This window comes from Campylobacter sp. VBCF_06 NA8, from assembly GCF_027737825.1.
Lineage (GTDB): Bacteria > Campylobacterota > Campylobacteria > Campylobacterales > Campylobacteraceae > Campylobacter_B.
In genome coordinates, this window is the sequence record NZ_JAOVUB010000001.1 from 1 (window position 1) to 440,882 (window position 440,882).

General features: G+C 40.6%; 460 protein-coding genes, 20 tRNA genes, 1 rRNA gene, 1 other RNA gene and 7 pseudogenes. 296 read left to right on the forward strand and 193 right to left on the reverse strand.

All coding sequences use genetic code 11. The features are described 5' to 3' along the window. Nucleotides 1–126 (reverse strand): 16S ribosomal RNA (locus OFO10_RS00005); the annotation flags it as partial. Between the two features lie 317 nt (nt 127–443). On the opposite strand from OFO10_RS00005, the gene OFO10_RS00010 reads away from it, so the two are divergent. Continuing rightward, entirely contained in the window at nt 444–1,895 is a 1,452-nt protein-coding gene (locus tag OFO10_RS00010) for a leucine-rich repeat domain-containing protein (RefSeq protein ID WP_270865621.1), read from the forward strand. An 84-nt stretch (nt 1,896–1,979) separates the two neighbouring features. On the opposite strand, the gene OFO10_RS00015 is transcribed toward OFO10_RS00010, so the two are convergent. The 6 genes from OFO10_RS00015 to OFO10_RS00040 all read right to left on the reverse strand — a co-directional run bounded on the left by OFO10_RS00015 (nt 1,980) and on the right by OFO10_RS00040 (nt 5,481). Continuing rightward, a tRNA-Phe gene (locus OFO10_RS00015) sits at nt 1,980–2,055 on the reverse strand. Between the two features lie 111 nt (nt 2,056–2,166). After that, complete coding sequence (rplT, locus tag OFO10_RS00020; protein ID WP_270865622.1) at nt 2,167–2,523, reverse strand: 50S ribosomal protein L20; 357 nt, start codon at nt 2,521–2,523, stop codon at nt 2,167–2,169. 82 nt (nt 2,524–2,605) lie between these two features. Then, nucleotides 2,606–2,797: a 50S ribosomal protein L35 gene (gene rpmI / locus OFO10_RS00025; RefSeq protein WP_270858735.1), complete on the reverse strand. Its 192-nt coding sequence runs from the start codon at nt 2,795–2,797 to the stop codon at nt 2,606–2,608. A gap of 90 nt (nt 2,798–2,887) precedes the next feature. Beyond that, complete coding sequence (gene infC / locus OFO10_RS00030) at nt 2,888–3,409, reverse strand: translation initiation factor IF-3 (RefSeq protein ID WP_270858734.1); 522 nt, start codon at nt 3,407–3,409, stop codon at nt 2,888–2,890. Next, nucleotides 3,406–5,229, reverse strand: a complete 1,824-nt coding sequence (gene thrS, locus OFO10_RS00035) for a threonine--tRNA ligase (protein WP_270865623.1) — start codon at nt 5,227–5,229, stop codon at nt 3,406–3,408. The genes infC and thrS overlap by 4 nt, the downstream gene beginning before the upstream one ends. Before the next feature lie 177 nt (nt 5,230–5,406). Further along, nucleotides 5,407–5,481, reverse strand: a tRNA-Glu gene (locus tag OFO10_RS00040). Between the two features lie 127 nt (nt 5,482–5,608). Between OFO10_RS00040 and OFO10_RS00045 the strand changes: the two genes are divergently transcribed. Then, nucleotides 5,609–6,094 carry a hypothetical protein gene (locus OFO10_RS00045; protein WP_270865624.1) on the forward strand — a complete coding sequence of 162 codons (486 nt, stop codon included), beginning with the start codon at nt 5,609–5,611 and terminating at the stop codon, nt 6,092–6,094. After that, nucleotides 6,091–6,933 carry a deoxyribonuclease IV gene (gene nfo / locus OFO10_RS00050; protein ID WP_270865625.1) on the forward strand — a complete coding sequence of 281 codons (843 nt, stop codon included), beginning with the start codon at nt 6,091–6,093 and terminating at the stop codon, nt 6,931–6,933. Before OFO10_RS00045 ends, nfo begins: the two co-directional genes overlap by 4 nt. A gap of 171 nt (nt 6,934–7,104) precedes the next feature. Here the strand turns inward: nfo and OFO10_RS00055 are convergent, their stop codons facing one another. The 17 genes and pseudogenes from OFO10_RS00055 to glmM all read right to left on the reverse strand — a co-directional run bounded on the left by OFO10_RS00055 (nt 7,105) and on the right by glmM (nt 21,623). Then, nucleotides 7,105–7,647, reverse strand: a complete 543-nt coding sequence (locus OFO10_RS00055; protein WP_270865626.1) for a YceI family protein — start codon at nt 7,645–7,647, stop codon at nt 7,105–7,107. Between the two features lie 349 nt (nt 7,648–7,996). Next, a pseudogene (locus tag OFO10_RS08260) lies at nt 7,997–8,539 on the reverse strand (anaerobic C4-dicarboxylate transporter family protein); the annotation flags it as partial. Between the two features lie 225 nt (nt 8,540–8,764). Then, nucleotides 8,765–9,673: pseudogene (locus OFO10_RS08265) on the reverse strand (anaerobic C4-dicarboxylate transporter family protein); the annotation flags it as partial. A 140-nt stretch (nt 9,674–9,813) separates the two neighbouring features. Further along, on the reverse strand, nt 9,814–10,560 hold the full coding sequence (locus tag OFO10_RS00065; RefSeq protein ID WP_270865628.1) for an SDR family NAD(P)-dependent oxidoreductase: 747 nt from the start codon (nt 10,558–10,560) through the stop codon (nt 9,814–9,816). A gap of 9 nt (nt 10,561–10,569) precedes the next feature. Beyond that, complete coding sequence (gene ttdB / locus OFO10_RS00070; RefSeq protein ID WP_270858726.1) at nt 10,570–11,190, reverse strand: L(+)-tartrate dehydratase subunit beta; 621 nt, start codon at nt 11,188–11,190, stop codon at nt 10,570–10,572. After that, nucleotides 11,183–12,076: a L(+)-tartrate dehydratase subunit alpha gene (ttdA, locus tag OFO10_RS00075; RefSeq protein WP_270865629.1), complete on the reverse strand. Its 894-nt coding sequence runs from the start codon at nt 12,074–12,076 to the stop codon at nt 11,183–11,185. The genes ttdB and ttdA overlap by 8 nt, the downstream gene beginning before the upstream one ends. Nucleotides 12,077–12,085: 9 nt before the next feature. Then, a complete protein-coding gene (larB, locus tag OFO10_RS00080) occupies nt 12,086–12,832 on the reverse strand; it encodes a nickel pincer cofactor biosynthesis protein LarB (protein WP_270865630.1) in 747 nt (248 codons plus the stop codon). Beyond that, the gene (gene larE / locus OFO10_RS00085; protein ID WP_333721400.1) at nt 12,819–13,595 is read right to left on the reverse strand and encodes an ATP-dependent sacrificial sulfur transferase LarE; all 777 of its coding nucleotides are present in this window, start codon (nt 13,593–13,595) and stop codon (nt 12,819–12,821) included. The genes larB and larE overlap by 14 nt, the downstream gene beginning before the upstream one ends. Next, nucleotides 13,570–14,772, reverse strand: coding sequence for a nickel pincer cofactor biosynthesis protein LarC (gene larC, locus OFO10_RS00090; protein ID WP_270865632.1), 1,203 nt, complete (start codon nt 14,770–14,772; stop codon nt 13,570–13,572). Before larC ends, larE begins: the two co-directional genes overlap by 26 nt. After that, nucleotides 14,769–16,019: a nickel-dependent lactate racemase gene (gene larA, locus OFO10_RS00095; RefSeq protein ID WP_270865633.1), complete on the reverse strand. Its 1,251-nt coding sequence runs from the start codon at nt 16,017–16,019 to the stop codon at nt 14,769–14,771. Before larA (OFO10_RS00095) ends, larC begins: the two co-directional genes overlap by 4 nt. A 168-nt stretch (nt 16,020–16,187) precedes the next feature. Continuing rightward, entirely contained in the window at nt 16,188–17,003 is an 816-nt protein-coding gene (locus OFO10_RS00100) for a transporter substrate-binding domain-containing protein (RefSeq protein ID WP_270865634.1), read from the reverse strand. Nucleotides 17,004–17,099: 96 nt separating this feature from the next. Next, nucleotides 17,100–17,771, reverse strand: coding sequence for a uracil-DNA glycosylase (gene ung / locus OFO10_RS00105; protein WP_270865635.1), 672 nt, complete (start codon nt 17,769–17,771; stop codon nt 17,100–17,102). An 18-nt stretch (nt 17,772–17,789) separates the two neighbouring features. Further along, nucleotides 17,790–18,953 (reverse strand): Na+/H+ antiporter NhaA, encoded by a 1,164-nt coding sequence (gene nhaA, locus OFO10_RS00110; protein WP_270858718.1) that lies wholly within the window; start codon nt 18,951–18,953, stop codon nt 17,790–17,792. Nucleotides 18,954–19,005: 52 nt separating this feature from the next. Further along, nucleotides 19,006–19,437, reverse strand: coding sequence for a CopD family protein (locus tag OFO10_RS00115; protein WP_270858717.1), 432 nt, complete (start codon nt 19,435–19,437; stop codon nt 19,006–19,008). A gap of 11 nt (nt 19,438–19,448) precedes the next feature. Continuing rightward, complete coding sequence (locus OFO10_RS00120) at nt 19,449–19,841, reverse strand: SHOCT domain-containing protein (protein WP_270858716.1); 393 nt, start codon at nt 19,839–19,841, stop codon at nt 19,449–19,451. Continuing rightward, nucleotides 19,838–20,290 (reverse strand): signal peptidase II, encoded by a 453-nt coding sequence (gene lspA / locus OFO10_RS00125; protein ID WP_270858715.1) that lies wholly within the window; start codon nt 20,288–20,290, stop codon nt 19,838–19,840. The genes OFO10_RS00120 and lspA overlap by 4 nt, the downstream gene beginning before the upstream one ends. Next, complete coding sequence (gene glmM, locus OFO10_RS00130; RefSeq protein WP_270862848.1) at nt 20,283–21,623, reverse strand: phosphoglucosamine mutase; 1,341 nt, start codon at nt 21,621–21,623, stop codon at nt 20,283–20,285. Before glmM ends, lspA begins: the two co-directional genes overlap by 8 nt. Before the next feature lie 150 nt (nt 21,624–21,773). Here glmM and rpsT point away from each other — a divergent pair, with 150 nt between their 5' ends. From rpsT to OFO10_RS00150, 4 genes are all read left to right on the forward strand, one after another. Continuing rightward, nucleotides 21,774–22,043, forward strand: a complete 270-nt coding sequence (gene rpsT, locus OFO10_RS00135) for a 30S ribosomal protein S20 (RefSeq protein WP_270858713.1) — start codon at nt 21,774–21,776, stop codon at nt 22,041–22,043. Nucleotides 22,044–22,053: 10 nt separating this feature from the next. Beyond that, the gene (prfA, locus tag OFO10_RS00140; RefSeq protein WP_270858712.1) at nt 22,054–23,121 is read left to right on the forward strand and encodes a peptide chain release factor 1; all 1,068 of its coding nucleotides are present in this window, start codon (nt 22,054–22,056) and stop codon (nt 23,119–23,121) included. 95 nt (nt 23,122–23,216) lie between these two features. Continuing rightward, nucleotides 23,217–23,660: a hypothetical protein gene (locus OFO10_RS00145; RefSeq protein WP_270865636.1), complete on the forward strand. Its 444-nt coding sequence runs from the start codon at nt 23,217–23,219 to the stop codon at nt 23,658–23,660. 74 nt (nt 23,661–23,734) lie between these two features. Beyond that, entirely contained in the window at nt 23,735–24,577 is an 843-nt protein-coding gene (locus OFO10_RS00150; protein WP_270865637.1) for a universal stress protein, read from the forward strand. 94 nt (nt 24,578–24,671) lie between these two features. Here the strand turns inward: OFO10_RS00150 and OFO10_RS00155 are convergent, their stop codons facing one another. The 4 genes from OFO10_RS00155 to OFO10_RS00170 all read right to left on the reverse strand — a co-directional run bounded on the left by OFO10_RS00155 (nt 24,672) and on the right by OFO10_RS00170 (nt 27,586). Then, entirely contained in the window at nt 24,672–24,965 is a 294-nt protein-coding gene (locus tag OFO10_RS00155; RefSeq protein WP_270858709.1) for an HIRAN domain-containing protein, read from the reverse strand. Between the two features lie 64 nt (nt 24,966–25,029). Continuing rightward, nucleotides 25,030–26,199, reverse strand: coding sequence for a MalY/PatB family protein (locus OFO10_RS00160; protein ID WP_270865638.1), 1,170 nt, complete (start codon nt 26,197–26,199; stop codon nt 25,030–25,032). A 1-nt stretch (nt 26,200) separates the two neighbouring features. After that, on the reverse strand, nt 26,201–27,043 hold the full coding sequence (locus OFO10_RS00165) for a DUF3737 family protein (protein ID WP_270865639.1): 843 nt from the start codon (nt 27,041–27,043) through the stop codon (nt 26,201–26,203). A gap of 99 nt (nt 27,044–27,142) precedes the next feature. Further along, entirely contained in the window at nt 27,143–27,586 is a 444-nt protein-coding gene (locus OFO10_RS00170; protein WP_270865640.1) for a hypothetical protein, read from the reverse strand. A gap of 113 nt (nt 27,587–27,699) precedes the next feature. Between OFO10_RS00170 and OFO10_RS00175 the strand changes: the two genes are divergently transcribed. The 5 genes from OFO10_RS00175 (at nt 27,700) to OFO10_RS00195 (ending at nt 30,672) form a co-directional block, all read left to right on the forward strand. Continuing rightward, nucleotides 27,700–28,185, forward strand: coding sequence for a hypothetical protein (locus OFO10_RS00175; protein ID WP_270865641.1), 486 nt, complete (start codon nt 27,700–27,702; stop codon nt 28,183–28,185). Nucleotides 28,186–28,411: 226 nt separating this feature from the next. Continuing rightward, the gene (gene moaC, locus OFO10_RS00180) at nt 28,412–28,876 is read left to right on the forward strand and encodes a cyclic pyranopterin monophosphate synthase MoaC (RefSeq protein WP_270865642.1); all 465 of its coding nucleotides are present in this window, start codon (nt 28,412–28,414) and stop codon (nt 28,874–28,876) included. Then, nucleotides 28,863–29,111, forward strand: a complete 249-nt coding sequence (locus tag OFO10_RS00185; RefSeq protein WP_270865643.1) for an HP0495 family protein — start codon at nt 28,863–28,865, stop codon at nt 29,109–29,111. Before moaC ends, OFO10_RS00185 begins: the two co-directional genes overlap by 14 nt. Nucleotides 29,112–29,119: 8 nt before the next feature. After that, a complete protein-coding gene (locus tag OFO10_RS00190; protein WP_270865644.1) occupies nt 29,120–30,337 on the forward strand; it encodes a hypothetical protein in 1,218 nt (405 codons plus the stop codon). Beyond that, nucleotides 30,334–30,672, forward strand: a complete 339-nt coding sequence (locus OFO10_RS00195) for a hypothetical protein (RefSeq protein ID WP_270865438.1) — start codon at nt 30,334–30,336, stop codon at nt 30,670–30,672. Before OFO10_RS00190 ends, OFO10_RS00195 begins: the two co-directional genes overlap by 4 nt. Before the next feature lie 43 nt (nt 30,673–30,715). On the opposite strand, the gene recJ is transcribed toward OFO10_RS00195, so the two are convergent. Both recJ and OFO10_RS00205 read right to left on the reverse strand, forming a co-directional pair. After that, nucleotides 30,716–32,293 (reverse strand): single-stranded-DNA-specific exonuclease RecJ, encoded by a 1,578-nt coding sequence (gene recJ / locus OFO10_RS00200; protein ID WP_270865645.1) that lies wholly within the window; start codon nt 32,291–32,293, stop codon nt 30,716–30,718. Further along, complete coding sequence (locus OFO10_RS00205) at nt 32,283–33,914, reverse strand: CTP synthase (RefSeq protein ID WP_270858699.1); 1,632 nt, start codon at nt 33,912–33,914, stop codon at nt 32,283–32,285. The genes recJ and OFO10_RS00205 overlap by 11 nt, the downstream gene beginning before the upstream one ends. 135 nt (nt 33,915–34,049) lie before the next feature. Between OFO10_RS00205 and OFO10_RS00210 the strand changes: the two genes are divergently transcribed. From OFO10_RS00210 to OFO10_RS00245, 8 genes are all read left to right on the forward strand, one after another. Beyond that, complete coding sequence (locus OFO10_RS00210; RefSeq protein ID WP_270865646.1) at nt 34,050–35,498, forward strand: hypothetical protein; 1,449 nt, start codon at nt 34,050–34,052, stop codon at nt 35,496–35,498. A 264-nt stretch (nt 35,499–35,762) separates the two neighbouring features. After that, the gene (locus tag OFO10_RS00215; RefSeq protein ID WP_270865647.1) at nt 35,763–37,241 is read left to right on the forward strand and encodes an SLC13 family permease; all 1,479 of its coding nucleotides are present in this window, start codon (nt 35,763–35,765) and stop codon (nt 37,239–37,241) included. Nucleotides 37,242–37,349: 108 nt separating this feature from the next. Beyond that, the gene (gene ilvD / locus OFO10_RS00220) at nt 37,350–39,023 is read left to right on the forward strand and encodes a dihydroxy-acid dehydratase (RefSeq protein ID WP_270865648.1); all 1,674 of its coding nucleotides are present in this window, start codon (nt 37,350–37,352) and stop codon (nt 39,021–39,023) included. 128 nt (nt 39,024–39,151) lie between these two features. Further along, nucleotides 39,152–40,171: a DNA (cytosine-5-)-methyltransferase gene (gene dcm / locus OFO10_RS00225; protein WP_270865649.1), complete on the forward strand. Its 1,020-nt coding sequence runs from the start codon at nt 39,152–39,154 to the stop codon at nt 40,169–40,171. Further along, nucleotides 40,155–41,561, forward strand: coding sequence for an ATP-binding protein (locus OFO10_RS00230; RefSeq protein ID WP_270865650.1), 1,407 nt, complete (start codon nt 40,155–40,157; stop codon nt 41,559–41,561). Before dcm ends, OFO10_RS00230 begins: the two co-directional genes overlap by 17 nt. Beyond that, nucleotides 41,554–44,235 carry a Z1 domain-containing protein gene (locus OFO10_RS00235; protein WP_270865651.1) on the forward strand — a complete coding sequence of 894 codons (2,682 nt, stop codon included), beginning with the start codon at nt 41,554–41,556 and terminating at the stop codon, nt 44,233–44,235. Before OFO10_RS00230 ends, OFO10_RS00235 begins: the two co-directional genes overlap by 8 nt. Continuing rightward, nucleotides 44,225–45,136 (forward strand): PD-(D/E)XK motif protein, encoded by a 912-nt coding sequence (locus tag OFO10_RS00240; protein WP_270865652.1) that lies wholly within the window; start codon nt 44,225–44,227, stop codon nt 45,134–45,136. The genes OFO10_RS00235 and OFO10_RS00240 overlap by 11 nt, the downstream gene beginning before the upstream one ends. Nucleotides 45,137–45,145: 9 nt before the next feature. After that, a complete protein-coding gene (locus OFO10_RS00245) occupies nt 45,146–47,176 on the forward strand; it encodes an AIPR family protein (RefSeq protein WP_270865653.1) in 2,031 nt (676 codons plus the stop codon). A gap of 28 nt (nt 47,177–47,204) precedes the next feature. Here OFO10_RS00245 and OFO10_RS00250 read toward each other — a convergent pair whose 3' ends face one another. From OFO10_RS00250 to OFO10_RS00265, 4 genes are read right to left on the reverse strand one after another with little or no spacing between them, the layout of a single operon-like run. After that, nucleotides 47,205–48,137 (reverse strand): D-2-hydroxyacid dehydrogenase, encoded by a 933-nt coding sequence (locus OFO10_RS00250; protein ID WP_270865654.1) that lies wholly within the window; start codon nt 48,135–48,137, stop codon nt 47,205–47,207. Continuing rightward, nucleotides 48,137–49,321, reverse strand: a complete 1,185-nt coding sequence (locus tag OFO10_RS00255; RefSeq protein WP_270865655.1) for a glutathionylspermidine synthase family protein — start codon at nt 49,319–49,321, stop codon at nt 48,137–48,139. The genes OFO10_RS00250 and OFO10_RS00255 overlap by 1 nt, the downstream gene beginning before the upstream one ends. Nucleotides 49,322–49,375: 54 nt before the next feature. Next, nucleotides 49,376–49,981, reverse strand: coding sequence for a UPF0323 family lipoprotein (locus OFO10_RS00260; protein ID WP_270865656.1), 606 nt, complete (start codon nt 49,979–49,981; stop codon nt 49,376–49,378). Beyond that, a complete protein-coding gene (locus tag OFO10_RS00265; protein WP_270865657.1) occupies nt 49,978–50,634 on the reverse strand; it encodes a DNA-binding protein in 657 nt (218 codons plus the stop codon). The genes OFO10_RS00260 and OFO10_RS00265 overlap by 4 nt, the downstream gene beginning before the upstream one ends. A gap of 192 nt (nt 50,635–50,826) precedes the next feature. Between OFO10_RS00265 and ccoG the strand changes: the two genes are divergently transcribed. The 5 genes from ccoG (at nt 50,827) to OFO10_RS00290 (ending at nt 54,945) form a co-directional block, all read left to right on the forward strand. Next, the gene (gene ccoG, locus OFO10_RS00270) at nt 50,827–52,188 is read left to right on the forward strand and encodes a cytochrome c oxidase accessory protein CcoG (RefSeq protein ID WP_270865658.1); all 1,362 of its coding nucleotides are present in this window, start codon (nt 50,827–50,829) and stop codon (nt 52,186–52,188) included. After that, complete coding sequence (locus tag OFO10_RS00275; RefSeq protein WP_270865659.1) at nt 52,188–52,817, forward strand: TetR/AcrR family transcriptional regulator; 630 nt, start codon at nt 52,188–52,190, stop codon at nt 52,815–52,817. Before ccoG ends, OFO10_RS00275 begins: the two co-directional genes overlap by 1 nt. A 4-nt stretch (nt 52,818–52,821) precedes the next feature. Further along, nucleotides 52,822–53,571, forward strand: a complete 750-nt coding sequence (locus tag OFO10_RS00280) for a hypothetical protein (RefSeq protein WP_270865660.1) — start codon at nt 52,822–52,824, stop codon at nt 53,569–53,571. A 151-nt stretch (nt 53,572–53,722) separates the two neighbouring features. Then, nucleotides 53,723–54,334, forward strand: coding sequence for a flavodoxin (locus OFO10_RS00285; protein WP_270865661.1), 612 nt, complete (start codon nt 53,723–53,725; stop codon nt 54,332–54,334). Nucleotides 54,335–54,342: 8 nt separating this feature from the next. Next, nucleotides 54,343–54,945, forward strand: coding sequence for a DUF4405 domain-containing protein (locus OFO10_RS00290; RefSeq protein ID WP_270865662.1), 603 nt, complete (start codon nt 54,343–54,345; stop codon nt 54,943–54,945). Between the two features lie 42 nt (nt 54,946–54,987). Here OFO10_RS00290 and OFO10_RS00295 read toward each other — a convergent pair whose 3' ends face one another. From OFO10_RS00295 to OFO10_RS00320, 6 genes are all read right to left on the reverse strand, one after another. Then, nucleotides 54,988–55,548: a Fe-S-containing hydro-lyase gene (locus tag OFO10_RS00295; protein ID WP_270865663.1), complete on the reverse strand. Its 561-nt coding sequence runs from the start codon at nt 55,546–55,548 to the stop codon at nt 54,988–54,990. A 10-nt stretch (nt 55,549–55,558) separates the two neighbouring features. Continuing rightward, the gene (locus OFO10_RS00300; RefSeq protein WP_270865664.1) at nt 55,559–56,404 is read right to left on the reverse strand and encodes a fumarate hydratase; all 846 of its coding nucleotides are present in this window, start codon (nt 56,402–56,404) and stop codon (nt 55,559–55,561) included. A 130-nt stretch (nt 56,405–56,534) separates the two neighbouring features. Continuing rightward, entirely contained in the window at nt 56,535–57,365 is an 831-nt protein-coding gene (locus OFO10_RS00305) for a pyridoxamine kinase (RefSeq protein ID WP_270865455.1), read from the reverse strand. A 36-nt stretch (nt 57,366–57,401) separates the two neighbouring features. Further along, nucleotides 57,402–58,301, reverse strand: a complete 900-nt coding sequence (gene rarD / locus OFO10_RS00310; protein ID WP_270865665.1) for an EamA family transporter RarD — start codon at nt 58,299–58,301, stop codon at nt 57,402–57,404. Between the two features lie 123 nt (nt 58,302–58,424). Next, on the reverse strand, nt 58,425–58,967 hold the full coding sequence (locus tag OFO10_RS00315; protein ID WP_270865666.1) for a DUF4405 domain-containing protein: 543 nt from the start codon (nt 58,965–58,967) through the stop codon (nt 58,425–58,427). Between the two features lie 82 nt (nt 58,968–59,049). Next, nucleotides 59,050–59,769: a TerC family protein gene (locus OFO10_RS00320; RefSeq protein WP_270865667.1), complete on the reverse strand. Its 720-nt coding sequence runs from the start codon at nt 59,767–59,769 to the stop codon at nt 59,050–59,052. 257 nt (nt 59,770–60,026) lie between these two features. Here OFO10_RS00320 and thiD point away from each other — a divergent pair, with 257 nt between their 5' ends. After that, nucleotides 60,027–60,824, forward strand: a complete 798-nt coding sequence (thiD, locus tag OFO10_RS00325; protein ID WP_270865668.1) for a bifunctional hydroxymethylpyrimidine kinase/phosphomethylpyrimidine kinase — start codon at nt 60,027–60,029, stop codon at nt 60,822–60,824. A gap of 2 nt (nt 60,825–60,826) precedes the next feature. Here thiD and OFO10_RS00330 read toward each other — a convergent pair whose 3' ends face one another. After that, nucleotides 60,827–61,240: a VanZ family protein gene (locus OFO10_RS00330; protein ID WP_270865669.1), complete on the reverse strand. Its 414-nt coding sequence runs from the start codon at nt 61,238–61,240 to the stop codon at nt 60,827–60,829. A gap of 54 nt (nt 61,241–61,294) precedes the next feature. Then, nucleotides 61,295–62,560, reverse strand: a complete 1,266-nt coding sequence (locus OFO10_RS00335) for a 3-isopropylmalate dehydratase large subunit (protein WP_270865670.1) — start codon at nt 62,558–62,560, stop codon at nt 61,295–61,297. Between the two features lie 95 nt (nt 62,561–62,655). Here OFO10_RS00335 and OFO10_RS00340 point away from each other — a divergent pair, with 95 nt between their 5' ends. The 5 genes from OFO10_RS00340 (at nt 62,656) to OFO10_RS00360 (ending at nt 66,575) form a co-directional block, all read left to right on the forward strand. Next, nucleotides 62,656–63,180, forward strand: coding sequence for a nitroreductase family protein (locus tag OFO10_RS00340; protein WP_270865671.1), 525 nt, complete (start codon nt 62,656–62,658; stop codon nt 63,178–63,180). Nucleotides 63,181–63,183: 3 nt separating this feature from the next. Beyond that, nucleotides 63,184–64,500 carry an NFACT RNA binding domain-containing protein gene (locus OFO10_RS00345; protein WP_270865672.1) on the forward strand — a complete coding sequence of 439 codons (1,317 nt, stop codon included), beginning with the start codon at nt 63,184–63,186 and terminating at the stop codon, nt 64,498–64,500. Nucleotides 64,501–64,549: 49 nt separating this feature from the next. Then, nucleotides 64,550–65,311, forward strand: a complete 762-nt coding sequence (locus OFO10_RS00350; RefSeq protein WP_270865673.1) for a phosphatidate cytidylyltransferase — start codon at nt 64,550–64,552, stop codon at nt 65,309–65,311. Next, nucleotides 65,305–66,390, forward strand: a complete 1,086-nt coding sequence (dxr, locus tag OFO10_RS00355) for a 1-deoxy-D-xylulose-5-phosphate reductoisomerase (protein ID WP_270865674.1) — start codon at nt 65,305–65,307, stop codon at nt 66,388–66,390. Before OFO10_RS00350 ends, dxr begins: the two co-directional genes overlap by 7 nt. Before the next feature lie 109 nt (nt 66,391–66,499). Beyond that, nucleotides 66,500–66,575: transfer RNA gene (locus OFO10_RS00360), tRNA-Val, on the forward strand. 177 nt (nt 66,576–66,752) lie between these two features. Here OFO10_RS00360 and OFO10_RS00365 read toward each other — a convergent pair. The 10 genes from OFO10_RS00365 to OFO10_RS00410 all read right to left on the reverse strand — a co-directional run bounded on the left by OFO10_RS00365 (nt 66,753) and on the right by OFO10_RS00410 (nt 70,068). Further along, nucleotides 66,753–66,827: transfer RNA gene (locus tag OFO10_RS00365), tRNA-Asn, on the reverse strand. Between the two features lie 12 nt (nt 66,828–66,839). Further along, a tRNA-Leu gene (locus tag OFO10_RS00370) sits at nt 66,840–66,924 on the reverse strand. 47 nt (nt 66,925–66,971) lie between these two features. Further along, nucleotides 66,972–67,048, reverse strand: a tRNA-Arg gene (locus OFO10_RS00375). Between the two features lie 16 nt (nt 67,049–67,064). Next, a tRNA-Arg gene (locus tag OFO10_RS00380) sits at nt 67,065–67,141 on the reverse strand. A gap of 5 nt (nt 67,142–67,146) precedes the next feature. Continuing rightward, a tRNA-His gene (locus tag OFO10_RS00385) sits at nt 67,147–67,223 on the reverse strand. A gap of 5 nt (nt 67,224–67,228) precedes the next feature. After that, nucleotides 67,229–67,305: transfer RNA gene (locus tag OFO10_RS00390), tRNA-Pro, on the reverse strand. Between the two features lie 79 nt (nt 67,306–67,384). Continuing rightward, complete coding sequence (locus OFO10_RS00395; protein WP_270865675.1) at nt 67,385–67,546, reverse strand: hypothetical protein; 162 nt, start codon at nt 67,544–67,546, stop codon at nt 67,385–67,387. 39 nt (nt 67,547–67,585) lie between these two features. After that, nucleotides 67,586–68,413: a hypothetical protein gene (locus tag OFO10_RS00400; protein ID WP_270865676.1), complete on the reverse strand. Its 828-nt coding sequence runs from the start codon at nt 68,411–68,413 to the stop codon at nt 67,586–67,588. A 195-nt stretch (nt 68,414–68,608) separates the two neighbouring features. Continuing rightward, a complete protein-coding gene (locus OFO10_RS00405) occupies nt 68,609–69,373 on the reverse strand; it encodes a hypothetical protein (protein ID WP_270865677.1) in 765 nt (254 codons plus the stop codon). Between the two features lie 62 nt (nt 69,374–69,435). Continuing rightward, nucleotides 69,436–70,068, reverse strand: a complete 633-nt coding sequence (locus tag OFO10_RS00410) for a non-canonical purine NTP pyrophosphatase (protein WP_270865678.1) — start codon at nt 70,066–70,068, stop codon at nt 69,436–69,438. 90 nt (nt 70,069–70,158) lie between these two features. Between OFO10_RS00410 and OFO10_RS00415 the strand changes: the two genes are divergently transcribed. Continuing rightward, nucleotides 70,159–71,472 (forward strand): MFS transporter, encoded by a 1,314-nt coding sequence (locus OFO10_RS00415; RefSeq protein ID WP_270865679.1) that lies wholly within the window; start codon nt 70,159–70,161, stop codon nt 71,470–71,472. Then, complete coding sequence (locus tag OFO10_RS00420; protein WP_270865680.1) at nt 71,462–72,661, forward strand: molybdopterin molybdotransferase MoeA; 1,200 nt, start codon at nt 71,462–71,464, stop codon at nt 72,659–72,661. Before OFO10_RS00415 ends, OFO10_RS00420 begins: the two co-directional genes overlap by 11 nt. Nucleotides 72,662–72,737: 76 nt before the next feature. On the opposite strand, the gene OFO10_RS00425 is transcribed toward OFO10_RS00420, so the two are convergent. The 6 genes from OFO10_RS00425 to OFO10_RS00450 all read right to left on the reverse strand — a co-directional run bounded on the left by OFO10_RS00425 (nt 72,738) and on the right by OFO10_RS00450 (nt 78,501). Next, complete coding sequence (locus OFO10_RS00425; RefSeq protein ID WP_270865681.1) at nt 72,738–73,544, reverse strand: hypothetical protein; 807 nt, start codon at nt 73,542–73,544, stop codon at nt 72,738–72,740. 13 nt (nt 73,545–73,557) lie between these two features. Next, entirely contained in the window at nt 73,558–75,213 is a 1,656-nt protein-coding gene (locus OFO10_RS00430) for a hypothetical protein (RefSeq protein WP_270865682.1), read from the reverse strand. A 131-nt stretch (nt 75,214–75,344) separates the two neighbouring features. Then, nucleotides 75,345–75,662, reverse strand: coding sequence for a hypothetical protein (locus tag OFO10_RS00435; RefSeq protein WP_270865683.1), 318 nt, complete (start codon nt 75,660–75,662; stop codon nt 75,345–75,347). Then, nucleotides 75,662–75,829, reverse strand: coding sequence for a hypothetical protein (locus OFO10_RS00440; RefSeq protein ID WP_270858667.1), 168 nt, complete (start codon nt 75,827–75,829; stop codon nt 75,662–75,664). The genes OFO10_RS00435 and OFO10_RS00440 overlap by 1 nt, the downstream gene beginning before the upstream one ends. After that, a complete protein-coding gene (locus OFO10_RS00445) occupies nt 75,816–77,903 on the reverse strand; it encodes a mechanosensitive ion channel family protein (protein ID WP_270865684.1) in 2,088 nt (695 codons plus the stop codon). The genes OFO10_RS00440 and OFO10_RS00445 overlap by 14 nt, the downstream gene beginning before the upstream one ends. Continuing rightward, entirely contained in the window at nt 77,872–78,501 is a 630-nt protein-coding gene (locus tag OFO10_RS00450) for a carbonic anhydrase (RefSeq protein ID WP_270865950.1), read from the reverse strand. Before OFO10_RS00450 ends, OFO10_RS00445 begins: the two co-directional genes overlap by 32 nt. Before the next feature lie 164 nt (nt 78,502–78,665). Here OFO10_RS00450 and OFO10_RS00455 point away from each other — a divergent pair, with 164 nt between their 5' ends. The 8 genes and pseudogenes from OFO10_RS00455 (at nt 78,666) to OFO10_RS00490 (ending at nt 83,990) form a co-directional block, all read left to right on the forward strand. Next, a complete protein-coding gene (locus OFO10_RS00455) occupies nt 78,666–79,367 on the forward strand; it encodes a Bax inhibitor-1/YccA family protein (protein ID WP_270862896.1) in 702 nt (233 codons plus the stop codon). A gap of 90 nt (nt 79,368–79,457) precedes the next feature. Continuing rightward, nucleotides 79,458–79,778 (forward strand): annotated as a pseudogene (gene secG / locus OFO10_RS00460) (preprotein translocase subunit SecG); the annotation flags it as partial. 359 nt (nt 79,779–80,137) lie between these two features. Then, entirely contained in the window at nt 80,138–80,695 is a 558-nt protein-coding gene (gene frr, locus OFO10_RS00465; protein ID WP_270858664.1) for a ribosome recycling factor, read from the forward strand. A gap of 2 nt (nt 80,696–80,697) precedes the next feature. Continuing rightward, nucleotides 80,698–81,306 carry an orotate phosphoribosyltransferase gene (pyrE, locus tag OFO10_RS00470; protein ID WP_270862897.1) on the forward strand — a complete coding sequence of 203 codons (609 nt, stop codon included), beginning with the start codon at nt 80,698–80,700 and terminating at the stop codon, nt 81,304–81,306. A gap of 37 nt (nt 81,307–81,343) precedes the next feature. Continuing rightward, nucleotides 81,344–81,769 carry an RDD family protein gene (locus tag OFO10_RS00475; protein ID WP_270858662.1) on the forward strand — a complete coding sequence of 142 codons (426 nt, stop codon included), beginning with the start codon at nt 81,344–81,346 and terminating at the stop codon, nt 81,767–81,769. Further along, nucleotides 81,762–82,322 carry a ribonuclease HII gene (locus OFO10_RS00480; protein WP_270865685.1) on the forward strand — a complete coding sequence of 187 codons (561 nt, stop codon included), beginning with the start codon at nt 81,762–81,764 and terminating at the stop codon, nt 82,320–82,322. Before OFO10_RS00475 ends, OFO10_RS00480 begins: the two co-directional genes overlap by 8 nt. Nucleotides 82,323–82,394: 72 nt before the next feature. Next, nucleotides 82,395–83,024: a DUF4197 family protein gene (locus OFO10_RS00485; RefSeq protein ID WP_270865686.1), complete on the forward strand. Its 630-nt coding sequence runs from the start codon at nt 82,395–82,397 to the stop codon at nt 83,022–83,024. 3 nt (nt 83,025–83,027) lie between these two features. Beyond that, nucleotides 83,028–83,990: a DMT family transporter gene (locus tag OFO10_RS00490; RefSeq protein ID WP_270865687.1), complete on the forward strand. Its 963-nt coding sequence runs from the start codon at nt 83,028–83,030 to the stop codon at nt 83,988–83,990. Here OFO10_RS00490 and OFO10_RS00495 read toward each other — a convergent pair. Genes OFO10_RS00495 through OFO10_RS00505 form a run of 3 tightly spaced genes read right to left on the reverse strand, consistent with a single transcriptional unit; the run spans nt 83,934 to nt 86,399 of the window. Beyond that, a complete protein-coding gene (locus OFO10_RS00495) occupies nt 83,934–84,737 on the reverse strand; it encodes a metal ABC transporter permease (RefSeq protein ID WP_270865688.1) in 804 nt (267 codons plus the stop codon). The genes OFO10_RS00490 and OFO10_RS00495 overlap by 57 nt on opposite strands. Then, nucleotides 84,730–85,494: a metal ABC transporter ATP-binding protein gene (locus OFO10_RS00500; protein ID WP_270865689.1), complete on the reverse strand. Its 765-nt coding sequence runs from the start codon at nt 85,492–85,494 to the stop codon at nt 84,730–84,732. The genes OFO10_RS00495 and OFO10_RS00500 overlap by 8 nt, the downstream gene beginning before the upstream one ends. Then, nucleotides 85,491–86,399: a metal ABC transporter solute-binding protein, Zn/Mn family gene (locus OFO10_RS00505; RefSeq protein ID WP_270865690.1), complete on the reverse strand. Its 909-nt coding sequence runs from the start codon at nt 86,397–86,399 to the stop codon at nt 85,491–85,493. Before OFO10_RS00505 ends, OFO10_RS00500 begins: the two co-directional genes overlap by 4 nt. A gap of 77 nt (nt 86,400–86,476) precedes the next feature. Here OFO10_RS00505 and OFO10_RS00510 point away from each other — a divergent pair, with 77 nt between their 5' ends. The 3 genes from OFO10_RS00510 to OFO10_RS00520 are packed head-to-tail and all read left to right on the forward strand — an operon-like array spanning nt 86,477 to nt 90,527. After that, nucleotides 86,477–87,208: a class I SAM-dependent methyltransferase gene (locus OFO10_RS00510; protein WP_270865691.1), complete on the forward strand. Its 732-nt coding sequence runs from the start codon at nt 86,477–86,479 to the stop codon at nt 87,206–87,208. After that, a complete protein-coding gene (locus OFO10_RS00515; protein ID WP_270865692.1) occupies nt 87,171–88,010 on the forward strand; it encodes a cytochrome-c peroxidase in 840 nt (279 codons plus the stop codon). The genes OFO10_RS00510 and OFO10_RS00515 overlap by 38 nt, the downstream gene beginning before the upstream one ends. Before the next feature lie 9 nt (nt 88,011–88,019). After that, on the forward strand, nt 88,020–90,527 hold the full coding sequence (locus tag OFO10_RS00520; RefSeq protein ID WP_270865693.1) for a sensor domain-containing phosphodiesterase: 2,508 nt from the start codon (nt 88,020–88,022) through the stop codon (nt 90,525–90,527). 573 nt (nt 90,528–91,100) lie between these two features. Here OFO10_RS00520 and OFO10_RS00525 read toward each other — a convergent pair. Continuing rightward, nucleotides 91,101–92,075: a DUF475 domain-containing protein gene (locus OFO10_RS00525; RefSeq protein WP_270865694.1), complete on the reverse strand. Its 975-nt coding sequence runs from the start codon at nt 92,073–92,075 to the stop codon at nt 91,101–91,103. 84 nt (nt 92,076–92,159) lie between these two features. Here OFO10_RS00525 and OFO10_RS00530 point away from each other — a divergent pair, with 84 nt between their 5' ends. Both OFO10_RS00530 and OFO10_RS00535 read left to right on the forward strand, forming a co-directional pair. Beyond that, entirely contained in the window at nt 92,160–93,500 is a 1,341-nt protein-coding gene (locus OFO10_RS00530; protein ID WP_270865695.1) for a Na+/H+ antiporter family protein, read from the forward strand. 218 nt (nt 93,501–93,718) lie between these two features. Next, a complete protein-coding gene (locus OFO10_RS00535) occupies nt 93,719–94,690 on the forward strand; it encodes an alpha/beta hydrolase (protein WP_333721402.1) in 972 nt (323 codons plus the stop codon). Nucleotides 94,691–94,728: 38 nt separating this feature from the next. Here the strand turns inward: OFO10_RS00535 and OFO10_RS00540 are convergent, their stop codons facing one another. Genes OFO10_RS00540 through ruvC form a run of 3 tightly spaced genes read right to left on the reverse strand, consistent with a single transcriptional unit; the run spans nt 94,729 to nt 96,507 of the window. Continuing rightward, a complete protein-coding gene (locus tag OFO10_RS00540; RefSeq protein WP_270865697.1) occupies nt 94,729–95,256 on the reverse strand; it encodes a cysteine hydrolase family protein in 528 nt (175 codons plus the stop codon). Beyond that, complete coding sequence (locus tag OFO10_RS00545; protein ID WP_270865698.1) at nt 95,253–96,014, reverse strand: nitrilase-related carbon-nitrogen hydrolase; 762 nt, start codon at nt 96,012–96,014, stop codon at nt 95,253–95,255. Before OFO10_RS00545 ends, OFO10_RS00540 begins: the two co-directional genes overlap by 4 nt. Before the next feature lie 13 nt (nt 96,015–96,027). Further along, nucleotides 96,028–96,507 (reverse strand): crossover junction endodeoxyribonuclease RuvC, encoded by a 480-nt coding sequence (ruvC, locus tag OFO10_RS00550; protein ID WP_270862630.1) that lies wholly within the window; start codon nt 96,505–96,507, stop codon nt 96,028–96,030. Nucleotides 96,508–96,617: 110 nt separating this feature from the next. Between ruvC and dnaA the strand changes: the two genes are divergently transcribed. From dnaA to OFO10_RS00580, 6 genes are all read left to right on the forward strand, one after another. Then, nucleotides 96,618–97,955, forward strand: a complete 1,338-nt coding sequence (gene dnaA, locus OFO10_RS00555) for a chromosomal replication initiator protein DnaA (protein ID WP_270865699.1) — start codon at nt 96,618–96,620, stop codon at nt 97,953–97,955. Between the two features lie 151 nt (nt 97,956–98,106). Further along, nucleotides 98,107–99,189 carry a DNA polymerase III subunit beta gene (gene dnaN, locus OFO10_RS00560; RefSeq protein ID WP_270862632.1) on the forward strand — a complete coding sequence of 361 codons (1,083 nt, stop codon included), beginning with the start codon at nt 98,107–98,109 and terminating at the stop codon, nt 99,187–99,189. A 20-nt stretch (nt 99,190–99,209) separates the two neighbouring features. Beyond that, on the forward strand, nt 99,210–101,525 hold the full coding sequence (gene gyrB, locus OFO10_RS00565; RefSeq protein ID WP_270865700.1) for a DNA topoisomerase (ATP-hydrolyzing) subunit B: 2,316 nt from the start codon (nt 99,210–99,212) through the stop codon (nt 101,523–101,525). Continuing rightward, nucleotides 101,525–102,976 (forward strand): EAL domain-containing protein, encoded by a 1,452-nt coding sequence (locus OFO10_RS00570; protein ID WP_270865701.1) that lies wholly within the window; start codon nt 101,525–101,527, stop codon nt 102,974–102,976. Before gyrB ends, OFO10_RS00570 begins: the two co-directional genes overlap by 1 nt. 1 nt (nt 102,977) lies before the next feature. Next, entirely contained in the window at nt 102,978–103,358 is a 381-nt protein-coding gene (queF, locus tag OFO10_RS00575) for a preQ(1) synthase (RefSeq protein ID WP_270858643.1), read from the forward strand. Beyond that, a complete protein-coding gene (locus OFO10_RS00580) occupies nt 103,355–104,590 on the forward strand; it encodes an HD domain-containing protein (protein WP_270864643.1) in 1,236 nt (411 codons plus the stop codon). The genes queF and OFO10_RS00580 overlap by 4 nt, the downstream gene beginning before the upstream one ends. Before the next feature lie 3 nt (nt 104,591–104,593). Here OFO10_RS00580 and ffs read toward each other — a convergent pair. Then, nucleotides 104,594–104,691, reverse strand: an RNA gene (ffs, locus tag OFO10_RS00585) — signal recognition particle sRNA small type. 47 nt (nt 104,692–104,738) lie between these two features. Between ffs and OFO10_RS00590 the strand changes: the two genes are divergently transcribed. The 4 genes from OFO10_RS00590 (at nt 104,739) to OFO10_RS00605 (ending at nt 108,824) form a co-directional block, all read left to right on the forward strand. After that, on the forward strand, nt 104,739–105,158 hold the full coding sequence (locus OFO10_RS00590; protein WP_270858641.1) for a hypothetical protein: 420 nt from the start codon (nt 104,739–104,741) through the stop codon (nt 105,156–105,158). A 60-nt stretch (nt 105,159–105,218) separates the two neighbouring features. Beyond that, a complete protein-coding gene (gene typA, locus OFO10_RS00595) occupies nt 105,219–107,027 on the forward strand; it encodes a translational GTPase TypA (RefSeq protein ID WP_270865702.1) in 1,809 nt (602 codons plus the stop codon). 556 nt (nt 107,028–107,583) lie between these two features. Beyond that, nucleotides 107,584–108,171 (forward strand): HAD-IB family hydrolase, encoded by a 588-nt coding sequence (locus OFO10_RS00600; RefSeq protein WP_270862638.1) that lies wholly within the window; start codon nt 107,584–107,586, stop codon nt 108,169–108,171. Between the two features lie 56 nt (nt 108,172–108,227). Further along, nucleotides 108,228–108,824, forward strand: coding sequence for a hypothetical protein (locus OFO10_RS00605; RefSeq protein WP_270865703.1), 597 nt, complete (start codon nt 108,228–108,230; stop codon nt 108,822–108,824). Between the two features lie 154 nt (nt 108,825–108,978). Here OFO10_RS00605 and nikR read toward each other — a convergent pair whose 3' ends face one another. From nikR to OFO10_RS00620, 3 genes are all read right to left on the reverse strand, one after another. Next, nucleotides 108,979–109,398 carry a nickel-responsive transcriptional regulator NikR gene (nikR, locus tag OFO10_RS00610; RefSeq protein WP_270865704.1) on the reverse strand — a complete coding sequence of 140 codons (420 nt, stop codon included), beginning with the start codon at nt 109,396–109,398 and terminating at the stop codon, nt 108,979–108,981. Between the two features lie 10 nt (nt 109,399–109,408). Beyond that, nucleotides 109,409–110,680 (reverse strand): hemolysin family protein, encoded by a 1,272-nt coding sequence (locus tag OFO10_RS00615; RefSeq protein ID WP_270864646.1) that lies wholly within the window; start codon nt 110,678–110,680, stop codon nt 109,409–109,411. A 172-nt stretch (nt 110,681–110,852) separates the two neighbouring features. Continuing rightward, nucleotides 110,853–111,668, reverse strand: a complete 816-nt coding sequence (locus tag OFO10_RS00620) for a M48 family metallopeptidase (RefSeq protein WP_270865705.1) — start codon at nt 111,666–111,668, stop codon at nt 110,853–110,855. Nucleotides 111,669–111,760: 92 nt separating this feature from the next. Between OFO10_RS00620 and OFO10_RS00625 the strand changes: the two genes are divergently transcribed. Together OFO10_RS00625 and dsbI are read left to right on the forward strand one after the other, a co-directional pair. Continuing rightward, nucleotides 111,761–112,456 (forward strand): thiol:disulfide interchange protein, encoded by a 696-nt coding sequence (locus OFO10_RS00625; protein WP_270865706.1) that lies wholly within the window; start codon nt 111,761–111,763, stop codon nt 112,454–112,456. Beyond that, nucleotides 112,449–113,081, forward strand: a complete 633-nt coding sequence (dsbI, locus tag OFO10_RS00630; protein WP_270865707.1) for a protein-disulfide oxidoreductase DsbI — start codon at nt 112,449–112,451, stop codon at nt 113,079–113,081. The genes OFO10_RS00625 and dsbI overlap by 8 nt, the downstream gene beginning before the upstream one ends. On the opposite strand, the gene OFO10_RS00635 is transcribed toward dsbI, so the two are convergent. Further along, nucleotides 113,078–113,671 carry a Crp/Fnr family transcriptional regulator gene (locus OFO10_RS00635; protein ID WP_270865708.1) on the reverse strand — a complete coding sequence of 198 codons (594 nt, stop codon included), beginning with the start codon at nt 113,669–113,671 and terminating at the stop codon, nt 113,078–113,080. The two genes, dsbI and OFO10_RS00635, sit on opposite strands and share 4 nt — an antisense overlap. A 133-nt stretch (nt 113,672–113,804) precedes the next feature. On the opposite strand from OFO10_RS00635, the gene OFO10_RS00640 reads away from it, so the two are divergent. The 3 genes from OFO10_RS00640 to OFO10_RS00650 all read left to right on the forward strand — a co-directional run bounded on the left by OFO10_RS00640 (nt 113,805) and on the right by OFO10_RS00650 (nt 117,478). Continuing rightward, the gene (locus tag OFO10_RS00640; protein ID WP_270865709.1) at nt 113,805–114,389 is read left to right on the forward strand and encodes a cytochrome C; all 585 of its coding nucleotides are present in this window, start codon (nt 113,805–113,807) and stop codon (nt 114,387–114,389) included. Between the two features lie 11 nt (nt 114,390–114,400). Then, complete coding sequence (locus OFO10_RS00645) at nt 114,401–116,917, forward strand: molybdopterin guanine dinucleotide-containing S/N-oxide reductase (protein ID WP_270865710.1); 2,517 nt, start codon at nt 114,401–114,403, stop codon at nt 116,915–116,917. Nucleotides 116,918–117,190: 273 nt separating this feature from the next. Continuing rightward, nucleotides 117,191–117,478 carry a hypothetical protein gene (locus OFO10_RS00650; RefSeq protein WP_270865711.1) on the forward strand — a complete coding sequence of 96 codons (288 nt, stop codon included), beginning with the start codon at nt 117,191–117,193 and terminating at the stop codon, nt 117,476–117,478. Between the two features lie 187 nt (nt 117,479–117,665). Here OFO10_RS00650 and OFO10_RS00655 read toward each other — a convergent pair whose 3' ends face one another. Both OFO10_RS00655 and OFO10_RS00660 read right to left on the reverse strand, forming a co-directional pair. After that, the gene (locus OFO10_RS00655) at nt 117,666–118,160 is read right to left on the reverse strand and encodes a DUF805 domain-containing protein (RefSeq protein ID WP_270865712.1); all 495 of its coding nucleotides are present in this window, start codon (nt 118,158–118,160) and stop codon (nt 117,666–117,668) included. A 9-nt stretch (nt 118,161–118,169) separates the two neighbouring features. After that, nucleotides 118,170–119,216, reverse strand: coding sequence for a TM2 domain-containing protein (locus OFO10_RS00660; RefSeq protein WP_270865713.1), 1,047 nt, complete (start codon nt 119,214–119,216; stop codon nt 118,170–118,172). 117 nt (nt 119,217–119,333) lie between these two features. Here OFO10_RS00660 and tpx point away from each other — a divergent pair, with 117 nt between their 5' ends. Beyond that, nucleotides 119,334–119,831, forward strand: a complete 498-nt coding sequence (tpx, locus tag OFO10_RS00665) for a thiol peroxidase (RefSeq protein ID WP_270862651.1) — start codon at nt 119,334–119,336, stop codon at nt 119,829–119,831. Nucleotides 119,832–119,886: 55 nt separating this feature from the next. Here tpx and OFO10_RS00670 read toward each other — a convergent pair whose 3' ends face one another. The 8 genes from OFO10_RS00670 to OFO10_RS00705 are packed head-to-tail and all read right to left on the reverse strand — an operon-like array spanning nt 119,887 to nt 128,977. Continuing rightward, a complete protein-coding gene (locus OFO10_RS00670; protein WP_270865714.1) occupies nt 119,887–121,404 on the reverse strand; it encodes a hypothetical protein in 1,518 nt (505 codons plus the stop codon). After that, entirely contained in the window at nt 121,392–123,206 is a 1,815-nt protein-coding gene (locus tag OFO10_RS00675) for a hypothetical protein (RefSeq protein WP_270865715.1), read from the reverse strand. The genes OFO10_RS00670 and OFO10_RS00675 overlap by 13 nt, the downstream gene beginning before the upstream one ends. Next, the gene (locus tag OFO10_RS00680) at nt 123,206–123,541 is read right to left on the reverse strand and encodes a hypothetical protein (protein WP_270865716.1); all 336 of its coding nucleotides are present in this window, start codon (nt 123,539–123,541) and stop codon (nt 123,206–123,208) included. Before OFO10_RS00680 ends, OFO10_RS00675 begins: the two co-directional genes overlap by 1 nt. Nucleotides 123,542–123,547: 6 nt before the next feature. Continuing rightward, nucleotides 123,548–124,144 (reverse strand): 4Fe-4S dicluster domain-containing protein, encoded by a 597-nt coding sequence (locus tag OFO10_RS00685; protein WP_270858623.1) that lies wholly within the window; start codon nt 124,142–124,144, stop codon nt 123,548–123,550. Between the two features lies 1 nt (nt 124,145). Continuing rightward, nucleotides 124,146–126,404, reverse strand: coding sequence for a molybdopterin-containing oxidoreductase family protein (locus OFO10_RS00690; protein WP_270865717.1), 2,259 nt, complete (start codon nt 126,402–126,404; stop codon nt 124,146–124,148). Continuing rightward, nucleotides 126,401–127,531 (reverse strand): NrfD/PsrC family molybdoenzyme membrane anchor subunit, encoded by a 1,131-nt coding sequence (nrfD, locus tag OFO10_RS00695; protein WP_270865718.1) that lies wholly within the window; start codon nt 127,529–127,531, stop codon nt 126,401–126,403. The genes OFO10_RS00690 and nrfD overlap by 4 nt, the downstream gene beginning before the upstream one ends. Beyond that, nucleotides 127,528–128,073: a molecular chaperone TorD family protein gene (locus tag OFO10_RS00700; protein ID WP_270865719.1), complete on the reverse strand. Its 546-nt coding sequence runs from the start codon at nt 128,071–128,073 to the stop codon at nt 127,528–127,530. The genes nrfD and OFO10_RS00700 overlap by 4 nt, the downstream gene beginning before the upstream one ends. Then, the gene (locus OFO10_RS00705; protein WP_270865720.1) at nt 128,063–128,977 is read right to left on the reverse strand and encodes a sulfurtransferase; all 915 of its coding nucleotides are present in this window, start codon (nt 128,975–128,977) and stop codon (nt 128,063–128,065) included. Before OFO10_RS00705 ends, OFO10_RS00700 begins: the two co-directional genes overlap by 11 nt. Before the next feature lie 247 nt (nt 128,978–129,224). On the opposite strand from OFO10_RS00705, the gene OFO10_RS00710 reads away from it, so the two are divergent. From OFO10_RS00710 to OFO10_RS00750, 9 genes are all read left to right on the forward strand, one after another. Continuing rightward, a complete protein-coding gene (locus tag OFO10_RS00710) occupies nt 129,225–130,325 on the forward strand; it encodes an efflux RND transporter periplasmic adaptor subunit (protein ID WP_270865721.1) in 1,101 nt (366 codons plus the stop codon). 6 nt (nt 130,326–130,331) lie between these two features. Then, nucleotides 130,332–133,478 carry an efflux RND transporter permease subunit gene (locus tag OFO10_RS00715; RefSeq protein WP_270865722.1) on the forward strand — a complete coding sequence of 1,049 codons (3,147 nt, stop codon included), beginning with the start codon at nt 130,332–130,334 and terminating at the stop codon, nt 133,476–133,478. Continuing rightward, nucleotides 133,468–134,919 carry an efflux transporter outer membrane subunit gene (locus OFO10_RS00720; protein WP_270865723.1) on the forward strand — a complete coding sequence of 484 codons (1,452 nt, stop codon included), beginning with the start codon at nt 133,468–133,470 and terminating at the stop codon, nt 134,917–134,919. Before OFO10_RS00715 ends, OFO10_RS00720 begins: the two co-directional genes overlap by 11 nt. 81 nt (nt 134,920–135,000) lie before the next feature. Beyond that, nucleotides 135,001–135,088 (forward strand) — tRNA-Ser (locus tag OFO10_RS00725). 81 nt (nt 135,089–135,169) lie between these two features. Further along, nucleotides 135,170–136,591, forward strand: a complete 1,422-nt coding sequence (locus OFO10_RS00730) for an SPFH domain-containing protein (RefSeq protein ID WP_270865724.1) — start codon at nt 135,170–135,172, stop codon at nt 136,589–136,591. A 95-nt stretch (nt 136,592–136,686) separates the two neighbouring features. Continuing rightward, the gene (locus OFO10_RS00735) at nt 136,687–137,127 is read left to right on the forward strand and encodes a MarR family winged helix-turn-helix transcriptional regulator (RefSeq protein ID WP_270858614.1); all 441 of its coding nucleotides are present in this window, start codon (nt 136,687–136,689) and stop codon (nt 137,125–137,127) included. Between the two features lie 17 nt (nt 137,128–137,144). Continuing rightward, nucleotides 137,145–137,675, forward strand: coding sequence for an ester cyclase (locus tag OFO10_RS00740; protein WP_270865725.1), 531 nt, complete (start codon nt 137,145–137,147; stop codon nt 137,673–137,675). A gap of 19 nt (nt 137,676–137,694) precedes the next feature. Then, a complete protein-coding gene (locus OFO10_RS00745; protein ID WP_270862665.1) occupies nt 137,695–138,081 on the forward strand; it encodes a cupin domain-containing protein in 387 nt (128 codons plus the stop codon). 112 nt (nt 138,082–138,193) lie between these two features. Beyond that, entirely contained in the window at nt 138,194–138,538 is a 345-nt protein-coding gene (locus OFO10_RS00750; protein ID WP_270865726.1) for a phenylpyruvate tautomerase MIF-related protein, read from the forward strand. An 80-nt stretch (nt 138,539–138,618) separates the two neighbouring features. On the opposite strand, the gene OFO10_RS00755 is transcribed toward OFO10_RS00750, so the two are convergent. From OFO10_RS00755 to OFO10_RS00780, 6 genes are all read right to left on the reverse strand, one after another. Further along, the gene (locus tag OFO10_RS00755) at nt 138,619–139,158 is read right to left on the reverse strand and encodes a hypothetical protein (protein ID WP_270865727.1); all 540 of its coding nucleotides are present in this window, start codon (nt 139,156–139,158) and stop codon (nt 138,619–138,621) included. Nucleotides 139,159–139,278: 120 nt separating this feature from the next. Continuing rightward, a tRNA-Ser gene (locus OFO10_RS00760) sits at nt 139,279–139,366 on the reverse strand. A gap of 6 nt (nt 139,367–139,372) precedes the next feature. Then, nucleotides 139,373–139,525, reverse strand: a complete 153-nt coding sequence (locus OFO10_RS00765) for a hypothetical protein (RefSeq protein ID WP_270858610.1) — start codon at nt 139,523–139,525, stop codon at nt 139,373–139,375. 18 nt (nt 139,526–139,543) lie between these two features. Beyond that, nucleotides 139,544–139,617: transfer RNA gene (locus tag OFO10_RS00770), tRNA-Cys, on the reverse strand. Nucleotides 139,618–139,635: 18 nt separating this feature from the next. After that, nucleotides 139,636–139,725, reverse strand: a tRNA-Leu gene (locus tag OFO10_RS00775). 24 nt (nt 139,726–139,749) lie between these two features. Next, nucleotides 139,750–139,824 (reverse strand) — tRNA-Gly (locus OFO10_RS00780). Between the two features lie 115 nt (nt 139,825–139,939). On the opposite strand from OFO10_RS00780, the gene OFO10_RS00785 reads away from it, so the two are divergent. Then, nucleotides 139,940–140,015, forward strand: a tRNA-Ala gene (locus tag OFO10_RS00785). A gap of 316 nt (nt 140,016–140,331) precedes the next feature. Continuing rightward, entirely contained in the window at nt 140,332–140,784 is a 453-nt protein-coding gene (locus OFO10_RS00790; protein ID WP_270865728.1) for a type II secretion system protein, read from the forward strand. A gap of 58 nt (nt 140,785–140,842) precedes the next feature. Here OFO10_RS00790 and OFO10_RS00795 read toward each other — a convergent pair whose 3' ends face one another. Further along, nucleotides 140,843–141,649, reverse strand: coding sequence for a transporter substrate-binding domain-containing protein (locus OFO10_RS00795; RefSeq protein WP_270858608.1), 807 nt, complete (start codon nt 141,647–141,649; stop codon nt 140,843–140,845). Between the two features lie 223 nt (nt 141,650–141,872). On the opposite strand from OFO10_RS00795, the gene OFO10_RS00800 reads away from it, so the two are divergent. Together OFO10_RS00800 and OFO10_RS00805 are read left to right on the forward strand one after the other, a co-directional pair. Then, nucleotides 141,873–142,859: a putative transporter gene (locus OFO10_RS00800; protein ID WP_270865729.1), complete on the forward strand. Its 987-nt coding sequence runs from the start codon at nt 141,873–141,875 to the stop codon at nt 142,857–142,859. A gap of 13 nt (nt 142,860–142,872) precedes the next feature. Further along, nucleotides 142,873–144,009: an Mbeg1-like protein gene (locus OFO10_RS00805; protein ID WP_270865730.1), complete on the forward strand. Its 1,137-nt coding sequence runs from the start codon at nt 142,873–142,875 to the stop codon at nt 144,007–144,009. A 54-nt stretch (nt 144,010–144,063) separates the two neighbouring features. Here the strand turns inward: OFO10_RS00805 and OFO10_RS00810 are convergent, their stop codons facing one another. The 3 genes from OFO10_RS00810 to purB form a co-directional block, all read right to left on the reverse strand. Beyond that, nucleotides 144,064–146,439, reverse strand: coding sequence for a ribonucleoside-diphosphate reductase subunit alpha (locus OFO10_RS00810; protein ID WP_270865731.1), 2,376 nt, complete (start codon nt 146,437–146,439; stop codon nt 144,064–144,066). A 183-nt stretch (nt 146,440–146,622) separates the two neighbouring features. Then, nucleotides 146,623–146,826 carry a hypothetical protein gene (locus OFO10_RS00815; protein WP_270865732.1) on the reverse strand — a complete coding sequence of 68 codons (204 nt, stop codon included), beginning with the start codon at nt 146,824–146,826 and terminating at the stop codon, nt 146,623–146,625. 30 nt (nt 146,827–146,856) lie between these two features. Then, nucleotides 146,857–148,185: an adenylosuccinate lyase gene (purB, locus tag OFO10_RS00820; protein ID WP_270865733.1), complete on the reverse strand. Its 1,329-nt coding sequence runs from the start codon at nt 148,183–148,185 to the stop codon at nt 146,857–146,859. A 148-nt stretch (nt 148,186–148,333) separates the two neighbouring features. On the opposite strand from purB, the gene OFO10_RS00825 reads away from it, so the two are divergent. After that, nucleotides 148,334–149,161: an RluA family pseudouridine synthase gene (locus OFO10_RS00825; RefSeq protein ID WP_270865734.1), complete on the forward strand. Its 828-nt coding sequence runs from the start codon at nt 148,334–148,336 to the stop codon at nt 149,159–149,161. Nucleotides 149,162–149,166: 5 nt separating this feature from the next. On the opposite strand, the gene OFO10_RS00830 is transcribed toward OFO10_RS00825, so the two are convergent. From OFO10_RS00830 to hisF, 4 genes are all read right to left on the reverse strand, one after another. Beyond that, nucleotides 149,167–149,418: an EexN family lipoprotein gene (locus OFO10_RS00830; RefSeq protein ID WP_270865735.1), complete on the reverse strand. Its 252-nt coding sequence runs from the start codon at nt 149,416–149,418 to the stop codon at nt 149,167–149,169. 258 nt (nt 149,419–149,676) lie between these two features. Beyond that, nucleotides 149,677–150,744, reverse strand: a complete 1,068-nt coding sequence (gene rlmN / locus OFO10_RS00835; RefSeq protein ID WP_270865736.1) for a 23S rRNA (adenine(2503)-C(2))-methyltransferase RlmN — start codon at nt 150,742–150,744, stop codon at nt 149,677–149,679. After that, a complete protein-coding gene (locus OFO10_RS00840; protein ID WP_333721403.1) occupies nt 150,741–151,250 on the reverse strand; it encodes a purine-nucleoside phosphorylase in 510 nt (169 codons plus the stop codon). The genes rlmN and OFO10_RS00840 overlap by 4 nt, the downstream gene beginning before the upstream one ends. A gap of 2 nt (nt 151,251–151,252) precedes the next feature. Beyond that, nucleotides 151,253–152,011 (reverse strand): imidazole glycerol phosphate synthase subunit HisF, encoded by a 759-nt coding sequence (gene hisF / locus OFO10_RS00845; protein WP_270865738.1) that lies wholly within the window; start codon nt 152,009–152,011, stop codon nt 151,253–151,255. Nucleotides 152,012–152,098: 87 nt separating this feature from the next. Between hisF and rsmA the strand changes: the two genes are divergently transcribed. From rsmA to ybaK, 7 genes are read left to right on the forward strand one after another with little or no spacing between them, the layout of a single operon-like run. Continuing rightward, nucleotides 152,099–152,902, forward strand: coding sequence for a 16S rRNA (adenine(1518)-N(6)/adenine(1519)-N(6))-dimethyltransferase RsmA (rsmA, locus tag OFO10_RS00850; protein ID WP_270865739.1), 804 nt, complete (start codon nt 152,099–152,101; stop codon nt 152,900–152,902). Further along, on the forward strand, nt 152,883–154,937 hold the full coding sequence (locus OFO10_RS00855) for a ribonuclease J (protein ID WP_270865740.1): 2,055 nt from the start codon (nt 152,883–152,885) through the stop codon (nt 154,935–154,937). Before rsmA ends, OFO10_RS00855 begins: the two co-directional genes overlap by 20 nt. 10 nt (nt 154,938–154,947) lie before the next feature. Beyond that, nucleotides 154,948–155,907, forward strand: a complete 960-nt coding sequence (locus OFO10_RS00860; RefSeq protein ID WP_270865741.1) for a KpsF/GutQ family sugar-phosphate isomerase — start codon at nt 154,948–154,950, stop codon at nt 155,905–155,907. 1 nt (nt 155,908) lies between these two features. Continuing rightward, nucleotides 155,909–156,679, forward strand: a complete 771-nt coding sequence (locus OFO10_RS00865; RefSeq protein ID WP_270865742.1) for a pseudouridine synthase — start codon at nt 155,909–155,911, stop codon at nt 156,677–156,679. A 16-nt stretch (nt 156,680–156,695) separates the two neighbouring features. Then, nucleotides 156,696–157,001: a hypothetical protein gene (locus OFO10_RS00870; RefSeq protein ID WP_270865743.1), complete on the forward strand. Its 306-nt coding sequence runs from the start codon at nt 156,696–156,698 to the stop codon at nt 156,999–157,001. 12 nt (nt 157,002–157,013) lie between these two features. Then, on the forward strand, nt 157,014–157,484 hold the full coding sequence (locus tag OFO10_RS00875; RefSeq protein ID WP_270865744.1) for a YbaK/EbsC family protein: 471 nt from the start codon (nt 157,014–157,016) through the stop codon (nt 157,482–157,484). A 2-nt stretch (nt 157,485–157,486) separates the two neighbouring features. Beyond that, complete coding sequence (gene ybaK, locus OFO10_RS00880) at nt 157,487–157,978, forward strand: Cys-tRNA(Pro) deacylase (protein WP_270865745.1); 492 nt, start codon at nt 157,487–157,489, stop codon at nt 157,976–157,978. A 44-nt stretch (nt 157,979–158,022) separates the two neighbouring features. Here ybaK and OFO10_RS00885 read toward each other — a convergent pair whose 3' ends face one another. From OFO10_RS00885 to OFO10_RS00895, 3 genes are read right to left on the reverse strand one after another with little or no spacing between them, the layout of a single operon-like run. After that, a complete protein-coding gene (locus OFO10_RS00885; RefSeq protein WP_270865746.1) occupies nt 158,023–158,976 on the reverse strand; it encodes a hypothetical protein in 954 nt (317 codons plus the stop codon). Further along, nucleotides 158,973–159,896 (reverse strand): DUF3137 domain-containing protein, encoded by a 924-nt coding sequence (locus OFO10_RS00890; protein ID WP_270865747.1) that lies wholly within the window; start codon nt 159,894–159,896, stop codon nt 158,973–158,975. Before OFO10_RS00890 ends, OFO10_RS00885 begins: the two co-directional genes overlap by 4 nt. After that, complete coding sequence (locus OFO10_RS00895; RefSeq protein WP_270865748.1) at nt 159,896–160,456, reverse strand: LemA family protein; 561 nt, start codon at nt 160,454–160,456, stop codon at nt 159,896–159,898. The genes OFO10_RS00890 and OFO10_RS00895 overlap by 1 nt, the downstream gene beginning before the upstream one ends. A 115-nt stretch (nt 160,457–160,571) precedes the next feature. Between OFO10_RS00895 and OFO10_RS00900 the strand changes: the two genes are divergently transcribed. Then, nucleotides 160,572–160,648, forward strand: a tRNA-Met gene (locus OFO10_RS00900). Between the two features lie 31 nt (nt 160,649–160,679). Here OFO10_RS00900 and OFO10_RS00905 read toward each other — a convergent pair. Further along, nucleotides 160,680–161,576: an AraC family transcriptional regulator gene (locus tag OFO10_RS00905; RefSeq protein WP_270865749.1), complete on the reverse strand. Its 897-nt coding sequence runs from the start codon at nt 161,574–161,576 to the stop codon at nt 160,680–160,682. Between the two features lie 138 nt (nt 161,577–161,714). Between OFO10_RS00905 and OFO10_RS00910 the strand changes: the two genes are divergently transcribed. Next, nucleotides 161,715–162,857, forward strand: a complete 1,143-nt coding sequence (locus OFO10_RS00910) for an iron-containing alcohol dehydrogenase (protein ID WP_270865750.1) — start codon at nt 161,715–161,717, stop codon at nt 162,855–162,857. Between the two features lie 43 nt (nt 162,858–162,900). Here OFO10_RS00910 and OFO10_RS00915 read toward each other — a convergent pair whose 3' ends face one another. Together OFO10_RS00915 and purM are read right to left on the reverse strand one after the other, a co-directional pair. Continuing rightward, nucleotides 162,901–163,344 carry a hypothetical protein gene (locus OFO10_RS00915; RefSeq protein WP_270865751.1) on the reverse strand — a complete coding sequence of 148 codons (444 nt, stop codon included), beginning with the start codon at nt 163,342–163,344 and terminating at the stop codon, nt 162,901–162,903. A 29-nt stretch (nt 163,345–163,373) separates the two neighbouring features. Next, the gene (gene purM, locus OFO10_RS00920; protein ID WP_270858585.1) at nt 163,374–164,357 is read right to left on the reverse strand and encodes a phosphoribosylformylglycinamidine cyclo-ligase; all 984 of its coding nucleotides are present in this window, start codon (nt 164,355–164,357) and stop codon (nt 163,374–163,376) included. Nucleotides 164,358–164,438: 81 nt separating this feature from the next. Between purM and coaE the strand changes: the two genes are divergently transcribed. The 5 genes from coaE (at nt 164,439) to OFO10_RS00945 (ending at nt 167,840) form a co-directional block, all read left to right on the forward strand. Beyond that, nucleotides 164,439–165,035, forward strand: a complete 597-nt coding sequence (coaE, locus tag OFO10_RS00925) for a dephospho-CoA kinase (protein WP_270865752.1) — start codon at nt 164,439–164,441, stop codon at nt 165,033–165,035. Then, a complete protein-coding gene (locus tag OFO10_RS00930) occupies nt 165,032–165,883 on the forward strand; it encodes a diaminopimelate epimerase (protein WP_270865753.1) in 852 nt (283 codons plus the stop codon). Before coaE ends, OFO10_RS00930 begins: the two co-directional genes overlap by 4 nt. A 9-nt stretch (nt 165,884–165,892) precedes the next feature. Beyond that, nucleotides 165,893–166,267, forward strand: a complete 375-nt coding sequence (locus OFO10_RS00935; RefSeq protein ID WP_270864697.1) for a VOC family protein — start codon at nt 165,893–165,895, stop codon at nt 166,265–166,267. 83 nt (nt 166,268–166,350) lie between these two features. Beyond that, on the forward strand, nt 166,351–166,872 hold the full coding sequence (locus tag OFO10_RS00940; RefSeq protein WP_270865754.1) for a hypothetical protein: 522 nt from the start codon (nt 166,351–166,353) through the stop codon (nt 166,870–166,872). Nucleotides 166,873–167,330: 458 nt separating this feature from the next. Beyond that, entirely contained in the window at nt 167,331–167,840 is a 510-nt protein-coding gene (locus OFO10_RS00945; RefSeq protein ID WP_270865755.1) for an EexN family lipoprotein, read from the forward strand. On the opposite strand, the gene OFO10_RS00950 is transcribed toward OFO10_RS00945, so the two are convergent. Further along, nucleotides 167,841–168,974, reverse strand: coding sequence for an AAA family ATPase (locus OFO10_RS00950; protein ID WP_270865756.1), 1,134 nt, complete (start codon nt 168,972–168,974; stop codon nt 167,841–167,843). Between the two features lie 227 nt (nt 168,975–169,201). Here OFO10_RS00950 and rpsJ point away from each other — a divergent pair, with 227 nt between their 5' ends. The 24 genes and pseudogenes from rpsJ (at nt 169,202) to OFO10_RS01070 (ending at nt 180,480) form a co-directional block, all read left to right on the forward strand. Next, entirely contained in the window at nt 169,202–169,513 is a 312-nt protein-coding gene (rpsJ, locus tag OFO10_RS00955; protein ID WP_270858578.1) for a 30S ribosomal protein S10, read from the forward strand. A gap of 11 nt (nt 169,514–169,524) precedes the next feature. Further along, on the forward strand, nt 169,525–170,103 hold the full coding sequence (gene rplC / locus OFO10_RS00960) for a 50S ribosomal protein L3 (RefSeq protein WP_270858577.1): 579 nt from the start codon (nt 169,525–169,527) through the stop codon (nt 170,101–170,103). Continuing rightward, nucleotides 170,100–170,714, forward strand: coding sequence for a 50S ribosomal protein L4 (rplD, locus tag OFO10_RS00965; RefSeq protein WP_270858576.1), 615 nt, complete (start codon nt 170,100–170,102; stop codon nt 170,712–170,714). The genes rplC and rplD overlap by 4 nt, the downstream gene beginning before the upstream one ends. Nucleotide 170,715: 1 nt before the next feature. After that, entirely contained in the window at nt 170,716–170,997 is a 282-nt protein-coding gene (locus tag OFO10_RS00970; protein WP_270858575.1) for a 50S ribosomal protein L23, read from the forward strand. A 1-nt stretch (nt 170,998) separates the two neighbouring features. Next, a complete protein-coding gene (gene rplB, locus OFO10_RS00975; protein WP_270858574.1) occupies nt 170,999–171,829 on the forward strand; it encodes a 50S ribosomal protein L2 in 831 nt (276 codons plus the stop codon). A gap of 2 nt (nt 171,830–171,831) precedes the next feature. Next, nucleotides 171,832–172,113: a 30S ribosomal protein S19 gene (gene rpsS, locus OFO10_RS00980; protein WP_270858573.1), complete on the forward strand. Its 282-nt coding sequence runs from the start codon at nt 171,832–171,834 to the stop codon at nt 172,111–172,113. Nucleotides 172,114–172,123: 10 nt separating this feature from the next. Continuing rightward, nucleotides 172,124–172,435 (forward strand): annotated as a pseudogene (gene rplV / locus OFO10_RS00985) (50S ribosomal protein L22); the annotation flags it as partial. Between the two features lie 19 nt (nt 172,436–172,454). Then, nucleotides 172,455–173,150: a 30S ribosomal protein S3 gene (gene rpsC / locus OFO10_RS00990; RefSeq protein ID WP_270858572.1), complete on the forward strand. Its 696-nt coding sequence runs from the start codon at nt 172,455–172,457 to the stop codon at nt 173,148–173,150. A 2-nt stretch (nt 173,151–173,152) separates the two neighbouring features. Further along, nucleotides 173,153–173,578: a 50S ribosomal protein L16 gene (rplP, locus tag OFO10_RS00995; protein ID WP_270865757.1), complete on the forward strand. Its 426-nt coding sequence runs from the start codon at nt 173,153–173,155 to the stop codon at nt 173,576–173,578. Continuing rightward, nucleotides 173,565–173,747, forward strand: a complete 183-nt coding sequence (rpmC, locus tag OFO10_RS01000; protein WP_270858570.1) for a 50S ribosomal protein L29 — start codon at nt 173,565–173,567, stop codon at nt 173,745–173,747. The genes rplP and rpmC overlap by 14 nt, the downstream gene beginning before the upstream one ends. Before the next feature lie 10 nt (nt 173,748–173,757). Beyond that, nucleotides 173,758–174,009 carry a 30S ribosomal protein S17 gene (rpsQ, locus tag OFO10_RS01005; protein WP_270858569.1) on the forward strand — a complete coding sequence of 84 codons (252 nt, stop codon included), beginning with the start codon at nt 173,758–173,760 and terminating at the stop codon, nt 174,007–174,009. Beyond that, nucleotides 174,009–174,377 (forward strand): 50S ribosomal protein L14, encoded by a 369-nt coding sequence (gene rplN / locus OFO10_RS01010; protein WP_270858568.1) that lies wholly within the window; start codon nt 174,009–174,011, stop codon nt 174,375–174,377. Before rpsQ ends, rplN begins: the two co-directional genes overlap by 1 nt. Next, complete coding sequence (rplX, locus tag OFO10_RS01015) at nt 174,377–174,610, forward strand: 50S ribosomal protein L24 (RefSeq protein ID WP_270858567.1); 234 nt, start codon at nt 174,377–174,379, stop codon at nt 174,608–174,610. Before rplN ends, rplX begins: the two co-directional genes overlap by 1 nt. Before the next feature lie 2 nt (nt 174,611–174,612). After that, nucleotides 174,613–175,158 (forward strand): 50S ribosomal protein L5, encoded by a 546-nt coding sequence (rplE, locus tag OFO10_RS01020; RefSeq protein WP_270858566.1) that lies wholly within the window; start codon nt 174,613–174,615, stop codon nt 175,156–175,158. A 1-nt stretch (nt 175,159) separates the two neighbouring features. Next, nucleotides 175,160–175,345: a type Z 30S ribosomal protein S14 gene (locus OFO10_RS01025; RefSeq protein WP_270858565.1), complete on the forward strand. Its 186-nt coding sequence runs from the start codon at nt 175,160–175,162 to the stop codon at nt 175,343–175,345. 12 nt (nt 175,346–175,357) lie between these two features. Continuing rightward, the gene (gene rpsH / locus OFO10_RS01030) at nt 175,358–175,753 is read left to right on the forward strand and encodes a 30S ribosomal protein S8 (RefSeq protein ID WP_270858564.1); all 396 of its coding nucleotides are present in this window, start codon (nt 175,358–175,360) and stop codon (nt 175,751–175,753) included. Nucleotides 175,754–175,829: 76 nt separating this feature from the next. Continuing rightward, on the forward strand, nt 175,830–176,366 hold the full coding sequence (gene rplF, locus OFO10_RS01035; protein ID WP_270858563.1) for a 50S ribosomal protein L6: 537 nt from the start codon (nt 175,830–175,832) through the stop codon (nt 176,364–176,366). Between the two features lie 10 nt (nt 176,367–176,376). Continuing rightward, nucleotides 176,377–176,733, forward strand: coding sequence for a 50S ribosomal protein L18 (rplR, locus tag OFO10_RS01040; protein WP_270865758.1), 357 nt, complete (start codon nt 176,377–176,379; stop codon nt 176,731–176,733). 15 nt (nt 176,734–176,748) lie between these two features. Then, entirely contained in the window at nt 176,749–177,192 is a 444-nt protein-coding gene (gene rpsE, locus OFO10_RS01045; protein ID WP_270858561.1) for a 30S ribosomal protein S5, read from the forward strand. Nucleotides 177,193–177,204: 12 nt separating this feature from the next. Further along, nucleotides 177,205–177,606 carry a 50S ribosomal protein L15 gene (gene rplO / locus OFO10_RS01050; protein ID WP_270865759.1) on the forward strand — a complete coding sequence of 134 codons (402 nt, stop codon included), beginning with the start codon at nt 177,205–177,207 and terminating at the stop codon, nt 177,604–177,606. Next, nucleotides 177,606–178,871, forward strand: coding sequence for a preprotein translocase subunit SecY (gene secY / locus OFO10_RS01055; RefSeq protein WP_270858559.1), 1,266 nt, complete (start codon nt 177,606–177,608; stop codon nt 178,869–178,871). The genes rplO and secY overlap by 1 nt, the downstream gene beginning before the upstream one ends. Nucleotide 178,872: 1 nt before the next feature. After that, nucleotides 178,873–179,640 (forward strand): type I methionyl aminopeptidase, encoded by a 768-nt coding sequence (map, locus tag OFO10_RS01060; RefSeq protein WP_270858558.1) that lies wholly within the window; start codon nt 178,873–178,875, stop codon nt 179,638–179,640. Between the two features lie 14 nt (nt 179,641–179,654). Further along, nucleotides 179,655–179,873: a translation initiation factor IF-1 gene (gene infA / locus OFO10_RS01065; RefSeq protein ID WP_005869854.1), complete on the forward strand. Its 219-nt coding sequence runs from the start codon at nt 179,655–179,657 to the stop codon at nt 179,871–179,873. 130 nt (nt 179,874–180,003) lie between these two features. Beyond that, on the forward strand, nt 180,004–180,480 hold the full coding sequence (locus tag OFO10_RS01070; protein WP_270865760.1) for an ABC transporter six-transmembrane domain-containing protein: 477 nt from the start codon (nt 180,004–180,006) through the stop codon (nt 180,478–180,480). A gap of 37 nt (nt 180,481–180,517) precedes the next feature. On the opposite strand, the gene OFO10_RS01075 is transcribed toward OFO10_RS01070, so the two are convergent. Together OFO10_RS01075 and OFO10_RS01080 are read right to left on the reverse strand one after the other, a co-directional pair. Next, entirely contained in the window at nt 180,518–180,988 is a 471-nt protein-coding gene (locus tag OFO10_RS01075) for a hypothetical protein (RefSeq protein ID WP_270865761.1), read from the reverse strand. Between the two features lie 288 nt (nt 180,989–181,276). Next, on the reverse strand, nt 181,277–181,954 hold the full coding sequence (locus tag OFO10_RS01080) for a DNA alkylation repair protein (RefSeq protein WP_270865762.1): 678 nt from the start codon (nt 181,952–181,954) through the stop codon (nt 181,277–181,279). Nucleotides 181,955–182,098: 144 nt separating this feature from the next. Between OFO10_RS01080 and OFO10_RS01085 the strand changes: the two genes are divergently transcribed. After that, nucleotides 182,099–182,875, forward strand: a complete 777-nt coding sequence (locus tag OFO10_RS01085) for a 3'(2'),5'-bisphosphate nucleotidase CysQ family protein (RefSeq protein ID WP_270865763.1) — start codon at nt 182,099–182,101, stop codon at nt 182,873–182,875. Between the two features lie 45 nt (nt 182,876–182,920). After that, nucleotides 182,921–183,307, forward strand: coding sequence for a type II secretion system protein (locus OFO10_RS01090; protein WP_270865764.1), 387 nt, complete (start codon nt 182,921–182,923; stop codon nt 183,305–183,307). 17 nt (nt 183,308–183,324) lie between these two features. Here the strand turns inward: OFO10_RS01090 and OFO10_RS01095 are convergent, their stop codons facing one another. Continuing rightward, entirely contained in the window at nt 183,325–183,927 is a 603-nt protein-coding gene (locus OFO10_RS01095; protein ID WP_270865765.1) for a hypothetical protein, read from the reverse strand. Between the two features lie 96 nt (nt 183,928–184,023). Between OFO10_RS01095 and OFO10_RS01100 the strand changes: the two genes are divergently transcribed. The 15 genes from OFO10_RS01100 (at nt 184,024) to OFO10_RS01170 (ending at nt 202,412) form a co-directional block, all read left to right on the forward strand. Further along, nucleotides 184,024–184,581, forward strand: a complete 558-nt coding sequence (locus tag OFO10_RS01100; protein WP_270865766.1) for a TRAP transporter small permease subunit — start codon at nt 184,024–184,026, stop codon at nt 184,579–184,581. Then, nucleotides 184,581–185,942 carry a TRAP transporter large permease gene (locus tag OFO10_RS01105; RefSeq protein WP_270858552.1) on the forward strand — a complete coding sequence of 454 codons (1,362 nt, stop codon included), beginning with the start codon at nt 184,581–184,583 and terminating at the stop codon, nt 185,940–185,942. The genes OFO10_RS01100 and OFO10_RS01105 overlap by 1 nt, the downstream gene beginning before the upstream one ends. A gap of 37 nt (nt 185,943–185,979) precedes the next feature. Further along, complete coding sequence (locus OFO10_RS01110; RefSeq protein WP_270865767.1) at nt 185,980–187,785, forward strand: biotin/lipoyl-containing protein; 1,806 nt, start codon at nt 185,980–185,982, stop codon at nt 187,783–187,785. 159 nt (nt 187,786–187,944) lie between these two features. Beyond that, nucleotides 187,945–189,528 carry a phosphoenolpyruvate carboxykinase (ATP) gene (gene pckA, locus OFO10_RS01115; protein WP_270865768.1) on the forward strand — a complete coding sequence of 528 codons (1,584 nt, stop codon included), beginning with the start codon at nt 187,945–187,947 and terminating at the stop codon, nt 189,526–189,528. After that, a complete protein-coding gene (locus OFO10_RS01120) occupies nt 189,503–190,804 on the forward strand; it encodes a CAP domain-containing protein (protein ID WP_270865769.1) in 1,302 nt (433 codons plus the stop codon). Before pckA ends, OFO10_RS01120 begins: the two co-directional genes overlap by 26 nt. A gap of 9 nt (nt 190,805–190,813) precedes the next feature. Continuing rightward, nucleotides 190,814–192,211: an argininosuccinate lyase gene (gene argH, locus OFO10_RS01125; RefSeq protein WP_270865770.1), complete on the forward strand. Its 1,398-nt coding sequence runs from the start codon at nt 190,814–190,816 to the stop codon at nt 192,209–192,211. Next, nucleotides 192,181–192,852 (forward strand): uroporphyrinogen-III synthase, encoded by a 672-nt coding sequence (locus OFO10_RS01130; protein WP_270865771.1) that lies wholly within the window; start codon nt 192,181–192,183, stop codon nt 192,850–192,852. The genes argH and OFO10_RS01130 overlap by 31 nt, the downstream gene beginning before the upstream one ends. Before the next feature lie 218 nt (nt 192,853–193,070). Next, complete coding sequence (gene purD, locus OFO10_RS01135; RefSeq protein WP_270865772.1) at nt 193,071–194,318, forward strand: phosphoribosylamine--glycine ligase; 1,248 nt, start codon at nt 193,071–193,073, stop codon at nt 194,316–194,318. A 4-nt stretch (nt 194,319–194,322) separates the two neighbouring features. Next, nucleotides 194,323–194,769, forward strand: coding sequence for an RDD family protein (locus tag OFO10_RS01140; protein ID WP_270865773.1), 447 nt, complete (start codon nt 194,323–194,325; stop codon nt 194,767–194,769). Between the two features lie 28 nt (nt 194,770–194,797). Next, complete coding sequence (locus OFO10_RS01145; protein ID WP_270865774.1) at nt 194,798–197,005, forward strand: LPS-assembly protein LptD; 2,208 nt, start codon at nt 194,798–194,800, stop codon at nt 197,003–197,005. Next, nucleotides 197,002–197,736 carry a phosphoribosyltransferase family protein gene (locus OFO10_RS01150; RefSeq protein WP_270865775.1) on the forward strand — a complete coding sequence of 245 codons (735 nt, stop codon included), beginning with the start codon at nt 197,002–197,004 and terminating at the stop codon, nt 197,734–197,736. The genes OFO10_RS01145 and OFO10_RS01150 overlap by 4 nt, the downstream gene beginning before the upstream one ends. Further along, entirely contained in the window at nt 197,720–199,852 is a 2,133-nt protein-coding gene (locus tag OFO10_RS01155) for a polyribonucleotide nucleotidyltransferase (protein ID WP_270865776.1), read from the forward strand. Before OFO10_RS01150 ends, OFO10_RS01155 begins: the two co-directional genes overlap by 17 nt. A 12-nt stretch (nt 199,853–199,864) precedes the next feature. After that, nucleotides 199,865–200,719: a universal stress protein gene (locus tag OFO10_RS01160; protein ID WP_270862723.1), complete on the forward strand. Its 855-nt coding sequence runs from the start codon at nt 199,865–199,867 to the stop codon at nt 200,717–200,719. Nucleotides 200,720–200,760: 41 nt separating this feature from the next. Then, nucleotides 200,761–201,924 (forward strand): MFS transporter, encoded by a 1,164-nt coding sequence (locus OFO10_RS01165; protein WP_270865777.1) that lies wholly within the window; start codon nt 200,761–200,763, stop codon nt 201,922–201,924. Next, nucleotides 201,921–202,412, forward strand: a complete 492-nt coding sequence (locus tag OFO10_RS01170) for a methylated-DNA--[protein]-cysteine S-methyltransferase (RefSeq protein ID WP_270864719.1) — start codon at nt 201,921–201,923, stop codon at nt 202,410–202,412. The genes OFO10_RS01165 and OFO10_RS01170 overlap by 4 nt, the downstream gene beginning before the upstream one ends. 1 nt (nt 202,413) lies before the next feature. Here the strand turns inward: OFO10_RS01170 and OFO10_RS01175 are convergent, their stop codons facing one another. The 4 genes and pseudogenes from OFO10_RS01175 to OFO10_RS01195 all read right to left on the reverse strand — a co-directional run bounded on the left by OFO10_RS01175 (nt 202,414) and on the right by OFO10_RS01195 (nt 205,223). Beyond that, entirely contained in the window at nt 202,414–202,809 is a 396-nt protein-coding gene (locus OFO10_RS01175; protein WP_270864720.1) for a cyclophilin-like fold protein, read from the reverse strand. Nucleotides 202,810–202,845: 36 nt separating this feature from the next. Continuing rightward, entirely contained in the window at nt 202,846–203,130 is a 285-nt protein-coding gene (locus OFO10_RS01180) for a hypothetical protein (protein ID WP_270865778.1), read from the reverse strand. Nucleotides 203,131–203,135: 5 nt separating this feature from the next. After that, nucleotides 203,136–204,141 (reverse strand): annotated as a pseudogene (locus OFO10_RS01185) (aldo/keto reductase). Nucleotides 204,142–204,251: 110 nt separating this feature from the next. Next, complete coding sequence (locus OFO10_RS01195; RefSeq protein ID WP_333720465.1) at nt 204,252–205,223, reverse strand: aldo/keto reductase; 972 nt, start codon at nt 205,221–205,223, stop codon at nt 204,252–204,254. 366 nt (nt 205,224–205,589) lie between these two features. Here OFO10_RS01195 and OFO10_RS01200 point away from each other — a divergent pair, with 366 nt between their 5' ends. Then, complete coding sequence (locus tag OFO10_RS01200; protein ID WP_270865780.1) at nt 205,590–205,943, forward strand: hypothetical protein; 354 nt, start codon at nt 205,590–205,592, stop codon at nt 205,941–205,943. Between the two features lie 52 nt (nt 205,944–205,995). Here OFO10_RS01200 and OFO10_RS01205 read toward each other — a convergent pair whose 3' ends face one another. From OFO10_RS01205 to OFO10_RS01240, 8 genes are all read right to left on the reverse strand, one after another. Then, nucleotides 205,996–206,997, reverse strand: a complete 1,002-nt coding sequence (locus OFO10_RS01205; protein ID WP_270865781.1) for an aldo/keto reductase — start codon at nt 206,995–206,997, stop codon at nt 205,996–205,998. Nucleotides 206,998–207,030: 33 nt separating this feature from the next. Further along, nucleotides 207,031–208,329, reverse strand: coding sequence for an NTP/NDP exchange transporter (locus OFO10_RS01210; RefSeq protein WP_270865782.1), 1,299 nt, complete (start codon nt 208,327–208,329; stop codon nt 207,031–207,033). A 32-nt stretch (nt 208,330–208,361) separates the two neighbouring features. Then, entirely contained in the window at nt 208,362–208,982 is a 621-nt protein-coding gene (locus OFO10_RS01215) for a flavodoxin family protein (protein WP_270865783.1), read from the reverse strand. 24 nt (nt 208,983–209,006) lie between these two features. Beyond that, on the reverse strand, nt 209,007–209,558 hold the full coding sequence (locus tag OFO10_RS01220) for a flavin reductase family protein (protein WP_270865784.1): 552 nt from the start codon (nt 209,556–209,558) through the stop codon (nt 209,007–209,009). A gap of 196 nt (nt 209,559–209,754) precedes the next feature. Next, the gene (locus OFO10_RS01225) at nt 209,755–210,864 is read right to left on the reverse strand and encodes a carboxymuconolactone decarboxylase family protein (protein ID WP_270865785.1); all 1,110 of its coding nucleotides are present in this window, start codon (nt 210,862–210,864) and stop codon (nt 209,755–209,757) included. 10 nt (nt 210,865–210,874) lie between these two features. After that, entirely contained in the window at nt 210,875–211,762 is an 888-nt protein-coding gene (locus OFO10_RS01230) for an aldo/keto reductase (protein ID WP_270865786.1), read from the reverse strand. 86 nt (nt 211,763–211,848) lie between these two features. Then, entirely contained in the window at nt 211,849–212,307 is a 459-nt protein-coding gene (locus OFO10_RS01235; RefSeq protein WP_270865787.1) for a hydrogenase maturation protease, read from the reverse strand. Then, nucleotides 212,304–212,645, reverse strand: a complete 342-nt coding sequence (locus OFO10_RS01240) for a formate hydrogenlyase maturation HycH family protein (RefSeq protein WP_270865788.1) — start codon at nt 212,643–212,645, stop codon at nt 212,304–212,306. The genes OFO10_RS01235 and OFO10_RS01240 overlap by 4 nt, the downstream gene beginning before the upstream one ends. Nucleotides 212,646–212,806: 161 nt before the next feature. Between OFO10_RS01240 and OFO10_RS01245 the strand changes: the two genes are divergently transcribed. The 7 genes from OFO10_RS01245 (at nt 212,807) to OFO10_RS01275 (ending at nt 218,927) form a co-directional block, all read left to right on the forward strand. Beyond that, nucleotides 212,807–213,583 (forward strand): hypothetical protein, encoded by a 777-nt coding sequence (locus OFO10_RS01245; RefSeq protein WP_270865789.1) that lies wholly within the window; start codon nt 212,807–212,809, stop codon nt 213,581–213,583. Nucleotides 213,584–213,585: 2 nt separating this feature from the next. Continuing rightward, a complete protein-coding gene (gene mobA / locus OFO10_RS01250; protein ID WP_270865790.1) occupies nt 213,586–214,137 on the forward strand; it encodes a molybdenum cofactor guanylyltransferase in 552 nt (183 codons plus the stop codon). Continuing rightward, nucleotides 214,127–215,101: a phospholipase A gene (locus OFO10_RS01255; protein ID WP_270865791.1), complete on the forward strand. Its 975-nt coding sequence runs from the start codon at nt 214,127–214,129 to the stop codon at nt 215,099–215,101. Before mobA ends, OFO10_RS01255 begins: the two co-directional genes overlap by 11 nt. Before the next feature lie 267 nt (nt 215,102–215,368). Further along, on the forward strand, nt 215,369–216,295 hold the full coding sequence (locus tag OFO10_RS01260; RefSeq protein WP_270865792.1) for a branched-chain amino acid transaminase: 927 nt from the start codon (nt 215,369–215,371) through the stop codon (nt 216,293–216,295). Nucleotides 216,296–216,303: 8 nt separating this feature from the next. Then, complete coding sequence (locus OFO10_RS01265; protein ID WP_270858517.1) at nt 216,304–217,386, forward strand: SPFH domain-containing protein; 1,083 nt, start codon at nt 216,304–216,306, stop codon at nt 217,384–217,386. A gap of 63 nt (nt 217,387–217,449) precedes the next feature. Further along, a complete protein-coding gene (gene hisIE, locus OFO10_RS01270) occupies nt 217,450–218,250 on the forward strand; it encodes a bifunctional phosphoribosyl-AMP cyclohydrolase/phosphoribosyl-ATP diphosphatase HisIE (RefSeq protein ID WP_270865793.1) in 801 nt (266 codons plus the stop codon). Beyond that, nucleotides 218,250–218,927, forward strand: a complete 678-nt coding sequence (locus OFO10_RS01275; RefSeq protein ID WP_270865794.1) for a DUF6557 family protein — start codon at nt 218,250–218,252, stop codon at nt 218,925–218,927. The genes hisIE and OFO10_RS01275 overlap by 1 nt, the downstream gene beginning before the upstream one ends. 137 nt (nt 218,928–219,064) lie before the next feature. Here the strand turns inward: OFO10_RS01275 and OFO10_RS01280 are convergent, their stop codons facing one another. The 3 genes from OFO10_RS01280 to folE all read right to left on the reverse strand — a co-directional run bounded on the left by OFO10_RS01280 (nt 219,065) and on the right by folE (nt 221,954). After that, complete coding sequence (locus OFO10_RS01280; RefSeq protein ID WP_270865795.1) at nt 219,065–220,066, reverse strand: iron-sulfur cluster assembly scaffold protein; 1,002 nt, start codon at nt 220,064–220,066, stop codon at nt 219,065–219,067. A gap of 9 nt (nt 220,067–220,075) precedes the next feature. Then, the gene (locus tag OFO10_RS01285) at nt 220,076–221,266 is read right to left on the reverse strand and encodes a NifS family cysteine desulfurase (protein ID WP_270864738.1); all 1,191 of its coding nucleotides are present in this window, start codon (nt 221,264–221,266) and stop codon (nt 220,076–220,078) included. A 103-nt stretch (nt 221,267–221,369) separates the two neighbouring features. Beyond that, nucleotides 221,370–221,954 carry a GTP cyclohydrolase I FolE gene (folE, locus tag OFO10_RS01290; protein ID WP_270864739.1) on the reverse strand — a complete coding sequence of 195 codons (585 nt, stop codon included), beginning with the start codon at nt 221,952–221,954 and terminating at the stop codon, nt 221,370–221,372. 171 nt (nt 221,955–222,125) lie between these two features. Between folE and tig the strand changes: the two genes are divergently transcribed. Genes tig through purN form a run of 6 tightly spaced genes read left to right on the forward strand, consistent with a single transcriptional unit; the run spans nt 222,126 to nt 228,000 of the window. Continuing rightward, nucleotides 222,126–223,436: a trigger factor gene (gene tig / locus OFO10_RS01295; RefSeq protein ID WP_270865796.1), complete on the forward strand. Its 1,311-nt coding sequence runs from the start codon at nt 222,126–222,128 to the stop codon at nt 223,434–223,436. Beyond that, nucleotides 223,436–224,020 (forward strand): ATP-dependent Clp endopeptidase proteolytic subunit ClpP, encoded by a 585-nt coding sequence (gene clpP, locus OFO10_RS01300; RefSeq protein ID WP_270858485.1) that lies wholly within the window; start codon nt 223,436–223,438, stop codon nt 224,018–224,020. Before tig ends, clpP begins: the two co-directional genes overlap by 1 nt. Continuing rightward, nucleotides 224,020–224,538, forward strand: coding sequence for a peptide deformylase (def, locus tag OFO10_RS01305; RefSeq protein ID WP_270865797.1), 519 nt, complete (start codon nt 224,020–224,022; stop codon nt 224,536–224,538). The genes clpP and def overlap by 1 nt, the downstream gene beginning before the upstream one ends. Beyond that, nucleotides 224,535–226,052, forward strand: a complete 1,518-nt coding sequence (locus OFO10_RS01310; protein ID WP_270865798.1) for a YifB family Mg chelatase-like AAA ATPase — start codon at nt 224,535–224,537, stop codon at nt 226,050–226,052. Before def ends, OFO10_RS01310 begins: the two co-directional genes overlap by 4 nt. Then, on the forward strand, nt 226,049–227,440 hold the full coding sequence (locus OFO10_RS01315; protein ID WP_270865799.1) for an NAD(P)H-hydrate dehydratase: 1,392 nt from the start codon (nt 226,049–226,051) through the stop codon (nt 227,438–227,440). The genes OFO10_RS01310 and OFO10_RS01315 overlap by 4 nt, the downstream gene beginning before the upstream one ends. Continuing rightward, on the forward strand, nt 227,422–228,000 hold the full coding sequence (purN, locus tag OFO10_RS01320; protein WP_270858489.1) for a phosphoribosylglycinamide formyltransferase: 579 nt from the start codon (nt 227,422–227,424) through the stop codon (nt 227,998–228,000). The genes OFO10_RS01315 and purN overlap by 19 nt, the downstream gene beginning before the upstream one ends. Nucleotides 228,001–228,055: 55 nt before the next feature. On the opposite strand, the gene OFO10_RS01325 is transcribed toward purN, so the two are convergent. Genes OFO10_RS01325 through OFO10_RS01350 form a run of 6 tightly spaced genes read right to left on the reverse strand, consistent with a single transcriptional unit; the run spans nt 228,056 to nt 232,449 of the window. After that, nucleotides 228,056–228,703 (reverse strand): CatB-related O-acetyltransferase, encoded by a 648-nt coding sequence (locus OFO10_RS01325; RefSeq protein ID WP_270865800.1) that lies wholly within the window; start codon nt 228,701–228,703, stop codon nt 228,056–228,058. 34 nt (nt 228,704–228,737) lie between these two features. Continuing rightward, nucleotides 228,738–229,196: a hypothetical protein gene (locus tag OFO10_RS01330; RefSeq protein WP_270865801.1), complete on the reverse strand. Its 459-nt coding sequence runs from the start codon at nt 229,194–229,196 to the stop codon at nt 228,738–228,740. A gap of 15 nt (nt 229,197–229,211) precedes the next feature. Then, nucleotides 229,212–230,282, reverse strand: coding sequence for a chorismate synthase (gene aroC / locus OFO10_RS01335; RefSeq protein ID WP_270865802.1), 1,071 nt, complete (start codon nt 230,280–230,282; stop codon nt 229,212–229,214). An 8-nt stretch (nt 230,283–230,290) separates the two neighbouring features. After that, on the reverse strand, nt 230,291–230,962 hold the full coding sequence (rnc, locus tag OFO10_RS01340; RefSeq protein ID WP_270865803.1) for a ribonuclease III: 672 nt from the start codon (nt 230,960–230,962) through the stop codon (nt 230,291–230,293). Nucleotides 230,963–231,020: 58 nt separating this feature from the next. Further along, nucleotides 231,021–231,446 (reverse strand): ribonuclease HI, encoded by a 426-nt coding sequence (gene rnhA / locus OFO10_RS01345; RefSeq protein WP_270858494.1) that lies wholly within the window; start codon nt 231,444–231,446, stop codon nt 231,021–231,023. Further along, nucleotides 231,424–232,449, reverse strand: a complete 1,026-nt coding sequence (locus OFO10_RS01350) for a tetratricopeptide repeat protein (RefSeq protein WP_270865804.1) — start codon at nt 232,447–232,449, stop codon at nt 231,424–231,426. The genes rnhA and OFO10_RS01350 overlap by 23 nt, the downstream gene beginning before the upstream one ends. A 60-nt stretch (nt 232,450–232,509) precedes the next feature. Here OFO10_RS01350 and dnaG point away from each other — a divergent pair, with 60 nt between their 5' ends. The 3 genes from dnaG to OFO10_RS01365 are packed head-to-tail and all read left to right on the forward strand — an operon-like array spanning nt 232,510 to nt 236,336. Then, nucleotides 232,510–234,183 (forward strand): DNA primase, encoded by a 1,674-nt coding sequence (gene dnaG, locus OFO10_RS01355; RefSeq protein WP_270865805.1) that lies wholly within the window; start codon nt 232,510–232,512, stop codon nt 234,181–234,183. Next, nucleotides 234,180–235,166 carry an argininosuccinate synthase domain-containing protein gene (locus OFO10_RS01360; protein WP_270865806.1) on the forward strand — a complete coding sequence of 329 codons (987 nt, stop codon included), beginning with the start codon at nt 234,180–234,182 and terminating at the stop codon, nt 235,164–235,166. Before dnaG ends, OFO10_RS01360 begins: the two co-directional genes overlap by 4 nt. Before the next feature lie 54 nt (nt 235,167–235,220). After that, nucleotides 235,221–236,336 (forward strand): DUF362 domain-containing protein, encoded by a 1,116-nt coding sequence (locus OFO10_RS01365; protein WP_270865807.1) that lies wholly within the window; start codon nt 235,221–235,223, stop codon nt 236,334–236,336. Nucleotides 236,337–236,529: 193 nt separating this feature from the next. Here the strand turns inward: OFO10_RS01365 and OFO10_RS01370 are convergent, their stop codons facing one another. From OFO10_RS01370 to OFO10_RS01385, 4 genes are all read right to left on the reverse strand, one after another. Then, a complete protein-coding gene (locus tag OFO10_RS01370) occupies nt 236,530–237,516 on the reverse strand; it encodes a cation diffusion facilitator family transporter (RefSeq protein WP_270865808.1) in 987 nt (328 codons plus the stop codon). A gap of 84 nt (nt 237,517–237,600) precedes the next feature. Beyond that, nucleotides 237,601–238,377: a UDP-N-acetylmuramate dehydrogenase gene (locus OFO10_RS01375; RefSeq protein ID WP_270865809.1), complete on the reverse strand. Its 777-nt coding sequence runs from the start codon at nt 238,375–238,377 to the stop codon at nt 237,601–237,603. A 37-nt stretch (nt 238,378–238,414) separates the two neighbouring features. Further along, nucleotides 238,415–239,266 carry a DUF3137 domain-containing protein gene (locus OFO10_RS01380; RefSeq protein WP_270865810.1) on the reverse strand — a complete coding sequence of 284 codons (852 nt, stop codon included), beginning with the start codon at nt 239,264–239,266 and terminating at the stop codon, nt 238,415–238,417. A gap of 354 nt (nt 239,267–239,620) precedes the next feature. Continuing rightward, complete coding sequence (locus tag OFO10_RS01385) at nt 239,621–240,484, reverse strand: menaquinone biosynthesis family protein (RefSeq protein ID WP_270865811.1); 864 nt, start codon at nt 240,482–240,484, stop codon at nt 239,621–239,623. Nucleotides 240,485–240,608: 124 nt separating this feature from the next. Here OFO10_RS01385 and recA point away from each other — a divergent pair, with 124 nt between their 5' ends. The 6 genes from recA to OFO10_RS01415 are packed head-to-tail and all read left to right on the forward strand — an operon-like array spanning nt 240,609 to nt 245,430. After that, nucleotides 240,609–241,646 carry a recombinase RecA gene (gene recA, locus OFO10_RS01390; protein ID WP_270858502.1) on the forward strand — a complete coding sequence of 346 codons (1,038 nt, stop codon included), beginning with the start codon at nt 240,609–240,611 and terminating at the stop codon, nt 241,644–241,646. Beyond that, a complete protein-coding gene (gene eno / locus OFO10_RS01395) occupies nt 241,646–242,896 on the forward strand; it encodes a phosphopyruvate hydratase (RefSeq protein WP_270865812.1) in 1,251 nt (416 codons plus the stop codon). Before recA ends, eno begins: the two co-directional genes overlap by 1 nt. Further along, nucleotides 242,896–243,429, forward strand: coding sequence for an FtsB family cell division protein (locus OFO10_RS01400; RefSeq protein WP_270865813.1), 534 nt, complete (start codon nt 242,896–242,898; stop codon nt 243,427–243,429). The genes eno and OFO10_RS01400 overlap by 1 nt, the downstream gene beginning before the upstream one ends. Beyond that, the gene (locus tag OFO10_RS01405; protein WP_270865814.1) at nt 243,426–244,160 is read left to right on the forward strand and encodes a hypothetical protein; all 735 of its coding nucleotides are present in this window, start codon (nt 243,426–243,428) and stop codon (nt 244,158–244,160) included. Before OFO10_RS01400 ends, OFO10_RS01405 begins: the two co-directional genes overlap by 4 nt. Nucleotides 244,161–244,169: 9 nt before the next feature. After that, nucleotides 244,170–244,802: an NAD(P)H-dependent oxidoreductase gene (locus tag OFO10_RS01410; protein WP_270865815.1), complete on the forward strand. Its 633-nt coding sequence runs from the start codon at nt 244,170–244,172 to the stop codon at nt 244,800–244,802. A 10-nt stretch (nt 244,803–244,812) separates the two neighbouring features. After that, on the forward strand, nt 244,813–245,430 hold the full coding sequence (locus OFO10_RS01415) for a hypothetical protein (RefSeq protein ID WP_270865816.1): 618 nt from the start codon (nt 244,813–244,815) through the stop codon (nt 245,428–245,430). Between the two features lie 75 nt (nt 245,431–245,505). Here the strand turns inward: OFO10_RS01415 and OFO10_RS01420 are convergent, their stop codons facing one another. The 7 genes from OFO10_RS01420 to rpmJ all read right to left on the reverse strand — a co-directional run bounded on the left by OFO10_RS01420 (nt 245,506) and on the right by rpmJ (nt 250,396). Next, nucleotides 245,506–247,311, reverse strand: coding sequence for a Na/Pi cotransporter family protein (locus tag OFO10_RS01420; RefSeq protein WP_270865817.1), 1,806 nt, complete (start codon nt 247,309–247,311; stop codon nt 245,506–245,508). A 155-nt stretch (nt 247,312–247,466) separates the two neighbouring features. Beyond that, nucleotides 247,467–247,823: a 50S ribosomal protein L17 gene (gene rplQ, locus OFO10_RS01425; RefSeq protein WP_270858509.1), complete on the reverse strand. Its 357-nt coding sequence runs from the start codon at nt 247,821–247,823 to the stop codon at nt 247,467–247,469. Between the two features lie 9 nt (nt 247,824–247,832). Then, entirely contained in the window at nt 247,833–248,852 is a 1,020-nt protein-coding gene (locus OFO10_RS01430; protein WP_270865818.1) for a DNA-directed RNA polymerase subunit alpha, read from the reverse strand. Nucleotides 248,853–248,862: 10 nt separating this feature from the next. After that, nucleotides 248,863–249,489, reverse strand: a complete 627-nt coding sequence (gene rpsD, locus OFO10_RS01435; RefSeq protein ID WP_270858511.1) for a 30S ribosomal protein S4 — start codon at nt 249,487–249,489, stop codon at nt 248,863–248,865. Between the two features lie 18 nt (nt 249,490–249,507). Continuing rightward, complete coding sequence (rpsK, locus tag OFO10_RS01440) at nt 249,508–249,900, reverse strand: 30S ribosomal protein S11 (protein WP_270858512.1); 393 nt, start codon at nt 249,898–249,900, stop codon at nt 249,508–249,510. Between the two features lie 10 nt (nt 249,901–249,910). Beyond that, nucleotides 249,911–250,279, reverse strand: a complete 369-nt coding sequence (rpsM, locus tag OFO10_RS01445; protein WP_270858513.1) for a 30S ribosomal protein S13 — start codon at nt 250,277–250,279, stop codon at nt 249,911–249,913. A 3-nt stretch (nt 250,280–250,282) separates the two neighbouring features. After that, nucleotides 250,283–250,396: a 50S ribosomal protein L36 gene (gene rpmJ / locus OFO10_RS01450; RefSeq protein ID WP_270858514.1), complete on the reverse strand. Its 114-nt coding sequence runs from the start codon at nt 250,394–250,396 to the stop codon at nt 250,283–250,285. Between the two features lie 250 nt (nt 250,397–250,646). Here rpmJ and OFO10_RS01455 point away from each other — a divergent pair, with 250 nt between their 5' ends. The 9 genes from OFO10_RS01455 to tkt all read left to right on the forward strand — a co-directional run bounded on the left by OFO10_RS01455 (nt 250,647) and on the right by tkt (nt 257,666). Beyond that, nucleotides 250,647–251,252, forward strand: a complete 606-nt coding sequence (locus OFO10_RS01455) for a lactate utilization protein (RefSeq protein ID WP_270862949.1) — start codon at nt 250,647–250,649, stop codon at nt 251,250–251,252. 191 nt (nt 251,253–251,443) lie between these two features. Next, on the forward strand, nt 251,444–252,115 hold the full coding sequence (locus OFO10_RS01460; protein WP_270858480.1) for a SapC family protein: 672 nt from the start codon (nt 251,444–251,446) through the stop codon (nt 252,113–252,115). 23 nt (nt 252,116–252,138) lie between these two features. Then, complete coding sequence (locus OFO10_RS01465; RefSeq protein ID WP_270865819.1) at nt 252,139–252,405, forward strand: NifU family protein; 267 nt, start codon at nt 252,139–252,141, stop codon at nt 252,403–252,405. Next, complete coding sequence (locus OFO10_RS01470) at nt 252,395–252,949, forward strand: histidine kinase (protein WP_270865820.1); 555 nt, start codon at nt 252,395–252,397, stop codon at nt 252,947–252,949. The genes OFO10_RS01465 and OFO10_RS01470 overlap by 11 nt, the downstream gene beginning before the upstream one ends. Next, entirely contained in the window at nt 252,933–254,222 is a 1,290-nt protein-coding gene (locus OFO10_RS01475) for a UDP-N-acetylmuramoyl-L-alanyl-D-glutamate--2,6-diaminopimelate ligase (protein WP_270865821.1), read from the forward strand. Before OFO10_RS01470 ends, OFO10_RS01475 begins: the two co-directional genes overlap by 17 nt. Continuing rightward, the gene (panD, locus tag OFO10_RS01480; RefSeq protein ID WP_270865822.1) at nt 254,219–254,566 is read left to right on the forward strand and encodes an aspartate 1-decarboxylase; all 348 of its coding nucleotides are present in this window, start codon (nt 254,219–254,221) and stop codon (nt 254,564–254,566) included. The genes OFO10_RS01475 and panD overlap by 4 nt, the downstream gene beginning before the upstream one ends. 3 nt (nt 254,567–254,569) lie before the next feature. After that, complete coding sequence (locus OFO10_RS01485; protein ID WP_270858475.1) at nt 254,570–254,893, forward strand: YbaB/EbfC family nucleoid-associated protein; 324 nt, start codon at nt 254,570–254,572, stop codon at nt 254,891–254,893. 8 nt (nt 254,894–254,901) lie between these two features. Continuing rightward, nucleotides 254,902–255,753, forward strand: coding sequence for a polyprenyl synthetase family protein (locus OFO10_RS01490; RefSeq protein ID WP_270865823.1), 852 nt, complete (start codon nt 254,902–254,904; stop codon nt 255,751–255,753). 2 nt (nt 255,754–255,755) lie between these two features. Then, nucleotides 255,756–257,666, forward strand: coding sequence for a transketolase (gene tkt / locus OFO10_RS01495; RefSeq protein WP_270865824.1), 1,911 nt, complete (start codon nt 255,756–255,758; stop codon nt 257,664–257,666). A gap of 58 nt (nt 257,667–257,724) precedes the next feature. On the opposite strand, the gene OFO10_RS01500 is transcribed toward tkt, so the two are convergent. Continuing rightward, nucleotides 257,725–258,534: a hypothetical protein gene (locus OFO10_RS01500; protein WP_270865825.1), complete on the reverse strand. Its 810-nt coding sequence runs from the start codon at nt 258,532–258,534 to the stop codon at nt 257,725–257,727. 188 nt (nt 258,535–258,722) lie between these two features. Here OFO10_RS01500 and OFO10_RS01505 point away from each other — a divergent pair, with 188 nt between their 5' ends. From OFO10_RS01505 to OFO10_RS01520, 4 genes are all read left to right on the forward strand, one after another. Continuing rightward, nucleotides 258,723–259,232 carry a glycine zipper 2TM domain-containing protein gene (locus OFO10_RS01505; RefSeq protein ID WP_270865826.1) on the forward strand — a complete coding sequence of 170 codons (510 nt, stop codon included), beginning with the start codon at nt 258,723–258,725 and terminating at the stop codon, nt 259,230–259,232. Next, nucleotides 259,232–259,726 carry a DUF5384 family protein gene (locus tag OFO10_RS01510; protein ID WP_270865827.1) on the forward strand — a complete coding sequence of 165 codons (495 nt, stop codon included), beginning with the start codon at nt 259,232–259,234 and terminating at the stop codon, nt 259,724–259,726. The genes OFO10_RS01505 and OFO10_RS01510 overlap by 1 nt, the downstream gene beginning before the upstream one ends. A 141-nt stretch (nt 259,727–259,867) precedes the next feature. Then, the gene (locus OFO10_RS01515) at nt 259,868–260,092 is read left to right on the forward strand and encodes a hypothetical protein (protein ID WP_270865828.1); all 225 of its coding nucleotides are present in this window, start codon (nt 259,868–259,870) and stop codon (nt 260,090–260,092) included. A gap of 111 nt (nt 260,093–260,203) precedes the next feature. Further along, complete coding sequence (locus tag OFO10_RS01520) at nt 260,204–261,211, forward strand: AI-2E family transporter (protein WP_270864775.1); 1,008 nt, start codon at nt 260,204–260,206, stop codon at nt 261,209–261,211. Between the two features lie 49 nt (nt 261,212–261,260). On the opposite strand, the gene gdhA is transcribed toward OFO10_RS01520, so the two are convergent. From gdhA to gltX, 6 genes are all read right to left on the reverse strand, one after another. After that, complete coding sequence (gene gdhA, locus OFO10_RS01525) at nt 261,261–262,619, reverse strand: NADP-specific glutamate dehydrogenase (protein WP_270865829.1); 1,359 nt, start codon at nt 262,617–262,619, stop codon at nt 261,261–261,263. A 9-nt stretch (nt 262,620–262,628) separates the two neighbouring features. Further along, on the reverse strand, nt 262,629–263,306 hold the full coding sequence (locus OFO10_RS01530; protein WP_270864777.1) for an MqnA/MqnD/SBP family protein: 678 nt from the start codon (nt 263,304–263,306) through the stop codon (nt 262,629–262,631). Nucleotides 263,307–263,422: 116 nt separating this feature from the next. Beyond that, complete coding sequence (locus tag OFO10_RS01535; RefSeq protein WP_270865830.1) at nt 263,423–263,788, reverse strand: hypothetical protein; 366 nt, start codon at nt 263,786–263,788, stop codon at nt 263,423–263,425. A gap of 100 nt (nt 263,789–263,888) precedes the next feature. Next, nucleotides 263,889–265,349 carry a nicotinate phosphoribosyltransferase gene (locus OFO10_RS01540; protein WP_270865831.1) on the reverse strand — a complete coding sequence of 487 codons (1,461 nt, stop codon included), beginning with the start codon at nt 265,347–265,349 and terminating at the stop codon, nt 263,889–263,891. A 50-nt stretch (nt 265,350–265,399) separates the two neighbouring features. Further along, nucleotides 265,400–266,653, reverse strand: a complete 1,254-nt coding sequence (locus tag OFO10_RS01545; RefSeq protein WP_270865832.1) for a malic enzyme-like NAD(P)-binding protein — start codon at nt 266,651–266,653, stop codon at nt 265,400–265,402. Continuing rightward, nucleotides 266,654–268,033, reverse strand: a complete 1,380-nt coding sequence (gene gltX, locus OFO10_RS01550) for a glutamate--tRNA ligase (protein WP_270865833.1) — start codon at nt 268,031–268,033, stop codon at nt 266,654–266,656. Between the two features lie 79 nt (nt 268,034–268,112). On the opposite strand from gltX, the gene OFO10_RS01555 reads away from it, so the two are divergent. After that, complete coding sequence (locus tag OFO10_RS01555; RefSeq protein ID WP_270865834.1) at nt 268,113–268,979, forward strand: SurA N-terminal domain-containing protein; 867 nt, start codon at nt 268,113–268,115, stop codon at nt 268,977–268,979. Between the two features lie 120 nt (nt 268,980–269,099). Here the strand turns inward: OFO10_RS01555 and OFO10_RS01560 are convergent, their stop codons facing one another. The 3 genes from OFO10_RS01560 to selA are packed head-to-tail and all read right to left on the reverse strand — an operon-like array spanning nt 269,100 to nt 273,091. Beyond that, the gene (locus OFO10_RS01560) at nt 269,100–269,813 is read right to left on the reverse strand and encodes a histidine kinase (RefSeq protein ID WP_270865835.1); all 714 of its coding nucleotides are present in this window, start codon (nt 269,811–269,813) and stop codon (nt 269,100–269,102) included. Between the two features lie 52 nt (nt 269,814–269,865). Further along, the gene (selB, locus tag OFO10_RS01565) at nt 269,866–271,686 is read right to left on the reverse strand and encodes a selenocysteine-specific translation elongation factor (RefSeq protein WP_270865836.1); all 1,821 of its coding nucleotides are present in this window, start codon (nt 271,684–271,686) and stop codon (nt 269,866–269,868) included. Then, entirely contained in the window at nt 271,679–273,091 is a 1,413-nt protein-coding gene (gene selA / locus OFO10_RS01570) for an L-seryl-tRNA(Sec) selenium transferase (protein WP_270865837.1), read from the reverse strand. Before selA ends, selB begins: the two co-directional genes overlap by 8 nt. 171 nt (nt 273,092–273,262) lie before the next feature. On the opposite strand from selA, the gene OFO10_RS01575 reads away from it, so the two are divergent. The 9 genes from OFO10_RS01575 (at nt 273,263) to OFO10_RS01615 (ending at nt 282,614) form a co-directional block, all read left to right on the forward strand. Then, nucleotides 273,263–274,921, forward strand: coding sequence for a 4Fe-4S binding protein (locus tag OFO10_RS01575; RefSeq protein ID WP_270865838.1), 1,659 nt, complete (start codon nt 273,263–273,265; stop codon nt 274,919–274,921). Nucleotides 274,922–274,923: 2 nt separating this feature from the next. After that, nucleotides 274,924–275,613, forward strand: a complete 690-nt coding sequence (locus OFO10_RS01580; RefSeq protein ID WP_270858458.1) for a hypothetical protein — start codon at nt 274,924–274,926, stop codon at nt 275,611–275,613. A gap of 193 nt (nt 275,614–275,806) precedes the next feature. Then, complete coding sequence (locus tag OFO10_RS01585) at nt 275,807–276,010, forward strand: twin-arginine translocation signal domain-containing protein (protein ID WP_270864785.1); 204 nt, start codon at nt 275,807–275,809, stop codon at nt 276,008–276,010. A gap of 9 nt (nt 276,011–276,019) precedes the next feature. After that, complete coding sequence (locus tag OFO10_RS01590) at nt 276,020–278,941, forward strand: formate dehydrogenase subunit alpha (RefSeq protein ID WP_270865839.1); 2,922 nt, start codon at nt 276,020–276,022, stop codon at nt 278,939–278,941. A gap of 10 nt (nt 278,942–278,951) precedes the next feature. After that, nucleotides 278,952–279,506 (forward strand): formate dehydrogenase FDH3 subunit beta, encoded by a 555-nt coding sequence (fdh3B, locus tag OFO10_RS01595; protein WP_270858455.1) that lies wholly within the window; start codon nt 278,952–278,954, stop codon nt 279,504–279,506. Between the two features lie 94 nt (nt 279,507–279,600). Further along, nucleotides 279,601–280,212 carry a hypothetical protein gene (locus tag OFO10_RS01600; protein WP_270865840.1) on the forward strand — a complete coding sequence of 204 codons (612 nt, stop codon included), beginning with the start codon at nt 279,601–279,603 and terminating at the stop codon, nt 280,210–280,212. 2 nt (nt 280,213–280,214) lie between these two features. Continuing rightward, nucleotides 280,215–280,718: a hypothetical protein gene (locus tag OFO10_RS01605; RefSeq protein ID WP_270862931.1), complete on the forward strand. Its 504-nt coding sequence runs from the start codon at nt 280,215–280,217 to the stop codon at nt 280,716–280,718. Continuing rightward, entirely contained in the window at nt 280,715–281,347 is a 633-nt protein-coding gene (locus tag OFO10_RS01610) for a LysE/ArgO family amino acid transporter (RefSeq protein ID WP_270858452.1), read from the forward strand. The genes OFO10_RS01605 and OFO10_RS01610 overlap by 4 nt, the downstream gene beginning before the upstream one ends. A 52-nt stretch (nt 281,348–281,399) precedes the next feature. After that, entirely contained in the window at nt 281,400–282,614 is a 1,215-nt protein-coding gene (locus tag OFO10_RS01615) for a saccharopine dehydrogenase family protein (RefSeq protein ID WP_270865841.1), read from the forward strand. A gap of 55 nt (nt 282,615–282,669) precedes the next feature. On the opposite strand, the gene nuoN is transcribed toward OFO10_RS01615, so the two are convergent. From nuoN to OFO10_RS01685, 14 genes are read right to left on the reverse strand one after another with little or no spacing between them, the layout of a single operon-like run. After that, nucleotides 282,670–284,151 (reverse strand): NADH-quinone oxidoreductase subunit NuoN, encoded by a 1,482-nt coding sequence (nuoN, locus tag OFO10_RS01620; RefSeq protein WP_270865842.1) that lies wholly within the window; start codon nt 284,149–284,151, stop codon nt 282,670–282,672. After that, a complete protein-coding gene (locus OFO10_RS01625) occupies nt 284,141–285,664 on the reverse strand; it encodes an NADH-quinone oxidoreductase subunit M (protein WP_270865843.1) in 1,524 nt (507 codons plus the stop codon). Before OFO10_RS01625 ends, nuoN begins: the two co-directional genes overlap by 11 nt. Before the next feature lie 8 nt (nt 285,665–285,672). Continuing rightward, on the reverse strand, nt 285,673–287,520 hold the full coding sequence (gene nuoL, locus OFO10_RS01630; protein WP_270865844.1) for an NADH-quinone oxidoreductase subunit L: 1,848 nt from the start codon (nt 287,518–287,520) through the stop codon (nt 285,673–285,675). Continuing rightward, the gene (gene nuoK, locus OFO10_RS01635; protein WP_270858447.1) at nt 287,513–287,833 is read right to left on the reverse strand and encodes an NADH-quinone oxidoreductase subunit NuoK; all 321 of its coding nucleotides are present in this window, start codon (nt 287,831–287,833) and stop codon (nt 287,513–287,515) included. Before nuoK ends, nuoL begins: the two co-directional genes overlap by 8 nt. Beyond that, nucleotides 287,830–288,369, reverse strand: a complete 540-nt coding sequence (locus OFO10_RS01640) for an NADH-quinone oxidoreductase subunit J (RefSeq protein ID WP_270864793.1) — start codon at nt 288,367–288,369, stop codon at nt 287,830–287,832. Before OFO10_RS01640 ends, nuoK begins: the two co-directional genes overlap by 4 nt. Continuing rightward, nucleotides 288,366–288,977 carry an NADH-quinone oxidoreductase subunit NuoI gene (gene nuoI, locus OFO10_RS01645; RefSeq protein WP_270862937.1) on the reverse strand — a complete coding sequence of 204 codons (612 nt, stop codon included), beginning with the start codon at nt 288,975–288,977 and terminating at the stop codon, nt 288,366–288,368. Before nuoI ends, OFO10_RS01640 begins: the two co-directional genes overlap by 4 nt. Before the next feature lie 8 nt (nt 288,978–288,985). After that, nucleotides 288,986–289,981 (reverse strand): NADH-quinone oxidoreductase subunit NuoH, encoded by a 996-nt coding sequence (gene nuoH, locus OFO10_RS01650; RefSeq protein WP_270858444.1) that lies wholly within the window; start codon nt 289,979–289,981, stop codon nt 288,986–288,988. Continuing rightward, nucleotides 289,974–292,310: an NADH-quinone oxidoreductase subunit G gene (locus OFO10_RS01655; protein WP_270865845.1), complete on the reverse strand. Its 2,337-nt coding sequence runs from the start codon at nt 292,308–292,310 to the stop codon at nt 289,974–289,976. The genes nuoH and OFO10_RS01655 overlap by 8 nt, the downstream gene beginning before the upstream one ends. After that, nucleotides 292,310–293,017, reverse strand: a complete 708-nt coding sequence (locus tag OFO10_RS01660; protein WP_270865846.1) for a hypothetical protein — start codon at nt 293,015–293,017, stop codon at nt 292,310–292,312. Before OFO10_RS01660 ends, OFO10_RS01655 begins: the two co-directional genes overlap by 1 nt. Beyond that, complete coding sequence (locus tag OFO10_RS01665) at nt 293,014–293,244, reverse strand: NADH-ubiquinone oxidoreductase subunit E family protein (RefSeq protein WP_270858441.1); 231 nt, start codon at nt 293,242–293,244, stop codon at nt 293,014–293,016. Before OFO10_RS01665 ends, OFO10_RS01660 begins: the two co-directional genes overlap by 4 nt. Next, the gene (nuoD, locus tag OFO10_RS01670) at nt 293,241–294,467 is read right to left on the reverse strand and encodes an NADH dehydrogenase (quinone) subunit D (RefSeq protein ID WP_270865847.1); all 1,227 of its coding nucleotides are present in this window, start codon (nt 294,465–294,467) and stop codon (nt 293,241–293,243) included. Before nuoD ends, OFO10_RS01665 begins: the two co-directional genes overlap by 4 nt. Continuing rightward, nucleotides 294,467–295,264 (reverse strand): NADH-quinone oxidoreductase subunit C, encoded by a 798-nt coding sequence (locus OFO10_RS01675; protein WP_270865848.1) that lies wholly within the window; start codon nt 295,262–295,264, stop codon nt 294,467–294,469. Before OFO10_RS01675 ends, nuoD begins: the two co-directional genes overlap by 1 nt. Then, entirely contained in the window at nt 295,264–295,773 is a 510-nt protein-coding gene (locus OFO10_RS01680) for a NuoB/complex I 20 kDa subunit family protein (protein WP_270865849.1), read from the reverse strand. The genes OFO10_RS01675 and OFO10_RS01680 overlap by 1 nt, the downstream gene beginning before the upstream one ends. After that, the gene (locus OFO10_RS01685) at nt 295,755–296,144 is read right to left on the reverse strand and encodes an NAD(P)H-quinone oxidoreductase subunit 3 (RefSeq protein ID WP_270864801.1); all 390 of its coding nucleotides are present in this window, start codon (nt 296,142–296,144) and stop codon (nt 295,755–295,757) included. Before OFO10_RS01685 ends, OFO10_RS01680 begins: the two co-directional genes overlap by 19 nt. 207 nt (nt 296,145–296,351) lie before the next feature. On the opposite strand from OFO10_RS01685, the gene OFO10_RS01690 reads away from it, so the two are divergent. Then, the gene (locus tag OFO10_RS01690; protein WP_270865850.1) at nt 296,352–297,914 is read left to right on the forward strand and encodes an inorganic phosphate transporter; all 1,563 of its coding nucleotides are present in this window, start codon (nt 296,352–296,354) and stop codon (nt 297,912–297,914) included. Nucleotides 297,915–298,557: 643 nt separating this feature from the next. Here OFO10_RS01690 and miaA read toward each other — a convergent pair. Then, nucleotides 298,558–299,436 carry a tRNA (adenosine(37)-N6)-dimethylallyltransferase MiaA gene (gene miaA, locus OFO10_RS01695; RefSeq protein ID WP_270865952.1) on the reverse strand — a complete coding sequence of 293 codons (879 nt, stop codon included), beginning with the start codon at nt 299,434–299,436 and terminating at the stop codon, nt 298,558–298,560. Nucleotides 299,437–299,563: 127 nt separating this feature from the next. Here miaA and mqnP point away from each other — a divergent pair, with 127 nt between their 5' ends. From mqnP to trxB, 18 genes are all read left to right on the forward strand, one after another. Then, on the forward strand, nt 299,564–300,433 hold the full coding sequence (mqnP, locus tag OFO10_RS01700; protein WP_270865851.1) for a menaquinone biosynthesis prenyltransferase MqnP: 870 nt from the start codon (nt 299,564–299,566) through the stop codon (nt 300,431–300,433). A 9-nt stretch (nt 300,434–300,442) separates the two neighbouring features. Beyond that, nucleotides 300,443–300,802, forward strand: a complete 360-nt coding sequence (locus tag OFO10_RS01705) for a hypothetical protein (RefSeq protein ID WP_270864803.1) — start codon at nt 300,443–300,445, stop codon at nt 300,800–300,802. Between the two features lie 82 nt (nt 300,803–300,884). Then, nucleotides 300,885–301,850 (forward strand): GTP 3',8-cyclase MoaA, encoded by a 966-nt coding sequence (gene moaA, locus OFO10_RS01710; protein ID WP_270865852.1) that lies wholly within the window; start codon nt 300,885–300,887, stop codon nt 301,848–301,850. 2 nt (nt 301,851–301,852) lie between these two features. Next, nucleotides 301,853–302,602, forward strand: coding sequence for a 7-carboxy-7-deazaguanine synthase QueE (locus OFO10_RS01715; protein ID WP_270865953.1), 750 nt, complete (start codon nt 301,853–301,855; stop codon nt 302,600–302,602). Next, nucleotides 302,599–303,180: a 6-pyruvoyl trahydropterin synthase family protein gene (locus OFO10_RS01720; protein ID WP_270865853.1), complete on the forward strand. Its 582-nt coding sequence runs from the start codon at nt 302,599–302,601 to the stop codon at nt 303,178–303,180. The genes OFO10_RS01715 and OFO10_RS01720 overlap by 4 nt, the downstream gene beginning before the upstream one ends. Next, complete coding sequence (locus tag OFO10_RS01725; RefSeq protein WP_270858431.1) at nt 303,180–303,365, forward strand: hypothetical protein; 186 nt, start codon at nt 303,180–303,182, stop codon at nt 303,363–303,365. The genes OFO10_RS01720 and OFO10_RS01725 overlap by 1 nt, the downstream gene beginning before the upstream one ends. Then, complete coding sequence (locus OFO10_RS01730; RefSeq protein WP_270865854.1) at nt 303,365–303,862, forward strand: hypothetical protein; 498 nt, start codon at nt 303,365–303,367, stop codon at nt 303,860–303,862. Before OFO10_RS01725 ends, OFO10_RS01730 begins: the two co-directional genes overlap by 1 nt. Then, on the forward strand, nt 303,862–304,518 hold the full coding sequence (locus OFO10_RS01735) for a 16S rRNA (uracil(1498)-N(3))-methyltransferase (RefSeq protein ID WP_270865855.1): 657 nt from the start codon (nt 303,862–303,864) through the stop codon (nt 304,516–304,518). Before OFO10_RS01730 ends, OFO10_RS01735 begins: the two co-directional genes overlap by 1 nt. Before the next feature lie 71 nt (nt 304,519–304,589). Beyond that, nucleotides 304,590–304,790 carry a 50S ribosomal protein L31 gene (gene rpmE / locus OFO10_RS01740; protein ID WP_270858428.1) on the forward strand — a complete coding sequence of 67 codons (201 nt, stop codon included), beginning with the start codon at nt 304,590–304,592 and terminating at the stop codon, nt 304,788–304,790. After that, on the forward strand, nt 304,791–305,606 hold the full coding sequence (gene rsmI, locus OFO10_RS01745; protein ID WP_270865856.1) for a 16S rRNA (cytidine(1402)-2'-O)-methyltransferase: 816 nt from the start codon (nt 304,791–304,793) through the stop codon (nt 305,604–305,606). A 35-nt stretch (nt 305,607–305,641) separates the two neighbouring features. Continuing rightward, a complete protein-coding gene (rlmB, locus tag OFO10_RS01750; protein WP_270865857.1) occupies nt 305,642–306,322 on the forward strand; it encodes a 23S rRNA (guanosine(2251)-2'-O)-methyltransferase RlmB in 681 nt (226 codons plus the stop codon). Next, nucleotides 306,315–307,265: a hypothetical protein gene (locus OFO10_RS01755; protein WP_270865858.1), complete on the forward strand. Its 951-nt coding sequence runs from the start codon at nt 306,315–306,317 to the stop codon at nt 307,263–307,265. The genes rlmB and OFO10_RS01755 overlap by 8 nt, the downstream gene beginning before the upstream one ends. Continuing rightward, the gene (locus OFO10_RS01760) at nt 307,259–308,014 is read left to right on the forward strand and encodes a hypothetical protein (RefSeq protein WP_270865859.1); all 756 of its coding nucleotides are present in this window, start codon (nt 307,259–307,261) and stop codon (nt 308,012–308,014) included. The genes OFO10_RS01755 and OFO10_RS01760 overlap by 7 nt, the downstream gene beginning before the upstream one ends. Before the next feature lies 1 nt (nt 308,015). Beyond that, on the forward strand, nt 308,016–309,227 hold the full coding sequence (locus OFO10_RS01765) for an LL-diaminopimelate aminotransferase (protein WP_270862213.1): 1,212 nt from the start codon (nt 308,016–308,018) through the stop codon (nt 309,225–309,227). Then, nucleotides 309,224–310,489: a homoserine dehydrogenase gene (locus tag OFO10_RS01770; protein WP_270865860.1), complete on the forward strand. Its 1,266-nt coding sequence runs from the start codon at nt 309,224–309,226 to the stop codon at nt 310,487–310,489. The genes OFO10_RS01765 and OFO10_RS01770 overlap by 4 nt, the downstream gene beginning before the upstream one ends. Beyond that, a complete protein-coding gene (locus OFO10_RS01775; RefSeq protein WP_270865861.1) occupies nt 310,489–310,827 on the forward strand; it encodes a YraN family protein in 339 nt (112 codons plus the stop codon). Before OFO10_RS01770 ends, OFO10_RS01775 begins: the two co-directional genes overlap by 1 nt. A gap of 78 nt (nt 310,828–310,905) precedes the next feature. After that, nucleotides 310,906–311,223, forward strand: coding sequence for a thioredoxin (gene trxA, locus OFO10_RS01780; protein WP_270865862.1), 318 nt, complete (start codon nt 310,906–310,908; stop codon nt 311,221–311,223). An 81-nt stretch (nt 311,224–311,304) separates the two neighbouring features. Further along, the gene (gene trxB / locus OFO10_RS01785) at nt 311,305–312,246 is read left to right on the forward strand and encodes a thioredoxin-disulfide reductase (protein ID WP_270862209.1); all 942 of its coding nucleotides are present in this window, start codon (nt 311,305–311,307) and stop codon (nt 312,244–312,246) included. Nucleotides 312,247–312,450: 204 nt separating this feature from the next. On the opposite strand, the gene OFO10_RS01790 is transcribed toward trxB, so the two are convergent. The 4 genes from OFO10_RS01790 to OFO10_RS01805 form a co-directional block, all read right to left on the reverse strand. Beyond that, a tRNA-Sec gene (locus OFO10_RS01790) sits at nt 312,451–312,548 on the reverse strand. 38 nt (nt 312,549–312,586) lie between these two features. Beyond that, entirely contained in the window at nt 312,587–315,079 is a 2,493-nt protein-coding gene (locus OFO10_RS01795; RefSeq protein ID WP_270865863.1) for an efflux RND transporter permease subunit, read from the reverse strand. Nucleotides 315,080–315,082: 3 nt separating this feature from the next. Continuing rightward, complete coding sequence (locus OFO10_RS01800; RefSeq protein ID WP_270865864.1) at nt 315,083–315,670, reverse strand: Tgt2/MlaC family protein; 588 nt, start codon at nt 315,668–315,670, stop codon at nt 315,083–315,085. Between the two features lie 2 nt (nt 315,671–315,672). Continuing rightward, a complete protein-coding gene (locus OFO10_RS01805; protein WP_270865865.1) occupies nt 315,673–316,383 on the reverse strand; it encodes an MlaA family lipoprotein in 711 nt (236 codons plus the stop codon). A gap of 186 nt (nt 316,384–316,569) precedes the next feature. On the opposite strand from OFO10_RS01805, the gene OFO10_RS01810 reads away from it, so the two are divergent. The 22 genes and pseudogenes from OFO10_RS01810 (at nt 316,570) to OFO10_RS01910 (ending at nt 339,600) form a co-directional block, all read left to right on the forward strand. Beyond that, entirely contained in the window at nt 316,570–317,346 is a 777-nt protein-coding gene (locus OFO10_RS01810) for a TOBE domain-containing protein (RefSeq protein WP_270865866.1), read from the forward strand. A gap of 50 nt (nt 317,347–317,396) precedes the next feature. After that, nucleotides 317,397–318,164: a molybdate ABC transporter substrate-binding protein gene (gene modA, locus OFO10_RS01815; protein WP_270865867.1), complete on the forward strand. Its 768-nt coding sequence runs from the start codon at nt 317,397–317,399 to the stop codon at nt 318,162–318,164. Beyond that, nucleotides 318,161–318,544 (forward strand): hypothetical protein, encoded by a 384-nt coding sequence (locus OFO10_RS01820; protein ID WP_270864821.1) that lies wholly within the window; start codon nt 318,161–318,163, stop codon nt 318,542–318,544. Before modA ends, OFO10_RS01820 begins: the two co-directional genes overlap by 4 nt. Continuing rightward, nucleotides 318,537–319,400, forward strand: a complete 864-nt coding sequence (locus OFO10_RS01825) for an ABC transporter ATP-binding protein (RefSeq protein WP_270864822.1) — start codon at nt 318,537–318,539, stop codon at nt 319,398–319,400. The genes OFO10_RS01820 and OFO10_RS01825 overlap by 8 nt, the downstream gene beginning before the upstream one ends. Beyond that, entirely contained in the window at nt 319,393–320,082 is a 690-nt protein-coding gene (gene modB / locus OFO10_RS01830) for a molybdate ABC transporter permease subunit (protein WP_270864823.1), read from the forward strand. Before OFO10_RS01825 ends, modB begins: the two co-directional genes overlap by 8 nt. Nucleotides 320,083–320,131: 49 nt before the next feature. Continuing rightward, nucleotides 320,132–324,241 (forward strand): sensor domain-containing diguanylate cyclase, encoded by a 4,110-nt coding sequence (locus tag OFO10_RS01835; RefSeq protein ID WP_270865868.1) that lies wholly within the window; start codon nt 320,132–320,134, stop codon nt 324,239–324,241. Next, nucleotides 324,238–325,095, forward strand: coding sequence for an ATP phosphoribosyltransferase regulatory subunit (locus OFO10_RS01840; protein ID WP_270864825.1), 858 nt, complete (start codon nt 324,238–324,240; stop codon nt 325,093–325,095). The genes OFO10_RS01835 and OFO10_RS01840 overlap by 4 nt, the downstream gene beginning before the upstream one ends. A 2-nt stretch (nt 325,096–325,097) precedes the next feature. Beyond that, nucleotides 325,098–326,348 (forward strand): adenylosuccinate synthase, encoded by a 1,251-nt coding sequence (locus tag OFO10_RS01845; RefSeq protein ID WP_270865869.1) that lies wholly within the window; start codon nt 325,098–325,100, stop codon nt 326,346–326,348. Nucleotides 326,349–326,360: 12 nt separating this feature from the next. Then, entirely contained in the window at nt 326,361–326,912 is a 552-nt protein-coding gene (locus OFO10_RS01850; RefSeq protein ID WP_270865870.1) for a DUF507 family protein, read from the forward strand. Beyond that, on the forward strand, nt 326,909–328,027 hold the full coding sequence (gene carA, locus OFO10_RS01855; RefSeq protein WP_270858406.1) for a glutamine-hydrolyzing carbamoyl-phosphate synthase small subunit: 1,119 nt from the start codon (nt 326,909–326,911) through the stop codon (nt 328,025–328,027). The genes OFO10_RS01850 and carA overlap by 4 nt, the downstream gene beginning before the upstream one ends. Continuing rightward, nucleotides 328,024–328,686, forward strand: coding sequence for a sulfite exporter TauE/SafE family protein (locus tag OFO10_RS01860; protein ID WP_270865871.1), 663 nt, complete (start codon nt 328,024–328,026; stop codon nt 328,684–328,686). Before carA ends, OFO10_RS01860 begins: the two co-directional genes overlap by 4 nt. Before the next feature lie 65 nt (nt 328,687–328,751). Beyond that, nucleotides 328,752–329,099, forward strand: a pseudogene (locus OFO10_RS08270) (response regulator transcription factor); the annotation flags it as partial. Between the two features lie 90 nt (nt 329,100–329,189). Continuing rightward, a pseudogene (locus OFO10_RS08275) lies at nt 329,190–329,438 on the forward strand (helix-turn-helix domain-containing protein); the annotation flags it as partial. Nucleotides 329,439–329,620: 182 nt separating this feature from the next. After that, nucleotides 329,621–331,072, forward strand: coding sequence for a cytochrome-c oxidase, cbb3-type subunit I (ccoN, locus tag OFO10_RS01870; RefSeq protein ID WP_442867883.1), 1,452 nt, complete (start codon nt 329,621–329,623; stop codon nt 331,070–331,072). A 10-nt stretch (nt 331,073–331,082) separates the two neighbouring features. Continuing rightward, on the forward strand, nt 331,083–331,775 hold the full coding sequence (ccoO, locus tag OFO10_RS01875; protein WP_270858402.1) for a cytochrome-c oxidase, cbb3-type subunit II: 693 nt from the start codon (nt 331,083–331,085) through the stop codon (nt 331,773–331,775). Between the two features lie 10 nt (nt 331,776–331,785). Further along, a complete protein-coding gene (locus OFO10_RS01880; RefSeq protein WP_270865954.1) occupies nt 331,786–332,004 on the forward strand; it encodes a cytochrome c oxidase, cbb3-type, CcoQ subunit in 219 nt (72 codons plus the stop codon). Nucleotide 332,005: 1 nt separating this feature from the next. Then, a complete protein-coding gene (locus tag OFO10_RS01885) occupies nt 332,006–332,857 on the forward strand; it encodes a c-type cytochrome (protein ID WP_270865872.1) in 852 nt (283 codons plus the stop codon). 10 nt (nt 332,858–332,867) lie between these two features. Next, nucleotides 332,868–333,089: a DUF4006 family protein gene (locus OFO10_RS01890; protein WP_270858399.1), complete on the forward strand. Its 222-nt coding sequence runs from the start codon at nt 332,868–332,870 to the stop codon at nt 333,087–333,089. Between the two features lie 103 nt (nt 333,090–333,192). Beyond that, on the forward strand, nt 333,193–333,792 hold the full coding sequence (locus OFO10_RS01895; RefSeq protein WP_270865873.1) for a TPM domain-containing protein: 600 nt from the start codon (nt 333,193–333,195) through the stop codon (nt 333,790–333,792). Then, complete coding sequence (locus tag OFO10_RS01900; RefSeq protein ID WP_270865874.1) at nt 333,779–334,315, forward strand: 4-hydroxy-3-methylbut-2-en-1-yl diphosphate synthase; 537 nt, start codon at nt 333,779–333,781, stop codon at nt 334,313–334,315. Before OFO10_RS01895 ends, OFO10_RS01900 begins: the two co-directional genes overlap by 14 nt. Beyond that, on the forward strand, nt 334,245–336,686 hold the full coding sequence (locus tag OFO10_RS01905; protein WP_270865875.1) for a PD-(D/E)XK nuclease family protein: 2,442 nt from the start codon (nt 334,245–334,247) through the stop codon (nt 336,684–336,686). The genes OFO10_RS01900 and OFO10_RS01905 overlap by 71 nt, the downstream gene beginning before the upstream one ends. Further along, a complete protein-coding gene (locus tag OFO10_RS01910; RefSeq protein ID WP_270865876.1) occupies nt 336,679–339,600 on the forward strand; it encodes a RecB-like helicase in 2,922 nt (973 codons plus the stop codon). The genes OFO10_RS01905 and OFO10_RS01910 overlap by 8 nt, the downstream gene beginning before the upstream one ends. Before the next feature lie 28 nt (nt 339,601–339,628). Here OFO10_RS01910 and OFO10_RS01915 read toward each other — a convergent pair whose 3' ends face one another. The 4 genes from OFO10_RS01915 to OFO10_RS01930 form a co-directional block, all read right to left on the reverse strand. Then, on the reverse strand, nt 339,629–340,249 hold the full coding sequence (locus OFO10_RS01915) for a LutC/YkgG family protein (RefSeq protein WP_270865877.1): 621 nt from the start codon (nt 340,247–340,249) through the stop codon (nt 339,629–339,631). Continuing rightward, complete coding sequence (locus OFO10_RS01920; protein WP_270865878.1) at nt 340,242–341,669, reverse strand: LutB/LldF family L-lactate oxidation iron-sulfur protein; 1,428 nt, start codon at nt 341,667–341,669, stop codon at nt 340,242–340,244. Before OFO10_RS01920 ends, OFO10_RS01915 begins: the two co-directional genes overlap by 8 nt. Continuing rightward, on the reverse strand, nt 341,666–342,403 hold the full coding sequence (locus OFO10_RS01925; RefSeq protein ID WP_270865879.1) for a (Fe-S)-binding protein: 738 nt from the start codon (nt 342,401–342,403) through the stop codon (nt 341,666–341,668). The genes OFO10_RS01920 and OFO10_RS01925 overlap by 4 nt, the downstream gene beginning before the upstream one ends. A gap of 236 nt (nt 342,404–342,639) precedes the next feature. Continuing rightward, a complete protein-coding gene (locus OFO10_RS01930) occupies nt 342,640–344,316 on the reverse strand; it encodes an L-lactate permease (protein WP_333721401.1) in 1,677 nt (558 codons plus the stop codon). Between the two features lie 268 nt (nt 344,317–344,584). Between OFO10_RS01930 and rplM the strand changes: the two genes are divergently transcribed. The 6 genes from rplM to OFO10_RS01960 all read left to right on the forward strand — a co-directional run bounded on the left by rplM (nt 344,585) and on the right by OFO10_RS01960 (nt 348,835). Continuing rightward, nucleotides 344,585–345,010 (forward strand): 50S ribosomal protein L13, encoded by a 426-nt coding sequence (rplM, locus tag OFO10_RS01935; protein WP_270858390.1) that lies wholly within the window; start codon nt 344,585–344,587, stop codon nt 345,008–345,010. Between the two features lie 2 nt (nt 345,011–345,012). After that, nucleotides 345,013–345,402 carry a 30S ribosomal protein S9 gene (rpsI, locus tag OFO10_RS01940; RefSeq protein ID WP_270858389.1) on the forward strand — a complete coding sequence of 130 codons (390 nt, stop codon included), beginning with the start codon at nt 345,013–345,015 and terminating at the stop codon, nt 345,400–345,402. 118 nt (nt 345,403–345,520) lie between these two features. Then, complete coding sequence (locus tag OFO10_RS01945; RefSeq protein WP_270865880.1) at nt 345,521–346,522, forward strand: OmpA family protein; 1,002 nt, start codon at nt 345,521–345,523, stop codon at nt 346,520–346,522. A gap of 53 nt (nt 346,523–346,575) precedes the next feature. Next, nucleotides 346,576–347,226: an HAD family hydrolase gene (locus OFO10_RS01950; RefSeq protein ID WP_270865881.1), complete on the forward strand. Its 651-nt coding sequence runs from the start codon at nt 346,576–346,578 to the stop codon at nt 347,224–347,226. 7 nt (nt 347,227–347,233) lie between these two features. Then, nucleotides 347,234–347,307, forward strand: a tRNA-Gln gene (locus OFO10_RS01955). A 91-nt stretch (nt 347,308–347,398) separates the two neighbouring features. After that, the gene (locus tag OFO10_RS01960) at nt 347,399–348,835 is read left to right on the forward strand and encodes a leucine-rich repeat domain-containing protein (protein ID WP_270865882.1); all 1,437 of its coding nucleotides are present in this window, start codon (nt 347,399–347,401) and stop codon (nt 348,833–348,835) included. Between the two features lie 99 nt (nt 348,836–348,934). Here OFO10_RS01960 and OFO10_RS01965 read toward each other — a convergent pair whose 3' ends face one another. Together OFO10_RS01965 and OFO10_RS01970 are read right to left on the reverse strand one after the other, a co-directional pair. After that, complete coding sequence (locus OFO10_RS01965; protein ID WP_270865883.1) at nt 348,935–349,396, reverse strand: DUF411 domain-containing protein; 462 nt, start codon at nt 349,394–349,396, stop codon at nt 348,935–348,937. Between the two features lie 91 nt (nt 349,397–349,487). Next, the gene (locus OFO10_RS01970; protein ID WP_270865884.1) at nt 349,488–349,922 is read right to left on the reverse strand and encodes a hypothetical protein; all 435 of its coding nucleotides are present in this window, start codon (nt 349,920–349,922) and stop codon (nt 349,488–349,490) included. Nucleotides 349,923–350,128: 206 nt separating this feature from the next. On the opposite strand from OFO10_RS01970, the gene rplU reads away from it, so the two are divergent. From rplU to OFO10_RS02135, 33 genes are all read left to right on the forward strand, one after another. Further along, nucleotides 350,129–350,437 (forward strand): 50S ribosomal protein L21, encoded by a 309-nt coding sequence (gene rplU / locus OFO10_RS01975; RefSeq protein WP_270858383.1) that lies wholly within the window; start codon nt 350,129–350,131, stop codon nt 350,435–350,437. A gap of 10 nt (nt 350,438–350,447) precedes the next feature. Continuing rightward, a complete protein-coding gene (gene rpmA / locus OFO10_RS01980; RefSeq protein WP_270858382.1) occupies nt 350,448–350,705 on the forward strand; it encodes a 50S ribosomal protein L27 in 258 nt (85 codons plus the stop codon). A 101-nt stretch (nt 350,706–350,806) separates the two neighbouring features. Further along, on the forward strand, nt 350,807–351,853 hold the full coding sequence (gene obgE / locus OFO10_RS01985; protein ID WP_270865885.1) for a GTPase ObgE: 1,047 nt from the start codon (nt 350,807–350,809) through the stop codon (nt 351,851–351,853). Beyond that, complete coding sequence (fmt, locus tag OFO10_RS01990; protein WP_270865886.1) at nt 351,850–352,770, forward strand: methionyl-tRNA formyltransferase; 921 nt, start codon at nt 351,850–351,852, stop codon at nt 352,768–352,770. The genes obgE and fmt overlap by 4 nt, the downstream gene beginning before the upstream one ends. Beyond that, on the forward strand, nt 352,761–353,396 hold the full coding sequence (locus OFO10_RS01995; protein WP_270865887.1) for a biotin--[acetyl-CoA-carboxylase] ligase: 636 nt from the start codon (nt 352,761–352,763) through the stop codon (nt 353,394–353,396). Before fmt ends, OFO10_RS01995 begins: the two co-directional genes overlap by 10 nt. Then, entirely contained in the window at nt 353,393–354,175 is a 783-nt protein-coding gene (locus OFO10_RS02000; protein ID WP_270858378.1) for a ParA family protein, read from the forward strand. The genes OFO10_RS01995 and OFO10_RS02000 overlap by 4 nt, the downstream gene beginning before the upstream one ends. Further along, on the forward strand, nt 354,172–355,038 hold the full coding sequence (locus tag OFO10_RS02005) for a ParB/RepB/Spo0J family partition protein (protein WP_270864843.1): 867 nt from the start codon (nt 354,172–354,174) through the stop codon (nt 355,036–355,038). Before OFO10_RS02000 ends, OFO10_RS02005 begins: the two co-directional genes overlap by 4 nt. Before the next feature lie 71 nt (nt 355,039–355,109). After that, the gene (locus OFO10_RS02010) at nt 355,110–355,532 is read left to right on the forward strand and encodes a F0F1 ATP synthase subunit B family protein (RefSeq protein WP_270858376.1); all 423 of its coding nucleotides are present in this window, start codon (nt 355,110–355,112) and stop codon (nt 355,530–355,532) included. Nucleotides 355,533–355,541: 9 nt separating this feature from the next. Continuing rightward, a complete protein-coding gene (locus tag OFO10_RS02015; RefSeq protein ID WP_270858375.1) occupies nt 355,542–356,054 on the forward strand; it encodes a F0F1 ATP synthase subunit B in 513 nt (170 codons plus the stop codon). After that, the gene (locus tag OFO10_RS02020; protein WP_270858374.1) at nt 356,054–356,584 is read left to right on the forward strand and encodes a F0F1 ATP synthase subunit delta; all 531 of its coding nucleotides are present in this window, start codon (nt 356,054–356,056) and stop codon (nt 356,582–356,584) included. The genes OFO10_RS02015 and OFO10_RS02020 overlap by 1 nt, the downstream gene beginning before the upstream one ends. 13 nt (nt 356,585–356,597) lie before the next feature. Next, nucleotides 356,598–358,112: a F0F1 ATP synthase subunit alpha gene (atpA, locus tag OFO10_RS02025; RefSeq protein WP_270858373.1), complete on the forward strand. Its 1,515-nt coding sequence runs from the start codon at nt 356,598–356,600 to the stop codon at nt 358,110–358,112. Between the two features lie 12 nt (nt 358,113–358,124). Then, the gene (gene atpG / locus OFO10_RS02030; protein ID WP_270858372.1) at nt 358,125–359,036 is read left to right on the forward strand and encodes an ATP synthase F1 subunit gamma; all 912 of its coding nucleotides are present in this window, start codon (nt 358,125–358,127) and stop codon (nt 359,034–359,036) included. Between the two features lie 18 nt (nt 359,037–359,054). Beyond that, nucleotides 359,055–360,452 (forward strand): F0F1 ATP synthase subunit beta, encoded by a 1,398-nt coding sequence (gene atpD, locus OFO10_RS02035; RefSeq protein WP_270858371.1) that lies wholly within the window; start codon nt 359,055–359,057, stop codon nt 360,450–360,452. 9 nt (nt 360,453–360,461) lie between these two features. Then, on the forward strand, nt 360,462–360,866 hold the full coding sequence (gene atpC / locus OFO10_RS02040) for an ATP synthase F1 subunit epsilon (RefSeq protein WP_270858370.1): 405 nt from the start codon (nt 360,462–360,464) through the stop codon (nt 360,864–360,866). Nucleotides 360,867–360,868: 2 nt separating this feature from the next. Then, on the forward strand, nt 360,869–361,435 hold the full coding sequence (locus OFO10_RS02045; protein ID WP_270862173.1) for a MotA/TolQ/ExbB proton channel family protein: 567 nt from the start codon (nt 360,869–360,871) through the stop codon (nt 361,433–361,435). 6 nt (nt 361,436–361,441) lie between these two features. Continuing rightward, entirely contained in the window at nt 361,442–361,840 is a 399-nt protein-coding gene (locus tag OFO10_RS02050) for an ExbD/TolR family protein (RefSeq protein WP_270858368.1), read from the forward strand. Beyond that, complete coding sequence (locus OFO10_RS02055) at nt 361,833–362,765, forward strand: TonB C-terminal domain-containing protein (protein WP_270865888.1); 933 nt, start codon at nt 361,833–361,835, stop codon at nt 362,763–362,765. Before OFO10_RS02050 ends, OFO10_RS02055 begins: the two co-directional genes overlap by 8 nt. Before the next feature lie 53 nt (nt 362,766–362,818). After that, entirely contained in the window at nt 362,819–364,066 is a 1,248-nt protein-coding gene (gene tolB / locus OFO10_RS02060; protein WP_270865889.1) for a Tol-Pal system protein TolB, read from the forward strand. A gap of 51 nt (nt 364,067–364,117) precedes the next feature. Continuing rightward, on the forward strand, nt 364,118–364,588 hold the full coding sequence (locus OFO10_RS02065; protein WP_270858365.1) for an OmpA family protein: 471 nt from the start codon (nt 364,118–364,120) through the stop codon (nt 364,586–364,588). A 1-nt stretch (nt 364,589) separates the two neighbouring features. Further along, the gene (locus tag OFO10_RS02070) at nt 364,590–365,420 is read left to right on the forward strand and encodes a hypothetical protein (protein ID WP_270858364.1); all 831 of its coding nucleotides are present in this window, start codon (nt 364,590–364,592) and stop codon (nt 365,418–365,420) included. A gap of 37 nt (nt 365,421–365,457) precedes the next feature. Further along, nucleotides 365,458–366,090: an FKBP-type peptidyl-prolyl cis-trans isomerase gene (locus OFO10_RS02075; RefSeq protein WP_270858363.1), complete on the forward strand. Its 633-nt coding sequence runs from the start codon at nt 365,458–365,460 to the stop codon at nt 366,088–366,090. A gap of 3 nt (nt 366,091–366,093) precedes the next feature. Further along, nucleotides 366,094–367,023, forward strand: coding sequence for an ACP S-malonyltransferase (fabD, locus tag OFO10_RS02080; protein WP_270865890.1), 930 nt, complete (start codon nt 366,094–366,096; stop codon nt 367,021–367,023). Continuing rightward, entirely contained in the window at nt 367,020–367,703 is a 684-nt protein-coding gene (locus OFO10_RS02085) for a 5'-methylthioadenosine/adenosylhomocysteine nucleosidase (protein ID WP_270865891.1), read from the forward strand. Before fabD ends, OFO10_RS02085 begins: the two co-directional genes overlap by 4 nt. Further along, a complete protein-coding gene (locus OFO10_RS02090) occupies nt 367,700–368,449 on the forward strand; it encodes an ATP-binding protein (RefSeq protein WP_270865892.1) in 750 nt (249 codons plus the stop codon). Before OFO10_RS02085 ends, OFO10_RS02090 begins: the two co-directional genes overlap by 4 nt. Before the next feature lie 137 nt (nt 368,450–368,586). Further along, complete coding sequence (locus tag OFO10_RS02095) at nt 368,587–369,531, forward strand: 4Fe-4S dicluster domain-containing protein (protein WP_270865893.1); 945 nt, start codon at nt 368,587–368,589, stop codon at nt 369,529–369,531. Next, nucleotides 369,524–371,401 (forward strand): proton-conducting transporter transmembrane domain-containing protein, encoded by a 1,878-nt coding sequence (locus OFO10_RS02100; protein ID WP_270865894.1) that lies wholly within the window; start codon nt 369,524–369,526, stop codon nt 371,399–371,401. The genes OFO10_RS02095 and OFO10_RS02100 overlap by 8 nt, the downstream gene beginning before the upstream one ends. Then, nucleotides 371,398–372,279, forward strand: a complete 882-nt coding sequence (locus OFO10_RS02105; protein ID WP_270865895.1) for a respiratory chain complex I subunit 1 family protein — start codon at nt 371,398–371,400, stop codon at nt 372,277–372,279. The genes OFO10_RS02100 and OFO10_RS02105 overlap by 4 nt, the downstream gene beginning before the upstream one ends. Before the next feature lies 1 nt (nt 372,280). After that, on the forward strand, nt 372,281–372,916 hold the full coding sequence (gene hyfE / locus OFO10_RS02110; RefSeq protein ID WP_270865896.1) for a hydrogenase 4 membrane subunit: 636 nt from the start codon (nt 372,281–372,283) through the stop codon (nt 372,914–372,916). Between the two features lie 2 nt (nt 372,917–372,918). Further along, on the forward strand, nt 372,919–374,340 hold the full coding sequence (locus OFO10_RS02115; RefSeq protein WP_270865897.1) for a proton-conducting transporter transmembrane domain-containing protein: 1,422 nt from the start codon (nt 372,919–372,921) through the stop codon (nt 374,338–374,340). Continuing rightward, the gene (locus OFO10_RS02120; protein ID WP_270865898.1) at nt 374,337–376,040 is read left to right on the forward strand and encodes an NADH-quinone oxidoreductase subunit C; all 1,704 of its coding nucleotides are present in this window, start codon (nt 374,337–374,339) and stop codon (nt 376,038–376,040) included. The genes OFO10_RS02115 and OFO10_RS02120 overlap by 4 nt, the downstream gene beginning before the upstream one ends. Beyond that, nucleotides 376,041–376,574, forward strand: coding sequence for a 4Fe-4S dicluster domain-containing protein (locus OFO10_RS02125; RefSeq protein ID WP_270865899.1), 534 nt, complete (start codon nt 376,041–376,043; stop codon nt 376,572–376,574). Beyond that, nucleotides 376,574–377,344 carry an NADH-quinone oxidoreductase subunit B family protein gene (locus OFO10_RS02130; RefSeq protein ID WP_270865900.1) on the forward strand — a complete coding sequence of 257 codons (771 nt, stop codon included), beginning with the start codon at nt 376,574–376,576 and terminating at the stop codon, nt 377,342–377,344. Before OFO10_RS02125 ends, OFO10_RS02130 begins: the two co-directional genes overlap by 1 nt. Before the next feature lie 174 nt (nt 377,345–377,518). After that, nucleotides 377,519–378,346, forward strand: a complete 828-nt coding sequence (locus OFO10_RS02135) for a transporter substrate-binding domain-containing protein (RefSeq protein ID WP_270865901.1) — start codon at nt 377,519–377,521, stop codon at nt 378,344–378,346. A gap of 80 nt (nt 378,347–378,426) precedes the next feature. Here OFO10_RS02135 and yedE read toward each other — a convergent pair whose 3' ends face one another. Together yedE and OFO10_RS02145 are read right to left on the reverse strand one after the other, a co-directional pair. After that, the gene (gene yedE, locus OFO10_RS02140) at nt 378,427–379,488 is read right to left on the reverse strand and encodes a YedE family putative selenium transporter (RefSeq protein WP_270865902.1); all 1,062 of its coding nucleotides are present in this window, start codon (nt 379,486–379,488) and stop codon (nt 378,427–378,429) included. A gap of 142 nt (nt 379,489–379,630) precedes the next feature. Beyond that, nucleotides 379,631–380,023 (reverse strand): helix-turn-helix domain-containing protein, encoded by a 393-nt coding sequence (locus tag OFO10_RS02145; RefSeq protein WP_270865903.1) that lies wholly within the window; start codon nt 380,021–380,023, stop codon nt 379,631–379,633. Nucleotides 380,024–380,165: 142 nt separating this feature from the next. Between OFO10_RS02145 and OFO10_RS02150 the strand changes: the two genes are divergently transcribed. The 4 genes from OFO10_RS02150 to OFO10_RS02165 are packed head-to-tail and all read left to right on the forward strand — an operon-like array spanning nt 380,166 to nt 382,923. After that, nucleotides 380,166–380,825: a hypothetical protein gene (locus tag OFO10_RS02150; protein WP_270865904.1), complete on the forward strand. Its 660-nt coding sequence runs from the start codon at nt 380,166–380,168 to the stop codon at nt 380,823–380,825. Next, nucleotides 380,822–381,367 carry a tetratricopeptide repeat protein gene (locus OFO10_RS02155; RefSeq protein WP_270865905.1) on the forward strand — a complete coding sequence of 182 codons (546 nt, stop codon included), beginning with the start codon at nt 380,822–380,824 and terminating at the stop codon, nt 381,365–381,367. Before OFO10_RS02150 ends, OFO10_RS02155 begins: the two co-directional genes overlap by 4 nt. Nucleotides 381,368–381,377: 10 nt before the next feature. Continuing rightward, on the forward strand, nt 381,378–382,175 hold the full coding sequence (locus tag OFO10_RS02160) for a hypothetical protein (protein WP_270865906.1): 798 nt from the start codon (nt 381,378–381,380) through the stop codon (nt 382,173–382,175). A 13-nt stretch (nt 382,176–382,188) separates the two neighbouring features. After that, a complete protein-coding gene (locus OFO10_RS02165; protein WP_270865907.1) occupies nt 382,189–382,923 on the forward strand; it encodes a hypothetical protein in 735 nt (244 codons plus the stop codon). Between the two features lie 121 nt (nt 382,924–383,044). Here OFO10_RS02165 and upp read toward each other — a convergent pair whose 3' ends face one another. From upp to OFO10_RS02210, 9 genes are all read right to left on the reverse strand, one after another. Further along, on the reverse strand, nt 383,045–383,674 hold the full coding sequence (gene upp / locus OFO10_RS02170; protein ID WP_270865956.1) for a uracil phosphoribosyltransferase: 630 nt from the start codon (nt 383,672–383,674) through the stop codon (nt 383,045–383,047). Nucleotides 383,675–383,750: 76 nt separating this feature from the next. After that, nucleotides 383,751–383,842, reverse strand: a tRNA-Ser gene (locus OFO10_RS02175). A gap of 621 nt (nt 383,843–384,463) precedes the next feature. Then, complete coding sequence (gene larA / locus OFO10_RS02180; protein ID WP_270865908.1) at nt 384,464–385,720, reverse strand: nickel-dependent lactate racemase; 1,257 nt, start codon at nt 385,718–385,720, stop codon at nt 384,464–384,466. A 94-nt stretch (nt 385,721–385,814) separates the two neighbouring features. Beyond that, nucleotides 385,815–387,068 carry a ComEC/Rec2 family competence protein gene (locus tag OFO10_RS02185; RefSeq protein ID WP_270865909.1) on the reverse strand — a complete coding sequence of 418 codons (1,254 nt, stop codon included), beginning with the start codon at nt 387,066–387,068 and terminating at the stop codon, nt 385,815–385,817. Between the two features lie 41 nt (nt 387,069–387,109). Next, a complete protein-coding gene (gene glnA, locus OFO10_RS02190; RefSeq protein WP_270865910.1) occupies nt 387,110–388,540 on the reverse strand; it encodes a type I glutamate--ammonia ligase in 1,431 nt (476 codons plus the stop codon). A 222-nt stretch (nt 388,541–388,762) separates the two neighbouring features. Next, the gene (locus OFO10_RS02195; protein WP_270865911.1) at nt 388,763–389,380 is read right to left on the reverse strand and encodes a hypothetical protein; all 618 of its coding nucleotides are present in this window, start codon (nt 389,378–389,380) and stop codon (nt 388,763–388,765) included. A gap of 278 nt (nt 389,381–389,658) precedes the next feature. Then, a complete protein-coding gene (locus OFO10_RS02200; RefSeq protein ID WP_270865912.1) occupies nt 389,659–390,180 on the reverse strand; it encodes a hypothetical protein in 522 nt (173 codons plus the stop codon). A gap of 100 nt (nt 390,181–390,280) precedes the next feature. Continuing rightward, on the reverse strand, nt 390,281–391,639 hold the full coding sequence (locus OFO10_RS02205; protein ID WP_270865913.1) for a hypothetical protein: 1,359 nt from the start codon (nt 391,637–391,639) through the stop codon (nt 390,281–390,283). After that, nucleotides 391,611–392,270 (reverse strand): response regulator transcription factor, encoded by a 660-nt coding sequence (locus OFO10_RS02210; RefSeq protein ID WP_270865572.1) that lies wholly within the window; start codon nt 392,268–392,270, stop codon nt 391,611–391,613. The genes OFO10_RS02205 and OFO10_RS02210 overlap by 29 nt, the downstream gene beginning before the upstream one ends. Before the next feature lie 154 nt (nt 392,271–392,424). Between OFO10_RS02210 and OFO10_RS02215 the strand changes: the two genes are divergently transcribed. Beyond that, nucleotides 392,425–392,865 (forward strand): Dps family protein, encoded by a 441-nt coding sequence (locus OFO10_RS02215; RefSeq protein WP_270858336.1) that lies wholly within the window; start codon nt 392,425–392,427, stop codon nt 392,863–392,865. Between the two features lie 166 nt (nt 392,866–393,031). Here the strand turns inward: OFO10_RS02215 and OFO10_RS02220 are convergent, their stop codons facing one another. Then, the gene (locus OFO10_RS02220; protein WP_270865914.1) at nt 393,032–393,388 is read right to left on the reverse strand and encodes a histidine triad nucleotide-binding protein; all 357 of its coding nucleotides are present in this window, start codon (nt 393,386–393,388) and stop codon (nt 393,032–393,034) included. Between the two features lie 132 nt (nt 393,389–393,520). Between OFO10_RS02220 and pheS the strand changes: the two genes are divergently transcribed. The 13 genes from pheS (at nt 393,521) to OFO10_RS02285 (ending at nt 407,688) form a co-directional block, all read left to right on the forward strand. Further along, nucleotides 393,521–394,516 carry a phenylalanine--tRNA ligase subunit alpha gene (gene pheS / locus OFO10_RS02225; RefSeq protein WP_270865571.1) on the forward strand — a complete coding sequence of 332 codons (996 nt, stop codon included), beginning with the start codon at nt 393,521–393,523 and terminating at the stop codon, nt 394,514–394,516. Further along, nucleotides 394,513–396,843, forward strand: coding sequence for a phenylalanine--tRNA ligase subunit beta (gene pheT, locus OFO10_RS02230; RefSeq protein WP_270865915.1), 2,331 nt, complete (start codon nt 394,513–394,515; stop codon nt 396,841–396,843). Before pheS ends, pheT begins: the two co-directional genes overlap by 4 nt. Next, nucleotides 396,840–398,117 carry a 3-phosphoshikimate 1-carboxyvinyltransferase gene (gene aroA / locus OFO10_RS02235; protein ID WP_270865916.1) on the forward strand — a complete coding sequence of 426 codons (1,278 nt, stop codon included), beginning with the start codon at nt 396,840–396,842 and terminating at the stop codon, nt 398,115–398,117. Before pheT ends, aroA begins: the two co-directional genes overlap by 4 nt. Next, nucleotides 398,107–398,940, forward strand: a complete 834-nt coding sequence (locus OFO10_RS02240) for a 4-hydroxy-3-methylbut-2-enyl diphosphate reductase (RefSeq protein WP_270865917.1) — start codon at nt 398,107–398,109, stop codon at nt 398,938–398,940. The genes aroA and OFO10_RS02240 overlap by 11 nt, the downstream gene beginning before the upstream one ends. A 123-nt stretch (nt 398,941–399,063) precedes the next feature. Continuing rightward, entirely contained in the window at nt 399,064–400,725 is a 1,662-nt protein-coding gene (locus tag OFO10_RS02245) for a 30S ribosomal protein S1 (RefSeq protein ID WP_270858329.1), read from the forward strand. Between the two features lie 56 nt (nt 400,726–400,781). Further along, nucleotides 400,782–402,359: a phosphoglycerate dehydrogenase gene (gene serA, locus OFO10_RS02250; protein WP_270865918.1), complete on the forward strand. Its 1,578-nt coding sequence runs from the start codon at nt 400,782–400,784 to the stop codon at nt 402,357–402,359. A gap of 64 nt (nt 402,360–402,423) precedes the next feature. Further along, a complete protein-coding gene (locus OFO10_RS02255) occupies nt 402,424–403,338 on the forward strand; it encodes a helix-turn-helix transcriptional regulator (protein WP_270865919.1) in 915 nt (304 codons plus the stop codon). 109 nt (nt 403,339–403,447) lie between these two features. Beyond that, on the forward strand, nt 403,448–403,651 hold the full coding sequence (locus OFO10_RS02260) for a hypothetical protein (RefSeq protein ID WP_270865920.1): 204 nt from the start codon (nt 403,448–403,450) through the stop codon (nt 403,649–403,651). Beyond that, nucleotides 403,632–404,024 (forward strand): hypothetical protein, encoded by a 393-nt coding sequence (locus OFO10_RS02265; RefSeq protein WP_270865921.1) that lies wholly within the window; start codon nt 403,632–403,634, stop codon nt 404,022–404,024. Before OFO10_RS02260 ends, OFO10_RS02265 begins: the two co-directional genes overlap by 20 nt. Before the next feature lie 119 nt (nt 404,025–404,143). Then, nucleotides 404,144–405,724 (forward strand): hypothetical protein, encoded by a 1,581-nt coding sequence (locus OFO10_RS02270; protein WP_270865922.1) that lies wholly within the window; start codon nt 404,144–404,146, stop codon nt 405,722–405,724. 15 nt (nt 405,725–405,739) lie between these two features. Then, the gene (locus OFO10_RS02275) at nt 405,740–406,375 is read left to right on the forward strand and encodes a hypothetical protein (protein ID WP_270865923.1); all 636 of its coding nucleotides are present in this window, start codon (nt 405,740–405,742) and stop codon (nt 406,373–406,375) included. A gap of 10 nt (nt 406,376–406,385) precedes the next feature. Next, complete coding sequence (locus OFO10_RS02280; RefSeq protein WP_270865924.1) at nt 406,386–407,417, forward strand: hypothetical protein; 1,032 nt, start codon at nt 406,386–406,388, stop codon at nt 407,415–407,417. Between the two features lies 1 nt (nt 407,418). Next, nucleotides 407,419–407,688 carry a YkgJ family cysteine cluster protein gene (locus tag OFO10_RS02285; protein ID WP_270865925.1) on the forward strand — a complete coding sequence of 90 codons (270 nt, stop codon included), beginning with the start codon at nt 407,419–407,421 and terminating at the stop codon, nt 407,686–407,688. A gap of 54 nt (nt 407,689–407,742) precedes the next feature. Here the strand turns inward: OFO10_RS02285 and OFO10_RS02290 are convergent, their stop codons facing one another. After that, on the reverse strand, nt 407,743–408,327 hold the full coding sequence (locus OFO10_RS02290; RefSeq protein ID WP_270865926.1) for a PAS domain-containing protein: 585 nt from the start codon (nt 408,325–408,327) through the stop codon (nt 407,743–407,745). 114 nt (nt 408,328–408,441) lie between these two features. On the opposite strand from OFO10_RS02290, the gene OFO10_RS02295 reads away from it, so the two are divergent. Then, on the forward strand, nt 408,442–408,882 hold the full coding sequence (locus OFO10_RS02295) for a hypothetical protein (protein ID WP_270858311.1): 441 nt from the start codon (nt 408,442–408,444) through the stop codon (nt 408,880–408,882). Nucleotides 408,883–408,932: 50 nt separating this feature from the next. On the opposite strand, the gene OFO10_RS02300 is transcribed toward OFO10_RS02295, so the two are convergent. After that, on the reverse strand, nt 408,933–409,163 hold the full coding sequence (locus tag OFO10_RS02300; RefSeq protein ID WP_270858312.1) for a YdcH family protein: 231 nt from the start codon (nt 409,161–409,163) through the stop codon (nt 408,933–408,935). 171 nt (nt 409,164–409,334) lie between these two features. Here OFO10_RS02300 and OFO10_RS02305 point away from each other — a divergent pair, with 171 nt between their 5' ends. After that, the gene (locus OFO10_RS02305) at nt 409,335–410,042 is read left to right on the forward strand and encodes a DUF4198 domain-containing protein (RefSeq protein WP_270865927.1); all 708 of its coding nucleotides are present in this window, start codon (nt 409,335–409,337) and stop codon (nt 410,040–410,042) included. Next, the gene (locus OFO10_RS02310) at nt 410,039–410,470 is read left to right on the forward strand and encodes a hypothetical protein (RefSeq protein WP_270865928.1); all 432 of its coding nucleotides are present in this window, start codon (nt 410,039–410,041) and stop codon (nt 410,468–410,470) included. Before OFO10_RS02305 ends, OFO10_RS02310 begins: the two co-directional genes overlap by 4 nt. Nucleotides 410,471–410,540: 70 nt before the next feature. Here the strand turns inward: OFO10_RS02310 and OFO10_RS02315 are convergent, their stop codons facing one another. From OFO10_RS02315 to OFO10_RS02325, 3 genes are all read right to left on the reverse strand, one after another. Further along, on the reverse strand, nt 410,541–411,023 hold the full coding sequence (locus tag OFO10_RS02315) for a GNAT family N-acetyltransferase (protein WP_270865929.1): 483 nt from the start codon (nt 411,021–411,023) through the stop codon (nt 410,541–410,543). A gap of 85 nt (nt 411,024–411,108) precedes the next feature. After that, nucleotides 411,109–411,660, reverse strand: a complete 552-nt coding sequence (locus OFO10_RS02320) for a c-type cytochrome (RefSeq protein ID WP_270865930.1) — start codon at nt 411,658–411,660, stop codon at nt 411,109–411,111. Between the two features lie 123 nt (nt 411,661–411,783). Next, the gene (locus OFO10_RS02325; protein ID WP_270858317.1) at nt 411,784–413,070 is read right to left on the reverse strand and encodes a citrate synthase; all 1,287 of its coding nucleotides are present in this window, start codon (nt 413,068–413,070) and stop codon (nt 411,784–411,786) included. A 141-nt stretch (nt 413,071–413,211) separates the two neighbouring features. Between OFO10_RS02325 and OFO10_RS02330 the strand changes: the two genes are divergently transcribed. The 3 genes from OFO10_RS02330 to OFO10_RS02340 are packed head-to-tail and all read left to right on the forward strand — an operon-like array spanning nt 413,212 to nt 415,744. Further along, nucleotides 413,212–413,760: a hypothetical protein gene (locus OFO10_RS02330; protein WP_270865931.1), complete on the forward strand. Its 549-nt coding sequence runs from the start codon at nt 413,212–413,214 to the stop codon at nt 413,758–413,760. After that, nucleotides 413,757–415,115 (forward strand): SPL family radical SAM protein, encoded by a 1,359-nt coding sequence (locus OFO10_RS02335; protein WP_270865932.1) that lies wholly within the window; start codon nt 413,757–413,759, stop codon nt 415,113–415,115. The genes OFO10_RS02330 and OFO10_RS02335 overlap by 4 nt, the downstream gene beginning before the upstream one ends. Continuing rightward, a complete protein-coding gene (locus OFO10_RS02340; RefSeq protein ID WP_270865933.1) occupies nt 415,112–415,744 on the forward strand; it encodes an SDR family oxidoreductase in 633 nt (210 codons plus the stop codon). Before OFO10_RS02335 ends, OFO10_RS02340 begins: the two co-directional genes overlap by 4 nt. Here OFO10_RS02340 and OFO10_RS02345 read toward each other — a convergent pair. Then, nucleotides 415,741–416,121: a hypothetical protein gene (locus OFO10_RS02345; protein WP_270865057.1), complete on the reverse strand. Its 381-nt coding sequence runs from the start codon at nt 416,119–416,121 to the stop codon at nt 415,741–415,743. The genes OFO10_RS02340 and OFO10_RS02345 overlap by 4 nt on opposite strands. A gap of 73 nt (nt 416,122–416,194) precedes the next feature. Between OFO10_RS02345 and OFO10_RS02350 the strand changes: the two genes are divergently transcribed. After that, a complete protein-coding gene (locus OFO10_RS02350; protein ID WP_270862986.1) occupies nt 416,195–416,566 on the forward strand; it encodes an HIT family protein in 372 nt (123 codons plus the stop codon). Here OFO10_RS02350 and OFO10_RS02355 read toward each other — a convergent pair. The 3 genes from OFO10_RS02355 to galU form a co-directional block, all read right to left on the reverse strand. Continuing rightward, a complete protein-coding gene (locus tag OFO10_RS02355) occupies nt 416,559–417,770 on the reverse strand; it encodes an MFS transporter (RefSeq protein WP_270865934.1) in 1,212 nt (403 codons plus the stop codon). The two genes, OFO10_RS02350 and OFO10_RS02355, sit on opposite strands and share 8 nt — an antisense overlap. A 652-nt stretch (nt 417,771–418,422) precedes the next feature. Continuing rightward, the gene (locus OFO10_RS02360; RefSeq protein WP_270865935.1) at nt 418,423–419,670 is read right to left on the reverse strand and encodes a glucose-6-phosphate isomerase; all 1,248 of its coding nucleotides are present in this window, start codon (nt 419,668–419,670) and stop codon (nt 418,423–418,425) included. Next, nucleotides 419,657–420,502: a UTP--glucose-1-phosphate uridylyltransferase GalU gene (gene galU, locus OFO10_RS02365; RefSeq protein ID WP_270865936.1), complete on the reverse strand. Its 846-nt coding sequence runs from the start codon at nt 420,500–420,502 to the stop codon at nt 419,657–419,659. The genes OFO10_RS02360 and galU overlap by 14 nt, the downstream gene beginning before the upstream one ends. 133 nt (nt 420,503–420,635) lie before the next feature. On the opposite strand from galU, the gene OFO10_RS02370 reads away from it, so the two are divergent. The 9 genes from OFO10_RS02370 to OFO10_RS02410 all read left to right on the forward strand — a co-directional run bounded on the left by OFO10_RS02370 (nt 420,636) and on the right by OFO10_RS02410 (nt 431,612). Next, nucleotides 420,636–422,090, forward strand: coding sequence for a sulfatase-like hydrolase/transferase (locus tag OFO10_RS02370; protein ID WP_270865937.1), 1,455 nt, complete (start codon nt 420,636–420,638; stop codon nt 422,088–422,090). A 154-nt stretch (nt 422,091–422,244) separates the two neighbouring features. After that, on the forward strand, nt 422,245–423,414 hold the full coding sequence (locus OFO10_RS02375) for a Wzz/FepE/Etk N-terminal domain-containing protein (protein WP_270865938.1): 1,170 nt from the start codon (nt 422,245–422,247) through the stop codon (nt 423,412–423,414). Further along, complete coding sequence (locus OFO10_RS02380) at nt 423,407–424,663, forward strand: O-antigen polymerase (protein WP_270865939.1); 1,257 nt, start codon at nt 423,407–423,409, stop codon at nt 424,661–424,663. Before OFO10_RS02375 ends, OFO10_RS02380 begins: the two co-directional genes overlap by 8 nt. Further along, nucleotides 424,660–425,733 (forward strand): hypothetical protein, encoded by a 1,074-nt coding sequence (locus OFO10_RS02385; protein WP_270865940.1) that lies wholly within the window; start codon nt 424,660–424,662, stop codon nt 425,731–425,733. Before OFO10_RS02380 ends, OFO10_RS02385 begins: the two co-directional genes overlap by 4 nt. 5 nt (nt 425,734–425,738) lie before the next feature. Beyond that, a complete protein-coding gene (locus OFO10_RS02390) occupies nt 425,739–427,187 on the forward strand; it encodes a flippase (RefSeq protein WP_270865941.1) in 1,449 nt (482 codons plus the stop codon). Beyond that, nucleotides 427,180–428,298 carry a UDP-galactopyranose mutase gene (glf, locus tag OFO10_RS02395; RefSeq protein ID WP_270865942.1) on the forward strand — a complete coding sequence of 373 codons (1,119 nt, stop codon included), beginning with the start codon at nt 427,180–427,182 and terminating at the stop codon, nt 428,296–428,298. The genes OFO10_RS02390 and glf overlap by 8 nt, the downstream gene beginning before the upstream one ends. Nucleotides 428,299–428,308: 10 nt before the next feature. Continuing rightward, complete coding sequence (locus OFO10_RS02400; protein ID WP_270865943.1) at nt 428,309–429,301, forward strand: Stealth CR1 domain-containing protein; 993 nt, start codon at nt 428,309–428,311, stop codon at nt 429,299–429,301. 16 nt (nt 429,302–429,317) lie between these two features. Then, the gene (gene wecB, locus OFO10_RS02405) at nt 429,318–430,442 is read left to right on the forward strand and encodes a non-hydrolyzing UDP-N-acetylglucosamine 2-epimerase (protein ID WP_270865944.1); all 1,125 of its coding nucleotides are present in this window, start codon (nt 429,318–429,320) and stop codon (nt 430,440–430,442) included. Nucleotides 430,443–430,445: 3 nt separating this feature from the next. Next, entirely contained in the window at nt 430,446–431,612 is a 1,167-nt protein-coding gene (locus OFO10_RS02410) for a glycosyltransferase (protein ID WP_270865945.1), read from the forward strand. A 244-nt stretch (nt 431,613–431,856) separates the two neighbouring features. On the opposite strand, the gene guaA is transcribed toward OFO10_RS02410, so the two are convergent. Further along, a complete protein-coding gene (gene guaA, locus OFO10_RS02415) occupies nt 431,857–433,392 on the reverse strand; it encodes a glutamine-hydrolyzing GMP synthase (RefSeq protein WP_270865946.1) in 1,536 nt (511 codons plus the stop codon). A 151-nt stretch (nt 433,393–433,543) separates the two neighbouring features. On the opposite strand from guaA, the gene OFO10_RS02420 reads away from it, so the two are divergent. From OFO10_RS02420 to OFO10_RS02440, 5 genes are all read left to right on the forward strand, one after another. Continuing rightward, nucleotides 433,544–434,032, forward strand: a complete 489-nt coding sequence (locus tag OFO10_RS02420; protein WP_270865947.1) for a hypothetical protein — start codon at nt 433,544–433,546, stop codon at nt 434,030–434,032. Continuing rightward, nucleotides 433,998–435,803 carry an excinuclease ABC subunit UvrC gene (gene uvrC, locus OFO10_RS02425; protein ID WP_270865948.1) on the forward strand — a complete coding sequence of 602 codons (1,806 nt, stop codon included), beginning with the start codon at nt 433,998–434,000 and terminating at the stop codon, nt 435,801–435,803. The genes OFO10_RS02420 and uvrC overlap by 35 nt, the downstream gene beginning before the upstream one ends. Before the next feature lie 147 nt (nt 435,804–435,950). Further along, nucleotides 435,951–440,063: an ATP-binding protein gene (locus tag OFO10_RS02430; RefSeq protein ID WP_270865949.1), complete on the forward strand. Its 4,113-nt coding sequence runs from the start codon at nt 435,951–435,953 to the stop codon at nt 440,061–440,063. 10 nt (nt 440,064–440,073) lie between these two features. After that, nucleotides 440,074–440,454 carry a response regulator gene (locus OFO10_RS02435; protein WP_270859672.1) on the forward strand — a complete coding sequence of 127 codons (381 nt, stop codon included), beginning with the start codon at nt 440,074–440,076 and terminating at the stop codon, nt 440,452–440,454. A 13-nt stretch (nt 440,455–440,467) separates the two neighbouring features. Further along, nucleotides 440,468–440,544, forward strand: a tRNA-Arg gene (locus OFO10_RS02440). Nucleotides 440,545–440,882: the final 338 nt, after the last annotated feature.

Consider the following 440,882-nt stretch of genomic DNA (forward strand, 5'->3'; position numbering starts at 1 on the left):
TAACTATACATTACTCACCCGTGCGCCACTAACTCATAAGAGCAAGCTCTTACTTGTCCGTTCGACTTGCATGTATTAGGCACGCCGCCAGCGTTCACTCTGAGCCAGGATCAAACTCTCCATAAAATTTACTTCGCAGACTAGCAAAGCTAGTCTTTGCGACAAGGAGCTTCGCTCCCTTGACCCACCTAAAGAACGCATTTATTCAAAAGCTTCGCTTTTTTATAAATGATTTTCTAAGGTTTTAGTCATTTATTTATGAAGTTTTTAATCTAAAAACTTAATTGTTTGTAACTTTTAAATTTGACAATTATAAAAATTGTCTTTGGCTCAATCGATCACTTGTTTAGATTTCAAAGATTGACTAAAAGATAGTTTTTGACAATAATAAATAAAATAACACGCATTGGAAAATAACAAAAGTTAGATTTCAAAAACGGAAAGTGGATTATATTCAAGGGTTGCTTAAAAAGAGATTAAATGGAGGGGGAATTGTAGAAATTTTTCAAAACTCACCAAAAGAGCTAAAAATTCACTTTTTTGTTATAATTTATCTTATTAAATTTTTTAAATTTGGAGATTTTATGAAAAAGATAATTTTAGCGATACTTATAATGGGGCAAATTTTTCTAAATGCCAATCAAAGCGATAAAGAGTTGATAAATTCACCGGAACTTGATAGTAAAACAAACGAGAAAATGCAAATTCTATCCAAATTTGTAGATTATTCTAGACCGGTTCAATCCGACCTAAGATACGACAAGTTGTCTAAAAAATTGGCAAATAATGAGATAAATATAGTAGAATTTGATAAAGCTGTTGAAAATTTAAAAGTCGAAACCACAAAAGATTTCTATGATAGTCTAGAATATTTTACTGAAATATCAATAGAAAGACCTTCACCACGCGGAGTGTATTTTTCAATCGATACAGACAATACAAATGAATTACCTAGCGAAATTTGTATGCTTAGTAACCTAGAAACAATCGATGTCCGTGAAGCCAATATTACAGATTTACCGCCTTGCGTTGTGAATTTGACAAAACTTTCTATATTAGATCTTAGAAAAACACAAATAAAAGAAATCACAGAAATCATAAGCAAAATTCCAAATTTAAAAGCTTTAAATTTAAGTTATTCTAAGATAGAAAATCTAGGAAAACATATATTAAATATGAAAAATTTAGAAGCGTTAGACATTTCGGGCACTGATATATCTGAAATTTCGCCTGAATTTGGGAATCTTACAGGCTTGAAACAATTTAATTGTGATATGTGTAGAAAGTTAAAATCTATACCAGACGAAATGGCAAATTTAAAAAATTTACAACTATTAAATTTGAGTTTAATTGCCCAAAAAGAATTCCCAAAATGGATAACTAATCTGCAAAATTTAGAGTATTTATCCACTAGTTTTGAAAATTTCCCACAAAATTTTTCAAATTTACAAAACTTAAAAATTCTAAGTATCAGCAATGTATCGCAAGAAAACTTTATGGAGATACTTAAACTACACAATTTAGAGGATTTGCAACTAAACGATAGCAATATTACTACTATACCCGATGAAATTGAAAATTTAGCAAATTTAAAGCGATTTGAATACACCAGAGGAAGTCTAAAAACAATTTCGCCAAAAATTGCAAATTTGAAAAATTTAGAAACGCTTTTGATTTATCTTAATAAAGAACTAACTGCTTTGCCTGAAAATATCGGAGAATTAACAAAATTAAGAGATCTAAACATAGGCTTTACCGGCATAACCAAACTACCACCTAGCATAGTAAATTTAAAAAATTTATTCCGTATAAACATTTTGGATCTGCAAATACAAAACCAAGAAATTCTCCAAGAAATGCCGAATTTAAAGATAATTACAAAAAGACGAATTTAGTTTCTACGACTAAATTCGTCATAGCCAAATTTTTTAATTTTCAAAATTTTAAAGCGAATAAAAAGAGTTAAAAATAAGCTCAAATGGTGGTTAGAGGCAGAATCGAACTGCCGACACGCAGATTTTCAGTCTGCTGCTCTACCGACTGAGCTATCCAACCACGAAATAAAGGGAGCATTGTATTCAAACCCCGCTTAAAATCTATTTAAACGAGCCAGAATACAAAATTTAAAAGGGAGAATTTCAAGAAAAAATCTTGAAATTCAAAAAATTATTTTAAAGCAGCCTTTGCTTTATCAGCTAATGCAGTGAAAGCCTTAGCATCGTTCATAGCAAGGTTTGCTAGGATTTTTCTATCTAATTCGATATTTGCAAGTTTAAGACCGTGCATAAATTTAGAATAACTAATATCGTTGATTCTGCAAGCAGCGTTAATTCTAACGATCCATAGTCTGCGGAAGTCGCGTTTTTTCGCGCGTCTGTCGCGGTAAGCATAAACCAAACTTCTTTCTAATTGTTCTTTGGCTTTTCTGAAATGTTTTCTTCTTGCGCTATAAAAACCGCGAGCAAGTTTTAAAACTTTATTGTGTCTGCGTCTTCTAACAACGCCTGTTTTTACTCTTGCCATATTAATCCTTTCTTAAATGGCGCCCATTTTTGGGTCTTTCCCTATCTTAGGGGAGTTTGAATGACTAGGTCAAAAACTAAAATTATTTACAAAGCATAAGCTTAACAGCTCTAACATTTGTAGAATCTACATAATGTGGGCCGCGCAAATCTCTTTTACACTCGCTAGACTTTTTAGTCAAGATATGGCTGCGGAAAGCTGAACCGCGTTTGATCTTGTTTTTGCCTACTTTAAAGCGTTTTGCTGCGCCACGCACACTTTTCATCTTTGGCATGTTTATCCTTTTTTTTAAGATAAGCTGTGATTATATAATAAAATTTTAAATTTCTGCTGAAATTTAAAAATATTTAAGCTACGCCGAAATTTAAGACTTTTTCGGCGTAATTAGCATACTCACATATCTTCCCTCTAAAATCGGGGCTTTGTCGCGTTCTGCGCTACCTGCGAAATTCTCTTCCCAAATTTTGTTTAGCAAATTTACGCCAATCTCAGGAGTGCTCATCTCGCGACCCTTCAAAAACACGCGAAGTTTGACATGTTTGCCAGAATCTAGGAATTCTTTTGCGTGTTTTACCTTATAATTCACATCGTTTTGAGCGATTTTTGCCGAAAATTTTATCTCTTTAATCTCGATGATTTTCTGTTTTTTCTTGGTCTCTTTTAGCTTTTTTTCTTGTTGATAACGGAATTTACTATAATCCATTACCTTGCACACTGGCGGTTTCGCATCTGGCGCGATTAGCACGAGATCGACACCTTGTTTGCTTGCGATTTGCAACGCCTCATCTAGCGAGATTACGCCGTATGCTTCACCATCTTCGCCGATACACCTAACCTCATCAGCCTCGATTTCTTCGTTTAGAAAAACTTCTTTTTTGCTGCTCAAAAATTCACCTCATTTAATTTGTTTTGCACGAAATCCAAGAACTCGCTAAGCCCTAAATTTCGCTGTTCGCGCGCACGCCTATCACGCAATGCGACGCTACGATTAGCCACTTCGTTATCGCCAAGAACGATGATTAATGGCACCTTTTGCTTTTCGGCTGTTCTGATTTTTTTATTTAAAGTTTCGTTTTTGGTTAAAATTTCGCTGTCTATGCCCAATTCGCGCAATCCCGCTGAAATCTCTTTTGCATACGCGCTGTGTGCTTCGCCAATCGGGATAATCGCCACTTGTGTCGGGCAGATCCAAAACGGAAGCTCGCCAGCTGTGTGTTCGATCAAAATTCCTATAAATCTCTCAAAGCTTCCCAAAATCGCTCTGTGAAGCATGACAGGCTGTTTTTTCTCATTATTTTCGTCGATATAACCTAGCTCGAAGCGATTTGGCAGGTTGAAATCCACCTGCACGGTACCACACTGCCATTTTCGACCCAAAGCGTCTGTGATTTTTATGTCGATTTTCGGACCATAAAACGCACCGCCGCCCTCGTCGATACCGTATTTAAAGCCCTTTTCATCAAGTGCGTCTTTAAGCGCTTTTGTAGCGATCTCCCACACTTCATCATCGCCCACAGCCTTGGCAGGTTTGGTTGAAATTTCCATTTCGTAGTTGAAATCAAACGCGCCCATTAGCACATCGACAAAGTCCAAAATTTCATAGACATTTTCTTTGATTTGGCTTGGCATACAAAAGATATGCGCGTCATCTTGGGTGAATTCGCGCACTCTAAATAACCCGTGCAAAACGCCTGATTTTTCGTGTCTATGCACGACGCCGTATTCGCAAAATTTAAGTGGCAAATCGCGGTATGAGCGAATTTCGCTTTGATAGACTTTGATATGACCTACGCAGTTCATCGGCTTAATGCCGTATTCTTGCTCTTCGATCATCGTAAAATACATATTTTCTTTGTAATTTGTGTAGTGTCCGCTGATTTTCCACGCGTCAGATTTTAGGATTTCAGGGCCTCTGACTGGCTCGTAACCGCGACGGCGAAGCTGTCGATATAGCCTTTCTTCGAGTTTTACGCGCATTTTCGCACCCGCTGGCAACCAAATCGGAAGTCCAGCGCCGATTTCTTCATCAAATGTGAAAAATTTCATCTCCGCACCAAGCTTACGATGATCGCGTTTTTTAGCCTCTTCGAGCATTGTTAAGTGATTTTTTAGGCTCTCTTTATCGGCAAACACTACGCCGTAAATTCGAGTTAGCATTTCGCGTGTCTCATCGCCGCCCAGATACGCACCCGCAATCCTAGTTAGCGCGAAATTTCGCAAAAATTTTGTATTTGGCACATGCGGTCCGCGACAAATATCCTCAAAATCGCCTTGCGCATACAAACTCACTTCGCCTTCTGGGATTCGCTTCAAAACCTCGATTTTTAGGTCGTCCTCGGCGTATTTTGCGCTAACAGCGCCTTTGGTAGAGCAAATTTTAACTATATCTTGCTTGGCTTCGGCTAGCTCTTTCATTTTTTTCTCAATCGCCTTTAAATCGTCCTCGCCAAGCTTCTCGCCGCCGTTTTTACTCACGCGCATATCATAATAAAATCCATCTTCAATCGCAGGACCCACGAAAAATTTTGCGTCTGGGTAGAGTGATTTGACAGCTTGTGCCAACAAATGCGCGCATGAGTGGCGAAGCACTTTTAGCGCATCAGCAGAGTTATCGAAAAATATCGGTTCTGCGCTGTTTGCACCCTCGCCGATACTTTGAGTATCATAAATTTCACCATTAAATTTGTATGCGATAATGTCGCTCATTTTTTTCCTTTTTTACCAAATTTATCTTTTCTACAATAAAAGAATAAGCTGTAATTTTAGCCAATACAACCTTAACCGTAAATTTAAATTTGGCTAAATTTTAAGAAATTTTAAGCGAATTTTGAATTTTCATTAAATTTTGATTTGAAATTTAGTTTTTTGGATTTTGTATTTTAGTGGTGACCCCTACGAGATTCGAACTCGTGTTACCGCCGTGAAAGGGCGATGTCCTAACCGTTAGACGAAGGGGCCACTTAATTCGGTTAAATTAAAAGGAACGATTATTTTATATAAATTGCGCTTAAATTTCACTTAATAAAGCTGGAATTTTTATAAATTTCGCTAAAATGAAAATATTAAAATTTAAAAAAGGACAAAAATGAAAAAAATAAATTTGATTTTTGCTGGATTTTTGGGAATCGGGGCAGTGTTTTGTGGTTGCGCCAAGCTCACCCCGCAAAAAACGCAAGCGGTGGCGTTTTCGATAATTTCGCCAAATTTGCGTCTAAATGACACGGGATTTATTAGAAGTTTTAAAAACCAAACCGAGTTGCAGGTCTATTCTAGCGGGGTTAGCGTGCTTTCCTTGGTCGCAAAAAACGAAAGCGTGTGCATGAATAATGCCTGCGATGATGAGCTGACTTTCAATGAGAAATTTTTCAAAAACGCCCACTACAAGGGATTTTTGGGCGAAATTTTGGGCGCGAAGGCAATCTATGGCGCGAAAAATTTAGCCAAAACAGATTGCGGATTCGAGCAAAATTTGGGCGAAATTTCATACAGCGTCTGCGATGATAGCGGCAAAATTATCAAATTTAGCGACAAAAAAGCCGGGGTAAAAATCAGCGCAAGGGAGCTTTTATGAAGCGTGTCGGAGCCCATGTAAGCGCTGCTGGCGGGGTTTTTAACGCTCCGCTTAACGCGCAAAAAATCGGCGCAGACGCGTTTGCGCTTTTTGTCAAAAATCAGCGCCAGTGGAGCGCAAAACCGCTTAGCGATAGCGATATAGCGCAGTTTCGCGCAAATCTCACCACCACTGGCATACGAGCAGAGCATATCCTAGCCCACGATAGCTATCTCATAAATCTAGGCCACCCAGACCCCGCACTTCGCCAAAAAAGCCTTGACGCCTTTATCGACGAGATAAATCGTTGCGAAAAGCTCGGCGTAAAACTGCTAAATTTCCACCCGGGCTCGCATTTAAATGAAATTTCGCCCCAGCAATGTCTGCAAAATATCGCAGAGTGCCTAAATTTCGCTATCGCAAACACTAGCGGTGTCAAACTCGTCATCGAAAACACAGCAGGTCAAGGCTCAAATTTAGGCTTTGAATTCGCCCAAATCGCCTACATAATCGCGCGCGTAAGCGACAAAACCCGCATTGGCGTTTGTATCGACACCTGCCACGCGTTCGCCGGTGGATACGACTTTCGCACGAAAGAATCTTACGAAAAAACAATGGCCGAATTTGACCGCGTCATCGGCTATAAATTTTTATCTGGCATGCACCTAAACGACACCAAAAACGACCTTGGCGTGCGCAAAGACCGCCACGAGAGCCTTGGGCGCGGATTTTTGGGGCTGGCAAGCTTCGAAAACATTATGAACGACAAAAATATCGATGAAATTCCGCTCATTTTAGAAACGATTGATGAGAGTATTTGGGCGGACGAAATCGCGCTACTACGCTCGTTTGTGCGCTAAATTTAGCTAAATTTTGCTAAATTTCGCTACCGCAAGTTTTTAAATACTGCGCCGAAATTTCGGGCGCAGTATTGCGAAATTGCGTAGCAAAAATTTAAAATTTAAATAAAAAAGGGAAATTTAGCGATTTGCTAAATTTCCTAAAATTTGCAATGAAATTTGCGTAAAATTTTACTTCGCTACGGCTTCGATTTCGATAGAAATTTTTATATCATCGCCTAGCATCGCAGTGCCGCTACCTGGGGCGAAATTAAAATCAGAGCGTTTGATTTTGCCCTCTAAACTAAATCCGATTTTAGCCTTATCGCCCTGCTTGGCTTCGCCACCAAAATCATAGTCAAACTCGACTTCTTTGGTTACATCGCGAATCGTAAGCTCGCCTTTGACCTTATCAGGCGCGAACTCTTTCATCTCAAATTTCATATCAGGGAACTTTTCTGAGCCGAAAAAATCGTCCGCTTGCAAGTGCGCGTCGCGTTTTTCGTTGTCAGTAAAAACAGAAGCGGTTTTGACCACGGCGCTTAGTTTGTTTAGCTTGCCGTTCTCGGCGTCAATCTCTGCGCTAAAATCCTTGAAGTTTCCGACCACATTGCTAATACTCATGTGTTTGATCTTAAAACCTACGCTAGAATGGGCGTTATCGACCTCGTAAGGGGTAGCGTTTGCTAGCATTGCGCCAAGCGCGCATGCACTTAGAATTGAGACAATTTTCATTTTTTCTCCTTTTGAAAAATTTAAAATTTGGATTTTAGCTTATGTTTATTAATAAAAATTATTTATAAGAAATTTTCTGCGAGAAAGGTGCGAAAAATATAAAAATCTATTTTTATCCTTTCTTTTGTAATTGATTTAAAAGCACAACATTTGAAAGTGTGCAATACACTACGATTAGCAATACATACACACTCCGTTGTTTGTATAATTTTTGGCATTGAATTTTTTAAATTCTTCCTCTAATGCTTGTATGTCAATATCGGTATTTTGCATAATTTGACTTAATAAATATTTGAAATAAAATTTAGAAGAAAAAGTTGTCTGCGAGGAAACTCGCAGACAAGAGCTATTACATATATCCGTAGAAGTGAGCTAGGATATATCCTAGGAAGCATGAGCTGAATACGCCGATGAAACCAGGGATAATGAAGCTGTGGTTGATAACATATTTACCGATTTTTGTTGTGCCTGAGCGGTCGAATTGAATCGCAGCAAGGTCGCTTGGGTATGTAGGTAAGATGAAATAACCATAGCATGCAGTTGCGAACGCAATGATTGTTCCCGGATTTACACCGATAGCAATCGCTAGTGGAACGAAAGTCGCAGCAGCAGCAGCTTGTGAGTTAAGGAATTTTGAAATCAGCATACCAACTACAATGTATGTAAATGGATATGCTTGCATTACCTTACCAAGTGAGCCAGCTAACATATCGATATGAGCATGGAACATAGTATCGGCCATCCAAGAGATACCATAAATCGCAACAAGCGCAATCATACCGCTGTGGAAGATTTCATTTTGAGCGATTGTGCCGGCTTTGATACCTGAATAAATCATCATAATAGCAGCAGCAAGAAGCATGAACATTTGGATAGTATCAACCATACCAAGAGTTTTTGAGCCTTTTGTGCTTGTAGCTACATCGATTTTTGCGTTTTCGTAAGTTTTAGTTTCGCCTTTTGCATTTACATAAGTTACATTTGCACCGTCTTGGCTAACTTTGTAAGTTTTGCCGTCTTTATCTTTAACCTCGACACCTTGTGCAGTTTGAGATAGTTTAGATTTATCTTTTTTAACGCTCATTTTTGTCTCAGCACCGCTTAACATCATAGTTCCGTCGCTGATTTTTACTTTGTCTAAGACTTTTGAGTTATCGCCTGCATCTACGATATTAACGATAGCAGCGTCTTTTGAGATAGACCATGTCGGGCGAAGTTGTTTGTAATAACCCAAAACCGCAACAACAACGATTGCTGAAAGGAAGATATACATAACATTCCATTGTTTTTGTGGAAGTTTAACACCGATAAGTGATTTAGCATCGTCAGAACCATAGATGATTTTTCTTTGCTCTGGATCTTTAAGTTTAGCTTGGAATTCCTCATCTTTTTCAAGGCTTTTACCGCGGAATACTGAGTATGTGCTGATACATAGCATACCGAAGAAAGTAGAAGGAATAGTTACTTTAAGAAGGTCAAGATAGCTAGAAAATCCCTCGATTTGAGCACCAGCGCCTAGCAATACAGCCACGATAGAAACACCAGCAACTGAAACCGGGCTAGCGATGATTGCTAATTGTGATGAAACGGTAGTAGCTGCCATTGGACGCTCTGGGCGCACACCGCTTTTCATAGATACATCGTAGATAATCGGCAAAAGTGTATAAACTGTGTGACCAGTACCGCAAAGAACTGTCAAAGTCCAAGCACACATTGGTGCAACATAACAAACTAATTTTGGATTTTTTCTCAACGCTTTTTCAGCAAGTTGAAGCATAACATCCAAACCACCCGCAGCCTGCAATGTAGCTGAGGCGACAACAACCGCAAGGATTGTCAAAATAACATCAACGGCTGGTTTGCCCGGAGACATTTTGAATAAAAATACGAGTATAACTAAACCTATACCACCTAAAATACCAAGGGCCATACCACCCTTTTTGGCACCATAAAACAGACACGCCAAAACTATTATCAACTGAATAGTAAATTGGACGCTCTCAGACAAACCTGTAAGAAACTCCATCGCTTCTTCCTTTCCTTAAAAAATACTTATTTTATTATATCAATATTTCTTTTAAAGAAATATAAATAAAATTCAAAATATTGAATTTTTATAGAATAAGTGTTAAAAATTTATTTATAATACTTATTCAAAATTTGGAGTTATCTTTTCTCTACATGCAATCCAGCCCAAGTTTGCGCTGTCGCCATAGCCTCGACGATATTTATATTGACATGGTGAGGCATATTTATGCAATTTAGCACGATCCTAGCTATATCCTCTGCTTTAATCGGATCTGTGTTTTCATAGACCTTTTTCGCCCTTTCTTTATCGCCTTTAAATCTCACATCGCTAAATTCAGTCTCACAAATACCAGGCGCGATCTCTGTTACGCGAATGCCAGTGCCGATTAAATCGTTTCTGATATTTCTGCTAAATTGCTTCACAAACGCCTTGCTTGCGCCATAGACATGGCTTCCAGGATATGGCCACGCACCAGCAGTAGAGCCGATATTAAAAATATAGCCATTGCCACTTTGCAAAAGTAGTGGTAAAACTGCCTTTGTAGTGTAAATAACGCCCTTGATATTCGTATCGACCATAGTCTCTAAATCCTCGATTTGTGCGTCTTTAATGCCATCTAGACCAAGCGCAAGACCAGCATTATTTACCAAAATTTCGACATCTCTATACTCACTCGGCAAATTCTCCACAGCTTTAAAAATTTCATCTTTATTTCGCACATCAGCTACGATTATATGGGTATTTCCTATCTCTTTGGCTAAATTTTCCAATCTCTCTTTTCTGCGCCCAAGAGCGATGATTTTATAGCCTTCTTTACTCAAAATTCTAGCTATTGCTTCACCAAAACCACTCGTCGCACCTGTAATAAAAGCTGTTTTTTTCATAATTTTTCCCTATTTTATAAAGCTAACTTCTGGCAAAATTTCCGCCAACGCCTCATCTTTTTTCTTGTTAAATTCGACCTTATTTTTTTCAAAAAGATTATTGCCTTTCGCGTCGATTGATACGATTAGTGGGCCAAATTCTTTGACTTTGCAATTCCACAAGGTCTCTGGCATACCAAGCTCCATCCAATCAGCGCTTACGATTTCCTCGACCTCCATAGCAGCGATTACCGCGCACCCTGCCGGGAAAACGCAGTGCAATGCGCCAAAATCCTTACAACCATTTTCTGTATTGCTAGCCATTCCCCCCTTGCCTACGATTACTCTAACGCCCGTTTTTTCGATAAATTCATACTCGAATTTCTCCATACGCATGCTTGTCGTAGGTCCTACCGAGACGATTTCGTATCTATCCTCGCCACCAGCGCTTGTTTTTTTGATAATAGGGCCTGCATGCAGTATCGCCCCACCGCGGATATCAAGTGGCAAAGGCATATTTTTTTCGACCACGCGCCTGTGAGCCACATCGCGACAAGTTACGATATTTCCGCTTAGATAAATGATATCGCCAATTTTAATATCCTCTAAATCCTCCCTAGAAATCGGAGTTTGCAAAATTTTCTTATTCATATTTATAGTCCTTATGAGATGTCACGGTAAAGCTTAAATCGCCGTTCCAAACGATATTCGCGCGTCTGTGCGACCAGCAGCCTGTATTTACAGCCACAGCGATGACTGAGGGGTGACGGGCTGAATTTTCGATATGCACGCCAAGCACCGAGCTAGCTCCGCCCATACCTTGCGGGCCAAGGCCGATTTTGTTAATGCCATCTTCTAGCAATTTTTCGGTTTTTGCGGCGCGCTCGTTTGGATTATGCTTTCCAAGCGGGCGAAACAAAGCCTTTTTAGAAAGCAACGACGCCACATCTATCGAGGTTGCCACGCCCACGCCCACGACTAGCGGCGGACAGGCGTTTAGGCCATAACTTGTCATTATATCCATTACGAATTTCACCACGCCCTCATAGCCCATACCAGGCATTAGCACGCCGGCTTTTCCAGGAAGCGTGCAGCCACCTCCTGCCATGTATGTATCAATCTCGCATTTATCGCTACCTGGCACTATTTCCCAAAAGATCGAAGGCACATCTTTTCCGACATTTTTGCCGGTGTTGTATTCATCAAAGGTCTCGACGCTGTTGTGGCGAAGTGGAGCCTCCTGTGTCGCTCGCAAGACGCTTTCACGCAAAATTTGCTCTAATTCGCCAATTAGCGGGAATTTCGCGCCACATTTTACGAAAAACTGAATCGCGCCAGTATCTTGACAAGAGGGGCGATTTAGCTCTTTGGCAAGCTCTTGGTTTTTAAACATCGTCTCATAAATCGTCTTTGCTAACGGCGCATTTTCTTTGCTCGCTAGCTCCTTTAATTTCGCCGTGACATCATCTGGCAAAATTTTGCCACTGTATCCGACGAGACTAGCCATGACGGCGGTCATTTTCTCTACATTTTCCACGCTCTCTCCTTATAAATGGTTGATTATACTCGCATTATACGCTGCGCCGTATCCGTTGTCGATATTTACGACACTAATGCCGTTTGCGCACGAATTTAGCATACCAAGCAAGGCTGCCACACCACCAAAACTCGCCCCATATCCCACGCTCGTAGGCACGGCGATGACTGGGGCTTTGACAAGGCCTGCAATCACGCTAGGAAGGGCTCCTTCCATGCCTGCTATGACGATTAGGACTTTGGCTTTTTGGATTTCATCAAGCTTCAAAAACAGCCTATTTATCCCAGCCACGCCCACATCGGTGATTTTGCGCACATCATTACCTAAAAATTTCGCCGTCTCGCATGCCTCTTCCACAGCGTAAGAATCAGATGTGCCAGCCGAAATGATACCGATATAACTTTCGGTAAGTTTTGGCTCGTTTATGATAATGCTTATCGTGCGGCCGACCTCGTTAAATTTGGCAAGCGGGAAGTCTTTTTGCAAAATTTCAGCCACCTGCGAATTTGTGCGCGTGATTAGGACATTGTTGCCATTTTTTACACACTCGCGCGCGATTGCCAAAATCGCCTCAGCACTTTTTCCCTCGCCATAAATCACCTCGCCAACCCCACTTCTAAGCTCTCTTTGCATATCGACCTTAGCGCAGCCGATATCGGAAAATGGGTAGTTTGCGAAATACTCGACGACCTTTTCATCAGAAATTTTGCCACCCTTGATTTGGGCGATTAAGTCCAAAATTTCAGCCTTTTTCATTTAAAACTTCCTTTCTAAACCCCTTTAAATCGAGCAAAATTTCATCAATTTGCGGAATTTCATCTATTTTTTGAATAATTTTTGCAAAATTTTCACTCGCCACGAATTCGCTCATCAGCGCTCTTGGCATTTCGATTTTTAAATTTCGCCCATTAAAGCGCGCTCTGATGTTTGCAAAGCCATTTTGTATGAGTAAATTTTCCACACGCTCAACCAATTTTAAATCATCTGCGCTAAATTCGCGCCCGTGAGGCAAACGAGTTAGCAAGCACGCAAAGCTAGGCAAGTCCGCGCTTTCTAGGCGCAGGGTGCGTGAATACTCCCTAATTTGGGCTTTGGTTAAATTTATCAGTGGCGAAATGACGCCAAGCTCGCGCACGGCGCGAAGTCCTGGACGATCTTCGCCCAAATCATCTTTGTTTGTGCCGTCTGCGAAATTTGAAAACCCCAAATTTCGCCCAAATTTAATTAAATTTTCGAATAAATTTTTTTTGCATAAATAACAGCGATTTTGCGGATTATTCGCGATTTCTTGCGGTGTTTGGAGTTCTAAAATTTCGTGGCGAAATTTGTGAATTTTAGCAAAATTTATAGCCTGCGAAATTTCGCGTTCGCTCATATATGGCGTTTTTATGGTGAGCGCGATGAAATTTTCCCCCAAAATTTCGCCCGCCACGCAGGCTAAAAACGAGCTATCCACCCCGCCAGAAAAGGCCAGGGCGAGATTTTTAAGCCCTCTAATCTCTTCCTTTAAAGTTTCCATTTTCATACTCTTTGATCGCCGCAGCTCGCACCGTAGCGATATTTGTGCCAAATTTTTGTGCCAAATTTTTGCAATCATCAAATTCAGGTTTGATTTTTTCTCCGCCCTCAAATTTGCAAATTTTAATCCTAACCTCGCCAAATTTCGTATTCACAGCGCGAATTTGGCGTGGAAGCTCTGTTTTTTGCACAGAAATTTCACGCACCCCAATCGCCGTGGTATGGCGAAAAATCAGCTCTTTTAGCGCGGGCGCGTCGCAAGATTTAGCTAGCACGCTAAGCTTCGTGCCAAGGCGCGATTTTTTCATATTTACAGCCTCGCTAAACACATCAAGCGCGCCAGCATTTAATAAAATTTCGCTCGCTAGCGCCAAGCCCTCAGCGTCCATGTCATCGATATTTGTCTCGATTAAAACCTGCCCTGATTGCCTCATGCTCTCATCTTCGCAAATCATAATTTTAAGCAAATTTGCAAATTTAGCTTCCTTGCTTCCAGCCCCGTATCCAGTGCGCAAAATTTTAGCACTAAAATCGGCGCAAAATTCGCTCGTTAGAGCCTTTGCGATACCTGCGCCAGTAGGTGTCGTCTGCTCGAAATCACCGCCAAATTTCACAGGCACGCCAGATAAAATTTCACTTACCGCGGGTGCTGGCACGCTTAAAATTCCGTGAGCGCACTTCACAAATCCCCCGCCAAGTGCAAGTGGCGAGCAAAGCACGCGTGAAATCCCAAGCGATTCGAAGCAAATCGCGCTTCCTACGATATCGACTATACTATCTGTGCAGCCAACCTCGTGGAAATGGACATTTTCTAGGCTACTTTGGTGGATTTTTGCCTCCGCTTCGCCGATGATAGTGAAAATTTCGATTGATTTTTCTTTTACAAATTCGCTTAAATTTGAAGAATTTATTAAATTTACAATGTCTTTAAAAGTGCGTCCATGCTCATGAAAATGGGGCGTGGTGCTCCATTTGCGCTTTAAAATCACATCTACTTTCGTAGCGCTTATGCCGGATTTTAAAACCTTTTTGGCGCAAATTTCATACTCATTAAAAATTCCTAGCTTTGTAAGGCTGTGTTTTAAAAAGCCAAAATCTACGCCAAGGTCGATAAATGCGCCAAGGCACATATCTCCGCTAATGCCACTGGCGCAGTCTAAATAGATAAATTTACTCAAATTTTTGGAACCGTCATTGAACCAAATGGCAAAATCACAATCTTAGCGTCTTTGCCCTTCTCGCTAAGCGCGTCATCTAGGGCTTTTTGCAAATCATGATATGGCTTTAAATGCACAGCTCTCATCTCATCGTCGCTTAGATCGCTAACTGCCCAAGTCTGCGCCCAAAGCCCAATCTCAGCCATTTTGCCAGCTTTATGATAGCCTAGGTGAAATTCCTCTTGGATTTTTTCTAGCACTTTTTGTGGCGTATCAGCCGATGCCATTAGGTTAAAAAACGGCTTAGGGCCGATACCTGTGCGACATTTAGCGACCATGATAAGCACGCCACCCTCTGCCAAAGCTAGTTTGCCGTTATCTAGCGCTTTTTGCGCTTGGTATAGATCCACATCCATTGGATATGGGGCTACTGAGATTACGATATCGGCTTTTTGAGGGATTTTGACGCAAAATACCTCTTCTGCTTTTTCAATACAATCATAAAATGTATCGTTTAAATCGCCACTATTTACATAATAAATATTATGGTCGCTATCTAGCACCGTCATAATCGCAAATACATCGATATGAGTTAGCACCTTCATCGCATCGACCATATCCTCATGCACAGGATTGCCCTCTAATCGCAAAGCCTGCGCGTCGTGGCTAAGGGCTAGTTTGTGGTTTTGCTCGATAGTTTCATATTTGGCAACGCCTGGCAAAAACGCCTTTCTACCGCCTGTGTAACCCGCGAAATAGTGCGGTTCGACTGAGCCGATCGGGATAACTTTTTTCGCGTTTGCTACGATTTTGTTTAGATACATTTGGGTTTTGTTGCTACTCTCGCCCAAATAGACCATTTCATCGTTTTTAGAATCGTGGCTGTGAGCCTCGCCTTTGGCCTTGACCTCAGCCCAAATTTCTTTTGAAAAGATCATCTCATACTCATCTTCGGTCGGGTCTCTGTGGCAGCCGTTTGCGATGATAAAGGTTTTCTTTTTATCGCGAATTTTTGGATAAATTTCTTTTAAAATTTTAGATGTCGGAGTTGGGCGAGTGCCGTCATTTACAATGATTACGATCTCATCATCGCCACTGATAAACTCATCAAAAGTTTTTTGATTTATCGGATTTTGCATTGCTTTTTTGATAAGCTCTGCCTCGTCAAATTTCTCAACCTTATTCGGATTGAAAATCCCCAAAAGATTTTTTTCGTCAAAATTTATGCTTAAAACATCATCTTTGCCATAACGAATTGGAACTTGCATTTTTCACCCCTTGATTAAAATTGAATTTTTCGATTGTATCAAAAATTTTATTTAAAAGAGATTTATGTCACAAAAATTTAACTTAATTATCAAAATTTAAGGTTTTTTAGCAGTAAAAAACCTTGCTAAACGCAAATTTAGCAAGGCGAAATTTTAAAAATTTAAAGCTTAAAGTAGATTATAAATATCATCTAGCAAGAAGTATTTTTTCTCGGCTGTGCCCTTGTAATATGGGGAAATGTGGTTGTTAAACTCTGTTTCAAAAAAGCCGGTTTTAGATAGCTCCACAAGCGCAGCGTCGATTGCTTTTAGCAAATCTGCGTTGCCCTTTTGCACGCCGATTGAGTTAAACTCAGAGGCTCCGAGGTTTTTTTGCGGGACTTCGACTTCTCTATTTATCACTGGAAACGCCATTACGATGATGTTTTCATCAGCATAGGCATCGCCTTGATTTTCAAGTAGCGCCCTAGCACAGCCACCAGCGCTATCGCACTCTTTGATAGTATAGCCTTGTTTTTGGAAATATTTTTCGCCGATACTTCCTGGCATGGCTAGGATTGTTTTATCTTTTAGATCTTTTATGCTCGTTATCGCGTCTGCTTTGCGGGTTAGGATACCGACATTTACGCTAAAATACGGGCTAGAAAAATCAGCGAGCTTCTCGGTCTCAGCGGTAGGGACTAGGGTCGAGACAGCCATATCCACAGCGCCATCTTGCAATAATCTATAAGAGGTCTCATCGTTCGCAGAGGCTACGAACTCCACCTTTCCCTCGCTATCTCCGAAAATTTTCGCAGCCACAGCCTCGGCTAAGGTTATTTCAAAACCCTCGTATTTGTCACCATTTAGCTTGCCAAATGGAGCCTCGTCATCATGGACGGCTATTATAATTGTTCCGCTAGATTTGATTTCTGCTAGGCTTTTGGCGCAAACTCCGCTAAAAAGTAGCGCACTAGAAGCAAATGCGAATAAAAATTTATTCATTTTTTTCCTTTTTTTTAGTGTAGATAAAAATTTAGGCGCTGATTATATACTTAAATTGTTTAATTAAATTTTAAAATACATAGTATTTTTATAAATTTACCAAAGTATTGTATTTTTATCGTGTAAAGCTAAATATTCATTACATTTGCTAAAATGTCTGCACCCAAAAAACCCACCGCGCGCTAATGGGCTAGGGTGCGGGGCTGTAAGAATCAAATGGCGATTTGCGTCAATCAAATTTGCCTTTTTTATGGCGAAATTTCCCCAGAGCATAAAGACTAAATTTTCGCGGTTTTCGCTGATTTTGGCGATTATTGCGTCTGTGAATGCGCCCCAGCCAAGCTTAGCATGCGAATTTGCAGCACCTGCACTCACGCTTAGAGTGGAGTTTAGTAGTAGCACGCCCTGCCTCGCCCACGGGGTCAAATCGCCCCCACTTATGGCGCACGAGCCGATATCTGCGGTAATTTCTTTAAAAATATTTTTTAGGCTTGGCGGGATTTTTACCCCCTCTGGCACGCTAAATGCTAGCCCCATAGCCTCGCCTGCGCCGCGGTATGGGTCTTGACCTATGATTACGACTTTTAAATTTGATAATGGGGTCAAATTTAGGGCGTTAAAGATTAAATTTAGCGGTGGGTAAATTTGGGTAGTTTGTGAAATTTGAGCTAAATTTCGCTCTAAATTTTTGAAATTTTCGCTTTGAAATTCGGCGCGCAGTAGATCTCTCCACTCGCGCGCACTAAGAAATAAGGCTAAATTTAGCACTAAATTTTGCCCTTAAATTTAGGCTGGTTTTGGTCCTACGGCCTTAGCCACGATGTATCCGACCAGACCTGAGACGATAGAGCCGATGAAAACAGCGAGTTTGTCTGTGTGATGATAAATGTCGCTTCCGCCATAAGCTAGGCCATCGACAAATAGCGCCATTGTAAATCCAATACCGCAAATTATACTTACAGCGTATAGTTGCGCCCAGTTTGCGTTTTCTGGCAAGTAGGCGATTTTGCCCTTGATAAGTAGCCAGCTAAATGCGAAAATTCCAAATTGTTTGCCGAAAAATAGACCAAGCGCGATACCCATTGGAACTGGGCCAAATAGATAGCTAGGGCTCATACCAGCTAGGCTTACGCCCGCATTTGCGAAGGCAAAAATCGGCAAAATGAAAAAATTCACAGGATATGCAAGTCCGTGCTCCATATCTTTTAGCATTGAGCCAGAGCGAGTTTGCAATGGGATACAAAATCCAGCCACAACGCCAGCGATTGTCGCGTGGATACCTGAATTTAGCACCATTACCCACAAAATAAGCGACATAATGACAAAAAGCAGTTTTTTATCTACCTTCATTTTATTCATTATAAACATAATCGCTACGCAAATTCCTGCGCCGATTAGGTAAGAGATATTTATCGTAGATGAGTAGAAAAGCGCAATAATCAAAATCGCGCACAAATCGTCCATAATCGCTAGTGTTAAGACGAAAATTTTAAGACTTGCTGGAATTCGTTTGCCAAGTAGCGCCATTACGCCCACGGCAAAGGCAATATCAGTAGCCGTAGGAATCGCCCAGCCCTTCAAAGCCTCGCTATCGCCCCAGTTAAGTATCGTAAAGATAATCGCAGGCGCCATAACACCGCCAAGAGCGGCAAAGCTAGGAAGCAAAATTTGAGAAAAATGGCGAAGCTGACCTTCGATTTTTTCGCGTTTTAGCTCCAAACCGATAGCGAAGAAAAATATCGCCATTAAAAAGTCGTTTATCCAAAAGTGCATATCCTCATCGAGTTTTAGTTTGCCGATACCCATGACGATGTGCGTGTGGATAAACTCGCGGTAATACGGAGATAAAATATCGACATTTTGTGCGATGATAGCAAATACTGCGGATAAAAGGAGGATTACGCCAGCACTACTTTCGCTGGATAGGATTTTTTTGATTATGCGTTGCATGATTCTCCCTTTGAACAAATTTGTCTATTTTAGTATAAATTTCATTAAATTCTCATTGATTTGGCATGATTAACATAGCATAAAGTATGCCTATCATCAGAATCGTTGGAATTTCATTTAGCGCACGGAAATACTTGCCACTTTTTTTACAGGCGTCTTTTTCGAATTTAATCAAATAATAATGAAGCCAAAAATGATAAGCCACCATTAAAACAGCGCAAAGTAATTTTAGGTGAAAATAGCCCATTTTCATAAGTCCCGGATTTAGCAAAATCAGCATAACCGCGCTAAAAATCGTAACCGCCAAAGCTATCCAGCCGATAGCGTGATAGAGCATTTTTTCCATTTTTTTCACAACTTTGACAAAATTTGGATTGTCCAAATTCTCAGCGTGATAAACATATAGGCGCGGCAAATAAAACAGCATCGCCATCCACGAAATAAAGCCCACAAAGTGGATAAATTTAAACCAATAATAACTCATTTTCCTTCCTTTCAATCTCTCATTAAAATATCTTTTCTAGCTTCAAATTCTTCCTTGCTAATCGCCCCTTTTTGGAAAAGCTCGTATAGGGCCTCTACCTTTTTAAGACGCTGTGAATAATCCTCAGCCACGCCTTCGCCGGCTTCTTCGTTGATATCCTCGACCCAAATTCCTACGAAAAATAGGTCAAAAAGCACCCAAAGAAGCCAAATCGGCAAAATCACAAGCCCTAGCAAAAAATACAGCGTAAAAATCCCAGCCCAATACAGCCCGATTTGCGCAAATCCACTGACAAATTTACCACAATAAATTCGGTGCAAACCGCCACCAATCGGCAATCCCACAGCCCACGAAAAAGCTCCGGCAAACCACAGCGCATACGCGATATAATTGTTTCTTTTCAAATTTTGCCTTTCTTTGAAATTTTCAAATTTTGCCACAAAAATATGACAATTGCTAAATCAATCATCACATCAGCAAAGTTAAAAACCGCAAATTCAAACCATTTGTGCCACGCCACATAATCCACAACTCCGCCGTGGATAAAGCGATCTAGCACATTTGAAACCCCGCCTCCAAGCAAAATGCCAAAAGGCAGATAGTGAGCGTTAAAAAGCTCTTTTTGGCTAAAAACATACCACGCCAAAAGCGCGATTAGCCCAAGCTGGATAAATTTCAAACTCTCGCCCAAAAAAGCTAACATCGAAAACGCCACGCCTCTATTAAAGGTCAGTATCAGCGAAAAATACTCACCCTCCCACGAAAAACCATTTAAAAATATAAATTTTATAAATTGATCAAGCGCCAAAACAAGCGTAAAAATCAGGACAAATTTAATAAATTTTCTAGTCATTTAACGCTTTTTTGAAAAATTTTTCTGCTTCGTTCGCCCATTTTTCCAGAGCTTTTGCGTTTTTGCCCTCAAAAAGCAAACGGATCAAATTTTCCGTGCCAGAGTAGCGAAACAGCGTGCGAATTTTATCTTTTTTGATCTCTTCTTCAAGCTCTTTTAGCCCAGCGATTTTTTCAAGCGGTTTTTTATTTGTAATCTTTAAATTTCGCAAAATTTGCGGATACGGCTTGATTAAATTTGCTAATTCACTCGCTTTTTTATTCATACCAAGCATACAAGCAGCAAATTGAAGCGCAGAGGCGATTCCATCGCCAGTCTTAGCATAATCGCCAAAAATCACATGTCCGCTTTGCTCTCCGCCGAAATTCGCCTTTTTCTCTTTCATCATTTCTAGCACAAATTTATCGCCCACACTGCACCTATGCACAGCGATTTTGTGTTTCGCCAAAAAATCATCAAGCGCGCCGTTACTCATCACGGTTGCGATGATTTGGTCGTTTTGAAGCTTGCCAAGCTCTTTTAAATACAGCGCCAAAACGCCAAGCAAAATATCTCCGTGTAAAATTTGACCGCTATCATCGACTACGACCAATCTATCAGCGTCCCCGTCAAAGGCAAATCCTACATCAGCGCGCAATCTTTTTACTTCGCTTGCCAAATTTTGCGGAGCCAAGGCGCCACAATTTTCGTTGATATTTTTTCCATTTGGCTCATCGCCTAGGACTATCACTTCTGCGCCAAGCTCGCTAAACACCGTCGGAGCGACCTTGTAGCTTGCGCCATTTGCGCAATCAAGCACAATGCGAAGTCCGTGCAGGGTTTTGTTTTTTGGAAAAGAATTTTTAAGCTGGACGATGTATCTGCCAATAACATCATCGACGCGCCTTGCCACGCCAATTTCCATCATTTGCTTTCTAGCCTCTGCGATTAACTCGTCGCTAAAATAGATTTTTTCGATTTCGGCTTCCTCTTTTTCGTCGAGCTTAAAGCCTGTGTGATCGAAAAATTTAATGCCATTATCATAGTATGGATTATGCGAAGCGCTTATCATAATTCCACCATCACAGCGCATATCCTCTGTCAAAAACGCAATAGCAGGTGTTGGCATAGGGCCGATTTGGCGGACATTGTATCCCACGCTAGTAAGTCCAGCCACAATCGCAGTTTCTATCATATAACCGCTTCGCCTAGTGTCTTTACCGACTAAAATCATATTTGTAACGGAATTTTTCCTAAAATAAATTCCAGCCGCCATAGCTAATCTCATAGCAAGTTCGGCTGTCAAAAACTCGCCCGCTCTGCCCCTGACGCCGTCAGTTCCGAAAAGTTTCATAAATTTAATCCTTTATAAATCAAAATTCTCGCAATATTAGCAAAAAAAGTTTAATAATCGAATTTCTTTTAAAAATTGCTTAATTTCAGCAACGCTTAAAATTTTTGTAGTATAATCACGAGTTTAATATTTTCATTTAAAGGGATAAAAATGGCAAATCACAAATCAGCCGAAAAACGCGCTAGACAAACTGTGAAAAAAACAGAGCGCAATAGATTTTACCGCACAAGAGTAAAAAACATGACAAGAGCGGTAAGAGAAGCAGTAGATAGTAAAGACCTAGCAGCAGCCGAGGCAGCGCTAAAAGTAGTTAATCAAAGCTTCCACGCTTTCGTTAGCCGTGGATTTTTGAAAAAAGAAACTGCAAGCAGAAAAGTTAGCCGCTTGGCAAAACTAGTAAATACACTAAAAGTCGCATAATTATCATTAAATGTTAGCCCAAAAATTACAACCCTTTTTAGACCGATACGAGGAGCTTTCACGGCTCCTTAGTGATCCAGGTATCGCAAGCGATATTTCAAATATGACAAAGCTTTCCAAAGAGCAAAGAGGTATCGAACCGATAAAAAACGCCGCAGATAGGTATATAAAGGTTGTCGCTGATATCGAGGAAAACAAAAATTTATTAGGCGATCCTGAGCTTGGCGAGCTTGCCAAAGAGGAGCTTAAAAATTTAGAACTCGAAAAAGACGAACTCGAAGAGCAAATCAAAATTTTACTTCTTCCAAAAGATCCAAATGATGATAAAAATATCTTCCTTGAAATTCGCGCCGGAACCGGTGGCGACGAGGCTGCGCTTTTTGCGGGAGATTTGCTAGGGGCGTATTTGCGTTATGCCGAACTTCGCGGTTATAAATGCGAGATTGTCAGCCAAAGCGAAGGAAGCGTGGGTGGTTTTAAAGAAGTTATTTTGCTTGTTAAGGGCGACGGAGCGTATTCAAGGCTTAAATTCGAAGGCGGCACACACAGAGTCCAAAGGGTGCCTGAAACCGAAAGTCAAGGACGCGTGCATACCTCTGCTATCACGGTTGCTGTAATGCCGGAAATCGAAGATAGCGAAATCGAAATCAAAGATAGCGATTTGCGTATCGATGTCATGCGTAGCTCAGGGCATGGCGGACAGTCTGTAAATACAACTGATAGCGCCGTTCGTATCACCCATATACCGACAGGTCTAGTCGTAACCAACCAAGACGGTAAAAGCCAACACAAAAACAAAGAAGCTGCGATGAAAGTGCTAAAAGCTAGGCTTTATGACTTGCAAGAGCAAGAACGCCTAGAAAAAGAGCGCGCCGAACGAAAAGATCAAGTCGGCACCGGCGATAGAAGCGGTCGAATTCGCACTTACAACTACCCGCAAAACCGCATTAGCGACCACCGCATAAATTTAACACTTTATCGCTTAGACGCGATAATGGCAGGCGGGCTTTTTGATGAAATCATCGATCCGCTCATCACAAACGCACAAGCCGAAGCGATTGCAAACGCAGGGCTGTAAAGCTAAATTTATCTATAAATCAAATTTAATCAAAATTTTATCTGTTTTTAATGGGGAACTATAATCCCCTTTTTAAATTTTAAAAAGGAAATTTCATGGGAATTTGGCAAAAAACTTTTGGCGGATTAGACAAGGCGTATTATTTTAGACATTTTATCTTTGGCGCAGTTTTGGCTGTGATTTTGATCTGGGCGCAAAGCTACTCAGCAGAAAGTATGAGCGCAAGGACTGGCAAGGAATTCGCTGGCATGGATTTTTTCATCTATATATTTTATGCGATTTGCGCGCTTTTGTATCCGTATGCGAGATTTGTATATGAAAGTATCGTAAATTTCATCATCGGAAACAACTTTTTTATCGTAAATGCCGTGTTTTTGCTCATTTGGAAACTTGTAGTTATGATAGTGCTTTTTGCGTTTTCTATCATCATCGCACCCGTTGGCCTAGCGTATCTATACTACCATCACACGAAAAACCGCACTTTTGATGAAAATTCAAGCGATTATTTTGAATTTATCGAAAAAGGCGACGAAAAATAAAAAATAGTGAAATTTAAACGAAATTTATTCAAAATTTTGCTATTCTCTTTCGAATTTTAATCAAAAGGATAGCTATGAGCAAAAAAGTATTTATCTGTGTTGATGAAAATGCGCTTTTAAAACCTGTTTGCGATTATGGAATCTACACTGCAAAGCGTCTTGACGCCGAGGCTGTGTTTATCCATGTAATCGAAACCCCAGAGCTTGGTCAAAATTTTTACGGACTTGCAGCTGGCGGGATAGTTTTGGGCGAAAATGATATGGTAATATCGCAGTATGGGGCGTTTGACGGCAAAGACAACGAAGTAGATGAGAGTAAAATCAAAGCATGGCTAGATAAATGCGTAGATGAGGCAAAGGCTCAGGGCGTGAGCGCTAGCGCGATTTTGCGCGACGGCGATTTTATCGAAATCATCGAAGAATACAAAGACGAGGCTAGAATTTTCGTGCTAGGCATAAAGGGCACAAACAGCGAAGATGTGGGCTTTAACGCAACTATGCTGATTAAAGAAATGAAAGTTCCAGCCCTTTTGGTAAATAAAGATTTTAGCCCGATAAACTCCGTGCTTGTGGCATTTGACGGCACAGAGGCTGCGCAAAAAACTCTAAATTTCACAAAAGAGGCCAAACTTCTAAAAGACGCGAAAAAATATGTCATAAATGTAAATAACGACGCCGAGGAATCGCAAAAAACGCTTGAAATCGCAAGAGAAATTTTAAAAGGCGAAAACGCCGAATTTGTAAGCGTCTCAGGCGATGTGCCAGGCGATGAGATTATCAAATATCGCCGCGCCAACAACCTAGACTTAATCGCGACTGGCGCATTTACGAAGAGTTTTTTCAAAAAGCTTTTTGTAGGAAGCGTTTCAGAGGATATCTTGCACAACGCTCTTGTGCCGATTTTAGTTCTAAGTTAAAATTTGGGGCAAATTCGCCCCAAATTTACCAAATTTCTTTAAATTTCAAAATTTTATCAAATTTCAAAATTTCACCAAATTTTGCGCCTAAATTTTAGCCTTTAAAACGGCAAATCACGCCCCGCTCGCTCGCAAATAAAACTTTACCTTTTGCCTTTTTCTTAAATTTATCGTAAAGCCTACCTGCACTCATGCTCTCGCCGATGACAGTTTTGGTGCTGTTTGCGACATAGCCGATTTTACCAAAACCCTCCAATTTCACGACGATTGCCTCGCGGTCGTATTTATTATCTGGCTCTTTTTCGAGATTTACGACCATATTTTCCTTCAAAAATTCCCACCCATAGTAGAAATTTAGCCCAGTGATTGTGAAATAAATCTTTTTCATTTCGCGCTCCTTTTCTAAAATTTCCACTATTTTAGCGTGAAATTTTGACATATTATGTCGAAATTTAAATTTGTCCTTCCCATAAATCAAGCGCAGTTTTTAGCCTAGATAGACCATCAATCACATTTTTGCGCGAAGTTGCGATATTTAATCGCAAAAATTTCTCTCCGCCCTTGCCGTATTGCGCGCCGTGGCTTAGGAAAAGCCCTGTTTTTTGGCGGATAAATTTGGCTAATTTCGTGCCCTCATCGCAATACCCACTTACATCAAGCCACATTAAATATGTCGCATTTTGTGCTACGCTACGCACTTTTGGCAGTTCGCGCGCGATAAATTCATTGGCAAAAGCTCGGTTTGCGCTCACATACGCTCTCATTTCTTCCAACCACGCTTCGCCCCTCTCAAACGCCGCAACCGCCGCAATTAGCCCAAAAAAGCTAGGCTCTGCGATATCATCGCCATTTAGCGCGCGACTGACTTTTTTATGCAGTTTTGGATTTGGGGTAAAAACAGCCGCTGTTTGCAAACCAGCGATATTAAACGCCTTTGTGGGAGCTATGATATTTGCGCTTAAATTCGCACAAACCTCGCTAGCAGCGGCAAACGCGGTGTAATTTACGCCAGGCTCAGTGATATCGCAATGCACCTCATCGCTGATGACGATGACGCCGTATTTTTCGCATAGCTCGCCGATTCTCATTAGCTCGTCTTTGCGCAAGGTCCTGCCGATAGGATTGTGCGGATTGCAAAGCAGTAATAACGATGTTTGCGCCTCTTTTAGGCAAAATTCCAAATTTCCCCAGTCGATGAAATACTCGCCCTCTTCGTATCTAAGCTCACAAGAAAGGGTATTTCTGCCCATATTTTTAATGCAGTAAAAAAAGCAGTTATAAACAGGCGTTAGGATTACGACATTTTCCCCGGGCGCGCTAAGCTTGCGAATTAGCGAATTTATCGCTGCTAGCGTGCCACCAGCGTAAGTTAGAGAGCCTTTTTTGATTTCGTAATTATGGCGCCTTTTCCACCACGAAGTATAGGCATTTTCCCACTGCTCATCTAGCACACTATATCCATACACGCGCTCTTCCAAGCGATTTTTTAATGCCTCGTAAATCTCTGGCGCTACGGCAAAATCCATATCCGCAACCCACATTGCAAGCTCGCCCTCACCTACTTCCCATTTTAGCGATTTTGTGCCAGCGCGGTTTGGCAGATTGTCAAATTCATACGCCATTTTACGCCCTTAATTCAGTGATAATCTCTGTTTTGCTCGCATCTGTCGCGCCGTCTTGGATCAGCTCGCGGATTTTAGCGGCTTTGATTAGCCCTGAGCGCGGGTTTTTCACGCTGTCGATTTCGCCGATGATTTGGGCATGCACATCGCTAAATTCAAACGCCAAGGTCGTGTTTATGAGCTCGCAGTTTTCTAGGCGCAAATTTTGCATATAGCAAAATCCTTGCAGGCTTTCGATTTTGCAGTTTTTCAGAGTGACATTTTTGGAATTCCAGCCAAAATACTCGCCCGCGATGAAACAATCCTCGATTAGGATATTTTCGCAGTTCCAAAACGCGTCTTTGCTAAGAAGTTTTGAATTTTTGATTTTCACATTTTTGCAACCGTCAAAGCAATAATCGCCAAAAAGATTTAAATTTTGTATTTCTAAATTTTGGCAATCAAGCCCGAAATATGGGCCTTTTGCGCTGATATTTTTAAGCACGATATCCTCGCAGTGCCACAGGGTTTCTAGCGCGTCAGTGAATTGGACATTTTCAATGTGCGCATTTTTTACTCTGCGAAGCCCCTTTGGCGCGCCATAAACGCAATCACTTAGCCTTAAATTTTGGCTATACCAGATACCTGCGCGCGCGATTTCATCGAAAAGGCAGTTTGAGATTTCGATATTTTTCGCATACCAAAACGGATATTTCCACTCAAATTTTGAGTTTTGCACGATTATGTCAGAGCTCTCTTTCAGCGGTGATTCGCCGTCGCAAAAAACAGAATTTTCTATTTTTAAATTTTTCGCGCCAAAAAGTGCTCTTTCGCCACTAAATCGCATTTGTTTTAATGTTTGCATAAATTTTCCTTGTGATAAATTTACCTTTTTATACCAAAATTTTTAAAATTTTAATAGAACAATATTGCAAATTTCTTGCCTAATTATGCAAAATTTGATTTATTTGTGTTTTGGCGTTTTGCGCAAATCAAAATAGATAAAATGCCCTGTGCTTTCGCCGTTTTCGAAAATTTCGAGTTTGTAGCGCATGATAGGGCTGTGGCAGGCTGCGACCATGATTTTAGCATGGTATGAGCCGTCGTTAAAGCGGACAAGCGGGCTTTCGAAATTTCCCATATTCATGCTAATTCCTTTGATTTTTAGGGTTGGATTTTTTAGCTCACGCAAAATCCCGCTTACCACAACCTCGCTCTCGCTCATCGCTACAATCGGCGCTGGTATGATTGTAAAGCTCGCACTCTCGCCACCTGCATTGCTAATGCACGAGGCTGTGTTTAAATCGCACGGCAAGGAAATTTTAGTATCCCCAAATAGCTTGTCGCTATCCTCATTTGCGTGAGTTAAACCGCATAAAATCGCCAAAACAAGATAAAATCTTTTCATTTTTTCTCCTTGAAAATTTTTGCGTAATTTTAGGTAAAAAAGGTAAATTTTAATGATTGTTATTAAAATTTTGCTAAAATATCAGCCAAATTTTTAATGATAGGAGAGCTATTATGGATTTAAACGCACTTATGAAAATGGTTTCTGCGCTAAAAAGCGATGAGGGAAATGTCAGCAATTTCCAAGCAAACCCAGTTGCATTTATCGAGAAATTTTTAGGCGTCGATCTGCCTGATGATCAAGTAAATGCCCTAATCGCCGGCGTTAGCAATAACTTTTTAAAAGGCAACACTGCAAATGCTATGGGAAATGGCGGCGGCAGCGATATGATTGGAGCTGTGTTAGGCGGACTTTTAGGCGGTGGAGCGAAGGCAAACGCAAACTCAGTGGATAATTCAGGCGTAGATTTTACCGCGCTTATCGGCAAGCTTGCTGTGGCGAAATTTGACACAAACGGCGACGGCAAAATCGATATGAACGATCTAGGCGGAATCCTAGGCAATATCATCGGTGGCGGAAACAAGGCTGGTTTTGGCGCAGACAATGGTGGGCAAGCTGGGCTTGATCTTGGCACATTGATGAAAATGTTTAAAGTCTGAAAATAAAAAAATATGCGAAATTCCCAAATTTCGCATATTAAAATATACTTAAATTATCATTTTTATATCACATATTAATCATTTATTTACCAAACTAGTAGTATAATCCCCCTGTCCGACAAGATAAAAACCTCCTTTTTGTATTTGCCTAGGCTTTCGGGTCTAGGCTTTTTTTATGCCCAAAAATTTGCTATAATCCCGCCAAATCAAATTCCAAGGAAAATCAATGCTAACACACATAGATGAAAATAATATGCCACGCATGGTCGATGTCAGCGCCAAAGACGACACCGAGCGTGTAGCCACAGCCAGCGGGATAATCCACCTAAACGAGGCTGCGTTTCGCGCAGTCAAAGAGGGTGATGGCAAAAAAGGCCCCGTGCTTCAAACCGCCGTTGTAGCAGCTATCATGGGGGCAAAAAAGACAAGCGAACTAATCCCAATGTGCCACCCGCTAATGATAAATTCGGTAAAAACGCAAATAACAGAGCTTCCTAGTGCGTTTAAATTATCAGTCACCGTGAAAATCACAGGCAAAACAGGGGTCGAAATGGAGGCTCTAACTGGCGTGAGCGTGGGCTTACTAGCCATTTATGATATGGTTAAGGCCGTGGATAAATCAATGCGCATTTCAGACATAATCTTAGAGCGCAAAGAGGGTGGCAAAAGTGGCGTGTATGTTAGAGAGTAAGCCTGTAATCGCCTATCCGGCGCAGTGGAAATACAAGGTCATCATCGAGTGCGCCACGCAAAAAAAAGAAAAGATTGACGAAGTTTTAGCTAACGAGGAATACAGCCTGAAATTTTCGAAATTTTCAAACGGCGGAAAATACGCAAGCTTTGATATTTCGGTCTTGGTAGCCAGCGAGGCTCACAGGCTGGGCGTTTTTGAGAAATTAAAGAAAAATTTTAAATTTGTATTATAGGAGAGAGTATGAAAGAGGAATTACTAGCTAAATTTGGCGAGAATTTACGCAGCGCAAGCGAGGCGCAAATTACTGAAAGTATCGAAAATTTGGCATTTTTAGCGTGCGAAAGCGAATTTGGAAATTTAAGTAAAAATGAGAAAACCGCTAAATTTGCAACCCTTACTAGCGCACTTTGCGCCAAGCTAGGTGAGCTTGAAATTTTAAACAAATCAAACGCCAAATCTGTCATAAACGGCGCGAAAAAGGCACTTTGCGAAGAGGGCGAAAAGGAGCTTTATAGCCTGTTTTACGAATACGACGATTTGCGCAAAAAAATCCTAGCCTCACAAAGAGAGCTTTTAAATTTAGTCGAAAACGGCTACGAAAAAATCGAAAATTTGCTCCCAAATTTGGGCGAAAATGAAAAAATCATAGTCGCTGACGCTCTTGGCGAGCTTAGCAAAAACTCGCTTTTGCTTGCCGATGTTTTGAAGGAAGCTAGCGAAATGGCGTTTATCAGCGTGCTTGAAAACGGCGATGATATCGAGGATACGGCGCATCATACGGCGAAAAATATCGCATTTTACGCTATTAGCGAGGGCGAATTTACCCGCTTCCGCCTAAAAGAGATAGCCAAACTCATCATCGAAAGCGCGATTTTCGTGGCAAACGAGAGCAAAAACACTGCCCCTGCACTAATCCGCGGAGCTGTGCTTGGCGTGTATGATGCGATCACCAAAGTGGCTGAAAAATACCTAGACGATATGAGCGTGAGCCCTGATGAGAGCGTGCAGACCTTGGAGCAAAAAAAGGCACAAATCGCCCAGACTAGCGACATTTTCACAGCTGTTTTAAGCGACGCAATCTCTCGCGCTGGCGAGCCAGCCAAAAGCGAAATCGAAAAATTAGCGCAAGAGGAATTTGGCGGGTATTTGTCGAAATTTAAGAAAATTTATAGCGAGCTTGGCGAGGTGCTAAGCGATAAAATCAGCGAAATGAAATTTGGCGAAAAAGCCAAGGATCTAAGCGCGCAATGGAAGGAAAAGGGCGAGAGGATTATCGAAAATTTCGAGCTTGATGAGAAATTCGGTAGCTTTAAAAAGGAAATGAGCGAAAAACTTAGCGAAATCAAAACGGATATGGCGAAAAATATGAGCCAAAAAGCGCGTGAAATCAGCAAAAAAGCCTATGAAAGCGCACTTGATGCACTTGCAAAGATGAAAAACAAAGGCGAGGGCAAATGAGTGGTGAAAATAGCACCTATCCGCTAATGGGAACGAGATTTGTCCTTGACGAGGAAAAAATCCTGCGCGAGGGCAAATACCGCCCAGAAACGCTTTACGCACAGATTGACAAAATCGCCAAAGAGTGCAATATGCAAAAGCAAGACAAAAACACATATTATGCCATTAGGGGCGAAAATGGTTTTTCTAGTTTAGGCAGTTTTGCTTATGTTTATTTGATAAAGGAAAAATGGTTTATCGATAATGTGAAAGAGTGGTGGTGGCTTGATGAAGAAGAGGGCGATGAAGATATGATGGGAGATGTAATGGAGGTAAAACAATGGAAAAAATCCTAAATTTGGGCTAAATTCACGCTAAATTTAACCCAAATTTCATGGCTTACTCAGCTGGGCTCATCTGCTTTATCACAAGTTCTGGCGAGATTACACTTCTGAAATTATTTTTATTTATGCTAAAAATCAAATCCACTCTCTGATTTTCGCGTGGCAAAAAATCATAGTTAAACCACAGCGCCTCGACGCTGGCGCCGTTTTTTTGGATACTCATTTTGATATGTTTGCCATCTTTGCCGATTTGGCGCACATTGCCCACACTCGCACCACAGATATTAAACACAGGCTTTGGATTTTTCTGCCCGTAAGGCTCGAAAAATTCCAAAATTTCAAGCAGTTCAAAGTCGATTTGCGAAACTTCTAGCTCGCCTAGCAAATCGTCCGCCGCTCTGAAATCCTCCAAATCATCAGGCGTGATTTTCGCATTTACCCTGCGCCTAAATTCCTCCAAATTCGCAGGCTCAATCCCCACACCAGCTGCACCCTTATGCCCGCCGTAAGTGGTTAAAATTTCAGCCTGCGATGAGATTAAATTTAAAATATCAAATTTCCCCACGCTTCTAGCACTTCCCTTGGCGCGGTCCTCATGCACGCTAAAAACAATCGCTGGTTTTTTGTAAGTTTTGCTTAGGCGCGAAGCCACGATTCCGATGATCCCCTCGTGCCACTCATCACCCCAAACCACGATGATATTGTCGTCTTCGTTGATACTTTGCGCGATTTGCTCGTAAAGGGCCTTTTCCTCCTCTTTGCGAGAGTTGTTGATGTGATCTATCATTTTTAGGTATTGATTTGCCTCTCTGATATCGCGCGCACACAGAAATTTATACGACATCGTCGCATCATCCATGCGCCCCGTGCAGTTAATCAGCGGAGCAATTGTGTAGCTAATATCGTCGAATTCGAAATGTTTTTTGAAATAATGCTCTTTAATCGCCTTAAAACAAGCCCGATTTGAGTTGTTTAGCTTTTTGATACCATAGCGCAAAAGCGCCCTATTCATATCTCTAAGCTCCATCATATCGGCGATTATGGCGATGATTAGGATATCCATTAGGCTAGACATATCGTAATTCACGCCAAGGGTTTCTTTGAGCGCGCCCACTAGATACCACGCGACCTGCGCCCCGCAAATTTCGACATTTGGGAAGGTGCAGTCTGGTTGTTTTGGATTGACGATAGCGTAGGCTTCTGGCAGGATTGGTGGTGGCATGTGGTGATCTGTGATAATTAAATCAATGCCCTTTTTAGCGCAAATTTGCGCTGCTTCTATCGCCGAAGTGCCGTTATCAACGGTAACTATCAGCCCGATACCCTCTAATTCATCGATTATTTCGTTATTTAGTCCGTATCCGTCAGTGAAGCGGTTCGGGATTTTTATGACATAATCTGCGCCGATTTGGTTAAAAAAGTCGCTCATAATCACGGTGCTTACGATGCCATCGACATCGTAATCACCCACGACTGCTATGCGTTCATTTTCATCAATGGCAGTTTTTATACGCAATGCAGCCTTATAGATATCTTTGAGCTGGCTTGGTAAGGGAATTTCACTAAGTTTTGTGTGTTTATCATTTGCAAACCTCGATTGTAAAATTTCCCTTACTTCGTTTTTACCTAACATTTTTAATAGAAGCTTCGATAAAGCCCAAAATCGCAGGATTTGGGCGCACTAAGCGACTAGTAAATTCTGGGTGAAACTGCACACCTAGAAAAAACGGATGATTTTTTAACTCTACCGCCTCGATTAGGCCGTTTGATTCGCCACATACGATTAAACCCTCTTTTTCAAATTCGGCTCTATATTCAGGGTTTGCCTCGTATCTGTGTCTGTGGCGCTCTCTAATGGTCTTTGCGCCATCATAAATTTTGGCTAAAAGCGAGCCTTTTTTGGTATCGCAGTCGTATCCGCCAAGGCGCATAGTCCCACCTAGCGGGCTTTTGTGCGTGCGGATTTGTTTTTTGCCACTTGCGTCGATAAAGCTATCGATGAGATAAATAAGCGGACTTTTGGTGTTTTCATCAAATTCGATTGAATTTGCGTCCTTTATGCCTAGCACATTTCGTGCAAATTCGATTATACATAATTGCATACCAAGGCAAATGCCTAAAAACGGCACTTTGTGCGTCCTAGCGTAATTTATGGCTAAAATTTTGCCCTCTACGCCACGCACGCCAAATCCCCCAGCTACTAGCACGCCATTTACATCGCTTAGCATTTCATCTAAATTTGACTCTTCTATTTTTTCGCTATCAATCCATTTGAGATTTACCCTAGTATCCAGAGTAGCCCCTGCATGGATAATGCCCTCGGTTAGGGATTTGTAGCTCTCTTTAAGGTCGATATATTTGCCTACAAATGCGATTGTGGTCTCATTAGTCGGAGCGATTACGCGCTTGACTAGGCTGTCCCATTTGCTCATATCTGGCTTTAAAACGCCTAAATTTAGGAAGCTTGCAATCGGCTCTAAAATTCCTTGGCTCATAAATGCGAGTGGAATTTGATATATGCTTTGGCTATCTGGGCTTTCGATGACGCAGTTTTTATCCACGCCACAACTTAGCGCGATTTTATCCTTTAAATTTCGATTTAAAGGCATTTCAGAACGACAAATTATCATATCAGGACTGATACCGATACGGCGCAACTCGCCCACGCTGTGCTGAGTTGGTTTGGTTTTTAGCTCGCCAGCGACCTTGATATAAGGAACTAGCGTTAGGTGGATATTCATGGTGTTTGCGCGCCCAAGCTCCACTCTCATAGCCCTTATCGCCTCCAAAAACGGCAAACCCTCGATATCGCCCACGGTTCCGCCGATTTCGACGATTAAAATGTCGTTATCTTCGCCCGCTTTTTTGATACGGCGCACGATCTCGCCCACGATATGCGGGATTACTTGAATAGTCTTGCCTAGATAATCCCCTCTGCGCTCGCGCTCGATTACTGCGCTATAAACTCTGCCTGTGGTGAAGTTGTTATCTTGGCTTAAATTTTCGTCCAAAAATCTCTCATAATGTCCCAAATCAAGGTCAGTTTCAGCCCCGTCATCAGTGACAAAAACCTCTCCGTGTTCTAGCGGGCTCATAGTGCCTGGATCGACATTGATGTATGGATCTGCTTTTAGCATGCGAACTTTTAGCCCCGAGTGCTTCAAAAGTGTCGCAATCGATGCCGCCGCAATACCCTTGCCAAGGGAGCTTAACACGCCACCCGTCACAAAAATATACTTTGTTTGTTTTGACATAGAAATATCCTAAATTTTGATTTTGATTAATGGCGAAATTATATCTTTGTTTTGGTTAAAGATAGATAATTTAAAATTTTATTATTTTTGGTTACAATGTCTTTTTGAATTTAATCCAAATTTTAAGGAGAAGCTGTGAAAAAATTTCTTGTTCCCATAGTGGCTGTAATCGTGCTAATTTTGGGTTTTGCCTTTTTGCCAAGCAAAGATAAGGGCGAGAGCCAAAACGAGCCAAAAGTAGAGCAAAGTGCGCCCGCAAACCCTATCGCTAAGGCTATTGATAGCGTAGTTGGCAACAAAGCAGGCGAGCTAGCCGAAAAATACATTAACCAAATGCTAGAAAATAGCCAGTTTTTCGAGGTCAAAGAGCGTAAATTCGACCGAGGCGATAGCTCGTCTGCTGGATATTTTATCGGCGTGATTAAAAAACAAACCCTAAAAGATCAGCTAGTCGCAGTCGTAGCTAGCGTGCATGGCGAGACAGAAGCTAAGGATTTGCAAAAGTTAAATTCCGAAATGGATGAGATTTTCCCGCAGGATTTGGAGTTTAGGTATGATTATACTATCGCGCACAGTGTCGCAAATATCGCTGATGGCGCGCAAATCGAGGGCAAAATCAAAATCACTACCCCACACTATGCCGAAATTTTAAAACAATTTTTCAAAACCGAGGAAATCGTTACAAACCGCGTCACAATCGCAACTGATATTAAATTTATCACCCAAATTTCAGACGCCGAATACTCAAACGAGGGGGTGATGATAAATTTAAGCGGGCTAAATTTTGGCGGAGTTAGCGATTTAAATGGCGAAATTTTTAAAACCCTAAATTTGAGTTTAGATAAATTTTTCGTTTATGGCGTAGAGGGTGTGGATATCGAAATGCGGGGCCTTAACTACGATATGAAATACAAAAACGGCGTCAAAAATGGCGCAGAGCTAGTGGATTATTTCTTAGCTGATATGAGCTATACTTCCAGCCTTAAAAACGCCCTAATCACCGTGGAGGGCGATAGATTTATCGTCGCAAATGACGCTTCTAGCGAGGGCGAGACTAAGATTAGTGGCGGAAAATACTTTATGGACGATAAATCACGCATAGCAAGCCTCAAAGTCGCAGATGTGCTAGTGCGAAATGTCGCAATCGATAGCGACATCGCTATGAGTGAAAAACTTTACCGCGAGCTTGCATTTGCGAACCAAAACAAAGCAGAGGAACTAGCGAAAAATCCGCAAATTTTAAGAGATTTGCTCAAAGATGATATTTCGCTAAATTTGAAAAATTTATCTTTTGAAAATAGCGTCGGCAAAAAATTTAGCCTTAGCGCAAAGGGCGTCGTGGGCGATTTCGTCGATGAGGAAACACTGTTTGCGAAAATGAGCGCCAGCGGAAGTGCTAAAATCGACACAAGCCTTAGTGAGTTTATCTCTGATTACGATAGCCTGCGCCCGTTCGCACCGCTAATCGAGCTGTATTCGGCGCAGTTTTTACGCCCTGAGGGAAATGGCGTAAAGCTTGATTTTAGCTACGATAAGGCTTCAAATTTATTGCAACTAAACGGCGAAAATATCCCGCTTCAATAATTTTTAGGTCAAATTTATGCGCGCAGAGCGTTTAAATTTGACCATTACACATTTTAAATTTGTGAAAATTTGTAATTTAAATCAAATTTAAAGGATAAAATTTATTAATATTATTTTATAAAAATTTTAAAATTTCGCCAAATTTTAAAATTTTGTTACCATAAGTAACGCACAAAAAAATTTTCAAATTTTATTTAACGCAATTTTAATAAATTTCCAACCTAATTTTGTATTATTCATAAAATCTTACAAAAAAGGAGTAACATGCCTGATCAAATCAAGGTGCGTGGGCACAACTTCCCAGACCTAGAACCGCAAAACTCGGAAGAAGTTGCAGAAGTAGCGCAACTAACCGATGTTGATTCGTTTCCGAAGCGTGGCATTATCATTGCGATAGTAGCGGCGTTGATCGCATTTGCGCTTTACAATGTCTTGCCGTTTGAGCCAAATGTCAAAAAAGGCTTGGCGCTTTTGGCATTTATCGCGATTATGTGGCTTACGGAGGCCGTGCATATCACAATTACAGCGCTTATGGTGCCAGTTTTGGCTGTGGCGATTGGGATTGGTAAATTTGGCAAAGACGGCGAATTTACGGCTTTGACGCTAAAAAATGCCTTGGCAAATTTCGCAAACCCTACGATTTTTACATTTTTTGGTGGATTTGCCCTAGCTACGGCACTTCACATGCAAAAACTCGACAAAAAAATCGCAACATGGCTTATCCAAAAAGCCGGCGGACGCCTTGGCGTGGCTGCGATTTTGATATGTATCACAACTGCGCTTTTATCAATGTGGGTATCAAATACCGCAACCGCTGCGATGATGTTACCGCTTGCGCTTGGAATTTGCGCAAATTTAGACACAAAGAAAAAAGAAGATCGTGGCACAATCGTCTTTTTACTCTTAGGAATTGCCTATTCAGCTAGTATTGGAGGACTTGGCACGATTGTTGGCTCACCGCCAAACATCATCGCAGCTGAGGCTTTGGGCTGGAATTTCGCTGATTGGATGAAGGTTGGACTTCCGGTAATGCTTTTAATGCTTCCATTAATGTTAGTGGTGCTATATTTGGTCTTCCGCCCAAATTTAAATCACAAAGTCGAGATCGAGCTCGAAGAAATTCCATGGAACAACAAGCGCATACTTACCGTCATAGTTTTCGTAATTACTGCGTTTGCGTGGATTTTCTCAAAAGACATTAGCAAGGTAATCGGCTTTAAAATCGACGACTCCTATGTCGCTGTGTGCGCTGCAATCGCTGTGGTAATGCTAGGCCTTGCTAAATGGCACGATGTGGCAGAAAACACAGAGTGGGGTGTTTTGATGCTATTTGGTGGCGGTTTGACGCTAAGTGCGGTGCTAGGCATGTCGGGAGCTTCTAGCGTGCTAGGAAATTTAGTCGCTGATACCTTCAAAGACGCGCCTGTGTATTTGGTACTCTTAGTAACTGCTGTATTTATCATCTGCCTTACAGAATTTACTAGTAACACTGCCTCGGCTGCGCTTTTGGTGCCTGTTTTTGCGGGTGTAGCATCTCACATGGGCTTGCCGAAAGAAACACTTACAATCGTTATTGGTATCGGCGCAAGTTGTGCCTTTGTAATGCCAGTAGCAACTCCGCCAAATGCCCTAGTTTTTGGCACTGGCATGATTAAACAAATGGATATGATTAAAGCAGGTGCTTACCTAGCCTTTGCTGGTGCGGTGATAGTATCGCTTTATGTTTATCTATTTTTTGCATAAAATTTAGTTGCGAGATTTTCTCGCAACTACTAAATTCTGCCAAATTTCACCTGCTAAAATTTATTAAAATTTTGATAAAATCACCAAATTTCATTTCAAAGGATTTTTATGAGAAGCGATATCGTTAAAAAGGGCTACACACGCACACCACACCGCTCACTTTTTCGCGCGACAGGATTAAAGGACGAGGACTTTGATAAGCCGTTTATCGGCGTGGCAAATAGCTTTATCGAGTGTATTCCGGGGCATTTTTATCTCAACGAATATGCCAAAATCGTAAAAGATGAAATTCGTAAAAATGGCTGTGTGCCGTTTGAATTTAATACAATCGGCGTCGATGACGGTATCGCAATGGGGCATAGCGGAATGCTTTATTCCTTGCCAAGTCGCGAAATCATCGCAAATTCGATAGAAACCGTGATGAACGCTCACAAACTAGACGCCCTGCTTTGCATACCAAACTGCGATAAAATCGTGCCTGGTATGATAATGGGAGCGCTAAGAGTAAATGTGCCTACGATTTTTGCTAGTGGTGGTCCAATGGCTGCTGGCAAGGGGCTAGGTGGCGAACAAATCGATTTAAATACCGCATTTGAGGCTGTTGGCGCGTATGAAACTGGCAAGATTAACGAAGAAGAACTCAAAGCTATCGAGTGCGCAGCATGTCCTGGTGGGGGAAGTTGCTCTGGTATGTTTACTGCAAACTCAATGAATACCCTATGCGAAGCTCTTGGAATCGCGCTTAAAGGCAACGGAACAATTCTAGCCCTTACGCCTGAGCGCGAGGAATTATTACGCGCAGCTGCTAGAAGAATTTGCGAAATTGCGCTTGATGAGAGATTTAAAATCCGAAATTTAATCAACGAAAAATCGATCCGCAACGCCATGGTTATGGATATGGCAATGGGCGGTAGCTCAAATACAATTTTGCACATGCTCGCAATCTCGCGCGAAGCGGGCGCACCGCTTGATATCGCGGAATTAAACGAAATTTCGCGCAGTGTGCCTCACATAGCCAAAGTCAGCCCAAGCCTACCAGGAGTTCATATGCAAGATGTGCAAAAAGCAGGCGGGCTAGGTGCGATAATGAAAGAGATTGCGAAATTTGATAGCTCTTTGCTTGATTTAAATTTACTCACAATCAGTGGCGAAAGCCTAGGCGAGCGTATCCAAAACGACGATATCAAGGACGAAAACATAATCCACACCGTAGCAAACGCGTATTCTAAGCGTGGCGGACTAGCGATTTTGTTTGGAAATTTGGCCGAGCAAGGCTGTGTTATAAAAGCAGCTGGAATCATCGGCGAGCGCAAATTTAGTGGCAAGGCGATTTGCTTTAACAGCCAAGATGAGGCAATCGAGGGGATTTCTGGCGGAAAAGTGCAAAAAGGAAATGTAGTCGTCATACGCTACGAGGGCCCAAGAGGAGGTCCAGGCATGCAAGAAATGCTAAGCCCAACTAGCCTAATCGTGGGCCGTGGGCTAGGCGCAGATGTCGCGCTCATCACAGACGGGCGTTTTAGCGGTGCTACAAGGGGGCTAAGTATCGGTCATGTAAGCCCAGAAGCAGCCGAGGGCGGTATGATAGGACTACTCAAAGACGGCGATATAATCGATATCGATGTGGATAATTTCAGCATAAATGTCCGTCTAAGCGACGCAGAAATCGCCGCTCGCCGTGCCGCGTGGAAATACGAGGGCAAAAAGGTCGAGGGCAGATGGCTTCGCCAATACCAAAAACTAGTAACCAACGCCAGCAGTGGCGCAATACTAGAAGCGTAGAAATTTTACGATTATTTTTATTGTCAAATTTAAACATTAAATTTGACAATAAATTCGATACTATCGCGCTATTTTGTTAATTTATTATTATATAATTCATGATTTTATAAAAAATAAAAGGATTATTATTGCCTTACAAAGTAGGTAGCTTATTTGCTGGCGTCGGTGGCATCTGCCAGGCGTTTAAAAATTCTGGTTGCAATGTAATTTGGGCAAACGAAATCGATAATAGCGCCTGTGAAACATACAGACTTAATCATAAAACAACCAAATTAATACAAAAAGATATAAAAAAATTAACTAAAAATGAATTAGATGCAATAGATATATTGGTTGCAGGATTTCCTTGTCAGCCATTTTCTCAGGCAGGACACGGTAAAGGTTTTAAAGACGAGCGGGGTCAATTATTTTTTGAAGCGTCAAGGCTACTAAAAGAGTTGAAACCAAAGGCATATTTTTTAGAAAATGTTAGAACGCTTGCTTCTCATGATGATGGAAAAACCTTTGAAACAATCAGACATGAAATAGAAAAAGCCGGCTATTCTTTTATTCCATTTATTTTAAATGCGGCAAAATGCACCAATATACCACAAGGAAGAGAAAGAATTTATATTGTCGGATTTAAGGATGAGAAAAAATATTCATTTTTAAAACCAATAAAAATAAACGAATTAGAATATAGCAAAAATGCTTTATCGGCAAAATTTAAAATCCCAAAACATATTAATGAAAAGCCAAAAGATATTAAATTCTTTTTAGATGATAAATTTATAGAACAGTCTGATATTTACAATAATCAAAATAGCGAAATTCATCGTAAAATAATGCAGAGCGTTATAGATGAAAAAACAGTCTATCAATACAGGCGCTATTATGTAAGAGCAAATAAATCAAATGTTTGTCCGACCTTGACTGCAAATATGGGCGCTGGCGGACATAATATACCAATAATTTTACATAACGGTATAATAAGACGATTAAATCCCAAAGAATGTTTTAATTTACAAGGTTTTCCAAAACAATTCAAATTACCGAATAATATTTCTAGGGCACAATTATACAAACAAGCCGGAAACTCTGTTGTTGTCCCAATGGTAGAAAAAATAGCAAAAGAAATCGTTAGGGTTCTTGATGCAAGAAGAAGTTAGCCCAAATGTTGCAAATTTTGTAAAATCGCTTCGCGATATAGGTTATACATTTGAAGTGGCAATTGCCGATATTATCGACAACAGTATATCTGCATCTGCAAATGAAATTAAAATTTATGCCGTTGAAAAACCCAAACCAATTGTTTGTATATTAGATAACGGCGCCGGGATGAACGAATTTGAATTAAAAGAGGCTATGCGCCTTTCATCAAAAGATCCATACATACAAAGAGAGCAAAACGCTCTTGGCAAATTTGGTCTTGGCTTAAAGACAGCGTCATTTTCGCAATGCAAGAAACTAACCGTTGTATCAAAACAAGATGAAAAAATTTATGCCAAATGCTGGGATTTAGATTATATATCCAAAGAAAATAAATGGTTGTTATTAACGGTAGATGTTGATAAATTCGATAAAGAGCTAGATGAAATTTATTCTGATTTTTTAAAAAATAAAAGCGCTACGCTTGTTATATGGGAAAATATTGATAAAATTTCAGATTTTACAGAACAATTACAAGTGTTAAGAGATCATTTAGCATTAGTTTTTCATAATTTTTTAGAAAACAATGTAATAGGCAGAAAAAAAATGCAAATTTATCTAAACGATAATTTAATTCAGCCATTTAATCCTTTTAATCAAAACAATTACGCAACCTACACAAAATCACCTGAAATCATCCAGCATGGTGGGAAGAAGATAAAAATAACGCCTTTTATTTTGCCACATCATTCCAAAGTTTCTCAAAGCGAATGGGAAAAATATGGAGGAAGAGAAGGTTATATAAAATCGCAAGGATTTTATCTATATCGCGCAGATAGACTGCTGGTACATGGGCAATGGTGGGGACTTATTAAACCTAGCGATGCAACAAAATTAGTTCGTATAAAAATAGAAATTTCTAATGATCAAGATGATTTTTGGAATATTGATGTTAAAAAATCCATAGCAAATCCACAAGGAGATTTAAAAAACAAATTAAAAAGCATAGTTAAACACTCTATTGAAGACGGAAGAAAACCGTTTTCTATTAGAGGGCGAAAAATAAATGATAAATCAGTTATAAGATTTTGGGATTTAATTAAAGAAGATTCTAGGAGCCATTTTGCTATAAACAAAAATAATCCTGTTTATTTAAAACTGTTGAATTTACTAGACGATGAGAGCAAAAAAATTTTGCAAATATATTTAAAACAACTAGAAGCATATATTCCGCTTGAAGCAATACAAGCAGAACTTCAACAAAATCCCTTTAAATTTAAGCAAAAACAAATCATTTCCGATGAAGAAAAGCAACAAATATTAGAATGTTTAAAGGCGTTGGGATTAAATGACGAAGAAATTAAAAAAATTGAAATATTTAAAAAAAACAAGGAGCTATTCGATGAATAATTTTTATGATCGCGACAAAGTTTTTGAATTTATCTGCAATCAAATACTAAATCCGAAATATCAAAAATCTAACGGAAAATTACACGAAAACGATATAGACGAGGCAATAACAACAGCAGAAGATATTGTCAATAATATGCCAAATCCTAATATTATATTTGGCAATGGTAATTTTCAAAAAGAGCATTTTAAACAACTAAAAAAAGAACTTGAAAAAAAATTTGATGTCGAAATGAAACAGGGTATGGTTATTCAGGGCATAGAACAAAACAGAAGAGATACAACTTGGTATAGCGACAATGTTAAAGCCAAAAACGATAATTTTTACTGGGATAGACTAAAAGAATTTTTAAATAAACAATTGCCACCAAAAGTCCTTAAAGTGATAGATGAGGATACCGATGTGATAATGAATCAAATCGGAGATCCAAGAAACGCCAAATTTGACATATACGGTATGGTTGTTGGGCATGTTCAATCTGGCAAAACAGCAAACTATTCATCGCTTATAAGTAAAGCAGCGGACATAGGATATAAATTTATTATTGTGATTGCAGGCGATAAAAATAATTTGCGGAAACAAACACAAATACGAATAAATGAAGCTTTTGTTGGTAAAAATAGCGACAAAAAAGTTGGCGTTGGCTTAATAAAAGAAGATATTCAAAAACAACCAGTTTGTCTTACAACAGAAACAACAGAAGATTTTAACAAACGAGATGCTGCTAGAAATTCGCAAGGGGTAACTCTCGATAATATCAAAACCCCATTGCTTTTAGTAATCAAAAAAAATGCGCATACGCTTAAAAATGTTGTAGATTGGTTAAAATCAACCTATAAAAATAAAATTAAAGATCACGCTATGTTGTTAATCGACGACGAATCCGACTATGCATCCATAAATACAAAAGAAAAAGAAGACCCTACGGCTATAAATAAAGGGATAAGAACTATTTTGGAATTTTTTGAAAAAAGTTCTTATGTAGCATATACAGCAACTCCATATGCAAATATTTTTATAGATTACGATGACAAAGAAAGAGAAAACTTATCAAAAGACTTGTTTCCACGAGATTTTATATATGCGCTAGATGCGCCAAATAATTATTTTGGAGCAGATAAAATTTTTGGGAAAAATGAAAATTTAGTGGCAGATGAAAATTCCGAAGATAAAAACAAATGTTTAGAATATATTTTTGATTGGCAAAATATTTTACCACTTAAACATAAAAAAGATCATATTATTTTAGAATTGCCAAACAGTTTGTTGGAGGCAATAAATGTTTTTATATTAAATATAGCCATAAGATATTTAAGAAATCAAGAAAATAAACATAATAGTATGCTTGTTAATGTTAGCCGTTTTTCCGATATACACTCAAATGTGGCAGATTTAATATACAATAGAGTTGAAAATATTAAAAGAGATATTGTGGCATATGGCAAGCTTAAAAATAGCGATCAACAAAGCCAGATAATATCCGAAATAAAAAATGTTTTTGATAATAAATTTAATGTAGAATTTTCGTGGAATGAAGTGTTAGATAGACTAACAGATATAATAAATAGCGTATTAGTAAGAGAAGTTCATCAAAATAGTAAAAGAAAACTTGAATATAAAGAAAATGATCCAATTAATGTCATTGCTGTTGGTGGATTAAGTCTATCTAGGGGATTTACTCTTGAAGGATTAAGCGTAAGTTATTTTATAAGAAATACTATTTTTTACGATACTCTTATGCAAATGGGAAGATGGTTTGGTTATAGAAATGACTATGAAGATTTATGCAAAATTTACATACCGAAAGAAATTGCGGAATATTTTGGATTTATTACAGAAGCCACTAATGAATTAATGCAAAAATTTAAAGAAATGTCCGAAAGCGGATTGACCCCTGAGGATTTTGGATTAGCCATCAGACAAGATCCAGATAACCAGCTACAAATAACAGCAAGAAACAAAAGAAAAAGCGCACAAGAAAAAGAAATTTCTATCAATCTAAATGGAGCATTAATAGAAACTGTATATTTCTCACAAGATATAAAAACACACAATGATAATTTGAAAATTTTAGTAGATTTAGTAGCAGATTTTAAAAATAAATTTGGTGAAAAACAAAATATTTTTAAAGATATAAATAAAGAAATAATATTGGAATTCGTCAATAAATTTAAAGTAATTCATATGCCGAAAAAAGAATTTATAATACAATACCTTAAAGATAAAGATAGAAATTGGGATGTAGTTTTATATGAAGGCACAGGTAAAAATGTAGAGGGACTGAATATTCAAGCAGAAAAAAGAAATAAAACTAGAATTAACAAAAAAGGCTTTGTAGAATTTGGGCAAAGAAAAATATCTTCTGGGGATCCAGAGAAAATTTTATTAGATCAAGAAATTTATAAGCAAAGCAAAGAAATAAATAAAAAAGAAAGAACTTTATTTTTAAGAAAAAATTTGAAAAATCCTGTTTTAATGCTTCATGTATTAGAAACACAAAACGATGAATTTGCTTGCGAAAAGCTCCCTGCTTATGGCGTTTGTTTTCCATACGAAGGAGTTGCCAACGATGCCCAAACAATAAAATATTTAATAAATAAAGTATATCAAGATCAGCTTCAAGAAGAATTAGAATTAAGTGAATGTGAGTGGGAAGATGAATATGATGAATAATCCATGGCAAAATATGCACAATCATACTCGCAGAAGAATAGATAAAAATAGTAAATATGATATATTTTGGGCAATGGATTTAGATGGTAAATATTCTTTTTGTATAGAGTTACCAAATAACATCAGTATAAGCAAGAAAAATGTACAATTCATTGGCTTAAATACTTTTTTTGTAAATAATCAAAAATCAATAATTTTTTTTATAACACTGAGTAATAATGCCGACTGGCAATTATTTAAATTTATTTGCGATGATATTGTTTTAACTTTGGAAAATTGTAGCGATCCGCAAGACACAATAAAAATTATTAAAAAAAGGCTATTAAAATGGAAAAAATTATTTATTGAAAATATTGAAAATGAATTTGGTTTGGAAAAGCAAATGGGTTTATTTGGAGAATTAAATTTTTTAAAAGAAATTGCCAAACAAATAGGCTTTAAAGATGCTGTATCTGCTTGGGTTGGCTCAGAATCCGACAAACAAGATTTTTTGTTTAACAACTGTGTGGTAGAAATCAAAACATATAAAACAACAAAATCACCCAAGATTACCATCTCATCAGCAGAGCAGCTATATAGTAACAAAAAACAATTTTATTTGGCTTCATACGCTCTTAGTGAAAATTCTTATGGAAAAACCATTGATGATATAATAAAATTAATAGAAGCAAATATAACAGACAGCAATGCGTTTTATAGAAAACTTTTTCTATGTGGATACAAAACAAATTTAAAAGAAAAAATATATAAATTTAAAATAGATAAAATTTCATATTATGATGTTAATGATAAATTTCCGAAAATTATTACTCCAAATATTGATGCAAGAATTTCTGGCGTAAAATATACTATAGAATTGTTAAAATGTAATGAATTTTTAATTGATAACATATTGGTTTAAGGGCAAATTATGATTAGTTTAGAAGATTTTCATCAAGATTTTATACAAAATATTATTAGTGAAACACAAAGTCGTGGAATAAGCAAACAAGAAGCTTTTTTTGAATATATCTGTAATTCCCTTACAATAGAAGGGGAATTATCTAGCGAATATACAATGGCCGAATATGCAAAAAAAGATATAGAAATACACGGCTACGATTACGATGAAGAACGAGAAATATTAAGCCTTATTGTTAATTGTTTTTTTCAGGAAGAAGATATAGAAACATTAACCAAGGCGCACATTGAATCGAAATTTAAAAAATTAAAAAAATTTTTGATAAAAGCCCTTGAAGATAAGCTATATGAAAACATGGAAGAAGGCTTTGAGCATTATTCTATGGCTTATAATATATATTTGCGTTTTTTGCACAAAGAAGTAAAGAAAATTCGTTTTATTATTATCACAGATGGCAAACTAACCAAAAATTTAGAAAATATCCCAAATGAAATTTTATTTGATATAACAACCGAATATCGCGTTATAGATATAGAATTTTTATATAAAATTTATACTATTAACACTTTTAAAGATACTTTTAATGTAGATGTAAATTTGCCAGCATTGATAGTAGATACCTTGTCACAAGATTATAAATCATATTTAACGGTTATAGATGGAAAAACCATAGCAGAAATTTATGATAAATATGGTTCTCGACTTTTAGAACAAAATGTTAGAACTTTTTTACAATTTCGTGGTAATGTAAATAAAGGCATTAAAAACACTATTGAATATAATCCTGAAATGTTTTTTGCATACAATAATGGTATAACAGCAACAGCCAGCGAAGTCATATTGGAAAATAATAAAATTGTTAAAATTTCAAATTTTCAAATAGTCAATGGTGGTCAAACCATTTCAGCAATATACGCATCGAGTAAAAATTCAAAATTAGATGTTTCAAAAATTTATGTTCAAATGAAATTATCCGTTGTTTCAGATACAAATAAACAAGATGATTTTGTTTCTAAGGTTAGTGAGTATGCAAATACACAAAATAAAGTTAATCAATCAGATTTCTTTTCAAATAGTCCATTTCATAAGGATTTTAAAGAACATTCAAAAAGAAATTTAGCTCCTACAATCGGTGGCGCTCAGATAAGAACACATTGGTTTTATGAACGAGTAAGAGGCGAATATTTAAACGAACAAGCATATTTAAGCAAATCTGAAAAAAATAAATTTTTATTAGAAAATCCAAGACATCAACTTATTGATAAAACATTTTTAGCTAAAAGCGAAATTGCTTGGCAACAATTCCCAGATATAGTTTCAAAAGGAGCGCAATATAGTTTTGCTAAATTTGCAGATTATATCACTCAAATATTAGAAAAAGATAGTTTGAGTATTACAAGCAATTATTTCAAAGAAGCTGTTTCTAGAATTATTATGTTTAAACAAACAGAAAAACTTATATCAGAGGCAAAATGGTATAATGGCGGTTATAGAGCTCAATGTGTAGCATATACTATTGCATACATATCATATCATTTAAATAAATTTGGTTTGCTTTTAAATTTTAATAAAATTTGGCAGGAGCAATGTATTTCAGATAGTTTAAAAAAAATCATAGCCCTAGTTGCCAAAGAAATATATGCAAGTATAACCAATCCGCCAGAAGGCAATGCAAATGTCGGTCAGTGGTGTAAGAAAAAATTATGTTGGGATAGTACAAAAAACTTAAATATAGATTTTGATTTTGATGAAGAAATTTTAACTAGTAAAGAAGAAGAAAAATATATAAAAAAGGAGGCTAGAAAAGATAAAAAACTTGATAATAGTATAGAAATTCAATCCTTTGTTATTAGGTTTAAAAATTGGAATAAAATTTTAGAATATTATAGTAAAGATGAAAATAAATCTCAAATATCATTGAAAGAATTTGACATATTGTCAAAATATGTAAATCATGACATAAATTTACCATCTGAAAAACAATCAAAAATTTTATACGATTTGTATAATAATGCAATAAAAGACGGCTTAGTTTTTTAAAATTTAAAGGGCAATTTGCCCTTTAAATTTACGCATTTAAAAATTCTTTGATATTTCCTGCGATTTTGGAGATTAGCAGTTTGCGCGCTTCCACACTCGCCCACGCAATGTGCGGAGTAAGGATTAGATTTGCCTTGTTTTTCACGCCAAGAAGCGGATTATCAGCGTTAATCGGCTCTTTTTCGACCACATCAAGACCCACGCGAAGTCCCATTTCATCGATAGCCCACGCCAACGCACTCTCATCGGCGATTCCGCCACGACCAAAGTTCATAAACACAGCGCCCTTTTTCATTTTAGCGATTTCATCTTTGCCGATTAGCCCTTTTGTTTTTTCGTTTAATGGCGCATGAACCGAGATGATATCGCACTCTTTAAGCATAGTATCTAAATCCACCCTTTTAAACTCAGCGTCATCGTGCGCCCCGCTCGTAGAGTAATAGCAGACATTTGCGCCAAAGGCTTTTGCTATGCGCCCTACTTCGCGACCGATTTCGCCAAGGCCGATTATGCCGAAATTCTTGCCAGAAATTTGATCAATTGGCGCGTTTAAATGTGTGAAAATTTCACTCTCACACCATTTTTTCTCGCCGTATTCGGCATAATATCTCACATCGTTTAAAAGCGCTAGAAGCGTAGCAAAGGCTTGTTGCGATACGCTTTTGGTCGAATACCCAGCGACATTTTTCACAGGCACGCCGTGCGCCGCTGCCGCTTCGGAGTCGATATTGTTCGTGCCAGTTGCGCTTACGCAAATTAGCTTTAAATTTGTCTTTTCGAGCACCTCTTTTGTGATTAAAACCTTGTTTGTGATGACAATATCAGCACCCGCTAAACGCTCGATTGTCTGCTCTGGCTTGGTTTTCGGGTATGTTACAAGCTCGCCTAAGGCCTCAAATTCGCTGAAATTTGCGTCGCTTCCTAGTGTATCAGCGTCAAGTAAAACAATTTTTGGTTTCATTACTCCACCCCTTCGATGTAGTGACCGACAAATTTAGAATAGTTGTCGATGATATCTGCGCCTTTTCTAAATCCAAGCGCACAGCCTTCAAAGGCGTAAAACACCCCAGCTTGGTATTTTGCGCCGCTTTTATCAGTGTTTAGATTTGCAAATTCTTGGTATAAGAAATTTTGGTTTGCGTATTCGCCACCATTTTCTTTGATTTTTTTACCATCTTCGTCAAAAATACTCACATTTGCCCCCTCACGCCCAAAAAACGGCTTTTTGACCATTTTTTTGCCGATTAGTGGCTCGCACGCGCTTTCTAGCAAAAGCGGGTGATTTGGGTATAAATCCCATAAAATTTTCATTATTCCCTTGCTTTGGAAAAGTAGCGTATATGCGGGGTTTAGGATAATTGCTTTTTGATTTTTCATTATATTTTTTAGTATCAAGGCTAGCTCGCCCTCCTCGATAGCAATCGCCTCCCACGGGATTAGTTTGCACCAATACTCGTAGTTTTCGCCGCCAAAAAACACCCCCTTCTCGTCGTCAAACTCGACCTCGTGCGCGTATGCAAAGGCTGTCTGAAAGCCCGCTTCATCGGCGGCTGTTTGCAAAAGCCTGATTGTTTTCTCGTCCTCATCGCTTCCAGCGACAGAGCTAAATAAAATTTTCCACCCCTCGTAAAATTTATCAAATTCCTCCAACTCTCCGCCCAAAACGACAAGGCGTTTGAAATTATCGCTAATCGCGGCGAAAAGCTCGTTAAACTGCGCCATTTCATCAAGTCCGTTTTCTTTAAGTAGCGCCCACTGGATAATCGCTGTTTCAAACACAGCCGTTGGCGTATCGGCGTTGAATTCGAGCAATTTTATCGGCTCGCCGTCTAATCCGCCCGCGAAATCAAACCTGCCATAAAGGTGCCAATGCACATCGTTTTCCCAGCTCATTTTGATAATTTCTACTAGATTAAAGGGAATTCCAAGCTCGTGGAAAAGGTCATTATCTATCACATACTGCGCCGCTGTGATAAACATATCATACAGCTCGTTTGCCGCCTCGTAATAGGCGTTTGCCTCCTCTGCGCTCACGCGGACGACCTCATCTGCTATGTATGCTGATAAATCCGCGTCAGTGTGCCACGAAAAGCCAAGTTTTTCTAAAAATTCATTGCTTAGCGGGGTTAGTTTTTTGAGTTTCATCTATTTCCTTGAATTTTAAAATTTAGCCTAAATTTGGGCAAATTCGGGGCAAATTTAGCCACCAAATGCACTACCGCCACTTTTTGCGGGTGCGCTTTTCTCGCCTGATTTAGAGCCAAAAAACCCGCTTTTGCCACTTTTTGCTTTGGCGTTATTTGCCTTAGCCTCTTTGAAGCTATTTACGCTCCTTGAATACGCGCTAGGGTTTTTAAAGGCTGTTTGTCTGTGCGCTTGATACGCTGGCGAGCCAAAGAGTTTCGAGCCTATCCACGAGCCGATGATTGCGCCTGCTGCGCTTGCTAAAATCGCCTCGCCAAGGCTGTATCCGCCACTAGAAATTTCGGCGTTTTGATTGGTTAAATTTGAAGTGCCAGCGTCGATTTTGGCGTTTTCCTCGGCTAAAAGCGCGTTTGTCTCAGCCTCGCTTAAAATTCTCTCGCTTCCGTCCAAGCTTTTTAAGATAATTTGCGTTTTTTCGCTAGGAAATTCCTCTAAAATTTTATATTTTCCGGGCGCTACTTCCTCGATTCTAACTAGCGCGCCCTCTTGGATACGAAGCTCCGAGCCTGTATTTTCACGCTCACAGCCTGCCAAAGCACCAGATAAAATCAGCCCGAAACCGCCTACAATCGCATAACTTGCAATTTTTCTAATTTTCATTTTTTCCCTTTTAAATTTTTGATATCTAAACTCTTATGCACCAAAAGCTCATCGCCAATGACCCTGATTAGCTCGTTTGCGCCGATATTTTCGATGATTAGGCTTTGGGCTTTCATCCGTTTTTTGCGCCCTAAATCTAGGCTTTTGATAAATTTCGCTAGGCTTAACCACTCGTTTTCATCGAAAATTTGCTCTTTTACCTCGACATCGTATGGTTTTTTATCACGCGCACTCTCGCCGATTAGCGGTTTTTCAAAAAACGAGAGAAAATACCCAAGCTTTTCATCTCGCTCCTTATACATGAGCTTGATTTCTTCTTTTGATGAGATTAAAATTTCCTCTTTTTCGCGGTAAAGCTTGTCTTTATCATTTTGCAAGGTTTGGATTTGTTCTTTTAACTCGGCGATTTCTTTGATTAAATAATCAATAAAATTTTGGTTCGAATTTTGCGGGGCAGGTTTTGAGGGGCGCACTTTTGCGCTAGCTCCTTGCGCGCTAGAATTTGAAATTTCGTCGTTTTCATCTTCTAAAACGACATATTTTACGCCATTAATCTCTGTCGTGCGAATAGAATTTCGCCTGATTCTATTGTAAATCGCCTCTTTTGAAACACCCAAAATTTCGGACGCTTCGCTTATAGAAACCTCTCTCATAATTCGCCTTATCCGCGTTGAAATTTTAAAACTGGGTATTATGGCGAATTTTGCCTAAAAATGGGCTTTAAATATCAAATTTCACAGACAAATTCAGATTTTTTTCGTGAAAAAATATCCAAATTCTATAATTTTAATATGTAATTAATCTTTTAAGAGTAAAATCGTGCATTTATACAAAAAGGACATTTCATGGAGAGTAAAATCTCGAAATTCAGGCAGAAGCGCTACTTTTTTTACGCTATCGCTTCGCTGTGGCTTTTCATCATGCCGTGGCTTCAAATAGGCGGCAAACACCTATTTTTAATCAGTTTTGAAAAAAAAGAAATCCACCTTTTTTTCAACACCTTCTCGACGCAAGAATTTTTCTTAATGCCGTTTTTGATAATCTTCTTTTTCATTTCGATATTTTTCCTAACCACGCTTGGCGGGCGCGTGTGGTGTGGCTGGGCCTGTCCGCAAACGATTTTTCGCGTGATTTATAGAGATTTAATCTGCACCAAAATTCTTAAAATTCGTGGCTCTATCACAAACAAACAAAAGGGCGAAAAAGGCGGCGCAAAGGGTATTATCGCGGTTGCGCTTTTTGCTATTGTTGCGCTGATTGCAGCCTCAAATTTGCTCTGGTTTTTCGTGCCGCCACAAAGCTTTTTTGCCTATCTAGGCGAGGCTGGCGAGCATAAACTTCTCTTTGGCATAGTGCTAGGATTTACGGCGTTTTTGACATTTGATATCACATTTTTGGGCGAGAATTTCTGCGTTTTCATCTGCCCTTACGCAAGGATTCAATCAACCATGCTCGACGAGGATTCTTTGGGCGTGATTTACGATGATATCAGAGGTGGCGCAGTTTATGACGAGCATAAAAATTTAATCTCAAACAAGCCTGCTAGCGGGGATTGCACCGGCTGTCAGGCATGTGTGAGGATCTGTCCGACACATATCGATATTCGCAAAGGCATGCAGTTAGAGTGCATAAACTGCCTAGAATGCGCCGACGCATGTTCAAATGTAATGAGCAAACTAGGCAAAGCTCCACTTATCAACTGGACGAGCCTAAATGCGCAAAAATCGCAAAGCAAGGTTAAATTTATGCGATTTCGCACGATTGGCTATATCGGCGTGCTAGCCGCTGCGCTAATCGGGCTAGTGGTGATGAGCGGCACGAAAGAGAGCATGCTTTTAAACATCAATCGCAACACCCAGCTCTATAAAATAGATTTCGACGATAACGGCGAAAAAATCGTCAAAAACAGCTATACATTTTTATTCGAAAACACCCATAGCGAACCGCACAGCTTCTTTTTTAGCGTAGATAACGAAAATATCAGCATTTCTCGCCCAGACGAGCCTGTGAAAGTAAGCCCTGGCAAAAAGGCAAAAATCATAGTCTCGCTTACAAGCAAGGCAAATTTGAGCCTAGAAAACGAGCATGATAATGTCGTTTTACCGCTAATCATCAAAGCTTACGCGGTTGATGATGAAAAAATCAGCGTTACACGCGAGAGTGTGTTTGTCTATCCGCAACAAAAATTTATCGACAGGAAGGATTAATGGCACAAAAATCAAGGTATTATAAATCGCAAATTCGCATAGAAAAGATTTTCGAGGTGGCCACAGAGCTATTTTTACAGCGAGGATATGACAGCGTCAGTCTAAATGATATCGTCGCTATCAGCGGTGGCTCGCTTGCCTCGATTTACAAATATTTCGAAAGCAAGGAAAATTTGTTTTTGCATGTGGTCGAATTTCACACCCAAAGGCTTGATAAAAAGCTAGATAATCTGCTTAGCTTAGACGAAAACCTTGCGCCACAGGAGTATTTGAGCGAATTTGCCCCGATTTATTTTGACTTTATTTATAGTGCCGAAAATCAAAAATTTCTAAAAAATATCCTGCTTGGAACCTCAAAAACCTTTGGTTCCATGCTAAAAAATGTCTCCAAAATCTTCTTAGATACCAGCACGCTTGCATTTCCAGCGGGGCTTAGCAATTATTTTAGGGCGCATATTGATGAGTTTGATAGCGCAGATTCTGAGTATTTGGCACGCTATTTTTGCTTTTTGCTTCGCGAACCGCACTTCAACCGCCTTATATTTTTCGGCGAAGAGCCAAATTTAGACAAAGAAAATTTCATAAAAGACCGCATTAAAATCTTTTTGCACGGCGTAAAAAAGCAATAAATTTATGCGAAATTTAGCGAAATTTAGCCTTTTGGCGTTTTTGTGCGTGGGCGCGTTTGGCACGGATTTATCCAGCGTGGCAGAGAAAATTTACGCCAACGAAACAGGGGCAAAAAAGTCAAATTTAATCCACTGGAATAGTGGCGAGAATTTCCCGTCTTTGGGGATCGGGCACTTTATCTGGTATAAAAAAGACGAAAAAGATAAATTCGAAGAGAGCTTTCCAAATTTAGTAAAATTTTATAAAATTCGCGGCGTTAAACTTCCAAAAATACTGCGCCTGCACTCTCACGCGCCTTGGCAGAGCAAAACCGCGCTTGATGCGCTAAAAAAATCAGGCGACGCAGATCTGATAGAGCTAGAAAATTTTTTGTATCAAACCAAAAATTTGCAGGTAGAATTTATCTATGAAAGGCTTCAAAATTCCCTAGAAAAAATGCAAAATTTAAGCGACAAAAAAGAGCATATCAAATCGCAGTTTTACCGCGTCGCAAGCTCGCCAAATGGGCTTTATGCGCTCATTGATTATGTCAATTTCAAAGGCGAGGGCATAAAAGAGAGTGAGCGATACAGAGGCGAAGGTTGGGGGCTAATGCAGGTTTTGGAGTGCATGAGCGCGCAAAAAGAGGCAATGAGCGAGTTTCGCAGGTGCGCGAAATTTGTTTTAAAGCGCAGGGTGGCTAACGCGCCCACAAACCGCGATGAAGCGCGCTGGCTAGCTGGCTGGCTAAAACGCTGCGATACATATAGATAAATTTTAAATTTTGCTTACGCAAACCCGTGATACTGCGCCGAATTTCAAATTTGGCAAATTTTGCAGGATTAGGCAATGAATTTAGAGAATTTTTCTAACGAAATTTTCGCTTTTTTTATATAATCTTTGAAATTTTAACTAAAGGGCAAGTATGAAAAAAATCCTACTTTTTTTTCTTTTATTTTTCTTTGGCTGTGCGGGAAATGCCGCTGACACAAAGGTTTCACAAGGATTTAATATGAGTGGTAAAAAGGTGCTAATCGCGTATTTTTCGCGCGCAGATGAGAATTATCAGGTGGGCTATATCGAGAAGGGAAATACCGAAATTTTGGCTGAGTATTTGGCGGAATTTAGCGGCGGCGAACTCTTTAAAATCGAAACTCTAACGCCCTATGCCAAAGAGTATCAAGCCGCGATAGATTTTGCAAAAAGCGAACAAAAACAAAAAGCAAGACCCGAAATCAAGCCATTTGATAAAAATTTAGCTGATTTTGACGCCGTGTTTTTGGGCTTTCCTACTTGGTGGGGCGATTTGCCAATGGGCGTTTTCACATTTTTAGAGGGGCAAAATTTCGGAAATTTACCGATTTATGTCTTTAACACGCACGAGGGAAGTGGCTTAGACAGGACAATCGGCTCGGTCGAAAAAGCGACAAAAACCAAGGTTTTGGGCTATTTTAGCCTGTATGGAAGCGTGGCGCAAAATCAAAGAGAGAAAGCCAAAACCGAGCTAAAAGCATGGTTTGATGAGATTTCAAAATAAATTTTGCAATGAAATTTAATAAAAAATCGTTTTACTGGGGCGCGATTTTCGCCCTAGTTTTGTGTATGAATTACAAAAAATTTGGCGAGATAGCGCATGAAATTTTGGGCTTAATTTTAATCTTTTTTGCCCTTTTTCATGCCTTTTCGAGGCGTAAATGCTTAGCCAAATTTAGGGTGCGAAACGCCCTAAATTTCGCCCTTTTAGGCTCATTTTTAGCCACTTTTGCAAGTGCTGTTTTTCTTAGCGAGCATATTTTTTTCTTTATTGATTTTGGCTTTGGCTCGGACGCAGCCAAAAATATCCACATGTTTGCCACGCACGCGCTATTTTTGCTAAGTGCTACGCATTTGGGGCTAAATTTTAGAATTTTTGCAAATTTGCTTAGCATTAAATTTAATAAAATTTTGAAATTTTGCCTGTTTTTGGCGCTTTTGGCTTTTGGAATTTATTCGTTTGTGGATCTGCATTTTTACGAATATCTGTTTTTTAAAACCGGTTTTGGATTAGAAAACAAAAATACATTTTTATTCAGCAGTGCCGAATATTTGGCGATTTTTGCAGCTGTTATGCTAAGCGTAAGAGCGATAAATTTGAGATTTAAATTTTAGGGTTAAATTTTAAAATTCTAGGGCAAATTTGCCCTAGATGGATTAGATTTTTTTGTATGGTGCTTGACCGACTTCGTAGAAGTTGTTTCCCTCGCAATCAATTGCGACAATCGCTGGGAAGTCCTCGACTGTTAATCTTGCCACAGCCTCTGGGCCAAGCTCAGGGTAAGCTAAAACCTCGTATTTTTTGATACTTTGGCTAATTAGCGCGCCAGCTCCGCCGATAGCTACCATATAAACACAACCTGATTTTTTCATAGCTTCAACTACTGCATCGCTTCTATAACCCTTACCGATCATGCCGTTGATACCCACTTCGTTAATCATTGTTGGGGTGTATTTATCCATACGACCACTTGTAGTTGGGCCCGCTGCGCCTACTGCTTGACCTGGTTTTGCAGGTGTTGGGCCAAGATAATAAATAGTCTCGCCAGCTAAATTTACAGGCAGTTTCTCGCCACGAGCCAAAGTCTCAGTCAAAGCCTTGTGAGCAGCGTCGCGTGCTGCGATGATTATGCCTGTGATTAGGACATTATCACCAGCTTTTAGGCTTTTTACTACATCTTTATCAAATGGAGCTGTTATTCTTTTTACTTCTGACATAATTATCTCCTTAAAGTTCAGCACTTGCGTGGCGTGCTGCGTGGCAATTGACATTAATAGCTACTGGAAGACCTGCGATGTGAGTTGGATACCACTCTACATTTACTTTAACAGCAGTGTTTAGACCGCCTAGACCTTGTGGGCCAACGCCTGTTTGTCTAGCAAGCTCTAATAGCTCATCTTCTAGTTTTGCGTATCTTTCATCTTCGTTTCTGCTATCTACTGAGCGAACAGCTGCTTGTTTTGCAAGAAGCGCTGCTTTGTCCATTGTGCCACCGATTCCTACGCCAAGAACCATTGGAGGGCATGAGTTTGGACCAGCATATTTTACAGCTTCAAGGAATACTTTTTTCACACCCTCTACGCCGTCAGCTGGAACAAGCATTTTTAGCACAGATTTATTCTCGCTACCAAAGCCTTTTGGAGCAACTGTGATTTTTAGTTTGTCGCCTTTGACAATGCGAGTGTTGATAACTGCTGGGGTATTGTTTGTGGTGTTTTTGCGCTCAAATAGTGGCTCAGCTACAACTGATTTTCTTAGGTAGTTATCAACATAGCCGTTTTTAACGCCCTCGTTGATAGCATCCTCGATATATCCGCCCTCGATATGAACATCTTGTCCGATATCAACAAAAACAACAGTCATACCTGTGTCTTGGCAGATTGGAGCTACGCCTTTTTCGGCAAGATCGGCGTTTTGAAGAATTTTGCCAAGGATTTCTTTACCGATAGGTGAAACTTCGGATTCTTTTGCATTTTCAAACGCTTTTCTCATATCTGGCGTTACGACATAACAGGCTTTTTTGCAAAGCTCTGCAACTGTTTTAGAGATTTCACTTGCTTGGATTGTTCTCATTGTATTCTCCCAAAAAATAGTGATTAAAGATTATACCTTTTTCAAATTTAGCAACCACTTAAAATAGTATAAATTTATGCATTTAATTTTTAAAAATAAATTTCAAAGCCAAAATTTTAAAATTTGGCCTTTAAATTTTCCTTACAAGCTCAGGAATTACAAGCTCAAATTTCACTCCGTCGCTGCGCCTCCACTCGCTATCACTCATAGTCTCTTTCATCGCGCTTACGACGAAATCAGCGGCTATGCGGATTGCGGTTTGGAGGGATTTGCCACGCATTAGCGCACCAAATGCAACCGAGGCAAAAATATCGCCCGTGCCGTTGTATTTCACAGGTAGTAGCTCATGGAAATACTCGCTCACACGCCCGTCCTTGGCGTCGTAGCTAAACACGCCACACTGCTCGCTAATGTAATTAATCCCCTTTAAAATCACCTTTGACGCGCCTAAATCTTTTAGTCCTTCGAGCAAATCAAAGATAAATTCCCTCTCGGCCTTTTCTCGGTATTTCACCCCAACCATTGCGCAAGCTTCCGTGATATTTGGCGTAATCACATCGGCACTAGCGCACAAAAGCGCCATCATACGGGCAAAGTCGCTATCAAATCCGGGGTAAAATTCGCCATTATCGCCCATGCACGGATCGACTAATATCGTCTTTCCGCTTCCGCCAAATTCCATAAAAAGTTCGCTAATAAGCGCGATTTGTTCTTGCGAGCCCAAAAATCCAGTATAAATTCCGTCAAATTCCACCCCCTGCTCGTGCCAATGCGACATTATGGGGCGCAAATCTTTGGTAAGATCGCGAAATGTAAAACCGCTAAATCCAGTATGCATAGAAAGCACCGCCGTAGGCAAAACGCTAACACTTAACCCCATTGCGCTAATCACTGGCAAAGCAGCGCTAAGCGAGACCTTACCCACGCACGAAATATCTTGAACACTAAGAACTCTTTTCATCTACTTCCTTGATTAAATTTTTGCGCCATTTTACAGTTATTTTGCCTTAATGTAAAATTTAGCCCTTTTTGCGCGTTTTATAGAGATAATCGTATCAGCCACCAAAAAGCAAATAGCTATAAATAGGCAAATCATCAAAATATACGAATCAGGCTCGATTTTTTCGCCCAAAAGCAAAGAAACGCCCAACATCAAAAGTGGCTCGACATAGATTAATAACCCAAAGAAATTTATCGGAATTAGCGCGCTTGATAAAATCTGAGCCAAAAGCGCAGTCGCACTCAATAGTGCCAAAACCGATAAAAGCGTGTAAATGTTTGGATTTTGCACCGCGACCGCGCTAAGGTCAGTGTTGCTTACAAACCACAAACAAAACGGCAACAAAAGCGCGATTTCTAGGGCGAAACTGCTAGCCCCTTCTAGCCTGAAATACCGCCTTAGGCAAAAATACAGCGGAAATCCAATAAAAACAATCGCGCTATGCCACGAAGGCGCGCCTCCGATTAGGATTTTTGAAAACACTCCAATCACCGCAAAGCCCACGCACAGGGCTTTTAGGCGCGAAATTTTCTCGCCAAAAACAAGATTGCCAAAAATCACCATGGAAATGGGCATTATGAGGTATCCGATCGAGACTTGCAGTGCGTAGCCGTTACTTGGCGCCCACAGATACAGCCACATCTGAATTCCCATTGTAGCGGAAGTCGCGAGTAAAATTATGAGCAAAAACGGCTTTTTTATCAGACGGACAAGAAGCTTTTTCATCTCTGTTTTTTTACCGCCTAGCACCAAAAACAGCGCTACTATCGGAAATGTTACTAGCATGCGGTATCCTAAAAGCTCCTGCCCGCCAAGAGGCTGCATGAAAACCGACATATAATAAATGCTCGCAAACCCGATAGAAGAAAACAGCGATAAAGCGATACCTTTTAACATTTTTAAAATTTAGCCTTGCTAAATTTGACCCTTCTCTGAAATTTTAAATTTGGGATTTTATTAAAATTTGACTTAAAAAATAATGGCTAAAATTTTGGCAAATTTGAAATTTGCCAAAATTTATTAGTGAGAATTTTTGCCTTTTTGCGCGCCACCCGCCTCGCCTTTTGGCGCGCGAGCCGGCAAAAGTGCGTTTAGGATTTCGCCCTCTTTGAGATTGTATTTCGCACACGCTTCGCGCAAATTTAGACTTTCGTCGAAATTCGCTATACCCTTATCAGCCAAAAACGCGCTAAATTTCGCATTATCCGTGCCAAATGCGCCTTTAAATTTGCTAATTTCCAAATTTAAAGCCTGCATATACACAACCCTAGCTGGGTTTCCAGCCCCGCTAGCGCCTTTGAGGCTGTATCCAGCATATCCACAGCTAAGCACGATAATAGCGCAGATTACAAGCCCCTGCCAGCCTTTAAAATAGAGTTTAAAAGGTTTGAAATTTATGAAAATATGCACCAGCGCAAGGGCTAGCATAGCCATGCCAAAGTATTCGTGGAAATTTTTCATAACCCCACTTTTTAGCCCAAAAAACATACCGGCCCCACTAAATGCGACGAAGCCAAAAACAGCGATTAAAAGCCCAGTTCCTACAAATCTAAGCGGTTTCAAAATAGCTCCTTTTGTAAAATTTAAAGGCGATTTTAGGCTAAAATTTTAACCCCAAAATCGCCCGAATCTAACCGAAGCTAACCTAGTTTTTCTCAGATTTTTTGCGCACTTGGATATTGATAAGCTCGACCACGAGCGAGAAAAACATAGAAAAATAAATATAACCCTTTGGGATATGAAATCCAAGACCGTCTGCTATGAGCGAAACACCCACCAAAATCAAAAACGAAAGCGCAAGAATTTTTATCGTAGGATTATCATCGACAAATTTCGCAATCGCCCCACTAGCAAACATCATCACAGCCACGGCGATGATGACAGCTAGTATCATTACAGGCAGGTGCTGTGCCATACCCACAGCCGTAATCACGCTATCAAGCGAGAAAATTATATCAAGCAAAGCGATTTGAATTAGCGTGCCACCAAAGCTAGCCTTTTTCTCATCTACTCGCTCTTCGTGGCTTTCGCCCACAGCAGAAGAGTGGATTTCGAGCGTAGATTTTACCAGCAAAAACAAACCACCGCCGATTAGCACCAAATCTCGCCCACTAAAACCATGCCCAAACACACTAAATAGCTCTTTTGTCAGCCCCATTACCCAGCTAAGGCTAAGCAGAAGCAAAATTCGCGTAATCATCGCAAGAGCTAGCCCCATAATGCGAGCTTTGTCGCGGTTTTCCTGAGGCAAGCGCGAACACAAAATCGCTATGAAAATTATATTGTCTATGCCAAGAACGATTTCTAGCCCAGTTAGCGTAGCTAGGCTTATCCACGCCTCAGGCGAGCTGATCCAATCAAACATTTTAATCCTTAAATTTAAAATAAACTCGCTATTATAGCGATGAAAATTTAAATTTTAGCAAGTTGAAATTGCATGAAATTTAAAAAAATTTGCGCACGAAGTGCGCCACCGCTAGCGTCGGTCGGGTGGGGGTGTGGGGGCGGGCGACCCTCGCAACTCTGAGCGCCGCCCCCACATAAAAAGGATTAGACTAAAAAATTTCCAAGCGGTAAATTTTGTAAAGTATAATTAATAAATTTTTGAGTTAAAGGAAAGCCATGAAAAAGGTTCTTACAATCGCAGGTGTTGATAGTAGTGGCGGCGCAGGTATTTCAGCCGATATTAAGACCATAACCGCCCACAAAATGTATGGCGAAAATGTCATCACAGCCCTCACCGCCCAAAATACGCTTGGCGTGCAAGGCGTGCTAAATATCGAGCCCTCTTTCGTCGAAGCCCAGCTAGAAAGCGTATTTTGCGACATCGTCCCAGACGCTGTGAAAATCGGCATGATTTCTACTGCCCAAATCGCGCAAACCATAGCCAAAGCGTTGAAAAAATTTGGCGCGCAAAATGTCGTCACAGACCCTGTCATGGTCGCTACAAGCGGTGGCGTGCTAATGCAAGATAGCGCAATGAACGCGCTAAAATTTGAGCTTTTTAGCGTTTCAGCGATTATCACGCCAAATATCAAAGAAGCAAGCGCGCTAAGTGGCGTTAAAATCGAAAATTTCGACGATATGAAAACAGCCGCGCTAAAAATCGCCGAATTTTACAGCGGAGCGATTTTGGTAAAAGGCGGAGATTTAGCAGGCGTGGGCGAGGCGCGCGATATTCTTTACGAAAATGGCGAATTTAGCGAATTTAGCGCACCCAAAATCATCACCAAAAACACTCACGGCACAGGTTGCACACTCTCATCAGCTATCGCTTGCGCCCTAGCAGCGGGGCTTGGCATAAAAGAAGCAGTTGGTAGTGCGAAAGAATTCGTCCGCACTGCACTAATGCAAGATTTGCACATTGGCAGGGGCAACGGCGCGATAAATCACTATTTTCGAATCCCAGAGATGTTTTAAATCTAAATTTGGCGGAATTTTAAAATTTCGCCAAATTTTATCCCCAAAAATACCCCAAAAACATTTAAAATCAAATCGTCAAGCTCGAAAATTCCGCTTTTAAAGACAAATTGTGAAATTTCGATTATTAGTGAGAGCAAAAGGCCAAAAATCAAAATTTTTCGCATGCTAAAATTTGGGAAAAAATATCGCGCAAAAAGCCCAAACGGCACAAACCAGACTATGTTTCCCGCAAAAAGATAGATAAATTTTATCGCGCCAAATTTCAAAATATTTGCGTAATCGCTAAATGGCACGAGATTGTATTCGCCGACACGCCAAATTTGATCGAGCCTAAAATTTGCCCTAAAAATCGTGATTTTAAAGAGCGCACAAAGATAAATTATGAAAAGAAAACAAGCTTTGGATTTTTTCATTTGAAATTTAAAATTTGGGTAAATTTTGCCATTAAAAAATGGCAAAATTTTAAGTTATAAATCTCTTGGATCTGCGATTTTACCAGCGATTGCGCTAGCTGCTGCGACGGCTGAGTTTGCTAGATACACTTCGCTCGTGCGATCGCCCATGCGGCCTACGAAGTTGCGATTTGTCGTGCTAACACACCTCTCTCCATCGCCCAAAATACCCATATATCCGCCAAGGCACGCGCCACAGGTCGGATTGCTCACGACTGCGCCTGCTTCGACGAAAATATCCCACAAGCCCTCTTTTTGCGCTTGTAGAGCGATTTTTTGCGTAGCTGGTGTGATGATAAGGCGAGTTTTGCGAGCTACTTTTCTACCTTTTAAAATCTGCGCTGCTATGCGAAGATCGCTTAAACGCCCATTTGTGCAGCTTCCGATGAAGACTTGATCGACTGCGATACTATCTTTTACCGCCTCTCTCACGCTTTTGCCGTTGCTTGGCAAAAATGGATACGCTATCACTGGGTCTAAATTTGCAGTGTCGATTTCTAGGACGCGCTCGTAGTTTGCCCCCTCGTCTGAGTAGTGAAATTTCGGCTCGCTTCGTAGCGTTCTAGCGGCCAGAAATTCTTTTGTTACCTCATCGCACGCGACGATTCCGCTCTTTCCGCCAGCCTCGATCGCCATATTACAAAGCGAAAATCTACTATCCATATCAAGGTGCGCAATCGCCTCGCCAACAAATTCTAGCGCTTTGTAGCGTGCGCCATCAACGCCGATTTGGCGGATTACTTCAAGTATCAAATCCTTACCGTAAATATGCGCGCCCGGCTTGCCCTTGAAAACCACCTTTATGCTTTCTGGCACCTTAAACCAGTTTTTGCCCGTTATCATCGCATAAGCTAAATCCGTGCTTCCCATGCCGGTAGAAAACGCTCCAAGTGCGCCGTGCGTGCAGGTGTGCGAGTCAGCGCCGATGATGACATCGCCCGGCACGACTAGCCCTTTTTCAGGCATTAGGGCGTGTTCGATACCCATATCTTTTTCGTCAAAATAGTTTTTTAGGTTGTGTTTGTAAGCAAATTCGCGTGAAATTTTGGCTTGATTTGCGCTTAAAATGTCCTTCGTAGGGATATAGTGATCCATTACGATCGCAAAGCCATCAGGGTTGGCCAAAGCCTTTGCGCCACTTAACTCAAACTGTTTTATCGAAATCGGCGTTGTGATATCGTTGCCGATGACCATATCGATAGAGCTTTCTACGATTTGCCCTGCGCTGACCGCCTCGCCCACATGTTCGCTGAAAATTTTTTCTGTGATTGTCTGTTTCATAACCTGTCCTTAAAAAATTTGGGCTAAATTCTATCAAATCTAACCATAAAACTTTATAATAAAAGGTATAATTTTGCTTTTGAAAAGGAAAAATCATGGAAATTTTAGAGATTTTAAAAGCCAGGCGCAGTGTGCGAAAATACGCTCCCAGCGAGATTAGCGATGAAATTTTAGAAACAATCTTAAAGGCTGGTTTGCTAAGCCCTAGCGGACATGCAAGGAAATCTTGGGAGTTTATCGTAGTCAAAGATAAAGCAAACCTCGCCAAACTAAGCCTTGCGCGCACGGGCGCAGCCGATATGCTAAAAGGCGCAAACGCCGCTGTGGTCGTAATCGCCGATGAAAGCGTGCAAGATGTCTGGATCGAGGACGCCTCTATCGCTATGGCCTACATGCACCTGTGCGCGAGCGCGCTAGGCGTGGGGAGCTGCTGGATACAATGCAGACTGCGCGAGGCGCAAAATGGCGCGAGCAGCGAGGAATACCTGCGCGAAATTTTGGGTTTTGAGGGGAATTACAGAGCCTTAGCGATTTTATCACTTGGAAATCTGATCTCCACGCCCGCTCCACACGAGCTAGAAAAGCTAGAATTTAGCAAAATTCACAAAGAGAAATTTTAGGTTATGAAATACCAGCACCTAATCCAAATTTGCGAATTTTTGCAAAATTTCAAAACTCTAAGCCACATAAAGCGCGTCGGCGATAATCTTTTTAAGCTTAGCTTTGATAGCTATGAGCTGTTTTTTGATATGAATAAAACCGCGTGCAATATCCACAAAAACGGCTCTTTCGTGGAAAATAAAATTTACAAAGCACCATTTGACGGGATTTTGGCTAAACGGCTTGTAAAATCGAAAATTTTGCAAATTTGCGTAGTGGAAAATAATAGAATTTTGCATATCAAAACCGAACTCAAAGCCAGCTACAAGGCGTTTATCACAAATTTATACTTTGAATTTACAGGGCGATTTACAAATGTCATCATCACCGATGAAAACGGAGTAATCCTAGAAGCGCTCAGGCACCTAGATAACGATGTGCGAAGCGTGCGCGTGGGGCGAGTTTTGGCGCCACTTCCGCCATATAAAATCAAAGAAAAAAATGTAGAAAAAATAGAGAATTTCGATGAATTTTTCGTGGGCGAGTTTGAAAAGCTAAATTTGGCAAATTTAGCCCAAATTCGAAATTCAAAATTAACCCAAATTGATAAAAAAATCGAAATTTTGCATGCAAATTTAAATGCTGTGCCAAAAGAGAGCGAACTTTTAGCAAAAGCCGAAAATTTGGCAAATCTCGGGCAGGTATTATCGGCAAATTTGTATAATTTAAGCGACTGGCAAAGGGAATTTTGCCTAAACGATAAAAACGGCGAAAGCGTGGAATTTCGCCTAGAAAATCCGCCAAAAATCGCAATGAACGAATTTTTTAACGAAGCAAAAAAATTGCGCCAAAAGGCCGCAAATTCGCATATCCAAATCGCAAATTTAAACGAAAAAATCGAATTTTACGAAAATTTGAAAAATTTAATCGCAAACGCAAAAAGCGTCGAAGAGCTTGAAATTTTGCTCCCCAAAAAGCGAATTAGCGCGAATTTAAAGGAAAAAAACGCCGAGCTCGTGCAGAGCTTTTATATCGGCGAGTTTAAAATCAGCGTGGGCAAAAATGAAAAAGGCAACGAATTTTTGCTAAAAAACAGCGCCAAAAACGACTTTTGGTTTCACCTAAAAGACCGCGCCAGCGCGCATGTAATCGTCCAAACTAACAAACAAAATTTAAGCGAAGAAATAGCGAAATTCGCTGCTAAAATTTGCGTAAATTTTAGCGTCAAAGAGGCTGGAAACTACCTCGTTGATTACACCAAACGCCTAAATGTAAGCCCTGTGAAAGGCTCGTTTGTGCATTATGTGGATTATAAAACTATCGGCGTTTTAAAGCCGTGATAAGGCGAAATTTTATATAATCTCGCGAAATCAAATCTAAGGAAATTTTATGAAACAAAGACTAGTAACTGGCGGAATTTTGCTCGCCGTTTTTTCTGTTTTAATCCTGATAAATAGCAGATTTATCAACTTTTTCGTATTTGCCATAATGCTTAGCATAGGGCTTTTGGAGAGCTACAAGCTCTATGGGCTAAAAAATGTCAGCCTCAAATGGCTAGCCCTTGCGCTCGCATTTTTCGCGCTAATTCCGTTTGCCCAAGACGACGAGCCATTTATCAGCGCGGTTAAAGTATGTATCGCCTCGGTAGTCGTGGCTGCCTCAATCGTGGCTTTTAAAAAGCTTGAAAACGCGAAAATTATCCTGCCTTTTATCTACCCTTTCGCTCCGATTTGCCTAATGTGGGCGGTTTATGATGATTTGGGGATTTTCCACTTCGTCTGGCTTATCATTACGATAATCGCCTGCGATAGCGGTGCGTATTTCGCTGGCAAAAGCTTTGGCAAAACCCCATTTAGCCCTAGCTCGCCAAACAAAACCATAGAAGGTATCATAGGTGGAATTATTTTTGCCTTTATCACAAGCTTCATTTACGCGCGCATTTTCACAAACCTGCCACCGCTTGAAATTTTATGCAAGACCCTAGTTATCGTGATTTTTAGCATTTTTGGCGATCTGTTTGAAAGCTATCTCAAACGATGCGCAGGCGTCAAAGACAGCGGCAGTTTATTCCCAGGACACGGCGGCGTGCTAGACCGCATTGACGGGTATATGTTTGGCGCAGTGGCTATGGTGGTCGTGTATTCATGGTAGTACTAGGCTCGACTGGCTCGATTGGCACAAACACCCTAGATATCGCGCACAAAAAGGGAATTTTAATCGAGGCTTTGGCGTGCGGGAAAAATGTAGCCTTGCTAAACGAGCAGATTGCTAAATTTCACCCTAAATTCGTCGCTATCGGCGAAGAGAGCCTAAAATCAGCCGTCAAACACGACAAGGTTTTTGTCGGTATGGAGGGGATTTTGGCAATGCTTGAAGAGTGCAAATCTAGCACCGTCGTAAATGCCCTAGTGGGCTTTGCTGGCATGCTCCCTAGCCTAAAAACGCAAGAACTTGGCAAAACGCTATGCCTAGCAAATAAAGAAAGCCTAGTCGTGGGCGGGAAATTCCTTGAAATTTCAAAAATTCACGCCATTGACAGCGAGCATTTCGGGCTAAAATTTCTAATCCAAAACGCAAAAATCCCTATTTCTAGGCTCATCATAACAGCCAGTGGCGGGGCGTTTTACGATACGCCACTAACCGAGCTTGGAAATGTGAGCGCCAAAGACGCGCTAAGGCACCCAAACTGGCAAATGGGCGCAAAAATCACAATAGATAGCGCAAGCATGGCAAACAAGCTTTTCGAGGTAATCGAGGCGTTTTGGCTATACGGCACGAAAAACATCGACGCCGTGATCGAGCGCACATCGCAAATCCACGCCCTAGTCGAGTTCATCGACGGCTCGACCACAGCGCACATTAGCGAGACTGACATGCGCCTAGCCATAGCGCACGCGGTTTTAGAGGGCGCGATTAGCGAGCAAATCGTAAAGCCCGTTAATTTGCTGGATTTAAAACCGATTAAATTCGCCCCAATAGACACACTCAAATACCCTATTTTTGAGCTCAAAGACACGCTTTTGGATAATCCAAATTTTGGCGTGGTGATAAATGCGGCAAACGAAGTTGGCGTTTATGCGTTTTTAGAAGGGCGGGCGAGATTTAGCGATATTTCGCGCGTAGTGCTAAAATCCGTGGAGAAATTTCACTCGCCAAACACGCCAGACACGCACGCTCTAATCGAAATCGACCGAAGCGTGCGAGCGTATGCAAATGAGCTTTTGCGCTAAATTTGGAAAATTTGGGGCAAAATTTAAAAATTTTGGCAAATTTGATTAAATTTTACATTTTTTAAATTTTATATTAGCTTTTTTTGCTATAATGCAAACTCTTATTTTTGGCCCCGTAACTCAGTTGGTAGAGTGTCACCTTGACATGGTGGAAGTCGTTGGTTCGAGTCCAATCGGGACCACCATTTAATCGAGCCTTAATTTCAAATATTTCAAATTTATTTCTTATCTAAATTTAAATGCAAATTTTAATAATATTATGCGTGAGCAGAAATAAATTTTTTAAAAGGGTCAAATTAGGGTTTAATCGTTTCCTTAAACTTCACAAACTACGATAAAATGGAGATTTTATAAGATAGTAATGGCTCCGGATGCTGGATTCGAACCAGCGACCAAGCGGTTAACAGCCGCCTACTCTACCGCTGAGCTAATCCGGAACGAGTATTAAATGGTGCGGATGAAAGGACTTGAACCTTCACGCCGTAAAGCACCAGATCCTAAGTCTGGCGTGTCTGCCAATTTCACCACATCCGCAAAAAAGAAAGCGCATTATAGCCAAAAGCTCTTAATGCTAGCTTAAATGGTACGCCCATCAGGATTCGAACCTGAGGCCTACGGCTTAGAAGGCCGTTGCTCTATCCAGCTGAGCTATGAGCGCATAAAAAACAAATCAGTGGTACGCCCGAAAGGAGTCGAACCTTCAACCTACAGATCCGAAGTCTGTTGCTCTATCCAATTGAGCTACGAGCGCGAAAGTGGGGTGAATTGTGGGAATCGAACCCACGACCCTCAGGACCACAATCTGATGCTCTAACCAACTGAGCTAAACTCACCACAATGGTCGGAGCGAAAGGATTCGAACCTTCGACCCTCTGGTCCCAAACCAGATGCGCTACCAGACTGCGCTACGCTCCGATAAATGATGTGGATTGAAAAAGGAAACTTGATTATATATAATTTTTAAAATTTTGTCAATGAAATTTAGCTTAAAAATTTAAAATTTAGAAAGAATTTTATTTATGGCGAATTTATGGGTAAATTTCAAGTAATGCGATGATAAAAATGTCTGCAACATTTCCTCTGTCAATTTTAAATTTTTAAGAAGTCTAGCTTCTGCCTTGTCAAGTTCTGCTTTCGCAACTAATTCTCTACTCATCTGAGCCTCCTTTAAAAAAAATTATTATTAAATTTAGTTTTACATAACATTATATTGTTTCGACAAATAGTCTATATTTATATTCTTCTGTAAAAAATATTTTTTTACTTCTTGATAAATTTTTTGATTATATAAATAAATTAAATAATATCTAGCCGAAAGAACAAATCCACCACCATAAGGGTTAGGATTTGGAAATGCCATACTGGTAACTCTAATAAATGGGAACATTTTAAAACCTTTTAAACTCATATTTATGAATAAATAGAAACATAGGTTAATTAAAAAATTTGAAAAATAAAACGCTATGATAAAAATAATAAAACTTGGTTCTACAAATAATAAAAAAATGACAAATCCCACTGAAATTAAATCCATTATTCTATATTTCCAATAGCCCATCCAAGTAACAAAAAACGGTCTTGCAAGTTCATCATAAATGACTTCGCATTGTCTTTTAAGTTTTCCGTCATCGTAGAATTCAATGTATCTATTTGTAAATTTGATTTTGTTATCTTTATATCTAAATTTATGGATAAGATAAGCGACGATAATATAAATTGCTGCAAAAATAGATAAAAATTTAAACCCGCCTACATACCAATCTTTATTCATCAAATTCATTATCAAATAAAAAAATGCAAAACCTAAATATAATGGTGTAAAAGTAAGTAAAACGAAAAATTTTTCATAACTTTGTATTATCAATGGATTTTCATCATAATCCCTAAAATTTGGGTCGTTTTGTTTTTTATTTTCTAGCCATTGTTGATATTTAGCTTCTTTTTCTTTTGCTTGTTGAATTTTCATTTCGGCTTTTTTAGTCATTTGCTCTGCTTTTTCTCGCATTATTTTTTCATTATCCAAATTTAATCCTTTTATAAAATCTCTGTCAGTATCGTTGATACTGAAATTTTAAATTTTATAAATCAGATGTTTTTAAAAGAATTTATCAAAATTTTCATCTGTCAATTTTAAATTTTTAAGAAGTCTAGCTTCTGCCTTGTCAAGTTCTGCTTTCGCAATACTTTCTCTACTCATATCGTCTCATTTAACAAAAGTTTAATTTAATAAATCTTTATCTTTAAACCAAGATACAGATAGAAAAAATTTCTTTTCTGCCTTATCTAAACTCTTGCCTGTTTTAACCAATAAATATTTTTTGATTTCATTGTATTGTTTATCCGAACTAACCATAAAATTAAAAAATTTGCCGTCTTTATCTTGTAGCCAAATGACATCGTAAAAACTATCTTTCAAACCACCATATTTTTGATGAATTATAAATTGTGGTAGATATAAAACTATAAAAGTAAAAAGTGATATAAAAATTGGGAGTTTAAATTCGCCTCTATATATAATCAAAGCTAAAACAAAAACGAAAAATAATCCACAATAAATAAGAATAGCTTTTTCTACTTTTTCGCTAATAAAACCATTTGGCAACATTGATGAAATGCTTTTTGTTATATTTTTCAAGTGAGATATTGCAATTCTTTTTTCAATACCGTTTTCTAATTTTTTAACTACATAGTCATTATAAAAATAAATTTGTGCGTCTTTTTCAAGGTTTCTAAAAGTATTTTTTAGGGTCATGTAGGTAAGAAATGGGATAATAAAAAGTGAGCTACCATTGCTATAAACAGTGTCATATTGAGAAAAAAATATTTTCCTGATTATTAAAGCAAGTCCTAATAAAACTAAAAAAATGATACTTAAAAACTTCGCATTAGATAATTCATCTTTTATAACAATCGGATTTTCATCATAATTTCGCAAATTTGATTTTTTAATATTTGGTTTATTTTCTAAATTTTCGTTTTCCAAATTTAATCCTTTTATAAAATCTCGGTCAGTATCTGTGATACTGAAATTTTAAATTTTATAAATCAGATGTTTTTAAAAGAGTTTATCAAAATTTTCATTAGCGCAAGTCCTCGTGATCGGTGCGAAATTTCGCCCTTGATGCGCGCTGGAAGCTCGCCTATGGTTTTGCCCAAATCGCCCTCTCCAAGCTCTTCGTAGCGACGCGGAATAAACATAAAATCATACCCAAACCCATTTTCCCCACGCTCTTCGCAAATCACTTCGCCGTGCATAAATCCGTGCGTGCAGTATTCGCCAAAGTGCGATTTCAGCGCGATTGCAGCCACATAGTGCGCGCCCGAGCTACGCACGCCACGCGCGATTAGCTCGCTGGCTAGTTTCGCGCGGTTGCTAGCGTCCGTCGCGCCCTCGCCACTAAATCTCGCCGAATAAATCCCTGGCGCACCACCTAAAATATCCACGCAAATCCCGCTATCATCGCTCATCACGAGATATTCGCGGTGCAGGTCTCGCGCTAGTAGCCTCTCATAGACCGCGCGCACCTTTATCAGCGCATTTTCTTTGAAACTCTCGCCGTCTTCAATGATTTCAAAAGGCTCCAAAACCTCGCCAAGCCCGTAAATTTCGTCATTTTTGAAAAATTCTCTAATCTCGTTAAGCTTATCTTTGTTGCCAGTGGCTACTAAAATTTTCATATCAAATCCTTGCGTAAAAACGCTTATTTTATCCAAATTTGACAAAATTTTAGCTACAATCACGGACAAAAATAATCTTTAAGGCTTTCGATGTTAAATACTATTTTGCCACTTAGTTTTATCGCAGCGACCCGCTTTTTTGGGCTTTTTATCCTGCTTCCGGTGCTTAGCTACTACGCTTTGGAGCTTCGCGGTGCTGATGAAAAACTAGTCGGCTTTTTAATCGGCGTGTATGCGATCATGCAAATGCTCTTGCAGACCCCATTTGGCGCACTTAGCGATAAAATCGGGCGCAAAAACACTATCGCAATCGGTCTTGTGATTTTTATCGCAGGATCTGTGATTTGCGCGTTTGCTAGCGACATTTACACTATGATTTTAGGGCGATTCGTGCAGGGTTGTGGGGCTATCGGAGCCGTGGCTACGGCGCTGATTAGCGATTTTACCACGGAAGAAAACAGAGGCAAGGCAATGGCGATAATGGGCGCGATGATAGGCTGTGCCTTTGGCGCGGCGATGATTTTAAGCCCGGTTTTGAGCGCGAAATTTGGGCTGGCAAGCCTTTTTTGGCTAAGTGTCATTTTGACGATTTTTTGCCTGATTTTGCTATTTTCTCTCGTGCCAGCTGAACCTAAAATTCGCTCCAAAATGCCTAAAAAATCCTCACTTGCGCTTTTGCGAGATAAAAATTTATCCTTGCTAAATTTAAGCAATTTTTTCCAAAAAGCCTTTATGACGACCGCATTTTTCCTAATCCCCATAATGCTTCACTCAAAATTTGGCTTTGCGCAAGACGAATTTATCAAAGTCTATGGCATAGCTATGATTTTTGGATTTTTGGCTATGGGCGCAAGTGGCGCAATGGGCGAAAAACGCGGACTTTCAAAGCAAATTTTACTTCTTGGAATTTTATTTTTTATTGTTTCGTATTTGATTTTTGCTTTTGCAAACAACCCTTATTTTTTTATTTTCGGCGTGATTATATTTTTCGCCGGATTTAACGCGCACGAGCCCATTATGCAGAGCCTCGCGTCGAAATTCGCCAAAACCGCAAACCGCGGCGAAGCACTTGGAATTTTCACTTCGTTTGGGTTTTTTGGCAGTTTTATCGGAGGCGTGTGTGGCGGAGTGGCGTATGGCTGGGTCGGTATTTTGGGTATCGGGCTGGTCGTGGCAGTGCTTGGGGCGGTGTGGTTTGCGATGATTTTAGCCCTGCCAAATCCGAAAATTTTTAAAAATTTATATTTTGATAAAGCGCTAAATTTCGATTTTAGCGCCATTAGCGAGCAGGCTGGGATTGTCGAAATTTATGAAAACGGCGAGAATTTCGTCGTCAAATACAACTCAAAAATCATAAGCACAGAAGAGATTAAAAATTTGCTAGGAGCCACCGATGCAGTTTGAGAGTTTGCAAAGCGCGGTTGCGAGGTTTAAATCCAGCGTCGCGCCTAAGAAAAAGAGCGAAATTTTGCCCCTAAACGAGGCTTTGGGGAGAATTTTAGCTGATGAAATTCGCGCGCCATTTGCCAAGCCAGAGCGCCCTACCGCCTCCATGGACGGATACGCGCTAAATGGCGCAAATTTGGCGTGCGGAGCGAGATTTAAGGTCATCTCACAAACCCCTGCTGGAAGTATGCCAATGTCTTCCCCGAAATCTGGCGAGTGTGTCAAAACTTTCACAGGCGCGATTATGGCGGAGGGCGCGGATACTCTCGTGCCTGTGGAAAATGTCAGTGTCTGCGACGATGAAATCATAATCAATAAACCAGTGCCTGCTGGCTTTGCCGTGCGAAAAATCGGCGAGAGCTACGAAAAGGGCGAGGTTTTGCTAAGCGCAAACTCACGGCTAAATTTTGCAAGCATTGCGCTTTTGGCTGAGCTAGGCATGGCTAGCGTGGCAGTGTTTGCGCGCCCAAAAGTCGCTATAATCGCCACTGGAAGCGAAATCAAACGCCCGGGCGAGCCCCTAGAAAACGAGGCGCAAATTTATAGCTCAAACAACTTCGCGCTTTTAAATTTGGCGCGTGCAATGGGGTTTGAAGTGGTGAGCGAGCAAATCATCAGCGACGACAAAGACGCCCTAAAAAGCGCGCTCTTTGGCGCACTCTCGCGCGCCGATATCGTAATCACCAGCGGCGGAGTGAGCATGGGGGATTACGATTTTATGAAGGCTTTGGTGAGGGAGAATTTCGAAATCCTAGTCGATAAAGTCGCCATAAAACCGGGTCGCCATGTCAAAATCGCCAAATTTGGCGAGAAATTTATCTTCGCGCTTCCTGGGTTTCCGCTTTCTAGCATTGTGACTGGGTTTTTGTTTTTGCGTGCGTTTTTGAGCGCGAAATTTGGGCTTGATGACGGGTGCGAGAGTAGCGCGATTTTAAGCAACGATTATGCGAAAAAATCGCCGTTTTTGGAGTTTGCTCTTGGCGATATCAGCGTCCAAAATGGGCAAATTTTTATCTCTACTGCGGGTAAAAAGCAAGGATCTAGCGCGATTTTGAATAATTTTGGCCCAAATTCTGCCCTGCTAATCGCAGAGCAAAATTTAAGCGCAAATTCTGTGGTGAAAATTTTGCAAATCCCAAGGTGGTGAGGTTTGGAAAAAAATAAAATTTTTAAAAATTAGGCTAAATTTTGAAAATTTAAATTTTTTCAATCAAACTAAAATTTTAAATTTTACCGCCTAGAAGCATAAAAATCGCAATACCAAGAGCTAAAACTGAAACAATTAACGAAACTATGCTTATCAAACCATTGTTTTTAAGCTTAGATATTTCGCTTTCGAGCTTGGCTATTTGCCTGCTTTGTTCGGTGTCTAGGCTATCTTTTTCATCAAGTCTTGTTTTATTTGAGCTGATATTTATGGCATTTGCTCTTATATCTTTACTCTGTTTATCATCAAGCATATCTTTTTCATCAAGGCGTTTTGAATTTTGAAACACTTGTTTTCTTGTATCCTCAATTTTTTCTTCATTAGCTTTTAATCTAGCAACATGTTTCTTGCTACTCTCAATGATACTTATAACGCTTTGTTTAGATTGTTCGCTGAGTTCTAAAATTCTACCATCGCGCGTCGTAAAACCATCAGTTAGCATACCGCCCATTGTATCTATCATATACTCTGTATATTTTATAGAACCACAAGTAAGCCCAATAGAGCTTTGCACTATATTGGCTAACTCGCGAGTTGCTTCTGCATTTAGCTCGTTCATATCAGCAAGTAACTCGTCTCTTTTTTTACTACCATCATCCATTATGCCAAATGTAGCTTTATTTCCAATAAATCTAAAAAACCCACCGGTATCTTTACTGCGCCTAGATAAAGAACGAATTTCATCTAATTTTTCATCTATATTATGCAATTTTGCAAAGATATTTTGCTCTATAAATTCATTAACTTTGGCTTGTATCTCATCATTGCTTACCCCGTTTTTTATAGCCTGTTCTATTATAGTAACCGCTTTGTTGTTTTCCATTTTTTATCCTTATTTATAAATTTTCTAACTCACTAAGAGCATTATTAATCTCATCAAAATTTGATTTTATTTTATTTGAAGTTTTTTCGTCGCTTTGTCTTATCCTTTCTTTGGCTGTTTCAAGTGTTTGCTTGGAGTGAAGTGTGCTATCTAATAGCGTCTTATACCCATCGCCTAAGACAAACCAGCTTTGTGCTATGCTAAGCTGAACCACTTCGCCACTTTTTGCCATTAACTGAAATTTAAGTTTTGATTGTTTAGCGTTTGAGCGAAATTTATCCATATAATAAAGCACGATAGTAGTTAAAAGTCCGCCAAGTAATGCACTTATTGTTACCGAAATGGCACCACCTACTGTGCCATGCTCCGAAAATGGCAAAGGCAGAGCCATTATGGCATTTAGCCCCGGCACACTCGCTAAAAGCGAGTCTATCCCAGCAGAAAGCCCAAGCGAAGCCCCGCCTATAATGCCTGTAATCAAAATTTTAAAAGCTTCATAATAAACATCGTCTTTATCTACATTTTCTGGCGGATTTACTATCATTTTAATAGCCTGAACTAGCGAAACAAAACCGGCTCTAATTATGCTGACTATTTTTTTGAGCGTTGTAGTAACGAGATTGATTGCAAAAACTAGTAAATTTGAAAAAAATGCCGTTATAGCACCTTCAAGTGAGCCTTTTAATATATCTTTCCATTTGGCTTTGATATTTTCCCAAATTTCGCCAAGACGAGTTTTGAAACGCTTCGAAATTTCAGAAAAACTCTCATCGCCAAAATTTTTAAGCGTTATTTTTATTTCATCGATTGTAGCTTCGATAAATTCCCTAAGTATGAGCGCAAACACAGAATACACAGCCATTTTAACAGCATCTTTTCCACCTGTTATAGCAAGTTCTTTTCCGTCTTTTTTGACTTGGGCTTTGAATTTTTCCATATTTACGAATTTACGAGCCTCTTTATCTTTTTCGAGTGCAACCTTTTCATCCAAGCCAAAGTGTTCCGCGTTTGTTTTGCCGTCATCATTTCGTTTTTGTTTTATCCAATCTTTCATTTTTTTATTGCCTTTTGACTGATTTGGGCTATTTTTTACGGCAGCTAGATTTATCTTGTTTGTAGCTATTTTGGCTCTTTGCTCTGGTGTCATATATAAATTTAGTGCTGGGTCAAATTCTATTTCGTGAGCTGAGACAATATGGTCGATATTTGTATCGTTTCTCGAAATTTTACCGCTTCCATACTCGCAATCAATCGTATCGTTATTTGCAAATAGTTCGTTTTTCATTTTATCTAAACCATTATCGTAACCCCTATCTTTTCGCAAACCTTTACCTTTTTTGCTCCATATCTTTTCTTTATTGTTTTCCCATTCTTCGTATTTTTTTCTATCTTCGTCGTTTGCCGTTATACCTTGTTTGAAATTATGGGTTGTTGTTACGCTACCGCCGTCTTTGCTGGATATTACAAGACTAGCAAGTCCAAATTGTGAAGTGATTGTATTGATTGCATTTTCTTTGCAAAGTTCGAGCAACTTTGCACTATCGCCTTGCGATAGTTTATCTTTTAGTTCGTTTAATTCAGTTATTGCTGTTTCTAGCTCATCGCTTAACCGAATTCTAAGCGCGTCATAATCGAAGCCAGCTACTCTCTCTCTCTCTCTCGATTTCAAAAATAGAATTGTCACTTAATTTTTCATCAAGCCAATCAATTTGTTTTTCCATTTATGCTCCAAATTCAATAAGAAATTTTAAAAATATATAACATAATCTCTAAATTCTAGTGAATTTAGAGATTTTAAATTTACAAATCCGCTAGTTTGCAACTAGAAGTTATCGCAAATTTGGTCAAAAATGCCTTGTTTTCGCGATCGATCCTGCGAAGCTCGTCGATTTGAGCCGGATCGTATTCGTGCGAAAAATCCATATCTTCTAGCGGAAATAGCGCCTTTTCAAGCTCCTTGCTCAAAGCCTTTATGCGCGCGCCGTCCTTGCAAGCTTCGAGCGATTTATGCAAATCTTGCATGATTTGTTCTGCCCTTTGGGGCGCGACCTTCATCGGCGTAAATTCCGCGCCAAAAACGCAGGCGCAAAACGCGCAAATTAAAGCGATTTTTCTCATTAGTAATCATCTCCGTCGATGTTGTTGTAGTTTAGCCCCTCGCCATCATCATAGCTATAATCGTCCTCATCATAAGCGTAGTTATAGCCCTCTTCGCCCTCGATTATATCCTCATCATAATCGTCTAAATCCTCGTATTCTTCGAAGTCTTCGTCAAACTCTCTCATCATCTCCTCCTTCACTAAATTTCGGGTTATCATAATCAAATTTTGGTAATTTTTCAACATACAAACTCTGCGACGGGAAGGCAAATTCTAGCCCGTTGTTCTCGACAATCTGCATGATTTTAAACAAAATATCCTCTTTAATCTGCAAATAATCATCTCTCATAACGGTTTTTGTGAAACAATACACCAAGATATTAACAGAACTATCGCCGAAGCTATCGAGCACCACATTCATCGTGCTTTTATAGCCCGCTAGATCGTCGATCGAGACCATGTTTTGGCGCGAGCGCATACGAAAATCGCGCGAATTTGTCGCACTATCGCCAGATTGGGCGATTCTTGGGTGCGCTTTTAGCATTTCTTTGATATCTTCGATACACTTTCTAAGCTGTTCTGATCTGGCAGAGTATGTTACGCCCACGATGATATTGATATGGCGGCCGACCTTGCGGCGGTTCCAGTTTTTGATATTTTGCGCCATAATGTTTGCATTTGGCACGAAAACAAGGGCATTATCAAAGGTTCTAATCGTGGTTTTTCTAAACCCAGTCTCCACGACCGTGCCCTCTATGTCGCCCACTACGACATGATCGCCTTGTGAAAATGAATTATCAAACAAAAGCATGATTGATTGGAAAAAATTTGCGATAATATCCTTGGTCGCAAACGCAATCGCCAAACCTCCGATTCCAAGCGAGGCTAGTATCGCGCTGACATCAAAACCTAGCCGTTTTAGGATAAGCAAGAGCGCGATTATGACGACGATGATATATAAAATTTTGATAACCAAATTTATAACATCTTTTCTAACGCCCTTTTTAGCGATATTTCCTAGCACGATTATGCCGTATCCGTCGATGATTTCGATGATTACCCACGCCCACAAAATGACATAGATTATCGACAAAATGCTAGCGAACCTTATCGGCACAGGGGCTGGATAGAAAAATATCACCAGCGAAATGTCTATCGAATACGCTATCAAAAGCACGCCAAGCGGGCGTTTTATCGTGGCTACGACCTGCTCTTTTATGGTTTCTTTATCAATGGCTGTGGAGCGATTGATGATTTTAAAGACGAAATAAATCAAATTCGCTAGCACCCTGCGAAGCGAGTAGAAAAAGAGCATTATCACGCTAATTAGCACGATTTTGCCGAAATTTATGCGTCTATCTTTGATAGGGGAAATTTCATTTATGCTATCAATTGCGGATTTGAAATTTAGGCTAGTAAAAATCACGCTAGACGCGAGTAAATCGGCATTTGAGTGCAAATAGGATAAAATTTCCTCGTAAGTTGCTTTATCATTTTTAAGCTCGCTAAATTTAGCCACGAAATTTTCGGCATCTTCTTGCGATTTTAGGGCTTCTTTTAGCTTGGAAGTTTTATCTAGCGAATACTCCGAAATCCTGCTAAGCGCGTCTTCCAAGCTCATTTTTAGCTCATCTTTGCTCGCACCATTTACAAAAAGATTATCAAGTTTTAAAATTTCTTGATAAAAAATATCCCCAAGCGCCATTCTATCGGCACTAACCGCTGCGCTTACATATTCGATAGAATTTTGCTTTTTCGCAAATTTCGCCAGCGTATCCTCGATATTTTTCTTAATCTCAGCGTATTTTAAAAGCCCTTCCCTGCTTAGCGTATTATTCGTAATCGCCATAGGAACACTCTCTAAAAGCCTTGCTTTGTTTTCTTTGAGAGTTTTTAGCGAGCTATCTGTGGCGTTGGCTTCGCCTTTTGGCGAGATAGCGAGGATTTTTTTATTTATCTCTTTGATCTCATTTACCACGCGATAAAAGGAATTTGCGCCGTTTGTTTCGTTTGCGTTAAGTTCGTTTTGTGCGACCTTATTTACAATCATATCATAGACTTCGCTTTTATTCGCATCGCCCCCTGAAACCTCGCTCAAAAACTCCTCGACTTCCTTTTTTTTCTCTTCTAAATTTGGCGCAGGAACTGCGCTTTGGCTCGAATTTTGCTCGGTTAGGTTTGCTTCGCTTTTATTTGCTTCTGCGTAGATAAAATTTAGGCAAAGCGCACTAATCAAAAAGCTGATGAGAAATTTTTTCATAGTCATAATCCTTATTTAATAGCGCAAAATGGTCATTGTGCGGGTCGTAGTTGAAAATTTCGCCCGTTTCGATGATATAGTGCCAGCCAAAAATTTTAATCTCACCTGCCATATAACCCTCTTTGACATTTGGGTAGGTTAGCAGATTTCGTATCGAATTTACGATATTTAGGCGTTCGGCTAGCCACTCTCTTTTAGCTTTATCGTTGGCGCAGTGCTTTGAAATTTGATCTTTTACCCCAGACATCAAATTTATCCATTTTTTCACATTTGGGGTTTTTTGCAGTTTTGCCTCGTCATAAAACAGCGCCGCGCAACCGCCACAATTGCTGTGTCCGCAAACGATGATTTGTTTGATCCCTAAGGCATACAGCGCGTATTCGATAGCCGCTGTGGTAGCGACGAAATCATCACTAACGCGATATGGTGGGACAATGTTTGCGATATTTCGCACTACAAACATCTCTCCTGGTTTTGTCGAAGTTATGAGCCCTGGCACCACGCGCGAGTCCGAACACCCGATAAAAAGCGTGTGTGGGGTCTGAGTGTTTGCCAAAGAGCTAAAAAGCTCGGCGTGCTCGGCGTAGTTTTCTTCCATAAATTTAATTGCACCATTGATTAGTTGTTCGGCCAAAATTCTCTCCTTTTTAAAAACGGCTGATTATATATTGCTTTTTTAAATAGAAAAAATTTTAGCTATTTATTATATATTTGGTAAAATTTTGCTAAACTCCCTACCCAAAATTAAAAAAAGGAGAGAAAATGAGTCTTTACGATAGAAATCATCTTACTAGCGAATACGACGCGAGCTACGATGCGCCATTAGAGCAAGGCAGAGTTAGCAAACTCATCAAAGAAACTTACGCTCTTTTAACAGCTTCTATGGTCGCAGCCGCCGCTGGTGCGTATGTAGCGATGAGCACAGGCGTAGCAATGGGGCTAAATCCACTGCTATATTTTATTTTGATGATTGGTTTGATTTTTGCAATGCAATTTGCCGTCAATCGCGGAGCTAACAGCCTTGCATTGGTTTTGCTTTTTGCCTTTACATTTATCACAGGTCTTACGCTAGGTAAGGTTTTATCGCTTTATATCGGTGCTGGTATGGGCGGCGTGGTAACGCAAGCTTTCGTGGCTACTGCGGTTACATTTGGCGCACTTACTGTGTATGCGATGAACTCAAAAGTCAATGTCGATAGCTGGGGCAAACCGCTATTTATCTCGCTAATCGCAGTGATTATCATCGGATTTTTGAACTACTTTTTCTTCAAAAGTTCGCTTGTGAGCCTAGGAATTTCTGGTTTTAGCGCGCTTTTGTTTTCGTTTTATATCATTTATGATACCAAAAACATCATCAACGGCGTCTATACTTCGCCAATCATGGCAGCTGTGGGTATGTATCTAAATATCTACAATCTTTTTATGTCACTTCTAAATATCCTTGGCTTTGCAAACAGGGATTAAAATTTAGGGCGCAAATTTGGCGCCCTTAACTTAAAATTTATATTTTTTTCATTATAATGCCAAATTCAATTTTTTTCAAAGGTTAATATTGTGACTACTTTATTTTTGGTTTTACAAGTAATTTTTGCTATCGTAATAACAATCGCCGTGTTGTTACAAAAAAGCTCATCTATCGGTCTTGGCGCATATAGCGGAAGCAACGAAAGCCTATTTGGCGCAAAGGGACCTGCTGGATTTTTGGCTAAATTTACAGCGTTTATGGGAATTTTATTTGTGGCAAATACTCTTGCTTTGGCATATTTTTATCAACAAGACGCAAAATCATCAGTAATCGACCGCGTCAAAGTAGAACAAAAACAAAGCGAAGCGCCTAAAAACGCCGTTCCAGCCGTGCCAAGCGCACCAAAGGCAAATAGCTTAAATATAAAACCTTCGTTTGATAACGCAGCTAATGCTTTGCAAAGTGGAGCAGAAAAAATTTCAGAAGCAGTTGAAAACAACGCTAGCGCGGCAGTAGAAGCTGTAAAACAAAGCATAGAGGGCGTAGAAAACAATATCTCACAAGCTAGCGAAAAAATCGAACAAAAAGCTAGTGAGCTTGGCGCAGCAATCGAGGGCAACGCCACAGAGGCTCTCAAAACTCTAAGCGATCAAAATCAATCAAAATAATTCTAAATTTTTGCATTTAAAAATGTCAAATTTCGCATTTTTAAATGCAACTCTTATTTTTTTTACGCTACAATTCACAAATTTTTCTTAAAAGGATTTTAATGTTAGACTCTATTTATAAAGACCAGAAATCGCACTGCGATAAAGCTATTGAAGCCCTTAAAAAGGACTTTGGGACACTTCGCACCGGCAAGGTAAATATAAATATCCTAGACCACATTACGGTTGATTACTACGGAAGCCAAACTCCACTAAATCAAGTCGCTACCGTTTTGGCAACAGACGCTGTTACGATTACAATCACGCCTTGGGAAAAACCAATGCTAAAAACGATTGAAAGCGCGATTGCAGCGGCAAATATCGGGGTTAATCCGAACAACGACGGCGAGGCTGTGAAGCTATTTTTCCCACCGATGACGGTAGAGCAAAGACAAGAAAACGCCAAAAAAGCCAAAGCAATGGGCGAAAAGGCAAAAATCAGCATTAGAAATATCAGAAAAGACGCGAACGACGAGGTTAAAAAACTAGAAAAAGACAAAGCTATTAGCGAAGATGACGCTAAAAAAGGCTACGATGAAGTGCAAAAAATCACCGATAACTACTCAGCTAAAATCGATGAAACCGTAAAAGCCAAAGAGGCAGAGTTATTGAAGGTTTGATAATGGAAATCGAAAAAATTTACAAAGAAAACGGAGCGTATTTGCACGGGCATTTTTTGCTCAGTAGCGGAAATCACTCCGAATACTACCTCCAAAGCGCGAAAGTTTTAGAAAACCCTGCCCTAGCTGGGGAGTTAGCAAGCCAGCTAGCTGGCGTCATAAAAGATGCTGGCATTAGCTACGATAGCGTCTGCTCGCCAGCACTTGGCGGAATTTTGGCTGGTTACGAGCTAGCCAAGCAAGCTGGCAAACGCTTTATTTTCACTGAGCGCGTCGAAAAGGTTATGAGCCTAAGACGCGGTTTTGAAGTCAAAAAGGGCGAAAAATTTGTAATCTGCGAAGATATCATCACCACAGGCGGCTCTGCCTTAGAGAGTGCGAAAATCATCGAGAGTCTTGGTGGCGAGGTTGTAGCTTTTGCAGCCCTTGCAAACCGCGGATTTTGCGCAGTGGCAAATTTAGGCAACTCGCGCCATGAAAGTTGCAAACTTCCATTTGATAAACCGCTTTTTACGCTTGGAAATTTCAGCTTTGAAATTTACGAGCCAAATTCCTGCCCGCTTTGCAAAAACGGAAGCGTGGCAATCAAACCTGGTTCGCGCGGAAACTAAATTTCGCGCGAAATGCAAATTATTCAAGGAAATTTAAGTGGCAAAGCAAAAAGCGGTAATCGCGCCAGTGTTTTTACGCGTAAAGGCCTTTATCGTCGATATGTTTTTCATCGCAATGCCACTTTTTTATATCACGACCTACCTTGTTTTGGGCTCAAAAGAGGCTTTTCAAAGTAACCAAATCGCAATCGCACTAATCTGGCTAGCTTACGGGGCAATCTGCGCGGTTTTTTACGCCAAATCGGCCCAAAGCCCTGGCTATAAATTTTCAAATATCTATCTTATCGATCTTCGCTCAGGGCGCAAAATTTCATTTTTTCGCGCGTTTTTGCGCTTTTTGTGCTTTATTTTGGCGGGATTTAGCATGATTGGGTTATTAATCTGCTTTTTTCGCAAAGACAGGCTCTGTCTGCACGATATCCTAACCCACACAGCAGCTGTGAGAAAAAGCGATAATGGCTGAGATTTGCGGTATCGACGAGGCTGGCAGAGGCTGTATCGCAGGGCCTTTGTGCGTGGCAGGCTGTGTTTTGCATGCCCAAATTTCAGGGCTAAATGACAGCAAAAAACTAAACGAAAAAAAACGCGAAGAACTATTTGAAAAAATCATAAAAAACTCAAATTTTAAAATAGTCGAATTTTCTAGCGCCAATGTCGATGAAATGGGGCTTAGCGCGTGTTTAAAAACTGCGCTTGAAGAGATTGTGGCGCACTTTGGGGAGCAAAATTTTGACATTATTTTTGACGGAAATTCCAAATTTGGCGCAAGTGGATTTCGCACGCTAGTGGGGGCTGATGCTAAAATCGCAGAGGTAAGCGCAGCCTCGATTTTAGCGAAGGTTACGCGCGATCGCAAAATGCGAGAAATCGCTAAAATTCACCCAGAATTTGGCTTTGAGAAAAACAAAGGATACGGCGCAAAAGCCCATATTGAGGCGATTAAAAAATTTGGCTACACAGAATTTCACCGCAAATCATACCGCCTCAAAGCCTTAGAGGCGACACTTTTTGATTAAAATTTTAAATCGCATTGAATAAACATTAAATTTTTTGCCATAAAATAGCGAAATTTTTTATGGGGGCAAATTTTGCTTAAAAAAATTATTTTGATTTTCGCACCATTTTTTTTAATGGCTAGTTGGGAAGAGGTCGCTGTAAAGGGACTAGATGTGATGATAAGCGCCAATGTCGGCGACAGCGAAAATTTCAAACGCTCTCTTTCTTCGCTCATCGAGCGCGCCGCGAGAGAATACGCCAAATCAGGCATAACGCAATACGAGCTGGATTTGCCAAATTTCATCGCCAAAAAAACGAGCCCAAACTCCCCTGCTGCGCGCACTATGCGTCGCTCACTAACCCAAAGCCTAACCCCTGCAATCCCAAATTTAAAGCAAATTTTACAAACCAAAATCTCAGCTATGGACGAAAACTCCACGCAGGCCATAATGCGTGGCGAGCTAAGCTTAGCGCATTATATGAGAGTTAATGCCTTTAATGAAATTTACGCCGCCTTGCGCCCAAATATCGAAAACCTTGCCAGTGACACAAGCTTTGCCAAAAGCTACAAAAACGCCACAGGAAGCGAGATCGGCGATGATTTTGCGAACGAATTTACAAGCGAGTTTTTAAACGATGCCTTTGATAAACTAGTCGCCCACGAGCGCGAATTTCGCAACAGCACAGAGGCGATGTTTAATATCCTAAAAACTATTCGCTAGCTTATGCGCTCTAAATTTAACCAGCCAAATTCAACCCTTATTTGGGAGCTTGCCCTAATTTGCGTCGCGCTGATTTGGGGTAGCACATTTATCCCCGTCCAGCGCGCCACTGCAAACGCTAATATTTTTAGCTTTTTGTTTTGGAGATTTTTGCTCGCTAGCGTTTTTATGTATCTTGCGAGCCTGAAATTTAAGCCTAAATTCGACACAAAAACCATATTTTTCGGTATTTTTTGCGGGCTAATGCTATTTTTTGACTTTACCTGCCAGACCTTTGCCTTGCGCTACACTCTATCATCATCGGTAGCCTTTATTTTGGGGCTTAATGTCATTATGGTGCCATTTATGATGTATGCGTTTTTTCGCAAAAGTGTCGGAATTTTCGCTTTTTTGGGCGCTGGCGTGGCAGTTTTGGGGCTGTTTTTTCTAAGTGGGGCTAGCAAGGTTGGCTTTAACCTTGGCGAGCAACTCACGCTAATCTCAGCCTTTATGTATGCCCTGCACATCGTATTTACCGGCGTTTGCGCTAGGAGATGCAACCTGCACGGCTTTGTGGTGATACAGTTTGTTTGCGTGAGTGTTTGCACGCTTTTTGCCGCGATTTCCACACCGCACGAAAATTTCGCAAATTCCATAAATTTAATCGGAAATTTGACATTTTCCTTTAAATTTGACTTCATTTTTGCCCTGATTTTAACCTCGATTTTCGCCACCGTTTTTGCATTTTTTATCCAAACACTAGCCCAAGAAAAGGGCGTCAGCGAGATCAAAACGGTGCTTATTTTCACACTCGAACCCCTTGGCGCTGGCGTGCTAGGATATATTTTTGGCGAAAAGTTAAGCCCGCTTCAAATCACGGGCGCAGGTTTGATACTAGGCGGAATTTTACTAAGCGAGCTTGGCGGGATTTTAAGCGCGAAATTTCGCAATAAGCGCAGTGGCGAAAAAGCAGACCGAAGCGATTAAAATTATCGCCGCACCGCTTGTGAGATTGTAAAAATAGCTTAGCGCTAGCCCGCTAAGGCAAAAAATCGCAGAAATTATCACAGCACTTATCATCATAATGCCTAAATTTTTTGAAATTTTCTCCGCGATAAATGGCGGGATTGTCATCAGCGAAATGACTAGTATCAGCCCCACAATCTGGATTGCGCTCACAATCGCAAAGCTCGCCATTATCACTAAAACATAATAAAACACGCTCGTATTTACCCCACGAAGCGTGGCAAACTCCCTATCGAAGCTAATCGCCAAAAACTGCCTATAAAAGCAGATTATAATCAGCACAAAAACAGCGTCGCAAATGAGAGTGAAATTCAAGGTCGCGCTATCAATAGCCAAAATCGAGCCAAACAAAAAGCTCATCAAATCGCTTTTATAGCCCGGCGCAAGGTCAGCAAAAATAATCCCCAGAGCCATACCAAAAGCCCAAATTGCGCCGATTATGGCGTCAAATCGTTCGTTATTTCTAGCCGTGATATAAGCGATTATCAGAGCCAAAAGTAGCGAAAACACGCTCGCGCCCAAAAGTGGCGAAAATCCAAAATATATCGCCATACCGACCCCGCCATACGCCCCGTGCGCGATTCCACCGGCGATGAAGCTCATTTTATTTATGACGATCAGCGAACCTATAACGCCACAAATCACGCTGACTAAAAGTGCGCCTATTAGGGCATTTCGCATAAATTCCAAAGCCAAAATTTCACTCATGCTCGTCCCCGCAGTGGCAATCATTTAGCGCAAGCTCAACCGAGCAAAAATGCCCATGCTCCTCGCGTAGGTGTTTTAAAAACTTCGCCCTCCCACTCGGATGCACGCTGTGCATGTGAAGCGAACCACCACTGACATAAACAGCGCGGTTTGCGTAATTTAGCGCCAAATTTAGATCATGGCTAATCATAATAATGCCTGTGCCCTCTAAATTTAGGCTTTTTAGCAGTTCATAAATCTGCACCTGCCCCATAGTATCGATACTAGCCAAAGGTTCGTCCAAAAGCAAAATTTTAGCGTTTGCGCACAGAGCGCGCGCGATATAGACCCGCTGTCTCTGCCCCCCACTTAGCTCGCTGATTTTTGCCTCGCCTAGCTCTCTCATACCCACTCGCTCCAAGGCTTCAAGGGCTTTTAGGCGATCTTTTTTGGTGTAAAATCCAAAAATTTTTTTATCTATTAGCCCCATTAAAACCACATCAGCCACACTGATTGGAAAGCTTTTGTTAATAGCGATGAATTGGGGCACATAGCCGATTTGCTTCCTAGCAGCAACCGGGGATTTGCCAAGCACCTCGATTTTGCCACTATCTGGCCTTAAAAGTCCCAAAATCAGGCGCAAAAGCGTGCTTTTGCCACTGCCATTGGGGCCAAAAATTGATAAAAAATCGTTGATTTCATACTCTAAATTTATCGAATTTAAAATTTGGCGCTTTTCGTAAGAAAACGAAAGGTTGCTAAGCTTTACAGCGCTCATTTTTGCGCCCCCGCAGCCGAGATTTCATCTATTAATTTTTTAAGCTCGCTTTGCCACTCATAGCTTAAAAAATCGATTTGTGTGAGCTTTGCGCCTGTTTGGGCGGCTAGGATTTGCGCCGCCTTGCTTGCAAACTGCGGGCTAGTGAAAATCACGCCGATTTTTTCATCATTTGCTAGCTTTATCAAATCCGCCAAATCAGCCGGTTTTGGCTCGCCCCCACCTTGCTCGACTGCGATTTGAGTGAGTTCATACCTGCGCGCGAAATACCCAAGTGTAGGGTGATAAATGATAAATTTCGCCCCAGATAAATTTGATAAATTTTGCAAGGCATAAGCGTGAAGCTCGTCTAATTCGGCTTCAAATTTAGCCAAATTTTGCTCGTATTTGGCGCAGTTTGCGCTGTTTAACTCGCATAAATTTTTAGCGATATTTTGCGAAATTTGTTTTACCAAAATCGGATCTAGCCAAATGTGCGGATCGGCTCCGTCGTGGGTGTGGTCAGCGTGGTCGTGTTTTTCGGCGCGAGTATCACCCTCGCCAACTTCCTCGTGCGTTTCACCCAAATTTTCAAAATTTATCTTCTCTATCCCTGCGCTTAAATCATAAAATTTCACCCCGCTAGCGTTTGCGCTAAACCTTTTTAGCCACACCTCATCAAACTCCGTGCCGATCCCAAAATACGCCACGCTCTTTGCGATATCGCGCATTGTGGCGGGTTTGGGCTCGTATGTGTGAGGATCTGCGCTCTTATCCACGACACTTTTTATCACAAAATCACCATCTGCGATTTTTTGCGCGAAATATCTCACAGGCTCGATTGTTACGCTAATTTGCGCCAAATCTTGGGCAAAATTTGCGCTAAATAAAAATGGGATTATCAAAAATTTGGGCAAAATTTTCATAAATTCTCCTTGTAAAACTGACGATTATATCATTTATAATAGAAATTTTGGTATTATTGCGAGAATTTGAGGTCGTTATGGAAAATATCTGGGACAAAAAAGCCGAAACTTACGCTAAATTCGATACAAATTTAAATGAATTTGGACAAAATTTATTTAAATTTATCGAAGATGAGGGCATAAATTTCGCAGGCAAAAGCGTCATCGACATAGGCGCAGGAACCGGCGTGTATTCACTATATATCGCTACTTTGGGCGCTAAGCTTTACGCTCTTGATAGCTCGGCTGCAATGCTTGGCGCTCTTAAAAACAGCGCGCAAAAATACGGCATTAAAGTCGAGCAAATCATAAATGATGATTTTGCGAATTTTACCCAGAAAAATGAGCTTAAATTTGACATTGCGTTTTTGAGTATGAGCCCTGCGCTGCGAGATAGGCAGGACTTTGATATGTTTTTAGCCCTAGCAAAACGCAAAATTTATGTAAATTGGGCAAGCGAGCGCGCTTCCTCGATGTTATCGCCGATTTTCGCGCATTTTGGGATAAAAAAATCTAGTCTAAATTTAACCACGCAAAATTTCGAGTTAAATTTAAAAAACAAAAATATCCCTTACAAATCGCGCGAGATTAGCGAAAGGCGCATACAAAGGCGAAATTTAAGCCAAGCAGTGCAAAATGCGCTGTGGCATTTGGGGGTAAATGGCGCAAATATCAGCGAAAAGGCGCTAGAAAATCTTTTGGAAAAACAGGTAAAAAATGGGATTATCACAGATGAAATCAACGCTACTTTCAAAGCTTTTATTATTTAGCATTGTCCCTATTTTAGGCATTTGCGATGATATTTTCACACCGCTAAAAATGCCAAATTTCAGCCCCGAAAAAGCTAGCCTTGGCATGAAGCTTTACCGCGACGCTAAATTTAGCGAGCAAAAGCGCTCTTGCGATAGCTGCCACAATCTATACCTAAACTCATCGGGCGCTAGCGTGCGAAATGGCGAAATCCCCACAATCCTAAACGCTTATTATATCGAGCGATACTCGGGCGGAAACTTTTTCCCTAGCCTAAATGAGCGCATTAAAACCTCGGTTTTAAGCCCCAAAGAGTTAGCCTCATCAAAAGAGAAAATCGAGCTAATAATCACCCAAAATATAGCCTACAAACGCGAATTTAAAAAGCTCTATGGCAAGGCAAATTTCGAAAATTTCGTAGATGCCTTGGGCGAGTATCTGAAATCAAAAACCACGATAAATTCTAAATTTGACCGCGTTTTGCGCGATGAGGAAAAATTCAGCGAAAGCGAATTTAAGGGCTATTTGCTCTTTATCGAGCTGTGTTCGTATTGCCACAATGGCGCGAATTTAGGCACCAACTCATACGCCAAAGTGCCTAATAAAAACCTAAATTTCAACCCAAACACAAGGATTGCAAACTATCGAAGCCACACTTACAAAAGAGTGCCGACCCTGCGAAATATCACCAAAACAGCCCCTTACATAAACGGCGAGTATTCGCTAACGCGCTCGATTAAATTTTTGTTCCGCGATGTGTTTGATTACAGCTTAGATGATGATGATTTGCAAAATTTGCTGGATTTTTTGGCGACATTATAAGGAGTTATGATGAAAAAATTATTTTCAAATTTTAACCAAATTAGTAAAGACACCATAAACTGGATAATCATGAGTATTATCATGATAATAAGCCTTAGCTTCGCGCTAAGTTACTTTATTTCGCTAAAAAATGTCTCCGACTACAACGCCGTAACACGCCAAATGACGATGATTTATGATGCGAATACTAGGCTAAATACGCTCTTTGCCTCTGATAAACCTAGCCGCGATTTTAGCTCGATTAACGAAAATATGAAAGTCGTGTATAACACCCTAGATACGCTGGGGCAAAATCCGCTGATTTTGGATAATTCATTTAGCAACGATGTCGAGTATCTAAAAACAGCTTTTGCCGAAAAAATCAAACTCATCGACGAGCTAGGCGCGCTAAATTCGCAAAATAGCGTTATCTTGCACGCGATAGAGCAAAAATACATCAACCCAAACTCACGCTACGAAGTGGTAAATATTTTCTCACAAATCACGCAGCTAAACTACAATAACTACACCGAAATTTACGCCATAAAAGAAAAAATAAAATACATAACTCCGCAAAATTTAACCGAGCAAAATTTCTTAAAAAACGCAAATTTGGTGCTTGATAATCTCACTAAGCTAAATTTAATCATCACCAAAAATGAAAGCGCAATCAACGGCAAATTCAAGGATTTAAGGGAAAAATTTGCGAATTTCAACGCCGAATTTTACAACTCGTTTTCCGAAATGACTATGGTTTTTACCGCGATATTTTTGACATTTTTGCTCATCACTTACATGGTAAATTCAGATGCAATCAGCAAAAAACAAAAACTCCGCCCATACAAAGCCCTAGTCGATAGGGACGAAAACGCCGTGTTTTTGCTAAATCATAAATTTCAAATCACCTACGCTAACAAGCAAGTAACCGAAATGTTTGGCTACAAACTAGACGAACTAAAAGGCAAGGATATCGGCATAATCGCAGCTAGCGAGGACCATGCCAAATTCGAAAAAAAACTTAAAGAAGAAAGCGATAAGATTGGATATTTCACGCAGCAGTTGCGTTTGCTAGATAAAAATGGCACGCCGATTAACTCCAAAATAAAGCTCTCAAAATTAGACGAAAAGTCCAAATACCCGCACTATGGCGTTTTTATCAAAGATATGCGCCCAAATGAGGCTATGCAAGCTAGCCTAGCAGCAGCAGAGCAAACCCTGCTCGAACAAGGCTATGTCGATAAAATGACAAATTTCGGTAGCGAACTAGCCCTAAATGAAAGGATAATCAAACCAGAGATAGAAGGCTATATCATCTACCTAACAATCGCGAATTTTGATAATCTTAGACTATTTTATTCTAGCGATATTACTAGCCAAATCATAAAGGTATTTGCAAGGTCGCTTGATTTGTTTTTGGCCACAGAACAAATCCCAGCCCAGCCATTTCGTATGCAAGGCGATGAATTTTGCCTATTTTATCCCGTTCATAAAGCTAGCAAAGAAAATATCGATAATAGAATTATTGTCGCAAATCATGTGCGCAAAATCATCGCAAAATTTACAAACCAACAGACTAAAATCGCGACCAAAGCTGGTGACATAAGCGTAACGATAAATGTCGTGGCTGGCGTAAGTAGCAACAAAGACAATAATCGCGCTACAAGGGTGTTTCAAGCGGTCATGGCGATGTATGAAGCACAGCAAAAAAACGAGAATTTGGAGTATTACCGCCCAAACAACCCAATCGAGCTAAAATACACCCAAAACCAGCTTATGATAAATACAATCCAGCAAGCAATCAAAACAAACCATGTCTTCGTGCTAGTCCAGCCGATTTTCGATATCTCAAAATCAGATCCAAACGGCAGGGAATACGGCACGCAAAGGACAAATTTCGTCCCTCTTGTCTATGAAATTTTAATCCGTCTAATCGATGATTCTGGCAAGGTCAGGCACCCGGGCGAGTTTATGGATGTCGCAAAACAGGCCTCACTTTACACTTCGCTGACAAAAATCGTAATCGAGGAGGCATTTAGGCTAATCGAAAATTTCCCAAATTCGAAATTTAGTATAAATTTGTCGTTTTTCGATATCGCAAACAACGAAATTCGCGCACTTTTGGAAGAAAAATTAGCAAAGGCAAAAAACGCGAAAAATCTCTTTATCGAAATTTTAGAGAGCGAGGAATTCGACGATTACGATAGCCTGCGAAAGTTTATCGCCACAGCCAAAAACCGCGGCTGCAAGATAGCTATCGACGACTTTGGCTCGGGGTATTCGAACTACTACCGCGTTTTGACGCTCGATGTGGATTTCATCAAAATCGATGGCGCACTCATCAAAGATATCGTAGCTGATGAGAGCTCGCGCGCGATCGTGGAGACTATCACAGCCTTTGCGAAAAACAGAAATTACGAAATCATCGCAGAATATGTCGAAAATCACCAAATTTCGACGATTTTGGAGAGCATGGGTATAAAATACATGCAAGGATTTTTTTACAGCAAACCAATGGAACCATCAAAAATCGCCGTGTAAATGGCGATTTTATCGTGGTTGTAAGCTAAATTTGCTTAATTTGTCATTGTGCGCAAATTTTGCTAAATCCATAAAATTTAAAATTTTGCAAAAAATCGCCCCTGAATTTTATATTCGTAGATTGCTTCGAAAACTTCGTTTTCTCGCAATGACAAATCGAGCGTAAATTCTGCCTAATTTGTCATTGCGAGGAGCAAAGCGACGAAGCAAAACAAGCGTATCGGTGGCGTGCGAAGCACGACAGGTTTGGACGAGCCGTAGGCGAAGTCAATCTACGAGCATAAAATTTAAAGTGCGCGAATTTGCTGTCATTGCGAGCGAAGCGAAGCAATCCAGAGAAATTTAAATTCAAAATTCTACTTAAATTTAGCATTGAACGATTTTTTAAATTTTAAGCGAAATTTGAAATTCTCTGTAAGTGGGAGGGCGCGCTTTTTAGGAGACGCTACCATCCCCCTTACCAACCCCCACCCCTGTAAAACCTTAGAAGTGGCTAAATTTAAAGCGAAGCTTTAAATTTAGCTGGTTTTATTTTTACGGAAATGCTTCGCATTTCTTGCAATCGTGGTAAATTTACCCATTTTTTCTGTTATACAAAATCGAGCAAACAAAGGCAGAAAAAATAAAAATTATCCCCAGCGTGCCGGTTATCACCTCGCTGATTTCAAATTCGAGCTTGATAAACATAATCGCTGCAAGCGTGCCAATCGCATAATGCGCGCCGTGTTCTAAAAAGATAAATTTCGCCAGCGTGCCACGCTCGACCAAATATATCGTGAGCGAGCGCACAAACATCGCCCCAGCCCCAAGTCCTAGCATGATGATAAAGATATTGTTGCTTAGCGCAAACGCCCCAATCACGCCGTCAAAGCTAAAACTAGCGTCTAGCATTTCGAGGTAAATAAAGCCGTTTAGGCCGTTTCTAACGCCATTGCAACTGAAAATTTTATCAAACGACTTTATCAAAATAAACAAAATTATCGCGCTAAAATATGCGATAATCGCCGTTTTTGAGGGGATTAAAACAGCCAAAACTGCGCCTAAAATCACAGCGAGTAAAATTTCAAATTTTGGGAAATTTTTAAGCCTTCTTACCAGAGCATTTTCTTCTAAAACCCGTATCCAAGGCTCTCTGTCCTCATCGTCGAAGAAAAAGCTCAAAAACACCATCATCAAAAACGCCCCGCCAAAAATGTAAATGCCGTCTTTGTTTTCTTCTAAAATTTCACTATACCGCGCAGGGTTGTTTAGTGCTAAATTTAGGCTCTCAAAAAGCCCCAAATGCGAAGCAGCACTTACGATGATAATCGGAAATGCGAACCTCATACCAAAAACCGCCACAGGTATGCCCCACACGATAAACCTTTTGCGCCAAATCGCGTTCATATCCGCTAAAACCTTTGCATTTACCACGGCATTATCGAAGCTAAGGCTGATTTCTAAAATAGATAGTAGCGCGCAAATATACGCTCCAGCGAACCCGCCTAGCCAAAATCCTACCAAAACAGCTACAAAAAATATAAAAAATGATGAATAAAAATAACGCAAATTTTTCCTTTTTTTGAGCGATTTTAGCGTAAATTTGCCTTGAATTTAATATAATTTGCCTCAAATTTCACACAAAGGCAAAAAATGTTAAGCAACCCAGTGTTTTTAAGCATACTTTTGATGAGTATTTTGTGTTTGCTTCGCTGTAATGTCATGCTAGCTATCCTAATCAGCGCGATTTGCGCGGTGCTGACTAGCCATATCCCGCTAATGGACGCCATAGGCTATTTCATCAACGGCAACCCACAAACTGGCAGTGTCGGCATGGGCGGAAACTTGGAAACTGCGCTATCGTATATCCTACTTGGCGTCATCGCAAGTGCCGTAGCACGGACAAATTTAACGGCGATTTTGGTGCGAAGCGTGGCTGGATTTATCAGCGATAAAAAATTTATTTTCATCGCTATGATTGCCTTTATTTCGTGTTTATCGCAAAATTTAATCCCTGTTCATATCGCATTTATCCCGATACTAATCCCGCCACTTGTAAAGATTATGAACTCACTAAAACTCGACCGCCGCGCCATAGCCTGCGCGCTGACATTTGGTTTGCAAACCCCGTATATGGCGTTTCCTGTGGGATTTGGTCTGATTTTTATGGGAATTATCCAAAAAGAGATGAGCAAAAACGGCATGGATGTGGGTATCAGCGATATCGCTGGGGTCATGTGGATGAGTGCCATACCTATGGTAATTGGCCTTGTTTTGGCCATGCTTTACTACCGCAAGCCACGAAGCTATACTCAAACCAAAGAGAGCATTGAGGCGCATTTTGAGGAGTTTAAAATGCAAAAACGAGAGTGGGGCGTGCTAGCTGGGATTATAGTGTGCTTCATCGCTCAACTTGTCCTTAGCATGGTAATCCAAATCGACGCTGGTTCAATGCCATTTGCCGCTCTGGCTGGAATCCTTACAATGCTACTTTTAGGCGGTATTCCATGGGGCGAGCTAGATAGCATTTTCGACCAAGGCGTGCATATGCTAGGATACATCGCGTTTTTAATGCTTGTAGCTGGCGGATTTGGCACGATTATCAAAGAAACAGGCGGTGTGGGCGAGCTAGTAAGCGCAGTAGCTAGCCTAAGTGGCGGCAAAATCGGCGGAGCCATGCTAATGATAGGCATAGGGCTTCTTGTAACAATGGGAATTGGATCTAGCTTTGGCACGATTCCAATTATCGCGACGATTTATTGTCCGCTAGCAGCCGAACTTGGATTTAGCGTGGCTGCGACGATTTTTATCATCGGTGTGGCAGCAGGTCTGGGGGACGCTGGAAGTCCAGCCAGCGATAGCACGCTAGCCCCTACTGCTGGGCTAAACATCGACGGCGAGCATAACCATATCTGGGATACCTGCGTGCCGACATTTATATTTTTCAATATACCGCTAATCATCTTTGGCGTAATTTTTGCGATAATTTTATAAATTTTTAGGGTTAAATTTCAAAATTTAACCCTAAATAAATTTTAAAATTTGCAGAATTAGGCAATAAATTTGGATAATCTTTCTAACTAAAATTTCTTAAATTTGCTAAAATTTTCTCACTAAATTTCAATCAAGGAGAAAATATGAAAAAAGTCCTAATTTCACTAGCTCTCGGGGCCATTTTGGCCACCACTGCAAGTGCCAAAGGCGAAGCAGATATGCCAAAAAATGTAGTGAGTGCGTGGGATAAAACCTTTGCAAAAAGCGACAAAGTAAATCACAAAAAAGTAGCTTTCAAAAATCGCTACGGAATTGTAATCGTTGCGGATTTATACACTCCAAAAAATATGAGTGGCAAACTCCCTGCAATCGCCATTTCTGGCCCTTATGGTGCAGTCAAAGAGCAATCTAGCGGACTTCACGCGCAAACCCTAGCCGAGCGAGGCTTCGTAACTTTGGCGTTTGATCCAAGCTTCACAGGCGAGAGCGGTGGCGATGTGCGCGACATTTCAAGCCCTGATATAAACACAGAGGATTTTAGCGCGGCTGTGGATTATCTAGGTGTGCAAGACTTCGTCGATAGAGAAAAAACCGGAATTTTAGGCATTTGTGGCTGGGCTGGATTTGCGCTAAATGCCGCTATCAGCGACACTCGCATAAAGGCCGTCGCAGTTACTACGATGTATGATATGACGCGTGTAACCGCCAAAGGATACAACGACAGCGTGGGTGAAAACGAGCGATATGAAGCCAAAAAGGCGTTAAATTTACAACGCTGGACGGATTTTGAAAAGGGCGAGGTAGAGTATTTGCCAAGCGGAAATATCGACCCTAAAACCATTACCGAGCAAACGCCAAAATTTGTCGCTGACTACGCGCTGTATTATAAAACACCTCGCGGTTACCACGAGCGCGCAATCAATTCAAAAGAGCATTTTTGGAGCAAAACAGACGCGTTAGCGCGTATGAGCGATAAAATTTTAACCTACGCTAACGAGCTTAGGGCGCCTGTTTTGGTAGCTCACGGCGAGGTCGCGCACTCACGATATTTTAGCGAGGACGCATTTAAAGAGCTTGGAAGCAAAAACAAAGAGCTTTTTATCGTGCCGGGGGCAAGTCATACGGATTTGTATGATAAAAAAATTCCGTTTGATAAATTTGAAGAATTTTTTAAAGCAAATTTGAAATAAATTTGGCAAATTTGGCGCAAATTCGCGCCAAATTTAACTTAAATCACCAAAATTCCAGCATTTTTCATTAAATTTAACGCGCACTTTTCATAATACTCGCGCTCATGATTTGGCGCGTCGTATGTCGCCACACACTCGCTTGGCACGACAATGTCCTTATTAATGTCATTTTCGTTGAAATATGTGCGAAGCGCAAGGGCAAATTGCAAAACGCAAATATCCGTGCAGCACCCCGTAATCACAAATCTATCAAATTCGCTCAAAATAGCCTTATCAAGGGCGTAAAAGCCGTTTGTCGAGCGTTTTTTGGTAGTGTTTTGAGGAGTAGCAAATTCGGCGAGTTCATCGATTATTTCGGCCTCTGGCGAGCCCTCGATGCAGTGCGCTGGGTAGCGTTTCATCTCCAAATCCCGCTCGCCGTGCGCGTCGCAAATGAAATGCACGCCTGCGCTTCTGCGGATTTGCGAAGCGATTGCGGGTGCGATTTTAGCGATGTTTGGATCCGCCATTGCGCCAAATTTCGCAAAACCATTTACCATATCGATTACAAAAACTAAATCCTTCATAAAATCTCCTTTAAAATCTCTTTTCGCTCATCTTTTAAAATATCTATTTTAGCCCGAACTAGCGAAATTTGGGCTAGATTAATACCGCAAATTTCACTTTCTTGCCCCACTCCAAGCTCGCACAAAATCTCTCCCTCAGGGCTAATCACGCACGAATGCCCGCCAGAGGCACTATTTAGGGCTACTAAAAAACACTGCGCCTCAATCGCCCTAGCCCGCGCGAGAGTGCGGAAATGCTCTATGCGAGAGTGCGGAAACTGCGCGATGACAAAGATAATTTGCGCGCCATTTTTGGCAAGGTAGCGGAAAATTTCGCCAAATCGCAAATCATAGCAAATCGCAAGTCCGATTTTTATGGGCTTTCCGCCCTGCGAAATTTCACAAAGCCCGAATTTATCGCCAGCGCGGACAAATTTATTTTCACCTGAATTTGAAAAAAGAAAAATTTTATCGTAATGATAAATTTCACGCCCATTTTGATACACCAAGGCGCGGTTGTAAATTTCGCCATTTTCGTTCAGTGCTAGCCCAGCGATTGCGACTTTTTGCGCTGAAATTTCGCGTAAAAATTCGCGCGCTTTTTCGTTTTGCTTTGCTGGAATTTGGCTAAAAATTTCAGGCGCAAATCCGCTTAAAAATGTCTCAGGAAATACGATAATATCGCAATCCCTCGCCTGCGAAGCCAAATTTCGCGCATTGGATAAATTTTGCTTGAATTTTAAAATTTCGCTTTTAATCTGCGCTAGTGCGATTTTCACTTTTTTACCCCTTTTATTTTTCCAGCCCTCTCATAGCGTTTGCGTGAGTGAGCGCAACCGCGATAGCATCGGTTATATCGAGCGGTTTGATCTCGCCTTTGAGCCCTAGTATTCGCTTGACCATAAAGGCGACCTGCTCTTTTGCGGCCTTTGCCTTGCCGGTTACGGATTTTTTGATTTGAAGTGGCGTGTATTCGGCGAAGTTGCCATAAACTTGCAAAATTTTTAGCCCCAAAGCCCCGCGAAACTGCGCTAGTTTTAGCACGGATTGGGGATTGTAGGCGTAAAACATACTCTCGATTGCGACCTCGTCGATTTTGTGCTGCGAAAATATAAGATCAATCGCCTCCGCCATTTGCGTCATCTGAAACTGCACATTTTCGGCCTTCATTTTCACTAAACCTGCTTCGACGAGCGAAATTTTATTCACATTTTTTTCTAAAATCGCATAGCCTAAATTTCTAGTCCCCGGATCAATTCCTAAAATTTTCATCACAATCTTTCACTTTAATTCACGCCTTATTCACTTGTGAATTACTTTATAAATTTAACACAAATTTAGCGAAATTTTGCTAAAATTAAGGATTAAACAAAGGAAAATTTATGTCAGAAACTCAACCACAAGAAATTTTATTAAGTTTAGCGGGCGAAATTCCACCGCTTGATTACGAAAGATACATCAAAAATTTAAAATTTAATGAAAAGAACTCTACCTTTGAATTCTTTGTTTATCACGCAAACAACGAGCTTGTGGCTAGATACATACAGACTAAATACGCTGAAAGGATCAAAAACGCGCTAGTTAAAAAATTTGGCGTTAGCAATATCACGGTCAAAATCACTTCAAAAGCCAAAATTTCCCCAAAAGAAATTTCAAAAATGATTCCGCAAGACAAGCCAAAAAGCACGATTGTCAATGATAATTACACATTTGAAAATTTTGTCGTGGCTGATTCGAACAAACTCGCATTTTCCAGCGCAGTCAGTGCCGCCAAAAACCCCGGAAATAAAATGTATAATCCGCTGTTTTTATACGGACCTAGCGGGCTTGGCAAGACCCATTTGCTCCAATCAATCGCAAATCATTGTATCAAAAAAAATCTAAGCGTCATTTGCGTAACCAGCGAGCAGTTTGTAAATGAATTTATCTCAAATTTAGAAAATCAAACAATGGATAAATTCAAGCACAAATACCGCAACTGCGATATTTTGCTAATCGATGATATTCAGTTTTTGGTAGGCAAAAGCTCGACGATTGAGGAGTTTTTCTTCACTTTCAACGAACTAAGAGAAAAAAAATGCCAAATCGTCCTAACCAGCGATATCGCGCCAAAATACCTAAAAGGCTTTGAGGAGCGTATGATTTCGAGATTTAGCGACGGGCTAATCGCTGATATCATGCCGCCAGAGTTAGAGACCAAAATCGCAATCATCAAACGCAAAAGCGAAGAAAATAATTTTTATGTCCCAAACGATGTCATACAATACATCGCCGCGAATATGGGCGATAATATCCGCGAAATCGAGGGCGCACTAAACAAACTAAACGCATTTTCATCGCTTGTAAATGCCAAAATAGATTTAGCATTTGCCAAAACCACGCTTCAAGATCAGATCAAAGAACACTATCAAAATGTCGATTTGGAGCAGATTATAAGCGTGATTTCAAAAGAGCTAAATGTCAAACCAAGCGAGCTAAAAAGCAAAACAAGGGCCAAAAATGTCATCGAAGCGCGCCAAATTTGCATATATTTAGCCAAAATTTTAACCAAAAATTCAATGCCAAAAATCGCGTCGTATTTTAATCTCAAAGATCACAGTGCGATTAGCAAAAATATCAAAAAAATCAACGAAACGATTGAGAAAGATGAATTTTTTAAAATCAAAATCGAAGAGTTAAAAAACAAAATAACCCAAAAGGAAAATAATGAAAAAATATGAAATAAAATCAAAATTTGTGAATAATGGTGAATAAAATGGCAAATTTAATTCACAAAGCAAATTTCGCTAAATTCAGCATTTGCGCGGGGTATTCACTAAATCCCACACTCTACTATAACAAAAACAAAAATTTAAAATTTAAAGGACAGCTATGAAAGTCATAATTGCAAAAAAGGTTTTAGAAGACATTGTTTCAAACACCAATCCTTACCTTGACAAAAAGGATTTAAGCTCGATTACTTCTCACATCTTAATCAGAGCTAGAAATGGCGAGCTTAGTATCAAGGCCACAGATCACGAAATCGGCCTTAGCTATGTTTTGCCTTATGCTATGATTGAAGAAGAGGGCGAAGCCACAGCCAATGGCTCAAAACTTCTTAGTGTAATCAAGGGTCTAGGGGACGAAAATGTTACATTAGAGACAATGAACGGAGCGCTTTTTGTAAAACAAAAAAAGTTAAAATACAAACTCCCTATGTTTGACTCAAAAGATTTCCCAAATTTCCCTACAATCGAGGGTAAAAACAGCTTTAATGTAAATGCTTTGGTGCTTGGTAGAAGTCTTAAAAAAATATACTCTTCAATCGATACAAACAATCCAAAATACGAGCTAAACGGAGCTTTGATTGATGTAAAAGACGGATATTTGAATCTAGTCGGAACTGATACAAAACGCCTTAGTGTCTTTGTTCTAAATACAAATATGGGCGAATTTGCCAAAAAAGATACCCAAATTTTAATCCCTAAAAAGGCAATTGGCGAAATTCAAAAGCTATTTTCAGATAAAATTGAAATTTATTATGACGAAAATGTCCTTTTAGCAGTGAGCGAAAATTTCGAATTTTTCACAAAACTAATCAACGGAAAATTCCCAAATTATGAGCGCGTAATCCCAACTGAGACAAATTTTAAAGTGATTTTACCACGAGATAAATTTGTCGGTGGCGTAAAAGCAATCAACGCAATGTGCGAGGAAATGAAGGTTACGATTAAGCCTGATGGCATTATTTTTGAGAGCATTAACGAGGATAATTCTGAGGCAAAAGCCGAAATCGAGGCAAATATCGCAGTTTCATCAAATTTGATTTTTGGCGTTAAAAACAGATTTTTACTCGATTTTCTAAACAGCGTCGAGGACGATATGTTTGAGCTAGATTTTAACAACTCAGAAACAGCATTTGTGCTAAGCTCAGGCGAGCTAAAAACGGTCGTAATGCCGATTAATAAAATTTAAGAAATTTAAGGGAAAATTTAATGGAACAACAAAATTACGGTGCAGGAAATATTAAAGTTTTAAAAGGTCTTGAAGCGGTTAGAAAACGCCCAGGAATGTATATCGGAGATACAAATATTGGCGGACTACACCACATGATTTATGAGGTTGTGGATAACTCTATCGACGAGGCTATGGCTGGGTATTGTGATACTATCGATGTAGAAATCACACGCGAGGGCAGCTGTATTGTTACAGATAATGGCCGTGGAATCCCAGTAGATATGCACCCCACAGAGCATTTGCCAGCAGCGACTGTGGTTTTGACCGTTTTGCACGCTGGTGGTAAATTTGACAAAGACACTTATAAAGTATCAGGCGGACTTCATGGCGTAGGTGTGAGCGTCGTAAATGCGCTCTCATCAAAGCTTGTGCTTACAATCAAACGCCAAGGCAATGTTTATCGCCAAGAATTCGCCCAAGGCAAGCCAACTACCGATTTAGAAATCATAAAATCCACAAACCGCACTGGAACGACTGTGGAATTTTGGCCAGATGGCGAAATTTTTGAAATTTTAGAATTTAATGCCGATACTTTGTCAAAAAGATTTAGAGAATTAGCATATTTAAACCCAAAAATTACCATAAATTTTAAAGACCAAAGAGACGGCAGAAATGAGAGCTTTCATTTCGAGGGTGGATTAGAGAGCTTCGTAACTGATATGAACAAAGCCTCACCCGTTAGCAAGGCAGTTTCATTTAGCGATAGCGTCGAAGATGTCGCTGTGGATATCGCGCTAATGTATAATTCAACCTACGATGAAAAATTATTAAGCTTTGTTAATAATATCAAAACCCCAGACGGCGGAACGCACGAAGCTGGATTTAGAGCGGGACTAACTCGCGCTATCACAAACTATATCGCAGCAAACGCAGCCGCACGCGAAAAAGACACCAAAATCACCGGCGATGATGTCAGAGAAGGCCTAATCGCAGTCGTAAGCGTCAAAGTGCCTGAACCGCAATTCGAGGGTCAAACTAAGGGCAAACTTGGTTCGAGCTATGTCAAACCAATAGTGCAAAAAATGACCTTTGAGGTGCTTTGCAAATATTTCGAAGAAAACCCAAACGAAGCACGCGCGGTTATGGAAAAGGCTCTTTTAGCAGCCCGTGGTCGCGAAGCAGCGAAAAAAGCGCGCGATTTAACGAGAAAAAAAGATAACATAAACTCAGTCGGCACACTTCCAGGAAAACTCGCTGATTGCACCAGCAAAGATGCTAGTATGAGTGAAATTTTCCTTGTCGAGGGCGATAGTGCGGGCGGATCTGCCAAAGGTGGTAGAGATAGGGAATTTCAAGCGATTTTGCCTTTGCGCGGTAAAATTTTAAATGTCGAAAAAGCGCGCTTGGATAAAATTTTACAATCAGAAGAGATCAAAAACATGATAACCGCCTTTGGTTGTGGTGTGGGCGAGGAATTTAATGCTGATAAACTTCGCTATCACAAAATCATCATTATGACAGATGCCGATGTCGATGGTAGCCATATCCAGACCCTTCTTTTGACATTTTTCTTCCGCTATTTGCGTCCGATTATCGAAAACGGCTATGTTTATATCGCTCAACCGCCACTTTTCAAATATAAAAAGGGCAAAAAAGAAATTTATCTAAAAGATGAGCGCGCACTGAGTGAATTTTTGATCGAAACTGGTATCGATATGGGCGAATTCGAAGGAATTGGCAACCAAGATTTAATCGATTTTCTAAAAATCGTTTCAAACTACCGCTCACTTTTAAACGAGCTTAAAAAGCGTTTTAGCGTCATTTCTGCGATTAGATATCTAATCGAAAACGACGAAGCGCGCTCTATGGAATATTCTGCGCTTTTTGAAGTGATTAAGGCGCGCTTAGAGAGCGAGGGATTTAATATTTTAAATTCAAATGTCAGCGAGAGTGAAATTCGTATCTATGTCCAAACTCCAAATGGTTTGGAGCAACTAAATATCAACGAAGCCTTGCTTACAAATCATATTTTTGCCGAAGCGATCCGCGTATATGGGCTAATCAAAGAGCGTGAGGTCGATTTTGGCAGGGATTATATCGAGGTTTTGGACGAGATAGAGCGAAATTCGAAAAAAGGTGCGTATATTCAACGCTACAAAGGTCTTGGCGAGATGAACCCTGATCAGCTTAGAGAGACCACGATGAGCAAGGAAAATCGTCGTTTGCTTCGCGTGGGTATAGCTGATGCGCAAAGCGCTAGCGATACATTTAACCTTTTTATGGGTGATGAAGTGGAGCCTAGGCGAAACTATATCCAAGACCACGCAAAAGATGTTAAGAATTTGGACATTTAATGGGTAAATTTATCGAAAACGAAGTAATTCTAGTCTCAGAGCAAAAAGAGCGCGAAACCAGATTTATAACGGCACTTAAAATTTCAGTGCCTTTTACACTCCTGCTTATCGCTTTTGGATATACGATGTTCAAAAACGGTGAGTTTAATAGCGATGATGTGATACTTTTTTCGCTACTTTTGATTTGCTATGTGTATTATGTAATTTATCAAATTTACTTTGGTTTTAAAAAGACGCTAATCGATCCAGTCAGCCATGTATTCGTGCGCGATGAGATCGAGCGAATTTTAAAAAAACAGATGAAAAAAAACAAAATCAACCATGTGGTTTTGCTTCGTATCAAAAATATCGCCGATATCAACGATAGATATGGTTATCAAAACGGCGATGATATTTTGTATAATTTTTGCAAAGAATTTGCGAAATTTATGGCAAATCAGGGCTTTAAAAATTTGCATATTGGGCGTTTTATCAACGGCCACTTTATCTTTGGGCTTAACGGCAAAATGGCGAATTTAACGCACATTTTGAAGATGTTCGAGCATAAAATTTCAAACCAAAGCATAAACAATATCGAGATTAAAACCGAATTTGAAATCATGCCTACTTCGTATGACAAAAATCTCAGCAATATCACAAACGCGCTATTTTTTAAGATAAATCGCAAAGAGGTCGAAGAGGAAAAATCCAGCGAAAATATTGATCTAAATAAAATTTTGCTCGATGATTTTAACAAAGATGTCGTTGATGCGATTGACAATGAGAGTTTTAGCTTTAAATTTCAATATGTCGCCGATAAAAATGGCGTCAAATCGCATATAAACTTAATCCCAAAACTAGATCTTAGAACCGGCGATAAGGTTACAAAAAGCCGAATTATTGATATTTTGCACTTTAATAATTACGATATCAAATACGATATTGCGATGATTAAGCAAATTTCGCGCATTATCTATTTTAAAGATATCGAGCATAAAATTTTTATCGAAATCATGCCTCAGACACTGCGAAATGCCGAGTTTCGCAACGAAATTTTAAAGCTAATTGACAATAATTTAATCGATCCAAGCAAGATTGTTTTGGAATTTAACGAAGAAGAAATTTACTCTGAAACAAAGCGATTTGCCGAAATTTTGCTTAAATTTAAAGAGCTTGGATTTAGCTTTGGACTTAGCCAGTTTGGCGGTGCGAACGCGAGTTTTGAGTATTTTAAATTTTTCGATATTGATTTTGTGATTTATGATATCGAGTATAATAAAAATTTAGGCAACGAAAAAATAAAAAATGTTTTTATGAAACTAAACGAAATGTGCCATAAATCGGGCATTAAAAGCATTATTCGCTTTGTAGATAAGCCGAAATTCCAAGACGAACTCTACGAGCTTGGGGTCGATTTCGTGCAGGGTTTTTGCGTAGGCAAACCAGAAGATATTATAAATTTAAGGAAATAAAATGCGTTATGGCGAAAAAGAGATAAAAGAATTTGACATAGAAAAAATGGAAATTTGGCCAAATAAACACGAAAATGATTATTTGATCAAAATCACGCTTCCGGAGTTTTGTTGCCGCTGTCCGCGCTCAGGATACCCTGACTTTGCGACGATATATTTAGAATACATACCGAATAAATTTGTCGTAGAGCTCAAAGCAATCAAACTCTACATTAACTCATTTATGGATCGCTACATCTCCCACGAGGACAGCGCGAACGAAATTTACGCTACCTTGCAAGAAAAATTGCAACCAAAATACCTAAAAATCGTGGCTGACTTTAACCCGCGCGGAAATGTGCATACCGTGATTGAAATAAATTCGGATAAAATTTACAAATGATAAGTTCAAATTTAGTAGAAAAAATCTTTAAAAGTGCGAGTATTTCGCGCTGGAACGACTACCCAAAAATGGTAAATTTAGTCGAGCTTGACAAACAAGCGCACAAATTTATAATCGCATATTTTATCGCTAGTTTCGAGCGCGATATTGATATGAGCTATGTCATCGAGGCTGGGATTTTTGATTTTCTCTCACGCATCGTAGTAACTGATATCCGCCCAGATGTCTTTCACCAAATTCAAAAAAGTAAAAAAGATCAAATTAACAAATGGGTTCTTTCACAGCTCGAAAACGACCTTTCTAGCGTGCAAGATGGCGAATTTTTGAAACGATTTATAGCCTATCAAAACGGCTACTCGCACGAAAAAGAAAAGCTCATTTTAAAGGCGGCAAGTTATCTGGCTACGAGGTGGGAATTTAATATCGTTTATCAAACTAGCCAGTTTTTAAACGATATCGAAGAGCTTAAATTTAAGGTCGAAGAGGAATTAGAGGATTATTATGAGCTAATCGGCGTGCGAAAAATCGTAATGAATAAAAAACTAGCCCGAATTGTAGATCTTAGCGGTAGGCTAAGGTTTCAAAAGCGTTGGGCACAAACCCCACGCATACCTGAGACTAGCGTGCTAGGCCACATGCTAATCGTAGCGATTTTAAGCTATTTTTACTCGCTAAAAGTCGGCGCGTGCAAGAGTAGAATTTTTTATAATTTTTACTGCGCGCTTTTTCACGATCTGCCTGAAAGCCTGACCCGCGATATCATCAGCCCCGTAAAATACGGCGTGGCTGGGCTTAGCGACATCATCAGCGAATACGAAATGCGCCTAATAGATGATAAAATTTTGCCCTTTGTGCCAGAGCATATCAGAGATGAGTTTAGCTATATTTTGGGCATTAGAAACGACGGCGAGAAATTTATAAAAGATGAGTTTGAAAACAGAATTTACGAGCTTGGAGGTAAGCCAAATTTCGCAGACGGCTCGCTTGGTGCGTATAACGAGGATAAATTTCGCGCAATTGATGGCAGGGCGCTTAAATTTTGCGATAAACTAGCCGCGTTTTTCGAGGCTGGAATTTCGATAAGCTATGGTGTGAAAAGCAAAGAATTAGTCAGTGGCTACAACTCAATGCTCGAAAATTTCAGACGAAATAAAAGTATAGAAGGCGTCGATTTTCACAGCGTTTGTGATGATTTCATCGAAAATTTTGGATTGGATAGGGTTGAGTTTTAAAACCCCTTCCCAGATGACTGCGGCACACGATAGGTAAAAGTGCTCTGCTGTGTTCCCACCCTGAAGCGGTGTTTTTAAAAACCGTTGCACAGGTCTAAGAAAGGGCGAACTGGATTATAATTAAAAGTTTCTTAAAATAAGGTTATAAATGAATTTAAAAGATTATATTTTTTCGGTTTTTCGTGAAATTTCGATTTCTCATCACCGCTCTATCGAATTTAGAGCGAAAATTTTCGCTGCAATGCTACTTGCTAAAAAAAAGCAAACCGATGAGGATTACGAAAACCTGCGCGAAATCGCAAGCGAAATTTACAGCGACGATTCGCGCAGAGTGGGGGTTTTGGTATCGATTGTGAGCGAATATATCCAAAAGGCCCACACCTACAAAAGTCTAAATTTAGACTCGCTTTTAGTAGAAATCGACAAAGAGATAAAAAATGCGCCTCGCTATGTCAAAAAGATCGATTTCTCGCACCTTAGACGCCTCATTAGCGATGATGAAAACGACGCTTTAATCCAGCAAAGAGTGTATGAGTATTTGGTAAATGAGGTCAAAGAGTATTCTTAGAATTTAAGAATTTTTAGTGTATAATCATCAGTTTTTAAACATAAAATTTTGGAGTAAAATTTGGAAAATATTAGAAATATCGCAGTTATCGCCCATGTCGATCACGGAAAAACCACTATCGTAGATGAACTTTTGAAACAATCAGGCACATTTAGCGAGCACCAAGAGGTCGGCGAGCGCGTAATGGACAGCAACGATATCGAAAGAGAGCGTGGAATCACGATTTTATCGAAAAACACGGCTATTCGCTACGGCGATACGAAGATCAATATCATCGACACCCCAGGCCACGCGGATTTCGGTGGCGAGGTCGAGCGCGTGCTAAAAATGGTCGATGGCGTTTTATTGCTCGTCGATGCGCAAGAAGGTGTAATGCCACAAACCAAATTTGTCGTTAAAAAGGCCCTATCTCTGGGACTTCGCCCAATCGTCGTGGTAAATAAAATCGACAAACCAGCCGCAGATCCAGATCGCGTAGTAAATGAGATTTTTGACCTTTTTGTCGCACTTGATGCCAACGACGAACAGCTCGAATTCCCAGTCGTGTATGCTGCGGCAAAAAACGGCTATGCTAAACACAATCTAAGCGATGAAAATGTCGATATGAAGCCACTTTTCGAGACGATTTTATCTCATGTGCCAAGCCCAAGCGGTAGCGATGAAAACTCTTTGCAACTTCAAGTCTTCACTCTCGATTACGACAACTATGTCGGTAAAATCGGAATTGCTAGAATTTTCAATGGTAGAATTTCAAAAAATCAAAGCGTAATGCTTGCCAAGGCTGATGGCACAAAGGTAACTGGCAGAATTTCGAAGCTTATCGGATTTAACGGCTTGGAGCGTATTGATATTGACAACGCCGGCACTGGCGATATCGTCGCTATCGCTGGATTTGACGCGCTTGATGTAGGCGATAGCGTGGTAGATCCTGCTAATCCTATGCCACTAGATGCGCTTCATATCGAAGAGCCAACTCTAAGCGTAATTTTTAGCGTAAATGACGGGCCGTTAGCGGGAACTGAGGGCAAATTTGTAACTTCAAACAAAATCGATGAGCGCTTGGCAGCGGAGATGAAAACAAATATCGCAATGCGATACGAAAATGTCGGCGAGGGTAAATTTAAGGTTAGCGGTCGTGGCGAGCTTCAAATCACGATTTTGGCTGAAAACATGCGCCGTGAGGGATTTGAGTTTTGCCTAGGTCGCCCAGAGGTCATCATCAAAGAAATCGACGGCGTGAAATGCGAGCCGTTCGAGCACCTAGTAATCGACGCTCCTGATGATTGCACAGGCACAGTTATCGAAAAACTCGGCCGCAAAAAAGCTGAAATGAAGGTGATGAACCCAACAGGCGATGGTCAAACTAGAATCGAGTTTGAAATCCCTGCTCGTGGGCTAATCGGATTTAGAAGCCAGTTTTTGACCGATACTCGTGGTGAGGGCGTTATGAATCACAGCTTTTTGGAGTTTAGGCCGTTTTCAGGTGCAGTCGAAAAACGCCAAAATGGCGCACTAACTAGCATGGAAAATGGCGTTGCGCTGGGATATAGCCTATGGAATCTCCAAGATCGTGGCGTGCTATTTATCGCTCCACAAGCCAAGGTTTATGTCGGTATGATTATCGGCGAACACAGCCGTCCAAACGACCTAGATGTCAATCCTATCAAAGGTAAAAACCTGACAAATGTCCGCGCTAGCGGTAGCGACGACGCGATTAAGCTAGTTCCGCCAAGAAGCCTAAATTTGGAGCGCGCATTAGAGTGGATCGAAGAAGATGAGCTAGTCGAGGTTACTCCGATAAATATCCGCGTGCGCAAACGCTACCTAGACCCGACCACGCGCAGACGCATGTCGAAAACTAATTCGTAAATTTTAAAATTCGTGCGAAATTTGGCTAAATTTTGCACGAATTTTGCTCAAATTTTTCTAAATTTTACTCCTTAAATTCCGCTATCGCAACCTTGAAATACTGCCCTTAAAATTTTCTTTTTGCTGTCATTGCGAGCGAAGCGAAGCAATCCAGAGAAATTCCGTTGAATTTTGAAATTCAAAATTTAGTCAAATTCGTTTTTAAGTGTCATTGTGAGCCGTGCGAAAGCACAGCGTGGCAATCTACAAAGTCGAAATTAACGGCAGGGCAAATGGCAGAATTTTGAATTTCATTAAATTTGACTTTTAAAATTCTGCCATTTGCGCGGTTAGAATTTTAAATTTTGTAGATTGCCACACCCGCAAAGTGGGCTCGCAATGACACTTAAAAAACAAAATTTAGCGAAATAAAAATTTCGGCGCAGTGTTTAGAATTTGCGATAGCTAAATTTTGCCTGCAAAATTTGGTAAATTTCCCGTAAATTCGGCTATTAACACACCATAAAATTTCCGAATTTTTATTCTAGTTTTGTAAAATTTAGCCAAAAGGATTTTTATGAAATTAGTTTGTTTTGACTTCGACGGGACGATTACCAGAGACGATTCGTTGCTCGAATTTATCGCCTATGTCGTGGGGTTTAAGAAATTTTTTCGCGGGATTTTTAGGCTTAGTCCTATTTTGCTGGGCTACAAGCTTGGGCTTTGTTCGAATAATTTCACGCGCAGGCGGTTAATGGTGCATTTTTTCGGCGGTATGAGCGTGGATAAATTCGCCAAAATTTGCAAAAAATACTCCACCACGCACATTGAAGATATTATCAAATTTGAAGCCATGGCAAAAATCAAAGAATATATCGCAAATGGCGATAAGGTCGTCATTGTAACGGCCTCTTTGGAGGATTGGCTAGCCCCTTGGTGCAAAGAAAATGGGCTCGAACTTTTGGGCACAAAAATTGAGAAAAAAGGTGGCGTAATCACCGGTGAAATCGAGGGTCTAAACTGCTACGGGGCGCAAAAGGTGGCGCGTATAAAGGAAGCTTATGATTTGAGCGAATTTGAAAAAATCATCGCTTATGGCGATAGCAGGGGCGATAAAGAGATGCTAGAATTCGCAGATGAGGCGCATTTTAGGGCGTTTGAGTGAAATTTTGCTAGTGCAAATTTGTGATACTGCGTCGAAAATCTAATAAAGGAGAAAAAATGAAAAAAATTTTAATCCCAAGCCTTGTGGCTATGGGTTTTGTGTGTGGGTATGCGGATGAAGGGCCAAGAAGCTATGAATACTTCGCGGCAAACTTGCAAATCGCTAAGGCAAGGGTGCAAGAGTGCGCGAAAACGGGCTCTGTGGCTTATATAGACGCGGTCGAGTGCAATAATGCTAGCAACGCCGTAAGCGAAGCGAACGAAAAAATTATGGCGAAGCTCCCACGCGAAAGAGTAGAAATTTTAAATGGTTTAAGAAGGATTTCGGTCTTGCTTGATGATTTTTACGCATACCACACTGCTATGGGAAAATTTGAAAACCAAGTCGAGCAAATGACAAATATCCCAAACCCTATCGCCGTAGCTGGTAAAAACTGCGCCAAATACGCTACCATTGGCTCCCACGAAGTAGAAATTGCAATAGATAAAAATGACGAAATTTGCAAAGGGCTTGCTAGCGAATTTGAGAAAAATTTCGGCCAAAATAGTGCGTTTTCGCGCAAAGAAAATAGCGAAAAAAGCGATATTTGGACATTTGATGTCACGAAAAAATCTAGTAATTTTTACTATATTTTCTTAAACGCTGTGGAGTAACTTAGAAAAATTTCGCTTCGCAAACCTAGATACTGGCGCGGGAATTTTGAATTTGGCGATTGCTTCGAATTTTGCAAAGCAAAATTCTCGCAATGACACTAAAAAGCAAAATTTAAAAATTCCGCGCCAAATTTCAAATTTAAAATTCCAAATTTCACGCTTTCGTAATTGCAATTTTGACAAGTTGCGAAAATTTCACACCTTTAAGTCCGCCGATTTTGGCGCTAAATTTCTCGATTTCGCCCATTTTGCCACGCACATTTATGGTTTCTAAGCAGTTGTCGTGATCGACATGGATATGGTTCGTGCAGACAACATCGATTTTAGCGTGGTGTTCGAGCTCGATTAGGTTTTCGAGCAGGTCGCTTTGGTGGTGCGAATACGCTATACAAATCACGCCAAGCCCCTCTTTGTCGCTGTTTTCCTCGCTCCATTTATCATTTACGATTTTCTCGCGGATTAGGTCTCTGATATACTCGCTCCTGCTAGGATAGCCCCTGCTATGCACGCGCGAGTTTAGCTCGTCAAAGAGCTCCTCTGGCAGTGAAACGCTAAATCTGATTACATTATCCATTTTCGCCCTTTTAATTTTCTTTTTTCTTAACCCTAAGCGAGGCTATCGAGGTGCCGTCCATCGCAAGCACGGTGTAATCGCAGTTTTCGTCGCTTATCTCATCGCCATTTTCTGGCAAACGACCAAAGAGATTAAAGACATATCCGCCGATCGTGAGCTGTTCGGTCTCATCGTCAAAGGCAATTTCCATTATCTCCTCGACATTTTCGATCTCGAAGCGACCTTTAAATTCGTAAGTATTATCGTCAATGCGGGTGAAATTTTGCTCTATATCGTCGTATTCGTCCTCGATCTCGCCAAAAATTTCCTCGATTATGTCCTCCATGGTCAAAAACCCCGCCGTTCCGCCGTATTCGTCGATGACAAGGGCGGCGAAAATGCGCTCTTTATTCATCATTGATAAAATTTTCGTTATCGGGGAGTTTTCTGGCACGATGATGAGTTTGCGCACGATTTTATCGAAGTTTTTCTCGCCGTTTTGCTGCATGATATCGCGGATATGAATTAGTCCTAGCACCGTGTCTTTGCCTCCGTCGATGTATGGGAAGCGGGTAAATTTCGACTCCAAAACTACGCGGTAATTATCTTCGTAGCTTTCGTTTTTATCTAGGCAGACCATATCCTTGCGCGGAGTCATAATCTCCTTTGCCACAGTATCGCCAAAATCCACGGCGTTTTTGATGATTTCGGTCTCTACGCTATCTAGCACACCGCCTTTTAGGCTTTCGCTGGCGATGATTTTGATCTCTTCTTCGGAGTGGGCGACCTCGCTATCTTTGACCGCGCGGATTCCAAAGAGCCTAACCACGCTTGATGCGACGAAATCAAACGCCTTAATCGCAGGCAGACACAAAACCCAAAAACAATAAAGCGGTCTAGCTATCCAAAGCACGATTTTTTCGGATTTTGCGATTGCGATTAGTTTTGGGGCCTGCTCGCCTAGGACGATATGCAGTGTCGTAATGATACTAAACGCGATAATCACAGCCACGGTATGCACGCTAGCCTCGCCTAAATTTAGGCTAGCAAGTGGTTTGCGGATTAGGCTAGCTACGGCTGGCTCGCCTATCCAACCAAGGGCGAGGGAAGCCAGCGTAATGCCGATTTGGCAGGCGCTTAGGTAGGTATCGATTGAGTTTGTCATTTTTAGAGCGAGTGAGGCGTTTGCGACCTTGTCTTTAACGAATTCTTCGAGTTTTGAGCGTCGAACTTTAACAAGGGCAAATTCAGATAAAACAAAAAAAGCATTTAAAAAAATTAAAACAAAAGCGAGAAGTAACATAAAGACCGAACGATCCGTGTCCAAAATTTAATCCTTTAAATTTAAAATAAAATGCAGATTATAGCAAAATTAAACTAATTTTCACAAATTTTTTTAAATTTTAAAAGTGCGGAATTTTGAAATTTAGCTGGTGCGAAATTTCATAAATTTCGCACCGATGAAGCTTACGAAGCTATTTTTTACCTTTTTTGGCTTGTTCGTATAGTGGCATGACCACTGGGATTGTTTTTTCTAGGTTTTTGATACGGGTTTCATCGCCTGGGTGAGTTGAGAAAAACTCAGGCGTTTTGCTGCCGCTTTCTAGTTTCGCCATTTTGCGCCATACATTTGGGGCTTCGTTTGGATTGTATCCAGCGCGCGCCATAAGCTCTAAGCCCATGATATCGGCCTCTGTTTCATGTGAGCGAGAAAACGGCAGACTAAATCCATACTGACCCAAAATCGCTAATCCAGTCGCGCCCAAATCCCCTAGCCCAGCGGCTTGCGCGCCGATTGAAATGCCTAGATTTTTTACAGACTCTGTGCTGGCTCGCTCTCGTGAGTGTTCGCGCAGAGCATGAGCGATTTCGTGTCCTACGACAGCCGCTAACTCGCCGTCAGTTAGGCTAAGCTTATTGATAATGCCTGTATAAACAGCAATGCGACCGCCTGGCATGCACCACGCATTTACTGTCGGATCTTCGATGACATTTACCTGCCAGTTCCAGTTGCGCGCATCTGGTCTGAAAACGCCTACTTGGTTAATCAATCTATTTGAGATTGTTTTGACCCTTTTGGTTTGTTTGGCGTTGGTGTTTAGCTTTTTTTGGTTTTTTGCTTGGTTGATTACTTGCGTGTATGAGCTTGCTGCTGCCTTGTCAAGCTCGGCTTCGCTGACTGTGAGAAGCTGGGTGCGATTTACTCCCACAGCGCCGCCTTGGGTCGTGCTAGCACAACCACCCAAAAAAATCGTGGCGAAAATCGCCAAAATTAAGGAAAGTTTTTTCATCTTTTCTCCTTTGAAATTTGAAAATTTAAATTCGCCAAATTTTAGCCAAAATTTTTAAAATTTCATTATAATTGAGTAAAAAAGGAAAATTTATGAAAAAAAATCTACTAGTTTTTATCCTCGCTCTGCTTGTTGGTTTGGGCGTTGGTGTGTATATGATGGGTGGGACTAACACTCATGGGGACGGCGGAAATGGCGAATTTAGCGCAGGTGAGCATTATTTGGTTTTGGATAAACCACTAAGTGTGGATAAGGGCAGTTTCGTGACGATTTCTAGCTATGCTTGTCCGTTTTGCTATAAATATTATCAAAATGTCCTGCCTGAAATTTTAGGCGAAATTTCGGCTACTTATGAGCCGTTTCACATGCACGCTATGGGCGAATTTGGCGTGAGTGTGAGTAAAATTTTGGCTGTGGCGAGAGTTTTGGATAAAAGAGAAAATATCGCCCCAAACTCGCCAAATTCGAAATTTAAGAAAATTTTATTTGCATATTTTGAGAGTTATCACGATAAAAAAGAGCGCCCTAGCGCGGAAGCAGACGAGATGAAATTTTTGCAAACGGGCTTTACAGCTGGCGGGATTACGCGCGAAATTTACGAGCAAGAAATGCAAAGTCAAGATGTGCTTAAAACGCTCACTCTTTGGGACGAGGGCTATGATGTCGCACTTATTCAGGGCGTGCCAGCCTTCGTGGTGAGTGGCAAATACCTCATAAAAACCGAAAAAATCGCCTCTACTGCCGAATTTGCGAAATTAATTGATTATTTGGCGAGCAAAAATGAGTAGAGCGCTGTTTAAAATTTGCGCGTGGCAAAACAGCGCGAAGCCTTGGATTTATCTGATTTTTGTCTGCGCACTTTTAATCATTATCGCGCACTATTTTTTCCAAGAATACCTATTTATGGCGCCTTGCGAGCAGTGTGTGTATATCAGGCTGGCGTTTTTTGTGATATTTTTTGGCGCGATTTTAGGCACGATTTGCGGGGGAAATTTGCTACTTAAATTTTGCGCTTATGGCGTTTGCTTTGTGGGCGCAATTTATGGAATTGCCCGCTCAATCCACCTATACAAGGTGCATAGCGCGATTTTAGGTAATCTGCCTTTTGGCGTGCATGGTTGCTCGTTTAAGCCAAATTTCCCGCTAAATTTGCCCCTTGATGAGTGGTTTGCTAGCTTTTTTAAGCCAACTGGCGATTGTGGCTTAGACGCTCCCATAGTCCCAGCAGGAGTTAGCTTAGATCCTATTCAAAGCTTTTTTGTGGATTTGTATTCTAATGGCTGGTATTTGATTCCAAGCGCGAAATTTGGCACAATGGCTGAGTGCATGATTTTAGCCTTTGGCGTGATTTTAGCGGTTTTATTTGTGATGATGAGTGCGCAAATTTACGCTATGTTTTCAAAGAAAATTTAGGGCAAAATTTTAAAATTTTGATGATCTAATTTTTGGATTTTTTTATTTTTGATTAGTTTATTTACAGCCACGGAGACATTTTGGCGTGGGGCTCCGACGAAGCTTGCGATTTCGCTGACACCGCCATTTACATGTGCTATATCGCCGTTTGCGATTTGAAGTAAAAATTTATAAGTTCGGGTTTCGACGCTGTCGAAAACTAGCTCTTTTATGACATTTTTTTGCATTGTCATATTTTTCAAAAACGAGTTAAAAAGATAAATCGCAAAGTCTTGGTTGAACTCAAAAAGATCAATCACAGTGGATAAATTTGCCTCTAAAATTTCAGCGTCTTTTGTGATTTCAAATGACGAAAAGGTATCGACTAGCACGAAAGAACCCGCCCGAAAGTAGCTTAGCACATACTCTCTGCCACTTTCGTGGTAGGTATTTAGCTTGCCCTCGCCTTTTAGGATTATCATAAAAAGCTTTTTTTGTGCATAAATCATCGAGCCTTTTTGATAGGAAATGCGTCTGAATTTATCCAAATCCTCTTTGCCGAAAAACGATAACTCCTCGCCCTCAAAAACCCCTGTCGTCCTAGTCCCCATTAAATGCCTTTTTATTTTTATTATCTCACAAAAAGGTTAAGTATCGATAATAAAAACTAAATTTGTCATAAAAATGACAAATTTTTATTTTTGTTTTTTATAAAATTTATCAAAATTTTGTAAAGGAGAAAATTTGAAAATTCTAAATTTAGCTCTTTGCTTAGGTTTTTTAACCTGCGCCGCAAACGCCCTTAGCGTGGGCGATAGCGCGTATAGCGTAGCTGTTAAAAATATCAGCCTAAGCGCGGATTTAAGCGAAAGTGTCGGAAGATTAATGCCGACAAATGAGATCAAAATCATCGAAGCAGATGATAAAAAGGTCAAATTTAGCCTTGAAGGCTACCAAAGCGCAAAGGCGCAAAATATCATTTATTTTACCCCTAAGGCGAGAATTATCTCGGTTGCCTTTTCAAAACAGGCGAAATTCGACGCTGAGGTTTTGGAAAATTTAGGCGAGTATAACAAAGTAAAAATCATAGCCTATACTTCGCCAGACGCGCTAGAAACGGATTTGAAAGCGATTTTTAGCACAGCGAAGAAAAACCACGAAGAAAACTGCGGCACCTGCCACCCGCTTCACAGAGGCGAAACTCAGGTCGCAAATAGATGGCCTGCGCTGATTAAATCAATGCAATCACGCACGCCATTAACCCAAGATGAAATTTGGGTTATCACTCAGTATTTACAAAAACATTCAAAAGACATTAATGTCGATTAAAGGAGAATAAGATGAAAAGACGAAGTTTCTTAAAAGGCAGCGTCGCTCTGGGTGCTGCTAGCGCAATTCCAAATTTTGCCCTTGGGGCAGAGGCAAATACCGCTTTGGTTAAAAACGGCGAAGTTATCACAGGAGCACACTGGGGAATTTTAAAAGCTACCGTAAAAGACGGCAAAATCGTAAAATCGGAAGCTTGGAAAAAAACTTCAAATGTGCCAAATCCTTTGCAAACTGCGATGGACGATTTGGTTTATAAAGCAAGAATCAAAGCCCCGATGGTTCGCAAAAGCTACCTTGAAAACCCAGATAGCCCAAAACCTGAGCTTCGTGGCAAAGACGAGTGGGTAGAAGTGCCTTATGAAGAGGCTATTAAACTTGTCGCTAGGGAGCTAAAAAAAACACGCGAACAAAAAGGTATGAATAGCATTTGTGCAGGAAGCTACGCTTGGCAAAGCTCAGGCGCACTTGGCATGGCAAGAACGCTTCTTCATAGATTTATGAATATGACAGGTGGTTTTGTGGGTGTTACCGGGGATTTTTCAACCGGAGCTGCGCAAGTGATTTTGCCACATGTCGTGGGATCTAGCCAAGTTTATGAGCAACAAACCGTTTGGCCTGTGGTTTTAGAAAATTCAAAAGTAGTCGTGCTTTGGGGTATGAATCCGATTGCGACTTTGCGTTTGTCATTTACGGTTTCTGATGAAGGCTCGTTTAAATATTTTGAAAAATTGCGTGATAGCGGTAAAGAAATCATTATAATTGATCCGCTCAAAACAATCACAACTAAATTTTTTGAAGGCAAAGCTACTCATATCAGACCTACTCCAAATACCGATGTAGCGATGATGTTAGCTATGGCAAATCACCTACTAAAATCAGGCAAATATGATAAAGAATTTTTAAGCACTTACACCGTTGGCTTTGATAAATTCGAGCAGTATTTACTAGGCAAAGAAGACGGCGTAGAAAAAACACCTGAGTGGGCAGAGAAAATTTGCGGAATTAAAGCAAAAGTCATAAAAGAATTAGCCGAAAAATTCTTTGATAATCGCACTATGATTATGGCTGGTTGGGGTATGCAAAGAGCGCACCACGGCGAACAAGTCCATTGGATGATAGTAACTCTTGCATCTATGCTTGGTCAAATAGGGCTTCCTGGTGGTGGATTTGGTTTTAGTTACCACTATGCAAACGGCGGAACGCCAAGTTGCGTAGGCGGTGTAATTAAAACAATCAACGCAGGAAGTGTAGGCGTTATCAAAGACGGCAAATATATGGGTCCTGCTAATGCTGATGGCGCAAAAGAAAACGCGGCGCAATCTTGGCTATCAAATACGGCACTAATGTCATATCCTGTCGCAAGAAACGCAGACGCTTTGCTAAATCCGGGCGCAACGCTTGATGATAACGGAAATAAAATCACATATCCTGATATGGATTTTATCTACTGGGTCGGCGGAAATCCGCTCACACAACAACAAGACACAAACAAAAATGTTAAAGCTTGGCGAAAACCACGAACTATCGTCGTAAATGAAATTTACTGGACGCCGACAGCGAAAATGGCTGACATCGTGTTCCCGGTTACAAGCTCGTATGAGAGAAATGACATTTCTATGACAGGGGATTACACAAATATGCATATCGTCCCACAAAAACAGGTTGTAGAAAAACAATTTGGCGCAAAAGATGATTATCAAGTTTTCGTTGATTTGTGTAAAGCTTATGCAGACGGCCTTGCAGAAGCCTACACAGAAGGCGGCAAAACCGAAATGGACTGGATAAAAGAGTTCTACGAAACTGCGGCAAATCAAGTAAATGCAAACGAAGCTTTGGGGATTAAAATGCCAAGCTTTGAAGAGTGGTGGAACAAAAACGAACCGACTGAATTTTTCCCTACAATGGAGAGCGAAAGCTATGTAACTTTTGCAGATTTTAGAGAAGATCCGATTTTAAATGCTCTTGGCACACCAAGCGGACTAATCGAAATTTACTCTGAAACAATCGAAAAAATGGGCTATGATGACTGCAAGGCTCACCCGACATGGTTTGAACCAATCGAGTGGCTAGGTATGAAGGATAAACCAGCCAGATTCCACATGATAAGCCCACACCCAAATGATCGCTTGCACTCACAACAAAACCAAACTAAGCTAAGAGATAGCTATGCAGTAGCAGGTCGTGAGCCGATTTTCATCAACGAAGAAGACGCAAAAGAGCTAGGTATAAAGGGCGGCGATTTGGTAAGAGTTTTCAACGCTAGGGGTCAAATTTTAGCAGGTGCGGTTGTAAATGACGATACGCCAAGAAATGTCGTAAAACTATGCGAAGGCGCTTGGTATGATCCAAACGAAAACGGACTTTGCAAAAACGGCTCAGCAAATGTGCTTACTATCGATATTCCGACAAGCAAACTAGCCAACGGAAATATCTCTCACACTTGCCTTGTAAATATCGAGCCTTACAAACCAAAAGACGGCGAAGACATCACGCTAACTGCGTTTATGCCGCCAAAAGGTGCGAAATAAGCAAAATTTGGCTAGGATTTCCTAGCCAAATTTTAAAATTCTACAAAATTTTGCAAATTTCAAAATTCCGCTATCGCAAATTTGAAATACTGCCCCGAAATTTTGCTTTTTAAAATCCAACGAAATTTCTACGAATTCCTCAATTTACAAAGTTACTTCGCAAGCTTATAATAAATCAATACAAAATTTTGCACCACATAATCAAAATTTCAACCCATTTTAAGGGGGGGGGGGGGGTAGAATAAAACTTTATTTTTTTTCAAGGAGAAAACTATGGATGAAGAGCTACACTTAGGCTGCCCATTTTGTGGCAAGGACGACATCAAATACGGAGTATCAGTTTGCAGTGGTTGCCAAGCTGAGATTAGATATGGTGTATCGTGGGCTCCAACTTTAATTTTGGGTGTAATATTGCTTATCGTAGGTGGTGCTATCGGTGGCGGTATTGGTGGCCTTGTTTGTATCGGTGGCTTGGTCGGTATCGTCATAGGTGCATATAGATTTTTACAAAATTTAAGCTATAAAAAGGGTCCTAAATTTTTCAGACGAGAATTTCGTTAATTTTATTGTTTATTTGTAGGTATCCAAACCTACAAATAATCGTTGCCCACCCTAAATTAAAATTTTGCCCATATCTTAAAATTTGAAATTTCAGACGCAGTATCTACAAAGTAAAATTTAACGAGAGTAAAATTTAAAGAAAAGCAAAATTTGGAAAAATCCAAATTTTGCTAGGAATTTAAAAAGATTAAGGAACAAAAATATTCCCACCGGCGCGTGGATTTAGCGGATCGTCGCCGTATTTGTTAGCTCCGTCGGTGCCCTTTAAAATCGTAGAGATAAAAATAAAAATTATAAGCCCCACAGCAACAAATAAAAACAGCATAGCCAAAATTCTAATCCCAGCACTAATCGCTGCAAGCACGAACGAAAGAACAAATGCGCCAAAATACCACCCGCTGATATCTCTATCATGCAGTCTTCTCCACAAAACCGCAAATGATGGCACAAGCAAGCCAAAAGCAACGACGCTAGCTACGATTCCTATGACCTCTGGGTCGCCGTTTTTGTCAAACCCCAAAACGATATTTGTGCCAAGCACGGCGTCGATTACGGAGGTTGCGACATTTACTAAAACGCAAAAAAGGTAAAACCACCAATACTCGCTTCTGCTAGCCCTGCCAGAAAATGTGGCGAATTTTTGTTTGAGGCAAACGCTAATCGCCTCGCCAAAACTCATCATTTTTTCTCCTTATGATTTGATTTTGTTAAATTCGCTAATGTGAAATTTCAAATTCGAAAAATAATAGTTGTTTTTCGAAATTTCGAAATTTCGGCTATCTTTGGCACAAGCAATGATAAAAAGCGAATTTATAATCGAGCAAATTTGCACCGCGATTATCGCTAAAATCGGATTAAAATAGACTAAAACTAGCCCAATCACGCACGAGAGCGCATATACAAAAAACGCCTTAACGAAAATTTCGCACCCGCTTGTCTGGAAAAGCTCTTTGTAAATCAGTAGCGAGGAGCATGCCGCTAGCCCCGTAAATACTGCGCCGAAAGCAAATACAACTAGGCTTTTATCCCCAAACATCATCATCAAAAACGGGATTAGCGCAAGGCCGTCAAATACGACAAAAAGGGTTAAATTTCGCAAAAGCGTCTTTGAGCAAATTGTGCTAGCGATGAAATACGCGCTCATTGCAAGGCAGATTTGCCCCGCTGTCGAGGCTAGTTCGGCGCCATTAATCTTGGTGCCAAAAATGTTTAAAATTGCCATTAAAATCAAAAGTCCGCACCCAATGTAAGCTAGCTGTCTAGCCGAGGCTAAATTCGCGCTTTTTTCTTCGAAATTTAGGCTTTGGCTGGGATTTTCGCTGGGATTTTCGCTCAAATTTTCGGTCTCGCACCCTGCGCTAAGGTTTGCGCTATCTACCATTTTTTCTAAATTGAAAAAATCGTGTATTATCCACGCCAAATAGGCGAAATTTGGCAGTGCAAAGACCATAATCGGTTTTATTAAATTTTCCCTAGCCCTAAGTGTATCTTGGTCGTCAAATTCGAGGCTTGGCCTTATGGAGCGCAAAATTTCGAGCGCGCTATCGTTTGATATCAAAGCATACGCCACCAAAAAGCAGACAAAGATGATAAACCCAAATCCGCCAAGAAGCTGGAAAATCGCGCTTACATTTTTTTTCAGATAAAATCTGTGTGCGCTAAAAACCCCTAGCGTCAAATAGAGCGTATAAGCGGTGTTGAGGTGAAATTTAGGCGCGTTTTGCGGGAGGGTTTGCATGGATTTCCTTTTTTTAAATTTGGGCGAAATTATAGCCAAATTTTAAAATTTTGCGCCAAAAAATAATCTGTTAAATTTTATGAGATAAAATGTGTTTTATTTTTACAAGGAGAAAAAATGCAAGTAAAATTTTTAGGAAACCCCGTAAATTTGGGCGGAAATGAAGTAAAAGTCGGCGAGGCTGCGCCAGAAGTTGTAGTCGCTGGCAAGGATTTAGAAGATATCGTAATCGGCAAAAGCGAGAAAAAGCAAATCATCGTAGCCGTTCCATCTCTTGATACGCCAGTTTGCGCTAGTGAGGCTCGCAAATTCAACGAAAAAGCAGCAAGCTTGCCAAATACCGAAGTAATCGTGGTTTCAATGGATTTGCCGTTTGCGATGGGCAGATTTTGCACGACAGAGGGTATCGAAAACTTGCGCACAGCAAGCGATTTTAGAGCGAAAAAATTCGCCAAAAGCTATGGAATTTTAATCGAAGATAGCGCGCTAGCAGGGCTAAATGCAAGAGCGGTTTTCGTCATCAGCGGTGGCGTAATCGCATACAAAGACATCATGGCTGAAATCACCGAAGAACCGAACTACGAAGCAGTTTTAGAGGCTGCAAAAAACGCATAAATTTTTAGCTTCCCCCTTAAAAATACAGCGAAATTCCGCAAATTTTGCGGAATTTCTAATTTAGATTTAAAATTTCCTTCGCTCTTGTTTTTTTGTATAAAATCGACTTCAAATTTTGCATTTCACGCTCGTTTAAAGGGCTAGCGTCAAGCAGTTTGGCGCAGTTTTTTTGCCTAGGATTTTCGCAAAATTTAGGCGCGAAAAACTCGCTAATACCGCCGTGAGTTTCTCCGCTTTGGAGCGGATTTTCGTGGCAGGCTTCGCAGGTTTTGCCGATTTTTTGCACGCTATGAGGCGAAAATGGCTTCCAAACCTCGAATCTCTCGCTACTCTCGCCAAATTTAGCCACGCTAGCATTTTCATCTTTTATGCCAAGATTATAGCCAAACACAGGACGCGCAAGGGCGATTTTGCCGTTATTTTTGCGCACCAAAAGGACATTTTCGAAGCGTTCTAAACTAAATGCGCTATGCCAAATGCCGGGTTTTCTCTCGCCTCCAAGCGTGCGCGAAAACGGCGCAGGGCGCGTATTTTGGCGCAGGGCGCGTGCGTTAAATCGCTTGGTGCTCGCGTCAAATTCGATTAAATTTTGCCAGTTTTCGTAATCCTTGCTAAAATCAAGCATAGCATTTAGCTCGTAAAAACTCCCGCCCCATGCGCTGTGGCAGGTGGCGCACTCCAAATTTTGGTGGAATTTGTGCGAGGTGTTATTTTGCGTGGCGGTTTCGTGGCAGGCTTCACAGCTTTTGGTTTCGCTCATTTTGTGGCAATCCGCGCACACTAGCCCCGCGCTAAAATGTGTGTCAGGGCGCAAATTTGCGTATGTCACGCCATGCCGTAGCCCTGGGAAATTTCCATTTTTTTGCAACGGCGTGCGGTAGTCTTTGTGCGTGTTTTGTGGGAAAAGCCCCATAAAATCGGCGCCAACGAAATATTTATTGTGGCAAGAGGCGCAAACTTCATTATCTGCGCGCGAGAGCGTGTGAGTGCGCGAGTGCGGGCGCGCGCTAGTATTTGTGTCGCTGCCGCTGTAATGCGCGCTGGGTGCGTAGCTAGCGTGGCATGCCATGCAACCCTTTCCGTGCGCTGAAAATAGGGAATTCTCGCCACTATCAAAAACATGGCATTTAAGACATTTGCGCTCCACGAAGTCCGCCACGACGCGCTCTTTTGCGCTTAAATTTGGCAAATTTTGGCTTAAAAAATCTTGCAAACTGAGATTTAAATCCATGTTAAATGCGCTAAAAATCGTTTTTATCTCGTTTTTGTGCGTGAAATGGTTGCTTTTTTCAAATTCGCTGATTTGCTTTGCGTGACAGGTGCTGCAAAACTCGCCATAATGCGCGGGGCTGGCTGGGTGAGCGATGATATTTTCGTGCGAAAATCCGCCAAATTTGGCTAAATTTTGTGGGAAATCTGAGGGTGAAATTTTACTTTTATGACAACTTTCGCATGAAAAATTGTGATTTTGCGCGTCAAATTTTTCGATTTTATGGCAGTTTTCGCAGGATAAATTTTGGGCAAAAGCGAAATTTAAAAGCGCAAAAAATATCAAATTTATCACTCTAAACATTTCGTCTCCCCTGCCCTAAATTTCGCTTTTGAGGCGTTAAAATCGGCATAAATTTTATCATCGTAGCGATCGTGACAGATAGCGCAGGCATAGGCGTCAAGGATTTTTTTCATTTGAGCTAAGCTTAGCGTGGAATCGTTTTTAGAAATGATTTGATTTTGCACTCCTTTTGGGCTAGCAAAGGCGTCAAGGGCGAAATTTAACTCGCCAAAATTTGCCAAATTTGGGCTAAATGAAATCTCGCCGTTTTTATAGTCCAAAACACCGCGCCCAAGCCCTAGCGCAGTAGGCGAGAAGTGGCAAGAGGCGCAGGTTTTGCTCTTGCCAACGCTGTGTTGCGCCCAGCTAGCTAGGCTAAGGGCGTCAAAGTGCTTCGTGGCGCCATTTTCGTAGATACTAGCCACGACCTGACAGCCTGGGGCGAGGTTTGCGATTTTGCCGTCATTTCTCACGCCCAAAGCGGGGTCTTCGAAGCGTAAAAAACTGCGCATTTCGCTCCACGCACCCTCGCTGTATTCGCCCTTTTGCCACTCAAACTGCTTTGCACCCGAAAATCTTTGCTCGTGGCAACCAAAACAGCTTGCCACACTTTTTTCGTGGCAGGCTTGGCAGGATAAATTTGCGTGCAAAGGCTCGTGGGCTGGGTGTTTTAGCGCTGAAATTTCAAATTTTGCTCCGTCTTTTTTGCGCGTAAGGACTGCTTTTTCGCCCACTTTGGCGACATTGTAAAGTGGGAAATTTCCCTTTTTTGTGTAGGCGATGAGCGTGCTATCTGGGATATTTGGATTTGTTTTGGCTAAATTTCGTGCCATTTCATTTGGCGTGGCAAAATTTGGCGCGTGGCAGTCCTCGCATGCGATAATCACGGCATGGCGCATATTTGCGTGGTTTTTCTTATCGCCCATTACCCCAAGGCTAGTGTGGCAATCCACGCACTCTAACCCTGCCCTTTCGTAGTGAATATCGGCGCGCAAATCGTGGAAATGGCGCCCGTCGGAGAGCGTATGGCTTTGCTCGAAAGGCGCCTTGCTTCCCTCGCTTTCGAATTTTCCATAATACGCAAAACCAATGCGAGCCGAGCGGTTGTGGCAGGCTAGGCAGTTTTGGCTAGGGATTGCGGTGGAAAATCGCGTGTGGGTTTTGGGCGCGATTTTGGGCGCAGTATTTTGGGAGGTTGCGTGCGCGCCGGAATTTACGCTGGAATTTGTGCTTAAATTTGGCGCAGAATTTGCATTTTTGCTAGCAAAAAATGGCGCGAGCAAGAAATTTTCATTTAAATTCGAAGCCTTATGACACGCCCCACACCCGCCACCTTTGGCGATATTTTGATTTATAAAAACCTCTTTTTCTTGCGAGATATGGCAACTAGCGCAGGCTTTGGCGTAGTGGTCTTTGGCGAATTTTTCGATTTGCTCTGCGTTAAAATCTGCGCTTGCGCCCTGCTTCGCCCACTCGCCTATCAAATTTTGCTTGATTGGATTTTGGGTTTGCATTGGCGTGGTTGAAACACGGGCGATTTGGTCCTTGTGACAGCGCGCGCAACGGCTTTTGGCGTTTTCTAGCGTGGCTGGATTGGGGATTAGGGCGATGTGAGCGAGCGATTTTTCGCTAGCAATCTCGTTGCCCCCATGGCAACTCTGACAGGCAACTTCATCGTGTGAGGGGCTTAGTGAGCCGTAATTTTCGTGGCAGGCGGTGCATGAGTTTATCTGCGAAAATGTGCTTAGCGAAAAAAACAAAATAGCAAAATTTGCGAAAATTTTAAAATTTAGCCCTTTTAAAATTTCGCAAATTCTTCTCACTAGCAACCCTCAAACTGCGCTGGTGCGCCACCGGCTTTTGGTGCGGCGGCTTCGCTTTCATCGGCTTTGGCGCCAAATTCGTCTATCATGCCTTCATCGGCTAAGCGTTGAATGACATCATCATAGCTTTCCCATGCTTTTTTGTTGTAAGCGTCTGCTTGAATCGCCTTTTTTGCGTATGCCCTAGCAAGTGTGAGATTATTTTTTGCCACAGCTTCGCGTGATAAATTTACAAAATGCTCCGCCTGCGCTTTTGAAGTATTGTAGCTTTGCAAATTCTCCGCAAAACCAAAACTGCAAAGTAAAACCATGCTTAAAATTATCTTTTTCATCATTTTCTCCTATGAATTTATCGTTACATAATAGACATTTGGTTCAAGTCCGTCGCTCTCTTTTAGGCGAGTTATACTTGTCGCCTTAGCTAAAATTTGCGAAACATCACTATTTGGGTCATTTAAATCGCCAAAATTTCGCGATTTTCCCACGCAGGTGGTTACGCAAGCCGGAAGCAAACCTTTATCCACCCTTGGGGCGCAAAATGTGCATTTATCGACGCTTTGTTTGTGTTCGTCGTAATATCTGGCATTATACGGACAGGCTACCATACACGCCTTGCAGCCTATGCAAAGGGAGGGATCGACGATGACGATGCCGTCTTTTTCACGCTTAAAACTAGCTTCTGTCGGGCAAACTGCTACGCATGGGGAATTTTCGCAGTGGTTACAAAGAACCGGCAAGAAATTTAAAATCGGATTTCCTGCGTTGTCTTCGTTTTCTACTTCAAAAACCCTTGTGCGATACGCTTCTTTGAAAAGCGGCACTTCCCACTCGGTTTTACACGCTACATAACACGCATCACACCCGATACAGCGATCGCCGATAATCACCATAGCTAGGTTTTTTTCTTTTTTGTGATTTTTATTTATTAGTGAGTTCATCTTACGCCCTTTCAAGTCTAACAAAGCCGTTGTTTAAGCCGCTACAACCGCTAACTGGGTCAATGTCGTTACTACAAAAATAAACATCGCTAATGCCTTTATCAAAGCCGCTCTTCCACTCTTTGCTAACATGCCCAAAGCCGTGGTGGATAAAGACATTGCCCTTGGTTATTCGCTTTGTGATTTTTATATTTTGTGGTTTTGATTGAAGCCCTGTTTTAGCATTTATCATTATAACTTTATCGCCAGTTTTTAAGCCTAAATTTGCCGCGTCATCAGGATTTATCCAAATCGGGCTATCATCTTCAAGTTCGAGCAAGAGCTTGTTATTTTGGCTTCTTGCGTGAGAGTGTGCTGGACCCCTGCCAAATAAAAGCCTAAATTCGCCTTCTTTTGGCTGTGGCGGTGCTACCCAAGTAGGCAGTGGCGCACAGACATCTCCGTATTCTTCATACATTTTTTCCATATCAGGGTTGTAGAGATGAATTTTGCCCGTGCTAGTAGGGAAGCTTAGTGGCTTACCACTACTTTGTGGATACGCATCGGCTAAATAATCGCACAAAATGCCGTCTTTTTCAAATTTAGCTTTCTCATCAGGGCTTAGCGAATTTACGAAATTATTTATCGCGTCGCTTGGCGAAATGGTAAAATACTCGTCCATATCAAAGCGTTTGCAAATCCCACGCACTATGTCAAAAACATGCTTAGTATCGTGTAGCGGCTTAATCGCAGCCTTTCTTACAGCCACAAACGGCACATCGTATTTTTGGATATATGGCCCGTCGTCTTTTTCTAAATATGTGCTTTCAGGCAAAACTATATCACAATACGCGCAAAAATCGTTCATCTGTGTATCGATTGCCATTAAAAAATCTAGCTTTTCGATCGATTTCATAACCCCGTTTGCTTCGACTGCCGTGTGTCCTAGCGGATTTGTATCGTAAGTCAGCCACGCCTTTATCGGATATGGCTGTTCGCTTAAAGTCGCGCGATAAATTTCACCGCTTAATCCTAAATTTGCAGGGTTAAACGGCCATTTTGTGCCAACGCCGTCAGCCCTTGGCTCCCTTACAGCTGGTGCTTCATCATCTTTTGGGAGCTTGGCTAAATTTATGCTTTGATTTACCCAAGTTCCGCCCTTTACGCCGTAATTTCCCATAATTGCATTTAATATCGCAATCGCTCTTGCTGTTTGCGTGTCGTTTGCGTATCTTGAAAATCTACGCGGTGCGATAGCTAGGACATGCGGGGCAAATTTCGCAAATTCCCACGCTATTTCTTCTATCTCTTCGGCTTTTATACCGCAAATTTCTTCTGCCCATTTTGGGGTGTATTGTTTGACATGGCGGGCTAGTTTATCAAAGCCGTAGCAGTATTTATTGATAAATTCCATATTTGCTAGATTATCTCTAATTATGACATGAATTAGCGCTAGTGCTAGTGCCATATCGCACCCAGGTTTTATGCGAAGCCATTTGTGCGCTCTAATCGCACTTTCGCTCTGGCGTGGATCTACATAGACGAGTTTTGCGCCATTTGCCAAGCCCTCCATAAAATCTCTTGCTTCTCTAACCTGAATCGCTCCTGCCATATTTCTGCCAAATAAAATCATATATTTGGTGTTTGCCATGTCGTAGTTTTCATGACCCCCAATACCGCCACCGCCAAATGTCAAAGACCAGCCAATCGCTCTACTGCCACGACACTCAGAAAATGAAGCGTAGCTTACATTTGGAGTGCCAAGTAGGCTAGCAAATTTGTGAAAATAAGAAGAGCAGCTTCCATGAGCAAAGGCTGCAATGCTTTTTGCGCCGTATTTGTCGATGATTTTTTCTAAATTTTCATGCACGAAGTCAAACGCTTCGTCCCAACTGACTTTTTTCCATTTGCCTTCGCCCCGTTTGCCGACTCTAATCATCGGGTATTTTAAGCGATCTGGATCGTAAGTAGAATAAACCCCCGCATTTCCCTTAGCGCAAATCGTGCCGTAATTGTATGGATTTAGCTTGTTTCCTTCGATTTTGTGAATTTTGCCGTCCCTTGTGAAAACATTTACGCCACAATTCCAAAAGCACATTTCGCAGTAATTTGGTGTTTTTACGCCTTCATCGTATTCTAATAAATTTGAAAGCTCGGGCGAATTTTTATGTGTTTTTGCCATTAGTGGATTTGGAAGCCCTGTGATACCTGCCGTGCTGGCAACTGCGACACTAGAAGCCATTTTTAGAAAATTTCGTCTTGTGATTTTAAGCTCTCTCATTTTTCACTCTCCAAATTTAAAAATGTTTTTCCAAGTGCGTAAATAAAGAGCATTACGCCAATGCCTGAGATAAAAATCGTGATTTCTGCCACGCTTGGGCAGTATGAGCCAAACTCTATCTTGCCTAAAAATTCGCTCTCAACTCTTACTAGCTGACCACCCACAATGCCGTCAAACCTAGCAAAAAATACGCCGATAATGGCTAAAATTCCAGCCAAAAATGAAATTTTTAAATTTTGAAATTTAGATAAAATTAATAAAATCATCGGAAGCAAAATTCCAACTAAAATTTCGAAAAAATAGAAATTAAATGACAAATTTCCGTTTGTAAAAACTTCAAAATTTTTGGCTAGATAGCTTCCTGCGCCATAGCTTGAAATTACCGCGTTCCAAAAATTTATAAATAAAACAGCCAAAAGTAGCAAAAACATAAAAATATTCAAATTTCGCAAAATTCGCTCATTTAGGGCTTTTTTGCTTAAATTTACAAAGGCAAAAATCACGCTTATGCCGCAAATCAAAGCTCCTAAAATAAATGAAATAGTAAAGCTTGGCGTGTGCCAGATTGGTCTAGCTGAATTTACGGCAAAGACCATTGAGAGTGTGCTAAATGCTACAATTCCCATTATAAATGCGACAATTCCTGCGTAAAACGAAGCTTTTTCGCTGTTTTTTAGCATTAAAATTAGCTCGATTATCAAAAGCGGAGTTTCGATTAGATAAAAAGTGCTCATCCACCAAATCGGGCTTTCTACCGCGAAATTAAAGTAATACCTTACAAAACGCAAAACTTGCAGTTTAAAAGGGCTTCCAAGCTCCCAAAAAATCAGCCAAAATGCCGCTAAAAGCGCAGCAATAGCTAAAAGCTGTAAATGGCGTGAAATTTTAGAAAATGCGTGAAATCCAAAAAGATGATCAGCCGTAGCGATCGTGGCAACTCCTACGCTAATGCCCACAAAAAAGGCATAACCCATAAGCAAAAGCCCAAGCGGAACCTCGCGGCTGACATTGTAGCTAGCCTCTTGGCCATTTAAAAACACGCTACAAATCCCCACGAGCCCCACTGCGCACAGCGCAAGCGATAGAAAAAGAAGCCCAAATTTCGGGGTTTTGGCGACTTTTGTCATCTTTGCTCCTTTAAATTTGATATTAAAAATTTGGCAAAATTTAAAATAAACTCAAATTCTTTTAAATTTTCAAAATTTGCTAAATTTTTACTCAAAGGCTCTAAAAAGTCCAAAAATTTAGTAAATTTCAAAAACTTCTCCCACTCGCCCTGCTCTGCTAAAATCGCGCAAAATGCGAGTAAATTTGAGGCGTGGTCGCAGTTTTTTTCCACCACAAAACCACAAATTTCATAAAATTTGCAAATTTCATTATAACTCTCGCCAAACATTTTTTTATCTAACCAAAACCCCGCTAGAAGCGAAGTGCCGAATTTGGCTGAGTTTAAATCAAAATAAAAAATGTAATTGCTGATAATTTCGTCTAAATTTGGCGTTTTTAAATCGTTAAATTTGAAATTTGAAAATTTATTGAAGCGCTTGGCGAATTCGCCGTTTGCAAATTCGCCAAGCGCGCAGTATTTCTCGCGCCAACCCTCCGCTGGAAAGGCGAGCAGGTCGGCGCATAAGTCTAGGCAATCAATCGAAATTTGATTATTTTTCATCGCCTTTTAGCACTTTTCTTTTTGGCAGGTTCGAATACTCGACCATGCTTGCTTCGTAGTTTTTGACCTTGTCATTTCCCATGATGTATTTTGTCGCAAACCAGCCACCACTTGCGTGCCAGCCTGTGTTGCAATACCAAATTTGTGGTGCGTTTGGATCTAGACCAGCTGTTTTAAATAGCTCGCCAACAGCTTCTTTGTCAGTGTTGATATAAAAAACGCCGTCATTTTCTTTGGCTAGTTTGCCGATAAAGATATTTCCATCAACGCCCTCTAAGTGCCCGCCTTTGGCTGCTTTTGGGTGAGCTTTTTCGCCAGAGTATTGAGCTTCGATTCTGCCGTCAATTAGCGCTACGCTGTTTGTAACCACAGCCTCGTCGATATCGTAAGCAGTCGCAACGATGTCTTTGTTAAATTTAGTGATTTTAAAATCGCTTTTTTCTGGTGTGGCGGCCTCTGTGCTTAGCTCGCCACCAGCTTTTTTCCAAGCGTCAATTCCGCCGTTTAAAATCGCTGTGTTTGTAAGGCCGTAGTATTCAGATACGAATAGAGCCAAAGTTGAAAGCGTATAATCAGGAGCGGCTTTTGCGTCGTTGTAGAAAACTACTGCGCTAGTATCTTTGATACCGCTTTTTTGAAATAATCTCTCAACCGTAGTCGGAGAAGCGATAAATCCTGGCATTTCGCCTCTTGCCTCTCTGAAATCAGCCTCTTTCCAAGCAACTGCGCCTTTGATGTGACCTGCGCCATATCCTTCGCCTTCTTGAAGGTCGATTAAAACTAGGTCTTTATCAGCCAAATTTGCTTTTAGCCACTCGACATCTACGACCTTGTTTTGTGGTAAATCTAGGGCAAATGCGCATGTGCAAGCAGCCGCTAGTAATGATGAAGTAAGTAATTTCATGATATCTCCTTAAAAATGAAATTGTTGCAAAAAAAAATTGTAACAAAATTTAGTAATATTAAATTAAAAATTTATCGAAATTTTATAAGTTAGATTAAAATTTTCCGTGATTTTGTCACAAAAAATGTGAAAAATTTAGAAATATTAAATTTTCATTTACTTTTGTGTTAATAATTTGTTATGCAGAATTTGGATAAAATCGACAGCTTTTTACTTTAATTATTAAAATTTAATAACCGAGGTTTGTATGAAGAAAATTTTCTCACTAATTGCGACGCTAGCACTGCTTAGCGGATGTTCGTATTTCGAAAAAAAAGAAGAGGGCGCAGGAGCGGGTGCCAAGGGCGCTGGCGGTATGCCGCCGCTTTCAGTAGCTGTTTTTAAAGCCCAAAAATCTGATGTTCCAATCGCACTAAAATTTAACGGCGAAACCGCAAGCGATTTAGATGTAACGCTAAAATCGCAGGTTTCTGGCACGATAGAAAAACAGCTTTTCACCCCTGGTGTGCGCGTAGAAAAGGGTGAGGGGCTCTATGAAATCGACAAATCTCGCTACCAAGCGATTTTTAACAGCGCGAAAGCTAGCCTAAACAACGCCAGCGCAGATTACGAACGCGCTAGAAAATTGAAGGCAAGCAATACCATTTCAGCGCGCGAATTTGACGGCGCAAAATCAGCTTACGAAGTGGCTAAGGCAAATTTTGAACGGGCGAAAATCGACCTTGATAATGCCCTTGTCAAAGCCCCGTTTGACGGCATTGTAGGCGATACGCAAAAAGATACTGGCTCGTTTGTGGGCGTAGGCGAAAATCTAGTCAGACTTACAAAACTAAATCCAATTTATGTGAAATTTGGGATTTCTGATACCGATAAGATGAAAATTGATAGAAATTTAGCCAGCAGTGATTGGTATATGAAAAACACAAAGGCTACAATTTCCTTTAATGACAAAACTTATGAAGGAAATGTAGTCTTCATCGATAGCGTCGTAGATAGCGCGACTGCAAGCGTGAGCGCCAAAGCGCAATTTAACAACCTAAATTATGAAATTCAACCAGGAATTTACACTAGAATTTCAGTCGATGGTTTTGTGCAAAAAGATGGCTTCCAAATCCCGCAAATCGCAGTTTTGCAAGATTTAAGCAACTCTATCGTTTATGTCGTAGATGCAAACAACACCGTGGCCAAAAAAATCGTAAAAGTTATAGCCCAAGATTCTACGACGATGACTATTTCAGAGGGTTTGAGCGAGGGGGATTTGATTGTTTTGGATAATTTTTCAAAAATTCAAGTCGGCGCCAAGGTAACCCCGCTTCCGCCAGAAACAGACGCGACAAAGGCTAGGTAGGCAAGTATGTTTTCTAAATTTTTTATCAATCGCCCAGTTTTCGCAAGCGTTATTTCGATTATTATCGTTATTGCTGGAACGATTTGTCTATTTATCGCCCCTGTGGAGGAATACCCGCAACTCACCCCACCTCAAATTTCAGTTACAGCCACATATAGTGGCGCAGACGCGCAGACTATCTCAGATACCGTCGCTTCGCCACTAGAAAACGCAATCAACGGCGTCGATGATATGATTTATATGAGTTCATCATCTAGCTCGTCAGGTAGGGCAAATATCAGCGTGTTTTTCAAGGTTGGCACCGATCCACAAGAAGCACTCGTAAATGTAAATAACAGAGTAAATCCAGCCCTAACAACGCTTCCGGCCGAAGTGCAAAGAATGGGCGTTAGCGTCACGGAGCGTTCATCATCTATACTTTCTGCGTTTTTCTTTTATGACCCAACAGGTCAAATGAGCCCGCTTGATATCCAAAACTATGTCAGCATTAATGTCGTCGATGAGCTAAAACGCGTTAGCGGTGTGGGCGACGCACAGGCCCTTGGCACGAAGGATTACTCAATGAGAATTTGGGTAAATCCAGGACTTATGGCTAAACACAATGTCGTATCATCTGACATAATCGCAGCCATTAGAGAGCAAAACAGCCAATACCCAGCCGGAAAGCTAGGCGAGCAACCAAACGATTTGGGTAACCCTTATGTCTATGCAATCCAGCCAGAGGGGCGTTTGAAAACGGTCGAAGAGTTCGAAAATGTAATCATTAGAGCCAGCGATGATGGTAAATTTTTGCGTGTAAAAGATGTCGCTAGGGTCGAGCTAGGGGCTGAGAGCCTTATCATCAATGGTAAATACCAAGGATACGACGCGACGCCAGTTTTCATCTATCAACAAAACGGCGCAAACGCCATTGCTACGCTTGATGCCGTAACTGCGCGTTTGGAGCAGTTAAAGCAAAATTTCCCAGGCGCACTGACTTATAGCAACGGATACGACACGACAGAATTCGTAAAGGTCTCTATCGAAGAGGTTATTCATACCTTCGTAGAAGCGATGATTTTGGTCGTTTTGGTTATTTATATGTTCTTAGGAAATTTCCGCGCGACGATTATTCCAATGCTAGCGGTGCCAGTATCGATTTGTGGAGCGTTTATCGGAATTTACGCTTTTGGATTTTCGATAAATTTAATCACACTTTTCGCCCTAGTTTTGGCTATTGGTATCGTCGTCGATGACGCTATTATCGTTATCGAAAATGTGGAGAGAATTTTGCACGAAGAGCGAAATTTAAGCGTCAAAGAGGCCACGATTAAGGCAATGGACGAGATCGTAAGTCCGGTAATTTCAATTGTGCTTGTTTTGGCGGCGGTTTTCGTGCCGGTTGCTTTTATGGAGGGCTTTGTCGGCGTTATCCAAAGACAATTCGCGCTCACACTTGTCTCATCTGTGGTTTTTTCTGGATTTGTCGCCCTTACTCTAACCCCTGCGCTGTGTGCGCTTTTGCTTCGTAAAAAAGAGGCCGAGCCGTTTTGGTTAGTGCGTAAATTTAACGAATTTTTCGATTTTTCAACCCGCCTTTTCTCAGCAGGTGTTGCAAAAATTTTGCGCCATGTGATTTTATCGCTGTGCCTTGTGGGAATTATTATTTTTGTGATGTTAGAGTTATTTAAAATTACTCCTGGCGGACTTGTGCCAGCAGAGGATAAAGGCTATGTAATGGGCTTTTCGACACTTCCGTCGGCTAGACCTTTGGTAGCTACTGAAAAGCACATGGATTTCTTGCGTGGCACACTTTCGCAAAACCCAAATGTCGAAGCAATCACCACAATCGCGGGATTTGATATGATGGCAGGTGGTGCTAGGGAAAATTCAGGCGTATTTTTCTCTAAACTCAAACCTTGGGAAGTCCGCCCTGAGGCTAACCAATCAGCTCAATCAATCGCAAACGCGCTAACTGGACAGCTTTTTGTTATGGATAGAAGCGCGATGACCTTTGCCCTAACCCCACCGCCAATCAATGGTCTATCAATGACTGGTGGATTTGAAGTGTATGCAGAAAATACTACGGGCAAAAACTATCAACAAATCGCCGATGATATGGCGCGAATAGTCGCCAAAGCTTCGCAAAATCCAGCTTTGCAAAATGTCCGCTCTACGCTAGATGTAAATTTCCCGCAATACAATCTAAGCCTAGATAAGGAAAAAATCAAAATGCTTGGAATTTCAATCCCTGATATTTTTACGACGATAAATTCGACTATCGGACAATACTACATAAACGATTTTAACCTTTTGGGTAAAACTTACCGCGTCTATATGAGAGCAGAACAGCTTTTCCGCGATACGCCAAATGATTTAAGGACGCTTTATGTGCGCTCAGCTAGTGGAAATTTGGTTTCGCTTGATTCGGTTGTAAATTTAGAACGCGCCAAAGGTCCTGATATCGTCGATCGTTTCAATGGCTTCCCGGCTGCTCGTCTTATGGGCGATCCTGCCCCAGGATATACTTCTGGTCAGGCGATTGATGCTATTAGAGATACGATTCTGGGCGAATTCCCTACTGGATACACACTTGGTTGGTCAGGCACAGCTTATCAAGAGGTAAATGCAGCAGGAACTGGCGCAAAGGCCTTTGCGTTTGGACTTTTGTTTGTATTTTTGATCTTAGCGGCGCAGTATGAGAGGTGGCTAATGCCAATGGCGGTTCTTACAGCCGTGCCATTTAGCGTGTTTGGTGCGCTTTTATTCACATGGGCTAGGGGATTAAATAACGATATATATTTTCAAATCGGACTTATTTTGCTTATCGGACTTGCGGCAAAAAATGCAATCTTAATCGTCGAATTTGCTATGCAAGAGTATCAACACGGCGGAAAAAGTATCGCAGAAGCTGCGATAAGTGCAGCAAAAATGCGTTTTAGACCGATTGTTATGACATCTTTGGCTTTTGGTCTTGGCGTTTTGCCTATGGTACTTGCCACAGGAGCAGGTTCTGCTAGCCGTCACGCGCTAGGAACTGGTGTGCTTGGTGGAATTTTGGCTGCTTCGACGATAGCGATTTTCTTCGTGCCGCTATTTTTCTACCTTTTGGAGAGCTTTAATGCGTGGCTAGATAAGCGAAAAATAAAATCAGAGGAAAAAGATGAAAACTAAAATTTTACTAGGAATTTTAACTGGCGCGCTGATTAGTGGTTGTAGTTTTAAGCCTGATATGCCTACTCGCCATATCGAGTATAGATCTGGATACGAGGCGACAAATGTGAGCCAAATGTGGTGGAAAAGCTACAATGACACCCAGCTAAATGCGCTAATTGATAGTGCTTTGGCGAATAATTCTGATTTAATGCTAGCTTTAAACAATATCGAGCGTGCAAGGCTAAATTTGGGTCTAAGCAAGCTTGAATATCTACCAAATATCGGAATTTCAGGCTCTGCAATGCGCCAGAATAATTATGCTAATATGCCCGATTCAAATTCTCACGCTTCTTACGCGATTTCGGCGCCACTTAGCTATGAGATTGATTTTTGGGGTAGGGTGCGAAATAGCGTGGGCGCTAGCGCGGCGCAGTATATGGGGACTAAATACGATTATGAAACAGCCAAAAATACAATCACTAGCGCGGTTGCAAGCTCGTATTTCGCGCTTTTATCCCTAAAAGAGCAAGAAAGAATTTTAACTAAATCGCTTAAAAGCTACGAGCAGACGCAAAATTATCGCAAAAAAGAGCTAGATGCTGGCGCGATAAATCAAATCACGCTTAGCCAAGCAAGTGCCGCTGTGCAAAACGCCAAAGCGAGCCTAATCGCCGTGCAAAACCAAATTTCTCAGGTGCAAACCTCGCTTGCGATTTTAGCTGGCAAAAGCTACGACGGGGTCGTAAATCCGCAAATCCTCACAGCCGCAAAACTTCCTAATGCCCCACAAATCCCAAGTGGCGTGCCAAGCGATGTTTTACTTCATCGCCCAGATGTGGCAAAGGCGTTGGAGGATTTGCGCGCTAGCAATTTCCTAGTCGGCGTTGCCAAGGCAGGGTATTTCCCGACTATCTCGCTAACTGGGGCGTTTGGCTATGCAAGTAGCGATTTTGATAGATTGATTAGCTCGACTACTAGCTCGTGGAGTATCGGCGGCTCGCTCGTGGGTCCTTTGCTTGATTTTGGGCGAACTAAAAAGAGGGTTGATATTGCTAATGTCGATCAAAACTCATCTTTTATCGCTTATGATAAGGCGCTAAAAACGGCTCTTGGCGATGTCAAAGACGCCCTAACTACGCTTAAAAACGCAAAAGAACGCAAAAAAGCGATGAGTGATTTGCTAAGCTCGCAACGCAAAATTTACAAAGACGCGACCGAGCTTTATAACGCTGGATATTCTAGCCATTTAGAATTCCTAGACGCGCAACGCAATCTTTTAAACACAGAACTTGCCAAAGTGGGCGCTGATTTAGAGGAATTGGAAGCTAGCGTAAATGCTTACAAGGCACTTGGCGGGGGATTTAGCATAAGCGATGAGGAGCTAAAAGAGATTTTAGGAGCTGATACCGATACTGCGCCTGATATGTCTGCTGTGCCGATAGATAGGATATTTAGGTAAAATTTGCGGAATTTTAAAATTCCGCAAATTTTCAAATTTCAGCTTCAAATTTAAAATTTTAGTTATAATCCATGCCTTTTTAGACAGGTGTCCGAGTGGTCGAAGGAGCACGCCTGGAACGCGTGTGAGGTGCAAGCCTCCGAGGGTTCGAATCCCTTCCTGTCTGCCAGAATGCAAATTACAGAATAAATTTTATTTAAATCAAATTTTGCTTATAATTGCGCCTTAAATTTTATTATAAGGAGGGGTGATGTTTTCGCCTGTTTTGATTGGATTTGGTGGCGGTTTGGTCGCTATCGTGGTCATTTGTGTGCTTGCAGCCATGTATTTTAGGACGGTCGTGGAGACAAACGAGGTTCATATCGTCCAAAGTGCGCGCAAAACGCAAAGTTTTGGCAAAGACACTGGAAATGGAAATGTGTATTATAATTTCCCCGGTTGGGTGCCGATTTTAGGCGTTAGCAAGATAATTTTGCCAGTTTCAGTATTTAGTATCAAAATCGAGGCTTACGAGGCTTACGATGTGGGTAGGCTGCCATTTGTCGTGGATATCACGGCGTTTTTCCGCATTGCTGATTCAAATTTAGCCGCCCAAAGGGTCAAAGACTTCGACGATCTCAAAAAGCAACTCACAGATATTATCCAAGGCTCAATCCGCTCGATTTTAGCCAAAAGGGAGCTTGAAGAAATTCTTACAATCCGCTCAGCCCTAGGCGAGGATTTTACTGTTTCGGTTCAATCCCAGCTCGAAAACTGGGGCATTGCGCCTGTGAAAAATATCGAGCTTATGGATATTAAAGACAAAGAGGGCGAAAAGGTCATTTTCAACATAATGGAAAAGAAAAAATCCGCTATCGAAAAAGACAGCCGTGTCGAGGTAGCCGAAAACCGCAAACGCGCCCAAATCGCTGAAATCGAAGCCAAAAGAGAAACCGAGATCAAAGAGCAAGAAGCTCTAAAACTCGTAGGCCTTAAAACCGTCGAGCAAGAGCGCGAGGTCGCAATCAGCAAAGAACAAGCCAAACAAGTGGTAAAAGAGCAGGAAAAAATCACCCAAGAAAAGGCAATGGAGGTCGTGCGCGTCCAAGATGTCAAAAAAGCAGAGATTAAAAAGCAAGTAGAAATCGTCCAAGCCGAGCAAGAACAGCGCAAAATCGAAATCGACGCAGAGGCTAAGAAAACAGCCAAAATCAAGGAAGCCGAAGCCCAAAAAGAAAACCAAATCCTAATCGCGCAAGGCGATAAAGAAAGGCAGTTTTTGGAGGCGGCTGCGCTTTTAGAAATCAAAGACAAAGAGAGCCAAGGTATCGCAAAAATTGGAACCGCCGAGGCCGAGGCTTTGAGATTAAAAGAGTTAGCCCCTGTCAATGCGCAAATCGAGCTAGCGCGCGAAATCGGCGAAAACGAGGGCTATCAAACATACCTAATCTCAATCGAGCAAATCAAGGCTAACCGCGATATCGGCTTAGAACAGGCCAAAGCCCTAACTAGCGCAGATCTAAAAATCATCGCAAACAACGGCAATGTAAGCGAGGGGCTAAATTCGCTTGGTAGCGTGCTAAGCACGAGTGGTGGCACAAAAATCGCCTCCATGCTAGAAGGGCTAGCCCAAAGCGAGCTAGGAAAACAGCTTGTCGATAAAATCACCAAGCCAAAAGAGGGCGAGAAATAAAATTTAACCCCAAATTTGGGGTTAAATTTTATAATATTAGACTTGACATTAATTCGAAATCTAACTATAATACGCCCTAAATTTTAGGGGCAAAAATGAAAAAAGAACGCAAAAGCATATTTTTAAGCGCACAGCTTGTAAGAGAGGCGAACGATTACATTATAAACGAATTTAAAAGGCTTGAAATTTTAGGGATTTCGCCCAGCCACGGGGATATTTTTCACTATCTTTTTGGGGGTAAAATTTTAAGTCCAGCCCAAATCGCCACTAAAATCAACCGCACAAAAGCAACTGTTACAACCCTGCTTGATAGGCTCGAAATGGACGGCTATTTGGTGCGAGAAAAGGACAAAAACGACGCAAGAAGCGTAAATGTAAAACTCACGCCAAAAGGTGAGAGTTTAAAGCCGAAATTTGATGAAATTTCAAAGAATTTAAATAAAATTTTAGCGAAAAATTTTAGCGAATTTGAATTAGATGCGCTAGATACGCTTTTAAGCCGTGCAATTAAAAATTTTAATAAAAAAATCAATTAGATATCAAAGGAAAATTTATGAAAAAATTTGCGATTTTTGCTGTTTTGGTGGGTCAAATTTTATGCGCTAATTCAAATTTGAGCCAAAATTTAGAGCCAAATTTTAACCAAATTTGCTACCAAAGCAGGGCCAAATCCGAGTGCAACAAAGAGGCGATGGCGCACTTCCAAACCGCCATAAATACTGCTGATACCGCCTTGGCAGAGAAGTTAATAAACCAAAACGCTACATTTTTTACCCCAGTTTCCAAAGATCCGCTTTATGGCGGAGCAGGGTATATCTCGGTGGTAAATTTCATGAGGCAAAGCTTCCCTGATATCAAATGGCAAATCAAAGATATCGTCGCAAACGACGCTGTGGTGGCTGTCTTGTGGGAGTGTAGCGGCACACACGAGAGGGGCGAATTTTACGGCAAAAAGGCGGACGGAGCGAAATTTTCGTTTAGCACGATGAATTTTTACTATTTTGACGAAAATGGCAAAATCACAAACGATGTCGCAGGCGAGGGGCTTGCGGGGCTTTTAATCGATCTTGAAATTTTAAAATAATCTTATTTAAGGAGAAAAAATGAAAAACTACACTTTTGCAAGGCTCGATAGCAACGAGCGCGTCGAGTTTAAAGAGCTTTTGGGTCTAAGCGGTTGCGAGATTAGCTTAAACACCCTGCCGGCGGGCATTAGCGTGCCTTTCGTGCATGCGCATGTCCAAAACGAAGAGGTCTATATCGTCCTTGAAGGCAGTGGCAAGCTTTTCATCGACGGCGAAGAAATCGCAATCGCTAAGGGCGATATTTTCAAAATCGACCCAAGTGGCGAACGCTGTATCAGCGCAGGCGATGAGACGATTAGGTTTCTTTGTATCCAGGTCAAAGCAGGCTCTTTGGAGCAATACACCGACACCGACGGCGTTTTGCGCGAGGGGATTAAGCCAAGCTGGCTATTTAATGTAAAATAGTGGAATTTGGAAATTCCGCTTCGTAGGCTTGTAATACTGCGCCCGAATTTTAAAATTCGGCGCAAAATTTGAAATTTGCGAAGCGGGAAAATTTAAAATTTAAGGGGTTTTTATGCCGTATATCGATGCGAAATTTAGCGCGAAATTTGATGAAAAAATGATAAAGTGTGTCGCGGGCGCACTTTGTAATGCCGTAAGCGAGGCGTTTGGTAAAAAAAGCGAGAGCATAATGAGCGCGGTAGAGTGCGACAAGGCGCTTTTTATCGCACAAAATGCGCTAGATAGTGGCGCGTATATCGCAATCTCGCTGCTAGGAACTAGCGTAGAGAAGTCAAAATGCGAGGTTTGCGTTAAGCTTGTGAGCGAGGCGTTGCGTGGCTTTGGCATAAATCCCGATGAGGTGTATGTGACATTTCACCCAATCCCGCTGTGGGGCAGAGGCGAGAAGATGTTTTAGGGTGAAATGAGCTTTAAAATTTGGAGTTAAATTTAGGCGAAAAATTTAGCCAAATTTCAAAATTTGGCTAAATTTTAAATTTATTTGATTTTTTCTATCTGTTCGACTAACTCTTTTGCGATTGCGACAATGGCACCATTTTCGAAATCATCGCTTCTGTTTGCGCCAGCAATCGTTTTTAGATTGCCAAAAAATCCAGGGTTATATCGCATTTTGTTGTTTTGGGTTACGGCTCTTACGATTTCATTGTTTTTTATGATTTTTATTTCGTAAGTAAAGAAGATATTGCCGATAGAATCGGTTTTTGCAAAGGTTGCCTCCCCTACAAATTCTCTTTGATAATCTAAATCTATATGAATTTGCTCACTAGAATTTGCGCTTAAAAGATTTTTTTGCGCTAATTGATTTTTGATTTCATTGTTTAACTTGGTTTCTACGACGCTTTTATCTTGATAAACAACATTTTCTGGCTGATGATTTTGTATGAAATTTAGATTTATAGCATCAAATTTATACACGCCACTTATCGGTTGGGAGGGCGTTTGTGCGCTATTTCCCACGCAACCTGTTAAAAATAGGCTAAAAATTATAGCCAAAGCAAAAGAAAATAATTTTTTCATAAGATCTCCTTAAAATTTTCATTGGCAAGGCATACGCCAAGCTCTGTTTGATTTTTAAATTCGAAAAATGATTTTATCGGTAAAATTTTAAAAGAAAGTAAAAATTTTGATTTAAAAAAGTGGCCGGGAGATAGGGATTCGAACCCCAGGAGGTGTTACCCTCAACGGTTTTCAAGACCGCCGCTTTCGACCGCTCAGCCATCTCCCGATAGAATTATTCTGTTTTTTCGCTGACCCACTCTGCGCCGTTATGAACCTTTTCTTTGGTCCATTGACCAGCGTTTTTTGAGTCTTGTTTCACGCCTTGCCATGTGTTTGAACACCCGCTAAACGCCAAAACCAAAAGTATCGTAACTATATATTTCATAGACTCTCCTTGTTGTTTTGGAAGCGACACCCGGATTCGAACCGGGGATCAAGGCTTTGCAGGCCCATGCCTTACCGCTTGGCTATGTCGCCACACTAAGCCGTTTTTGGTGGTGCCCGGAGCCGGACTTGAACCGGCACGGAAGAAAAAATTCCGAGGGATTTTAAGTCCCTTGCGTCTACCAATTCCGCCATCCGGGCACATTTTCAACACATACAAAATCATGGAGCGGGAAACGAGAGTCGAACTCGCGACATCAACCATGGCAAGGTTGCGCTCTACCACTGAGCTATTCCCGCGTCAAAAACGAAAGCTGATTTTAGCAAATTAAAACTTAAAATTTTATTTTATTTGCAAAATTTCTGTTTTTTAAATTCATTATAAGCTAAAAAGTGTAAAATTACAGAGCTTTTTGGGGTTATAGCTCAGCTGGGAGAGCGCTTGAATGGCATTCAAGAGGTCGGCGGTTCGATCCCGCTTAACTCCACCATTTTATTTTAAATCCACACTTATTTAACACTGCGCCGAATTTCAAATTTCATAAATTTTATCATTGTTGGTGAAATTTGCCCTATTTGTAATTGCGAGCGAGTGTAACGAGCGTGGCAATCCAGAAAAATTTATAGCAAATTTAAAATTTTAAGAATTGAAATTTATCTGAATTTCCCTAGATTGCTTCGCTACGCTCGCAATGACAAATTAATGGTAAAAAAATTTTCTGAATTGCAACGCTGAGCTCGCAATGACAGCGAATTTACAAAATTTCATCATTAAATGCTATACTCGAAAAAACAAAAGGAAATCCTATGAAAAAAGCATTTAGTATGGTTGAGCTTGTTTTTGTGATTGTGATTGTTGGGATTTTGGTTGGCGTTGCGCTTACACGCTTACAAGCTTCGAGAGATGATGCCTTGGTCGTGGCTGCCAAAAACGACCTAAAAACCGCACTTAGCGATGTCATCGCCTATAATCTCACGCAGGGGCGGTATTCAACCAATATCAAAGACATGACGAGCGTGGATTTTAAAAACAGCGTTTTTCGCGTGAAAAAGCGGGATTGTTTGAAGTTTATTTTCCATGGCATGAGCGTTATGGAGGTGCGGATTGATAGAGCTGGGCTGTGTGGGAGAGTGCTAGAAGGCTCTGCGGTCGAACCATACCTCAAAATGGACGCAGGAGAGCTCAAACACAGCGATAGCGTATCATACATACCGCTGGATAGTTCGACGATTTCGGCGATAAATGGAGCGAAATTTTAGGGGGATTTGCAAATTTTAAAATTTAATGTAGAATTTTGGGCAAATTTTGCCCAAAATTTTAGAAAAACGATTTATAAACATTGTCGAGTAGGAAGTATTTTTTATCAATCGTGCCCTTGTAAAACGGCTCGAAAGTCTCGTTATAGGCTTTTGTGAAAAATCCCTCTTTGCTTAGAGCAATGATTTGTTCGTTTAAAAATTCAAGCAAACTTGTGTTTCCTTTTTGGATTGCGATTGATAGAAAAACGGTGTTGCCAAGGTTTGAGAGTTTGACCTCCATTGTGGGGTCAAAAATCGGATAAGCATAGACAAAAAGGTTGTTATTGACATAGCCGTCAAGTTCGCCATTTTTGACTTTTTTATAGCAATCGACGCTGTCGTTGCAGTAAGTGATAGGAATCCCCTCTTTATTCAAAAATGCTTCGCCTGTGGTTTTAAGCAATGCGCCGATTTTTTTGCCTTTTAAATCCAAGACAGATTTGATGTCGCTACCTTTTCTGGTGAGAAGACCCAAATTTACGGTAAAATACGGAGCCGTGAAGTCAGCTAAATGGGCGCGCTCTGGCGTTACAGACACAGCGGCAACTATCATATCAGCTTTATTTTCTTGCAAAAGCGGAAAACGCACATCGTTGGTAACGCCCATGAGACTTATGTGGCCTTGTTTCTCGCCAAAAATCCTTTTTGCCAAAATTTCGGCAAGTTCAACCTCAAATCCCTCGAATTTACCATTGACAAGCTCGCCAAATGGCGGTTCAGCGTCATACACGCCGATACGGATTTCACCTCGCGCTCTAATCTCATCGAGCGAATACGAAAACGCACTTGTCGCAAGGACAGCCAAAGCCAAAAGAAACTTTTTCATGGTATTTCCTTTTTGTAGTTTTGCGCAAACCTGCGCCCGGCAAATTGAAATTTGCAACTTTTGCGGGGGGATTTACTCCTTTTTGATATTTTATCGCAAAGAGTAGCGAAAATTTAATTAAAATTTAATAATACATATTACAAATTTAATTTAAATTTTACAAAAATTCCAAAATTTAATAAATTTCAGTAAAATCACGGATTAAATTTCACAAAGGCAGGTAATGTTTTCATCGTTTTTTAAAAGCAAAAAATGGCGAATTTTGGCTTGGGGCGGACTAATTTTTATACTCGGCATTAATCTTTTTCAAACCATTTTAAATGTCAAATTTAACGAGTGGTATAGGGCGTTTTACGATATGGGTGGCGAGATCGACAAGCACACGATTGACGAGTTTTATGAGGCTATGCTTTTGTTTTTGTGGCTTGCGATGTGGTTTATAGCGGCGGCAGTTTCGGAGCGCTATATCACGCGCGTATGGGTGCTAAAATGGCGCGAGGCGATGACATTTTCATACATTGGCTTTTGGCGTAGGGTAGAGCGCGATATCGAGGGTAGCTCGCAGCGTATCCAAGAAGATATTTATCGTTTCACAAAAACGCTCGAAGATGTCGGCATGCGAATTGTCTATGCCTTTATGACGCTCTTTGCGTTTATTCCGATTTTATGGGGGCTAAGTAGCGGGATAAATTTGCCTTTTATCAAGGATATTCCGGGCTCTCTTGTTTGGATTGCGCTAGCTGTGAGCGTGGGCGGGCTTGGCGTGTCGTGGTTCGTGGGGCGCTACCTGCCACGCCTAGAATACAACAACCAAAAAGTCGAAGCAGCCTTTCGAAAAGAGCTAGTTTTTGCCGAGGAGGACAAGGCGAATTACGGAAGCGAGGAGAAGCTCATTTCGCTTTTTGACAAGCTTAAATTTAATTACCACAAGCTCTTTTTGCACTATTTGTATTTCGATACTTGGCTTCACACTTACTCGCAAATCCTTATCATCGTGCCATATCTCATCATGGGGCCAGGGCTTTTTACCAAGGTAATCACGCTTGGCGTGCTAATCCAAACGGCAAACGCCTTTAACAAAGTGCGCCAAAGTTTTAGCGTATTTACGGAGAACTGGACGACGATAACCGAACTTCGCTCGATCCACATGAGGCTTAGCGAGTTTGAGAAAAACATAGGCTATGATCCAAAACTAGCCTTGCAGGCCTAATTTAGGGCGTAAAATGGCGAATATCAACGACTATCTTTTTTGGCGTGGGGATTTGAAATTTAGCGAGCGTAAATTTAACGAGCTAGACGCGCTTGTTTTGGCACGATTTTCGTATTTGCCGTTTCATAAAATTTCGCTTTTTAATGGTGGAAATTTGGGTGAAATTTGCGAAAATTTGGCGAATTTAAGCGATGATGAGTTTTTGTGGGAGGGTGATAAAACACTCGCGCTAAATTTAGCCCAAAGCGCGCGTTTTGGGGATTTGCGCGTGAGCGATATAGAGCGAGATAACGACAAAGAGGCAATCAGGCAGTTTGGCGCGCTGTGTATTCATTTGGGCGAGGAAGAAATTTTCGTATCGTTTATCGGCACGGATAATTCGATTTTGGGCTGGCAAGAGGATTTTAACATGGCGTTTTTAAAAGAGCTTCCTTGTCAAATCTCGGGGCTTAAATATCTAGAAAAAATCGCGCAAAAATATCCGCATGCGCGCCTTAAAATCGGCGGGCATTCAAAGGGCGGAAATGTGGCGATTTACTCAGCGCTTAGGGCAAATCCTAGCGTGCATGGTCGCATAATAAAGGTCTATAACTACGACGGGCCGGGGTTTTTGCCGGAATTTTACGAGCAAAATTTGAGTGGCGAAATTTTATCAAAAATCCAAACCTATATCCCAAATGAGAGCATTATCGGCAATCTGCTAAGCCACAAAGAGAGCATAAAAATCGTCCAATCAAGCGCCAAACTTGTCTTTGCACACGATATTTTTAGCTGGGAGGTGGGCAAGGAGGATTTTATCTACGCCAAGAATCTTAGCAATTCGAGCAAGATTATTGATAAGACTTTGAGCGATTTTATGCAAAATACTACCGCCACTCAGCGCAAAATCGCAATCGAGGCGGTTTTTGAGCTATTTAATGCCACCAGCCTCGATACCTTCGCGCAAATCCCGCACAACCTGCCACTCGCGGTGCCTCAAATTTTGCAAAAATACAAAACGGTTGCAAAAGATGATAAAAAAATGATAGCAAATATGCTTTTGCAAATCGCCTCTGCTTACCTCGAAAATCTCGCCAAGCACACGAACGATAAAATCAAGGATAAAAGGCAGTCTTACAAAGATAAATTCAAGGAAAAATGGCAAATTTAGGCTAAATTTGGCGAAATTTTAAAATTTCGCCAAAAGGCAAAATTTAATTGTGTATTATTGGCAACCTTCGCACTCGATACTTCTGTCTGCGACATCGGAGTTGAAATCATCAGTCGAAGGGCTTTCGCTTCTTAGATAATATGTCGATTTAATGCCAAGCTCCCACGCAAGGGTGTAAATGTCATTTAGCACCTTACCGCTAGCCTTATCAAGCGTGATAAAGATATTTAGGCTCTGCCCTTGATCTATCCATTTTTGGCGGATTGCACCTGCTTTTATAAGCAGTCGCTGGTCTAGCTCGTATGCCGGAACATAGGCCTGCCAAGTATCAGGGCTTAGATTTGGCACGACCACAGGAATCATACCGCTTAGGTTGTGCTCAAACCATTTGCGTTTATAAACAGGCTCGATAGTCTGCGTTGTGCCTACTAAAATCGAAATTGATGAAGTCGGCGCAATCGCCATTAAATAGCCGTTTCTCATGCCGTCTTTTTTGACTTTTGCTCTAAGTGCGTCCCAGTCGCAAGAGTTATCTTCAAAAAGTCCCCCACGACCGACCAGTTTTTTAGCATTTTCGTTTGCTAAATCGATTGGGAAAATTCCTTGCGACCATTTTGAGCCCTCAAATTCAGGGTATTTGCCCTTTTCAAGAGCTAAATTTGATGAAGCGTAAATAGCGTTGTAGCTTATGTTTTCCATGATTTTATCGATTGTCTCAAAATGCTCGTAACTTCCCCAAATAACGCCCTTTTCGGCAAGCATTTGCGCTTCGCCCATAACGCCAAGTCCTATGGCGCGAGAGCGTAAATTTGTGCGTTTTACCTTTGCGTGTGGGTAAAAATTTAGCTCGATTACATTATCTAGCATTCGCACGGCGATCGGCACGACGCGTTTTATGTCTTCTTGGGTGTGAATTTTGCTTAAATTTACACTTGCAAGGTTGCAAACTGCCGTTGCGCCCTCATCTACGCCCTTTTCGACGATGAAAATGTCTTTGCCATTTATGCTATCAAGTGCCGTGATTTTTTTGGCTTTTTTGGTGATTTTACCATTTACCACTACTTCTTCGTTTTCTTCAAAAAGCTCTTCGCTTCCGTCAGCGTAAATCACTTTTGTTTTGTAGTGATTTGGCTGTGTATTTTGAAAAATTTCGGTGCATAAATTTGAGCTTCTAATAATGCCTTTGTGAGAATTTGGATTTACCCTGTTTGCGTTATCTTTAAAGCACAAAAACGGCATTCCCGTCTCAAAATAGCTTGTTAGGATTTTTTTCCAAAGCTCTTTTGCCATAACGGTTGATTTGCTGATATTTGGGTCGTTTTCGTAGGCGATATATTTTTGCTCAAATTCTTCGCCCCACACATCGCACAAATCAGCCACATCGACAGGGTCAAAAAGCGTCCATTTTTCGTTGTTTGCTAGGCGTTTCATAAATAAATCATTTATCCACAAAGCAGGGAAAATTTCATGCGCTCTGCGGCGTTCTTCGCCTGAGTTTTTACGCAAATCTAAAAAGTCGTTTATATCCATGTGCCACGGCTCGATATACACGGCGATTGCACCTTTTCTGGTGCCTAGTTGATCGACTGCCACGGCTATGTCGTTTGTGATTTTTAAGAAAGGTATTATGCCGCCTGCGGCGTTTTTGTGTCCGTCGATACTACCGCCCATTGCGCGGACTTTACACCAGTCCCAGCCGATACCGCCGCCAAATTTCGATAAAAGCGCCATTTCTTTGTAGCTATCAAAAATTCCTTCTATATTATCAGGCACAGAACCCACATAGCAAGAGCTTAGCTGGTGGCGTGTGGTGCGAGCATTTGAGAGTGTCGGAGTGGCAAGCATAACTTCAAATTTGCTTATTAAATCATAAAATTTTTTCGCCCAGCCTTGGCTGTCTAGCTCGTTTTGCGCCAAAAACATAGCAATCGCCATAAACATGTGCTGTGGAAGCTCAATCGGCTTTGCTTGTCTGTCTTTTATGAGATAGCGATCATAAAGCGTTTTGATGCCAAGATAGGTAAATTGCAAATCGCGCTCTGGCTTAATGTAGGCGTCTAAGTCGTCTAGGTCGTATTTTTCTTTTAGCCCTAGCATGATGCGACCCTCGCTCTCACCGCGCTCGAAGTAGGTTTGAAGCGATTGATAGCCGGTGAAGCCAGATACTTTGTGATACAAATCATAAAGGAAAAGTCGCGCTGCCACAAATGTCCAGTTTGGGCGGTCTATGTCGATTTTATCGACGGCGGTTTTGATAAGGGTTTGCTGAATTTCCTCCGTGGTAATCATATCGCGAAACTGAATTTTCGCATCGACTTCTAGCTCGCTAAGGCTGACATTTTCAAGCCCCGCTACCGCGTCTCCTGTGAATTTTTTGATTTTTGAAATATCGAGTTCTTCGGTTCTACCGTTGCGTTTAATAACTTTCATTTTTGCGTCCGTTTCTAAGAAAAAATAATTGTGCGATTGTATCTTTTTAAAGCTTATGATTTAAGAAAATTTATCCAAATTTTGCTTTGGAGTTTTGCTAAATTTTAAGTTAAATTATTATGGGAAAATTTGGGTATTTTTTGATTTTATGATAGAAAATTTAGCCCAAAATGGGCTAAATTTTTAAAATTTTAATCCAAAAATACAACGAGCTAAAATGCAGAGCCCAAAAAATTCCAAAAGAGTTAGTTTGGGGGCGTGAAAATGCTTCATAACAATCATTTCCCAAAGTGGAAAGCAGATAGCAGCAATGATAAACAAATAAATCAAAGAAAAAACATCTTCTATAAGTGCGCTAAAAAAACCCCTTTGTTTGCTCTCGTTCATACTGACTCCTTTAAATTTTACTCTTGTAGCTTACCCAAACACCCTAGCGAAAATTTTATCCACATTTTTGGTGTAATATCCATAATCAAAGCAAGATTTAATCTCATCTTCGCTCAAAGCTTTTCTTAGGTCGTCGTCGGCTAGTAAATTTTGCAGATACAAACTCGCTCCGTTTTCATCGATAGCTTTTTTGCCTTCTTGCAAGTCAGCCCAAACTTTCATCGCGTTTCTTTGCACGATTTTATAAGCTTCTTCACGGCTCAAACCTTTTTTAGGAAGTTCTAGCAAAACTCTTTGCGAAAATACCAAGCCGCCTGTTAAATTTAGATTTTTCATCATATTTTCAGGATAAACGACTAAATTTTCGATCAAATTTGCAAGGCGATTTAGCATAAAATCAGCCGTTACAAAGCCATCAGGCAGTATAAATCTCTCAACCGAACTATGACTTATGTCTCTTTCGTGCCACAAAGCGACATTTTCCATAGCAGGGATCGCATAGCTTCGCAAAACCCTGCAAAGCCCGGTTACATTTTCGCTAAGAACTGGATTTCGTTTGTGTGGCATAGCTGAGCTTCCTTTTTGTCCGGGAGCGAAATACTCTTCGCACTCATAAACTTCTGTTCTTTGGTAGTGGCGGATTGCTACGGCGATTTTCTCGCAGCTTGAAGCCAAAATCGCTAGTGCGTTCATCACTTGTGCGTAGCGATCTCTTTGTATGACTTGATTTGACGCTGGGGCTGGTTTTAAGCCTAGATTTTGGCAAACTAGCTCTTCAAGCTCTAATGGAGCGTGAGCGAAATTTCCCATTGCGCCGCTGATTTGACCCACACTTATGACGCCATAAGCGTGTTTTATAAGCTCTAATGCGCGGTTAATCTCATCGTGCCAAATCGCCAAAACTAAGCCAAAAGTTATCGGTTCGCCGTGAATTCCATGGCTCCTGCCTACCATAAGCGTATTTTTGTGCTTCATCGCTTGATTTTTGATTGCCGTTTTTAGGGCTTCAATGTCAGCGATGATTAAATCCAAGCTATCTTTTATCTGCAACGCCACAGCCGTATCGATACAATCGCTACTTGTCATGCCATAATGCACAAATCTGCTCTCTTCGCCCAAGCTTTCGCTCACGCTGGTTAAAAACGCAATCACATCATGCTTCGTTGTTTTTTCGATTTCGTCTATGCGTTCGACGCTAAATTTAGCGTTTTTGCAGATTTTTTCGCAATCATCATCAGGGATAAAGCCAAGCTTATTCCACGCCTTGACTGCTGCTAATTCCACTTTTAGCCAAGCGTCGTATTTGGCAAACTGCGTCCATTTGTCTTTCATAATTTTTCGTGCGTATCGCTCTACCATTTTTGTGCCTTTATTTGAAATTTGATATAATCCGAAATTATATTAAAAAAGGGCTGAAAAGTTAGTTAATATGGCGTATGAGAAATTTAGTTTAGGCGAATTTACAAATCGGCGAATTTTTGAGATTTTGCTGGGTTTGGGGCACGATATGAAAGGCGCTCAAAGGCTGTGCGACAAGGGTAGGGTGCTAGATAGCTCAGGCGTGGTTTTGGCAAAAAACAGCGTGGCAAATGGGGAAATATTTTTGATAGATTATAAATGTGAGCCGAAGGGAGCGCGCGCGATTTTTGAATGCGAAGAATTCGCCGTTTTTGACAAACCTAGCGGAGTGCTTTCTCACCCGAACGGCAGACACTGCAAATATTCGCTTTATGATGAAATTTGGTCGCTTTATGGTCGCTCTGCGGCGGTCGTGCATAGGCTCGATAAAGAGACAAGCGGCGTGATACTGGTCGCAAAAAATTTGGCTAGTTTAAATGCGCTAAAAATGCTTTTTGAAAATAGGGCAGTGAAAAAATCATATTTTGCTTTGGTGAGCGGGAGAGTTGAGCGAGATTTTGTGATAGACGAGCCGATTGGCGAGAGTTTAGAAACTGACGAAGTGGCGATAAAAATGCGAATTTGCGAAAACGGCAAAAAGGCGATAACCGAAATTTATCCGATAGAATATTTTAGCGAATTTAATGCCACTTTGGTTCGAGCCGTGCCACTGACTGGAAGACAGCATCAAATTCGTCTGCATTTGTTTCATGTGAAACACAAAATTTTAGGCGACCCGCTTTACGGGACTGATACGGCGACTTTCGAAGCGATTTTGGACGAGAAATTAAGCGTGTGTGAGCGGATAAATTTAACAGGCGCTTCTAGACTTTGCTTGCACGCAGCGAATTTGCACTTCGAATTTAACGGGAAAATTTATGATATAAATACAAAAAGCGACTTTAAAGCTGAATTTTTAAAGTCGCTTGGAATTTAAATTGATTATTTTTTCCCAAAACTATAACTTGTATCAGGACTATTTAAAGAGTTGCGAAACAATGCTTTTTTTACATTTGCACAATCTTTTTCTTGTTCATCGGTTCTAGTTTGCATATTTTTGCACTCATCAAATCGTTTTTTTGCCAATTCGATATTTTGTTCATAATATTCTGCTGTTTTGGCTGGTTCTTCACCGCAGCCACAAAAATTTAAGCTTACAAGAGCCGTAAAGCTCAACACCAAAATTTGTTTCATTTTTTTATCCTTTGAAAATAAAATTAAAAATTCGCAGAATATCAAAAAAAAAAAAAACAAATGGTAAATAAACGGCAATTTTTTAACATAATTTTTAAAATTTTATATGATTTAAATTTCGGCGCAGTGTTTCGGAGTTGCGCTAGCGAAATTTTAAAATTTGGGAAATTTTACTCTTTTTTTTCGTTTAAAACTACATAAAAAATTCCACAAATGCCGATTATAGCGACGATTGCGATAAAAACTACTTCGATTATATCAAGGGCGGTCATTTTTGCTTCTTTCTTTGAGTTGTCCGCACGCGGCACTAATGTCAAGCCCTTTGCTTTGGCGAATCGTGCAGGTTACGCCATGCGCGCTGAGATAATCTTGGAATTTCACCATATTTTCAGTGCTTGGGCGCAGATATGGGCTTCCTTCGTGCGGGTTAAAATATATCAAATTTACCTTTGCTTTTATGCCGTGAAGTAGCTTCACAAGGGTTTTTGCGTCGCTAGGGCTATCATTTACGCCACCCATGACAAGGTATTCAAACATCACTCGCTTTCGCATATCTATGGGGAAATTTCGCACGGCGTCCATAACCGAAGCTATGTTGTAGGCTTTGTTTATCGGCATTAGCTTGGCGCGAAGCTCGTCGGTTACGGCGTGAAGCGAAATGGCTAGTAAAACGCCTAAATCCATTTCTCCAAGCTTTTTTATCTGCGTGGCAAGACCGCTCGTGCTGATAGTCTGACGGCGCGGAGCGATGGCTAGGCCATCATTTTCTTTTAGAATTTGCACGGCTTTGCTGACATTTGCTAGGTTATCAAGCGGTTCGCCCATACCCATATATACGACATTTACGCGTCTTTCGTAAGGGATTTGGTTTGCGATTTTTATGTATAAAATTTGCCCTACGATTTCTCCTGCTGTGAGATTTCGCACAAAACCGCCTTTGGCAGTTAGGCAAAACGCACAGCCCATTTTGCAACCGACTTGCGAACTGACACAAATCGTGTATCTTGCATGGCGTGAAATTTTGCCGTTTTCGTCGGCGACTTCTTCTTTCATAGGAAGCAAAACGCTTTCTATGGTTTTGCCGTCTTTTAGCTCGAAAAGATATTTTTTGCTTCCGTCGATACTCTCTTCGCATTTCACGCATTTTACGGGGTCTAAATAGAAATTTTCGCTTAAATTTGCTCTTAATTCTTTTGGTAAATTTAGCATTTCGTCGAAATTTTTAACGCCTTTTTTGTAAATCCACTCGTAAATTTGCTTGGCTCTAAATTTTGGCGTTACAAGCTCGGAGAGTTCATCAAGTGTGAAATCTAGGATATTTTTCAAATTATTCCTTTTTGTTTTAAGTAATTTTCTAAAATTTCTTTGGCTTTTGCGTGATTTTTCAAAAAATCTGCGTGTGCGTTTTGGTTGCAAAAATTCGTCGCGACGAAAATTCCGCGAGCTGGGATTTTGAAACTTTCGGCGACTTTGACGACAGAGTAAAATTCCATATTTTCGATTTTGTAGCCGAGTGTGGCGAATTTTTGCGCGCAAATTTCATCTGTGGTGATGAAATTTGATGAATTGCAAAATGTTTCATATGAAACATTTGGGTCAAAAATCGGGCTGTATGAATAGCCTAAAAGCTCGGAAATTTCGTGATTTGTGGCTGTTTCACACTCGAAAATATCAAAAATTTTACCTTCGCCATATAGACCGCAACTGCCTACAAACAAAATTTCGCTATGTTTTTCGCTCGCTAAAATTTTGATTAAATTGATAGCGCAATCCACGAGCCCCACGCCGACAGCGCGCGCGAAGTCGAATTCTTCGCCATTTCCTGCGCACACTATCAACTTCGAACCCTTATGCCGTTTTGCAAAAGATAGGCTTTTAAATCTTTGATTTTTATCTCGCCGAAGTGAAAAATGCTAGCCGCGAGTGCCGCGTCAGCCCCACACTCAAAGGCTTCTTTGATATGTTCCATATTTCCAGCTCCACCACTTGCGATGACAGGGATTTTTAGCATTTTGCTAATTTTGCCCGTAACTTCTAAATCAAAGCCGTTTTTGGTGCCGTCGCAGTCCATAGAAGTGAGCAAAATCTCCCCTGCACCGCGGTTTTGCACCTCTTTCGCCCACGCATAAGCGTCCAGTCCGGTGTCTTCTCTGCCGCCTTTGACAAAGACATTGTAGCCCTCGCCAATTCGTTTGACATCGATTGCCACGACGACGCATTGAGAGCCGAATTTTTTCGCTGCTTCGTCGATTAAACCTGGGTTTGCGATGGCTGATGAGTTTAGGCTGACCTTGTCGCAACCCACATCCAAAAGTCGCGAAATATCGTCGATTTTGCGGATTCCACCACCTACGGTCAGCGGGATAAAAAGCTGTTTTGCCACGCTTTCGACCACATGCACGATAGTGTCGCGGTTCTCAAAACTAGCCGTAATGTCTAAAAAACAAAGCTCGTCTGCGCCCTCGTCGTTATAGCGTTTTGCGATTTCGACAGGATCGCCTGCGTCGCGTAAATTTACGAAATTTACGCCCTTTACCACGCGCCCATTTTGCACATCTAGGCATGGAATTATTCGTTTTGCAAATGTTTTCAAAATTTTGCCCTTTAAAATTTTTGTAAATTTTAGCCAAATTTCGCTTATATAACCATTTTATAAGTAAAAATTGGATAAAATCTCTCGATGATAGTTGCAAAGAAAAAATTCGGACAAAATTTTTTAAAAGATAGTTTGATTTTAGACAAAATTATCCAATCGATTCCCAAAAATGCTGAAAATATCGTAGAAATTGGGCCTGGCTTGGGTGATTTAACTCGTAATCTTTTAAAGAGTTATAAAGTAAAAAGTTTCGAAATTGATAATGATTTATATCAGATTTTATGCCAAAGCTTCGCCACAGAGATAAAAAACCGCGATTTGGAGCTGGTTTTGGGCGATGTTTTGGAAATTTGGGAAAATTCTCTTAGCGAAAAACCATATTTTTTGGTTGCGAATTTGCCGTATTATATCGCGACAAATATAATCCTGCGAGCCATTGAAGACCCGCTGTGTGAGGGTTTGGTCGTAATGGTGCAAAAAGAGGTCGCGCAAAAATTTTGCGCAGTTTCTGGGAAGCGGGAATTCGGCGCGATTTCGGTTTTGGCTAGCCTTTGTGGCGGGGCGCAGTATCTTTTCGAGGTGCCTCCACACGCTTTCGAGCCAGCTCCGAAGGTCATTTCAGCCGTGATGAGGATAGAAAAGACGCGCAATCCTTTCCAAAGCGTGGAGCAAAAGCGCGATTTTGAGGCGTTTTTGAGAGCGTGTTTCGCCTCTCCTAGAAAAACACTAGCCAAAAATCTAAGCGCAATCGCGTCCAAATCAGATATAACCCAAATTTTCGAAGAACTAGAAATTTTTGAAAACACAAGACCACACGAGTTAAATTTCGCCTTATTTTTAGATATTTTTAAAAAATTAAAGGTGAAAAATGGAAGAGAAAAAAACTAACAACCAAGCGCAAAATTCTGATTTTACAGGCCCTGAGCGCTTAAAAAAGGTAAATAGACGCCGCAGACACAGGGAAAATTTAAAAAAATCGTTTGATGAGAGCAAAAATCAAAAAGACGAGCAAAAAACCCCAGCAAACGAAAACAAAAAAAATAAAAAATCAAAAAGTGAAAAAGCGCAAAATATATCTGGCGAAACAGTCGCGCAAAGCCCAAATTCAGAGGAGGGCGCCAAAAAGAAAAAACGCTCCAAACGCAAGACAAATATGCCAAAAAGCCTAACTGGCACCGAGCCGTGGCATGTGGCTATGGACGAGGCAATCGCGGCGAATAAGGCCATGCACGAAGCAAGGCTCTATCCGCTAAAAAATGCAAATTCTAGTGAAACTATTCGCATAACTCCGCTTGGCGGACTTGGCGAGATTGGCGCGAATATGACGATTTTCGAGACCGCTACGAGCGCGATTATCGTCGATGTGGGTATGAGTTTCCCTGATGATAATATGCCCGGCGTGGATATTTTGATCCCTGATTTTAGCTATGTTCGCAAGATCGCTGACAAAGTCAAAGGTATCATCATCACTCACGCGCACGAGGATCACATCGGCGCAATGCCCTATTTTTTCAAGGAATTTCAATTCCCAATCTACGCTACGCCGTTGCCTTTGGGTATGATTTCAAACAAATTCGAAGAGCATGGCTTAAAGGCGGAGCGAAGCTATTTCCGCCCAGTGCAAAAGCGCAAAATTTACAAAATCGGCGATTTTGAGGTCGAATTTATCCACATAACGCACTCGATTATCGATGCTAGCGCGCTTGCGATTACCACAAAGGCTGGTACGATTATCCACACGGGCGATTTTAAAATCGACCACACCCCAATCGACGGCTATCCGACCGATTTAAACCGCTTGGCGCACTATGGCGATCGTGGCGTAATGCTATTGATGAGCGATAGCACGAATTCTCACAGAGACGGCATTACCAAATCCGAAAATTCGGTAGGCAGGACATTTGACGGCATTTTTGCTAGCTCGAAAGGGCGCGTGATTATGAGCACATTTAGCTCGAATATCCACCGCGTCTATCAGGCAATCGAGCGCGGTGTGAAATACGGCCGCAAGGTCTGCGTGATAGGGCGAAGTATGGAGCGAAACCTATTTACGGCAATGGAGCTAGGCTATGTCGAGCTTGATCGTAAAATTTTCATCGATCCAGATGAGGTCAGCAAATACCCTGACAATGAGGTCTTAATCGTAACCACAGGCTCTCAGGGCGAGACTATGAGTGCGCTATATCGCATGGCCACAGATGAGCATAAATACATAAAAATCAAACCAACTGATCAAGTTATCATTTCGGCAAAGGCGATTCCAGGTAACGAAAACAGCGTCTCAACCGTGCTAAATTTCTTGCTAAAAAGTGGCGCAAAGGTGGCGTATCAGGATTTCAGCGAAATCCATGTCAGCGGACACGCTGCCCAAGAGGAGCAAAAATTAATGCTTCGCCTAATCAAGCCGAAATTTTTCCTACCTGTTCATGGCGAGTATAACCACATAGTCAAACACCGCGAAACTGCGATAGAATGCGGGATTGATGAGAAAAATATCTATCTGATGAACGACGGCGATCAAATGGAGATTTGCGAAAAATACCTAAAACGGGTCAAAACCGTCAAAACTGGCAAGGTTTTCATTGACAATCAAATCAATAAGCAAATTTCCGATGAAATCGTAAAACACAGGCAAAATTTGGCCGACGCTGGCGTGGCTGTAATCATCGCTCAAATCGACAAAACAGCCAAAAAGCTTATCAAATCTCGCGTCATTACCTACGGGCTTGTCGCAGAGTCGCAGACATCTGCCTTTACCAAGGATATGGAGGGCTTAATCGAGCAGTTTTTGGCGAATATGAAAACCGAAATTTTGCTTGATAACCGCGTGTTAGAGTCGCAAATTCGCCAAGCCGTGCGAAAGCATATTTTTAGAAAAACGAAAAAATATCCGACAATCGTGCCGGTTATTTACCTAATGTAAGGGGTATTTTATGGGCATTTTAGAAAACGCAAAAGAGGTTTTAAGGCTCGAAGGTGGCGAGCTTTTACGCCACGCAGAGCTTATCGGCGATGAAATCGAAAGAGCGGTAAATTTGATTTTAGAGTGCAAAGGAAAGCTAATCGTAACAGGCGTGGGCAAAAGTGGTCATATCGGCGCGAAAATCGCTGCGACTTTGGCAAGCACGGGAACTCCTAGCTTTTTCATGCACCCCACAGAAGCCCTGCACGGCGATTTGGGAATGGTAGGCAAAGATGATTTGGTTTTGGCTATTAGTTTTAGCGGTGAGAGCGAAGAGCTAGTGCGAATTTTGCCACACATTAAGCGATTTGGCGTGAAAATCATCGCAATGGCAAGAGATAAAAATAGCTCTTTGGGGCGAATTTGCGACGAATTTATTAGTCTTAAAATTGAAAAAGAAGCTTGTCCGTTAGGAGCGGCGCCTACGGTTTCTACCACGCTAACACTCGCGCTTGGCGATGCGTTAGCGGTGTGTTTGATGAGTGAGCGAAAATTTCAAAAAGAAGACTTTGCGAACTTCCACCCGGGCGGCAGTCTTGGCAAACGACTATATCTAAAAGTTAGTGATGTCATGCGAACTAACGATTTGCCGATTGTTAGTGAAAGTGTTAGCCTAAAAGAAGCCATAAATGCGATGACGCACGGCAAACTAGGCACCGTTTTGCTAACTAACGCTAACGGCAAACTAACGGCGATTTTAAGCGACGGAGATTTGCGTAGGGCTTTGATGAGCGAGAATTTTAGCCTTGAAGAAAGCGCGATTAAATTTGCTACAAAATCGCCAAAAACCATTGAAAATTCGCAAATTTTAGCTTCCAAGGCGTTAGAGATGATAGAAAATTTCAAAATTCAGCTTCTTGCCGTTACGGACGAAAACGGCACCCCAATCGGCACCGTGCATATCCACGACCTTAAAAACATAGGGCTGTAAAATGGAAAAAATGCGTTTAAATAAATTTATCTCGCACAACACAGGCTATTCGCGCCGTGAAGCCGACGAGCTAATCAAAAATGGCAAAGTTAGCATTAACGGGCGAGTTGTTAGTGAGTTTGTCGAAGTCAGTGGCGAAGAGAAAATCCGCATAAATGGGCGAATAATCAAGAAAAAAACCGAATTTAGCGTGATTGTCTATCACAAACCAAAGGGCGAGTTAGTAACCAAAAAAGACGATCGCGGTCGCAAGACGATTTATGACAGCTTACCAAACGGATTTTCTAAATTTGTTAGTATTGGACGGCTTGATTTCGCTAGTGAAGGGCTTTTACTTCTCACTGACGCCCCTGCTATCGCCACTGCGTTAATGAAAAGCGACATCGAGCGCGAATACTACCTAAAAGTCAAAGGCGAAGTAACTGACGAAGTCGTAACGGCGATAAAAGAGGGCTTCTACGCAGATGACGCCACCAAGGGCGCTCATGCCAAAAGCAAAATCAAATCAATGGAATTTAAGCCGTTTTTGGCATATCGCATAATGCCAAGCAGCGGCGGCTATACCAAAATCAAAGCTATCATAAACGAAGGGCAAAACAGAGAGTTAAGGCGGTTTTTTGGGTATTTTGACCTAGAAGTGGTAGATCTCAAACGCACGGCATTTGGGCGAGTTACGCTAGGGACTTTAAAGCCCGGAAAGTGGCGATATTTGGATAGCTCGGAATATGATGATTTGAGAGATTTTTTGAAGGAAAATAACATTAGATATTAAAATAGGAATAAAATTTATGCAAAAAATAACAAAAGCTAGATTTTTAGAATTTTGGAAAAATATTTTTCTTGGAAATATTTTGCCACTTATTATTCTTTTTCTTATTGTGGAAAACGAGCCTAATGTTAAGGCTTTTACAATTGTATTTTGGACAATAGGTTCAGTTTTTATTTATATGATAGGTGCTATCACTACAAGAAAGAGCGATAATAACTTTTTTAAGGATAATTTAAAATTTATTGCTGGTTTTTGGATTAGTCTTTGTATGATTTGGATTAGCTTTGCTATAATACATATTTTCGTGTCTAAAATTTTTGCATAAAATGGGGAATTTATGGCAATCGATAAGGTTAGAGAATATTTTAAAACTAACGGCATAAAAAACAAAATTTTGGAATTTGAAGTATCGTCTGCCACAGTGGATTTGGCGGCAAAGGCTGTGGGTTGCGAACCTTGCGAAATCGCAAAAACGCTGTCGTTTGATTTAAAGGGCAGGACGATTTTAATCGTAACGGCAGGGGATACCAAAATCGACAATCAAAAATTCAAAGCTCACTTTGGCACAAAGGCTAAAATGCTAAGCCCCGAAATGGTGGTAAAGTTAGTCGGACACGAAATCGGCGGAGTTTGCCCCTTTGGCATAAATGACGGCGTGGAAGTTTTCCTAGATAGTTCGCTTAGGCGTTTTTCCAGCGTTTATCCAGCCTGTGGAAGCTCAAATAGTGCCGTTAAAATGACAATCGCCGAACTTGAAAAATACTCAAATTCAAACGGTTGGATTGAAGTTTGTAAGATTTGCGAGTAAAAATGTCCAAAAAAATAGAAAAAACAAACGCTTGTCGCATACTTGACGGGCTTAAAATTCCTTATGAAATCCTAGAATACGAAGTAGATGAAAACAACCTTGACGCCGTGCATGTGGCAAATTCGTGCCAAAAGCCAATAGAGCAGGTCTATAAAACGATAGTTTGCGAGTGCGGAAACGAATATATCACGGCGTGTTTGCAAGGCGATTTAAACCTTGATTTAAAGGCGTTAGCTAGAATTGCGAAAGTAAAACGAGCTGAACTAATGAACCTAAAAGAGCTAACAAAAATCACAGGCTATGTTAGGGGCGGTTGCTCGCCGCTTGGCATGAAAAAGCACTTTCGCACATTTATCGACTCACGCGCACTAACGCAAACGCAAATTTGCGTTAGTGCAGGAGTGCGGGGCAAACAAATTTGGCTAAATCCAAACGATTTAGCGACTGCGACAAAAGCCGAATTTGGCGAATTTGCCGTGAAATTAGAAGGCTAAATTTCAGCGCTCGAATTTACCCTAAATTTAAAAGCTAAATTTCGCTAAGAGCGCATTTCGTTTAGCAAAGCCGTAATCTTTGGCTCTTCGCTCGCTTTAATTTCGCTAGTGGCGAAGGGTGCGAGATTTCGCGCGATTTCTATCATCATATTTATGCTTAAAATCACATTTGCGTTTTGGTTCGTGTCTATGCGAGTAAAGAGCGTGTCGTTCGAAACCGCGATAAATACGGAGTTGCTCACAGCGTGCATTTGCACTGGGGAGTTTAGGCTAATGCTGATGAGTTCGAGCGTGGTTAGGATTTTGCCGTCTTTTAAAACCTCGCTGTCAAAATTCTCGCCGGCGTAAATGTCGAAAATATCGGACTTGGCGATATTTGCCTTTTGGAGTTTGAGGTGCGGGGTTTGGAGCATAAACTCACCCTTGCCAATCGCCGAAAAATCGCTAGCAAAGGCGAGTGGATAGTCAAATTTCGCTATAAATCCAGTGTAAATTTTGCCGTCATTTATGCGCCCCCACTCGAATTTATCAAGCCCTAACAAACTTTTTTTGCGCCCCTTAGCCCGTGTTAGCGCAGCGTCGCCAAATTTCGCCTCGATTTCACCTACTTTGCCTACTAGTGATCGTTTGCAAACGCATGTGTTAGCGTCTTTTTTAATCGGAAGCGAGTTTAAATCCTCTAAAAAAAATGCGCCAAATGGCTTAAAAGTAAGCCCAGTTTCCTTGGCGATCCAGAGCAAAATTTCATTGTCAAACGCCTTGTCGAGCAGGGCCGAGAAGTGCTGTTTCTGGTTTTTGTCAAAATACGAGTGCGCCAAAATCCCGCAAATACCAATCAAACAGCCCAAAATGATTTTAAATTTCAGCGAATATCCGCCACTTAAAATCAAAAACGCCAGCGCACAAACCACGCAAACGACGATAATTAGCCGTTTTTTCGCGCTCACTTCACTTTCTAAAATCGTCTTTTTTTTCAGCTCAAACGATACTATACTCATATTTTCTCCACAAATGCTTTTTGATTATTTTTCAAAATTTTAGCCAAAATTTTAAATTTTTCCAACTCCTTTTTTAGCGTGACGGCTGGGGAGTTTTCGCCAAGGAGCGGGTGTGAAATATTTGGCTCGAAGCTGTTTTTACCAAGCGCGATATATAGCCAAATTTTGCCTCCCTCACACGCTAGGCTAAGTGGAGCTTTGAAATAATCCCTAAGTGCGATCAATTGCTCCATAAATTTGGGCGTTAGTATGTAATGTGCGCTGATAGGATCATTTGAATATGTGCGGAAATACTGCTCAAACTCAGCGTTATCCATACTAACGCGTTTTAGGTGTGAGTTAGCTTTGGCGTTAGTGTCGATGACATGGAGCGTGGAGGCGAAATTTTGGTTAAATTCGGCTATAAGCGTTATGCCATAAAACAGAGTTGTTAGCTTGGGCGTTTGTTTTTGGTTAGTGTTTGTTTGTGTTTGTTTGGCAAGATAAATATCGCAAAACTGCGCCCTCACGCCCTCGATTTCGCCAGCGAAAAAATCATCGCCCCTATACACGCTAAAACCGCTTTCATAAAACCCGGGTGCGTTAAATTCGGCGAATTCGAAAAATCTCTTGCGCTCGTAGCTTAAATTTTCGTCTTTGGCGATTAGGCTTAGGATTTCGTCTTTAAAGCGCGCGTTAAAGGGCGTTATAAGCCTAGCGTGCGAAATGCTAAAAAACATAAGCGAGGCAAAAACGCAAATTATGCTAGAAATGAGTAAATCAGGCACAAATCGTAGCAAAACGGGGAGCAGGACGAAAATGAGCGCAAATGAAGCGACCTTTAAAATGCGTAAATTTTTGGCGATTTTTGCGCGCTTTTTTTCTAAAATTTCCAAATTCTGGATAATTTCTTCGTTTTTAAATTTTAAAATTTTTTCCATTATTTTAGCATTTCTGATAAATTTGGCGCCTGTTTTTCGCTCTCATCGGCGGCGAAAAATTCGCTTTTTTTGAAGTGAAAAAAGCTAGCGATGAGGTTTGTGGGAAACATTTCGCATGCGTTGTTATACACCATAACTGCGCCGTTGTAAGCGCGTCTGGCTGCGCTGATTTGCTCCTCGACTTCGCTTAGCGTGGCTTGGAGATGAAGGACATTTTCGTTGGCTTTTAGCTCTGGGTAGTTTTCCACAGCGATTTTTAGCGAGCCAAGAGTGCGCGAGAGTTCGGCGTTTAGGGCGAATTTTTGTGTATTGTTTGTGGTATTCATTGCTTCGCTTCGTAGGGTTGAAATTTTGGTCAAAACTTCGCGCTCGTGTGTCAAATATGCTTTAAGGGTAGTGACTAAATTTGGGATTAAATCATAGCGTTTTTTGAGCTGTGTATCGACGCTAGAAGCGATATTTGCGACCTGATTTCGCTTGGCAATCAAAGAGTTATAAATCCCAATAATGCTAAAAATCAAAACGGCAACAATGATTAAAAAAATAGTAAAACCGCCCATATTTTCCCTTTGAAAATGAAATTTTGCTATTTTAGCATAAATTATATTTAAAATTTTGCGTTTTTTAAATTTTATATAAGTAAAATTTGGATAAACTCCATTTTTCCTACAATGTGTCAAGGTAGCTCAGCTGGTTAGAGCGCTGGTCTCATAAGCCGGAGGTCGAGAGTTCAAGTCTCTCTCTTGACACCATTTTTTTATACGATTTTAAATTACACCGATTTTAGCTTAGCGTCAATTCTTTTAGCGTTTGGATATGCGCTTTTGGGGGCAGTCCATACATGCGCGCGTATTCTCTGCTAAACTGACTTGTGCTCTCATAGCCCACATCAAACGCCACTTGCGAGACCGAAGTCGTGGTATTTAGAAGCATAAATTTCGCCTCTTCTAGCCTAATTCGCTTTTGAAATTCTAGTGGCGAAAGGGCGGTAAATTTTTTGAAATTATGGTAAAAAGACGAAACGCTAATGCCGATTTTTTCAGCCAAATCGCTCATATTTATCGCTTCGTTAAAATGCGCTGAAATCTCGCTGATAGCGTGTGCGATTTGGTTTTGCATGGTGCCGTTTAGGATAAATTTGTATAAGAAATTCGCAGCCCCTTCATCGCCACTCATCAGCGAATACAAAACCTCTTTTACCGATAGATTTACCAAATACTCGCTGTGCGCGCCACCTCGTTCTAGCAAATGCACCAGCCTAGCGATAGAATCAGCCAAATCGAAGCCGATTTTGCTCACATATAGGCTCTCTTTTAGCTTTTTTTTCGACGGGGTGAAATTTATGTTTTTGATCGCCTCTGCCAAATCATCGACTTTAAATTCGACAATAATTGACAAAAGTGGGCATTGCGTAACCCTGCCCGAAATCGGTATGTGAGTAGGGGTGAGCATGAATTGGTCTTTGTTATAAAAATACTCTTTGCCGTTAAATTTAACTAGCTTGTTTCCGCGTAGAGCGATACAGATACTAGGCTTGTAAATTCCGCTGCGAAACTCGGTAGTTTCGTCCGCACGGTAAAATTTAATCTGCTCGATTTGTGTATCTATAATGCCATAATTTGGATAATTTTTATCAATAAAATTTGCAATTTCATCTAAAATTTTGTTTTTATCTTTCATTTTTACCCCTTTTGAAATTTTGATTTATTTTAGCAAATAATTTTAAATTTTGCAGAATTAGGCAATAAATTTGTAAAATTTGTCTATAAGAATTTTGTAAATTCGGTTATAATGTGCGAAATTTTTTAAAGGAGAATTATGGAAAATTTCAGTTTTAAAAACCCTGTGCAGGTCGAATTTGGCAAGGGCAAAGAGAAAAATATCGGCGAGTATATGGCAAAATACGGCGCGAAAAAGGCGCTTGTCGTTTATGGAAGCGATAGAGTGAAAAAATCTGGGCTTTTCGATACAGCCATAAATTCGCTCAAAGCGCACGGCATAGAATACGCCGAACTTGGCGGGGTCAAAAGCAACCCAGTGCTTAGCAAAGTCCATGAGGGCGTGAAAATCGCGAAAGATTTCGGCGCAGATAGCGTGCTAGCAATCGGTGGCGGAAGCGTGCTAGATAGCTGTAAGGCAATCGCAGCAGGAGCGTGCTATGAGGGCGATGTGTGGGACTTTTTCTTCGCAAAAGAGGTTCAAAAAGCACTTATGATTTTTGACATTATCACACTTGCCGCGACTGGTTCTGAGATGAATAGAGGCGGCGTAGTCACAAACGAAGCGACAAAGCAAAAATTTGGCATAGATGGCCCAGCTTTGTTCCCAAAAGTTTCAGTCATAAACCCAGAGCTTCAAGCTACCGTAACGCCTGAATATTTGGTGTATTCGGCTAGCGATATCATTGCACACTCAATCGAGGGCTATTTCACAGCCACAAAACACCCTGAAATCATCGATATGTATATTGAAGCAAACATCAAAACCGTTATGAAAACAACCGAAATTTTGCTTAAAAACCCTGATGATTACGAGGCTAGGGGCGATTTCGCGTGGGCTGCGACAATGGCACTAAATGGACTAACTTATGTGGGCGTGAGCGGTTATAGCTACCCAAATCACATGCTAGAACACGCAATGAGCGCGGTGGTCGATTGTGCGCACGGAGCGGGGCTAAGCGTGATAATGCCAGCGTGGATGAAATGGTATAAGAAAAATAATGAAGCCAAATTTGCGCGCTTTGCCAAAGAAATTTTTGGGCTTGATAGCGCAGAGGCTGGAATTGACGCACTTAAAGCGTGGTTTGATAAAATCGGCACTCCAACTACGCTTGGCGGGGTAAAAATTGGTGAAGCTAATGTGGGCGAAGTCATGGAAATAATCGTGCGAGACGCGCCAAAATGGGGCTTACCACAATACGACGCAAAAGCTGTGAAAGAGATTTTTGATCTAGCAAAATAGTTTAAAATGTTGGCGGAATTTTAAAATTTCGCCAACATTTAATTTAATATCCATTTGATTTTAGCCACTCGCAGGCACTTTGTTCGCCGTTTTTACACTTGCTTCTGAAATGTTCGACTGATGCCAAACCTCTTTGATAAACACTGCAAGCATTATCGGCATGCTCTTTATCGCAACATAGTTTTAGATATTTTAGTGCTTTTGCTGAATTTTTCTGTGTGCAATTGCCTCTTATGTAAATACCTGCTAACCTCAGGCAAGCGCCATAAAAAAAGGTTTCATCCGAATTACATATTTTTTCATAGTATTTTATGGCTTTTGCGCCAACTTCAAAATTTTTGGTTTTATCGCAACTATTTCCTAAATTTGTCGCCAACTCAAAGCATTTATCTAAATTCCCAGCCTCGCACTCTTTTTCGAGCCCTGAAAATTGTGTGTTAGCAAACGCACTAACACACAAAACCAAACAAAAAACGAAATTTTTCATAAATTTGTTAGCCTTTGTTAGCGCGTGATTTACGCCATTATTACGCCATTTCCCTCGCATACTTCGCCGATAACATATCCGTCAGTGTTAGCTAACACAAAATCAGCGTTAGCCTTCGGTGCGACTAACACCAAACCCACGCCGTTATTAAATGTGCGCTCCATTTCGCTAGCTTCTACCTTTTTGGCTAAAATTTTAAAAATCTCAGGCGTTTTGATTGCGTTTTTCTCGATTTTCGCACCAAGCCCAGCAGGGAATACACGAGGTAGATTTTCTACCAAACCACCACCCGTGATATGTGCGCAGGCGTGAATTTTATCTTTCAGTGCCAAAAACTCTTTTACATAAATTCTAGTCGGCTCTAAAAGCGTGTCGATTAGGGTTTTTTCGCCGATTTTCTCGTCAAATTTCAGCCCTAGCTCGCTAACTACTCTGCGCGCTAGCGAAAAGCCGTTTGAGTGCAGTCCGCTACTTGGCAAAGCAATTAAAACATCGCCACGCTCTACAAATTTCGTGCGATCTATCTCGTCTTGTTCAGCGATTCCTACGGCAAAACCAGCCAAATCGAAATCTTTGCCCTCATACATCGACGGCATTTCGGCTGTCTCACCACCGATTAGCGCACACTTAGCCATTTTGCAGCCCTCGGCGATACCTGCTACTACGCGTTTTGCGCTTGCGATTTCTAGTTTTGCCGTAGCGTAATAATCTAGGAAAAATAGCGGTGTAGCGAAGTTGCAGATGAGGTCATTGACGCACATTGCGACTAGATCGATACCCACGCCGTCAAGCTTATCTGTGTCGATTGCTAGGCGAAGTTTGGTGCCTACGCCATCTGTCGCGCCCAAAATCGCTGGTTTTTTATACCCGCTTGGTAGTGCGAACGCACCGCTAAATGAGCCAATTCCGCCAATCACGCCTGGGGTCATTGTGGATTTGACTAGGGGTTTTATACTTTGCACAAACTCATTTCCTGCGTCGATATCGACACCTGCTTCTTTGTAGCTAATCACGGTTTTTCCTTTTTTTGGATTTATTAGAAAATTAAATTATTTTAGCTAAAATTGCATAAAAACGCTATAAAGGGGTGTGAAATGGCATATAAAAATGGTTATGTAATCACAGGCTCGATAGGATCTGGCAAATCTAGCGTTAGTAAAATTTTGCGTGATTTGGGCTATCAAATCATCGACGCAGACGAAATCTCGCACCAGCTACTGGATAAATCCTGGATAGATATTTCAAAAATTTTTGGCAATGAATACATCATAAAAGACGGCAAATCCGTGCGAATCTGCAGGAAAAAGCTAGGCGATTTGGTCTTTAACGACAAGGCAGAGCTTGCCAAACTAGAAGCAATCTTGCACCCAAAAATCAAAGATGAAATTCTAAGACAATCTGAAATTTTAGAACACCTAAATAAACCATTTTTCGCCGATATTCCGCTGTATTTCGAGCGCCAAAAATACGATGAATTCGACAAAATCGTAGTCGTATATGCCCCACACGACTTGCTTATAACGCGCATTATGGAGCGAAACGCACTAACGCGTGAGCAAGCCACGCTTCGCGTTAGTTTGCAAGCAGATATCGAATTTAAGCGCGCAAACGCAAATTTTGTTATAGAAAATGTTAGCGATAAAATAACACTTGAAAAAAATGTGAAAAAATTTTTAAAGGAGATAAATTGAATTTTTCAAAGTATAACGCATGCGGAAATGATTTTGTAGTAGTCGAGTTTTCACAAAGTGCCGAGCGTGGCAGTCTAGCTAGGGTGCTTTGCAACCGCGCAGAGGGGATTGGAGCCAACGGATTTATTTCGTTAAGCAACCAAAAAACCCCCGGAAGCAACGACAATAATATCATTGTGGAGTTTTACAACCCAGATGGCACTAGAAGCCCGATAAGCGCAAACGCCGCAATGGTTGTGTGTATGTATGCTTACGAGCGATTTTTATCTGGCAAAAATGTGAAATTTAAAAACGACGCCAATGTAATAAACGGCGAAATTCGCGGATTTGACACAGGCAGAAGCGTGAGCTTTGGCACAAAAAAACGAGATTCGAATTTTGGTCAAATTTATGGCATGGGCTCAAACCGCGCAATCACGGCAAATGTCGAGGTCGAGTTTGATAATGTCAATCGCCTTGGCGAGGGATTTATGAGCAATGGGCACATGTGGTATTTATACGAGGTCGGTATGCCAAATGTCGTAACCTTTGTCAAAGATTTGAGCGCATACAACCACACCCTAGCCACCGAGCTTAGCGAGAAATTTAATGCCAATGTAAGTTATGCTGAGATGAGTAGCACAGGGGTTAGGGTGCGCACATACGCACACGGCGCGAAAAAAGAGGTGCTATCATGCGGAACCGGCATAGCTAGCGCATATATCGCAGGCAGAGCGCACTATAATCTGAGCGAAAACGCAAATATGGCGTGCGTGAGTGGCGAAAAAATCGGCGTAAAAATGCGTGGCGAGACTGCGTGCATATCAGGCGATGTCAGACACCTTTTCGACGGCGATTTTATCGCGTAAGGGGAGATTGTGAAAATCAAAAATATCGATCACTTTGTGATTTTAAGCGCAAATTTAGAGGCTACGCTGAAATTTTATGGCGAAATTTTGGGGCTTGAAATCGTGCAAAACGGCGCCAAAATGGCTGTGAAATTCGGAGATTCTAAAATCAATATCCACCAAAAACTAGCCGAATTTCTACCCGTAGCGAAAAATCAAACCTACGGCTCGGCTGATTTTTGCTTAATCGCGCAAGGGAACATCGATGAAATCGCGCGCGAAATCACCTCTCGTGGCGCTGTGATCGAGTTAGGACCTGTGGAGCGAACTGGCGCGCTTGGCAAGATGAAAAGCGTGTATCTATACGATCCAGACGGAAATTTGGTCGAAATTTCGGTTTATTAAATTTGATTTGGCGTAAATTTTGCGAAATTTGCGCCAAATTTGCCTTAAAATTTCAAAATTTCATAAATTTATCAAGGATTAAAATGAAAAAATTTCTTAAATTTGGCTTTGCAGTTTGCGTGGCTATGGGGCTTGCGGGCTGTGGCGACGATAACGAGTGCGCGGTCTTTATCATGAACGAAAACGGACTAAACGAACCACCATATATAAAAGAAGGTAGTGGAGCGGGCGTGTATGCGTGCAAAAGCGCCATGAGGATACGCACTATGGATATTTTGCACCAAAGATCTTTCAAAGATAGTGGCAGAGGGAGCGCAAGTATGTTTAGCGTGTATGCCAGCATAGAAAAAGAGGAGCTAAGAGTCTGGGCGAAGAGGGGCGAGATATTTTCTGATATCAACAAAATCACTAATGGCGTGCAAATCACGCCGGAGATAAAAGCTAAATTTGAGCAGGCAGATAAGGCGTTCGCGCTGCTAGAAAGCAAATCTAGCGAGAGCGAGTTTCACGATAATTTCGTGGAAGCCTTAGGGAGATTAGGCGAGTGCGATAAAGAAATAAGGCGTCAAAAAAAGGCAGATGAGGCCAAAGCAGGGGCGAAATAGTAGAATTTAGCGCGAAGCCATAGTAGAGTTTGGCGCGAAGCGAAGCAATCTAAGGAAATTTATATTTCGCTTTTAAGTGTCATTGCGAGGGATTTTGCGCCAGCAAAATTCCGTGGCAATCTACAAAGCCTAAATTACCAACCACAAAAATAGCAAAATTTGAAATTCTAAAATTCTATAAATTCTAAAATTTCATGAAAATTAAAATTTTGCTATTTGTTATACTATTTATTTTGCTTTCTGGATTGCTTCGTCGCTGTTTCACAGCTCCTCGCAATGACATTTAAATGCAAATTTTTGCATTTATAATAAAAGGTAAAATTTCGGCGCAGTATTACAAGGTTGCGTAAGCAAAATTTTAAAATTCAATAAAATTCCAAAATTTCAGCTAACTTTAAGCAAAACAAAAAAAAAAAAACGATAAAATGAAAATTTTAATTTCATTTCAAAGGAAAAATATGAAAAGAATTTTAACTCTTAGCCTTGTGGCGGCTGTGGGATTTGGTTTGAGTGGTTGCGGGGAGGAAGACCCTAGAACGGTTGAATATTTTGCCGCTAATTGGAGCATCGCCGTAGATCGTGTGGGTGAGTGCAATAAAATGGAGCGGATGAGTGAAAAAACCGCAAAGGATTGCGCAAATGCAAAAACAGCAGTAAGAGAAGATATGGAACGCACTGAGAGAGAAATAATAGCATTAAAACGCAATGCATCTAAGTATGTGCTAGATTTTATTCATTATTACGACTCGCATGGTAAATTTGTCCCAGATATTCAAAGTATGACCAAACTGCCAATACCAATAAAAGTGGATGATACAATTTGTGTCGATTTTGCAATAAAAAACGAAAATGAGTTAGAAATCAAGAGCACATCATACTGCGAAATAGCATTCAAAAAGTATATAGGAACACATGAAGCAGGTCAATTGAGAAATTCAAAAAATAAAGGCAAAATCATTATAAAATAATCAAAGTCCCAGTGCGAAGCTGTGAAACGGCACGACTTCGCACTTTATCCCCTCGATTTCAAGCGCGCCTGTATTTGCCATGGAGATCACGGCAAGGCGGGTGATTTTGAGCCGTTTGAGCTCTAAAATCAGCTTTTTAAATCTCAAAAACACAATCTCACTCGCGCTAAACGGCACGACTATGACCCCTAAATTCCTGCTCGGCAGGTAAAAATCCAAATCCTTGGTGTAGTAAATGGGCGCGCCCAAATTTGCCAGCTCGCAATACACGGCGTTTAAAAATTTTTTCACAAAATCCTTTTTGAAACCGAGAATTTCTTTGAGATTGAAATTCGAAAAAAACATCTTTTTCGCCGCTTTTTCATCGCCAAATTTTGGGATAAAATTTATGAAATTTTCATCGTCAAATTTCGCTATGGTCGCATAGACGCTGTCCTTTGAAATGCGGATTTTTTCTTTTAAATTTGTATAAATTTTATTCGCGCTAAATGACGCTGCGACGAAAGCCGCGCACTCTTTTAAAATTTTAATCTCGTTTGCGCTTAGAGCCGATTTTAGCGCATTTTGTTCGGAATTTATGTTCCCTGCTGAGTGCAAAAGCGAGCCACCCACACTCCCGCCTTGCGAGAAAAATGCCGAAATAATGGCGTTTATCTCGCTGTGTCGTTTATCGAAAGCGATAAATTCCTCAAAACAAAGTGGCGTAATTTTTAGCTTTGCAAAATTTTCTAGCTCAAAGCTACTTTTGCGCGTGGAGATGATAATGCTTTGCAAATTTTGCGAGGTGCCAGAGTTTAGCAAATTTTGCAAATGCGAAATTTCACACGGCAAAATTTCATCTAAATTATCCAAAAAAAGCGCGATAATCTGCGAATTTTGCTCTAAAAAATTAAAAATTTTATCAAATTCATCGCTTAAATTTGAAATTTCATAACGCAAATCTGCGAAATTCAGATACAAAAACTCGCCCTTTTTGAAATTTGAAATATAATCAAACAAAATCAAACTTTTCCCAGCCCCAAGTGCGCCATAAAGTATAGTTTTGGGCGTATCAATGGAGGTTTTTCTGGCTATAAATTTCGCCTCTTCTGGCGGATTGTCATAAAAATATTCTAAATTTTGCATAATTTGCATTTTAAAATTTTCCTTATTAAAAGGAAATAAATTCAGCAAAATTTACAAAATTTTAAAATTTCAAAAATTTTGCTCTAAATTTCAGAATATTTCCTTATAAAAAGGAAAAAATTCTATAAAATTCACCGAATTTCTTGACAAAATTTTGCCTTTTTCATATAATCCCAGTCTTTTGTTTTTAAGGCAAAAGGTCACGCGTTGTGACAAGTTCTTTTTAAGGAAAGCAGATGCAAAAAATCAGGTTAAAGTTAAAAGCTTATGACCATAGGGTTTTAGATCGCACAGTTGCGGCAATTGTAGAAGCCGTCAAGAGAACAGGCGCCGATGTGAGAGGTCCAGTTCCAATGCCTACGAAGATCAAACGCTACACAGTCTTGAAATCTCCACACATTAACAAAGATTCGAGAGAGCAGTTTGAGATGAGAATTCACGCTCGTATGCTAGATATCGTAGCGGCAACCCCTGATACAGTTGATTCGCTAACTAAACTTGACTTAGCCCCAGAAGTTAATGTCGAAGTTCATGCGATGGGCAAATAAGGAGTTAAAGTATGGAATATATCGTAGAAAAAATAGGCATGAGTAGAACAGTCGGCATCAAAAGCACGCCTGTAACGCTTTTAAAGCTTATTAATACTAAAATTTGCGAAGTATGCAACGACAAGCAAGCTATCGTAGCTTACGCTAACGGCAAAGCATACAACAAATCTATCGCAGGAATTCAGAAAAAATATAGCCTAAGCAAAGAATTTAACAAATTCGCGACACTAAATGTCGAAAATGCTGAGGTTGGCGATCAAAGCACAGAAGTATTAAGCTCAGCTAAAATCGTAAAAGTTACTTTTACTTCAAAAGGTAAAGGTTTCCAAGGTGTTATCAAACGCCACGGTTTTTCTGGCGGTCCAGCAGCTCACGGCTCACGCTTCCACAGAAGACCAGGTTCTATCGGAAACTGCGAGTGGCCAGGTCGCGTCCAACCAGGTATGAGAATGGCAGGTCACACAGGCAATGAGACAATCACTGCTAAAAATGAGATAGTAAGCTTCGATGCTGAGAATAAAATTTTGGTAGTAAAAGGTTCTATCCCAGGATTTAATGGTGCAATGGGCAGAATAAGGATAGTAAAATGAGTAAAGTAAGCGTTCTTAATGAAAAATTAGAAAAAGCTAGCGAAATCGAGCTTCCTGCAAAATATGCAGAGGTAAATTCGCACAATTTATATTTATATGTAAAATCTTACCTTGCTTCACTTCGTGCAAATACGGCACAAACAAAAGGTCGTTCAGAAGTTAGCGGTGGTGGCAAAAAACCATGGCGTCAAAAAGGTCGTGGCGGTGCAAGAGCTGGTTCGACTAGAACAAATGTTTGGGTTGGCGGTGCGGTTGCATTTGGTCCGACAAACAACAGAAACTATGAGCAAAAAGTCAATAAAAAACAAAAACGCCTTGCGCTTGAATTTGCTATGAACGAAAAAGCAAACGAGGGCAAATTTTATGTTTTCGATAACCTAAGCGTAGAAAGCGGCAAAACAAAAGACGCTGCTAAATTTATCGAAAAACTAGGTGTAAGAGATGCTTTAATCGTTAAAAACGAGCTAGATGCACAAACACTTTTAGCATACAGAAATTTGAAAAATTGCTATGTAGTTGATGCTAGCGAAGTAAATGCTTATTTGGTTGCAGTATATAGCTCAATCGTATGCGAAAAAGCTGCATTTGAAACATTGGTGAAAGAGGACTAAAATGGCAGATATAACAGATATCAAAACTATACTTTATACAGAAAAGTCTCTTGGCCTACAAGAAAGTGGCGTAGTTGTTATCCAAACAAGTCCGTCAATGACTAAAAATGGACTAAAAAGCGTTTTGAAAGAATACTTTGGCATCGTGCCTGTAAAAGTAAATTCATTGCGCCAAGATGGTAAAGTTAAAAGATTTAGAGGAAGATTAGGCGTAAGAGATGATGTAAAGAAATTTTATGTCAAACTTCCAGAGGGTGCAACCCTAGAAAATGCGGAGGCGTAAGATGGCGATTAAAACATACAAACCATATACTCCAAGTAGAAGATTTATGACAGGCCTTAGCAGCGATGATATCACTGCAAAAGCAAGCGTTAGAAGCCTACTTGTAAAAATCCCAGCCGCTGCTGGTAGAAACAATAATGGTCGCATTACAAGCCGCCATAAAGAAGCTGGTGCTAGCAAACTTTATAGAATTATTGATTTCAAAAGAAGAAAATTTGGAATTCCAGGTAAAGTAGAGGCTATCGAATACGATCCAAACAGAAATTGCCGAATCGCTTTGATCTCTTATGCTGATGGCGAGAAACGCTATATCATCAGACCAAATGAATTAAATGTAGGCGATGTCGTTGCTTCTGCTGAGGCAGGACTAGATATCAAACCAGGCAACGCAATGAAAATGAAAAGTATCCCAGTGGGAACTATCTTGCACAATATCGAGCTAAAACCTGGCAAAGGCGCTCAAATGGCAAGATCTGCTGGTGGATATGCTCAACTAATGGGTAAAGAGGAAAAATATGTAATCCTACGCTTACCATCAGGCGAGATGAGAAGAGTTTTGGCTGAGTGTATGGCTACTATCGGCGTTGTTGGTAACGAAGACTGGGCCAATGTCGTTCTAGGAAAAGCTGGTCGCAATCGCCACAGAGGAATTCGCCCACAAACCAGAGGTTCTGCTATGAACCCAGTAGATCACCCACACGGTGGTGGTGAAGGCAAGAAAAATTCAGGTCGTCACCCAGTTACTCCATGGGGCAAACCTACAAAAGGTGCGAAAACTCGTCGTAAAAAAGCTAGTGATAAGCTTATAATTTCTAGAAAGAAAGGAAAATAAAAATGGCTAGATCGCTTAAAAAAGGTCCTTTCGTAGATGATCATGTAATGAAAAAAGTAGTAGCTGCAAAGGCTGCTAACGATAACAAACCAATTAAAACTTGGTCAAGACGCAGCACAATCGTTCCTGATATGATTGGACTAACATTTAATGTTCATAATGGCAAAAATTTTATCCCAGTGTATGTTACAGAACACCACATTGGTTATAAATTAGGTGAGTTTGCTCCTACTAGAACTTTCAAAGGCCACAAAGGCTCAGTTCAAAAGAAAATCGGTAAATAAGGGGAAATAAATGAGTAAATCAACTATCAAATTTGTTCGCCTTTCACCGACTAAGGCAAGACTTATCGCAAAACAAGTTCAAGGCATGAACGCTGAATTTGCACTTGCTACATTGGAATTCACTCCAAATCGTGGTGCAAAATATATTGCTACTGCTATTTCAAGCGCAGTTGCTAATGGCGGTTTTGAACCAGAGGAAGTTATAGTAAAAAGTTGTCGCGTAGATGCTGGTCCAGTTCTAAAAAGATTTAGACCACGCGCTCGTGGAACAGCAAGCAGAATCAGAAAGCCAACTTCACACATTAGCGTTGAAGTAGCAAAACCAAGTAAGGAAGCGTAGTATGGGACAAAAAGTTAATCCGATTGGTTTAAGACTAGGTATCAATAGAAACTGGGAATCAAGATGGTTTCCTGCTAAATCAACACTATCAGAAAACATCGGCGAGGATTACAAAATCCGTAAATTCCTAAAAGCTAAACTTTATTACGCAGGAATTAGCCAAATTCTTGTTGAAAGAACAGCTAAAAAAGTTCGCGTAACTATCGTTGCAGCTCGCCCAGGTGTTATCATCGGTAAAAAAGGTGGCGAAGTAGAGAATTTAAGAGCCGAAGTTGTTAAACTAGTAAATAAAGATGTGAATTTAAACATCAAAGAAGAGCGCAAAGTCGGCGCTAATGCACTTTTGGCAGCTGAAAATGTAGCTATGCAATTAGAGCGCAGGGTTGCATTTAGACGTGCTATGAAAAAAGTAATTCAAGGTGCGCAAAAAGCAGGCGCAAAAGGTATTAAAATTTCAGTTTCTGGCCGTTTAGGTGGCGCTGAAATGGCTCGCACAGAGTGGTATTTAGAGGGACGCGTTCCACTTCACACTCTAAGAGCAAAAATCGATTATGGTTTTGCTGAGGCTCATACTACATACGGAAATATCGGTATTAAAGTTTGGATTTTCAAAGGCGAAATTTTGCAAAAAGGAATTCAAGCTGAAAAAACAGAAGAAGCTTCTAAAAAACCACGCAGAACAAGAAGAGGTAAATAGCCATGTTGATGCCTAAAAGAACAAAATATCGTAAGATGATGAAAGGTCGCAATCGCGGCTACGCAACTCGCGGTAATGCTTTGACATTTGGTGATTTTGGTATCAAAGCTGTTGAAGCAGGTAGAATTAATTCACGCCAAATCGAAGCAGCTCGTATCGCGATGACTCGCTATGTAAATCGCCAAGCTAAAATTTGGATTAAGGTATTTCCTGATAAACCACTTACTAAAAAACCTCTACAAACTCGTATGGGTAAAGGTAAAGCTGGTGTAGAAGAGTGGGTAATGAATATCAAACCAGGCAGAATGATTTTCGAGATGACTGGTGTAAGTGAGGAGCAAGCAAGAGCAGCTCTTACGCTATCAATCCACAAATTACCTTTCAAAACAAAAATTGTAACTAGGAATAGCGAAAATGAAATATACTGATTTGAAAGATAAAGATTTAGCTGAGCTAAATAAGATGTTAAAAGATAATAAGTTGCTTTTATTTACGGCTAAGCAAAAGCTTAAAACAATGCAGTTAAGCAATCCTAATGAAATTCGTGCGATTAAAAAAGATATCGCTAGAATCAATACTGCTATAAAAGCAAAATAAGGATAGAGTTATGGCATTTAAAAGAGAAATTCAAGGCGTAGTCGTAAAAAAAGCGGGCAATAAAACTGCTACTATTTTGGTAGAGAGAAGAGTTATCCACCCAAGATATAGAAAAATCGTCAAAAGATTTAAAAAATATCTTATCCATGACGAGAACAATATCGTCAAAATTGGCGATACTATATCAGCAGTTGAGTGCAGACCACTTAGTGCGAAAAAAACATTTCGCTTAAAAGCGGTTTTGAAAACAGGAGTTGAATAATGATACAAAGTTTTACAAGACTTGCAGTAGCTGATAACAGCGGTGCAAAAGAACTTATGTGTATTAAAGTTTTGGGTGGTAGTAAACGCCGCTATGCAACAGTAGGCGATATTATAGTTTGTTCTGTAAAAAAAGCTCTACCAAATGGCAAGATTAAACGCGGTCAAGTTGTAAAAGCCGTCGTCGTTAGAACAAAAAAAGAGCTTCACAGAGGAAATGGCTCTTTGATTAGATTTGATGAAAATGCAGCTGTAATTTTGGATGCAAAAAAAGAGCCGATTGGCACTCGTATTTTTGGCCCAATCGGTAGAGAAGTCAGATACGGCGGTTTTATGAAAATCGTTTCATTGGCTCCGGAGGTTCTATAATGGCAGTGAAATTTAAGATTAAAAAAGGCGATCAAGTAAAAATTATCGCAGGTGATGATAAAGGCAAAACTGGCGTTGTAAAAGCTGTTTTCCCTAAAAAATCACAAGTTATAGTTGAGGGTTGTAAAATAGCTAAAAAAGCTGTTAAACCAACTGAGCAAAATCCAAGTGGTGGTTTCACAAACAAAGAAATGCCTATGGATATTTCAAATGTCGCATTGGTTGAGGGTTGATTATGAACAGATTACAAACTAAATATGTTGAGTCAATTAGACCAGCTTTACAAAAAGAATTTGATATAAAAAATCCTATGCTAATTCCGGCACTTGAAAAAATCGTAATTAGCGTTGGTGTAGGCGAATCTGGCAAAGATCAAAAAGTGCTTCAAAACATGGCCGATACAATCTCTTTGATTGCAGGTCAAAAAGCACTTATTGTAAATGCAAAAAAATCAGTTGCTGGTTTTAAAGTCAGAGAGGGATTTCCTGTCGGTATTATGGTTACATTGCGCAAAGAGCAAATGTATGCGTTTTTTGATAAACTTATCTCAATCGCATTACCAAGAGTAAAAGACTTCCGTGGTGTTGCACGCAATGGCTTTGATGGTCGCGGTAACTATAACTTCGGTTTGCAAGAGCAATTAATGTTCCCTGAGGTAGAGTATGATAATATCCTAAGAACTCACGGTATGAACATTACAATCGTAACTACAACAAATAGCGATAAAGAGGCGTTTAAATTGCTAGAATTATTTGGCATGCCTTTCGCAAAAGGAAAGTAATATGGCAAAAAAATCAATGATAGCTAAGGCAAAACGCCCTGCTAAATTCAGCTCTCGTGCATATACAAGATGCCAAATTTGCGGTCGCCCGCACTCTGTTTATAGAGATTTTGGAATTTGCCGTGTATGTTTAAGAAAAATGGCTAATGAAGGTCTAATCCCTGGCCTTAAAAAAGCTAGCTGGTAAGAAGGAGTAGATATGGTAAATGATCTTATTTCAGACGGATTAACCCGCATTAGAAATGCAGCTATGAGACGCTTAGACACTGCTAAATTGTTTCACTCAAATGTTGTAGAGGCTACTCTTAAAATTTTAGCTCAAAAGGGCTATATCGAGAGCTACAATGTAGTAGAAGAGGGAAACAAAAAATTCATCAATGTTGTTTTAAAATATGATGAAAAAGGCAGAAGTGTAATCAACGAAGTAAAAAGAGTTTCAAAACCAGGTCGTCGTGTTTATCAAGGTAAAGACGAGATTAAAAGATTTAAAAATGGTTATGGAACGGTAGTTGTTAGCACTAGCAAAGGCGTTATGAGCGGTATCGAAGCTAGTAAAGCTGGCGTTGGCGGCGAAGTGCTTTGCACTATTTGGTAAAAAGTTCTACTTTTTATGGCATTGTGGTATCCATTCGTAAAAGTAGTCATACCCTAGACAAATAAAAAGGAAAATTATGTCAAGAATTGGTAAAAAACCTATCTCTATTCCAAACGGAGTAGAGGTAAAAATCGATGGTTCATCTTTAAAATTTAAAAAAGCAAACAACGAAAGAGTCCTTGATTTAAAGGGCAATGTCGATGTTAAAATCGAAGATGGCCAAATTTCATTTTCACCAAAAGGTGAAGATAGACAAAGCAGAGCGTATTGGGGAACATACCGTGCGCTAGCTAACAACATCGTTATTGGCCTAACTGACGGCTTCACAAAACAGCTTGAAATCAACGGCGTTGGTTACAGAGCTGCGATGAAAGGCAAAGTTTTAGAGCTAAACCTAGGTTTTTCTCATCCGATAAATTTCGATTCACCAGCAGGTATTGAAATTTCAGTAGATAAAAACATCATCACAATCAAAGGCGACGATAAACAAAAAGTTGGTCAAGTCGCTGCTGAGATTAGAGGATTTAGACCACCTGAGCCATACAAAGGCAAAGGTGTAAAATATGTCGAAGAGCATATTATCCGCAAAGCCGGTAAAACATCTAAAAAATAAGGGTTGAGAAATGACAGCAAATGTATTAAAAAGAAAAATAGCTCTAAGAATTAAGAGAAAAAGAAGAATTCGTGCAAAAATTTCCGGCACTAGCTCTTGCCCTAGAATTTCTATTTTCAAATCAAATAGAACAGTTTATGCGCAAGTAATCGATGATGTTGAGGGAAAAACAATATGCGCTGCCAGCGGTAAAACTTTGGGTGTGAAAGCAAACAAAGAAGGCGCTGCTAGCCTTGGCAAAGATTTGGCTGCTAAGCTAAAAGATAAAGGCATTTCTGAGGCGCTTTTTGATAGAAACGGTTATTTATATCACGGAGTGATTGTAAGTTTTGCTGATGCGTTACGCGAAAACGGCATCAAACTATAAACCAAAGGAATTATCGTGGAAAAATATAATAGAGAAGAATTCGAAGAAGTAATCGTTAATATCGGTAGGGTTACAAAGGTCGTAAAAGGTGGTAGAAGATTTAGATTTACTGCCCTAATCGTTGTTGGTAACAGAAATGGTTTAGTTGGCTTTGGTTTTGGAAAATCAAAAGAGGTTCCAGACGCGATTAAAAAAGCCGTAGATGATGCGTTTAAAAACATCATCGAGGTTAAACTAAACGGTTCGACAATCACTCACGATGTAGAGGTTAAATACAACGCTAGTAGAATTTTACTTAAACCAGCTAGCGAAGGTACCGGCGTAATCGCAGGCGGATCTGTTCGCCCTGTTTTAGAACTTGCAGGCGTTAAAGATATTTTGACTAAGTCTCTTGGTTCAAACAACTCATCAAATGTCGTAAGAGCTACAATGAAGGCTCTTAGCATGCTAAAACACTAACAAGGATTTAAGATGGGATTAGAAAATCTTCAAAAAGCACCAGGCTCTACTCATAGCACCAAAAGACTAGGTCGTGGTCAAGGTAGCGGTCTTGGCAAAACAGCAGGTCGCGGTGGCAAAGGTCAAACTGCGCGCACTGGCTCACATGAAAAAAGAGGTTTTGAGGGTGGCCAACAACCACTTCAAAGAAGATTACCAAAAGTTGGTTTTTATTCAAGATTTGAAAAACCTTATGTAATCAATGTAGAAAAAATTTCAGCTGTAAAAGAGCTAAGCGAGATTACAGTTGATACTATCAGAACTGTTCATAAAATGTCTAGCTCTGTAAAAGTAGTAAAACTTATCGGTGCAAGTGCAAAAGGTCTTGCTAGCAAGATAAAAGACGAAAATGTAAAATTTAGCGGACAAAACTAATGAACAAAACACTTCGCAACAAGATACTCATTACATTGGGTTTTCTATTTGCTTTCAGGCTACTGGCTTATGTGCCAGTGCCGGGCGTTGATGTTGAGGTGATAAAAGAATTTTTCAATACAAACAAAGACAATGCCTTTGGTATGTTTAATATGTTTAGCGGTGGCGCGGTCGAAAGATTTAGCGTCATTTCGCTGGGCATTATGCCATACATTACAGCTTCGATTATTATGGAGCTATTATCTGCTACATTTCCAAATTTAGGCAAACTAAAAAAAGAGCGCGACGGTATGCAAAAATATATGCAAATTATTCGTTACGCTACAATCGCTATTGCGCTTGTGCAAGCAATCGGTGTTAGTATCGGTTTGCAGGGCATTACAGGCGTAAATGGCGCTAAGGCTATCATGGCAGAAAATACAAACGAATTTATATTTATTTCGTGTATTTCTATGCTTGTAGGCACTATGCTTTTGATGTGGATTGGCGAGCAGATTACTCAAAGAGGTGTTGGAAACGGCACGAGCTTAATCATCTTTGCTGGTATTGTTAGCGCGATACCAACGGCGATTGGCGGCACAGTTCAGCTCGTAAATAACGGCGAACTTAATATCTTAAAATTAATCGCAATCGCCTTAATTATTTTTGCTACAATCGCGGCGATTTTGTATGTCGAGCTAGGCGAGCGCAGGATTCCAATCTCGTTTCCTCGCAAAATTTTGATGGCGAACCAAAACAAACGCATTATGAATTATGTGCCAATCAAGCTAAATTTAAGCGGTGTTATTCCGCCGATTTTCGCTAGTGCGGTATTGATGTTTCCTAGCACGATTTTGACTGCTAGCACAAATTCTTTTGTCCAAAAAGTAGCTGACTTTATCAATCCAAGTAGCTATTTCTTTAATCTTTTGACATTTATTTTAGTTGTATTTTTTGCGTATTTTTACGCTTCAATCGCGTTTAATTCCAAAGATATCAGCGAAAATTTGAAAAAACAAGGTGGATTTATCCCCGGAATTCGTCCAGGTGAGGGCACAGCGACATTTTTAAATGATGTTGCATCTCGCCTTACATTTTGGGGTTCGATTTATCTAGGCTTGGTGACTGTTATTCCATGGTTGCTGGTCAAATTTATGGGTGTTCCATTTTATTTCGGTGGCACGAGCGTGCTAATCGTAGTGTCGGTCGCACTTGATACTATGAGAAGAATCGAAGCGCAAGTGTATATGAACAAATACCAAACCCTAAGTGCTGTTGGACTATAAAATGGCAATTTTACTCAAAAATCAAAAAGATTTAGAGGGTTTGCGGGCGGCGAATAAAATCGTCGCCGCTGCCCTTGATTATGCGGAAGAATTCATAAAACCCGGTATGACGCTTTTAGAAGTGGATAAAAAAATCGATGATTTTATCACGAGCAAGGGCGCATATCCAGCATTTAAAGGGCTTTATGGTTTCCCAAACGCAGCTTGTCTTTCACTAAACGAAGTTATAATCCATGGCATACCTGATAACACTATCCTAAAAGAGGGCGACATACTAGGTATCGATCTAGGCTCTCGCTTAAATGGATATTACGGCGATAGTGCGCGCACTTTGCCGATTGGCAAAATTTCAAAATCAGACGAAGAGCTCATCGCATGTAGCAAAGACGCGCTGTATCATGCTATCGACACGATAAAGGTCGGCATGCACTTCAAAGAGCTATGCCTAGCTATCGAGCAATTTATCAGAGCGCGTGGATATGTGCCACTATATGGATTTTGCGGGCATGGAATCGGCAAAAAACCGCACGAAGAGCCTGAGATTCCAAATTATTTGGAAGGCAACAATCCAAAATCAGGGCCAAAAATCAAAAACGGCATGGTGTTTTGTATCGAGCCGATGATTTGCCAAAAAGACGGCACCCCAGTCGTGGGCGCAGACAAATGGACGACGACGAGCAAAGACGGCCTTAGGACGGCTCATTATGAGCATTGCTTGGCGGTTGTGAATAATAAAGTCGAAATTCTAAGCAAAAGCTTGAAAGATTAAAAGGAGAAAATTTAATGGCAAAAGATGATGTCATTGAGATTGATGGCAATGTAATTGAGGCGTTGCCAAATGCGACATTTAAGGTCGAGCTTGATAACAAGCATGTGATTTTGTGCCATATCGCAGGCAAAATGCGTATGCACTATATCAAAATCATGCCGGGCGATCGCGTCAAAGTCGAGCTTACGCCATACAGCCTTGATAAGGGCAGAATCACTTATCGCTACAAATAAATTTTGCATTGTCTAAAATTTAACTGCATAGTTAAATTTTAGATACTTTTTTATAATTAAAATCAAATTTAAACCTTATTAAATTTTCCCTTTTATACTTGCGCGATTTAATTCAAATTTAGGAATTTTTATGCAAAAAAGCGCGTTTAAAACGCTTATTTTCATCGCGTTGAAACATTACAAAAAGCTGATTTTTACATTTTCGTTGGTGATTTTGGAAAATTTGGCCTTTATGCTCTATCCGATTTTTGGCGGATTTGCGATAAATAAAATTCTAGCAGGCGAGGCGAAAATCGCGATAATTTATATTTTTGTGATATTTGGAATTTGGTTTTTGGGCGCTATTAGGCGCAAAATCGACACCTACGCATTTAGCAAAATTTATGCAAATTTAGCCGTCAATATCATCTCAAACGAACGAAGCACAAACACCAGCGTGAGCCAGACAAGCGCACGCGTCGCGCTTTCGCGTGAATTTATAAATTTTTTCGAGTACTCCTTTATTTTCTACCTTTTTTTTGAACCATTGCAATGTTTCCCAAGCATTATGCGTAGAAGCATAATTTCTAGCTTCATCAATATGTTCTTGAATATTTACAGGCGTTGAGCCATCTTTTTCAAAAACTGGCTTTGAACCAACAAAACTATTTTCTATACTCATACTTATCTCCTAAATTAGATTTTTTCAAAACAAAATAAATAACAAACAAAGTATATAAATTTGGAATTAAAGAAAATAAAAAATTCTTAAAATTTGTATCTAGCATTGGTAAAAAGTATAATAAAATAAATGAAAATATTACTGGCAATGCAAACAAATAAGCTGAAATTTTTTTAATTATTTCCATAAAACTATCAAATTTATCACAAGATATAACTGCATAAATTACTAAATTTAGAATAAACAAAAACACAAATAAATACGCAAACAAAAAAGCAAATTTAAATCCAGCCAAAAGCGCTTCGCCTTTATTGTCAGTAAAAATTGTGTTATCATTTGTGTCAAAATTTAATTCAAAAGTTATAAATAATAGATAATAAACAGAAATTGTTAAAATTGTCATATAAAAAGCGTTGGCAAATGATTTGAGAATTTTTGTTTTAATTATATTCATCATTTTCCTATCTAAATTTTTTCATATTTATTTTAACTTTGTAATTCTACAAACTTTCATTTAAATTTAAATTTAAATTTAAATTATATGTTTTAAATACATATAATTTATAAACCCTTATATATATGTTTTTAATATAAATTATATTATTCTGTCATCGCGAGTGTCGAAAGACACAAAATAATCGCCAAATTTTAAATTACCAAACTGCAAATTTGCAAGCTGGTTTATTTAGCTTTGGCGATTGCCACGAATTTGAAATTTTGATAAATTAAATTTCCGCGAAATTTAGGATTTCGCGGATTTTAACGCCTTAAATTTTGCCTTGCTTTGCTCGGTGAAACGCAGGCTTTCGCAGATTTTTTTAATCGCAAGATTTTTGATTTTTTCGTTTTCATATCCCTGCAAAAACTCAAAAATTTCACGCTCAAATTTCACGGCGAATTCACACAGCGCCCACGCTGCCCCCATTTGGACATAGTATTTCTCGCTTCGCTCGGCGCGCGCAGTATCTATCAAAAGCGCCAAATTTCGCGAATTTACGAAATTTACCAGCAAATTCACATAAAAAAACCGCTTCTCAAATTCGCCCCTAGCCTCCCTAAACCCAAGCGTAAATTCCCGCCAAAGCTCTAAATCGTTTTTGCGTTTGGCGCAAAATGTATCGCAAACGCCCCAGCTTGTGATACGAGGGATAAAATCTCGCGCCAAATTTATGCGATTTTTTTCGCTGATTTTTAGCGAATTTATCAAAATCGCCTTTAATGTCATTTCTTCGCTAAATTCGCCCATAGCGCGGATAAACTCTAAAATTTCGCCCTCGCTTTTTTCATGCAAAACCTGCTTTGCAAGCGCGCGTAAATGTGGCATTTTCACGCCCAAAATTCGCGCCCCTGGCAGAATTTTCGCGCTAAATTTGGCGTATTTTTCATCGCTTAAATTTCGCAAATTCTCTAAAATTTCCATTTTTTACCCCTTGAATTTGCAAAAATTTTATAAATTTTGCCCTTAAAATTTAATCTAGCTTTTTTAAAGCTTTGTTGTGCTAAAATACAAATCTTTCAATTCTACGATTACAACGATTCTTACCGCTTATTTTTGGAGGCGAAAATGAATAAAGATGAACTTTTGAATTTAGCCGTGGTTGCAGCAAAGCGCGCAAACAAGGCGATTATGGAGCATTATGAGAAATTTGATGTCTATGTCAAAGAGGATAAATCTCCGCTAACAACCGCGGATTTGGCTGCAAATGATGCGATTGTAAGCACGCTAGCACCTAGTGGGATTGCGATTTGCTCCGAAGAGAGCGTGATGAGTGCAGATGAGCGCATGAGCGCAAAGAGATTTTGGCTAGTCGATCCGCTTGATGGGACGAAGGAATTCATCGCGCGAAATGGCGAATTTTGCGTTTGTATCGCGCTGATAGAGGACGGAAGGCCGATTTTGTCGGTGATTTCATCGCCTGTAAGTGGCGATGTGTATAGCTCTAATGGCGGTGGCATCGTCTATAAAAACGGCGAAAAAATCGAGCGAAAACCAGATTCGCCAAAGACTTTCATGATAGGCCGAAATGGCAGAGGCTCAAAATACATGCCGTTTTGCGAGGAATTTGGGCTTGAATTTACTAGGCTTGGCTCTGCGCTGAAATTTTGCATAATGGCGGAAAATGGGGCGAGCGCGTATGGTAGGTTTAGCGATTGTTCGCTGTGGGATATCGCGGCTGGGGATTTTATAATCCACCAAAGCGGTGGCGCGATAATCGACCTCAAAACAGGTGTCGCTCCGCTGTATAACGGCAAAAGTCTGATAAATAATCACTACATCGTCGTCGATGCAAATACAATAAATTTATTATCAAAAATGGTAGAATTTGCGAAAAATTTATAGATTGTGGTAGAATACGCCTGCAAAATTTTTATCAAAGGATAAAAAATGAAACAGGCTTTTACAATGATCGAATTAATTTTCGTGATTGTTATTTTGGGTATCTTGGCGGCGGTAGCTATCCCTAGACTGGCTGCTACCAGAGACGACGCAGAGATTGTCAAAGCGGCGCAAAATATCACTACATCGCTAACCGATCTCATGGGTTATTACACGGCAAAAGGTGCTTATGCGCAGGAATTTAAGCAAATGACAAGTGTTGCAAATCCTATCAAAGTAAAAGATAATGTTTGCGCTACATACTCATTTGTAACCGATAAGCAAATATTGCTAAAAAGAGGCTACGACGGGCTTTGCACTAGCGTTTGGAAGTTTAATGATCTAAAAGATCTATCGACCATTTACAGCTCAGATGCTCTAATCATCGTAGAGTAACTCTCACGCAGGGGGGGCTATCCCCTGCGCCTGATAAATCCCAAAATCACTCCCAAAACACAGACAAAAGTAAAAAATCCAAATACAATAAACCAAAGCGTAGGCAAACTTAGGCTTTTTGAGCTTACAAAAAGATACCAGCCATCATTATAGGCGCTAATTAAATTCGCGCGCATACCGCTGATTTCGAAATTTGCAGGCGGTGTGGGTATATCAAAAGCGCAAGAATTATATGATTTAAAAAGCGAAATTTTATTTAAATCAAAACTCAAAAATTTATTCGCCCCAGCGCAGTTCATCACGCCGTCCATATCGCTACTAGCGCGCACTGCTTTGTGTAGATACGATAGGCTTTTCGCACAAATTAGCCCGCCAAGCGCGCCATAAAACCACAAAAAATACCCACAAATCGTGCTTAGGCTATCCTTGCTAAATGCCACAAAAATCACGCCCAGAGTTAAAACGCACAGATCAAACCTAAGCCTAGCGCTGAAAATTTCAGGATACATAAACAAGAAATTTTGCAAAAAGCAGTATGAAAAGCAAACCCACAAACCCGCCCAAACTGCGCAAAATAGCAGAAATTTGCGAGAATATTTATTATTAAATTTTAAATCCATTTTTATCCTTTTTTGTTCGTTATTTTATTATTTTTTGCGCTAAATTTCGATAAAATCGCAAGTTTATTTTGAAATTTAATACAAAAAGGTTCAAATTTGAGGAAAAATCTCCAAATTTTAGAAAAAATTTTCGATAGTTTTGCGAAAATTTTAGGTTTTTTTAGCATTGTTTTTTTAGCCCTTTTAGTCCTTTGCGTTTTTTACAATGTCGTTGCGCGCTATCTCTTTCCAAGCGCGAATTCTGTGGCAATGCAAGAGATTAGCTGGTGGCTGTTTTCGGCGATGTTTTTGTTCTCTTCGACCTACACTTTACAGCAAAATTCCCATGTCAGGGTCGATGTGCTATATGAAAAATTTCGCCCCAAAACAAAGGCGATTATCAATATTTTAGGCACAATCTTTTTTATCTTGCCATTTGTGGCGCTCGTGGCGTATTTTTCGCTAGATTTCGCGCTCGAAGCCTACGAGAGCAAAGAATCCAGCCCAAATCCTGGCGGATTAACGAATTTATGGATAATCAAATCATTTATTAGCCTATCTTATGTCTTTTTGTTTATTTATTCGTTTGGGTTTTTGATAAAAAATATAAATTCGCTAATCCATAACCACCACGGTGAATTTTTAGACGAAAATTCTAGTGCAAAGGCTGTGTGATGATAGGGATAATAATGTTTGGCGCAGCGCTTTTTATGCTGCTTTTGGGATTTCCGGTAGCCTTTACATTTGGGGCTGTGGCAGTGATTTTTGGATTTATTTATGGCGTGAGTGAGGCGTGGGAATACGCCGAGGGAAGCGAGGTTTTTACAGAGGCTATAAGCGAAATGAGCAACCAGTTTTTCTCTCTTATGCCAAACCGAATTTACTCGATTATGGAAAATCAGCTTCTAATCGCGGTTCCGCTTTTTATTTTAATGGGTATGATTTTGCAAAAAACGCGCTTAGCTGAGAGGCTTTTGGAGTCAATGGCGTTTTTATTTGGCGGGGTTCGCGGTGGCGTGGCGATTAGCACGGTTTTGGTGGGTGCGCTTTTGGCGGCTACGACTGGAATCGTGGGTGCTAGCGTGATTGCTATGGGTATTATTAGCCTGCCTGTGATGATGAAATACGGCTACGACAAAGCCCTATCCACTGGCACTATCGCAGCTTCTGGCACACTTGGACAGATTATTCCGCCCTCAATCGTGCTAATCATTTTAGGCGATGTTTTTTCGGTATCAGTAGGCGAGCTATTTTCCGCAGCTATCGTGCCGGGGCTAGTTTTGGTGGGGCTTTATATAGTTTTTATCCTCATAATCTCGTATGCCAAAAAAGACTGCGCGCCCGAGCTTCCTAAAATCGATGATGAAACCAAAGCTCGTCAAATTTTTAATGCTCTAAAAAATGTCGTGCCTGTTTTTGTGCTGATTTTGCTAGTGCTAGGATCAATCTTTGGCGGTATCGCAACCCCTACGGAAAGCTCATCGGTGGGGTGCGTGGGCGCGATAATTTTGTCATTTTTATACCGTACATTTTCATTTTCTTTGCTTTACGACGCGCTTCGCCAAAGCGTGAAAATTTCGGGTATGGTTTTTATGATTTTAATGGGCGCAACAGCCTTTTCTATGATTTTTTCATACACAGGCGGGGACTATGTCGTGGAGGATTTCATGCACGCGCTTCCTGGCAAAGAGTGGGGATTTATCGCGCTAACTATGATTGTCATCATAATTTTGGGCTTTTTCCTTGATTATGTTGAAATTTCATATATCATTTTGCCGATTTTATTCCCGATAGTCGAAGCGATGAATATAAATCCAGTTTGGTTTGCGATACTAATCGCTGTAAATTTACAAACATCATTTATGACGCCACCTTTTGGATTTTCGATATTTTTCCTAAAAGGCGTCGCGCCAAAATCAGTGCGCACGACAGACATTTATCGTGGAGTGTTGCCGTTTATCGGGCTTCAAATTTTAGTTCTTTTCGCCCTTGCGATTTATCCAGAAATTTTTGGATTAAAAGCTTTTTTAGGCTAGAAATTGTAGAATTTAGAATTATTTTAAAGGAGTTAGCATGAGCAAAAAATTTATTGATGTTATGGACACTACATTTCGCGATGGTTTCCAATCTGTCTTTGGTGCGCGTGTAGCGATGAAGGACTTTTTGCCAGCAGTGAGCGCGGCAAAAGAGGCTGGGATTAGACACTTTGAATTTGGCGGTGGAGCTAGATTTCAGAGTCTGTATTTTTACCTAAACGAAGACGCGTTTGCGATGATGGATAAATTCCGCGAAACCGTGGGAGACGAGGCAAACCTGCAAACCCTAGCCAGAGGCGTAAATACCGTTACGCTTGATACTGGTTCGCGCGAAATGATAGACATGCATGCCAAACTCTTTGCCAAACACGGAACTACGACTATTCGAAATTTTGACGCCTTAAACGATGTCGAAAATTTAAAATATAGTGGCGAGCGTATCAAAGCGCATGGCTTAAAACACGAAATTACCGTTACTATGATGGATTTACCACCTCGTTGCTCTGGCGCGCATGATCCTGAATTTTATGCTGGAATTTTGCGCAAAATTTTAGAGGCTGGAATTCCTTTTGATAGCGTTTGTTTCAAAGACGCTAGCGGAACTTCAAGCCCACAAAAGGTTTTTGAGACCGTAAGAAGAGCGCGCAAACTCCTAGGAAACGATATTCATATCAGACTTCACACTCACGAAACAGCTGGTGTTAGCGTGGCTTGCTATCAAGCAGCCCTAGCAGCAGGCGTCGATGGAATCGATCTAGCTGCTTATCCAGTCAGCGGAGGCACAAGCCAACCAGATATTTTGACGATTTTACACGCGACAAAGGGGCAAAATTTTGATTTTGGCTTTAACGCTGAGAAAATTTTAAAATACGAAGAGGTTTTGGAGGATTGTTTGAAGGATTATTTCTTGCCGCCAGAAGCGACAATGGTAAGTCCGATAATCCCATTTTCGCCTATGCCAGGCGGTGCCCTAACCGCAAATACGCAAATGATGCGCGATAACAAAATCATGGATAAATTTCCAGCCGTCATCAAAGCTATGCGCGAAGTCGTCGAAAAGGGCGGTTATGGCACGAGCGTAACGCCTGTAAGTCAATTTTATTTCCAACAAGCATTTAATAATGTAATGTTTGGCGACTGGAAAAAAATCGCTGAGGGATACGGCAAAATGGTGCTTGGATACTTTGGTAAGACCCCAGTTGCCCCTGATAGCGAGGTTGTAAGATTAGCTAGCGAGCAGCTTGGCTTAGAGCCTACTACCAAAAATGCCGTTGATTTGGCTGATTTGGACGAGACAAAGAGCATTGCTTATGCCAAAAAACAGCTTGAAGATGAAAATATAGAACCTAGCGAGGAAAATATTTTTATCGCTCTTGCGTGCCGTGAAAAGGGCATTGCCTTCTTAAAAGGCGAGGGCAAGGTAATGATCCGCAAAAACGAAGCAAAAGAATCTAGTGATGGCAGTGAGAAAAAGGCAAAATCTGATAAATTTGACATTAATGTCAATGGCAAAGCCTATGCGGTGGAATTTAGCGGAAATAAGGTCTTAGTAAATGGCGATAGCTACAATGTCAGTATTGGCGCGCCAGAGCCTAGCGAAGCCAAAACTGAGGCAAAATCAAGTGCAAATAGCGATGATATCGTGGCTAGCCTACCAAGTAATGTCTTTAAAATTTTAGTCAAACCTGGCGAAAAAGTCGTAGCTGGTCAAACCGTAGTCGTGCTAGAAGCTATGAAAATGGAGATAAACATCGAAAGCCCAAGAGACGGCGAAGTCGCTGAAATTTTGGTATTCCAAGGTCAAAGCGTCGATGCGGGCGAGCCACTAATTCACTTAAAATAACTTTTAAATTTAACTACCACAGGGGCGGAATTTAGTGGGTTTCGCCCCTTTTTAAATTTACAAAAACGATAAATTTACTTCAAATTCCACAATCCTAATAAAGGTTAATCAAATTTCGATATAATTACTTATTTATAATTTTTTAAAAAAGGATTTAAGATGAGAATTCCAAATGATTTTGAAAAACTAGGAATTAGCGGCGAAAAAGAAATTTTTTATAACCTTAGCTATGATGAGCTTTTTGAGCACGAAAAACGCGCAAACGAGGGCAAGGTAAGCGATAATGGCACCTTTATGGTCGATACTGGCATTTTTACAGGTAGAAGCCCAAAAGACAAGTATTTTGTAAAGCAAGATCCAAGCGCGAAATATATCAGCTGGGGCAAAATCAATCAACCGATTAACAAAGAGCTTTTTGATAAACTTCTAGCAAAGGCCAAAAATCAGCTTTCAAACAAATCAATCTATGTCCAAGACGCGTATTGTGGCGCTAGCCTAAAAAGCCGTAAAAGCGTGCGCTTCGTAACCGAAGTAGCGTGGCAAGCGCATTTTGTAAAAAATATGTTTATCCGCCCAAGCGATGATGAGTTAGCAAATTTTCACCCAGATTTCGTGGTTTATAACGCTTGCAAATGCGTAAATGAGGATTACGCCAAAGACGGGTTAAACTCAGATGTTTTTGTAATCTTTAATGTCGAGGAAAATGTCGCAGTCATCGGTGGCACATGGTATGGTGGCGAGATGAAAAAAGGAATTTTTTCTATGATGAATTACTGGCTACCATTAGAGGGCAAAATGTCAATGCACTGCTCAGCAAATGTCGGAGCTGGCGGCGACACTGCGCTATTTTTCGGACTTTCAGGCACTGGCAAGACTACGCTCTCTACTGATCCAAACCGCGCGCTAATCGGCGATGACGAGCACGGCTGGGACGATGAGGGTGTGTTTAACTTCGAGGGTGGTTGCTACGCAAAATGTATAAATCTCGATCCAAGCTCAGAGCCTGAAATTTATGGTGCGATTAAACGCAACGCACTTTTAGAAAATGTCGTAGCTGACGCAAACGGCAAGGTCGATTACGCTGATGGTAGCAAGACAGAAAATACCCGTGTAAGCTACCCAATCGAGCATATCGCAAACCACGAACCAAGCCTAAGTGCAGGACACCCAAAAAATATCATTTTCCTAAGCGCTGATGCTTTTGGCGTTTTACCGCCTGTTGCGAAGCTTACAAAAGAACAAGCGATGTATTATTTCCTAAGCGGTTACACTGCCAAAGTCGCAGGAACTGAACGCGGTATCACCGAGCCTGTGGCGACTTTTAGTGCTTGTTTTGGTGAGCCGTTTATGCCGCTTCATCCGACAGTTTATGCAAAACTTTTAGGCGAAAAAATCGACAAACACGGCGTAAATGTATATCTAGTAAATACAGGTTGGAGTGGCGGTGCTTATGGCGTTGGCAAACGCATGAGCATAAAAGCCACTCGTGCTTGTATAAATGCTATCCTTGACGGAAGTATCACAAAATGCGAATTTGAAAATTTTGAAAAATTTAATCTAGCCGTTCCAAAAGAGTTAGCTGGTGTTGAGACAAAACTTCTAAATCCGGCTAACACTTGGGAAAATGCTGACGAATACGCAAAAACTCGCGAGAAATTAGCGAAAATGTTTGTAGAAAATTTCAAACGCTACGAAGATGTCAAAGAGGGCGTAGAGTATGCAAAAGCCGGCCCAAAAGCTTAAAATTTGGCTTTTGTTAGGCACTGCGGGCTTGTTTTTGGGTTGCAAAGGCGAGCCTGCGAATTTAAAAGAACCGCTTCCTAGTAAAAGCGGTTTTTCTTTTTATGATACGCCGATCAACTACATAAACTATATCCGCCAAAGCTCGAATTTAAACCCATTTGCGCCAAATTCGCTTTTAGACAAGGCTGCGCTAAATCACGCTAAATATGTCGTTACAAACGATGAAATCACCCACGATGAGAGCGAGGGAAGGGCTGAATTTAGCGGCAAAACCCCAAGCGATCGCGCATTTGCGGTAGGGTTTAACTCTGGGATTGTAGAAAATCTCTCTTACAACGCCCACGATATCAAAGCCTCAATTGATGGGCTATTAAGCGCGATTTATCATCGTTTTGGGTTTTTGACATTTGACGCAAATCTTCTTGGCGTGGGATACTATGAGCAGGGCGAAAAATCTGCCTATGTCTATGAAATGGGAAATGAGTATTTAGAGGAAATTTGTGGTGGCGGAAAGAGCCAGAGTGGGGACGGCAAATTTATCATAGGGCTTTGCAAAAACAAAAGCCTTGCCATACGAAACGAAAACTACGAGCGCACCAGATCGCTAAATACCACGCTTTACGCGCATTATCCAAACAAAGAGCCCTCGCTTGCATTTTTTAGCCACGAGCTTCCCGACCCTGTGCCAGAGTGCGCGATTACAGCAAATCCTATTAGCATAGAATTTCACCCCCAAGCCAAACCTGTGGAAATACTCGAATTTAGGCTATTTGATAGCGAGGGAGCAGAGATTAAAGATACTAAAATTTTGGATAAAAAAAGCGATCCAAATAGACGATTTAATGACAAACAATTTGCGCTTTTTAGCAAGGAAGTATTTAAATTCGACGCTACTTACACAGCGGAATTTAGCTATAAACAGGGCGAAAGGCAAGATAAAATTCGCTGGGATTTCACTACCCAAACCCCAAAATATGACTATTTTATAGTCAGCGGTGGCGAGAATTTAGCCATAAAAAACGGCAAATTTTACGATATATTTTTTGCGCCAAAAGATTGCAACGATGAGGTCAAAAACTACAAAACCAGCTACAATGGCGCAATCGACAAGCCCGAAATCCAAAATATCGCCACAAATATGCTAAGGGTGCGTGTAAATGGCGAACGGGGCGCCAAGCTCGAAATCAGCACGGATAATGGCAGGGTGGTGAGATTGTATCTAACAGACGAGCCAAAAAATTCTAGTTTGAAACGCAAAATTATAAATTTATTCTAAGGATTATTGATGAAAAAAATGTGGGAAGGCAGGTTTAGTGAGGCTAGTAGCGAGCTTTTGGAGAGATTTAACGCTTCGATTATGTTCGATAGAGAGCTTTACGAGGACGATATTGCAGGCTCAATCGCTCATGCGAGCATGCTAGGCGATGCAGGAATCATCACCAAAGACGAAGCTAGCGCGATAAAATCTGGTTTGGAGCAAATTTTAGCCGAGATTAATGAGGGGAAATTTGAGTGGAAAATCGCCGATGAGGATATCCACATGTCGGTGGAAAAACGCCTAAGCGAAATTGTAGGCAAAGAAATCGGCGGCAAACTCCATACTGCGCGCTCTCGCAACGATCAAGTCGCCCTTGATTTCAGGCGTTTTGTAATGCGAAAAAACCGCGAAATTTCGGTTCAAATTTTAAATTTGATCAAAACCTTGCTTGAAATTTCAAACTCCCACACAGACGCTTTAATGCCAGGCTACACTCACCTCCAACACGCTCAGCCTGTAAGCCTTGCCTTTCATTTGCTAGCTTACATTTATATGTTTAAGCGAGATTATGAAAGGTTTGTATCAAGCTTCGAGCGCGGAAATTTCAGCCCGCTTGGCTCGGCTGCGCTTGCAGGCACTCCGCACCGCATAAATCGCCACGCCACGGCTAGTGCGCTTGGATTTTATGCCCCTATGGAAAATGCTATGGACGGCGTGAGCGATAGAGATTTCGCTCTTGAAATTTTATTTAACATTAGCCTATTTTTCATGCACGCTTCAAGGCTGTGCGAAGAGCTGATTTTGTGGAGTTCGAGCGAATTCGGCTTCATCGCTATCAGCGACGCGTATTCGACTGGAAGCTCGATAATGCCACAAAAGAAAAATCCAGATGTAGCCGAGCTAATCAGGGGTAAAACTGGCAGGGCTTATGGAAATTTAATGGGGCTTTTAACCGTTATGAAGGGCCTTGCTCTGGCGTATAATAAAGACATGCAAGAGGATAAAGAGGGCGTGTTTGATAGCGTAAAAGCGATTTTGGAGAGTGTTGCAATCCTAAATGAAATGCTAAAAACAGCCAAATTTAACAAAAAAAATATGCTAAGCGCGACTGAGCGCGGCCATTTAAGCGCGACTGATTTGGCGGATTTTTTGGTGCGAGAAAAGGGCGTGGCGTTTCGCGAGGCGCATTTCATCACCGGAAAATGCGTAGCCGCAGCAGAGAGAGCGGGCAAGGATCTAAGCCAAATGAGCGCAGAAGAGCTTCGCGGGATCGATGAGCGAATCACGCCAGATGCGCTTGCATTTTTGGGGCTAAAAGCTTCGATGGACGCTAGGAAATCTTTCGGCGGGGCTAGCAGTTCTAGCGTGCTAGCGCAGATCGCGAGTGTGCAAAAGTGGCTGGGCGAGAAGAGCAGCTCTATTTAGTTTCAAACACTAAATTTGACGATGAGAGGGTGATTTGGCTAAATTTGTGCGAGATAAAATTTCATAAATTTAGCATAAATTCCAAATTTGACGCACTTATTTTTACATCGAAAAATGGGGTAAAAGCGCTTAAATTTAACGATATTAAATTTAGCGAAAATATCCAAATTTACGCCATTGGCAAGGCGTGTGCTGACGAGATAAGAGCCCAGGGATACAAAAATATTTTCGTAGCGCAAAACTCCCATGGCGATGAGTTTGCGCGCGAGATTGCCACGCATTTAAAGGGCAAAAGCGCGCTTTATATCAGTGCCAAAGACAGAGTGTCGAATTTGCCCCAAATTTTGCACGAAAATGGCGTAAATTTAGCCCATATAATCGGTTACGAAAACAGACCCAAAAAAGCTAGCATTTCGCAAAAACCAGCTTTAAATTCCGTGATAATTTTTACTTCGCCACTAAATGCGAAAAGTTTTATCTCAAATTTTGGCTGGGATAGCTCATATCAGGCGATTTGCATAGGAAATAGCACGGCTAAAATTTTATCCAATTTTACTACGCCCATAATCAGCGAAAATCAAAGCATAAAAGCGTGTGTGGATTTGGCGTTTGCTTGTATTTTAAGGCAAAAAAACATATAATTTCGCTTGCCTGGGTGATGCGCCAGCGTTATTTATGAGGGTCTAACATATTTTAGTAGGCGACGATGTGATTTGCCGGTGTGACGCGGCTCGGTTTGAGGCTCTGAGCTTACGGGTTGCGACCTAAGGGCTTGTCCTAGTTGCAAGATTGGCTTTGTTTTAGGCCGAATCTTTTTCACGCAACGCTCACTTGGGCTATTTTTACACGGAGTTTTACCTTGAAAATTTTAATCATCGGCAGTGGTGGCAGAGAATACGCTATCGCACTTAGACTAAAAGAGGATAAAAATGTTTCAAATCTATATTTTGCCCCAGGAAATGGCGCGACTAGCGCACTTGGCGAAAATTTGGATTTGAAAACTTTTGAGGAACTTGCAAATTTTGCGAAAGACAACAAAATCGATTTGACGATTGTAGGCCCAGAAGATCCGCTTACAAAGGGCATTGTCGATGTATTTAAATCAAAAGGTCTAGTGATTTTTGGACCGAGTAAAGCGGCGGCTCGTTTAGAGGGTTCAAAGGCCTATATGAAGGAGTTTTTGGCTCGTAATGCTATCCGCACCGCTAGATTTTTAAACAGCGATAATTTCGAGGAAATTTCTAAATTTATCCACACCCTAGATGAAAAAGTCGTTGTCAAAGCCGACGGGCTTTGCGCAGGCAAGGGTGTAATAATCGCTCAAAACCACGACGAGGCCAGAGACGCGGCATGGGAAATGCTAAAAGGCAGTTTCGGAGATGCCGGCAAAACCGTGGTTGTCGAGGAGTATTTAGACGGATTTGAGCTTAGCTTTTTTGCGATTTGCGACGGGGATAATTTCGTCTCTTTGCCAGTAGCCCAAGATCACAAACGATTGCTAAACCGCGATCAGGGTCCAAATACAGGCGGTATGGGCGCATACGCTCCAAGCCCGCTAGCAGATGAGGCCCTGATAAAAAGGGTCGAAAACGAAATCGTAGCTCCGACTTTAAGAGGTATGAAAAAAGACGGCAATCCGTTTTGTGGAGTGCTTTTTGTGGGGCTTATGATTGTGGGCGGAGTGCCGTATGTGCTCGAATACAATGTCAGATTCGGCGACCCTGAGTGCGAGGTTTTGATGCCTTTAATCGACGGAAATTTAAGCCAAATTTTATACGATGCAGCCACTGGCAAGCTAACAGACATCAAACTCCGCGATAAATTTGCCGTTGGTGTCGTAAGTGCTAGCGAAAACTACCCTTATAAATCTACGCCAAAAACAAAGATTAATTTAGGCAAAATTCCGGCTAACGCTCACATTTGTTATGCTGGCGTTAGCGAAGAAAATGGCGAAATTTACGCAGACGGCGGAAGAGTTTTGGTAAGTGTGGGTGTAGCTAATAATATCAGAGAAGCGCGAAATTTAGCCTATGAATTAGTCAAAAATATAGAATTCGAAGGTTCTCAACACCGCAGCGATATCGCATATCAGGCACTTAGGGACTAAGTAGGTGTTAGCTAGTCTTCCTAAGAGGATTTTCGCCTTTATTTTAGATGAGGTGATTATGGGCGTGCTTTTTACCTTTATGCTCATTAGCGTGGCTTCCGAGCCCTTGCTTGCGGCTTCACAGATGAGCGGAAGCGACCCAATGGCGCTAAATAACGCAATTGCGCCGTATTTGCCCTATCTAGTAATGGTGAAATTTTTATATCACGCGATTTTTGTATATTTTTATGGCGCGACTTTGGGAAAATTAGCCCTAAAAATAAAAGTCATCAGCGCTAGAAACGAAAACGAGAGGCTTAGCTTTGGCGTTTGCGCGTTTAGATCGGGCGTTAGGCTGGTTAGCGAAACAGCATTTTATATCGGATTTTTGTTTGCATTTTGGACGAAATTTCGTCAGAGTTTGCAGGATTTGGCAGCAAAAACCTTGGTGGTAGAAATTGAAAAAAAGTAAAATTTTAATATTAACATTTGGTGCGTTAGTGGCAAATTTGCTTAACGCAAAGGTGCAAAATGTCGAGTTAATCGCCGATAATGTCGAGCGAAACGGCTTTTTAACCATAGCCAGAGGTAATGTAACTGTGTATTCACAGGACTATTTTCTCACAGCCGATCGCGCCACTTATGATGAAAAAAACGAAATAATCGAGCTTTTTGGCAATGTAAATGCTATGCGTGGGGATAACGAAACCACCAGAGCCGAATACATTAAAATTGATTTGAAAAACAATACCCAAGAGGGCAAAGCGACCTTTATGATGGATAAAGACGCTGAGCTTTGGATGCAAAATGATGAGAGTTGCAGTGATAGCGAGTATTACCGTGTCAAGGGCTCTGTGATATCTAGCTGTAATGTCAATAATCCAGACTGGAAAATCAAATTTAGCAGTGGCAAGCTAAATAAAGAGAGCAAATTTTTACACCTTTTCAACCCTAGATTTTATATCGGCGATGTGCCTGTGTTTTATCTGCCGTATTTTGGCGTGCCTACCGATACTACCCGCAGAACCGGTCTCTTGCCACCAGAGGGCGGATATATCGGCGATGAGGGTGTGTATTACAAACAGCCGATTTATTTCGCGCCGTATGATAGCTGGGATTTGCAGTTAGACCCGCAGGTTCGTTCGCGCCGTGGTTTTGGTGTATATGGAACATTTAGGTTTGCGGATTCGCCGTATTCAAGGGGTGAAATTCGTGGCGGTGTGTTTGATAATTTCACCCGCGCCCAAGAACGCTTAGAGTATAAAAATGAAAAACACCATGGATACGAGATCGAATACGATAGAAGCAAACTTGTAGGATATCTAATCGACGGAAATTTCAAAGAAAATTTATGGATTGACTTTACGAAATTAAACGACCTTGAATACTATGATTTAAAGAGCAAAGGCGGTGTCGATGAGGACGATAACGCGCTAGTAACCTCTAAGCTAAATTATTATTTAACGACAGATGACCATTATTTTGGGCTTTATGGCAGGTATTATATCGACACTAGCAAGCTCAACCAAGATAGCGTCTTCCAAAACCGCGACACAGTCCAAGAGCTACCGACTGCGCAATATCATAAATTTATCGATGATATCTTTGTGCCAAATTTGCTCTACTCTGTGGATTTAAAGGCGCGAAATTTCACCCGCCAAGAAGGCGTTACCGCGCGCCAATACGAGCTTGATATTCCGCTTAGTTATAGCGATAAATTTTTGGGCGATTATTTGGGGCTTAGCGTGAGCGAGCGTGTGTATATGACGCATATAGATTGGAGCGATAAATACTATTACGCAAACGGCGAGCTAGAAGCCGATAAAAGTACATTTTACGCCAATCAATACACCGAATTTTCAGCATTTACGGATTTAGCCAAGGCGTATGAGAGCTTTTATCATACTATGACTTGGAGAGCGGATTTGAGAATTCCTGGCTGGCAAAAGGGCGAGATTGATAAGAGAATTTTGAAATCTCACCAATATGAATATGATGAAAAAAATGGAAATTTGCGCAAATCCCGCTTGGCAAGGTTACAAGATTCGTTGTATTGGGAGGATAATTTTCTTGGCGAGCTTGGCGAAGAATACACGCACGAAAATATCGCCATTGGCATGACGCAGTATTTTTACGACGAAAATGGGCGCAAATTTATCCGCCACTCGGCCAAACAAAGCTATGATTTTGACGATGAAGAGCTGGGAAATTTCGACCATAGATTTGATATTTATTTCGCAAATGGGCTAAATTTAGGCAATCGTTTCAGATACTCGCACAAATACGATAGTTTTAGCAAGGTTCAGACCTATGCAAACTACTCGAATTCTGATTTTAGCGCGAGCATAAGCCATGCTTATACCTACGATCAATTCGGCGACGAAAACGAAAAACGCTACAAAAAAGACAACTACACAATCGCAAATTTAAGCGCGAATTTGCCAGGAAATAACAAAATTTTCGGGCGCTGGGAGTATGATTTGGCTAGGTCGTATTCAAAAATGTGGAGGCTAGGTATCACGCATACGAGAAAGTGCTGGAACTACTCTTTCGTCTATCAAGAAGACATCGAGCCAAAAAACACGAGCAATGCTGATTACACCAAGGCTAAAAAAGAGCATGGATTTTACTTTTTCGTAAATTTTTACCCATTTGGCGGGGTTGGATATGATTTTTCGGTTGATACCGAGTATGGTGAAGCGCAATGATACCAAGAGCGGAATTGATGTTTGAAAACGAAGTAGAAGCAGCCGAAAAGCTAGCTGAAATTTTGCCCTCAAACGCGGTAAAAAACGAAAATTTCCTAATCATAGCTCAGTCTTTATCATCGATTTATTTGGTAAAAAGATTATCTGAAAAGCTAAATTTAAGCTACGAATTTTTATTTAGCGAGATGATTTATGCGCCAAATAATCCAGAGTGCGTGATAGCCTGTGTGAGCGAAACGCAAGAGATAGTTTTCATAAATGAGCTTGTAAAAAGCTTTGGGATAAGTTTAGATTATATTTACGGGCAGGCTAACCGCAAATATGAGGAAAAAATTTTAAAAAATGTCTATAAATTTCGCAAGGGCGCGCTCTTACCTGATTTGGCTAGAAAAAATGTAATCTTGGTCGATGAGGGTTGCGAGAGTGGGCTTACGACGATGACATGTATAAAAACCCTAATCAAACTAAATGCAAAGACGATTTTTTATGCTACGCCGGTTATTAGCACTGATAATGCACAAGAGATAGAAGCCGCGGTAGATGGGCTATACGCCGTGCATAAAATAAAAGATTTTGTAAATGTGGATTTTTATTACAAAGAGAAAAAAGAGGAAAAAGCCGAGGATATTATGCAAATTTTAAATAATTGCGAATTTTACCTACCATTTCACAAAGAAAAAAACATTGATAAAAACGAAAACAAGGAGAGTAACAATGCAGTGCAAGATTGATGTAAATAATCAATTAGAAATTTTTGACATAGACAAGGTCGCAAAACAAGCAGCGGGTGCTGCGCTTATGCGTGTGGGTGATACTGTGGTGCTAGCTACGGTCGCTAGGGAAGATAGACAGGTAGAGGAAGATTTCTTGCCACTAACCGTGCAATATATCGAAAAAATGTATGCCGTGGGAAAAATCCCTGGCGGATATATCAAAAGAGAGACCAAGCCGGGCGATTTTGAGACGCTAACTAGCCGTATTATAGATCGCTCGCTTCGCCCCCTTTTTCCAAAAGGATATGCCTATCCTACCCAAATCGTAGTTTATGTCCTTTCAGCAGATCCTGAGGTGGATTTGCAGGTCGTGAGCCTAAATGCGGCAAGTGTGGCGCTATATCTAAGCGATATTCCTATGAAAGCCCCTGTTTGCGGTGTCAGAGTAGGCCAAATAGACGGAGAGTTCGTGCTAAATCCGTCAAATTCAGCCCTTAAAAAATCAGCCCTTGATCTGTATGTAGCTGGCGTGGGCGACGAGCTTTTGATGATTGAGATGCGCTCACTCCCTCAAATCGTAGATGGCGTCCAAAGCATGAACGAACTACCAGAGGATTTGACAGCCCAGGCGATAAATTTTGCTGCTAAGGCTATCGAAGAGGGCTCACGCAAATACGAGGAAGCGTTTTTGGCGCTTAAAAAACCAGACGCAAATTTAGAGTATAAACCAGAAATCGAAGATGAAAATATCGCCAAATATATCGACGAAAACTACAAAGACGCTGTAAAAGAGGCGATTAATCAAATGGCAAAAAGTGAGCGCGCAACTGAGCTAAATAAAATCGTAGATAAAATTTTAACCGATGAAATCGCGATGCAAAACGAGTGGCAAAAAGATGTAGTAACAAATGTCATTGGCAAATACAAACGCCAAATCATACGCACTCAAATCATCGAAGAGCGTCGCAGAGCCGACGGACGCGCGCTAAATGAGGTGCGCCCAATTTCAATCGAAACAAACATTTTGCCGCGCGCGCACGGCTCATGCCTCTTTACCCGTGGTCAAACACAGGCTTTGGTGGTGGCAACTCTGGGCGGGGATAGCGACGCTCAGCTTAGCGATAGTCTAACTAGCTCAGAGCCGATAGCTGAAAAATTTATGTTTAATTACAACTTCCCTGGATTTTGCGTAGGCGAAGCAAGTCCGCTAAAAAGTCCAGGTCGCAGGGAGCTAGGACACGGAAATTTGGCAAAACGAGCGATTTTTCCAAGCATTGATATAAACTCTCCTCAATCAATGCGCGTAGTAAGCGAAATTTTAGAGAGCAACGGATCTAGCTCAATGGCCTCAGTATGCGGTGGCGCACTATCGCTTCGCGCAGCTGGTGTAAAAACCATAAAACTAGTCGCAGGTGTCGCAATGGGACTAATCTTTGAGGGCGAAAAACACGCTATTTTAACCGACATTATGGGCTTAGAAGATCACGACGGGGATATGGATTTCAAAGTCGCTGGTAGCAACGACGGAATCACCGCGCTTCAAATGGATATCAAGCTTGGCGGAATTAGCCTAGAAGTGCTAAAAGAGGCGCTAGCGCAGGCCAAAGAGGGCAGGGCGCATATATTAAATTTAATGGAGGAAGCAAACGCAAATATCGTAATCAACGAAGCCGTGCTTCCAAAACTCGAAATTTTCAGCGTCGATCCTAGCAAAATCGTCGATATCATCGGTCAAGGTGGAAAAACGATTAAAGAAATCACCGAAAAATTCGGCGTTAGCGTCGATTTGGATCGCGAAAAAGGCGAGGTTAAAATCCAAGGCGCGAATAAAGACGGCGTCGATGGCGCAAAAGAGAGAATTCTCTCTATCGTTTCAAATTCGAAAGATTTCCGCAAACCGCGTGGCGATAGAGGCGATAGGCATGAGCGCAAAGAGGTTAAATTTGAAATCGGCGAGGAATTTGACGGAGTAGTGCAAAGCTCACTAGATTTTGGCACATTTATTTCACTTCGTGACGGCGTAGATGGGCTTTTAAGAGCGAAATTTATCACAACTCCATTTAAACCGGGCGATGTGGTTAGAGTGCGCGTAACAGAGCAAAAAGGTAGTAAAATTTCACTTGAATTAGTGTAAAAAGGAGGCAAAATGGAGCTTAAAAAACTTTTTTTCCCAATCGGTGGCGGCGAAGAGTTAGAGGGCAGAATTCGTGGTGCGTTGCTTGTGAATAAATTTTTTGGCACACACATGAATATCATGGCATGCCAGCTAGATCCTAAGATGATTTATAATGTCCGCATGACGCTAAAAGGCGGAGTTTTGATGGACGAGTTTTTGGAGTCGGCAAACGAGGAGATGAAGGCTGAGCGCGATGAAATCGGCGCAGTTTTCGAGGCAGAGTGCAAAAAAATCGGCCTTGATATGCACGAAGATGAGAGAGTGGGAAATAGCGCTTGCTTGCGCCATTTGGTAGGAATTCGCTCTGAGCTAGTTGAAAAGCACTCTAAATACTGCGATCTTGTCGTGGTCTCAGTGCCCCCAACTGGCACGATTACAGGCACTTTTGAGGCGGCTGTTTCAAAAAGTGGCAAGCCTTGTGTCGTAATCCCAAGAGAGCTAAAAAGTTTTAAGGCTGATAAAATTTTGGTCTCACTTACAGGCACGGCTGCAAGTGCCAGAGCGCTCGATCACTCGCTAGACTTGCTCAAAAAAGCGCAAAATGTTACAATCATCACAGCCAATCACTATCTCCAAGATAGCGCAGAAGAGACTAAGCGCAGAATCACCGAGTATCTAGCACTGCACGATGTGAAAGTCGATAAATTCGAGCTTTTAAACATTGACGGCAAAATTCCAGGTCAGGTTTTGATAGACTATGCAAACAACGGCGGATATGATTTAATCGTCGCTGGACTTCACTCAAACACTGGAATTAAGGAAATTCTGCTTTCAGGAACGAGCAAATTTTTCTTGCAAAATACGCAAATTCCTGTTTTAATGTAAATTTTATATGGGATTTTCCCATATAAAATCCTAAATTTAAAATGAAAAACAAATTTGTCTATATTTTGGCATTTTCGCATTTGTGCTGCGATATAAATCAAGGCGCACTTGTGGCGATTTTGCCGTTTTTGATCGCCAGCTATCACTACGATTACGCAACCGCAGCTAGCCTAGTCATGGTCTCAAATATCGTGGGCTCGCTAATCCAGCCCGTTTTTGGCTCACTCGCTGATAAGAAAAACACTCCCTACATTATCCCGCTAGGACTTATTTTAGCAGGTGGCGGTATCGCGCTAAGTGGCGTTGCGCCTTCATTTGCCGTGCTTTGCGCGGTCGTGATGATCACAGGAATCGGCGTGGCGATGTTTCACCCACAAGCCGCAAGAGCCATAAATAAATGCTCTAATCCGCACAACAAAGCCCAAAATATCGGCATTTTCTCATTTGGCGGGATTTTGGGATTTTCTTTGGGACCGCTTTTTATGACGGCGATTATTAGCGCGTTTGGGCTAAAAGGCACGCTGATTTTTTTGATTCCGCAAATTTGTGTCAGTACCCTGTATAAAATTTTTTACGCCGAATTTAAAAAACTTGGCGAAATCGCCCCCAAAACAGCCACAACCACCCAAACTAACGGCGTCGATGAGTGGGGCGGATTTTATAAACTCATGGCGTTGATTTGTGGGCGTTCTATCATTTTTCACGGATTTAATACATTTTTGGCACTTTATTTTATCTACGAATTTGACCAAAGTAAGGCTTATGCAAACACGCTATTAAGCGCATATATCGGCGTGAGCGCGATTTTTACCCTTCTTGGTGGCAGGTTTGCCGATAAATTTGGCTTTACAAAGATGATAAAAATCTCATTTCTCTGCCTTTTGCCGATTATGATAATGCTTGCAACCGCGCAAAATTTGGGCTTTGCCGTGGTTTTATTAGCACCGCTTGGCATTTTTCTAGCTCTTTCTTATAGCCCGATTATCGCGCTTGGGCAAGGATATTTACCAAACCGCGTTGGGCTTGCTTCTGGCGTTACATTTGGGCTAACCGTTAGCATTGGCGGGATTTTTGCGCCGATTTTGGGCTTAATAGCTGATAAATTTGGACTTGGTTATGTTTTATACACACTTTGCGGTGTTTGCGTTTTGCCACTAATCATGGCGTTTTTCTTGCCAAATTTAGAAAAAAGGCAAAGCTTATGAAATATTTTTGGCGTTATAGCTCACCGCTTGGTGAGATTTTTATGCAAAGTGATGGAGTAAATTTAACAGCGCTTAAATTTGGCAAATTTAGCGATTTTGGCGCAGAATTTAAAGAGCAAAATTTGCAAATTTTTGGGGATACCTGCGCTTGGTTGGATATTTATTTTAGCGGAAATTTACCAAATTTCACACCTAAAATTTCACTAATTGGCAGCGAATTTCAGCTTGAAATTTGGCGCATTTTAATGCAAATTCCTTTTGGAGCAACCACGACTTACGGCGATATTGCGCACGAAATCTCACTAAAAAGACAAATCCCAAAAATGTCCGCCAGAGCCGTAGGCAGAGCAGTGGGAGCAAATCCAATTGCGATAATTATCCCTTGCCACAGAGTTATCGGCAGTGGCGACAAACTCACAGGCTACGCATACGGGCTGGATAAAAAAGAGTTTTTGCTAAATTTAGAAAATGCAAAATTTAGGGCTTAATTTAATCCGCTTTTTGGATTAAAACTCTTTCGCATTTTATGATTTCATCAAAACCGCTTTCGAATTTACCGAGATTTATGACGCCTTCGTAGTATGGCTGAGGTTTGTAGTAAAGCACCAAATTTCCCCACGGCGAGAAATAGCCAAGATCGCCAACCTTGCCGTCCGAACTAGGATCGCCGGCAAAATTTAGTCGCACGGGCAAATCCGCGATTTTTTCTCGCCCTGCGTAATCTTTCAAATTTAACTCTAATGGCAAATTTTCATAAAAACTCTTTGCCGCGCTAGTATCGCCCAAAACAGCCACTGCGCGGACATTTTCACAACTAAATTCTACTCTCATCTCGCCTCCAAATGCAAAAATTATACTCAAACACAAAAAAAGTAGTTTTTTCATATTTCTCCTTAAATTTATTGCCTAATCCTGCAAATTTTATTTTACCAAAATTCCGTTAGCATTTAGCCATGCTTTTATATCATCGCCGAGAGTCGCACCGCCTGAGTAATACAAAGCAAATAAATCACCGCCAACTAGCCAAGCAAGGTATTCGACGATGATTTTTGTATTTAATGTGCGAGTATAATAAACAATCAAAATTTTATGATTTTTAGCAAATTTGCTTAAATTTTCTTTTAAATTCGGGCTTAAATTTGCCACACTAAATACCGTCATAGTGCCAAAAATAGCGGAATTTTTAATAAATTCTCGCCTTTTCATCAAAATTATTTTTTACCCCAGTCTCTCATACCGCCACCTTGAAACTCTTCTATTCCCCTGTGTCCGTGGATTTCGATTTTATCAAGTGTGCTTTGAAGTTCGCTAAATTCGCTCTCGCTTAATTCCACGCTCCAAGCTCCCAAATTTTCTAAAATCCGCTCTTTATTTTTTGAGCCCGGAATTGGCACGACATTTGGATATTTGTGAAACATCCATGCTAAGGCGATTTGTGCAGGAGTTGCGTTTTTTCGTTTGGCAAATTCACTCACAAGCTCCACTAACGGAGCGTTTTTTTGCATATTTTCCTTTGACAACTGCGGGATAAATTTCCTAACATCATCGCTATGCGAAAAATCGCTTTTAGCGTTTAATTTGCCTGAAAGCAGACCGCTAGCTGTTGGCGAAAACGGCACCAAGCCGATATTGTTAGCTAAGCAGTATGGCAAAACTTCGCTTTCGCAATCTCGCTCGACCATGTTATAAAGATTTTGCACGGCTGAAACAGGCGTGATTTCGTGTGCTTTTTGGATAGTGTTTTTAGCAACTTGCGAAAGTCCCCAGCCACGAATTAATTTCTCATCAATCAATTTTCCCATAGCCTCAGCTACGATTTCTACGGGGATTTCAGGATTTACGCGGTGCAGATAATACAAATCAACATAATCAGTTTGAAGATTCAAGCGATTTTTCTAAATGCTTTTTGATAACCGCATACGCCGAGCCTTCGGCTGAAATTTCAGATTTGTCAAACATTAGTTTTGTAGCCAAAACCACGCTATTTCTAAATTCTTTTACAGCTTTTCCTAAAATTTGCTCGTTGTGTCCGTAGTGGTAGAGTTGTGCACCATAAACTTCGGAAGTATCGAAAAACGAACAACCAAATTCAAAAGCGGTTTTAATGGCTTCTATACTATAATCAATGCTAGGAATTTGTCCGTATCCGTGCGAAAAGCCCATGCAACCAATGCCGATTGGCGAAACTTCTATGTCGCCTAGTTTTCTTGTTTTCATCTTTTTCTCCTTTAAATTTTTGTTTGCGTTTAGTAAATTTACACCAAATTTACAACTATGCCTAAAATCAGCGAATTTTTCAAAAAATTTCTTCGTTGCATAAAAGCCCCTTAATCAGGCAACTTCCAGCTGTTTAACCTTTCTACCGTCGCAGGGTCGTTGTGATAAACTTCGCTAAAAAGGGATTTTTGCTCGTCCATATTGGCGATTGTTTGCATATCGTTTGTGCTAAGCTCGAAATCAAAAACGCTGAAATTCTCTATCATGCGCTCTTTGCGAGTGGTTTTTGGTATGACGATAATGTCAAGCTGGATAAGATAGCGCAAAATCGTTTGCGCCACGCTCTTTCCGTATTTCTCACCGATTTTTTTGAGAATTGGATTGTTAAACATATCGTTTCTACCCTCGCCAAAACTCGCCCAGCTTTGCACCGCAACGCCATATTTTTTGGCGATTTCGCGGTCAAATTTACGCTGATGAAATGGATTTAGCTCGATTTGATTAACGGCGGGTTTGATTTCGTTATTTATGGCGAAATCCACTAAGCGATCGGGATAAAAATTGCTAACGCCGATTGATTTAATCCTGCCTTCGTTTTTTAGCCTACTCATCGCCCGCCACGCCCCATAAACATCATTGAAAGGCTGATGAAGTAAAAGCAAATCAAGGTAATCTAAGCCTAGCTTTTTCATACTAGCTTCAAAACTGCGTAAAACGCCACTTTCTGTCGCGTTGCTAACCCAAATTTTGGTCGTGATAAAAAACTCTTCTCGCTTAATCCCGCCATTTATCGCCGAATTTACCGCCGCACCCACGCCAAGCTCATTTTGATACGCCTGAGCCGTGTCGATAGAGCGGTATCCTACGCTAATGGCGTCTTCAACGCACCTTTGGGTGTCGTTTTGTGGGATTTGATACACGCCGTATCCTAAAATAGGCATTTTGTTGCCGTCATTTAAAGTGATAAATTTCATAGCTTCTCCTTTTAAATTTTGCGAATTCGCGTTTAAATTTAGCGCACCGCCAAGCAGTGCCGCGCTACCTAAGATCGCAGAATTTTTTAAAAATTCTCGCCTTTGCATAAAAATCCTTTTCGGCAAATTTGATGAAATTTTAGCAAATTTGAGAGTAAAATTCATAGAACAATTCTCCAAATTCCTTGCCTAATCCTGCAAATTTTAATTGTTTTAAAAATTTATCTTAAATTTTATATAATTTTGAAATTAAATTCATAAAAATGGATATAAAAAAGGTTTATAATGTGGTTAAATTTGCGTAAATTTTTTGGATTTTTGGCACTTTTGCTATGTTTGATTTCATTTTTTTATGCCGTTTTTATGCAACTGAGTGGTAATTTTTTTGCAATCTTATACTATCCCATAAGTGCTATTTTCTTTCTCTTTTCTTTGTATTTTTATTTCAAACAAGATAAAAAAACCAAAAGGCAAATGGTTGGTTTTGCTTTGATTTTTGTTTTCATTGTCTTACCTTTTGTTGGTGTGAAATTTTATAATTATGCTTTTAAAGAGCCAAGCTATTTGGTGGGTGAAATAATTTTGGCTAAAAAAATCTCGAATTCAGACGGAAATATCACAAAATATCTAAAACCACAAGTTATACAAACCATAAAATCACAAAATTTAGATTATCTAAAATCACAAGGTTTTAGCGTAAATTCGCAAAGCGAACGCACAAGTGCATTTTTTAAAGGCGTTATCAAAAGACGGAATTTTGCAATATCAATAATAATTGAAAATGACAAAGTGGAAGTTCTAGCGTTTAGTGGATACAATGCGTTATGAATTTACTTAGGCGATTTTGCCTAAGTAAATTCCTTGCCTAATCCTGCAAATTTTATTTTCGCTCGATTCGTTCCGGTCCGCCTTTATTGATAGCGCCTACCACTTTGTGCGGGACATACAGCTCTTCAAGGTATTTGATCTCACTCTCATCAAGGCTGATTTCAAGGGCTTTTGCCCAGTCGTCTAAATGCTCTGTTTTGATTGCGCCAAGAACTGGGCTATCCACACCCTTAGCAAAGTGCCACGCTAATGCGATTTGCGCCATATTTACGCCACGATTTTTCGCTACTTCATCAATCCTAGCGATGATTTTAAGATCGCTTTCTTTAAATTCGTCGTATTTTACGCGTAAGACTTTATCTTCATTTACTCGCTTTGAATACCCGTCCCACGAAGTGTGAGCCAAATGTCCCCCTGCTAGCGGACTATACGGCGCGATACTTGTGCCAAACTGCCTACACACAGGGATCAAATCTCGCTCATCTTCCCTATAAATCAGGCTATAATGGTTTTGCATAACGCTAAATTTGGTCAAATTTTCACGCTCGGCGCATAGTTGCATGTTAAAAAACTGATAACCATACATCGCGCTGGCACCTAGCGCACGGACTTTTCCGGCTTTTACTAACTCATGCAAAGCACTCATAGTCTCAAAAATTTCGTGGTCGTAGTCGAAGCGATGTATCATATACACATCGACATAGTCCATGTTTAGGCGTTTTAGTGAGCCTTCGATTTCACGCATGATTGCCGTTTTGCTTAGTTTGCCTTCGTTGAAAAATACCTTAGTTTCGATGATGACATCTTCGCGTTTGACGCCTAAATTTCGAAGCGCCTTGCCTAGATAAATCTCAGAATCGCCGTTGGTATAGACATTTGCAGTATCAAAATAATTTATGCCAAGCTCCAATGCCCTTGCAATGACCTTTTCACAGGTTTTCTCGTCCGCCTCAGTCCAAGTAAGAAAGTTTGGATTTGGTCTGCCAAAACCCATACAACCAAGGCAAATTTGCGAAATTTTAATGTCAGTTTGCCCTAAATTTGTGTATTTCATAATCTCTCCTTTTATTGCCTAATTTTGCAAATTTTATTTTAATTTCTCATATTTTTTACTTAAATTTAGGCCCAAAATTCCCCATACAAACGAAATTATTGCGCCCAAAATCAAAACTCCACTCACGCCAAATTTAGCTAGTGCTACGCCCTCGACCTGCGATGAGAGCGCGTCTCCGCCGCGATAAACGACCGTGTCAAGGAAGTTTTTGACCTTGTATTTGCTCTCGCTATCAAGCGGGACAAAAAGCATTTCGCGAGCCGGTTTTACAAGGGCGTATTCACCGATTCTGCGAACACTCATCACAAGTGCGATACCCCAAAATGCTGGGTGCGTGAAGCTTAGCATAATAAATCCGAGCGCAATCACAAATCCAAGCAGAGCCAAAAGCCACTTTATGCCAAAAAATTTAGCGATTTTTGCCGTTAGGAAAATTTGTATAAAAAAACTAGCGCTTTGCACGATGAGATCGATGTTTGCAAAGGCTGCGGCTCTGGCTTCGCGGGTTTCGAAAACCGCTCTGACGATTCTAGCTTGTTCCATGTATAAAAATGTGCTAACGCTTGTAAGCAATAAAATAAAGCCTACAAAAGATAGCAAATAGGGCGATTTAGCGATGATTTTAAAGCCATTAAGCGGATTTTTGCTAGGTAGTGGAGTGCTGAATTTTTGAGTGAAATTTGCCTTTTCATCAGCATTAGGGAGTAAATTTAGACTCTCTTTTATGATTAAATTTTTCAAAATCAAGGCAAAAAACAGCAAAAACGCCGACAAAAATATGAAATTCCCAGTCTCCACTCCACGCAAAAAGCTAACCAAACTAGCCCCTGCAATGCCTCCTAAACTAGCTCCTGCGCTGATTATGCCAAACATTGATTTGCTAGTTTCTTTGCTAAAAACATCTGCTAGGACGCTCCAAGCCGAGCTTATGACAAAAAGATTAAAAACGCTAACCCAAATGTAAAAAACCCTGCAAAGCGTGGCAAATGCGGGGCTTTGGGCGTCAATAAATCGCATAGCGACAAAAAATCCTAGCAAATTTAGGGCAAAAAATATAAAAATGGCGTCGGTGTAGAGTTTGCGCCTAATAGCTCCGCTTAGCCACATAGCTAAAACTGAGCAAACAATCGTAGCGACAAAAGTGCCTAAAAATAGCCATTTTAACTCGTCGCTTCCGCCGTGAATCACAAGCGCATCGCGAATCGGGCGGAGTAGCGCATACGAGCAAAAAAGCGAAAAAATAAAAAACGCGCTGTAAAGCAAAAGCTTGAATTCTTCGCGCTTTATCTCAAAAAGCAAGTCAAATTTATCTGTAAATTTCGCTTTGTTCATTTTAAATTTGCCTACGATAAATTTTTGCGCATTTACCTAATGAAATTTGTCAAAATTTGCTCTTCATACTCAGGCATAGCAACAGCATTTTTGGCAAATTCTTTGTTTTTGACAAACCAAGCGATATTTTTGGCTAGTGTTCGCATGGTCTGCAAGCCTTCTTCGTCCTTTGGAAGGTCATCAGGCGTCATGGCGTGGGCTTCGTTCCAATACTGCGAACCAGCCAAAAACATATTTGCAATCGTAAAAAATTTATTTAGCCTATCGAAACTCGCACTAGCCCCGCCACGCCTAGCTATAAGGACACTTGCGCCGATTTTACCGCTAAATTTATTTCCGCCCACGAAAAAAAGCCTTGTCAAAAACGCCTGAATTCTAGCTGTGGGTCCAGCGTAATACACAGGGCTTCCAGCTACTATGCCGTCAAATTCATCAAGTCTAGCAGCTATTTGATTTACCACATCATCTATTGAACAAAGCCCGGTTTTTTGGCATTTATAGCATGATATACAATCATTTATCGGCTTTTTGCCAAGATATAAAATTTCGCTTTGAACGCCGTTGTTTTCAAGCTCTTTTGCGATTTCGCTTAACGCTAAATTTGTGCTTCCGTTTTTGTTCGGACTGCCGTTTATAAGTAAAACTTTTGACATATTTTTCCTTATTTATTTTAAATTTCACACGCCCTTGCCGTCAAGATAAAATTTTTTCCCTGCGACATAATGAAGCGTTTTTAGCTCATCGCCAATTTCATCAAAATGCCAATGGCTGCCGTCAAAAACCCTATCGTCGCCATAAGCTGCCACAACCTGTCCGATAAAAAGGTCGTAAGTTTGCTCGTTGTGAGGTTCCGGGATAACCTTGCAAATTATCCACGCAGCGCAACCTGCGACTAGCGGGACTTTAAAATCGCCCCTATAAAACAGCTCCACGCCGTCCATTTTATGCGGGTTGTCGAAGCGAGAATTGTTTTCATCGCCCAAATTTAAAAGCAGATCTTTTTGCGTAAAAACCGGAATTTGCACGGCAAAATATCCGCTTTTTTCGATAAGAGTGCGTGTAAATGAGCCATTGTGCGGCACTATCGTAACTTTGTCGTAATCAAGCGGACACGCCCAAGTAACCGCCATAGCGTTTTTTACGCCCTCAAATTCAGCCGAAACTATCGTCGTGGCACCGTGGTTTAAAATGTGGTAAGATTTTTGAATATCGACATTAATAATTGCCATTTTTTGCTCCTTTGACGGCTTGTCTTTTGAGTGCTTTTTTGCGATTGTTCGCAGTTGCTTCCTTGCGACGCACGATAAAGTGCGTCTTGGTCGCAACTGCTCCAAAACACAAAAAATCATCTCAAAATACTTCGCCTTAGATTTTTTTTATTTTCATGATTGTGAGAATTTGCAAAGCAAATCCAGCACTATAAATTTATCTTAGCTTTTTATACTGCTCGTCGCTTACTGGTTCTAGCCACTCGTTGCTAGCTTCCACGCCCTCGACTTCGACGGCGATATGTGCAAACCAGCTGTCCTTTGCTGCACCGTGCCAGTGTTTGACGCCAGCTGGTATATTTATGACATCACCTGCTTTCATTTCCACGGCTTCCTTGCCCCATTCTTGGTAGTATCCGCGACCTGCTGTGGCGATTAGGATTTGACCGCCACCGCTTTTGGCGTGGTGGATATGCCAGTTGTTGCGACAGCTCGGCTCAAAGACCACATTATACATTTTGACCTGTTGGGTCGAAATAGCGTTTAGGTAGCTGTTTCCGCTGAAATACTTCGCATACGCGCTGTTTAGTTCGCCCACGCCAAATGGGCTAATTTTGGCAAATTCGTCCTTGCTCATGGCGCTAGAATTGCTAAATTTAGCCGAATTTGAAATTTTTAAAATCTCATTAATTTGCGCGTCGCTAACGCCGTTTAGTTTAGCGATTTTTATGTGAGCGTCCCTTTGTGGCTCGGTGCCACTCATCGCCGCTAACGCTGCGACCGTGATGATCTCGCGCTCCTTCCACGAAAAAATTTCACTCGCAAAAATATCGCCAAATAAATGCGCCTTCAAATAATAATCCACATCTGCGCTAAGTGCGCTTAAATCGACTTTTGAGCCCACTAAATCGGTTTGGGTTTTAGAGCCGATTTCAAGGCTATTTAAATTTTTCTCTATGATTTTATTTTCCGTGCCTTGCGTGGTTTTTAAGCCCATTTTTTCGCGCTCTTTAAGCGTTTCGCTCAAAACGCCAAGCCCATTTAGGGCTTTTGGGAAGCCACAATACGCATAAAGTTGCGCCATTAAATCTTTAATCTCAGCCACGCTTATACCGCTATCAAGCGCAGAATTTACGGCGTTTTTTAACTCGCTTAAATTTGAACTAGCCAAAAACGCTGAAATTTTGGTTAAATTTAGCTCTTTTTGGTTTAAATTTTTGATTTCGCTTTGTGAAATTTGCATATTCTCCCCCGTTTCATTTGCCATACAAACCCCGCAAAATAGCGAAGTTATGGCTAGTGTTAAGATTGATTTTTTAAAAAACATACTCTCTCCTTTAAAATTTTTCAAGATTTGCGATTTGCGCCATATCTTCATCGCTTAAATTAAAATCAAAAATGCTGATATTTTCGATCATACGGGACTTTGTCGCGGTTTTTGGGATAGTGATGATATTTCTTTGGATTTGCCAACGCAAAATGACCTGCGCCGCGGTTTTGCCGTATTTTTCGCCGATTTTTTGAAGCGTTTCATTTTGCAAAATCCTAGAACTTCCGGTGCCAAAAGGCGAATAGGCTTGTGTGGCGACACCAAGCTTATCAAGCCCGTTTTGCGCACGAATTTGCTGTTTGAAAGGGTGAAGCTCGATTTGATTAAGCACGGGTTTTATGCTAAATTCACGGCAAAGCTCTCTCACTAAATCCACGCTAAAATTGCTAACGCCGATTGATTTTATTAGCCCCTTTTCGACTAGCTCACAAAACCCAGCCCAAATGCCCTTAATATCGCCATAAGGAGCGTGGATTAGATATAAATCAATATAATCAAATTTAAGCGCGTCTAGGCTTTCATAAACTGCCCTTTTTGCACTCTCAAAGCCCACATTTGCGCCCCATTGAAGCTTTGAAGTTACGAAAATTTCATCTCGTTTTATGCCACTATTTCGCACAGCTTCGCCCACGATGTCTTCGTTGCGGTAATACTGCGCCGAGTCAATGTGGCGATAGCCCACTTCTAGGGCATTTTCGATAGCTTTTAGCCCGTCTTTGCCACGAATATCCCAAGTCCCATATCCTAAAATAGGGATTTCCCTGCCGTTATTTAGAGTGAAATTTGGAACTAAATTTTGCATTTTTGCCCCCTTGTTTGCAAAAAGCGAATTTGCGCCCACAATCACGCCTGCGCCAAAAATTACAGAATTTTTCAAAAAACTTCGTCTTTGCATAAAATTTCCTTGCGAGAGGTTAAATTCGCAGAAATTTTACCAAATTTGGGGTGGAATTTGGTAGAACAATCCTCCAAATCCCTTGCCTAATCCTGCAAATTTTTGTCTAATTCTTTGATTTTTTCGATTGCAAGAAGTGCGCCAGTTTTGGCTGTTTGCGAGAGCGTGGAGGAAAATTCGCCCAAATTTAGCAAATCAACCTTAATGCCTAAAAATAGTATTTTTGGGATAAATTCGCGCAGGTATTTGATCCACACGCACGCTGGGATATTGTGTGCGCTGTAAAAATAACTCACATCATCGCTGAGATCCACGAATTCGCACTCAAATTTGGCGTTTTCGTCCATTATCACGCCGATTGCATCGACCGCGACTAAGATTTCTGGCGCGTAAGCTCTGATTTTGGAAAATTCGTTTTCTGGCATGTCCCCGCCAAAAAATACCTCCCAGCCAGGAAGCTCGCGCATAGCGATTTTGCCGACTTCTATGCCAACGCCGTCATCGCCACGAAGCTCGTTTCCTACGCACAAAATCGCTTTTTTCATCTAAAAACTTTCCTAAGCGTTAAATAACCCTCATCTAAATTCTTTAAAAACTCGCCAAAAGCCGAATTTTCAAGGCTTTGCAAAAGTTTTATGGCGTGTTCTGGGAAAATTTCGATTTCGTTTATCGTAGCGATATTTCCTAGCTTAAATTTCGCGTATTCATCGCCCGCGCTTAGTATCTCTTCCCACTCATTTTCGCTAAATTCGCAAATCTTCTCGCTAAAATCAATCGTGCCAACCCCATGCCCAAGGCTCGTAAAAATGGTGATATCTCTAAATTTTGGAGCACGCTCTGGCTCATCTACATGGCGTTTTGTCAGCTTCCAAACCTCTATCATAATCCTGCCTTAAATTTGAAATTTTGCGAAATTATACAGATAAATTCTTAATTATTAAAATTTAAAAAAATCCAAAATTTTGCCCTTTATTTGCTATAAAAGTAGTATAATCTTTCACTTAAAAGCAAAAGGCTTTTAGGACAAATTTTAAGGAGGGCGGTATGAAGGTTGTAAGTATTGTTGTAGTAGATGGCAGTGTCGTAAATGAATCTGATTTGATTACAAGTATTGCGTCGTATGATGATTTTAGCGCGATTAGCGCAGAGCTTCGAAAAGCCCTGAAAAAAAATTATATTAACAAGTCGCAATATACGAAAATTTACAAAAAAATCACCGCGCAAACTGGGTTTTCGCGCGCGAAATTCGACTATGCTCCATACGCGAAAGATATCGAGGAGCTGGTTTCAAGGGGATACACAGTCAAAGCGATTTTAGCCCATATCGGCGAGAAGGACGCGGAGTTTAAAAAATCTGTGAGCGCTTCGGGGCTAACGCACTTCATAGCTACGAATTGTAAGGACGAAAAAAACAAAATTCGCGCAATCGCAAAGAGCAAAAACGAGCTTTTGCAAGCGTATAAATTTGAGCTTAAAAAGCTCCATTTCAAGGGCATTTCTGACAAAGACATTTTGCGAGTAATGAGGGAAAAATACCCTGAGGATTTTACTAAAATCACAGAGGCGCAAATCCATGAGTTTATCGAAACCAACGCCAAACTCGATATGGGGCGCAAAATCTCGCTTCTTAAAAAACCAAGCCTGTATGATGAGCATTTCGACGAGATTATGAGCTTGTATAAAAGCGGCATGAGGGTCTATGATATCTGGAAAACACTAAGGCAAAAATACCCAAAACTAGCCAAACTCCAAGCCCCAAGCCTGTATCATTTCATCGGAAATAACGCGCTTGGCAAGGCAAAATATATGCAAGAAGGATAGGCTTGGGCGAGCCTAGAATTTGCGTGATTTTGTGCGGTGGCAAAAGCTCTCGCTTTGGCAGAGATAAGGCAGTAGAGCCATTTTTGGGCGAGCCTAGCATGACGCATTTTTGTTTTAAAAGGTATTCGCGCATTTTTTCGCAGGTTTTTGTCTGCGCAAAATCGCAAAAATTTAGCCCCCCGCTTCCTTTGATAAAAGATGATTTCGAGGATTTTTCGCCTATGGGCGCGCTGTATTCGGCGTTAAAGGGGTTTGCTGGGGAAAGGGTTTTCATCGTGCCTGCTGATACGCCATTTGTGAGCGAGGAGGCAATCCGCGCGCTTTGGGAGAGTAGGGCTGAGATTTCGCTTGCAAGCGATGGCGAAAAAACGCATAATTTATGCGGATTTTTTAGCGGGGATTTGGCGGAGCGTGCGCTGAAATTTTACCGCGAAAACAACCATAAAATCGGCGAATTTATTACTTCTTGCGATAGTGAAATTTTAAAATTTAAAGACAAAGCGCAGTTTTTAAATATCAATTACGAAAGCGATTTAGAAAAAGTTGAAAACTAAAATTTTATTTTTGGCGCTAGTTAGTGTTTTGTGCGCAGATGATGGCGAAATTTTGGCGAAAGCTAGGGATTTTGAGGCAAAGGGCGATTATAAAAACGCTATGATTTATTACAAAAAACTAGCCCTTGCAAACACTAGCGCGCAAAATTCAAGCGGAATTTCAAAGCCAAATTTAGCGTCAAATTCTAACAAAAATTCGGCGCAGTATCCGAAAAAGCAAAATTTAGCGAATTTAGACTTGAATTCTACGCCAAAACCAAGCAAAAATCAAAATTTTAGCGAATTTTTGGGCATTAAATATTACGAGCCAATTTATGCTCTCTTTACTCACGATCACCATAAAAAAGAGGGTCGTAGCCCCAATGAAGCGCACTTTGCGTTTAGTTTCGAACGGCCTATAAGCTATGATTATTTTGGCTTTGGCGAGAAAATTTCCTTTGCTTACACACAAAATTCGTGGTGGCAAATCACCGCTGATAGCGCGCCATTTAGGGAAAATAACTACAAGCCAGAGCTTTTTATGAGTTTGGAGCCGGGCTTTGCCGATGAGCTAAAACTTGGCGTTTTGCACGAATCAAACGGCAAGGACGGGGCGGATTCGCGCTCGATAAATCATCTTTATGCGCAAAGTTCGTGGAGGTTTGGGGGCTTTGAAATCACGCCGAGACTTTGGTATGCTTTCGGGCTAGATCAGCGCAACAAGGACATTAGCGAGTATATGGGCTATGGGGATTTGCGCGCTTCGTATAGTTTCGGGCGACACAAAGTCATGGCTAAATGGCGCAACAATCTGCGCTTAAACTCGCAAAATCGCGGTGCAATCGAGCTTGATTTTATATTTCCACTCTTTAACAGCGGGCTTTATGGGTATTTTAGGTATTTTAGTGGATACGCTGAGAGCCTAGCGGATTATAAAAAAAGTGTCGATAAAATCGGCCTTGGTGTCTCGTTTGTGGAATTTTAAATTTCGCCTAAAATTTAAAAAATAATTCAATGCTAAATTTAAGTAGAATTTTGAATTTAAATTTCTCTGGATTGCTTCGCTCGTTACACTCGCTCGCAATGACAGCGAATTTGGCGCAAGGAATTTTAAACTCGTAGATTGCTTCACTTTCTGCGAAAGCTCGCAATGACAGATTAAACAAATTTAAAAAAGCCCAAATTTCGAAAAGTCAAAATTTATAAAATTTTAGATAAAATCACAGGTTTAAATTTCAAAAAAGGATGTAAAATGGCAAAGGTTCAACCGGCAAATTTAATTTGGAAAAACGGCTCGCTAATCCCATGGGCTGAGGCTACAACGCATGTTTTAAGCCACTCGCTTCACTATGGCAACGCAGTATTTGAGGGCGTAAGAGCCTACAAGACAGACAAGGGTTATGCGATTTTTCGCCTTGATGAGCACACAAAAAGACTTTTAGTTTCAGCCAAACTCTGCCTAATCAAAACCCCTTATAGCTTCGATGAGTTGCGTCGGGCGCAAATTGATGTCGTAGCCAAAAATGACTTCGATCAAACCGTCTATATCCGCCCACTAATCTACCTAGGATACGGCTCTATGGGTGTTTCGCTAAAAGATGTCCCAGTCGATACCGTAGTAGCTGCATGGCAATGGGGCGCGTATATGGGCGAGGAAGCCCTAAGAGCGGGCATTAAGGTTAAAATTTCATCTTGGGCGAAACCTGCTCAACACTCAATGATGGCAAAGGCAAAAGCGAGTGCAAATTATTTCAACTCACAAATGGCAAACTTCGAGGCTGTCGATGCTGGATACGATGAGGCGCTACTACTTGATCCGCAAGGATTTGTGGCAGAAGGTCCGGGAGAGTGCTTGTTTATCGTAAAAGACGGCGCACTAATCACTCCGCCAAACGATACTAGCTTAGAGTCAATCACTCAAAACTCAGTTATCCAAATCGCCGAGAGTTTGGGCATAAAAGTCCTTCGCCAACGCATTTCACGCGATCAAGTCTATGCGGCTGATGAGGCGTTTTTTACAGGCACTGCTGCAGAGGTTACGCCGATTAGCAATATCGACGGACGCATTATCGGCAAGGGCGAAATGGGCGAGATCACAAGCAAATTGCAAAAAGCGTATTTCGCGGTCGTTACTGGCAAAGACCCTAAATTTGAGCACTGGCTCACATATATCAAATAAGGATAATTATGCCGGCAGATTTAAATGATTATTTCAACAAAAATAAAAAAAATGGTGGCAACGAAAATGGTGGATTTAGCTTTAAGGGGCCAAATTTGCAGAATTTAGGCGGCTTTAAATTCGGCGGTTTTTTCTACTTTTTAATCGCTATTATCGCGCTTTTTATTATTGCAAAACCGTTTGTGACAATCCAATCTGGCGAGGTTGGAGTTAAATCAAATTTGGGAAAATATGACCCAACACCACTAGGTGCTGGAATCCACTTTTTCGTGCCGTTTATCCAAGATATTTTTGTGATTGATACGCGCGTGAGAATCATCAACTACACTAGCAACGAGGATATGGCTACAAGCAGGGCAAGTGGCGGAAGTATCGGCGGAATCATCCGCAAAAACTCGCTTTCAGTGCTAGACTCTCGCAACCTGCCAGTAAGCGTGGATATCACTGTGCAGTATAAACTAAACGAAAGCACCGCGCCTGCGACGATTGCGGAGTGGGGGCTTTTATGGGAGGATAAAATCATCGATCCTCGCGTTAAAGATGTCGTGCGTAGCGTCATCGGAAACTACCCAGCTGAGGAGCTTCCGACCAAACGCGAGGAAATCGCTAAGGCGATCGATCAAGGAATCCGCTCGAATATCGACGCGCTTTCAAATTCGCCTGTGGAGCTAAGAGCTGTGCAACTTCGCGAGATAATCCTACCGCCAAAAATCAAAGAGCAAATCGAGCGCGTGCAAATCGCTAAACAAGAGGCAGAGCGCACCAAATACGAGGTCGAGCGCGCTAACCAAGAGGCTCTTAAAAAAGCGGCCCTTGCCAAAGGTAACGCTGATGCTGTAAAAATCGAAGCGCAAGGTAAGGCAGACGCTGTAAAAATCGAGGCTGACGCGCAGGCGTATGCAAACACTGAAATAGCAAAAAGCCTAAATCAAAATTTGCTAAATTTAAAGCAAATCGAAACTCAGGCGAAATTCAACGAGGCTTTGCGTGAAAACAAAGACGCGCAGATTTTCCTAACCCCAGGCGGTGCGGTGCCAAATATCTGGGTTGATACCAAAAACAAACCGCAACAATCGGCGATTAGCGAATAATAAATTTTGCAATCCTTTTCTAGGATTGCAAAATCGCGCAAATTTATCAAAAACGGAGATTTTATGATTAAGGTTGATTGGCAAAAGGTCGCTGGCTTGCTCCCAGTGGTGGTGCAAGATTACAGCGACGGGGCTGTTTTGATGCTTGGCTATATGAACGAAGAGGCGCTTGCTCTCTCGCTAGAAACGGGGCTGGCGCACTATTTTTCGCGCACGAAAAATCGCATTTGGAAAAAGGGCGAAGCAAGCGGAAATGAGCAAATCATAAAATCTGCGTTTTTAGACTGCGATAATGATACGCTACTACTCAAAGTCGAGCAAAAGGGCGGTGTGGCGTGCCATACGGGGGCGAAAAGCTGTTTTTTTAACGAAGTAAAATTTGGCGAGAATTTAGCAAATTTGGCGCAAAATTCGGAGCAAAATTCGCAAAATTTGGGCTATGAAAACACTGCGCCCAAAACTGCTCGCAAAATTTCGCCTTATGATATTTTAGATGAAATTTACCATGTTTGCTTGGATAGGAAATTTAACGCAGACCCCGCGAAATCGTATGTCGCAAGCCTGTATAAAAAGGGCGAAAATAGCTATCTCAAAAAAATCGCCGAAGAGGCGTGCGAGTTCGCGCTAGCTTGCAAAGATCTAACCCGCGCAAAATCTGCGCCAAGTAGCCAGCGCGCGCAATTTGGCGAGCATAGAGCAGGCGAGCCAGAATATGACGCGATTTATGAGGGCGCGGATATTATTTTTCACATGCTTGTGGCTTTGGGGGATCATGGAATCCACCCTGAGACGATTTTGCGCGAGCTTGCACGCCGTGAGGGTATCAGCGGGATAGAGGAGAAAAAATCAAGAGGGCAAAATTGATGAAAAGCGTGCAAAAATGGCTCAAAAAACTAAAAACCGAGCGACTAATCAAAGAGTATTTTTACAAATATCCTATCAATCTAGCCGATCTAGATAAGGTGCAAAGCCTAAGCGTGGCGCAGGTTAGGGAGCTAGGCGAGGAGAGACTGCGGAAATTTATCAAAAAACTTCGCCATATCAAGCCTAAAAAAATGGAGCATGAAGCGATATTTTTTGCTTGCGAGCATATAGTCGAGGAGGATTTAAGCGAGCCTACTTTTGATTTGATACACACAGACGAGCTTTTAGAAAAAGGAAACGAAGCAGAAGGTTATAGCTATAAATTTTGTAAACAAGCCGAGATTGTTGGATTTTTGGTAGCAGATTTAGAATTTACAAAAGAAAATATCTATGAGCTTATGGCTGAGATACTCTATGAGGCGTCGTTTTTTGGCTTTGAGAGTAAGGGGGTGAAAAAGGCAAACAAACACCTTAAAAAGGCGATAAAAGAGGTAGAAGAGGGCAAGGTTATTACCGATGACGAGTTTAGGGCTAAATTTGGAATCAAAGAAAAAGAGCGCGATGAGAGGGCGGATGAGCTTTCAAATGCCGTTATAAAGGCGAAATTCGAGTATTCTAAATACATGCGCGATAAAGAACTCGAACTTTTAAAAGCGAGCCTAGTGCAGAGCGAATAATACTATGCCGAATTTTAGAAATGAGATTTAGCATCACTTCCTTGCGATGACAGATTTGGTAAAATTTTGCTTATATTTTATGAAATTTAAAATTCGGCTAAATTTGAAGCAAAAGCCCAAATTTAGCCTGTATATCATCAAATCGGCATTACGCGGATATTTTCGCTTAAATTATCCTTCAAAACCGCCTCGATCGCATATAGCGTCGCGCCTGCGCCACTAGCGCAACCCGAGCACGCACCCAAATAGCGAATATAAATGTCAGTTTTGCCGTCATCGCTTGGTTTGATGTCGATGACATCGAGATTTCCGCCGTCCATTTGAAGCATTGGGCGAATATCGCTATCAAGTATCGCTTCGACCGCTTTAAATTTGCCGATTAAATTTAGCTCTTCAAAGCTTAGTTTCGCCTCTGGCGCCGTGCCAGAGCTAGCACACGCACCGGCTTGGGCTTGGAGTTTTTCTAGCTCCATTTCCTCTCTTGTTTGCTTTAAAATATCCTCTAAATAATACTCCCTAGCCTCGTGTCCGCCGGGCTTAATGCAAGATTTGCAAAACGCGCCAGCCTTTGTGTATTGTGTGATTTGCTCGACGGTTTTTAAATCATTTAGCTTAATCACCTCTTTTATCGTGCCAAGGCTCACCCTAGCGCACTCGCACACGATAATCTCATCTTCGAAATGCTCAGGATCTATGCCTTTGTATTTTGCCGCAGCTGCTTTGATGACATCATACGCCATTACCGAGCAGTGCATTTTTTGTGGTGGGACAGCCGGCTCGTCAGGGGTGTCGCGCATATCGCGCTCGACATCTAAATTTGTAATCTTTACAGCTTGATCGACGGTTTTGCCGATACAAAGCGCTGCCATAGTGTCGCTACTAGCGATTGCCGTGCCACAGCCAAAGCTTTTAAATTTAGCGTCGATGATAATGTCAGTGGCAGGGTCGATGAGCCAGTATAATCTCACAGCGTCCCCACAGCTCTCTGCGCCAAAATCAGCCACGATTAGCTTCACACCGCGCGCAGCGGCTTCTTCTTCTGTGATTTCGCCCATAAATTTAGGGTTGTTCATGCGATCTTGAACCTTGTTTGAGTATTGCTCCCAAATCGAACCATTTATTAAATCGTTTTTTGCCATTTTAAATCCTTATTTTTGATAACCTTGTGGGGCGTAAGCAAATGTGCTAGAAATCCCGCGAAGTCTAGTGATTGCCTTACTGATATGCTCTATGGCATAATCAATCTCGGCCTCTGTATTAAAGCGAGAAAGAGATAAGCGAAGCGCTGTGTGAGCTAGCTCTTTATCTGCGCCGATTGCTTCCATAATTGGGTTGTTTTCTAGTGCTTCGCTAGCGCATGCTGAGCCTGTGCTAGCAGCGATTCCAGCTTTGTTTAAATCCCAAAGCATAGCCTCGCCCTCTACACCTTGAATCGAAGCTAAAATCGTATTTGGCACGCGAATTTCGCGCTCTCCCACGACATAGACATGTGGAATTTCAAGCAAAGCGTCCTCTAATTTATCGCGTAGCCTTTTGACATGCGAATTTTCAAAAGCCATAAATTTATTCGCTAACTCCATTGCCTTGCCAAGTCCTACTATACTAGCGACATTTAGCGTGCCAGATCTGCGCCCACCCATATGTTCGCCACCGTGAAGCAGGCTAGTAAGTGGTTTGCTATCTTTGATATATAGCGCGCCCACGCCCTTTGGAGCGTGAAATTTATGCCCAGAAAGGCTTAAAAAATCCACGCCTGCTGCGCGCACATTTACAGGGATTTTTCCCATTGCTTGCACAGCATCTGTGTGATAAAGTGCGCCAAATTCGTGCGCGATATCTGCGATTTGCTTTACAGGGAAAATTGTGCCTGTTTCGTTGTTTGCCCACATTACGCTAACAAGAGCTGTTTTGTCGTTGATTTTCTCTCTTAGTTCATCTAGGCTGATTAAGCCGTTGCTATCCACGCCTAGCCTGATGATTTTTACCCCGCACACTCGCTCCAAAAACTCACAGGTCGCGCTGATAGCTGGGTGCTCGACAGAGCTGATTATGATATTGTCCTTTTCGCCTGATAAAATTTTGTCGTAATAAATCCCTTTTAAAACCCAGTTGTTGCTCTCTGTCGCACAGCTAGTGATGACGATATCGTCCGCGTCTGCTGCGCCGATCCCCTCGTATAGCTCGTCCATAGCCCGTCTTAGAGCCGGGTGGGTTTCGCTACCGAAGCTATGAAGTGAATTTGGGTTTCCAAATTTGTCGCAAAAATACGGCTTCATCGCCTCGAAAACTTCGGGATCAACCATAGTTGTAGCGTTATTGTCTAAATAAACACGCTCCATAAATTTCCTTTCTTAAATTTTTATTAATGAGATATATTTAATCTTTTGAAAGCTAGTTTGATAATATAATCATTAGACTAAATTTCACCTTAACTTACCAACGCTAAAATCCAAATGTTTTTGGCGAATTTATCAAATCAAAAAACTCTTTTCTGGTGTCGTTTCGGCTGATAAATAGCCCACGCAAAGCCGAGGTTGTCGTGGTGGAGTTGATTTTTTGCACGCCACGCATTTCCATACACATGTGGCGGGCTTGGATTACGACGCCCACGCCAAGGGGCTTGATGACCTCTTGGAGCGCATTTGCGATTTGTTCTGTGAGTTGTTCTTGTATTTGCAATCTTCGCGCGAAAATATTTACCATACGCGGAATTTTGGATAGTCCAACGACCTTTTTATTAGGTATATACGCCACATGCGCCCGCCCGATAATAGGCAAAAGGTGGTGTTCGCAAAGGCTGTAAAATTCAATATCCTTAATAAGCACCATTTCATTATTTGAGCTCTCAAAAAGCGCGTCATTTAGCACATCTTTGGGGTCTTGCTCGTATCCGCTAGTAAGAAATTCATACGCTTTTGCCACACGCATTGGCGTTTTTATTAACCCTTCGCGCTCAGGATTTTCGCCAAGTAGAGTTAGCATTTTAGCGACACAAGAAGCGAATTCTTCCCTGCTTTTTTCGTCCATATTTTTCCTTTAAAATTTTTCGCGCATATTACTTAAACTCCCCTTTTATAACGCTAAAATTTAAAAGCAAAATTTAGCCCCAAACAATAAAATTTGCCAAATTTTAAAATTATTAAGCAAAATTTTGGTATATTCTGCGCTTTAATTTTAAAATTTTTTAAAAGGAAATTTATGGAAATCAATGCAAAGCTAACAAACTCTGCTAACGCAGTAGCAAGCACAAAAATCGATGCAGACACTATCGCTAAAAAAGTAGATGATCTTGCTAAAAAAGCCGCCAAAAACCTTAAAATCGACGGTTTCAGAAAGGGCAAAGTCCCAGTAGCAGTCGTGATGAAACGATACGGCGTGCAGTTAGAACAAGACGCAAAACAAGAGATTTTTAAAAATATCATCGACGAATCAATCAAAAGCGTAAATAAAAAAGCTGATGAAGTAATCGGCGAGCCAATTTTTTCTAAATACGATGAAAAAGACGGAAATATCGATGTAGAGATGGAAATTTCTTTCCGCCCAGAGGTCAATATCGACGGATACGAGGAGCTAATCCCTGAGTTTTCGACACCTCGCGTAACCAAAAAAGAGATTGAGGACGAGATAAATAAAATTTTACTAATGGTCGCTCCACTAGAAAAATCAGACAAAACAGAGCTTGAAAAGGGCGATTTCGCCAAATTTGACTTCAAAGGTTTCGTTGATAACGAGGCTTTCGAGGGTGGCGAAGCAAAAGATTATGTGCTTGAAATCGGCTCAAATCAATTTATCCCAGGTTTCGAGGATGGTATGATTGGTTTAAAAGTCGGCGAGGAGCGCGATGTAAGCGTGAAATTCCCAGCTGAATACGGCGCGAAACACCTTGCTGGAAAAGACGCGATTTTTAAAGTAAAACTACATGAAATTCAGTGCAAAAAACCAGCTACTGAGCTTGATGAGGATATGCTAAAACGCATACTTCCAGGCGAGGAAAAACCTACAAAAGAAAAGGTTGAAAGCACGATTAAAGAACAGCTTAAAAACGACAAACTTCGCAAAAAAATCGAAGAAGAGTTAAAACCAAAAATGGCTGATGCTTTGGCTGAGAAATTTAACTTTGATTTGCCAAAATCAATCGTCGAGCAAGAGATAAATTTACAATTCAACAACGCTTGGCGTTCATTTGATGAGGCTACAATCGAAGAATTTAAAAAAGATCAAAAAGCAATCGAGAAAAAACGCGATGAATTTAGAGCCGGCGCTGAAAAAAGCGTAAAAATCACATTTTTGATCGACGCTTTGGCTAAAAAACGCGGTATTGATGTAAGCGATCAAGAGCTAATCCAAGCTATTTACTTCGAAGCTTACTCAAATGGACTAGATCCGAAAGCTCACCTTGAAGAATATCGCAAAAGAGGCGTTTTGCCAGCTGTTAAAATGGCGCTAATCGAGGAAAAACTTTTCAACAATATTTTTAGCAAAAACAAAGACGACAAAGAAGGCGAATAATGTTTTTACCTTATGTAATCGAGCAAACAAGCAGAGGCGAGAGAAGTTATGATATCTACTCTCGCTTGCTTAAAGATCGCATTGTAATGCTAAGTGGCGAAATCAACGACGATGTAGCCAGCGCAATCGTAGCCCAACTGCTATTTTTAGAGGCAGAAGATCCAGATAAAGATATCTATATGTATATCAACAGCCCTGGTGGCGTGGTTACGAGCGGATTTAGCATTTATGATACTATGAATTACATCAAACCAGATGTCAGCACGATCTGCATAGGTCAGGCTGCTTCAATGGGCGCATTTTTGCTTAGTTGTGGCACCAAGGGCAAACGATATGCTTTGCCAAATGCGCGCATTATGATTCACCAACCTCTCGGCGGAGCACAAGGCCAAGCCACTGATATCGAAATCCAAGCAAAAGAAATTTTGCGTATGAAATCGCAACTAAATCAAATTTTAGCCCAAAACACAGGCAAAAATTTAAGCGATATCGAAAAAGACTGCGAGAGAGATTTTTTCATGAGCGCGAAAGAGGCCAGCGAGTATGGACTAATCGACAAGGTATTGGAAAAGAGCTTTAAATAATGGTTTTAGAAATTCTTACATATCCGAACAAAAAACTCCATGTTCGCTCCAAAGAGGTCGTCGAATTTGACGATGAACTGGCGAAATTTTTAGACGATATGTATGAAACCATGATAAGCAAAAACGGCATTGGACTAGCTGCTATCCAAGTGGCTAATCCAATCAGAGCCGTTGTGATAAATTTAGCCAACGAAGAGGGCGTGCAAGACAAAGCCGATTTGCTCGAACTCATAAATCCCGTAATCACACAAAAAGAAGATGAAATCATCTACCAAGAAGGCTGCCTTAGCGTGCCAGGATACTACGAAGAGGTCAAAAGAGCGCGCAAAATCACGCTAAATTACCAAGATAGAAATGGCGAAAAACACGAGCTAAGCGCCGATGAGCTTTTGGCTGTTTGTATCCAACACGAGCTAGACCACCTAGACGGGCACCTTTTTATCGAGCGCATAGGCTACAACAACCGCAAAAAATTTGACAAAGAATACCGCAAAAACAAAAAAGAAAAATCAAAATGAAATCTCTAAAATGCGCTGTTTTTACCGATACTTTAATCAGTGTCAGTGTAGAAAGCACATTTGTTAGGGGTCTTCCTGGCTTTAATATCGTTGGACTTGCCGGAACTACGATTAAAGAGAGCGAAAGCAGGGTAAAAGCGGCTTTGATGAGCCTAAATTTCAAATTCCCAGCCTCTAAAATCATTATAAATCTCTCTCCCTCTGATGTGCCCAAAAACGGCTCGCACTTCGACCTTGCAATCGCGCTTTTAATCGCTTTGCAAAAAGAGAGCTTCGGGGACGATTTTTTCGTATTTGGCGAGCTTGGACTTGACGGGGCGCTTAAATCCACAGCCTCTTTGTTTTCGACACTGCTGTTTTTAAGCGCGCATGTGAAAAATGCTAAAATTTTAGTCCCAAAAGAAATCGCGCTTCGCGCCTGCACAATCCCAAATTACGAGGTTTATGCGGTCGAAAATTTAGCAGAAGCGATTAGATTTTTTAGCGATGATGAATTTGCTGCAACCTGCCTTATGAGCGAAACTCACCCGATTTTCAAAGATGTTATCAAAATCGGCGATGAAATTTATGTCCCAAACCGAAATTTCACCCTAAATTTCAAAGACATAAAAGGCCAAGAAAGAGCCAAAAGAGCGAGCCTAATCGCCGCTAGTGGTATGCATAATATACTCTTTGAGGGCAGTCCAGGGTGTGGCAAATCAATGTGCGCTAAACGCATAGCCCAAATTTTGCCACCTCAAAGCGTGAGTGAGATTTTGCTTTCGTGCGCTTATGAGTCATTAAATAATAAAAATGTCGATTTTAGCGCACTCAGAGCCTTTCGTTCGCCTCATCACACAAGCACTAGAAGCTCGATTTTCGGCGGTGGTTCGCTTGGAGCGCGTATCGGCGAAGTGGCTTTGGCAAACGGCGGCGAGCTGTTTTTCGATGAGCTTCCGCACTTTGGAAAGCAAATTTTAGAAAGCCTGCGAGAACCGCTCGAAGATAATAAAATTTTAATATCACGGGTAAATTCCAAAACCGAGTATGAGACGAAATTTATCTTTGTCGCAGCGCAAAACCCCTGCCCGTGCGGACATTTGTTTTCGCAATCGACCTCATGCTCATGCTCGGCAAACGAAATCAAAAAATACAAAAGCGTGATTTCTGGGCCACTGCTTGATAGGATTGATCTGTATGTGGCTATGGACGAGGTCAGTAAGGACGATAGATCTAGCATATCTAGCGAGGAGATGTATGAGAGGGTGGTGTGCGCCTTTCGCGCGCAAAAACTAAGGCAGCAAAGCGAGCTAAACGCGAAATTAAGCGATAAGGATGTGGAGAAGTTTTGCGTTTTGGAATCAAGCGCGCAAAATATCCTAGAAAGCGCGATTAGCAGGTATAATCTAAGCCAAAGAGGGATTATAAAAACCAAAAAAGTAGCGCGAAGTATTGCCGATCTAAGCGATAGCGAGGTCATCGCAAAGGCCCATTTACTCGAAGCTCTAAGCTTTCGAACTAGGAGCGAGATATGAAAAATTTGTATTTTAGCACAGCCGAATTTGACAAAAACGCAAGCCAAAATTTAGGCATTGATGAGAAAATTTTAATGGAAAACGCCGCTAGTGGCGTAGAAATTCTAATCCGCAAAAAGCTGAAAAAGGGGGCAAAAATTTTAGCCCTATGTGGGGCAGGAAATAACGCAAACGACGCTATTTGCGTGCTTCGCAGGCTAAGCGGGGATTATTTGTGCGAGGCGTTTTTAATCTTTGGCGAGCCAAAAAACGAAGCGTTTAAATTTCAAAACGAAATTGCCAAAAAAGTCGGCGTGAAATTTAGTCAAAATTTGGAAAATTTCAAATTTGATTGCATAATCGACGGCGTTTTTGGAAGCGGTTTATCGCGCGATATGGACGAGAAAGTATGCGAGATACTAGGGCGAGCAAACCATGCCAAAGCCCTAAAAATCGCCATTGATATCCCAAGCGGAATTGATTTGGCTGGCGTGCCAAGACCTATGGCGTTCGAGGCGGATTACACGGTGTGCATGGGAGCGCTTAAAATCGCCCTATTTAGCGATTTAGCCAAGGATTTTGTAGGCAAGATTAAGCTAGCAAATTTAGGTATTAGCAGAGTAAAATTTGAACAATCTAGCGATATGTTTTTGCTAGAAAAATCTGATTTACGCCTGCCATTTCGAAAGAAAAAAAACACAAACAAAGGCGAATTTGGCCATGCCTTTATCGCCTCTGGCGAAATGAGTGGCGCAGCCCAAATCGCCGCCCTTAGCGCGCATGCAATCGGCGCAGGGTTGGTAAGCGTCGTAGGCAAGGTAAAAAATCTAAATCCAATTTTAATGCGCAAAAATTCGTTTTTGGGCGCTAGCGCAATCGGGGCTGGTATGGGGCTAGGAGGGGCGAAATTTGACACACAAATCCTAGCTAACACGCCTTGCGTCATCGACGCGGATTTGTGCTACAATGAAGCAATCATTGAAATTTTGCAAACTAACGAAAACGCCGTTATCACGCCACACCCGAAGGAATTTGCCGCCTTGCTAAGTTTGGCAAAAATCGCAAATTTAAGCGTGGGCGAAGTGCAAAAAGATCGCTTTGCCTTAGCACGAAAATTTTCGCTTGCTACCAAATCCGTGCTCGTGCTAAAAGGCGCAAACACCATTATAGCGCATCGTGGCGAGCTTTTCGTGTGCGAGAGGGGAGTTAGCGCGTTAGCCAAGGCAGGCAGTGGCGATGTGCTATCTGGTCTCATCACAGGGCTTTTAGCCCAAGGTTATAGCTCGCGCGAAGCCGCGATAAATGGCGTTTTGGCCCATGCCTTAGCTGGGCGAAATTTTAGGAAAAACTCATATTCACTAAATCCATTTGACATCATCGAGGAGATAAAATGGTTACGAAAAAAATAGCCGTGCTTTTTAGCGGCAGCGGAAGTAATTTAGAGGCGATTTTAGAAAAGCTTCATGGCAAAATTTTTGGCGATATTAAAATCGAAGTCGTGCTAACACTAACTAACAAACCTAACGCGTTAGGTATCCAAAAAGCCGAAAAATACGGACTAACAAGCGTTGTTATTGATCATAAAGCGTTTGTTAGTAGAGAGGAATTTGACGCAAAAGTAGTAGAAGTTATCAAAAAAAGTGGCGCCGAGCTAACTGTGCTAGCGGGTTTTATGAGAGTTCTTACGCCGGTATTTTGCGAGCAAATCAGGGCGATCAACCTGCATCCGTCACTTTTGCCACTTTTCAAGGGCGCGCACGCAATCGACGAGAGCTTTGCAAGCGATATGCAAGTAGGCGGTGTGAGCGTGCACCTAGTCAGCGCGGAGCTAGACGGGGGCAAAATCATAGCCCAAGAGGCTTTTGCCAGAGAGGGCAAAACGCGCGATGAGTGGGAAGCCAAAATCCACGAAATCGAGCATGAAATACTGCCTCGCACAATAGTTAAAATTTTAAAAGGCGAGATTTAAAATTTGGTTTTGATTGAAATTTGCACCGCTAAATTTCAATCAAATTTCATTAAATTTATTCGGTTTTTCCAAGCATTTCTTTGATTTTTTCTTTCACTTTTTGCAAATCATCACTCGATAAAATCCCCGTTAAATTCTCTATTTCTTCCACGCTTTTATCCCACCATTTAAGAGTTAAAAGCAAATTTATCATCTCATCATCGAAGCGTTTTCGCACTAGTCGTGCAGGGTTTCCGGCGACTATGCTATACGGCGGTATTTCGCCGCCCACTACGCTACTAGCGCCGATTATCACGCCATCACCGATTTTAGCTCCCGGCAAGATAAGCGAGCGTTGCCCTATCCACACATCGTTTCCGACCACCGTGTCGCCTTTAATCGGCAGTTTATCAAGGCTTGGAGCGTCTTGCGAAAAGCCTTTAAAAATATAAAACGGAAATGTGCTAACACCGCCCATAGCGTGGTTTGCGCCGTTCATCATAAACTCCACCCCAAAACCTATTTGACAAAATTTGCCGATGATTAGCCTGTCGCCGATGAAATCATAATGGTGTGTAACCTGCCTCTCAAAATCCTGCCCAGCATAGTAGCTAAATTCGCCCACGATTATATTTTTATTTTTAATAGTAGGCTTAATGTAAGTTACGCTTTCTAGCCCCGATTTTAAGGGGAAAATTTCGTCCCAGTTTGGTAGAGTTTTCATAGTTTGTCCTTAAAATTTAGAATTTTAACGAAAATTAAAAATCCTGAAACCTGCGAGATTTTTCTTTTATGACAACTTGTGTGATATTTTGCTCCGATAGTCTTACAAATTCAGAAAAATCTACTTTTTTAAATTTGCCGTCTTGTTTATAAAGATAATATTTGCACGGGATAATAGAACTAGTTGGATTAAAAAAGCATTTTATATCTTTTATAATTCCATTTATTTCATCAGCATCTATAATTACAAGCAAATTTTCTTTATTTTCATCTGAAAGAATACTTGTAAGTTTGCTTTGTTCAAAATTTCGTATATAAAATTCATAACTGTGCAATGGTAAAGTACTAGTGTTTTTGCTATTATTAGCAAACCTAATAAGATGTATCGTCCCAGTATGCAATCTAGGTGTAAAAAGCGCAATCCCTATAAATACCAAAATAACCACCAAAAAAGCGTTAAAAATTTTCCTTTTTTTGCTTATTTTTGTTCCCATTTACGACCTCAAATTTTACCCATAAATTTTCTTTAAATTCCCCAAATTTGCACTTGCATTTAGCAAAAGTAAATCAGCTAAGATTAGCCGTAAAAGTGCTGTGCAGACGACACTACCACGCACTCCGATACAAGGATCATGGCGACCACGAAGCGAACAAATCGTTTCATCGCCGTTTTTATCAATCGTCGGCTGGTCGGCAAAAATGCTAGGGGTCGGCTTAAAATGCGTTTTTATGATGATTTGCTCTCCCGTTGTGATACCGCCTAGAATGCCCCCTGCGTGGTTTGATTTAAAACCATTTTTATCCATAAAATCGTTATTTTGTGAGCCAAATTTGCTTGAAGTTTCCACGCCGTCGCCGATCTCTACGGCTTTTACGCCGTTTAGCCCCATGAACGCCCCGCCGATTAACGCGTCAGCCTTAGCGTAAAGTGGCTCTCCAAGCCCCTTTGGCACGCCATTTGCGATTGTTAGCACACTTGCACCCACGCTCTCGCCTTTTTTCTTTAAATTTGCGATTAATTCTTTTTGCGAATTCTCCACACCCTTATCAAGCGCGAAAATCTCGCTATTATCAGCATTTGCGAAGTCTAAATTCTCAGCCTTTATTTCGCCCACGCTTAAAACTCCGCTTTTCACGCTCACGCCAAATTCATTTAAAAGCATCTGCGCAAACGCCCCACCTGCGACCCTTATTGCCGTTTCTCTTGCCGAGCTTCTGCCCCCGCCTCTGTGATCCCTAATGCCGTATTTAGCAAAATAGCCAAAATCAGCGTGTCCCGGGCGAAAAAGCTCTTTTAAATTTTCATAGTCTTTCGAGTGCTGATTTGCGTTGTAAATCACAAATCCTATCGGCGCGCCCGTGCTAAGCCCATCAAAAACGCCACTTAAAATCTGCACCTCATCGCTTTCTTTGCGAGAAGTGGCAAATTTACCGCCCGGTTTGCGTCTGTCTAGCTCGGCTTGTAAAAATTTAGTATCGATTTTCACACCCGCCGGAAAGCCGTCTAAAACGCCACCAATCGCCACGCCGTGGCTCTCCCCAAAAGTCGAAAGCCTGAGTTTTATACCTAGTGTGTTCATTTTTTATCCTAATTTTTTTCTAAAATCTCAATCGCAATCTTTGCTGCCTTTTGCTCGGCCTCTTTTTTGCTGTTTCCGATGTCCCTAGCAAACTCCTTGCCACCCACGAAAACCGCCATTTCAAAGCTTTTTTTATGATCAGGACCGGTTGAACCTAGTAAGCGATATTCGGGCGTAACGCCGAATTTTGCCTGCGTGATTTCTTGAAGCGAGGTTTTATAATCCTTCACAAGTTCGTTAAATTCGATCTTTGGATAAATTTTTTCTAGCAGAGTGGTTACGATTTTGGCCGTTTTTTCTAGCCCTACCTCCAAATACAGCGCGCCAATCGTCGCTTCAAAAGCGTCAGAAAGTAGCGAGTTTTTCTCCCTGCCGCCGTTTTTTTCCTCGGAAGCTGACATATTCAGACACGCCCCAATCCCCAAAAACCTAGCAAATTTCGAAAAACTCGTCTCATTGACAAGTGCCGCGCGCAGTTTGCTGAGATCTCCCTCGTTTGAGTTAAATTTCACAAACAAATACTCTCCCACTATCAAATCCATAACCGCGTCGCCCAAAAACTCCAATCTCTCGTTGTTTGCGCCATTTTTGGCGCTTCTGTGCGTTAGCGCGACCGTAAGCCTTGCTTTATCCTTAAATTTATAACCAAGTTTTTCTTCTAAATTTGATAAATTTTGCATTTTTTTCCTTTATTAAAATTGCAAAAATTCTTAAATTTAGCAACGCTCATTGCAAAATTTAAGCCTTTTTATATTTTTGCGCCTCGCCCCTAGCTAGGCTGTCGCAAGCCTCATTTTGCGGGTGTCCAGCATGCCCTTTGATCCATACGGCCGTGATTTTATGGCCGTTTGCCACTCTGATATACTCCCTCCATAAATCCTCGTTTTTTTTGTTTTTAAAATCCGTTTTTATCCACTTATGAAGCCACGAATTTATCGCATTTACCACATACTGACTATCTGTGATAAGCTCCACTTCGCACGGCTCTTTAAGCGCCTTTAAGCCCATAATCGCCGCGGTTAGCTCCATTTGGTTATTTGTAGCGCACGCACTGCCGCCGCATTCGCATTTTTTAGCGCCCTTGTATTCTAAAATATACGCCCAGCCCCCAGCTCCTGGGTTCCCAAGACTACTACCGTCGCTAAAAAGTCTGACCGATTTCATTGTTTGCTTCCGAGATTTTCGCGCCAACACCCACGCTAGCCATTTCGTAGCACACAGGGCAACGATGAGAAAATATCCCCACCTGGCTTTTGCATTTCGCGCACGAATACGAAAATGCTAAACTAGCCCCCGCAAATCCCGCTTCCTTCATCGCTACAAGGGCGTTTATTTCGAAAATTTGGCTAGGTTTTTCTGGTTTTTTCTCGCTTCTACCCAGCGCGTAAAAAAGCGCATTATAGTCGCTATCGCTCAAATTTACGGCTGTTTTTAGCGGATAGATTAAATCAATCACTTCGCCTAAATTTGGAAATTCGCTAAATTCGCCAAATGGCTCTTTGTTTTTGATAAAAAGCTCTATGCAAAATCTCTTTGCACCCTTGAAATTTAGGGCTAAAATTTGCCTTATTTTCTCGCTAAATGGCGTGTTTGCGTCATTTGCTATGATTTGAGCCCTGATATATTGCGCGCCTTGCCAGACATCTACACCTTGTTCTTGCAGTGCGTCTAAAACCTGCAACGCCTCGTCAAACCTGCGAAGCCTCTCATAAATTACGGTTAGGTGATTTAGCGCGGTTTGATTGCGTGGGCGCAGACGCAAAGCCTCCAAAAACACCTCCTCAGCCCTGCCCATAAATCCAGCTTTAAAATATACAATGCCTAAATTTGTCAGCACAAACTCCCTTTGTGCGCCGTTTGTGGTTTTATTTAGCGCGATTAGATAAATTTCAATCGCTCGCTCATAATCCCCGCTTTTGACAAAAGAATTCGCTAACACCCCAAGGGTAGGCTGATCGATTTGTGGGCTTGATAAAAGCTCGCGGTGAGCGTCGCTAAGCGCGTCGAGGGTGTCAAATTTTTTGATAAAATTCTCTAAATTTGTCCTTTCGTTTTTTTTGTGAAAAATCCCCCAAACATAGCTTAAAACGCTAACTAACAAAATAATGCTGATTAAAACAATTAGCCCAAAAATCGGATCGCGATCATCAAGAAAAAAATTGTCCAAATTTCGCCTCGTGGTATAAAATAAAGGGCGATTATAGCAAAGTGTGGGTATAATTTGCAAATGATTAAAAATGAAAGTATTGAAAGGCTTTTAGCCGTCGCTGATATCGTAGATGTCGTAGAAAGATATGTCCCACTCAAACGCTCTGGCTCAAATTTCGTCGGAATTTGCCCATTTCACGATGATTCGCACCCTAGTATGAGTGTGAGCTCACGGCTTGGGATTTTCCACTGTTTTTCGTGCAAGGCTGGCGGAAATGCTATAAAATTCGTCCAAGACTACGAAAAGCTAAATTTCAAAGAAGCCGTAGAAAAGCTAGCCTCGATGTATGGTTTCGAGCTCGAATACACAAATGAGCGCAATTTTCAACGCGAAGATAAAAAAATTTTAGAAATTTTAAATGCTTTTTACCAAAGTCAGCTTTATAACAATCCTAGCGCAGTAGAGTATCTGCACTCGCGCGGTCTTAGCGATGAGACGATACAGAAATTTGGCCTTGGCTGGGCTGGGTCTAGCGCGCAGACAATCCGTGTTTTGCAAAACGAGCAAATCGAAGCGCGCGACGCCTTTAATGTGGGTGCGATTAAACAAAACGAGCGCGGAAGCTACGCTAGCTTTATCGAGCGCATTACATTTCCGATTCACAACCACACGGGCAAAATCGTGGGCTTTGGCGGGCGCACGATTAGTGGCAATCCTGCCAAATATGTCAATTCGCCCCAGTGCGCGGTTTTTGATAAATCGCGGATTTTTTACGCTTACAATCTAGCCAAAAAAAGTGCGTATGATAAAAAAACTCTCATCATCACAGAGGGCTATATGGATGTCATAATGCTTCACCAAGCAGGTATCGACAACGCAGTAGCCGTGCTTGGCACAGCTTTGACGCCACTACATTTGCCACTGATTAAGCGCGGGGATTTGCGCGTGATTTTAAGCTTCGACGGAGATAGCGCAGGAATCAATGCTGCGATAAAAAGTGCAAGACTCTTATGCGCAAACGGCATTGATAATAGCGTGGTTATCATAGGCGGTGGCGCAGATCCAGCCGATATGGTGCAAGCTGGTAAAGTGCGCGAACTAGCCCAAATTTACGCTAATGGCATGGAGGGCGGAGAGTTTTTGATCCGTGAAATCGCCAAAAAATACGACCTAACCCGCCCAGTGCAAAAAGAGCAGGCTCTAAATGAAATCAAAGAATTTACTAACGCGCTAAATCCCGTGGTAGCGCAGTCATATACGAGTTTGGTAGCGCAAATTTTAGATGTTTCGCCTAGTGCGTTTTCGCTAAGTTCAAATTCGGGTGCGAGCGCAAATTTCGCGCCAAAGCCGAGTGTCAAAGCCGAGCCAAACGCGCCAAAACCAGAAAGCTCAAATTTAAAAGACATAACCGAGCTTCAAGTCATAAAATCCATGCTTTTAAACGAAAATTTCATGGCAAACGGCCTAAACTGCCTTAGCGTGCAGGATTTCCGTATGCATAGCAGGGTCTATGAAGCCCTAATATCAGCGCAAAAAAGCGAAGATGACGAGCAAAGTCTGCGCGCGCTTGCCTTGGATAATAAAATTTTAGCCATTACAAATGAGACAAATTTTATCAGAGCCTGCATGCTTCTTCGTCGCAGGGTTTTAGAGGAGCAAATGCAAAAATTGCTTGTTTCAAACGACCCTGATAGGCTCGATAAAATCCTCGAATATCAAAAAAAAATAAACGAATTAAAAGGAAAAAAATGAAGGCACTCGCACTTTTTAGCGGTGGGTTAGATTCGATGCTAGCCATAAAATTAATAACTATGCAAAATATCGCCGTAACGGCACTTTATATGGATATTGGCTTTGGTGGTAAAGATGATAAAAGCGAGATTATGAGCGAGCGAGCGCGCATGGCTGGGGCTGAGTTTTTGCGCGTGGATATCAGAGATGAGTATTTGCAAAATGTGCTTTTTAGCCCAAAATACGGATACGGCAAGCAGTTTAACCCCTGTATAGACTGCCACGGGTATATGTTTAAAACCGCGCTTTCTATGTTAGGGGCGCATGGGGCTAGTTTTGTGATTTCTGGCGAGGTGCTAGGACAGCGCCCGATGAGCCAAAGAGCCGCTGCAATGGCGCAGGTGCGCAAACTAAGTAGCGATGAAAATAACCTAATCTTGCGCCCGCTAAGTGCGAAACTCATGGCACCAAGCGCGCCCGAAATCAACGGCTGGGTCGATCGCGAAAAACTGCTAGATATCAGTGGCAGGGGGCGAACGCGCCAAATGGAGTTAGCGGGGGAATTGGGCTTCGATGATTACGAAACGCCAGCTGGCGGGTGTTTGCTTACTATCCAAAGCTACGCCGATAAAATCAAAGATATGATGAAATTTGAAAAATTACAGACTTCGCAGGACGCTGAAATTTTAAAATTTGGCCGTCATTTGCGCCTAAACGGTGGCGCAAAAATGATAATCGGACGCAACGAAGATGATAATGCGCGCCTAAGAAATATCCAAAATCCTAAATTTACTCGCATTAAATTTATCGAGCCACTCGTAGGTGCATACTCGCTCATTTCGCGTGGTGCTAGTCGCGATGACATGGAGTTAGCGGCGAAATTTGCGCTAACTTATATGAAATTTCAACCAGGCAAAAGCTACGAAGTCATCATCGAAAATGAAAAATTTATAGCCACGCCGTTTGAGGATAAAGCCGAAGCGCAAAAATATTTTATTAACTGAATTATTTTATAATAGTAAGAACTATATAATATTTATGAAAGAGAGGTATAGGCTATGGAAGATATTGTAAGGCGCAAGTTTGTGAAAATGGCAGGAGCCGCAGCGGCACTTGGAGCTCTCTCAAACTATGCTAGCGCAACGGAGAAAAAAGACGAAACAAGCGCGTCTAAAACCCCAGTTCCAGGGACTGGCGGAGAACGCTATATCCCGTATGACCAGCGAAAAGGGCCTGAGTCTTATGTGTATTTTACAAGGGATCTCTCTCCCGCAGGACTAGTCAAAATATTTGATAAAATCAAAAGCGTATTGGTCGGAAAAGTTGCGGTCAAACTCCACACCGGAGAGCCTCATGGACCAAATATTATTCCACGCCCATGGGTAAAGGAGCTTATGAGCTCTCGTCTTGCTAATGCCTCTATTGTAGAGACAAACACCTATTACGCAGGCGCGAGGTATAATACCGAAGATCACCGCAAAACTCTCGAAACAAATGGCTGGACTTTTTCTAGGGTAGATATAATAGACGAAGCTGGGACAGCGTTGCTACCGGTGCCACATGGCAAATGGTTCAACGAAATGTCTATGGGAAAAAATATCCTTGATTATGATTCGTTTCTTGCCCTTACTCACTTCAAGGGACACATGATGGGTGGATTTGGCGGTTCGAATAAAAATATCGGTATCGGTTGCGCTGACGGACGAATAGGCAAAAAATGGATCCACTCCGCAGAGGGTAAAGATCAGTGGAGCATCAGTGAAGAAGAGCTTATGGAGCGCATGAGCGAATCTACCAAAGCAATAACGACATATTTCGCTCACAAAATCGCCTTTATAAATGTATTGCGCAATATGAGTGTTTCTTGCGACTGCGAAGGAACTGCCGCAGCCCCTGTCGTAACGCCAGATATCGGCATTGTCGCCTCGCTTGATATCCTAGCAGCAGATCAGGCATCAGTTGATCTCGTCTATGCCTTGCCAGAGTCATCAAAGCACGATCTCGTCGAGCGCATAGAAACTCGCCATGGTCTTAGACAGCTTTCGTATATGAAGGAAATGGATATGGGTAACGACCGCTATCACCTGATAGATATAGATAACGGCGATGTGGAAATCAAAGTAGCAGACGCCGTAAGGGGTATCAGCGGAAAATGGGTCTATGACGGTCAGTAAATAAAACTATCAGTAAAATTCATTGGGCATAAATTTAAAATTTTATGCCCAATCTGTCATTGCGAGAAGCGATAGCGACGAAGCAATCTGCGAATTTAAAATTCAAGGTTAGTGTTTTTGCAAAATTTCAAAATTTTGCCTAAAATTTAAGAAATCGTTCAATGTTAAATTTCGCGCGAATTTAACACAAATTTCAACTCCACTCTGGCTGAAATGTGCAGTGTGTGATACGCAAATTTTGCATTAAATTTTGCGATAATTCACCGATGATTTGCGAAAATTTATCTAAATTTTCCCTCTCTATGACGATATGAGCGGTCAAAACATAAAAATTATGCGTAATTTCGCTGAGGTGAATATCGTGCGTATCCAGCACAAACTCATGCGATAAAATTTCATTTTTTATGCTTTGTATAGGTATCGGCGAAGTCTCTAAAAGCACATTTACGCTATCTTTCGCCAAAGAATATGACCATTTTCCAATCACAAAGGCAATCATCATAGCCAAAACGCAATCCACCCAAAACGCACCCGTAAAATACACAATCACAGCACCCAAAATGACGCCAACCGAGCTTAGCAAATCGCTCATCATGTGTATGAAACTGGATTTTATATTTATGTTTTGCATATCGGCTTTGATTAGCAAAAGCCCGCTCATCGCGTTTGCTACAAACCCGATAAAAGCAGCCACCAAAAGGGTTTTTGCGTCTATGCTTTCAGGGTTTATCAGTTTGCACACAGCCTCATACACGATAAAAAGGGCGAACCCAAAACTCATAATAGAATTTACAAAAGCGACTAAAATCTCAGCTCTAAAAAATCCAAATGTCCGTTCATTTCCACCGCTAAATTCCGAAATTTTCACCGCAAAATAGCTTAAAGTCAAGGCGAAAGCGTGACTAAACATGTGCAAAGTATCGCTTAAAAGCGCGAGAGAATTTGTAATGATAGAATAAACAAATTGAAAAATCATCGCAAAAATCGTAATTGCGATACAAATTTTAAGCATTTTTTTGTTTGTGTTCGCCCCCACTGCGTGGCTGTGATCGTGGTGCGAGTGAGCGTGGTCGCCAAAATGCTCGTGGCCGTGCGAGTTGCCATGAGAGTGGCTGTGCGAGTGCGACGCTTGGCTTGGGATAATAGGTTTATGGCTATAAAAATCGTGCTTGCAAGTCATGAAAAACTCCGTGATTAATTTGGCTAGCCTATATCGCAAATTCGCTTAAAATTTATTTATCAGCAAGCGCACGCAAACCACGCGTTACAAAATCACCACTTCTTCGTGTAAATCCACGCCAAATTCGGCTTTTACGCGCATTTTGGCTAAATTTATGAGCGTGATTGCCTCAAAATATGTCGCATCGCCGTAATTGATAAGAAAATTTGCGTGGATTTCGCTCAATCCGCACCCGCCGACACGAAAGCCTTTTAAGCCCACTGCTTCGATGAGCCTACCGGCACTTTCGCCCTGCGGGTTTTTAAAACAGCTTCCAAAACTTGCACCTTTTGGTTGATTTGCCCTTTTTTGCGCGATTGCTTCGCTAAGGGTTGCATTAAATCCATGCGAAACTTTAAATTTGGCTTCCAAAATAATGCCGTTAATTTCGCTGTGGCGATAGGCGAAATTTAACTCGTCTTTGCCAAATTCGCCAAGATTTGTGCGAACGCTAATGAGATTTTGCGAAATTTCAAAGCCCATAAGCCCAGCGTTCATCGTAAGAAGTCCGCCAAGTGTGCCCGGGATATTTTTTAAAAACTCGAAATTTGCGAGATTTTGCTGTTTTGCGAAGTTGTAAATTTTTGCACTTTTTGTTTTTGCGCCGATTTTTAAAATGTCGCCGTCAAGCGAAATAAAATCAAATTTATCGCTTAAAATTCCTAATTGTGGCGGATTTGGCGAGATTAAAAGATTATTTGCCCCACCCACGACAAAGCCGTTAAATTCGCTGTTTTCATCTAAAACTTCAACTTTTTCAACGCCCCCGATTTTCACCGAACTATATTTCGAAAAGTCAATTTCTTTATAAATTTTTGCCATAACTATGCCTTAAATTTTTGCGTTATTATACAATATTTCACACTTTCCAAATTCTTGTATTTAAATTTAGCGTTTTAACTATTGATAAAAAGTGCGAGAGTTCTGTTTTGATAATTCTATCCGATTTTATCGCACTTATATCGATATTTGGCTCGAAATTATCCTTGCCTGTATCGATAAAAATGTAAATTTTGCTTCCCACAAAGCTAATGCTAATCGGAAAATTTAAATGCCATTTTAGGCTTAAAATTCTCTTCATCAATGCAGGGCTTAATATATACATAGCATTTATAGCATCTGTGCTATAAACTTCGAAAGTGCGGTTAAATTTCGTGTCGTCCATAACGATTTTTTTCAAATTTTCCGCGGTTTTTATCTTGCTGTCTTTTGATTTTATGAAAGTTTTTGATTTTATGTTTTTGTTAAATTCGGCATAAAAAAACACGCCAAAATACAGCGCGTCTTTTAGCTCTTTTTTGATGATTAAATCGCAAAAAACAAATTCTACCTTGTCGATTTTCCCGCAAATTTTATCGTTTATGTTTGAAATTTCGGACGGGTTAAATAATTTACTATGTTTTAAGATTATTTGGTCTAATGAGCCTTTTTCTTGGTATTCATAGCCAAATTTTGCAAGATAGTCCTTTAAATATCTATTTTTGAATAAATCTTTGTATTTTTTTATTTCGTCCATTTTTGCGAATTTCACAAGCAATAAAAATGACATAATCATAGCAAGTATTGTAAATATCGCAAGTAATACATAGCCGAAATTTGGTATAAATTTGGTTATATCATCAGCAAAATACATTAAAATTAACAGTGGCAAAAATGGCATTATGTATCTTTTTATGGTCATAGGCTGGTCTTCGTCAATAAAATCTAACATTATATATTTCATTGCTGACATACCAAATATTACAATAGCCAAAGGCAAAGCAAATTCTATATCGCCAAATTTATATAACAAAAATCCGACCGCAATTGGGATTGCGAGAGTTGAAAGAAAAAACGGAATTTTTAGTCCGTTAATTTTATTTAATGCTAATTTTCTTAAAACTTCTATTTCTCTTATAGTCAAATTTGCTCACTTTAAATTTAATTTAAAAACGCCTGACGGCGTGGCTGGATTGCTTCGCTCGTTACACTCGCTCGCAATGACAAATTAGGCAAAATTTACACTCGATTTGTCATTGCCACGAATTTAAAATTTCGGGGCAGTATTTTTGCGAAATTTAAAATTCTACGAATTCCTAATCTCGCTATACTCCGTCGGTATCAGCATATCTCTTGCGCAAATTTGCTCAGCGTAAAAGCCATGCTGGGAGCCCAAATCAAAAAGCTTTTGCACTGCGTTTAATTGCGTTTCGTTCATTGAAATCGAATTCTCGTTTGCATACAGCCCTAGATACTTTTCTAGTTTTTTATCATCAACCCGCACCAAATCTCGCTCAATCAGCATTTTTGAAAGCAAAGATTTATTTGCATGAGCGACCCGCACGGCGTCAGTTAGCACCCTTTCGCATTCAATCGCGTCTGTGAGTGGCAGCGATCTGCGAAGCGCCATACCGCCAAGCGGAAGCGGTAAATTTTCGCCGTTTAACTCGCTCCAAATGTCCCAAATTTCGCGCTCCACGCACAAATCGCTAGAAAAATCCAAAATGCTTTCGTGTATCAGCACCCCGGCATCGACTTCTCCGCTAAGCACGGCGTTTTCGATCTCTAAGAAATTTTTATACACAATCCTAGCGTTTGGATAAGCAATGCGAAAAATCATCGCATTTGTCGTGTGTTCGCCACTTAGGGCGACTTTGAAATTCGGTTTTAGCTTTACGCCTTTTTTCTTTATCAGTTTTGGCCCATAGCCTTCGCCAAAGCTCACGGCCGTGCGAAGCAAAGCATAATCAGCGTAAATTTTTGGATACAATGCAAAAGAGATCGCACAAACATCGTAAGTCCCAGCCAAAGATGCTAAATTTAGCGTTTGAATATCGTCCGCGTGGTTAGAAAATCTCAGCCACGAAGAATTTACCCAGCCAAATTTTATCGCCATATACATAAAAATATCGTCCGCATCGGGCGAGTGAGCAACGCTAATGTTTTTCATAATCTTACCTTAAATTTGATTTTGTGCAATCATAACAAAAAAGGGTTAAATTTCGCCATATAACACAACCTATTATTAAAGTTATTTTGCTAAAATCAGCGGTAAATTTTTTTTAAGGAACACTATGGACGAAGGAAAGAAAAAAACCCTTGACGCCGCGCTAAAATCGATTGACAAAGCGTTTGGCAAAGGCACTTTGGTTCGCCTTGGCGATAAGCAAGTCGAGGCGATCGACGCGATATCCACAGGCTCAGTCGGCCTTGATATCGCCCTTGGAATCGGTGGCGTGCCAAAGGGCAGAATTATCGAAATTTACGGACCAGAAAGCTCTGGTAAAACTACTTTGACACTTCATATCATCGCCGAGTGCCAAAAGGCTGGTGGAATCTGCGCTTTTGTCGATGCCGAGCACGCGCTAGATGTCAAATACGCCGCAAATTTGGGCGTAGATACAGACAATCTATATGTGAGCCAACCAGACTTTGGCGAGCAGGCCCTTGATATCGTCGAAACCCTAGCCAAAAGTGGTGCGATTGATTTGATAATTGTAGATAGCGTCGCAGCACTTACACCAAAGAGCGAAATCGACGGCGATATGGGCGATCAGCATGTAGGACTTCAAGCCCGCCTTATGAGCCAAGCGCTTCGCAAACTCACAGGCGTCGTGCATAAAATGGGAACAACGGTGATTTTCATCAACCAAATTCGTATGAAAATCGGTATGACAGGATACGGCTCGCCAGAGACCACCACAGGCGGAAATGCGCTGAAATTTTACTCATCAGTGCGTATCGATATCCGCAAAATCGCCACACTCAAACAAAACGAGGAACCAATCGGCAACCGCGCGAAGGTAAAAGTGGTCAAAAACAAGGTCGCTCCGCCATTTAAAGTGGCTGAATTTGACATTATGTTTGGCAAGGGCGTTTCCAAAGTCGGCGAGTTAATAGATTATGGCGTCAAACTCGACATTGTCGATAAAAGTGGCGCGTGGTTTAGCTATGGCGATACGAAGCTTGGTCAAGGCAGAGAAAACGCCAAAATTTACCTAGAAAATAACCCGAGCGTAGCTGATGAAATTCTGGGCAAAATAAAAGAACAAATGGGAAGCGAAGGCGTGAATTTAAGCGATTCTAGCGATGATGATAAAGGAGAAGAATAATGGTATTTGTAGAAAATGTGTATGCAATCGAGGTTTTAGATAGCAGAGGTAATCCGACAGTAAAAGCCACAGTCGAGCTAAGCGACGGCACAGTAGCGAGCGCAGTAGTGCCAAGTGGGGCGAGTACAGGCAAAAGAGAGGCTTTGGAGTTACGCGATAAAGACGCGAGATTTGGCGGAAAAGGCGTGCTAAAAGCGGTCGCTAATGTAAATGAAGCAATCGCTGAGGCAATCGTGGGAGCCGATGCGTATAATCAAAAATTTATCGATGATACTATGTTAGAGCTTGACGGCACTGAGAATTACTCAAATTTAGGCGCAAATGCTGTTTTGGGCGTTTCTATGGCGGTTGCAAGAGCGGCTGCGAAAAGCCTAAATATGCCACTATATCGCTATTTGGGCGGGGCGAACGCTAGCATTTTGCCTGTGCCGATGTTTAATATCATCAATGGTGGCGCGCACGCAAACAACAGCGTGGATTTCCAAGAATTTATGATTATGCCGTTTGGTTTCGATAATTTCAGCGACGCTTTGCGCGCAGCAGCTGAGATTTATCAAACTTTAAAGAAAATCCTAAATGACGCAGGGCATAGCACGGCTGTGGGCGATGAGGGTGGTTTCGCACCAAATTTAAAAGACAACGAAGAGCCGATTAAAATCATAATGAGTGCAATCGAAAAAGCTGGTTACAAAGCAGGAGAACAAATTAAAATCGCCCTAGATGTCGCTTCTAGTGAGCTTTACGAGGACGGAAAATACAAATTAGAAGGCAGAGAATTCACAAGCGAAGAGTTAATCGAATACTACGCGAATTTGTGTGAAAAATACCCAATTTTCTCAATCGAAGATGGCCTAAGCGAAGACGACTGGGACGGCTGGAAAAAGCTAACCGAGCGCCTTGGCAAAAAAGTGCAACTTGTGGGCGATGATTTGTTTGTAACAAACGAGAAAATTTTGCTAGAAGGTATCAAAAAAGGCGTGGCAAATGCGATTTTGATTAAACCAAATCAAATTGGCTCTGTTAGCCAAACCATGCAAACCGTCCGCCTAGCGCAACGCAACGGCTATCGCTGCATTATGAGCCACAGAAGCGGCGAGAGCGAAGATGCGTTTATCGCTGATTTTGCGGTCGCGCTAAATACAGGTGAAATCAAAACAGGCGCTACTTCAAGAAGCGAGCGCAACGCAAAATACAATCGCTTGCTTGAAATCGAGTGCGAAAGCGACGAATTTTTGGGCAACAAACTATAATGCTTTTTAAAAAAAAGGGTAGTGGTGCGCGTGAGCTTGGCTCTTACGCCCAGCGCGCACAATTTGGCGATGATAGCGAAATTTTAAGCCAAATCGGGGCTAAATTTTACGATGAGCAAGAGGGCAAAAGTGAAAATTTAGCCGGGAATTTCTACGAGCAAGAATTTGGCGCAAATTCGGCGCAAAAGCCAAATTTGGGCGCAAATTCTACTCGCACAGCGAATACTGTGCCAAAACAAAATTCTCAAAATTCTCAAAATTCGCCAAAATTTAGCAAACCTAGAAATTTCAGAAAAATCGAATCGCCATTTAAAAAGATCGCCATTGCGCTTTGCGGGTTAGTGGCTATCGCTTATGCTGGATTTTTCTTATACGATGTGCTTTTTGGCAAGCGCTCGTTGGAGGTTTTGCGCGATTTGCAAAAGCAAAAGGCATTTTTGTTTTCGGATATCGAGAGGCTAAAAAGCGAAAACGCCGAGCTTCAAAAGACATATTTGGAGCGCAGATTGCTAGATCCGGATTTGGTTAAATGAAAATTTTACTACCCTTTTTATGCGCAGTTTTACTGCTAGCTGATACGAATTCTAGCGCGAATTTAGACGCCAATTCCACAAACAAAGACAAAAATTCAAGCGCAGAGCAAAATTTAAGTGCGCCTAAATTTCAAGTCATAAAGCCAATAATCCCGCCAGATGACTTCACCTCGCAGCTGTTTTCGCTCCCCTCAAACGCAAAGGTAATCACACAAATCGTGGTGCGTTACAGCGACGAAAACGGCGCAACACAGGAAAAAATCATCGACATAAATCGCTCTGTGGATTGGCGAGATGATTTTATGCTAAGCGCACGAGCTAAACCTGCTCTTTCTAAAATTTTAGATGTTTCTGTCACTTCAAACGACCCAAATTTGGAGCAAAACGGCGGTATTTCTATACCTAAGCCATATTTTACGCCACGCCTTGATTTGCCGTTAGAGACGATTAAATTTGACGATAAATTGCAGTTTGTTATCAAAAATCATAGTCTTGAAATCATCACAAAAGATGAGCTCAAATCCCTCGACATAAACAAAAGCAAATTTGCAAAAATCGAGCTTTTTAGGGACGAAATGAAGCTTAGTCAGGCCGGATTTATGGTAAATGTGGGCGGGTTTTATGACATTAATATCACCAGAGATGAGGGTTTTTACACCCTCGAAATCAGTGGCGAATCAAACGCTAGCTTTGAAAATTTCGCCAATGGCTACATAATCAAACTAAAATAAGGAGAGAGTATGACACATACAGAAATTTTAAATTTTCGCCACGCATGCAAAATTTTTGACGAAAACAAAAAAATATCAGACGAGGATTTCAGAGCAATCCTAGAAGCTGGAATTTTAGCTCCAAGCTCGACTGGGCTTGAACAATGGGATTTTTTGGTTATACAAAATGATGAAATGAAGCAAAAAATTTGCAATCTTTGCTGGAAACAGCCTCAAATCACCACCTCAGCGCGCCTTGTCGTAATCATGGCGAAAATTTCTGAGCTCAAAAACGGTAGCGAATACATCGCCAAAATGATTTCTCGCCGTGAGGACAAAAGCGCAGAAGAGCGCGAAGCGAGGGTGAAATTCTACGATGAATTTTTAAATGCAAATTTCAAAAATGACGATGAATTGCTATTTGGCTGGTCGCACGCTCAGTGTATGTTCGCAGCGATGACTATGATGAACGAGGCCGCAAGTCGTGGGATCGATAGCTGTGCAATCGAGGGGATTGATGATAGGGCTGAGCTTACAAGAGTGCTAGGATACGAGCCAAACGACCGCCGCGTGGCACTCGTGCTTCCGTTTGGATACCGCGTAAATCCACAGCCTAAAAAACTGCGCCGTGCATTTGACGATGTCGTAAAAGTGATAAAATAAAGGAAATTTCGTGAAAAAGCTTTTTTCTTTTGCCCTTGTTTGCGCGCTTTTTGCTGGTTGTGCGCACAAGGCCGAGTTCAAAAACGGCGCAGATGTCGCCCCGTATGATGAAAATATCCTAGTCGCAAACGCCATGCAGGAAGCCCAAATTTATATCCCGGCTGAGATTATGAGCGAGCAAACTTTCGTCTCTTCAACTAGCCTTGGTAAGAAAAAGGATCTAACCCTTAGCCTTGGCGAGTTTGTCGGAGGCGAGACAAAGCGATTTATCGGCTCGTATTTGGTGCGAGCAAATACGATAAGCGATGAAAAACTTATAAGCCCTAGCGCGCTTTTAGTCGTCCCGCAAATCAACGATTTTAAATTTGGCTTTTATAGCGCAGACGGCTTTGATGTGACGGCAAAACCATTTATCAGCTACGATTTGAAGCTTAAAATTCTAAAAAACGGCAAGCCGATTTATAATAAAACAATCTCTACAAACGAGAGAAATTTCGGTGATAGCGAGTTTTTCGGCGGTGGAGATGGCTCGTATGAGCAACTAGCTGAAATTTTCCAAAAAGCCCTTGCTAACGACTATGCAATCCATGCCAGAGAGATTATCGATACGATAAATTTGGCAGATTAATCCAAATGCCCCTTTACCAAAAGGGGCTAAATTTGGTGCGAATTTACTACTTAAATTTGACACAAAAGCGAAATTTCACGCCTCTTTTGGGCGCAGATTATCGCGAATAATTTCAAAATCATCATTTTCTTTGCCGTAATTAAATGTAATTTCCACGATTTTTAAAAGCCTAGAAGTGATTTCATTGACGATTTCCATATCGTTCATCAGCGAGGTCGCCATTTTGTTTGAAATGAGCTTTTCGGCTAGAAGTTTATCGGGTGCAAGCGCACTTTTGCGGTATTCTTCAAAAAGCGCCCTAAGCTCCTTCATACCCTCTTTGCTATCAATTTCGAAATCGCGCAAACTCTCCATAATGCGAAGCATTTTTACGATTTTTGCGCGCAGTTTGTCGTATTCGGCGCGGATATGTTCGTTCGATGAGCTCATAAATTTAAAGATATTTGGCTGGATTAGTTTGACATCTTTTAGCGTTTCGGCTAGAAGCAAGCTTGCCCTGCGGATATTCATAAAGCGCGCCAAATCGCTGTCTTTGGCGTTTGCGCTAGCGCCGATGAGGTAGTCTGTGATTTGCGAATAAAGCTCTTTGAAGCGGTTTTCGTAAAGCTCGTCGAAATTTATCTCCTTTGGCTTCGAGCGTTTGGCGATAATCTCAGCCGAGCCAAGCTCCGAGCTAAGGTCATTTTTGCTAATGCTGATTGATTTTGCCACGATTGAGACGGTGTTAGAATACAGCCTGCCCATTTCTTTGATAAGCAGGATAAATGCCGTATTTGGCACCTTTTGCGCGTTTTCATCGAGAAATTTTGCCTTGATGATTTTGGCGCGTTTGACCTTGCCGGTAATGATTTTATTTAGTAAAATTTCTAGTTTCGAGATCAGCGGATAAAAAATCATGCACCCAAAAGTATTAAAAATCGTGTGAAAAACAGCGAGTTTGATTGCGTAATCATCGCTTTTTATCCCCACATACGCACTCACCCAGTCTGTGGCTATGACAAAATATTTTATCAAAGCGATTACCAAAACAGCCGTGGCGACATTGAAAATCACATGGCCAAGCATTAGCTTTTTTCCGTCAAAATTCGCTGAAAGCGAGCCGATGACTGCCACGATTGTGCTTCCGATATTTGAGCCAATGGCGATTGCGATTGCGTTTTCGTAGCTTATCTGCGATGCGCCAAGAGCTGCGATGACAAGGGCAAGTGTGGCGTGCGAGCTCTGGGTCAGTATCGTAATGACAATACCCACAAATGTGTAAATCAAAAGCCCGCCAAAGCCGCTCATTGCGTATTTTGCTAGATCGACCGTCTCTTTGATCTCCTCAAATCCGCCCTTCATATAGTGGATTCCTAAAAATAAAAGCCCTAAGCTAAATAAAAAATAGCCAAAACTTTTGGAATTTTGGTTTTTGGTGAATAAAAACAGCGAGCCTAGAATTATCAGAGGCATTGCGTAGTATGCGATTTGCGTTTTTAGCCCCAGGGCAAAGAGCCAACCGCCAGAAACCGTGCCTAAATTTGCCCCGCAAATGATAGCTAGCCCAGCGCTAAGCCCGATTAGCCCCGCGCTTAAAAACGATATCGCAAGCACGCTAACTAGGCCACTTGATTGCATGATAAAGGTCGTGATAAACCCGAAAAGGAAGCTTTTAAATTTGCTAGAAGTTACGCTGTGTAAGAAATTTTCGATTATGCTTAGACCGCTTAGGGCTTGATTTAGCAAATTTATCGCAAAGATAAAAATGCAAATTCCAAAGGCGATTGTCATAAAGCTTTTCGAATACGCCATTAGCACACAGGCGATGATAAGGATAAGGCCAAAGGCGATTTTGTGCCTTAAATCAATTAGTTTTTTTAAAAAATCATTTTGGATTTGCAACTTTTTCCTTTTTTTATTTTTAAGGCTTTTAAAAGTCGAAATATTACAATATTTTGCGTAAATTTGGGATTAAAATCTAAATTTAAAGGTTGAAATTTAAAGGGAAATTTGAAGAATTTTAAAATTTAAAATTCGGGATTTCTCCCGAATTTTGATTATTTGCTAATTAGCTCGATGTATGCCATCTCAGCTGCGTCGCCACGGCGAACGCGAGTTTTGATGATACGAGTATAGCCACCATTTACGCCCTCGTATTTTGGAGCGATTTCGGTAACTAGTTTGTTTGTTGCGCCTTTGTCTTGTAATGCAGCGAAAACAAATCTATGAGCTTCGCTATCGCCTTTTCTAGCTCTTGTGATTAGTTTTTCAGCATAACTTCTAAGCTCTTTTGCCTTAGGAAGCGTTGTCTCGATTTTGCCGCTATTTACTAATGCGATAGTTAAATTTTTTAGCAGTGCAGCACGATGAGACGAAGTGCGACCTAGCTTTCTATATCCGTGATTGTGTCTCATTTATTATCCTTAATTTTTTGATTGTGCTTTAAGCTCTTCAAGCTTTTGTTTAAGGCTATCTTTTTTGCTTAAAAATTCTGGTTTATCATTACTCAATGGATAACCGATTTCTTCCATAATGCCTTTAATCTCTTCAAGAGATTTTTTACCTAAATTTTTAAGGTCTTTTAGCTCTGATTCGCTCATAATAGCGATTTCACCGACAAATTTAATATCGGCTTTTTCTAAGCAGTTAAAGCTTCTTGCACTTAAATTCAAACTATTAATGCTTTCAAATAATTTAGCAAATTCTGAATTTGTAGGGATTTGTTTTCCCAAAGTATCAGAAATATTAATATTTACTATGCCTTTGAAAACGCTTAGTTGTTGATACATAGCCTCTAACGCATTTTTAAATGCGTCGATTGCGCTTACTTGTCCGTCAGTTGTGATCGTAAATACTACTCTTTCGAAGTCTGGGTTATCCTCGACTAGGATATTTTCGATATCATACACTGCTTTTGTAACAGGCGTAAAGAAAGCGTCAAGCGCGATATAATCGCTATCAAGAGTGTCTCTTATCTCTTCGCTTGGAACATAACCAATGCCCTTTTCTACGATTAGAGTAAATTTCAAATCGGCATCTTCGTTAATAGTAGCCAAATATGCGCTAGGATTTACTACATCGACCAAATTGTTGGCAAGATCACTTCCGCAAATCTCTTTTGGTCCTTTGAAGCTGTATTCTACAACCTCTCTTTTTGAATCGCCTTTGATTTTAAATCTTAGGCTTTTCAAATTTATGATAAATGCAGCAACATCTTCGAGCATACCTCTCATACTATCAAATTCGTGGGTTACACCCTCGATTTTGACAGCAGTCGGAGCGAATCCGACGGTGCTAGTATATAGCAATCTTCTTAAAGGGTGAGCCAGAGTGACGCCGTATCCTGTCTCAAAAGGATATGCTACGATTTTAGCAACATTTTCGCTGACATTTTCAACCTTTAATTCAGTTGGCATATGAGCTGATGTTGTAATTTTTCTCATGTTTCACCTACTATTTAGAGTAAAGCTCTACGATAAATCTTTCCTCGACAGGAATAACTATTTCATCTCTTTCTGGAACGCGTGAGAAAATTCCATATCTTTTCTCTTTCTCTACATCGACCCAAGCAACGATACCTGTTTGAGCTGTCAAATCAACCGCTCTTGAAATTTGAGGATTGTTTTTGCTTTTTTCGATAACTTCGATTTTTTGTCCAGCTTTTACATTGTATGATGGGATATCTAGTCTTTTTCCATCGACTAAAATATGTCCGTGAGTTACAAGTTGTCTTGCAAAACGGCGAGTTGTAGCAAAGCCCATTCTATAAACTACATTATCAAGTCTTTGCTCTAATAGTTGGATTAAAATCGCACCTGTGTTTCCATCGCGACGAGCAGCTTCTGCGAATAGTTTGCGGAATTGTTTCTCGCTAACGCCATACATAAATTTAGCTTTTTGTTTTTCTCTTAGTTGTGAGCCGTATTCGCTAAGTTTAGCGCGTCTTTGTCCGTGTTGGCCTGGCGCATAAGGTCTTTTTAGAAGAGCACTTTTTCCAGCTAGTCTTCTTTCGCCTTTCATAAATAAATCAACGCCTAGTCTTCTTTCTAATTTTTCAACTGGTCCTGTATATCTAGCCATTATATTCTCCTAAATTTATTATACGCGGCGGCGTTTTGGTGGTCTGCAACCATTGTGAGCCAAAGGAGTAATATCTTTGAAATATGTAACTTTAATACCCTCAATAGCACCCACGCTCTTTACAGCAGTTTCTCTACCGCTACCTGGACCTTGAACTTTGATACCAACTTCTTTAATGCCATGCTCTTTTGCTTTGCCAAGCGCATCTTCTACTGCTTGTTGAGCTGCGTATGGAGTTGATTTTTTGCTGCCTTTAAATCCTAGTCCGCCAGCACTGCTCCATGCGATAGCATTTCCCATTTCGTCTGTAACTGTAATCATTGTGTTATTAAATGTAGCAGAGATATAAACGATACCTTTTGCTATATTTTTTCTAACGGTTTTTTTCTTAACAACTTTTCTTTTTGCCATTTCTCAATCCTTATTTAGTTGCCGCGCCGACAGTTTTGCGTTTGCCCTTGCGGGTTCTAGCATTTGTCTTTGTTTTTTGACCGCGAACAGGAAGACCTTTTCTGTGTCTTAAACCTCTATAACCACCCAAATCCATCAAAGCTTTGATATTCATCGCAACTTCTTTTCTAAGATCACCCTCAACCATATAGTTTTCTTGGATCTCTTTGCGGATTGTAGCAGCCTCATCTTCGCTTAGATCAGCAACTCTTTTGTCGTAAGAAATGCCAGTGGCATCAAGAATTTTTCTTGAAGTGAAAAGACCTATACCATAGATATAAGTTAGGCCATACTCAATTCTTTTTTTCTTTGGTAAATCAACACCTGCGATACGAGCCATAACTTATCCTTGTCTTTGTTTATGTTTTGGATTGTCACAAATTACATGGACAACACCTTTGCGTTTGACGACTTTACATTTGTCGCACATCTTCTTAACAGAAGGACGAACTTTCATCCTACACTCCTAAAATTTTATTCCGCTTAATGCAACTTGCACTTAGGTTTAACGAATTTCAGGCGAAAGTATCAAACCAACTGTTTTCAAAATAGCGGTGATTTTGAAAACACTTCTTCACGCAGTTAGTTGCAAAAAATGGCAAATTTATCCAAATTTAGCTTTAAATTTACTTATTTAACACACAAAATTTAAATTAAATTTTTGCAAATTTTGATAAAATAACCAAATTTTATTTCAGGGGGCAGGTATGAATTTCGACAAAATAACCAAAAATTTGGAAAAATTAGGCTACAAGGTCAGCGCTTTTGAGAGCAAAGAAAAGGCTGTGGAGTATCTAAATATCTATATCCACGATGTCAGCGTGGGCTTTGGCGGTTCGATGAGTGTCAAGGAAATGGGGCTATATGAGAGTCTTAGAGAGCACAACGAAACCTACTGGCACTGGCTACTTGACAAAAATCTCAGCGTCGATGAAACGCGCAAAAAAGCCCTTACGACCGATGTTTATATCTCGTCTGTCAATGGCATTTCAGAAGACGGCGAAATCATCAACATCGACGGCACCGGTAACCGCATAGCAGCGATTTGCTACGGGCACAAAAAGGTCTATTTCATCGTGGGCAAAAACAAAATCGCGCCAGATTTTGATAGTGCGATGAGCAGAGCTAGAAACATAGCTGCTGTGAAAAATACAAATCGCTTTAAATCAAAAACCCCATGTGTGGCAAACGGGGATAAATGCTACGATTGCAAGAGCAAAGAGCGCATGTGTAGGGGGTTTAGCATATTTTACTATCCGCCGTATGGCTGTGAATACGAAGTGATTTTGATCAACGAAAATTTAGGATTTTAAGCAAATTTCGCTGTTTTGCCTGAAATCACCTAGACCAAATCCCTACAATAATAAATTCAAAGCGTTTAAATTTAAATTTGTAATGAATTAAAAATTTAAACGCTAAATTCGCAAATTTCGCGCCATAATAAATTTTATTCTAATCCTAAATTTAGTATAATCGCGGGATATTTTTTATTTAAGGACAAATCATGAGACCAGTTATACTCGATAGCGTAAAACATGCAGATCTAAAATACCACGCAGACGCGATTCCAAACGAGCCGTTTGTGCCTGTAATCGCGCCTGAGGTTCCAGCGTGTTCTGATAAACTAGTCATCGTTTTTACAAACGAACCTGAGCCAAAAATGGTAGCACTTCTAGGCCGTTCAAAAAACCTTTTAATCGACAAAAGCTACAAAGGCATGGTGCCATCAGCTATCCAAAATTATCCATTTTTCCTAGCCAAAATCGAAGATCGCATGGTGATTTGCTTCGATGAGGACGCCAAACAAATCAAAGGCGAGGGCGAGGCGCTGTTTGAAGACGGCAAACCAACGCAGTTTTTGGAAAATTTGAAAAGCGTAATGAAAAACTACTGGGAACTAAACGCCATTACTAGCGAGGCTGCAAAAGAGCTAAAAGAGGCTGGCGTTTTGGAAGCAAAAGAGCTAAATATCCAAAAAGACGGCGAGACGATTACGCTATTAAACGGTTTTTTGATACTAAACCGCGAAAAACTTTTGGGCCTAGATGATAAAAAACTAGCTGAATTTGCGCGCAAAGGCTATTTAGAGCTAGCGTTTTTCCACCTAAAAAGCCTAAGCAATCTACAAACCCTAGGCGATAAAATCATGGCAAAAGACGCGCCAAAAAGCAATTAAAGAGCAAATTTAAAGGAATTTTAATGATACCATTTAGCGATGAAGAGCTTTTGGGCCCTGTCAAGGCTAGCCTCGATACTATCCGCCCAATGCTACAAAACGACGGCGGTGATATGGAACTTCGTGGTATTAAAAACGGCGTTGTGTATGTCACGCTCACAGGACATTGTCATGGTTGCGCTGCTAGCGGACAGACGCTGAAATTTGGCGTAGAAAGACAGCTTCGTATGGATATCCACCCAGAACTTAGCGTCGTAAATATCCCACAAGGCGAGAATTTTGAGCTATAAATCAAAAGGGCTAAACGCCCTAAAATCTGGCAAATTTGAGTTTGCTAAAACATTTTTTGCCCTAGCGCAAGAGCAAAAACCAAGTGATGAGCTTTTGTTTTTAATCGAGCTTTGCGATTTGGGGCTTAGCGAGCCAGAAGAGGCCTTGATGCTGTATGAATTTTACACTCTAAAACCTAAGCCAAAACCTAGCGTTTTGTTTCGAATTTTAAACTCAATTAACGAAAAAATCGCTAAGAAAAATGCTGAAATTTCAAAGAAATTTTCAGACGAGGCTGAGGGGATAGACGCGATTTTATACAAAGATTTCATGCGCGCTGTAAAGGAGAGAGGAAGCTTTAAAAATGTCTTTGAGAGCGTGATTTTCTCGTCAAAAATCGCGGTTGAGAACAAAGATGAGATGATCGAGTTTTTGCAAAATTTACTTGCAAATGGATTTGATGAAATTTGCATTAATTATATCGAGGCGAGTTCGGAGCATTTCGCGGGGGATTTGCGCCTAGATGAGATTATAAAAAAGATAAAAAATGAAAATAGGGATTAAAAATAGTTTTATCACCGATAATTCGGGCGAGTGCGAGAGTGGGTGCTATTTTGTGCAAACTAGCGCAAATTCCAAATTTAGCGCACAAGCCGAGCAAAACGGCGCACAAATCATTTCTATTAGCGAAGCAAAGGCGCTTTTAGGGATTGATGAGAGTATCAAAATCGTAGGCATTACCGGCACCAACGGCAAAACCACGACCGCTGCACTGATTTATTCTATGCTTTTGGATTTGGGGTATTCTGTGGGGCTGTGTGGCACCAGAGGGGCTTTCATAAACGATAAAAGAATCGATGAAAAGGGGCTTACGACAAGCTCTGTTTTTAAAACGATGAGTTATTTATGGGAGGCTAGCAAACAAAAGTGCGAATTTTTCGTTATGGAGGTTAGCTCTCACGCAATCGCGCAAAACCGCATTGAGGGGCTAAATTTTGCGCTTAAAATTTTTACAAATTTAAGCCAAGACCATTTGGATTATCATAAAACTATGAGCGAATACGCCGCAGTAAAAAGCTCGTTTTTCGCCGATGAGAGCGCAAAGCTCATCAACAAAGACGACGGCCATATCGAATTTAATCTAAAAAATGCCCTAACTTATGGCGTGAAAAATCCAGCCACTTTTAGCGTGCTAGCTTACAGCGTAAAAGGCGCAATCGACGCTATGATAAAAACTCCAAATGGTGAGTTTGAAATTTCTAGCGAATTAATCGGCGAATTTAACCTTTACAACGCCCTGGCAGCCTTTGGCGCAGTTAAAATGCTAACTAATAAAAACGAAAAAGATATCGCAAGGGCTTTGTCGAATTTCGCAGGTGTTGAGGGCAGGGTGCAAGTAGTAGCCAAAAACCCCCTTGTCATCGTGGATTTCGCGCACACGCCAGATGGGATCGAAAAGGTGCTAAACGCGCTCAAAGATAATGAGCTAATCGTGGTTTTTGGCGCAGGTGGCGACAGAGATCCTCTAAAACGCCCATTAATGGGGGCTATGGTGGAGCATTTCGCTAAATTTGCAATCATCACTAGCGATAATCCACGAAGCGAAGACCCCGAAAAAATCATCGCCCAAATCGAAGATGGTATGCGAGATAAAGAAAAAATCACAAAAATCGCAGATCGCAAAGAGGCGATTAAAAAGGCGATAAATTTGGCGCAAAATGGCGAAGTGGTCGTGATTTTGGGCAAGGGCGATGAAACATACCAAGAGATAAAGGGCGTAAAATATCCATTTAGCGATAAAGATGTCGTTTTAGAGATTTTAAAGGAGCAAAAATGAAAATAACAATGCTTCAAAGCAAAATTCACAGAGCCCGTGTAACGGACGCAAATTTAAATTATGTCGGCTCGATTACGATTGATAAAGAGCTTTTAAAAGCTAGCGGTATGATTGAGTTTCAAAAGGTCGAAATTCTAAATATCAACAACGGCGAGCGATTTAGCACATATATCATCGAGGGCGAGAAAAAGGGCGAGATTTGCCTAAATGGCGCGGCTGCGCGCAAAGTCTGCGTAGGCGATGTCATCATCATCGTAAGTTATGCGCAAATGAAGCCAGACGAGGCGAAAAAATTTAGGCCAAAAATCGTGCATGTAAATGAAAAAAATGAGATTGTGGAGTAAGAGATGTTTGAGGGAATGGATTTTTCTAAAATGGGCGAAATGATCGAGCAAATGCAAGAAAAGGCAAAGCAGATCCAAGAAGAAAACGCCAAAAAAGAATTTAGCGTCAAAGTCGGCGCTGGTATGGTCGCTATCAAAATCAACGGCGCTGGCGAGGTTTTGGATGTGGAGATCGACGATAGCCTTTTGGAGGATAAAGATAGCTTGCAAATTTTGCTAATCTCAGCGATAAATGACGCCGTAAAACTCATAGAAAACGAAAAGAAAAACGCCGCAACTGCCATGCTAGGTGGTCTTGGCGGACTAGGCGGATTTGGCGCGAATTAGGAATAAAAATGGAAATTTTAAAGGAATTTAAAGAGTATTTGCGCGAAAACCCACTTCACGCACCTAGCTTTCACCCATATTTCGAAGAGGCGTTAAATTATATGTTGGGTGCTGGTGGGAAGCATTTTCGCGCTCAACTACTTCTTGGCGTGGTCGCTGCTGCAAATAAAAAAAAATTTGCAGATGCCCTGCCTGTCGCAAAAGCCCTAGAAATGGTGCATACATACTCGCTAATCCACGATGATTTACCTGCTATGGATAATGCTGATTTTAGGCGCGCTCATCAAACCATACACAAAAAATATGATGAGGTTACAGCAATACTCGTGGGCGACGCGTTAAATACTGACGCTTTTTTGGTGATTTCTAAGTCAAATTTAAGCGCAGAGATTAAGGTAAAATGCGTTGAAATTTTAGCCAAAAATGCCGGTTCAGCGGGCATGGTTTTGGGTCAAGCGATTGATTGTTATTTTGAGAAAAAACACCTAGAAATATCAGATTTAAAATTTTTGCACCTTCACAAAACAGGCGCCCTAATAGCCGCTTCGTTTGAACTAGGCGCTGTTATAGCGGGTTTGGGCGATGAAAAGGCGAGGAAATTTTATGGCGTCGGGCTAAATTTAGGACTAGCTTTTCAGATACAAGATGACATCATCGACGCCACGCAAAGCTCCCAAACCGCAGGAAAGCCTACTATGCACGATACGGATAAAAATTCTTTTACAAATTTACTTGGCGTCGAACGCGCCAAAGAGTATAAAAACTCACTCATTTCGCAAATCGAAGAAAGCATGAGCGATGAGAGTGAAAATTTGCAAAATTTAGTATCAAATTTGATAAACAAATATCTGAAAGGATAAAAATGAGAAGTAAAATTTCAAACACCATTAAATTTTTGAGTGCGGATATGATCCAAAAGGCAAATTCTGGCCACCCAGGCACTCCTATGGGGCTAAGCGATGTGATGAGCGTGCTTATGGAAAAGCTAGTGCATAATCCAAAAAACCCAAGCTGGCTAAACCGCGATCGCCTCGTGTTTTCCGGCGGTCATGCAAGTGCTTTGGTGTATAGCTATCTATATCTTAGTGGCTATGATATCGCGCTGGAAGATTTGAAAAATTTCCGTCAGCTCCACTCCAAAACCCCAGGTCACCCAGAAATCACAACCCCTGGCGTAGAAATTGCCACAGGTCCGCTAGGTCAAGGCGTAGCAAACGCTGTGGGCTTTGCAATGGCAGCAAAATACGCTGCAAATTTGCTAAATGATGAAAATAATGAGATTATCAATCACAAAGTTTATTGTCTTTGTGGCGACGGAGATTTGCAGGAGGGTATCAGCTACGAAGCATGCGCGCTGGCAGGTTGCCACAGCCTAGATAATCTAGTCATTATCTATGATAGCAACAAAATCACGATTGACGGCTCAACTTCGATTGCGTGGGACGAGGATATCAAGGTTCGCTTCGAAGCACAAGGCTTCGAGGTGGCTCGCATAGACGGACACAATTTCGACCAAATCGAATTTGCCCTAGATGAGGCCAAAAACAAAACCAAACCATACCTAATCATCGCAAATACCGCTATCGGAAAGGGTGCATTGGAGCTAGAAGGTAGCCACAAAACTCACGGCGCACCTTTGGGCGAGGATCTCATAAAAAGAGCCAAAGAGGCGCTTGGATTTGACCCTGATGAGAGTTTTAGTGTGAGCGAAGATGTGCTTTTCGCCACTCGCGCAGCCGTAGAAAAGGGCGATTTGGCTGAAAAACTATGGAACGAAAAAATCGCAAATTTAAGCGCAGAGAAGAAAAATTTATTAAACTCGCTTCAAAATCCAAATTTTGATGCGATTGAATTTCCTGATTTTAGCGGTCAAAAGGTCGCTACGCGCGATAGCAATGGCAAAATTTTAAACGCAATCGCGGCTGCGCTTCCTAGCTTCATAGGCGGAAGCGCAGACCTTGCGGCCTCTAATAAGACCGAATTAAAGGGCTTTGGCGACTTCCCGTATGGCAAAAATTTCCACTTCGGGATCCGCGAGCACTCAATGGCTGCGATAAATAACGCAATCGCTAGATACGGGCTGTTTATCCCATTTTCTGCGACATTTTTTATTTTCAGCGACTATCTTAAAAACAGCGCGAGAATGGCGGCGCTTATGAGCCTAAGGCACTATTTCGTTTTCACTCACGATAGTATCGGCGTAGGCGAGGATGGCCCGACTCACGAGCCAATCGAGCAACTCTCAACCTTCCGCGCAATGCCGAATTTCTACACTTTCCGTCCGGCTGATGGCAACGAAAATGTAGAGTGCTGGCGCGCAGCACTTGCCACAAACGCCCCTGCTGCCTTTGTTTGCTCGCGCCAAGGCTTGGAGGCTTTGCCAAAGGCTGTATTTGGCGAGGCAAAAAACGGCGCGTATTTGATCAAAGAGTGTGAAAACGCCGATATCACGCTAGTAGCTAGTGGTAGCGAAGTAGGAATCTGCCTAAAAGCCGCGGCCCTGCTTCAAAGCGAAAATATCAGAGCAAATGTTGTTAGTGCGCCTTGTTTCGAGCTTTTGTGCGAACAAAACGATGAATACAAGGCTAGAATTTTCAAAGGCAAAGTCCTAGCCGTAGAGGCCGCAAGTGCGCTAGAATGGTATAAATTCGCTGATGAAATTTTAGGCATGAAGAGCTTTGGCGAGAGCGCACCAGCTGGCGAGCTATTCAAACTTTTCGGTTTTAGCGATCTAAATGTCGCAAACGAAGCGAAAAAACTTCTAAACAGATAATTCAAAATTTAGCCAAATTTCAAAATTTGGCTAAATCCCTTTTAAATTTCACTAAATTTTACTTGCAATTGCTTGGCGAAATTACGATAGAAGCTAGGTTAGCATCAATCCCAGGCAGGGTGTAGCGCCACTTCATGGCGATTTCGTTATCTCTGTATTCGGCTAGCTCCTCGGCTTTGCAGTAAAGCTCCAAAAGCTCGCCACTTTTCAAAACCAAATTCGAGCGCAACTTATCCTCGATTTGGCTGATTTTTTCCATTGCCTCTGGCGGAAGGTCGAATTCATAGTAGTGCGTTAAAAGGTTGTCTTGGCAGGTTATGTCGCTATAAATCACAACGCCGTTTTTGTATGGCAAATCCTTTTTGCTAGCCTTGATTAGCGCGATAGTTTCGGTGTTTTGGCATTTATCGGCGTTTTCTTGTTCGCTTTTAGCTTGATTTGGAGCCGATAAAATTATCGTTTGCGTGGAAGTGGCTGGCTTGGAGGAAACGGCTGGCACCTCTGCCATCTCAGGCTCGCTTGGCGCGAGATTTTTTGTATTTGGCTCATTTGTAACACTCGGCGCGCTTTTTTCTTGCGCGAAATTTGGCGCTTCTAGCGTCTCTGGCGCGCTTGCAATTTCATTTAAGCCATCTTTGCTCGCATCAAAAACAGCTGGCGTATCAGGCATGGCTAGCGTGGTAGAATTTATAGGTTTTGTCGGTGTTGCGGAGTTTGCGGCAGCGATTTTGTCAAATTCGCGCGAAATTTCTAGCTCTATGGAATCATTTTTTTTCGTGTTTGCTAAGCGCTGTTTTCCTCTTTTTTTCTCCTCCCCACACCCCGCTAAAAACACCAAAAGACCAGCCAAAACTAGAAATTTTCTCATAAATTTCCTTTTTTTAAATTTTGCAAGAATTATAACGATTTAGGGTTAAATTTGGCGTGATTAAATTTCGAAAATTTAAGGTAAATAAATTTAAACAAAATATTAATATTAACTAAAAAAAATCAATTAAATTTAAGCTGGGTGGGGGTATAATCACGGAATTTCATTTATTTTCAAAGGAATTTTTTATGAAAAAAATTATTAGTTTGAGCATAGTTACTATGCTTGCATTGACAGGTTGCGTTGATACAAATACGCTTGGTTCTGATGTTTATGATGTAAATGACCTAAACACTCAACAAGACGCTAAAACCGTGCAAATTCTATCAATTATGCCGGCAAAAGTCGCTGTGGATAATACAGAAGCAAAACGCACAGCGCAAGGCATCGGCACACTTTTAGGTGCAGTTGGTGGTGCAATTTTGGGTAACAAAATGGGTGGCAGACGCCATGAAACAGGTGGCACGGTCGCTGGTGGCACAGTGGGCGCAGCTGGTGGATATGCTGCTGGTTCAATGGTAAAAGACAAAGTTGTCGTTGAGGGTGTTACGATTGCTTACAAACAAGGCACAAAACTAAAAACTTCAACACAAGCTGGTCGTATGTGCCAGTTTAAGGAAGGAACTGCTCTGTTGATTTCAACTCGCACAAAAGAGACTAGAATTCAACCAAACGCTGTTTGTCCGAAGGAAAAATAATGAAAAAATTTACTTTACTTTTCGCAGCTTTGCTTTGCACTGGTGCGTGGGCTGATTTGGAGGCGTTGCGCCAAGCCGAAATGGAGGGTCAAAGACAAGAAAGAGCCGCAGCTGCAAAAGCGCAAGCAAGAGCTGCTGCGAAAGAAAAAGCTAGACTTGAAGCCATTAGAGCAAAAGAGGCGAAAAAAGAGGCCAAAGAGGAGCGAATTTATCAAGAATATATGAAAGATAAAAAACGCGACCAAGAATACGAGGATCTCAAACGCGAAATCGAAATCGAGAATATGCGTGTAGAACTTGAAGAAAAAAGAGCAATGCGCAAAGCGCGTGCTGCTAAGGCCGAGGACTTTGCCAAGGCTGAGCTAAATAACCTTGACGCTCATACAGATAGCATTAGAGCTGAGAGTGAGGCCACTAGAAATATGGCAAAAGGTCAGTATGACTATCTAAGCAAGTCAGGCGACGCTGCGATTAAACACGAAGAGAAAAAATAACAAAATTTTATAATTAGCACCATTTTTGGTGCTAATTTTCTTTAAATTTCTTAAAATCAAATTTAAAATTCCAAACATGTAACGAGATTTTTATTTATGCATAAAGAAAATGCTATGAAAAATCTCTAATCGGTTTTAATTTTGTTGCTATGTTGGGATTTGCAGGTTGTGCCGATAAATTTAGCACCTATGCTAAGCGATACCAAGGTAATCGACGCCGTGACAATTACATACAAAGAGGGCAAATCGCTTAAAAGCTCGACACAAGCAGGTCGCGTGTGCCAGTATGCTAATGGCGAGGCGCTGATGATTTCATCATACTCTGGCGAGACGAGAATCCAGCCAAACGCGGTGTGCGCTGATTAAATTTAGCCGAATTTACCCGTGAAATTTACGGGTAAATTCCACTTTACAAAAAATCTAAAATTTACAAATTTTTATTAAAATATAGAACAAATTTCAAAATTTAGGATTACAATGAAACTTCAAATGTCCCTAATCTCGGCTGCTTGCGTGGTGATAATCATAGCAGGACTTAAAGCTGCTGGCTCGATTATCGTGCCGTTTTTGCTAGCGATTTTTATCACGGTTTTGATTTCTCCACTAATGCTATCTATCCAAAAACTGCGCGTAGGGCGATTGTTTAGCTTTTTGATCGTGGTTTTGGGATTTCTTGGTGTTATGGGATTTATGGGTGATATCGTATTTAAGGCGGTCAGAGAGTTTTCGGCGCAGTTACCAGAGCTGGGGGCGAAATTTAACCAGGTCCTAGGTGGCGCGCAAGAGCGGCTGAATAATTATGGCATTGATTTTGATCTAGCTAGCCTCGGTGCTGAGCCCTCTGAAATGGTATCTCGCGCGACAGCTGTGGCGAAAAAAACAGGCGGAATTGTCAGCACCGGGTTTTTCGTCTTTATTTTGGTCTCTTTCATGGTCTTTGAAAGCTCGGTAATTGATGCGAAAATCAAATATTTTTCTGCTCGCAACCGCGGTATGCATAAATTTATGAAAAAATTTGCCCCAAGCCTGAAAAAATATCTACTTATCAAAACGATTTCAAGCGCCACGACAGGTGCGCTAATCGGGCTTTGTCTGTGGCTACTTGGCGTGCCGTATGCAGCACTTTGGGGGATAGTAGCGTTTATGCTAAATTATATCCCTACAATCGGCTCTATAATCGCCGTTTTTCCGACACTTTTCGTGACATTGGCGACAATGGATTTAAGCGTGAGTATTTGGGTCGTGGCGATCTATCTTATCATAAATGTCGTCATCGGAAATATCATCGAACCACGCTTCATGGGCGAGGGGCTGGGGCTTTCGACACTAAGCGTGCTTGGAGGTCTTCTTCTTTGGGGATTTGTCTTTGGTGTGGGAGGTATGTTTTTGGCTGTGCCACTTACTATGAGCATACAAATCGCGCTAAATTCAAACGAACGCACGAAATCTATCGCCACGCTTTTAAGCAATAAAATTGAGCATTAAATTTTAAAATTTCAAATTTCGCTAGGGAAATCCTAGCGAAATTTAGCTATTAAACATAGCCTTGATCTATCATCGCATCGGCTACTTTGCGGAAACCTGCGATATTTGAGCCAAGCACAAGGTTGCCCTCATCGCCGAATTCTTTCGAGGTTTCATAGCTAGTGCGGAAGATATGCCTCATAATCTCGTGTAACCTGCCATCGACCTCTTCGAAACTCCATGATTCAAGTTGCGCATTTTGCATCATTTCTAAGCCACTTGTCGCCACGCCACCAGCATTTGCTGCTTTTGCAGGGCCAAATAAAAAGTCTTTTTGGCTTAGCATAAAATCAATCGCAGCTAGCGTGCTAGGCATGTTTGCCCCCTCGCATACAAGGCGACATCCGTTTGCGTATAGTGTTTTGGCGTCATCTAAGCTTAGCTCGTTTTGCGTAGCGCTTGGGAAGGCTGCGTCGCATTTGACGCTCCATACGCCGTTTCTGCCCTCTGGATACTCGCTAACTGGGGTAAATTTAGCGTTTTTGCGCTCTTTGACATACTCTGCAAGACCTACTCTAAGCTCTTCTTTTAGCTTTTTTAGAAGTGCCAAATCAATGCCATCTGGATCGTAGATAAAGCCGGTAGAATCACTAACGGTAACCGGTTTGGCTTCTAGTTGATATAGTTTTTCGACTGTGTAGATTGCGACATTTCCTGCGCCTGAGATTGCGCAGACTTTGCCACGAAGTGCTTCGCCTTTTTTAGCTAGCATTTCTTGTGCGAAATACACTGAGCCATATCCTGTGGCTTGCGTGCGAGCTAGGCTTCCGCCCCATGCTAGGCCTTTGCCAGTAAGAGCGCCATCAAATCTGCGAGTGATTTTTTTGTATGCGCCATACATATAGCCGATCTCTCTACCGCCCACGCCGATATCGCCGGCTGGGACATCTGTATTTTCGCTAATAAGCCTGTGAAGCTCTAACATAAATGCTTGGCAAAATCTCATAATTTCGCCGTCGCTTTTGCCTTTTGGATCGAAATTTGCGCCACCTTTGCCGCCGCCGATATTAACGCCTGTGAGTGAATTTTTGAAAATTTGCTCGAAACCTAAAAATTTCAAAACACCCATATTTACGCTAGGGTGAAATCTAAGACCGCCTTTGTATGGGCCAAGCGCTGAGTTAAACTCGACGCGGTATCCCGTATGCACGCAAGGCTCGCCACGATCGTTTGTATAGACTACGCGAAAGCTCAGGCTTCTCTCTGGCACGGTGATTCGCTCTAAAATTTTGTGTTTTGTGTATTTTTCTTCGCGCTCGATTAGGGGAGCAAGAGAGTTAAAAATTTCAGTCGCTGCTTGTATAAAAACTTCTTCGCCCGGATTTTGCTCTTTTAGGTTGTTTAACAACCCTGCCACATAACTGTTCATATCTCCTCCTTAAATTGGTTTATAATTAAATTTGCTTGCTTTTTTTAGGAAAATTTTAAGTGCGCGCCTCTCGCGCGCGCCGACTTTGTAGCTTATGAGTTGGAGGTATTCTAAGATGTCTTTTTCAGCAATTCCTCTGCTTCTAGCGTATTTGATGAGGATATATTGTGGGATTTTGACCTTAGTGCGTAAAAACGCCTCGGTAAGTTTGGCGTAAATTTCGTGATTTTTAACTGAGCATAAAATTCCAAAAACAAATGGCAAATTTGTGTTTTTGTGCCAAATTTCGCCCAAATCGTAAAATTTCTCCTCCCCTTGCGATAAAATCGCGCGCAGAGCGTTATCACCGATGATGACCTCGCCACTAATGCCTAAAATTCGCGAGAGCATATTTGAGCTCATCGAGGCTGGATCTAGGCGCGGGGTGGTATTTTTACGCACGAGCACGCTTTTTACTTTTTTCTGGGCGACTATGCCAAGAGGGTGGGTGGAGTATTTTTTGTGGCGGGATTCTATGCTAGAAATCACGGCCGCATCGACACGCATTGCGCGCAAATCGCGACAGAGCTTGCTAGGCACGCCTTTTTTGAGTTCTATGAATTTTTTGGTATGCGCTGGCAAAGGTAGAGATTTTAAATACACATGAAAAGGGAGTAAATTTAAATAATCTATCTTGCCAAATCGCATCCATATTCCTATTTTAAAATTCGTAAATTATATTACTATTTTTGTAAGAAAAAGTTAAAATTTTTAAATTAATAAAACGAATAAATTTTGCCACCAAAGAAGTGGCAAAATTTGGATTAATCGGCTTGTGAGATTGAGAGTGAGTTGTATTTGCTAAACTCGACTATGCCCTCGCCACCCTCTTTGAAGTGGATACTGACACCTTTGTCATTTTCCATGTAAATTCCGCTAGCTGAGCGTTGGCGAGTTAGGTTGTGAGTTTTGCCCTCGCTATCAGTCAAAACCGCTGTGTCAAATAAATCGTTTGAAGCTAGGCTTAGTTTTTTGCCATTTTCGGTTTTGAAATTTAGCACTTCCATTTTGGTAGTCGCAGCGGTGTGGTTTTGCTCGTTAATCGCGTCCTCTGGGGATTGGCGAAGCTGCTTTGAGGCGCAACCTGCCAAAAGTAAAAGTGCAGCCGCGCATGAGAGAATTTTGCTCATTTTCTATCCTTTAAAAATGAAATTTTACGCAAGAAATCTTGCAAACGCGCAATTATAGTCAAAATTTTTATTTCAAAAGTAAATAAAAATTTACTATTTTCTACGATTTGCCTAAATTTGCGTTTATTTCATCAATCAGCGATTTTCGCGTCTCCCAAAGCTTAGCCGATAAATCTACTTTGTAGGTTTGTGGGTGGATATTTCGCAGGTATTCGCACCAAAATTTCGCCTTGGCCTTGCGCGAAAATTCGGCGATTTGCATGACGGATTTTTTCTCGCCGACAAATTTGCCATGGACAAATACAGGCTTTAACATAGCCTTTGCGCTGAAATTTTCGAGTTTTTTGCGCTTGTAAGTGTAGAGTGGGTGGAAAATTTCAAGCGGTGCACCTTCATCGATACTTTCATTTTCAAGCGTGATTAAATCCGCTAGTGCCATGCCACTATCTTTGTCATAGAGCCTAAAAAACTGCTTGTAGCCGGGGTTGTTTATCTTGCGTGGGTCGTTTGAAATTTTAATCTTTGGCAAAATTTCGCCCTCTTTTTCGATACCGCTTAGCTTATAAACGCCGCCAAGGCTTGAACTATCGCCACCTGTGATTAATCTCGTGCCAATGCCCCAGCTATCGATTTTAGCGTCGAAAAGTTTGAGCTGATCGATCGCGTATTCGTCCAAATCGTTGCTGGCTGTGATTTTGGCGTCCTTAAATCCAGCGTTATCAAGCATTTTGCGAGATTGTTTTGTCAGATACTCCAAATCGCCAGAATCAATGCGAATTCCAAGCGGTTTGTGGCCTTGCTCGCGAAGTTCTTCAAAAACCTTAATCGCATTTGGCACACCGGAATTTAGCGTATCGTAGGTATCGACGAGCAAAAGCGCGGAGTCTGGGTAAATTTTGGCGTAAGCGCGAAAGGCCTCGATTTCGCTAGGAAAGCTTCCGATCCACGCATGAGAGTGCGTGCCGATAGCTGGTATGTCAAAAATTTTGGCAGCCAAAACATTTGAAGTAGCCACGCAACCGCCGATTATAGCGGCCTTTGCGCCAAAAATCGCAGCACTTTTATCCTGCGCTCTGCGAAGCCCGAACTCCATTACGCTACCCTCTCCTGCGCTGAAATTTATGCGCGAGCTTTTGGTGGCGATTAGGGTTTGGAAATTTATGGTGTTTAAAATCGCAGTTTCGATTAACTGCGCCTCGATGATATTTGCTTTGACGCGGATTAGTGGCTCGTGCGGAAATACGACCTCGCCCTCATCGACAGCGTAAATTTCGCCAGAGAATTTAAAATTTTCAAGGTAGGTTAAAAATTCCTCCTTAAAACTCCCAAGCGAGCGCAAATATTCTATATCATCACTGCTAAAATGCAAATTCTCTATATAATCCACCACTTCGCTCATACCACAAAATATCGCATAACCGCCGCCGCATGGGTTTTTGCGGTAATACATATCAAAAACTGCGACTTCGTGCGGTTTTAAGAAAAAATATCCTTGCATCATTGTGAGTTGATAAAAGTCAGTAAGTAGGGCTAAATTTGATGAATTTTCGAAATTTTGCATTTTTTAAATACCTTAAATTTTGAAATTTCCCGAAAAACGGGAAATTTCGATTATTTTGATTGTAAAGATTTTTTGTAAGCCTCGAAATCGAAATTGCTTACTCTTGCGACGCCATCATCTACGGCAGCTTTTGCAACAGCAGCTGAAATGATAGCAAATACGCGCGGATCAAATGGATTCGGGATAATATAATCTCGTCCAAATTTCAAATCCTTTTTGCCTAGCATTTTTAGCACATCTGGGTGGATTGGCTCACGGGCTAGCTCTGCCATAGCGCGAGAAGCGGCTAGTTTCATATTTTCGGTGATTTTTTTGGCTTTTACATCTAGCGCACCACGGAAAATGTAAGGGAAACCCAAGACATTGTTGATTTGATTAGCAAAGTCGCTTCTACCAGTGCCTACGATTGCATCGTCCCTCACGGCATGTACCTCATCTGGGTAGATTTCAGGCACAGGGTTAGCCAGAGCGAAGATTATCGGCGTTGGCGCCATTGATTTTACCATTTCGGCTGTTACGACGCCCGGTTTGCTAAGGCCAAGAAACATATCCGCACCCCTCATCGCATCTGCTAGGCTTCTATCGTTTGTGTCGATAGCAAATTCCATTTTTTGCGGGTTTAAATCATTTCTGCCAGTATGAATCACGCCCTTTGAATCGAGCATAATTACATTTTTTGCGCCAAGACTTTTATAGAGTTTCGCGCACGCAATACCTGCTGCGCCAGCACCAGATACTACGATTTTCATATCTTCGATTTTTTTGCCACTGATGTAGGCTGCGTTGATTAATCCAGCACCTGTAATCATCGCTGTGCCGTGCTGATCATCGTGCATGACAGGGATATCGACGGCATTTTGTAGCTCTTTTTCGATCTCAAAGCACTCAGGAGCTTTGATATCCTCTAAATTTATTCCACCAAATGTCGGCGAGATAGCCTTGCAAATTTCGACTATTTTTTTAGGATCTGTTTCGTTGATCTCGATATCAAAAGCATCTACGCCAGCAAATTTTTTAAACAAAACCGCTTTTCCCTCCATTACTGGCTTTCCTGCTATTGCACCTATATCTCCTAGCCCTAAAACGGCCGTTCCATTTGTGATAACTGCGACAAGATTTGATTTGTTGGTGTATTTGTATGCTAGCTCATTATCGGCCTCAATCACCTTGCAAGGCTCGGCAACGCCTGGTGTGTATGCTAGGGTCAAATCCTCTGGTTTAGCGCATGGGGTTTTGACATTTATGCCGATTTTTCCACTGATATGATACTCTAACGCCCTTTCTTTCAAATCATTTTGTGCCATTTAAATTCCTTTCTGTAATAAGCTAGAAATTCTAGCTTTAACCTCGTCGCTACCTAAAATTTCAATCATTTCAAATATCGACGGACTTACGCTTGTTCCTGTTATGGCGACTCGCAAAGGTTGGGCTAAATCTTTTAGCTTCACTTCGTTTGCCTCCAAAAATTCCATTGTCTTCGCCTCGATTTCGCTTGCAACGAAATTTGAGGTTAAAATTTCTTGGAATTTTGCGAGTAAGGCTATCGAATTTTCGTTGATAAACTTTTTATACGCTTTTTCATCATAAATTTTTAAAGGATTGATTAAGGTTGCGATTCCGTTCGCCATTTCGGCTAGGGTTTTTGCTCTCTCTTTGTATTGATCAATGATAAGCTCTTTTTTAGGGTGATTTACTATATCTACGCCAAATTCTAGCAGGTGGGCGCAGGCTTCGGTGGTGCTTAAATTTTTAATGTAATGCGCATTTAGCCAATCAAGTTTGGTTTGGTTAAATGTGCTTGCGCTTTTGCCGATATTATTAGGATTAAAGAGTTTTTTCATATCGTCCATGCTAAAAATTTCATCGTCCCCATGCGACCAGCCAAGGCGGACTAAGAAATTTAGCAGAGCTTGTGGCAAATAGCCCATTTTTTTGTATTCCATGACATCTGTCGCGCCGTGGCGTTTAGAGAGTTTTGAGCCGTCAGAGCCATTTATCATAGCAACATGGTAAAATTTAGGCACTTTAAATCCAAGTGCGTTATAAAGCACGATTTGTTTTGGGGTATTTGATAGGTGATCATCGCCTCTGATGATATCTGTAACGCCCATTAGCGCGTCATCTATGACGACCGTGAAATTATAAGTCGGCGTGCCGTCGCTTCTAGCGATGATAAAATCGTCTAAAATGTCTTTGGCTTCAAATTTCATATCGCCCTTAATTCCGTCGCTAAACTCAATCGTGCCGTCAAGTGGCGATTTTATGCGGATTACTGGCTCGATACCAACCGGCGGTGTGCCTGTGAAATCGCGATACCTATTATCGTATTTTGGGCGCTCTTTTCTGGCTTCTTGCTCGGCTCTTAGCGCGTCTAGCTCAGCCTTGCTCATATAGCATTTGTATGCTTTGCCCTCATCAAGGAGCTTTTGGACATATTCTTTGTATAAATCAAATCGTGAGCTTTGATAGACGATTTCGCCGTCGTAGTCTAGGCTGCACCATTTAAACGCCTCTTCGATAGCCTTTGCGGCCTCTACCGAATTTCTTTTTAAATCCGTATCTTCAATGCGAAGCAAGAATTTGCCGTTATTTGCTCTTGCGTATAGGTATGAAAACAGCGCAGTTCTTAATCCGCCGATGTGCAAATACCCTGTCGGGCTTGGTGCGAAACGAGTTACAATCATAAATTTCCTTTTTAAAATTTTACTTTTTAATGTTATAATCGTGGGATTATAAAGCAAAAAGACTAAATAAAGGTTGAAAATGATAAAAAAACTAGCCGTTGTTGCACTTTTAGGTTTTGGCGCGTTAAACGCAAATGTCGTAAATAGCGTCGTGGCTGTCGTAGAAAACGAGCCGATTACGAATTACGAATTAGCCAGAGTCCAAAAGGCCACAGGTGCCAGCCCGCAAGCTGCAATGGAAATTTTAATCAAGCAAAAATTGCAAGATTCTGAGATTAAGCGCAGAGGAATCACCGTAAGCCCGGCCGAAATAGATAACCGCATAAAAATGATTGCCGAGCAGAACAAACTTAGCCTAGAACAGCTACAAAAGGCGCTAAAACAGCAAAAAATGTCAGAAGAGGCGTTTAGAGAAAATGTGCGTCGCGGAATTTTAGAAGAAAAGCTCTATGGACCGCTTTTTGCCGATGTGCAACGCACCGTAACACCACAAAATGTGCGCAGATTTTACGAGCAAAACCCATCTTTATTCACGACCTTTGATAGCATTACGCTAACTCGCTATATCGCCAAAAGCGAGAGTGCTCTTAATCCTATCAAACGCAATCCAAACGCACGACCAGGAAATGTGTATGTAATGCGTGGCACGCTAAAAGCCAATCAAATGGACGCTGGGCTAAAATATATCGTCACAAGCGTGGATAAGGGTAAATTCTCACCAGTTATCCCTACGGCAAATGGATATGAGATGTTTTATGTAAATGATAAAAAAGGCGTGCAAATGGCAGATTTCGAAAGCGTGCAAGAAAAGGCAATCGAAGCCTATGTGACAAACAAGCGCAAAAAAATGGTCGAGGAATTTAACGATAGAATCCGCGCAAACGCAAATGTCCGCATAATTGACCGCAACCTAAATCCTACAAATTCTACAAAAAAATCTAAATAACCTACCCAAAATTTTGGAAATTTTAAAATTTCCAAAATTTAAATTTTAATGAAATTTTGAAATTTACACCACGCTAAATTCATAAATTTAGCGTGGAATTTGAAGTATAAATTTTGAAATTTATTTTAATTTAGAAGTTTCGATGATAAATGGCACTGAATTTAGGCCAGATGAGAAGTATTTATCGGCGATAGCTTTTGCGCTTTTTAGTTCCTCAGGGCTTACGCTTGAAGCGTTTGCTTTGTTATCTTCGGCATAGTATTTGCGCAAAACAGCGATTTTTTCGGCGTCAGTTTTGGCTGATTTGACCTCTTTGTAAATCAGCGCTGATTTGGCATGACCGCTATCTCCATGCACTGATGTCATTACAATTTCGACATTGTTGCTTTTAAGCGTTCGCTCGATTTCGGCTAGCTCTCTACGACAAAACGGACACTCGGCGTCAGTTAGCATTAGCAAGGTTGGCTTTTTAGGGTCATTTCCAAGGGAAATGATATTGTCTTTGCTTTCGCTTTTATAGACGCTTGCTACCCCTTTTGAAAGTCTAGATTGTTTGATTTGGTCTTTGTAAAGAATCTGTTTTTTAGGGTCGATCACATCCATTAAAACCAAATCTCCACTAGTGAAAATCACCTCTTCTTGTGAAATTTCGCCATTTGAAATTTTTAAAATCACAGCTTGGATATCTTTTAGCCCCTCTACTGGCATACGCTCAGCCACGCTGATTTTTAAATTTGCTGGCAAACCACCATACATAGATAAAATTTCGCTATCGCTAAGCGCGGCATTTAGGCTTAGCGCGCCCGCAAGCGAGAAAAGTAAAACTTTTTTCATTTTCTTCCTTTTTTAAAAAATCCAACGATTTTAGCCAAAATTTGTAAATAACTTATTTTTTTAAGTAGCGTTTATTATCGATTGTGATGATATCGCCTAGATTGTCGAGGTATTCTAGGTAAGAAATCGCAAATTTCCTGCTTAAATTTAGCCTCTCTTTGACATTTGCTACATCGGCAAAACCAGCTTCTTTTATCAAATCATAAAGCTTTTTGATAATCTGGCTTAAATTGCCAGCCTCCACAAACAGATTGTGCGCTAGGCGAACTACCTTTTTAGAATATGTTAGTTTTTTCAGAGCGTCATCGCCACTGACGCGGTCGATATCGAGCATTTCGTAGATATTATATGGCGCAAGCGGGGCAATTCCGCCTTTTTTGATGATGTCAAAAATTTTGCCCTCCAAGCTCTGTTTTAAATCCTGTAAATTCGCCCCTTTTTTGATATACACGCCACCGGTTTTTTCTATCACGCCGGCTGTTTCTAGCTCGCTAAGCACGATGGAGGCTAAGCTTTCGCTAGCCCAAGAGAGTTTTAGAGCGATTGAGGTTGGGGAAAATACAGCGTGCGGGTTTTTGGCTATGATAAATTTAATCAGCTCTTTGATATCGCCAATCGCGCTATTATCATACACGCACAGCGTCGCTTCGTCAAAATATGTATTTGGTATCGTTTTAGCAATCGCTTTTGCGCTATCATAATCCATATCAAATCTCTGATACGCCGAAAACAGCCCAAATCCGTGGCGGTGAAATTTGCTTAAAATTTCAAAGGCTTTTTTGAAATTTTTGTGCAAAAGTGCGGTTAAAAACTCTGCCTTATTTGCCTTTTTTAGTGGCTCGATGACCGAATTTAGCACCCTTCCGCCCCCACACACGCGAGAGTTTGCCAAGCATACAAACGGCTCGTCAAATTTCAAAAACATAGTTTTTTCAAATTTGAAATTTATCAAAAATTCGCCGCTATCAAGCTCTTTGATAATGCGCGCTTTGGCTGGCGTTTGCTTTGAGCCCACACAAAAGCTCACATCCTCCCCATGCGCTATTTTGCCACGAAAGAGCGTATCGGATTCGTTAAATCCCCTAAAAAAGCCCTTTTTAGTGAGGATATAGCCTCGCTCTAACTCGCTAGTTTTAGCATCAAGCGCGATTGCTACGCGGTTTGGCGCATACGCAACCTGCGTGTCGGTATCGTGGATTTGCAGGCTTTTGGCGGTTAAAATTTTGCCACAATCTGCGCAAAGAAGCTTTTCGCCACGCGAAATCGCCCCACTAATAAGCGAGCCAGTTACCACCGTGCCAATGCCTTTTAAAGTGAAAATTCTATCTATATAATAATGCAAAATTCCCCCATTTTTGCGCGGTTTTGGCTTTATGTTAAATAGATAAGATTTAAGCTCATCAACGCCTAAATTTGTCTTTGCGCTTAGGAAAAATGTATTTAAAATTTGCAAATTTGAAAATTTGGCTATAAATTCCTCGCACTCTTTTTTAACTTCGTTTTGGCGCGCAGAGTCCGTGAGATCGCACTTTGTGATACACAAAACCACGCTTTTTACATCTAAAAGCGATAAAATTTCGATATGCTCCCTGCTTTGGGGCATTAGCCCGTCATCGCTAGCGACGATTAAAAGCGCGCAATCAAACGCATACGCCCCACTAATCATAGTCTTAACTAAATTTTCATGTCCAGGAACATCGATAAATGCGATATTTGCGTTTTTTGATTTTAAATTTGAAAAGCTTAAATCAATCGTGATTCCGCGCTCAATCTCGCTTGCCAATCTGTCGCCATCGACGCCATTTAGCGCCTTTATGAGTGCGGTTTTGCCATGATCGATATGCCCTGCTGTGCCGATTATGACGCTATTCATACATTTCCTTTAAAATTTTTATTAGTTTTTGCAAATCGTGCTTTAAAATGGCGCGAAAATCAAGCAAAAATTTATCATTTTCAATGCGCCCGATAATCCCGCGCGCCCTAAATTTCGCCGAAATTTCCTCTGGGCTAGCGTTTTGGCTAAGCACCAAAGCGACGCTATCGTAGTTTTTACAAGGCAGACTTCCGCCACCCACAAAGGTTTTTGTGCGAATAAGGCTTGCTTGAAATTTAGTATTTTTTAGCGCGTCCAAAACAGCCTTGGCGCGCCTTTCAAGCTCGCTAAGGGGCAAGTGAATTTGATCAATCGTAGGAATTAGCGAAAATTCTTTATTAATGTAAGCCTTAATCGTTTCGTTTAAAATCGCAAGTGTGATTTTATCAGCGCGAAGCATGCGCAAAAGCTGATTTTTGCGCAATTTTTCGATTAAGGATTTCTCGCCTAGTATAATTCCACACTGCACACTTCCAAAAAGTTTATCCCCGCTAAAACTAATCAGCCTAGCCCCAGGGGCTAAAATTTCACCAATTTTTGGCTCGTTTTTGCTTAAATTTGAGCCTAAATCATTTACGCTCCCGCTTCCAAGATCGTAATAATCAATGATTTCGTTAAACTTTTCCTCTTCGCAAATTTTAAATTCCAGCTCTTTTTTCTCGTAAAATTCAGCCTTTTTCTCGCTCGCAAATTTTGCTAAACGCGAAATTTCGTCTATTTCCACACTTTGCGTGAAACCTGAAATTTCAAAATTTGAACGATGAATTTTCATCAAAACTGCCGTATTTTCATTTATGGCGTTTTGATAATCCGAAATTTTAGTCTTATTCGTGGTGCCAACCTCGCGCAAAATCGCCCCAGAGTTCGCCATGACTTCGCTCACTCTAAAACTCCCGCCGATTTCGACTAGCTCACCACGGCTTACCACGACTTCGCGCCCCCTAGCAAAGGTATTTAGTACCAAAAACACAGCCGCTGCGTTGTTATTTACCACAAGTGCGCTCTCGCAGCCAAAAAGCTCAGCCAAAAGCGCGCTAGTATAATCGTAGCGATTGGCGCGCGTTCCGCTATCTAGGTCGAATTCGAGGTTAGAATAGGCGCAAATCGTCCCCTGCGCGCGAGATAAAATTTCAGGCGAAATCACGCTACGACCGAGATTTGTGTGAAGCACGACGCCGGTTGCGTTGATAAGCGGGCGAAGTGTGAGATTTGCGAATTTTTCGTAGCGGGATTTGATTTGCGCGATGATTTGCTCTTCGCTAGCGCAAGAATTTTCGCCATTTACTAGGCTGGTTCGAAATTCGTTTATGACCTCTTTTGCAATCCGCAAAACCACAGGCTTCAAAAGTCCGTGAAATTCTACGCTATTTGCGATTTTATCGACTTTGGGAAGTTTGATTTGCATTTAAAAAATCCTATAAATTTTGTTTTTACGGACCATTTTTATCACTATTTTTATTAAAATTTAACATGCCAAAAAAATTACAAATTTAACTTATGTTTAGTTTAAATTTACATTTAACGATTGTTTAGAAAATGAGTGTAAAAAATGCGAATTTTGTTTTTAGGATAGAAAATGAGCGAATACGGATTTAGCCCAGTGGGCGTAAAAGAGGCCATTTTAGGCGATAGCATAGAGGTTTGCACTGATAGCGAAAAACACTTTGTCGTGGCAAATTCGCCTAGCTTAAAGGCTGAAATTTACGCGCCAGAGATAAATTTTTATATAAATTCCACAAACGATGAAATGCTTCAAATCGCTAGAAATGTCGAAATTTTATACGAAGCAAAGGCGGTGATGTTTGATTATGGCGCGGATAATGCCTATCAAAAACCAGTGGGAAAAAATATAATTTTCGTAAGCGATAATGAGCGCGAAAGCAGTGTAAATGCGCTCAAAAACGCTGGATTTAAGGTGATTTGCCTAACTCACGCTGAGGTAAAATTTGTCTATGGCGGGATTGGCGATTTGAGCGTAAGCGTGCTAAGTAACACCGATGAATACGAGGTCGAGGCCGATTTTTTCCTAGTAGAAAATGCAAAAAGCTATCAACTTCGCCAAAGTGGTTGTTATGAAATCGCAGGGTTAAATGATGATGAAATTCTAGCTCTCGTATCCGAAAAATCGCCGATTTACACTTACAAAAACAACATTTCATTTAACGCAAACCTCTGTCAATACGAGGGCAGGAGAGTGGAGCTGTGCGCCAAATGCGTGGAGGTTTGCCCTAGTGTGGCGCTTTTGAAAGATGAGCAAAATCGCAAGCTTGAAATTTCGCATATTGATTGCATAGCCTGTGGTAGGTGCGTGAGTATCTGCCCCACAGGCGCGATTAGCTCGGCAAAACAGCCACCAATCGCGGTTAGTCAAATGGCGAAACTCTACGCCGGCAAAATTCCACTTCTTGCCAATGAGGCGAGCTTTGGCGAGATTTCGGGTGTGAGTTTGCCCTGCGGCGTGCTTCCATTTGGAATTTTTGCTAAATTTCAGCTAGATGAGGTTTTTTTGCTTAGCATAATGCAAGAAACTGGCTCGCAAATCGTGCTTTTTGAGGGCGAGATTTGCGAAGCCACAAAAGATGCGATAAATCTCATAAATAGCGCGACAATGGCGATTTATGGCGTGCAGGCTGTATTTGTGGCTAGCAATGAAGCTCAGCTAAAAACTGCGCTAAATTTGGCTAAAAGCGGGCAAAAGTGGAAATTTAGCCTAAATGAGACAAATTTGAGCAAAATTGAAATTTTCTCAGCTCGCATGGCATTTATGGTGGGCGAGGGCGATTACGGCGTGATTGCAAACGGCGCGTCGCAAAGCCACGCTAAAATCAGCATAAACGAGCAAACCTGCACGCTGTGCCTATCGTGCGCGGGCGCGTGCAACACAGGCGCACTTTTTGCCGATAAAAGCGATAATTCGCTCAAATTTAACGCTTCGCTTTGCGTGGGGTGCGATTACTGCGTGCGAAGTTGCGCCGAAAAAGATACTATGGCACTTGATTTGTGTGGCGTAGAGCTTAAAAAAGAGTTTTTCGAGTATCAAATTTTAGCTCGCGACGAGCTGTTTGAGTGTATCGAGTGTGGCAAAAAATTCGCCACAAAAAAGGCGATTATGAAAATCGCAAATTTGATGAGCGCGCACTTCGCGGACGACGCAGATAAGGCAAAAACGCTGTTTTGTTGCGCTGATTGCAAGGCGAAAATTATGATTTTAAAGCAAATGCAAGAGGAGATTTGAAAATGGATTTAAATTTGATTAAGGCTAGGTCGTATTATTATGAATTTTTCGCAATTCCGTTTTTTTTCTACGAAAACGGGGCTAAATTTAGCCTATGGAAAGAGCAACTCGAATTTCTAAAATCATCGCCGATTAGCGAAGCAGACGCTAAGAATTTTGAAATTTTGCAAAATTTTAGTTTTGAGGAGTTTAGGCGCGAGCAAAACGATGTTTTGTTTGATTTTTCTTTTGTCAATGTCCCGACGACAGCGAGTTTTTACGACGAGGGCAGGGACGAGGGCAGAATGAAAATCCTCATCACAAACACCCTTAAAAAGAGCAAATTTCGCCGTAACAGCGAGCTTTGCAAGGATAGCGAGGATTTTGTGGGATTTATCTTTTATCTGCAATCTTCGCTTTTGCGCGATGAGGCGGAGGCGCAAAATGGAAATATTTTTCTCTCAACCGAGCTTTTTGCAAGCGTGATAAATGAGTTTTGCGACCATTTTATGGGGCTTTTAAAGGAGCACAAAAGCTCGAAATTTTTTAGGGCGTTGGCTGGGATTATGGAGAGTTTTTTTGCTTTGGAGCGTTCGCTTTTAGCCCTGCCAAAACCGCAAAAAGATAAAAATATCGCCAAAGAATCAATTAATGCTAAGCTTTACCGTGGAAATTTCAAAAACGCGAAGCACAATTTTGAATTTGACGAGTAAATTCGCTAAAATTTTGGCGAAATTTGGCTAAATTCGCCGAATTTTAGCCTTTCTTAAAATAAAATTAATCTTAAATTATAATTTTATTTTTAACCGCTTTATTATTAACTTTTCGTTAATATCAACTATTTTAAGATATGTAGCAGGCGTTACGACAAAGATTAAAATAAAATTTCCTTTTAAAGGAGAGATTATGCAAAGCAAACGCAGAGATTTTCTCAAAAAATCTCTAAAAGTCGGCGCCGTCGGTGCCGTAGGTATAGCTGCTAGCGTGGCTAGTGCAAACGGTGATAAAGACACTCCCCAACCAAACACAGTTCGCGGAAAATCACCAAAAAAAGAGGTGCTTTACTTTGAAAGTGAAGCGTGGCAAAAATACTACAAAGTAGCGTATTAGGAGTAGATTATGAGTGAAAATACGATCGGCAGAAGGTCGTTTTTAAAACTCGCTGCTTTGGGCGGTGCTAGCGTAAGTGCGTTTGGAGCTAACGACACACTTCGCGAGGCGACGGAGCAAGAGATTAAAAACCCTTTTCCAAATTCGGTTTATAAAAAGACGGTTTGCTCGATTTGTTCGGCAGGGTGCGGTATCATCGCGCAGGTCGATGAGAGCACAAACACTTGGATTCGCCAAGATATGGCGGTAGACCACCCGATTTCGCAGGGCTCTCACTGCTGTAAGGGAATCGATCAAATCGATTTAACCAAGTCAAAAATGCGTTTAAAATACCCACTTAAAAAAGTTAATGGTAAGTGGGAGCGCATTACCTGGGATCAAGCAGTTAATGAAATTTCAGCAAAAATGCTAGAAGTGCGAAAAGAAGATGGTCCAGATAGCGTAGAATTTCTAGGTTCAGCTAAATTTTGCAACGAACAGGCATTTTATTTTAGAAAATTTGCAGCATTTTGGGGTTCTAATAATATAGACCATGTTGCTAGAATTTGACATAGCGCAACAGTCGCCGGTGTGGCGAATACATGGGGTTATGGCGCTATGACAAATCACTTCGGTGATATGGCAGCAAACTCAAAAATGATACTTTTCATCGGTGCAAATTCAGCCGTGGCAAACCCAGTTGGTGGTATGAAACACGCTCTGCAAGCCAAAGATAGAAACGGCGCGAAAATCGTCGTTGTAGATCCTGCATTTACTAGAACTGCGGCCAAGGCTGATATGTATATCAGAATCCGCCCAGGAACGGACATAGCCTTTGTTTATGGTATGCTTCATCTTATTTTCAAAAACGGCTGGGAAGATAAAGATGTCATCGCAAATCAATCTTACGCAATTGATGAAATTCGCGCAGAGGCCGAAAAATGGACGCCAGAAGAGACAGCAAATGTTACAGGCTGTAAGATCGAAGAGTTGCTCGAATTTACAAAAATGTTTGCTACGACCAAACCAGCTACGCTGATTTGGGCTCTTGGTATCACTCAGCACTCTGTGGGTAGCTCAAATACTAGAATTCTTTCGATTTTGCAATTAGTTTTAGGAAATATGGGCAAACCGGGCGGTGGAACGAATATCATTAGAGGTCACGATAATGTCCAAGGCTCTACCGATATGGGCGATTTGGCTGATACACTGCCAATGTATTATGGACTAGGTGATGCGGCGTGGAAACACTACTGCAAGGGCTGGGGCGTGGATTTTGATACATTTGTCAAACGCTTCGCTACGACCATTAAAGAGCCAAAACAAGGCGGAAAAGTTCCTGGAACGAATTTTGATGAGTATTTCCATGTCGATTCAAACGCCGAGAAAGAGATAACTTGGCGCAACGAAAAAGGCTATTCGCTCTCTAAATGGTGGCAAGGCGTGCTAAAAGAGGAAAAAACATATTCGAGTGGAAATTTAAGAGTTCTTTGGGTTCAAGGCACAGGAATTACCTCTATGGCGCATTTGACCAAAATTCAACAAGCTGTCGATAAGCTAGATATGCTCGTCGTAGCCGAGCCTTTCTTAAACGAAGTTGCGATTTTAAGCGATAGAAAGGACGGCATTTATGTCCTTCCTACTTGCACGCAGTTTGAGACAGAGGGGCATTTACAAGCTACAAACAGAACTGGTCAGTGGCGCACTCAGGTCATCAAACCAATCTATGAGAGCAAGGAAGACCACGAAGTAATGTTTATGTTCGCCAAAAAATTTGGCTTTTATGATGAATACACTCGCGGTATGAAAATGGAAGTCGTAAATGGCGAAATCAAGCAGGTAAAAGCCGATAATGAGCCTTTTGTCTGGCCAGATGACGCTACAAATGAGATCGCAAGGTGCGGTCATAGTATCGGCGCACAAGGTAGAACCGCAGAGAGATTAAGACGACACCAAAGAAACTGGGAATTTTTCGATCCTGATACACTAATGGGAATTGGAGGCGAGGTAGAGGGTGAATACTTCGGACTTCCGTGGCCTTGCTGGGACATTAAGCACCCAGGCACGCCTATTTTGTATGATTTAAGCAAACCTTATGAAAAGGGCGGTATGGGATTTAGAAATCGCTTTGGTTTAGAGCACGACGGCGTTTCACAGCTAGCAGGCGAGGGCATAACTTTGCCAGGAGCGAAAATTTCTGGCGGACATGCACATTTGCTAAAAGATAATATCGAAGAAATGCTAGGAATCACGCTTAGCGAGGAAGAAAAGGCAAAAATGGGGCCTAGTTGGAGTGATGATTATAGCGGAATCATCAACCAAAAAGCGCGTGAATTTGGAATTTGTCCTTGTGGAAACGCAAGGGCTAGGGCGAAAGTTTGGGAGTTTGCCGATCCTATCCCTAAACACAGAGAGCCGTTGCACTCTCCGCGCTGGGATTTGGTAGAAAAATATCCTACATTTGACGATCAGGCTAAAAATTTCCGTGTCGAGGTTAAATTTATCAGCGAGCAGAAAAAACAAGATTGGAGCAAGGATTTTCCTACGATTATGAGCTCAATGAGACTTGTAAATTTAAGCGGTGCTGGTATGTTAGAGCGCACTAGCAAATACCTTGCAGCAATCACGCCAGAGATGTTTGCCCATGTCAATCCAAAACTAGCAGCAGATTATGGTATAGCTGACGGGGCGATGATGTGGATACACTCGCCACAAGGCACGAAAATCAAGGTCAAATGTATATATTCGCACTCTGTTACACCAGATCGCATAGTGCTTCCGTATAACTTCGCTGGAATTATGCAGGGCGTGGATCTAAGCTCGCGCTATCCAGAGGGGGCGAAACCTTATGTCATCGGCGAGAGTTCGAACACTATCACGAATTACGGCTTTGATATAAATACGCAAATTTCGGAATTTAACGCCGGACTTTGCCGTTTGGAAAAAGCGTAAGGAGTAGATAATGGGAAGAATGAAATTTTATGTAGATGTCCAAAGATGTATCGCATGCTACGGCTGTCAAGTGGCCTGCTCTAATGCGCACGAAGTCCCTGTGGGCATTAATAGACGCAAGGTTTTAATCCTAAATGAGGGTGTCCCTGGCAAAGAGGTGGCTAGCTCGATCGCGTGTCAGCACTGCACAGACGCGCCATGTGCGCAGGTTTGTCCAGTGCAGTGCTTTTATATCAGGGCTGACGGAATTGTCTTGCATGATAAAGATAAATGTATCGGTTGCGGATACTGCTTGTATGCGTGTCCATTTGGTGCGCCGCAGTTCCCACGAGACGGTGCTTTTGGTATAAAAGGCGCAATGGATAAATGCACAATGTGCGCAGGCGGTCCTGAGGAGACATTTTCTAGTGCCGAGCTTCACAAATACGGCCAAAATCGCATAGCTGAGGGCAAGGTGCCAATGTGCGCGGCGATTTGTTGCACAAATGCGCTTTTAGTCGGCGATAGCGCGAAAGTTTCGGAAGTTTATCGCAAACGCGTGCTTACTCGGGGCACAAATTTATAAAATTTTGGGAGAGAAATCTCCCAAAATTTCTCAATTCTATAAATTCTTAATCCTAAATTTGCTACAATCTCTGAAATTTTTTCGGAGAAATTTGATGAAAATTAAAATTTTAAGCGTTTTTACGATTTGTATTTTTGCGTTTTTTACAGGTTGTGCAAAAGCGCCGGTAAATAGCGGGATCGTGCGCACGAGCGAGCCGATTTTTATCACCAAAATGCCAGAGAAAAAATTCATCAGCGTGAGTTTTACAAACACCAGCACGAGTGATTTAAATCTAACCTCGGCTGTGAGCGAATATCTGGTAAAAGACGGATTTGTGGTAGTAAAAAACGAAAAAGACGCCACGATTAAGGTGGGCGGAAATATAAATTATTTTCGCTTGCTAAGCGTTGGTGGGGATTATTATGCAAGGCCTAGGTTTAGTTTTGGCTTTGGTTTTGGTGGCGGTAGAGGTCATAGACACAGCCGCTGGGGCGTAGGCATGGGATTTCCGATGTTTTATGATCCATGGTATGACGATGTCCCTGAAAGGCTCTATGACGCGCAGGTTGGCTTGCTAATCAGCGTGAAAAATGGCAAAGCTTGGCAGGATTACACTACGAATTTGACCTATCAAAATAGTAGCTCAAATTTGTCAAAATCGCGCGCAATCGACGCATTTAATTATAAAATTTACGAACATATAAAACAAATTTTAAGTAGGTAAAAATGATAATAAACGAAAATAAAAAACCAGTTAGAGCAACCTTGGTCGCTGCCCTTATTTTGGCAGTTTGTGGCGGATATTTGTATCATATCGGATATGGCGGGATTGCGCTTTTTATGTCAGCGACTTGTGCCGTGAGCGCGCTGTTTTGTCTGAAAAAAATGTTTAGCAAAAAACATATCGAAATCACCGACGATGCCCTAAAAATCGTCATAAATGAGCGCGAGTGTGAGTTTAAATTCGCTGATATTAAAAATATCAATGTCAAAACTTTCACCGCTGGCAAAAAGCAGGTTAAGCTTTTAAATTTCGAATTCAAGCGCGCTCTGGATTTGGACGATACTTATAATTTCTTGCATTTCTATACTGATACAGAGGCTACGATGCCAGATATCTACGAAACCTCAATCTATGAAATAAATAAAATTTTGCGCGCTAAAATGGGCTTTGAAAACGAACCCGAAGAGCCTAGTGCAAATTCTAAAAAACACGGCAAACGCAAATGATAGACCCAGCCATCACTAGCGCATTTTTGCGCGGGGCTGGGCTCATGCTATCGATGATTGTAGCGATTGGCGCACAAAATATCTTTGTCATCTCGCAAGGCCTAGCCAAAAGCTATATTTTCGTCGTTTGCGCGCTTTGCACCCTGCTTGATATCGTTTTTACGGGCTTTGGCGTCTTTGTCGTGGGCGAGAGTTTCGCTAAAAACGAGCTTTTGACGCTGATTTTGGGTGTGAGTGGAATTTTGTTTTTGCTAAGTTACGCGTTGGCCTCATTTCGTAGCGCATACAAGGGCTCGCACTTTGCCAAAATCAAAAACGCCAAAAACGCCTCACTGCTTCCGGTGGTTTTAAAAACCCTAGCCGTAACCGTGCTAAATCCGCATGTTTATTTGGATACTATCGTCGTTATCGGCTCGACATCAGCTCCCGTGCCAAGCGAGCTAAAAATTTGGTTTTTTTGCGGGGCGGTTTTGGTATCCTTCGCGTGGTTTTTTAGCCTAGGATACGCTGCTAGGGCGCTTGCCGGGCTGTTTGCGAACGAAAAAGCATGGCGGATCATAGATAGCGTGGTGGGCGTGATAATGGTCTATATGGCGTATTTGATAGCGGAATTTTTGTTTAAAATTTAGCTTTTAAGTGCGTTTTTGATAGAATTTGCAAATTTTGTTTAAAGGAAGAAAAATGAGCCATATTTTGATTATCGGAGCAGGTGGAGTAAGCCGTGTGGCAACCGTGAAATGTGCGATGAATTCTGGGGTTTTTACCAAAATAACTCTTGCTAGTAGAACCAAAAGCAAATGCGATGAGATTGCTAAATTTATAAAAGAGCGCCTTGGCGTAGAAATCGCAACAGCTAAAATCGATGCTGATGATACCGAAGCCGTGGCAAAATTCGCCAAAGAAATCGGAGCAGATTTGCTTTTAAATGTGGCTTTGCCGTATCAGGATTTAACGCTTATGGACGCTTGTTTGAAAGCGGGAATCCCATACATCGATACCGCAAACTACGAGCACCCAGACACAGCGCACTTTGAATACAAACTTCAATGGGCGAAAAATGATGATTTTAAAAATGCAGGAATTCCCGCACTTCTAGGAAGCGGATTTGATCCGGGCGTTACAAATGTATTTTGCGCTTATGCGCAGCAAAATTTATTTGATGAAATAAATGAGATTGATATACTTGATTGCAACGCAGGCGACCACGGATACGCGTTTGCAACAAATTTTAACCCAGAAATTAATTTGCGTGAAGTCTCAGCTAATGGCAGATACTGGGAAAATGGCTCGTGGATCACCACAAAACCGCTTGAAATAATGATGAAATGGGACTACCCGCGTGTCGGCGTGAAAGATAGCTATTTGCTTTACCACGAAGAAATGGAAAGTTTGGTTAAAAATATCAAAGGCTTAAAGCGAATTCGCTTTTTTATGACCTTTGGGCAAAGTTATCTTACGCACATGCGTTGCCTAGAAAATGTCGGTATGCTTCGCATTGACGAAGTCGAGCATAACGGCATGAAAATCGTGCCAATTCAGTTTTTAAAGACTTTGCTTCCTGACCCGGCAAGTTTAGGACCACGCACCAAAGGCAAAACAAATATCGGCTGTGTGATAAAAGGCGTCAAAAACGGAAAGCCACGCAAGGTTTATATTTACAATGTCTGCGACCACGAAGAGTGCTACGCTGAGACTGGCGCACAAGCCGTTAGCTACACCACAGGCGTGCCGGCTATGATAGGCTCGATGATGATAGCAACTGGTAAGTGGAGTGGAAAAGGCGTATTTAATATGGAAGAATTTGATGCTAAGCCATTTATGGACGAGCTAAATCGCCAAGGCTTACCATGGGAAATCATCGAAATGGATCCAAACGAAACTAGGGTGGCAGAGTAAAATTTGCCCGTAAATTCACTAAATTTTGGCTCAAAATTGAGCCAAAATTTTAATCTTAAAGCAAAACCTTACCCATACTACTACTTATAAAATCCACAAGAAACGGCATGATAGCGCACAAAACCGCACACAAAGCCACGGCGAAATTTATCGGTGCGCTACTTTGGCGCAGTGCGGCGCGAAATTTAGCTGAGCGAAAGTCTGCCTCGCACAAAAACATACACACGATTAAACGCAGATAATAATACAGCGCAACCGCGCTATTTACCGCCATTATCACAGCCAAGCCGTAAAATTCGCCCCTAATAGCAGAGCCAAGCAAATATAGTTTGCCCCAAAACAGCCCAAACGGCGGAATCCCAGCAAGGCTAAGCATAAAAATAGCCAGAGCAATCGCGCGCAGTGGAAATGTGTGGATAAGGCCGTTAAATTTCTCGTATGGATACTCAAAACGGCTCCAAATTTCGCTACCGACGCCGTGCAAATCCCTTTTTTCCCTTGCGCTCCAAAGCACGGCAAACGCGCCTAAATTCGCCATTGCGTATAAAACCCAATAAACAAAAAGGCTTAAATTTGCTTCCGTCGTGCCGATAACTATGGCGCAAAGCCCAAATCCAGCGTGGCTAATCGCGCTGTAAGATAGCATGCGTTTGACATCGTGCTGGACTAGTGCCATGATATTTGCCACGCTCATTGTAAGCACGGCGATTGCGTATAAAACCGAGTTAAGCCACGCTACGCCTATGTTTTGTAGCGCTTCAAAAAGCCTAATGGCTACGATGAAGGCTGCGATTTTGGGCGCGACGGACATAAAGCCACTAAGGGCTGAGCTAGCGCCCTCGTAAGCGTCCATAATCCATGCGTGAAATGGTATAAACGATAGCTTAAAGCCGATAGAAGCTATCATAAATGCACTTGCGCCAAACAGAGCCGCGCTCGTGCTAAGGCCTGAATTTTGCGCAATCATAGCGATTTGCGAAATTTCAAATGAGCCTGTGATTAAGAAAAATAGCGCCGCGCCAAATGCGTAAAACGCTGAACCAAGCGCGCCCATTACGAAGTATTTGAGCGCAGCCTCAGCAGAGCGCGCGCGGTTGTGCATGGCAATGAGTGTATAAAGTGCTAGCGATGAGGTTTCAAGTCCAACGAAAATCATCATTAAATTTTCGCTTGATACCATAAATTCATACCCTAAAATCATAAAAAGAAAAATGGCGAAAAACTCCGCCACGCTGTATTCGTGCGCGCTTTTAGCCCCAAGGCTTAGCCAGATATAAAACACGCTACAACCCAAAATTATGAGTGTTGCAAGAATTGCTAGATTATCAACTAGCATAATATCGAAAAAGCCTCTTGCGCCGCCGCTGTATCCAAAAACGAAGCCAAAGTCCAAAATAAGGGCTAAAAGTGTGATTATGGCGTAGAAGTTTTGGGGTAATTTGCGCCCAAAAAGGCAAAGTGCTAAAATCAGTAGCGCAAACACGCACAAAATCGCCATTGGCACGATTACGGCTAAATTTAAAAGACTATTTTGCATTTATCACCGCCTTGAAATTTGCTTTTTCTATATAGTTTTTGGTGGCTAAATTTTGGGCGTTGTGCGCCATGAGAGCGATATTTTCGCTCACACTTGGCGAAATGCGACTAAGCATAAAATTTGGCGCGACACCTAGGAAAATGCATAAAACACAAATCGGAACAATGCTCGAAATTTCGCTAAATTTCAAATCTTTTAAGCTTCTGTTTTGTTCGACGCAAATTTTGCCAAAAAATGTTTTTTTGTATAAATTTAAGCTATAAATCGCCCCCATAACTATACCAAATCCGCCAAAAAGTGCATAGTAAAAACTGATTTTATAAATGCCAAGCAGGCTTAAAAACTCGCCCACAAATCCAATCGTAAGCGGAAGTCCAATCCCGCTAAATAAAACCACGCCGAAGCAAAAGGCATAAACTGGCATAATTTTGGCAAGTCCGCCAAACTCGCTTAGTAGCTTTGTGTGGCGTCTATCATAGATAAATCCCACAAGCATAAAAAGCCCGCCAGAGGTGATTCCGTGGCTAATCATCAAAAATATCGCCCCGCTAACACCCTCGCTTCCAAGCGAGAAAATGCCTAGTATTATCACGCCCATGTGAGCGATAGAGCTGTAAGCGACGACTTGTTTTATGTCTTTTTGCGCAAATGCGATGAAGCTGGTATAAATCACCATAATTACCGCCAAAACGCACATTAAAGGGGCAAAATGCACGCACGCATCAGGAAAAAGCGGCAACGAAAATCGCACGAAGCCGTAAGTTCCCATTTTTAGCAAGACAGCCGCTAGCAAAACAGAGCCGATTGTAGGGGCCTGTCCGTGCGCGTAAGGTAGCCAAGTGTGAAATGGAAACATCGGCGTTTTTATGGCAAATGCGATCCCAAAAGCCAAAAATAGCAAATTTTGCGCATTTATTGGCAAATTTAGCCCCTGCCACGCAATGAGATTAAAGCTAAATTCGCCCGTAGATTTGTAGTATAAATACGCCATTGCGATTAGCCCCACGAGCAAAAACATAGAGCCAAAAAATGTGTAGATAAAAAATTTCACCCCAGCATAAATCCTGCGCCCGCTTCCCCACGCGCCGATGATATAGAGCATTGGGATAAGAGAGAGCTCCCAAAATATATAAAATAAAATCGCATCAAGTGCGACAAATACCCCAATCATCGTCATTTCTAAAAACAAAACCGAGATGATTAAATTTTTAACCCTCTCCCTTATGCTTAGGCTAATTAGGGCCAAAAATGTCATTAGCGTGCTTAAAATCACCAAAAATAGGCTAATCCCATCTACGCCGATAAAATAGCTTATCCCATACGCGCTAATTATGCTTGCCGAGGTGCTAAACGAGGTCCCGCTCTCATAAAAAGCCAGCAAAAAGAGCGAAAGTGCAAATTCTATCAGGCTCATCATCACAGCATAAGTTTTTATGCTCCTCTCATCGATAAAAACCCCAAGCGCCCCAGCAACGGCCGGGAAAAATATAATTAAACTTAAAAAATGCTCCATAATCTACCTTAAATCAAAAATACTAAAACCAAAAGCGCAAAAAAGCCAAAAATCATCAATCTCAAATTTGCGCCCAAATTTGTCCCGTCGTTTGCGCCTTGGAGCGCAAAGCCCATTTTTAGTAGCGCTTTGGCGATCAGATCTACGATGCTATCAATGATCGCGCTATCTATTTTGGCGCAAATTTGGCTTATGATTTTATAGCTTCCCACTATGAAAATGTCGTAAAATTGCGGTATGAAATACTGCACGCTTAAAATTTTGTAAATTTTAGAATTTTTCAAATTTGGGCTAAATTTTGCGTTTTTATATGCAAAAATTGTAGCGATTGCCACGACGCTAATAGCACCTAGCGTCAAAGCGATTAGTAAAATTTCTGTGTTGTGTGAAATTTCATTATGAAAGCTTGGCAAGACATAGCCCACAAAGCCGTAAAACTCAGGCGCGAAAAAGCCACAAATCATCGCCAAAACCGCTAAAACGCTCATTGCAAGCAGGGCATAAGGCTTCGCCTCGTGCGGGTGGTGGTCGTATTTTTTCTCGCCAAAAAAGACAAGCATTAAAAGCCTAAAACTATAAAATGTAGTCAAAATCGCACCAAAAAACAAAACCGCCCAGATAAAGTGCGCCCCGCTAGCAAAGGCAGTTTCTAAAATTTTATCTTTTGAGAAAAATCCAGAAAATGGATAAAACCCGCAAAGTGCTAGCGAACCGATACTCATAAGCGCAAGGCTAGGTTTCATAAATTTGGCCAGCGCGCCCATTTTTTGGATATTTAGTTTATCGTTCATAGCGTGCATTACATTTCCAGCCCCAAGGAAAAGAAGCGATTTAAAAAACGCGTGAGTTACAAGGTGAAAGAGCGCGATAGCATACGCTCCAAGCCCTGCTGCTACGAACATATAGCCAAGTTGCGAGAGCGTAGAGTAGGCTATGATTTTTTTAAGATCATTATGCACGCACGCCATTGAGGCGGCAAAAATCGCCACAAACGCTCCAAGATAGGTGATAGCTTGTGCCACATCAGGGGCGAGCGCAAAGATAGAATTTGCTCTAATCACCAAATAAACGCCAGCCGTAACCATAGTCGCAGCATGAATTAGCGCAGAAACTGGCGTCGGTCCTGCCATAGCGTCAGCTAGCCATGTGTGAAATGGAAACTGCGCGCTTTTGCCCATAGCACCGATGAAAAGCAAGGCAGCAATGAGCGCAAGCGCGCCCCTGTCGGCAGTGCTAGCATTTGCTAGGACATCATCATAGGCAAATGAGCCGAAATTTAGATAAATCGCAAAAATTCCAAGTAGCATGGCAAGGTCGGCTACGCGGTTCATGATAAAGGCTTCGTTCGCGCACCAGGCGTTATTATCCCTATCGTGCCAAAAGCCGATTAGTAGCCACGAGCAAAGCCCCACGCCCTCCCAGCCGATAAAAAGCCCGATGAAGTTGTCGCTTAGCACTAAAACTAGCATTGAAAAGACAAAAAGCCCAAGGTAAGCGAAAAATTTGGCAAATCCCGGGTCTTTTTGCATATAATAAATCGAATAAATATGCACCACGGAGCTTACAATCCCCACGGTAATCGCCATAATCGTGCTAAGAGCGTCGATCATCACGCCGTATTTTATGTTTAGTTCGCCCGCGCTTATGAAATTTGCTAGCGCAATGTCCATACCGCCGTTTTGCAGGACAAATTCCACTAGCCACAGCGAAGCGATTGTGCCAAGCACTATTAGGCACGAGCAGATGATGCCTACGAATAATTTATCCCTAAATTTGATAAAAATTCCAGCGAAAATCGCCGAAACTAGCGGGGCAAAAAGTGCGATTAATAGCCAAAAAAACATAGTATCAAGCATTTTTTTCTCCGCGTGGAATTTTAAAATTTACAAAACTATCTATTTCGATACTGCCTGTTTTTTTATACCACAAAATCAAAAGCGCTAGTCCCACGGCAATCTCGCTAGCAGCGATTGCTATGATAAAAAGGGCGAAAATTTCGCCATTTAAATTTTGGTGAAATTTAGCGATTGCCACAAGGGCTAAATTTGCAGAATTTAGCAAAATTTCGGTTGAGAAAAATAGCATTATTAAATTTTGTCTTTTCATAACCCCCACAAGCCCCAAAACAAACATAAGACTTGCCACGATTAAATAGTGATTTAGGCTCATGCCTCCTCCTTTATCGCGCTTTCTTCGTAGCTTTGGCAAATATCCATTTGTTTGTGAGTTAGCACGATAGCGCAAATCATCGCCACAAGTAGCATTATGGCGACCACCTCGAAAATCAGCAAATATTTCGTAAAAAGCAGAGTTCCGATAGCTTGGATATTGTCGCTATTTGGGATTTTAAGGCTTGGCGCGTCATTTGCGATGAGCGCACCTGAGATGATTAGCACTAGCAAAAGCGAGATAAAAATGGCTAAGGTGTAGAAGATTTTGGCATGTTTTGCGCTCTCTTTAACATTTTTGCTAGCGTCAAAAAACATAAGCGAAAACCCATACAGCACCATTACTGCGCCCGTATAGACTATGATTTGCACTACGCCTAGAAATTCAGCCCCGAGCAAAAAGAAAAATCCGCTCAAAAATATCATGCCGCCAGCCAGTGCGCTCATAGCATAAAGCAAATTTCGCGAAAACACACTCACGCTAAAAAGCCCCAAGGTAAGGATTGCGAAAAAATAAAACGCAAAAGCCTCTATCATAAGCTCTCCTTTTCATCGCTAAAATACGCAGTAGGCGTGCGCTTCACGCGCGCTCCTGCGTTCGCGTCCAAGCTTCCATAGCCCTCAAATTCTTTATTTGCATCTACCAAGCACAAATCCTCGCCCCTGCTTAAAAAATCCTCTTTAAATCCATAATACGCCCGCTGTTCGCTTGCTAGCTCGTATTCGCTACCATGCACGATTGCGATTTCTGGGCAGACATCAGCGCACAGCCCACAATACACGCACCTGCCTAAATTTATGGAGTAGTTTTCGACCTTTTTGCGTCCGTCGCTTCCAAGGCTAGTTTGCATGGCAATGCAGTTTGAGACGCAGATTTTTTCGCACAGCCCACAGCCTATGCAACGCTCATTTCCGCTTTCTAGCAGTCTCATTAGCCTATGCACACCACGATACCTTAATCCTAAATCAAATTTTTCTTGCGGATAGATTAGGGTGTGTGTATTGCCACGGGCAAGCATTTGGCGAAGCACGACCCAAAGCCCTACAAAAAGCTCGCCTCTAAATGTGCGAATTAAAAATTCTCTAAATTTGTCTTTGTTATTTAAAAGTGGTTTTCGTTTGTCAATTTCTTTGTAAATTCCCATAATCTTTCCTATAAAATCACAATGCCAGTGATTAAAATGCTAAGTAGCGCTAGTGGCATGCAAACCTTCCAACAAAGCGCCATTAGCTGGTCTGGGCGCAGGTGCGGAAATGCTGCTCTGCTCCATAAAAACAAAAAGAAGAAAAAGCCCGCTTTAAGGGCTATCATCACCCAGCCAGGAATAAACCAAAAGCTATTGTATCCGCCAAAAAATATGAGCGAGATTACGATAGAGTAGGTTATCATATTGGCGTATTCGCCGATGAAAAACATACCGCCCCTTAGCCCAGAATACGCTGTGCTAGCCCCTGCTAAAAGCTCGGTTTCGTTCTCGGTAAGGCAAAGTGGCGTGCGGTTACACTCCACAAACGAAGCGATTAAAAATAGCGCGAAGCATACTGGCTCTTTCCACACGAACCACTTTTCAATCCCGCCACTTTGGGTATTTACGATATCAATTAGCGAGAGTGAGCCCACAATCATAATAATCGGAATTAGGCTTAAAGCATTAATAACCTCAAAGCTAATTAGCTGCAAAAAGGCGCGAAATGAGCCGATTAGGCCGTATTTATTATAGCTTGCCAAACCTCCGATCACTAGCCCATAAACGCCAGCAGCACTAGCTCCAAGCAAAAACAAAAGCGCGACATTTATATCAGCGATAATCGGGCGAATAGTGTGCCCAAAAAGGCTAAATTCGGGCAAAAGTGGCACCACGCTAATAGCCACAAGCGCAGCGGCAGCTGAGATAATCGGCGAAATTTTATAAAGAAACTTATTTGCATGCGTTGGAATCGTATCTTCCTTGGTGATTAGTTTAATCATATCGGCTACGACTTGAAGCACGCCAGCAGGCCCTACGATAGCAGGACCTAAGCGGCGCTGCATATAGGCGATGACCTTGCGCTCGATATATGTCGCAAAGCCCGCCATTGTGGCGATTAGAGCGATGATGATTAGACATTTAGCGAAGGTAAATGCGAAATTTAGGGCAAACTCACTCATTATTGCCTCCGATTTTTTCGATTTTTACGGCCTTGTAGCGCGAATTTACAAAAATATCTTGCGTAGGGATTTTTGCGTCGAAATACGGCAAATAAATTCCGCAAAATTCATTGTCAAATTTGACTTTGACTACGATTTTTTCGCCCTCGCACTCGATTTTTACCATATCGTTATTAGCTAAATTTAGCTCTTTTGCAATGCTTGGGTGCATAAATATCGCGCCACTTTCGCCAAGAGCTGCGCTAATGCCAGTAAAGGCGTTAAACTGGTGAAGCGGGTTTGCTTCATAGATTAAAATTTCGCTATTTTTAGCGCAAATCTCATCTGAAACAAAAATGTCAAATTTATCAGCATTTGGCGAAATTTGGCGGTTTTGCAGAGTGTATCCGCGGTGATTTTCCCCGCAGTTGTCGTAAAAATTCTCTAAATCATCAAATTTGATTTTTTCGAAATACTCGCCCAAATTTGGCGTGTATGAAATCGCAAAAATGGCATTAATGCCAAGGGCGTTTGCGATATCGTTTAGCTCGTATCCGTCGTATGCCAATGCCGCATTTGTCGGCACTACGCGCTTGTCATAGTTAGTGAAGGTGCCCTCTTGCTGTACTAGGCTAGGCGCGTGTAAATCCGCTTCGCTCACGCCAAATTTAAAATCGCCGTCCTCGTTGTATCCTAAAATCTCGCCAGCTCCATTCTTGCTAAGGTTGCAGATTAGCGCCACGCCAAGGCTGTTTGTGCGAGGCGGTATGATTAAGACGCTAAAATTCGTGTATCGCTCAATCATGCCAAGCAATTTCGCAAGGGTGTCAGAGTGCGGATGTTTGATAAAATCCTCGCCGATGATTAGGGCGGGATTTTGGGCGTTTTGGCAAATTTCGCGGAGGGCGTTTTCGTCTAAATTTAGGTTTTTTACGAAATTTGAAACTTTATTTTCGCCTGAAATTTCAAAATTTACGCCCAGTTTTTTATCCAGCCACTCTGGCATTTGCGCGCCAAAATTTTGCAAAATCCATAGCAGAATTTGCGCTTCCAAACCCGCCTTGTGCTGGCATGAGATGAGATTTTTGCCAAATGCGTCTAGCCCGCTATCACGCACGGCGTGAAAATACAGAGCGTGCGATTTTCGCACTTTTAGGGCGTTATTTAGCGCGTAAGCCAAATTCGGCGCGTCCGAGCGCAAAAAACTGCCCGCACACACGATAAAATCGCTATTTCGCACGGCTTGTTCGCTCCCGCTGTATAATTTCATACCGCTATATTCGCTAAAATTTCGCAAAAAATCTTGATATCTTTTGGCCTCAAAATTTATCAAATTTAGGTCAAATTTTTCGCGCAAAAGCTCTAAAATTCGCGCTTCCTCGTTTGTAATGAAGCTGTTAAATTTGATATTTTTTATCGCGCCAGTTTTTATTTTTTCTACAATTTCATTAAATTTGGCTTCATTTTTAACCGCGTTTTCGTTTGAAAAATCCCAGCCAAAGCGCGCCCCAGCGTGAAGAGGGGCAAAATTTATATCGCTACTTACGCGGTAAATTTTCTCTTTTGGCTCGGAAATTGAAGTGCGTTTTACCTCGTAAAAAAGCAGTTCGCAATCGCTCGTGTGCGGGTTGGAGGCTGGTATTTTGCGAAGCTCCCAAGCATTTGAGCTGTATTTAAACGCACTCACGCTTAGTGCGCCAGTAGGGCATGCGGCCGCGCACTCGCCGTAATTTACGCAATCATCATCATCGCTAACGCGCGCGATTAGGCTTTTTTGCATTTTATTTAGCACGGCGTAGGCGTCTTTTGGCATGGAATCTTTTAAATTTGGACTTAGTGGCTCGCTCTGGCGCGCTACTAGCTTGAAAGCCTCGAATCCAAGGCGATCTTTGGCGGTTTTTATGCAGCGTTCGCACACAATGCAAAGGCTAGGATCGTAGCTCAAAAACCCCCAATCCTCTACCTTTTTCGCGCTATCAACCACGGCGAAGGATTGAGTGCTAACGCGCATTTGCTGGGTTAGGTTTTGTAATTCGCACTCGCCACTTTTATCGCATACACCACACTCCAACGGGTGATTTATGCAATAAACCTGCATTATGGCGTTGCGCTCTTTGCTTAAATTTGGCGAGTTTGTGATCACGCTCATGCCCTCTTTTGCCTTGGCGTTACAGCTATATACTACCTTTTCATCGGCCTCGACCATACACAGCCTGCACGCTAGCGTGGGCGACGCGCCATGCAGGTAGCATAGAGTCGGGATATAAATCCCGTTTTCGCGCGCGATTTCTAAAATGCTCTGCCCTTCGCTAAATTCGCAAATTTGCCCGTCAATTGTAATTTTTGCCATTAAATCCTGCTTATTTTGGCTATTTCGTAGTCATAGCCACTGAAATTTTCTCCCCCAAAACCAAGTCTTGCGACCGTGCCTTTTAAATTTGCGTCTAACTCAAATTTGCGTTTTACGCTAAAATTTGGCGTGCTTATTTCGCACATATCGCCGTCTTTGATCTTTGCGACCATGCTAAAATACGCCCCACCGACGAATTTATCATCGAGGCTGTGTTTGAAAACCACGGCGCCGTCGAAGTTTTCAAGCTCTTTTAGCTCGCTTAAATTTTGTTTTTGCGGGCGAAATTCCTCGCCATTTAGGCGCAAAATTTTAAATTTATACTCATCTTGCAAAAGCGATAAAAATGTTTGGATATTTGCTTTGTCGCTGTGAGTGTCGATAAGAGCGTCATCTATAATGAGGATTTCGCAACCACTCAAAAATTCGCTCAAAACCTCGATTTCCTCGTCTCCGACATTGCTCTCTGCGCTCATAAACGCGTCGTCTAAATCCTCAAAAAACGCCTTTTGCGTGGCGTCCAAATTTGGCAAACTCATACACAAAAGCGCCAAAACATAGCCCTGTGCGCCGATTTCGCATTTGATTAAATTTTCATAGCCCTCATCTTGCAGGGCAGAAAGGGTTAAAATTTCATCATTTTTAAATTTTTCCCATAAATTTGGTGCTTGCAATCTTAGCAACGAAGCGCAATTTAGTATTTTCATTTTTTTCCTTTTCTAGCGACTATCATCCAGTCGGCTTGGTTGTATCTAAGTGAGTTTAAAAGTGTCGAATTTAGCCCTTCCACGAGGTTTGCACTGGCTTTGATTTGGTCGAATTCGCCCATTTCAAAGATAAAAATCATAGTCTCGTTTGGGGCAGAGTTTTTCAAAATTTCCCCCATGCGGTTTAGGAAATTTCCCCGTAAATGGCGCAAATCGTATCGTTTCATCGATCCACCTCGCCAAGAAGTATGTTTGAACTACCGATTATCGCGGCTGCATCGGCTAGGTAGTGGCCTGGCAGTATCTCTTCATAGAGCGCGCAGTGCCAAAAGCTAGGCGTGCGCACTTTGAGCCGATACGGGCGCGAATCCCCTGTGGAGTAAATGTAGTATCCAAGCTCGCCCTTTGGGGTCTCGGTAGCGTGATAAATCTCGCCAGCAGGGGGTTTTAGCCCTTGTGTAATTAGGACAAAATGTTGCATTAGCGAGTAGTTTTGCGTCATAATCTGCTCTTTGCTAGGGCTTATGAATTCCGGATTATCGGCTAAAATTCCAGCTGGCGAGCTTTTATACAGCCCCGCACACTGGCGCAAAATTTTTAGACTTTCCTTCATTTCGGCGATATAGCATTTATACCTAGCGTAGCAATCCCCAGCGTTCGCGTAAGGCACATCGAAGTCTAACTCATCGTAGATGAGATAAGGCTCCTCTTTTCTGATATCCCATTTATGCCCGCTAGCCCTTAGCATGACGCCAGAACAGCCCAAATTTAGGGCGTCTTCTTTGGAGATTACACCGACATCTTGGGTGCGCAAAAGCCAAATTCTATTATTATCTAGCAAATCTTCAAATTCTTTAATATCATTTGGGAAATCATCGCAAAAGCTAAGCATTTCCTCGCACCAAAGCTCAGGCAAATCCACAAAAACGCCACCGATTTTTATACTATTGTGCGTTAGCCTTGCGCCGCAGTATTTTTCTATCAAATCTAGTATATGCTCGCGCGAGCGAAAGCAGTATAAAAACACGCTCATAGCCCCGATATCTAGGGCGTGCGTGCCCAAAAAAAGCAGGTGAGAGCTAATGCGATTTAGCTCTAATAAAATCGTGCGAATAATCTGGGCTCTGCGTGGCACCTCGATACCACATAGCTTCTCCACAGTAGCGCAAAATCCGTAGTTATTCGCGCTTGCTGCGATATAATCCATGCGATCAGTTACTGGCACGAACTCGCTATAAATCATATTTTCTGCCATTTTTTCCACGCCTCGGTGCATGAAGCCAACCTCTGGGCGTGCGCGCACGATTAGCTCGCCGTCGAGTTCTAAGACTAATTTTAGCTGACCATGCGCGCTAGGGTGTTGGGGGCCGAAATTTAGTATCATATTGCCTCCAACGCGCGTAAATTCGGCATTTTCGAAAAATGGTCTAAGTTTGGTCGGTTTTTGCATTATTTTCTCTCTGTTATGATTTTGTGTGCGCCGCGTTTGGCCTTTTTGATGAAGCGCACTCCGCCAGATTCTTGGTATTCTTGCGCGCTAGCTTTGCTCGGTCTAGCCTCGCCGTAAGGGGTCTCGTGATTTATGCGCGAGAAATTAAAGGTATCTTTGTCATCAACCATAGCCGAATCGCGGTTTTCCTCGCCGATTAATTCTCGCTTTTCGCGCCCGAAAATTTTATCCACCTCATACCATTTGGCAAATTCGTCGCCTTGGAGCGGATATGATTTTAAAAGCGGGTGGCCAAACCAGTCATTTGGCATTAAAATTCGCCCTAAATTTGGGTGGCCCGCAATCCATACCCCCATCATATCGTATAATTCACGCTCCGCCCAGTTCGCGCTTTTAAAAATACCTGTCGCGCTTGGCAGATACTCGCCGGTTTGGACGAAGCATTTGGCTCTCATACGGCGCGCTCTGTGTATGTCAAGCAACTGATAAAAGACCTCGATTCCGCCACTTTTAGCTATGAAATCAACCCCGCTTAGCTCGCATAAAATTTCATATCCTAGCTCTTTGCATGCTTTAAGTGCTGGCAAAATTTCATCTTTTTGTATGTAAATTACAAGGGTGTCAAATTCGACATAAGCGTTTAAAATTTCAAATTTGGCTAAATTTGATAAATTTTCAAAATCATCGCTAAATTTGGAATTTTTCGGGTCAAATTTTTCGCTTTTTTTGGGGACAAAAAATCTATCGTTGTAGTAGTTTTTCGCGCTTTTATCGCCCTTTGGTGTGTATTTTCTCATCAAATCAGCCTTTTTGGTTTTTGCGTTCTGTTTGCTCTTTCGCGGCGGATTTTTTTCTGCAAAATCATCAGCGCAAACTGCAATGTCTCTGGTCTGGGCGCACAGCCCGGCAGATAGATATCCACAGGCACCACTCTATCGCAGCCCTGAACCGTGGCGTATGTGTTAAACATACCGCCTGTATTGGCGCAAGAACCCATTGAAATCACCCATTTTGGCTCAGGCATCGCATCATATAGTCTGCGGGTGAATTCGGCGTGTTTTTTCGTAAGCGTGCCTGCGATTATCATCACATCGGCTTGTTTGGCTGAGGCGCGAAAAATCGTCCCAAACCTGTCGAAATCATACCTGCCAGCGCCTGCGGCCATCATCTCTATCGCGCAACACGCTAGCCCATAGGTCATAGCCCACAGCGAATTTGACCTGCCCCAATTTATCAGCTTATCGGCGGTGGTAAGCACGATAGGAAGGCCATTTTCTTTGGTGTAGTCTATTTTGTGCTCTGCCATGAAAGCGCTCCTTTTTTCCACGCATAAACAAATCCCACGCCAAGCAATGCGATGAATAAAATCATCTCTGCAAATCCAAACGCGCCTAAGAGTTTGAAATTCACAGCCCATGGAAACATAAAGATAATCTCAACATCAAAAAGTATAAATAAAACCGCGACTATGTAAAAGTGTGAATTTATCGAATTTGGCTGTTTTACGGCCTCTGGGCCTGCTTCGTAAAAATCATTTTTCAATCTCTCATCATTGCGATTGGCGAGTTTTTTGCTGATAATCGAGCTTAATTTTACGGTGAGTGAAAACACGCAAAACGCCAAAATAAACATAATAAAAATGCCTAAATATGACGAATCGTTTGGAAGTCTTGACATTTTTTACCTTAAATTTGAAAATTTGGCTTAATTTTATCATTTTATGATTTATAAAATCTTACTTTGCGTTTTAAATAAGCTTTTTCATAAAAATTTAAGAAAAAAGATAAAAAATGTCAATATAAATTTTGCCCCTGTTTTTTAGTTTTTTTTAAATGGATAAAGGGTAGAATTGAAGGGTTATTTTTAAATTTTTGGGGATAAATTTTGAAAACACAAAAAATCAACCTCCTTTTAATCGGCATAACTCTTGGCGCACTGATTTATTTTTTTATTTGGGGTTTTGGATTTATAGGAAATGCTAATAAACTAATCTTCGTAACCTCCGTATTTTTGGGCGTTTTCATGGCGTTTAACATAGGCGGAAACGATGTGGCAAATAGCTTTGGCACAAGCGTGGGAAGCGGGACGCTGACTATCACGCAAGCCCTATGTATCGCGGCTGTGTTTGAAGCAAGTGGCGCAATCATCGCTGGCGGCGAGGTTACGGCGTCGATTAGAAGCGGGATTATTGATTTTGGCGGCTCTCACATACACCCGAGCGATTTTATTTATATTATGATGAGTGCGCTTTTTGCGGCTGGGGCGTGGCTGCTTTTCGCTAGCAAGCATGGACTTCCGGTTTCGACCACACACGCGATTGTAGGCGGAATTGTCGGCTCTGGCGTAACGCTTGGATTTTTGATGAATAATCCTGAAATCTCAGCCCTAGGCTTAGTGCAATGGGGCAAAATCGGCAAAATCGCCAGCTCATGGGTGCTCTCGCCACTTCTTGGGGGGCTGATTTCGTATGGGGTGTTTTGGCTGATTAAGCACTATATTTTGGATTATAACAAATACGCCCAAATTCGCATTGACCGCATAAAACGCGAAAAAAAGGCACTTCGCAAACTACACAAAAAAACTTTTGAAACGCTCGATGATATCCAAAAAATCGCCTACGCAGAGGCTGTCAATCACGATATCTACGCTATGAAAGACCCTGATTTCGATCCGAGCGAGCTAGATAGCGATTATTATAAAAAAATTGTAAATTTGGATAGGAAAAAAGAGGGCTTAAAATCGCATAGAGCGCTAGAATTTGGAATTCCAGCCGTGGCAGGGATTGGCGCGTTTGTAATCTCATCAATGCTGATTTTTAAAGGACTTCAAAATTTAGACTTAGGATTGAGCGATATTCACAACTACCTAATTATCGGCATGGTTACGGTGGTAACTTGGCTTTTGATGTTTATTTTCGCCAAGACTTTGCGCAGGTCAGATCTGCATAAATCGACATTTTTGATGTTTAGCTGGTTGCAGGTCTTAACAGCGTGCGGATTTGCCTTTTCGCACGGTTCGAACGATATCGCAAACGCCGTAGGGCCGTTTGCTGCGATACTTGATACGCTTGCGAGTGGTTCGATTAACGGCGATAGCCCTGTGCCGCCGCAAATCATGGTAATGTTCGCCGTAGCACTTATCGTGGGGCTTTGGTTTGTAGGAAAAGAGGTAATCGCCACCGTGGGGACGAATCTGACCGAGATACACCCTGCCTCTGGTTTTAGCGCAGAGCTAGCCAGCGCAATCGTAGTCATGGTAGCCTCCGTGCTAGGGCTTCCGATTTCATCGACGCATGTGCTAATCGGCGCGATTTTGGGAATCGGCGTGGTCAATGGCAACACAAACTGGTCTTTGATGAAACCAATAGGGCTAGCGTGGATTATCACACTTCCTGCCTCATCGCTTTTAGCCGCGGTGATGTTTATAGTTTTAAGGCATGTGATTTAAGATTTGCATTTATCGCAATGGCGCATGATTTGTCATTGCGAGGCGTGATAACGCCGAAGCAATCTACGAAATCAAAATTCCAAATTTGCAAATTTTCTGTCATTGCGAGAATTTGCGTAGCAAATTCGAAGCAATCCAGGGAAATTTAAATTCAAATTCAACCTAAATTTTGCATTGAGTTATTTTTTAAATTTTAGGTGAAATTTTGCTTTTTTTGTAAGGGGGAGGGCGCGCTTTTTAGGAGACGCTACCCTCCCCCTTACCAACCCCCACCCCTGTAAAACCTTAGAAGTGGCTAAATTTTAAAAAGCGTTGCTTTTTAAAATTTAGCTGGTTTTATTTTTACTGAAATGCTTCGCATTTCTCGCAATGACAAATTGCGCGTAAATTTTGCCAAATTTGTCATTGCGAGAAGCGACGCGACGAAGCAATCCAGTAAAATTTCATCGAGTTTAAATTTTAAAATTTTTCAAATTTAAAATTTCGGCGCAGTATTATTGGAGTAAAATTTTAAAATTCAATGGTAATTTACTGGATTGCTTCGGCGTTATCACGCCTCGCAATGACACGGAATTTGCACACTTAAAATTTTACACTCATAGCTTGCGCCACATTTTTTACAATGACAGATTTGATGCTAAATTTAGCCGTTTTTACCCAAAAATTCTAAAATTTCTCTCTCTAAAATTTCGCTTGGGGCGTGTATTTTGCCCTCAAACTGCGATTTGTTAAATGTGCGCTGGCGTTTGGCGAGCTGGCGCGTGTGTATTGTGATGAGTTCCTCGCAACTAGCCCTTGAAATCTCGCCCCGCAAATACTCCCCACACTCCTTCAAACCCACGCAGGATAGGGATTTGCACTCATATCCATATCGCTCAAACAAAAATTTCGCCTCATCTAAAATTCCCGCTTCAAACATTTTTTTGGTTCGAAGCGCAATTCGCTCGTTGATTTCGTCCTTTTCGCGCAAAATTTCAAAAATTTTGAGATTTTTTATCACAGGCTGGGCAGTATTTTTGCGCAAAAATTCGCTTGGAACCTCCTTTGTAGCGACATAAATGCTATACCATTTGCGCAGTCTAAATGTATCAAATGCGCTAAATTTGGCGCAAAACTTACTATCAATTTTTTGCGCAAGCGCGAAAATTTCGCTATTTTGCGGGAAAATTTGAGCGTCTTGGATTTTGGGTGCAAGGCCTGAGAGCATGGATTTTAGGTAAAATCCGCTTCCGCCTGTGATGATGAGTGGAATTTGCGATTGCGTGGCGAATTCGCGCGCTTTTTCGTATTCTTTGATAAACTCGCCCACGCTAAAATATTCGTTTGGTTCTATTAAATTTATCCCAAAATACGGCACCTGCGCTAGCTCGTCTTTGCTAGGTTTTGCGCTAGCGATGTCGATTAGCTTATAGACACAAAGTGCGTCCAAACTCAAAATCACAGCGTCTGTTTTTAGGGCGATTTTGTGCGCTAAATCCGTTTTTCCGCTGGCTGTCGTGCCGATGAGTGCAAGTTGTAAAATTTCGCTCAAATTTTGCCTTTAATTAAATTTTGGGGCTAATTTTAGCAAATTTAAGATAGAAAAATTTAATTATAAATAGATTTTTTGCCAAATTTTTGCTAAAATACCGCCCGAAATAAGGGAATTTATGGAAAAATTTAAACAAATTTTAAAAGATATCAACGAATTAATAGTTTTCAAACACTCGGTTTTTGCCCTGCCGTTTATTTTCGTGGCGATGATAACAGCTTCAAAGGCGCAAAACGGCTCAATGTGGTTTGGCTTTGGACTTTTTGTTTTGGGTATTTTGTGCGCCGTGAGTGCTAGAAGCTTCGCAATGGCCGTAAATCGCTATTTGGACGAAGAGATCGATCGAAACAACCCTCGTTGCGCTTCAAGACCTAGTGTCGATGGGCGCATAGGTCGCAAAAATTTGCTTGCATTTATCATAGCAAATGCCGTGATTTTCGTGGTTGTAGCCTATTTTATCAATAGCCTTGCCTTTGGGCTTAGCGTGCCGATTTTGCTCGCGCTTGGCTCGTATTCGTATTTCAAGCGATTTAGCGAAACTGCGCATTTAATGCTAGGTCTTTGCCTAGGCCTTGCGCCGATTGCTGGAAATATCGCAGTAACAGGCGCGATTTCGATTTGGTCTGTGGTGTTGTGTCTGGGCGTGGTGTTTTGGGTAGGGGGATTTGATGTGCTCTACTCGCTCCAAGATATGGAGTATGACAGGCAAAATGGGCTATTTAGCATACCGTCGCGTTATGGCAAAGAGGCTTCGATGTTTATTTCGAAGCTTTTTCACGCAATTTGTGTGATTTTTTGGTTTTTATACTGCGCGCTTGCAAATTTAGGCACATTTGCCTATATTGGCGTGGCTGTGTGTGCGCTGATTTTATACAAAGAGCATAAAATCGTCGAAAAAGATTTTAGCAAAATCGATAGAGCGTTTTTTACTTTAAACGGATATTTGGGTATTATATTCTTTATATTTGTTTGGATAAGTTTGTTTTAAGGAGATAAAGTGGATTTAAATATGCTTATTATTTTGGGACTTTGTGTAGTTATAGTTTTGATTTTAATCGTTATGTTTATCAAGGACAAACAGACAGATAAAAAATTCGAACGCTTCGATCAGGTCATCACCGATAGCATGCAAGAAAACTATATGTTAAAGAAAAAGCTCGAAGAGCTTCACGCTATGGTTGAAAATGGAGGCAATGGCGTAGCCAGCCTAGATATCAACGCAGTCGCTGATGTCATTGATGAGGTGATAGAGCAAAGACTAAGCGGGGTTTCATCTTTGGTCGATACTAGGGTCGAGGCGCAAATTCGCCCGCTTTTAGAGCAGTTAAAAGAGCTACTTGTAAGCGTGAAAAAATAAACCAATCAATATAAAAATAAAATTTTGCAAAAAGAATTTTATTTATATATAATCGCTGAAATTTAGAAATTTAAGGTTTATAATGCTAATCGACAAATTTGGTAGAAATATTAATTATTTGCGAATTTCAGTTACCCAAAAGTGCAATTTCAGGTGCCGTTACTGCATGCCAAACACCCCATTTGAGTGGGTGCCTAGGGAAAATCTTTTGAGTTTTGAGGAGATGTTTAGCTTCGTCAAAGTCGCAATCGATAAGGGTATAGAAAAGATTCGTATCACAGGCGGCGAGCCACTAATCAGGCGTGATATCGCAAAATTTGTCAAAATGATAAGCGATTATGCGCCAAGTATCGATTTGGCCCTTACCACAAACGGATATTATCTTAAAAATTACGCCAAAGATTTAGCGGATGCTGGGCTAAAACGCATAAATATGTCGCTTGACTCACTTCGCCCAGAGCGCGCCAAATATATCGCTCAAAAGGGCGTTTTATACAATGTCTTAGAAGGGCTTGAAGCAGCGCTGGAAGTGGGGCTGAAAGTCAAACTAAACACCGTTGTTTTGCGCGGGATTAACGATGATGAAATTTGCCATTTAATCGAATTTGCCAGAGAAAAGGGGGTGCAAATTCGCTTCATAGAGTTTATGGAAAACACTCACGCGCAAAATTTAAAGGGTGTGAAATCAAATGAAATTTTAAAAATCATCGGCGAAAAATATCAAATTTCACCGCTTCAAAAGCAAGCCACCTCCCCAGCTTCGCTTTATGCGTTAGATGACGGCTATACTTTTGGCATAATTGATCCGCACAAACACGATTTTTGCGCTAGTTGCAATAGGTTAAGACTTAGCGCAGAGGGGCATTTGATACCGTGTTTGTATTTCGAGGACGCCCTAAGCATAAAAGAGGCTGTGCGCGCCGGCGACATCGCAAAAGCTAGCGAAATTTTAGCACAGGTCTTAGAAAACAAACCAGAAAAAAATCGCTGGGAAATCGGCGCTCAAAACGAAATTTCAAGCCGTGCATTTTACCAAACCGGTGGTTGAGATTGCGCCTAGTAGAGAGCTTTTTAAGTATCCAAGGCGAGGGCAAATACTCAGGCAGACTTGCGCTGTTTATGCGCTTTGCAGGGTGTAATCTAAAATGCGCTGGATTTGGCGTGAGTGCGCGCTCCCCTAAAACTGGCGAAATTTTGGTTGGGTGCGATACGATTCGCGCGGTGCAGACGGGGCATTTTGAGAGTGAAGAAATCACTAGCGCAAACCAGCTTTTCTTAAAATTTTATGAGCAATTGCCAGAGAAAAAATATAAAAATGCTATCATCGTCATCACCGGCGGAGAGCCACTTTTGCACCATAAAAACGAAATTTTTATCGAATTTATCCAAAATTTGCAAAGGCTAAATTTCGAGGTGCATTTCGAAACAAACGGCACGATTTTAATCGATTTTGAAAAGTTTGCGTTTTATAAAGATTGCGTTTTTGCTATCTCGCCGAAGCTTTCAAATTCGCTTGAACCGCGCGAAAAACGGCTAAATTTCGAGGCTTTAAAAGCGATTAAAAAAAATGCAAAAGATAGCTTTTATAAATTTGTAATTTCGCCTGAATTTGACGCCAAGGCTGAAATTTGCGAAATTTTAGCAGAGTGCGAAAACGAGGTTTTTTGTATGCCCCTTGGCGCAAACAAGGTGGAGTTGGAGCAAAACGCAGAATTTGTCGCTAAATTTTGCATAAAAAATGGTTATAATTACTCCGATAGAGCGCATATTAGAATTTGGAACGATAAGGAAAGTGTATGATAATCAGAAAAATGTATGAGTTCGAAAACGCCCATATAGTGCGCTTTTGCGGGTCGCAAAGGTGCAGGGGTAGTATCCATGGGCACTCGTATAAATGCGAGGTTTTGCTTAGCTCAAACTACCTTGATAATGCCGGCATGGTCTATGATTTTGGCTATATGAAGCTTGGGATTAGGGATTTAATCGATAGTTTCGACCATGCTACTACGATATTTTCTGGCGAGAGCGACGAATACAAAAACGATTTGAAAAAATACAGCGCGCGCTGGATAGAGATCCCACAAAATGCGAGCGCAGAGCAGTTTGCGAGAATATTTTTTATCTTAATTCGCAGACTTTTAGAACTAAGCGAAATGAAAAACGGCGAGCGCGAAGTAAGGCTTTATAGCGTCATCGTGCATGAGACTTCCACGGGCTATGCGCAGTGCTTCGAAGAAGACGCCGATAACGAAAATATGGGCAAAATCGAGCTAGAAGACATTAAATTTTCCCCGGGTGTAATGGCTGAGTGGAGAGATAAAAAAATGTTTGAAAAGCTCGTAAATGGCGTGAAATTTAGCTACGAAAAGGATTGCTAGTGAGAGCGAAAATTTTGGGTATTTTTGCGGTTTTAGCACTTTTTACGGGGTGCAAAGAGGAGGAAGAAAAGGTGCTAGAAAAGCCGCCTGTATCTAGCGAAGTGCCTAGTGATGTGAGCATCGCAAACCCTGACCCGCTCCCGCAAATCAACCCGCAACTCCCGCCAGAACCAGTGGTAGAGTAATGGAGTATATGTTTGCTAGCGCGCTAGGCTTTCATAAATTTTTCGCCTTTGTCTTTGGCGTGCTTACGATTATTTATTTTACATTAACGCGCCTTAAAATCGATAAAAACATTAAATTTTATACTTTAAATTCAGCTGTGAAAAACGGCGTCGTGAAATTTCCTGCTTTGCGAAATTTAAGGGGGATAAAAGCGCGCAAAAAGCTTTTTAATGGACGAAAATATTTGGCTAGAATTCGTAAATTTTTGCCCGTGTATTACGCTGTTTTGGCAGCGATTGTAACAACTGGGGCTGTGATGTTGCCAGTAATGGCTAGCGTGAGTGTGAGCGTGGGGCTAATGTGCGTGGGCGCAGTGTGTATAATGGGGCTGTGCGCGGTGGGATACAAACGCCTTAAACGCGCATTTTTGGGGCAAAGATTTAAAATTTACCGCGCGCAAATAGCTAAAATTTTGGGCGCAATTTTTGCGATAATTTTGATAGTGAGTTTTATATAATGGTATTTTTTTATGACAAAAACGCAGGAAGCGAAATTTTGGAAATTTCGGGCGAAAATTTTTCGCATTTGCGCGCTAGACGCCTTAGTGTGGGGGATAGAGTGGATTTTAGAAATTTGCGCGATGGGGGCAATTATATCTATGAAATCACTGAAATTTCGCGCAAAACCGCGGTAGCGAATTTGGTTTTTAAAAACTCAGTCATCGCGCCAAAGCACGAATTTTGCCTTGCTTGGGCGGTGGTCGAGCCAAGCGTAATCGAAAAAACGCTTCCTAGCTTAAATGAAATGGGCGTGGCAAAAATCATTTTCGTTTATAGCGATTTTTCGCAAAAAAATGTTAGGCTGGATTTGGATCGCATGGGGCGAATTTTGATAAATTCGTCGTGTCAGTGTGGGCGAAATTCTATTATAGAGCTTGAAATTTTAGCTAGCTCTGACGAGCTTTTGGCTAAATATCCAAATTCGGTTTTGATTGATTTTGAGGGCAAAAGTTTGGAGATTTTTGATAAAAACGAGATTCCTTTTATAGGCCCAGAGGGTGGATTTTCCGAAAATGAACGCAAAAAATTTAGCAAATCTTACGAGCTAAATTTACCATATATTTTGCGCTCAAACACCGCGATAATGACTGCTTGCGCAAGGCTTATTTTCTAAAAAAGTCAAATTTGATTTTTTAAAAATTTTATTGTATAATCGCAACCTTTTAAAATTTGCAAGGAGTTAAAATGAAAAAAGATATTCACCCAAATTATGTTGAAACAACCGTAACTTGCGCTTGTGGCAACACTTTTAAAACACGCTCAAACAAAGAAGAAATCCGTGTAGATATCTGCTCAAACTGCCACCCATTTTTCACAGGTAGCGAAAAAATCGTAGATAGCGCGGGTCGTGTTGAGAAATTCAAACAAAAATACGGAATGAAATAATTGCTTTATTTCGTTCCTACGCCGATAGGAAATCTCGCTGACATTTCAACCCATGCCCTTGAAATACTCACCAAATGCGAGATTTTTATCTGCGAGGACACAAGATTTAGTAAAAAACTTCTAAACTTACTTAGCGAAAAATATCAAATAAATTTCGGCCAAAAAGAATTTTATTCGCTTCACACGCACAACGAAAGCGAATTTTTCGCCAAATTTGACACCTCAAATTTCACCCAAAAAAATTGTGCATTTTTAAGCGACGCTGGCATGCCTTGCATTAGCGATCCAGGGATTGCGCTTGTGAAATTTGCCCAAAATAACGGCATTGAATACGAAATTTTAAGCGGGGCAAACGCGCTTTTGCTAGCAGTCGCGGCTAGTGGGATAGTGGAAAAGGAATTTTGCTTTTTAGGCTTTTTGCCAAATACTGGCAAGGAGCGCAAAATCGCCATAGAAAACATGCTCAAAAACCCCTATCCATGCGTGATTTACGAATCGCCAAAGCGAATTTTAAGCCTTGTTTGCGGTATCGAAAATTTAGACGAAAATCGCCAAATTTTTGCCATAAAAGAGGCGAGTAAAAAGTTTGAAACCAAATTTTTTGGCAGCGCAAAAGAGCTAGCCCTCACCCTAAAAACCGCGAATTTAAACGGCGAGTGGGCTGTGGTGGTAGCTGGTGCAAAAGAGGCAAATTTCGAAAAAATCAGCGAAAATGACATCAAAAGCCTTGAAATTTCGCCCAAAATCAAGGCAAAATTGCTTGCTAAAATCACCGGAAAATCTGTCAAAGAAATCTACAACGATTTGATAAAATAAGGCATCTCTTAACCATTTTTTGCTAAAATCGCAAAATGATTATTTACGGAAAACAATTATTTTTACATATTTTAGAACACCATAGCGAAAAATTTGTTCGCATTATGCTTGCCAAGGAGTGCGAGAGCGATATTTTTCGCCGTATTGCGCGCACTGGCGTCAAAGTCGAGCGCGTAGATAGCAAAAAAGCCCAAGCTTTGGCGCACGGTGGCAATCATCAAGGTTTTTTAGCTGAGGTTAGCGAGTTTGAATTCGCTGAGTTTGCGAGTGTGAAAAACGATGAATTTTTGGTCGTTTTATACGGGCTGACCGATGTAGGAAACATCGGCGCGATTATGCGCACGGCTTACGCTTTGGGCGCAAATAGCGTGATAATTGTCGCAAATAATCTAAACATTGAAGGCATTTTAAGGGCTAGTTCGGGCGCAGCCTATGAGTTAAATGTAGTTAGGCTCGCTGACGGGCTAGGCGCATTAAACGAGCTAAAACAAGCTGGGTTTGAAATCTGCGCCGCTAGTGCGGACGGAGAGAATTTCAAAGAGCTTAAATTTGCCAAAAAAAGAGCGCTTGTCATGGGAAATGAGGGGTTTGGAATCCCTGCAAAAGTGCTTAAAAAATGCGATAAAAAAGTATCGATCAAAATGCGCGAGGGCTGGGATTCGCTAAATGTAAGTGCTGCTTTTGCGATACTTTGTGATAGGATTTTAAATGGATGAGAAGGAAAAAAAAGATCTAGATTTAGAGCGTTTGCGAGGCATGGATTTAGGCGAGGTCGCCAATGTAACGCATATCGAAGTGGAAAATTTAAAAGCGATTTTAGATAAAGATTTTCAAAAACTTGCGAATTTCAATGTCGCTGGATATATTAAAATTTTAGAGCGCGAATTTGGGCTGGATTTGAGCGAGTGGTTGAGCGAGTTTAGGGCTGCAAAGGCTAGTTTCGAACCAAACAAAAGAGCCCATGTCGAAAAGGTCTATGCGCGTGCAAGCGGTAGCAAAAGAGAGGGTGGAGGCTGGATAATATGGTTAGTGGCGATATTTTTGATAATCGCTGCGATTTTTTATTTCGAGCTTCATAAGAAATTTAACGAATTTTTAGGCTCCATGCTAAATGAAGAAACTAACGCCACATATTCCGATAATAGCGTGGTTAGCGATACGCAAAAACAGCTAGAAAATGTAGGCATTAAGCCTTATGAATCGCCGCGCGCATTGGAATTTAACGCTAGCGATTATAATACAAGTGATTACAATGCAAGCGCGCCAAATGCGCTAGATCGAAGCATACAAATCATCAAAGCAGAGGCTAATGCAAGCGACGCAAACGCAAGTGATAGCAATGCTAGCGATAATAACACAAGCGCGAAATTTAGCCCAAGCGACGAGCTTAAACTCACACCGCATGTTAAAATTTGGCTAGGAATAATAAATTTAACTACTGGCAAAAAACGAGAATTTGTCACAAGCGAAAGCTATACGCTAAGTGCGAGCGACGAGCTTTTAATCGCTACTGGGCATGGTATGTTTGACATAGGAAAGCCAGGCGATCCAGTGAAATTTAGCGAGAAAAACACAATCAAACTCCACATCAAAAATGGCGAAATAAACAAAATTTCAAACGAAGAGTTTATTCGGCTAAATAAGGGTAAAAAGTGGTAAAAATCGTTTTCGCGCTTGCGTTTTGTTTGGGGCTGGCTTTTTGTGCGAGCCCTAGCGAAATTTTGGCGCGTTACGATATCAACGCAAGTGAAGATTTGAGCGATAAAAACGGCTTTGCCGACCTTGCAAAGATAAGCAAAATTTTAGAAAAAAACCAAATTTTAAATTTCACTCCAAGTGATAGGGCGCGCGGGATTGAGATAAAATTTCTTACGAAGCAAAATTCAAAATTTCTTTTAAAACCGCTAAATTTGGTCTTTGACAGGCTAAATTTAGAGAATTACAAAAATTTAGCTTTTCTAAATTTAGACGAGGGCGAAAAGCTAAGAAGCATACTTTTGCGCACAAACCGTATGGTCGATCCTGGCGCGATTTATACTGAGCTTAAAAAGCATAAAATTTATGTCGAGGATTTTATGATTTTAGGCGATGTAATGCTATTTCGTCTGAATTTTGAGAGTATGAATTTACTCACAAACAAAGAACAAAACGAGCTAAAAAGTAGCTATTTTATAAATATCGCAAACACCAAAAAAGCAGTTGTTAAAACCAAAGGCGCGCAGGTTTGGTATCCAAACATAGCCTTTTATGACAAAAATTTAGACGAAATTTCAAACAAAATCAGTGAGGCAAAAGTAAAAGAGTTGGAGATTAAATTCCCGCCAAATGCGCATTATATGCACCTTTGCGACGCATTTGCTGGGGAAAATATCAAACAAGGCTTAGAAATCAAACTTATAGGAGGATGAGATGTTTGACGAGATTAGATTTGGCAAAATCGAGCGATTGCCTAATTATGTTTTTGCTGAGGTTAATGCGATTAAAATGGCAGCACGCCACAAGGGCGATGATATAATCGACTTTTCTATGGGTAACCCAGACGGCCGCACGCCACAGCACATCATCGACAAGCTTTGCGAAAGCGCGCAAAAGGACAAAACTCACGGATATAGCGTAAGTCAGGGTATTTACAAGCTTCGCTTGGCATGTGCTAACTGGTATAAGCGCAAATACGGCGTCATGCTTGATCCAGATAGCGAAATTGTCGCGACAATGGGCTCGAAAGAGGGTTTTGTGCATTTAACAAGCGCGATAATCAATCCCGGCGATGTAGCCGTAGTCCCAGATCCTGCCTATCCGATTCATACCCAAGCCTTCATTATCGCAGGCGGAAATGTGGTGAAAATCCCTTTGCCTTATGATACGCAAACTTTGGAATTTGACGAGAACAAATTTTTCATCGAACTTCAAAAAACATTTGATGAGAGTATTCCTAGGCCAAAATATGTTGTGGTAAATTTCCCGCACAATCCAACAACCGTAACCGTCGAAAAGAGCTTTTACGAGCGCCTTGTGGCAATGGCAAAAAAAGAGAGATTTTATATCATCAGCGATATCGCTTACGCTGAGATTAGCTTTGATGGATACAAAACTCCAAGTATCTTTGAGGTCGATGGTGCCAAAGATGTTGCAGTCGAGGCATACACGCTATCGAAAACTTACAATATGGCTGGTTGGCGCGTGGGTTTTGTATGCGGAAACAAACGCTTAGTTGCCGCGCTTAAAAAGATAAAATCGTGGTTTGATTATGGTATGTTTACCCCAGTTCAAGTCGCCGCTACAATCGCGCTTGATGGCCCACAAGAGTGCATTGATGAGATAAGGGCGACTTACCAAAAACGAAGAGATGTCTTGCTAGAAGCCTTTGGCAACGCAGGCTGGGAGATCGCGACCCCGCAAGCTAGCATGTTTGCATGGGCAAAACTGCCTCCACAATGCGCTGGATTAAAGAGTATGGAGTTTTCAAAACAGCTTCTAACACAGGCTTGCGTGGCTGTAAGTCCTGGAATTGGCTTTGGAAGCGCGGGAGATGATTATGTGCGAATTGCCTTTATCGAAAACGAAAATAGAATCCGCCAAGCAGCGCGAAATATCAAAAAATATCTTAAAGAGGTCAAATGAGAGTAGCGATTTTAGGCGTCGGAACCGTCGGTAACGAGGTAGCAAACATACTCATCGAAAACGAAAAGCTAATCACTGCGCGCGCTGGGGTTAAAATCGAGCCAGTTATCGGCGTGGTGCGAGATCTAAGCAAAAAGCGCAGTGCTAAAATCCCGCTAAGTGATGATTTAAATTCGGTCATAAACCGCGATGATATCGATGTTTTTGTCGAACTCATGGGCGGGGTCGAAAAGCCTTATGAGATAGTTAGTGAAATTTTAAAACGCAAAAAGGCTGTCGTTACCGCAAATAAGGCACTTTTGGCTTATCATAGATATGAGCTTGAAAATTTAGCCGGCTCAACGCCTTTTGGTTACGAAGCTAGCGTAGCGGGTGGAATTCCGATAATCAAAGCTTTGCGCGAGGGTTTAAGTGCGAATAAAATCGAAAAAATCATCGGTATATTAAACGGCACTAGCAATTATATCCTCACAAATATGATGCAAAAAAACGAAAATTTCGAAGACGCACTCAAAAAAGCGCAAGAGTTAGGTTACGCTGAGGCTGATCCGACCTTCGATATAGGTGGATTTGACGCAGCGCACAAACTGCTAATCCTAGCTAGCATTGCTTATGGGGCGCAGGGTAGGCCTGAGGATATTTTGATTAAAGGTATTGATAGGATTAGCAAAGAAGATATATATTTCGCGCATGAATTTGAGTATGTAATCAAGCTTTTGGCGATTGCAAAACGCATTGATGAAAGCCGTGTCGAGCTTCGTGTCCATCCAGCCCTAATCCCACAAAACGCAATGCTTTCTAAGGTCGGCGGGGCAATGAACGGCGTGAGCGTTTTTGGGGATTGTATGAGCGAGAGTATGTTTTATGGCCCAGGAGCTGGTGGCAGGGCTACGGCAAGTGCAGTTATAAGCGATTTAATCGATATAGCTCGCGGTAACAAAAGTCCGATTTTAGGCTATAAAAAAGAGCTTGAAAATGATTTTGTGATTTCGCCTATGCGAGAAATTCGCACGAAGTATTATTTGCGAATTCGTGTCAAAGACGAAAAGGGCGTTTTGGCTAAAATCACAAATATATTAAGCGAAAACAATCTCTCGATTGATAGCTTTTTACAAAAACCAAAGCAAAAAACCGAAGAGTGCGTTACGCTGTTTTTCACCACTCACACGAGCTTAGAGGCCGATGTCAAGCGCGCTATGGGCGAGCTAGACGCGCAGGAGTTTATCATACAGCGACCATTTATGATTAGAATCGAAGAGTAATGGGGCTAAAAAATTATCTCTTTGGATTTTCTGCCGAGGATAGGGCTGCGCAGTGGTTAGAGCAGAATAAATTTAAGATAATCGCGCGAAATTTTCACTCACGATTTGGCGAGATTGATATCATCGCGAGCAAAGATGAAATTTTGCACTTTATCGAGGTTAAGGCGACTAGTGGCGATTACTGCGCTGCTAGCCGTGTAACGCCTGCAAAAATGAGCAAAATTTTAAAGGCGATTGATTATTACATTTTGACAAACGAAATTTGCGATGATTGGCAGATTGATTTAATCGAAATTTATCCGCAACGGATAAATTTTATCAATAATATTTCATTATAACCCAAATTTTTACCTTTCATTAATATTGTAAAACTATAATAGTCCGATTTTCAACCAAATTTATTTAAAGGAGAATTTATGGGAAAATATATCGAACTTACATCTGCAAATTTCAAAGATGTAGTAGGCGAGGGCGTTGCGTTAGTTGATTTCTGGGCTCCATGGTGCGGACCATGCCGTATGATAGCCCCTGTCATCGACGAGCTAGCAAACGAGTTTGATGGCAAAGCTAAAATTTGCAAGGTAAATACCGATGAAGCGCAAGATTTGGCAGTAGAATTTGGCGTTCGCTCGATCCCAACTATGCTATTTTTCAAAAACGGCGAAGTTGCAGCTCAACTAATCGGCGCGCAATCAAAACAAGTAATCACTGATAAAATCAACTCATTACTTTAAAATTTAAGGGCGAAAGCCCTTTTTATTTTTCACTGAAATTTAGCCCTAAATTTGATTAAAAAATAAAACAAAGGAGAAAAAATGTTAGATTTAGCAATCATCGGTGGCGGTCCAGCTGGGCTAAGTGCGGGACTTTACGCCACAAGGGGCGGACTTAAAAATGTCGTAATGTATGAAATGGGTATGCCAGGAGGCCAAATCACAAGTAGCTCTGAAATGGAAAACTACCCTGGCGTAGCGACCGTGATGGACGGCATGAGCTTCATGGCGCCATGGCAGGAGCAGTGCTTTCGCTTCGGGCTCAAACACGAAATGATAAGCGTTGAGCGTATCAAAAAAGACGAAGACGGCGCATTTAGTATATTTTTAGAGGGTGGCAAAACCGCTCGTGCCAAGGCTGTAATCGTAGCCACAGGCTCGAAACCTCGCAGAGCAGGGGTTAAGGGCGAGGACGAGTTTTTCGGACGCGGGGTTAGCACATGCGCTACTTGCGACGGATTTTTTTATAAAAACAAAGAAGTAGCCGTCCTTGGCGGTGGAAATACTGCGCTCGAAGAGGCGCTGTATCTAGCAAATATCTGCTCGAAAGTCTATCTAATCCACAGAAGAGACGGCTTCCGCGCTACGCCAAACACTATCGAAAAGGTCAAAAATAACGAGAAAATCGAGCTTATCACAAACGCCATTGTCGATGAAATCAAAGGCGACAATAGCGGAGTAACGGGCATCGTCGTTAGCGATAAAAACACAGGCGCAAAAAGAGAATTAAGCCTGCCTGGGATTTTTACCTTCGTGGGGCTTGATGTGCGAAACAGCGTGCTAAGGGACGAAAATGGCGATTTTATCTGCAATATGAACGACGAGGGTAAGGTCGTGGTAAATCTAAAAATGCAAACAAGCTTGCCAGGTCTTTTTGCGGCGGGTGATTTGCGCATAGACGCGCCAAAACAGGTCGTTTGCGCAGCTGCTGATGGCGCGACAGCCGCCCTTGGCGTGATTTCATACTTAGAACACTCAAATTAATCAAATTCTAAATTCTTAAATTTCAAACCCCAGCCACGCTTTGTGGTTGGGGGGTTTATGTAAATTTTAAAATTTTAAATTTTGCAAAAATACTGAGTTAAATTTTAAATTTGTAGATTGCCATACTTATTTTATTTGCTTGTAATGACATATTTAACAAATCGGCGGAATTTTAAAATTTGTAGAATTTTGAAATTTAGACTTTGGCGAGAGAGTGAGGGAATCGAACCCCCCAGAAAGCGGTCAACCGCCCTCTTATCGGATTTGAAGTCCGCAGACGCCACCAGGTCATCATCCTCTCCAAAACTCGCCATTATAGCAGGCTAAATTTGATTTTAGATTAAATTTTTAACCTAGATTTGCTTATTAAGAGTGAAGGCAGGATTATGAGCGCGCCAAGCAACAAAAGCGCCATTACAAGGCAGATTAAAAGCCCAAAATAAATCGTCGGCCAAAAATTGCTTATCATCATAACGCTAAATCCCAGAATTATCGCAAATGAAGTGTAATACATCGCATACCCGATACTAGCGTGGCTTGCGCGGATTGCTTCTGCGCTATCTTGCGTGCGCGCGAACTCGCGTCGGAAGCGAAATAGATAGTGTATGACATCATCTACGCCGATACCGATACTAATCGCGGCAATCGTAATACTCATAATATCTAGCGGAATGCCCAAAATCCCCATTATCCCAAAGCATACGCAAAGCGGGATTAGATTTACCACAATCGCGATAAATGCGTAGCTTAGCGAGCGGAAAATCAAGCAAAACAGCACAAACAAAACCCCAACCGTAATGCCAAGCGTGCCGATTTGCGAGCTCATTAGGGTTTGGAGCATGTTGTTATAAAGCACCATTATACCGCTTACCTGCGCGCTTACGCCGTCATTTGCGAGCAATTTATCTAAATCATTTTGCAAATTTTGCAAAAATTCATTTCTGCGCAAATTTGGATCGCTATCAATCGTGCGAACGCTAAAATGCGCCTCATTTTCTTCTATGCTGACATAGGGCGAAAGCACCATTTCTCGGTAGTTTTCAGGCAGTTCGGAGTAAATTAGCGCTAGCATTAAATCATCTAGCTCCTCGCCAGAGTTTATCTCGCGCCCGACTTGCAAAAGCGAGCTTAGAGAGCTTACTTGCCCGATAAATTTGTGATCGCTAATGTTTTGGTCTTTTAAAAATGCGTGAGTTTTATTGATAATCCGCATTTTTTGGGAGCTAAACCAGTATTTTGGGTCGTTTTCGTTCGCGGCGTATTCAGCCTCGAATTCGTCCATTTCCTCGCTTGGCGCGCTCTGCGATTTTGGGAATTTTATCACGATATCGAGTGGAATCGTGCCACCAAGCTTGGTGTCGATGACCTCCATACCAGCATAAATCGGGGTATTTTCCTTAAAATATCCGATAAAGCTGTTTTCCACACGCAGTTTGCTAATCCCAAAAATCCCTGCCAAAACAGCTAACGCGCAAACTGCGTAAATTTTGCCTCTGTGATTTAGGGCTAAATTCGCACAAAAATGGGTGAAGCGAAACTGTTTTTCAAAACTACGATTATTATGCGTGCGCCTAGATATGCTCATCACCGCGCCAAAGAGGCAAAACACCACGACTAGCGAGCATGCAATTCCCACACTCATCATAATTCCTAGCGAAATTACAGGCTTAATATCGCAAAAGATTAGCGACATAAATCCCACAATCGTGGTAAAAATCGCAAAAAAGCATGGCTTTGCTCGCTCGCGCAAGACCGCATATACTAGCTGGCGTTGCGAAAAGCTAGCAAAACGCGCGCTGTATTCGCGGTAAGCTACGATTAGGTGGATACACACAGAAACCGTGATGATTAGCACAAGGGCGATGAAATTTGAGCTAATTACGGTGATTTCAAAGCCCAAAAGTCCAAAAAGTCCGCTACTAATCATTACCGAGTAAGCGCAAATGATAAGCGGAAGCACGATGAATTTCGCCTGCCTAAAAAAGAGCCAAAAGCACGCTAGCAAGAGCACCAGCGCGCCCACACCATAAGTGCTAAGATCATTTCTGACATAGCTTATCATATCATCGGCTATCATGTTTATACCGCCCAAAAACAGCCGCTCGCTAGGGTGCGCGCTGGAAAATTCGGCGATTATGGCTCGAAGGTTTTGTAAATTTTCGTGGTCTTTGATACGAAGTTCATCTCTGTAAGCTTTGAAATTTTGCTCGGCAAGTTTTAAATTTTGCCTTAAATTTGAAATTTCGGAATTCGCCAAATTTGATTTTTTTGCCAAATTTAGGGCGTTTTTCGCACTATCTCGCGCATGAAGTAGCTCTTCGTATTTTTTCTCTGGCTTTAAATTTATCAAAATTCCAGTCGTGCCAAAATCCGCACTGACTAAATTTGAAGCGTAAAATGGGCTGGTTAGTAGCTCGCGCTTGGCAGCGGCTAGGTCGATATCTGCGTCTTTTAGCGTGGGGATATGTTTTAAGAGCTCGCTTAAATCGCCCTTTTTGTTTAGTAAAAGCGGCACATTTCCCAAATCCACCACGCTATCAACGAAATCTAGCGCGCTAAATTTGGCGTTAAGTTCTGCTATGTTTGATAGCGTCTGTTTGCTTAGCAAATCTTGCGAGGGTGTGTATGCTACGACGAAAAAATTCGGCGTAGCATACCTCGCGCTAACTTCGCGCCAAATCTCTAAATCCTTGTCGTTTTCTAAAAGTAGGGTTTGGCTCGAAGCGTCTATTTCTAAATGTGTGCAAAAATAACCAAAAAAGAGCGCAAGAGCGCTAAATATGGCTAAAACGCTCTTTGGAAATTTGACAATTAAGCGAAAAATGCGTTTCAAGCGTTATTTGCCACTTTCGATTACGGTCGCATTAAGGCGTTTTAATAGCTCGTCAAAGCCCAAATTTTGCGCGACATCGCCAAATTGTGAGCGGTAGGTTTGGATTAGACTAACGCCCACGATATCGACATCGTAAATGCGCCAATCACTTTCAGCTGGGAAAAATTTAAAATCTATTGCGTAGTTTTTATCCTCGCCGATGATTTGCGTTTTTAGCACGCGTCTTTTTTCGCTTGGGGCTTCTTTGCTTAAAATTTTCATATCTTGGTCGGTATAAAGCGAGAGTTTATCGATAAATGAGCGTTTCAAATGCGCCTCGTAAGCTTTGTTAAATTCGGCGATTTGGGCGTCTGAAAGGTTCGCATAATGCTTGGCAAGGGATAGTTTTGCCATTTGTTTATAGTCGAAATACTCATCAAATAGAGCGAAAATTTTGGCTGGTTTTGCGTCCTTTGCGAGCGCACTGTCCCTCATAATCGAAACTGCTGTGGCGACCTTTTGGCTCATTACTGGCTCGATATCAGCGTCGCTAATAGCGTGTGAAAAACTAAAAAGCAAAAACGCCAAAGTTAAAATTTTAAAAAATTTCATTTTTATTCCTTTATTTTTTGTTCTCTGCTTTGCTCATAAGCATCGCGTAAAAATGGGTATAAATCCACAGCCCCGCTTGTCATTTTCTCGTAAAATTCAGGATCGCGAGAGTAATCGTTAAAAATCCTAAACGCATTTACCGACATGCTTACGGTGTTATCGTCGATATAATTTACCGGATTGGTGAAAAAATCGCCCACAAGCCCGAAAGTATCGCGCAGATTGCTAGACCCTAGTATCGGCCAGACGATATGCGGTCCTGCTGGCACGCCCCAGTATCCTAGTGTCTGCCCGAAATCCTCATCGTGGCGCGGTATGTTAAAATGCAAGGTCGCCGCGTCGCTAAGCCCAGCAAAACCGATTGTGGTGTTTATCAAAAATCTCTTTGTCTCGTCCCATGAGTTTTCGAATTTGCCCTGTAAAAGGTTGTTTGTCAGGCGCATTGGATACATTAGATTGTGGAAAAAGTTCGCAAACGCCCCTTGTATGGGATCTGGCATGACATAATCATAGCCTGTGGCCACAGGTGTCACCAAATAGCGGTAAAAGACATCGTTAAAGCCCGTCATTACGCGGTTATAGCCACTTAGCGGATCGAAAACTTCCTTTTGACTATACTCGGCGTCAAACTCATCAATCTCAGCGCTAGTATCGGTGGCATACAGCGCACAGCTACACGCAACAGCGCATAAAAAAGCTCTATGAAATTTCAACCCTTATCCTTTTAAATTTAATCGAAAGGGCGATTTTACAAAATTTAAGTAAATTTTTGTCTATGTGTGAAATTAAAATTAAAATAATGAAATAAAATCCCATAAAAAGGTATTTTTAAGCTTTTTAAATATATTATTTTATACAGATAAAATCACAAAAAGTAAATGAAATAAAAAGGAAAATTTATGAACGCTAAATTTGCGCTAGAACTTTATCTTAGCAAGGATACGACGCTGATTTCACGCCATATCGCCTTGCTAAAAGCTGTCGATGAGACCAAATCAATCACCAAAGCCGCCCAAAAAATCGGCATTAGCTATAAAAACTGCTGGGATAGCCTAAATTTGATAAACAACGCGAGCAAAAAGCCCCTGATTTCTCGCGCGCAAGGCTCGAAAAAAAATAGTGGCTCGGAGCTCACTGACTACGCTAAAAGCCTAATTCGCTCCTATGATATTATCAGCAGGGTCGGCGATAGCTTTTTGGAGCAAATTTTAAAGGCCGATGATATCAGCGATGAAAATTTAATTGGACTTGAAAGAATTGGCATAAAACTCTCAGCCAGAAATCAATTAAATGCCGTAATTAGCGAGATTAGCAGAGGCGCAGTCGATAGTATGATCACGCTCACGCTCTCAGGTGGCGAAAAGCTAGACGCGCAAATCACAATCGAAAGTGAAAAAAACCTAGAATTAAGGCCCGGCAAAGAGGTTTTGCTAATATTTAAAGCTCCAAGTGTGAAAATTTTAAAAGGCGAAAATTTGGGCGAGCCCAACGGCGTGAAATGCAAAATCAGTGATGTCAAAATCGGCATTAAAAACGCTCAAATTTGCCTTGATACCGCAGGTCATCAAAACATAATCGCCATAATTTCGCGCAAAAGCGCAAATGAGCTAAATTTGGGCGTGGGCGATGAGGTGATGGCGTGCATAGAGCCCGATGATATCATTATCGGCGTGTGATTTGAGCGATAAATTTTAAAATTTAAAATCCATTTTTTTAAGGAGAATTTATGAAACACAAATTTTTACTTTGCGCTCTTGCGCTATGTGGCGTCTTAAATGCGGGCGAGGTATCTATCGCAGCGGCTGCGAATACGACTTACGCTTTTGACGAGATTAAGTCTGAGTTTGAAAAGCTAAACCCAGATACTAAGCTAAATGTGAGCCTAGGAGCTAGTGGCGCGCTAAATACGCAGATCAAAAACGGCGCACCATTTGATATTTTTATGGCAGCTGATATGAAATTTGCCGATGATTTGTTTGAGGCTGGTTTTGCTACGGCAAAGGCGCAAACTTACGCCAAGGGCAAGGTTGCAATGCTAAGCGTGCGTAGCGTGGATTTAGGGAAAGGGCTTGACGCGCTAAAAGACGAAAAGGTAAAAACGATTTCTATCGCAAACCCAAAAACAGCCCCTTACGGCACTGCTAGCGTGGAAGCTATGCAAAAGGCTGAAATTTATGATAGCGTAAAAGGAAAAATCGTCGAGGCTAAATCAATCGGCGAAGCCCTAACACAGGCGCTAAGTGCCGCTGATGTGGGATTTATCGCAGCCAGTGCGATGTATGCGCCAAAAATGAAAGAGGGCGGTTGCGCAGGCGCGCCGTGCAAGGAGGGCAAACATTTCGTGCTTGTGCCTAGCTCGCTTTACGAGCCGATCGCGCAAGGCATGGTAATACTCAAAAAAGCCGAAAATAACGCCGAAGCAAAGGCATTTTATGACTTTATTTTAAGCGATAAGGGCAGAGAAATTTTCGCAAAATACGGATATGAGTTTTGAGAGTTAGGGTAGAGCAAATTTTAGCGAGCGAGGGAATTTATAAAATTCTTTTCTCTCATGGGCTTTGCGGAGTTTTTTTGGAACTCCCAAGCTCCCTTGTCGTGGGATCTGGCGTAGAAATTGGCTTTAAAGCGACGCAGGCAGTATTAGCGCGCAAAAAGTGTGAAATTTCGGCAGAAAATGAAATTTGCGCCAAAATTTCAGATATTAAATTTGGTGAAATTTTATCAAATTTAAGCTTTTGCAAAAGCGGGCAGAATTTAGAATTTGACATTATCGCAACCACACAGAGCGTGCGAAATTTAGGGCTTTGCGTGGGTGATGAAATTTACATTTACGCAAATGCAAGCGCGATTTTTATAGAGAAAATTTATGATTAAGATTGATTGCGAAAAACGGCTAAACGAAAATTTTAAAATCAGCGTGAATTTAGAGATAAAAAAAGGCGCCTTTGTCTGTCTGTATGGGGCTAGCGGATCTGGCAAGACTACGATTTTAAGGCTACTTGCTGGCTTTATGAAAATAGATAGTGGGGCGATTACAAACGGCGAAATCACGCTAGATAATGGGCGAAAATTTATGCACGCTAAGCAGCGTAAAATCGGCTTTTTGTTCCAGGACTACGCGCTTTTTGAGAATATGAGCGTGATAGAAAATCTGCTTTTTGCCAAAAAAGATTTGCAAAAAGCGGGCGAAATGCTAAAATTTTTAGAGCTTGAAAAATACGCAAATTTCGCTATTTCGCAGCTCTCTGGCGGACAAAAACAGCGCGTGGCACTAGCCCGCGCTCTAATGCAAAACCCAGAAATTTTGCTACTTGATGAGCCATTATCGGCGCTAGATTATAAAATTCGTGAAAAAATCCAAGACTATCTCAAAAAAATCCATGAGAAATTTCGCCCTACAATTATCCTTGTCAGCCACGATATCAGCGAGATTTACAGGCTGTGCGAGCGTGTGTATGAGCTAAAAAATGGAAGCCTTGTGCGCGAGGGCTCGCCAAGTGAAATTTTCTTGCAAACTAGCGGTTCGCAAAAATTTAGCTTTCGTGGCAAGGTAGTTGCTTTGCGCGAAGCAGGTGGCGTAAATATCGCTATAATCGCTGTTGGGGCGCAACTTTGTGAAGTGGTTTTAAGCGTGAGCGAGGCTAGGGATTTGCGCGTGGGCGATAGCGTGAGCGTGGGCGCAAAGGCCTTTAATATAAATTTGAAAAAAATCGAGGAAAACGATGATTGAAGCTTTGCAAAATTTAGACCTTACGCCGTTTTTGATTTCGCTTAAACTCTCGGTGGTGACGACATTTACTCTGTTTTGGATTTGCCTGTTTTTGGCATATTTTATGGCGTATAGGGAGTTTCGCGCCAAAAGCGTGATTGAAAGCGTCATTTCGCTTCCGCTCGTGCTTCCACCAAGTGTGCTGGGATTTTATCTGCTTGTGTTTTTATCGCCGTATTCGACGCTTGGCAGGTTTTTCGATGAAAATTTTGGTGTGCGATTTGTCTTTAATTTCAGTGGTTTGGTGATTGCAAGCTGTATTTATTCTCTACCATTTATGTTTTCGCCAATGCTTAGTGGCTTTCGTTCGCTTCCAATCTCGCTTCGCCACGCTTCGTGGTCGCTAGGTAAGGGATTTTTTGCTACGCTTTTTAGGGTGCTACTACCTGCGATGAAACCCTCGGTGATAAGTGCTGTGGTGATATGTTTCGCGCACACTATGGGAGAGTTTGGCGTGGTGCTGATGATAGGAGGCTCTGTGAGCGAGCAGACCAAGGTGGCTTCGATCGCGATTTATGAGGCGACTGAAATTTTAGATTTTACCAGCGCGCATTTATACTCGGCGATTATGCTGATTTTTAGCTTTTTGGTGCTTTTGGCTATGCATTTTTTGGGAGAAAGGTCAAATAAAATAAGACTTTAATCACTTTTTTGCTAAAATGGCGCGAAAAATTTAAATTTTTGGCATAAAAATGGAAGATAAAAGAGTAATAACCAAACGATTTTTTATAGCTTTGATTCTTGGAATTTTGGCTATTTTCGCGCTTGTTTTTTGCATTTTTGGCTTTGTGGGCTCAAATATCCAAGCCGAGCTTTCTACCAAATTAAGCGTAGCAAAAAACGCTGTAAAAGACCGCAACGCCGAGCTTTTTAGCGAACTTGAAATTTTATCTGAAAACCTTAAAACCTATCAAGGTTTAAAAACCGAAAACGAGTATGCAAGAAGAACCTTGTATTTCCGTCTCATCGAGCATACGGCCTCGCAAAAGCAAAATTTCGACGCGATTTTTTATGTCAGGGCTGTGGGCAATCAAGACGAGGTTATAGCTTCGTATTTCAACGATTCGGCTATGGCAAGTTTAGGCGAACTTAGGCTTGATAATTTTATCTCAAAAATCAAAGACAACCGCTATATATCGCGCTTCATGCCGATTAATGGCGCAAATAGATATTTTTTGATCCAAAAGGTCGAGGAAAATACATTTTTGATAGCCTTTGCAAACACAACCTCGCTAAATGACAAATTTACCGGCCTTGGCGAAATTTTACTTTTTAACAAAGATGGCGAAATTTTTAATATCACAAACGATATTTTCGTGCTTTATACAAATAGATTTGATTTTGAAGGCGAGAAAAAACTCAAAATTTTAAAAAGCCTTGGCGAGCGCAAATTTATTTATTTTGAGAAATTTGATGATTCGAACAATTTCATAATGATAAGCAAAAATTTAAAAGAATATCTAAGCCTAAAAAACCTTTTGGTTTTGCTAGCACTTGGGTTTTTGTTTTTGTATTTGCTAATCACTTTGGTAAATTACAAATTTTTAAAACGCCGAATTTTCGATCCTTTGCACCTGCTTCACAGCTCTGTTTCAGGTGGCGTTTATAAGGCCACGGCGACTAAGATCGAAACCATGGGCGCGCTAGATCAAATTTTAGAAATCGCGCAAAAACTCGATGAAAGCGTGCAGTATTCTGGCAGGGCTAGCAAGGTGGATTTTACATTTATCGACGCGCTGAAAAAAAGCTCGCTAATGATTTTTAGCGTAGAAAACACAAATGGCATGATAAACAACGCTAGCCTCAGAGCCAAGGAGCTTTACGGCGATGATATCGTGGGCAAAAATATCTTTACGCTAGAAGCGACTTCACTGTATGAAAACGCCCGCCAAAGCCAAATTTCACTTTACACCAAAGAAAATTATGTTATCCACACGCACGATACCCCAAACGGCAAAAAGGATATGTATATCAAAAAGACCTTTGTGCGCAATGGCGAGGATATTTTGGTGCTTTATGTCTTGCTGGACGCCTCAAAATACCGCAAATTTTACACCGATACCAAAGAGAAGTATAAATATCTAAATGACGCTCCAATCGTAACCGTAGTCATCAAAGGTGGCGAAATAATCGATGTTAGCGCTAGTTCGCGTGAAATTTGGGGATATGAAAATACTCAAATTTTAGAGGGCAAGACATATTTTTGGAGCCTATTTCAAAAAAGCGACGCCGATTCTTTGCAAAACGAGCTAAGAAACCTTATGAGCGATACCAGGCAAAATAACGAGGTTACCAAGCGGGTTTATCCGATTTTGCATAGAAATTCGATTAGAGCGTTTTATGAGATTACGATTTGTCTGTATAAAAAAGAGCGCAAAGTCGTTATGTATTTTACCAACATACACGATAAGCTTATGGAAATCAACAAACTCAAATCAGATATGAAAAGCAACGAAGAGCTTTTAAAAACCAGATCGTATAGCCCATGCACGATTGATTTGCTAGCCAAAAAAATCATGCTTAGCAAAGAGTATATGGAGATTTTAGGTAGCAAGGAAGCTAGCGTCGATACAGAGATGAGTATAGGCGATTTCGTAGCGAAAATTTACTATGTGGATTTGAAGAAATTTAACGATGAACTCAACAAATGCAAGCTAGGCATAAGCGATGAGATTTCATGCGAAATCAGAATCAAGCTAAACGACGAGCTAAGCGATAACGACGAGCTAAAATACGCGTGGATTAGCCTACAAGGATATGCTAGCAAAAAAGAAAAAAGAAGTGGCGGTGCCGAAGAAATCGTCGCTACTATCGAGGATATCACTGCTAAAAAAGACATTGAAGCTGAGCTAAATCTAAATTCAAATGTATTTTTAAGGTCGTTAGAAGCGATTGTCATCACAGATGATATCGGTAGGATTATTCGCGCAAATAGGGCATTTTATACGATTATGCAATTTAGCGAAACCGATGTCGTGGGCGAGGTGCCAGAGTATTTCAGAGTAGATCACGACGGCGGTATAATGGGCGAAATCAAGGAAAAACTAGACAAAGAGAGCCTAAGCTATACAGATGAAATTTACTGCGTCAAGAAAAACGGCGATGATTTCCCTGCGCTGTTTTCGGCTATCGCGATAAAAGATGAATTTGGCGTGGTAAGCAACTATATTTTAATGTTTAACGAAATTTCTGAGATTAAGAAAAAAGAGAGCGAGCTTGTCAAAATCGCTCACCACGACGCGCTTACAGGCTTGCCAAATAGAATCTACATTATGAACGCAGCGGGCGAGTATCTAAGCGCGGCAAAGGAACAAAACAGGCTTGCGGCTGTGCTATTTATAGATTTTGACGGATTTAAGGCGATTAATGATAATTTCGGTCATGATGTGGGGGATTTGTTTTTGCAAGAGGTCAGCAAGACTATGAATAACCTACTTCGCAAGGGCGATATTTTAGCCAGACTTGGCGGAGATGAGTTTGGCGCGATTATCGGGGATTTGAAAGACGAAAAAGCAGCGCACGCGCTATTAGAGCGACTTTTAGGAATTGCGAATAAGAAATTTAATTTAGACGGCAACGAGGTAAGCGCAAGCGTCAGCGTGGGCGCGGCGTTTTACGACGGAAGCGAAGAAATCGATTTCAACGAGCTTTTAAGCAGGGCAGATCGGGCGATGTATCGCGCTAAAACGAGCGGAAAAAATAGATATTGTATCTTTGATAAAGAGAATTTCGACGATTTGCAAATCAGCGAGGAAAGGCTGAAAAAATCTATCGAAAACAACGAATTTTTCATGCTTTATCAGCCTATTATCGATGATAAAGACAAAATTTATGGCTACGAACTTTTGCTAAGATGGCGACGCGAAAATTTGGGCGTTTTGTTGCCTAGCGACTTTTTATTTGATATCAGAGAGCCGAAACTCGAAATTTTAATCTCTAAATTTTCATTTACGCAAATGTTGAAATTTAACAAAGAGACAAATTCTCTCTGCTCGATAAATATAAGCCTAGAAGTGCTAAAAAGCGATGAATTTTACTATTTCGCTTCGCGTGCGATAGAAAAATACGCGCCAAAGACTGAGCTATTTATGTTTGAAATCACCGATTTTAACGACAGAACCGCGGCTGATTTTAAACTCATTAGACAAAGATACGCTGATTTTGGCATTAAATTTGCTCTAAATAATGCAAATCACCAAAATTCAAAATACCTAAAAGGTATGCCTTTTGATATCATTAAAATCGATATGAGGCTCTGCCTAGATGTCGCCAAAAAGCGCGAAGGTATAAAAAATCTGCTAGATTTGGTGAAATACTTGCGCGGCGAGCTGAAATTTGAAAAACTAGGCGCGCAGGGTATCGAAAATGCGCTCTCACGCCGTTTGCTTAAAAATTTCAAATTTAATTTTATGCAAGGAAATTTCCTCGGAAAAGCCGTCGATAGGAAGGAAATCACCGCTATCATCGCCAAGCTAAAAGAGGCCAAGGGCGCTAAACCAATCACAAAAGATGAGTTTGAAAACTTTTTGATTGCTCTGGATTACAAAAATATCGCGCTTGAATTTTTAGAAAACGCAGAACACGGCGATATCACCGATCTTCGCTTCGAAGTTTTCCAAGAAGAAATCAAAGAGATCAAAACTAGAATCGAAAAATCCACAAGCCATAAATTTATGCTAAATACAGAAATTAATAAGCAAATTTTGGATATTCTTGCGCTTGAATTTGAAGATTTACAAAACTTCATTACGAAATACAAAGCGCGAGTAGATAAGTTTATACTAAATTTGGAGGAATCATGATAAATAGCGTCAGTGCGGACTTTGATCACGAAATACCAAATGGTTCGCGCCTATATTTTGGCACAAGCGCAAAACTAAAAAGAGAACTCGAAAACAAAGCTAGCAAAATTTTAGAAAATCACGGATTTAGCGAAATTCTCACGCCGTATTTTTCGTATCATCAGCATTTAAGCGTGGCTGGGGCGAAGCTTTTGAAATTTTCCGATCCTAGCAACCACGAAATCGCGCTTCGTGCCGATAGCACGGTCGATGTCGTGCGAATCGTGCGCCGAAGACTAAAAGATGAAAGCCTAAAAAGACTTTTTTATATCCAGCCTACATTTAAATACCCTAGCGAGGAATTTTACCAAATCGGCGCAGAGTTAATAGATGAGAGCAACCTAGCCTTGGCGATAAAAATCGCAATACAAATTTTTAGAGAATTTAGCTTAGAACCTGTTTTGCAACTAAGCAATATCGAAATTCCAAAGCGAATTTGCGAAATACTAAATTTACCAATTAGTGTTTTTGAAAAGGGCGAGATCGAGACGATTTTGGCTCAAAACTGCGACTGGCTAGCTAAAACAGCGCGCGCGACAAATTTGGGCGATGTGGAAAATTTACGAAAAATCGTGCCAGAGGAGATCAAGCCTTGTTTAGATGAAATTTTAAATTTAGGCGTAGAGTATAAAAATATCAGAGTTTCACTTTTGTATTATTCAAAAATGCGCTATTACAAGGCGCTATTTTTTAGATTTTTAGACGAAAATAGCGTGCTTTGCAATGGCGGAAATTATGAGATTGACGGATTGAAGTCGAGTGGTTTTGCACTTTTGGTTGATGCATTGATAGAAAAATTAATGATAAAGGATTAAACATGAGTAAGGTTGATGTAATCGTAGGCGCTCAATGGGGCGATGAGGGAAAAGGTAAAATCGTAGATATGATTAGTGCTAATTACGATTTCGTATGCAGGAGCTGCGGCGGACACAACGCTGGTCATACAATCATCGTAAATGGCGAAAAATACGCACTTCACCTAGTCCCAAGCGGTGTTTTGCACAAAAATATCATAAATATCATCGGAAATGGCGTGGTCATTAACCCTGATGTTTTAATCACTGAAATGGCGCAATTTGGGGATTTGAAGGGTAGATTTTTTATCAGCGAAAAGGCGTTTTTAAATTTAGAGTATCACTCGCTGATCGACCAAGCTAAGGAAAAATTAAAAGGCGATAAGGCTATTGGCACCACAGGCAAGGGTATCGGACCTGCGTATGCGGATAAAATTTCACGCACAGGACACCGTATAATCGAGCTTTTAGAGCCAGAGAAATTAACTGAGGCTTTGGTTAGGGATTTTGCGAGCAGGGCGCAACTTTTCGAGAGTTTAAATATCAAAATTCCTGATAAAATGGAAATTTACGAGGAAATCAAACGCTACAAATCTGTGCTAGAACCATATATCGCAAACACAACTAATATGATTTGGAAGGCGCTTGATTATGACAAAAAAGTCCTAGTTGAAGGGGCGCAAGGAAGCTTGCTAGATATCGATCACGGCACATATCCGTATGTAACTAGCTCTTCGACTATCGCAGCTGGGGCTTGCACGGGTCTTGGCTTAGCGCCAAAAGATGTTGGCGAGGTCATTGGAATTATCAAAGCCTATACTACGCGCGTAGGAAACGGCGCTTTCCCAACAGAGGCCAAAGATGAGTATGGCGATAGACTTTGCGAAATCGGGCGTGAGTTTGGCACTACGACAGGTAGAAGACGCAGATGTGGGTGGTTTGACGGCGTAGCAGCGAAATACACATCTAGAATCAACGGAATTGATAAATTTGCCCTTATGAAACTCGATGTTTTAGACGGATTTGAGAGTATTAAAATTTGCAAAGCATACAAAATAAATGGCGAAGTGATTGATTATTTCCCAATCGAGCTTGGCGTGGTAGAGCCTGTATATGAGGAAATGCCGGGCTGGGATAGCGTAAAAGGAATCAAAAAATTTGAAGATTTGCCACAAAATGCGCAAAATTATATTAGAAAAATCGAGGAACTAACAGGCACAAAGGTAGGATTTATCTCTACTAGCCCTGAGCGAACAGATACAATTATATTATAAGAAAGGCGGATAATGCGAATACAACTAGCACATGTTCCATACATAGCGCAAAAAATTGCGATAGATATATTAAATTCTGGCATGGTTACACTTAGCTCTGGCGTCGAGCCCATAGCCAAGGTAGCAGCTGAAATCATCAAAACTGATTTGCAAAAAGAAAAAGCCATAGACGAGCGCGCAAATGAGCTAATGGACGAGAGAATCGATGAATTTGACGAAATGAATGTAAATAAAAAAGATATGTTTTGGCTCATCAAGCGCAAACTCGCCGCACAAGAGAATTTCGAGCTGATTTTCGAGGATAGATACTCAAATATCTCGCATGAAATTTTAGAGACGATTTGGAAGAAAAATTTAGTAGATTATCAAGTGAGCGAAAATCGCATCAAAACTATCATTTACAACTCAATCGAGGGGTATTTGAAAATTTACAAAAAAATCGAAGAAGATGTCTATGAGCTAATGCAAGGACATAGCAAAAAGCTAATCCCAGGCACTGAGGAATACGAGCTTGTGTTTGCGCAAACTTACGAAAAAGAGCTTAAAAAAAGAGGTATGCTGTGAAAGCGTATGTTTATTTAGAAAACGGCGTGTTTTTGGAGGCAAAGGCGTTTGGCAAGGGTGGAAGTGCCTTTGGTGAGCTTGTATTTAACACCTCTATTACAGGATATGAAGAAATCATCTCAGATCCTAGCTATGCTGGGCAGTTTATAGTATTCACTATGCCAGAAATCGGCATTGTAGGCACGAATAGCGACGATGAGGAGAGTGGCAAAATTCACGCTAGTGGAATTTTCATCCGCGAGTTTAACAACACTCCTTCAAATTTCAGATCCGAGCAAAATTTAGAAGAGTATTTTATCAAAAACGGCAAATTTGGTGTATATGATATAGATACGAGATATCTTACAAAAATGCTTCGCGATGAGGGAAATTTGCGGGTTTTTGTCTCGACTGAAATCAGTGACAAGGAAACCTTGAAAAAAGCTCTTCAAGACTCAGCTAGGATTGAAGAGGTTAATTATGTCAGCATTGTAAGCACCAAAACCCCATATATCCACGAAAAAGGCCATTGGGACGCGAATAAAGGCGCTTATAGCACGCCGAAAAAAAATGGCAAAAAAATCGCTGTAATGGATTATGGTGTGAAGCGAAATATCCTAAATGAGCTTTGTGATTTGGGCCTTAGCGTGGAGGTTTTCCCGTATAATACTAAGGCAAAAACGCTGATTGACAAATTTAACTCTGGCGAAATTCACGGCGTATTTTTATCAAACGGCCCTGGCGAGCCAAAAATGCTAAAAGACGAAATCGCACAAATCAAAGAGATAATCGAGGCTAGGATTCCGATTTTTGGCATTTGCCTTGGTCATCAGCTGCTTTCAAACGCTATGGGCTATGAGACATACAAACTCAAATTTGGCCAGCACGGCGCAAATCACCCTGTGCAAAATTTGTTTAACAAATCTATCGAAATCACAGCGCAAAATCACAACTACAATGTGCCAGAATCCATAGCTGAGATTTGCGATATCACGCACAGAAATCTATTTGACGGCACGATCGAGGGCGTGAGATACAAAAACTACCCTGTTTTTTCAGTCCAACACCACCCAGAAGCGAGTGCCGGACCAAACGAAAGCAAATACATTTTCAAAGAATTTTTAGAAATTTTATGATTAGTTTTTTTGCTATCATACCCGCCACGCTAATGCTGAGTTTGACGCACTGCATTGGCATGTGCGGGGGATTTGTGATAGCTTATAATGCCAAACTAGCTAGCCTTAGCCCTGCTAGGGCGTTTTTTTTCTCGCTTGTTTATCAAATTTGTAGAATTTGCGCTTATATCATGCTTGGCGCACTTGGTGGGGCATTTGGCTCGGTTATAGTTTTTGGCGATAAAACAGCTGGTTTTATGCAGTTTTGCGCGGGAATTTTATTGATTATTTTTGGCGTTGCCCTACTAAAACGGGGCGCACTTTTAAAATTTATCGAAAATCAAAAAATTTATAATCTTTTTTTAGCCAAACCTATGAAATTTGCCCTTGGCAGGGAGGATATTTTGGGGTTTTGTCTGCTTGGGTTTTTAAACGGACTTTTGCCGTGCGGGCTAGTATATACCTACCTAGCCATGGCGATAATGAGCCACGATGCCATGCAGGGCGCGCTTGTAATGGCGGTTTTTGGGCTGACAACATTGCCTGCGCTTTTGGCGTTTGGTGGCGTGGCGAATTTCATCAGCGCAAAATTTTCGCGCGCTATGCTTTATATCTCTTCATTTATCATAATTATCTTTGGAATTTATTGGGCTTATTGTGGATTTATTCTCACAAGATAAATTTTTTAAGTCTTATATAAGTTAAATTTTGAAAAAATGACAAATTACATTTTAAGGGGCGTTTTATGAGTGATATTTTAAAAAATTTAAGCATATTGTTGGTCGAAGATGAGAGTAAGATGAGAAACTCTCTAAGAAATACTTTTGAAGGAATTTTTAAAAATGTCTATGAGGCCAAAGACGGCGTAGAGGGACTTAAAAAATTTAAAAAATACAATCCAAATTTGGTCGTTACAGATATTTTGATGCCTATTGAAGACGGGCTTGAAATGACACGCCAGATCAAACAAATCTCCCCAGATACCCCAGTTGTCGTGCTTAGCGGATTTAGTGAGAAGGCTCAGCTTCTAGGCGCAATCGAGGCAGGTGTAGCCAAATACTTCATAAAACCTGTTGATATGGAAGAATTTAAAGAAGCGATAAAAAGCCTAATGAGCGCGAAACTTAGCGTCAGTAGCGTGGTAGAAATTTCAGGCGGATATAGCTTTGATCCGCTAAAAAGGGTCTTAACTCACGGCGAAGAGGAAATTTCGCTTACGAAAAAAGAGTTAGCCTTTATTTCGCTTTTGGTCTCGCGAATTGATACTTTGGTCTTGCACGAAGAGATTAAACGATATGTCTGGGCGAACGACAACTCAGTCTCAGATGTGGCAATCAGAACTTTTATCAAACGAATTCGAGATAAAATCGGCGCAGATGTTATCAAAAATATCCCAAGTTTGGGCTATAAAATCGAATCTAAAAAAGAGTAAAATTTTTGTTGATAAAAATGTCACAAGTTTAAAACTTTTGCAAACAAAAAGTTAATAAAAAGTCAAATTTAAGCTTTTTAAAACTTATTAACTCTTATAATCCTCCATAAAGTTTCTCGACTTTTAACCAAATTTTAAAGGAGGGTTTTATGAATCCTGAACAGGCATTACGCAGTGGCAAGATGCTAAGCTACGATTATACAGTGGCGAAATTGTTTTTGTATTCTACTCTTGCATTTGGTATCATCGGTATGCTTATAGGCACGCTTATAGCATTTCAGCTAGCATATCCAGATCTTAACTACTTGCTTGGAGAGTATGGTACATTTGGCAGACTTAGACCATTACACACAAATGGTGTCATTTATGGTTTTATGCTATCTGGAATTTGGGCTACATGGTATTATGTAGGACAGAGAGTTTTAAAAGCATCGATGAGCGAATCAAAATTTTTGATGTGTGTGGGTAAATTGCACTTTGTGATTTATATCCTAATCATTTTACTCGCTGTGGTTTCGCTTTTAGCTGGTGTTACGACATCAAAAGAGTATTCTGAGTTAGAGTGGCCTATCGATATTTTGGTTGTTGTCGTGTGGGTTTTGTGGGGAATTAGCATTTTTGGTCTAATCGGTATCAGACGCGAAAAAACGCTTTATATCTCTGTTTGGTATTATATCGCTACCTTCCTTGGCGTTGCTATGCTATATTTGTTTAACAATATGGAAATTCCAACTAGATTGCTTACTGGCATGGGTAGCTGGATACACTCTGTATCAATGTATGCTGGCACAAACGACGCTATGGTTCAATGGTGGTTCGGTCACAACGCCGTTGCGTTCGTATTTACCGTAGCGATTATCGCTGAAATTTATTATTTCTTGCCAAAAGAGAGCGGTCAGCCGATTTTCTCATATAAACTATCTTTGTTCTCATTTTGGGGATTGATGTTTATCTACCTATGGGCTGGCGGTCACCACCTTATCCATGGACCAGTTCCTGATTGGGTTCAGACAATGGGTTCGGTTTTCTCTGTCGTTTTGATTTTGCCATCTTGGGGAACAGGTATTAATATGCTCCTTACAATGAGAGGCGAGTGGAATCAGCTAAGAGAGAGCCCGCTAATCAAATTTATGATTTTGGCTTCTACCTTCTATCTATTCTCTACTTTGGAAGGTCCAATCCTTTCTGTCAAATCAGTAAATGCCCTAGCGCACTTTACAGACTGGATCCCAGGACATGTCCATGACGGCACACTTGGCTGGGTTGGATTTATGACAATCGCTGCTATGTATCACATGGTGCCTAGAATGTTTAAAAGAGAGCTTTATTCAAAATCTTTAATGACAGCTCAATTTTGGATCCAAACAACAGGCGTTGTGCTATTTTTCAGCTCAATGTGGATTGCTGGTATCACACAAGGTATGATGTGGAGAGCAACTGATGATTATGGCAACTTGCTATACTCATTTATAGATACAGTTAGCGCGCTAGTTCCTTATTACTGGATTAGAGCGATTGGTGGTTTATTATACTTCATAGGTTTGTGTATGTTTGTATATAATATCTTGATGTCTATTCGCGCAGGCAGAAGCTTAGACCAAGAGCCTAGAAGCGCTTCACCTATGGCTGCGTAAGGAGAGAAAGATGTTTAGTTGGTTAGAAAAAAATCCGTTCTTTTTTGCGGTTGGTGTTTTTGTAGTCATCGCTTATGCTGGTATCGTTACGATTTTGCCAGATTTTGCTAATAGCGCTCGTCCAATCGAGGGCAAACAACCATATACTGTTTTGCAACTCGCTGGTCGCCATGTCTATATCCAAGAGAGCTGTAATGCCTGCCACTCACAACTTATCCGTCCGTTTAAATCAGAAACTGACAGATATGGTGATTATTCAAAAAGTGGTGAATTTGCTTATGATAGACCATTTTTGTGGGGTTCTAAAAGAACTGGTCCAGATCTTGCTAGGGTCGGACGCAACAGAACCACAGGTTGGCATGAAACTCACATGAAAGATCCAAAAGTCCTAGTTGGCAAATCAATCATGCCTGCATACAAATCTATGTTTAAGAAAAACGCAGATATGCAAACAGCCTATGCTGAGGCTTTGACGATTAAAAAAGCCTTCAATGTCCCTTATGATACAGCTGGCGCACCAAAGCTCGAAGCTGATCCTAGCAAGGATGCTATGTCAAATTTCGAAAGCTATAAAGCTGAAATGATGGCAGAGGCTGAGGCAATCGTAAATGATATGCGCGACGAAGATGTCAAAGCGGCATTTAAAAACGGCGAAATACGCGAAATTGTTGCGTTAATAGCATATTTAAATAGCTTAAAATAGGGGGTTTGTGATGAGCGTTGATTTCATAAGGCAGCTACAAGCTTACGGCTTTATCGCCTTTGTAGTGCTAGCTTGCATTGGAGTTTATGGATACTGGTTTCATTTGAAACACTCTGAAAAAACAGGGCGCAGAAACTACGAAAAGTATGCAAATTTGGCGCTAGATGATGAACTAAATAGTGAAATCATAGAGTCTCGCACACCTACGAAAGAAGAAAAAGGAAAATGATATGAAATGGCTAAATTTAAGCGATAATGTTAATGTTGCGGCGCTGATAGCGTCGTTTATACTTGTCGCAGTTACGGCTTTTATCGTTAAAAAATATGCTGGTCAAAGTAAAAGCTTAAACGAAACTACCGAGACAACTGGCGAAGATTTTGACGGAATTGCCGAGCTAAAAAATGGCTTGCCAAAAGGCTGGGCTATATGTTTTGTTTTGATGTTTGTCTATGCGTTAGTGTATTTTTTCATCGCTTATCCGCTAAATTCTTACTCACAAATCGGCGAGTATAACGATGAGGTAAAAGAACACAACGCTAAATTTGAAAAAACCTATGCAAACGCTGATAGCACTACGCTAAAAGCTATGGGTGAATCAGTGTATTTGGTGCAATGCTCACAATGCCACGGACTTGACGGCGATGGAATCGACGGCGAGTCTGCTGACCTTACTAAATGGGGCAAAGAAGCTGGCATAATTGATGCTATCAACAAAGGCTCAAAAGGCCTAAATTATCCACTTGGCGAAATGCCAGCAGGTATGGTTAGCCCTGAGGACGCAAAAGCAGTAGCTGCATTTATGGCAAAAGAAATTTCTAGCCTAAAAGCTACAAAAAATGAAAATTTGGTTGAAAAAGGTAGAGAGCTATGGCCTACTTGCGCTGCTTGCCATGGTGATGACGGCAAGGGTATGGACGGAAGTTCGCCAGATCTTAGCAAATACGGCTCGGCTGAATTTAGCGTCGATGTGCTAAATCGTGGCAAAAAAGGCTTTATTGGCACAATGCCAGCCTTTGATGACGGGCGTTTAAACGATGTGCAAAAACGCGCCGTTGGCGAGTATATCAACTCTATCAAATAAAGGGGCGATTATGGAAAATGTAAAAAGATCGGTTTTTGCGCTAAATGGCGTAACTGGAATGCTAATCGCAACTGCGCTTTTGCTGGCGATTCTTGCATGCCTTACCTGCCTTGGCATTAAGACACAGCAAGCCGTCATGGATAAGCCTTATGAGCTAAAAGATATTAGCTCTGTAAGCGAAAAAAGCTCAGTCGATACGCAAAAAAAAGTATTTGTGATAAAGGATAAGTGATGAGTGATGCATTGATTGAAAAATTGATTTTACTTGGTTGTATCGCTTTGGCTGTGGCAACTGCTGCCTCTGTTTTGACTAGAAATATCCTATTTATCGGTTAATGAGAGCAATTTTTGCGATTTTTTGCCTGTGCATTTTAGCGCAGGCAAAATTTGTTTTAAACACGGGCGAGATTATCACGCCTATGCTTGCAGAAAAAATCGAAATTCTAGGCGCTGAGACGCAGGATAAAACCGGCGTAGGCGTCTATGTACTAGCTACGAAGAGCCTTGGTGGCGCAAGTTTAGAGAATTATGCCCTAAATTTCGCTTCGAATTTAAGCTCGCCTTATGCACTTTTAGTGTTTGCTGAGGCTGAGCATAAGGTCGAAATTTACGGCTCGCCTGAGGCGTTAGCGCTTTTTGATAGAGAGCAAATTTTAAGCGTAGGAAGTGGCGGGCGCATAATCCCAATCATCGCTTCGCAAAAAAAAGATCTAAACCAAACTCAAAAAATCGGCGTTTATAACGCTGCGCTTTTAAACGGATATGCCGAGATTTGCGACCAAATCGCCGCTTCAAAGGGTGTGAGCTTGGAGAATTCTATCGGCAATACAAACAACAATTTCATAAATTTCTTGCGCTATATTTTTTACGCAACGCTGATTTTCGCGCTGGGCTCATATCTATATAAAAAAGGCAGAAAAAATGGCGCAAAATAAAAAAACTCTCTGGCCCTATGGTATCGCATTTAGCATAGTAGCAATCATCGCAGCGTGCGTAGCGACGATAATTTTCTCGCTAGATTACCCGGTGCATAGCGATAATTTTTACTTCGATAAATACCAAAAAGTCGATGAGAATTACAATGAGATCCAGCTAAAACAGCAAAATTTCGAAAAAAAATATGAGGTAAATTTTGAAATTTCAAATCCGCAAAATACAGAAAAAATTAGCCTAAATTTGCCGATAAAAGCGAAAAATAATGCCAAATTTGATAAAATCTCAGCCGAAATTTTACTTACTAGACCAGATAGCACGACTTTTGATAAAAGGCTTAATACACAGTTTTTAGATGGTGCGTTACGAAGCGAAAATTTTAGTATCGAAAAGCTTGGCAGGTGGCAGGTAATGGCAAAAATTTCAGATTCCATAGACACAGGATTTTACAAATTTGAATTCAACGCAACCAAAACAACTTCGGGTATTTACGACTTACAGATCCTTGAAGGAGGCCGTAAATAGGGCAGAGGGCGGAATAGCTTTCGCCGAAAGTTTAAGCGAATTTTACAAAAAGGCAGTTTTTGTAAATGGCTTTGATGAGTGCGGACAGATCGAGCGCACGCTTTTTATGCAAGAGGCCGTCAAAAATACCAAAAATGCAAACGAAAAACTCCGTTTCCCAAGTGAATTTTTCGAATTTATGCAACACAAAGATTATCTGTTTAAATTTTTCAAAGAGCTTGCTAGCGAAAAGGTGAGCCTGCAAACTCTCGATTTTAGCGATACTTACGCGCAATACAGCGAACATTTCGAAATCTTAAAAGAGCTTTTGCAAAATTACCAAAATTTTTTGCAAAACGCTAAAAGCTACGATGAAATCACGCTTCCACAAATTTATGAATTAAACGAAAACTATCTCAAAAGATTTGATAGCATTGAGATTGATATCGACGGAAATCCGAGTAAATTTGAGTTTGAAATTTTAAAGCGAGCTTCGCAGGTTACGCAAATTTATCTAAATTTTAAGGCAAGTAAATTTAATCAAAAAACGCTTCGTAGTATTAGCGAGCTTTGCGGGCTTAACTTTGAGAGTGGATTTAGCTACAAGCTAAATTTAAGCGAGAATAAAATTTTAGAGCCTTATACTGCGCCAATCCCGCAAAATAGCGAAATTGTGCTAAAAGGATTTGAGCTTAGAGCTTTGCAGGCTTGCTATATTTTTGAGAAAATTTCAAAATTTATTAGTCTTGGAATTAATCCGGAAAAAATCGCAGTAATCTTGCCTGATGAGAAATTTGCTAAAACCCTTAAAGCTTTGGACGAAAAAATTAACAAAAACGCCCCAATGCTGAATTTCGCTATGGGCGAAAGTGTCAGAGATAGCCTATTTGGTGTGAGTTTGGCTAAAATTTCAGAGTGCATTAAAGAAAACATAAGACCAAATTTCAACCCACAATATCTAAATTTAGGCAAAGATACGCCGCGGGATTTGCCAAACGAGTATGATTTGTTTTTTAAAGAGGCTGGGATTGGCGAGGAAATTTTTGATAAATTTAGAGAAAATTTCAACAAAAGCGTAGAATTTGAGGTTTTTGATGCTTGTATAAATGAGCTTTTGCACGCAGTCAAAACCAAAAACGATGCCCTAGCAAACAAGCTAAAATCGCCAAAATTTTTAATCAAAATTCTAAACGAAAAATTTGGCGAAAACCTTACGCTATCAAATTTGATTGATCTTTTCCTTGGCGAGCTAAAAAATGTCAAACTCGATGATATTAATGGCGGAAAGGTTACTGTAATGGGGCTTTTGGAGAGTCGTGGTGCAAACTTTGAGGCTGTGATAATCCCTGATTTCAATGATGATTTTGTGCCAAAGCGAAGTGAGGGCGAGATGTTTTTAAACAGCACTCTTCGGGCCAAGGCTGGGCTAATTAGCCACAAAGACAGGGAAGATTTGCAGAGGTTTTATTACTCTTGTTTGATTTTTGGCGCGAAAAAAGTAGCGATTTGCTACCACGACACAGCGGAAAAATCGCCGTCTAGGTTTTTGAAAAATTTTAACACGCAAGAAGATATGGACGAGTTTAGCATGCAAGATTATTTGCGCATTTTTAATGGCAAGCTCTATGAAAAGCCAGAATTTAGCGATTTTACGCCAAAGATGGAGCATGATTTTTTTGCTCAGCCTGTCTCGCATGCTAGATTTGATACATTTAGCACATGCAAAAGAAAGTATTATTACTCATATATTTTAAATATCAAAGAGGGGCTGAAATTTGGCGAGGATAACGCTTCTATGGGAAATATCTTGCACGAGGCGTTTGAGGAGTATTACGCTAAATACCCTAAATTTGACTACGCAAAATTTGAGGAAATTTACCTTAAAAAGGCTATGAAAAAAAATGCCGATTTTTACAGCATTTATTATGATTTATGCAGGGTTAAATTTTTGGCTAAAACCATAGTTGAACACGAGCAAAAGTGGAATTTTGCGCAAAGTGAGGCGAATTTTGATGGCGTTCAATTTAACGAATTTGCCACAATTAGCGGAAAAATCGATCGCATAGACACAAACGAAAGTGGCGATAGATTTATCATTGATTACAAAAGAGGCGATTACAATGCCAAATCAATGCAGCTAAAATTCTACAAAGCCCTTTTGGGTGATGATGAAATGGAGGCTGCGTATCTCTCGCTAAGGGATAAAAAATTTGTTTTCGATGAAAATGAAAAAGATGATGCCGGAAAAAGTGCATTTGAAATTTTATCTGAAAAATTTGAAGAAATCAGAGTGCTTTGCGAAAGCGAAATCAGTTTTGAGCGCGCGAGCAAGAGCGGTGCATGCAAATATTGCGCGTATAAAATAATCTGTAAAGGCGAAATCAATGATTAAGATGAAAACAAATGAAGGCAAGGACGCAAGATATCTAGCGCTTGAAGCTAGCGCGGGTAGCGGAAAGACATTTTCTTTGGCGGTTAGGTTCGTAGGGCTCGTGCTTTTGGGCGAGAATATAAATGAAATTTTGGCTTTGACCTTTACTAAAAAAGCGGCCGCTGAGATGAAGGTGCGCATAATCGATACATTTTCACTGCTTCACACGCCACAAAAAGAGGCTGAGCTTGACGCGCTTTGCGTGCTTTTGGGTAAGGAAAAAGAGGAAATTTTGCGCCTTAGAGATGAGCATTTGGCGAAATTTATGGATTGCGCTTTGAATATTTCGACCTTTGATGCGTTTTTTGGCAAAATACTGCGCGCGTTTGCCCTAAATGCGGGGATTAATCCAAATTTTCAAAACGACGATAATATACTAAAAGCCCAAAATGACGCCTTTATCAAAGAAGCTTTCAAAAACGATGAATTATCGGGCAAAATGTATGAATACATAAACGATGCAAATTTAAACAAACAAGCGTTTTTTGGGGGCATTAGTGAGCTGTGGAAAAATGGAATAAGTGCAGATATTAGCCAAAGCAAAGCCCCGAATTTAGACGAAATCAATGAAATTTTAGCCCGTATGCACGAAATTTTAGTGCGCAATAAAGCGAGCGATAAACAACTAAACTTTATGTTGCAAACTAACAATATTAGCGAATTAAGTGACAGATCGTGGTTTGATAAACCAAGTTTAGATTACAGAACTTTTGCTAAGGCTTTTTCGCCTGATTTAGATGATGAATTTGCAAATTTAAAGCGTGCAATGCTTGAATATGCGACAAAATTTGAAAATTATCAAATTTCATCTTTGGCAAAATTTCTAAATTTCTACTCACAAAACAAAAAAGAACTTAGCAAAAAAAGCGCCAAGATGACATTTTCTGATGTTAGCGTGGGCGTGCATGAGCTGTTTTGCAAAACTGGCGAGATTGGAGAGCACAATGATTTGCTCTATTTTAGGCTCGATTCGAAAATCAAGCACCTTTTAATCGACGAGTTTCAAGACACCAGCGTTTTGCAGTATGAAATCATGCTTCCTTTGATTGATGAAATCGTCGCAGGGCTAGGTCAAAGCGGGCTAGGAAGCCTTTTTTATGTGGGCGATAAAAAGCAAAGTATTTATAAATTTCGCGGGGCAAAAAAGGAGCTTTTCGATTCGCTCAAAGATAGGCATAATCAAATAGTTTTGGAAACTATGCCAAAAAATTATCGCAGTTTAAAGCTTTTGGTTCGATTTGTAAATGCGATTTTTGGGGATTTGGAGATAAATGAAGAAACTGGCGAAAAATACGATTACAAACCGCAAGAAGCAAATAAATTTAATGAGAGCAAATTTAGCGCAGAGGTTTTAGATAAAATTTTAAAATTCCCAAAAGAAAATAAAAATTTATCGTTTTTCACGCCAGATGACGACGATTTTGGCTATATTTGCGCTAAGACATACGAAGATGTTTGTGAGGGTGCTGTAAGCGAGGCTATACGCTTGATTAAAGAGCATAGCGTAAGCCCTAGCGATATAGCGATTTTGTGCTGGACGAATAAAGATGTAGCAAAGATACAAGAGCTTTTGTCGCTAAAAAATATTTCATCATCGACCGGCGCTACGAAAAAACTAATCGCTACGCCCCAAGTTAAGGCGATTAGCGAGTATGCGAAGTATCTAATTAGCAAAGATGAAATTCACGCTTTAAATATAAAATCGCTTTTAAATTTAAGCGACAAGCCAGATTTTAGCCCAGTTTCGCTAAGTGATGAGCCTGTGAGTGTAGCTAAGACAATCGCTGAAAATTTGGGGCTAAATTTTGGCGATGAAAATTTGCTCATATTTTTTGAAATTTTGCAAAAGTATGATAGCTTCGCGCAGTATCTTTTCGCAGATGATAACAGCGACGCCTATGCCAAGGAACTTAGCGGGGTCAAGATTATGACCGTGCATAAGTCAAAGGGGCTAGAATTTGCGCATGTGATTTTGTGTGATTTGCTTAGCAAAGGAGGCGGCGATAGGGATAAATTTATGCTAGGTTACGACGGGCAGTGGCGCATAAAATACCGCATGACAAATAGAGAAATTTACGATGCAGAGTATGCAAAATTTAAAAAAGATAGCGAAAATTTGGAACGAGCTGAGGTTTTCAACAAGCTATATGTGGGCTTTACAAGAGCCGAAAAATCGTTGATAATCGTAAAAAAAGGCGGTGTTTTAAACGGAAACAACCCTAGCTATTTTACGCCTTATACTTCAAATAAAGTTGATAAGAAATTTTTAGAAATCGAGGATTTTGAGTATGGCTACATCATACCAAGTAGCGTTACGCCAGCGCTAGTGCAAAAACCAAAAAAGATAAATCTACAACCAGTCGCGAAACAAAATATCACAGAGTATGAAAGAGCCAGCGATAGGGCTGTCGTGGCGGAATTTAGCAAGGTTTATAAGGGCGAGGCGCTGCACTACACGCTTGAAATGCTTGATGATTTTGAGATTTCTAGCTTGGAGAGTGCGCTAAATTTGGCAAAAAATCGCTATGCGAAATATTTGGATTCGAGCGATTTTGATGAGATTAGGCAAAAGGTCGAAAGCTTGTGCGCTAATGAGGAGTTTTTATCATACATATCAGGGTGCGAAATTTACAAAGAAATTTCGATAAAACGGGAAAATGGTGGAGTTTCTAGGGTGGATTTGATGTGCGTTAGAGATGATGAGGTTTTGCTTTTTGACTACAAAAGCTCTCCATATTTTTTAGAAAAAAACAAAAAACAGATTAAATCATACAAAAAAGATTTAATCTTATCAAGCAAAAATCCAAATTTGAGTGTTCGCACATTTATCGTGGTTTTAGAAAATTCTGTAAAAATCGAAGAGGTAAAAGAATAAATTTAACTCCCAAAATGGGAGTTAAATTTTAGTATAGCACTACATGGACATTTCGTGGTCCATGCACGCCAAGAACTGTGATAAGCTCGATATCTGCGGTGCGAGATGGTCCCATGATAAAGTTGATATTTGTAGGCAACTCATCTTTTGTAACCTCTGCTAAGGCTTTATCTAAGCTTTCTACAAGGGCATTTTTTCTAAGCAAAATAATGCAGTTTGTCGGAAGCAAGCTAAGAAGTCTTGGTTGTGCTTTTGAGCTAACTACGCAGCATACGCCAAAGTTTGAAACACCAACTTTTGCTTGAATAATCGAAGTATCCGCATCAAAAAGCGCTTCTCTTATCTCATTTACTGGTTTGTCAAACGGCAATTTTTCTGCTTGCAATTTGTCTGTTTTGATTGGCAAATCTGAACCAAACATAACTGTTTTTGCGCCGACTGTTTTGACGATCTCTTCTACTAGCGCTTGAAGTCCTTTTTCGTCTGTCTCATGAACAACAGCTTTATTATTTGTCAAATTTGTCTTAAAGTTTTCATATTTATCGCCTTCGTTTTCGACAAATTTAGTTATATCTAGTGGTTCGATTTCTGTTCTTTTAGCTACTCTGTTTGACCTAATTTTAGCTAAAATTGTCTCTTTGCTACTCATAGATTACTCCTTCGATTTTTTGGATATCTGCGTGTAGATTTCCTTTTAAGACAGGTGCTGAGCGATGTCTTGTCCATAGTTTTACCACAGGGATTGAATCTGCCTTTTTAACTACGAAATTTGAGAATTTAGAAGCTATGGAAATTCCAGTTCTCCACATAAATCCATTTGTAGCAACTGTTCTAAATCCAGCAAATCCCATTGCTTCGATTTTGCTGTGTTCTAGCAAATCAGAGCCTTTTGCTTTTTTCTTACCTTCACCGACTTTATTGCTTCTTAGCTTTCTGATTGTCTCTGCTAACGGAATTTTAACAGGGCAAACTTCGCTACATCTACCACAAAGTGAGCAGAAATTAAGAATATCTGCATTTTTTTCCATACCAAAAAGTTGTGGGCTGATTACTTCGCCGATTGGTCCTGGATATACAGCGTGGTATGTGTGACCGCCGATTTTATCATAAACAGGGCAGTAGTTCATACAAGCACCGCATCTAACGCATCTTAGAGCTTCGAAGTATTCTTCATTTGTTAGCATATCGGTTCTACCGTTATCTAGTAAGACAACATGGACTTCTTTTGGACCGTCTAACTCGCCCTCTTTTCTAGGGCCTGTGATGATGTTGTTATAGCAAGTAATAGGCGCACCTACGGCTGATGGAGTAACAGGCGAGTGAGCGCTTACTACATCTTCAAATGTCTCTAAAACTTTTTCTATACCACAGATTACGATATGCACATCAGGGGCTGTGGTACACATTCTACCGTTACCTTCGTTTTCTAGCAACCAAATGGCTCCTGCCTTGCTAATACCAAAATTTGCGCCTGAAATTCCGATTTTCATCGTTCTAAATTCGTTTCTTAGGTGGTTTCTAGCGATTGCATTTAGTTTTTCAGGTTCGCTCTCTAATGGCGCACCTAAGCGCTCTTGGAAAATTTTACCGACTTCATTGCGGTTTTTGTGAATCGCAGGGACGACGATATGAACAGGCGGATCTTGGATTAATTGGATAATCAACTCACCAAGGTCGGTTTCTTGGGCTTTGATGCCTCTTTCTTCTAAATAGTGGTTTAGGTGAATTTCTTCACTAGCCATTGTTTTTTGTTTTAGAACTTTATCTCCGTTGTGAGATTTTATAATTCGATAAATTATCTCGTTTGCTTCCTCGCCATTTACTGCCCAATGCACTTTCATGCCGTTTTTTGTAGCATTTGCTTCAAATTCGAGTAGTCTTTCATCAAGTGTCGCAAGAGAGTTATTTTTAACGGTTCTTGCTCTGCTTCTTAACTCATCAAAATTTTTAAATTTTGTAGTGCTAAGTCTGTTTCTGTTACCTTGAAGAGTGTGCATTGCAGAGTCAAGGTTTGCTCTTAGTTGTTTGTCAGCAAGCTTTTGATTTACTAAATTTTCATGATTCATCATAGCGTTGCTCCTTCAATTCTTTTGATTATGAAATCATATAGATGAATACCTTTTACTCTTGAACCATTTTTTTTCATAGTTCCTGTGATATTCATCAAACAGCCGCCATCACCTGAAACGATATAATCAGCTCCGCTTTCTTCTATGAATTTAATCTTTTGTTGAACCATAGCGTTAGAAATTTCAGGCTCTTTTACAGCGAAAGTTCCGCCAAATCCGCAACATTCCTCTTCTCTTTCAAGCTCGATTAATTCTACATTTTTGAATTGAGCTAGCAAATTTTTAGCGTTTTGGATTGATTTTTGGACGCGCAAAGCGTGGCAGTTCGAGTGCCAAGTGATTTTTACTTTTTCGCCTTTGTCTTCGTATTTGACATGCAAAACCTTGTCTAAATACTCGCACAAATCATAAACCCTAGAACTAAATTCTTTGACTTTTCCTTCGTATTCTGTGCCTTTGAAAAGCTCGACATAATCGTGCTTCATCATACCAGCACACGAACCAGATGGAACGATAACAGGATAATTTTCGCTAAAAAGATTGATATTGTGTAGGGCTATTTTTTTAGTGTCTTCGAAATAACCTGTATTGTAGCTTGGCTGGCCACAGCAAGTTTGATCTTTTTTGAAAATAACCTCTACACCCTCTCTTCTTAAAAGCTTAACTGCATTTAAAGCGGTATCGGTAAAAACCGCGTTGCCAAGACAGGTTGCAAAAAAATAAACCTTATTCACCTTTATTCTCCTTTCTCGAATAAATTTAAATTTAAACTAGTTATTTTATCACGCTTTTGGAATATTTTGTATTAAATTTGGATTAAAATAACATTAAATTATAATTAAAATGAAATGTAATTTTTTTATTACAATATTTTTTAAGTTTAAAAAAAGAAAAATTTGAAAAATTTAAAATTTAAGCATAAAAAAATAGTGAAATTCTATCCGCAAAGATAGAATTTCACTCATAAAATTTATAGCAATATCACACCGATTATAACGGCTATTATTGCATAAAATACTGCTGGGGCTATATTGTAAGTAAGACATCTAGCCTCGCCTTTGCCTAGCAAGCCCACGGTTGCGCAAACAGCAACGATATTGTTGATACAAACCATGTTACCGATAGCACCACCAACATTTTGGAGTGCAACAATAACTTCGGTTTTTAAGCCAACAAGCGTAGCTGTTTCGTATTGAAGACCTGAGAAGAGCATATTTGATACTGTGTTTGAACCAGAGAAAAATGCTCCAAGAATACCAACTAGTGGCGCAACAGCAACATAAGCTTGACCTGAAATATCAGCAAAGAATTTCGCCATAAGTTTAATCATAGAGTAGTTAGTTCCATCAACTGTTGTGCCGACATTTAACATGATTTGAACCAAAGCCAAACCAGCTGCTAGTGGAATTGCCGCTGCTGCAACTTGTTTGAAAGTTTTGCTCCAAGCCTCTTTTACATCATTGCCACTCATTCTGTGCAAGAATATAGTAAGGATAGCAACCAAAATAAATGGAATAATACCTGGTAAATAGCCGTAGTTGAAGCTATATGCAGTGCCAGGGACACCAAACATCAAGTTATCAGGAGCAGTAAATAGATTTATTTTCCAGCTTTGTAGAATTGGTTTTAATCCGATTGCAGGAATACGAGTAACAACTAGTATAAATGAAATAAGGATGTATGGTAACCAAGCCATAAACAATGGCATCTCTTTTTTGCTACTCTCTTCTTGTTTAGGTGCATTTTCAGAAGCCTGAGTTGAACCTATCCAAAATTCTTGCCATTGTGCGCGAGGAACGAAATCCCAGTTCTCTTTTGGAGTCATAAATCCAGCTTTTGCAGATGCGATAAGGATACCAAGAGATATAAGACCAGCAAGAAGTGATGGTAACTCAATACCCAAGAATTTTGCGCCTATCAAATAAGGAACGATGAAGCTAACTGAGGCAAGCATAGCAAATGGCAATGCAGGAAGAGCGTCTTTGAAGCTTCTATTTTTACCGAATAGTTTTACCATTATCATAACAACGATAAAAGGAATAAAAATAGCGCCTACTGAGTGGATGATAGCAGTATTTGTGCTAACGGTAGTGATATACGAATCTATGTTTCCACCGCTTCCTTCTACAAGACTTTGAACGGTAGTTTTAACACCAAATGTTGGAGTTCCAACCGCACCGTAGCTAACAGGCGAGCTGTTTAGCACAAGACATGCAAGAGCTGCACTAAGAGCAGGAAAGCCAAGACCTACTAGAAGTGGAGCAGCCAAAGCAGCAGGTGTTCCAAAACCAGCCGCACCCTCAATAAATGCACCAAACGCCCAACCAATAATCAACACTTGAACACGGCGGTCAGTTGAAATTTTGGTAAAGCCGTTGTTGATTGAGTTCATAGCGCCTGAGTATTTCATGGTGTTTAAGATCAAAATAGCACCAAAAATGATGACTAAGATATCAAACGCCTTCATAAAGCCCAAAAGCACATACGCCAAAACGCTGGTGCCATCGGCATTTACACTAAACGCAGACAGAGCTATACCAATCGCTAAAAACATGGCAACACTAAGCGAGAGCTTAGAACTAAGTTTAAACCCTATCATCATAACCAAAATGACGACAATAGGTAAAAAGGCCAGCAAGGTATGCATCGTTAGATCTCCTTTGCAAGATAAATTTAGATTATCTTTTGATAATTCTCAAATCGAAAGTCTATACAAAAATAAATAAATAATAAATAAAAAAGAATACTTTAATTATTTTTTAAAAAAATTTTAAAGAAAATGTATTTAAGGTATCAAAATTTCCAAAATTTTGCCCCAAAAAACTTAAATTCTTTAAATTTTACTTAAATTCAGTTTTTTATAAGGTTATTTCTGTAAAATCCCATTTTTCAAAATTTTTAAGAAGGCGGAAATCATGACAGAAATTACAAAGCCTAGCGAAGTCAAACGCGACTGGGTTGTTATTGATGCAACTGACAAAAGATTCGGTAGAATGCTAACCGAAGTCGCAGTTTTATTGCGCGGCAAACACAAACCATGCTACACACCAAATGTTGATTGTGGCGATTATGTCATTATCGTAAATGCTTCAAAAGCAGTTTTTACAGGTGCAAACAAAGGCGAGGATAAGCTATATCATAGCTATTCAGGGTATTTTGGAAGTCTAAAAAGCGTTAAATTTGAGGATATGTTGAAAAACAATCCTGCTAAATTATACAAACTTGCAGTTCGCGGTATGCTTCCTAAAACAAAACTAGGTAAAGCAATGATTAAAAAGCTTTTCGTTTATGAGGGTAGCGAGCACCCACATACAGCGCAAACAACAAGTAAAGGAAAATAATTATGGCAACAATTTACGCAACAGGCAAAAGAAAAACAGCCGTAGCTAAGGTATGGTTAAAACCAGGTAGCGGTAAAATGGTTGTAAATGGTATGGACCTAAATACTTGGCTTGGCGGTCACGAGGCTATTAAATTAAAGGTTATTCAACCGCTTTTAGTTACAAAACAAGAGACATCTATGGATATCACTGCTCAAACACTAGGCGGTGGCTATTCAGCTCAGGCGGAGGCGTTGCGCCACGGTATTTCACGCGCACTAGCAGCTATGGATAAGGATTTCAGAGCAGCTCTAAAACCAAAAGGTCTTTTAACTCGCGATTCTCGCTCAGTAGAAAGAAAGAAATTTGGTCGCAGAAAAGCGCGCAGAAGCCCACAATTCTCAAAAAGATAATAGGGTTTTGGCTGTTATTTTTCAAGGTTTTTTTAAACTTAATTGGAAAATTTTAAAAAATTTTAAAAAAAGATTTACTATAATTAAAAGTTTTAAATTCATTTCGAAAGGATGTTTAATGAAAAAAGTTTTACTTGCACTAAGCTTGTGTGCATCAAGTGCATTACTTGCAACAGATGCAGATTATCACTGGGAGATCACTCCTACAATCGGTGGTATGACTCACGAAGGTAACATGGATTTGGATTCAAATTTCATGGCAGGTCTTCGCCTAGCTAAAAACCTTCAAGATTCATTTATCGATCAAATCGAGTTAGGTTTTGACTATTCTCGCGATATCGGTTTAGAGGACCTTGCTCACAGAAATGGTGGCAAAGAGCCAAACGCTAAATACTACCACATCAATTTGGTAAAAGATTTAGTAAATTTCACTGACAACTTCAAACTATATGGCTTAACTGGTGTTGGTTATATGGATTATAGCAAAGATGTATTCAATGACGGCGACCAAGACAGCGGTTTCTGGCAATATGGTCTAGGTATGAAATACTACATCACAAGAAACTTTGCTACAAAACTTGAAGCAAGAGACGCTATCAGATTCGAAGACGGCAACCATGTTCTATTCTATACACTTGGCTTCGCTGTTGATTTCGGTAAAAGATTTGCAGACGCTGCAACTGGCTGCGTAGATTCAGACAATGACGGCGTATGCGATGATATGGATAGATGCCCAGGCACAGCTGCTGGTGTAGTTGTAGATGAATACGGCTGCGAAAAAGTAATCAGACTAAACCTAGGCGTAAATTTCGCTACTGATAGCTCAAAAATTTCAGATGAATACATGAGCGAAATCAAAAATGTAAGCGACTACCTAAATGAGCACTCAGATTACAGCGTAATCCTAGAAGGCCACACAGATAGCACTGGTTCAGATGCTTACAACCAAAAACTATCTGAGAGAAGAGCGGCTGCTGTTGCTGGCGCATTGCAAAACTTCGGCGTTGATGCTGCTAGAATTTCTAGCGTAGGCTATGGCGAGTCTCAACCAATCGCTACAAACGCTACAAAAGAAGGTCGCGCTCAAAACAGACGCGTTGATGCTAAATTTAGAAAATAATCTTTCTAAAAATTTTAAGCGGGGCTTAGGCTCCGCTTTTTTTATTTACAAAAATGCAGAAATTTAACACTACAATTTTATTTGATTTAGACGGGACTTTGATAGATTCGACCTCTGCGATTTTGGAGGGTTTTGCTTATGCTTTTTCTAAAATGGGCGAGGCTTGCCCAGATGATGAAGCGATCAAAAAACTAATCGGCTATCCGCTAGATGAAATTTTTGCTGGACTTGGTGTAGTGGGCGATACGAGCGAATATGTAAGGCTCTATAAAGAAAAATATGTTAAAATTTATCTAGATCAAACCATGCTTTTGCAGAGTGCTTACGAAGCTGTGGAATTTGGTGCTAAATTTGCAAATTTAGGCGTGGTTACCACGAAAACATCGAAATTCTCGAAACTCTTGCTAGACAAACTTGGCGTTGGCGAGTTTTTCAGTGTGATAATCGGCAGAGAAGATGTAGAGCATGTCAAACCGCACGCCGAACCTATCATAAACGCGATGAAGGGATTAGGCTTGCCTGTGGATAAAAGAGTTTTTATGGTGGGCGATACGAAGCTCGACGCACTAGCAGCGAGCAACGCCGGAGCGCGTAGCGTGGGTGTAATGTGTGGGTATGGCGATGAGGCGCAGCTTAGAAAGCACTGCGAGTTTGTCTGCGAAAACGCTTACGCGGCAGTGAGTTTAATCAAACAAAATTTATAATTCCCCTTGGGCTATCGTCTAATGGCAGGACAACGAACTCTGGATTCGTGAATATAGGTTCGACCCCTATTAGCCCATCCAAAATTTTAAATTTTTTCAAAATTCACAAAAACTAAAAATTCACTTTTTTGCTATAATCTATCTTATTAAATTTTTTAAATTTGGAGATTGTATGAAAAAAATACTTTTAGCGATACTTATAATAGGACAAATTTTTCTAAATGCCAACCAAGGCGATAAAGAGTTGATAAATTCGCCAGAACTTGATAGCAAAACAAACGAGCAAATGCAAATTCTAGCAAAATTTGTGGATTATCGCCGAACTTGGAATTACGCCAAACACGATAAATTGAAACAAAAACTCGACAATAAGGAAATAACTGTTGCCGAATTTGAAGAAGCTATAAAAGATTTAAAGATAAAAACTACAAAAGATTATTATGATAATCTTGGCATTTTTAGCAAAATCGAGCTATCAAAACACGCTAATTTTATGATTAGCTCTGCCGTTAGGCAAGATGATATAAAAGAGCTTCCAAGCGAAATTTGCATGCTTGAAAATTTAGAAGAAATCGATGTAGAAGGCACAGGCATCACCGACCTGCCACCTTGCGTGATAAATTTAACCAAACTTGAAAGGCTAAATTTCGGTAAAACTTACATAAAAGAAATTCCCGAAACCATAAGCAAAATCCCAAATCTAAAACGCCTATCTTTGCGAACTTCCAAGCTAGAAAGATTAGGAAGTCACATATCAAATTTAAAAAATTTAGAATATCTAGACATTTCGAAAACAGCGATTTCTGAAATACCACCGCAAATCGAAAATCTTGTGAGCCTAAAAGGAATTGATTGCTACAATTGTAGAAATCTAAACTCACTGCCAAAAGAGCTTGCAAATTTGCAAAATTTGGAAGTATTGGACTTGATGAATTTAACTATAAAGGACTTTCCAGATGAAATTCTAAATTCAAAAAGCCTAAAATTACTAGATTTAAGTTTTGAAAATTTCCCGTCAAATTTCGCAAATTTGCAAAGTTTGGAAGTATTAAAAATCGGAAAAATAAATATGGAAAATTTGAGCGAAATTTTGAAATTAAAAAATTTAAAACGCTTAACGATTAGAAGCGGAAACATTACTGCCCTACCCGATGAGATAGAAAATTTAATGGATTTAGAAGAGCTTTATTGCACGAACGGGGATTTGGAAACAATCTCACCAAAAATCGCAAATCTAAAAAATCTAAAAGAGCTTTGGATTGACGGCAACAAAAAACTATCGCAGTTGCCAGAAAATTTGGGCGATTTAGAAAGCTTAGAAACCTTGCTTATATATGATACGAATATAACCAAACTGCCACAAAGCATGGTAAATTTAAAAAAATTAGATGAATTATGGATTTCAAATACGGGGATTAACGAACTTCCAAGCGGATTTGGGAATTTAGAAAATTTAAGAGAACTAGGTATAGATAACACCAAAATAACCGAATTTCCAAATGGTTTTGAGAATTTAGGGAAATTAGAGCAACTATATTTCAAAAACACGCCAATTAAAAATCAAGAAATTTTATCAAAAATGCCGAATTTAAGGATTATTGAGAAATAAATTAATTTCTGCGACTAAATTCGCCATATACAAATTTAATTAAAACTTCTTGTAACCTTGAAATTTGGCGAATTTGCGTTCGCCAAATTTCACTAAATTTTATTTGATTTTTTCCTTGCCTTTGTATGTGGCGACGACCTTTGTGGTGCCGTCTTTTTTGATTGCGATGACATCGTAAATCTCAGGCTCGGCGCCCACTTCCATACCAGGGCTTTCTAATGGCATGGCAGGAACTGCGATACCGATAATATCGCTTGGTTTTTGATTTAGGATTATGCGGATTTCGCCTGCTGGGACATGGCCTTCGACGACATAGCCATCAATCAGCGCAGTGTGGCAGCTAGCAAGCTCTAATGGGACTTTTTCATCGTATTTTTTTTGGATAAAAGCTTCATCGCCCAAGTAGATGTGTTTGGTCTCAAAGCCATTTTCGCGCAGATAAGCCGACCATTTGTGGCAGCACTCGCAGGTTAGGCCCTGATAAATTTCGATGAAATTACCAGCGTGCAAATTCGCGCAAAATACGCCAAAAAGCGCTGTGGAGAGTAAAATTTTATTCATTATAAATCCTTTGATTACAAAAATTGTGGCGATTATATGACAAAAGATTAAATTTTAAAAATTCCTTGCCAAATTTGGCAAGGAAGGTGGATTATAAGCATTTTGAGATTGCTGATGAGATCGCAGATTTAGGGACATAACCCTCAGAATCGCTAGTCAAAGAGACATCGCAACCTGGTTTGTAGTTTTTCCAAGTGTAGATATTGCCGTTGTTTGCGGTAGTGCGGATAGAATCTGGCTGTTTATTCCACGCTGAAATTACTTGGTTGATATGAAAAGCATCGCTTTTATTGACTACGGCATCGGTTGTGCTTGCATCTGGTAGGTTCTCTTCGACCATTTCTATGGTGTCGTTTGAGACCTCTTGGACTTTGTCTGTCACGCCACTTATGCTTGGCTCATTTGCTGGGGCAGTGGTTTGAGAAGCGCTTTGAGTGCGTGCGCCGGTTGGTTGGTTGGCTATATTCCAGTTAGAACAGCCTGTGAAAATAGCGGATAAAAGGATTATCGCAGCTAATTTTTTCATCTAAATTCTCCTAAAATAAATTCAGGCTGATAGTATCACATTTATGTTTAGTTTAAAATTAAAACTGCAAATATCTTAAATTTTATTATGCGTTTCAGTAGGAATTTATGAAATTTAAGATAAAATCCCAAGTTTATTACCAAATCGGGCTATTAAATTTTGCAATGCAAATGCCCTTTTGGCTACCAAATTTTTAAGGAGCTTTGATGTATGCAATCATCAAACACGGCGGCAAGCAATATAGAGTAGAGGAGGGAAACTACCTAAATCTAGATCATTTTGCAGCAGAGCCAAAAAGTAAAGTCGAACTTAGCGAAGTTTTAGCGCTAAATGACGGCGAGTTAAAGGTAGGTGCGCCATTTGTTAAGGGTGCAAAGGTGGTTTTAGAGGTCGTTACAGAGGGTAAAGACAAAAAAGTCGTAATCTACAAAAAACGCAGAAGAAAAGACTCAAAATTAAAACGCGGTTTCAGACGCCAATACACTCGCGTCAAAGTTGTCGCAATCAACGCATAAAGGATAGCTAATGGCACACAAAAAAGGTCAAGGTTCAACCCAAAATAACCGTGATAGTATCGGACGCCGCTTAGGTGTGAAAAAATTCGGTGGCGAGTTTGTTAGAGCTGGCAATATCATCATCCGCCAAAGAGGCACTGCAACTCACCCAGGTAGCAATGTAGGTCTTGGCAACGATCACACAATCTTTGCTCTAATCGACGGCGTAGTAAAATTCGAGCGCAAAGACAAAAATCGCAAACAAGTATCAGTTTATCCTGTTGCGTAATTTTAGGGGCATTTCGCCCCTTTTCTTCTTAAAATTTCCACTTTAAAAAGTATTTTTAACCGATTTGGCTATAATTGCCGTTTTTAAATTTAAGGATTGTTATGTTTATAGATAGTGCAAAATTTAGTGTAACTTCCGGCAAGGGCGGAGCAGGGTGCGTAAGTTTCAGACGCGAAAAATTTGTCATTTTAGGCGGACCTGACGGCGGAGACGGCGGAGCAGGTGGCGATGTATTTTTTAAAGTAGATAAAAACTCCCATACTCTCTCATTTTACAAAGGCAAACGCGCTTTCAAAGCCCAAAATGGCGCGCCTGGCGAGGGTCGCAAAAAAACTGGCAAAAGTGGCGAGGATCTATATCTCATAGTGCCACCTGGAACGGCGGTGTATGACGATGATAGTGGTGAGCTTTTGCTTGATTTGACGATTGACGGACAAACGGAGCTGTTTTTAAAGGGTGGCAAAGGGGGTCTTGGAAATGTGCATTTCAAAAACTCCGTAAATCAGCGCCCAGAATACGCCCAACCAGGGCTTCCTGGCGAGGCTAAAAATGTGAGATTAGAGCTAAAACTCATCGCAGATGTCGGACTAGTAGGTTTCCCAAATGTCGGCAAATCCACGCTAATCTCTGTCGTTTCAAACGCCAAACCAGAAATCGCAAACTACGAATTCACCACAATCACGCCAAAGCTTGGCATGGTTAGCGTAGATGAGTTTAGCAATTTCGTCATCGCCGATATTCCAGGCATTATCGAAGGGGCAAGCGACGGCAAGGGGCTTGGGCTAAAATTTTTGCGCCATATCGAGCGCACTAAAATTTTGCTTTTTATGCTTGATCTTGCAAATTATCGAAGCCTAGGCGAGCAATACCGCGCACTTCGCGCCGAGCTTGAAAAATTCTCGCCAGATCTCGCAAAGCGTGCCTTTGCGATTGCACTTACGAAATTTGACGCATGCGAAAATTTTGAGGAAAAATGCGATGAATTTTTGCGCGAATTTGGATATGAAAAAAGGCAAGATTACGAAATGTTTGGCAAGCTCGACGAGAGTAAACCAGCCTTTGTTATGGGGATTTCAAGCGTTACAGGCGCAGGTATAAACGAACTAAAATTTGAGCTATTTAAACTTGTGAAAAAAGAGGAAAAATGAAAATAGTTTTTATGGGCACGCCAGAGTATGCGACGACGATTTTAAGGGCATTGGCGGCTAAATTTGAGATTGTGGGGATATTTTGTCAGCCAGATCGCCCTGTGGGCAGAAAGCAAATCCTAACCCCGCCAAGCGTGAAAATCTGGGCGCAGGAAAATTTAAAAAGCGTGCCGATTTTTCAGCCAAATAGATTGCGCGAGGGTGATAATGAGCGCATTATTAGGGAGCTTGCGCCCGAATTTATCGTTGTGGCAGCTTATGGTCAAATTTTGCCAAAAGGGATTTTAGAGATTGCGCCGTGCATAAATTTGCACGCTTCTATTTTGCCAAAATTCCGTGGCGCTAGCCCTATCCAAAGCGCGATTTTAGCGGGTGAAGCGCAAACTGGCGTAACGGCGATGCTCATGGACGAGGGCCTAGATACTGGCGATATGCTGGGTTTTGCCCGCACTTCGTGCGAGGGCAAAATGGCTAGCGAGCTTTTTGACGAGCTTGGAGAGCTAGCAGCGGGGCTTATTGTCAAAGTTTTGCAAAATTTTGCCCAAATTTCGCCGATTAAACAAAATTCCGCTCTTGCTTCGCATTGCAAAAAAATCCTTAAATCAGACGGTCTTGTGGATTTTAATGAGAGTGCAAGCGAGATTTATAATAAATTTCGCGCCCTAACTCCGTGGCCTGGAATTTACACTGCCTCAGGGCTTAAAATTTTAAATTTAGAGTTAGCGCAGGATTACAAAGACAGAGAATTTGATAAATTTGGCCAAATTTTAAGTATCCAAAAAGACGGATTTTGCCTTTCTTGCAAAAGAGGCGCGATTAAAATCACAGCCTTGCAAGAACCAAGCAAAAAGCCCATAAGTGCGAGTGATTTTATAAATGGCAAACGCCTGGGTGTGGGCGAGTTTTTATGCAGATAGAATTTGCTGGGATTTTGCCCTCGACGCAAAGTGAATTAATCGAAAGATTGAAAAACGGAAGCGTTCGCACACCCTTTTGTCTAGTGGCGCAGGCGCAAAGTAGTGGTCTGGGCTCGCGCGGAAATGGCTGGGAGAGTGCAAGCGGAAATTTGGCGTTTTCGTTTTGCGTGGAGATTGGCGATTTGCCCCAGGGTGTGCCACTGCAATCGAGCAGCATTTATTTTGCGATGATAATGAGAGAATTTCTTGCTTCGTGCGGTTCTGAAATTTGGCTTAAATGGCCAAATGATTTTTACATAAATGATCGCAAAATCGGCGGAATTTTGACTAACAAAATCAAAAATACCCTAGTTTGTGGCATAGGTATAAACTTAGCTAGCGCGCCCGAATTTGCGGGTATATTAGACATAAAAATCACTCCAAAAGACGCTGTGGAGGGGTTTTTAAATTTATACAAAAATAAAATCTCGTGGAAGCAAATTTTTAGTAAATTTTCGTTACAATTTCGCCTGTCTCAAAATTTTTGCGCTCATATCGAGGGCGAAAAGGTCCCACTCTCGCAAGCGAGGCTCTGCGACGACGGGGCGATAATAATAAACAAAAAGAGGATTTATAGTTTAAGATGAGCGAGATAATAACGATTGCAAACCAAAAAGGCGGTGTAGGCAAGACAACCACAGCGATAAATTTGAGCGCGTCGCTTGCGATGAAAAAAAAGCGAGTGCTTCTAATCGATGTCGATCCTCAGGCAAACGCCACGACTGGGCTTGGGTTTAACAGAAGCGATTTTGAGTTTAATATCTACCATGTCCTAACTGGTCGCAAAAAACTCTCCGAAGTCATACAAAAAACACAAATGGAGTATATGGATCTAGCCCCTTCAAATATCGGCCTAGTTGGTATCGAGCGCGAAAGTGCTGACGAGGCTGATTTCAAACTAATCCTAAAAAACAAAATCGAAGAGATAAAAGATATATATGATTATATCATTATTGATTCACCGCCTACGCTTGGCAGTATCACGGTAAATGCCTTAGCAGCTAGCAATAGCGTGATAATCCCGATTCAGTGCGAATTTTACGCATTAGAGGGTGTCGCACTTGTGCTAAATACCATAAAAATAGTCAAACAAACCATAAATAAAAATTTGCAAATCAGGGGCTTTTTGCCGACAATGTATTCTGCACAAAACAACCTTGCCAAGGAAACCGTGGCGAATTTGCAAGAGTATTTTGGCGAAAAGCTATTTTACATCGGCAAGGATAAAAACCTTGTCGTAATCCCGCGCAATGTAAAACTCGCCGAAAGCCCAAGCTTTGGCAAACCGGTAATTTTATATGATAAAAAATCGGCTGGTTCGCTAGCGTATCAGGATTTAGCAAAAGCAGTAATGGAGAAAAGATGAGCAAGGTTAAAAAAAGTGTGCTAGGACGGGGTTTAGGCAGTATTTTAGAAGATGTCGAAAAGGCATACACAAAAGAGCTAGAAGATGGACAATCTGAAAATTTAGTCATCGAAATTGATGTGGATAAAATTTCGCCAAATCCATATCAACCAAGGCTAAATTTCAACGAAGAAGCACTTCGCGAACTAAGCGAGAGTATCCTTAGACACGGCCTTATCCAGCCAATCGTAGTCATCGAAAAAAATGGCGCCTATGTCCTAATCGCAGGCGAAAGAAGACTAAGAGCAACCAAGCTAGCAGGTCTAGGCAAAATCAAAGCCGTCGTAGCAGACCTTGGTTCGCAAAACATGCGCGAACTAGCCCTAATCGAAAATATCCAAAGGGAAAATTTAAACCCAATCGAGCTAGCCAAATCATACCGCGAACTAATCGAAGAGTATAAAATCACGCAAGAAGAGTTGGCTGATATCATCAAAAAATCCCGCACGCAAATCACAAACACTATGCGTTTGCTAAATTTATCAGCCCCGCTCCAAGATGCTTTGCGCACAGAAAAAATCAGCCAAGGCCATGCTAAGGTCATCGTAGGCCTTAGCGAAGATGAGCAAATTTTGGTTTTAAATACGATAACAGGGCAAAAACTCAGCGTCAGAGAGACTGAGGATTTGATCAAAAAGCTAAAAAGCAAAGAAAATGTCAAAACTGCAAACAACCATAAAGAATTCCAAACCTTTAAGCCAGAACTTATGAAGCTGAAAGAAAAATTAAACAAATTTGGAAAAATCAGTGTGAAAGATAAGAAAATTCTCATAGAATTTAGTGAAATTTCACAAATTTCAGACTTTATGAAACAGATAGGTTAAAATTATATTAAATTTTAATCTTAATTATTGTAGTATCCCAAGTTTATATAAAATTTAGCCAAGGAGGTGTAATGCTAGAAATTAGTGTATCTGCAATGCTGACGACAATCATTGTGTTTTTAGCTCTAATAGCATTTTTAAATACCAAGCTTTACAAACCGCTTCTTGCGCACATGGAAGCGCGCGAAAAAGCGATTAGAGAAGATGAGGAAAATGCTAGAAAAAACGCACAAGATGTCGATTCTAACAAAGCAGAGATAGCAAAGGTTCTTGACGCTGCGAGGGTCGAGGCAAGTAAAATTAAGCAAGAAGCGGTAGATAGCGCAAAAGAGGTTGCTAGCAAGGAAATTGCTGAGCAAAAAGCTAAATTAGAGGCCGATTTTGCGAAATTTAGCGAAAGCTTAAACGAGCAAAAAGCAAGCTTAAAAAGTGATTTGAGTGCGAAAATCCCTGATTTCAAAGATGAAATCAAATCTGCACTTTCAAAAATTTAAGGAGTCGGCGTGAAAAAATATCTAATTTTCCTTATTTTGCCACTTATCTCGCTAGCTAGCGGACATGACGGCCCCAAAGACTACGATATAGTATGGAGAACGATAAATTTCGTATTGTTTTTCGGCATTTTATATTACCTTCTAAAAGGCCCTGCAAAAGACGCTTTCAAAGCCAGAATCGATAGTATCGCTAAACGCCTTGAAACAAATCAAAGAATTTTAAAAGAATCAAATGAGAAAAAAGAACAAGCAAAAAAAGATTTAGAAGAGGCAAAAGCCCAAGGCGCTTCGTTAATCGAAACTGCTAAAAAAGAGGCTGTGTTTGCAGCTGATAAAGTAAAAGCGATGAGCGAGCAAGAGATTAAAAATTTAAACAAATCTTTCGCCGAGCAAAAAGATTTCGAAACACGCCGTATCGAAAAAGAGGTCGTAAATGAAATCTTAGATGAGGTTTTTGCAAAAGATACTATGGAATTCAAGCAAGACAAGCTTCTTGATATCATTGAGAAAAAGGCTGTGTGATGATAGATAATACGGCGAAAAAATATGTAAGCGCACTGATTAAAACTTATAAAAAAGACGAATTAGGCGCTGTTTTAGGCACATTGGAGACTATCTCATCTGCGTTTAAGGTTTCAAAATTTGGCGATATTATAAAATCCCCAACAATCAAAGACGCTGATAAAGTGAATTTAATACTTTCTTTTATCAAAGATCCGAGCGATAAAATCGTAAATTTCATCAAATTTCTTGCCAAAAACAGAAGAATTGGTTTGATTCCTCAAATCACAGATGATTTGCGTAAAAATATCTCTGCTATGGATAATAAATTCCACGGCAAAATTTACTCAAATCAAGATATTAGCGAGGATAAAATCAAAGATTTGCAAGGCAAAATTTCAAAGAAATTTAACGCCGAAATTTTACTCGAACTAGTCAAATGCGACTACGAGGGTATCAAAATCGAGGTCGAGGATTTGGGATTTGAGATTAGTTTTTCAATCGATAGATTGAAACAAAAAATGAGTGAATATATTTTAAAAGCAATTTAATAAGGAGTAAAGTGTGGGTGCGAAAATTAAAGCAGACGAAATTAGTAGCATAATTAAAGAGCGAATTGAAAGCTTTGATCTTAGCGTTGATGTCGAAGAGACAGGTAAAGTCGTATCTGTCGCGGATGGCGTTGCTAATGTTTATGGCCTAAAAAATGTTATGGCTAATGAAATGGTTGAGTTCGAAAACGGCTCTCGCGGTATTGCGCTGAATTTAGAAGAAAGCAGTGTCGGTGTCGTTATTTTGGGCGATACAAGCGGTATCAATGAAGGAAGTAGCGCAAAAAGACTTGGCAAACTTTTGCGTGTTCCAGTAGGCGATGCGCTAATCGGACGCGTTGTAAATGCCCTTGGCGAGCCGATTGACGGCAAAGGCCCAATCGATACAAATACAACAAGATTCGTTGAAGAAAAAGCAAAAGGCATTATGGCTAGAAAATCAGTTCATGAGCCACTTCAAACAGGTCTTAAAGCGATTGACGCCCTTGTTCCAATCGGTAGAGGTCAAAGAGAGCTAATCATCGGCGATAGACAAACAGGTAAAACAACAGTTGCAGTTGATACTATCATCAACCAAAAAGGTCAAGATGTCGTTTGTATCTATGTCGCTATCGGTCAAAAACAATCAACCGTAGCGCAAGTCGTTAAAAAACTAGAAGAATACGGCGCTATGGAATACACTATCGTAGTTTCAGCTGGTGCTAGCGAGGCCGCTGCGCTTCAATACCTAGCCCCATATTCAGGTTGCACAATGGGCGAGTATTTCAGAGATAACTCACGCCATGCTTTGATTATTTATGATGATTTAAGCAAACACGCTGTTGCATACCGCGAAATGTCATTGATTTTAAGAAGACCACCAGGTCGCGAGGCTTATCCAGGCGATGTTTTCTATCTACACTCTCGCTTACTTGAAAGAGCTAGTAAGCTAAGTGACGCACTAGGAGCTGGTAGCTTAACAGCGCTTCCTATCATCGAAACACAAGCGGGCGATGTTTCAGCATATATCCCTACAAATGTTATTTCGATTACTGATGGTCAAATTTTCCTTGAATCAGGTCTATTTAACTCAGGTATCCGCCCTGCGATCAATGTCGGTCTCTCAGTTAGCCGTGTTGGTGGTTCAGCACAAATCAAAGCGATTAAAAAAGTTTCAGGCACACTTCGCCTAGACCTTGCCCAATACCGCGAACTTCAAGCGTTTGCACAATTTGCAAGCGATTTGGACGAAAGCAGTAGAAAACAACTAGACCGCGGTCAAAGAATGGTTGAAATCCTAAAACAACCACCTTACAGCCCGCTTCCAGTTGAAAATCAAATCGTCATTATTTTTGCAGGTAGCAAGGGATATTTAGACGATGTCGCACCAAGCGCAATCGGCAAATTTGAAGCCGAGCTTTATCCATTTATCGAGGCTAAATACCCTGAAATTTTCGAGCAAATCAGAACCAAAAAGACTTTGGAAAAAGATTTAGAAGAGAATTTGGCAAAAGCATTAAATGACTTTAAAGCGACATTTTCGGCATAATAAGGCTAAAAAATGGCAAATTTAAAAGATATTAAGTTAAAGATAAAAAGCGTAAAAAATACAGAAAAAACAACAAAAGCTATGAAGCTTGTTTCTAATGTAAAGCTTAAAAATACCAAAGAAGCTGCTATGCGCTCTCGTGCTTATGCTGTGAAGATCAACGATGTTCTTGGTGAAATTTCAGCACGAATCAAAGACTATGTAGCCGCTAGCGTAGGTGATGATGATAAGCTAAAAATTTTTAACACAAGCAGAGAAGTCAAAGTTGTTGATTTGCTTTTTATCACAGCAGATAAGGGACTTTGCGGTGGTTTTAATATCAATACCATTAAACAAGTAAAAGCCCTAATCGAAGAGTATAAAGCGAAAAATGTAAAAGTTCGCCTAAGAGCTGTGGGTAAAAAAGGCATTGAGTATTTTAACTTCCAAGGTGTCGAGCTTTTAGAAAGATATGTTGGCGTAAGCTCATCGCCAAATCCTGAGAAGGCTAATGATATCGTAAATGCTGCGGTTGCTGATTTTAGAGAGGGCAAAACTGATAAAATCGTTCTTATCCACAATGGATATTTGAATATGATTTCGCAAGAAATGAGAGTCTCTACCCTCGTGCCTATCGGACAGCCAGAGATCGATGAGAGTGCTTTTAAAACTGGTTCTGTAATGGAAGTAGAAGTTCAGTATCCAGAAGATGAAGAAATTTTGATGATGAATTTGGTGCAAAGCTATTTGAGTTATAGTATGTATTATGCTCTGATAGATTCACTTGCAGCAGAACATTGTTCTAGAATGAATGCTATGGAAAATGCGACAAACAACGCAAAAGAGCGTGTCGCTCAGCTAAATTTGGCATATAATAAAGCTAGACAAAGTTCTATTACTACTGAGCTGATAGAGATTATCAGTGGCGTAGAATCAATGAAATAATAAATGAAAGGAGAATTAATGAAGGGAATAATTTCTCAGGTAATGGGTCCTGTCGTTGATGTCGATTTCAATGACTACTTACCTAAAATTAACGAAGCTATCGAAGTCAAATATGATGTCGAAGGCGAATCAAAAAGATTAATTTTAGAAGTTGCAGCTCACTTAGGTGATAACCGCGTAAGAACAATCGCTATGGATATGAGTGATGGTTTGCGCCGTGGTTTGGAGGCCGTGGCACTTGGTGCGCCTATTAGCGTTCCAGTTGGCGAAAAAGTTTTAGGTAGAATTTTCAATGTTACAGGCGATTTGATTGATGAGGGTGAAGAGGAAAATTTCGAAACTCGCTGGTCAATTCACAGAGATCCGCCAAGCTTTGAAAATCAAAGCACAAAAAGCGAAATTTTCGAAACCGGTATCAAAGTCGTAGATTTGCTAGCCCCTTATGCAAAAGGTGGAAAAGTTGGTCTATTTGGCGGTGCCGGTGTTGGTAAAACCGTTATTATTATGGAGCTAATCCACAATGTTGCTTTCAAACACAGCGGTTATTCTGTATTTGCTGGCGTTGGCGAGCGAACAAGAGAGGGAAATGACCTTTATAACGAAATGAAGGAATCGGGCGTTTTGGATAAAGTTGCCTTGACCTATGGTCAAATGAACGAACCACCAGGAGCAAGAAACCGTATCGCTTTGACTGGTCTTACAATGGCTGAGTATTTCCGTGATGAGCTAGGGCTAGATGTTTTGATGTTTATCGATAACATTTTTAGATTTTCTCAATCAGGTTCAGAGATGTCAGCACTTCTAGGACGAATTCCAAGTGCCGTTGGTTACCAACCGACTTTGGCTAGCGAAATGGGTAAATTGCAAGAGAGAATTACATCGACTAAAAAAGGCTCAATTACATCAGTTCAAGCAGTCTATGTTCCGGCTGATGACTTAACAGACCCTGCTCCTGCGACAGTTTTTGCTCACCTTGATGCGACAACCGTTCTAAACAGAGCGATTGCAGAAAAAGGAATTTATCCTGCGGTTGATCCACTTGATTCAACTTCAAGAATGCTTGATCCTCAAATCATCGGTGAAGAGCATTATAAAGTAGCTCGTGGCGTTCAAGCTGTGCTTCAAAAATACAAAGATTTGCAAGATATTATCGCGATTTTAGGTATGGACGAGCTTAGCGAAGAGGATAAACTTGTGGTCGATAGAGCTAGAAAGGTCGAGCGTTATCTTTCACAACCTTTCTTTGTCGCCGAAGTTTTCACAGGAAGCCCTGGTAAATATATCAGCCTTGAAGAGACTATCGCTGGATTTAAGGGAATTTTAGAGGGTAAATATGATGATTTACCTGAAAATGCTTTCTATATGGTAGGAAATATTGACGAGGTAGTGGCAAAAGCCGAAAAAATGAAGGCATAGGAATCTGCTATGAATAAATTTTTACTATTAGAAATCGTTACGCCAGAGGGTTTGGTATTCTCTGGCGAAGTTGCGTCTGTCCAACTTCCAGGCCAAACTGGCGAACTTGGCGTTTTGCCTGGACACTCTACCTTGCTGACTGGTCTGAAAAACGGCAACGAGGGCGGTATCGTTGAGATTGTAGATAAAGAGGGCAAAAAGCAATTAGTCATAGTAAATGGTGGATTTTTAAAAGTCGATGAGGAAAAAACCACTATTTTGGCAACTCAGGCTGTGGCGATAGGTGGCGATAGCGAAAATGCTGTCGCAAAATCGTTGCAAAAAGCCAAAGAATTGCTAAATTCTATCAGCACAGATACTATGGCTACCTCTGCTATCATGGCCAGAGTTGATGAATTTGCAAGGCAAAAATAAGTATGTTGGATCTTATTTTAAGTTATTTTACAAGAAGCACATTTATTACGATATTTGTGCTTTCTTGGCTTTCGATATATTTTATAGTTACATTTACCATTTTAATTTCGCGCTACGCAGGGCTTAGTGCATGGCAAGTCAAAGAAACAAAGGCGCTAGAATCGCTTTTAATGGGTGGCAAGATTGCGCTTTCTGGATCGATTTTTCAAAAAATTACTCCCGAGCGAACGACCAAAGAGGCCCTAAATGTCTATAAAAGCAAGGCTGAGCGCGACGCTACTAGTGGGCTAACTTGGCTTTCCATCATCGCTTCGACATCGCCATTTATAGGGCTTTTTGGAACGGTTGTTAGTATTTTGGATACATTTTCAAAGCTAGGGGGCGGAAATTCGGGAATAGATACTATCGCACCGGCTATTAGCGAGGCTTTGGTTGCGACAGGTTGTGGAATTTTCGTCGCTATTCCTGCATATACTTTTGCTTTACTTATTAAGCGTAAAGCTTATGAGGTTACAAGCATTATAAACCGCACATCTGATATCTTGCTTCATAAAGCAGGCGCAAAGTAGAGTTGTATGTATAATTTCGATGAAAATCCTGAATTAAATATAACTCCGCTTGTCGATATTATGCTGGTTTTGCTCGCTATTTTAATGGTCGCACAAACTGCGATTATTTATGATGAGAGAATCGAACTTCCAAGCGGTTCGAAATCGGCTTCATCGCAAAACACAGCCGAATTTATGCTCGTGCGCGTTGATGCAGATAGTAAAATTTATATTGATACCAGCACTATGAGTTTGGCTGAATTTCCAGATAATTTGCAACTCATCAAAAGCAGTGGCAAATACGCTGTGGATAAGCCGGTTTATATCCAAGCCGATAAAAAAATCATTTATGATAATGTAATGTTTGTTTTAAAGACGCTAAAACAAGCTGGTTTTAATAAGGTTGTGCTTCAAACAAATGGCTAGATATTCAAATTTCACCGGGGTTAGATATGATAATTTCAGATCATTTCTAATCGCTTTGGCTCTATATTTTAGCTTGCTTGCTATTTTTCTTTATCAAATTTCAGAATACAAAAACAAAGCGAAAAAATACACCGATGATTTGGGCGCGATTATGGATATCGCAATCCCAATAGATTTTGACGATTCGCCGATACCAACAGCCCCAAATATCGCCGAAGAGGACAAAGAGGGCGACCAACACGAGCAAGAAGAAAAGCCAGTCGAAGAAGAAACTTTAAAAACTACGACCGAGGTTACTACCCCACCTCCACCACCTGCGCCAAAACCAGAGCCAGCAAAGGAAGAGGTAAAAAAAGAGGAGCCAAAACCAGAGCCTGAGCCAGAACCAATCCCAGAGAAAAAGCCAGAAGAGCCAAAGCCAAAAGAGGAGCCTAAAAAAGAGCCTGAGCCAAATTTGAACGATCTGTTTTCTGATACTACGAAAGATAACAAAAAGCTAAGCGAGAGTGTTTCTAAAAACGACGCCGTGCAAAGTAGCAAAAAATCAGACAAACAAACTCAAACAAAGGCAAAAAAACAGGCGACTTCTCGCAATGCACTGGTAAAATCAAATGTTGTAACTGGTAAAACTCAACTTACCGGCGAATACGACGCATATCGTGGCAAGATAAACAAAATCCTCCAACGCCTTTGGAGCAAATACGCAACCACCGTCAATGACGATTCTACCGTCGTTGTAACCTTTGGCGGGGACGGCAGGATTAGCGATTATCAGATCAAAAGACTTGGAGCAAATACCGAATTTAACCAAAAATTAAGAGATTTCCTAGGAAATTTGGAAATGCAAAATTTCCCAAAATCGCCTGACGGAAAGCCTTTTATTTATGAGATAAATTTAAACGATGTAGTTAGAAATAAATTTTAATTTACAAATTTTTACTACAATTGCATTTTTTTAAAATTTTGCAAGGAGAGATAATGAAAAATTTAATGTTGATTTTTGCATTTTGTATGGCTGTTTTTGCGGCAGATGCGACGACTACGATTACAAACGAGGGCGTAAGCCTGCCAAGAATTGTCGTTCAAAATGCATCAAATCTTTCAAACGCTGAGTTTAACAACAAATTTTTTAAACTCATGGTAGGGGATTTAAAGGTTGGCGCTACTTTCGATGTTAGCGACGAGTATTTGGTGAGCGATTATAACGGGGACGCTAATTCAAATTTGGGCGAGCTAGGGGCTGCGCTTATCGTAAGATACGCAGTTAGCGACAAAACATCGCCTATGAATTTAAAGGCCAAAGTCATCGAAGCTGGGACTGGCAGAGTAATGTATGAGAAAAGCTTTTCTCTCTCAAACGCCGAGAAATACCCATTTTTGGCTCACATGGCAGTTTCTGAAATCGTAAAAGAGCTAGGATATTCTGATGTGGATTGGATGAAAGAGATGATTTTGCTCTCTCGATATACTTCGACAAAAGAGAGTGAGATTATGGTGGCTGATTATACGCTGACATACCAAAAGGTAGTTTTGCGTGGTGGATTAAACATATTCCCTAAATGGGCAAGTGCGGCACAAAATGAATTTTACTATACTTACTATGTGAATCAAAATACCCCTGCAATTTATAAATACAACCTTTCAAACGGCTCAAAAAGTAAAATTTTCACAGGTAAAGGTATGACAATCGTAGGCGATGTAAGCTCTGATGGTCGCAAACTTCTAATCACAAACGCGCCAAAAGATCAACCAGATATTTATCTATACGATATAGGCTCAGGTTCGGCTAGACAGGTTACTGATTATCCAGGAATCGATGTAAATGGAAATTTCATCGACGGCGATTCAAGGGTAGCTTTCGTAAGCGATAGACTTGGATATCCGAATATTTTTGCCACTAGCATAAATGGTGGAAATGTAACACAAATGGTATATCACGGCAAAAATAACAACTCAATTAGCACAAATGGAAATTACATAGTTTATTCTAGTCGCGACGGATCTGGTAGCTTTAATATCTATATGATCTCAACTCAAACAGATATGATTCGCCAGCTAACATCTGGTGGCAAAAATATGTTCCCTAGATTTTCTAGCGACGGCGGCAGTGTTATGTATATCAAACAAGCAGGCGGTGGAAGTTCAGTAGGAATTATCCGTGTAAATGAGAATAAAAGTTTTCAATTTCCATTAAAAATCGGTCAAATTCAATCGGTTGATTGGTAATTTTAAATATTTTTATGCTATAATCTTGTAATTTTTTTTGAAAGGATAAGTATGAAACATTTAGTTTTAACTTCAGTTGCAGTTGCTGCTCTACTTTTGAGCGGTTGTTCTAAAAAGAATCCAGAGGTAGATTCAAATTTAAGCGATGCTGATAGATTGGCTGCATTAGCTGCTCAAATTCAAAGCGAAGTTGGCAATGTGTATTTTGATTTCGATAGATTTAATATCCGCGCTGATCAACAAGGTACAATCAACAACAACGCAGCTTTATTCAACCAAGCTGGCGCAGAGGCTTTAACTGTTAAAGTTGAAGGTAACTGCGATGAGTGGGGCACAGATGAATACAACTACGCTCTTGGTCTAAAAAGAGCAAAAGCTGCAAAAGATGCATTGGTTGCACAAGGCGTAAATGGCGACAGACTATCAGTTGTTAGCTATGGCGAGAGCAACACAGTATGCAAAAATGGCACAAAAGAGTGCGACGCTCAAAACAGACGCGACGAATTCAAAGTAGGTTTCTAATTTGAGTTTCAAATCAAATTTAGCTGTGGCGCTTCTTGGCGTTACAGCTTTTTTACATGCAGAAGTTTCGGCATTTGACGCTGGCAATATCGGTTCAGACAGCTCTTATGGTCTGACAGAAAACGAGCAATTCCTACGCGACAATCGTAAAAAAGTAAATGATATGCAAAACAACCTAAATAGTGTTAATGAAAACATGGAGGGTTTGCGCACTGTCGTAGAAGGAGCTAATGAAAAAGTTTCAAATTTAGAAAGCAGAGTGGCTGATTTAGAGATTCGCACGACTGGTCGCAGTAACGGCAGTAGCGAGCTAGATCAGATGAAAAAAGATATCGCATGGCTAAAATCTCAAATTTCTGAAATTAATGCAAAACTTGGAAATTCAAGCGTAAAAAAAAACGCTGAAATAAGCAAAAATACTGGCGCTCAAAGTGCCAAGGGCGCTAGTGCAACTACTACAAATAAATCAAATTTTAGCGCCAAAGACAATGCTTCAATCGCAAAAGAGGCAGAGGAATTATTTAAGAAAAAAGACTATGCAGGCGCCAAAGAGCGCTACGCTTACCTTGCTAGCAAAAATTATCAACCAGCAAGATCAAATTATATGTTAGGCGAAGTGGCGTATTTTTCGGGCTCTTACGGAGACGCGATTAATTACTACAAAAAGAGCATTTCGCACAATCAAAAACAAGACTACACACCAAGACTTTTATATCACACAGCAATTAGCTTCGATAAAATCGGGGATAGCGCAAGCGGAACGAAATTTTACAACGCCCTAAAATCATCTTACCCTGATTCAAAAGAGGCCAAAGCTGCACCAACACGCTAAAATCAAAATTTGATAATTTTAATTTAAGGAGAATTTTATGGCGCAAAATAGAGTTATAAAAATGTATTATGAGCTAAAAGACGCAAATTCAGGCGAAATTTTAGAGTCAAATTTCAACGCAAATCCGATTGCCTTCATCACTGGCAAAGAGCAAATTATCCAAAAACTTGAAGATGAAGTTCTAAGCCTAGGCGAGGGCGAGAGCAAAATCGTTAGAATTTCACCAAGTGACGGCGTTGGCGAATACAACGAAAACGCTATCCAAATTTTGCCAAAAGAGGAATTTGCAGGTATTGATTTGGTCGTAGGCATGGAGCTTTTCGGTCAGGCAGAAGACGGCGCGACAACCCGCGTAATCGTCAAAGCAATCGGCGAAGAAGATGTTACGATCGACTTTAACCACCCATTTGCGGGCAAAGAGTTGGAATTTAATGTCAAAGTCGTCGAAAATCGCGAGCCGAGCGAAGACGAGTTAATGACAGGCGTGCCAGAGGGCGAGCATACTTGCGGTTGTGGCGGACACGGACATCATCATGGCGAAGACCACGAGTGCTGCGGCGGACACGGACACCACCACCACGGAGATCACGAGTGTTGTGGCGGGCATGGACACCATCACCATGGCGATCATGAGTGCTGCGGCGGACACGGTCATCACCACGAGGACTAAGATATGAAATACGCATTTATTTTCCCGGGTCAAGGCTCACAAAGCGTTGGTATGGGCAGAGAAATTTACGAAAATTTTGCCAGCGCAAAAGAGCTTTTGGACACTGCTAGCGCGCATACTAAAATCGATTTTGCAAATTTGCTTTTTGAGGCAAATGACAAACTTGATATTTCTGAATTTACTCAGCCCTCTATTGCGCTAAATTCGATGATGTGTGTTTTGGCGCTAAATGAGCAGATTAAAATTTCGCCTGAGTTTTTGCTAGGTCACTCGCTTGGCGAGTTTAGCGCGCTTGGCGCTGCTGGTGCGATTGAGGCAAAGGAAATTTTAAGGCTTGTAAATATCCGCGGGAAATTAATGCAAAATGCTTGTGAGGGCAAAAATGCCGGTATGATGGTGGTTTTGGCCCTTAGCGACGAGGTAGTTTGCGCTATTTGCGACGAAGCTAGGGCGCAGGGTAAGCAGGTTTGGGCTGCGAATTTCAACTGCGATGGACAAATCGTCGTGGCTGGCAACCGCGATGATTTGGCGAGTTTGGAGGCTAAATTTAAAGAAGCTGGCGCAAAGCGCGCAATGCTTTTAAATATGAGCGTAGCTAGCCACTGCCCAATGCTTCAAAGCGCAAGCGACGAGCTTGTGAGCCATTTAGAGCCTGCGCTAAATGAGAGTTTCGCCCCAGTCGTAGCCAATGCAACGGCTAAAATTTATAGCACAAAAAATGAAGCCTTAGGGCTTTTAAAAGCGCAACTAATCAGCCCAGTGCTATATAAACACAGCGTGAAAAACTACGAAAATAGCGTGGATTGCTTCGTCGAATTTGGCGCAAGCGTGCTAAAAGGGATAAACAAAAAAATCACCGACAAACCGACTTTTAGCATTTCAAATTTAAGCTCGCTAGAAGAATTTGTAAAATTCGCAAAGGAAAACGCTTGAAAATCGCAATTTTAGGCGCAATGCCAGAGGAAATAGAGCCACTTTTGGCGAATTTAGACGCCAAAAAGATTGATTATGCAAACAACGAATTCTACCTTGCGAAATTCGGCGCGCACGAGCTTATCATCGCTTACTCAAAAATTGGCAAGGTAAATTCTACCCTTACTGCCACGCTGATGATAGAAAAATTCGGCGCAGAGAAGCTTATTTTCACGGGCGTTGCAGGCGCGCTTAAAGAGGGTTTGAAAATCGGCGAAATTTTATACGCCACCCGCCTAGTCCAGCATGATTTGGATATCACGGCCTTTGGTCATCCGCACGGATTTGTGCCAGGAAGCCCGATTTTTGTGGATACTGACGCGAATCTTAACGAAATCGCACAGCGCGCGGCAAGGGAATTGGGGCTAAATTTAAAATCAGGCATTATCGCAAGTGGCGATCAATTCGTATGCGACGAGGCGCGCAAAGCTTGGATTGGGGCCGAATTTGACGCGAGCGCGGTCGAAATGGAGGGCGCTAGCGTGGCGCAGGTTTGCCATGCGCTAAATGTGCCGTTTTGTGTGCTTAGAGCAATTAGTGATGAAGCAGGTAATAAGGCCGAGTTTGATTTCGATGAATTCGTCGTAAAAAGCGCGAAAATCAGCGCGAATTTAGCCCTAAAAATGGTCGAACTTCTTTGATAAATATCTCCAAAAAACTTTTGCGTGTGGTCGGCCAAACCAACGCAAAATACAAAATGTTCGAAGAGGGCGATAAAATTTTGCTTGGGTTAAGTGGCGGCAAAGACAGCATGTCTTTGGCACACATTTTGAAGCATTTTCAAAGTGTAAGCCCGCTAAAATGGGAGTTTGAGGCTGTAACGATAAGCTATGGCATAGGCGAAAATTTGGGCGAAATTTCAGCGCATTTTAAGAAACACGAAATCCCATATCGTATCATTGAAACCAAAATTTTCGAATTTGGCAAGGAAAAAATCCGCGCAAACACCACATTTTGCAGTTTTTGCTCGCGCATGCGCAGAGGCTATCTCTACACATACGCACTCGAAAACGGCTTTAACAAAATCGCCATAGCACACCATTTAGACGACGCTGCGGAGAGTTTTTTTATGAATTTCACCTACAATGGAGCACTTCGCACCCTAGCTCCCAAATACACCGCCCAAAACGGCCTAGTAATAATTCGCCCACTAATCCTAGCCAGAGAGCGCCAGCTAAGCGCCTGCGCAGCGCAAAACGAGCTTCCAGTGATGAACGAAGAAGATAGTTGCCCAGCCAAACAATACGGAGGCAAGGAACCAATCGCCAGAGCCCAAACCAAGGAGCTTTTAGCCCAGTATGAAAAGGCTCACCCGAAATTTTTTATCAGCCTAGAAAGTGCGTTTAACAACATCCACGACGACACATTTTTCACACCGAAATTTTAAAATTTTGAAATTTGGTAGTTAAATTTTAGTTTCATATTAATAAAATTTTAATAATAAATAAATTTTTCAACCTAAATTTAGACGAATTTTGATAAATTCACATGTCAATTATCAGATTTCTTTGAAAAGGCTGTCGTGTGAGTAAAATTCATCAAATTGTAATCACAAATCCGGAGCTTTGCATAGGTTGTAAGGCGTGCGAGAAGGCTTGTGTTAAAGAATCTATAAAACGCGGCAAACTAGGAATTACACGCATTAGAGTATTCAAAGTAGAAAAAACCTCTTCTACAAACCAATGTCGCCAATGTGACGATGCTCCATGTGCCGTAGTTTGCCCAAGCGGTGCTTTGCAAAATTTAACAGATTTTGTCCATCTCAATGAGCATTTATGCGTCGGCTGTGGGCTTTGCACCGTAGCCTGTCCGTATGGCGCCGTCTCATTAGATAGCACTGGTGTTTTTGGAGTCGAAAAAGACGCGAACTATCTTAGCCAACCGGGATTTCCAAGTCTCGCTGTCAAATGCGATATTTGTGATGGTAGAGAGGAGGGCTCGGCCTGTGTCGAAGCCTGTCCAAAAGGTGCGATTATAATGCTAGATTCAAATTCAGAGCATAAAATCGGAAAAAAACTCAAAAATACGGAAAATATGCAAAATTTCATCAAGGCTATCAGCGATAGAGATGTTGATCTAAGCGAGTTCGTGGCTCCACCTGCGCCAAAACCTACGCCAGAAGCGAGCGTGGTTGAAAAAGTGGCTGAAAAAGTGGCTGAAAAAGCGGCTTTTGACACGGCTTTTGCACCACAGAGTGCGCCAGATCAAAAACCGGCTGAAAAACTAGCCCCACAAACAGCTCCTGCCCTAACTCCTGCGCCAGCTGAGAAAGTAGATCAAAAACCGGCTCCTCAAAAGGTCGAAGCAAAAACCGAGCCAAAAGCGGAAGCCAAAGCTGAGCCAAAAGTAGAAGCTAAGCCTAGTGATGAGATAAAACCGCAAAAAGTAGCCTCTAAACCGAAAAAAGAGAGCAAAGGGGCAAAAAATCCGAATTTGAAATCTAACGATAATAAGGATGACAATGCTTGAATTTATTTTTATTTCATACTTATTAATAGGCGTTATCAGCTTAGCTCTTTATAATTCGCAAAAGACTGCTTTGTATTTTGGATTTATTTCAAATGCCGCTATTTCGGTAGTGGGCGCGCTGTATTTCCTATCGCAACTGCATGGAAGTAGCGAATTTGTGCTTAGGGGATTTTTGTTTGAACCAAGCTTTTTGCTAACGCCTTTGGGTGCGTTTTTTAGTTTTATAGTGTGTTTTATAGGCGCGATGAGTGCGATTTATTCACTTGGATATTTGCAAAATTTCAAGCTAAATTTCGCTGTAAAATCTGCGCTTTTTAGTTTTTTTATGCTAAGCATGCTAATGGTTATTAGTAGTAACGATGTCTTTGGATTCGTGGTTTTATGGGAGTTAATGACGCTAGTTTCTGCGCTAATGCTCAAATTTAACGACACTCCAAGTTCAAATTTCACAGTTATGCTATATCTTGGCGTGGCGCAAGTGGGCGCGTTTTGTATCGTTATAGCGTTTTTGATTATGGCACATAGTGCTGGAAGCTTGCATTTTAGTGACTGGAATTTTAATACTTCATCGCTATTTATCTGCATTTTGCTTTTTATCGGATTTGGCACGAAGGCTGGTCTTGCGCCGTTTCATGTGTGGAGCCCGCTAGCATATCCTCTTGCAAATTCAAATGTCTCAGCGTTATTTAGTTCTGCGATGAGTAAGGTCGCGATTTTTGGTTTGATTAAATTTATGTTAATTGCCAAAATTCCTGCCTCTTTTGCCTTAGCTATGATGATTTTGGGCGCATTTGGTGCTGTTTGGGGTATCATTTTTGCTGCGCTTCAAAACGAGTATAAAAAACTAATCGCATATAGTTCTGTCGAAAATATGGGAATTATCCTACTAGCACTTGGTGCTGGACTTTATGGGCTTGCTACTGCAAATAATATTTTAGCGGCCTTTGGTTTGGCTGGTGCGATTTTACATAGCTTAAATCACAGCGTGTTCAAGGCTGTTTTGTTCTTTGCTGCCGGAAATATCTACAATGCAAGCAAAAAGCTAAAAATCAACTCTTTGGGCGGTTTGGCAAAATTTATGCCAATCACTGCGTTTTGTTCGCTAATAGCTGTGTTAAGCATAGTCGCAATTCCGCTATTTAACGGCTTTGCGAGCGAGTGGCTGATATATAAAGCACTTTTGTCAAAAACAGATCCTGGAATTTCAAGATTAGTTTTTGCGCTTTCGACTATCGGTTTGACGCTAGCTGGCGTGCTTTGTGCGTTTGCCTTTGTTAAATTTTACGGATTAATATTTAGTGGCAAAGCCAAAGGCGAGTATAGGGAGGCTTCGATTTTCTCACTCGTGCCTATGGTGATTTTGGCGCTTTTCTGCGTGATTTTAGCTCTTTCATCGCCTATGTTTGTAAGCAAAATTTGGTCATTTATGCCAGTATCAGATAGTGGAGCGACACTATCGTTTTCATTGCTTTGGCTATGTTTGATTGCTATGCTAATCTTGCCATTTGTGATTTTGCTAGTTTTCAAATCGCCTTTTGATAAACCAAAACTAAGCGATCCATGGGCGAACGGATTTAAATTCAGCAACGATTTCTTGCCAAATTCAAACACAGCCGTAGGCGATTTAAGGCGAGTTTTGGCTAAATTTATGTGCATAAAAATGCGCAAAAAAGGCAGCTCTTACAGCATTGTCGTAAAAGATGTTTTTATGGAGTATATCTATAAGCCTATAATTGATATAAATATGAAAATAGCCGATAAAATCGCCATTATGCAAAACGGCAAGAGTGCGACTTACGCATTTTATATGGTGCTTTATCTTGGCGTTATGGGCGTGGGAATATTTTACTTTTTTGGAGGCAAACTATGATATTACAACTACTTTTAGCTCTTGCCTTGATGCCACTATTTGACGGTATTTGCCGAAGTTTGCGTGCAAAAATCCAGTCTCGCCAAGGACCTCCGATTTGGCAAACTTATTATGATTTGTTAAAACTTTTGCGCAGAAAGCGAACGGCTCCAAATTCAGCCCATTTTGTCTTTAAATGGACGCCATATCTGCTCGTGGCAATCGGAGCATTTTTGGTAATGCTAACGGCTGCTAGGTGCGAGGTGGTTTCGGATTTAATCGTCATCGTGTATCTGCTTGTTGCATTTAGAGTTATTCTAAATTTAGCAGCATTTGATAGCCTTAACCCATTTGCAGCAATCGGCGCAAACAGAGAAAATATGTTGGCTTTGTATGCTGAGCCTATTATGATTTGCGGTGTAATCGTGGTTTGTGCGATGTTTGGCGATACAAATTTGGTCAAAATTCACCAAGCTGTGATAAATGGCGAAATCGGCGCAAAAGCATCGTTTGTAGTCGCTGGGATTGTGTTTTTGTGGGCTGTTTATATCGAAATGTCAAGAAAGCCTTTTGATATAGCAGAAGCTGAACAAGAGGTCCAAGAAGGTGTCGTGGCTGAATTTAGCGGTAGAGATTTGGCGCTCATCGACATTGGCGCTATGTTAAAACAATTCGCCGTAATTTGCCTGTTTGTTAAAATTTTTATCCCATTTGGGTTTAATAATCTACTACTAGATTGCATTTTTACGATAATTTTGGTCGAATTAGCCACAACGCTTGCCGTGCTAATTGATAACTTCGGTCCTAGGTATGCAATGCTTTCGACTTTGAAATTAAACGCTTCGTGGATGCTAGGACTTGGCATTTTAAGCGTGATTTTGTTTGCTGCGGGGGTTTGATATGGAAGTGTTTGCAATACTTTTGATGATGATTTCTTTGGCGGTATTTTCGTTTAGGGATTATAAAATTTCAATTTCTCTTTATGCGTTAAATACCCTTTGTTTGGTGACGCTATTTTTTATCATGGCAGCCAAATTTGGAGCTGGCGAGCTGTATTCGTGGGCGATAATCGCGGTCATTACCAAGGTGATTTTGGTGCCTGCGATACTTTTCTTTACCCTTATTAGAATCGATGAAAAGCACGAAAACGACCCATACACTGGCTTTTTCTTATCGCCTGTGATAGCTTTTGCTTTTTCGATTGGGCTAGCTTATCTTTTGACGCCAATCTTTATGAAATTTGCAATTATCCAAAATGAATGTGTCATTTGCGCTGCGATTTTTACATTTTGGATTGGGGTTTGCGGATTTATTTTAAGAAGGTCGTTTTTAAAACAAATTTTGGCTTATTGTTTGATAGAAAACGCGGTTCATCTAAATTTAGCCACAAACGCTTGTAATGCTAGTTCGCTAGTCGAGCTTGGAATTTTAAGCGACGCTGTATTTGGAATCGCGATTATGGCTATTTTGGCGGTTAGATACAAAGAGGTCTTTGGTAGTCAAAATACGAATTTAGCCAGCGAGTTAAAGGGTTGAGTATGATAATATGTTTATTGCTTATTTTGCCGTTAATATTTGCGGCGTTGATTTATTTCGTGCCTGATAACAAGATAAAAGTCGCGAATTTGGTCTTTGCGCTAATTATTTGTGCGGTTATTTTTAAAGCTATTTCGCTTATAGGATATTCGCCACTTTTCGCACTAAATAAAATGCTGTTTTTAGATAGCTTGGGTGGAATTTATTTGACAATCATCGGCATTACAGGGACTTTGGTAACGCTATATTTTCCTACTTATCTTGGTTGGAGAGATGAAAGCCCTAAAAAAATCAAAAAAATGCTAGTTTTAGCCTATATCACGACATTTGCTATGATACTTTCTGCCGTGGCAAATGATATTGCTATCATGTGGGCGGCTGTCGAAGCGACAACGCTAAGTAGCGTTTTTATGGTTGTTTATAACAAGAAAAAACAAATCGTAGAAGCCGGTTATAAATATGTAATGGTCTGCTCTCTTGGTCTAGCGTTTGCTATGCTGGCTACTATTTTGCTTTATTCAAGTGGCGGGATTTTATTTACGGATTTGATTGATAAAAAAATCGATCCGCTTACGATGAAGGTTATTTTTATCTTAGCTCTTGTGGGATTTGGCACAAAAGCAGGTCTTGTTCCAACTCATACTTGGCTTCCTGATGCTCACGCGCAAGGTCCATCTCCGACTTCTGCCGTGCTTAGTGGTATCGTGCTAAAAGTGGCAATGCTAGCTCTCATTAGATACTATTTTATCGCTGCAAATTCAGTCGGCATGGAATTTGTAATGGATACTATGCTTGTAAGTGGTGTGATTACACTTTATGTGGCTGGGTATTTCTTGGTAACTCAACACGATGTAAAACGCATGCTTGCTTATCACAGCGTAGTTCATATGGGCGTTATCGCATTTGCTTTGGGAGTTGGCGGAAAAATCGGCGTAGCGGCAGCACTTTTTCACTGCCTAGCTCACAGCCTTACAAAAGCCCTAGCTTTCCTTACCACAGGAAATACTTGGAGAATTTACCAAACAAACAATATGCACAAAATGGGCGGTCTAGCCTACACTGCACCGCTTACTTGCGTGTTTTTTGGAATTTCGATTTGCTCACTTGTTGGAGTTCCAGCTTTTGCGATTTTTGTAAGCGAATTTATGACTTTTACACAAGCAATTTTGACAGAGCGATATGTCGTAGCGATTATTTTTGCGATTGCATTAGCAGTTATTTTCATAGCAGACTTTTCACACTTTTTCTTAGCTTCATTTGGCAAAAACCAAAGCGAGCTAAAATACGATAAAGAGATGAGTGTGTTCGAAAATTTACCGCTTATATTTTTAGGCTTTTTTGTTATTGCTTTCGGACTTTGGAAATTTGAGTTTTTCTGGAATTTGCTTGATTTGAGCGTGAATTTAATAAAGGATTTAAGATGATAGGTGATTTATACATTAGTCAAATCGAAAGCGAATTTAACATACTTGAAACCACTAGACAAACCGATAAACAAATAACGATTTTGGTCGATAGAAACGACCTGCCTGCTGTGGTAAATAAGCTATATTATGGTATCGGCGGTTGGTTAGTGACGATGGTAGCAAATGATGAAAGGTCTATCAATAAACATTTTGCGCTTTATTATGTGCTTTCTATGGAGGGTTCTAAATTTAGCCAAGATGATGAATTAGAAGAGAAATGCTTTATAACCGTTAAAACTCTAATTCCGGCTGATGATCCTGTTTATCCCTCAGTTACACCGCTCGTTAAGGCTGCTGTTTGGTATGAAAGAGAAGCTTTTGATCTCTTTGGGCTTAGAGCGGAAGGGCTAATAGATCCAAGAAGACTTGCTATGAGTGATGATTGGCCGTTAGATTTATATCCGCTTAGAAAAGATGAGATGAATTATAAATTTCGTCCAGATCCGCTAAGCGTAGAGCCTGATTATGAATTTAAAAAGCCAAAGGGAGTAAATACCCAAGCTGTCCCGCTTGGACCGCTTCATATCACGGCTGATGAACCGGGGCATTTTAGGCTTTATTGTGACGGCGATACGATTGTAGATGCGGATTATAGGCTGTATTATGAGCATAGAGGCATGGAAAAACTAGCCGAAAATCGTATGAACTACACTCAAATGGCATTTTTAGCCGAGAGAGTTTGCGGAATTTGCGGTTTTGCGCACTCTATCGCTATGGCAAGAGCCACAGAAAACGCTATGGGGCTAGAAATCCCTGAACGCGCGCAAGCGCTTCGTATAATGAGCGCAGAGGTCGAAAGACTTCACTCAAACCTCTTAAATATCGGTTTAGCGTGCGAGGTTACAGGAAACTACACTGCATTTATGCATGTATTTAGAGTGCGTGAATACACACTCGATTTGGCCCAAATTTTAACAGGTGGCAGGAAAACTTATGGCACGGTAACCGTAGGCGGTATGAGACGAGATATCAGAGCCAAAGAGATAAAAGAGATTTTAAATTTGCTCTCTAAAATCGAGCAAGAATTCGAAGATGTCTGGGAAGTCATCATAAATGATGAAAGACAAATGTCTCGCTGGAAGGGAATTGGCGTTTTAGATCCGCAAGTTGGCAGGGATTATGGCTCAGTAGGACCTACAATCAGGGCTAGTGGATTTAAGCGAGATGTTCGCTACGATTACCCTGATGAATTTACGAAAAAACTCAAATTTAATATCAATACCGAAACTAGTTGCGATGTCTATGGCAGGGTCAAGGTGCGCTACCACGACACAAAAGACGCGATTAGTGTGATTAGGCAGTGTATTGATATAATGCCAGGTGGCGATATCATCGTAAGTAGCGATTATAGGGTCAAGCCAAACAGCTACGCAATCGGTTATATCGAGGCTCCACGCGGTGAGGATATACACTGGATAATGCAAAGCGGAAGCCAAAAAGTATATAGATGGCGTGTCAAGGCTCCTACATTTAGTAACTGGCCAGCCCTAGCTCATCAGCTTCGTGGCTACACCGTCGCTGATGCCGCGCTTATCGTATGTAGCCTAGATCCGTGCTATTCATGCACCGAAAGGCTAACCGTAGTCGATATAAAAAGCGGAAAAAGCAAAATTTTAGCCGGAAAAGAGCTTAAAGCGATTTGCCAAAAAGGAAATTAGATGAAAATTTTTGATTTAGTGAAAAAAAAGGGAGTTGTTACAAAGCCTTATCCGTTAGCGCCGTATGAAATGAGCGAAAATTTCAGAGGCCGCCCAGAATACACCTATGCTTTGTGCATTGGTTGCGCGTCTTGTGGCGTGGCTTGCCCGCCAAACGCAATCAGCGTCAAAATCGAAGATGAAAAGTCAGTAGTGTGGCGATACGATACTGGCAGGTGCATTTTTTGTGGTCGTTGCGAGGAGGTCTGCCCTACAAAGGCTATTAAACTTAGCTCTAAATTTGAACTAGGCGTGAATTTCAATCGAGCTGATTTGTATGTGTGTGGCACTATGGAGGCGCATAACTGCTCGCAGTGTGGCAAGGCCTTTACTTCGAAGCGTTTTGTCCAAACCGCGCTTAGTAGAATCACGGCTTCAAATATGAGCGATGATCGCAAAAAGCTAGCCAGAGAATATACGCAAATTTGTCCTGCTTGCAAACGCGAAAACACAGCAGCGAAAATGCGAGAAAATGATTATCAAAGGATTGTGTGATGAGCGGCGATGATAAATTAAAATTTTTAAAACAAATTAGGCGAAGTTTCAGCGTTTTTCGTGTCGATTGCGGTAGCTGTAATGGTTGCGAAATCGAGATTTTTGCCACTCTTGCTCCACAATGGGATCCAGAGAGATTTGGCTTCAAGCTCGTCGCAAACCCGCGCCACGCCGATATTTTGCTCGTAACTGGACCTGTTACGAGACAGATGTATTATCCGCTTTTGCGTGCGTATGAGGCGATTCCTGAGCCAAAAATCGTCGTAGCCTTGGGCGCGTGCGGTTCAAGTGGCGGTATTTTTTATGATAGCTACGCCGTGTGGGGCGGTGCGCAAAATATAATTCCAGTCGATGTCTTTATCCCCGGCTGTCCTCCGCACCCAGCTGGCATTTTATACGGGCTAGCTAGCGCGCTTGGGCTAGTAGATCAAAAGCTAAAAGAGCAGAAATTTGAAAAAAGTGAGAATTTTATTTTCGCAGATAAACCTTCGTTAGTGGGCGATATGGCTTTCGAAAAATCAGCTTACCAAAAGGCAAAATTTTTGATGAGTTATGTCCATGCTGACGAGCTTTATGACAAATTTATGGACGCGCTTCGCACAAGCGGTGAGCCTAAAAACCCTGCTAGCGTCAAAACAGCTGTTTTAGACGCGATTAGCGCAGAAGAGGATCCGAGATTTAAAGAGTGCTTGGGAATTATCTACAACGATGTGTATGGCAAGTATTTTGGCGCAGAAAAAATCGATCCAAAATCCCTTGCTTGGGCGTAAATTTTAAATTTACGCCCCTTTTTAAAATTCTACAAATTTTATCCAAATTTATCAAAAATATCCCAATCTGATAATTTATACAAAAATACTAAATTTTTATTCAAATTTTATTCAAATTTAAGCAAAATTAAGGGGGGGGGGGTATAATGTGCCGTATTTTTAAAAGGGGAAATCATGAAAAAACTTCTTTGTTCATTGGCTGGTGTGGCTTGCCTAGGTATGGGCGTAGCCAACGCAAACACGCTAGATCAAATCAAATCTAGCAAGGTTTTAAGAATCGGCGTGAGCGAGCACATGGCACCATTTAGCGTGTTGCAAAGTGATGGCTCATTTGTGGGCTTTGAGATTGACTTCGCAAAAGAGATTGCAAAGGCTATTTTAGGTGATGAGGGCAGGATAGAGTTCGTAGGCGTGCCTCAAAAAGAGCGCTTAGACTATGTCAAAGACAACAAAGTCGATTTGCTAATCGCAGCATATACTAGAAACGAAAAACGCGCCCAAGTGGCTGATTTTTCGGTGCCGTATTTTTCTATCAATCTCTCGACCGTTTCAAAAAGATCGGCCGGTATCAAATCAATCGAGGATTTAGAGGGCAAAAGAGTAGCCGTCATCGGCGAGAGCAACTCTGATGTCTGGGTGCGCAAAAACCCTAATATCACCCCAGTGCCATGCCAAAACAACAAAGACTGCTACGAAAAGGTAAATCGTGGCGAGGCTGACGCGTATATGCACAATATCGTCTCAGTCGCCTCTGTGCCAGTGCTAGATCTAAATTTCGAAGTATCAATCCCAAAAATCGGCGAGACATTTTTCGACTGCGTCGTCACCCAAAAGGGCAACAAAGATATGCTACAATTGGTTGATCAAAAGATTTTCGAGCTCTCACAAGCAGGGTATTTCGATAAAAAATACGATGAGACTATCGGGCCATTTTATAACGGAAATGTCCCTAAACACTACTTTTTGTTAGACGATTTATACAACCAATTTTTAACTATGTAATCACCGCGAAATTCGCATTGATTAAAATTTTAACTTCTTAAAAATTTGGCGCGAGTGTTAGGTCGCGCCAAATTTCAAATTTAGGCTTTTTGCCTACTAAAAATCCCAAAATACGCACAAAACGCAAAGCCAAGTGCCACCGCATACGGCGCGAATTCGCTAATCCCCTTAGCCGAGCTAGCTAGCGAGAAATTATGCGCGATAGCCCCGCCACACGCCATGCCAGCGACGAAAATCGCAGAGTTTAGGTTTCCGCTTCCAGCCTGGACTAGGTGTTTGCCAGGACAGCCTTCGCACAGCGAAAAACACAGCCCCGCCAAAGCCATGCCAGCGAAATTCCAGATAAATTCGTTATGCGCGATTGGTTGAGCTTCGAAGCCGAATTTATACTGCCCAAACGCCAAATTTGCGATAGAGGCACTCGCGATCACCGCCACTATGCCCCAAAACATAGAAAAATCGCCGTTAAAAGTGCGTGAAAGTGCGCCAACGGAGCAAAATTTGCTTCTTTGCATAGCCGCGCCGATGATAACGGCTACGATTAGGGAGATAAAAATCGGCGCATGTTGTGAGCCAGGACCAGAAGTCGAGCTAAAAATCGCGCCGTTTTCGCCAAATTTCACACCGCTAATGAGTGCTAGCAAAAGCAAAATTCCGATGATAAGTGGCATTGCGCCAAGCGGTTTTGAAAGCTCGTTTTCGCGCTCCGTCTCGTATCCGCTAGCCTTAAAAAACCTGCCACAAGCCACCCCGGCAAATAGCCCTACCACGCCAGCGATTGCGCTCATATCGCCACCACCTAGGCGCAAAAACGCTCTCCACGGACAGCCCAAAAACACCAAGCAGCCAATCATCGCAAAAATCCCTAAGATAAATCTCGTAAATGGCGATGAGGCCGAGAGTGTGCGATACTCGCCGCTAATTAGCGAGGCGATAAAACCGCCGATGATAAGGCCGATGATTTCTGGGCGTATGTATTGCACCACGGCCGCTCTGTGAAAGCCGAGCGCACCAGCTGTATCGCGCAAGAAACATGCGGCGCAAACGCCCATATTCGCGGGGTTGCCATAATGCACGAGCACGGCTCCGCCAAGGCCTAGAAGGGCACCTGAAATGATAAAAAGTATGGTTGATTTTGGCATTAAATTGCCTTTTGGATAAGTTAAGCAGACCTGCTTTTTTCGGGGCGAATTGTAGCGAAATTTGATTAGAGTTGATTGAAAAAATTTGATTAGTTTGGGATGGAAATTTGGTTTTAAATTTACGGGTTTTGCGGGTTTTGAGTTATTGCATTAAATTTTGGGTTTGGGCTTTGCTTTCACGCAAAAGTAGCTTTATGTGTTTTAGCAAAATCGGTGAAGCATAAGGCAGAAGCTCGCTAAATTCGGGGTCGAGCGTGGCGTAGGTTTTGGCTAAATGGTTGTAAAATCTTGCCCTGTCGTTTTCGTTGCAGATGAAAAGCTCCTGTTCGAAAATGCCCAGCGCCTGAGCGATAAATGGGATTAGCTCGACTTTTAGCTCACGATTGCCGTTGAGGTAATTATAAAGCGTGGGTTCGCTAGGGATTTCGCCTGTGGAGTTGAGATGCGGTTCGAGCGATAAAATCCGCCTGACAAGCTCTTTTTTGCTGATATTTTTTTCTTTTGCGATTTCGGCGATTTTTTCGTAAATTTCCATTTTCGTCCTAAATATTCAAAATGAATAACTTCTTTGAATTTTAAATATTTTTTTATTCGTATTGAATATTTATAGACTTCAAATTGAATAAATTTAGGGAAAATTGGGTAGAATATCTCAAAATTTAAAAAAAGAGAAAAAATTGAAAGAAAATGGATTTTTAATTTTAACTATAATCTTTGTTTTAGTAGCCATTATTATTATAATCTATACAAATGGAAATATATTTGGTTTATTAGGAAGCTTACCGAGTGTTATAATTGGCTTGATTTCATTTATAGAAATGAAAAACAAAAATAACGATGAGAAATTTAGAAATTTAGTAAATGACATAAAATTTGCCATTAAAAATTTTAAAGAAAATAATCAATGGCTAGTAGAGAAAAGTGGCGATAACTGGATTTGTAAGCCAAAATTTAAGGATATTTCAGATTTAATTTTTAAAGCTTTAAAAATGCTAGACAAAAAAGAACAAACTAGCGAATTTAAAAATATTTTAAAATCATCGCTTGATAATGTCGTGCTAAATTTGCTAATTTTGGATTTAAAAGATAGAGAAAATTCGGAATTTATTAAATTACTTGAAAAATATCAAATTTTATATGGCGTTGAAAATCCATACAATACTTTATACGCCGATAAAATGAACCAAAACAACAGCACAGGCGTTATGAAATTTATAATAGAGTGTAAAAAATATATCGATGATTGTATTGTCGCATTTAACAAAAAATACCCACAGCTTTTTGGCTTAGAATTTGAAAGAATTGCAAAAAGCTATGGGATAAAGAATAGATTATGAAAAAAATTGCTTTTTTAATTTTAATTTACAATGCCTTATTTGGCAACGATTTAGAAATAGCACAACAAATGTGTCGGCGTGGTGATTGTTCTGTGTTAGGATATATATATCAAGAGCAAGGCGATTTTTTAAAAGCAAACCAATACTTCGAAATGGCTTGCAAGGCAAATATTGGCAATGGATGCGGGAATCTTGGTGTGCAATATGAATATGGATTTGGGATTAGACAGAATATTAGTCTAGCAGTTAAATTTTATGATAAAGCTTGTAATTTAGATTCAAAGCAATGTGGATATCTTGGAAATATGTATCTATTAGGCAAGGGTGTCAGGCAAGATTTTTGTAGAGCAAATTCGCTAAATTTAAAGGCATGTAATGCTAGAAATGCTTTTGCATGTTGGCAATTTGGAACTAGCATAATAGAAAGGCGTTGCCAAAATTATAATATATATCAAGCAAAGGAATATTTTGGCAAGGCATGTGATTTGGGCTTTCAAAAAGGCTGTGATGATTATAGATATTTAAACACAATTGGATATTAAGGAAAAAATAATGCCAAAATATTCGAAATTTAGGGGATTAGAGTATATCAAAGGCTACGATAGTAATTCTTTTTGGGAGCAAAAACTAAATAGTCGTTTTAAGGAAATTTTAGAAAAATCAGCTCTTTATGCTTCAAATTTTGCACAGATGAACGATATTGACGAATTTAGATATGCATTTTTTCACGATTGCAATATAAGTGCTGATCAAAAAATGAAAATTTTTGAGCAAATTCAAATGATGCGCTGTATAAAAGACAAATTTTATTTAACTTCGTTTTCAAGATATTGTAAATACGAGAAAGATTATTTAATGTGGGCAAACTATGCCAATGGCTCTCTTGGCGCAAGGATAGATTTCACAATCTCAAATGAAAACAGGGGATTGGTTGTGCCTGTTCAGTATAGAGATTATTTCCCTGCAATCGATATAAAAAATATACAAATCAAAGATTTAAAAGAAGTTATGAGCACAAAAAATATTTGCTGGGGATATGAGAGAGAGCATAGAGCAATTTTTAATAATAAAAGTTTTGAAGAGCTTAACAAAGAAGAAAAGCATTATTTTCCTATACAAATAGAAAGTATAACCTTAGGTAGGGGAATTTGCCAAGAAAATTTAATTTACGATGAATTAGATGAAACAAATATCAGCTTTGACAGACACGCTATAAAAGTAGCTAAATTTATATATGAAGTTTTAAAAAACACTCAAAAATACTCATCTAAAACGCCTAAAATTTATGCCTTTAAAACCAAATATTCCCCAGAAGCAGTAGAAATAACGCAAGAAGAATTGGAAGGGTAATAAAGGACTAAAAATGAAAAAATTTATATTCGCTATTTTATTTACAAATTTATTTTTTGGCTTTGCTTTCGGGCGAGATACTTGCGATGAGCAGTATATGAGAGAGTGGATTGACAGGCTAGATAGCATAAATTTAAACGCAAGGACAAGAGATTTTTGGTTTAGCAAAAGCGAGTGTCAAAATAACACAATGATATTAAATGGTCATATAAATACAAACCAAATTCCATCACAAAGAGAAAAAGATGAATTTGACAGATACGCGAAAAATAGTATATGCTCTAATTATGCCCTTGAAATGCTTGCTGACATAGGGCTTTATATCAAAAATAACACTTACAACAAAAATGGAAATTTAATTCACTCTATCACTATAAATCCAAAAGATTGCCCGAATTTTGCAAATTCTACAAACATTTGTGACAGAAAATATACTATAAACGAGGTAAATAAATTAAATGCTAGAATGCCTATGGTTTTAGATGAATACACTGCGATAACAAGGGCGTTTTGCGCTAGCAATACTTACATTTACAATGTTATGATTAATGTGAATTATCTAAGCAATAGCGAAATTTCAGCGCTAAAAAACGAATATCAGCAAATAATGCTAAATTCTTACTGCACTAATCCAAATGTGCGGTTATTGCGAAAAGTCGGCATGTCGGCAAAATATGATTATTACTTACAAAACGGCACATTTTTATTTAGCACACACGCAAGTCCGAGTAACTGCCTGAATTTTTAAATTTCGGCGCAGTATCGCAAACAACCCGCCAAATTTATGCAAATTTTAAAATTTTGGCGCGCCAGCACCAAACCAGCGCGCCATAAATCAAATTTAAGCGTCATAAAATGCCCAAATTCGCCTATTTCATCGTATTAAACACCCTATCGCCAGCGTCTCCTAGACCAGGGACGATGTAGCCGTTTTCGTTTAGCTTCTCGTCGATCGCGGCGGTATATACAGGCACATCTGGGTAGATTTCGCTGAATTTTTGTAAGCCCTCGGGTGCTGCGATGATAGAGATAAATTTGATCTTTTTCACGCCCTTTTCTTTGAGGAATTTCACCGCGTCAATCGCCGTGCCACCTGTGGCAAACATCGGATCTATGATGATTGCGGTGCGCTCTTTGTAGTCGGCCGGGAGTTTTGCGTAGAAAAACTCAGCCTGCAAACTCTCTTCATTTCGCTGAAAGCCCAAAAACCCTACGCTCGCATCTGGAATTAGCTTAAAGACAGCATCCAGCATACCAAGCGCAGCGCGCAAAATAGGGCAGATCATAATCTTTTCGTCTAATCTTTTTGCTGTCATTTTCGCCACAGGCGTCGTAATCGGCGCGTCTTTTAGGCGCAAATCGTTGCTTGCCTCAAAAAGCATTAGGTAGCTAATCTCGTCGATTAGCATTCTAAACTGAAACGGATCTGTCTTTTTGTCTCGCAGGATTGAGAGTTTGTGCTCGATTAGAGGGTGTGAGATTTGTTTGATATTTTTCATGATTTCACCTTTCATAAAATTTGCCTATTATACAGAAAATTGGTAATGAAAGGGTAGATCTTGGGATTTTGATTGGTGGCGGACAGGGAGGGATTCGAACCCTCGAGCCCCGGTTAGAAGCTGCACCCTTAGCAGGGGTGTGGTTTCGGCCAGCTCACCCACCTGTCCAAGTAATAAGAAATCGCATTATATCGAATAAAACTAATATAACGCTTAAAATTTCGCTAAATTTTGAAATTTTGGTTGTTTTGTGGCAGGGCTGGGGAATACTGCGCCGAGAATTCGGGCGTGTGTATAATGTGCTATTGAGCGTAAAATTTGTTTGATTTGTCATTGCGAGGAGCTGTTTTAACGAGGCGTTGCAATCTAGCACGGCGAAGCCGTAATGAAAAATAAAACCAGCTAAATTTTAAAAAGCGTTGCTTTTTAAAATTTAGCCACCTTGTAAAGCGTCGTCGGGGGTTGGGGGATTGTAAGGGGGAAGGGGCGCGACCTCGCAATTCAAGCCCCCTTCCCCCTTACGAGAAAAGCAAAATTTTGCTTAAAATTTTAAAAATCGTTCAATGCTAAATTTAGGTAGAATTTTGAATTTAAATTTCCCTGGATTGCTTCGCCGTGCAAGCACGGCTCGCAATGACACGGAAATCGCATTTTGGTAATTTTAACTCGTAGATTGCCACGACGGCGACAAGTCGCCTCGCAATGACAAATTTTGACAAATTTGATAAATTTTAGAGATTAAATTTTAAAAAAGCAAAAATCAGGGGGCGCGAAGCCCCCGAGTAGAAGTTATTTTTTTACGATTACGGAAATTCCGTTTGGAATCACAGTTAGGCTCTTTTTGCCTAGCGCATGCGCCATTTCTAGGGCTTCTTCAAGGCTAGTGGCATATTTCATTTTCATATCTTCGACCATGGTTTTAATCTCAGGGCGTGTTACCATGATGACTGTGTGTTTGATCAAAACGCGCGCGAGAATTTGGCTCTCCCATTGATCTGGGATTGTTTTTTCTTGCGGGGTTGCCATACATTGATCGTAAAAGGCTTGTGCGCTTTCGCAATCTTTCAGCGAGCGATAAAATCCCTCGCCACCGTGTCCGTCGGCGCAGTATGAGCACTCGATGATGACGCCACCAGGGTTGCAGGTAGCCTCAGCTGCGGTCATTGATTTGACACATTGGTATAAATTTTGATCAAGTGGTGCGCCGCCGTTTGATGTGATGACGATGTCTGCCATTTTTGGCTCGACTTTGGCGTAACTTAGCAAAAAGTCGCAACCCGCTCTGTGCGCTGTGACATAATTTCCCGCAAACGCTGCGACTGTTTTTTTATCTTCGTCGATTACGACATTTACGATGTAGGCGAGTTTGGCAAATTTCGCCGCTGCTAGCATATCTGTGTGTAATGGGTTGCCATCTAGCACGCCAGTGCGGGCAAATTCGCTATCTATGAATTTCGAGCAGTGATTTCCTAACACGGTTACTTTGTCGCAAACACCAGGCAAAACGCTCTTTCTGCCGCCGCTAAATCCAGCGAAAAAGTGCGGTTCGATGAAGCCCTCTGATACCAAAAGCTCGGTCTCTACGGCTACTTTGTCGATGACGAGGGGCGCACCCGATGGCAAAATGCCGATTTGTGTGTTTGAGTCTGGATCGAAGCAATCATGCACCACGATTTTTGAGCTTTCATAAATTTCATCGCCTAGTTTGGCGCGAAGCTCGGCCTCTGTGGTAGGGCGGTGAAATCCAGTGGAAACCAAAAGCGTGATTTCGATATCGGGATTTCCCTCTTTTAGCTCGGCAAACATATTTGGCAAAATATCCTTGCTTGGCACTGGGCGGGTGTGGTCTGAGATGATGATGACGCAGTTTTTCTTGCCTTTGGCAAGCTCGCACAATCGCGGGCTATCGATTGGGTTCGCCATAGCTTTTTTTACGATTTCTAGGCCGCTACCCTCGGCTTTAAGCTCGTCGATTTTAGAGCGCAAAACATTTGCGTCCCCCTCGTCAAAGTCGATAAAGGTATTGCCATAAGGAATCTTTAACATAATTTACCCCTTAAAATGAAATGAAAATTTAACTTTTTATTATACAGCGATGCGGTGTATATTTTGCTTAAATTTCAAAATAAATTTTTAAAATTTAAGTTATGAAAAATATCGGCAAAATTCCTAAAATAGGGCATATCAAGGCGCAGGTTTTAAAGCGGATAGCACTAAGAGCGCATAAATTTGCAAGCACAAAAAGTGGAAGTGGAATTTGCGCTTTAAAGCTTGGAAGCGTGAAATTTAAAAAACTAATCAAAGCCTCATCAAAAACCCCGCCCAATCCGCACAGGTGCAAAACCACGCTAAGAGGGTAAAAAATCACAAAAATATATCCGATGACAATCACGCTAAGTTGCTGAAATGAAGCCAGCGGAAAGAAAAAATACACCGCGATATTCATCGCAAACCAGACATAAAGATTAAAAAGCGCCAAATTTGCGAGAGTGCCAAATTTGCCCCAAAAATGGTTCGAATACAAAAAAATATAAAGCACGCCAAGGGAGGAAAAATAAAACCCCACGCTAAATGCAAGATGCGGAAAAACGGCTAGTAAAAGCGCAATGCTAAGGAAGAGATTGGCGAAATTTAAAAGCTCGAAATTGCGCCACAAAAGGAAAAATCCCACCACGCACATCGCCAGTGAGCGCAAAAAACTAGGCGTGAAATCCAGCACAAAAAGATAGCCAATCATCAGCAAAATCGCCGTGACGCTAAGGTCAAATTTGAGATTTCGCCACGGGAAAAATCGCCTTTGCAAAATGCGATAAATCGGCGCAAAGATTAGGAAAAACGACGAAAAAATAATGCCTAAATGAAATCCGCTAATCGAGACAATATGCGCGATCCCCCAGTGCGTGATGTTTTGGCGCAAATCATAAGGCATAGGCGTGGCGAAATACAGTGCGCTGTAAAGATCGGCTATGAGTTGATTTTCGTGCTGAGAACGAATAAAATTTATGGCTTTGGTTTTGGGCGAGTTTTCGTAAAATGGGGCTGAAATTTTAAAATTTGGCGCGTAAAATCTAGCCTTCACAAAATCCAAAAAACTCAAATTTTGCGTGATGATACCCACACTCACGCGCGCGAATCGTGGGAATTCGCGCCCGGTTTTGGTCGTGGTATAAATCGTAAAATTCCCTGATTTTAGTTTTAGCACGGTGTATGTGCGGCCTTTGGCGTTTGTTTTGTCGTAGGAATTTAGAATTTGGCTTTGTAAAAATATGCGAGAATTTGATTTAAATTCGCAAAATTCGTGGTATTTAAACGCCAAATTTAGCGCAAAAATCAAAATGATAAAAAGCGAAAATAGGCAAAATTCTTTTTTGTTATAAAAGAGTTTGAGTTTCAAAATTTTGAAATTTGGGCGAAATCACTTTCGCCCACGCGCCCTTAGCACGAAAAATTCATCTTAAACTCATACGGAGTAGGGCGTGCTTCGTATGGCCAAACTTGGGTTTTAAATTTCATGTGTTGATAGGCTTGGATAAAATCGTCGCTCATAATATCTTTGAGATACGCTCTATCGCGGATCAGCGCTTCTAGCGAGCCACGAAGCGTGTGCGGGAACTGCTCGATACCGCGCTCGCGAATCTCATCAAGGGTGAGTTTAAATAAATTTTCGTCCATTGGTCCTGCTGGTTCGATTTTGTTTTTCACGCCATCAAGTCCTGCCATAAGCATTGCAGCGAAGGCTAAATATGGATTTGAGGTGCTATCTGGGAAGCGAAATTCAGCCCGCACGCTCTTTTCGCCTGCACCATAAGGAATTCGCACAGAGGCTGAGCGGTTTTGGCTAGAATATGTTAAAATCGACGGAGCCTCAAAGCCCGGAATTAGGCGTTTGTAGCTGTTCGTGCTAGCGTTTGTAAAGGCTGCGACGCTTCTTGCGTGAGCTAACACGCCACCGATATACCATCTAGCGAAATCGCTTAAATTCGCGTAATTTCCCTCGCCGTAAAATAGGTTTTTGCCGTTTTTCCAGACTGATTGATGCACATGCATGCCATTTCCGTTGTCGCCATAAAGCGGTTTTGGCATGAAAGTCGCGGTTTTGCCATTTAGTTGGGCTACCATTTTGATGACATATTTGAGTTTTTGCACATTGTCAGCCATTTCGACTAGATTGCCAAATTTCACGCCGATTTCGTTTTGGCCTTGGGCTACTTCGTGGTGTCCTAGCATGACATCTAAGCCCACTTGCTCCAAAACCTGCATCATCTCAGCCCTTAAATCAGTGGCTGTATCGATTGGCTGAGTCATCAAATATCCGCCTTTTTTGCGTGGGCGGTGGCCGCTATTGTATCCTGATGAGAAGTTCGTATCGTCGTTCCACTCGCCCTCTTCGGTGTCTATCTCATACATAGCGCAGTTTGTGCTATCAACGATTTTGACATTATCGAAGATGAAAAATTCATTTTCAGCCCCGAAATACGCCTCATCGCCAAGCCCGCTATCTTTTAGGTATTTCATAGCCTTTTTGGCGATTGAGCGAGGGCATTTTTCGTAAAGTTCGCCCTTGTAAATATCGAAAATATCGCTAAAAACCACAGCCGTAGGGTCTGCGGTAAATGGATCTAAAAATGCAGTCTCCACATCTGGCATCATTAGCATATCGCTTCGATCGATTGGCTGCCAGCCGTCCATCGAGCTAGCGTCCATTGGGATACCGTTTTTGAACTGATCTGGTTCGACGATTTTGATATTGTAGCTGATAGAGTGCCAAAATCCCTTCATATCCGTAAAGCGGAAATCGACAAATTTAACTTCGTTTTCTTCGCAAAATTTGAAAAATTCATCGACATTATTCACAAATTTTCCCATTTCTTCTCCTTAAAAATTCTAAATTTTGTAATTCTACCCTTTTGTTACTTAAAATACGAAGCGAAATATTTTTTGCGAGGGCTAAATTTAAAATTTACGAAATTTTGGGTTTGCGTGAGTGAGATTAAATTTTGCGAAATTTTGCGCTTTTCGCGCGCTAAATTTAAAAAACCCCGCGAAAATTCGCAGGGTTAGGGGAGTATGAAATTATTTTAGGAAAGCTTATTTTTTATCTTTTTTAAGCTCTTTTTGCGCTTCTTTATTTTCCTTACGCTCTTTTAAATTTTTAGCCAAATTTGACTTTTGCTCTGCGTTTAGCACACCAAGCAAAGCCTCGATAACACCAGCCTCGGCGGTGATTTGCTCGGTAAATTTTTTGCTATTATTTTCGATAAATTTGGCTTTGTCAAAATTAGCGATATCTTCTAGCAAATTCTCGCGTGGCTCTGATTTTTTGGCGATTCGCGCTTCGTTTGCCTCAAACATTATTCTGCGCACCTTCGCCCATTGCTCATCGCTTAGATCAAGGCGTGGAAGCTCGCGCATAATCGCGCCTGTGTAGCGGTCATTGTGCCCCATTTTGTGGAATTTTTTCATACCTTGGCCAAATTTCGCTCCCTTTGCTTGGCAGTTTTTCATATCGCCAGCGCACGGCATTGCACCACCTTTGAAATCCTCGTGGAAACCGCCCTTAAATCCGCCCATTTTTGGCATTAAATTTGGAGCGCATTTATGCTGGGCGTTTGCGCATGGAAGCGGAGTTTGTCCGCCTTGCGGATCTTGTGCGAAAGCCCCAGTTGCCAAAACAGCGCACGCTAATGATAGAACTAACTTTTTCATTTTTTCTCCTTTACTTTAAAGTTGGCGTGATTATACGCGCGCAAACTAACCCCAAAACCCACGCGTTGCTAACCGAAGCTAACTTTGGCAGAAATTTACGATAAATTTGGAGTTTTGAAATACTGCGCCGATATGCTCGCTATTGTCATTGCGAGAAACGGCGCAAGCCGTTTCGTGGCAATCTACGAGCATAAAATTCCTTGCGCTAAATTTGCTGTCATTGCGAGCCGACACCTAACTACTAAAATTTTAAATTCGCAGTTTGCAATTCGTTTCCTTTATTTGATTTTAAAGTAAATTTCTTGTTTTTCATCATAAACAAATATTCTTGGCTTAATATCATTTGCCTCAAAATAATCAGGTATTTGAACGGATTTTGAAAGCATATCTTTGCTAACTTCCATATATGATATTTCTTCATCGTGATTTAAATGTTTTTGTTGCACTTCATAAGAATACATTGCAGGCATATTAGAAAACATTATATGAGCCCCTTTTTTAGTAATTAAACGATATTCATCATTGATTTTAATAACTTTTTGCAAATCCGAATATAATTTTTTGGTTTCATCATCAAATTTACAAGTAACATAAAAATATACAGAATCAAAATGCGAAAGCGTATAGCTAACATACTTTTTACAAGTTTTATAAAATTTATCTCTTTGTTTCTCTAAAATCTTATCATACTCCTTTGTTAGCTTTTCTATCTCATCATCGCTTTTATCTAGTGCTTTAAGTTTAGCGTTATAATGACTTTTTAGGTAATACAACTCATAATTTATCAAATCATCTTTCATCGCTTTTATAATGAAAGGTTCTCTAAAAAATAACAAAACTATCGGTAAAAAATATATCACCATCAATATAGCGATAAATTTAAAAAATTTTTTAACAAATTTACGCAAATTCTGTTTCACTTTTTATAAATTTTATAAAATTTACACCATTTTCGTGCGAATAGGCGATTTCGTAGCCGTTTAAAATCGCTGTTTTTTGTATGATAAATAGCCCAAATCCATACCCGCTCGAACTTTTATGGCGCACGCTTTTATCCAATTTCCAGTTTAGTTCCAGCTCGCCGTTCGCGCTAGAAATATCTTTGGCTAGGGGCTCGCCGCTGTTTTCGAAAACTATCGCGCCATGCGTGGCGTAAATTTTAATCTCGTGATTTGGCGAGTAATTCAGGGCGTTTTCGATTAAATTTTTCAGGCAAATCTCCCACAGCTCGGCGCTTCCATAAATTTTAAAATTGCGCTCTAAATCAATGCAAATTTTATCATTTTCGCGCAAATTTAGCTTTTCGCGTGTGCGCTCAAAAACCTCGCCAAAGCCCATTTGCTCGCACTCTACCGTCTCGGAGCTAACCAGACTTTCAAGAAGCCTGAAATTTTCTAACTGCTCATTTATCTGCGCAAAAAGCCTAGCCAAATTGCCCTGATTTTGCGGGCTGGGAGCGTTTTTTAGGTAAAATGCGCCCTTGGCAAGGGGAGTTTTCATCTCGTGCATGAATATTTTGTTAAACATTTCTCTGGTGCCAAGAAGCTGTTTTATGCGCAAAATCGCGCTATTATAGGCGTTTTGGATACGAGAAATTTCTTTATAATCGCTTTTGATTTCCAAAATTTTAAACTCGCCGTTTTTTAAATTTAGCAAATTTGAATAAAGCAAATTTAGTGGCGCCAAAGCCTTATTTAAAAAGAAAAAAAGTAGTGCCAAAATGCCTAGCAAAACGCAGAAAAAAATGTCAAAAACCGCGAAATCTCGGTCATTATCCAAGGCGCGCAAAACCATATAATTAATCGGCGTGTATATGAAAAACAGCTCCTCGCGCCCTGATTTTACGATCTGATAGCCGCTATTTTTATCGCCGAAACTCTCGATGATTTTGGCGTTTTTGGTGCCGAAATTTTCGGCTAAAACAAAGCCGTTTTGCGCCAAAATTTCATCGCTTGGCAAGCTAGCGTTTAAAAGCTCTTCTTGGAAACTTTGCAAATTTAGCCGTAAATTTAGGCGCAAAGTCTCTTTGTAGCGATAATCCTTCCAGCTATGCACGCCAAACCACAAAAAAACTACCCCCAAAAACGCTACCAAAAAAAGTATCAAAATGCGCCTGAAAATGGACTTTTGTGCGCTGTTTTGCAGACTAGGTTGCGCTGAATACTGCGCCGAAATTTTTGCACCCTTTTGCGTATCTGTCTGCGCCGAATTTTGCGCCAAATTTTGCTCGCTATTTGGCAAGGCGATACCCTCTGCCACGAAGCGAGATTATGTGATTTGCCTCGCTGTGAGGTTTGATTTTGGCTCGAATTTTGCTGATTATCATCTCCAAATTTTTCTCATTTGCCGATACAATCGAGGGCGAGGCGCGCAAAATTTGCTCCTTGCTCACAGCGGCTGGGAAGTTGCGAACTAGCTCGCCAAGCACTTCAAACTCAGCCAGCGTAAGCCCTAAATTTATGCCGTTAAATAGCACATCGCCTAGATTTTTATCCACGCTAAACGCTAAATTTTCGCTCTCTTCTTTAAAATCATTTGCCCTGCGCAAAAGCGAGATTATGCGCGCGTATAGCTCGTCTGGGTCGTATGGTTTGGGCAGGTAATCATCAGCCCCGATTTGCAGGGCGCTTACCTTATCGACGGTCGAGGCGCGCGCGCTCGAAACGATAACCGGGATTTTGCTTTTTTTGCGGATTTCTTTGCAAACTTCCAGTCCGTCCATGCCGGGAAGCCCCAGGTCCAATAAAACCAAATCAAACTGCGCCAAATCCGTGCTAATCGCCAAAAACGGATCCTCGCACGCCTCTACGCTAATGCCTCGCGAACCCAAAAATTCGGCTATCAATCCAGCAAACTCAGCGTCATCTTCGATCAAAAAAACTTTTACCATTTTCGCTCTTTAAATTTTGATATAAAGCCTTAATTATATGTAAATTTTGTAAATTTGAGAGTTCTAAATAATAAAATTTATTAATTAGATACTTTTTATTTAAATTTATCGTTTATAATACCGCCGAATTTAAATTAAGAAAGGAGACATGAAAATGTCAAAAGTAACAAAACAACTAAACCAAATCCAAGCAGATGCACACGCACTATTTGTCGCATTTCACGCATATCACTGGAATATCAAAGGCCTACAATTTGCGCCAATCCACTCTTACACAGAGGAAGCTTACGATGAGTTTGGCGTGCTTTTCGATGACGCAGCTGAAAGAGCATTGCAAATCGGTGGCAAACCAGTAATCAAAGCCGAAGAGCTAATCAAACTAGCCTCTGCTCCAATCGATCTAAAAGACGATTATAGCGCAGAAGAGGTGCTAAAAAATGTGAAAAAAGCCTATGAATATTTGCTAAAAGAGTTCAAAAAACTAGCCGAAATCGCAGATGAAGCAGGCGATATCGTAACATCAAATTTCGCACAAGACAAACTTGGCGGATACGAAAAACGCCTTTGGATGCTTGATGCAATGCTTGCAAAATAATCTTTGCAAACCTCAATAAAAGTCGCCAAATTCGGCGACTTTTTTAAATTTTACACTTTAAAATTCACTATTAAAAATTAACCAAAATTATCAAAAAGCAAAATTTAAAAAATTTAAAAAAAGCAGAAAAGTCGCCAAATTTGGCGACTTGTGAAATTTGTGAGTTTTAGAATTTATCGTGCGTATTCGCGCCGTTTGTGTTATCCCATGGAAGTTTCGTTCCACCAAGGATATGAAAGTGCAAGTGCATGACCTCTTGGCCGCTGTTTTCGCCGCAGTTGCACACTAGGCGATAACCTGTCTTATCTAGCCCCATTTTCACAGCGACTTCCTTGATAAAACTGCTAAGACCCACCATGACCTCTGGCGGGGTTACTTGGAAGTTTTCATAGCATTTTTTCGGAATTGCCAAAATGTGGATTGGTGCCCTTGGGCTAATGTCGTGAAATGCCAGAAAATCGTCGTTTTCTAGGACTTTGTTGCATGGAATTTCGCCTGAAACAATTCTTTCAAAAATATTCATAATAAATCCTTTTTGGGTTAAAAAATCAAGGCGAATTATAGCTAAAAATTTCAAATTTATGAATTTTTACCTTGTTTTTATCAATTTTTAACTACAATCGCAAAATTCATTTTTTTACAAAAAGGATAAATTTTGCAAGAAATCAAAGCCAAAATCGAAGCAGCCACTAGCTTAGATGAAATCGAAAAAATCCGCCTTGAATTATTTGGCAAAAAGGGCGTTATCACCGAGCTTTTCGCTCAGTTAAAGTCCGTCCCTGCCGAGCAAAAAAAGGAATTTGCAAAAGAGGCAAACCAAAAGCGAGATATTTTTTCCGAGCTAATTGGCGCGAAAAAATCAGCCTTGGAGGCAATCGCGCAAAAAGAGGCGATGAAAAAAGAGGCGATCGATGTTACGCTATTTAACGAAAATGTCGCTAGCGGGGCACTTCACCCTGTAATGGAGACTATGGATAAGATAATCGATTATTTTGTATCGCAAAATTTCAGCGTAGAATCTGGTCCGCTAATCGAAGATGATTTCCACAATTTCGAAGCGCTAAATTTACCGAAATACCACCCAGCACGCGATATGCAAGATACATTTTATCTAAATTCGGGCGAGCTTTTGCGCACACACACTAGCGGCGTGCAAATCCGCACAATGGAGAAATTCAAAACTCCGCCAGTGCGTATGATAGCCCCAGGTGCGGTATTTAGACGTGATATGGATTTGACACATACGCCGATGTTTCACCAAGTAGAGGGTTTAGTCGTCGAAAAGGGCGCAAATGTGAGCTTTGCAAATTTAAAATACATTTTAGAGGATTTTTTGCATTATATGTTTGGCGATGTCAAAGTGCGATTTCGCCCTAGCTTTTTCCCATTTACCGAGCCTAGCACAGAGGTTGATATTAGCTGTATTTTTTGTGGGGGATCGGGCTGTCGTGTGTGCAAACAAACTGGCTGGCTAGAAGTGCTAGGAAGTGGCGTGGTAGATCCAAATGTGTTTAAAGCGGTAAAATGGAGCGATGTGAGCGGATATGCCTTTGGGCTTGGGGTCGAGAGATTTGCTATGCTACTTCATAGGATTCCTGATTTGCGCTCACTTTTTGAAGGCGATATTAGATTATTGGAGCAATTTAAATGATAATAACGAAAAATTGGTTACAAGATTGGATTGATTTAAGCGAAGTCTCATCAGAAAATTTAGCCCTTACGCTAAATTCGATTGGTTTAGAAGTCGATGCGCACACTCGCATGAATATCCCAAATTTGGTCGTCGTGGGGCTAGTCAAAAGCAAAAGACGCCACGAAAATTCAGACCATTTAAATGTCTGTGAAGTCGATGTCGGCGAAAAAACGCTCCAAATCGTGTGCGGAGCCAAAAATGTCGATGCAGGGCAGTTCGTAGCAGTAGCACTCGTGGGAGCGAAGCTTCCTGGCGGATTGGAGATCAAACCAGCCAAACTTCGTGGCGAAGAGAGCTTTGGTATGATTTGCTCATCTACCGAGCTCGGGCTTCCTAAGACCTTTGACGGGATTATGATTTTAGACGAAAGTATCGGCGAGCTAATCCCTGGCAAGGCGTTAAATGAGTATGAAATTTTTAACGACGATATAATCGAGATCGAGCTAACCGCAAACAGGGGCGATTGCCTTAGTATTTTAGGTATCGCGCGAGATCTAAGTGCTGGGTTAAATTTAGCGTTGAAAGAAAAAGTCGAGTTCAAAGACCCTGAAAATGCCCCAGGAATCGGCAGAATTCTAAATGTCCATACAAACGCCGAAAGCAACGCGAGATTTTCGTTTCGCGCCTTTGAAGCAAAGAAAAATTTCGGTCTTTCTTTTAAACACATTTTGCGCCTTGCAAATGCCGATTTGCTAGGCTCTTGCGCTGTGCAAAACTACTTAGCCTATGTTACGCACGCGACGGGAGTTTTGCTAAGGGCGTATGATTTCGAAAAAATCGCTGGTGGGAGCGAAAAAATTTCACTTGATATTAAACAGCTACAAAACGGCGAATTTGGCGTGTATTGCGGTGAAAAACTGCTAAGTATCGCTGGAATTTGCCAAGATGAAAATTTCAAAGCCTGCGATAACACAAAAATCGCAATCATCGAGGCAAACTACACCAAACCCCTTGTCATCGCAAAAGCCATAAACGAAAACAAAAGCCTAAAAGGCGACGAGCAGGTTTATCGCTCATCTCGTGGTAGCGAGCCAAGCCTAGGCGTGGGCACAGATCTTTTATTTCGCATTTTGGGCGAAAATCCTTCGATTTTGCCGTATGCTGGCGCGCAGAGAATTTCGAGCGCGTATGAGCCTGTAACGATTAGATTTAGCGACAAAGAGATTAATAAAATGATTGGCGCAGATATTTCGCGCGATCAAATCGTAAAAATTCTAAAAAAACTAGGATTTGATATCAGCATAGAGGCTGATTTTATCAATGCCAAAGTTCCGCATTTTAGGCACGATGTGCTAAATGCACACGATATTTGCGAGGAAATCGTGCGAATCGTAGGCATTGATAATATCGCCTCAGCACCGATGAAATTCGAGGAAAAAACACGCATAAACGAAACTTATATAAATTTGCAAAATTCACGCAAAGTGCGCAAAAAAGCGGCTGCTTTGGGATTTTTCGAGTGTGTGCATTATGTCTTTGACGATAGCAAAATTTTAGCCTCTCTTGGATTTGCGCCGTGCAAAAAAGAGATTTTAAACCCGATCAATAGCGAGTTAGACGCGCTTCGCCCAACTCTAATAAATCATCTTTTGGCCTCTGCTGAGCGAAATTTGAAAAATTCGAAAAAAAGCGTCAAACTTTTCGAACTTGGCACGGTTTTTGACGCTGAGGGCGTGCAATCGCAAAAACTAGGATTTGTTGCAAGCGGACTAAAAAACGAAAGCTCTATCGCAAACGGCGCGAAACCTGCGGCTGTGGATTTTCTATACTTTGCGGGATTAATTCAAAGCGTGATTGGTAAATTTAGCGTGAAAATTTCAGAGCAAAAAATCGGCTTTTTAAGCGAATTTGAACAAGCCCTAATCGAGCAAAATGGTGAAATTGTGGGCTTTATAGGACGCGTAGATGGCGATGTGGAAAAAAGTCGCGATTTAGAAAAAACTTATTTATGCGAGATTGATTTTGAAAAGCTAAAATTTGAAAGAATCATGGCAAATGCTTATTCGAAATTCCCTAGTATTTCGCGCGATTTAAGCATTTTGGTGCCAAATGACCTTAGATTTGAAAAGATTAAAGAGGTTATAAGCTCCCTTAAAATCGACACTTTGAAGGAATTTTTGCCGACTGATTTATACAGAGACGAAAGCCTAAAAGATAGCGCGAGTTTGACAATTAAATTTAGTTTCCAAGACGATAATAAAACCCTAGAAGATGACGAAGTAGCGGGCTTTATGGATAAAATTTTACAAGCATTAAATCAAAATTTAGGATTAGAATTACGATGAGAATTTTCGCTCAAAAATCGCCATTAAATGCCGAAATTTCAAATATCGGCTCGGATAAATCGATCTCTCACAGAAGCGCAATTTTCGCGCTTTTATCGGATAGGACAAGCAAAATTTCAAATTTTTTGCTAGCCGAGGATACGCTAAATACGCTAAAAATCGTAGAGGCTCTGGGCGCAGAGGTGAAGCGAGTGGGTGCCGAAATCGAAATCACGCCAAAAGGCGCGATAAAAGAGCCAAATATGCCATTGGAGTGCGGGAACTCAGGCACTACGATTCGCCTTTTTATGGGGCTTTTAAGCTCGGTTAAGGGATTTTTCGTCCTAAGTGGCGATAAATACCTAAACGAGCGCCCAATGCGCAGAATAGGGGGTCCCCTAAGCAAAGTAGGGGCGAAAATTTATGGTCGTGATAATGCGAACAAAGCTCCGATTGCAATCGAGGGAAATAGGCTTGAATATTTCGAATTTGATAGCAAAATTTCATCTGCTCAGGTCAAAACCGCTATGATTTTAGCCGCTCTTAATAGCAATGGTTGCAAATTTAGCGAACCTGAGCTAAGCCGCGATCACAGCGAAAAAATGCTAAAAGCTATGGGAGCGGACATCAGCACAAACGGCCTTGAACTGCGTGTAGAGCCACTACGCGCGCCACTTAAACCGCTTGAAATTTTCGTGCCAAATGACCCAAGCTCGGCGTTTTATTACGCTGTGGCAGCCTCGATAATCCCGGGCTCGCATATCGTGCTAAAAAATATGCTTTTAAATAAAACTCGCATAGAAGCTTATGAAATTTTAAAGAAAATGGGCGCGAAAATCAGCTATAAAAAAACCGATGAAATTTACGAAGAAATCGGCGATATCGAAATTTCTTACGCCCCGCTTCACGCCGTAGATGTTAGCGAAAATATCCCGTGGATGATAGATGAAGCCCCAGCCCTAGCCGTGGCGTTTGCCTGCGCGCAGGGCAAAAGCACCCTAAAAAACGCAAAAGAACTTCGCGTCAAAGAGTGCGACCGCATAGCTGTCATGGTCGAGGGATTAAAGGCGTGTGGCGTGGCGGCTAGCGAGCTAGAAGATGGCTTTGAAATCATGGGCGGTGGAGAAATGAGCCCAGCAATCATCACGCCTCATGGCGATCACAGAATTGCGATGAGCTTCGCTATTTTGGGGCTTAAATGCGGTATGATGATAGAAGATGCCAAATGTATCGCGACATCTTTTCCAAATTTCAGCGAAATTTTAAAACAAATCGGAGCTAGCGTTGAGGATTGAAATGGCCAAAAGCTACGGCTTTTGCTTCGGGGTAAAAAGAGCGATTAAAATCGCAGAAAACGCAGGCGAAGCCTCGACTATTGGCGAATTAATTCATAACGCAGAAGAGATAAATAGATTAAGGCAAAATTTTGGCGTTAAAACCCTAAAAGATGCCAGCGAAGTAAGCGATGAAAAAAAGCTTATAATCCGCACTCATGGTATCCAAAAAGAGGATTTGACGCGCCTAAGAGAGCAAAATAAAGAGCTCATCGACGCGACCTGCCCCTTTGTGACCAAACCACAGCAAATCGTCGAAAAAATGAGCGATGAGGGGTATGATATCGTGATTTTTGGCGATAGCAACCACCCAGAGGTAAAAGGGGTGAAATCCTATGCTAAGGGCAGAGTTTTTGTGGTTTTAGAGCCAAGCGAATTGGACGAGATTAAGCTAAATTCAAAGGTTGCGGTAGTTTCGCAAACTACGAAAAAAATCGAAAATTTTGTCAAAATCGTGGATTATTTAATGCAAAAATCGCGCGAGGTGCGTATTTTTAACACAATTTGCAACGCAACGCTAGAAAACCAAGAAGCAGCCGCCGAGCTAGCCAAAAAAGCCGATATTATGATAATCGTGGGTGGCAAAAATTCATCAAATACAAAGCAGCTTTTTTTGATTTCGCAAAGCTTTTGCAAGGATAGTTATTTGATCGAAAACGAAGACGAAATCGAGCAAATTTGGTTTAAAAACAAAAATTTATGCGGGATTTCGGCTGGGGCTAGCACGCCTGATTGGATTATCAAAAAAGTCGTTGAAAAAATCGAAAAAATATCAAAATTTTAAAATTTCATCTCAAATTTAACATATCAAAATTTAAAAAAATTTAGTTGATTAAAAGCAAAATTTAGGTAAGATTTAGTTTTTAGCATTTTTGTTAAAAATGTAAATAAATTTAAAGGAAGCTTTATGGCCGAGGTGAACGAGAAAGTTCAAAATCACGCAGATGAAGATTTTGCGAAATTGTTAGAAGAGTATGACAACCAAAAATCACACGATGAGGTAGTCACAGGTAAGGTTATCGCTGTTAAAGACAACGAGATTTTCGTAGATGTGGGTAGAAAGCTAGAAGGAGTTTTGGATGTATCCGAAGTGAGCGACGCCCAAGGAAACTTGTGTGTAAAAGTAGGTGATGACATTAAAGTCGCGATAATCGGAAGTAGAGGTGGTCGCCCGGTCGTATCATATAGAAAAGCTATAAAAAAAGAAAAAGTTAAAGCATTTATCGATTCTTACGATGAAAATGCAGAAAATGTATATGATGTCAAAATCGTCTCTTTTAACAAAGGCGGTTATGTTTGCGTTAGCGAAGATGATGTCGAGTTTTTTATGCCACGCTCTCAAAGTGCGCTTAAAAACCCAAATGGCGCTATCGGCAAGACTTTTAAAGTAAAAGTTCTAAAAGTAAATGAAGATGAGCTAAGTATCGTGGTTTCACGCAAAAAATTGCTTGATGAGGACCGCAAAGCTAGCAAAGAAATCATCGAAAAAATCGTAGCTACTGAGGGTGTCATCGAAGGCACAGTCAAAAAAATCACAACTTATGGTATGTTTGTCGATGTAGGTGGCGTAGATGGTCTAGTGCATTACAGCGAAATTTCATATAAAGGCCCTGTAAATCCTAGCTCACTTTACAAAGACGGCGACAAAGTCCCAGTTAAAGTCGTCAAATACGATAGCGACAAAAAACACCTATCTCTTTCAATCAAAGCTGCAATGCCTGATCCTTGGAACGAGATTAAAGACAGCCTAGAAGTCGGCGACACAATCCGCGTAAAAATCAGCAATATCGAGCCTTATGGCGCATTTGTTGATTTAGGCAACGATATCGAGGGATTTTTGCACATTAGCGAAATTTCATGGGATAAAAATATCAAAAATCCAAAAGACTTCATCAGCGAGGGCGAAGAAATCGATGTAGAAGTCGTAGAAATCAACCCAGATGAAAGAAGACTAAGAGTAAGCCTTAAAAACTTGCTTCCAAAACCATTTGATGAATTTTTGGCAAAATACAAAGTCGGCGATGTGGTAAAAGGTGCAATCACAACAATCACAAATTTCGGCGCATTTGTTAGAATCGACGGCGTAGAGGGTCTTTTGCATAATGAAGACGCTTCTTGGGATAGAAACGAAAAATGCAAAAATTTATTCAAAATCGGCGATGAACTAGAAGTCAAAATTATCAAAATCGACAACGACACACAAAAAATTTCACTAAATCGCAAAGAGCTAGGCGATAGCCCGATTAGCGATTATGCGAAATCTCACAAACAAGGCGATGTCGTAAAAGGTAAAATTCGCGATATCAAAGATTTCGGAATCTTCGTAGAGTTAGAAGGTGGCGTAGATGCGCTACTTCGCAAAGAGGATTTGGGCGATAAGAGCGCAGATGAGATCAAAATCGGCGATGAAATCGAAGCAGCGATCGCATTTATCGACGAAAAGAAAAATCGTATTCGCCTAAGTGTTCGCAGACTAGCTCACCAAAAAGAGCGCGAGCTTTTAAACGAAGTAAATAGCGATGACGAAAAAATGACTTTGGGAGATCTTATTAAAGATCAACTAAAATAACCCCGCTTGCAAGGCAGTTTTGCCTTGCAACTCCACATACAAAATAGGAGAAATTTATGAAAACTGTAATAGTTTGCGACGCAATCCACAATATAGGTTTTGAACTTCTCTCAAAAGAATCAGATATCCATGTAATCGACGCTACCGATGTCCCAAAAGATGAGCTTTACGGCATGCTTGGCGATGCAGATGTAGCAATCACTAGAAGCTCGACTGCGGTAGATGAGAAATTCTTAAATTCAGGAACTAATCTCAAAGCTATCGTGCGCGCAGGCGTGGGCGTGGATAACTGCGATATCGACGGCTGCTCTAAGCGTGGAATTATCCTTATGAATGTCCCTACTGCAAACACAATCGCCGCTGTGGAGATGACTATGTGCCACCTGCTAAATGCCGCCCGCAAATATGTAAATTCGTGCAATGATTTGAAAATCAATCGCATTTGGAAACGCGAAAAATGGTATGGCACTGAGCTATACAAAAAAAGCCTAGGCATTATCGGCTTCGGAAATATCGGCTCTCGCGTGGGTGTGCGCGCACTTGGCTTTGGTATGAGCGTCATAGCCTATGATCCATATATCGATCCAGAAAAGGCCACAAAACTAGGCGTGAAATACACTACGAATTTCGATGATATCCTAGCGTGCGATTTCATCACAATCCACACGCCAAAAAACCGCGAAACTATCAATATGATCGACGAGCCACAAATTGCGAAGATGAAAGACGGCGTGCGCCTCATAAACTGCGCGCGCGGTGGATTATATAACGAAGCAGCCCTAGTAAAAAACCTAAAATCAGGCAAAATCGCATATCTAGGCATAGATGTTTTCGACAAAGAACCAGCCACTTCGCATGACTTTTTAGATATCGAAAATTTAACCGCCACTCCGCACCTTGGCGCGAATACTTTGGAATCACAAAGAAATATCGCAGTCGAGGCCGCAGAGCAAGCTATCAGCGCAGCACGCGGTATCAGCTACCCAAATGCGCTAAATTTGCCTATCAAATCCGAGGATTTACCAGCCTCAATCGAAGCGTATGTGGATTTGATATCAAAAATGGCTTATCTAGCCGCCCAAATCAACAAAGGCCCGATAAAATCTATCAAAATCGAGGGTAGTGGTGAGATTTCACAATACCTAAATTCAATGCTAGTTTTCGCTATCGTGGGCGCACTACACGATAGTTTGGGCGATTCGCTAAATTATGTCAATGCCAAATTCCTAGCCGATGAGAAGGGTATCGAGACCGAATATAAAGAGTGCGTGGGTAGTATCTACAAAAATGAGATTAGTGTTACGATTATCACAGACAAGGATACTTCGAGCGTCGTGGGCACGGTTTTTGACGGCAAAGAGGGTCGCATAGTCAATGTCAATGGATTTAAAACTGACTTCAAGCCAAAAGGCAAGATGATAATCTTCAAAAACACCGATGTCCCAGGTGTCATCAAAAACATAAGCACGATTTTAGCCGACGAGAATATCAATATCGCTGACTTCCGCCTAGGCAGAGGCGAGGACGGTAATGCACTAGCCGTGATCTTAGTCGATTCTCAGGTGCAAAAATCAGTCCTCGAAAAGCTCGCCAAACTCGACACTTGCCTCATGGTGCGTTACGCATCGTTATAAATTTAGTCAAATTTAATGTGGGGGTTATAATAACGATTTTATTATAACCCCAAAAGAAAGCAATATGATAAAAAATTTAGAAATTTACGCAAAAAACTCAGGCAAAACCCGTGATAATATCGCTTATCGCATGGCGAAATTTTGCACCTTGGCACTTAGCGCGCAAAGCTTCACTCTTGGCGAGCTTAGCAAGGAGCTAGGCGTGGGCGCAGATACGCTCAAACGCGATATAAAGGCGCTACAAAATCACGGATTTGAGTTTGCAAAGAGTGGTGGCGAAATCCGCGCAAACTGCGTTGGGGGGGGGGTTCTAGATACCTGCTCGCTTAGTCTAGCGCGAAATTTAGGCGTTAGCGAGATTTTCCCTAGCTTTGGAAGCGAGGAAATCACAGACCTGCTAAACGGCGTTTATAAAATCGACGCCAAATTTGACAAATTTGCCCCAAATTCCACGCTCAAAAGGGATTTTGAGGAGATTTGCTACGCTATCAAAAATCACAATATTTTAAATTTCACTTACTCTGGCAAGGAGCGCACCGCAAAGCCTTATGCCTTTATTTTCCGCCTTGGGGTGTGGTATGTGCTATGCGATGAAATGGGCGTTTTAAAGACATTTACATTTGAGAAAATTTCAAATTTAGATGTTTTGGAGCAAACCTTTTCGTCAGAAATCAAAAAACTAGCCCAAATCAAAGAAAATAAAAACCATTGGTTTTCGCAAAGCCCCGTGAGTGCGAGACTGCGCGTGGATAATACTGCGCTTGCATACCTTGGGCGCAAAAAATTTTTCATTTCGCAAAATTTTATTGATAAAAACGACAAATTCGCCACGCTTGCCGTAACTGCGGCGTTTGAAGATGAAATTTTAAATTTCGCAAAACTCTATCTGCCGTATATCAAAATCATCGAACCAGCGAGTTTGCAAAGTAAATTTGAAAAAATTTTGCAAGATTATTTAAAAAATGGCGGAAATTTATGAGAGACGACAAACCTTGTCGCAAGAGTTTCGTAAAATACCATAAATTTTTTACGAAAGGATGAAAAATGAATAATGATGAAAAAAGCAAATAATTGAAGAGTTAAAAAATTTGCAAGATGAAAATTCTAATGCAAAATTAAAAGAAGTCATAAAAAGCTATATAAATTACCTTGAAGCAAGGCTTGATTTTAATAATAAAAAGCTAGCAAGTATAAAAGAAAAAGAGAGTGAAATTTTTAAAAAAATAGAAGAAGCAAACGAGATTATAAAACAAATGAAATCAAGGATAGACAATGGTGCGATTATTATTTAGATTGTTGTGTGGCGATGTTGGTGCTACTGCGGGCAAAGATGATAATAAATTTGAGACAAAAGAGCTTTTTTGTAATGAAATATTTTATGACGAGATTAAAAAATATAAAAAGAGCGTCTTGGATACTATAAAAAATGATTATGAAGTCGAAGTGAGATATTGCAATAAAGGAGGTGAAATATACGCTCTTGCTATGGGCGGTAAGCCAAATACCGCACCTGTTGCCGTGTTTTCAAATAATGAAATCAAGAAATACGAGATGATTTTTCACGGTATAGATACGAGCAAAATAGAGCAAGAAAACGAAAAAATTTTAAAATTAATTGATGAGTTAAAGGAAATCATCGATGCAGAAAGAACTGAAAATGTTTAGGTTTATTTTGGGTGTTGGTTGTGGTGTAGTGCTAGCGATGAAAGCTATAAAATCACAGCGATTGTTGCAAGTATTGCTGATGAAAGATATGAGAAAGTAAATTTTATAAAGAAGAAAAAATGAGTAACGAAAAAGAAAAAAAGAAAAAAGAAAAACTGGAAACGCTCGAAAGTGTCGCTCAATCAGGTGCAGCTACGGAAGTTGTTGGGCGTTATGGTTCGGCAATAAAAGAGCATTTTGTTGCATATTCTGGCACGGATAACGAAACTGGTGAACAGCTAAAAAAAGGATTAAAGGATATTAAAAATCATAAAATCAATCCAGAATTCAAAGACCAAAACCTTAAACAACAAGCAGGTTTTGCCGCCGAAAATAAATATGCGGCACGACAAAATGCCGAACACATTATAAAAGGAGACAAAACTCGTGTTCATAATACCGATATAAAGGGTAGCGGTAGTTATAACGAGTTATTTGACCACATTGTAAAAGATGAACACGGCAATATTATTAGTGCAGAGCAGATGAAATTCGTGGGTTCATCTCCAAAAGAAGCACTTGAAAAACTTGCTTCTAGTAAATACGAAAAATATTTGGACGCAAATGCAAAAATAACTGTGCCTAGCGATTTTTATGAAGAAATTTTGCAAGAAGCTGATAAATCAATAGCTGGATTTGAAAAACAACTTGAAAGAGCCAAGCAAGACCTTGAAAAAGCAAAACAAACTGGCAATACAGAATTAATAAGCAAAAAAGAACAATTAATCAAAGATAAAACACAACAAATTCAAAAATACGAAAAAATAAAGTCAAATTTAAAAGATAGTGAAGTAACAAATGCAGAAGCTATGGAAGCTCGTTTAAATCCTATCAAATCTACTGCTAAGGATATAGCCAAAATTTCGCATAGAGCAGGGGTAGAACAAGCTAAATTTGGAGCAATCATAGGCGGTGGCTTCTCGCTTATTCAAAATATAGTAGCCGTTAATAAAGGCGAAAAAAGCGCCAAAGAAGTGGCAATAAGTGTCGCAGGAAATGCAGGAAAGGGTGCAGTGGTCGCATACACTACGGCTTTTGTTGGTTCATCTATAAAAGGTGCGATGCAAAATGCTAGTAGTTCTACCGTGCGAGCACTTGCAAAAACAAATATCGCTGGCACTATCGTGGCTGTCACAAAAGAAGTTTCGGTTACTATGTATAAATACATAAATGGCGAAATCGACGGCTTGGAGTGTTTGGAGCAACTCGGCGAAAAAGGCACTGGTATGCTATCTAGTGCTATGTTTGCAACTCTTGGACAAATGGCTATTCCTATCCCAGTAGTCGGTGCTATGGCTGGTTCTATGCTGGGATATGCACTTAGCACGGCTTTTTATGGTGAATTAGTAAATTCGATGAAAGCGGCTAAATTTGCCAAGGCTGAACGAGAACGCATAGAAAAGGAGTGTGTCAAAGCCATAGAGATGATAAAGGCTTATCGCGCCGAGCTTCAAGTTAATATCAATGAGTATTTGAGCGACCATATAGCCGAATTTAGCGTAGCGTTAAAAAATATGGACGATATGTATAAGCTAGGCGATACTGACGGCTTTATAAAAAATGCTAATCGTATTACACAAAAATTAGGAGGTGAAGTGCAATTTAAAAATTTTGATGAATTTAATGACCTGATTAATTCAGGCGGAATTATTGAAATCTAAAATGAAAGGAAAAATATGGAAGATTTAGACGAAATAATCAAAGAAATGAATAATTCTTTGAAAAAATTATCGCATGCGGAGCAAAAATTAAATTCTCTATATGCTACATCTATGAGTGATAACAAAGTTCCAAAAATGGTTTTATTGCGATTAGCAATGGATATCGATGGTGTAAAAGATGAAGAAGTTAATCTTTTTTCAGAAATTGCCGAAGAATACGGTTTAAATTCTGATGAAATAGATGAGGTTGAGGAGATATTCGAAGAACTTCTATCATCAGATGATAAATATTATGAAGATATTTTTGAAAAGTATGCAAAAAAAAGCATAGATGCAGATTACAAAAAAAGCAATATGCAGTTTCTCTGGACGCTGATAAATATGGGCTTTATCGATAAAGATTATTCTGAATACGAGCAAGGTTTAGTCGATATTTATTGCGAAATTGCCAAAATCGATAAAGTTTTTGCTAGGGAGCTAGAAGATACAGCCGAGGCTATGAGTGCGATCGTAAAGCAAAAGGAATTTTTGAAAAATTCAAAAATGAGTTCCGATAAAATGAAAGTTTTTGAAAGCGAGTTAAACAAAAATCAAGCTGTGTTAGAAAATAGCATATCGGAGATAATTTCACTCTCATCTACATTAAAATAAAGGAAAAAATATGCCATTACCATTTATACCCATTTTATTAGGAGCAGCAGCATTAGGAAGTGCTGCTTATGGTGTTAAAAAAGGCTATGACGCTTATGAAGATAACGAAGATGCCAATAAAGTAAATGATATAGCAAACGAAACTATCGAAGATGCGAAAAAGCTTATCGAAGCTCATAGAAAAGCAAGTGGAAAAGCGCTTGAAAATTTGGGCGAGAAAAAACTTTTTATCTTAAATAACGAGATAAAAAATTTAGTCGATACGATTGAAAAAATCAAAGTTAAAGATAGTGTAGGACTTGAAGAGTTAAGCAAATTCAAGATAGATAAAGGCGAATTTGATGGTTTAAAAGAGATGAGTAGTTTTGCTTCATCTATACTAGGCGGAGTTGGTGCAGGTGCTATGGGTGGGGCCTTGACAGCTTTTGGCGCGTATGGAGCTACTGGTTTGTTAGCTAGTGCTAGCACGGGAACGGCGATTGGCGTTTTACATGGCGCAGCTGCTACAAACGCTACTTTGGCATTTTTAGGTGGCGGAAGCTTGGCGGCTGGTGGCTTAGGAGTAGCTGGTGGAACTGCTGTACTTGGTGGTTTGGTAGCTGGTCCAGCACTAGCGGTGATTGGATTTATAGCTAGTGAAAAAGCAAGTGCTCTAAAAGATGAAGCCTATGCAAATTTATCAAAAGCCGAAAAATATGCGCAGGAGCTAAAAACTGCGAGTGTGGCGTGCGACGGCATAAGAAGACGGGCGGATATGTTTTATAGGCTTCTTGTGAGACTAGGCGCGCTAGCTATGCCGATAAACGAGGAGTTGTTTGCCATAGCCCAAAAATACAAAGACCCAAGCACTGGCAAGGCAGACTCTGAGAAATTTGATACCAATGAGCGTAAAGTTCTCTTCCAGAGTAGCGCGGTATTAAGGGCTATGAAAGCCGTGCTTGATACTCCACTTTTAAACGAAAAAGGCGAATTAACGCCAGAATCCGAAAAAGTCGTGTCTGAAATGGCTAGCAAAACCAGCGAACTAGAAAATCAAAGATAAAATGGGCTTTGATTGCACGAAATGCGGGGAGTGTTGCAGGCATATCGCAAATATTCCCCAGCTTAGCGAATTTGACAGAGGCGATGGCGTTTGTAAATATCTGCGTGGCCACGAGTGCGATATTTACGACACTCGCCCCGAAATTTGCAATGTAGAAAAAATGTATGAGAAATATTTTTCGAATTTATATTCTCGCGATGAATTTTATAAATTAAACGAAGAAGCGTGTGAAATGCTACAAAATAAAAACTTTAAAAAATTACAAATTTAGCGTCTGGCAATTTAAATTTACAAAATTTCGCCAAACGCTAAATTCTACCTAAATTTATCTTCCAAAAATTTTGCCAAATTTGGCTTGGAGTTTGTCTAAAAATCCCTTTTTTGTAACAAGCCCGTCGATAAATTCGTCATAAGTCGTATTGTTGGCGTGCAAAAACCCCTCCAAATACTCATAGCTAGCCTTTATACCAGAGCTATTTTCGATCTCGACTAGTTTTTTGTAAATCGGCTCGATTTGCTGGATTATCTCGGCTGGTGCTGGCGTGCGGAATGCCGTATGCTCCGATATAGCCGTGTGTCCGACGACCTTTTTGGTATGCGGGTCGATGACTTGATCGAGTTTGGCTATGACCCAGTAATACCTGCCGTCTTTGGCTAGATTTTTCACCGCAGCCGTAAATGGTCTGCCCTTAGAAATGCTATCCCACATTAGCTTAAATGCGATTTTTGGCATATCTGGGTGTCTGACGATAGAGTGTGGTTTGCCGATGAGCTCGCCCTCGCTATATCCGCTAACCTCCAAAAAATAATCATTGACATAGGTAATGATACCGCGAGGATCCGTCTTTGAGATGATGATTTTGCTGAAGTCCAGCTCGATTTGTTCATCTATGGGAACAGGTCTTTCCATACTTACCTCCTATTTTTGTATATATTTTCCTTTTTGTTCTGGTATTTTAACATAAATTTTATAAATTTGTGTTATAATAGCGATTTATATTAATTCAACCAAAGGAAATTTCCAGTGAATAAAGCGGATACTATAAAAGCCGTTGAGAGATTTGTAAATTCGCAAGAAATGATGATGTTTCGCGTCAAAAAGGGGATTTATCAGGACTCAGCGCAAAATTTAGAGCAGGTATTTGCTCCGTTTAAGGATTTTTACTCGTTTTTGAAAAATCCTGCTAATAAATTGCAAGAGTTACTTGGAAATGTCGCGTATGATTCGATCGTGAGCTTTACAGAATCTAGCATTGAGCATTGTGATAAGATCTGGGGCACATATTTTGTCGAGACAAAGGGTTTGTTTAAATCAGGCATAAAATATGTCGAACCTGACTTCGTAGCGAAGGAAAAAGCCAAAGCTTACTACGACGATTTGGTCAAAAATAACGAAAAATTAATGGAATACATCGATATCGGATTACAACGCTTACACAGTTTGGAAGATAAATTATTTTTGTAATTTTATAATTTTGATATTAAATTTATGGTTGCGCGGAGTGCGCAACCTTTTTATTTGCCCTCTTTTTCAGCTTTAATCTTAGCCAAAAACATACCGATTTCATCTTTTACGCGAAGTTTCTCTCTTTTTAGTGAATCGACTTCTAAATCGCTCATATGCACTCTGCCCTCGACTGCGGCTGCGATTTGATGATCTAAATCATCGTGTTTTTCAAACAACGCATCAAAGCGTGCATTTTTGCCTTTAAGTTCAGTGATTAAATCTCTGTATTCGTGAAACATAACATATCCTTTTCTTTGAAATAGCCTACTAGTCTAGCATAAAAGGGCTTAAAATTCGTATATATTGCAACGAAAGAAAAAATTTATATTAGTAACACCAAAATTCAATTAATATTAAAATTTAGTCGCTATAATACTAATCCATTTTCAATAATATTCAAGGAGAATTTTATGTTTAAAAAAGCACTTTTATTCGTTGCATTTTGCATGTGTGCAAATGCCCACCAAATCGTTATCCAAAACATCGACACGAACAAATACGAGGTCAAATTTTGGGCTCATGGCGAGTTTGAAAAATATGCCAGCGAGCAGTTAATCGCAGCTAACGGTTACGATGAAAATTTAAAACCTATCAAAACAGGAATTGATTATAAATTTGACGATGCAAACGCCATGCCTGTCGTGCTAACAGCAAGCAAACCAGCTGTGATGAGCGGAATTTACGACGCTGGGTATTGGATAGAAACCGATGAGGGCGGAAGCTTCGTCAAAGGCGGATTAAAGAGCGTTAAAGGCGCAGTTTTTGCAAATTCAAGAAGCCTAAAAATCGGCAAAACTTACTTTTCGTGGAACGAAGCAATGCTAAGCCCAATAGGACTTGATTTCGAAATCATCGCTCTTACAAATCCATTTTCACTAAAAGATGGCGACAAACTCCCTGTTTTGGTGCTCAAAAATGGCAAACCATCGCCAAAAACCAAATTTGAAGTCGGCGTGCATGAGGATTGGGAATTTAGCACAAACGAGTTTGGTATCGCGCTAATCCCAGTCGAAAAAGGGCTAAATGTCATCGCCGCTAAAAGCGTTAGGAGCGAGTATTCAGACCCTAATGCTAATAAACTCTTAATCCAAACTTCAATCACATTTGAGCTTAAATGAGAGTTTTAATCAGCGTTTTGTTTTGCGTTATTTTGGCGTTTGCGCACGGTATTAGCTACAATATCACGCGCGGCGAGGCTGTGATAATCAATGCAAATTTTGCTACTTCTATCCCAGCCAAACACGCCAAAGTTCGCATTTATCAGGGCGAAAGTGCGCTTGCTATGCAAATCGCGCAGACGGACGAAAACGGCAAACTAGCCTTTTTGCCACCCGCTCCCGGGAAATACCGCGTCGAAATAAGCGCGCAGAGTGATCACGGCGAGCACAGAAGCGAATTTAGCGTGGATATTGATGAGAATTTCGGCGTTAGCAAATACGATGAGCTTGCTTTCGCTAAATATCAAGGTTTGCTTAGCGTGATTGGCATTATTTTTGGACTTTTTGGCATTATTGCGCTAATAAAAAGCAAAAAACGCGCGATTTAGCGCAAATTTAGGGTTAAATTTAGATAAATTTTATGTTCTCTTTCAAATTTCTGCTTAAATTTAGCCCTTTTTAAATTTCCCAGCGCATTTGATACCAGCTTTTATCGCCGAATTTTGACTTGCAAATTCCCTCATTTACAAAGCCAAATTTTTCGTAAAATTTCACCAAACGCTCTTCGCAGGTTAGCACGATTCCGCTTTTTGTGCGCGCTATGGCGTGTGTTTGCAGGGTGCCTATCAGCGCAGAGCCGATCTCACGACCCCTAAATTCTGGCACCACGCCAAGGCTTAGCCCCATTAGCCACGCGCCGTCTTTGTCGTAAAATTTAGTGCCAAAAAACATATCATCATCGAAATTTCGCTCGTTTGTGCATAGCGACACAATCTCGCCTATGATTTGATTATTTTCGCAGGCTACGAAAATATCATCAGCGAATTTCGCTAAAAACTCGCCAAAAGCCTCTTTGCTGACCCTTTGATTTGGTGGAAATGAAATGTCCTCTATGGCTTTGATAGCGTCTAAATCTGCGGTTTTCGCGCTTCGTATTTGCATAAATACTCCGAATTTTAAATTTTGAAGAAATTTAGGATTGCTAAATTTAGCCAAAGGCCAAATTTAGCAAAATTTTTGAGTTAAATTAGTTTTTAAACGATTCGATATATGCGTTTAAAACGCCGATTTGATCGTCGCTTATGCGAAGTTGGCCTCTCATCACTGCGCCCATACCATAGTATCCCTTGCCCTCGTTTGCGGTGCCGTCTTTTAGGGCGTGGAGCTTCTCTAATCTCTCTTCGCTAGATAAATTTACGATAGGTGGGACTTTTGTGTAGGCTTTCTCGCCTTTTGCGCCGTGGCAAGCTACGCAGGTTTTATACAGCAATGCGCCTTGTTCTGCCACTTCTGGGCTTACGCTAGGCGCAGGAGCGGCTGCGGTTGCGTTCGTATCAGCTGTGGTTTCAGCCGCATCAGTAGCATTTGCCTCTGCACTTGGTTGGGCAGCAGTCGCGTTTGCCTCGGCTGCGACCTCGCTATTAGCGTTTGTTTCGCTTGCATTAGCAGGAGTCATATATGCGCCTAAATCCAAATTCGCCGCGTCTGGCATGGTTTCTACCGTGAGCTCTGGTGCCCCGTAAGACAAAGAGCCCAAACAAAATACCGCGCAAGATATTAAAAACAATTTTCTTTTCATTTTTACCCCTTTCATAAAAACACAAGATTATAGCGTAAAATTTTAATAAATTTTAAATTATTTCAAAAATTTTGGGTTAAATTTTGCATTTAAATTTAACCCAAATTTTGCCCTAAATTTGGGCTATTCGTTTATGCGCTCTGGGCCAATGTAGAGTTGGCGAGGGCGGACGATTTTGATACTCTCTTGCTCTTTGAGCTCTATCCATTGCGCCATCCAGCCAGGACTTCGTCCCATTACGAAGATTACGGCAAACATTTCTGTCGGAATTCCGAGCGCTTTTAGGATTAGACCTGAGTTGAAATCGACATTTGGATAGAGGTTGCGAGATACGAAATATTCGTCATTTAGCACGATTTCTTCTAATCTATTTGCCACACGGATTAAATTCGTATCGATTCCGATCTCTTCGATGAGCTGATTTCGCAGACCTTTTAGCACCTTGGCACGCGGATCGTAGTTTTTATAGACGCGGTGTCCAAAGCCCATTAGGCGGAACGGATCGGATTTGTCCTTGGCTTTGGCGATGTATTTATCGACATTTTCTGGTGTGCCTATCATTTCTAGCTGGCGAATTACGCTTTCGTTCGCCCCGCCGTGCGCGTGTCCCCATAGCGCGCCGATACCTGCGCTTATGCACGCATAAGGGTGAGCATGAGTAGAACCCACCGTGCGCACCGTCGTCGTTGAGGCGTTTTGCTCGTGGTCAGCATGGAGCATAAGCACGCTATCTAGGGCTTTGACTTCGATTGGTTTGAGATCGACATGCGAGTGTGGGAAGCTTCGCATCATATACAAGAAATTTTCCGTAAATCCGCGCGCCAAATCAGGATAAATGATAGGATAGCCTTTGGAGTGGCGATAATAAAACGCCGCAAGGGTAGGCATTTTGGCTACTAATCGTTTTGCCATTTCCATGTATTCGCTAGGATCGTCAAAGCTCATATCCTTAGAGTAATACGCGCTAAGCGTAGCGATACATGCCTGCAAAACCGCCATAGGGTGGGCGCGATCTGGAAATGCGTCGAAAAGTTTTAGGATTTTTTCGTTGATAAAAGATCTGGTTTTTAGCTCGTATAAAAACGCGTTGTATTCGTCCTTGCTAGGCAGTTTTTTATTTAGCAGTAGATACACGACATCGAGGTAGCGTTTGTTTTGCGCTAGCCACGCGATATCGTATCCGCGGTGCATGAGCTCGCCCTTTTCGCCGTCAATGTATGTAATCGAGCTTTTGCACATGGCTGTGGAGGTATATCCCCTATCTAGGGTAAACATTCCAGTGTCTTTGTAAAAATTCGAAATGTCAATTACGCTAGGACCCATTGTGCCATCAAGGATTGGGAAGTCGTATGTCGCGCCATTGCGGTTGTCGCGCAAGGTAACGGAGTTGGAAAATTGAGTTTCGCTCATCATCGCCCCTTTTAAAAAATCTAATCCGTGGATTATAGCTAAAATTTATGTAGTTTTAATAAACAAAATGCACGCAAAATTTCATCAAATTTAGCTTTTTTCTAGCCTTGGCTTGCTAAAATGCGAGATTTAGGAGAGTTTATGAGAGTATTCGTGTGCGCTACGAAGTCCGAGGCGCAGGGTCTGGTGGAGAGATTTAGACTAAAAAAAAGTAGCGTTAAATTCGGCGAGAGTGGCGCAAGTTTTGGCGAAAAAAGCGTCAATGTGTGGCTAGGTGAGGGAATTTTGCTTTTTATCTGCGGTGTGGGCTTTGGTAAAAACGGCGAAAACGCACAAATTTTTGGTGAAATTTTGGCAAAATTTAGCCCCAAAACAGCCATAAATTTTGGAATTTGTGGCTGCAATAGCGATGAAATCGGTGTCGGCGAGGGGTTTTTGTGGGACGAAAACAGTGCGCCAAAAGGGGCGAGCTTAATCTGCGTTAGCGCCCCGCAAACTACGAAAATTTCGGCGCCCACGATAAGTTTATACGATATGGAGAGCGCGAAATTCAAAGAAATTTGCGCTAAATTTGGCGTGAAATTTAAAATCTACAAGGTCGTAAGCGACCATTTAATCGACGCTAAAATCGACAAAGCTAACACTTGTGCGCTACTTAGGGCGCATGCGGAAAAAATAGGAGAGTTATGAGTGAAATAAATGACGAGTTCAAACTCGCACTAAACGCCGAAAATAGCGAGCTTTTGCGCGAATTTTTTCTATCAGGGCATTTTAGCTTCCAAGAGCGCAAACAAATCGCCGAAATTTGCGCTGATTTGCAGGCTTGGGGCGAAAATGTGGGGGAAATTTTAAAAATAGCGAAATTTGGCGAAAATCGTGGCGTAAATTTTGCTTCGAATTTCAGCGGAAATTCTAACGCAAATTTCGCCGAAAATTCTAACGCAAATTTTAGCGGGAATTCTAGCGTAAATTCAGAGCCAAATTTACAATCCAAACCCGCCTCAAACCACGCTTGCAAGCAGGTTTTCGCGCGCATAAAATCCGCGTATGAGCTAATCAAATCGCGCCCGCCTGCGTATGAAAATTTCACTTCGCACTACACGCCCAAACGCTACGAAATATCGCGTTTTGCGGGCGAAAAGCTAGCCCTTGGTCGCTGTCCTGTCGCTAGCGAGGGGACGCGCTGCTGCAATCTACTCACGCTCGATGCGGTCAATTCGTGTGGTTTTGACTGCTCGTATTGCGCGATTGGCTCGTTTTACAAAAACGGCGTCGTGGGGTTTGATGAAAATTTTGGTGCAAATCTAGCGAAATTGCACCTTGATAGCGATAAAATTTATCATATCGGCACAGGTCAGAGCTCGGATTCGCTCATGTGGGGCGATAATTTCGGTATTTTAAGCGCGCTAAATTCCTTCGCCAGAGCGCATGAAAATGTGATTTTGGAGCTTAAAAGCAAGTCGAATAACATTTCCTTTTTTTTGCAAAACGACATTTCGCGCAACATCATCGTGACATTTTCGCTAAATCCGCAAATCATTATCGAAAATGAAGAACATCTCAGCGCTAGCCTAGATGAGCGCTTAAATGCTGCCAAAAAACTGGCGCAAAAGGGCATTTTGGTGGGATTTCACTTTCACCCGATGATTTATTTTCAAGGTTGGCGTGATGAATACAGCGCGATTTTTGCGCGATTGGTGCGCGAATTTGACCCTAGTAGTGTGGCGCTAGTATCCTTTGGCACGCTGACATTTATAAAACCAGTTATCAAAAAACTGCGCGCCAGAGGGCTAAAAAGCAAAATTTTGCAAATGCCATTTTCGCAGGCAAACGGCAAAATTTCATATCCCAAAGAGATAAAAAAAGAAATGTTTAAATTCGCTTATGAAAGCCTAAAAGAGTGGCATGAAAAGGTGTTTTTTTATCTTTGCATGGAGGACGAGGCGCTCTGGGGCGAGGTTTTTGGGCGCGAGTTTGCCAGCAACGACGAATTCGAGCGCGCGATGAAAGAGGCGTATATGCGCAAAATAAAGGAAAATCTATGAAAAAAGCGTTGATTACGGGCGCAGGTGGCGGGATCGGCAGTGCGATAGCGCGGAAATTTAGCCAAAACGGCTTTGAAATTGTAACCTTAAATTCGAGATTTGAGGATACTGCCTTGCTTAAAAAAGAGCTAGCAAATTTGAGCAAAGAGAGCTTCGATGCTGTGATTTTATGCGCTGGCGTGGGGAATTTCGACCCTTTCGAGGCAGTGAGTGGGGACGAGATTTCGCGCGTGATAAGCGTGAATTTAAGCGCAAATTTGATAATCCTAAATGCGCTAATCAATTCGCTTAGACGCTCGCACGCCCATATCATCGGCATTGCTTCGATCGAGGCGCACAGACACTCGCGATTTAGCGCGCTGTATTCGGCTTCTAAGGCGGGACTGCGAGCGTTTTTGCTATGTTTGTTTGAAGAGTATCGCAAGGATTTGCGCGTAACTTGCATAAGCCCCGATATGACGCAAACGCCATTTTTTGCGGATTTGCGCTTCGAGCCTGGCAGTGATGAGCGCGCCTATATCGACCCAGACGAGATTGCGAATTTCGCCTACGAGGCGTATAAAACCAAATCAAATTTGAGCGAAATCATAATTCGCCCGCGTATCGTAGGGATAAAAAAGAAAAATTAATCCGTTAAAAATTCGAGAAATTTTGCCTCATCGAAGTTTTCAAAATGGCTGAAATTTTCAAATTTTGCTATCTTGGCAAGCGAGTGCGCACTCCCAAAAAATGCGAGTTTTTTCGCCATTGCGCCGGAGCGAAGCCAGGCGGTAAAGATTGAGTTATACACCAAATCCTCGCACTCTCCGTCGCAGACGATCACGGCGTCGTTTCCATAGAGGCTATCGTCGCTGACATCAGCCCTCACGCAGGCTTTTTGCGCACTTTGCACGACTTCTTTGAGCGCATAGATTCGCACTTTGTGCTGGCAAGCACTTAGGGCGTTCAAAATTTGGGCTAGGTTTAAAAGTGAGAAATTATCATAGATTACAACGGCGATTTTCACAGATTTCCTTTAAATTTTTACGCGATTTTAATTAAATTTTGTTTAAAATTCCATATTTTTATAAGGAGAAAATATGATATACGAAGATGATATAATTTTTATCGAGCGCGAGGAGAGCGAAATCCCGTGGATTAAAATTTTCACCAAAACTAAGGCGAAGGAGATTACGGATTTGCCAAGCGAGCAGATTGCACACCTTTGGGCGGCTGTTTTGGAGTGCGAAAGGAGCATGCGAGACTTCTATAACCCCGATAAAATCAATATCGCAAGCTTCGCAAACTATGTGCCCAAAGTCCATATTCACCTGCAAGCTAGGTTTAAAAACGACAGCTTTTTCCCTGAGAGTATGTGGGGGAAAAAAATGCGAAAAGCCAAGCTCGACCTGCCAAATTTCGACGAATTTGCCCAAATTTTAAGCGCAAATTTAAAGATAGCATTTAAGTAGGTTTTGATTTATTTCTACGCAGATAAAACAGAGCCAAAAGCAAAATTAGCGCGCAAAATCCGCTGATAAAAAAGCCGAATTTCGCGCCAAATTTATCCGTGAAAAACCCCGCAAAAAGCGCGCCAAATGGCGTGCTTCCTAAGAAAAATAGAGTGTAGATACTCATTATCCTGCCGCGAAATTCGTTGCTGGTGTGCATTTGCACGGTCGAGTTCATCGACGAGTTTGTCAAAACGAAAAAAAATCCAAGCAGCGCAATTAGCGTGGCATTGTAAGCAAAGCTCGCCACAGCCCCAGCCAGCGCGCAGATCACGCACACAAGCACGGCGCAAATACGGATAGATTTCAGCGACAAATTCCCAAAACTAGCTACTCCTAGCGCCCCGCACAGCGCCCCAAGCCCCAAAATCGACATCAAATACCCAAAATACCGCTCGCCCTGAGCCAAATCAAATTTCACAAAAGCTGAAATTGTGATATTGTAATTAGGTATGAAGGTTGATAAAATCAGCACAATAAACAAAATTTCGCTTAAAATTTTTTTAGAAAGCATATACGAAAAGCCCTGTTTGATGAGCGCTAGGGGGCTTAAATTTGAGCGCGACACTTTGCTTGCGGGCTCGGAAATTTTGACAAAAAATAGCGAGATAATGACGGCTAAAAAGCTAATAGCATTTATCACGAAGCACCATTTCGCGCCAAAGTGCGCCATTATCAGCCCAGCAAGCGCAGGTCCTGTGATGCGGGCTAGGTTGAAAGAGATCGAATTTAGCGCGACTGCGTTTGGAAGCTCGGAGCTAGAAGCGATGAGCGAGCGCACGAGGGCTTGGCGCGAGGGCGAGTCAAACGCCGTAAATACGCCGTTTATGAGAGAGAGCGTGAAAATGTTTGCGAAGCTAAACGCCTCAAACCACGCTAAAAAGGCGAAAATGCACGCTATAATCATCATACCGATTTGCGCGCACAAAAGTATGCGAAGCTTGTCAAAGCGATCGAGCAAAACACCCGAGAATAGCGTGAATAGTAGCGAGGGCAAAAACTGCGCGAGGCTAACAAGCCCCACCTTAAAGGGGTCGCGCGTGAGCGTGAGCGCAATCCAAGGAAGCGCGATTGTTTGCATCCACGAGCCGATTAATGAGAGATTCATGCCAATCCAATAAAGCCTGAAATTGCGGTATTTGAGGGAGTGAAATGGATTTCTCATAAATTTTCCTTGCCAAATTTGGGCTAAATTTTACTCATAAATTTCGAAAATTTCGCTGAAATATGGGGTTTGGATAGAGCAAATTTTCGCCACGACAGCGACTGCGCGCCGCTTGATTGTCATTGCGAGCATAGCGAAGCAATCCAGTAAAATTTAAAGCAAAATTCCACTTAAATTTTTGAAATTCTGTAAAAATACTGCGCCGAAATTTTATATTCGTAGATTGCCACGAAACGGCTTGCGCCGTTTCTCGCAATGACAAATAAAAGGCAAGGAAATTTCTCTGGATTGCTTCGCTCGTTACACTCGCTCGCAATGACAGCAAATTCAGCGTCTGTAAATTTTAAAATTCGTAGATTGCTTCGTCGCTAACGCTCCTCGCAATGACAGGGATTAGAGCGCATGGTAGTTTAGGCTCGTGGATTGTCACGAAACGGCTTGCGCCGTTTCTCGCAATGACAAATGAAAGGCAAGGAAATTTCCCTGGATTGCTTCGTCGCTAACGCTCCTCGCAATGACAATAGCGAACACTTCAAAAAATTCTCGCAATGACAATGGTTTGCGTATCGGGGCAGTATCCCCCGGCTTGCGAAGCGCAATGATAGATTATCGTCATCGAAAGGAGCTGTTTAATGCGCTAAATTTCAAAAAATTATCTATTTAAAATCATTGATTTTAGTATGCGTTTGCCTGCCTCAACGCCCGGCTGGTCGTAGGTATTCACACCCAAAATCGCCCCAACCCCGCTAGTTAGCAGCTCAAAATAATAAAACAAAAATCCAGCGTTTGCCTCATCTAGCGCGCCCACTTCGATGACATCAACGCTCACGCCCTCATTTATCACAGCCTGTGCGGTCGCGTCGCACTGGAAATTTAGCACACTTTCCAAGCTTAGATTATTTACAAAGTCGCAACTAGCCAAATTTTCCAAGCTCAAATTTGGGATTTTTCGCGATGTGCCGGAGTTTTTTAGCTTCATAAATGTTACTGTCTTATCCTTCACGCCGTCCATGATAAGCTGCAAAAAACTGTGCTGATCGCGCGAGCCAACTAACCCTACCGGGGTAAGCCCGTATCGCGTGTAGCCGATTTTTTTGCCGATACTCTCCGCCCAGAGCTGGACATACCAGTCGTTGAAGGCTTTGAGCCTGTCGCAATAGCTAAAAATCACATTGATTGTGGCGTTTTTGTGAGTGGCGTAGTGGCGGGCTTTTTGCACGACTTCGTTATTTTCTAAATTTTCGAAATTTCCGTTTAGGATTTCGCCTAGAAACCTTTCTTGCGCCATTTTCGCGCCAGCTAGCAAGGCGCGCGCATCAAGCCCAAGAGCGAGAGCTGGCACGAGGCCGACTGCGCTAAGCACGCTAAATCGCCCGCCCACACTGGCTGGCATATTTATCACGGTGGCGTTTTGAGCTTTTGCGTAGGTTTCTAACGCCGAATTTGGATCTGTGATAAAGATGAAATTACGGCTCAAATCCTGCGCGCCAAATTCATCTAAAACGACCTTAAATAGCGAAATGGTTTCGATTGTGGTGCCAGATTTAGACGAGATGATAAAGAGCGTATCGCTAAATTTGAGCCCATTTAAGGCGTTTTTGACGCTAAAATCGTCTAAATTATCCAAAATTTCAAATCTTAAATTTGGCTCTATTTTTTCGCGTAGCATTTCGTAAAACGCCCTTACGCCCACGCTCGAACCGCCGATTCCCACGACTACGACAGCGCTAAAATTTTTGCCAGCTAAAAACTCGCTAGCCTGCGTAATCGCGCTCTCGCCGCTATCTGGTAGATGATAATACCCAATCTCGCCACCTTCGAATTCATCTTTTAGCGCCAAAGCGACATTTTTTAGCGCGTCGTTTTTGGCTTTGGTAAAAAAAAGTTTATTTTTTATCATTTTTTTTCTTTGCAAATTCTTTTTCATAAAAATACTTCGTCGCCTCGACATAGCCTTCCACAGAGCCACAATCAAAGCGTTTGCCCTTGAATTTATACGCCATTACGACGCCGTTTTTGGCCTGCTCCAAAAGCGCGTCGGTGATTTGGATTTCGCCGTTTTTGCCAGCTGGTGTGCGCTCGATGATATCAAAAATATCAGGTGTAAGTATGTATCTGCCAATAATCGCTAGGTTTGACGGGGCGTCCTTTGGGGCTGGTTTTTCGACCATATCGCTAACCATAATCAAATCATCGCTGATGCTTTTGCCCGCGATTACGCCGTATTTGCTGACATCTTCTTTTTCTACTTCCATTACGGCTACGATTGAGCAACGATATTTCTCATAAACTTTAACCATTTGCGCTAGCACGCCTTCGCCAGCGGTGTTTATACACAAATCATCAGCCAAAACTACGCCAAATGGCTCATCTCTAACGAGAGTTTTGCCTGTGAAAATCGCGTGTCCTAGCCCTTTCATATCCTCTTGACGGGTAAATGAAAACTGACAAGATGACATTAAATTTCTAATATCATCTAGCAAATACTCTTTGCTAGTGCCCTTGATTTGGTCTTCTAGCTCATAGCTTCTATCGAAATAATCCTCCAAAGCGCGCTTTCCACGCCCTGTGACAAATGCCATATTATCCATGCCGGCCTCTAATGCCTCATCTACGCCATAGTGAATTAGTGGTTTTGTAAGGATTGGGAGCATTTCCTTGGGTAGCGATTTTGTGGCTGGCAAAAAGCGCGTGCCATACCCCGCAGCAGGAAATAAGCAAGTCTTGATCATGATTGTATCCTTTTGAAATTTTGTAAAATTTGAATTGTAGCGCAAAAAGATAAAATTTTGAGAATTTTAAACAAGGATTTGCTAAAATTCGGCGTTTTAAATATTTTGCGCGAATTTACATAAAAAGGTTAAAATGACATACGCTTCGTTGCTTTGCTTTATAATTTCACTTTTTTTGGCTAAATTTTTACACAAAAAATGGCTTTTGGGCGTTGCTTGCGTGGGAGCTTTTGTGTATATTTTAGCCTTTGTTTTTGATACGATTTTGCTGATTTATCTTGGTAAACATTTTGGATTTTATGTCGTTACATTTATAAAAACATCTTTGCAAGGCGCGCCGTTTTCGACCTTTGCAAAAGAGCTCGCGCTTCTTGGTTGCGTGGTTTTGGCGATTTTGCTTTTTTGCGTGATTTTTTACCAAAAAATTTCGCCAAAACTTATCAAAAATATCAAATTTATACCGATTTTTGCGATATTTTTCATAACGGCTTTTTTGACAAATCCACTTTACATAAACGCAAAAGAGCTTTATGAAATTTACAACCCGCCTGTGGCTAAATTTAAAAAAGCCGTTTATCCTTTTGTCGCTGTTCCTAAGCCCAAACAAGCGACAAAAAATAAAAATATAGTCTATATTTATTTGGAAAGTTTTGATAGGGATTATTTAAATTCTAAAATTTATCCAAATTTGACGCCGAATTTATCCGCCCTAACTAACAAAATCGACTTTACAAACACCACGCAGGTAATCGATACTGAATTTACGCTAAAAGGGCTTTTTGGATCGCATTGCGCGCTAAATTATATGTTTGTATTCGGCAAAAATGATGATGAGAAATTTTCGCAAAATATCAAATGCGCCAGCGATATTTTAAAAGAGCAAGGATATTATCTGTATTTTATGAAGGGTGCGGATTTGGCATTTCAAGATACAAAAAAATTTTTAAAACACCGCAAATACGATGAAATGAAAGGCAAAAACGAAATTCTAAAATCTGGCGAAAAAAGCCTAAACGAGTGGGGCGTAAATGATGATGATATGCTAGAAATCGCGTGGGAGGATTTCGTGCGCCTTTCGAAAGAAAAAAAGAATTTCTTGCAAACGCTTTTGACGATAGGAACTCACGCGCCAAATGGATTTTTATCCAAAAGTTGCGAAAATTTGCCATTTGCCAACGATAGCCAAATGCAAAAAGCAGCGCATTGCACCGATTTTTTAGTCGGCAAATTTATAGATAAAATTCGCGCTTCGGAATTTAGCAAAGACACTATTATAGTTTTGCAAAACGATCACCCGCTTTTTTATTCTCGCGATAAACACGGCAAAAAATTGCAGAATTCAAAAAACCTTTTTATGATTTTAGATGATGACATAAACGGCACCATAACTATAGACAAAAAAGGCACTTCGTTTGATACTTTTACCACCGTGCTTGGGTATATTGGAATTTTAGACGAGATGAATTTGGGGAGAAATTTACTAATGGCGGATAGTTTGCCTTTCGAAGATGACGATGAAATTTACAAAAAAACCTCACGAATTTTTACCGAGATTTCGTATGGTGAGATAAAAATCAACGCGGATTAAAACTTTCTAAATCCGCAGCGCAGGAATACTCTCATAAGCTTTCGTAAAAGCTAAAATTTTGTGAAATTATTCAAAATTTAGTTTAATTTCGATAGAATTGAAACTTTTTAAGATTTCAAAATAATTGAAATTGTTAATTTTATAAGGAAAACAAATGAGTGAAAATTTAATGAATTCAGCCAATTCTCAAAACGATGAAATCGATATTTTTGAGTTGTTAGGTAAAATTTGGAAGGGCAAATTTAGCATTATTGTGATTACACTAGCGTTTTTTGCTTTGGGTGTTTTATACACTATAATCGCCACGCCGTGGTATAGCGCAAAGGCTAGAATTTCGGTGCCTTACTACAAAAATTTAGAAGAAAATAAAAAAGAGCTTTTAGTCGAAGCCGATATGATAATAAATAAAATTCAAAGCAAATATATCGACGCTTTAAAAGGTCAGCCAAAAGAGAGTGCATTTGTAGAAAAGATAGCTCCTGCTAAAATAAGTGGCACAAAAAACAACCTAAAAGACTTTTTAGACATTGAAGTTATGGGCAAAAGCAACGACGAAGCCATCGCTTTGATAAATCAAATCGTTAAAGAAGAGCAAGAAGCCAACAGTGAAGATGTGCAAACACGCAAAAGAAATGTAGAAAACAAACTTCATAATGTGGAAATTAGGATAAAATTTTTGCAAAATAATATAGAAAAATTACAACTTCAAAGCGATCAAATAGATACGATTTTTATGCCAAATAAAGACAAAGAAATCGCAAATTTACAAAATACGGTCTTGCCAAATGACAAAAAAGCTTATGATGAGCTTATAAATAAGGTAATTCCGAATTTAGAAAATGAAATGCAAAATATCGAAAAAGAGCTAAAAAATCCAAATTTAAATCAAAATAACGCAATTATTTTAAAAGAGCGGTTAAATGATTTGCGAAATCGCTATATGAGTGCGACCACGACGACAAAACAAAAATTCGAGCATGATCTGCACGATAGCGAATTTGTAAAAATTCCTAATCTTTTGAAAGATAAAGAAAATTTGGTCGCTTCGCAAACGGATATATTAAACAAAATCGATGAAAAAAGCGATGAAATCATCAAGTTAAAAACGCAACAAGAAATTTTGCAGGCTAGTTTGGCTAAGCAAAATTTAAGTAATGTCGTCATAAAAGATGATTTAATCGTTACAAATGAAAAACCGGTAAAACCTAAAAAACTTTTAATTGTAGCGATTGTGACATTTTTAGGTGGTGTTTTGGGTGTATTTTGGGTGCTGTCAAAAATAACAATGCAAAATATAAAAAATAGAATAAAAAATAATGTTTGATTGGATTTACATTTTATTTTTTCTAACGCTATTACAAGCGATATTGTTTTTCATTTTATTTAATAAAAACATACTTTCGCCTAGTGTTATAGTTGCATTAATGTTTTCGCTATCTGAATTTGTTGCAGTATTAAATGAAAATTGGGGACACCCCATAGGAGAACTAACGACATTTGTAATTACTAGTACGATTTTTGCAGTAGCACTCGGCGAAGCTTTTGCACTGAGTTTATTTTCAAAAAAACAACATATAAATTTTGATTATAAAGCGTTACCAAAATTGGATATAAGTAATAAAAAATTATTGTTAATATTGGTATTTCAAATTTTTACTTTAATATATTATTATAATGCACTAAAAGGGTTTGCAATATCTGGTGAAAATATAATACTAGAAGCAAAAGAAGCAAAAGGTTTTGGTGATGTTTTTGATAAAAAAGCAATTTGGTTGAAAAATTTTTCATATTGTTTTGCTTATATTTGTTCTTTTATGTTTTTGTATAAGTATATTTTTTATAATAAAAAAAATATACTTTTTGTTATTCCTTCCATTCTATATATAATAAATATAACTTTGGAAGGAAATAGATTAGAATTAATTTTTTTAATTGCCTTTTGGATAATCATAGGCAGTTGTTTTTATTTTCAAAAAAATAATTGGAACTATAAATGTCATATTAAAATTATAAAAAATGCCTTCTTGTGTTTCATAATTTTTCTAGCATTTTTTATTTTTTTAGGTAGCTTTAAATACACCCATATAACAAATGATCCATTGCATCACATTGGATTTTATATTGGTATGTCAATACCGTCTCTTGATGAATATTTAATAAATAGCAACGCTCAAAATTTCTATTTTGGCGAACATTCTTTTTATAATATTTATACATTTTTATCAAAATTTATAAATATTTCTACTGTTTTTTCGCCACATTTAGATTTTGTGTGTTTTAATGAAACATGTGGTAATGTATATACTTTTATAGGACGTTACCATCGAGATTTTGGTTATTTTGGGTTATACTTTATTGCACTTATGATAGGTTTATTTTATAGGTTATTCTTTGAATTCATTAAAAATAAACAAAATTTTTTTATATTTATGTTCGCGTTACTATATTCACCTATTTTTAATGTTTCCATTGATGATGTATTTTTCTTTAAAATCATGTCAATTGGCTACATTGTAGTTATATTAATGATGTATCTTTTATTTAAAATTTTAATAAAAAGGAATACTTTATGAAACATTTAATTATAGAAAATTTGAACTCTTGTGAAACAAAATATAATGCAGGAAGCAAAGCACGAAATGATACAATCCAAATATTAAAAAATCTTAACTTCAACATTTTACCAGTTAATACAAAAAAACCAAATGCAAAAAACACTATTTTAAAGTTATTTTACTATTTTAGATATAAAAAAAATAGTAAAATTTTTCAAAAAGAATTAAGTAAATTGTTTGATAAAGATAGCGTTTTTATACAATATCCTTTAACTATTGCATGTATTAATTTAGATAAAATACTAAAACAATATAATCGTTCACTAGATATAATAATACTTATTCATGATTTGGATTCAATTAGGCGAAAATTTGATACAAATACCAATTTATTACAAAAAATTAGATTTTTTTTGAGAGATAAAAATGTATTAAAATCAGCCACATATATAATTTCTCATAATGCAAAAATGACAAAAGAGCTTATAAATTTAGGAGCAGATGAGAACAAAATAATAAATTTAGAAATTTTTGACTACATATACGATGGATTATTGGCAAAAGTAGAAAAAAATTCAGGTATTATCATAGCAGGAAATTTAGAACCTAAAAAGGCAGGATATTTATCGGAGTTAAAAAATCTAAAAAATGTAAATTTTAATCTTTACGGTGCAAATTTTGACGATAAATGTTTAGGTGAAAATATATCATACAAGGGGAAATTCTTACCTGATGAACTAATACCAAATTTAGAAGGTTCTTTTGGTCTGGTTTGGGACGGAAATGCCCTTGATAAATGCAATGGTGCATGGGGTGAATATTTAAAATTTAACAATCCGCACAAAACTTCGTTGTATATAGCCGCTGGTTTGCCGGTAATCATTTGGAAAAAAGCGGCACTTAGTGAATTTATAGTTAAAAACAATCTAGGCATAGCCGTTGATAGTCTGTATGAATTAGAAGATAGACTTAAAAATATAAGCGATGAAGAATACGCTAAAATGCTAGATAGCGTAAAAGTTTTTTCGCAGAAGATAAGAAACGGCGAATTCTTAAAAAACGCATTAGCAAAGATAATCAAGGACTAAAATTTATGCAAAAATCTTTGGTAAAAAATTATATCTATAATCTTTCTTATGAGATTTTAGTAATTTTATTACCGCTTATAACTATTCCATATTTAGCTAGGGTTTTAGGAGCTGAGAATTTAGGAATTTATAGTTTTACACTATCGATTTCGACATATTTTATACTTTTTGGTTCGCTTGGTATCGCGCTATATGGCAAAAGAGAAATAGCCTTTGTTCAAAACGACAAGGAAGCATATACAAAACTTTTTTGGGAGCTTTTGATTTTAAGATTTTTATCTATGATTGTTTCCATTGTTATTTTTTACATTTTATTTGTATATAAAATCAACGAATATTCTATTTACTATAAAATATTGTTGTTGGAAATGTTTGCGGCGATTATCGATATTAGCTGGTTTTTTCAAGGCTTGGAAGAATTTAAAAAAGTCGTCATACGAAATACAATAGTAAAGCTAATAAGCGTTGCGTGTATATTTATATTTGTAAAATCTAGCGATGATTTAAGTATTTATTTTTTTATATATGTTTTTGGCATAATTTTTGGAAATTTAACATTGTGGCTATATCTGCCTAAATTTTTAAACAAATGCAAATTTGTAAATTTGGATATAAAAAAACATATTAAACCAACCATTACACTATTTATACCACAGATTGCTATTCAGGTTTATACCGTGCTTGATAAAACTATGATTGGTGCTATTATAGATGATAAATCAGAAGTTGGCTTTTATGATCAAGCTCAAAGAATTTTAAAAATTTTGCTTACTATCATCACAGCTCTTGGAGCCGTAATGCTACCTAGAATCGCCTCTTTTTTCGCAGGCGGCGAAACAGATAAGATAAAAGAATATTTAGAAAAATCTTTTTCGCTTGTATTTTTGTTATCTATTCCTATGATATTTGGCATTTTTATTATTGCCGATGATTTTGTGCCGATATTTTTCGGCAATGGTTTTGAGAGAGTAGCGATACTAATGTGTCTTATGTCTCCCATACTTTTGTTAATAGGTCTAAGTAATGTCATAGGTATGCAGTATCTTTTGCCGACAAAAAGACAAAAAGAATTTACTATTTCTATTTTAGTAGGTGCAGCGATAAATTTTTTAATAAATTTGCTTTTAATACCAACTTATGGCGCACTTGGTGCGGCTGTTGGGACATTAGTGGCAGAATTTTGCGTAACTTTTACTCAGTTTTATTTTGTTAGAAAAGATTTTGAAATTATGAAAATTTTTAAAAATGCAAGAAATTATATTTTTGCTAGTGTTATAATGTTTGTTTGCTGCATTGAAATTAAGATACAAATAATTCAAGCGATATCTATAATATTAAAAATTTGCATAGGAACTTTTATATACTTTATATTTTTAATTTTATTAAAAGATGATTTTTTAATTGCTACATTTCAACACATTAAAATAAAATTCAAAGGTAACCAAAATGACTAAACATTACGACTTTCTATTCGTCGGTGCAGGGCTTTTTAACGCAACCATAGTTAGCAAAGCGGTTAAAAAAGGCAAAAAATGCCTTGTCATAGACAAGCGAAATCATATCGCAGGAAATATCTATACAGAGGAAACTCACGGCATAAATGTCCATAAATACGGCGCTCACATTTTTCACACGGACGAAAAAGAAATTTGGAATTTCGTGCAGGAATTTGCAGAATTTAACAACTATATAAATTCGCCGATTGCGAATTTTAACGGCAAACTCTATAACCTGCCATTTAATATGAATACTTTTCATCAAATTTGGAGCGATGTTATCACGCCAGATGACGCCAAAAACCGCATAGAAAGCCAAGCAAAAGCAATGAAAATGGCTTTAAATGGAAATGAGCCAAAAAATTTAGAAGAACAAGCCATTTCGCTCATTGGCAAGGACATTTACGAAATTTTGATAAAAGGCTACACGCAAAAGCAATGGGGGCGAAAATGCACCGAGCTACCGGCTTCTATCATCAAGCGCCTTCCTGTGCGATTTACTTTTGATAACAACTACTTCAATGACCGCTATCAGGGCATTCCGATAGGCGGTTATACAAAAATGGTCGAAAAAATGTTTGAAGGAGCCGAAATTAGATTAAATACCGACTTTTTTGACGAAAAAGATAGCCTATTAAATTTGGCTGATAAAGTTGTATTTACAGGCATGATAGATGAATTTTTCGATTATAAATTCGGTAAATTAGAATATAGAAGCCTGAAATTTGAAAGCGAAGTTTTGGAGTGCGAAAACTATCAAGGCAACGCAGTTGTTAATTATACTGACGATAAAACGCCATTTACACGCATAATCGAGCATAAGCATTTTGAATTCGGCACTGGGCCAAAAACAATCATCACGCGCGAATATCCAAAAACATGGAGCAGGGGCGATGAGCCATATTATGCTGTAAATGACACTAAAAATAGCGAGTTGTATCAAAAATACAAAGCCCTAGCCGACACCCAAAACAAAGTGATTTTCGGTGGCAGACTTGGTATGTATAGATACTTCGATATGGACGATACGATAATAGCTGCTCTAAAAGTAGCTGATGAGATTTTGTAAAGGTAGAAACATGGAAATAGATTTTGTAATTCCATGGGTAGATGGAAGCGATTCTGAGTGGATAAAAGAATTTAATAAACATTGTCCAAAAAACAAACAAATAGATATAAGAAATATCAGATATAGAGATAATGGACTTTTAAAATACTGGTTTAGAGGAGTTGAAAATTTTGCTCCGTGGGTTAGAAAGGTGCATTTTATTACAAATGGGCAAATTCCAAAATGGTTAAATTTAGATGCACCAAAACTAAATTTTGTTCGGCATTGCGATTATATTCCAAGTGAGTATTTGCCAGTTTTTAGTTCTCATCCTATCGAACTTTATATGCACAATATAAAAGATTTATCCGAACATTTTGTATATTTTAACGATGATTTCTTTTTAACTGATTTTGTAAAAAAAGAATTTTTCTTTAAAAATGACTTGCCTTGTGATTGTGCTATTTTAAATTTGCCAAGAGCTGATTTTTTTAACCATTTTGTTTTAAACAATATGATTGAAATTCATAAAAATTTTAGCCTTTATAAATCAATTAAAAGTAATTTTTTCAAATGGTTTAATTATAAATATGGCTTTGAAATGTTTAAAACTTTAATAGTGCTACCTTATGAAAAAACTCATAGATTTTATGTTCTAACAAATCCACATTTACCGCAACCTTTTATAAAATCTACTTTTGAAGAAGTTTGGAACAAATGTAATAAAGTTTTGATTAATACAATGAAATCTAAATTTCGAACACCTGGCGATGTAAATCAATGGCTTTTTAGATATTGGCAAATTTATAGTGGAAATTTTTATCCACAAAATAATAGTATGAAAATGCTTTTTAATTTAACAGAGCAAACTAATATTGATGAAATTTGCAATTTTATAAAAGAAAAAAAATATAAAGAAATCTGCATAAGTGATGACAATGTTGAAAATTTTGATGAAATGATGATAAAAATTCAACAGGCATTTAATGCCATTTTGCCTGAAAAATCTAAATTTGAAAAATAATATAAGGAATAAAAATATGAAAAAAATTTTAATAGTATTTGGCACTCGTCCAGAAGCCATAAAAATGGCTCCGCTTGTAAAAGAATTTGACAAGTATAAAGATTTGTTTGAAACAAAAGTATGTGTTACAGCACAACATCGCGAAATGCTTGATCAGGTTTTAAATTTTTTTGATATAAAAGCTGATTATGATTTAAATTTGATGAAGCCAAACCAAACCCTGTATGATATTAGTGCAAAAATTTTGGTAGATATGCATCAAATTTTAAATGATTTTAAGCCAGATATTGTTTTTGTGCATGGTGATACTACGACAGCTTCTATGGTTGCACTATCTGCGTTTTATTCTAAAATAAAAATCGCTCACATCGAAGCTGGTCTTAGAACGCATAATATGTATTCACCATTTCCAGAAGAAGCAAATAGGCAAATAGTCGGAATTTTGGCAGATTATCATTTTGCTCCGACAAATCAAGCTATGCAAAATTTATTGCAAGAAAATAAAAAACAAGAAAATATTATAGTTACAGGAAATACGGTTATCGATGCTTTGCACCTAGCTGTTAAAAAAATAAAAAATGATAAAGAGATAGAAAATAATATAATAAAAAGTTTAGAATACAAAGTGATTGATAATCGAAAATTTATTCTTGTAACTGGTCATAGAAGGGAAAATTTTGGAGAAGGATTTTTAAATATATGCAATGCTTTAAAAGATATAGCCTTAAAAAATCCTAATATAGATATAGTTTATCCTGTTCATTTAAATCCAAATGTGCAAAAACCTGTAAATGAAATTTTATCAAATTTGCAAAATGTATATTTGATAAAACCTTTGAGTTACGAAAATTTTGTTTATTTGATGGAAAAGTCATATTTTATTATTACAGATAGCGGCGGAATTCAAGAAGAAGCTCCAAGCCTTGGAAAACCAGTTTTGGTTATGAGAGATACCACCGAACGACCAGAAGCCATAAAGGCAGGAACTGTAAAGTTGGTCGGGACAGATAGGGCCGTAATATTTAACGAAGCGCAAAATTTATTAAATGACAAAGAGAAATATGATGAAATGTCAAGTTGTCATAATCCATACGGCGACGGAAAAGCGTGTGAAAAAATTTTAAAATTTATATGCGAGTAGAATATGAAAATTTTATTTATATCAACCGAAATTTGGTCAAAATTTAATCCAGAAGGCATAGTTGCTAATAGTATTTTACAAGGTTTTATAAAAGAAAATCATCGAGTTCATGTTATTACAAATAAAGAATTTGATTATACAGACAAGACGGTTATTAATTCTTCTATGCCTGAAATATTAGAAAAAATTTTTAAAAATATTTTTGGATTAGAAAAAATTTTATTTGTGATAAAAACTATATTATTTCTCAAAAAAATAAATTTAAATGAATACGACTTGGTAATAACTCGCTCTGAACCAATATCGCTACATATCGTAAATTTATTTTTGCCAAATAGTATCAAAAAAATAGCAATGTTTAGCGATGTCGGCTTTCTAAGTCCGTATTATAGTAAAAAATATATATTAAAAAAAACAATATCTAAAATTATTGAAAAACAAGTATTTAAAAAATGCGACATTATAACTCATACAAATCAATATGTTATTGATTTGTATATCGCAAATGGTTTTGATAAAGAAAAATTTTATATCTTTCCAAACCCATTAAATGTAGAAAATAAAATAAAACAATCTATTTTGCAAAAAAATAGTGAAATAATTAATTTGGCATACACCGGTTCGTTTTATGGCATAAGAACACCAGAGAAATTTTTTCAATATTTAAAAAATCAAAAAAATGATAATTTTAAAGTTTATTTAATAGGAGCTGTTAGAAATGCCTATTATGAACAAGGTAGGTTTGGTAAAATAGGACAAATTTTAAAAAATAAAGATTTAAACAAATTAAAAAATTTAATTTCCAAATATTCGCTAGAAAAAAAAGTTGAAGTTCTACCATTTATGAGCAAAAATGATTTATTTAAATTTATAGATAAAAATATAGATATACTTGTAAATATAGATGCTCCAATGAAAATCAATCTATTTTTATCATCAAAAGTTGTAGATTATTTAAAATTTGGTTGCAGAATACTTAATGTATCTTCTAATGGTGCTACTGTTGATTTTCTAAGATCGGTAGATGTTTGCAAATATGTAGATTATTATACAGATAGCGATTTTGATTTATCTGATATAATGAATAATAAAGATTTTCTACCAAATTTAGAAAAAATAGAAAAATATAAATCTGAAAATTTAGTTAAAAATTTATTGAACCAATTTTAAAATTTTTCAATTATAGATGTCAAGTTTTAGGTAATTTTAAAAAATAAGAAGCTTAAAAAAACGGCAACTGCGAAAGAGTGATAAAAACCTTGCAAAATTTAGGAATAGAGTTGTGAATTTTTAACTTTCCGATTCACTTTTGCGAAGTAAAAACTAACTTACAAACCCACAATCATCTAAAACAATAAGCCAAAATTTGCGAAAAAAATAAAAAAGACGGGCAAAACGCCCGTCAAATTAAAAATTATTCCCACTCGATAGTCGCAGGTGGTTTGGACGAAATATCATAAACTACTCTATTTATGCCTTCTACTTCGTTTATAATGCGGCGTGAGCAGTTTTCTAGCAGGTCATAAGGAAGACGCGAAAAACTAGCCGTCATGCCGTCGCTCGCATCGACTACGCGGATACAAACTGCATTTTCATAAGTGCGGTTATCGCCCATGACGCCGACACTGCGGACATTTAATAACACGCAAAATGCCTGCCAAGTTTTATCATACCAACCGCTCGATTTTAGCTCTTCTCTTAAAATCACATCTGCTTTGCGAAGTAGCTCTAAATTTGGCGTATTTACTTCGCCCATAATGCGAATCGCAAGGCCCGGTCCCGGGAAAGGGTGGCGGAAAACGACATCTCGCGAAAGTCCAAGTTCAAGCCCAAGTTGGCGCACTTCGTCTTTGAAAATTTCACGCAATGGCTCGATTAGCTCAAATTTCATCCACTCAGGCAGTCCGCCTACATTGTGATGGCTTTTTATCGTCTTACTTGCCCCGCTTGGCGAACTTTCGATCACATCGGTATAAAGTGTGCCTTGTGCAAGATACCTTACATTTTCAAATTTTTTGGCTTCCTTATCGAAAACTTCGATAAAAGTCTCGCCGATGATTTTGCGTTTTTTCTCTGGCTCAGTTACGCCTTTTAAGCGGCTTAGGAAAAGCTCACTCGCATCGACGCTGATTAAATTTACGCCAAGTTTGAGCTTAAACATCTCTTCGACTTGCCTTGCTTCGTTTGTGCGAAGTAGCCCGTTATCTACAAAAACTACGATTAGATTCTCTGGCACTGCGTGGGCAAGGAGAGCTGCCACCACGGAGCTATCTACGCCGCCGCTTACGGCACAAAGGACTTTGTCATTGCCTACTTTTGCTTTGATTTTTGCGATTTGCTCTTTTGCGAAGCTTCCCATATTCCAAGTGCTACTTAACCCGCAAATCTCTTTTGCAAAATTCTTTAAAATTTGATCTCCAAACTCGCTGTGTTGCACCTCTGGGTGGAATTGCAATGCGTAAATTTTCTTCGCGTCATTGCCAAACACGCACCACTCGCTCTCGTCCGAACACGCCAAAACCTCGAAATCCTCTGGCAGGCTAGCGACCTTGTCCGAGTGGCTCATCCACACGGTCGAGTTATCGCTCACGCCGTTAAAAAGCTTGTTTGAACGAAGTAGTTTTAGGCTTGCTTTGCCAAATTCTTTTTTCGCTGCTGGCACGACAGAGGCGCCGAAATGCTGCGCAATTAGCTGCATACCATAGCAAATCCCAAGTATCGGCAAACCTAAATCAAAAATTTTCTCATCACAAAAATAAGCGTCCTTCGCATACACGCTCGCTGGCCCACCGCTTAAAATCAAGCCTTTTGGGTTTTTTGCCATAATCTGCTCGATTGAGGCGTCAAATGGTATGAGTTCCGTATAAACACCTTGTTCGCGAAGCCTACGCGCGATAAGTTGCGTGTATTGCGAACCAAAATCCAAAACTAAAATGTCAGCTGTTTGCATATTTTCCCTTCATTAAAATTTCACTGATTATAACTAAATTTAGCCATTATTTGGTTACCTTGCTCGAATTTGAGTCTGTGCTATAAAACGGATCGGCTTTGTATCCGCACCCACTAAGCAAACCTAAAATAAAAAATGCTAAAATCAACTTATGGAAACTAAAAGTATTAAACAAATCATTGCACATGTGAAAAATAGTCCTTTATACGCCAAATTTCGTGCCAGAGAGAGTTTTATTAAAATTTTGCCCAAAAACTGGCAAAAAATCATAGCCTTTATCTACACCAAAAATGACATTTTGATGATAGCTGTGAAGCACCCAGCAGGACTTCAAGAGCTAAAACGAGATAGTAGTATAAAACTGATAAAAGATATATTAAAAATCTTTGCCAGCGTGCATAAATTTGGCGAATTTCACGCTGATATGGATGTGAAAATTTTCGTTGCTACCAAAACAATGAGCAAAAAACGCAAGCAAGAACTCGCACAAAAAAAGGCAAGTAGTAGCGATGTGCGCGTGGCAGAAAAATCACAGGGCAAATTCACAAACAATATCAAAGATGAAAAAATTCATAAAATTTTTGAAGAAATAAGAGAGATTATCATTGCTAATCGACGAAATCAAATCCCTACCCGCTAATCCCGGCATTTATCAGTATTTCGGCGCAGACGGGAAATTGCTCTATGTGGGCAAGGCAAAGGTGCTAAAAAACCGCGTCAAAAGCTATTTTAGCTTCACTCCCACTCTCGCTCCAAGCCCGCGCCTTGGCGCTCGAATCGCAAAAATGATAAGCGAAGCTGTGCATTTAGAATACATCATCACCCCAAGCGAAAGCGACGCGCTGATTTTGGAAAATTCCTTTATCAAACAGCTTAAACCCAAATACAATATCCTTTTGCGCGACGATAAAACATACCCTTATATCTATATAAATTTAAACGACGAATTTCCGCGCTTTGAAATCACGCGCAAGGTGATAAAGGGGGCGAATATTCGCTATTTTGGTCCGTATTTTCACGGCGCAAAGGAAATTTTAGAGACGCTTTATATGAAATTTCCGCTCGTGCAGAAAAAAAACTGCATCAAAGACAAAAAAGCCTGCCTGTTTGCTCAGATTGGCCGCTGCAAAGCCCCGTGCGAGGGCAAAATTTCAAGTAGCGAATATAAAAAAATAGTCGAAGAGGCGTTAAATTCGCTCAAAAATCCGCAAAAAATGGTGCCGTATCTAAGCTCGCTAATGCTTAAATTTGCCGAAAATGAAAATTTTGAAGAAGCTGCCAGCATGCGCGATAAAATCGAAATTTTAAAGCAAATGAATATCAAAGTTGAAGTGGATTTAGCAAAGCTAGATGATTTTGAAGTATTTGCGATCGCTGGGGAGGCAAATTTGATTTGTGCCGTGCATTTTAGCGTGAGAGAGGGCAAAATTTCGGCCTCGAACTATCACATTTCTCACCTAAAAAACGCAAACGATGACGACGCAAAAAACGGCTACAAACAGCTCATTTTAAGCGCATTTCCAGGGGGTTCGCCCGTGGCGTGTGCAAAAATTTATTGCTACGCTGAATTTGACGACAAGGCGCTTGTGAGCGAAATTTTAGCCAGCAGGCATGGCAGAAATTTTAGCATTATCGTCCCAAAAATCGGCGAAAAACGCAAAATTTGCGAAATCGCCTACCAAAACTGCCAAATAAACATAAAAAAATATCTCAAAACGCATGATTATGGATTTTTAGCGGAATTGAAAGATTATTTTAGCTTGCAAAATTTGCCTGTAAATATCGAAATTTTTGATAACTCACACATGTTTGGAAGTGCGCCAGTAGGGGCAATGGTCTGCTATAAAGAGGGCGAGTTTTTCAAAGAAAATTACCGCCACAAACACCTAAGCTCAAACAACGACTACGACCAAATGAAGGAATATCTCACCTCGCGTGCGCTTAAATTTGACGAGCTTGGCGCGCCTGATTTGTGGGTGATTGACGGCGGCGAAGTTTTGTTAAATTTAGCTTGCGACATTATTTCGAGCGTGGGAGCAAATGTCGATGTAATCGCGATTTCAAAGGAAAAATTGGGCGCCAAAGCTCACCGCGCCAAGGGATCGGCAAAGGATAAAATTTGCGCAAATAGTGGAATTTTTGCACTCCAACCAAACGATAAAAAATTACAATTTTTCCAAAAATTAAGGGACGAGGCACACAGATTTGCGATCTCATTTCATCAAAAAACAAAACGCAAAAATGACTTAAATAGCTCAAAACTCCTAAATTTAGGGCTTACGCAAGGCAAAATCAAAAAACTTTTAGATTTTTACGGAAGTTTCGAAAATATATATTTGGCAAATTTTGATGAAATAAAAAGCTTAATCGGACAAAATTTTGCTGAAAAATTGTTCAAATTCCGCCCATAAAATAGGCAAACAAAGCTACCTTTAAAGATTTTTAGAGTAAAATCCGAGATTAAATCTTTGAAATACAGTTTTCATTTTTCTTTGTAAAGCTTATTTTGAGGTTGAAATTTCACTTTTTTGCATTTTGCAAAATACGAAGGATGTTTTATGAGACTAAATACTTCTAGCGCTCTTAAAATGGTTGCGTGGGTTCCACTTTTAATCATTTTTGTCGTTGCGTCTTGGTATTTGTATGATGCTGCGAGGTTGTATAAAATCAACGAAAACCTCAAGCATAAAGTCGATATCTCAGCTGCTTTGTATGACTTCTACGAGGAGTTTGCCAAAGAGCGTGGTATCACAGCGGCGTATCTAGGTAGCGGTAACAATGTCGGTCTTGGCTCTGTTCTTAAAACACAACGCGCCAAAACTGATAAAGCATGGCAAGATTTCCTTGACTATCACGCTCAAACACACGAACAAGACAATGCTCTTCACCAACTTTTCATCGAGCACTCAGAGGCACAATCTGCTGCGATTGATCAAATTACAAATTTGATTGGCAGACTTCCTGAGGTTAGAAAAAGCATTGACAATCGTGACAAAGTATTCGTTGAGTTATTCGATGAGTATTATGATAAATTTGACGAGCAAATGACTGCCTTCCGTGATACTATCAACGAAAACTTGTATTCAGCCGATGTTGGTACTCTATCGCTTACTCTTGCAAACATGTATGACACGATCTCTGGAACAGCTGCGGTTCGCGATGTTAGTATCGAATACATCATCTCAGGTAGCCCACTTCCTAGGGAAGAGATTGATCACTGGAAAGAGCACGCATGGACATCAGAAATGCCTGACCTAGTCATCGCTACTCACTATGCTGCTACTGGTGAAGATATCGCTATCAAAGGCGAGCTAGAAGAGTATTTCGCTAAACCTGAAAATGAGCAAATCGCCGAAAATGCACAAAATGCAATGAGAACGATTGAAACTCAATTAGCAACTGGCGAGTATGATATTCCATTTAACGAGTGGTTTAGTATCCAATCTAAAAAATATGCAATGCTAGACGAAGCTGTTAAAATGACTTCTAACGCACTACATGAGCGTGTTGATACTCACTCAGCGCAACAACTTCAAACATTGATTTTCGCTGCTGCTGCGTTCTTGCTATCACTTATCCTAGTTGGTTTCTCAATCGCCGTCGTTAGACGCATTAACAGAAACATCAACGACCTTGGAAGGGTTCTTGGTAGAGTTGGTGAGCTTTCTAACAACAACGAGCAATTCGATATCAACACAGCTGACGGTATCGACAAAGCCTACTCGCTTATCGAGGACGCGATCGACTTCATTGCCTTGCAAAAAGCAGAAGCCGAGGATGCTAACAAAGCGAAATCTATCTTCCTTGCGAATATGTCACACGAGATTAGAACTCCGCTTAATGGTATTATTGGATTTACAGAGTTGCTCAAAAACACAGATTTGGACGAAGAAAAACGCGATTATGTCGATACAATCGAAAAATCATCTGAAAACCTTCTAACCATTATTAATAACATTCTTGATGTTTCTAAAATCGAAAGCAATAAAGTTGAGATTGAGGATATTTTATTCAACCCAATTCAAGATTTCGAAAGTGCTGTTGAGATCTACGCTGCAAAAGCTGCTGAGAAAAACATCGATATCTTGCTTTACATTGACCCTACGCTGGTTCATCACCTATACGGCGATATTACTAAGATTAAAGAAGTTCTTATCAACCTTATGTCAAATGCCGTTAAATTTACACCAGAGCAAGGTAGTATTACTGTCAATATCGTCAGAGAAGAAGAGAAAAACCCTGGCGAAGCTATCGTAACATTTAGCGTCGAAGATACAGGTATCGGTATCTCTGAGGATAAACTAGCAAATGTATTTAACGCCTTCTCACAAGCTGATTCTACAATCACTAGAAAATACGGCGGAACCGGTCTTGGTCTAACCATTTCATCCAAATATGTTGCGATGATGGGTGGTAAGTTACAAGTTAAATCAACAGTTGGTAAAGGAACGAAATTCTTCTTCACTCTACCACTTAAAGAGACTCAAAAAACAGACGCAGAAGAGATGTTTGCTCACATCAGCGGCTTAAATTTCGCACTTCTAGCAGATCCTAACGATGTAATGTATAGCGATGTCGTTAAGAGATATGTAAATAATCTAGGTGCAAAAATTTCAGTCTTTAATTCAAGCGCGCAACTTCGCTCTGCACAAAACAACAACTCTTTTGACGCGTTGATTACTAGATTTAAAAACTATGGCGATGTAAGCAATACTACGATTTTACCTACAATCCTAACTCTAAAACCAAAAGAGTTACAAAGTATTAGCATTACAAACCCTAGAATTTTCACTCTATCTGAGCCAGTGAACCTATCAAAACTAGGCAAAACAATAGACAAAATTCAAAAATCTGGTTCATTAAAAGCTAGACCAGCAGCAGCAGCAGTGGCAGCGCCAATAGTAGAAGAGCCTAGCCTATCTGCTATCGCTGATGAATCACCAATTATCCCAGATATCACTCTTGATGAATCGCCAATCGTCGAGGAAAGCCCTGTCGTAGAAACTCCGATAGTTGCAGAAGAGATGATTATGGAAGAAGCTCCACTAGCCGTAGAAGAGCCAAAAATAGAAGAACCAAAAATAGAAGAGCCAAAACCATCTAGCTCATCAGCAGATGAATTGCGTGCTATTTTACAAAACAGACACAGAGGCACAGCTAGCGAAGCAAGCTTCGTATCTACACCAGAGCCTGCAATCTCAGAGCCGGTTGTAGAACCTAGCGTAAGCATCGAGCCTGAAATCCCAGAGATTAGAACTGATATTTCTGATATCACTCTTGATATCCCTGAAACACCAAATGTCGAGGTAGAAATCCCTGAGATTACAATTGAAGAGCCAGTTGTGGCACCAGTTGTAGAACCAGAAAGCCAAGAGATTGAAATTTCAGATATCGAAGCTCAAATCAGCGAGCCAGAAGTAGCAATTCAAACTCCTGAGATCAAAGTAGAAGCTCTAAGCGTAGAAGTTAGCGCTCCTGTGGTAGAACCGGTCGTAGAGCCTGAGCCAGTAGTCGAGCCAGCTGCTGCGGTTGTAGAACCAGTAGTAGAGCAAGTAGTTGAGCCAGTCGTAGAAAAAGTAGTCGAGCCAGTGGTAGAAACAGTCGCTCCTGCCGCAGTAGCTACTAAACAAAGAGTAATCGAAGAAATCATCGAAGTTCCTGTTACAATCTACGAGGAAGTTCAACAAGAAGAGACAATTATGGTTGAAGAGGAAGTTGAAGTCGAAGAGGAAGTTGAAGTTCCTGCTGAGCACAATCCAAACGATGACAATGTTCCTATGGTTAATCGCAAATACGCTGCTAAAATTCTAATCGCAGAGGATAATGAAATTAACCAAAAACTTATGAAGCACACATTAAACAGCTTCGAAATGGATTTAACGATCGTAGAAAACGGCTTGCTAGCACTAGAAGCTAGAAAATCAGGCGAAGAGTATGATTTGATTTTTATGGATATTTCAATGCCTGTAATGGACGGTATCGAAGCAACAAAACAAATCAAACAATACGAAGCAGATAACAACCTACGCCATATCCCAATCGTAGCTGTTACAGCTAACGCGCTAAAAGGCGATAGAGAGAAATTTATGGCAGCTGGTTTAGATGAGTATTGTACAAAACCGATCAAAAAAGACATTTTGGCTAATATGCTTAATGACTTTATCGGTGACAAACGCTCTGACGCAGCTCCTGCTGGTGGCACAGTTAAACAAATAGTCAAAAAACTTGTAAAACGCCAAGTTCCAAAAACTATTCTAAAAACCGTGAAAGTGCCTAAAACGATAATGAAACAAGTTCCTAAGAAAACTATCGTTAATGAGCCAGTAGCACAAGCTGTCAAAGCAAAAGATGTCTTGATTTGTAAAGCAAATGTCATGGAAAGCAAAATTTTCGCAAGCATTTTAAAACACCAATACAAAGATGTTGATATGGCTGCGAATTTTGAGCAACTAATTTCTATGGCAACTAACGATAGCTACAAATTGGTATTGATAGATAAAAAACTAGCTGGTATCGATTTCGCTGCCCTAGAAAATCTACACCAAAAAGCGCCAAATACAAATCTAGTATTGTTCTCTAACGACAACGACGAGAACCCTGCATTTAGCGAAGTTGTTACTTACAACATCACTAAATCTGGCTTAGAAAAACTTGCGCAAAAATATATATAAGGGATAGTTGATGAAAGAATTAAAAGTTTTGATGATTGATGATGACCTTATAAATTTGAAACTATTAGAAGTTATGATAAAAAAATATGGTAAATTTACCACAATCCTCCAAGCCAAAAACGGCTTGGACGGATTGGCCGTATTAGAGGCAGAGCCAGTGGATTTAGTCCTACTTGACATTGTTATGCCTGTAATGAACGGCTTAGAATTTTTAGATAACTTGCATTCTAGGGAGCATATCGCACATATTCCTGTAATAGTTTTGACCACAGATGAAACTGCAAAAAGAGAGGCTTTAAATAAAGGCGCGTATGACTTTATGACTAAGCCAATCGATTATTCAGATTTACAACGCAAACTAGATGATGTTATGAACATAATCGGTGATTAATTTCACCGATTTTGTCCTTGTAGCTCAGCTGGATAGAGCGCAAAATTCCTAATTTTGAGGCCGTGAGTTCGAATCTCGCCAGGGACACCACCTAATATATTTTTAGTCTTCTTTTTCGTTACAATTGATTTCATAAAACCCTAAATATCAGCATTTTATTATATACTCTTTAATTTTTAATCTTTTTTTGCAAGTTTTTCTCGAATTAAGTAAATATGCAACCAAAAACTCCGGCTATAAAACAGCAAAATTTTGATAAATTTTGAGAATTTTAATGAAATATCCCTTAAATTCATTAACCTTTAAGTGGCTTAAATTTAGAATTATTCCTCAAATCAATTAAAAGGAGAAAAAATGAAAATCTTTAAAATCCTATCAACAACCGCAATCTTTGCAAGCCTAGCTTTCGCTGGGATCAACCTAAACAC

Coding starts and splice junctions, on each gene's coding strand:
- rplT (WP_270865622.1), bottom strand. CDS start 2,523: ATGGCAAGAGTAAAAACAGGCGTTGTTAGAAGACGCAGACACAATAAA.
- rpmI (WP_270858735.1), bottom strand. CDS start 2,797: ATGCCAAAGATGAAAAGTGTGCGTGGCGCAGCAAAACGCTTTAAAGTA.
- thrS (WP_270865623.1), bottom strand. CDS start 5,229: ATGAGCGACATTATCGCATACAAATTTAATGGTGAAATTTATGATACT.
- OFO10_RS00045 (WP_270865624.1), top strand. CDS start 5,609: ATGAAAAAAATAAATTTGATTTTTGCTGGATTTTTGGGAATCGGGGCA.
- nfo (WP_270865625.1), top strand. CDS start 6,091: ATGAAGCGTGTCGGAGCCCATGTAAGCGCTGCTGGCGGGGTTTTTAAC.
- OFO10_RS00055 (WP_270865626.1), bottom strand. CDS start 7,647: ATGAAAATTGTCTCAATTCTAAGTGCATGCGCGCTTGGCGCAATGCTA.
- OFO10_RS00065 (WP_270865628.1), bottom strand. CDS start 10,560: ATGAAAAAAACAGCTTTTATTACAGGTGCGACGAGTGGTTTTGGTGAA.
- ttdB (WP_270858726.1), bottom strand. CDS start 11,190: ATGAATAAGAAAATTTTGCAAACTCCGATTTCTAGGGAGGATTTAGAG.
- larB (WP_270865630.1), bottom strand. CDS start 12,832: ATGAAAAAGGCTGAAATTTTGGACTTAATCGCCCAAATCAAGGGTGGC.
- larE (WP_333721400.1), bottom strand. CDS start 13,595: ATGGAAACTTTAAAGGAAGAGATTAGAGGGCTTAAAAATCTCGCCCTG.
- larA (WP_270865633.1), bottom strand. CDS start 16,019: ATGCAAGTTCCAATTCGTTATGGCAAAGATGATGTTTTAAGCATAAAT.
- OFO10_RS00100 (WP_270865634.1), bottom strand. CDS start 17,003: ATGAATAAATTTTTATTCGCATTTGCTTCTAGTGCGCTACTTTTTAGC.
- nhaA (WP_270858718.1), bottom strand. CDS start 18,953: ATGCAACGCATAATCAAAAAAATCCTATCCAGCGAAAGTAGTGCTGGC.
- OFO10_RS00115 (WP_270858717.1), bottom strand. CDS start 19,437: ATGAGTTATTATTGGTTTAAATTTATCCACTTTGTGGGCTTTATTTCG.
- lspA (WP_270858715.1), bottom strand. CDS start 20,290: ATGACTAGAAAATTTATTAAATTTGTCCTGATTTTTACGCTTGTTTTG.
- glmM (WP_270862848.1), bottom strand. CDS start 21,623: ATGAAACTTTTCGGAACTGACGGCGTCAGGGGCAGAGCGGGCGAGTTT.
- rpsT (WP_270858713.1), top strand. CDS start 21,774: ATGGCAAATCACAAATCAGCCGAAAAACGCGCTAGACAAACTGTGAAA.
- prfA (WP_270858712.1), top strand. CDS start 22,054: ATGTTAGCCCAAAAATTACAACCCTTTTTAGACCGATACGAGGAGCTT.
- OFO10_RS00145 (WP_270865636.1), top strand. CDS start 23,217: ATGGGAATTTGGCAAAAAACTTTTGGCGGATTAGACAAGGCGTATTAT.
- OFO10_RS00150 (WP_270865637.1), top strand. CDS start 23,735: ATGAGCAAAAAAGTATTTATCTGTGTTGATGAAAATGCGCTTTTAAAA.
- OFO10_RS00155 (WP_270858709.1), bottom strand. CDS start 24,965: ATGAAAAAGATTTATTTCACAATCACTGGGCTAAATTTCTACTATGGG.
- OFO10_RS00160 (WP_270865638.1), bottom strand. CDS start 26,199: ATGGCGTATGAATTTGACAATCTGCCAAACCGCGCTGGCACAAAATCG.
- OFO10_RS00165 (WP_270865639.1), bottom strand. CDS start 27,043: ATGCAAACATTAAAACAAATGCGATTTAGTGGCGAAAGAGCACTTTTT.
- OFO10_RS00170 (WP_270865640.1), bottom strand. CDS start 27,586: ATGAAAAGATTTTATCTTGTTTTGGCGATTTTATGCGGTTTAACTCAC.
- OFO10_RS00175 (WP_270865641.1), top strand. CDS start 27,700: ATGGATTTAAACGCACTTATGAAAATGGTTTCTGCGCTAAAAAGCGAT.
- moaC (WP_270865642.1), top strand. CDS start 28,412: ATGCTAACACACATAGATGAAAATAATATGCCACGCATGGTCGATGTC.
- OFO10_RS00185 (WP_270865643.1), top strand. CDS start 28,863: ATGTTAGAGAGTAAGCCTGTAATCGCCTATCCGGCGCAGTGGAAATAC.
- OFO10_RS00190 (WP_270865644.1), top strand. CDS start 29,120: ATGAAAGAGGAATTACTAGCTAAATTTGGCGAGAATTTACGCAGCGCA.
- OFO10_RS00195 (WP_270865438.1), top strand. CDS start 30,334: ATGAGTGGTGAAAATAGCACCTATCCGCTAATGGGAACGAGATTTGTC.
- recJ (WP_270865645.1), bottom strand. CDS start 32,293: ATGTTAGGTAAAAACGAAGTAAGGGAAATTTTACAATCGAGGTTTGCA.
- OFO10_RS00205 (WP_270858699.1), bottom strand. CDS start 33,914: ATGTCAAAACAAACAAAGTATATTTTTGTGACGGGTGGCGTGTTAAGC.
- OFO10_RS00215 (WP_270865647.1), top strand. CDS start 35,763: ATGCCTGATCAAATCAAGGTGCGTGGGCACAACTTCCCAGACCTAGAA.
- ilvD (WP_270865648.1), top strand. CDS start 37,350: ATGAGAAGCGATATCGTTAAAAAGGGCTACACACGCACACCACACCGC.
- OFO10_RS00230 (WP_270865650.1), top strand. CDS start 40,155: ATGCAAGAAGAAGTTAGCCCAAATGTTGCAAATTTTGTAAAATCGCTT.
- OFO10_RS00235 (WP_270865651.1), top strand. CDS start 41,554: ATGAATAATTTTTATGATCGCGACAAAGTTTTTGAATTTATCTGCAAT.
- OFO10_RS00240 (WP_270865652.1), top strand. CDS start 44,225: ATGATGAATAATCCATGGCAAAATATGCACAATCATACTCGCAGAAGA.
- OFO10_RS00245 (WP_270865653.1), top strand. CDS start 45,146: ATGATTAGTTTAGAAGATTTTCATCAAGATTTTATACAAAATATTATT.
- OFO10_RS00250 (WP_270865654.1), bottom strand. CDS start 48,137: ATGAAACCAAAAATTGTTTTACTTGACGCTGATACACTAGGAAGCGAC.
- OFO10_RS00255 (WP_270865655.1), bottom strand. CDS start 49,321: ATGAAACTCAAAAAACTAACCCCGCTAAGCAATGAATTTTTAGAAAAA.
- OFO10_RS00260 (WP_270865656.1), bottom strand. CDS start 49,981: ATGAAAATTAGAAAAATTGCAAGTTATGCGATTGTAGGCGGTTTCGGG.
- OFO10_RS00265 (WP_270865657.1), bottom strand. CDS start 50,634: ATGAGAGAGGTTTCTATAAGCGAAGCGTCCGAAATTTTGGGTGTTTCA.
- ccoG (WP_270865658.1), top strand. CDS start 50,827: ATGGAGAGTAAAATCTCGAAATTCAGGCAGAAGCGCTACTTTTTTTAC.
- OFO10_RS00275 (WP_270865659.1), top strand. CDS start 52,188: ATGGCACAAAAATCAAGGTATTATAAATCGCAAATTCGCATAGAAAAG.
- OFO10_RS00280 (WP_270865660.1), top strand. CDS start 52,822: ATGCGAAATTTAGCGAAATTTAGCCTTTTGGCGTTTTTGTGCGTGGGC.
- OFO10_RS00285 (WP_270865661.1), top strand. CDS start 53,723: ATGAAAAAAATCCTACTTTTTTTTCTTTTATTTTTCTTTGGCTGTGCG.
- OFO10_RS00290 (WP_270865662.1), top strand. CDS start 54,343: ATGAAATTTAATAAAAAATCGTTTTACTGGGGCGCGATTTTCGCCCTA.
- OFO10_RS00295 (WP_270865663.1), bottom strand. CDS start 55,548: ATGTCAGAAGTAAAAAGAATAACAGCTCCATTTGATAAAGATGTAGTA.
- OFO10_RS00300 (WP_270865664.1), bottom strand. CDS start 56,404: ATGAGAACAATCCAAGCAAGTGAAATCTCTAAAACAGTTGCAGAGCTT.
- OFO10_RS00305 (WP_270865455.1), bottom strand. CDS start 57,365: ATGAAAAGAGTTCTTAGTGTTCAAGATATTTCGTGCGTGGGTAAGGTC.
- rarD (WP_270865665.1), bottom strand. CDS start 58,301: ATGTTAAAAGGTATCGCTTTATCGCTGTTTTCTTCTATCGGGTTTGCG.
- OFO10_RS00320 (WP_270865667.1), bottom strand. CDS start 59,769: ATGTTTGATTGGATCAGCTCGCCTGAGGCGTGGATAAGCCTAGCTACG.
- thiD (WP_270865668.1), top strand. CDS start 60,027: ATGAAAAAGGTTCTTACAATCGCAGGTGTTGATAGTAGTGGCGGCGCA.
- OFO10_RS00330 (WP_270865669.1), bottom strand. CDS start 61,240: ATGAAAAAATCCAAAGCTTGTTTTCTTTTCATAATTTATCTTTGTGCG.
- OFO10_RS00335 (WP_270865670.1), bottom strand. CDS start 62,560: ATGAAACAGACAATCACAGAAAAAATTTTCAGCGAACATGTGGGCGAG.
- OFO10_RS00340 (WP_270865671.1), top strand. CDS start 62,656: ATGGAAATTTTAGAGATTTTAAAAGCCAGGCGCAGTGTGCGAAAATAC.
- OFO10_RS00345 (WP_270865672.1), top strand. CDS start 63,184: ATGAAATACCAGCACCTAATCCAAATTTGCGAATTTTTGCAAAATTTC.
- OFO10_RS00350 (WP_270865673.1), top strand. CDS start 64,550: ATGAAACAAAGACTAGTAACTGGCGGAATTTTGCTCGCCGTTTTTTCT.
- dxr (WP_270865674.1), top strand. CDS start 65,305: ATGGTAGTACTAGGCTCGACTGGCTCGATTGGCACAAACACCCTAGAT.
- OFO10_RS00395 (WP_270865675.1), bottom strand. CDS start 67,546: ATGAGTAGAGAATTAGTTGCGAAAGCAGAACTTGACAAGGCAGAAGCT.
- OFO10_RS00410 (WP_270865678.1), bottom strand. CDS start 70,068: ATGAAAATTTTAGTAGCCACTGGCAACAAAGATAAGCTTAACGAGATT.
- OFO10_RS00415 (WP_270865679.1), top strand. CDS start 70,159: ATGTTAAATACTATTTTGCCACTTAGTTTTATCGCAGCGACCCGCTTT.
- OFO10_RS00420 (WP_270865680.1), top strand. CDS start 71,462: ATGCAGTTTGAGAGTTTGCAAAGCGCGGTTGCGAGGTTTAAATCCAGC.
- OFO10_RS00425 (WP_270865681.1), bottom strand. CDS start 73,544: ATGGAAAACAACAAAGCGGTTACTATAATAGAACAGGCTATAAAAAAC.
- OFO10_RS00435 (WP_270865683.1), bottom strand. CDS start 75,662: ATGAGAAAAATCGCTTTAATTTGCGCGTTTTGCGCCTGCGTTTTTGGC.
- OFO10_RS00440 (WP_270858667.1), bottom strand. CDS start 75,829: ATGAGAGAGTTTGACGAAGACTTCGAAGAATACGAGGATTTAGACGAT.
- OFO10_RS00445 (WP_270865684.1), bottom strand. CDS start 77,903: ATGAAAAAATTTCTCATCAGCTTTTTGATTAGTGCGCTTTGCCTAAAT.
- OFO10_RS00450 (WP_270865950.1), bottom strand. CDS start 78,501: ATGGAAGAAAACTACGCCGAGCACGCCGAGCTTTTTAGCTCTTTGGCA.
- OFO10_RS00455 (WP_270862896.1), top strand. CDS start 78,666: ATGAGTCTTTACGATAGAAATCATCTTACTAGCGAATACGACGCGAGC.
- frr (WP_270858664.1), top strand. CDS start 80,138: ATGTTAGACTCTATTTATAAAGACCAGAAATCGCACTGCGATAAAGCT.
- pyrE (WP_270862897.1), top strand. CDS start 80,698: ATGGAAATCGAAAAAATTTACAAAGAAAACGGAGCGTATTTGCACGGG.
- OFO10_RS00480 (WP_270865685.1), top strand. CDS start 81,762: ATGGCTGAGATTTGCGGTATCGACGAGGCTGGCAGAGGCTGTATCGCA.
- OFO10_RS00490 (WP_270865687.1), top strand. CDS start 83,028: ATGCGCTCTAAATTTAACCAGCCAAATTCAACCCTTATTTGGGAGCTT.
- OFO10_RS00495 (WP_270865688.1), bottom strand. CDS start 84,737: ATGAGTGAAATTTTGGCTTTGGAATTTATGCGAAATGCCCTAATAGGC.
- OFO10_RS00500 (WP_270865689.1), bottom strand. CDS start 85,494: ATGAGCGCTGTAAAGCTTAGCAACCTTTCGTTTTCTTACGAAAAGCGC.
- OFO10_RS00505 (WP_270865690.1), bottom strand. CDS start 86,399: ATGAAAATTTTGCCCAAATTTTTGATAATCCCATTTTTATTTAGCGCA.
- OFO10_RS00510 (WP_270865691.1), top strand. CDS start 86,477: ATGGAAAATATCTGGGACAAAAAAGCCGAAACTTACGCTAAATTCGAT.
- OFO10_RS00515 (WP_270865692.1), top strand. CDS start 87,171: ATGAAATCAACGCTACTTTCAAAGCTTTTATTATTTAGCATTGTCCCT.
- OFO10_RS00520 (WP_270865693.1), top strand. CDS start 88,020: ATGAAAAAATTATTTTCAAATTTTAACCAAATTAGTAAAGACACCATA.
- OFO10_RS00530 (WP_270865695.1), top strand. CDS start 92,160: ATGTTAAGCAACCCAGTGTTTTTAAGCATACTTTTGATGAGTATTTTG.
- OFO10_RS00535 (WP_333721402.1), top strand. CDS start 93,719: ATGCCAAAAAATGTAGTGAGTGCGTGGGATAAAACCTTTGCAAAAAGC.
- OFO10_RS00540 (WP_270865697.1), bottom strand. CDS start 95,256: ATGAAGGATTTAGTTTTTGTAATCGATATGGTAAATGGTTTTGCGAAA.
- ruvC (WP_270862630.1), bottom strand. CDS start 96,507: ATGAAAATTTTAGGAATTGATCCGGGGACTAGAAATTTAGGCTATGCG.
- dnaA (WP_270865699.1), top strand. CDS start 96,618: ATGTCAGAAACTCAACCACAAGAAATTTTATTAAGTTTAGCGGGCGAA.
- dnaN (WP_270862632.1), top strand. CDS start 98,107: ATGAAAGTCATAATTGCAAAAAAGGTTTTAGAAGACATTGTTTCAAAC.
- gyrB (WP_270865700.1), top strand. CDS start 99,210: ATGGAACAACAAAATTACGGTGCAGGAAATATTAAAGTTTTAAAAGGT.
- OFO10_RS00570 (WP_270865701.1), top strand. CDS start 101,525: ATGGGTAAATTTATCGAAAACGAAGTAATTCTAGTCTCAGAGCAAAAA.
- queF (WP_270858643.1), top strand. CDS start 102,978: ATGCGTTATGGCGAAAAAGAGATAAAAGAATTTGACATAGAAAAAATG.
- OFO10_RS00580 (WP_270864643.1), top strand. CDS start 103,355: ATGATAAGTTCAAATTTAGTAGAAAAAATCTTTAAAAGTGCGAGTATT.
- OFO10_RS00590 (WP_270858641.1), top strand. CDS start 104,739: ATGAATTTAAAAGATTATATTTTTTCGGTTTTTCGTGAAATTTCGATT.
- OFO10_RS00600 (WP_270862638.1), top strand. CDS start 107,584: ATGAAATTAGTTTGTTTTGACTTCGACGGGACGATTACCAGAGACGAT.
- OFO10_RS00605 (WP_270865703.1), top strand. CDS start 108,228: ATGAAAAAAATTTTAATCCCAAGCCTTGTGGCTATGGGTTTTGTGTGT.
- nikR (WP_270865704.1), bottom strand. CDS start 109,398: ATGGATAATGTAATCAGATTTAGCGTTTCACTGCCAGAGGAGCTCTTT.
- OFO10_RS00615 (WP_270864646.1), bottom strand. CDS start 110,680: ATGTTACTTCTCGCTTTTGTTTTAATTTTTTTAAATGCTTTTTTTGTT.
- OFO10_RS00620 (WP_270865705.1), bottom strand. CDS start 111,668: ATGAAAAAACTTTCCTTAATTTTGGCGATTTTCGCCACGATTTTTTTG.
- OFO10_RS00625 (WP_270865706.1), top strand. CDS start 111,761: ATGAAAAAAAATCTACTAGTTTTTATCCTCGCTCTGCTTGTTGGTTTG.
- dsbI (WP_270865707.1), top strand. CDS start 112,449: ATGAGTAGAGCGCTGTTTAAAATTTGCGCGTGGCAAAACAGCGCGAAG.
- OFO10_RS00635 (WP_270865708.1), bottom strand. CDS start 113,671: ATGGGGACTAGGACGACAGGGGTTTTTGAGGGCGAGGAGTTATCGTTT.
- OFO10_RS00645 (WP_270865710.1), top strand. CDS start 114,401: ATGAAAAGACGAAGTTTCTTAAAAGGCAGCGTCGCTCTGGGTGCTGCT.
- OFO10_RS00650 (WP_270865711.1), top strand. CDS start 117,191: ATGGATGAAGAGCTACACTTAGGCTGCCCATTTTGTGGCAAGGACGAC.
- OFO10_RS00655 (WP_270865712.1), bottom strand. CDS start 118,160: ATGATGAGTTTTGGCGAGGCGATTAGCGTTTGCCTCAAACAAAAATTC.
- OFO10_RS00660 (WP_270865713.1), bottom strand. CDS start 119,216: ATGCAAACCCTCCCGCAAAACGCGCCTAAATTTCACCTCAACACCGCT.
- tpx (WP_270862651.1), top strand. CDS start 119,334: ATGCAAGTAAAATTTTTAGGAAACCCCGTAAATTTGGGCGGAAATGAA.
- OFO10_RS00670 (WP_270865714.1), bottom strand. CDS start 121,404: ATGTTTAGAGTGATAAATTTGATATTTTTTGCGCTTTTAAATTTCGCT.
- OFO10_RS00680 (WP_270865716.1), bottom strand. CDS start 123,541: ATGATGAAAAAGATAATTTTAAGCATGGTTTTACTTTGCAGTTTTGGT.
- OFO10_RS00685 (WP_270858623.1), bottom strand. CDS start 124,144: ATGAACTCACTAATAAATAAAAATCACAAAAAAGAAAAAAACCTAGCT.
- OFO10_RS00690 (WP_270865717.1), bottom strand. CDS start 126,404: ATGAGAGAGCTTAAAATCACAAGACGAAATTTTCTAAAAATGGCTTCT.
- nrfD (WP_270865718.1), bottom strand. CDS start 127,531: ATGACAAAAGTCGCCAAAACCCCGAAATTTGGGCTTCTTTTTCTATCG.
- OFO10_RS00700 (WP_270865719.1), bottom strand. CDS start 128,073: ATGAAAAATAATCAAATTTCGATTGATTGCCTAGACTTATGCGCCGAC.
- OFO10_RS00705 (WP_270865720.1), bottom strand. CDS start 128,977: ATGAAATTACTTACTTCATCATTACTAGCGGCTGCTTGCACATGCGCA.
- OFO10_RS00710 (WP_270865721.1), top strand. CDS start 129,225: ATGAAGAAAATTTTCTCACTAATTGCGACGCTAGCACTGCTTAGCGGA.
- OFO10_RS00715 (WP_270865722.1), top strand. CDS start 130,332: ATGTTTTCTAAATTTTTTATCAATCGCCCAGTTTTCGCAAGCGTTATT.
- OFO10_RS00720 (WP_270865723.1), top strand. CDS start 133,468: ATGAAAACTAAAATTTTACTAGGAATTTTAACTGGCGCGCTGATTAGT.
- OFO10_RS00730 (WP_270865724.1), top strand. CDS start 135,170: ATGTTTTCGCCTGTTTTGATTGGATTTGGTGGCGGTTTGGTCGCTATC.
- OFO10_RS00735 (WP_270858614.1), top strand. CDS start 136,687: ATGAAAAAAGAACGCAAAAGCATATTTTTAAGCGCACAGCTTGTAAGA.
- OFO10_RS00740 (WP_270865725.1), top strand. CDS start 137,145: ATGAAAAAATTTGCGATTTTTGCTGTTTTGGTGGGTCAAATTTTATGC.
- OFO10_RS00745 (WP_270862665.1), top strand. CDS start 137,695: ATGAAAAACTACACTTTTGCAAGGCTCGATAGCAACGAGCGCGTCGAG.
- OFO10_RS00750 (WP_270865726.1), top strand. CDS start 138,194: ATGCCGTATATCGATGCGAAATTTAGCGCGAAATTTGATGAAAAAATG.
- OFO10_RS00755 (WP_270865727.1), bottom strand. CDS start 139,158: ATGAAAAAATTATTTTCTTTTGCTTTGGCTATAATTTTTAGCCTATTT.
- OFO10_RS00765 (WP_270858610.1), bottom strand. CDS start 139,525: ATGAAATATATAGTTACGATACTTTTGGTTTTGGCGTTTAGCGGGTGT.
- OFO10_RS00790 (WP_270865728.1), top strand. CDS start 140,332: ATGAAAAAAGCATTTAGTATGGTTGAGCTTGTTTTTGTGATTGTGATT.
- OFO10_RS00795 (WP_270858608.1), bottom strand. CDS start 141,649: ATGAAAAAGTTTCTTTTGGCTTTGGCTGTCCTTGCGACAAGTGCGTTT.
- OFO10_RS00800 (WP_270865729.1), top strand. CDS start 141,873: ATGTTTTCATCGTTTTTTAAAAGCAAAAAATGGCGAATTTTGGCTTGG.
- OFO10_RS00805 (WP_270865730.1), top strand. CDS start 142,873: ATGGCGAATATCAACGACTATCTTTTTTGGCGTGGGGATTTGAAATTT.
- OFO10_RS00810 (WP_270865731.1), bottom strand. CDS start 146,439: ATGAAAGTTATTAAACGCAACGGTAGAACCGAAGAACTCGATATTTCA.
- OFO10_RS00815 (WP_270865732.1), bottom strand. CDS start 146,826: ATGAACGAGAGCAAACAAAGGGGTTTTTTTAGCGCACTTATAGAAGAT.
- purB (WP_270865733.1), bottom strand. CDS start 148,185: ATGGTAGAGCGATACGCACGAAAAATTATGAAAGACAAATGGACGCAG.
- OFO10_RS00825 (WP_270865734.1), top strand. CDS start 148,334: ATGAAAGGCGCTCAAAGGCTGTGCGACAAGGGTAGGGTGCTAGATAGC.
- OFO10_RS00830 (WP_270865735.1), bottom strand. CDS start 149,418: ATGAAACAAATTTTGGTGTTGAGCTTTACGGCTCTTGTAAGCTTAAAT.
- rsmA (WP_270865739.1), top strand. CDS start 152,099: ATGATAGTTGCAAAGAAAAAATTCGGACAAAATTTTTTAAAAGATAGT.
- OFO10_RS00855 (WP_270865740.1), top strand. CDS start 152,883: ATGGAAGAGAAAAAAACTAACAACCAAGCGCAAAATTCTGATTTTACA.
- OFO10_RS00860 (WP_270865741.1), top strand. CDS start 154,948: ATGGGCATTTTAGAAAACGCAAAAGAGGTTTTAAGGCTCGAAGGTGGC.
- OFO10_RS00865 (WP_270865742.1), top strand. CDS start 155,909: ATGGAAAAAATGCGTTTAAATAAATTTATCTCGCACAACACAGGCTAT.
- OFO10_RS00870 (WP_270865743.1), top strand. CDS start 156,696: ATGCAAAAAATAACAAAAGCTAGATTTTTAGAATTTTGGAAAAATATT.
- OFO10_RS00875 (WP_270865744.1), top strand. CDS start 157,014: ATGGCAATCGATAAGGTTAGAGAATATTTTAAAACTAACGGCATAAAA.
- ybaK (WP_270865745.1), top strand. CDS start 157,487: ATGTCCAAAAAAATAGAAAAAACAAACGCTTGTCGCATACTTGACGGG.
- OFO10_RS00885 (WP_270865746.1), bottom strand. CDS start 158,976: ATGAGTATAGTATCGTTTGAGCTGAAAAAAAAGACGATTTTAGAAAGT.
- OFO10_RS00890 (WP_270865747.1), bottom strand. CDS start 159,896: ATGGAAAAAATTTTAAAATTTAAAAACGAAGAAATTATCCAGAATTTG.
- OFO10_RS00895 (WP_270865748.1), bottom strand. CDS start 160,456: ATGGGCGGTTTTACTATTTTTTTAATCATTGTTGCCGTTTTGATTTTT.
- OFO10_RS00905 (WP_270865749.1), bottom strand. CDS start 161,576: ATGAAAGATAAAAACAAAATTTTAGATGAAATTGCAAATTTTATTGAT.
- OFO10_RS00910 (WP_270865750.1), top strand. CDS start 161,715: ATGGAAAATTTCAGTTTTAAAAACCCTGTGCAGGTCGAATTTGGCAAG.
- OFO10_RS00915 (WP_270865751.1), bottom strand. CDS start 163,344: ATGAAAAATTTCGTTTTTTGTTTGGTTTTGTGTGTTAGTGCGTTTGCT.
- coaE (WP_270865752.1), top strand. CDS start 164,439: ATGGCATATAAAAATGGTTATGTAATCACAGGCTCGATAGGATCTGGC.
- OFO10_RS00940 (WP_270865754.1), top strand. CDS start 166,351: ATGAAAAAATTTCTTAAATTTGGCTTTGCAGTTTGCGTGGCTATGGGG.
- OFO10_RS00945 (WP_270865755.1), top strand. CDS start 167,331: ATGAAAAGAATTTTAACTCTTAGCCTTGTGGCGGCTGTGGGATTTGGT.
- OFO10_RS00950 (WP_270865756.1), bottom strand. CDS start 168,974: ATGCAAATTATGCAAAATTTAGAATATTTTTATGACAATCCGCCAGAA.
- rpsJ (WP_270858578.1), top strand. CDS start 169,202: ATGCAAAAAATCAGGTTAAAGTTAAAAGCTTATGACCATAGGGTTTTA.
- rplC (WP_270858577.1), top strand. CDS start 169,525: ATGGAATATATCGTAGAAAAAATAGGCATGAGTAGAACAGTCGGCATC.
- rplD (WP_270858576.1), top strand. CDS start 170,100: ATGAGTAAAGTAAGCGTTCTTAATGAAAAATTAGAAAAAGCTAGCGAA.
- OFO10_RS00970 (WP_270858575.1), top strand. CDS start 170,716: ATGGCAGATATAACAGATATCAAAACTATACTTTATACAGAAAAGTCT.
- rplB (WP_270858574.1), top strand. CDS start 170,999: ATGGCGATTAAAACATACAAACCATATACTCCAAGTAGAAGATTTATG.
- rpsS (WP_270858573.1), top strand. CDS start 171,832: ATGGCTAGATCGCTTAAAAAAGGTCCTTTCGTAGATGATCATGTAATG.
- rpsC (WP_270858572.1), top strand. CDS start 172,455: ATGGGACAAAAAGTTAATCCGATTGGTTTAAGACTAGGTATCAATAGA.
- rplP (WP_270865757.1), top strand. CDS start 173,153: ATGTTGATGCCTAAAAGAACAAAATATCGTAAGATGATGAAAGGTCGC.
- rpmC (WP_270858570.1), top strand. CDS start 173,565: ATGAAATATACTGATTTGAAAGATAAAGATTTAGCTGAGCTAAATAAG.
- rpsQ (WP_270858569.1), top strand. CDS start 173,758: ATGGCATTTAAAAGAGAAATTCAAGGCGTAGTCGTAAAAAAAGCGGGC.
- rplN (WP_270858568.1), top strand. CDS start 174,009: ATGATACAAAGTTTTACAAGACTTGCAGTAGCTGATAACAGCGGTGCA.
- rplX (WP_270858567.1), top strand. CDS start 174,377: ATGGCAGTGAAATTTAAGATTAAAAAAGGCGATCAAGTAAAAATTATC.
- rplE (WP_270858566.1), top strand. CDS start 174,613: ATGAACAGATTACAAACTAAATATGTTGAGTCAATTAGACCAGCTTTA.
- OFO10_RS01025 (WP_270858565.1), top strand. CDS start 175,160: ATGGCAAAAAAATCAATGATAGCTAAGGCAAAACGCCCTGCTAAATTC.
- rpsH (WP_270858564.1), top strand. CDS start 175,358: ATGGTAAATGATCTTATTTCAGACGGATTAACCCGCATTAGAAATGCA.
- rplF (WP_270858563.1), top strand. CDS start 175,830: ATGTCAAGAATTGGTAAAAAACCTATCTCTATTCCAAACGGAGTAGAG.
- rplR (WP_270865758.1), top strand. CDS start 176,377: ATGACAGCAAATGTATTAAAAAGAAAAATAGCTCTAAGAATTAAGAGA.
- rplO (WP_270865759.1), top strand. CDS start 177,205: ATGGGATTAGAAAATCTTCAAAAAGCACCAGGCTCTACTCATAGCACC.
- secY (WP_270858559.1), top strand. CDS start 177,606: ATGAACAAAACACTTCGCAACAAGATACTCATTACATTGGGTTTTCTA.
- map (WP_270858558.1), top strand. CDS start 178,873: ATGGCAATTTTACTCAAAAATCAAAAAGATTTAGAGGGTTTGCGGGCG.
- infA (WP_005869854.1), top strand. CDS start 179,655: ATGGCAAAAGATGATGTCATTGAGATTGATGGCAATGTAATTGAGGCG.
- OFO10_RS01070 (WP_270865760.1), top strand. CDS start 180,004: ATGCAAAAAAGCGCGTTTAAAACGCTTATTTTCATCGCGTTGAAACAT.
- OFO10_RS01075 (WP_270865761.1), bottom strand. CDS start 180,988: ATGAATATAATTAAAACAAAAATTCTCAAATCATTTGCCAACGCTTTT.
- OFO10_RS01080 (WP_270865762.1), bottom strand. CDS start 181,954: ATGGAAATTTTAGAGAATTTGCGAAATTTAAGCGATGAAAAATACGCC.
- OFO10_RS01085 (WP_270865763.1), top strand. CDS start 182,099: ATGAATAAAGATGAACTTTTGAATTTAGCCGTGGTTGCAGCAAAGCGC.
- OFO10_RS01090 (WP_270865764.1), top strand. CDS start 182,921: ATGAAACAGGCTTTTACAATGATCGAATTAATTTTCGTGATTGTTATT.
- OFO10_RS01095 (WP_270865765.1), bottom strand. CDS start 183,927: ATGGATTTAAAATTTAATAATAAATATTCTCGCAAATTTCTGCTATTT.
- OFO10_RS01105 (WP_270858552.1), top strand. CDS start 184,581: ATGATAGGGATAATAATGTTTGGCGCAGCGCTTTTTATGCTGCTTTTG.
- OFO10_RS01110 (WP_270865767.1), top strand. CDS start 185,980: ATGAGCAAAAAATTTATTGATGTTATGGACACTACATTTCGCGATGGT.
- pckA (WP_270865768.1), top strand. CDS start 187,945: ATGAGAATTCCAAATGATTTTGAAAAACTAGGAATTAGCGGCGAAAAA.
- OFO10_RS01120 (WP_270865769.1), top strand. CDS start 189,503: ATGCAAAAGCCGGCCCAAAAGCTTAAAATTTGGCTTTTGTTAGGCACT.
- argH (WP_270865770.1), top strand. CDS start 190,814: ATGAAAAAAATGTGGGAAGGCAGGTTTAGTGAGGCTAGTAGCGAGCTT.
- OFO10_RS01150 (WP_270865775.1), top strand. CDS start 197,002: ATGATACCAAGAGCGGAATTGATGTTTGAAAACGAAGTAGAAGCAGCC.
- OFO10_RS01155 (WP_270865776.1), top strand. CDS start 197,720: ATGCAGTGCAAGATTGATGTAAATAATCAATTAGAAATTTTTGACATA.
- OFO10_RS01160 (WP_270862723.1), top strand. CDS start 199,865: ATGGAGCTTAAAAAACTTTTTTTCCCAATCGGTGGCGGCGAAGAGTTA.
- OFO10_RS01165 (WP_270865777.1), top strand. CDS start 200,761: ATGAAAAACAAATTTGTCTATATTTTGGCATTTTCGCATTTGTGCTGC.
- OFO10_RS01170 (WP_270864719.1), top strand. CDS start 201,921: ATGAAATATTTTTGGCGTTATAGCTCACCGCTTGGTGAGATTTTTATG.
- OFO10_RS01175 (WP_270864720.1), bottom strand. CDS start 202,809: ATGAAAAAACTACTTTTTTTGTGTTTGAGTATAATTTTTGCATTTGGA.
- OFO10_RS01180 (WP_270865778.1), bottom strand. CDS start 203,130: ATGAAAAGGCGAGAATTTATTAAAAATTCCGCTATTTTTGGCACTATG.
- OFO10_RS01195 (WP_333720465.1), bottom strand. CDS start 205,223: ATGCAAAGGCGAGAATTTTTAAAAAATTCTGCGATCTTAGGTAGCGCG.
- OFO10_RS01200 (WP_270865780.1), top strand. CDS start 205,590: ATGGTTGGTTTTGCTTTGATTTTTGTTTTCATTGTCTTACCTTTTGTT.
- OFO10_RS01205 (WP_270865781.1), bottom strand. CDS start 206,997: ATGAAATACACAAATTTAGGGCAAACTGACATTAAAATTTCGCAAATT.
- OFO10_RS01210 (WP_270865782.1), bottom strand. CDS start 208,329: ATGAACAAAGCGAAATTTACAGATAAATTTGACTTGCTTTTTGAGATA.
- OFO10_RS01215 (WP_270865783.1), bottom strand. CDS start 208,982: ATGTCAAAAGTTTTACTTATAAACGGCAGTCCGAACAAAAACGGAAGC.
- OFO10_RS01220 (WP_270865784.1), bottom strand. CDS start 209,558: ATGGCAATTATTAATGTCGATATTCAAAAATCTTACCACATTTTAAAC.
- OFO10_RS01225 (WP_270865785.1), bottom strand. CDS start 210,864: ATGTTTTTTAAAAAATCAATCTTAACACTAGCCATAACTTCGCTATTT.
- OFO10_RS01230 (WP_270865786.1), bottom strand. CDS start 211,762: ATGCAAAGACGAAGTTTTTTGAAAAATTCTGTAATTTTTGGCGCAGGC.
- OFO10_RS01235 (WP_270865787.1), bottom strand. CDS start 212,307: ATGAAAAAAGCGATTTTGTGCGTAGGAAACGAGCTTCGTGGCGATGAC.
- OFO10_RS01240 (WP_270865788.1), bottom strand. CDS start 212,645: ATGATAGAGGTTTGGAAGCTGACAAAACGCCATGTAGATGAGCCAGAG.
- OFO10_RS01245 (WP_270865789.1), top strand. CDS start 212,807: ATGAAGGTTGTAAGTATTGTTGTAGTAGATGGCAGTGTCGTAAATGAA.
- OFO10_RS01260 (WP_270865792.1), top strand. CDS start 215,369: ATGGCAAAGGTTCAACCGGCAAATTTAATTTGGAAAAACGGCTCGCTA.
- OFO10_RS01265 (WP_270858517.1), top strand. CDS start 216,304: ATGCCGGCAGATTTAAATGATTATTTCAACAAAAATAAAAAAAATGGT.
- hisIE (WP_270865793.1), top strand. CDS start 217,450: ATGATTAAGGTTGATTGGCAAAAGGTCGCTGGCTTGCTCCCAGTGGTG.
- OFO10_RS01275 (WP_270865794.1), top strand. CDS start 218,250: ATGAAAAGCGTGCAAAAATGGCTCAAAAAACTAAAAACCGAGCGACTA.
- OFO10_RS01280 (WP_270865795.1), bottom strand. CDS start 220,066: ATGGCAAAAAACGATTTAATAAATGGTTCGATTTGGGAGCAATACTCA.
- OFO10_RS01285 (WP_270864738.1), bottom strand. CDS start 221,266: ATGGAGCGTGTTTATTTAGACAATAACGCTACAACTATGGTTGATCCC.
- folE (WP_270864739.1), bottom strand. CDS start 221,954: ATGGACGAAAAAAGCAGGGAAGAATTCGCTTCTTGTGTCGCTAAAATG.
- tig (WP_270865796.1), top strand. CDS start 222,126: ATGGAAATCAATGCAAAGCTAACAAACTCTGCTAACGCAGTAGCAAGC.
- clpP (WP_270858485.1), top strand. CDS start 223,436: ATGTTTTTACCTTATGTAATCGAGCAAACAAGCAGAGGCGAGAGAAGT.
- def (WP_270865797.1), top strand. CDS start 224,020: ATGGTTTTAGAAATTCTTACATATCCGAACAAAAAACTCCATGTTCGC.
- OFO10_RS01310 (WP_270865798.1), top strand. CDS start 224,535: ATGAAATCTCTAAAATGCGCTGTTTTTACCGATACTTTAATCAGTGTC.
- OFO10_RS01315 (WP_270865799.1), top strand. CDS start 226,049: ATGAAAAATTTGTATTTTAGCACAGCCGAATTTGACAAAAACGCAAGC.
- purN (WP_270858489.1), top strand. CDS start 227,422: ATGGTTACGAAAAAAATAGCCGTGCTTTTTAGCGGCAGCGGAAGTAAT.
- OFO10_RS01325 (WP_270865800.1), bottom strand. CDS start 228,703: ATGAAAACTCTACCAAACTGGGACGAAATTTTCCCCTTAAAATCGGGG.
- OFO10_RS01330 (WP_270865801.1), bottom strand. CDS start 229,196: ATGGGAACAAAAATAAGCAAAAAAAGGAAAATTTTTAACGCTTTTTTG.
- aroC (WP_270865802.1), bottom strand. CDS start 230,282: ATGAACACACTAGGTATAAAACTCAGGCTTTCGACTTTTGGGGAGAGC.
- rnc (WP_270865803.1), bottom strand. CDS start 230,962: ATGCAAAATTTATCAAATTTAGAAGAAAAACTTGGTTATAAATTTAAG.
- rnhA (WP_270858494.1), bottom strand. CDS start 231,446: ATGAAATCGGTCAGACTTTTTAGCGACGGTAGTAGTCTTGGGAACCCA.
- dnaG (WP_270865805.1), top strand. CDS start 232,510: ATGATTAAAAATGAAAGTATTGAAAGGCTTTTAGCCGTCGCTGATATC.
- OFO10_RS01360 (WP_270865806.1), top strand. CDS start 234,180: ATGAAGGCACTCGCACTTTTTAGCGGTGGGTTAGATTCGATGCTAGCC.
- OFO10_RS01365 (WP_270865807.1), top strand. CDS start 235,221: ATGGAAGATATTGTAAGGCGCAAGTTTGTGAAAATGGCAGGAGCCGCA.
- OFO10_RS01370 (WP_270865808.1), bottom strand. CDS start 237,516: ATGACTTGCAAGCACGATTTTTATAGCCATAAACCTATTATCCCAAGC.
- OFO10_RS01375 (WP_270865809.1), bottom strand. CDS start 238,377: ATGGCAAAAATTTATAAAGAAATTGACTTTTCGAAATATAGTTCGGTG.
- OFO10_RS01380 (WP_270865810.1), bottom strand. CDS start 239,266: ATGTTAGATTTTATTGACGAAGACCAGCCTATGACCATAAAAAGATAC.
- OFO10_RS01385 (WP_270865811.1), bottom strand. CDS start 240,484: ATGAAAAACATTAGCGTTGCTCACTCGCCCGATGCGGACGATATTTTT.
- recA (WP_270858502.1), top strand. CDS start 240,609: ATGGACGAAGGAAAGAAAAAAACCCTTGACGCCGCGCTAAAATCGATT.
- eno (WP_270865812.1), top strand. CDS start 241,646: ATGGTATTTGTAGAAAATGTGTATGCAATCGAGGTTTTAGATAGCAGA.
- OFO10_RS01400 (WP_270865813.1), top strand. CDS start 242,896: ATGCTTTTTAAAAAAAAGGGTAGTGGTGCGCGTGAGCTTGGCTCTTAC.
- OFO10_RS01405 (WP_270865814.1), top strand. CDS start 243,426: ATGAAAATTTTACTACCCTTTTTATGCGCAGTTTTACTGCTAGCTGAT.
- OFO10_RS01410 (WP_270865815.1), top strand. CDS start 244,170: ATGACACATACAGAAATTTTAAATTTTCGCCACGCATGCAAAATTTTT.
- rplQ (WP_270858509.1), bottom strand. CDS start 247,823: ATGAGACACAATCACGGATATAGAAAGCTAGGTCGCACTTCGTCTCAT.
- OFO10_RS01430 (WP_270865818.1), bottom strand. CDS start 248,852: ATGAGAAAAATTACAACATCAGCTCATATGCCAACTGAATTAAAGGTT.
- rpsD (WP_270858511.1), bottom strand. CDS start 249,489: ATGGCTAGATATACAGGACCAGTTGAAAAATTAGAAAGAAGACTAGGC.
- rpsK (WP_270858512.1), bottom strand. CDS start 249,900: ATGGCAAAAAGAAAAGTTGTTAAGAAAAAAACCGTTAGAAAAAATATA.
- rpsM (WP_270858513.1), bottom strand. CDS start 250,279: ATGGCTCGTATCGCAGGTGTTGATTTACCAAAGAAAAAAAGAATTGAG.
- rpmJ (WP_270858514.1), bottom strand. CDS start 250,396: ATGAAAGTTCGTCCTTCTGTTAAGAAGATGTGCGACAAATGTAAAGTC.
- OFO10_RS01455 (WP_270862949.1), top strand. CDS start 250,647: ATGAATTTCGACAAAATAACCAAAAATTTGGAAAAATTAGGCTACAAG.
- OFO10_RS01460 (WP_270858480.1), top strand. CDS start 251,444: ATGAGACCAGTTATACTCGATAGCGTAAAACATGCAGATCTAAAATAC.
- OFO10_RS01465 (WP_270865819.1), top strand. CDS start 252,139: ATGATACCATTTAGCGATGAAGAGCTTTTGGGCCCTGTCAAGGCTAGC.
- OFO10_RS01475 (WP_270865821.1), top strand. CDS start 252,933: ATGAAAATAGGGATTAAAAATAGTTTTATCACCGATAATTCGGGCGAG.
- panD (WP_270865822.1), top strand. CDS start 254,219: ATGAAAATAACAATGCTTCAAAGCAAAATTCACAGAGCCCGTGTAACG.
- OFO10_RS01485 (WP_270858475.1), top strand. CDS start 254,570: ATGTTTGAGGGAATGGATTTTTCTAAAATGGGCGAAATGATCGAGCAA.
- OFO10_RS01490 (WP_270865823.1), top strand. CDS start 254,902: ATGGAAATTTTAAAGGAATTTAAAGAGTATTTGCGCGAAAACCCACTT.
- tkt (WP_270865824.1), top strand. CDS start 255,756: ATGAGAAGTAAAATTTCAAACACCATTAAATTTTTGAGTGCGGATATG.
- OFO10_RS01500 (WP_270865825.1), bottom strand. CDS start 258,534: ATGAGAAAATTTCTAGTTTTGGCTGGTCTTTTGGTGTTTTTAGCGGGG.
- OFO10_RS01505 (WP_270865826.1), top strand. CDS start 258,723: ATGAAAAAAATTATTAGTTTGAGCATAGTTACTATGCTTGCATTGACA.
- OFO10_RS01510 (WP_270865827.1), top strand. CDS start 259,232: ATGAAAAAATTTACTTTACTTTTCGCAGCTTTGCTTTGCACTGGTGCG.
- OFO10_RS01520 (WP_270864775.1), top strand. CDS start 260,204: ATGAAACTTCAAATGTCCCTAATCTCGGCTGCTTGCGTGGTGATAATC.
- gdhA (WP_270865829.1), bottom strand. CDS start 262,619: ATGAACAGTTATGTGGCAGGGTTGTTAAACAACCTAAAAGAGCAAAAT.
- OFO10_RS01530 (WP_270864777.1), bottom strand. CDS start 263,306: ATGCGATTTGGCAAGATAGATTATTTAAATTTACTCCCTTTTCATGTG.
- OFO10_RS01535 (WP_270865830.1), bottom strand. CDS start 263,788: ATGAGCAAAATTCTCTCATGCGCGGCTGCACTTTTACTTTTGGCAGGT.
- OFO10_RS01540 (WP_270865831.1), bottom strand. CDS start 265,349: ATGCAAAATTTCGAAAATTCATCAAATTTAGCCCTACTTACTGACTTT.
- OFO10_RS01545 (WP_270865832.1), bottom strand. CDS start 266,653: ATGGCACAAAATGATTTGAAAGAAAGGGCGTTAGAGTATCATATCAGT.
- gltX (WP_270865833.1), bottom strand. CDS start 268,033: ATGATTGTAACTCGTTTCGCACCAAGCCCGACAGGGTATTTGCACATC.
- OFO10_RS01555 (WP_270865834.1), top strand. CDS start 268,113: ATGATAAAAAAACTAGCCGTTGTTGCACTTTTAGGTTTTGGCGCGTTA.
- OFO10_RS01560 (WP_270865835.1), bottom strand. CDS start 269,813: ATGAAAAAAGTTTTACTTTTCTCGCTTGCGGGCGCGCTAAGCCTAAAT.
- selB (WP_270865836.1), bottom strand. CDS start 271,686: ATGAATAGCGTCATAATCGGCACAGCAGGGCATATCGATCATGGCAAA.
- selA (WP_270865837.1), bottom strand. CDS start 273,091: ATGCAAATCAAACTTCCCAAAGTCGATAAAATCGCAAATAGCGTAGAA.
- OFO10_RS01575 (WP_270865838.1), top strand. CDS start 273,263: ATGAGCGAATACGGATTTAGCCCAGTGGGCGTAAAAGAGGCCATTTTA.
- OFO10_RS01580 (WP_270858458.1), top strand. CDS start 274,924: ATGGATTTAAATTTGATTAAGGCTAGGTCGTATTATTATGAATTTTTC.
- OFO10_RS01585 (WP_270864785.1), top strand. CDS start 275,807: ATGCAAAGCAAACGCAGAGATTTTCTCAAAAAATCTCTAAAAGTCGGC.
- fdh3B (WP_270858455.1), top strand. CDS start 278,952: ATGGGAAGAATGAAATTTTATGTAGATGTCCAAAGATGTATCGCATGC.
- OFO10_RS01600 (WP_270865840.1), top strand. CDS start 279,601: ATGAAAATTAAAATTTTAAGCGTTTTTACGATTTGTATTTTTGCGTTT.
- OFO10_RS01605 (WP_270862931.1), top strand. CDS start 280,215: ATGATAATAAACGAAAATAAAAAACCAGTTAGAGCAACCTTGGTCGCT.
- OFO10_RS01610 (WP_270858452.1), top strand. CDS start 280,715: ATGATAGACCCAGCCATCACTAGCGCATTTTTGCGCGGGGCTGGGCTC.
- OFO10_RS01615 (WP_270865841.1), top strand. CDS start 281,400: ATGAGCCATATTTTGATTATCGGAGCAGGTGGAGTAAGCCGTGTGGCA.
- nuoN (WP_270865842.1), bottom strand. CDS start 284,151: ATGCAAAATAGTCTTTTAAATTTAGCCGTAATCGTGCCAATGGCGATT.
- OFO10_RS01625 (WP_270865843.1), bottom strand. CDS start 285,664: ATGGAGCATTTTTTAAGTTTAATTATATTTTTCCCGGCCGTTGCTGGG.
- nuoL (WP_270865844.1), bottom strand. CDS start 287,520: ATGCTTGATACTATGTTTTTTTGGCTATTAATCGCACTTTTTGCCCCG.
- nuoK (WP_270858447.1), bottom strand. CDS start 287,833: ATGAGCCTAAATCACTATTTAATCGTGGCAAGTCTTATGTTTGTTTTG.
- OFO10_RS01640 (WP_270864793.1), bottom strand. CDS start 288,369: ATGATAGAGGCTTTTGCGTTTTATTTTTTCGCAATCCTTACCTTGGGG.
- nuoI (WP_270862937.1), bottom strand. CDS start 288,977: ATGGGAATTTACAAAGAAATTGACAAACGAAAACCACTTTTAAATAAC.
- nuoH (WP_270858444.1), bottom strand. CDS start 289,981: ATGAGTGAGTTTGCCCTAAATTTCGCATTTACCTTCGCTAAATGTCTA.
- OFO10_RS01655 (WP_270865845.1), bottom strand. CDS start 292,310: ATGGCAAAAATTACAATTGACGGGCAAATTTGCGAATTTAGCGAAGGG.
- OFO10_RS01660 (WP_270865846.1), bottom strand. CDS start 293,017: ATGAAAATACTAAATTGCGCTTCGTTGCTAAGATTGCAAGCACCAAAT.
- OFO10_RS01665 (WP_270858441.1), bottom strand. CDS start 293,244: ATGAAACGATACGATTTGCGCCATTTACGGGGAAATTTCCTAAACCGC.
- nuoD (WP_270865847.1), bottom strand. CDS start 294,467: ATGCAAAAACCGACCAAACTTAGACCATTTTTCGAAAATGCCGAATTT.
- OFO10_RS01675 (WP_270865848.1), bottom strand. CDS start 295,264: ATGAGAAAATACACACCAAAGGGCGATAAAAGCGCGAAAAACTACTAC.
- OFO10_RS01680 (WP_270865849.1), bottom strand. CDS start 295,773: ATGGCAGAGCACAAAATAGACTACACCAAAGAAAATGGCCTTCCTATC.
- OFO10_RS01685 (WP_270864801.1), bottom strand. CDS start 296,144: ATGTCAAGACTTCCAAACGATTCGTCATATTTAGGCATTTTTATTATG.
- mqnP (WP_270865851.1), top strand. CDS start 299,564: ATGGAAAAATTTAAACAAATTTTAAAAGATATCAACGAATTAATAGTT.
- moaA (WP_270865852.1), top strand. CDS start 300,885: ATGCTAATCGACAAATTTGGTAGAAATATTAATTATTTGCGAATTTCA.
- OFO10_RS01720 (WP_270865853.1), top strand. CDS start 302,599: ATGATAATCAGAAAAATGTATGAGTTCGAAAACGCCCATATAGTGCGC.
- OFO10_RS01730 (WP_270865854.1), top strand. CDS start 303,365: ATGGAGTATATGTTTGCTAGCGCGCTAGGCTTTCATAAATTTTTCGCC.
- OFO10_RS01735 (WP_270865855.1), top strand. CDS start 303,862: ATGGTATTTTTTTATGACAAAAACGCAGGAAGCGAAATTTTGGAAATT.
- rpmE (WP_270858428.1), top strand. CDS start 304,590: ATGAAAAAAGATATTCACCCAAATTATGTTGAAACAACCGTAACTTGC.
- rlmB (WP_270865857.1), top strand. CDS start 305,642: ATGATTATTTACGGAAAACAATTATTTTTACATATTTTAGAACACCAT.
- OFO10_RS01755 (WP_270865858.1), top strand. CDS start 306,315: ATGGATGAGAAGGAAAAAAAAGATCTAGATTTAGAGCGTTTGCGAGGC.
- OFO10_RS01765 (WP_270862213.1), top strand. CDS start 308,016: ATGTTTGACGAGATTAGATTTGGCAAAATCGAGCGATTGCCTAATTAT.
- OFO10_RS01770 (WP_270865860.1), top strand. CDS start 309,224: ATGAGAGTAGCGATTTTAGGCGTCGGAACCGTCGGTAACGAGGTAGCA.
- OFO10_RS01775 (WP_270865861.1), top strand. CDS start 310,489: ATGGGGCTAAAAAATTATCTCTTTGGATTTTCTGCCGAGGATAGGGCT.
- trxA (WP_270865862.1), top strand. CDS start 310,906: ATGGGAAAATATATCGAACTTACATCTGCAAATTTCAAAGATGTAGTA.
- trxB (WP_270862209.1), top strand. CDS start 311,305: ATGTTAGATTTAGCAATCATCGGTGGCGGTCCAGCTGGGCTAAGTGCG.
- OFO10_RS01800 (WP_270865864.1), bottom strand. CDS start 315,670: ATGAAATTTTTTAAAATTTTAACTTTGGCGTTTTTGCTTTTTAGTTTT.
- OFO10_RS01810 (WP_270865866.1), top strand. CDS start 316,570: ATGAACGCTAAATTTGCGCTAGAACTTTATCTTAGCAAGGATACGACG.
- modA (WP_270865867.1), top strand. CDS start 317,397: ATGAAACACAAATTTTTACTTTGCGCTCTTGCGCTATGTGGCGTCTTA.
- OFO10_RS01825 (WP_270864822.1), top strand. CDS start 318,537: ATGATTAAGATTGATTGCGAAAAACGGCTAAACGAAAATTTTAAAATC.
- modB (WP_270864823.1), top strand. CDS start 319,393: ATGATTGAAGCTTTGCAAAATTTAGACCTTACGCCGTTTTTGATTTCG.
- OFO10_RS01835 (WP_270865868.1), top strand. CDS start 320,132: ATGGAAGATAAAAGAGTAATAACCAAACGATTTTTTATAGCTTTGATT.
- OFO10_RS01840 (WP_270864825.1), top strand. CDS start 324,238: ATGATAAATAGCGTCAGTGCGGACTTTGATCACGAAATACCAAATGGT.
- OFO10_RS01845 (WP_270865869.1), top strand. CDS start 325,098: ATGAGTAAGGTTGATGTAATCGTAGGCGCTCAATGGGGCGATGAGGGA.
- OFO10_RS01850 (WP_270865870.1), top strand. CDS start 326,361: ATGCGAATACAACTAGCACATGTTCCATACATAGCGCAAAAAATTGCG.
- OFO10_RS01860 (WP_270865871.1), top strand. CDS start 328,024: ATGATTAGTTTTTTTGCTATCATACCCGCCACGCTAATGCTGAGTTTG.
- ccoN (WP_442867883.1), top strand. CDS start 329,621: ATGCTAAGCTACGATTATACAGTGGCGAAATTGTTTTTGTATTCTACT.
- ccoO (WP_270858402.1), top strand. CDS start 331,083: ATGTTTAGTTGGTTAGAAAAAAATCCGTTCTTTTTTGCGGTTGGTGTT.
- OFO10_RS01880 (WP_270865954.1), top strand. CDS start 331,786: ATGAGCGTTGATTTCATAAGGCAGCTACAAGCTTACGGCTTTATCGCC.
- OFO10_RS01885 (WP_270865872.1), top strand. CDS start 332,006: ATGAAATGGCTAAATTTAAGCGATAATGTTAATGTTGCGGCGCTGATA.
- OFO10_RS01890 (WP_270858399.1), top strand. CDS start 332,868: ATGGAAAATGTAAAAAGATCGGTTTTTGCGCTAAATGGCGTAACTGGA.
- OFO10_RS01895 (WP_270865873.1), top strand. CDS start 333,193: ATGAGAGCAATTTTTGCGATTTTTTGCCTGTGCATTTTAGCGCAGGCA.
- OFO10_RS01900 (WP_270865874.1), top strand. CDS start 333,779: ATGGCGCAAAATAAAAAAACTCTCTGGCCCTATGGTATCGCATTTAGC.
- OFO10_RS01910 (WP_270865876.1), top strand. CDS start 336,679: ATGATTAAGATGAAAACAAATGAAGGCAAGGACGCAAGATATCTAGCG.
- OFO10_RS01915 (WP_270865877.1), bottom strand. CDS start 340,249: ATGAGTAGCAAAGAGACAATTTTAGCTAAAATTAGGTCAAACAGAGTA.
- OFO10_RS01920 (WP_270865878.1), bottom strand. CDS start 341,669: ATGATGAATCATGAAAATTTAGTAAATCAAAAGCTTGCTGACAAACAA.
- OFO10_RS01930 (WP_333721401.1), bottom strand. CDS start 344,316: ATGCATACCTTGCTGGCCTTTTTACCTATTGTCGTCATTTTGGTTATG.
- rplM (WP_270858390.1), top strand. CDS start 344,585: ATGACAGAAATTACAAAGCCTAGCGAAGTCAAACGCGACTGGGTTGTT.
- rpsI (WP_270858389.1), top strand. CDS start 345,013: ATGGCAACAATTTACGCAACAGGCAAAAGAAAAACAGCCGTAGCTAAG.
- OFO10_RS01945 (WP_270865880.1), top strand. CDS start 345,521: ATGAAAAAAGTTTTACTTGCACTAAGCTTGTGTGCATCAAGTGCATTA.
- OFO10_RS01950 (WP_270865881.1), top strand. CDS start 346,576: ATGCAGAAATTTAACACTACAATTTTATTTGATTTAGACGGGACTTTG.
- OFO10_RS01960 (WP_270865882.1), top strand. CDS start 347,399: ATGAAAAAAATACTTTTAGCGATACTTATAATAGGACAAATTTTTCTA.
- OFO10_RS01965 (WP_270865883.1), bottom strand. CDS start 349,396: ATGAATAAAATTTTACTCTCCACAGCGCTTTTTGGCGTATTTTGCGCG.
- OFO10_RS01970 (WP_270865884.1), bottom strand. CDS start 349,922: ATGAAAAAATTAGCTGCGATAATCCTTTTATCCGCTATTTTCACAGGC.
- rplU (WP_270858383.1), top strand. CDS start 350,129: ATGTATGCAATCATCAAACACGGCGGCAAGCAATATAGAGTAGAGGAG.
- rpmA (WP_270858382.1), top strand. CDS start 350,448: ATGGCACACAAAAAAGGTCAAGGTTCAACCCAAAATAACCGTGATAGT.
- obgE (WP_270865885.1), top strand. CDS start 350,807: ATGTTTATAGATAGTGCAAAATTTAGTGTAACTTCCGGCAAGGGCGGA.
- fmt (WP_270865886.1), top strand. CDS start 351,850: ATGAAAATAGTTTTTATGGGCACGCCAGAGTATGCGACGACGATTTTA.
- OFO10_RS01995 (WP_270865887.1), top strand. CDS start 352,761: ATGCAGATAGAATTTGCTGGGATTTTGCCCTCGACGCAAAGTGAATTA.
- OFO10_RS02000 (WP_270858378.1), top strand. CDS start 353,393: ATGAGCGAGATAATAACGATTGCAAACCAAAAAGGCGGTGTAGGCAAG.
- OFO10_RS02005 (WP_270864843.1), top strand. CDS start 354,172: ATGAGCAAGGTTAAAAAAAGTGTGCTAGGACGGGGTTTAGGCAGTATT.
- OFO10_RS02010 (WP_270858376.1), top strand. CDS start 355,110: ATGCTAGAAATTAGTGTATCTGCAATGCTGACGACAATCATTGTGTTT.
- OFO10_RS02020 (WP_270858374.1), top strand. CDS start 356,054: ATGATAGATAATACGGCGAAAAAATATGTAAGCGCACTGATTAAAACT.
- atpG (WP_270858372.1), top strand. CDS start 358,125: ATGGCAAATTTAAAAGATATTAAGTTAAAGATAAAAAGCGTAAAAAAT.
- atpD (WP_270858371.1), top strand. CDS start 359,055: ATGAAGGGAATAATTTCTCAGGTAATGGGTCCTGTCGTTGATGTCGAT.
- atpC (WP_270858370.1), top strand. CDS start 360,462: ATGAATAAATTTTTACTATTAGAAATCGTTACGCCAGAGGGTTTGGTA.
- OFO10_RS02045 (WP_270862173.1), top strand. CDS start 360,869: ATGTTGGATCTTATTTTAAGTTATTTTACAAGAAGCACATTTATTACG.
- OFO10_RS02050 (WP_270858368.1), top strand. CDS start 361,442: ATGTATAATTTCGATGAAAATCCTGAATTAAATATAACTCCGCTTGTC.
- OFO10_RS02055 (WP_270865888.1), top strand. CDS start 361,833: ATGGCTAGATATTCAAATTTCACCGGGGTTAGATATGATAATTTCAGA.
- tolB (WP_270865889.1), top strand. CDS start 362,819: ATGAAAAATTTAATGTTGATTTTTGCATTTTGTATGGCTGTTTTTGCG.
- OFO10_RS02065 (WP_270858365.1), top strand. CDS start 364,118: ATGAAACATTTAGTTTTAACTTCAGTTGCAGTTGCTGCTCTACTTTTG.
- OFO10_RS02075 (WP_270858363.1), top strand. CDS start 365,458: ATGGCGCAAAATAGAGTTATAAAAATGTATTATGAGCTAAAAGACGCA.
- fabD (WP_270865890.1), top strand. CDS start 366,094: ATGAAATACGCATTTATTTTCCCGGGTCAAGGCTCACAAAGCGTTGGT.
- OFO10_RS02100 (WP_270865894.1), top strand. CDS start 369,524: ATGCTTGAATTTATTTTTATTTCATACTTATTAATAGGCGTTATCAGC.
- OFO10_RS02105 (WP_270865895.1), top strand. CDS start 371,398: ATGATATTACAACTACTTTTAGCTCTTGCCTTGATGCCACTATTTGAC.
- hyfE (WP_270865896.1), top strand. CDS start 372,281: ATGGAAGTGTTTGCAATACTTTTGATGATGATTTCTTTGGCGGTATTT.
- OFO10_RS02115 (WP_270865897.1), top strand. CDS start 372,919: ATGATAATATGTTTATTGCTTATTTTGCCGTTAATATTTGCGGCGTTG.
- OFO10_RS02120 (WP_270865898.1), top strand. CDS start 374,337: ATGATAGGTGATTTATACATTAGTCAAATCGAAAGCGAATTTAACATA.
- OFO10_RS02125 (WP_270865899.1), top strand. CDS start 376,041: ATGAAAATTTTTGATTTAGTGAAAAAAAAGGGAGTTGTTACAAAGCCT.
- OFO10_RS02130 (WP_270865900.1), top strand. CDS start 376,574: ATGAGCGGCGATGATAAATTAAAATTTTTAAAACAAATTAGGCGAAGT.
- OFO10_RS02135 (WP_270865901.1), top strand. CDS start 377,519: ATGAAAAAACTTCTTTGTTCATTGGCTGGTGTGGCTTGCCTAGGTATG.
- yedE (WP_270865902.1), bottom strand. CDS start 379,488: ATGCCAAAATCAACCATACTTTTTATCATTTCAGGTGCCCTTCTAGGC.
- OFO10_RS02145 (WP_270865903.1), bottom strand. CDS start 380,023: ATGGAAATTTACGAAAAAATCGCCGAAATCGCAAAAGAAAAAAATATC.
- OFO10_RS02155 (WP_270865905.1), top strand. CDS start 380,822: ATGAAAAAAATTGCTTTTTTAATTTTAATTTACAATGCCTTATTTGGC.
- OFO10_RS02160 (WP_270865906.1), top strand. CDS start 381,378: ATGCCAAAATATTCGAAATTTAGGGGATTAGAGTATATCAAAGGCTAC.
- OFO10_RS02165 (WP_270865907.1), top strand. CDS start 382,189: ATGAAAAAATTTATATTCGCTATTTTATTTACAAATTTATTTTTTGGC.
- upp (WP_270865956.1), bottom strand. CDS start 383,674: ATGAAAAATATCAAACAAATCTCACACCCTCTAATCGAGCACAAACTC.
- larA (WP_270865908.1), bottom strand. CDS start 385,720: ATGTTAAAGATTCCTTATGGCAATACCTTTATCGACTTTGACGAGGGG.
- glnA (WP_270865910.1), bottom strand. CDS start 388,540: ATGGGAAAATTTGTGAATAATGTCGATGAATTTTTCAAATTTTGCGAA.
- OFO10_RS02195 (WP_270865911.1), bottom strand. CDS start 389,380: ATGAAAAAGTTAGTTCTATCATTAGCGTGCGCTGTTTTGGCAACTGGG.
- OFO10_RS02200 (WP_270865912.1), bottom strand. CDS start 390,180: ATGAAAGATGATTTGATAAATTATGAGTTGTATTACCTAAAAAGTCAT.
- OFO10_RS02210 (WP_270865572.1), bottom strand. CDS start 392,270: ATGGTAAAAGTTTTTTTGATCGAAGATGACGCTGAGTTTGCTGGATTG.
- OFO10_RS02215 (WP_270858336.1), top strand. CDS start 392,425: ATGTCAAAAGTAACAAAACAACTAAACCAAATCCAAGCAGATGCACAC.
- OFO10_RS02220 (WP_270865914.1), bottom strand. CDS start 393,388: ATGAATATTTTTGAAAGAATTGTTTCAGGCGAAATTCCATGCAACAAA.
- pheT (WP_270865915.1), top strand. CDS start 394,513: ATGATAATAACGAAAAATTGGTTACAAGATTGGATTGATTTAAGCGAA.
- aroA (WP_270865916.1), top strand. CDS start 396,840: ATGAGAATTTTCGCTCAAAAATCGCCATTAAATGCCGAAATTTCAAAT.
- OFO10_RS02245 (WP_270858329.1), top strand. CDS start 399,064: ATGGCCGAGGTGAACGAGAAAGTTCAAAATCACGCAGATGAAGATTTT.
- serA (WP_270865918.1), top strand. CDS start 400,782: ATGAAAACTGTAATAGTTTGCGACGCAATCCACAATATAGGTTTTGAA.
- OFO10_RS02255 (WP_270865919.1), top strand. CDS start 402,424: ATGATAAAAAATTTAGAAATTTACGCAAAAAACTCAGGCAAAACCCGT.
- OFO10_RS02265 (WP_270865921.1), top strand. CDS start 403,632: ATGGTGCGATTATTATTTAGATTGTTGTGTGGCGATGTTGGTGCTACT.
- OFO10_RS02270 (WP_270865922.1), top strand. CDS start 404,144: ATGAGTAACGAAAAAGAAAAAAAGAAAAAAGAAAAACTGGAAACGCTC.
- OFO10_RS02275 (WP_270865923.1), top strand. CDS start 405,740: ATGGAAGATTTAGACGAAATAATCAAAGAAATGAATAATTCTTTGAAA.
- OFO10_RS02280 (WP_270865924.1), top strand. CDS start 406,386: ATGCCATTACCATTTATACCCATTTTATTAGGAGCAGCAGCATTAGGA.
- OFO10_RS02285 (WP_270865925.1), top strand. CDS start 407,419: ATGGGCTTTGATTGCACGAAATGCGGGGAGTGTTGCAGGCATATCGCA.
- OFO10_RS02290 (WP_270865926.1), bottom strand. CDS start 408,327: ATGGAAAGACCTGTTCCCATAGATGAACAAATCGAGCTGGACTTCAGC.
- OFO10_RS02300 (WP_270858312.1), bottom strand. CDS start 409,163: ATGTTTCACGAATACAGAGATTTAATCACTGAACTTAAAGGCAAAAAT.
- OFO10_RS02305 (WP_270865927.1), top strand. CDS start 409,335: ATGTTTAAAAAAGCACTTTTATTCGTTGCATTTTGCATGTGTGCAAAT.
- OFO10_RS02310 (WP_270865928.1), top strand. CDS start 410,039: ATGAGAGTTTTAATCAGCGTTTTGTTTTGCGTTATTTTGGCGTTTGCG.
- OFO10_RS02315 (WP_270865929.1), bottom strand. CDS start 411,023: ATGCAAATACGAAGCGCGAAAACCGCAGATTTAGACGCTATCAAAGCC.
- OFO10_RS02320 (WP_270865930.1), bottom strand. CDS start 411,660: ATGAAAAGAAAATTGTTTTTAATATCTTGCGCGGTATTTTGTTTGGGC.
- OFO10_RS02325 (WP_270858317.1), bottom strand. CDS start 413,070: ATGAGCGAAACTCAATTTTCCAACTCCGTTACCTTGCGCGACAACCGC.
- OFO10_RS02330 (WP_270865931.1), top strand. CDS start 413,212: ATGAGAGTATTCGTGTGCGCTACGAAGTCCGAGGCGCAGGGTCTGGTG.
- OFO10_RS02335 (WP_270865932.1), top strand. CDS start 413,757: ATGAGTGAAATAAATGACGAGTTCAAACTCGCACTAAACGCCGAAAAT.
- OFO10_RS02340 (WP_270865933.1), top strand. CDS start 415,112: ATGAAAAAAGCGTTGATTACGGGCGCAGGTGGCGGGATCGGCAGTGCG.
- OFO10_RS02350 (WP_270862986.1), top strand. CDS start 416,195: ATGATATACGAAGATGATATAATTTTTATCGAGCGCGAGGAGAGCGAA.
- OFO10_RS02355 (WP_270865934.1), bottom strand. CDS start 417,770: ATGAGAAATCCATTTCACTCCCTCAAATACCGCAATTTCAGGCTTTAT.
- OFO10_RS02360 (WP_270865935.1), bottom strand. CDS start 419,670: ATGATAAAAAATAAACTTTTTTTTACCAAAGCCAAAAACGACGCGCTA.
- galU (WP_270865936.1), bottom strand. CDS start 420,502: ATGATCAAGACTTGCTTATTTCCTGCTGCGGGGTATGGCACGCGCTTT.
- OFO10_RS02370 (WP_270865937.1), top strand. CDS start 420,636: ATGACATACGCTTCGTTGCTTTGCTTTATAATTTCACTTTTTTTGGCT.
- OFO10_RS02375 (WP_270865938.1), top strand. CDS start 422,245: ATGAGTGAAAATTTAATGAATTCAGCCAATTCTCAAAACGATGAAATC.
- OFO10_RS02380 (WP_270865939.1), top strand. CDS start 423,407: ATGTTTGATTGGATTTACATTTTATTTTTTCTAACGCTATTACAAGCG.
- OFO10_RS02385 (WP_270865940.1), top strand. CDS start 424,660: ATGAAACATTTAATTATAGAAAATTTGAACTCTTGTGAAACAAAATAT.
- OFO10_RS02390 (WP_270865941.1), top strand. CDS start 425,739: ATGCAAAAATCTTTGGTAAAAAATTATATCTATAATCTTTCTTATGAG.
- glf (WP_270865942.1), top strand. CDS start 427,180: ATGACTAAACATTACGACTTTCTATTCGTCGGTGCAGGGCTTTTTAAC.
- OFO10_RS02400 (WP_270865943.1), top strand. CDS start 428,309: ATGGAAATAGATTTTGTAATTCCATGGGTAGATGGAAGCGATTCTGAG.
- wecB (WP_270865944.1), top strand. CDS start 429,318: ATGAAAAAAATTTTAATAGTATTTGGCACTCGTCCAGAAGCCATAAAA.
- OFO10_RS02410 (WP_270865945.1), top strand. CDS start 430,446: ATGAAAATTTTATTTATATCAACCGAAATTTGGTCAAAATTTAATCCA.
- guaA (WP_270865946.1), bottom strand. CDS start 433,392: ATGCAAACAGCTGACATTTTAGTTTTGGATTTTGGTTCGCAATACACG.
- OFO10_RS02420 (WP_270865947.1), top strand. CDS start 433,544: ATGGAAACTAAAAGTATTAAACAAATCATTGCACATGTGAAAAATAGT.
- OFO10_RS02430 (WP_270865949.1), top strand. CDS start 435,951: ATGAGACTAAATACTTCTAGCGCTCTTAAAATGGTTGCGTGGGTTCCA.
- OFO10_RS02435 (WP_270859672.1), top strand. CDS start 440,074: ATGAAAGAATTAAAAGTTTTGATGATTGATGATGACCTTATAAATTTG.